Below are 384703 nucleotides of genomic sequence, written 5' to 3'. Positions count from 1 at the left end.
CGACAACGACGTCCCCCTGCCCCACGCGGTTGCGCGTCTCCGCCGGCACGCCGTAGCTCAGGCCGTGCGCATCCCAGGCGACGCAGAACGCGCCCTCACCGGCCATGCGCCGGAACGTCTCGCCATCGACCGCGACATGATCCTCGCCGCCGGCGTCGGCGGGGCGGGTGATGACCCGCCGGCAGAAGCGGACCCGTCCGTCGCCGGCGAAGTGCCGTGCGGCGAACCCCATCACGCTGTCCTTGCCCGCTCCGCTCGGACCGACGACGACGACCAAGGTGCCTGCCGCGGCTTCGGTCGTGACCATGTCCTGCAGACCGCTCATGCCACCCGCCGGCCCTGGCGCCAGACGGAGCGGACGACCGGGACGCCGTCCGGGCGACGCACCCGCACGATGTCCGCGCGCAAGCCCGCGGCGATGCGGCCGCGGTCGGTCAGGCCGACGGTCCTTGCCGGCGTCGCCGACACCATGGCGATCGCCTGCGGCAGGCTGATCGCCTCGAGTTCGTCAGCCAGCACGAAGGGGGCGTGCATCAGGCTGAGCGGGACATAGTCGGAGGAAAGCACGTCGAGCACGCCATGGCTGGCAAGGTCTCGCGCGGCGATGTTGCCGGAGTGCGACTTGCCGCGGACAATGTTCGGCGCCCCCATCAGCACGCTCATGCCTGCCCCGTGCGAGGCCTTGGCGGCCTCGAAGCTGGTCGGGAACTCGGCGAGCCGGATGCCGTAGCCGATCGCCTCCTCGACATGGTCCAGGGTCGCGTCGTCATGGCTTGCGACCGTGATGCCGCGCGCCGCGCAGTGGCCGGCGATGGCGTCGCGGTGCGGCTTGGCATAGCGCGCCGAAAGCTCCTGCTGATGGCGGCAGAACGCGGCGAAGGCCTCGTCGGTCATGCCGCGCTTCGTCTTGTAGTAGAGGGTGTACTGCTCCATCGTCTGGAACTGGCGCTGGCCGGGCGCATGGTCCATGAGCGAGACGAGCCGCACCTGCGGATCCTCGGCAAACTCCTCGAAATGCTCCAGCACGTTGCTGGTCGACACCTCGCAGCGCAGGTGGATGAGGTGCTCGGCGCGCAGCCGATCGTCCTGCGCCGCTTCGGCCAGCGCATCGGCCATCGCCCGCATCTCGCCCTTCTCGAAGCCGTCATTGTCGTCCGAGCCCATGCGCAGGCAGTCGAACACCGTGGTGATCCCCGAGGTGACAACCTGGGCGTCATGAGCCTGGATCGCCGCCGTCTTGCCCCAGCGCACGCCGGGCCTTGGCGAATAGTGCGCTTCCAGATGGTCGGTGTGCAGTTCGACGAGGCCGGGGAGAAGATAGTCCCCTTGCATGTCCTCGCCGACGCCGGACGGCGTTGTGGAGATCTCGACAATGAGCCCGTCGCGGATCAGGACGGCGCCGTGGACGACCTCGTCCTCAAGCACGATACGGGCATTTGTGAGCGTCAGTTCGGTCGACATGTCAGGCTATCTTTCGGTTGGCCATTCCCCCGAGCGGGAACAGCGAATGAACTGTGAAATCGGCGCCGCGGGACGGCTCGCTGAACAGAGCGAGGCCGGAAATGGTCAGTGGCTTGCCATGGAAATCGGCAAACTGGCGCATCAGCACGCGCTCCATCGCCGGCGTGTGTTCAGCCGCGACCCGCCCGGTCAACGTCATGTGAAAGCGGAAAGCGTCGAAAACGTGAGGATACCCCCACTGCACGAGGTTCTGCCGCTCTTCGCTGGTCAGTTCGTCGGGCCTGCGCCGGGCGATGTCGGCGGAGGTCAGCGGCGCACGGAAGCGCTCGAAACGACGCACCACCGCGCCGGCGAAGCTCTGCAACGGCGCGCACTCCTCCCGCGGGACGAGCGCGAAGAAGGATTGAAGCCGACCGACGACGACCTCGGGTATGTCGAAGGCCTCCATCTCGACCGCGAAGCGCGCGACTTCGGCCACCAATTCGGCTTCGCTGCGGCCGGCGGCCAGTTCGAACGGCGCCTTCAGCGTCGCGTGGAAGCCGTACCGGCGCGGGTCGGCGGTCAGGTCGCGAAGCAGCTCCGGCCGGAACTCCGGAACGACCGGCTGATCGAGTACGGCACCGGCAAAGGCGTTGCGCCCGAGCCAGCGCGCAGCAGCCAGGGTCAGGTCCTCGGTGGCGGCGGGCGTGAAATAGAGAGCGTATCGCAAGGTCGTCGTTCCTGTCAGTTCGGGCTGTTGCGGACCGGATCCGCCTTTCGGTGATCCTGCCAGCCTAACGGGATTCGTGTGGCAGCATCATGCCATCGCGCCCGGCATTTGCCATTCCCTTCAGTGGCGTGTGCGCCCCATCAGCCGCGAGCGCAGGGCGTTCGAGATACCGTCGAAGACGAACACCACCAGCAGGATCAGCATCACCATGTAGGCGACGTTCTCCCAGTCGGAATTCGTGCGCATCGCCTCCCAGAGCTTCAGGCCGATGCCGCCGGCACCCACCGCACCGATGATGGTGGCCGAGCGCGTGTTGGATTCCCAGAAATAGAGCGCCTGGGAGGCAAAGACCGGCAACACCTGGGGCAGCACGCCGAAGCGCTGCACCGTCGCGGCCGGGGCGCCCACCGACTTGACCCCTTCGCGCTGCTTGTCATCGATGTTCTCGAGCGCCTCCGAGTAGAGCTTGCCGAGCGTGCCAGTGTCGGTGAAGAAAATCGCCGACATGCCGGCGAGCGGCCCGGGACCGAAGGCGCGTGTGAAAAACAGCGCCCAGATCAGCATGTCGACGGAACGCTGGAAGTCGAAGAAGCGCTTGGCCAGCTGATTGGCAAGGCGGCTGCGGGTGATGTTGCGGGCGGCGACGAAGGCGAGCGGGAAGGCCACCACCGTTGCCAGCACCGTGCCGACGAAGGCCATCACCACGGTCTGCAGCAGCTTGGTCCAGACGTCGAGATGCTGCCATTCGTGATTGTAGAGGATGTTGTTCCAGGCAAGCGACAGGTTGGAGCGCTCCGGATCGATGCGCTCGCCCGACACGATCAGCGAAGCCACCTCCGCGGCCGTCTTGCCGAAGAAGGGCGAGTGGGTATCGAAGACGAAATTCGCCCAGCCGAGAAAGCGCCGACGGATGCTGACCTCGTCCGCCTCGATCTCGGCCCAGCCGGCAAGGCCGAAGGACAGGACGATCTTCTCGCCGGGTCGCTTCTGGCTTGCCCATTCCGGAAGCCGGGCGCCGTCGACGCCGACTGTCTTGCCGTCCATGGTGAGACGGAGCGTTTCGCCGCCGTGCTCGACGGTGGCCTTGCCAGGGACAACCTCGATACGGGTGGAGCGACCCACCCGAACTTCGGCACGGGTGACGACTTCCTCGGTGCGGGTCTCGATCCGGGCTACGCCAACCGCTGAGCCGCCTTCGGCCGTACTGCCGAGCGCGGCACCGGGCGCCATGAAGCTGGTCGTCGATTTCTTCGCTGCGGCCTGGGGTGCATTGACAGCCGGCGCCTCGACCGTGCGCGTCACCATTTCCCGCGTGGCGACCACCCAGTCGGGGTTGGGATTGTCGCCCAGCGGCGAGAAGCGCGGATACTGGATCTGCATCGTCCCGTCGGACGCCATGCGGATCTCGGGCCGGACCTCGTAGGAGACCCAGTCGGACAGGTAGCTGCCCGCGAGCGACCAGTTCGCATTGCCCAGCACCGTGCCGATGGCGAAGAACCACCAGCAATAGATCGCGTACAGCAGAGCTCCGAACACGATCAAGGGCATGCGGAAGCGCGACCAGGCCGAACGCGCGAAAACGTCAGGGTGCCGTGCGGCGATGGCTTCCATCTCGGACGGGTGAAGCTTGGTCATCGTCCCTCTCCTCACTGAGCCAGTTGGAAGGCCTGGTCGCCAACGAGGCGGCGGCGCGCCCACGCGGACAACTGGTCGACCGCGACGATCGTGCAGAACAGCAACAGCACGATGGCGAGCGTCTTGGCCTGGTGGTTCTGTCCGATCGACAGGCGCAGCAGTTCGCCGATGCCGCCGCCGCCGACCGCACCGATGATGGTCGAGGCGCGCACGTTGATCTCGAGCCGAAGCAGAAAATAGCTGATGAAGTTCGGCATGACTTGCGGCACGATGCCGAACCAGACGCGCTCGATCCAGCTAGCGCCGGCGGCGCGCAGGCCCTCTTCGGGCTTCATGTCGGCATTCTCGACCACCTCGAAGAAGAGCTTGCCGAGGGCACCGATCGTGTGGATCGACACCGCGATCACCGCGGGCAAAGGTCCCAGCGACAGGATCGCCAGGAAGAAGCCGGCGAGCACCACCTCCGGAAAGGCGCGAACGACCTCCATCAGCCGGCGCACGAAGCCGCGGACGAACCAGTTCGGCATGAGGTTGCGCGCGGCGAGGAAGCAGAGGACGAAACCGAGCATCGCGCCGGCAATGGTGGAGAAGATCGCAATGTTGAGCGTCTCCAGCATCTTGTAGAAATATTCCGGGACATAGAGGCTTTCGGTCAGGTAGACCCGCCCCTCCGTATAATTGTACTTGAAGCTGCCGTCATCATAGGGCGACGGCAGATCGAACAACGCGCGGAACACCTCCAGCCCGTCGCGCGGAACGAGATCGCCGACGAAGTCGAACAGATGCGGCAGGCGATCGAAGAACTTGCCGGCATTGGTGGCATTGGCAAACCACAGCGAACCACCCATCGCAACGATGAGCAGGCCGAAGCCGAGCCAGGTATAGAGCCGGCGCTTGGCGGCGAGCTCCTGCCAGTGGCGCTCGATCAGCGCGCCGCTCTCGCTGAACCCTTTCGGAACGGTGGTGAAGGCCATGTCGCATCCCGCGGTCGATGGAGCCCGCTCGATCAGCAAGGCTTTGCTCAAATGGAGGCGCAGGCCGGACGGTTCCGGCCTGCGCCCGGGTCGGTGGGCCGGATCAGCCGCCGATCGTCGCCTTGCGCGCGTCGATGATCGGCTTGTAGAAGTCGACGTTGACCTCGGTGTAGCCGGTGAAATCGCCACCCTGGATGGCGGCGAAGCAGGCGGCGTCGGTCTGCGGCAGGTCCATCAGGAATTGCTTGAACTTCGCCTTCATGTCGCCGGCCATCGAGGTACGAACGACGATCGGGCCGTTCGGGATCAGCGGCGAACGCCACAGCTCGACCAGGTCATTCATGTCGAGGATGCCCTTGTCGACCATCTTGCGCAGATTGCCGGACGAGTAACCGTCCTTGAAATCGCCGACGCCCGAGCCCCAGGTGGTGCCGGCGTCGAACGTGCCCTTGACGACTTCGAGGACGAGGTTCTCATGGCCGCCGCCGAAGCCGGTCTCGCCGAAGTATTCCTTGACCGGACCACCGATCGATTCCGGCAGGGTGACGAGCGGGACGAGGTAGCCGGAGGTGGAGTCCGGGTCGGCGAAACCGAGCTTCTTGCCCTTGAGGTCCTCCAGCGAAGCGATGCCGCTATCCTTGCGGGCCACCATGATCGAGTAGTAGCCGGTGGAACCATCCGTCTGGACGGTCGTCAGGATCGGCTCGACCGCGCTCGGGTCGGCGAGGTGAACCTTGGCGTAGGCCGATGCGCCGAGTTCGGCATAGTCGAGCGTGCCGCCGAGGAGGCCCTGAACGACGCCGTCATAGTCGGCAGCCGGGAAGAAGGAGACCTTCTCGACGCCAAGTTCGGTCTTGAGCTTGTCGCCCAGGCACTGGAAGTTGCGGAGGCGGTCGGCCTCATTCTCTCCGCCGAGGATGCCGACCCGGAATTCCTTCATGTCTTCCGCCTGGGCGTGGCCGACCAGCGCCAGAAGGGCGACGGCGCCGAAAAGAGCTTTCTTCAGCATGGACTTCTCTCCTGTTTGACCGGCCGCGCCGGCTCTCTGTAATCGCAATGGCCCTTGACGCGGGCCGTTCGATCCCGGTCGGCGTCAGATGCCGGCCAGTGCCAGCGGCTTGACGCTGGCCGATTGCTTGCTGTTGTCCTGCACGAGCGGCGCCTTGGCACCGATGCTGGTGGAGGTCATGGTCTCGTCGATCTCGGCACCCGCGCCGTAGATCGAGCGGACGGCGTCGGCATCGAGTTCGCGCGGTGAGCCGTCGAAAACGACCCTGCCGGCCGACATGCCGATGATCCGTTCGCAATAGCTGCGGGCGGTATCGAGGGTGTGAAGGTTGGTGATGACGGTGATGCCCTCGCGCTCGTTGATGTCGCGCAGCGCGTCCATGACGACCTTGGCGTTGAGCGGGTCAAGCGAGGCGATCGGCTCGTCGGCGAGGATCATCTTCGGCTGCTGCATCAGGGCGCGGGCAATCGCGACGCGCTGCTGCTGGCCGCCGGACAGCGTGCCGGCCATCTGCAGCGCCGTCTGCTCGATCCCGAGGCGCTCAAGCGCGGCGATCGCCATGATGCGCTCCTCGCGGGTGAACATGTTGAGGATGCTGAGGGCGGTGGAGCGATGATTGAGACGCCCGAGCAGCACGTTCGTCAGAACGTCGAGACGCGGCACCAGGTTGAACTGCTGGAAGATCATGGCGCAGTCGCGCTGCCAGTTGCGCAGGGGAGCGCCGCGCAGGGCCGAGACCTCGATATCGCCAAAGTGAATCGATCCCTCGCTCGGGTCGGCGAGGCGATTGATCATGCGCAGCATCGTCGATTTTCCGGCGCCCGAGCGGCCGATGACGCCGACCATCTGGCCCTGGGGGATCTCGACGTTGACGGCATTGACCGCGGCATGGCCGCCGAACCGGCGCGTGACGTTCATCAGGCGAAGCATGGCATCCCCTTTCGAGGGCTGGTCATTGATCTTGCGGGGGCTTTACCGAGGCCGGATGAAGGCCGAATGTCAGTTTCATGTCCGTTCGGTAACAATCCACGACGCCCGGATTTCCGGGACTTTTCGGCGTTCAGGCGCCATAGCGGGCAAGGAAGCTTTCGGCATCGAGCGCGCGGAAATCGTCCAGCGCCGAACGCAGCCGGTCGTGATCCCAGTCCCACCAGGCAAGCCGCTCGAAACGCTCGGCAATATGCTTGCCGAAACGGTCGCGGATCAGCTTTGCCGGCACCCCGCCGACGATCGTGTAAGGGGCCACGTCCTTGGTGACAACGGCGCCTGAGCCGACGACGGCACCATTGCCGATGGTGACGCCGGGGAGGACGGTTGCGCCGTGACCGATCCACACGTCGTGCCCGATCGTCACGCGGTGCGATCGACGCCAGGCAAAGAAGCTCTCTTCCTGGTCGGCATCCGGCCAGTAGTCGCCGGCGCGATAGGTGAAATGATGCAGCGTCGCGCGCCACGTCGGATGGTTGGTGGCGTTGATCCGCACGGAGGCTGCGATGTTGGCGAACTTGCCAATGGTGGCGCACCAGACCGAACCGTCCTCCATGATGTAGGAATAGTCGCCGAGCTCGGTCTCGCTGATGCGGCAGCGCTCGGCGATCTCGGTGTAGCGCCCGAGGCTGCTGTCGGTGACCGACGCGGTGGCATGAATGAGCGGCGTTTCGGAAAGCTTGGTCATGCCGCAGCCTTTCGCGGGGAGAAGGCGGAGACATCAACGATGCGGTCGGCGACCTCGGTGCGCACGTCGTCGTCGTGGAAGATGCCGAGAAGTGCCACCCCGGCCTTCTTTTTCTCCTCGATCATGTCGACGACGATCGCGCGGTTCCTCGCGTCGAGCGAGGCGGTCGGCTCGTCGAGCAGGAGGATGCGGTGGTCGGTGATGAAGCCGCGGGCGATGTTGACGCGCTGCTGCTCGCCGCCGGAGAAGGTCGCCGGCGGCAGCTGCCAGAGTTCGCGCGGCAGGTTGAGGCGGGACAACATGTCCTCGGCTCTCTGCCGGGCGACGGCCGGGGCCTCGCCGCCCTCGAGCAGCGGTTCGGCGACGATGTCGACGGCCGAGACGCGCGGTACGACGCGCAGGAACTGGCTGACATAGCCGAGCGTGACTCGGCGGACGGCGAGCACGGTGCGCGGGTCGGCGCTGGCAAGGTCGATCACCTTGCCTTGGTGCCCGATCAGGATCTGCCCGCCGTCGACGCCGTAATTGCCGTAGACCATCTTCAGGAGCGAACTCTTGCCGATGCCGGAGGGGCCGCCGAGAACCACGCATTCGCCGGTCCTGACGGAGAAATTGACGTCGGAGACGACGGGCAGCCGCACCCCGTCCCGCAGGTGCATGGTGAAGCTTTTCGAAACTTCGGAAACGACAAGTGGGGTCGCCATGATGTCTGTCCTTTTGCAGCCGATTTTCGCGGCGATCGCCGTCAAACCTGGAGAATGGAGGAGACGAGAAGCTGGGTGTAAGCCTCGCGCGGATCGTCGAGCACGCGATCGGTCAGGCCCTGCTCGATCACATGACCGTCCTTCATGACCATCATCCGGTGCGACAAAAGACGCGCGACGGCGAGGTCGTGGGTGACGATGATGGCCGAGAGCCCGAGGTCGTGGACGAGGCCGCGAACAAGGTCCAGCAGGCGCGCCTGTACCGACACGTCGAGGCCGCCGGTCGGCTCGTCCATGAAGACGAGGCGGGGCGAGGTCACGAGGTTGCGGGCGATCTGCAGGCGCTGGCGCATGCCGCCGGAGAAGGCGCGCGGCTGGTCGTCGATGCGGTCGATGCCGATCTCGACGCGCCGGAGCCAGTCGCCGGCAGCGTCACGGATGTTGCCGTAGTGGCGATCGCCGACGGCCATCAGCCGCTCGCCGACATTGGCGCCGGCCGACACCGTCATGCGCAGGCCGTCGGCAGGGTTCTGGTGCACGAAGCCCCAGTCGGTGCGCATCAGGAACCGCCGCTCGGCCTCGCCCATGCGGGCAAGATCGCGCATCTGGCCGTCGCGCATGCGGTACTCGATGGTGCCGGAAGTCGGCATCAGCCGCGTTGCCAGGCAATTGAGCAGCGTCGTCTTGCCGGAGCCGGACTCGCCGACGATCGCCAGCACCTCGCCCGGCCAGAGGTCGAAGGAGACCTGGCGGCAGCCGATGCGGCTGCCGTAGAATTTCGAGATGTCACGGACCTTGAGCAGAGGGGCGTCGCTCATCGGGCAGCCTCCTTGTTGTAGGCGAGCATGGTTCCGCGGTGGCCGTGGTCGCGGCGGTCCTCGCAGTGGTCGGTGTCGGAGCAGACGAACATCCGTCCGCCCCGGTCGTCGAGCACGACCTCGTCGAGATAGACGCCCTCCGCGCCGCAGAGTGCGCAGGGCTTGTCAAAGGTCTGGACCTCGAACGGATGATCCTCGAAATCGAGGCTGACCACTTCGGTGAAGGGCGGCACGGCATAGATGCGCTTCTCGCGGCCGGCGCCGAAAAGCTGCAGCGCTTCCGACATGTGCATCTTCGGATTGTCGAACTTCGGCGTCGGCGACGGGTCCATGACGTAGCGCCCCTCCACCTTCACCGGATAGGCATAGGTCGTGGCGATGTGGCCGTTCCGGGCGATGTCCTCGTACAGCTTGACGTGCATCAGGCCGTATTCCTCGAGCGCGTGCATCTTGCGGGTCTCGGTCTCGCGCGGCTCGAGAAAGCGCAGCGGCTCGGGGATCGGCACCTGGTAGACCAGCGTCTGGCCGGCCGTCAGCCGTTCCTCGGGGATGCGGTGACGGGTCTGGATGATCGTCGCCTCGCGCGTCTTCGTTGTCACGGCGACGCTGGCGACCTTCTGGAAGAAGGCGCGGATGGAGACGGCGTTGGTCGTGTCGTCGGCGCCCTGGTCGATCACCTTGAGAACGTCCGCCGGCCCGAGGATCGCCGCCGTCACCTGCACGCCGCCGGTGCCCCAGCCATAGGGCATCGGCATCTCGCGCGAGGCGAACGGCACCTGGTAGCCCGGAATGGCGATCGCCTTCAGGATCGCGCGGCGGATCATCCGCTTCGTCTGCTCATCGAGATAGGCGAAGTTGTAGCTCGCCAGTTCGGTCGGTACGGCGGTCATTGGGCTGCCTCCAGCGTCGCTTCGCCTGGGTCTTCGCGGTTGCGTTCGTCATGTTCGCGCCGCATGCGGCGCACGAGGTCGAGTTCGGCCTGGAAGTCGACGTAGTGCGGCAGCTTCAGGTGCTCGACGAAGCCAGTGGCCTGCACGTTGTCGGAATGAGAGATGACGAATTCCTCGTCCTGTGCCGGGGCAACGACATCCTCGCCGAACTCCTCGGCGCGCAGCGCGCGGTCGACCAGCGCCATGGCCATGGCCTTGCGCTCGCTCTGGCCGAAGACGAGACCGTAGCCGCGGCTGAACTGCGGCGGCTGCTTGGCCGACCCGTTGAACTGGGTGACCATCTGGCATTCGGTGACCTGGATCCGGCCGAGCGAGACGGAAAAGCCGAGTTCCGGCAAGTCCAGCTCCACCTCGACCTCGCCGATGCGGACCTCGCCGACAAAGGGGTGGGTACGGGCATAGCCGCGCTGGGTGGAATAGCCGAGCGCCAGCAGAAAGCCTTCGTCACCGCGGGCAAGCGCCTGCAGACGCAGGTCGCGCTCCATCGGAAACTCCAGCGGTTCGCGCGTCAGGTCCGCCGGGACATGGCCGTCCGGCAGGTCGCCATCGCCTTCCACCAGCCCTTCGCCGGAGAGGATGTCGGCCACGCGCAGCGGTGGCTCGTGATCGGCATCGCGCTGGGGCGCCGCGTCGACCGGTTCGTCGCCCAGAAGCGACGGATCGAGCAGACGATGGGTATAGTCGAAGGTCGGCCCCAGCAACTGTCCGCCGGGCAGGTCCTTGTAGGTGGCGGAAACGCGACGCTCGATCTGCATCCGCTCGGTCTCCAGCGGTACCGAATAGCCGAAGCGCGGCAGCGTCGTGCGGTAGGCACGCAGGATGAAGATCGCCTCGATCAGGTCGCCGCGCGCCTGGCGGATGGCGAGCGCAGCCAAGGCGCGATCGAAGAGCGACGCCTCGGCCATGACCCGATCGACCGCCAGCCCGAGCTGGGCGACGATCTGCTCGATGGTGATGGAGGGCAGGCTACGGTCGCCACGGCGACGGTCGGCGAGCAGGCGATGGGCGTTGGCGATGGCGGCCTCGCCTCCCTTGACGGCGACATACATGACTCAGGCCTCCCCACTTCTGATGACGGTCGTGCGCGGCAGGCAGGCGATGCGGTCGCCCGCCACGAGGATCAGATCGATGCCGCGCGGAAACTGCGCCCGGTTGACCTCGGCCAGCGAGACGAAGGTTTCCGGCAAGCCGCGCGGCGCCAGCCGGGCCTCGGCCCGGATGCCCGGGCCGCTCAACACAAGCGGCCGCCCGCCCTCGAGGCTGTCGACCTCGACCACCAGCGTCGTCGAGCGATCCGGATAGTCCTGCGTGCCCTGGGCGAAGAGCCCGAGCCCCGGCATCGCTCCGCCCTTCTCGACGAAGGCGAAGCGGGCGTCCTGCTTCTCGGTTACCACACCGGCCCCGGTGTGGAACGAGAGCCAGCCGGGCAGCTTCGACCTGGCAAGCGCTGGTGTCAGCCAGACCGGCGTGTCGTGGTCGCAGAGCGTCAGCGCCACCGCGCCCGCCGCGGCGCTCATCGGCTGGGGCGGCCTTGCGGCCGCAAGGATCTCGCCGACCGTGCCCGGTCGGGCCATGCAGTCCATTACCGCGCGAAAGACCGCCTGGGCCGCGAACACCGGCTCGGCGAAGCCGCCGGAAAAGATCTGGGTCTCGGCCATCAGTCGTCTCCGCGAACCATGGTGAAGAAGTCAACGCGGGTGGCAGCGGTCTCGCGTGCCCTCTTCGCGTCGTCGGCCTCGATGCGGGCCGCAATCCCGTCCAGCAGGCGCTCGACGGTCGGCACATGATCCGGCACCTGCAGCAGCGCGTCGAATACCGCCGCCAGCCGCGCCTTTTCGCCATCGGTTCCCAGCGCCTGGCCGTGGCCGATGACGCCGTCGCCAAGCCGCACACTGGCCCGCATCGCCGTGACCTCGCCGAGGTTGAACGGCGCGCCACCGCCACCGATGCGGCCGCGCACCATGACCAGTCCCGCCTCCGGCCCCCGCACCGGCACGACATCCGGCTTCGGCTGCAGCGTGTTCCAGGCCGTTTCCAGTTCCGCGCGTGTGGCCTTGGCAAGCAGGCCCATCGCCTGCTTCCGCTCTGCCGGCTCGAGGCCGGTTTCGGTCTGCCTTTGAAGTGGTGCCATTGCCTGTCTCCAGAACTTGTCGTCATATGTTGTCTATTGATCTAGACAATCGTACATTCTATGGTCCCCCAATAGCGGGGCAACGTGACAGGCCCATGACAGGAGGAAAAAATGATCGAACGTCAGTCCGGCGTGGCACTCTGGCGGCAAATCGCCGACAGGATGCGGCTGGCAATCAACAATGGGGACTATGATGCGACCGGCATGATGCCGCCGGAAACAGCGCTTGCGGAACGGTTCGGCGTCAACCGTCACACCGTCCGCAGCGCCCTCGCCTCGCTCGCGCAGGAGGGCATGGTGCGCGCGGTGCAGGGGGTCGGGACCCTGATCGAGCGGCGCGACCGGCTGACCTTTCCGATCTCCCGACGCACTCGCTTCTCCCAGGGGCTGGGTGACCAGGCAAGGGAACTCGAGGGGCGGTTGCTCGCGCAGACCTTGGAACCAATGCCCCCGGCGGTGGCCAAGGCGCTCGGGCTTGCCACGGGCACCGAATGCGTGCGGCTGGAGACGGTCGGAACCGCGGACCGCAAGCCGATCTCGGCGGCCACCAACTATTTTCCCGCGGGCCGCTTCTCCGGCATAGGCGATCTCTACCGGCGTACCGGATCCATCACCAAGGCACTCGCTGAACTCGGCGTCGACGACTATGTGCGCCAATCCACGGAGATCTCCGCCGTTCATGCCGAAGGGGAGGATCTGCGTCAGCTCAAGCTCTCGCCCGGCGCCATCCTTCTGGTCACGACTGCGGTCAATGCGGATATCGGCGGGCAGCCGATCCAGTATTCGCGCTCGCGCTTTGCCGCAGACCGGGTCAAGTTCTTCGTCGAGACATGAAAAAGGCGGCGCATGCGCGCCGCCCGCTTTTGCCACGGATGGTGAATCAGACCCGCCTCGACCAGCCAAACACCAGCGACACGACCAGCAGCACTAGGAAGACGAAGAACAGGATCTGGGCGATTCCTGCCGATGCACCGGCGATTCCACCGAAACCAAGGACGCCGGCGATCAGCGCAATGACGAGAAAAATAAGCGCATAGTAGAGCATGACGGTCTCCTCTTTTGTCATCGCAAGCAACAACGAAATCGCCTGACTAAAGTTCCCATCGCCGGCAGTCTGCCTGCGACCCAGACAGCAAAGCGCCGCCGCGGAACCGCGGCGGCGTCAGTATGCAACTTGAGGTGTTAGTGGCGGCTTTGCCACTCATCGATCTGGCGCTCCGCCTCGTCCTTGGCGACGCCGTAGCGCTGCTGGATCTTGCCGGCCAGTTCGTTGCGGCGGCCGTCGATGACGTCGAGATCGTCGTCAGTCAGCTTGCCCCACTGGGCCTGCGCCTTGCCCTTGTACTCTCTCCACTTGCCTTCAATGATATCCCAGTTCATTCGGGTCTCCTTTCCGGTGGGTTGCCCGGACAAAACGCGAAAGCTCTGGGATCGTTCCGACAACTACGGCCGACCGACCTTCGGGCGCGCACGGCGGCCGCTCAGCCGTCCCTGTCCGCGGTGAATTGCACTCGGCGCGGGAACAATTCGCCGGCTCGTGCATTTACCGGCCAACGCAATCTGATTGCCTGACATCACCGGAGGCGCTTGATGCTTGGTACCGTTCTGCTCATTGTTCTCATCCTGCTTCTTATCGGAGCCCTGCCGAGTTGGGGCTACAGCCGCAGCTGGGGCTACGGACCGTCGGGAGGGCTTGGACTCGTCATCGTCATTCTGCTTATTCTGGTGTTGATGGGACGCATCTGAAGTCGAACCCCTTCGGGAGAGGATAACGCAATGAAACAACTCATGCTCGCAGCATCTCTGGCGCTCACGGTCCTTACCGTCAGCGCCTGCACCCAGACGGAAAAGGGGGCCGCGATCGGCGCCACCTCCGGCGCCATCATCGGTGGCGTTGCGACCAACAAGGTCGGCGGGGCCGCGGTCGGTGCGCTCGCCGGCGGCGCGATCGGCGCGCTGATCGGCAATGCCAGTGAACCGGGCCGCTGCATCTATCGCGACCGCTACGGGCGCCGCTATGAAGCCCCCTGCCGCTGATCATATTGCCTTGGAAGAGAGAAACGGGCCGACGGCCCGTTTCTTTGCGTGTCCGGGAGAACGGCCGGGTCAGTCAGCGCCCGGATTTGGCCTTGCGTTCCGCCTCGTCCAGCTGTTCGAGCAGATCGAGCAGTTGGTCCGGCACCGGCTCGGTCTCGATGGCTTCGTAGAACGACCGCAGCTTGCGACCGAGTACGCTGTTTGGATCGAGAGCGTTGGCCGCACCTTTCGGAATGCGGCCGCCGACAGCAGGCTTGCTCATGACCATCTGCTCCTTGCAACATGCATTCTGTCGTCGCCCCCAGGCCGCCGCGCGTCATATGGGGTATAATTTCACAGCAAAATTGCTTCCTAGCGGTGAATTTACAGCAAACTAGCCGATTTCGGAACAAATTCAGGGAGAAGTATATGCCGCTATCCACCCGAATCGCACCTCACCTGCCATTGCTGCGGCGCTTTTCGCGTGCGGTGACCGGGTCGCAGACCTCCGGCGATGCGTACGTGGCAGCCATCCTCGAGGCGCTGGTCAACGATGTCTCGCTATATCCCGAGCGTGCGGACGACCGCATCAGCCTCTTCAGGCTCTACTGCTCGCTGTTCGACAAGGTCCAGGTCAACCCGGCCGCAGCCAGCCAGTCACCCTTCAGTTGGGAGCGGCACGCCGCGGCCAATCTCGCCCATGTGACGCCACTTGCCCGCAAGGCTTTCCTGCTCGTTGCCGTCGAGGGCTTCGAGCTGGCTGATTGCGCCGACATTCTCGACGTGACCGAGGGCGAGGTCAAAGCTCTCCTGGACCAGGCCTCGCGCGAGATCTCGCAGCAGGTCGCCACGGATATCATGATCATCGAGGACGAGCCGCTGATCGCGATGGATATCGAGGACATGGTGACCGGACTAGGGCATCGTGTCACCGGCATCGCGCGCACCCATGCCGAGGCGCTCGAACTGTTCAACCGCGCGCGACCGGGCATGGTGCTGGCCGACATCCAGCTCGCCGACGGTAGTTCCGGAATCGATGCCGTCAACGACATCCTGAAGAGCAGCAGCATACCGGTGATTTTCATCACCGCCTTCCCGGAGCGCCTGCTGACCGGGGAACGGCCCGAACCGGCCTTCCTCGTGACCAAGCCGTTCAACCCGGAAATGGTCAAGGCGCTGATCAGCCAGGCCTTGTTCTTCGACGAACACGCCCGGCTGGCCAAGAGCGCCTGACCCAGACCAACACAAGAGCGGGCCGCCGGAACCGGCGGCCCGCCTGTCGGCAAGCCGTTGCGATCAGGCCTGCGCGGCCGTGATGATGATCTCGACCAGATACTCGGGACCGGCGAGCTTGGATTCGCCGGTCGCGCGTGCCGGCGTGTGGCCCGGGGCAACCCAGGCGTCCCAGACCGCATTCATCTTCTGGAAGTCGGCCATGTCGGCGAGCCAGATCTGTGCGGACAGGATGCGCGTCTTGTCGGAACCGGCGAGTGCCAGCAGCCGGTCAACCTCCGCCAGCACCTGCTGCGTCTGGGTGGCAACGTCGGCGCCGGGCTCGCCGACCTGGCCGGCCAGATAGACGGTGCCGTTGTGGACGACGGCCTGGCTCATGCGTGCGCCGGTTTCAAAGCGAGTAATGGTCATGGGACTGTTCCTGTCTTAACTGATCAAGCCCTGCGGCCGGCGTCCGCAAGGAACGCTGCAGCCATCCGCCAGCGGGCACCTGGTGCGGCGTTCGCTCTATACGATCGCCGCTGCCGCATTGCCAGAGCGATTGTGACACGTGTCGGCTACGGCATCCGGGACAACGCGGCCAGCGCATCGAGACCGGCCGCGACGATAGCCTCCAACGGCGCGTCGATGCCGACCGTCACGACGCCGTGCTCGGCCTGCGGATCTTCCAGCGTCGCCAGTTGGCTGTCCAGGAGGCTGGCCGGCATGAAGTGGCCCTGCCGTGCCTGCATCCGGGCAAGGAGAAGCGCGCGGTCGCCCTTGAGATAGACAAAGACAACACCGCCGCCGGCGGCGGCCCGCAGCCGGTCGCGGTAGGCACGCTTCAGGGCGGAGCAGGACACGACGATGCCCTGCCCCGTTTCGGCGGCCGTGCGCAGCCGTTCGCCGATCAGGTCGAGCCAAGGCCAGCGATCGGCATCGGCCAGCGGTATCCCCCGAGACATCTTCTCGACATTGCCGGGCGGATGCAGCTGATCGCCTTCGAGGAAGGGCAGCGACAGGCCATGCGCCAGCCCTTGAGCAACCGAGGTCTTGCCGCAGCCGCTGACGCCCATGACGACGATGCGAGGCGGCGGGGGAGCCGCCGCTTCGTATCGTTGCGCGGGCAATTCGTCCGTCATCAGAGCGGATGGTAGCAGGCGTAGTTCTGGGTGGCGTCGCCTTCGAGCGGCGGCATCTCCTGCCGACACGCGTCCGTGGCGCGCCAGCAGCGCGGGTTGAACGGGCAACCCGCCGGCGGGTTCAGCGGCGAGGGCAGTTCGCCCTGCAACTGGATGCGCTCACGCTTCCGCTCGGGATCGGCCATCGGCGTCGCCGACAGAAGAGCGGCCGTGTAGGGGTGCTTCGGGTGGGCGAAGACGCTCTCGGCGGTGCCCGTCTCGACCGGCCGTCCCAGGTACATCACCATCACGTCATCGGCGATATGCCGCACCACCGAAAGGCCATGCGAGATGAAGAGATAGGCGAGCCCCATCTCCTTCTGCAAATCCATCAGCAGGTTCAGCACCTGCGCCTGGATCGAGAGATCGAGCGCCGAGACCGGCTCGTCGAGGACCAGCACTTTCGGCCGCAACATCAGCGCCCTTGCAATGGCAATGCGCTGGCGCTGGCCACCGGAGAACATGTGCGGATAGCGGTCGTAGTGCTCCGGCCGCAACCCCACCTTGGTCATCATCTCTTCGACCTTGCGGCGCCGCGTCGCCGCGTTGTCCTTGGTGTTGATGACAAGCGGCTCCTCCAGGATCGCCCCGACCTTCTGGCGCGGATTGAGCGACCCGTAGGGATTCTGGAAGACGATCTGCACCACGCTGCGCAGCGCACCGTCGCCGACCTGCGCCGGCTTGCCGTCGATCAGCAGCGTGCCGTCGGTAGGGTCCTCGATCATCGTGACGAGGCGGGCGAGCGTCGATTTCCCGCAGCCGGATTCGCCGACGACGGCCAGCGTCTTGCCGGAGTGCAGTTCGAAGGTGACGCCGTTGAGCGCCTTGACCGTGGCCGCCGGCTTGAACATGCCGCGGTTGACGGAATAGAAGCGGGAAAGGTCCTTCCCCTGGATGACTGGCTGGCTCATCAGGCACGCTCCTCGGCCAGTGCGGCAGACTTGCCGGGATGGTTTTGCGGGACGCCGCCCAGGAGCGGGTAGTTGCACAGCGCATTGCCGAGCGACGGCGGCTGCAGCGTCACGGACTTGCGACAGATGTCGGTGGCGAACGAGCAGCGCGGCGAAAACAGACAGCCCGTCGGCCGGTCATGCTGGCCGGGCACGACGCCCGGGATCGACGGCAGACGGCCGCCGACGGTGGCGCGCTCCGGCAGCGAGGACAGCAGCGCGGCGGTATAGGGGTGATGCGGATCGCGGAACAGCTCCTTCACCGGCTGCTCCTCCACCTTCTGGCCGGCATACTGCACCTGCACGCGATGGGCCGTCTCGGCGACCACGCCCATATCGTGCGTGATCAACACCAGCGCCATGCCGTGCTCCCGTTGCAGCCGCGCGAGCAGGTCGAGGATCTGGGCCTGGATCGTCACGTCGAGCGCCGTCGTGGGCTCGTCGGCAATCAGCAGCTTGGGATTGCAGGCCAGCGCCATCGCGATCATCACACGCTGGCTCATGCCGCCCGACATCTGGTGCGGGTAGTTGGAAAGCCGATCCTCGGGCGCAGGAATGCCAACGAGGCGCAGGAGCTCGATCGACCGTTGGCGCCGCTCGGCCCGGTTGAGCCCCATGTGGATACGCAACGTCTCGCCGAGCTGGAAGCCGACGGTGAAGCACGGGTTGAGGCTCGACATCGGCTCCTGGAAGATCATGGCAATGTCCTTGCCGATGATCTTGCGCCGCTCGCGCTGCGACATTTTCAGCAGATCCTTGCCGTCGAAGGCCATGCGGTCCGCGGTGATCTTGGCCGTCCACGGCAGGAGCCCCATGACGGCCAGCATCGAGACGGACTTGCCCGAACCGGACTCGCCGACGATCGAAAGGATCTCCCCCTTGTCGCACGAGAACGAGACCCCGTCCACGGCCCGGAACAGGCCGGACGACGTCTCGAACTCGACGGTGAGGTTCTTGATTTCCAATAGCGACATGGTCACGACCTCTTCAGCTTGGGGTCGAGGGCATCGCGCAGGCCGTCACCCATGAGGTTGATGGCAAGCACGGTGATGAGGATGGCCAGGCCGGGGAAAGTAACCACCCACCAGGCGCGCTGGATGAACTCGCGCGCCTCGGCGAGCATCGTGCCCCATTCCGGCGTCGGCGGCTGGGCGCCCATGCCGAGGAAGCCAAGCGCCGCAGCGTCGAGGATCGCCGCAGAGAAGGCGAGCGTCGCCTGTACGATCAAGGGCGCCAGACAGTTTGGCAGAATCGTCTTGAACATCAGTCGCAGCGTGCCGGCGCCGGCGACTTGCGAGCCGATAACGTACTCCTTCGTCCGCTCGGTCATCACCGAGGCACGGGTCAGGCGCACGAAATGCGGCTGGTTGACGAGCGAGATCGCGATCATGGCGTTCAGCAGGCCGGGGCCGAGCACGGCGACCAGCACCAGCGCCAGCAGCAGCGAGGGAAACGCCAGGATGATGTCCATGATGCGCATGATGAAGGTGTCGACCTTGCCGCGGAAATAGCCGGCGACGAGGCCGATCAGCACGCCCGAGAGAACCGACAGGGTGACAACGACAAGACCGATGAAGAGCGAGAAGCGCGCGCCATAGATCAGGCGTGAGAGGATGTCACGCCCGACCGCGTCCGTGCCGAGCACGAAGCTCCAGTTGCCGCCCTGCGTCCAGGCCGGGGGCAGAAGCAGGAACGCGCGGTTCTGCTGGCTCGGGTCATGCGGCGCCACCAGCGGCGCAAAGATCGCCACGAGCAGGATGACAAGAAAGACGACGAGGCCGAGTACTGCTCCCTTGTTGCGGGAGAAGTAGAACCAGAACTCGGACAGGCCCGAGGGCGGGGACGACTTGGTTTCGACCACCGTTGCATCGGTGGCCTTGGTTTCGATTGCAGTCATTGGGCCACCTCCTAGTGCCGGATCCGCGGGTTGACGAGCCCGTAGAGGAGATCGACGATGAGATTGACCAGCATGATGATGGCAGCGATCAGCATGAGGCCGCCTTGCACCACGGCATAGTCGCGCTTGAAGACCGAATCGACCATCCACTTGCCGATGCCGGGCCAGGAGAAGATGGTCTCGGTGAGAATCGCGCCGGCAAGCAGCACGCCGACCTGCAGGCCGATCGTGGTGATGACCGGGATCATCGCATTGCGCAGCGCGTGGACGCCGACGATGCGCAGCGGCGCCAGCCCCTTGGAGCGGGCGGTACGGACATAGTCCTCGCCGAGCACTTCCAGCATGGCCGAGCGCGTCTGGCGCGCGATGACGGCGAGCGGGATCGTCGCCAGCACGACCGTCGGCAGGATCAGGTAGGTGACGGCGGACTTGAAGGCCCCTGCCTGTCCGGACAGCAGGCTGTCGATCAGCATGAAACCGGTCACCGGGGGAAAGTAGTAGATCAGCGAGATCCGGCCCGAGACCGGGGTCCAGCCGAGATAGCCGGAAAAGAAGATGATGAGCAGCAGGCCCCACCAGAAGATCGGCATAGAATAGCCGACAAGGGCAGCGCCCATGACGGTCTGGTCCAGCCAGGACCCGCGCTTTACGGCCGCCACAACACCGGCCGGGATGCCGAGACAGACGGCAAGGATGATGGCGCAGAGCGACAATTCCAGGGTCGCCGGGAAGAGCTGCATGAAGTCTTCCAGAACGGGGCGCTTGGTGACGATCGAACTTCCGAAATCGCCGGTGAGCAGGCCGCCGAGGTAGTCCAGGTACTGGACGTAGAACGGACGATCGAGGCCGAGCTGGTTCATCAGTTCGGCGTGGCGCTCGGGCGACATCACGCGCTCGCCCGACATGAGCATGACGGGGTCGCCGGGAAGAAGCCGAATGAAGGAGAAGGCGATGATCGATACCCCGACAAAGGTGGGTATCAGGACGGCCAGTCGTCCCAGGATGAATCGTAGCATGGGAGCCAAATCCCTTATTGGAAAACCGGCGGCCCGATTGCTTCGGACCGCCGGCCACGCGCGCTTTGACTGCGCGCTGTTCTGATTGTTATTTTACTCGGCGATGTCCACACCGTCAAAGCGGTGGATGCCGAGCGGGTCCATCACGAAGCCCGAAACCTTGTTGCTCATCGGAACCGTGACGAGCGAATGGTCGAGGGTGTTCCAGGGCGCTTCCTTCTTGAAGATCACCTGGGCTTCTTCGTAGTACTTCGTACGCTCTGCGACGTCGGAGGTGGTCTTCGCCTTCGTCATCAGGTCGTCGAATTCCTGGTTGCACCACTGCGCGCGGTTGTTGCCGCCGACCGCGTCGCAGCCGAGCAGCGTGTCGAGGAAGTTGTCCGGGTCGCCGTTGTCACCGGTCCAGCCGAGGATGACCGCGCCGTCGCGGTCCTTGTCGGAGGAGCGCTTCAGGTACTCGGCCCATTCGTAGGACACGATCTCGACCTCGACACCGATCTTGGCCAGGTCGGCCTGCATCAGCTCGGCGGCGCGGCGCGCGTTGAGCATGTACGGACGGGCGACCGGCATGGCCCAGATCTTCATCTTCAGGCCGGAGACACCAGCGTCCTCGAGCATCTTCTTGGCGGCTTCCGGGTCGTACTTGTCGTCTTCGACGGCGTCATTGTAGGACCACATCGTCGGCGGGATCGGGTTCTTGGCGACCGTGGCCGCGCCCTGGAACACCGCGTCGACGATGGCCTGCTTGTTGACGGCCATGTTGAGCGCCTTGCGCACTTCCGGCTTGTCGAACGGCGCGACCAGGGTGTTGTAGGCCAGGTAGGAGACGTTCAGGCCTTCCTGCTCCAGAACCGTCAGGTTCGGGTCCGCCTTGAGGTCAGCCACGTCGGCCGCGTTCGGGTAGGGCATGATGTGGCATTCGCCAGCCTTCAGCTTCTGCGCACGCACGGCCGCGTCGGTCGTGATCGCGAACACCAGGTCGTCGATCTTCTGCTGGCCGTTCCAATACTCCGGGTGTGCCTTGTAGCGGATCGCCGCGTCGGGCTGATAGGCGACGAAGGCGAACGGACCGGTTCCGAGCGGCTGCTGGTTCATCAGCTCCATCTTGCCGTCGGCTTCCAGCTTGTCGGCATACTCCTTCGACAGGATCGAGGCGAAGTCCATGCCGAGGTTGGCGAGGAAAGGCGCTTCCGGACGGTTCAGCGTGAACTTGACCGTCAGGTCGTCAACCTTTTCGATCGACTTGATGAGTTCCGGGAAGCCCATGCCGGCGAAGTATTCCCAGGACGCGCCTGCGACATACTTGTTCCAGGGATTGTCGTCCTTGTACTGGCGCTCGAACGAGAAGATGACGTCGTCGGCGTTCAGGTCACGGCTCGGCGTGAAGAACTCCGTCGTCTGGAACTTGACGCCCGGCCGCAGCTTGAAGGTGTAGACCGTGCCGTCATCCGAAACCGTCCAGCTTTCGGCCAGGCCCGGCTCGATTTCCGTACCGCCGTGCTTGAACTCGACAAGGCGGTTGTAGGCTGTGCGCGCGGCGGCATCAAAGGTCGTGCCGGCGGTGTACATGCCGGGGTCGAAGCCTTCCGGCGAACCTTCCGAGCAATAGACCAGCGTCTTCGACCAGGCGGCCGTACCCATCATGGAGGCGAGCGCGGTCGCCGCGAGGAGAGTAGTCAGCTTTTTCATAGCGAGCTTCCCAGATTTGCTTTTGTTCTCTTGTTTTCGGACACGGGTGCATGCGGACGGCCCCGGCCTTGCGCGGATGGAACGATATTTGCCGCAGGAATGCAATAACTCCGCGAATAAATTTATCCAAATGTAAAACAGTAGAGAAAAATCGTCCTGCGACGGTCTTTTTTTGAGGAATCCCCGCCTCGCCGACCTGTCCACCGATTCGCCGGTTCGCGGCTCCGGGGGCGTCAAGGAGGCCCGGATCGATGGCTGCACGGACCTCCTCGCCGTCAGGCGCACTCAGGGAGAAATCGCAGCCTGCCGGCCCTGCGACCACCGCTCGCCCGTCCCGGCACAGGCAACGGCCACCCCAACGAAAAATGCAACCATGTCGGGCAATTTCGCCGGGAAAAGCCGATGGCCGCCGCAAAAGTGGCGCGCTGGCCCTTTGCTGCCGGCGAACGGAACGCTAGACTCCGCACCAGGGCTCGAGGGTTTCGGGGGGCCGCGTGGCCGCACTTTCGCAACAACACCGCCGCTATGATTTCGAGGGCGAACTGGAAAAGGCGCTCAATCGCGTCGATTTCTTCCGCCTGTTCCATGGCACGGCCTTGCGGTACGGCTTGGAGCATTTCGGCGTCCTCCAGCTCGCCGCCGAACAGGACGGCAGCACACTCTCCGGCAAGCTGGTCCTGCACGACCTGCCCGCGGGACTCGCCGAGGCCTACGACAAGCGCCATCGCTTCGGCGAATCAGACGTGTTCAAGAGCCTGCACCGCTCCGCCATCTCGACGGTGTGGCGAGCGGACGGGGGCGACCGGCAACAACGCAATGGAAATGACCTGCTCGGCCAGCTCGGCTTCGAGCTGGCGGTCAGCGTACCGGTCCAGGCGACGACCGGCGCACGCTACGCCGTTCTCTTTCTTGGCGACACCGACGATATCGGCCGGCAGCCGCACATGGAGCTGTGTTACGAAACCGCCTGCGTGTTCGACTACTTCTATAGGGTCGTGCTGTCGGCCAAGACCGGAATGGGGCTGACGCCGCGCGAGACCGAGATCCTGCGCTGGATCTCGTACGGCAAGACGGCGAGCGAGATCGCCCTCATCGTTTCGGTCTCCGAGCACACCGTGAACTCGCACACGGCGACGATCCTGAAGAAGCTCGACGTGGTCAACCGCACCCAGATGGTGGCGAAGGCGATCCGCGAGCAAATCATCACCTGACCGAGCGGCGAATTCCTTGGTTAACGTTGCAATAACGCAGGAACTCGGTCGCCGGGGGGTTGTGAAGTCCGGCGCCCTGAAACACAGTGCCAGGACTACAGCAGCCTGCCCGGCTGCGGCCGGCACGTGCCGGCGCGACGGCCGCTCCAGTCCGAGCAAACGCGACCGGTTGTCATGATCTGTCTGGGAACGCAATGACCGCCACTGTGAACATCCTGCTCGTCGACGATGACCCCGCGGAGAACGTGATCATGCGGGCGCTGATGCGCAAGGTGACCGATTTCGAGATCAAGCTGCACTATGTCGAGACCGTGGAGGCCGCGCTGGAGTTCATCCGTGCCGGCGAGCCGCCCCTCGACATGATCCTGATGGACAATCGCCTCCAACCCCAGGCCGACTTCCGCGAAACCGTGCCGGAACTGCGCCACAACGGCTACATCGGCCCGGTCGGCGTGATCTCGTCATCGATCTCGGACGCCTATTTCCAGAAGATCGACGATTACGGCGTCGATTTCCGCATCGACAAGTCCGAGCTGGACCCGACCGCGATCGCCTTCATTATCCGGGAGTACACCGAACGGGACCCCGCGGCCAGGTAACACGGCCAAGCAAAACCCGCCCGACAGGGGTCAAGGCGGGTCAATCGGCTCGGCCGATACCGGCCGCCTAGGCAGCCGGCTGTCGCCTTGACGGCGCGTCCTCGAGCCCGAGCAGGAAGCCGATCTGCGGCCGCGCCTTGACGAGATCGTCGATCGTGTACTGCTGAAGAACCTCGAAGAAGGCATTCAGCGCCTTGCGCAGGGCGGCGTTCAGACCGCAGCTGTCGACCAGGGGACATTCGACAACTTCGCCGGTTTCGAAGCACTCCGCCATCGCGAACGAATCCTCGGTGACGCGAACCACGTCGAAGAGGGTGATCTCGCTGGCGGCCCGCGGCAGGCGAACCCCGCCATTGCGCCCGCGCACGGTCTCGATCAGGCCGGCGCGCGTCAGCGGCTGGAGGATCTTGAAGAGAAACAGTTCCGACACCCCGTAGGCCTTGGCGATTTCGGGGACCCGGCTCAGCTTTTCCCCGTTGGCCGCGCAGTACATCAACAGCCGCACGGCGTAGTTTGTCTGTTTCGTCAGGCGCATCGGTGGCTCCGCTGTCGGTACGTGTCACTTACATATAGGCCGGATCACAGTTTGGAACAATTCCAAAAAGCGGAAAATCACATTCATGTTAAAGCGCCGGACCCTATTGACTGCGACGGGAGCGAGATTAAAAGGTGAGCATAACGGTAAAGTATAAGGAGGCCCTCATGTCGCATTTCAGGAAACTCGCGCTTGCCCTATCGGTTTCGACGATGATCGCCGGACCGGCGCTCGCCGACGGCGAAGTGAACATCTACTCCTACCGCCAGCCGGACCTGATCAAGCCGCTGCTGGACCGATTCACCGAGGAAACCGGCGTCAAGACCAACGTGCTCTTCCTCGACAAGGGCCTCGTCGAACGTATCCAGGCCGAGGGCGAGAACTCGCCGGCCGACGTGATCCTGACGGTCGACATCGCCCGCCTGACCGAGGCCAAGGATGCCGGCGTCACCCAGCCGATCACCAGTGCCGTCGTCGACAGCGACATCCCGCCGCAGTACCGCGATCCGGAAGGCGCATGGGTCGGCCTCACCACCCGCGGCCGGGTGGTCTACGCGTCGAAGGAGCGCGTCCCGCAGGAGACCATCACCTACGAGGAGCTTGCCGATCCGAAGTGGAAGGGCAAGATCTGCACCCGTGACGGGCAGCACTCCTACAACATCGGCCTGTTCGCCTCGATGATCGCCCACCATGGCGAAGCCGAGGCCGAGACCTGGCTGACCGGGCTGAAGAACAACCTGGCCCGCAAGCCCGACGGCGGAGACCGCGACCAGGCCAAGGCAATCTTCGCCGGCGAGTGCGACGTGGCGCTCGGCAACTCCTACTATGTCGGCCTGATGATGACCAACGAGAAGGACCCGGAGCAGAAGGACTGGGCCAACGCGATCAAGGTCATGTTCCCGAACGGCGGCGACCGCGGCACCCACGTCAACATCTCCGGCGTGGCGCTCGCCAAGAACGCCCCGAACAAGGAAAATGCGCAGAAGCTGATCGACTTCCTCGCGTCCGGCGACGCCCAGGAAATCTATGCCGAGCAGGTATTCGAATATCCGGTGATGCCGGGCAAGGCGCCGTCCGACATCGTCAAGTCCTTTGGCGAGATCAAGCCGGACACGCTGCCGCTGGCCGACATTGCGGCCAATCGCAAGAAGGCTTCCGAACTGGTCGACAAGGTCGGCTACAACGACGGGCCGGCGATGTAAGTCGCCGCCAAGCCCGGCAAACGACAACGGCGGCCCCTGGGCCGCCGTCTTTTTTTGGCGGCAGGGGATGCCACCGGCCCCCTGCCCTGCCGCACCGCAGTGCTACTTCATCGTCGGGATGACGAACTCGGCGCCGTCCTTGATGCCCGACGGCCAGCGGCTGGTGACCGTCTTGGTGCGGGTCCAGAACTTGATCGAGTCGGTGCCGTGCTGGTTGAGATCGCCGAAGGACGAGGACTTCCAGCCGCCGAAGGAGTGGTAGGCGAGCGGAACCGGGATCGGCACGTTGACACCGACCATGCCGATGTTGATGCGCGAGGTGAAGTCGCGGGCGGCATCGCCGTCACGCGTGTAGATCGCGACGCCGTTGCCGTACTCGTGCTTCATCGGCAGCGACAGCGCTTCCTCATAGTTGCTGGCGCGGACCACCGACAGCACCGGCCCGAAGATCTCGGTCTTGTAGATATCCATGTCCGGCGTGACGTGGTCGAACAGGCAGCCACCGACGAAGTAGCCGTTCTCGTAGCCCTGCAGCTTGAAACCGCGGCCGTCGACGACGAGCTTGGCCCCCTGCTCGACGCCGCTGTCGATCAGGCCCCTGATGCGGGCCTGGGCCTCCTTGGTGACCACCGGGCCGAGATCGGCCTTGTCGTCGGAATACGGACCGATGCGCAGGCTCTCGACCATCGGCGTGAGCTTGTCGATCAGGCGGTTGGCGGTTTCCTCGCCGACCGGGACGGCGACCGAGATCGCCATGCAGCGCTCGCCGGCGGATCCATAACCGGCGCCGATCAGGGCATTGGCGGCCTGGTCGAGGTCGGCGTCGGGCATGATGATCATGTGGTTCTTGGCGCCGCCGAAGCACTGGGCGCGCTTGCCGTTCATCGCCGCGGTGCCATAGACGTAGCGGGCGATCGGCGTGGAGCCGACGAAGGAGACGGCGCCGATGTCCGGATGGGTGAGGATGGCGTCGACCGCGCCCTTGTCGCCGTTGACGACGTTGAGGATGCCCGCCGGCAGGCCGGCCTCGATCATCAGTTCGGCCAGGCGGATCGGCAGCGACGGATCGCGTTCGGAGGGCTTGAGGATGAAGGCGTTGCCGCAGGCGATCGCCGGGGCGAACATCCACATCGGGATCATGCCCGGGAAGTTGAAGGGGGTGATGCCGGCGCCGACGCCGACCGGCTGGCGGATCGAGTACATGTCGATGTTCGGCCCGGCGCCCTCGGTGAACTCGCTCTTGGACAGATGCGGGATGCCGATCACGAACTCGCACACCTCGAGGCCGCGGATGATGTCGCCCTTGGAATCCTCGATCGTCTTGCCGTGCTCCTTCGAGAGCATCTCGGCAAGCTCGTTCATGTTGTCGTTGAGAAGCTGCACGAACTTCATGAACACGCGGGCGCGGCGCTGCGGGTTGGTGGCGGCCCAGGCCGGCTGCGCGGCCTTGGCGACCTCGACGGCGGCGGCGAGCTCGGCATCGCTTGCCAGCGCCACCTTGGCCTGCACCTCGCCGGTCGCCGGATTGTAGACGTCGGCCGTGCGACCGCTCTTGCCGGGCACGTGCTTGCCACCGATGAAATGTCCGATCTCGCGCATGGGATATCCTCCTTGTTGGTGACAGGGATGATCGCACTACAATTTGCTCAATTCAATCGCCTGCTGTAAGCATCCGTTGTGCAAAATTTGAAGCCCGTGAGATAACGGAAGGCGACTGCATGAACTGGGACGACGTGCGCATGTTCCTGGCGGTGGCGCGGACCGGACAGCTCCTGGCCGCCTCGCGCCGGCTCGGGGTCAACCACGCCACGCTCAGCCGCCGCGTCAGCGCACTCGAGCAGGCGATGAAGACGCGACTGCTGGTACGCCGGACGAACGGCTGCGACCTCACGGCGGAAGGGGAAGTGTTCCTCCACGCGGCCGAGCGAATGGAAACCGAGATGCTCGCCGCGCAGGCGACGATCGGCCGAATTGACGCGGCGGTCGCCGGCACCGTGCGCATCGGCGCGCCGGACGGCTTCGGCGTCTCGTTTCTTGCGCCGCGGCTCGGGCGACTGACCGCGCGTCATCCCGAGCTGAAGATCCAACTCGTGCCGATCCCGCGCTCGTTCTCCCTCTCCCAGCGCGAGGCCGACATCGCGATCACGCTGGGGCGACCGGAGCAGGGACGTCTCGTCTCCTCGAAGCTGACCGACTATACGCTCGGCCTCTACGCCAGCCGGGCCTACCTCGCCGCGCACGGCGAGCCGGCGAGCGTCGAAGCACTGAGGGATCACCGGCGCATCGGCTATGTGGAGGACCTGATCTTCACCGCCTCGCTCGACTTTACCGCCGAGGTGATGCGCAGCTGGAACGCCTCCTTCGAGATCTCGAGCGCCACCGGCCAGACCGAGGCGGTGCGCTCGGGCGCCGGCATCGGCATCCTGCACAACTACATCGCCCGCCAGGATGTGGAACTCGTGCGCATCCTGCCCGACACGACGATCCGTCGGGCCTACTGGACCACCTATCACGAAAGCGCCCGCGACCTCGCCCGCGTCCGCACCGTCACGGCCTTCGTGCAGGAACTGGTCGATCGCGAACAGGAGATCTTCGTCTAGCCGCCTCGACCCCGACCGTACGGACTGCCAGTCGGGCCGACCGCGATGATCGCTTGAAGGCACGGGGACCCGCACCAATATCTAGGCCGCTTCGCTCTGTCCGGTTTGCAAGGAAAGGAGGAAAAACCATGCACACTCCGGATTTATCGTGGTCAATGCCCCTCTCGGTGCGCCTGCCCGACGACAGCCACCATCTGTTCACCGGCCCCCATGACGCCCTCGACTTCCTCGCGAACAAATGGCCGCGGCGCCGCGGCGATCACTACAACCGGGCGACACGCCTCTGTCGCGGCGCGCTGAATAGGTGCACTCCGCTCGCCGTCGCGCGCGAGGGCTTCATTGCCGCCTGTCTCGAGGCCGGCATGCCCGTGGAGTGCCAGCGGATTCGCACGGCAGCGACGTCCCTTGCCCCCCGCAAAGGGGCGCAGAGAACGGGAGATGCCCCGGCGACCTGATCGGCCGAGCCAGCGCAGAGTGAACGCGACACAAGCAAATTGGCCGCTACCGAAGCGGGCGGCCAATCGCGCCGATTGAGCGGCTGCGCCGTGAGGTCGCGAAGTTGAAGGCGGAGCGCGAAATCTTTCGAGCAACAGCGGCCAACGATGCAAAGGGCGCGGTATGAAGTTCGCCTTGATTGCAGAGCGCCGTACGATCTGGCCGGGGCATCGCTTTGCGACTGCACGGTGGGATGAGGCGATGTGGCTCCAGAGGAGCCCAGCTGTCTCGAAACCTTGCAAGTGGCTGGTTTTCCTAGAGGGAAATGGTACGGTTGGGTGGAGTTGAACCACCGACCTCAGGTGCCACAAACCTGCGCTCTAACCAACTGAGCTACAACCGCACTTGAAGCGCTTAGCGCTTGGGGGCTCACATACGGGCAGCGTGCCGATAATGCAAGCCCCTTGTATGGGCGTTGATATTAAAAAGGGCTGGACAACACGTCCAGCCCCTTTTGGTCCGCCAACCCGCGCCGCTCTCGTCCTGAGAGGCGCGGGCCAAATGCTTGGCTCTTTGCCGGTCAGGCGGCCTTGAAGGTCTTCATTGCGCGCTCCGCGGCCGACTTGCCGGGCTCGACGACCTTTTCGGCGACCTTGCGGGTGGCTTCCTGCATGGTCTTGGCCTGCTCGACGACAACCTCGGCCTGCTTGCGCAGGTAGGCGGTCTGCAGTTCGAACAGCTCGGAAACCGACTTTACGCCAAGCAGGGCTTCCATGTGCGACAGCGAGCTCTCGGCATTGGTGCGCAGCGCCTCGATGGCGGTGAGGCCGATCTCGACGGTGCCGGCCTGGGCGTTCTCGAGCGTGGCCTCGACCGTCTTGGTCGCGTCTTCGGCGGCAGCCTTCAGTTTGGCATAGGCTTCCTTGGTCTGGGTTGCGCCCTTCTCGGCGAACTCACGGAAGCTCTCGGTGACCTTGGCCGGGTCGAAAGCGGGAATGGAAAATACGTCGTCGGTCTTCTTGGCAGCCATTTCAATCATCCTTGATGTGGCCCTCTCTCGAGGCACCGATTTGTGTGATGAAATGCTTATATCCGAGAATTTTGTGCATTGCAACATAAATTGTGCGACGCACAATGTTAACCCTTCCGGCCGAAAGAGCTGGGGGCACCGGGGGCGAAGCTGGACCGGCCGGAATCGCACCGCTATTAATAAAGCGTTAAGCGTGCGGCGGTGGCCGCCGCGAACCCATGACAGGCTGCCGATGTCCGTTCATCAGTACCCCTTTATCGATGTCGCCGTCCATGAACGGGTACGCCAACCGTTTGCGCGCGGAGAGGCGGTGGTATTGTTCTCGATCGACCTGCGCCAGGTGCTTTGGGCCAACGGGCGCGGGGCCGCGCTCTTCGGCTATGCCACCATCTACGACTTTCTCGACGCGATGCCGCCGGCCGGCGACGTCGTCTTCCGCCAGCTGGCGGCGGCGGCACGCCAGTTGCCCCACAGCGGCCTTGGCAAGAACCTGCTGCTACGCATCGGCTCCGGCTTTCGCGGCCTGCCGGTCAATGCCCATGTCGAGCGCATCTCGCTTGCCCCCCACCAGGACGCGATCCTGTTCAGCTCGCCGGTGGCGCCCCGCGAGGAACCGCTGGCCGATCGCGCAGCCTCGTTGCTTGTGGGCTTCGACGATCCCGACACGCACATGGCCGTGCTCGATGCGGACGCCGATATCGTCGCCGCCTCCCCCGGCTTTGCGGAGCTCGGCATCAGCGAGGACGCGCGCCGGCGAATGGTCGAGGCGGCACAGCGCGACAGCGACGGGCTGGTGAAGCGCCCGATTCCGACCGAAAGGGGGCTGCTTCCGGCTGCCCTCGGCCGCATTTCGACCGATCCAGCGCTGCACCTTCTCTTTGCCGTCGAGACCATCCTTGGACACCTCGACCACCCCGAGCAGACAGGTGCCGCAGCGAGCCCGGCACCGACCGAAATCCGGCCGGCCGCCACGGCCGATGATGGTCCGGTGGCTGCGGCCGAGGGCGACGCCCCGGCATCCCGGCAAGCGACCGCCGCCGGCAAGACTGTGCAAGCCGGGGAGCCTTCCCCCTCCGGCCCGCAACCGGCCGAAGGCGAGACGGGCGGGCGATCCGCAGCCGAGGCCGCCGACACACCAGACGCCCCCCTGCCCACAGACGCCTCGACGAATGGGCCCGGGGGACCGTCGACGGCGGACGCGCCCTTCGTCTTCAATCCTGGCGCCCGACCGGTACGGTTCGTCTGGAAAATCGACGCCGGAGGCGTGTTCAGCGAGATTTCCGAGGAGTTCGCCCAGACGGTCGGCCCGAACGCGGCCGCTGTGATCGGGCAGCCCTTCGTCGAGGTCGCCCGGCGCTTCGCCTTCGACACCGACCATGCCATCGCCGAACTGCTGCGCCGGCGCGACACCTGGTCGGGCAAGACGATTCTCTGGCCGATCGAAGGCACCGAACTTGCCGTTCCTGTGGACCTCGCGGCACTGCCGACCTATTCGCGCAACCGCGAGTTCGACGGCTTCCGCGGATTCGGCATCGTCCGCACCGCGGATGCGGAGGCGGATCCGGCCGGCCGCGGCCTGGAACTCTCCGGCGCGACCGGGGCGCCGGACGCGGCGGCAAATTCGGCCGAAGCAGAAGACGAAACGCCGACGAGCGACGCGGCCAGCCGGCCGATGCCCGTGCCAGACCAGGATGACAACGAATCTGCTGCCCCGCCGTCCCTGCTGGACGCGCTGGTCGCCGAGGACGAGCGCGGAACCGCGGCTTCCGACGCGGCCGGCGCCGGCCCCGAAGGCGAAGCCATCGAACATGGCGACGCGTTTCGTGGCGAGCGCCCGGCCCTGCGCCTGATCCCGCCGTCCCCGACGCGCGCCGGGTCGGACAAGGTGGTCCAGCTGGAGGAACGGCGCGGCCGCAACGGCAACCTTACGACCGGCGAGCAGGCGGCATTCCGGGAGATCGCCCGACAGCTCGGTGCGTCCTTCGGCAAGCGCAAGCCGGAGGACAGACCGGCGGCAACCGGCAAGGACGACACCGCAAAGCCGGACGCAGGCGAAGGCGAGAGGGCCGATCTTGCTGCCACCGACGCCGCCCCCATCGACCCCCAGCAGCAATTTCCCGGCTTAGAGGTGGGCGAGCACGCCGACGACGTACCGGCAAGAACCGCCTCGATCACCACGCCCCGCACGGCGATGGACTACGGCCTGACCGGCGCGGTCGTCGATGCGCTTCCGGTCGCCTTGCTGATCCATGCCGGTGAACGCCTGATCCACGCCAATCCGGAGTTCCTGAGCCTCACCGGCTTCGCATCGCTTTCCGAACTGGAACAGGCCGGTGGTCTGGACGTCCTGCTCGACCGGCCGGAACTGGAAGGCCCGGCCCCTTCCGGGACGATGCTGCTCCGGCAGGCGGACGGACGGCGCAGCCTGCCGGTCAGCGCACGGCTGCAATCGATCCGCTGGGAGGACGGCACGGCCCTGATGCTGGCGCTGTCGCCGACCGCAGTTCCCGAAGCGGAGGTCCCCGCCGGCGAGGTACCCGTCGGGGCACTGACCGATGCGGTCGACGAGGAGGAACTGGAGACACTGCGCAGCGAAGCCACCGAGTTGCGCTCGATTCTGGAGACCGCGACCGACGGCGTCGTCATCGTCGGCCATGACGGCGAGATCCGCTCGATCAACCGCTCGGCCAGCGCGCTGTTCAACTACGACGAGGACGAGATCCGTGGAAAGCCCTTCGCCACGCTCTTTGCTCATGAGAGCCAGCGGGCGGTGATCGATTATCTTGGCGGCCTTTCCGGGCATGGGGTCGCGAGTGTTCTGAACGATGGGCGCGAGGTCATCGGCCGCGAGGCGTCCGGCGGCTTCATCCCGCTGTTCATGACGATGGGGCGGCTGTCCTCCTCGAGCGGCTACTGCGCCGTAATCCGCGACATCACGCAATGGAAACGGTCGGAGGACGAACTGCGCAACGCCAAGCGGGCAGCGGAGACCGCCAATGCGCACAAAAGCGAGTTCCTCGCCCGCGTCAGCCACGAGATCCGTACGCCGCTGAACGCGATCATCGGCTTCTCCGACATGATGGCGAGCGAACGGTTCGGCCCCATCGGCCATCCGCGCTACGTGGAATACGCCAACGATATCGGACGATCGGGCCGGTTCGTGCTCGACATCGTCAACGACCTCCTCGACATCTCCAAGATCGAGGCCGGCGAGATGGAGCTCGACTTCACCGCCGTCGGCCTGAACGAGGCTGTTTCCGAAGCCGTGTCGCTGGTGCAGCCGCAGGCGAACAGCCAGCGCGTCATCATCCGCACATCGCTGTCGACGGTGGTACCGCCGGTCGTCGCCGACCAGCGTTCAATCAAGCAGATTGCGATCAACATCCTGTCGAACGCGATCCGCTTTACCCCGGCCGGCGGGCAGATCGTCGTGTCGACCTCCTACGAGGCGAACGGCAGCGTTGTGCTGCGCATCCGCGATACCGGCGTCGGCATGACGCGCAACGAGCTGGAGCAGGCGATGAAGCCGTTCCGGCAGGTGACCACCGGTGTGCGCAAGCGCGGCGACGGGACCGGGCTCGGCCTGCCGCTGACCAAAGCCATGGTCGACGCCAACCGCGGGCATTTCGCCATCACCTCGAGCCCGAACGAGGGCACGCTGGTCGAAGTCACCTTTCCCTCGCCGCGCGTGTTGGCAGTCTGAGGCAAATGCGCTACTGCAGGGCGTAACCCGGCCGGCCGGTCCGCACTTCGCATGATGGCGGCCCCGTGCGCCCCACCCTGACCGTGGCCTTGCGCAGGACCGCACACGAGGACATCAGCGTTGCAGGTACTTTCCCGTCTCGCCCTGATGAAGCAACGCGGCAGGCCGGGCGCGGGTGCCCATCGCACGCTGGTCGCCGCCGCGCTCTTCACCTGCCTCATCGTGCTGATGCCGATCATCGCCATCGTCGTGATCGCGTCCGGCGGCTCCGGCGACAACTGGCCGCATCTCGTCGACACGGTGCTGCCACGGGCGACCGTGCGCACACTGATTCTGCTCGCCGGCGTGGCCGTGGCGACCGCAGTCGCCGGCGTGGTCACGGCCTGGCTGACGGCCAGCTGCGAGTTCCCGCTGCGACGCTTGCTCTCGGTGCTGTTGGTATTGCCGCTGGCCATCCCCTCCTATCTCTCCGCCTACGCGTTCGGAGAATTCCTCGACTACACCGGTCCGGTGCAGACCGCCCTGCGCGCGCTGCTCGGGGCGACGACACGGCGCGACTACTGGTTTCCCGAGATCCGCACGACCGGGGGCGCGGTGCTTGTACTGGGGAGCGTGCTATATCCCTATGTCTATCTCGCCGCCCGGGCGATGTTTCTGATGCAGGGGCGCGCGGCCGCAGACGTTGCCCGGACACTCGGCGCGGGGCCGCTGGCGGTTCTCGCGAAGGTCCAGATCCCGATGGCGCGACCGGCCATCATGGTCGGCCTGACCCTGGTCGCAATGGAAACGCTGAACGACATCGGCGCCGTCGAATACCTCGGCGTGCAGACGCTTACCTTCTCGATCTTCGACACCTGGCTCAACCGCGGCAGCCTGGCCGGGGCCGCCCAAATCGCCTGCGTGATGCTGATATTTGTCGTCGCCCTGCTTGCCATCGAACGCGCGGCGCGACGCCAGCAGCGCTTTTCAAGCAGCAAGACGACCTCGGCCGTGCCGGATGCGGTCCGGCTCACCCTGACTGGCTGGAGGCGCTGGGCCGCCACCACCGCCTGCCTGATCCCGCCACTGCTCGGCTTCGCCATCCCGGTGATCATGCTCGGCACCTACGCCTTGCGCCGGCTCGACCAGTTTGCGTCGCTGCGCCTCCTGTCGGCGCTCTGGCACAGCTTCCTCGTTTCCTTCTCCGCCGCCTGCGTCGCGGTGCTGCTCGCCTTCCTGCTGTCCTACGCCGCGCGCGCGGCACGGTCGCCGCTGACCGTGTTTGCCGGCCGCCTCGCCTCCTTCGGCTACGGGGTTCCGGGAACCGTGCTCGCCATGGGCGTGCTGATTCCGCTTGCGCGCTTCGACAACACCGTCGACGCGGCCGTGCGCGACTGGTTCGGGCTGTCGACGGGGCTGCTCCTGACCGGTAGCGGCATTGCCATCGTCTACGCGTGCACCGTGCGCTTCCTCACCATGGCCGAAGGAACGATCGACGCCGGCTTCCACAAGCTCTCCCCGCATCTCGATATGGCGGCGCGTACGCTCGGACGCACAAGCGCCCAGACCTTGTGGACGGTTTTGGTGCCGATGATGCGACCGGCGACGCTGACGGCGGCGCTGTTCGTATTCATCGAGTCGATGAAGGAGCTTTCGGCAACCATCATGCTGCGCCCGTTCAACTTCAACACGCTGGCGACCCTCGTTTATGAGGATGCGTCACGCGCGAAGGTAGAGGACGCTTCGGTGGCGGCGATCATCATCGTCGCGGCGGGGCTGGTTCCGGTGTTCCTTGTGCTGCGCTCCCTGGGTGCGGACGAGCGCCGCTAGGCCAAAAAAGGGGCGGCCTCTCGGCCGCCCGCAACAAGTCTTTGCTGTCCAACTAAAGCGCCTGGGTACGACGTCATGCCATGAGGGCGGCCGGGCCGCCGAACCGTCCCCACATCGGACGTGCTCGAGTCCGGTCGACCATGGCGGTCCCCAGCTTAACAAATCCTTACCCGGCAATTCCCGAACCGCCTGCCGCGTTCACTTCTTGTTGAAGTTGGTTAACCCGGACGACTTGAAATCGTTAACGCCATCAGGGACTTGCGCATCCCTGCCGGTCACTCCCGAAGCTCTGGCCGGTTGGCGAACAGTTCCAGCGCCTCAGGGTTGGCCAGCGCCTCCTTGTTCTTGACCGGACGTCCATGAACGACCTCACGCACGGCCAGTTCGACGATCTTTCCGGATTTTGTGCGCGGAATGTCGCTGACCGCCACGATCTTCGCCGGCACGTGGCGCGGCGAGGCGCCGGTGCGGATGCGCGTCTTGATCGCCTTCTCCAGGCTCTCGTCCAGAACACAGCCGGGCGCCAGCCGCACGAACAGCACGACGCGGACATCGTCATCCCAGTCCTGGCCGATGCACAGCGCCTCCTGCACCTCGTCCATTTGCTCGACCTGGTTGTAGATCTCGGCGGTGCCGATGCGGACACCGCCCGGGTTCAGCGTCGCGTCCGAGCGGCCATGGATGACGATCCCGCCATGACCGGTCCACTCGGCGAAGTCGCCGTGGCACCAGACGTTGTCGAACCGCTCGAAGTAGGCCGCCCGGTACTTGGCGCCGTCCGGGTCGTTCCAGAACATCACCGGCATGGACGGAAACGCCTTGCTGCAGACGAGTTCGCCCTTTTCCAGGCGAACCGGCTGACCTTCCTCGTTCCAGACGTCCATCGCCAGCCCGAGGCCCGCCCCCTGGATCTCGCCGCGCCAGACCGGCTTCAGCGGCACGCCGAGGACGAAGCACGAGACGATGTCCGTCCCGCCCGAGATCGAGGCCAGCTGCACGTCCGGCTTGATGCCCTCATAGACGAAACCGAAGCCCTCCGGCGACAGCGGCGAGCCGGTCGAAGTCAACAGCCGGAGCTTTGAAAGGTCATGGCTGGTATGCGGCGTCAGGCCGCCCTTCCGTACGGCGTCGATGTATTTCGCCGACGTGCCGAACACGGCAAATCCCTCGTCCGCCGCGTAGTCGAACAGGACATTGCCGTCCGGATAAAAGGGCGAGCCGTCATACAGGCAGAGCGTGGCGCCAACGGCGAGCCCGGAGACCAGCCAGTTCCACATCATCCAGCCACAGGTGGTGAAATAGAAAAGCCGTTCGCCCTCGACCAGTCCGCAATGGTAGCGGTGCTCCTTCAGGTGCTGCAGCAAGGTGCCACCGGCAGAGTGAACGATGCACTTCGGCACACCGGTCGTCCCGGAGGAGAAGAGGATGTAGAGCGGGTGGCGGAACGGCAGCCGCTCGAACGCAACCGGGGCCGCGGCAAAGGGAGCGATGAAGTCGGCCAGCGTCTTGCCGTTCTTCACCGCGGCGGCGACGGCGACCGCGTCCCCGGCATAGGGGATGACCAGCACCGGGGCTTCGAGCTTTTCGGCCACCGCCTTGACCTTCGCGCCGACATCCTGGAGCTTGCCGTTGTACCAGTAGCCATCGCAGGCAATGAACAGCTTCGGTGCGATCTGGCCGAATCGGTCGAGCACGCCCTGTTCACCGAAGTCGGGAGAGCAGGACGACCAGATGGCGCCGATCGAGGCGGCCGCCAACATGCAGGCGAGGGTCTCGGGCATGTTCGGCATCATTGCCGCGATGCGGTCGCCGGTGCCGATGCCCATCGCCCTGAAAGCCTGCTGCAGGCGCGAGACCTGCTCGTGCAGGTCGTCCCAGCTCCAGCGGTAGGATACCTTGTCTTCGCCGCGAAAGACGACGGCGTCGTCAGGCCCGGTGCGACGGAGCAGGTTTTCGGCGAAGTTCAGGGTCGCGTCGGGAAAGAAGCGCGAATCCAGCATCCGCTCGTCATCGACGAGTGCGCGGGTACCGCGGTCACCGAGGACGTGGCAGTCGTCCCAGACCGCCGACCAGAACGCGGCGCGATCCTCGACCGACCAGGCATGGAAATCGTCATACCCGTCGAACCTGCGGCCGGCACGCGTTTCACAGGTCTTCATGAAGAGCGCCATCGGGCTCTTTTCCAGCACCTCGCGCGACGGCTCCCAAAGCGGCTTTTCCTGGTTCATATGTTCCTCCACTCCAATGAGGCCTCTATAGCATGGTGCGCTGCAATAGAAAGCCGGGAGAGCCGGTCGCGCAAGGTGCATAAGCGGCATTTTCGTCGCTCGCCCATTTGATTTCGCAACGCAGTGGGCCTATCCCGTTACCCGGGCGAAACGACCGCCCACGGACAATGGACAATCTGCGCATGGGGCCCCTCAACCTGTTCCACCCGAAGTCCCTGTTTCGACTTTTCCTGGCGATGGCTGTGCTCGCGCTGGCGCTGCGCCTCGCGGGCCCCTATCTCGTATCACCCGACCGGATCGAGCGCGAGGTCGAGGCGAAGGTCTCCGCCTGGGTCGACGCGAAACTGCAATACAGCGGCACGCCGCAAGTAAGCTTCTGGCCACGCCCCCAGGTCGGCTTCGCGCAGGCGCGGCTGGTTGCGCCGGCGCTCGAGGGGCGACCATCAGCCGTGCTGCTGTCTACCGAGCACATCGCGGTCAGCTTCAGCCTGATCGGTGCGCTGTTCGGCGCACCGGACCCTGCCGAGATCGAGTTGATGCGCCCGATCATCCGGCTGCATCGCGACGAGAGCGGCGCGCTCAACTGGCACAAGGGCGCCCGGATCGAACAGGCACTGACCGCCAAGGGCGACGGCTGGAGACCGGCCGAAGCGCCACCCAGTTTCGGCGCCGTCGTCATTCGCGACGGCACCGTCTCCGTCGATGACGAGAAGCGGTCGGAGCACTATCGCGTCACGGCCGTGGAGGGACGGTTCGTCTGGCCGGCCCCCTCGTCCGACCTCGACATTGCGCTGCAGGGGGTCATCGGCGGCGAGTTGGTGACCTGGAACCTGTCGGTCGACGAACCCATGGCCTTCCTGGACGGCAAAATTGCCGGGGTGCGGACCTCCCTGTCCGCCGACCTTCTCGCGGTCGACTTCGAAGGAACGGCCAACCTCTCCAGCAACGCCTTTGCCGCCGGCAGCATCAGGCTTGACACCCCGTCGTTCGGCCGGCTGCTCGCTTGGCGCGGAACGGACTTCAGGCCGGCCGACGACGTGGGGCGCATGACCGTCGAGGCGACGATCGTCACCAGCGGCCATACCGCCAGGCTCGACAACCTCAGCCTCGGCATCGAGGATACGACCGCCACCGGCGTTCTCGACGTCAGCCTGCCGGCGCGCGGAACACAGAAGATCGGTGGTACGCTCGCCTTCGACAGGCTCGACCTGCGCGCCATGGTCGAAGCCTATGCGCTTGCGCCCGGCAGGAGCGGTGAAGTGTCCGGCGTCGCGCCCGCAGCGGGCGACTGGATCGACCTGGACCTGCGCCTTTCGTCACGGGAGGCCTCTGCCGCGCCGCTCGTGCTGAACGAGGTCGCGGTTGGCATCCGCTCGTTCAAGGGCGAGACCTCGCTCGACATCGGTGACGCGGCCCTGCTCGGCGGCACCCTCAGCGGCCGGATCGCGGTCAAGGAGCGCCAACCCGACCCCAGTCGCGAGTTGCAGCTTTCGCTTCGCGACGTCGATCTCGGCGCCCTGTTCAGGCTGTCGGGCGTTGAGGGGCCGCTACCGGGCGGCAAAGGCTCGGCCGACGTCCATCTTGTCGCCGGAGGCCGCGGGATGGCGAGGGCGGACATATCCGGAGGGTTCAGGATCGATCTCGACAAGGGAGCGATCCGGAGCCTCGAGCGCAGCGCCTTCGAACGTCTGGCGCAGGGGACGTCGGCGTTCAGCCTGGCCGAGGCGGGCAACGGCTCGTTCGAATTCGCGACCGCCATGATCGAAGGGCGCATCGACCATGGCCTCGTCGAACTGACGCGGGCGACGTTCGAGGGGATGGAGAAGACGATCTCCCTTTCCGGCATGATCCCGGCCAACGGCAGCGTCGCGCTCGCCGGTTCGCTGTTCACGCGCACCTCACCGGAGGCGTCGATGTCGGCTCCTGCCATCAATTTCCTCGTCGGCGGCGCCTGGCCGGCACCGGTCATAACCCCGATGGCGTACCTGACACAGCAACCCGCAAACTGACAGGCACGCGGACCGGCGGGCCGCAGGCGCCGTACCGGTACCGGGGCGAGCCGCCTCAGCGGCCGGCAAAAGCGGCCTGCTCGTCGCGCTGCCGCTGCACTTCGCGGCGCTTGGTTACGATCGAGGTGATGACGACGCCGACCGCCACGAAGCCGATCAGGATCGTGCAGGCGGCATTGATCTCCGGCGTGACGCCGAGCCGCACCTGGCTATAGATCTTCATCGGCAGCGTGGTTGCGCCTGGACCCGTGGTGAAGCTGGCGATCACCAGGTCGTCGAGCGACAGCGTAAAGGCCAGCATCCAGCCCGACAGGACCGCCGGTGCGATGATCGGCAGCGTCACCTCGAAGAAGGTGCGCACCGGCGTGGCCCCGAGATCGAGAGCGGCCTCCTCGACCGACCGGTCGAAGGACAGCAGGCGCGACTGGACGACGACGGCGACGAAACACATCGAGAAGGTAATGTGCGCCAGCGTTACCGTCCAGAAGCCGCGGTCCAGACCGATCGCAACGAACAGCAGCAGCAGCGACAGGCCGGTGATGACCTCCGGCATGACGAGTGGCGCATAGACCATGCCCGAGAACAGCAGCCGCCCGCGAAAGCGGCTGTAGCGCACCAGCGCCAGCGCCGCCATCGTGCCGAGCACGGTGGCAATGGTGGCGGTGAGCAGGGCCACGCGGATCGTCACCCAGGCAGCGTCGATCAGACCCTGGTTGTTGAAGAGCTCCACGTACCATTTCGTCGAGAACCCGGCCCAAACGGTGACCAGCCTCGACTCGTTGAACGAGAAGATGATGAGCAACAGGATCGGCAGGTACAGGAAGGCAAAACCCAGCACGACCGAGATCATGTTGAAGCGGGACCATCTCGGCATGGCTATCTCCCCTGCTCGTCGGCCTTGGCCTGCATGTTCTGGAAGAACACGATCGGCACCACGAGGATCAGCAACAGAATGGTGGCAACCGCCGCGGAGACCGGCCAGTCGCGGTTGGCATTGAACTCGTTCCAGAGCGTCTTGCCGATCATCAGCGTCTGGGATCCGCCGAGCAGGTCGGGGATGACGAATTCGCCCACCGCCGGGATGAAGACCAGCATGCAGCCGGCGACGACGCCTGCCAGCGACAATGGAAAGGTCACCTTCCAGAAGGCCGTGATCGGCGGGCAGCCGAGATCCTGTGCCGCCTCGATCAGCGAATGGTCCATCTTTTCGAGGGCGGAATAGATCGGCAGCACCATGAACGGCAGGTAGGAGTAGACGATGCCGATGTAGATCGCCCAGTTGGTGTTGAGGATGATCAAGGGCTCGCTGATCAGCCCGATCGTCGACAGGAACTGGTTGAGCAAACCCTCCGGCTTGAGAATCGCGATCCAGGCGTAGACGCGGATCAGGAAGCTGGTCCAGAACGGCAGGATCACCAGCATCAGCAGCGTCGGCCGCCAGCTTCGCGGCGCCTGCGCCATGCCGTAGGCGATCGGATAGCCGATCAAGAGCGTCAGGAACGTCGAGATGGCCGCGATCTTCAGGCTGGAGAGATAGGCGTTCAGGTAGAGCGCGTCCTCGGTCAGCCAGAGGAAGTTGTCGAAATTCAGCTGCTGCAGGCTGCCCCAGATCCCGGCGAGCCCTTCATCCAACGAGAACACCGGCACGTAGGGCGGCTGCGCGATGGCCGTGGCCGACAGCGAGATGCGAAAGACGATGATGAACGGGACGAGGAAGAAGAACAGCAGCCAGGCATAGGGGACAATGATGACCAGCCGGCGGAAGATGGCGGAGCCGAGATTGGTCATCGCCTCAGTCCCTCAAGACGACGCCGGAGGTCTCGGCAAAGGAAACCCAGACCTTCTCGTCATAGCCGATCGGATTTTCCACTTCGCGCTCGGCGTTGAGCATCGAGGTCTTCAATACTTGGCCGCTTGGCAGCTTGACGTGGAACACGGTCATGTCGCCGAGATAGCCAATGTCCCAGATCTCGCCCTCCGAGGTGTTCACCGTCGGGTCGGTCGGTGCGTTTCGGCTGACCTTCAGCTTTTCGGGGCGAATGGCGAAGGCAGCGGTGGCGCCGGCGGCCGGCGTGGCCTCGCTGAGCGTGCGCACCGAGAAATCGGCGCCGGCGATCTCCACCTTGCCGTTTCCGGTCGCCCTGACCTGGCCTTCCAGAATATTCACGTCACCGATGAAATCGGCGACAAAACGCGAGTTCGGCGCCTCGTAGATCTCCGCCGGGGTGGCCACCTGGACGACCTTTCCATGGCTCATCACCGCGATCCGATCGGCCATGGTCATGGCCTCCTCCTGGTCGTGGGTGACGACGACGAAGGTCAGTCCGAGTTCCTGCTGCAGGTCCATCAGTTCGAACTGCGTTTCCTCGCGCAGCTTCTTGTCGAGCGCGCCGAGCGGTTCGTCGAGCAGCAGCACCTTCGGCTGCTTGGCGAGCGAGCGCGCCAGTGCGACGCGCTGGCGCTGGCCGCCGGACAGCTGCTGCGGCTTGCGCTTGGCGAACTGCTCCAGCTTGACGAGCTTGAGCATCTGCGCCACGCGCTGGGCAATCTCCGGCTTCGGCATACCGTCCTGCCTCAGCCCGAAGGCAATGTTGCCTTCCACCGTCATGTGCGGAAACAGCGCATAGGACTGGAACATCATGTTGACCGGCCGCTTGTAGGGCGGGATGCCCGCAATGTTCTGGCCGTCCAGGATGATCTCGCCCGACGTCGGGCGCTCAAACCCGGCCAGCATGCGCAACAGCGTGGACTTGCCGCAGCCGGATGCACCGAGCAGGGCAAAGAACTCGCGATGGTAGATGTCGAGCGTCAGGTTGTCGACGGCGACAAACTCGCCGAACTTCTTCGTAACATTGCGGAAGGATATGAACGGCTTGGCCTGTGGATCCGACCACGGCGCAAAGGAGCGGCGGATATTGCCGAGTGACTTCATGCTCTGCCCCCGATTGGTGCTCGACGCGCAAACAGCAAATTGCCCGGAAGCATCTTCCGGGCAATCGGCCTGTCGGACTATTGGCCGGTGACGACCTTGGTCCAGATGCGGGTAACCACCCGCTGCGTCTTCGGATCGTAGGGCAGCTTCGTGTAAAGCTTGGCCATGGTCTCCTCCGACGGATAGATGGCCGGGTCCTCGAGGACTTCCTTGTCGATGTGTTCCTGCGAGGCCTTGTTGCCGTTGGCGTAGAAGACGTAGTTCGAGGCCTTGGCCGCGACCTCCGGCTTCATGATATAGTTGATGAAGGCATGCGCCTCCTCAACGTGAGGCGCATCGGTCGGGATCGCCATCGTGTCGAACCACATCAGCGCACCACCGGCCGGGATCGTGTAGTTGACCTCGACGCCGGCGCCAGCCTCGGCCGCACGATCGCGCGCCTGCAGGACGTCACCCGACCAGCCGAGCGCCAGGCAGATGTCGCCATTGGCGAGCGCGTTGATGTACTCGGACGAATGGAACTTGCGAATGAAGGGACGCACCGAGGCCAACAGCTCGCCGGCTTTCTCCAGGTCGCCCGCGTCGGTCGAGTTCGGATCGAGGCCGAGATAGCTGAGCGCGGCGGGGACGACCTCGTCGGCGGTGTCGAGCACGTAGATGCCGCAATCCTTGAACTTCGCCGCGATCTCCGGGTTGAAGAGCACGTCCCAGCCCGGGGCCTCGTCCGTGCCCAGAATTTCCTTGGCCTTGGCAACGTTGTAGCCGATGCCGGTCGTGCCCCACATGTAGTCGATGGCGTATTCGTTGCCGGGATCGTAGACGGCCACGCGCTCGGAAATCTCGTCCCACATGTTGGAAAGGTTCGGCAGCTTGGACTTGTCCAGCTTCTGGAACACGCCCGCCTGGATCTGGCGCTGCAGGAAGTTGCCCGTGGGCACCACCACGTCGTAGCCCGTTCCGCCTGCCAGCAGCTTCGTCTCCAGCGTCTCGTTGGAATCGAAGACATCGTAGACAACCTTGATGCCGGTCTCGTTGGTGAAGTCGGCCAGGATCGACTCGTCGATATAGTCCGACCAGTTGTAGACATGCACCACCTTGTCCTGGGCCATGGCCGGCAGTCCGGCAATGCCCGACAGGGCAACGATGGCGGCAGTCGCCAAAAGGTTACGTCTTTTCATGTATATGGCTCCCAGTTTTTCCAGTCAGCTCGTTCCCGCGGGCGGTCGTGTGCAATTATGAGTTTTTTCGGTTGCGCGACAAGCGTCATTGTTCCTGCGCGAAACTTTGATATCACATTTCGACCTTTCCTATCATATTTCAATGCGCTTCTGCTGCGGAATGCAAGCAAAATCTTATTGAAAGTCGAAAAGACTGAGGCCGGCGACCATCTCGTCAAGGCCCAGCGGACGCGTCACGGGCGGCTCCGCCCGCGCGAGGCACCCCTGCCGCTCGCACAGCCTGCAAGCGGTGCCGCCCGGCACCGGCGCCAGCCGCCCGGCCGCCTCGCCATAGACCGTGTCCGCGGCGAGCGCGGCATCGCAGCCGATCAGCAGCGCCGTGCGGCGCAGCCGTTCGTCAAATGCCGCCTGCGGCCCCTCGATCGTGCGGGACACGATCAGAAAGGCCGCGCCGTCGGGCATCTCGACCCGGTCGACCAGAACCTGGCCCGGCTGGGCGAAGGCGGCGTGGATATTGAGCTTCGGGCATCCACCGCCGAAGCGCGCCTGCGGAAAGCCCTGGGCGCCGGCCCGGCGAACGCGATGACCGGCACTGTCGATCTCGAGCAGGAAGAAGGGCAGCACGGACCGCCCGGGGCGCTGCATCGTCGTCAGCCGGCTCGCCGCCTGCTCGTAGGACACGGCAAAACGGGTGCGCAGCACGTCGATATCGAAGCGCGCGCGTTGCGCAGCGGCGCAGAACGCCTCGTAGGGCATCATCAGCGCGTGGGCGGCATAGCGCGCAAGCTCGAAGCGGGCGATGCGGCGCGCCTCGTTGCCGGAAAGCCCAAGCTCATCGAGCGCGATCCTGATTTCATCCTGCAGCAGCATCTGCACCGCCTCCATCGCGATCTCGCGCAACTGGTCCTGCGGCGACAGACGGTCGGACAGGAACAGCCGCATCGAATGCCGGTCGAAGCGGCGGCGCAGCGTCGGCATCGCATGGATGGGAAGCGTACGGACCACCACGCCGTGCTCCCGCTTCAGCCACGTCTTCAATGCCCCGGCGAGGTCATCGCCGGCAACGAGCTGTTCGTGAAAGCGCTCGGCCGCCTGATCGATCCCGTCGAAATGGTTGGGGCGCTGCTCCAGCGTTTCGCGAACCTCGTCCATCGGCAGGCGGGCGCGCGCAAGCGAAGTTGCCCGCCCCTCCTTGGCCAGCAGTTCCGCCAGGTCCGACAGCCGCGAGGCCTGCTCGCGATAGGCTCGATATAGCTTCAGGATGCCGCCCGCGACGTTGGGCGCAGCATCGGCAACCTCGACCAACTCCTGATCACCGGGCAACTCGCCCGCGAGCAACGGGTCGGCGAACACTTCCCGCAACTGCCGGGCACTGCCGGTCGCCTCCCCTTGAAGGTCATCAAGGTCGACCTTGAACACCGATGCCAGACGCAGCAAGAGCTGCACCGTCAGCGGCCGCTGGTTGCGCTCGATCAGGTTGAGGTAGGACGGCGAGATCGAGAGCGCCTCGGCCATGGCGGTCTGGGTCAGGCCGAGGGTGTTGCGTATGCGCCGAACCTTCGGCCCAGCGAAAATCTTGTTTTCCGCCATTTTTGTCAAACCTTTGACATGCTCGACCAATGGCGAGCCGTTTACATTTTTTACAAAATTACAAGATGTCATTGTCAAAGACAAGACAGGATAACCCGTTTCAGCGCTCTGATTTATCAATATTTCTGGCGAAATTGTGCGCTGCGATGTAAATATCCTTACATCAACAACACGGCACACGCATCCAGAGAAGGATGCACCGCCTTACGACCGGCTTGATGGAGGATCGATTTTATGACGGAGTTTTACAATCTTGTTCAAAGCGCGCCGCAGGGTCGTTATGACGGCATCACCCGCCCTTACAGCGCGGCGGACGTGCAGCGCTTGCGCGGCTCCGTCCAGATCAGGCACACACTGGCGGAAATGGGCGCCAACCGCCTGTGGCAGCTGATCCATCAGGATGATTTCGTCAATGCCCTCGGCGCACTGTCCGGCAATCAGGCGATGCAGATGGTTCGCGCCGGTCTGAAGGCGATCTACCTGTCCGGCTGGCAGGTCGCGGCCGACGCCAACACGGCATCGGCGATGTATCCGGACCAGTCGCTCTACCCGGCGAACGCCGCGCCCGAGCTCGCCAAGCGCATCAACCGCACGCTCCAGCGCGCCGACCAGATCGAGACCCAGGAGGGCAAGGGCCTATCCGTCGAGACCTGGTTCGCGCCGATCGTCGCGGACGCGGAAGCCGGATTCGGCGGACCGCTCAACGCTTTCGAGATCATGAAGGCCTTCATCGAGGCGGGCGCCGCCGGCGTCCATTTCGAGGACCAGCTCGCATCGGAGAAGAAGTGCGGCCACCTCGGCGGCAAGGTGCTGATCCCGACCGCAGCCCACATCCGCAACCTGAACGCCGCGCGGCTTGCTGCCGACGTCATGGGCACGCCGACGCTGATCATCGCCCGTACCGACGCGGAAGCCGCCAAGCTCCTGACCTCCGATATCGACGAGCGTGACCGCCCGTTCGTCGACTACGACGCCGGCCGCACCGCCGAGGGCTTCTACCAGGTCAGGAACGGCATCGAGCCCTGCATTGCGCGTGCGATCGCCTACGCGCCCCATTGCGACCTGATCTGGATGGAAACGTCCAAGCCGGACCTCGAACAGGCGCGCCGGTTCGCCGAGGCGGTGCACAAGGCCCATCCGGGCAAGAAGCTTGCCTACAACTGCTCACCGTCGTTCAACTGGAAAAAGAACCTGGACGATGCGACGATCGCCAAGTTCCAGCGCGAGCTCGGCGCCATGGGCTACAAGTTCCAGTTCATTACCCTGGCCGGCTTCCACCAGCTGAACTACGGCATGTACGAGCTGGCCCGCGGCTACAAGGACCGGCAGATGGCCGCCTATTCCGAGCTGCAGGAGGCCGAATTTGCCGCCGAAGCGAACGGCTACACCGCGACCAAGCACCAGCGCGAGGTCGGCACCGGCTACTTCGACGCGGTGTCGATGGCGATCACCGGCGGCCAGTCGTCGACCACAGCGATGAAGGAATCGACCGAGCACGACCAGTTCCGCCCGGCCGCCGAATAGCGTCGATGCGAACGAGACGGGCGGTGGACTTCCCCCGCCCGCCCGCCGCCCCCGGACCCGGGGGATCATTCAAGAACCCCGTGAGAGGAGAAATGCCATGACTGTCCAGACCCGCGTCAAGGAACGTGCAGAAGAGCAATCGACGGCGATGACCGGCGACCAGCAGGCGGCGATCCGCATGCTCGCCAACGACCTGCACCGCCTCAATCATTCCGTCATGAAGGCCGTTGAGGCGGGTGTCTCGGTCGAGCTCGTTCGCTCCGCCCGCCATCACGGCGGCGAAGGCAACTGGGGCGACCTGCTGATACCCGTGGTTGTAACCCAGGGCCGAGGCTGATCGACGGCCTGCGCCACCGCCTGAAGTTTAAAAAAGGTAAAAACAGCGAACGGGCCGGGTTCAGACCGGCCCGCTCCCATTGCGCGCGCCATCGCCTGCGACTTATAAGTGCACATCGCGCAAGGTGTGGGGGGACGCTGATGCCGCGGATGGAGGCGGCGAGTCTGGCCGAATTGACAGATCTCATTTACGGCAGCGTATTCGGCGAGTGTCGCTGGCAGGACTTTCTTGACCGCCTCGCCACGATCCTGCCGGACGGCAAGACCGCCTTTCACCTCCACGACTTCACCTCGCCCGTCACTCGGGTTCCCCACATGTCCGGCTTCAGCCACGAGGCGATCGATCAGTTCTCCGCCCGTTTCGGCGCCGTTGATCCCTGGATCCCGAGAACGGGGTTCGTCCGGGTCGGCCAGGGCGTGACCGGAGAGGATCTCCTTCCGCGCGCCGACCTCGTCAGGACGGAGTTCTACAACGGCTGGCTCAAGCCGCAGACCGGCTGTGAAACCAGTGTCGGCGTCACGCTATTCCGGGAACCGCCGTACGTCTTCGTGCTTTCCGCCTGCACGCCATCCACCAACTCCGGCCTGAACAGGCGCGCCGCCGGTCTCTACACGGAACTGGCGCCGCACCTGCGCCGCGCCGTCGACCTGGTGCGCAAGGGTCACCTCGCCGCCAGGGAGCGACGGGACGGGGAGGCGCTGCTCGACGCGATGGGCGCGGGCCTGATCTACGTTGCGGAGAACCGCTCGGTCCGCTCCCTCAACGACAATGCAAGGCGAATGCTCGACGGTGACGGCCCGCTTCGCGTGGCGGTCAACGGCCGCCTCGCCTTCCGGTCACCGCACACAGCGGAGATGCTCGACCACCTCACCTCCCGGCAGGGGGCGGAAAGCGGGCCGCATGTCTCCACGATCAGGAGCAGCGACGGCGGCTTCTGCCGGCTGACCCTGGTTCGCCTGAAGTCCGACGCCTTCACCGAAACACTGGGCGGGTCGACGGTCGCCATCATCGCCGAGACCGGCACGATGGCGCTCGACCCGGAGCGGGCGCGGCTTGCGGAAACCTTCAAGCTGACGCCGAAGGAAATACGGGTGGCGTCCGGCATTCTGGCCGGGGTGTCGCTAAAGGAGATGGCTGCGGCCGATGGCGTCAGCTACGAGACCGTGCGCACGCACCTGAAGAACGTCTACTCCAAAACCCAGGTCAACTCGCGGGCGTCACTGGTCGCCCTGCTGATGCGTTGAGGGAGGCACGGCCGCCGCCGCAAGGCAGCGGCAACCACCCTAGAAGAGGTTGGCAACCGACACGGCGAGCGCGGCCAGAAGCAGCGAGGCGGCAACGCAGGTGACGGCAACGCCGACGGCGTTGCGACGCCTTTCCTCGGCAACGGCAATGGCGATCGCACGGACGGCGGGACGGCGGTTGTTTGCAGGCATGGCGATACTCCGTCAGCGAAATACGGGCACCCGGATGATCCGGCCAGCCGGCCTACATCATGTTGTTGCCGCCATGGTCGCGAACGCTCGTTCGAGGGTGGCGGAAACGCCGACTATAGAGGCAAGCATCGGCCCGCAGCTCTTAATGAAGGGTAAAGCGCCGACACCGGCTTTGCCACCCATACTTTCGCAGGGGCGATCCGCTCGGCGGCGGGCCTGCCCTCACCGGCCGGCGCGGCAACGTCGTGCGGAGCGACGAACCCGGCCCGCCCTCTAGGCCGCGTCGGCACGCGCGAATGTCCGCGCCTCGGCGGCCGCGCCCACCCGGAACTGTCCGATCAAGGCCACGAGCTCGTCGGCCTCCTCGGCCAGCCGGCGGCTGGCCTGGCTGGCCTGGACGACCATCGCCGCGTTCTCCTCGGTCAGGAGACCGAGACTGTCGACGGTGCCGTTGACCGCGCCGAGCGAGGCGGACTGTTCGCCGGCCGCCCTGGCGAGATCGTCGACATTGTCCGTGATGGCCGAAATGCGCTCGCCGATCAGCGACAGCGCCTCGCCCGTCTCCCGCACCAGCTGGGCGCCGTCGGTGACCTCGCGGGCGGACCTGCCGATCAGCTCCTTGATTTCGCTGGCGGCCCGTGCGGAACGCTGGGCCAGTTCGCGGACCTCCTGCGCCACGACAGCAAAGCCCCGGCCGCTCTCGCCGGCGCGCGCGGCCTCGACACCGGCGTTCAGCGCCAGGAGGTTGGTCTGGAAGGCGATCGAATCGATCACGTCGATGATCTGCTCAATCTTCTTCGAGGCATCCTCGATCCGACCCATCGCGCTGGTCGCATTGCGGACGACGACGGCCGAACCATCGGCGTCGCGACGGGTCTCGGCCACCATCGCATTGGTCTCGCGTGTGCGGTCAGCCGAAAGCCGGACGGTGCGGGTGATCTCGTCGACGGTTGCGGCCGCCTGCTGCAATGACGCCGACTGCGTCTTGGTCCGCTCGGAGAGGTGGCCGGCCGACTGCGCCATCTGGCGCACATTGCCCTGGATGGCGGCGACGTTTTGCTGGATCCTGGCGACCGTCTGCTGCACCCGTACCATCGACCGGTTGAAATCGAGCCGCAACTGCTCGAGCGAACCGATGAATGGCGTTTCGATCAGCGTCGAGACGTCCCCCTCGGCCAGCCGGCGCAGTCCGTCGGCCAGAGCCGATACGGCCTGCTCTATCTCCCGGTCCAGTCGGCGCTTCTCCGCATCGTTGCGGTCGCGCTCGCTTTCGACGGCGATGCGTTGCCGCTCGCTTTCGGCCTCGATCTCGATCTTGGCGGCAGCGTTTTCCTTGAAGACCGCAAGCGCACGCGCCATTTCGCCGATCTCGTCACCGCGCTTCTCGCCGGCGATCGCCACCTGCAGGTTGCCGTCGGCGAGGTGGCGCATGGCGCTGGTGATGCGCCCGATCGGCCGGCGCAGGGTGTAGACCAGGGCAACGCCGGACACGACGGCAATGAGCACGCCGAGCGCCGTCACGCCGAGATAGATGGCGTTCGCCTTGCTGCCCTGCCGTTCGGCGGCCGCCCGCTGCACGTCGGCGAAGCCGGATAGGTGGCCGCCCATCGCATCGATCTCCGCAGCGGCCGCGGCAAAGCGCTCCCGCCGCTCGACCGTGATCTCCAGCAGCGCCAGACTGTCGGCTTCAATGCTGTCCAGCGCCGGCAGGATCTTTGCCGCCGGGCCGTTGATCGCATCGAGATCACCCGCCGTCGACTTCAACCCGGACAGGGCGTTGCGCGCCGCAACCACCTGCTCGACCAGGGCGGCCCTGTGCTTGTCGGAGCGATCGAGCGAGAAATTCAAGAAGGCAAGCCGGACGGAATGGACGGCGTCGATCAGGAGCCGCGAGTCGAGGGCGACGAGGTCCGCCCTCGACAGCATCGCCTCGATGTCCGAATAGGCGGCGGAGGCCTCCTTCATCCGAACCGATGCGGCGCGGTCGAGCGCCGCCGACAGGTTCGCAAGCGACTGGACCAGGGCCGGGCGCCTCATTGCCGCGTCCTCGGAATCCGAGGCCGCTGCCCGCAGATCCTTCACCAGACCGGCCATCGTCTTGCCGAGCGCCTTTTCGGACTTGGGGAGCGCGGGCCCAAGGTGTCTCGCACGCGCTGCAAGTTCATCCATCCGGGACGTCAGGATCTTCTGGCCGTCGGCGTCGCCGGAGCGTCGGTCGAAGGCCTGCTTGAGCTCGACGACCGTCGCCGAGGCCGCCGCGATCTTGTCGCCCGCACGCAGTTTGTCGCGTGCCGACTCTTCGCTGCGGCGTGCCGCCTCATCCAGGCTGGCAACGGCAACCTGCAGGGCTGCCTGCACGGCCTTGACCTCGGCGATGGCCATATCCAGCTCGCCCACCAGCGTGTTTTCACGCCGGTTCAGCGACCATAGGTCATCCATGCGCGACGATATCGAGGCGAGCGAGCCATAGGCGGCATCAAGGTCGGCACCGCCCTCGCCGCCCGTCAGCCGCGCCTTCGACGCCTCGAGCGCCCGTCGCTGTTCGTCGATCCGCTCCATAACCCGGGCCCGGTTCTCCGCATCGGCCCGTTCGAGGAAGTTGCCCATCGCCGCATAGACGTCCTTGAAGCCGCGCAGCGACGTCGAGACCGAGTTGGCGAGCGCCATGCGGTCCTGCAACATGCCGGAGGCGACCAGGCCCGTGATGCCGACGGCCGAGATGCTGGCGACAAAGGGCAAGATGAGAAGCAGCACCTTCGTCCGGATGCTGAAGCGAGACAAAAGGCGATCGAACCATTCCATGATTTCGTTTCCCGGCGATGGCGGACTGTCGCGGCCTCCCCTCCGCAACGCTTGCCGATCCTTAGCACCGCGCGTTCCTAACAATTGGCAAATGCGGCAGGAAATGCCGGCGATTTCACAAAACTTTCACAATCAGGAAACCTTTTGTGACAACGCGTTAGCTCAGTCACCCATGTCTGCCGGCAGCTTCAAACGACCGCCCTGGTCGTTGCCCCAAACGAGACGCAGCCCACACCCGCGGGCCGCCACGTCGAGAGCCCTACAGCGCCACGCCGGCGGCGTGGCCCGACGACCAGGCCCACTGAAAGTTATAGCCGCCGAGCCAGCCGGTCACGTCGACGCATTCGCCGATGAAGTAGAGCCCGGGCACGGCCTTCGCCTGCATCGTCTTCTGGTCGAGCGCTGCCGTGTCGACCCCGCCGAGCGTCACTTCCGCCGTGCGGTATCCTTCCGATCCCGCCGGACGGATGACCCAGTTCTGAATGGCGGCCACGACCCGCGCCAGAACCTTGTCGGACATGTCCGCCAGATGGCCGGCGAAGCCATGCGTTTCAACCATGTATTGCGCCAGCCGCTTCGGCAGACTGTCGCCGAGCACCGTCTGGATCGCCTGCCGCCCGTTGCCCTGACGGGCAGACTTCAGCGCGGCGAGAATGTCGACTTCGGGCTCGATCACAAGCGTGATGTCGTCGCCCTCGCGCCAATAGGAGGAGATCTGCAGCAGCGCGGGTCCGCTCAGCCCCCGGTGGGTGAAAAGCAAGGCTTCCCGGAAGGTGGTCTTGCCGTGGCGGATTTCGGCCGGGACGGCAATGCCCGACAAAGACGAAAGGCCCGACAACAGCCCCGGATCGAGCGTCAGCGGTACCAACCCTGGGCGCGGCTCGACGAGCGGCAGGCCGAACTGTTCGGCGACCTGATAGGCGAAGCCGGTCGCGCCCATCTTGGGTATGGACTTGCCGCCGGTGGCGATCACCAGCGAGGCGGCATGGATCGTGCCGGTCTCGGTGCGCACGGCGAAGCCGCCGCCCGTCCTCTCGATCGCTGCAATCGGTGATCCCAGCCGCAGGTGCGCGCCGGCCGCCTGCATCTCGTCGAGCAGCATGCGGATGATCTGCGTCGCGCTACCATCGCAAAAGAGCTGCCCCAGCGTCTTCTCATGCCAGCCGATCTTGTGCTTTTCGACCATGGCGATGAAATCCTGCACGGTGAAGCGGGCCAGCGCCGACTTGCAGAAATGCGGGTTCTTTGACAGGAAGTTCTTTGGCCCGGCATGAAGGTTGGTGAAGTTGCAACGGCCGCCGCCAGAGATGCGGATCTTCTCGCCCGGCGCCTTGGCATGGTCAAGCACGAGGACGCGCCGCCCGCGCCTTCCCGCCTCGATTGCACACATCATGCCGGCCGCGCCGGCGCCGATGATGACCACGTCCTTGTATTCTGTCACGCCGCGCACCCGTTCCTGCTTGTCGGCCTTCCTTTCCGCCCCGCACGGCGAAAGTCAATCGCCCCACTCCATTCTGCGGCAATCCGCGCTGGCGATGCCCATATCGGCTCGATTTTCAGCCTTTCTCCCCCCTAGCCAAGGCTCGAACTCCGGCTATGATGGCGCATCCGAAACCAACCCCGGTGTCTCATGCCGTCCAAAAAGACCGTTGCCTCCACCATTCAGAAAGCCAGCCGTTCCACCAAAATCCCGCCCTCCCTGACCGCCCTGCGCGGCGTCGGTTCCTGGAAAGAGGCGGCGGACTGGCTCAAGTTCCGAGGCATCGAGGACATTGAGTGCATCACCCCGGACCTTGCCGGGGTGCCGCGCGGCAAGATGATGCCGTCGTCGAAGTTCACGTCCAACACCTCGCTGGCGCTGCCGTCGGCCGTCTACCGCCACACCATTTCCGGCGAGTATCCTGAGGAGACCGGGCAGTTCCGCTACGAGCCGCGCGACAGCGACCTGAAGCTGGTGCCGGACCTGTCGACGCTCAGCGTCGTGCCGTGGGAAAGCGACGCGACAGCCCAGGTGATCTGCGACGTCGTTGGCTCCACCGGCGAAAGCGTGGGCTACGCACCGCGCAACGTGCTGAAGAACGTCGTCGACCTGTACAAGCAGCGCGGATGGCGGCCTGTCGTGGCCCCGGAGATCGAATTCTATCTCGTCGCCATGAACGAGGATCCGGATTATCCGCTGCGTCCGCCGAAGGGGCGCTCCGGTCGTACCGGGCTCGGTGGGCAAGGCTATTCGATCGCCGGCATCAACGAGTTCGACGAACTGATCGACGATATCTACCATTTTTCGGAAAAGCAGGGCCTGGAGATCGACACGCTGATCCACGAGGAGGGCCCGGCCCAGCTCGAGATCAACCTGCGCCACGGCGATCCGATCGAACTCGCCGACCAGGTGTTCATGTTCAAGCGCACGATCCGCGAAGCGGCGCTGAAGCACGGCATCTACGCCACCTTCATGGCCAAGCCGATGCAGGGCCAGGCCGGGTCGGCCATGCACATCCACCAGTCGGTGGTGGACATCAAGACCGGCAAGAACGTGTTCTCCAACGCGGACGGCTCTGCCTCCAAGGAGTTCTTCCATTTCATTGGCGGCATGCAGGCCTATGTGCCGAAGACGCTGGTGATGATGGCGCCCTACGTGAACTCCTACCGCCGACTGACACCGGAGATGTCGGCGCCGGTCAACAATGCGTGGGGTTACGACAACCGCACCACCGCCTTCCGCATTCCGGTGTCCGATGCCAACGCACGGCGTGTCGAAAACCGCCTGCCGAGTTCGGATGCGAACCCCTACCTGGCGCTCGCGGCGTCGCTCAGTTGCGGCCTGCTCGGCATCATGAACGCTGTCGAGCCGACGGCGCCGAGCGAGGCCACTGCGAACGACGGCAGCATCACCCTTCCGCGCGGACTGCTGGAGGCCGTGTCACTGCTGGAATCCGATCCGGATCTGGCAAAGGTGCTGAACCCCGAGTTCATCGGCATCTATGCCGGCGTCAAGCGCGGCGAGTTCGAGACCTTCATGCAGGTAATCAGCCCGTGGGAGCGGGAATTCCTGCTGCTCAACGTCTGACGCTGCGGCCGGCGGCCACGCCGGAACACCCCGAACCGCTTGGCTGCATGGGTGTTCCGGTCGCTCCGTCTTTCCCTCCTTGCGATCGAAAGCATTCCCATGTCCTGGCAAAGCCCCATCTCCCCCGGTATCTCCTGGTATGAAGCGACGGTCGGCGAGCGCCCCGAGTATGCGCCGATGTCCGGCTCCTGCGAGACCGACGTCGCGATCATCGGCGGCGGCTTCACCGGCCTGCAGGCCGCCTACAACCTTGCGCGCAAGGGTACGCGCGTCGTCCTGATCGACGCCAACCGGTTCGGCGACGGTGCCTCCGGCCGCAACGGCGGCCAGCTCGGCACCGGCCAGCGCGCATGGCCGGAGGAGATCGAGGAGGAACTGGGCTACGAGCGCTCAAGAGCGCTGTTCGACCTGGCCGAGCGCGCGAAGCAGCACATTTTCGACTTTTCCGCCGAACAGAAGCTCGACATCGAGTTCGTGCCGGGGCACCTCAACGTGTCGCACAAGAAGAACTACGAAAAGGACTACCGCGCCAGCCCGGAGATCGCCGCCAGGCGCTACGGCTATACCCAGTCCGTCTTCATGGACAAGGCCGAGACGCAGGAGCGGCTGGGGTCAAGCTTCTATCTATTCGGCGTGCGCGACACCGGCACCGGCCACATCCATCCGATGAAGCTGCTCGTCGGCAGCGCACGAGCTGCGGCGGCGGCCGGCGCCGTGCTGCACGAAAAGACGGCGGCGATACGGATAGAACGCACCGGCGGCAAGGCCGTGATCACCACGGCAAGGGGCACCATCACCGCCGACAGGGCGCTGGTGGCCTGCAACGCCTATATCGGCGGTCTTGAACCGAACACGGCCGCCCATGTCATGCCGATCCGATCCTTCATCGGCGCGACGCCGGTGCTCGACGCTTACCCGAGGGTGATACCGGGCGGTGAGTCGGTATCCGATTCCCGTTTCGTCGTGCGCTACTTCCGCCGCAGCCGCGACGGCAGGCTGCTGTTTGGCGGTCGCGAAGCCTATACCGCCGACAATCCGCGCGACATGACCGTCCACATCCGCCGCCAGATCGCCGAGGTCTATCCGGACCTCGCGGACATCGACATCACGCACGCCTGGGGCGGCTCGGTCGGAATCACCATGTCGCGCAAGCCCTACGTGCGCGAGGTCATGCCAGGCATCACCACGATCGGCGGTTATTCCGGCCACGGCGTCATGCTGTCGAACTACTGCGGAAGGCTCTACGCCGAGGCGGTTTCCGGCGGCAGCGCCGATCTCGACGTCCTCAAGAGCCTGAAAATTCCGGCCTTTCCCGGCGGGGCACGGTTCCGCTCGCCGCTGCTGTTTCTGGCGATGACCTGGTACGCGCTACGCGACAAGCTGTGAGTCGATTCCCTCGATTTTGTTGCGCCGCACTCTGGCCATTTTAAATCGATTAGATTATAAGGGCGTCAACGCGAACCAGATCGAGATTTGCAATGAGCAGCCAATTGATACCCGTCGAACCGTTCGACTACGTGGTCTTCGGGGGTACCGGCGACCTGGCGGAACGCAAGCTCCTGCCGGCGCTCTATCATCGCCAGCTCGCCGGCCAGTTCACCGACCCGACCCGCATCATCGGTGCCTCGCGCGCACCGATGACGCATGCAGCCTACCGCGAATACGCCGCAAACGCGCTGCGCGAGCACCTGAAGCCGGGCGAGTTCGAGGACGATCAGGTCCGGGCTTTCACCGACCGGCTCTACTACGTCTCGGTCGATGCGAAGTCGGATCAGGGATGGGACAAGCTCAAGCAGATCCTTGACGAGGGCAAGGATCGCGTGCGGGCGTTCTACCTGGCGGTGGCGCCGGCGATCTTCGGCGAGATCGCCGAAAAGATCCGCGACCACAAGATGATCACCAGGCAGACCCGGATCGTCGTCGAAAAGCCGATCGGTCGCGACCTCGCCTCGGCGACGGTACTGAACGACACGATCGGCAAGGTGTTCCGTGAGGACCAGATCTTCCGAATTGACCACTATCTCGGCAAGGAGACGGTGCAGAACCTGATGGCGCTGCGCTTTGCCAACGCGCTCTACGAGCCACTTTGGAACTCCGCCCATATCGACCACGTGCAGATCACGGTCGCCGAGTCGGTCGGGCTCGAGAGCCGCGCAGGCTACTACGACAAGGCCGGTGCGCTGCGCGACATGGTGCAGAACCACATCCTGCAACTGCTCTGCCTCGTGGCGATGGAGGTTCCCTCCTCGATGGACGCCGAGGCCGTCCGCGACGAGAAGCTGAAGGTGCTGCGGGCACTGAAGCCGATCGACGAGTACAATGTCGAACGCCTGACCGTTCGCGGCCAGTATCGGGCCGGCGCCTCGGCCGGCGGACCGGTGAAGGGCTACCTCGAGGAACTGGAAGGCGGTGTTTCCAACACCGAGACCTTCGTCGCCATCAAGGCCGAGATCGGCAACTGGCGCTGGGCGGGCGTGCCCTTCTACATCCGTACCGGCAAGCGCATGGCCAGCCGCGTCTCCGAGATCGCCATCACCTTCAAGCCGATCCCGCACTCGATCTTCGAGCCGGCGGCGGGCCGCATCGAACAGAACCAGCTCATCATCCGCCTGCAGCCCGACGAGGGCGTAAAGCAATGGCTGATGATCAAGGACCCGGGCCCGGGCGGCATGCGCCTTCGCAACGTGTCCCTCGACATGAGCTTCGCCCAGGCCTTCGACGCCCGCAATCCGGACGCCTACGAGCGGCTGCTGCTCGACGTGATCCGTTCCAACCAGACGCTGTTCATGCGCCGCGACGAGGTCGAGGCCGCCTGGCGCTGGGTCGACCCGATCCTGAAGGCGTGGGCGACCACCAGCCAGCAGGTGCAGGGCTATACCGCCGGCACCTGGGGCCCGAGCCAGGCAATCGCGCTGATCGAGCGCGACGGCCGCACCTGGCACGAGACCTGAGGCGCGCGATGGTGACGAGGTTCCACGAATACGCCGACGGCGCCGCCCTGGCCGAGGCCCTGGCCGATGCGGTCGCCGCCACGCTCAAGCACGCCATCGCCGAACGCGGCCGGGCGACGATCGCCGTTTCCGGCGGCTCGACGCCGAAGCGGTTCTTCACCGCCCTGTCGACGCGCGACCTCGACTGGCCGAAGGTGACGGTAACGCTGGTCGACGAACGGTTCGTGCCGGCCGACAATCCGCGCTCGAACCACCTGCTGGTGGCCGAGTGCCTGTTGCAGGGTCCGGCATCCCGGGCGAATTTCGTGCCGCTGTTTCGCGAGGCGGCAAGCGCCGGGGACGCGGCACGGCTGGCCGGCGCGGACATCGCCGCGCTTCCGGCCCCGCTCGACGTTGCCGTCCTTGGGATGGGCAATGACGGGCACACGGCGTCGTTCTTTCCCGGCGGTGACCGGCTGGCGGAAGCGCTCGCGCCGGAAACGCCGCGCGGCGTGATGACCATGGAGGCGGAAGGGGCCGGCGAAACCCGGCTGACACTGACCTTCTCCGGTCTTGAGGATGCGCGCCTGATCGTGCTGCACATCGAAGGCCAGGCCAAGAAGGACACGCTCGACGAGGCCCTTTCCACCGGCGACGAAAGCGAAATGCCGGTCCGCGCGATGCTCCGGCGTGCCGCCACGCCGGTCGACATCTACTGGGCGCCGTAGTCCGAACGGACAAAAAAACGGTTGGCGCCAACCGGCACGCGATCCCGCCGCCACGGACAAGGCCGTTCGGCCACCGCATGCGCCGGCATGAAAACTGCAGAGAGAAAACAGGATAGCACCCATGTCCGCTGACTCCCGCATCGAAGCCATCACCGCCCGCATCGTCGAGCGCTCGAAACCCTATCGCGAGCCCTATCTCGACCGTCTGCGCGCCGCCGTTTCCAGCGGGGTTCACCGCGCGGTGCTGGGCTGCGGCAACCTCGCGCACGGCTTTGCCATCTGTTCACCCGCCGAAAAGGCAGCATTGGCGGGTGACCGCGTTGCCAACCTCGGCATCATCACCTCCTACAACGACATGCTCTCGGCCCACCAGCCGTTCGAGACCTATCCGGAGCTTATCCGCCAGGCCGCGCGCGAGGCCGGCGGCGTTGCGCAGGTCGCCGGCGGCGTGCCGGCCATGTGCGATGGCGTCACCCAGGGCCAGCCCGGCATGGAGCTGTCGCTGTTCTCGCGGGACCTGATCGCAATGGCGGCGGGCGTCGGACTGTCGCACAACATGTTCGACGCGGTCGTCTATCTCGGCGTCTGCGACAAGATCGTGCCGGGCCTGACGATCGCCGCGCTCACCTTCGGACACCTGCCGGCGGTCTTCATTCCCGCAGGCCCGATGACCTCCGGCCTGCCGAACGACGAGAAGTCGCGGGTGCGCCAGCTGTTTGCCGAGGGCAAGGTCGGCCGCGACACGCTGCTCGAGGCGGAGTCGAAGTCCTACCACGGCCCGGGCACCTGCACCTTCTACGGCACGGCGAACTCGAACCAGATGCTGATGGAGATCATGGGCTTCCACCTGCCCGGCGCCTCCTTCGTCAACCCGGGCACGCCGCTGCGCGATGCGCTGACCAGGGAAGCGGCGAAGCGCGCGCTGGCGATTACCGCCCAGGGCAACGAGTTCACGCCGGCCGGCGAGATGATCGACGAACGATCGATCGTCAACGGCGTCGTCGGCCTGCACGCCACCGGCGGCTCGACCAACCACACGATGCACCTGATCGCCATGGCCCGCGCCGCCGGCATCGTCCTGACCTGGGAAGACATTTCCGACCTCTCCGACGTCGTGCCGCTACTGGCGCGCGTCTATCCGAACGGCCTGTCCGACGTGAACCATTTCCATGCGGCCGGCGGCATGGGCTTCCTGATCAAGGAACTGCTGAAGGCGGGTTACCTGCACGACGACGTGCGCACCGTCTACGGCCAGGGCCTGCATGCCTACACCATCGAGCCCCGGCTGTCGGACAGCGGCACGGTGCGGCGAGAGCCGGCGCCGGCAACCAGCCATGACCCGAAGGTACTCGCCAACGTCGAACATCCGTTCCAGCACACCGGCGGGCTGAAGATGCTCACCGGCAACCTCGGCAGCGCGGTGATCAAGATCTCGGCGGTCAAGCCGGAACGGCACGTGATCGAGGCGCCGGCGAGAATCTTCCACGACCAGGCCGAGCTCAATGCCGCCTTCAAGGCGGGCAGCCTCGAAGGCGACTTCGTCGCCGTCGTACGCTTCCAGGGACCAAAGGCGAACGGCATGCCGGAACTGCACAAGCTGACCACCGTGCTCGGCATTTTGCAGGATCGCGGGCAGAAGGTGGCGCTCCTGACCGACGGGCGCATGTCGGGCGCGTCCGGCAAGGTGCCGGCAGCGATCCATGTCACCCCCGAGGCCGCCGACGGCGGGCCGATCGCCCGCATTCGCGAGGGCGACGTGGTCCGGGTCGATGCCGTGCGGGGCACGGTGGAGGTGCAGGTCGATGCCGCCGAGTTCGAAGCCCGCCCGGTCGCCGCGGCGGACCTTTCGGGCAACGAGTTCGGCATGGGACGCGAGCTGTTCGCCGCATTCCGCGCCATCGCCGGACCGGCGGACCGGGGCGCGAGCGTGCTCTTTGCCTGAGCTGCGCGGCCCGGCGGCCTTCAGCCCGTTCGCACGCTCCACTGGGTGCGTTGTCAGGTTCGATGAAAGATTATCGCGACGGCAGAAGGTCGTCGGCCGGACCTAAGAATAGATGTCGAGCGTCCGGTTCCGATGGTTCGGATGGGTGCTGTAGACGAAGATCCGGTTCATGTCCTTCTCGGCGAGAAGGCGCAGGAAGCGCGCCTCGACGAGGTCGTTGGCGTGAACGCGCAGGGTCAGACAGCCGATCATCGGGATCCGCGCGCTGACGACGTCGAGGTAGAAGTTCTTCGGCAGATTGAACTTGGTCAGGATCTTCAGCACGGCGCCACTGCGCGACAGCCTGATGATCTGGCAGCGCCTTGACACGAGGTTGACAATGCCGCCGCTCTCGGTGAACTCGATCCGGGCCTCGTTGCAGGTGTCCTCCATGGGAAAGGTCTTTTCCCGGTCGTACATGAAGGACTCTTCCTTGTTCAGGTAGTTCGGACGCTGAGAAGGAAGGTGCAAGCTCATCCCAATATTCCTGCTGCTTCTTGTTGGCAGGATGCTAGGCGGCAAACCCTTAAGAACGGGTTGAACGCCCATGCCTAATGGTCGCAGTCGTGTCGAAACGCTACGCCTCGCGATAGCTCTTTCCCTCCCCGTCGAAGAGGTGGAGCTTGCCGCGCTCGGCGGTGAAGCGCACCCTGTCACCGCGGTGCACCGGCCGGATGCCCGGGATCTTGGCGATGATCGGCTCGCCCTCGACCAGCCCCTCGATATAGAGCAGCGTCACCTCGCCCAGCGCCTCGACGATCGAGACCGTGCCCTCGAAAAGATAGTCCGCGCCGGTCGTGACCTGCAGGTCCTCCGGGCGCACGCCGAAGCTGGCCGCCTTGCCAAGCTCGCTCTCTGCCGTGGCAATATCGAGGGTGGCCTTCATCCCGCCCTTCAGCTCGACCGTGGTCGCCTGCCCGGCCGCGATGACCGTCGCCGGAATGACGTTCATCGCCGGCGAGCCGATAAAACGGGCGACGAACAGGTTGGCCGGGCGCTCGTAGAGTTCCAGCGGTGCACCGACCTGCTCGATGTGGCCGGCGGACAGCACGACGATGCGGTCGGCGAGCGTCATCGCCTCGACCTGATCGTGGGTGACGTAGATCATGGTGGTGTCGGCCATGCGCTCGGCCAGCTTGGCGATCTCGATACGGGTCGCGACCCGGAGCGCCGCGTCGAGGTTCGACAGCGGCTCGTCGAACAGAAAGACCTTCGGGTTGCGGCAGATGGCGCGGCCGATCGCCACGCGCTGGCGCTGGCCGCCGGACAGCGCCTTCGGCAGGCGGTCGAGATACGTGGTCAGTTGCAGGATATCGGCAGCGGCGCGCACCCGCCGGTCGATCTCCTCCTTGCTCTCCTTGGCGATGCGCATGCCGAATGCCATGTTGTCGTAGACGGTCATGTGCGGATAAAGCGCATAGGACTGGAACACCATGGCGATGCCGCGCTTGGAGGGCGGCGTGTCGTTGACCCGCTCGCCGTCGATCATCATGTCGCCGCCGGTGATCTCCTCCAGACCGGCAATCATCCGCAGCAGCGTCGACTTTCCGCAACCGGACGGGCCGACGAACACGATGAACTCGCCCTGCCTGATGTCCAGGTCGATGCCGTGGATCACGTCCACCGCGCCATAGGACTTGCGGATATCCTTCAAAACCAGTCCGGTCATTTTTGTCCCCTTCTGTCCGTCACGCGAAACGGGCGAAGAACCCGCTCCATGCCGGAAGCGCGATGGTCTTTTCGTTCAACCTGCTCGCAAACCCGTGCCCCTCCAGCGGTTCGATCGCCGCCGCCGGACGGGTCACCTCACGCGGTGCCGCTCCCAGGTTGAAGAGGCACAGTATGCGCTCGTTGCCGTGGCTGCGAACGAAGGTCAGGATGCCTGCGTCCGCCTGTCCGAACTCGATCTCGCCCTTCGCCAGCGCGGCGTGCTGGCGGCGGAAGGCGAGGAAGCGGCGATAGTGGTTAAGGACGGAGGCGGGATCGTCGTCCTGGACGGAAACGGCAGCGTTCAGATGCCCCGCCGGAACCGGCAGCCAAGGCTTGCCGCTGGTGAAGCCAGCGCCTGCCGCGCCGGCGTCCCAGGGCATCGGCGTGCGGCAACCGTCGCGCCCCTTGAAATCCGGCCAGAACTGGATGCCATAGGGATCCTGCAGGTCCTCGTAGGCAAGTTCCGCCTCCGGCAGCGCCAGCTCCTCGCCCTGGTAGATGCAGACGGAGCCGCGCAGCGACATCAGCAGCGAGGCCAGCAGCTTCGCATGCGCGGCGTGGTCGGCCACGCCCGCGCCCCAGCGGCTGACGTGGCGCACCACGTCGTGATTGGAGAAGGCCCAGCAGACCCAACCGTCCGGGGCCGCGCGTTCGAGCGCGTCCTGCACCGTCGCGATCGTCGCCGGGCTGGGGACATCGGCCGACAGAAACTCGAAGGCGTAGCACATGTGCATCTTGTCGCTGCCGGAGGTGTATTGGCCGGCGATCTCCAGCCCGCGCTGGCTGTCCCCGACTTCGCCGACCGCGGCAATCGCCGGAAACTCCTCCATCACCGCGCGGAATCGCTGGAGAAAGGCCAGGTTCTCAGGCCGGTTCTTGTCGTAGAGATGTTCCTGGTAGTTGTAGGGGTTCACGGCCGGCGCGGTCTGCGTGTTGCGTCGCTCGGGCGGCAGTGACGGGTTGTCGCGCAGTTCCTGGTCGTGGAAGTAGAAATTGATCGTATCGAGACGGAAGCCGTCGACGCCGCGCGTGAGCCAGAAGCGCGCGACGGCGAGCAACGCGTCCTGAACCTCGAGATTGTGCAGGTTCAGGTCCGGCTGCGCGGTCAGAAAATTGTGCAGGTAGTATTGCAGCCGGCTCGGATCCCACTGCCAGGCCGAACCGCCGAAGATCGACAGCCAGTTGTTCGGGGGGGTCCCATCGGGCTTCGGGTCGGCCCAGACATACCAGTCCGCCTTGGCGTTTGTCCGGCTCGACCGGCTTTCGGCAAACCAGGGGTGCCGGTCTGAGGTGTGCGACAGCACCAGGTCGATCATCACCCGGATGCCGAGCCGGTGCGCCTCGGCGACCATCGCATCGAAGTCGGCCAGCGTGCCGAAGATCGGATCGACGTCCTCGTAGTTGGAGACGTCGTAACCGAAGTCCTTCATCGGCGAGGTGAAGAAGGGCGAGATCCAGATGGCGTCCACACCGAGAGACGCCACATGCGGCAGTCGCCGGGTGATCCCGGCCAGATCGCCGATGCCGTCGCCGTTCGTATCCTGGTAGGAGCGCGGATAGATCTGGTAGATCACCGCGCCGCGCCACCAGTCCTTGTCGACTGCCGGCAGTGCTGCACTCGTCGTCGCCATTCCGAAACCCTGTCTTGCTGTTAGCCGCCCTTGACCGAGCCCGCCAGCAGGCCGCGCACGAGGTAGCGCTGCAGGGCGAAGAACACGATCAGGGGAACGATGATGGTGATGAAGGCCGATGCGGTCAAAATCTCCCAGTTGCCGCCGCGCGAGCCCAGCAGGTTGACCAGCCTCCCGGTCAGCACCAGGTGCTCGCTGCCGGTCCCGAGGAACACGATCGCCACCAGCAGGTCGTTCCAGGTCCAGAGGAACTGGAAGATGGCGAAGGAGGCGAGAGCCGGGAAGGACAGCGGCAGGATGATCTTGACGAAGATGTCGAAGTCGCTGGCGCCGTCGACGCGGGCCGACTCCATGATCTCCTTCGGCAACCCGGCCATGTAGTTGCGCAACAGGTAGATCGCGAGCGGTAGGCCGAAGCCCATGTGTGCGAGCCAGATGCCGACATAGGTCTTGGCGGGTACGCCGAAAAAGGCGCCGACGCCGTTGTACAGCTTCAGCAGCGGGATCAGCGACATCTGCAGCGGCACGACCAGCAGCCCGACGACGACCGCGATCAGGATCGCGCGACCGGGAAACTTCATCCAGGCGAGCGCATAGGCACAGAAGGCGGCGACCAGGATCGGAATGACCGTTGCCGGCACGGCGACGGTCAGCGAATTGATGAAGGAGGCGGCAATGCCCTCGGCGCTCAGAACCTCGCGGTAGTTGTCGAGGGTGAAGCGCGGCGGAACGGACGCGGTGTAGAAGATCCGCTGGCCGCGGCTGCCTTCCATCTTCGTGTTCGAGACGATCGCAAAATTGCCGTCAGCCTGCACCGTCAGCTTCTCGCCGTCATTGAGCTCGGCCGCCTCTCCGGGCTGGAACGCGGTCGGCTCGCGGCTGCTGAAGCCAAAGGCGGAGACTTCGCCCGGTTGCCCCTCGAGGAGATTGCCGGCGATGACGAAGGTGCCGTCCTGTTCCACCTGTGTTTCCGGCGACGGCGCCCGAAACACCAGATTCTGGGTGGATGTGGAGAGCGCGGTCCACCAGCCGGACACGGCAAGCTGGTCCTTGTCGCGCAGCGAGGAGATCAGCAGGCCGGCCGTCGGCAGGGTCCACAGGGCCACGAGCAACAGCACCGACAGGTGGACGGCGAACGTGAGCGGGGAGCGCTTGGCGCCGGACATCTCAGTGGCCTCCTGTTTCGCGCGTCGCGTTGCGGATGTTCCAGATCATGATCGGAATGACCAGCACCATGATGACGACCGCGATCGCGGCCCCGCGCCCGAAGTCGCCACCACCGCGGAACATCCAGTCGAACATCAGGTTGGCCAGCACCTGCGTCTGCCACTGCCCGTTGGTCATCGCCAGGACGATGTCGAAGACCTTGAGCACCAGGATGGTGATCGTCGTCCAGACGACCGCGATCGTGCCCCAGATCTGGGGGATCATGATCTTGAAGAAGATCTGCAGGCCGCTGGCGCCGTCGATGACGGCCGCCTCCAGCGTCTCCTCCGGGATGCCGCGCAGGGCGGCAGAAAGGATCACCATGGCGAAGCCGGTCTGGATCCAGATCAGGATGACCATCAGGAAGAAGTTGTTCCAGAACGGCAGCGTGATCCAGGCCTGCGGCGCGCCGCCGAAATAGGTGACGAGCGCATTGAGGATGCCGATCTGCTCGCTGCCCTCGGCACGATAGTCGTAAACGAACTTCCAGATCACCGCGGCACCGACGAATGAAATCGCCATCGGCATGAAAATCAGCGTCTTGGCGATGTTGCCCCACCAGATCCGGTCGGTCAGCGCCGCAATGACCAGACCGAAGAAGGTCGACAGCGCCGGCACCACCAGCAGCCACAGGAAATTGTTGAAGATCGACTGGCGGAACTCGCCGTCGCCCATCATCCAGACGAAGTTGCTGAAGCCGACGAAATCCCGACCGGAGCGGCCATGAAGGCTGAGCCGGACGGACTCGAACACCGGATAGACAAGATAGACCGCCAGCGCCAGCAGCGCCGGCAGCATGAACAGCCAGGGCCGGATCGCATTGGTGATGCGCAGGTTCTGCGAGGCAGTCTTGCCCTTCAGCCCCTTGGAGGGGAACATCCGGTCAAGCAGCCAGTTGGTCGCCAAAAAATAGAAGGCGCAGGCCAGCACCCCCGCGATCATCGTGACTATGGCAAACAGGAGCTGCTGCATTCTGCCTCCTCCCCAGGAAGTATGTCGTGCCGCAAGGCATCAACCCTTGTCCGGGCAGGTCAAGGGGCCTGCCCGGAAACCCTCGCAAGCCGGCGTTGGCCGGCCCGGTCCGTTACTTGATGGCGTCCCAGGCCTTCTGGACGCCTGCGGCGACGTCGGCGGAGGATTTACCGCCGACGAAGCTCACCATGCCGGTCCAAAGCGCCCCGGCGCCGATCTTGCCCGGCATCAGGTCGGAGCCGTCGAAGCGGAAGGTGGTGGAATTCAAAAGGATCTCGCCCTGCTTCTTCATCGGCGCGTTGGCGTAAGTCTCCGGGTTGGCGCTCTTCAACGGCGTCAGGAAGCTTGTCTGAGCCATCCAGACCTCATGGGCGATCGGCGTCTTGAGGAAATCAATGAAGGCGCGCGCGGCCGGCGTATCCCGGGTGATCATCGCCAGCGTGCCCGCGCCGAGGACCGGATTGCCCAGTTCCGGCTTGGCGGCATAGGGCGGCATGTAGAAGAAGTCCACGTCCTCGCCGACCACCGTTCCCTCGGGGAAGAAGGACGGAATGAAGGACGCCTGGTGGTGCAGGTAGCACTTCGGCGGCGAGTCGAAGAGACCCTTCGGGCTGTCGCGGAAATCGGTCGAGGCGACGGCCGCGGTGCCTCCCGAGACGAACTTGTCGTTCTTGGCAAACCAGCCGAACTCGTCCAGCGCGCCCGTCACGGCCGGATCGGTGAAGGGCATCTCGTTGGTCACCCACTTGTCGTAGGTCTCGGGTGTCTGTGTGCGCAGCATCAGGTCCTCGACCCAGTCGGTCGCCGGCCATCCGGTCGCGCCGCCCGACCCCAGGCCGATGCACCATGGCGCGTCGCCGTCGGCGGCGATCTGCTCGGTCAGCGCCTTGAGTTCTTCCATGGTCTTCGGGACATCGTAGCCGGCATCCTCGAAGTTCTCCGGCACGTACCAGACCAGCGACTTCACGTCGATCTTGTAGGGGAAGGCGAACAGCTGCTCGTTCCCGTCCTTGTCCTTGTAGGTGGACAGGTCCACCCAGGACTGGCCGGCAGCGTAGTTTTCGAGCAGCCACGCCTTGGTCTCGTCACCGAGCGGTGTCAGGTAACCCTTGGAGGCCAGGTCGGCGATCAGCCCGGGCTGCGGCAGAACCGCAATGTCCGGCGGACTGCCGGCCTGGGTGTCGATGACGATCTGCTGCTCGTAGTTCTCCGACGAAGAGTACTTCACCTCGACGCCCGTTGCCTCGGTGAAGTAGGCAAGGACGCTCCGGATCAGCGCCTCATCCTCGCCGCGCCACGGCCCGAAAATGGTCAGGGTCTGGCCCTTCATGTCATGCCCCTGCTTGAACTCCTCGAAGCTGGACCAGTTGAACCTGGCATCCTCGCCAGGCTTGAACTTCAACTCCGCCGCAGCGGCAGTTCCGGCCATCAGCGACACCGCGGCCGCCACCGTTAGCAAACTCTTCCTCACGTCATCGCCTCCCATCGCATGCCCGCGCTTGCGGCGGGCTCCTCCATCCGACCTCAAGAGCATTCAAAGCGCTTTGAACGGCTAACCATTCCTCAGGAATGTCCTCACGTCAAGCGGCGACAGTCGAACGGAAGCGAAAATTGCACTGAGCCAGGCGCTGCAACAAGGATCTGGGCGCGTTACCTGCAAGAATCCCGTTCACACCGGATTTGGCAAATGCTACATGAATTCATGCAGCTTTGATAAAATGCCCCACAGGACAGGGCCATTTCAAAGCGCTTCGATAGCGCGAAGGCAAGAACGTGAATCTGAAACAGCTCTCGGAACTCCTCGGTCTGTCGCAAACGACCGTCAGCAGGGCCCTCAACGGATATCCCGAGGTCAATGCCGACACGCGCCGGCGCGTGCTCGATGCGGTGCGCAAGACCGGCTACCGCCCAAACCGGGCGGCGCAGCGCCTGGCAACAGGGCGCGCCGGATCCATCGGGCTGGTCATGCCGACCGCCGACGGCACCGATTCCGATGTGCACTTCGGTGAGTTCCTCGCTGGGCTGGGCGACGAGGCCGTCAGGCACGACTTCCACTTCGTCATCAACCCCAGCCACCCGGCCGACGAGGTCGCGACCTGCCAGCGGCTGGTGGCGAGCGGAAACGTCGATGCGCTCTTCATCGCCTATACGCGCGAGCGCGATCCGCGCATCGCCATGCTCAAGTCAATGTCGATCCCGTTTGTGGTCCACGGGCGGTCCATCGGAATCCCGACGGACTACCCGTTCCTGGACATCGACAACACCGGAGCCTTCTACGATGCCGCGCGACTGCTGGTGCAGCTCGGCCACAGGCGCATCGCCCTTCTGAACGGCCCGGCCTACATGACCTACGCGATGCGACGCCGGAAGGGGACCGAACGGGCGCTCGGCGAGCGCGGCTATGTGCTCGACGAGGCCTGCGTGCAGCACTCGCCAATGACCGACGAGCACGGCTATCGCGGCATGCAGCGCTTTCTCCAGCTCGCCGAGCCGCCCACGGCTGTCCTCTGCTCGAGCACCGTGCTTGCGCTCGGCGCCGTACGGGCACTGCACCAGGCCGGCCTCAAGATCGGTTCCGACATCTCGATGATCGCGCATGACGACGTGCTGCCCATGCTCAGGCCGGAGAACTTCACCGTCCCCCTCACCACCACGCGCTCGTCGCTGCGGACGGCGGGATCGCGCATAGCCAAGCGCCTGATCTCGCGCATTCTCAAGCTGGAGGATCTCCCCGATCAGGAACTCTGGAAGGCGGAACTGATCGTCCGGGCGTCGACCGGCCCGGCGCCCTGACTGCAGTGCAACGGGCGCGGCCGCGGCATAGCGATCCGCCCCCCGATCAGAACTTCGGTGCCTTCAGTCCGGCCGTGCGATGGGCGGCAATGACGGTGTTGGCCATCAGCATGGCGATGGTCATGGGGCCGACGCCGCCGGGAACCGGCGTGATCGCCGCGGCCACCTTGACGCACTCGTCGAACGCGACGTCGCCGACGAGGCGCGACTTACCCTCGCCCCTGTCGGGCGCCGGCACACGGTTGATGCCGACGTCGATGACGGTCGCGCCCGGCTTCACCCATTCCGCCTGGACCATCTGCGGCCGGCCGACGGCCGCAACGAGGATGTCCGCCTTGCGGCAGATCCCGGCAAGATCCTTCGTGCGCGAGTGGGCCATCGTCACGGTGGCGTTGGCGTTGAGCAGCAGCGCTCCCATCGGCTTGCCGAACAGGTTGGACCGACCGATGACGACGGCGTTCAGTCCCGACAGGTCCTCGCCGTGGATGCCGCGCACCAGCACCATTGCGCCGGCCGGCGTGCAGGAAATCAACCCGCCATCCAGGTCGCCGGTTGCGAGCTTGCCGGCGTTGACGACATGCAATCCGTCCACGTCCTTCTCCGGCAGGATCGACTGGATGATCGGCTCCGATTGCAGGTGCTTGGGAAGCGGCAACTGCACCAGAATGCCGTTGATCGTGTCGTCGTCGTTCAACCTCTGAACGAGCGCTGCCAGTTCCTCCTGCGTCGTCTCCTGCGGCAGGGTGTGCTGGATCGAGGTGAAGCCGCACTCCTTCGCCATACGGCTTTTCGCCGAGACATAGGCATGGCTTGCCGGATCGTCTCCGACGATCACCACGGCCAGACCGGTCTTCACCCCGGCTTCCTGTTCGAGGTTTCGGGCGGCGGACTTGACGGCGTCAATCACGGAAGCGGCAACCTGCTTCCCATCGATAATGGTGGTCACGTTCTTCTCCCTCGCGGACTGCGCGAAAATCTAGTGTCTTCGAAACACCGGCAATGGCCTCTAAGCGCCCTATGCTGTCCAGAATCAAATTTTGCAAGCGCGCCGGCCCGCGGCCTGACGGCGCAGATCGGCGTGCACGGCGGCAAAACACCATCGAATCCAACCCACTGCGCGGGACCGGACGGCAAGGTTAACGAAGGATAAAGACAGAGCATCGAATTCGAGCAGGCAACTTAAAGGCGCCTTCAGGCAGAGCTGCTACACGCAGACGATCACCGGAAGGACCGCTGCGCATGCTCGACCTCTACGCCCACGACCGGACAGTGCCTGCGGAGCCAGTCCCCTTCGCGCTTCGGCACCGCAAGGCCGGACACCGGCTGACCGAACAGGGAGGCCGGGCATGAACCTTCATTCAACCGGCGCCATGACGGCGTCACGGCGCGACATCCTGGGTCTGCCGGTCTGCGACCTCGACTGGGCCAGCGCCTTCGACTTTGTCGCCCATCTAGCCGACCTGCCGGTCGGGCAGACGACGATCGCCTTTCTGAACGCCAACAATGCGAACCTGATGATGAGCGACCGCGCCTATCGTCACGCGCTGCGGCGCCAGATCGTGCTCCCCGACGGCCATGGCGTCGACATCGCCTCCAAGCTGTTCCATGGCCGGCCCTTTCCGGCCAACCTCAATGGCACCGACTTCGTGCCGGCGCTGCTGACCTACATTGAAAAGCCGAAGCGCGTCGCCCTTATCGGCGCCGAGCGCGACATCCTGCTGAAGGCGGTGGAACAATTCCGCATGCATACGCCCTGGCACGAGTTCCATGCCATCGCGGACGGCTATTTCGATCGCAGCAAGTCCGACGCCGTGATGGAGCGCGTGCGGGAGCTTTCCCCCGACATCCTGCTGGTCGCCATGGGCAGCCCGGTGCAGGAGAAATGGATCGCTCAGCACGTGACGCCCGGCCATGCCCGGCTGGTGATCAGTGTCGGCGCACTCTTCGACTTCGTTGCCGGACGGGTGCCGCGGGCGCCGGCGCACTTGCGCCGCCTGCGCCTCGAATGGCTGTTCCGGCTGGTCCAGGAGCCGAGCCGGCTCTGGTACCGCTACGTCGTCGGCAACCCGCTGTTTCTCTATCACGTCGTCCGCTACAAGCTGCGCGGCCTGCGGCGCCGTCACACGACCCGAAGCGCCTGACGCACGGCGCGAGCGTTCGTGATCGCGACGATCGCCGTCTAGTGTGCGCTCGTCCGGGCGGCCTGGCCGACAACCGCGCCGTCACGGAAGATGGCCGTGCCCTTGCGGGGCGGCTTGACGTTCACCTCCAGCTTGGCGATGTAGTCGATCTGCTCGATCAGCACGTCGTCGATGATCGCCTCGCCGAAACGCTTGTTCAGCCCGTCCTTGATCAGCGTGCGGAAGCCGTCGACGTCGAAACGATCGAGCCTCTCGACGTCGATCAGCCGGTGGCCCACCAGCAAGGTGTAGAGCTCGTCGACGATCGCCTCGCGCAACGGCACCGTCTGCCGTGCCGAGCGCTCCTTGTCGGCGGTGTAGGACAGGCGCGCCAGGAAGTAACCCTTGACCTCGCCGTCGGATATGACGGGGACGGTGGCCTGGGTTCCCGTGACATGCTCGAGCGCGGCCGCGCGAGCGGCGGCGTCCTCATCGAGTTTGGGTGCGGCCGCCATCTGCATGGAAAAATAGACCGAGGCGAGCGTGATGACGCAGATCCAGACGCCGGTGAGGACCAGTTTGATCACGGCTGGTATCCCAGCCGGAACTGCTCCTGCGAGTAGGTGCCGTCGGCCTCCTGCTCACGGACGGCATCCTTGAGCAGTTGCACGACCGCCCGCGCGGCCTCGAGATGGGACGAGATGCGCTGGGCGTTGACGGCGAGCTTGTCGCGGAGGTTCTTCAACTGCGGCGCAAAGGCCCTCGGCATCGCTTCCGGCTGAACATCGCGCGACAGCATGGCCAGTTCGTACAGGCAGCGGCTCTTGTGCGCGTTCGAGGTCTTCAGGTCGAATTCCGGATCGACGCCGATGCCCGCGTTCTCCGCGTCGACGATGGTCTCGAGCCGGTTCAGGACGGTGCGGATACGGAGATCGTTCGTTGCCATGTCCATTTTTGTTCCTCCGATCAGATGGTCTTTGTCGTGTTATTGGTTTCGCCCGGCGTCAGCTCTGAAAAGGTGGTTCGCTGCAGTTCCTGGACCATGGCGGTGGACACGCGGTGGGCATTCGGGTCGGTCACCGCGATGTCGGCAGCACCGCCGTCGCTGCGGCTGTCCTTGGCAAGGCTCGCGGCGATGCCGATGCCGCCGCCCTTGGCGATGACCTCGCCGATCTGTTCGGCCATCATGCCGCGCCAGATCTCTCCCGCAGTGCCCTTGCCGTAGACATCTTCGCTGTCGGCCGGCAACATGGACTTCACGAAGTTCTGCAACACCATGGCCTCGAACTTGCGATAGGTTTCCGGAACGGCCTTGCCCGACGCGGCGCCATCGGCGGCTGCGGGCAACACGCTGTCCCGGTTCAGAATGCTGACGGCGGCGCCGAAGCCGTTGCCGGCGTCGGCGAGGCTGTTCGCCTCGAAACTCGAACGGTTCGTCTTGAGCTTGGCCTGCGCCTCCTGCACCGATGCAGGATCGGCCGCCCGGACGACGTCGAGCACCAGATCGCTGGGGGGTGAAATTGCCACGTCTCTTGCCTTTCGGGTGTGCCGGAGCCGCCCTCGCCGTCATGGCGACCTGCTCCTGCTGGTCTGCGAAGGCTCCGCGTCGCCCGCCGCCACCGAACGAACCGTCTCGGCATCGGCAGCGTCTCGTGGAACTGCATCCTTCGTGCTGGAATCGACTATCGCCGCTCAACCTTACGGGAGGCTGGTCAAGCCGTCGCGACCCTCGGGCCGCACCCGCGGCTAACGACTGCCATCATCGCCATAGGCGACGTGCTGATCGACGAGATCGTAGATCGCGTCGTCCTGGGCTTCCCGCTCTTCCTGCGCGCGGGCTTCGTGCATCCTGTCCTCCAGCCGGTCGCCCTTCGTGCGCTCGCGGACGACCCGCATCTCGTGCATCTGCTGCACACCGGCCAGCATGACGTCCTTGTGGCGCAGCTTGCCGATCTGGGCGGCATAGACGCCAGCAAAGTTGCGGTGGACGGGGTTGAGCGAACTGATCGCCGATGCGACCGCGTCCATGGTCTCGGCCACGTCCTGGCGCTGCTGGGTGGTCACGGCCAGGTCCATCTCCGCCATCTGCTCGAGGTGGCGCTGGACCGTGACGAGACGCTTGAGCTTGTCGGAGCGAGGCTTCACGCGTGCACCCTATCGTCCCTCGAATACCGGAATGAAGCCGCTGGCGAAGATCTCCAGCAGCGAGGATATGCCGAAATAGAGCAGGAACAGGCCGCCCATGATGATGAAGGGCAGCGAGATGAAGTAGATCGGCATCTGCGGCGCGAGCTTGTTGATCAGGCCGACGGCGACGTTGAACAGCAGGCCGTAGATGATGAAGGGGCTGGCCAGCCGCAGCATGATGCTGAAGGTCTGCGCCAGCGTGTCGGTCAGCGTGATCAGCGCGCTTTGCGGGTTGAACCCGCCCATCGGGATGGCGGTGTAGGAGTCCACCAGCGCACGGAAGACGACGTGATGGAAGTTCAGCATGAACAGCACCATCAGCCCGGCGAACCCGATCAGGTTGGTCAACTGGTTCTCCGCCGCGTCCTCGAGCACGTCCTGCGACGGCGGCGCGTTGAAGCCCATCATCATCGTCAGCGCCGTGCCGGCGAACTGCAGGCCGAGCACGTAGAAGCGGGTGATCAGGCCGATGACCGCCCCGGTCATCGTCTCGAACAGGATCAGCGCAATGTAGGACACCGCCGTGTCCTGCGTCTTTGGATAGATCGTGTCCCACAGGAGCGGCAGGACCGCCATGGACACCGCGACCGCCACGAACAGCCGGACCTGCATCGCGACGCGGGCCGATGAGAACCCCGGCAGCAGCATGAAGCAGCCGCCGACACGGCAGAAGGCGGCGAACAGCGCCAGCACCATGCCCTGCGGGTCGGCGATCATGAGATCGAGCCGAGGATCTTGATCTCGATGCCCTTGGCGAGCTCGACGTGGGATAGCACCGGCAGTGTGGCAAAGAGGCGTTCGATGATCATGCGCACATATGAACGGGATTCGGGCGAGGTGACCAGCACGAACGGGGTGCCCCGATCGAGAAATTCGCGGATAACCTTGGTCGCCTGCTCGCTGAACTCCTCCAGCAGGCGCGGATCGATATCGAACTCGACCACCTCGCCCTTGGCATCGCGCTTGAGCGCCTGATGGAACACCATGTCCCAGCGGTTGCCGAGCCTGAGCACCGGCAGCACGCCATTCTCGGCCAGGTCGCCGCAGATCTGCTGGGCCATGCGGATGCGGACATGTTCGACGATCTGTTCGGTCTTGCGAACATGCGGCGCCAGCTCGGCCACAGCCTCGAGGATCAGGTGCAGGTTGCGGATCGACACCCGCTCGGCCAGCAGCAGCTTCAGCACCGCCTGCAGGCCGGAATAGGACATGTGCGAGGAGCAGATCTCGTCGGCCAGCTTGCGGTACTCCGGATCGAGCCGCTCGATCAGGATCTTGACGTCCTTGTAGGACAACAGCTGCGGGAGGTTGTTGCGGATGACCTCGGACAGGTGCGTCAGCACCACCGACACGTTGTCGATCGGATGGAAGCCCTCGCGCCGCAGGTCCTCGGCGAAGGTCTCGAGGATCGACACGGCCGGCATGCCGAACGCCGGCTCGCGAATGTCGTCCCCCGGGACACTCGGCTTGCGCCCGCCGCCGGTGACGACGAGCACTTCGCCGACGCGCACGATGCTCGAGGCAACCGTCGTGCCGTGAATGCGGATGTGATAGGACTTGTCGGCGATCGCGATATCGTCGGAAACCTTGATCTCCGGGACGACGAAGCCGTACTGGGTGGCAAACTTCTTGCGCATCTTGCCGACGCGGAACGCCAGTTCCTGATGGGCGCCCAGCAGGCGGGTGGAAACCTGCTTGCCGAGCAGCAATTCGATCTCGGCGGTCTTCAGCGCCGATCTCACCGAATCCTTGTCGGCCTCCTTCGTCTGCTGGGCGGTCTTCGCCTCCTGCTCGCGCCGCAGCCGGTTCTCCTCCTCCAGCCGGCGCGGGATGATCCAGCCGCCGAACGCCATGACGCCGCCGAGCACCATGAAGGGAATGAACGGCAGGCCCGGCATGACAGCGAGGAGAACCATCAGCCCGGCAGCGACGAGAAGTGCACGCGGATAACCACTGAGCTGACTGACAACCGCCTGGTCGGTCGAGCCCGGCGCACTGCCGCGCGAGACGAGCAGGCCGGCCGCCAAAGACACGATCAGGGCGGGAATCTGCGAGACGACACCGTCGCCGACCGAGAGCTTGACGAAGACGTCGGCGGCCTCGCCGATTTCCATGCCGTGACGGAAATAGCCGATGATGATGCCACCGAAGATGTTGATGGCGGTGATGATGAGGCCGGCGATGGCATCGCCACGAACGAATTTGGAGGCACCATCCATGGAGCCGAAGAAGGAGCTCTCGTCTTCCAGTTCGCGCCGGCGGCGTTGGGCCTCCTTCTCGTCGATCAGGCCGGCCGAAAGGTCGGCGTCGATCGACATCTGCTTGCCGGGTATGGCATCGAGGGTAAACCGGGCGCCGACTTCGGCGATGCGGGTGGCGCCCTTGGTGATAACGATGAAATTCACCGTGATCAGGATCATGAAGACGATCAGGCCGATGACGAAGTCGCCGGACATCACGAGGCTCGCAAAACCTGCAATCACGCTGCCGGCGGCGTCATGGCCCTCGTGGCCATGCGACAGGATCACGCGCGTGGTGGCGATGTTCAGCGCCAGCCGGATCATCGTCGCGATCAGCAGGATCGTCGGGAAGGAGGAGAAATCGAGCGGTCGCTGGATCCACAGCGATACCATCAGGATCAGCACTGAGAACGCGATCGAGAACGCCAGCCCCATGTCGATCAAGAATGACGGGATCGGTAGGAACAGGATCGACAGAATGGCGACGATGCCCATCGCAAAGGCGATGTCGCGGCCGCTCGGGTTGACCTTGGGGATGGAGAGTGATGGTACCTGAGCCATATTCGTCCCGTCTCATCATGAGAGGAGCGCCCCGTCAGAGGCGCGATGCTGCCGCCATCGGTAACGCGCGAAGCTTGCGCGAAGGTGGCAGCGGGGACGAACCGTCCGCCCGGTCAGAAGCCGGATTCGATCCGGGAGAAGATGATGTCGCTGAAGATGGAAATCTGCGCCCCGATGAAGGGCGCGGAGATGGCGACGGTGACAAACACCGCAAGGATCTTGGGGACGAAGGTCAGGGTCACTTCCTGCACCTGCGTCAGGGCCTGGATGAAGGCAATGGTGACGCCGATGACCATCGCAGCGAGAACGGCCGGGCCGGATGCAGCGATCACGGTCCAGATGGCAGCCTGTGCAATGTCGAGGGCGTCAGCCTCGTTCACGTCGAACTCACTTTCACGCCAGGGCCGATGACGAGCTTCTCGCCCGAATCAAGCGTGGCGACAATGCCATCGGTATACAATGTCACGTCCGTGACCACACCCGAAATCTTGCCGTCCTCGCTGGTGACGGTGCGGCCGATCACGGCATTGGCTTCCTGCAGCGAGGTGCGCTGCAGCAGGCTCTCCAGGTTCTTGTTCGTCTTGATGGTCTGCTCGACCTGCGAGAACGTGGCGAGCTGGGCCATCTGCTGGGCCGAGTCCATCGGCTCGGTCGGATCCTGGTTCTTCAACTGCGCGACGAGCAGCTTCAGGAAGCTTTCGTAGTTCAGCGCCGCATTCGAAGCATCCGTTCCCGAATCCGTCGCCGAGGCGGTCGGCGTGTATCCATTTCCCGTCGCCGCGACTGCCGTTACCATATCGCGATCTCCTTGCGGATGTGCTCGATCGTTGCCGGCGTCATTTCCTGATTGTTGAGGATGCGATCCTCGACCGGATAAAGCGCGCGGATCGCCTTCAACGCCTCGAAGGCCCGTCCCTGCGTCACAAGGCCGTCGATCCGCTTCAGCTCTGCCAGAACCTCCTCGTTCTTGAAGCAGTTCAGCAGCATGATGATCGACTTGCGGAAGATCGCCGTCGACTGTTCCGCGCCCTCGGGATTGATGAGGATCATCTGCGCGATGAAGTAGAGCTGGCGCAGCGGCGTCGTCGCCTGCTCGGGCTGGAGGACGTGGTTCTCCAGCAGGAACGTCACGTCGTTCAGGAACTCGAGCGCGACCTTGCGGTCGACCCGCAAGACTGCGCCGTTGACGAAGATGCGCTCGCCCGATTTCAGTGAGATCCGCAGTGTACTTTTCATTTTATGCCATCCCTGATGATGGTGGTTATATCGATGATGCCCTGGAAATTCGTCGATTCGCGTTTGCGGATGCGTTCGACTTCCCCCAAGATCCAAAGGGCGATTGAGATGAGATTGGCGCGCAGCTCCTTGTCGAGCTGGTTCTCCGGATTGCCGAGGTCCTCGACGAAGCGGATCCAGACGCGCCGGGTGAAATAGACGGCTTCGATGGTGTCCTTGCCGTAGCTTTTGCTCTCGGCGGCCTTGCGCAGCAGCTCGATCGACCGGTCGAGAACCTGGCGTTCTCGGCTCCTGGAGGTCTCGACCCCATCCTCCATGATCTCGACATATGAGAACTGGTACATTCAGACATCCTTCATGTTTGTCGCGCGTCTCTGATCATCAGAGATAGTTCACCAGGCTCATGTTCTGCAGGCGACCTGTCAGCGTATAGGCCAGCGAGAGCTGGTTCTCGAGCGTCGTGATACGGGTCGCGGTTTCGTTGGTGTCGACCTTCTCGAGATTGTTGATGCTGGTCGTGAGGATCTTCGACTGCGCCTCGAGCGAGACGTTCGCCTGCTTCACCCGGGCCTCGGAGACGCCGAGCGTGGCGCGCTCGCCATCGACCCCGGCAATGGCTGAGCCGATATAGGCGAGCGAGCGATCGCTGACTTCCTTGCGCGCGCCCGCGTCGAGGTTCAGGTTGATCAATTCATAGCCGATCACCGCGCCGAGCGCGAACTTCCGCATGCCCTCGGAATTGGCGTTGGTCGAACTCTGGATGACCTCGGAGTTGCTGATCCGGCTGGTCATGTTCTGGTCCGACGCGTTCGACCAGTCGGTCGCCCAGGTGCCCGTCGGCGTCGTGTCCATGAACATCGTCTCAAGATCCGAGATGAAGCCCGACATCTGCGCCGGCGTAATGTTCGCCACCTGCGGGTCCGTCTGTGTGAAGCCGAAGTAACCGAGAAAGGCTGCGTCGAAGGTGGCCTTGGCCGTGGATCCGACCGCGAGGTAGTCCTTCATCGGCATCACATCGGTGTCGATACCGGCAAAGAGATATTCGCCGCTGAAGGAGGTGTTGGCGGCGCTGGTGAAAAGCGAAATCGCGCCGCCGAAGCTCTCCTTGGTTCGGTCCAGCTGGCTCTGGGAGTCGGTTCCGGTCAGCGCGACCAGGGTTTCCTGAACCTTGTTCGCCGCCTCCGAGATCTGCCCCAGCGCCAGCTGCGATGCGCCAAGCCGCTGCGTCGTCAGAGCATTCGTGCTGTGCAGCGATTCCAGCCGCTGCAGGTCCCGGTGCAGGTTCAGGGTGCGCGCGGTCTTTGCGCCGAGCACCGCGCCGAGGTCGGCATGGCGGCCAGTGGTCGTTTCTTTCTGCTTCTGCATCAACTCCGTCTGCGCTTCGGCAATGGTCCGGAGCAAGGTGTTCTGCATGGTCAGGTTGGATACGAAAGACGTCTTCATGGGCTTAGCCTGCTGCCTGGAGAAGGGCGACCATCATTTCGTCGATCGCCGCCACGAGTTTCGCTGAGGCCTTGTAGGAGTGCTCGAGGTCGAGCAGCAGAGCCAGTTCCTCGTCGAGGCTGACCGCCGTTACGCTCTTCAAGGCATCCTGCGTCCGCGAAAGCAACGCGGACTTGTCGTTGTTCGCCGTCACGGCGGCGCTGCGCAACTGCTCCACCCAACCGATGGAAGCGGTGGAGAAGTTGAGAATGTTGGTCGCGGTGTCGATGCCGGTGGCGACATCGAACGTCATCGGCGTCTCGAAGGCGGCGGCATAGGCATCCAGCAACGTCGAGAAGCTCGCGTCGTTGTTGGTATTCTGGTTGAGATTCACGCCGTCGCGGAGCCGCATCGGATTGCCGCCCTGCGCCGTGATCAGCACAGGGTTGACGATGATGGCGCCAGCGAGCCCGTCGGTCAGGGCGCCGGGGACGACCGTCGACTGGGTCGCGCCGTCCATCCAGGTGAAAAGCCCCGGCTGTCCGTTGTCCTGGAACATCGTGATGAGCCCGCGGGCCATCTCGTCGAGCTGGGACTGGAAGGTGGGAGCGACGTCGTCGCGCAACTGCAACAGCGAGGCGAGCATGCCCCGGCCGCTGGTATTGCCGCCCGATCCGGCCGGGATGGCGACGCCATCGATATAGACCTGGTTGCCGGTGACCGTCGCCCCGTAGGTCGCGGTCGGCACGAACGTGACCGGACGCGGCGAGGTCTCGAACAGAACGGTGCCGTCGCTGGTATAGAGGGCAATGTCGTTGTTGGTGCGAACCAGGGTTGTGACGCCGATGATCTCCGAGATCTGCGTCAGCAGCTTGTCCCTCTGGTCAAGCGCGTCGTTGACGTCCTGACCGGCGGCCGTACCGGCCTTGACCTGGTCGTTGTAGGTCTTGAACTCGGAGAGAAGCCGGTTCAGCTCGGTCACGGTCGTGGCGATGTCCTCGTCCGCCTCCGCGCGCATCTTCTGGATCGCTTCGGTGGTGGACTTGAGGGAATTGGCGACGTCCACCGCATTGGCGATCACCGTTTCCGCCAGCGACTTCTCGCTCGGCTTGTCGGCGAAGGCCTGGAGGTTGTCGCGCAGCACCGCAATGTAGTTGGCGGGCGACAGCTCGTAATCCTCGCCGCCCAGCATCGTCTTCATCCGCTCGAGACCCGCCAGGGTGGTGTTCTGGGCATAGGCCTTTGAGATGCTGAGAAGGTTCTGCTTCTGAAGCGCCTCGTTCTGCGCGCGAAAGGTCTGGACGACCGCCGCCCCGGTATTGGCGGTGGCAAGGATCGCGGCACGGCGGTTGTATGCGGTGTTGCTCGCGTTGGAAATGTTTTTCGAGGCCACGGCGGTCTGCAATGCCGTGTTCGAGAAGCTAGATTGGGCAATTTTCATTGCCGTTGAGAGCGACATCGTACCAACCTACCGTTTCAATGCATCACCTGCCCGCGTCAACGCTTGAGGTTGACGAGGACTTCCATCAGTTCGGACCCGGTCTGGAAGACCTTCGAGTTGGCCGTGTAGTTGCGCTGCGACTCGATCATGCTGGTCAGTTCCTCGCCGATATCGACGTTGGAATCTTCCAGCGCGCCGGAGAGGATCGCGCCGTAGCCGCTGTTGCCGGCATAGCCCATGACGATGACGCCCGATTCGTTGCTCTGGACATAGACATTGCCGGCGAGCGGCTTCAGCTTGTCCGGGCTCTGGACATTGGCGAGCGCGATGCGGAACTTCGGCTCGAGGTCGCCGTTCTCGTATTTCAGCGAGACGACGCCGTCGTCGCTGATCTGGTAACCGATGATCTCGCTCGGGCCATTGCCGTCGACCTTGCTGCCCTTCGAGACCTCGAAATCCGCGGCAATCTGGGTGGTGCCGCCGATGGTGATCGCCAAAGGCGCAAGGTTCGCACCGTTGATCGTCATGGCGGCGGTGGTCAGCGATGCCGGGACCGGCGCGGTGAGCTTGCCGTCCGCATCGAAGGTCAAGGCGGTCGGTCCATTCAGGACCGTCGTGGCCGATGTCGTCGGATCGGTGTAGCTGACCGTGACCGTCCAGGCGTTGTCGGCGGTCTTCTCGTACTCAAAGTTCAGCAGGCGCTCGTTGCCCTGGCTGTCGAAGGCGACGAGCGAGGTCGATTTGGTGTAGCCGACAGGCTCGTTGGACGGAAGGTTGACGTCCAGATTGCCTTTGGTCGATCCGGTCGCCTTGAGCGAGGCCGACTGCAGGTTGATCGGCTCAAGACCGGCGAAACCGTTGATGACAATCGTCGGATCCTGGGTCGAGGAATAGGGATAGCCCATCAGCGTGAAGCCGGCCGTGTTGCGCAGCGTGCCGTCGTCCATCGGCGTGAAGGCCCCGGCGCGCGTCAGGTACTCGACGCCATCGGCCCCCTGGACGATGAAGAAGCCACCGCCGTTGATCGCCAGATCCGTCGCCGAGGTCGTGTAGGTGAAAGTGCCCTGCGCCGAGATCGAGTAGCGCACATCGGTGGTGACGCCGCCGGAATTGTAGGCGCCGCCGGTCGAGGGCAGGATCAGCGAGGAAAACTGCGTCGAAGCCTTCTTGTAGCCCGTCGTGTTGGCGTTGGCGATGTTGTCCGCGACCGTGCTCAGGCGATTGGCCTGGGCGTTCATGCCGGACACACCGGTTCTCATCGTTCCGTAGAGGCTCATTCTGATTCCTCGCTATTTCAATCTGTCGCAGAGAGTAGGCGGTGGGCCTTGCGTGAGGCTGGCTGTGCCTGCCCCCTTGCGCCGCACAGCGCGTGCCGGCCCAGCCGGGACGTCAGTTCCAGTCGATGCAATAGCCAAGGAACCGCTTCGAATCGATCGGATCGAACCCGAGCTTCTTGCGCAACTTCTTGCGCAGCTTGCTGATGTGGCTCTCCACCACGTTCTCCTCGACGTCCTCGTCGAAGATGCCGTAGATGGCATTGAAGATCTGCGTCTTCGACAGCCGTCGGCCGCGGTTTGCGACCAAATATTCGAGGATTCGGCGCTCTCGCCGGGGCAAGGGAAACACGCTTCCCTCAATCTCCGGATCGCGGCCGTCCGAAAAGACCCGGATCGGTCCAATGTCGGTATAGTTGCTGATGGCCTTCAGCCGTCGCCGGATGGCCGCGGCGCGCGCCAGGATTTCGCGTGGGTGCACCGGCTTGCGCACCACGTCGTCGACACCGCAGTCGAAGAATGCCAGCGTCGTCTCCAACGACGGAGTGTCGCTGACGGCAATGACAGGGGCCTGGGATCGGTCGCGGATCGCCCGCGGCAGCTCCAGCATCTGCTGCCCCTGTCCGATCAGGAACGCCTCGACGGCCTCCAGGTCGGTGTCGGCCGCCGAATTGACCCACTCGCCGAATTCCTTCGGATCGAAGCCCGTCGAGGGCACGCCCTCACGCCCAAATAGGGAAGTATAGCCATCCTTAACGAGCTCGCGCTCATCAACCACTACGATCATTCGTCCGCCTCCGAATCAGTGTGGTGCCTCGTTGCGAAAGTGGTACGAATCGAGCGATTCAGCGGCAATTAGATAAAATCATCCCGATCTTTTAACAGTTGATTAACCATACGGCGGCGATTTGATCTACATCTAGTAGGTCAGCCTCGGATTTCGACTATTTTCTCGTGGAAAAAGTTAACGGCCGCGATATCGCCGCTTGCGAGCCACAATGCCTGCAAATTGCCGCCACATTTGGGTGGCCGGACATTTTTCTATTCTGGATTGCATTATCGGCAGAAGCTGCGGGCGTTGTCCGTCCAGCTTCCATAGCCGGTGGCGACGAGGTTGGCGATCACCCGGCAGACATAGCGCTTCTGCGCCGGATCATTGTGTGGTCCCGCGTGGTAGCGCGCCACCGCCATGGTCCATGTCTCGTGTCGCGCGTGCAGCTCGGACAGGAAGCGCGCCGCATATTCGACATTGCGTCGCGGGTCCAGCATGTCCGCCGGCGAGGAAAACTCGGAACCGTGGAAATGGTGGTTGATCTGCATGCATCCGAGGTCGATCAGCTTGGCGCCGCTGGCGCGCGCCTGCTGGAAGCGCGCAATCGCCTCGCGCCGGCTGCCAGCGAACACGGCCTTGCCCTCGATGTTCAGCGCGTAGGGCTGCAGCGACCCCTTGCGGCCGGTCTCGGCCAGACCAACGGAATAGAGTATGCCTGCGGGAACCTGGTACTTGGCGGCGGCGGCGAGGATCTCCCGCTCGCAGCTGCCCATCGACGCCTGGGCGCTACAGATAGACACCCCCAGCACCGCCGCGCTGGCGAGAATCAGTGATGCCATCCGCCTGCCCGTGGTCATGTGCCGGTCCTTCGCTCGTGGTTCCCGATTGGCGGGTCTCTCCGCCCTGGCGGCCGCCATCCCCCTCACGCGCCTGTTGCTGGCCGGCGAACTGGGGCGACGCCTCGCCCTGGCCGGCCGGATTGCCGCGATCGGAGGACGAGAGCTGCACGCTGATCTGATCGACGCTGAAGCCATGGCCGCGCAGCGCCTTGACGATGATGTCCTGATCCTCGCTAAGCTGACGGAGGGCCTTGCCCGTCTCCACCTTCAGGTCGACGACCAGCGCATCGCCCTGGAGCCGCAGCGTCGCCGTGACGGTACCGAGATCGATCGGCCGCAACTGGAGCTTGAGGGTGTTGACCACCTTGCCGGTCGCATCCGCCTTGTCCGCCGCTTCCGTCAGGGCCGCCGCCCAGGACGGGTCCTGGGCGATCGCCGCCGTCACCGCAGCAGAATTTCCGGTTTGCGCCAGACCAAGGTAGCGCCGGGACTCCAGCACCGTCACAGTCTCGATCTTCACCGAGCCGCTGCCCTGCTCCTTGGCCGGGGATGCCTCGCCACTGCCTGAAATGGCCATGTCGACCGGCTTGGCCTTGCCGTCGGCGCGCGCCAGGCGGAAGACCTTGTCGGCCTCGGCCACATCCCCTGCAAGGGCGTCCGCGACATCGTCCGCCGCCGCGCCCTGATCGGGTCCGGTCGCCGTGGCAGGCCGCTTTGCAGCGTCATCCGTGCGCCGGGCGGTCGCACCTGCTCGTTCCGCCGGATCGTCGACGGCCTGCGGCAGCATGGCCGCCGCCGCGCCCGACGAACCTTCCATCGCGTCCGCCACAGCCGGGCCGGCCGGTGCACCATCGGCCCTCGCCAGCATCGCCAGCAGGTCGTCATAGCCGGCCGCCTGCGCGCCTTCCGACGCATGTTCCGCATGGACGTCGCCGTCGTCGCTCGAGTTGCGTCCCCTTGCCGGTCCTTCCGCGGTGTTCCCGTCGCCGGTGTCATCCGACCCTGACGCGCGGGCGCCCGGGCCGCTCCCACGGCCGCTGCCGATGGTCAGGTCCCGCCGAGCGATGGTCAGAGCCGCCTGCTCTCCCTCGTCCGCGTTCGCACCCCTGGTTCCGTCCGCCTCGCCAGGCTGCCGCCCCCGTTCACCGTCCGCAATGCGCCGATGCCCCACTGCGGGCCCGGCGCCCTTACTGGAAACGGTCGCATAAGCGTCGGCGAAGCCGCCGTTCCCCTTGCCGTCGCCGCCGTCGGCGGGGGACTTGTCCCGGCCGGAAGCATGCTTGGCAGGGATCTGGCTCAATCCGCTCGTGTCGATGCTGCTCAAATCCCTTCTCCCTCCAGGAGCCTGTCGATTTCCTCGAGCTTAGACCGCCCCGTCGCGACGAAGCTGTCGAATACAGGATCGTCCGCACCGGCCGGTCCGCCGGGCGCTCCCTCAAGCTGCGTGGCTGCCGCGCTCGGCTGTTTAGCTGCGCCGTCCGTGGCCTTGCCGGCCACGGCCGTCGGGTTCATGCGCTCTTCTTCGCTGACCAGCCCCCCGGGCTGGACCTCGTCGGAACGGTCGGGGTCGGCCGGGTCCGGCGCTACTTGCATTCCTGTCGTCGCGACCGGGACCGGGGGCCGCAGCACTTCTTCCGCGACCACGCGCGCCGCCTCCTTAAGTGCCAGGTCCTTGGCCGACAGGTCCGCATCGGGAATGGCAGCCAGCCGGTCGACGGCCTGGGTCACGTCCGTCGACGAGATCGAAGCCAGTCCGGAATAGAGATCGGCCAGCGTCTTGGGCACTTCCTCGCCATCACCCGACAGGGCCTGGGCGCGATCGGCAGCCATGGCGGCCAGCCGCTCCTTGCCGGAAATAGCCGACAGACGCGCCATGCGCAGGTAGACCTCGCGCCGCCGCGGCGTGTCCATGAATGACAAGATTTCCTGGATCCGTTCGTCGCCCACCGCCTCGTAGTTCTGAACGGCGAGCCTGACGAACAGGTCGGCGAACTGGCTGGCATAGGGCGAGCGCAGGAAGCGCCGGGCATATCTGATGGAATAGGCCACCCCCCTGTCGACCATGTCGTTCTGCTCGGCCACATAAATGGACCGCCGAAGCGCCGCCTCCTCCACGATCGTTCCGGGCGCGACCAGGCGCGCCCAGTCGAAGTAGCCGAGCGCCAGCTTGGCGTCCTTGCGCAGCACGGAGTTCGCGGACACCAGCGCCAGGTACGGCCCGATCTCCAGGTTCCGGTATTCCGGAAAAAGCTCGGCCAGCGACTGTGCATTGCTCGAGCCGCGACCGTCGAGATAGTTGCGGACGGCATCGGTGATGCGGGGGTCGAAATGGCCGGCGACATCCCTCTTGACGAGAAACTCGAGCGTTTCCGGATTGCCGCCGCTCATGGCGTAGACGAGCGCGGCATCGACATTGCGCGGGTCGGCGAAAATCGCAGCATCGGCCGTCCGCAACCGCTCGTCGATGGTCGACAGCAGGAAGCGCTGCATTTCCATCGCCGAGTGGTCGCCAAGCACCACCGTATCCTGCACATACTGCAGCGAGCGGATCATCTTGAACGGCGCAAGGTTGTCCTGGCTTTGCCCATGCGCCGGCGCTGCGAGCCCAAGTCCCGCAGCGAGCGCCAAGCCAAGTGTTCCAAGCCGCAGCCTTGCCCGCATGATGCTAGCCCTGGGTCGCCTGAATGAGGATCTCGATGCGACGGTTGACGTCGGCCAGCGGATCGTCCGGCTGCTTCAGCCGCCGATCGGCGAAGCCGCTGACCTGGCTGACGCGCTTCTCGTCCAGCCCGCCGCGCACCAGCATGTAATAGGCACTCTGCGCACGGGCCGTGGAAAGCTGCCAGTTGTCGCCGCCGCCCTTGAACGGGCGCGCGTCCGTATGGCCGCGGATGGTGATCGTTCCCTGCCGATCTGCGAGGATCTTGCCGATCTTCTCCATGGCGATGACCAGTTCCTTTTTCGGCAAAGCCGAGCCGACATTGAACATCGCCGAGTTCAGCTGGTCGGTCAGGCTCACGAGCAAACCCTCCTCGGTCGGCGTCACGGTCAATCCCTCGGCCAGTTTTCCGACAGACCCGATGTTCTGGACGATCTCCTTCCGCAGCGTCTCGGCGTCCGCGAGCTTCCGCGCGTCCTCTGCGGCCGTCGCTGCGGCCTCCGCATCGTCCTTCCTCGCGCTGTCCTCCGGTTCGCCGGCGGTTTCTGCCGGCTTGTCGGGGGCGGGTTTGGCAACATTCTCGCTGCCGGCGCTCGTCGCCTCGCTGATCTCGACCTGCTGAGTCCAGAAATCCGGATCGAAGGGGTCACGATAGGCTTCACCGCCGGCGGCGCCCGTCGCCGGACCGGACTCGGCGGCGCCGCCGTCGCCCTTGGCGCTAACGTTGGCCTGCTGTCCCACTTCCTGGGCAATCTCCGACAGCACCGAGTAGGGGTTCTCGAAGAAGTCGGCCTGGGAGTACTGCACCTCCTCGCCGGCCGTGGTGCTCTGGTCCTTGCCCTTTTCCGCTCCGTCCGACTGCGACTGCTTCTGGCCCTCGCTGCGCGACTTGTCTTCGGTGGCCTCGCCCTCTGCCTGCTTGCCCGGCTTTTTCAGCGACTTGTCGGCCGGCTTGTCGTCGGTCAGCTTGATCGGGTTGAAGTACGAGGCGACCGAGGCCTTCGTCTCCTCGTTGGCCGCGTTGACGAGCCACATCACGAGGAAGAACGCCATCATCGCCGTCATGAAGTCGGCATAGGCGATTTTCCAGGCCGACGCATGGTGCTCGCCGTCGTGGTCGCCGTGGCGCTTGACGATGATGATCTCGTTCTTGCCGTGAAAGTTGTTGTCGCCTTCGCTCATGCCAGCACCTTGCGGACCGTATCAGCCCAAGCCGCCATCCGCGTCACCAGGACCGTCTCGCCGAACTCGGCCGCGATGTCGAGATCGTCGGCCTCCACATGCCGGAATGCCGGCGTCTCGCCCTTAAAATGCGACCGCAATTGTTCAAACAGATGCGACGGCCCCTTGACCGTCACAACGAAGCCTTCGCCCGCCGGAAGGCCGGCGCGGATCATGGCTGCCAGGTCGGCGACCGCCTTGCGCGCAAGCGCCTCGTCCAGGACAGGCGCGAGGACATTGGCCGCCTGGCCGGCGACAAGGTCGGCTGTGTCGTCGGCCATCTGCGCGAAGCGCTCGGCGATCAGTGCGGCCGCCTGCAGCTCGCAGCGCGTCCGCAGCGCCGCCATTTCTTCCGCGTGCTGCTCGCAAAGCGCCCCGATCTCGCTGCGGTGGCGCCGCTCGAGCTCGGCCTCGGCCTCGGCCCGACCTGCGGCATAGGCCTCCGCGCGCTCGGCATCGACATCGACCTGCGGCTCGGGTTCCGACTGGGCGAACACTGATTCCGTCATCGGGGTGGCCGTCGTGGCAAACGCGCTCTCGCGCAGGAGCGCCGGCTGGCGCGACGGGCTGAAGTCCTTCAGGTATCTGGCAAGCTGCAGGCTCATGACGCGGTTCCGTCCGCTGCATCCATCCCGGACGCCGAACGATCGCGCCCTGCTTTGCGCACCGACATTGCCTTACCTCTCAACACGCTGCCCCGTCTCCCTAGAGCCCCGGCCCCGCCAGCCATCGCTGTCGAACGACCAATCTTCCTGACTGCGACTGCCGAAACTAGAGGGCCAAACTTGTGCGAGGATGAAGGTTTGGCCGGTCCCCGGGCAGGTCGCGCGGCCCATGCCTGCCGGCGGACCGCAGACCGCGCCGCGCCGGTGCTGTTGCGCCTGCGCAACCGCCGGGACAAGGGCCGGGCCCGGCATGCGGCCTTCGGCTTACTGCCGGAACAGCTGCAGGATGTTCTCGGAGTTGGTGTTGGCGATCGACAGCGACTGGATACCGAGCTGCTGCTGCGTCTGCAGCGCCTTGAGCCTCGTCGATTCCTCGTTCATGTCGGCATCGACCAGGCGACCGACACCCTTGTCGATCGTATCGATCAGCTTGGCGACGAAGTCTTCCTGCATGTCGATGCGGCTCTGGATCGAGCCGAGGCTCGAGGCCGCGCTCGTCATCGCTTCCAGCTGCGTGTCGACGAACTGGGTCATCGCGTCGAGCGCGTCGACCTCGTCGTGCGGGGCGTTACCGGGATCGGCGGTGTCCAGCTGGGTGATGACGGCGGCCAGGTTGTTGATGTTCAGCGTCGAGACGGAGAAGCCGAGCGAGGTGCCGGGAGCCGCACCCGCCGTCGCCTCCTTGTCGAGGATGCCAAGATTGCCGCCGCTGAGATCAAAGAGAATGGTCGTTCCGTTCAGAGGATAGTCTACCGTCGTGACGGATACGGTGCCGGAGGAATTGCGAATGAACGAGGCGACCACCTGCTTGGTAACGGTTACCGGCGTCACAGGGGGACCGGCAGTGCTGATGTTCTCCTGCAGCCAGTTCTCGCCGGAGAAGGAGGCCGATTCGGAAATGCTCCTGAGCTGCTGCTGCAACTGGCCGATTTCTTCCTGGATCTTCTGGCGATCGACGCCGACGCCGTAGGAGGCGACCAGCTTCGCCTTGATCTGCTTGACCACCTCGATGGCGCTCTCCATCGCCGCATAGGCGGTGTCCACCTTTGCGGCACCCAGACCGAGCGCATCCTGGACGGTCGATAGCGCTCGGTTGTCGGAGCGCATGGTGGTCGCGATCGACCAATAGGCCGCGTTGTCGGCGGCGGTCTCGACGCGCAGGCCGGAGGAAACCCGCGCCTGCGTCGTTTCGAGGTTCCTGTCGATCGAGCGAAGGGTCTGCAGGGCCGCCATGGCGGCCGCGTTGGTCAGGATGCTGGCCATCGGAAATGCCTTTTTCGAAAAACATGGTGCAGGCCGGATTGGCACCGGCAACGGCGGAACCGCGTCATGCGCCACTGTCGCCAGTTGCTTGCCCTGGGCGACAGTCCGACCCTCTTAACAAAGGCTTAACGAGCGAATGGTTAACAAATGGTTAATGCCGTTAGGGACTTGTTAGGATTTGTCCGCAGAAGCCCCGCAATCGACAATCCTGCAAGGCTGGCGCAAGCGTCGGGCGACCCCGAAACAAAAAAGTCCGCGGCCCCTCTCGGAGCCGCGGATTCCCGTCGAAGCGGGACGAAGTCGCCCCTAGCCCGGAGCGCCGCTTACTGACGGAAGAGCTGGAGGATGTTCTCCGAATTGCTGTTTGCAATCGACAGCGACTGGATGCCGAGTTGCTGCTGGGTCTGCAGCGCCTTCAGGCGCGTCGATTCCTCGTTCATGTCGGCATCGACGAGACGGCCGATGCCGGAGTCGATCGAGTCGCTGAGCTTGGAGACGAAATCCTCCTGCAGATCGATGCGCATCGAGATCGAGCCAAGCGCGGAGGCGGCGCTGGTCATCGCCTGCAGGCCGTATTCCACCAGAGCCAGCGCCTCGGCCATGCCGACGGCATTGTCGGTGAAGCCGGTGATCGTCAGCGACTGGATCGACATGCCGGTGATTTCGGTCGGCGCCTGGTTCAAAGTGCCGTCGTTGTCCCAGTCGACGACCGCGTTGAAGGTCTCGGCGACCGTGCCGAGGATGCCCCTGGTCAGGTCGATCGCTCCGGTGGCGGCCGCGCCGCCGAACAGGAGCGTCATCGATCCGACCGTGCTGGCGTCAAGGGTGTAGTTGGTGGTCTTGACCGACACATTGCCGTTCGAATCGCGGACAAAGCCGGAAACGACCGTCGCCGCCAGCGGCGTGGTCGCGGTGTCGATACCGCCGGAGATCCAGTTCTCGCCACTGAAGGAGGCGGATTCGGCGATCGACACCAGCTGAAGCTGCAGTTGTGTGATCTCTTCCTGGATCTTGGTCTTGTCGACGCCCTCTTCGGTGGCGGCGACGACCTTCGCCTTGATCTCCTTCACGACCTCGATCGCGCTTTCCATGGCGGCGTATGCGGTGTCGACCTTGGCCGCGCCGAGGCCGATCGCGTCCTTGACCGCGGAAATCGCCATGTTGTCGGAACGCATCGTCGTCGCAATCGACCAGTAGGCGGCGTTGTCGGCCGCTTGCCCGACACGCAGGCCAGAGGATACGCGCGCCTGCGTGTCTTCCATGCTGTCGTTGAGCGAGCGGAGCGTCTGGAGCGCCGCCATGGCCGCGTTGTTCGTCAAAATGCTGGTCATTGCAGGGGCCCCTTCGATGGCTATGTCTGAAAAGGGACATCCCGGTTTCTCCGGGAACGATGAACGGCCTGATGCCCGTTAACCGCTTCTTCGTCTTGGTTAACCCATCGTTTCGATGGCAACAGATAATGCGGTCATGGTTAACAATCCTTAAACGGCACGGATAAAGTGTACCCAAGCAAAAACCGCGCCCCTTGCGGGACGCGGTTGCCTTGATGATGACAGATCGCTTGACCAGGATCAGCGGAAGAGCGACAGGATGTTTTCCGAAGAGCTGTTGGCAATCGACAGCGACTGGATACCAAGCTGCTGCTGCGTCTGCAGCGCCTTGAGGCGGGTCGATTCCTCGTTCATTTCCGCATCGACCAGTCGGCCGATGCCCGAGTCGATCGAGTCGGAAAGCTTGGCGACGAAGTCTTCCTGCAGGCCAATGCGCATCGAGATCGAGCCAAGCTCGGCAGCGGCGCTGGTCATGGCCGTGAGGGCGACTTCCACGTCGTCGATGTAGAGACCAATCTCGGTGGCGTCCATCGTCGCGGTCAGGGTCAGGTCATAGACCGATTCGCCTGCGGTGTTCGTGCCGGCCGTTCCCAGAATGCCCGTGGTCATGTCGAGCACGCCCGTGGTGGCGTCTGCGCCGAACAGCGTGTTCCCGGTCGCCGAGGCATCGAAGGTGTAGGTCGTGGTCTTGACCGTCACCGAGCCGTCCGTCGCGCGAACAAAGCCGGAGACAACGAGCTTGGTGTCGGCGGTGTCCCCGACGATCCAGTTCTGGCCGCTGAAGGAGGCCGATTCGGCGATCGAAAGAAGCTGGTCCTGCAGCTGCTGGATTTCTTCCTGGATCTTCGTCTTGTCAACGCCATCTTCGCTAGCGGCGACCAGCTTGGCCTTGATCTCCTTCACCACTTCGATGGCCGATTCCATACCGGCGTAAGCGGTGTCCATCTTCGCTGCGCCAAGGCCGAGAGCGTCCTGGACGGACGAAAGCGCCATGTTGTCGGAACGCATGGTGGTGGCGATCGACCAGTAGGCGGCGTTGTCAGCGGCTTCGCCGACGCGCAGGCCCGAGGAAACGCGGCCCTGGGTGTCCTGCATGCTGGAGTTGATCGTGCGCAGAGTCTGCAGAGCGGACATGGCTGCGATGTTGGTGAGAATGCTCGTCATGATTTGGTGCCCCTAAAAGCAAAACAGTTCTGGAAGGGACATTCCGGATTGCCACCGGGAACGACGGTCAGCGTCATGCCTGCTAACTGGTTAATTTCGTTGGTTAACCCGCCGTTTCGATGGGCCTAGAAAACACGAGGAAGGTTAACCAAGATTGAACGCTGGAAAGAAAAATGAAAAAGGGCCGCGTCCCTTGCGGAACGCGGCCCCTGCTCAACGCTTCAACCTGCGGGAACCTCCCGCCAGCACTCCGATTAACGGAAGAGCGACAGGATGTTCTGCGAGTTGGAGTTGGAGATCGACAGCGCCTGGATGCCGAGCTGCTGCTGCGTCTGCAGAGCCTTGAGGCGGGTGGATTCTTCGTTCATGTCGGCGTCGACGAGGCGGCCGATACCACGCTCGATCGAGTCGGAGAGCTTGGCGACGAAATCTTCCTGCAGGCCGATGCGGGTCGAGATCGAGCCCAGCTTGGAGGCCGCGCTGGTCATCGCCGACAGGCCGTCCTCGACGTCCTGAAGGGCGTTGGCGAGTGCGGTGGCGTCCATCGCGGAGATGTCAAGGGTGGCAATGGCGTTGCCGTTGGTCTGGTTCGTACCGAGAATGCCGCCTGCGCTGGTCGACGCGTCGGTGAACAGCAGCGTTCCGTCGGCGGCATCCGTCAGGTCGTAGGCGGTCGTCTTGACCGAAACAGCATTCGACGCGTCACGGACAAAGCCGGACACGACGGTCTTGGTGGCGGCGGCGCCATCGAGCCAGTTCTCACCATTGAACGAAGCCGACGAAGCGATGCTGACCAGCTGTTCCTGAAGCTGGGTGATTTCTTCCTGGATCTTGGTCTTGTCGACGCCTTCTTCGGTGGCGGCAACAATCTTGGCCTTGATCTCCTTGACCACGTTGATCGCCGCTTCCATACCCGTGTAGGCGGTGTCGACCTTGGCAGCGCCCATGCCGAGTGCGTCCTGCACGGCGGAGTAGGCCTGGTTGTCCGAACGCATGGTGGTGGCGATCGACCAGTAGGCGGCGTTGTCGGAAGCGGCGCCGACGCGGTAGCCCGACGAAATGCGGTCCTGCGTGGTAGCCATGTCGTTGTTGATCGAGCGCAGGGTCTGCAGGGCAGACATTGCCGAGACGTTGGTCATGATGCTAGACATTGGAGTTGTCCCTTTTACGAAATACAATTGATGGGACATACCGGACTTTATTTATACTACCGGCGACTACAGATCGGCGTCATGCCACTTGGTCTCTATATTCCGAACAGAAAACCAAACCTGTCGTGTGAAGGCAGGATTAGGCGCCGATTATTGCCAGCATCTTAATTTTCGGGCGGGCATTCGAGGCGTCGGGACTCGTGGTTAACAGCTGCGCAAGCTTAGGCAAATATAAACCAAGTAGATTAACCGCGCTCGTTAACCATCCCCACGTGTGGAACGGCCTGAAGCGCGCGTCGCATCAGTCGTTGGAATACCGACCTTCCTACGATTGCCGAACGATGGACGAGGACTGGCGGCTCCCGTGGGAAGCCCACGGCATCGGGCATGCCGGTTTCGGTCTTTTTGACCTGCGCCCTAACCTGCTCCCGGCCCGGGCTAGGCGAACGATCGCACCAGGCTGCCGACGAGCAGGTTCCAGCCGTCGATCAGGACGAAGAACAGGATCTTGAACGGCAGCGAGATCGAGGTCGGCGGCAGCATCATCATGCCCATCGCCATGGTGATGGTGGCGACGACCAGGTCGATCACGAGGAAGGGCAGGACGACCAGGAAGCCGATTTCGAAGCCGCGCCGGATCTCTGAAATCATGAAGGCTGGGATCACCGTGCGCAGATCGACCTTGCCATCCTCGACCACCGTCTGCCCGCGTTCCTCGGCCAGCGAGATGAACAGTTCCATGTCCTTGTCTCGGGTATTGGCCGCCATGAACTCTCGGAACGGCTCGGCGACCCGCCTCGCCGCCTCGGTCTCGTCGATCTGGTTGGCGAGCAGCGGCTCGACGCCGGCCTGCCAGGCACGGTCGAAGGTCGGCGCCATGACGTAGAAGGTCATGAACAGGGCAAGGCTCACCAGGATCATGTTCGACGGCGTCGTCGCCAGCCCCATGCCCGAGCGCAGGATCGCGAATGCGATCACGAATCGGGGAAAGCTCGTCACCATGATCAGGATGCCCGGCGCAACCGACAGCACGGTCAGGAGCCCGAACGTCCGGATGATCCAGGACGCGACCGAGCCGTCGATGGGGGTATTGAGCAATTGTACCGGCGTCTGCTGGGCAAACGCCATCGTGGTCATCGCCATCATGGCAACGAGGAACGTCGTCAAAAATCGAATCATTCGATCACAAAAGTCCGGAACATGATGTTCGTTACGCGCCCTTCAGAGCGAACGTCAACCCGCTCCTTCAGGTCGTCCCGGAGATATTGAAAGCCGCGCGGCCCCTGGATCTGCTGCAGCGACACCGTGCGCATGTAGGCCATGATGTCCTGGTGGATCGCCTCGGCCAGCACCGGATCCGGCGGCCCGTTGAAGGCGAGCGCAACCTCCATGCGTACGAGATTGTCGGCAGGATAGGCCAGGTTGCTGGTGAACGGCTGCAATGCCACCACCCCGTCAGCCTCGGTGGCAACGCGCGGCAGCCCCTCCTCGTCGTCCTTTTCGGCGCCGTGCTCGCCCGCGGTCTCGGCCACCTCGACCTCCGGGGGCGCCGGCGCCAGCAAATGGCCGACGAACCAGCCGCCGCCGCCGGCCAGCAGGCTCAGCCCGGCGACGATCGCTATGGTCACGACAGGCGACGGCTTCTTCTTGCCTTCGCCGCTCTGCTCCTGGTCCGCCATGTCCGTATCCGTTTTTCCGCTTCTTTGCGCCGATCAGAACGGCGCGAACAGGTCGACGGCCTGCTGTCCCCAGGGCGGCTGCTGCACCTCGGTCAGGCGACCGCGGCCGCCGTAGGAGATGCGCGCCTCGGCGATCTTTTCGTAGGAGATGCGGTTGTCCGAATCGACGTCCTGCGGCCGCACGATACCGGCGACGTTGAGGATTCGCAGCTCCTGGTTGACGCGCACTTCCTGCGAGCCGCTGATCAGCAGGTTTCCGTTTTCCAGCACGCCGGTGACGACGGCCGCGACGAGCAGGCTGAGTTTTTCCGAACGCTCGGTCTTGCCGTCGCCCTTGGTGCTGGTGTTCGAGCCGTAGGTGAGGTCGCCGTCCGAATCCACGTCGAAGTTTTCACCCGAGGCGGTCAGGCCGAAATTCATGCCGCTCTTGTTGACGCGGCTGCGATCGGTCTTGTTGTCGAAGGTCGCCTCATCGTTCAGGCGGATCTTGACCGTGAGCAGATCGCCGACATTGATCGCGCGCAGATCCTTGAAGAGGTTGGACTGGCTGTCCTTCCAGGTCGAATATCCGGCGACCGCCGAATGCGCCTGCTTCGGGTACATGTTCATCTGCGGCGTCTGGGCATACTGGAGACCGCTGCCGATCGGGCTCATCGACGGCGCCCGGCCGATCTCCCGGACCGCCTGGCTGGCGCAGCCCGACAACAGCGAGGTCGCCACCACGGCGAGTGCGAACTTCTTCATGACGGGTCCTTCGAGGTGTTCGGGTCGGCGGCGCTGGCGATGATGCTGGCGAGCAGCGCGGCCTTCTCGGCCTGCATCTCGCTCAGGATCAGGCTGGACATGCGCGGATTGAGCTTCATGACGATCGCCGAGGCAATTTCCGGGTGGATCTGCTCCAGCTGGGCGGCCGCGGCGTCCGGCTTCATCTTCTTGTAGATCTCGATCAGGCCGGCCTCGGCCACCTTCAGGAAGTCGTTGCGGCGCTGCAGCCAGTCCTCGTACTCCGCACGCCGCTTCTGCAGGGTGGCGATGCGGTCGTCGACGTCCTTCTGCAGCTTCTCCAGTTCCTGCTTCTGCAGCAGGTAGCGCTGGTCACGCGCCTTGTCGGAGATGTTGGTGCAGAACTCGCGGATCTCGTCAGCGGTCGCCTTGCTGGTGACGATGACCGGGCGCTCTTCTGCGAGCGCGCCGGGGATGGCCAGCATGAGCACGCCCGCGGCCGGCAAAAGCAGGGCGCGCAGGCCGTGGACCAGAGAGCGATCGATGTTTCTCGTCATTGCAGCACCAATTCAGCCTGGAGGGCGCCGGCGGACTTGATGCCCTGAAGGATCGAGATGATCCCATCCGGTTTCACGCCGATGCTGTTGAGCCCCGAGACCAGCGTGCGCAGGTTGGGGCCGTTGAGGATGGCGACGGTGCCGCCGTCCTGCTGGGCGATGATGTCGGTGTTCGGCTCGACCGCCGTCACCCCGTCCGAGAACGGTGCCGGCTGGACCACCTGCGGCATCTCGGTGACCTGGACGGTGAGCGTGCCGTAGCTTACCGCCACCTCGGAAATGCGCACGTCCTGGCCGATCACGATCGTGCCGGTGCGCTCGTTGATGACGACCCGGGCCGGCGCATCGGTTTCGATGACGAGGTTTTCCACTTCCGCCATCAGCCGCGCAAGATCGGCCTGCTTCGGCTTGGCGACATAGACGGACTGGGAATCCCGAGCCTCGGCGATCCGGCCGCCGTATTGGGCCGCGGCGTAGCGATTGATCGCGTCGGCCATGCCGACGGCTGTGGAGAAGTCGGGATTGCGCAGTTGTAGCACGAGATCGGAGCCGTCCTTGAAGCGTGCGGGCAGTTCCCGCTCGATGATCGCGCCATTCGGCACGCGTCCAGCCGTGGTGATGCCCTGCTGGATCGAAGCGGCATCGCCCTGCGCGTTGAAACCCGTCACCACCACCGAGCCCTGGGCCACGGCGTAGATCTGCCCGTCGGCGCCGGTCAGCGACGTCATCACCAGCGAGCCCCCACGCAGGGAGGTGGCATCGCCGAGCGAGCCGACGGTCACGTCCATTCGGCTTCCCGGACTCGCAAACGGCGGCAGCGTCGCCGTCACGAGCACGGCCGCCACGTTCTTTGCGCGCGAGCGCTCGCCTTCGGTGTTGATGCCGAGGTTCTGCAGCATCGACTGCAACGCCTGTTCGGTGAAGGGCGAGGAGCGCAGGCTGTCGCCGGTGCCCTGCAGTCCGACGACAAGGCCGTAGCCGATCAGCTGGTTGTCGCGCCCCGCCTGCAGCGACGCCACGTCCTTGATGCGCGCGGCGGCGTGCGCCGGCGCGACCGAAAGCGCGAGCCCGACGACGGCGGCAAGGAAACGGGACAGGAGCGGTCTGATCATCTTGCCACCACGTGCACAGAGTGGTCTTCCATCACGGTTCCGGAGACGATGACCCCCGAATCCTTGTTGCGGACCTTGATGAGATCGCCGACAGCGGCATCGTCCAGCGGCGTGCCGGACGCCGTGATGGTCAGAGGCCCGCTCTCGAAGACGAGCCGCACGGTCTTGCCGCGCGAGACGGCGAAGGGCTCGCGCAGCGCCGAGACGAGGATGATCCGGCCGGCCAGCAGCGTCTTCTTCGTGATCAGGCCGCGGACCGCGGAGATCGCCTCGGCATAGCCGGGTGCGATGTTGGGGTTGGTGACCTCGACCTCTTCGAGCAGGTTCGTCTCGAGCTGCTCGCCGGGATAGATGGTACGCTTCGGCACCACCGCGTAGCGCCCGTCGGCCTGGGCCATGTCCAGCGCCGGCAGGACGCCGGCCACCGCAAGCGCGAGGGCGGCGGCAAGGCGCCGGACCCTTGTTGCGGGTCCTGCTTCCGGCTTGATTTTCAGGCGAAACATCATGTTTCCCTCGTCTGTTGCGGCTAGCGAAGGTTCTTGCTGACCACGGCCGCCATTTCGTCCGCCGCCTGGATGATCTTGGAGTTCATCTCGTAGGCGCGCTGGGCCGAAATCAGGTCGGTGATTTCCTTGACCGGATCGACGTTCGACGCCTCGAGGTAGTTCTGCTGCATGTAGGCGTAGCCGTTCTCGTCGGGCGCGCCGACCGTCGCCGGGCCGGAAGCCTCGGTTTCCCGGAAGAGGTTCTCGCCGAGCGGTTCGAGACCGGCCTCGTTGACGAAGCTGGCCAGCGTGATCTGGCCGAGTTCCTGGTCCTCGCCGTTGACGCTGGCGAAGACCTGGCCGGACCGGTTGATCGTGATGTCGGTGGCATCCTGCGGCACGGTGATACCCGGGGAAACGGTGTAGCCGTCGATCGTCACAAGCTGGCCGTCGGGGCTGGTGTTGAATGCGCCGGAGCGCGAATAGAGGATCGTCCCGTCCGGGGCTTCGATCTGGAACCAGCCGCGACCGACGAGCGCGATGTCGAACGAGTTGCCGGTATGGGTCAGCTGCCCCTGCAGGTGCAGGTTGCGAACGGCTGCGGTCTTGACGCCGAGGCCGATGATGGCGCCTTCCGGCACGATCGCCTGGTTGGCGCGGTTGGGCACGCCCTGGGCGCGCTCGGTCTGGTAGAGCAGATCGGAAAACTCGGCGCGCGCGCGCTTGTAACCGGTCGTGTTGATGTTGGCGATGTTGTTCGCGATGACCTCGAGATTGGTCTGCTGCGCGTTCATGCCGGTTGCGGCGATGGCAAGAGCTTTCATGGCACGGTCCTTCAGATCTGCATGCGTGCGACTTCAAGATAGGCGGTGACGACCTTGTCGCGGATCGAGATCGCCGTCTGCAGTGCCTGTTCGGCGTTCATCACGGCATCCACTACCTCTCGGGTGCTCGCCTTGCCCTGAACCGCCTCGAAGGACTTGACCTCGCTGAGCTTGAGCGAGTTGACCGCATCGGTCGCCATGTCGCCGAGGACCTGGGCAAAGCTCATCGGCTGCTGCACGCCCGGGGAGGCGCCGGCCTGCGGGCCGGCGGTGACCGTTGTTTCCGTTGCCGCGCGCGTCAGGCCCGAAGAGGAGACGAGCGAGCTGACGCTGTTGAGCGAATCAATCATTGCGATGCCCTCAGGAGGTCGATGGTCGCGCTGATAAGGTCGCGCGACTGCTTGATGCTTTGCAGGTTCGCTTCGTAGGAGCGGTTGGCCTCGCGCATGTCGGCCATTTCGACCAGCATGTTGACGTTCGGGAGCTTGACCATGCCCTTCTCGTCGGCGGCCGGATTGCCGGGATCGAATTCGGCCGCAAAGTCGCTTTCGTCCTCGCTCAGGCGATCGATCTCGACCAGGGCGGCGCCGCTGGCCCTGTCGAGTTCCGAGACGAAGGTGACGGTCTTGCGGCGGTAGGGGTCCGCACCGGGCGTGTCTCCGGTGGAGCGCGCGTTCGCCAGGTTTTCCGAGACGATGCGGATGCGGGTGGACTGGGCCTCGAGACCGGAGGCCGCGACTTTCATCGAGGCGAGAAGGGGATCCATCGTTATTTCCTGACAGTCATCAGCATCATGCGATGAAAAGACTTGACGAGGCCGGCATTGAGCTCGAACTCACGCTTGACCTGGCCCTGCTTCATCAGTTCTTCGGCGAGACCGACCGAGTTTCCGGAAATCTGCTCGCCGACATTCTCGTTCGGCTCGACCTCGGTAATCTCGCTGCTGAGGCTCGCCTCGGTGAGGTGTGCGGGATTGGTGGCCGCCATGCGGATGCCCGTGTTTTCGAGCACCGACTGGAACGGGGTCACATCCTTGGCCTTGTAGCCGGGGGTATTGGCATTCGCGATGTTGCCCGCAACGACGGACTGGCGCACCGAGAGCCATTCGGCCTGCCGCGACGCCAGCTCGAAGAATTGTATCGGTTGCATGAGGGCAAACTCCATCCTTGTTGCCCCGGAACCTAGGTCGTTAAACTTGCGTGGGACTTGCCTTGGAGACGCTTTGCCGCCATTGCCCGAAAGCCGTGGACATCGGGCCCGAAAACACAAAACCGCCGGGCGCGCGCTCCGGCGGTTTCGATGGCTGCCTGTCGGGCCGGACGAATCAGTTGCGCTTGTAGACGTCACCGTTGGAGGTGACGATCACCCATTCGCCGTCCCGCTGCTCGAGCGTCGCCAGCCGGCTGTTGTCCGGCAGGATAGAGCCGACTCGAACGATATAAAGGCCCGAGGTGTCCTCGATCAGGGCCCGTCCGTTGGCAACGTGCATCAGTCGGAAGCCGGCCGATGCGGGCAGCGGCTGCTCGACCGGCTCCGGCGTGGCCCCGGTCGCCCGCTCCGCACCAAGGTTCGGCGCGGTCGTCGCGGTACTGATCGGATCGAGGTCGGTCTCTGGCTGGTCGTCGTCGTCATCGACCATCGCGGTCGGCGATACGCTCATCACCTCGCGGGCTGGCGTTTCAGGCAGGTCGCGCCTGTCGTCCTGCCACAGCGGCGGAACCGAAAAGTCCTGCGGATTGAGAAAGACGTACCAGGGAAAGAACGCCGCGAGCGCGGCAAGGGACACGCCGGTCGCGATCAGCATGCGGTCGGCGATGCTGCCGCGCTTCTCCATTGATCGCCGCAACGGCGGGACGGTCTTGTCCGCGTCATAGTCCGTCATGTTCACCCTCTCGCTCTTGCATTGCCGGCCATCTGGTTCGCCGGCGCGTTGCGCAGCGCCAGCGCCAGATCGGCGAAGGCATCGGCGGCCGGCTTCTCGCCGGGGGCCTGGCGCAGGACCTCATAGATCACCGGCACCTGCTTGATCGCCATGTCGAGGTCGGCGTCGCTGCCGGGGCGGTAGCCGCCGATCAGCCGCAGGTCGCGCGTTTCCTCGTAGCGATGGATCAGCGCCTTGAGCCGTGCCACGAGCACCTCCTGATCGGACGTCCAGGCCTTGCGCGCCAGGCGTGAGATCGAGGAGAGCGGATTGATCGGCGGATAGCGCCCCTCGTCCGCCAGGCTGCGCTCGAGCACGATGTGGCCGTCAAGGATGCCGCGCGTGGAGTCCGCGATGGGATCGTTGTGGTTGTCGCCGTCGACGAGGATCGAAAGGATGGCGGTGATCGTCCCCGTTCCCTCCGCTCCCGGCCCGGCCCGTTCGAGGAGCCGCGGCAGCTCGGTGAACACGGACGCCGGGTAGCCCCGGGCGATCGGCGGTTCGCCGGACGCGGTCGCCACCTCGCGGATCGCATGGGCAAAGCGCGTGACGCTGTCGACGATGAGGAGCACGTTGTCGCCCTGGTCGCGGAAGTGCTCGGCAATGGTGACGGCCGTCAACGGCGCCATCTTGCGCAGCATCGGGCTTTCGTCGCTGGTGGCCACCACCGCCACCGACTTCGACAGATTGTCGCCCAGCGTGTCCTCGATGAACTCGCGCACCTCGCGGCCGCGCTCGCCGACCAGCGCAATCACCACCTTGTCGAAGGCATCCGCCCGGGCCAGCATCGACAGCAGCGTCGACTTGCCGACGCCGGAGCCGGCGAAGATGCCGAGCCGCTGGCCGAGGCAGAGCGGGGCAAAAATGTCGATGGCGCGGACGCCGGTGGCAAAGCCGGTATCGACGCGCCGGCGGGTCATCGACGGCGGCGCCGTGTTGGCGATCGAGCGGCGGTGGTCACCCTGACCCAGCGGCCCCCGACCGTCGATCGGTTCGCCGAGCGCGTTGATCGTGCGGCCGCACCAGGCAGCCGCCGGCGCGATGCGGAAGGCGCCCTTGCGGATGACCGTGTCGTGGATGCCGATCGGCTCACCCGGCTCGATCGGGCAGACAACGACCGTCTCCGGCTCGACCCGCACCACCTCGCCGAGGTGGATGCCGGTCTTGCTGCGATGGGCGACGAACTCGCCGAGACGCACATGGCGCGACAGGCCGGAGACCGTATAGTTTCCCGCGGCAATCGTCTGTACATGGCCGCCATGGGCCACCGAAAACTCGGGATCGGAATAGCGGCGCACAAGCCCGGCCAGCGCGTTGAGTTTGCGCCCGCCATCGCTTGCGGCGCGCTTTGGTGTGAGGTCCGTCGCCGTCGTCATCGATCGTTACCGACTGCCGCCGAGCGTCTTGACGGCATTGTCGATCGAGGACTCGCTCTGCTGCAGCAGCGAGTTGATCGCTTCGAAGGCACGCGTGACGGTTATCAACTGGGTCATCTCGGAGATGGGATTGACGTTCGATTCCTCGATGAACCCCTGGGCGACGCCGACATCGACACGGTCGAGGACCGGTTCGGGTGCCAGCGTCGGGATGATGCCGCTGTTGCCGGCCCGCACGAAGCCCGCCGACAGGTCCACCTCGAACAGGCCCAGGGCCGCGACCGGCTGGCCATTCTGGTTCAGCTGCCCGTCGGCACTCAGCTTCACGGGCCCTGCGTCTCCATTGATCTGGATCGGCGCGCCGCCGGCGTCGAGCACGGGGTAGCCATTGAGCGTGACGAGGTCACCGTTTTCGGTCAGCGTGAAGCGGCCGTCCCGGGTCAGCGTCTGTCCAGCGGGCGTCTGCACCGCAAACCAGGCCTCGCCCCTGACAGCGAAATCGAGCATGCCGTTCGTCTCGGTCATCCCGCCATTGCGCGTGGACAGGAACTCCCTGCCCTGGTCGACGAAGGCGATCTCGGCCTCGCCGTTGTCGGCGACGACATCGTTGAACTTGATCTCGGTCGCACGGAAGCCGACCGTGTTGGCATTGGCGACATTGTCGGCCAACGTCGTCAGGCGCCGATCGAGCGCGATCTGGGACGAAAGCGATACGTAAAGCCCAGTCTCCATTACCGGCCTCCAAGTTTCAGGTTGTTTATGGAAATGAGAAGGTCGGTCGAGATTCCGGTCAGGCTTGAGGACTGGAACGCCGTGAGCGGATCATAGGAACCGGACGGGTTGTCGATTTCCCACAGCGACGTGAAGCGCTCGAGGAATTCGCCGACCTTCACCGGGTCCTGAAATTCTGCCAGGTCGAGCACATCCTCGAAATAGGCGGCCTGCCGGTCGACGTCGGTGGCCGCGAATTCGACGGGCAGCTGAAGCGCCGTGCGCACGACCTGCGAGATCGCGTCATCGGCGATGATCGAGTAGCCGCTCGTGATCGAGGAAGCCATGCGCTCGAAGTAGAGGGCGAGCCGCACACCTGTGTTGTCGGAGCCGGCATTCACCTCCAGCGTCTGGCGGTTGTACTTCTCGACGACACCTTGCTGTGCGCGGGTGAAGCTGGTTGCAGCCTCGCCATAGCGGGCGAAATTGAGCGACTCGGCCAGCTCCTTGTAACGGCTGTCGGACAGCTTGTTGGCGAAGGCATCCTCGTTGTCGACGCCCTCGGTCAGCACCTTGCGCATGAAGGCCTTGGCGTAGGCCATGTCGTCCAGGCCGTGCGCCTTCATGGCGTAATTGTAAAGCCGGCTGTCGGCGAAGAACTCGTCAATGGACTTAATCGAGCCGATCCTGGCCAGGTAGTACTCGGTCTCGCGCTTGACGTCCGGCTGTTCGGCAACCCGCTTGAGCGAGGTCGCCAGATCAGCCGTGATCAGCTTGTAGCTCGTGTAGGTTGTCGTCACGTAACCGTTCCCTTCGCTTGGCGAGGGCGCGCGGCCCCCCATGCGGCGCCAACCTGACGGTCTTTGCTTGCGCGAACCTGTAACCGGGCGGGCCGGGCTCGGCGACGGCGATACAGCCTCACACAAGGCTCGAACCCTAATCAGGTGCCGTCAGAATTGTGTCGAGGCTTGTGGGCATACAATGAACATCATCATCGGTCTGATCGTTACCTTCGGTTGCGTCCTTGGCGGCTACATGGCCATGGGCGGGCATCTGGAAGTGCTCAACCAGCCCTTCGAGCTCGTGATCATCGGCGGCGCCGGCCTCGGTGGCTTCATCATCGCCAATACGATGAAAGTGGTGAAGGACACCGGCAAGGCGCTCGGCGAGGCGTTCAAGCACAAGGTCCCCAAGGAGCGGCACTACCTCGATACGCTCGGGGTGCTCTACAGCCTGATGCGGGACCTGCGCACGAAATCGCGCAACGAGATCGAAAGCCACATCGACAACCCCGACGAATCCCCGATCTTCCAGGCGGCGCCGACCGTGCTGCAGAACAAGGAACTGACCACCTTTATCTGCGACTACGTGCGCCTGATCATCATCGGCAATGCCCGTTCGCACGAGATCGAGGCGCTGATGGACGAGGAGATCCAGACCATCACCCATGACAAGATGAAGCCCTACGCAGCGCTCACCACCATGTCCGACGCATTCCCGGCCATCGGGATCGTCGCGGCCGTGCTCGGCGTCATCAAGGCGATGGGCGCCATCAACGAATCGCCGGAAGTCCTCGGCGGCAAGATCGCAGCCGCGCTCGTCGGCACGCTGCTTGGCGTGTTCCTCTCCTATTCGATCGTCTCGCCGATCGCCACCAACGTGAAGGCCGTCCGCACCAAGCAGAACCGGCTCTACATCATCGTCAAGCAGACGCTGCTCGCCTACATGAACGGTTCGGTGCCGCAAGTCGCGCTCGAATACGGACGCAAGACCATTTCCTCCTACGAGCGCCCGTCGATCGACGCGGTCGAGCAGGAGATGATGAACCCCGGCGGCGGCGAGTCCCGCGCGGCCTAAAGGAGCAGCAACCACATGTCAGCGACAAAGCCGAAACACGATCCGATCGTCCTGGCGCGCCTGATCGGCCGACTCGGCGACCGGGAAACCATCTCGAAGCGCTGCTCCGCCCTCGGCGAGGTGCTGGCCGGGTCTCTCCCCGACGTCTTTGCCAGCGAGCTCGGGTTCGAGATCGCCGTCGCCTATGCCGGTTGCGAGATCGGCCGATACAGCCAGCTCATCGGCGATCTCGGCGGCGGCATGGCCATTGCCGATTGCGAGCTGCGGGGCTGGAGCGACCAGTATGCGGTCGTCTGCGACAGTCCGCTCATCATCACGCTGGTCGAGAGCATGCTGGGTGCGGAGAGCGAGACGCTCGAGGAGCCGGAACCGCGCCAACTGTCGCGGATCGAGCTGGACGTCGCCACCATGGTGTTCGCCAAGGTCTCGAGCGTGCTGAAGACGGCGGTCGGCGGCGATGCCGGCCAAGAGCCGGCGATCGGCCCGCCCTACAATGTCGAAGGCCGCAGCGCGCCCGAAAACGGCTCCGAGGACGTCTACGCTGCGCTCGTGAAGATGTCGGTCGGCTTGGGTCCGGTACTGTCCCACTTCTACCTGGTCGTGCCGCAGTACGTCCTGCTGAAGTCGACGATATCCGCGCCGAAGCCCCCCAACGCCGTCAGGTCGCGCCAGGACTGGAGCGAGCAACTGAGCGAGCAGGTCCGGCGTTCAAAGGTGACCCTGCAGGCGCGCATCCGCCTGGAAAGCCAGACGCTCGGGACAATCAGCCGGCTGCAGGCGGGCGACGTCATCCCCTTCCACGACGCGGGCGACGTCCGGGTCGACGTGAGCGCCAACGGCAACAAGCTCTATGTTTGCGAGTTCGGCCGCTCCGGCGCACGCTACACGGTTCGCGTGAAGGATACCTACGGGTCGGAGGACGAACTGCTGCAACACATCGTCGGGTAGACCCGGTGGGCTGTCCGGCCTCGGGCAAGTTTCAAATGGAATAGTGATCACATGGCACCGAAAAAAGCACCCCTTGCAGACGACCTTGCGTCGACCATCAACGCCAACGACGGCGAGCTCGAGCAGGCCATCGACGATCTGCGCGGCGTCCTGAAGCAGGATGCGGCCGGCTCGGCCGCCACCGATTTCGGCATGGACTTTCCGGACGCGGACGCGACCGATCCGCTTGCGGCCTTTGGCGACGATTTCGGCTCGACCGGTACAGACGCCGGATTCGGCGGCGACTTCGGCGCGACCGAAGCCGGCTTTGGCGCCTCCGACTTTTCCGGCAGCGACTTCGGCGGCGCCGAGACCGGGGATACCGAACCGGCCCGGCCGGGAAGCGCGCTCGAGGCCAATCTCGGCCTGATCATGGAAATCCCGATCGACCTGCAGATCGTGCTCGGCTCGTCGCAGATGCAGGTCTCCGGCCTGATGAACCTGTCCGAGGGCGCCACCATCGCGCTTGACCGCCGGATCGGCGAGCCGGTCGAGGTCATGGTCAACGGCCGCGTCATCGGTCGCGGCGAAATCACCATTCTCGAAAACGACGACACCCGCTTCGGCGTCAAGCTGATCGAGGTCATGAAAACGTCCAGGAACTGATCCCGGTCCAGGGTCTCAGGAGGCATCCATGATGGATTTCGACAATTTCGGCAGCACCGCTGTCGGCGCGCCGCTCAGCCCGGTCGACAAGGCGGCGGCGGTTCTCCTGGCGATGGGCAAGCCGGTGGCCGGCAAGCTCTTGAAGTTCTTCACCCAGGCCGAGCTGCAAGGCATCATCGCCGCGGCCCAGAACCTGCGTCCGATCCCGCCCCAGGAACTGCTCGAACTCGTCAACGAATTCGAGGACCTCTTCACCGAGGGCGCCGGCCTGATGGACAACGCCAAGATGATGGAGGGCATCCTCGAGGAAGGCTTGACGCCGGACGAGGTCGACGGCCTTCTTGGCCGCCGCACCGCCTTCCAGGCCTACGAGACGACCATCTGGGACCGCCTGCAGGATGCCGATGCGGTGTTCATCAGCCGCTTCCTGCTCAAGGAACACCCGCAGACCATCGCCTACATCCTGTCGATGATGCCGTCCGCCTTCGGCGCCAAGGTGCTGCTGGAGGTGCCGGAGGAAAACCGCGCCGACATCATCAACCGCACCGTCAACCTGAAGGACGTCAGCCCGAAGGCTGCCGCGATCATCGAGAACCGCGTCATCGAAATGATGAATGCGTTCGAGGCCGAGCGCAACTCGCCCGGCTCGCACAAGGTTGCCGACATGATGAACGAGATGGAGAAGACCCAGGTCGACGAACTGCTCGCCTCGCTGGAGACGATCAGCACCGCCGCCGTCAAGAAGGTGCGGCCGAAGATCTTCCTGTTCGAGGACCTGCTCGCGATGCCGCAGCGCAGCCGCGTCTCGCTGTTCAACGACGTCGCCGGCGACATCATCACGGCGGCCCTGCGCGGCACGTCGATGGAATTGCGCGAGGCGGTGCTGTCCTCGATCGGCGCGCGCCAGCGGCGGATGATCGAATCGGATCTCGCCGTCGAAAATCAGGGCAACCCGCGCGAGGTCGCCATCGCCCGCCGCTCCATCACGCAAGAAGCGATCCGCCTGGCGGCGTCCGGTCAGATTCAGTTGAAAGAAGCGGGAGACGCACAGGCCGCGGCCTGATCCCGCTTGACACCCCCTCCATCAGGATCGACCGTCCAGAGGGCCCGAATCTCCTGAAGAATCGGGTCCTTTTTCTTGCGCCGGGTTCGGCGCGGGAAAGCAGGCCCGGCGGGTCGCGCAAGTCGAGGGGGATTGCCGGTGGCCGACGGCGAGGACAAGGACAGCAAGACAGAAGCCCCGTCGGAGAAAAAACTCCGTGACGCGGCAGAAAAGGGTAACACGCCTTTCGCGCGCGAAGTGCCCGTCTTCGCGTCCACGGTCGCGATCTATCTCTTCCTGGTCTTCTTTCTGCCCGGCGGCATCGCCAGGATGGCGGAAACGCTGCGCGATCTCTTCGAGCAGCCGGAGGCTTGGGATCTCGAGACCAGCGGAGACGTCGTGGCACTGTTCCGCCACCTCATCTGGGAAGCCGGGGCGATGCTGCTGCCGGCGCTCGCCATGATGATGCTCTTCGGGCTCGCCGCCTCGATCCTGCAGAACATGCCGAGCCCGGTGCTGGAACGGGTGCGGCCGCAAATCTCGCGCCTGTCACCGATCAAGGGTCTCGGACGCATGTTCGGCAAGCCTGGCCTGGTCGAGTTCGCCAAGTCGCTGATCAAGGTCGGGGCGGTATCGACCTTCGTCGTTCTCGTCCTGTGGGACGACTACTTCGCGACGCTCAATGCCATGTTCGCTGATCCGCTGGCGATCCTTCACGTGCTGGCACAAAACGCCAACACGATCATGGTGATCATCCTCTTCGCCACCGCCGTCATCGCCGTCATCGATTTCGCATGGACGCGCTATCACTGGCTCTCCGAACTGCGCATGACCAAGCAGGAGGTCAAGGAGGAGCACAAGCAGGCCCAGGGCGACCCGATCGTCAAGGGCAGGCTGCGGTCCATTCAGCGCGATCGCGCCCGCAAACGGATGATCTCCGCAGTCCCGCGCGCGACCCTGGTCATCGCCAACCCGACCCATTTCGCCGTGGCGCTGCGCTACGTCCGAGAGGAGAACGACGCTCCGATCGTCGTCGCCAAGGGCCAGGACCTGGTGGCGCTGAAGATTCGCGAGCTGGCGGAACAAAACGGCATACCCGTCTTCGAGGATCCACCGCTAGCCCGCTCCATGTTTGCGCAAGTCTCGGTCGATAGTGTCATTCCACCGGTGTTCTACAAGGCCGTGGCGGAGCTGATTCACCGGGTTTATCAGCGCCCCAGATGAGACGGGTAAACGAGATCCGATGAGAAAATGCTCCTATTCTGCCCAGCGCGAGAGGATTGTCGCCGAAGCTATTGGTCCCGTCGCGACGGAGCTCAGGCTGCTCGACGCCGCCGACCTCGTATCGCTGCTGCGCTTCGAGTGCTACGGAAACCTGGCCGATCTGGTGGCGTCGGCCGCTGAACTCTATTTCCTTCCAGGCACCGTCGTGTTCGGCGCCGGCGGCGACTACAAGCTTGACTGGGGCGGCGAGCCCGAGGTCACGCTCGACCTCGAACTGCGTCCGCAGGGCGTCACCGTCTACGCGCGTCTGCAACTCGGCAACGAGCAGGCCGGCGTCGAGATCACCCATGTGGCCTTCGACGATCCGGCCGTCGATCCGGAGGACAACACGGCCCTCCTGGCGGAAAGCCTGAAGGGGGCGCAGTTCAAGCGCATGAGCGCGCCGGTCGCGCACAGTCACTAGCCAAAGGTCGCGGGCCTGGCGCCCGCCGGATCGCTAGCGAATATGGCCAAGGCGGATCGCCTTCGCGATCGCCTGGATCCGGTTGACGGCATCGAGCTTGGTGGTCGCGCTGCCGAGATAGGCATTCACCGTGTGCACGGACAGGCCCATTTTCTCGGCGATGGCCTCGCTGATGCAACCGTCGCCGGCCATCTGCAGGCATGCGATCTCGCGTTCATTCAAGGCTTCGGACGGCTGCACCTTCTTTTCGTCCGCGGCCAGCAGGTCGACCATGAGCTGGCTGGCCCGCATATGCAGGTCGAGCACGACGTCGACGCCGATGTCGAGCACGTCACCGGTGAAGACGACAAAGCCGCCGCCGCTGGAGCCCAGCCGGACGGGAAAGGCGATGCCGGCAAAGGGGACGCGCCAGGATGGCAAGCGCTCGGTGAAAGACAGCAGTTCTGCGGCGATCACCTGGCAGGCCTCGCCTCCTTCCCAGACAATCGGCAACAGCGAACCTTCCAGATGCGCCATCAGCGATTCGCCATGGGCTTCGAGCAGCAGACGCACCTGGCCCTCGGCCCGGTCCATCCCGTTGCTGAGGGCGCAGTTGAGCCGGCGCGCCGAGGGCAGCCCCTGGCCGCGGGTGCGGAGTACGGCGAAGTTTCTGGCGCCGATCAGCTTTTGCAGGTGCAGCAGCGTCGCCGCGGCATCGCTGCTGCGTGGCGGCTTCGAGAGCCTTGAAATCCGGATCTCCGGATCGGCGGCGGCCTGCGAGAGTTGGAATTCCATCGGCGCCCCTCAGACGAGATTGTTGCGGACGGCCCAGGCAATGGCCTCCGACCGGGTCTTGGTGGCGGTCTTTCGCATCACGCTGGTGATGTAGTTGTTGATGGTGTTGCGCGAAATGCCGAGGATCACCGCGATTTCGTCGCTGGTCTTGCCCTCGGCGATCCAGTAGAGGCACTCGACCTCGCGGTCGGTCAGATCGGACTCGCGATCCTGCCGAGCCTCAGTCTGGCAGCAGACGCTGGCGAAGTAGCCGGCGAGCAGGCCGACGTCCCGCAACTTGTTCTGCGACAGGATAATGTGCTCGGGAAAGAGCAGAAGCAGCGTCATGCGCACGCGGCCGACATTGAAGGTGATCGCGCAGTATTCCCGGGCGAGGCCGCCAGGCAGTGCGACGTCGTCGGCAAACTGCGAGAAGGCCGGCTGCATGAGGATGCCGCAACGGTCGATGTCGCTCATGCGCGACAGCGCTGCCCCCACCGAGCCGGCCAGACTGCGCACCATGTCAAAGGGCCAGTCCGAGGCGACCACGAAGCCGATGTCGGAACTGAACGACAGGTCATGCCTGACCAAGAGGTAGTGGGAGGCACTCACATATTGGGTCAGCGCCCGAAGACCTGCGGAAAGACCGGCTCGATCCGCGCAGCGTGCGAGTTGATGCACCAGAAGCTCGCGTGCACTCTTGCGTTCACCGGCGATCGCGGAGAATCCATGCGGTTCCCGGAGCGCTACATCCGCTCTGATCGTTTCCATTACAGCCCCCGTTGCCGACCCCGGCTGGCTCATCCCGCCTCCCCTCGCGTCGGGGCTGAACTTGCAGCCCCACCGCGATCAAGCCGCCTGGGCGAGATTCACCAAACGAATCAGTAACTAAAGTGTACATCGGCGCGATTCAAAAGCCACAGGCACCAGTTGGGGATTTACTTTCGCCAGACTTCGTGAGTCGATTCGCTCCCGCTACACGGCGGCGACGCGACGCAATTCCCGGTAGGCGGATTAAGCTTTTGTTAGCAATCCGGATTTCCGGATCGCCCCTGCGTCAACCGCCGGTGCGGCGGGCAGGATCGACAGACAAAATTCCGGGGTCCGGCGGCATCTGCACCGCCGCAGCGCCGCAACATTTTTTTCAATCGCCTCGCCTTCTTTGCCATTTGTGTGACTGACGTAACGGTAGAAGGGGCAATTGCGCAGACGGATCGTCGCTTTTGAGTCACACCCGACCCGAAATGCGCCCGTGCACGCCGGTACGGTGAAACCTGCCGCGGTGCGTTGCGGCCGAGCCCCGCGCTTGCGGGTGACTGGAAACGGCAGCGGAACCTGTACGAATGACCGAGAACGACCGCCGTGGTCCCCTGGTCCGGCTCAGGCGACAATCCCGCCCATCGGCGGGACTGTCTGTCTTGCCCAAAGACCTGAGGGTCAGGCGGCCTGGTTTTCGGCCCACTTGCGCAGGATCTTGGCGGCGCGCTCTTCGCTGATCTCCACCATGCGGGCGAGGCGCCGTTCCGGCCCCTCCTTGACGCGCCGGTTGAAGACGTTCTCGCTCTCGTCGGCGGCACTGAGCAGATCGTCGGTACTGTCGAAGCCGAAGTCTGAACCGAAGCCGTCCATCAGGGCGCCGCTGCCGGCCCCCACGCCAATCGCCGGCGAGAAGTCGGGCAGTTCCAGCCCGGCGCCGTCAGCCTCCAGGGCGGTGCTGCCGGCGCCGCCGGTGACCGAACGCACGACCGGCCGGAAGCCGAACCAGACCACCAGGACGGCGACCGCGACGAAGGCGAGCGCATTGATGATCGCCGAGAAGTTGCGGGCCAGCGTCTCCACCAGGCCGGGCCCGGGCACGGCCTCGTCCAGCAACTGGTCGTCGAGGAAGGTCATGGCCGTCAGCGTGACGACGTCGCCGCGGTCCGTGTTCAGACCTGCGGCAGACGCAACGATCTTCTGCATCTCGGCGAGGTAGGCGTCGATCTTCGCTTGGTCCGCCGGCTCGCCGACCAGCGTGGCGACGCGGCCCTGGTTGACGACGACGGCAACGGAAAGGCGATCGATCTTGTAGCTGTTGCGAACGGTGGCGATCGTCTTGCTGTTGATCTCGTAGTTGGTCTGCTCTTCCTTCTTGTCGGCCTCGTCGCTCGACTGCGGGCCGATGCCCTCGTCGGGGCCGCCCTGGGGAATGTTCTGCTCGACCGTGGCCGGCTTCTGTAGCTGGCTCTGGTTCGACTTCTGGCTTTCCCGCGTAACGCGGATCGAGCGCTCGACGCGCGATTCCGGATCGTAGACGGTTTCCTGGGTCTGCTGCGAGTCGGTGTTCAATGCCGCCATGACGCTGGCGCGGAAATTGTCCATGCCGAGAAAGGGTGCGAGCGCCTTCTCGATGTTGCGCTCCACGTCGTCCTGGACCGACTGGACGATGTTGAGCGAGCGGTTGAGCGTGTTGCTGTCGGAGTCCTCGCCGGAGGCGAGCAGCTGACCGGCCGAATCGAGGATCGTCACATGCTCCGCTTCGAGACCGGGCACCGAGGCTGCAACCAGATGGCGGATCGACGCGGCGGCCTTGCGTCCGGCCGTGCCGCTGGCCCGGATCATGACCGATGCCGTCGGCGACTGCTCGGCCCGGCGGAAGTTGCCGCGGTCCGGCATGACGATGTGGACGCGGGCGGCGGCAATGCCGTTGATCTGCTGCACGGTCCGGGCGATCTCGCCCTCAAGCGCCCGGACGCGGGTGACCTCCTGCATGAACGAGGTCAGGCCGAGCGAGCCGACGTTGTCGAAGAGTTCGTAACCGGCGTTGGAGCCGCTGGGCAGGCCGCGTTCGGCGAGATAGAGCCGGGCCTTGCCGACGTCGCCGACGGGAACCTGAAGGCTCGCGCCGTCGGTGCCGGTCTTGAAGTCGATGTTTGCTTCGGCAAGGGCGATGCCGATCTGGTTGAGGTCGGTGTTCTCCAGCCCGACGTACAAGGTCTCGTAGGCCGGCTTGTTGACGTACAACGCGGCGGCAAGCACCAGACCGACGGTCACCACCCCTGCGCCCGCCAGGACCGCCAGCTTCGCCTGTCCCAGCGCAGCCAGGTTCTTGCCCATACTCTTAAGCTGATCCAACAGATTCATTCTGTTCCCGCACGAACTATCCCGGGCTGCCAGTGGCCATGAATTGGCGCCGCCCGCTCAGTTTAACTTGCCCAACCCTGGAAAGGTGCCACAGCCATCGACGCCTTCAGCCCCAGAAATTGCACAGGCCATAGTGACCCGTGCCGCAAACTAGATGGCGAAACTTGCGCGAGCGTTTCGCGCCGCGGCAGGCGATGGGCCTGCCCGACAATACCGCAAAGCGGTTCGCTCTGGGCCGTCACTGGTGGGCAGGCCGCAACGAAAATCGCCGCACGAAGCCGGGGCTTGTGCGGCGCAAAAATGGTTCGAACGGGCCGTCAGATCAAAAGGCTTCGAAGTCGCCGGCCGCCTTCGCCAGTGTCGGCGCCAGCGCAACGGACGCGCGGCTGCCCAGCGCCTTCTGCATGTCGGCAAGCTTGACAAGGTTGAGCGCCGTCGTCACGTCGATCTCCCAGCCTTCCGGCATCCCGGCGGTCATATGGCCGATGAAGTCGGCCAGCCCGCGGGTCTTCTGCACGGCGAGATCGATGCCCTGCAGCACCATCATGCGCTCGGCCGCGTTGACCGGTCCCGCCTCGGGATGCAGGTCGCCGAGAAGGGGTTCAATCCGCTCGACCAGATGGGCAACATTGTTCAACTCGGATACGATCCGCATCAGTACAGCGGGTAGAGGCTCCCCGACGACGGATGCGTTGCCCAGATACTCGGTCTTCATGGCATCTCCACTTCCCGCACGGTGGCTTTTGCACCGCCGGTGACTTCCCTTGCATTGCCTGAGCCCACCTGGTGGCCTCAGAAGAATTCGATCGCGCTTTCGGCCGGCTTCGGCGGCGCGACCGGGCGCTGCTCCAGCGCGACCGTCCGCTGCGTCTCCACGCCGGTCAGCGCGTGCTGCCGCGCCCGCCCGGTCGACGGCCAAAACTCAAGCTTGCGCCCGTGCTCACCGCCGGTGCTTTCGCCAACGATCCTGATGCCTTCGTCCATCAGGAACTGACGGGCGAACAGGGCGTTCTGCTCGCCGACATTCGAGAAGCGCGCGATCGTCCGCGCACCGCCGAAGATCTTGGCCTCCAGCCGGTCGCGGCGCGCGCCCTGCTTCAGCAGGCCGTTGATCAAGAGTTCCATCAGATGCACGCCGTAGCGGGTCGCATCGCCACCGGAGGACAAGGCCTCCGCCGACCCCGGCAGGAGGAAATGGTTCATTCCCCCCACACCCGTCACAGGGTCGCGCATGCAGGCGGCAACGCAGGATCCCAGAATCGTCGTCAGCACGACGCTCGGATCGTTCACCACCTTGTACTCGCCCTGGATTACATGGACGCGGCGCGTCCCCGCTTCATTGATCATTTCAGGGACCCGAACACAGCTTCGATGGCAGCCTTCATCTTGTCGATGGTGAAAGGCTTGGCGAGCACGTTGTTGGCCCCGAGCGCGGCTGCCTTCTGCACGAGGGCACGGTCGCCCTGCGCGGTCAGGATGATGAAGGCCGCCTTCTTCGTCGTCGGATTGGCCCGCACATGCTGGAGAAACACCAGCCCGTCCATCTTCGGCATGTTGAAGTCGGAGATCACCAGGTGGTGCGGCTGCTGGGTCATGATCTTCATGCCCTGCTCGCCGTCGCCGGCTGCGGTGATCTGCTTGAACCCGAGCTGTTGCAGTGCGTCTCCCAGCAGAAGACGACTGGTGACCTGGTCGTCGACGATGAGTACCTTAATCTTTTCAGCGATAGACATTATTCGCTCCCTTCTCTACGGGCGGCTGTAAGCTTCAAAATTTCCTCCCCGATGGAAGCGAGTGGAATCTGGTGTTCTACAGCACCCAGTTCGTGTGCCACTCTGGGCATTCCATATACGACGCAGGTCTTTTCGTTCTGACCGATGGTGCGCGCACCGGCGTGGCGCATCTTGAGCAGGCCGGCCGCCCCGTCACGCCCCATCCCGGTGAGGATGACGCCCACGGCATTGCGGCCGGCAAGTTCGGCAACCGAGTCAAACAGCACGTCGACCGACGGGCGGTGGCCGTTGACCGGATCCCGGTCCAACAGCCGGCAGCAGGGCGCAGAGCCATTGACGACCTGCAGGTGGCGGTCGCCGCCGGGCGCCAGGTAGATCTTGCCGATCTCCAGTCGGGCGCCGTCGGTGGCTTCCTCGACCCTTGGCGCACAGAGGCGGTTGAGGCGATCGGCAAAGCTCCGCGTGAAGGTCGGCGGCATGTGCTGCGTGATCACCGTCGGCGGGCAATTCACCGGAAACTTCTGCAGGACCGTGATCAGGGCTTCGACGCCGCCGGTCGACGCGCCGATGGCGACGATCTTGCGGCCGTTGCGGTAGGCGGCAGCCGCGTTGACGTTCGCAGCCGGACTTGCCTCGACAGGCGCGCTGCGGCGGATGTGACGCCACTGCGAGCGTGCGGCGGCCTTCACCTTTTCGGCGAGATCGCCGAAGGGCCTGGCATCGCCGGGCTGGGGCTTGCCGACGCAGTCAAACGCGCCGATTTCCAGCGCCGCCAGGCTCGCGTCGGCGCCGTGATGCGTCAGCGTCGAGACCATGATCACCGGCATCGGGCGCAACCGCATGATCTTGTCGAGGAACTCCAGCCCGTTCATGTTGGGCATCTCGATGTCGAGCGTGACCACGTCCGGGTTGAGCTGCTTGATGGCGTTCCGCGCCTCCATCGCGTCGCCGGCCTGGCCGACGACGCTCACGCCCGGGTCCGCGCTCAACACGGCCGTAATCAGGCCGCGCATGGTGGGCGAGTCATCGACGACCAGCACGCGAGCGGGGGCGGTCATGGGCGTCCCCCCTTGCCGGCAAAGCGATAGGTGGTGATGCCGATATTGTCGAAGTGAGCCTTCGCCTCGCCGGAAACGCGCTCCGAGTGACCGATGTAGAGATGGCCGCCCGTGGCCAGCATGCCGGCGAAGCGCGACCAGATCTTCATCTGCGTCGGCTCATCGAAATAGATGACGACATTGCGGCAGAAGATCACGTCGAACGGACCCTTGAACGGCCACTGGGCCATCAGGTTAAGCTCGTTGTAGGTGATCAGCCGCTTGACCCGGTCGTCGACCTGCCACTTCTGGCGACCATCAATCTCGACCTCGCGGAAATACTGCTTGCGCATGGCCGGGTCGACCGTTTCCAGCGCCGTCTGGTCATAGGCGCCGACGCGGGCGTGGGCGAGGATCTTGGGGTCGATGTCGGTTGCCAGGATGCGGAAGTCATAGTCGGACGCGTTCGGCAGCAGCGACAGCACGGTCAGGGCGATCGAATAGGGCTCCTGGCCATCCGAGCAGGCCGCCGACCAGATGCGGACGCGGCCGCCCGCCCTGGCGCGTGCGATCAGCGCCGGCAGGATCTCGCCCTTCAGGTGCTCGAAGTGATGGTTCTCGCGGAAGAAGCGCGTGAAGTTGGTCGTCAGGTGCGAGAGCATCTCGCGCCGCGCTGCGGTTCCCGCCGGCGAGGACACCAGCGCACAGTACTCGCGAAAGCCCTTGAGCCCGAGATTGCGGATGTGCTTGGACAGCCGGGAATAGACGAGCGAGGCCTTCGTCTCATTGAGGTAAATGCCGGCGTCCGCATAGATCATCGCGGCGATCTCGGAAAGATCGCGGCGCGTCAGCGGATATTCGCCGCTGGCGAGGCACTCGTCCGGAGAAAGTCTTGGCTCGTAGGCGGTCGCGATCGTCATGCCGCCTCGCTTTCGATCTGCGGAAACAGGGCCTCGAGCTCGATCATGCAGATCATGCGGCCCTCGATGGCGAGAATGCCGCGGGCGTAGTTCTTCTCCAGTTCGCTGGCGATATCCGGCGTCGGCTGCACGTTTTCGTCGGTGACGGTCAGGATGTCGGAGACCGCATCGACCAGCAGGCCGACGACCTTCATCCCGACCTGGGCGACGATGATGACGTGGCGTACGGTCGGCTCGGCGGGCTTCATGCCGAGACGGTGGGCAAGATCGATGATCGGCAGCACCGCGCCGCGCAGGTTGATGACGCCGAGAACATATTGCGGCGCATGCGGCATCGGCGTGGCGGGCGTCCAGCCACGGATCTCCCGCACGGACATGATGTTGACACAGAACTCCTGCTCCCCGATCCGGAAGGCGATCAGCTCCCGACCCTGTGTCAGTGACTTGGCTGCATTGGTCATGACGTCATCCCACTGCCGCAAGCGCCATTTCTGGCTTCAGGGACTGGCCGCGGGAGGCGGAGACGACGGCATCGACGTCGAGGATCAGCGCCACCCGTCCGTCGCCGAGAATGGTCGCGGCGGCAATGCCCGGAACATGCGTGTAGTTGGCCTCCAGGCTCTTGATCACGACCTGGCGCTGGCCCTGGATCGCGTCGACCATCAGCGCCCGCTGCCCGCCGCCCTCGGACTCGACCAACAGCGCGACGCCCTCGACCGGGTTGGCCCGGCTCGTGCGGAAATTCAGGATCCGGCCGACGTCCACCAGCGGGCAGAAGGAGTTGCGGATCGAGATCAGCCGCTGGCTGGCGCCGAAGGAATGGATTGCCGAGGCCTCGGGTTGCAGCGTCTCGACGATCGCCGTCAGCGGCACGACCAGGGTCTGGCCGGCGACCGTGACGACCATGCCGTCGAGGACGGCAAGCGTTAGCGGCAGGCTCATGGTGAAGACCGAGCCCTGGCCCGGCTTCGACGAGATCGAGATGCGGCCGCCGAGCGCCTGGATCGAACGCTTGACGACGTCCATGCCGACGCCGCGACCCGAGATGTCGGAAATCTTGTCGGCCGTGGAGAAGCCGGCATGGAAGATCAGGTTGTCGATCTCCTCGTCGGTCAGGTTGGCGTCGGCGGCGATCAGGTCGTTGTCGATCGCCTTCTGCCGCACCTTCTCGCGGTTGATGCCGCCGCCGTCGTCGGCCAGTTCGATGACGATGCGGCCGGAACGGTGCTTTGCGGTGAGCCGAACCGTGCCTTCCGGATTCTTGCCGATCGCGGCGCGTTTCTCCGGCGTCTCCAGACCGTGGTCGACGGCGTTGCGGATCATGTGCGTCAGCGGCTCGGCGAGCTTGTCGATGACGGTCTTGTCGACTTCGGTGTTCTCGCCTTCCGTGATCAGCCGGACGGACTTGCCGGTGGCGTCGGCGATTTCGCGCACGATGCGCGACATCCGCTGGAACACGGGCTTCACCGGCTGGGCACGGATCGCCATCACCGAGTCCTGGATCTCGCGCGTCAGCTGCTGCAGTTCCTCAAGCCCCATGTTGATCGAGGAAACGCCATTGTTGTCGTTCTCGATGACGCTCTGGGACAGCATCGCCTGGTTGATCACCAACTCGCCGACGAGGTTGATCAGTCGGTCGACGCGGTCGAGGTCGACGCGGATGGTCGGCGCCGCGGCGGAGGAAGCGGCGGCGGCCTGGGCAGCCGCCTGCTGGGGCGCCGCCGTCGGGCGCGGCTCGGCCTTGGCAGCCTCGCGGCCGGTAGCCGGCATCGGGAGCACGTTGCCGGCGGCTTCGGCAAGGCTGGCGACCTCGACGGCGCCCGTCGGCACGGCAGACTCCACGTCACCCATGCTCGCTCCCGCCTCAAGACCATCATCGAGGATCGACAGGTCGAAGGGGACGGGCTGCATCGGCGGCTCCTCGCCCTCCTCGCCAACAGCCTCGACCTCCTCCTCGAGCGTGCGGATCTCGAGGTCGCAATCCCATTCGGCGAATTCGAATACCGAACGCACCCCATCCTCGCCCGTGTCTGTGGCGATGGAGATCTTCCAGGAGAAATAGGACTCCTCCGGGTCAAGGTCCTGGAGGAGCGGCAGGCGACCCATGTCGCAATGAATGCTCATCTCGCCGATGCGGGAGAGATCCCGCAGGAGCAGTGCCGCCTCGTTGCCCTTGGCATAGAGGTCGCGCCTTGGCTGGAAATGCACCTCGCAGGTCGGCACATAGGGCGCTTCGTCCGCCGGCTCGTCGGCGAAATCGTCGAAGGAGAACGGGATCGGCTGGAAGCCCTCGTCGTTGACCGCAGGCTTGGCTGCCGGGGCGGGTGCCTCGGCCATCGGCGCTGGAGCCGGCCTTGCCGGCGGCGCCTCGGCCGGAGCCGGCATTTCTCCCTTGGCGAGAGCCTCCAGCTCGCGGATCAGTTGCTTGCTGCGGGTCTCGTCGACGCTGCCGCCGTCGCGGGCGGCATTGGTCAGGTCGGCGAGGACGTCGGCCGACTTCAACATGACCTTCAGCACATCCTGGTTCGGCTCGAGCTTGTTGGATCGAACGCAATCAAGCGTGGTCTCGAAGACATGGGCGAAGGAGACCAGATCGTCCAAGCCGAAAGCACCCGCCCCGCCCTTGATCGAGTGCACCGCGCGGAACACGGCGTTGACCGTCTCCGGATCGCGGTCACCATCGTTCAGCTTCAAGAGACCCGATTCCAGTTCCGCGAGTTGTTCCTCGCATTCCTGGAAGAAAATCTCCTTGATTTCGTTCATATCCATCGGGAAGAACCTCGACTTAGGCGGTTACGCGCTCGATTGCATCGATCAGCTTGGTGGGGTCGAACGGCTTGACGATCCAGCCGGTCGCGCCGGCCTGGCGGGCACGGTTCTTTTTCTCCGCGTCGCTTTCGGTGGTCAGCACCAGGATCGGGATCGCGCGGTATTTCTCGTTGCGGCGCACGCCCTCGATAAAACCGAAGCCGTCAAGGCGAGGCATGTTGATATCGGTCACGATGACGTCGGGATTGGCCTGCTCGAGCACCTCCAGCCCCTCCACGCCGTCCTCCGCCTGGATCGTCTCGAACCCAGCATTGTTGAGCGTCACCAGAAGCATGTTCCGGATCGTCCGTGAATCATCCACGGTAAGCACCTTCTTCTTCATTGCTGAATCTCCTTGGCCAGCAGGTGTTCAATGTCCACGCCGATGAGTTGCATCGTCTTCAGGAACGGCTCGGACGCCTTCGCAAACGTGTAGCTTCGCTGGTCGGCCTCCCAGGTCTTCGCGCCGGCCATCAGGACCTGTGCGCACAGGGCACCGACGCGTTCGACGGCGGACGCATCGATCGAGAGGTCGCTGCCCTTCATCGCCAGCAACCGTTCGCGAAGCGCCACCGCCTCGTTGATGTCCAGCACGGGTGCAAGGTTCAGGCTTTTTCTTGCCGCCTTTTTGCTCGCCATCACTGCGCTCCTTGTCTGCGTTTGTGGGTGTTGAATGTCGGAGTGGATACGCGCGGAAGCGGCCCAACGTGGCGCTGGTGCCATTCCGTCTGAAAATGGTGGCGAGGTCCATGCCGGCTCATGTTCAGCCTCCGTAGCCAAGAGTGCGCACGGCCGTCGGGGCCGTCGGGGCACGCATAGCCGGTGGCGCCTCGGCCGGGTCGCCGGGCGCGTTCTTGCGCTGCCGGACGTGGAACCGCCGGATCGTCTCGCCGATTTCGAGGATGACGGCGTTGAGCTCGTCGCCGGCCCGGCCAGCGCTACCGGCAAGCTCGGCGTCGGCCCGCGCCTCGGTTCCGATCCGGCCAAGGCCGCCAGCCACGCCATCAAGCCCGTCGACGTCCTCGCCGCCCTGCAGCGCGATGGCGGAGACGGCCTCGTTGATCGCCATGACCTGTTGAACAATCCCACCGATAGCGTCCTGGGTGCGGTTGACGCGGTCGACGCCGGCTTCCACCTGCGCCTTGGTCCCGGTCACGAGCTGCTTGATTTCACGGGCGGCATCGGCCGAGCGCTGCGCCAGTGCGCGCACCTCCTGCGCCACCACGGCAAAGCCGCGGCCGCTGTCGCCGGCGCGGGCCGCCTCGATCCCGGCATTGAGCGCCAGCAGGTTGGTCTGGAAGGCGATTTCGTCGATGACGCCGATAATCTGGCCGATCTTTTCGGCCGACGCCTCGATGTCGGCCATAGCCGACATTGCTTCGCCGACGATGCGGCCGCTCTTCTCGGCCGATAGCCGGGTCGCCTGGACCGCCGCCTCGGCCTTGCGGGTCTGGTCGAGATTGCCCCGCATCCGGCTGGCGAGCCCGTTCAGTGCCGCGGCGGTGTCCGCCAGCTCCGCCGACCGGGACGCGGCACGCTCGGCGAGCTGGCCGGTGCGCCCGGACAGGGCCTCGGCCATATCGCCGGCCGTCCCGCTACGGGCGTGCGCATGGGCGAGGTGACGCTCGGCGTCCGCGAGCGCCGTGTCCAGGGTCTCGGCCAGTTCCTGCCAGGCGTCCGGCATCTGCTCGCCGGTCCTGTGGGTGAAGTCGAGATTGGCAAGGCTGCGGATGACATCCCCGAAGACGCCCTCGAGCGCGCCGTGATCGGCCTGGCGCTGCTCGCCCATCGCGCGGTGGTGGCTGTGGCGGAGCTCGTTGAAGCGCAACGAAACACCGATCTCGGCATCGACCATGGCCGTGCGGACGAAAGCTCCCAGCAGTGCCGAAAGCTCCTTCCGGCGCCCGTCCCGCGTGCCCGACAGGAGAGGCTTCGGCCAATACTCGCCGATCAGGCCGTCGATGACATGCTCCAGCACGATGGCGCAACCGGACATGCGCCAGCGCGGATCAAGCCCCATCTGGCTTTCCACGTCGGCCAACACCTTCACCCGTTCGGCATAGAGCCCGTCGAAACGGGCGTCGGTCAGGACGCTCCAGTGCGATGCATGCAGGTCATGCAGCCGATCGACCGCGCGCTCGCTATGGAAATGGCGCGCCGCATCGGGAAAGGTCTGGAAGCGTTGGAAAAGGTCGCGAAGCGCCGTTTCGACATGGCGCTCGAGCATCTGGCGATGGCTGCGCAGGATCTCGCCCTGGGACGGTTCCAGGCCAGCAAATCGCAGGCGATCGCGAAGGCTTGCCGCCTGCGCCGTCTGAGCCTGATCTACTGGCGTCTCCTGCACTCTTCGTCCCCATACGCACGGCAGTCTCGCCGGCCGGTTGCCCGGTCCTGGCCGGTGAATGTGTCCATGGGGAAGCTGCAACGGTCACGCGGTGTCGATCTTCCGCGCTGCGCCGATAAATCGGGCACTGCCGTCCGCCGGCCCACAGGTCATTTCGATGAAGCAGATACCGGGTCGAAACCGGTCCGGGCGGGTGGCATCATGCCTGTGTGGGAATTGGTCCGACTCCCATTCCGACGCGTGGCCCATGTTTATGGTTAATTCCTTGCCTGAAAGTTAATAAACCATTCCCAGCTTGGGTGGTCCAACGTCACCGGAACAAGGCTACCGCGGCCTTCCGGCTCTCTTTCAAGGCCCAACGGCATCCGGCGCGGCACGGACATCCCTAGAATTCGCCAGGTCGCGGGCGCGCAACGGAAAATTAGCAAGGCATAACCAAGACTCTGCTGCTATAAGACGATTCGAGACGATGATGTCCTCTGGGAACGAGCAATGATTGTTCTGTGGCTGAGTGCTATGATTCTGACTGCCGCGACCCTTGCCGCCTTTGCCGCGCTGATCGGCATCGACGGTCGGCACCCCGCCCGGACAGCCCCGATATTCTGACCTTTCGACGGTTCTGCGACACGCGACGTCTGGCAGCTCAGGCGCCGGCGAGACGTTGCCAGTCGCGAATGTAGCCGGACACGCATTCCGGCAGAACCGCCTCCACCTGCCGCAGCCGCGGCTGCGGCACCTGTTCCACCGCGAGACAGGCCGCGCCGGTACTGGTCCCGGTTGCGCTCTCGCCGACGAGTACATCCCGGCCCGTGGACGCTGCCAGCATCGCAAGATAAGGCCGGTTCGCTGCGAATGGCCCTTCGACGATGACGGGCCCATCGGCACCGATCAGCGCCAGGCAGGCGCACGTCATCAGGGCCAGATGAAAGGCGATCACCACCTGCGCCTCGGCTTCGCTCAGGTCAGCCCGCTCGACGGTCCAACTCGCCTCTCGGCCGGGATAGGGGCCGGAGTCACTCGGAACGGAGGGCAACAGCATTGCCTGCCGCCCGAGGACTGAGGCGATCGCCGCATCGCCGGCCGGCGCATCGGTGCCTTTGAGCAACGCGAAGGCCCGGCCGCCCATGAACCGGGCCGAGGGCACGGGGTCGCCGAGCGCGTTGACATTGACCAGCGTATCGCGGCGCTCGTCGAGCGCCTTCGGCCGCGCGCCCATGGCCATGGCGACCACCCAGGTGCCGGTCGAGACGACGGCACAGGGCGGGGGCATGGTCAGCACGTAGGGAAGCAGCGAAGCATTGGAATCGTGAATGCCGCAATGGACCGGGGTGCCGTCCCGCAGGCCCGTGGCGGCCGCGACCTCGGCGCGGATCGGGCCGAGCACGTCGAACGCCTTGCGCAGGGGCGGCATCAGCGCCTCCCAGCCCTGCCCCTTGACCAGTCTAGAGTAGCGACGCCCGCCCGGCTCCCACAGGTCGGCATGGCAGCCGAGCGAGGTCACCTCGCCCGAGAGCACCCCCGTCAGCCGGAACGACCAGTATTGCGGATACATCAGGATGGCGGTGACCCGGGCGAAGGCCGCGGGGAAACGGCGCGCCTGCCAGAAGACCTGCAGGCCGGCGTTCAATCCGGCCGGCAGGCTTGGTGTTCCGGTCTCGGCAAAGGCGGGGCGGATCGCCTCGTATTCGGCGTGCAGTTCCTGCGGGCCTGCGAACTCGTAGTCGAGCACAGGCAGCGCCAGCCGGCCATCGGCGCCCATGAGCGCGGCGGTCGCTCCGTGCGTCGTCACCGATATGCGGTCGATCGGCCGTTCCGCATGCAGGGCCTTGAGGCTGTCGAGAATGAACGACCAGAGCCGCTCGGTGTCGACATGTGGATAGGGGGCGCCACCGACCACGCCGTTCGGCATCGTCCGGGCGGCAACCTCGCTGAAGCTTTCGCCATCGACGAGCACGACCTTGGCGTTCGTCTTGCCGATGTCGATGACGGCGATCGTCCGGGTCATGGCGTCCGTTTCACTCCATGTGGAAGACGGTGCGCAACGGGACGGCGACCGGTTCGTTGTCCGGCTTCGTCTCCATGATGTCGGCCATGTGCGCCCACCAGCGCCGCATCACCGGATGGTCCGGCAACCGGTCCATGCCGTGGTCGTCAAGCCGCCAGAGCACGCCGAACAGAAGGTTCGTCTCCTCGTCCAGGTGGATCGAGTAATCCGAGACGCCCGCTTGCTTCAGCAGGGCGGACAGTTCCGGCCAGATCGCGTCGTGGCGCGCCTTGTACTCGTCGGCCATGCCGGGATTGAGGCGCATGCGGAAGGCATATTTTTCCATTCTGTCCCTCAGCGCAGCATGCGGCGCCTGGCCCGCGAATAGAGGATCGGCAGCGCAATCACCGAAATCAGCAGAAGGCCGATGAAGATCGACATGACGATGCCGGGCACGTTCAGCAATCCGAAACCAAAGGTCACCATGCCCATGATCAATGCCGCCAGCACCACCCCGCCGATCGTGCCGGAGCCGCCGAGGATGCTGACGCCGCCGAGCACCACCATCGTCACCACCTCCAGTTCCCAGCCGAGCGCGATCGAGGGGCGGGTCGAACCGAGCCGAGACGTCAGGCAGATCGAGGCGATCGCCGCCATCAGCCCGGTCAGCAGGAACAGGATGAACTTCACCCGCGCCACCCGCACACCGGAAAACAGCGCCGCCGTCTGGTTGTTGCCGATGGCATAGACGGCGCGGCCGAAGTTGGTCTTGTGCAGCAACACCGCATAGACGATTGCAAAGCCGACAAACAGGCAGAACTCGAAGGAAAAGACCCACCACACATAGCCCTGCCCGAAGAAGGAGAAGCTTGCCGGGTAGGCGGTGAAGGCCTGGTCACCGAGGACGACGAAGGCGATGCCGCGGAACAGGCTCATCGTGCCGATCGTCACGACGATCGATGGCAGCCCGAGGCGGGTGACGAGCAGGCCGTTGACGGCGCCGCAGGCAAGTCCGGTCGCGAGCCCGACGGCGACAAGCGCCGGCGTGCCGAAGCCGAGGGCCGCCGCATAGCCCATGGCCGTCGAGGCCAGCGCGACGATCGCGGCGACCGAGAGGTCGATCTCGCCGCTGATGATGACGAGCGCCATGGCGAAGGCGATCATCGCCTTCTCGGTGAAGTTGAAGGTTGCGTCCGACAGGTTCCACGGATCGAGGAAATAGGGGGAGGCCAGCGAGTTGGCGACAAAGATAAGGATCGCGACGGCGATCAGCAGGCTCTCCCAGCTTTTCAATAGGCGGGTTCCGCGGCCCTGCAGCCGGTCGGGGATGTGGCGACCTTGGGTGCTCGTCTCTGCCATCAATGCGCCTCCGCCTGCTTGAGGATCACCCGGCCCTTGCGCCGCTCGGCACGGGCGTTGACGGCGACGGCGACAATGATGACCACGCCCGAGATCGCCATCTGGGCGAACGGCGAGATGTTGATGACCGGCAGCGCATTCTTGATGATGCCGAGAAACAGCGCGCCGAGGACGGCACCGGGCACCGAGCCGATGCCGCCGGCGATCGAGATGCCGCCGATGACGCAGGCGGCGATGATGTCGAGCTCGAACCCGAGCGCGATGTCGACATAGGCGACCGCATAGCGCGACACCCAGAGATAGCCGGCCAGGCCCGCGAGCATGCCCGACAGGCAGTAGGCGAAGAAGCGCGTCCGGCCGACGTCGATACCGGTATAGACCGCCGCATGCGGATTGCCGCCGACCGCATAGAAGGCGCGGCCGAGGGCCGTGCGCGTCATGACCACGGCCATGACGGCGATGATGACAAGGGAGAACCAGGAGAGCGCCGGCACGGCGAGAACGTCGGTGCGCGGCAGGCCCTTGAAGCTTCCGCTCATCTGATGGGCGTTGATCCACTGGCCGCCGGTCAGCAGGAAGATCGTGCCGCGGAAGATCGTCAGCGTGCCGAGCGTGACGACGATCGGCGGGATGGAGAGTTTCCAGACAAGCAGGCCGTTGATCGAGCCAAGGGCGGCGCCGAGCGCCATGGCGGCAAGGATCACCAGCGGAATCGGCAGACCCGGGTGGGCGAGGTTGATCAGGCCCGCGACCATGCCGCAGAGCGCCAGGTTTGCCGCCATCGACAGGTCGATGCATCGGGTCAGGATCACCGCCATCTGGCCGAGCGCCAGGATAATCAGGATCGAGGTATCGTTGTAGACGCGGCCGAGATTGGCCGGCGCGAGGAAGCCGGGAAAGCGCAGCGTGACCAGCCCGACCAGCGTCAGGATCGCCACCACCAGCAGGACCTCTCGGTGCTTCAGAAGGGTCTTCATAGCCCGCTCTCCGATATGCCGGCCGCGGCGCGGACGAGCTTTTCCGCCGTCAGTTCCGCGCGGTCGAACCGACCGGCGATGCGGCCCTCGCGCATGACGATGACGCGATCCGACATGCCCATGATCTCGGGAATCTCGGACGAGACCATGATGACGCTGAGGCCCTCTGCCGCCAGTTCGCTCATGAAGGCGTGAACGGCGGCCTTGGAGCCGATGTCGATGCCCTTGGTCGGTTCGTCGAGGATGATCACCTTCGGCTTCGTCGCCAGCCACTTGGCGATCACGACCTTCTGCTGGTTGCCGCCCGACAGCGTGCCGACGTCCTGGTCAAGCGCGGCGGCGCGCAGGTCGAGCCGTCCGGTGTATTCACGCGCCAGCCTGAACTCCTCCGCCAGCCGCAGGAAGCCGGAGCGGGAGGTGCGGGCGAGCGACGGCAGCGTGACGTTCTGGAAGATCGGCAGGCCGATGATCGCGCCTTGCCGGCCGCGTTCCTCCGGCACGTAGACGATGCCGGCCGCGATCGCCTCCGCCGGCGAGCGGATCACCAGCACCTCGCCATCCAGACGGATCGCGCCGGCCGACGGCCGGGTGATGCCGATCAGCGACTGCATGAACTCGGAGCGGCCAGCCCCCACCAGGCCGTAGAAGCCGAGGATCTCGCCGCGGCGCAGTTCGAAATTAATGTCCTCAAACTCGGTCGGGTGGCGGTAGCCGGAAACCGTCAGCACCGGCCCGCCGATCTCCACCGCCTGCTTGGGAAAGACCTGGCCGACGTCGCGGCCGACCATCAGGCGCACAAGATCGTCCTGGCTCGTCTCGGCGATCAGCCCCTCGCCGACCATGCCGCCGTCGCGAAACACGGTGTAGCGGTCGGCGATGCGAAAGATCTCGTCGAACTTGTGGCTGATGAAGAGGATCGCCTTGCCGTCGGCCTTCAGCCGGTCGATCAGCGCGTAGAGCTCGTGGATCTCCTTGTGGGAGAGGGCCGCGGTCGGCTCGTCCATGATCACGACGCGGGCGTCGATCGACAGCGCGCGGGCGATGGCAACGAGATGCTTGCTGGCGATGCCGAGATCGCGCAGGCGGAGCGTCGGATCGAGATCGGCGCCGACGCGCTCGAGCAGTTTCCGGGCGTTGGCGTTCAGCTTCGCCCAGTCGATGAGACCGAGCCGCGTGCGCGGCGGATGGCCGAGAAAGATGTTCTCGGCGACGGAGAGCTCGTCGAACAGGACGGTCTCCTGGTGGATCGCCGTGACACCGGCCCTGGCGGCGGCACTGGCGGTGGGGAAATGCGCCACTTCGCCGTCGACATGGATCGTGCCGGCATCCGGCTGGTAGATGCCGGTGAGGATCTTGACGAGGGTTGACTTGCCCGCGCCGTTCTCGCCGACCAGCGCCGTCACCGACCCGGGATAGAGCGACAGCGAAACGCCCGACAGCGCGCGCACGCCGGGGAACGACTTCGAGATCCCCTCCAGCGCGATCGCCGGCCTCATCCGCGATGTGGTGGTGTCCTGCAACAAGTGTTCGTCCGCCGGGTTGGATGACGTGCCAGGCAATCCGGAACACCGTAACGTCCCGAGGAGCCTGCGGGGCTGCCCTTGCCCGCCTCGGCCTCCCTCCGCCGCCACAGGCGAGAAGACCGGCCGCGAGCGAGGTGTTCCGTTCGGGTCGGTGGGCCCGGCGACGCGCCGGGCCCGTCCCGGATCAGAAGATCTTGGCAAATTCCTCGACATTCGAGGCGTCGTAGACGAACGGATCGGCCATCGCCCCCTCGTTGTTGTCGTCGAGCTTGACCTTGCCCATGCGGCCCATGTTCAGTTCGGCACCCGGCTTGGCCTCGGCGCCGCCGATCAGGTCATAGGCGATCATCGTCGCCGAATAACCAAGGTCGATCGGGTTCCAGATCGCGAAGGACTTGGAGGCGCCGGACTTCACGTGGCCCGCCATCTCCGAGGGAAGACCGAGGCCGGTCACATTGATCTGCCCCGCCTTGCCCGCGTCGGTGACGGCCTGCGCGGCGGCGACGATGCCGACCGAGGTCGGCGCGATGATCGCCTTCAGGTCGGGGTAGGACTGGATCAGGCCCTGGGTCTCGCGGTAGGACTTGTCGGCCAGGTCGTCGCCGTAGACGGTGGTGACGATGTTGACGCCGGCATAGTCCGGCAGCACCTTCTTCATCTCCTCGATCCAGGTGTTCTGGTTCGTGGCGGTGGCCGTGGCCGACAGGATCGCCACGTCGCCCTTGCCGTCGGGCAGGCTGTCTGCGGCCATCTTCACGCACATATTGCCGATCAGCGCATTGGACGACGGGTTCAGGTGCATCAGGCGCCCTTCCGGCGCCACGCCGGAATCCCAGGAGATCACCTTGATGCCGCGGTCCATCGCCTTCTTCAGCGCCGGCACCAGGGCGTCGGTGTCGTTGGCCGAGACGGCGATGGCGTCGACCTTCTGGGCGATCAGCGAGTTGATCACCTCGATCTGCGCCTCGGCTGTCGTCGTCGTCGGTCCGGTGTAGATCACCTCGACGTCGCCCAGTTCCTTTGCCGCTTCTTGGGCGCCCTTGTTGGCCGCCTCGAAGAAGCCGATGCCGAGCGCCTTGACGACAAGGGCGATTTTCTTGTCCGCCGCATTGGCGGCGTTTACGACGAGCGCCGTCGATACGGCCGCCGCCACGAGCAATGCCTTCCACATCTTCATGTCCAAGTCCTCCCTGACTGGTGCGTTCCCCTCCCCGTCGGCGCTATGCCGGCGAAGGAGCATTCTCCGCCGGAGCCGCAGCCCGAACGTCCGCGACGATCAGGTTGACGCCGGCATTCTCCAGCATCGCGGCCTCCCGGTCCTCGATGCCCGGGTCCGTGATCACCGTTGCGATGCGCTTCAGACCGCACAGGATGAGGCTGGAGCGCTTCCTGAACTTCGAGGAATCGGCCAGCACGACCAGGTCATCGGCCTGGTCGATCAGCTTCTGCTCGGCCTGGATCAGCAGCGGATCGGCCTCCATCAGGCCCAGCGGGCCGAGGCCCTGGGCGCCCATGAACATCCGCCGCGCATAGAAATTGCGGGTCACGTCGTTGTCGAACGGACTGAGGATGATGTTCTGCTCGCGATAGATCGTGCCGCCCGACAGCATCACCGTATTCTTGGAGTGCTTCAGCAGATGCTCGGCGATCGGAAACGAATTGGTGAATACCTGCATGCGGCGGTTGGCCAGGAAGTGCACCATCTGAAAGGTGGTCGTGCCGCCGTTGATGATGATCGGCTCGCCGTCCTGGCAGAGCGCGACAGCCTCCTTGGCGATCGCCTGCTTCTGCCTGGTATTCAACGTCTCGTTGACACGGAAGGGACGGCCGGCAAGGCCCACGAACTGCGGCGGATTGATCGCCTCGGCGCCGCCGCGCACCCGGCGCAGCCGCTTCTGCACGTGCAGCGCCGCAATGTCCCGCCGGATCGTCGCTTCGGAGCTGTCCGTCAGATCCACCAGCTCCAGCACCGTGACGACGGGCTTCTCCTGGATGGCCGACAGGATGATCCGGTGTCTTTCCTTTTCGTGCATGGCCCCTCCAACGTCTTCGCATGCTTCCATCATGATCGCGCAATGTCAATCATAATTGATCAACTTTTTCCATTGTGCGGTGCAATATGACCGATTATGATCGTTTCTGATTGACATCGGCGGCGCATCCGTGAGATTTGACTCCCTGAACTCGACAGGCGGCCGCACAGGCCGCCCGTGAACGCCCGGGAGGACATGCCGATGCTGGACCAGCAACAAGGGTCGCGCCTTGCCAATCTCTGGGACGAGACAAAGGCGGCCTCGATGAGCGAACCCGAGCGACTGCTCTACCGCTCGAACCTGCTCGGCTCCGACAAGCGGATCACCAATTTCGGCGGCGGCAACACCTCGGCCAAAGTGACGGAGACCGACCCGCTCGGCGGCAGCGCGGTGGACGTGTTGTGGGTCAAGGGCTCGGGCGGCGATGTCGGCACGATCAAGATGGACGGCTTCGCCACGCTCTACATGGACAAGCTCGAGGCGCTGAAGGGCCTCTATCGCGGCGTCGAGCACGAGGACGAGATGGTGGGCTACCTTCCCCACTGCACCTTCAACCTCAACCCGCGGGCCGCGTCGATCGACACGCCGCTGCACGCCTACGTCCCGAAAAAGCATGTCGACCACATGCACCCAGACGCGATCATTGCGATCGCGGCCTCCAGCAACAGCCGAGAACTGACGAAAACGATCTTCGGCGGGGATATTGGCTGGCTGCCATGGAAGCGCCCGGGCTACGAACTCGGCCTGTGGCTGGAAAAGTTCTGCAAGGAAAACCCGACGGCGCGCGGCGTCGTGCTCGAAAGCCACGGCCTGTTCACCTGGGCCGACACGGCCAAGGAGTGCTACCAGACCACCATCGAGATCATCAACAAGGCGATCGCCTGGTTCGAGGAAAACAACGCCGCCCCCGCCTTCGGCGGCGCGGTCAGTCCCATGCTGTCGGGCGACGAACGGCGCACGGTCGCACAGAAGCTGATGCCGATGATCCGCGGGCTGATCAGCGGCGAGGAGAGCAAGGTCGGCCACTTCGACGACAGCCAGGCCGTGCTCGATTTCGTGACCTCGAAGGATCTTGAACCTTTGGCCGCCCTTGGCACCAGTTGCCCGGACCACTTCCTGCGCACAAAGATCCGACCACTGGTGATCGACTTCGATCCCGCAAGCCCGGACTTGGACAAGACGCTCGCCGGCCTTGCCGCGGCGATTGACGCCTACCGCGCGGACTATGCCGGCTACTACGACCGCTGCAAGCGCGCCGACAGCCCGGCCATGCGCGATCCGAACGCCGTCGTCTACCTGGTCCCCGGCGTCGGCATGATCACCTTTGCCAGGGACAAGCCGACGGCGCGCATATCGGCTGAGTTCTACGTCAACGCCATCAACGTCATGCGCGGCGCGTCCGGCGTCTCGACCTATGTCGGCCTGCCGGAAAAGGAGGCGTTCGACATCGAATACTGGCTTCTGGAGGAGGCCAAGCTGCAACGCATGCCGAAACCGAAGAGCCTCGCCGGCCGCATCGCGCTGGTCACGGGTGGTGCCGGCGGCATCGGCAAGGCGACCGCCGACCGGCTGATGACCGAGGGCGCCTGCGTGGTGCTCGCCGACATCGACGAGGCGGCACTGACCTCGGCCCAGACCGAACTCGCCGGCCGCCACGGCAGGGACGTCGTGCGCGCCGTGACCATGAACGTTACCGACGAGGCGCTGGTGGAACGGAGCTTCGCCGACACGCTGGTCGAATTCGGCGGGCTGGACATTCTCGTCTCCAATGCCGGGCTCGCCTCCTCCGCTCCGATCGAGGAAACGACGCTCTCGCTCTGGACCAAGAACATCGACATCCTGGCGACCGGCTATTTCCTTGTCTCGCGCGAGGCTTTCAGGATCTTCCGGCGACAGAAGTGCGGCGGCAACGTCGTCTTCGTCGCCTCCAAGAACGGGCTTGCCGCCTCGCCGGGCGCTGCCGCCTACTGCACCGCCAAGGCGGCCGAAATCCACCTCGCCCGCTGCCTGGCGCTCGAGGGCGCGTCCGAGCAGATCCGCGTCAACGTCGTCAATCCGGACGCGGTCCTGCGCGGCTCGAAGATCTGGACCGGCGAATGGAAGGAACAACGGGCGGCCACCTACAAGACCGACGACCTGGAGGCCCACTACCGAGAGCGCTCGATGCTGAAGCGCAGCGTCTTTCCCGAAGACATCGCCGAGGCGGTCTACTTCCTCGCCTCCGACATGTCGGCCAAGTCAACCGGCAACATCATCAACGTCGACGCCGGTAACGCCCAGTCCTTCACCCGATAGGCCGGATGGGAAGCACAGGGTTTCGGGAGGGCCCCGCACATGAGCATGATCTCGAAGGATGTCGTTGCGGCCGAGAACGCCAGGCGCACAGCCGATCTGAACAACGACTATGCCCATCTCGGCGCGCAACTTGCCCGTCGCGGTGTGGACATCGACGCCGTCAAGAAAAAGGTCGCCGCCTACGCCGTCGCGGTTCCCTCCTGGGGGGTCGGCACGGGCGGCACGCGCTTTGCCCGCTTCCCGGGACCCGGCGAGCCGCGCCACATCTTCGACAAGCTGGAGGACTGCGCCGTCATCCACGAGTTGACGCGCGCCACGCCCACCGTTTCGCTGCACATTCCCTGGGACAGGGTCGCCGACATCGGGGCGCTGAAGGAAAGGGGCGATGCGCTAGGCCTGGGCTTCGATGCGATGAACTCCAATACCTTCTCCGACGCACCCGGCCAGCGGCACTCCTACAAGTTCGGTTCGCTCTCCCATGCCAATGCCGCCACGCGTCAGCAAGCGGTCGAGCACAACATCGAGTGCATCGAGATCGGCCAGAAGCTCGGCTCCAAGGCGCTGACGGTGTGGATCGGCGACGGCACCAATTTTCCAGGCCAGGCTGACTTCACGAAGAGCTTCGAGCGCTATCTCGAGGCGATGACGGCGATCTACAGGCACCTGCCGGACGACTGGCGCATCTTCACCGAGCACAAGATGTACGAGCCGGCCTTCTATTCGACCGTCGTTCAGGACTGGGGCACCAACTGCCTGATCGCCAAGGAACTGGGCGACAAGGCCTACTGCCTCGTCGACCTCGGACACCATGCGCCAAACGTCAACATCGAAATGATCGTCGCCCGGCTGATCCAGTTCGGCAAGCTCGGCGGCTTCCACTTCAACGACTCAAAGTACGGCGACGACGACCTCGACACCGGTTCGATCGATCCCTATCGCCTTTTCCTCGTGTTCAACGAACTGGTGAACGCCGAGGAGCGCAAGGCCGAGGGGTTCGCGCCGGCGCACATGCTCGACCAGAGCCACAACGTGACCGACCCGATCGAGAGCCTGATGCGCAGCGCCACGGAAGTTTGCCGCGCCTATGCACAGGGGCTGATCGTCGACCGGTCGGCACTTGCCGGCTACCAGCAGGACAACGACGCGCTGATGGCGTCGGAAACGCTGAAGGCCGCCTTCCGCACCGACGTCGAGCCGATCCTGGCGATGGCGCGGCTCGAGCACGGCGGGGCAATCGACCCGGTGGCAACCTACCGGGCCGCCGGCTACAGGGCGAAGGTCGCGGCGGACCGCCCGGCCGTCGCCAGCGGCGGCGGCGGGATCGTGTAGGGGATCTGTCCTACACCCGCACCGCCTGTTCGACGAAATCCTCGGTCCCGAAGAACTTCAGATAGCGCTGCACCGTGGCCGGATCGCCGGTTGCCTTTTGCGGGTTGTCGGAGAGCTTGACCGCAGGACGGCCGTTGGCGTCGCTGACCTTGCACACGACCGAGATCGGATCCAGCCCGCGAAAGGGCTGCGGCGCGCAGCCGACGAAATCGTTGGTCAGGTTGGTGCCCCAGCCAAAGCTCATGCGCACACGACCCTTGAAGTGCTCATAGGTCCTGATGATGGTGTCGACGTCGAGGCCGTCGGAGAAGATCAGCAACTTCTCCTCGGGGTCCCGCCCCAGTTGCTTCCACCAGTCGATGATCTTTTCGCCGCCCTCGATCGGCGGCGCGCTGTCGGGGCGAAAACCGGTCCAGTCGGCCACCCAGTCCGGCGCGTCCCGCAGAAACGCGGCGGTGCCGAAGGCGTCCGGCAGGACGATCAGCAGGTTGCCGCCATAGAGGCGGTTCCAGTCCTGCAACACCTTGTAGGGGGCGGCCGCCAGTTCCGCGTCGGTGTCGGCCAGGGCGGCGGCCACCATCGGCAGTTCGTGGGCATTGGTCCCGACCGCCTCGAGGTCCGTATCCATCGCCAAGAGCACGTTGCTCGTGCCGGTGAAGGAGGCGCCGATCCCCTCCTTCAGAGCCTCGACGCACCAGCGTTGCCACAGGTGGGAGTGGCGCCGACGCGTGCCGAAGTCGGAAATGCGCAGGTTCGGGTGCTGCCGCAGCTGCTCGACCTTGGCCCACATCTTCGCTTTCGCCCGCGCATAGAGCACGTCGAGCGCAAACTGCCCCATGCCGCGCATGGCCGAGCGCGAACGCAGCTCGTTGACGATCGCCAGCGCCGGGATCTCCCACATGGTCGTGTGGGTCCAGCGCCCGGCAAAGGTCAGTTCGTACTGCCCCTCGCGACGCTCCAGGCGGTATTCGGGAAGCTGGAACTCGGCGAGCCAGGCCAGGAAGTCGGGCGAAAAGATCTGCTTCTTGCCGTAGAAGCTGTTGCCGGCCAGCCAGATCATCTCCTTCTTGGTGAAGCGCAGGGTGCGGGCGTAGTCGAGTTGGTCGCGCAGCTCCTGCTCGTCGATCTCCTCGGCAAGCCGCACCGTCCTGGTCCGGTTGATCAGCGAGAAGGTGGCATCGACGTCCGGATAGAGCCTCCAGATCATCTGCAGCATCAAAAGCTTGTAGAAATCGGTGTCGAGCAGGCTGCGCACGATCGGATCGAGCTTCCAGGCATTGTCGTACACGCGCCGCGCAATATCCGTCTTGGTCATAGGATCACACCGTACTGCATTGAAGCGCCTCCGCCCGCATTCCGGAAAAAAGGCCGCCGGCGATCGCGCTTGGCCCCTTCAGCAACACTCATGGCACGCCTTCCGGGACGATCGCAAGCGCAAGGACCGCGCGCGAAACAGGGAGGCGCCGGCGGGGCCGCGAAACACAAGGCCTTGTAATCTCTCCGCCTTCAATCAATGCTAGCAATTGTTGATCAACCCCGCACACGGGAGGCGTGTCCATGGGCATCGAGAGCATCATCGTCTTTCTCATCGTCGGCGCAATCGCCGGCTGGCTGGCCGGCCTCATCGTTTCAGGCTACGGCTTCGGCCTCATCGGCAACATCGTCGTCGGGATCGTCGGAGCATTCATCGCCGGATTTCTGCTGCCGGCAATCGGCATCGGGATCGGCGGGGGCGTCATCTGGGCGATCATCCATGCAACGATCGGTGCCGTTGTGCTGCTGATGCTGATCAAGGTGATAAAGCGGGCCTAGCGGTTCGCGGTCTGCGCCTCAGGCATAGGCGCCGCGGCGCAGCCCCTCCACCCAGTTCCGGCACAGCTGCACCCCCTGCTCGGGCTTGAAGGCCGCAGGGTTCAAGCACCACGCCAGCCAGAGTCCGTCGAGAAGCGCGGTGAAGGCGATCGCCGTCAGCCTCAGATCGCCGATGGCAAAACCCTCGTCGGTGGCCAGTTCGTCGATCAGCTGCTCGACGGTACAGACATAGTCGGAATACTCGCCCTGCTGCGAGGCGCTCATGCGCGGCGAATGCAAGATCAGTCCCCAGAACACGACCCAGACGCCCAACACGCCGCGATCGAACAGGACAGGTGAAAACGACGCCTCGATGAAGGCGTCGAGACGACTTTGCGGCGTCGGCTCGGCCGCGTCGACCGCCTTCACCGTCGCCTTCAGCAAGTCAGCCGACATGATGTCGAAGGCATAGGCGACGAGCTCATTGATCTCGCCGAAATGGTGGGTGATCAGGCCCTGGGTGACACCGGCCTCGGCCGCAATCTGCCGTACGGATACGCCAGCATTGCCGTGCTTGACGATGCAGCGCAATGCCGCTTCGCCGAGTTGCCGGCGGCGGTCTTCGGGAGTCTCGCGGCGGAAACGCGCCCTGCCCTTCGTGTTCTGCACCTTGGTCAACTCAGCAGCCTCATCTTGCCATTCGGTTCGCGCAGTCCCTTCGCCATCTGCAGCGCCAAGGATCGAAGAATCCTGCCAGCGCCTCCGTCCTTCAACCCCTACCATCACCTTAAATACATGAATTAAAATAGATTTCAAGACTTGTTATACGATCTTATAATTTCTGTTGCGCGAACGGGAGTTCCGTGCCTATGCTGATGACCAATGACCCGCCGTACAAAAGGCGGGCGGGGAACGAGGATACGAGCATGATGCGGGATTCCCGTTATGATGTGCTGTTCGAACCTGTGCGGATCGGCCCGGTCACGGCACCCAACCGCTTCTACCAGGTGCCGCACGCAAGCGGCATGACCAATGCCCTGCCGCGGGTGCGCGCGGCCTTCCGTGAAACCAAGGCCGAGGGCGGCTGGGGGGTGATCTGCACCGGCGCCTGCTCCACCGACCAGACCTCCGACGACGCCCCGCTTCCCTTCGCCACGATGTGGGACAGGAACGACATCCGCGCCCATGCCATGATGACCGAGGCCGTTCACCGCCACGGCGCGCTGGCCGGCGTGGAACTCTGGCACGGCGGTGCCTCGGTGATGAACCGCGCGAGCCGGCTGCCGCCGCTGTCGCCCTCGGGCATACCGTGGATGGCCACGCATGTCGGCTTCATGGGCAATCTCCGCCCCAAGAGCATGGACAGGTCCGACATCAAGGACGTCCTGCGCTGGCAGGCCGAAGGGGCGCGCAAGGCGCGCACCGCCGGCTTCGATATCGTCTATGTCTATGCTGGCATGGGCTATCTCGGCTACGAGTTCCTGCTGCCGGAATACAACCACCGCGCCGACGAATACGGCGGACCGATTGAGAACCGCGTCCGCTTCGTCCGGGAATTGCTGGAGGTCACGCGCGACGCCGTCGGCAAGGACTGTGGCGTGGCGCTGCGCGTCAGCCTGGAAGAACTGCGCGGCCGCCCCGGAGCGCACCACGAGTCCGAAGCGCACGCGCTGATCGCACTGCTTTCCGACCATGCCGACCTCTTCGACGTGAAGATGGACTCGAGCCCGACCGACTGTTCCGCCTCGCGCTTCACCGGCGAGGGCAGCCACGAGCCGGTGATCGACTTCGTCAAGACGATGACCGACAAGCCGGTCGTCGGCGTCGGCCGCTTCACCTCGCCCGACACCATGGTCGCGCAGATCCGCCGCGGCGTGCTCGACTTCATCGGCGGCGCGCGCCCGTCGATCGCCGACCCCTTCCTGCCGAACAAGATCAAGGAGGGCCGGTCTGAGGAAATCCGCGAGTGCATCGGCTGCAACATCTGCATCTCGAGCTGGCACGACGGCGTACCGGTGCGCTGCACGCAGAACCCGACGGCGGGCGAGGAATGGCGGCGCGGCTGGCATCCCGAGCGCGTCGAGCCGGCGCGCAGGCGCGAGAAGGTACTGATCATCGGCGGCGGCCCCGCCGGCCTGGAATGCGCGCTGACCACCGCCCGCCAGGGCCACGAGGTGACGGTCGCCGATGCCGGAACGAGCTGGGGCGGACGCCTCGCCTTCGAGAAGACGCTGCCCGGCCTTGCCGCCTGGAACCGCGTCGTCGACTATCGCCTCGGCCGTCTCAACGAGATGAGCAACGTATCGATGTATCTTGAAAGCCCGCTCGGGGTCGACGAGATCATCGACCTTGCGCCCGACCACGTGATCCTTGCGACCGGCGCCCGCTGGACGCGAATGCTCTACTCCTCGATGGAGATCCCCGTCGGCCAGCTCGATCACCCGGAGGTTCTCACGCCCGACCACATCGCGGCCGGCCGACTGCCAAAGGGGCCCACGCTCGTCTTCGACTTCGACAACTACTATCATGGCGGGGCGCTGACCGAGCACCTCGCCGCGAACGGGATCGACGTCGCCTATGTCACCCCGGCCGGCCAGGCTTCGGCCTGGACGATCATGACCAACGAGCTGCCGCTGGTGCACCGGGCACTGGCGCGCCGCAAGGTGCCGGTGACGACGTTGCAGACGCTGAAGGCCTTCGACGGCGAAAGCGCGACCCTCGCCCATCTGTTCACCGGCGAGGAGACGACGCTGCCCTGCCGCTCGGTGCTGATCGTCGGCCTGCGCCTGCCCCGCACCGAACTTGCCGAGGCGATTGCGGCGCGGCACGGCGATCTCGAGGCCGCCGGCATCCGCAGCATCGCCACGATCGGCGACGCGCTGGCGCCCGGCGCGATCGCGCATGCCATCCACAGCGGACACAAGGCCGCACGCGACCTCGGCCAGGGCGGTGGCCGCAGGCTCTACCTGCGCGACATGCCGATCACCGACTGCGAGCCGGGGTTCGACCAGGCCGAGGCGGCCGAGTAGGAGCCTTCCATGAACCAGCTCCCGGCCGGCATGTCGCGCTTCTCGATCGCCTCGCCGCTGGCGGGCGGCGCGCTGCATGCCGTCGGTTCGGGCCTGTTCCACACGCTGCTGCCGCTGCGGCTGATCGCCGAGGGGCACGGCCCCGACGCCGTGGGGCTCGTCGTCGGCGCGGAAGGTGCCGGCTTTCTGGTCGGCTGCATCGGCTCGGTGAAACTGATGCGCTCCGTCGGCGAGGTTCGGGCCTATGCCGCGCTTGCGGCCACCTCGGCGGTGCTGATCCTGTCGCTCGGCACACAGCCGCACCTCGTCGTCTTCATGGCGATCCAGGCGGTCGTCGGCTTTTCCAATGCCGGCCAGGCGGTAGTGATCGAGAGCTGGATGAACGCGATGGTCTCGAACCAGAACCGCGGTCGCATCCTAACGCTTTACGTCCTGCTCCTCGGCCTGTTCTACGGCCTCGGCCAGCTGCTCGCGACCAACATCGACCCGGCCGGACAGCCGATGCTGATGATCACGGCAGCGTTCTACGTGCTGGCGCTGGTACCGTTGACCGCGATCTGGGTCGGCGAGCCGCAGCTGCATGTACCCGTCGGCATCCGCCTGTTCCGCACTTTCCGCATCTCGCCGGTCGGTGCGCTCGCCTGCCTCATGACCGGGCTGATTTCCTCGACCTTTGCCTCCATCGGCCCGCTGTACGGGCTGGAAATGCAGTTCTCGCAGCAGACCATCGTGCTGCTGATGGCGGCGACCCAGCTCGGCGCCCTGTTCCTGCAGTTCCCGCTCGGCTATCTCTCCGACCGCACCGACCGGCGCATGATGATGCTGTGGCTGTCGGTATTGCTGGCCGCGGTCTGCGCCGTGTTCCTGCTCGCCGGCCCGGCGACGCCGTTCTGGGCCTTCCTGATCCTGTTTTCCATCTTCGGCGGCATTTCCGAAATCTTCTATCCGCTCGGCGTCGCCCATGCCAACGACCGCGCCGACCCGAACGAGTTCGTGACGCTGTCGTCCAACCTGCTGCTGCTCTGGGCCTTTGGCGGCACGATCGGCCCGGCGATCGTCACCGCCGGCGTTGCCCCCTTCGGTGCGACCATCTTCTTCTGGTACGCGATCGCGCTGTCCGTTCTGTTCCTGCTCTACGCCCTGTGGCGCCGTTTCCGGAAGCCGGCGGCCAAGTCGCGCGAGCAGTTCGTGGCCTACCCGCAGACCTCTCCCATGGTCTACGAGTGGACACCGCACGACGAGGCGGAGACCGAGGCGGTCACCGCACGCGAGCCCCGGAGCGAAACGCCATGACCCGGGTCGTCGACACCTTCCCGCGGCGGATCCGCACGCTCGATCCGGTGTTCATCACCATGGCTGACGGGACGCGCCTTGCCGCCACGATCTGGCTGCCGCGCGATGCGGAGGAACGGCCGGTGCCGGCCATCCTGGAACTCATCCCCTATCGCCGACGCGACGGCACCGTGTTCCGCGACATGAAGATGCATCCCTACGTCGCCGGCCACGGATTTGCCTGTTGCCGGGTCGACATCCGCGGCTCCGGCGACTCCGAGGGGGTCCTCAGCGACGAATACACCGAGCAGGAGCAGGACGACGCCTGCGCGATCATCGCCTGGCTCGCAAGCCAGCCTTGGTGCACCGGCGCGGTCGGCATGACCGGCATCTCGTGGGGCGGATTCAACGCGCTGCAGGTCGCCGCCCGCCGTCCGCCAGAACTGAAGGCGATCATCGCGCTCTGCTGCTCCGATGACCGCTATGCCGACGACGTGCACTATTACGGCGGCAACCTGTTGACCGAGGACGGCATGTGGTCGTCCTTCATCCTCGGCCTCGGCGCCCTGCCGCCCGACCCGCAGATCGTCGGCGAACGCTGGCGGGCGATGTGGCAGGAGCGGCTGGAGGCAACCGCGTGCTGGTCGTCGGTCTGGATGCGCCACCAGCGCCGCGACGCCTACTGGCAGCGCGGCTCGGTGTGCGAGGATTTCTCCCGCATCGCCATCCCCGTCTACGCGATCAGCGGCTGGGACGACACCTATTTCAACGCCGTGCCGCGGCTGATGGAAGGACTCGCCGGGCCGCGCAAGGCGCTGATCGGGCCCTGGACGCACGCCTATCCGTTCCTTGGCGAGCCCGGCCCGGCGATCCACTATCTCGGCGAGGCGATCCGCTGGTGGCGACACTGGCTCGAGGGCATCGACACCGGCATCATGGACGAGCCGGCCTACACGACCTACCAGAAGGATCCGCACCGGCCGGCCCACCACTACCCGGAACATCCGGGCCGCTGGGTCGACGATCCGTGCTGGCCGTCCCCGAATGTCGGCGAGCGGGTGCTGTTCCTCAATGCCGGCATGCTGGCCGCAACCCCCGCCGCAGGCGAGGCGCTGCGCCTGCGCTCGCCGGTGACCGCCGGCCGCGACTGCGGCCGTTACGGCGGCTATGGCGGCGATGTGCCCGACATGGCCGGCGACCAGCGCCGCGAGGACGGGCTGGCGCTCTGCTTCGACACCGTGCCGCTGGCCGAGGACATGGACCTGCTCGGTGCGCCGGCACTGGAATTCACGCTGATCGCCGACCTGCCCTTCGGCACGCTGACCGCACGGCTGTGCGAGGTCCTGCCGGACGGCACCTCGACGCTCGTTACCTGGGGGGCCTTGAACCTCGCCCACCGGGAAAGCCGCGAGCACCCGGCGCCGATCGAGGCCGGCGCGCCTGTGACGGCGCGGTTCGAACTCAATCATTGCGGCCGCCGCCTCGGCCGCGGCAACCGCCTGCGCCTGGCGTTGTCGAACCAGCATTGGCCGGTATTGTGGCCGCAGCCCGGAATGCCGACGTTCGCGTTTCGGTCCGGCACTTGCCGCCTGATCCTGCCGGTGCGCACGCCGCAGCCCGGGGATGGCGCCGACCGCTTTGCGGATGCCGAGATCTCGCCGCCGGTGGCGATGGATGTGCTGGAGGACGAGGTGCATTCCCGTCTGCTCACCGTCGATGCCGGCGCCCGGCGCGAGACCGTGACGCTGTCCAGCAACCACGGCCGACAATTGCTGACCGACCGCGCCAACGAAACCTGGGCGCGCGTCGTCGACCAGATGGAGATCACCGAGGACGACCCGCTCTCGGCCCGGCTCGATACCGGCTGGGTGTTGGGCTATCGCAGCGGCGAGGCGGATGCGGAAGCAACGTCGCGGGTGGTGGTCACGTCGACGGAAAAGCAGTTCCGTCTGGAATGGCGGCTCGAAGTGCGCGAGCGCGGCGAGCTGGTCTTCGCGCGGGAGGGGGACGAATGGATCGACCGCGATCACCTGTAGCTCCGGCCGGCCCGGCGCGGCGAAGCATCGCCCACCGGCTGCACGCCGGTCGCGGGGAGGCTTGCCGATGATCGCCTTCCTGCTGCGCCGCACGGCCCTTGCCCTGGTCATCCTGCTGGTCGTCGCGGTCCTGCTGTTCTCGATGATGCACATGATCCCCGGCGACCCGACGGTGGTGGCGCTGGGACCGCGCTCGACGCCGGAGATGCGCGAGGCGTTCCGCGAGATGATGGGTCTCGACCGACCGATCCTGGAGCAGCTTGGCCTGTTCCTGGCGCGACTGTCGCAGGGCGACCTCGGCCAGGATGTCTGGAGCCGGCGCCCCGTGCTGACGATGATCCTGGAAGTCCTGCCCTTCACGGTGACGCTGGCGCTGGCGAGCTTCGTCTGGGCGGTGGCGCTCGGCGTCCTGCTCGGCTGCGTCGCCGTCGTCCATCACGGCAGATGGGGCGACTGGCTGATCGGCCTCGTCTCGATCGCCTTCGTCGCCGTGCCATCCTTCGTCGTCGCGCTCTATTCGCTGCTCGTCTTCGCGGTATGGCTGAACTGGCTGCCGGCGATCGGCGCCGGAGAACCCGGCGACATCGGCGCGCAGGTCCGCGCGCTGATCCTGCCCTCCTTCGCCGTCGGCCTCGGCTGGGTCGGCTACGTGTCCCGCCTCGTCCGCGCCGCGATGATCGAGGCGATGGGCGAAGACTACGTCCGCACGCTGCGCTCCTACGGCGTCGCCGAAACCCGCATCATCTACCGCTACGCGCTGAAGCAGGCGCTGCTCGCCGTGCTCTCGGTCATCGCCATCGGCTTCGGCGGCCTGCTGACAGGCTCGGTCTTCGCCGAGATCGTGTTCACCCGCCCCGGGCTCGGCAAGATGACCTATGACGCCGTGATGTCGCGCAACTACCCGCTGGTCATGGGAACGGTGCTGGTGACTTCGGGGCTCTACGTTACCTGCATGATCGTCGCCGACGCCGTCACGGCCTGGCTCGACCCCCGCGTCAGGAGCGCTCTCTGACATGGCGACGGTGACAATCCCGACTTCAGGCGAAACCGCACTCCCCGAGCCCGGCGTGCCGCGCCGCATCGCGCTGACGGTGGGCCACATCATGTCGACCCCGCTCGGCGCCATCGGCACCGTGCTCGTCGTCCTGATCGTGCTGACCGCCCTGTTCGCCCCCTATATCGCCCCTTACAGCCCGACCGCCATCAATGTGAAGGAGCGGCTGGCCGAGCCGTCTCTTGCCCACCTGCTCGGCACCGACCAGCTCGGTCGTGACCTGCTCTCGCGCGTGATCGTCGGCACGCGCACGGCGATGACGGTGGCGCTGACGGCGCTGACGGCGGCGCTGGCGATCGCCCTGCCGCTCGGGATGATCGCCGGCTACGGGCCACGCTGGCTCGACGGCATCCTCATCCTGTTCTTCGACAGCGTCAGTTCGCTGCCGATGATCATGCTGGGGCTGGCCGTCGTCGTGCTGCTGGGCCCCGGCGTCTCCACCGTAATCCTCGTCATCGTGCTCTATTCGGTGCCGTCCTATGCACGTCTCGTGCGGACCCAGACGCTCGGCCTGAAGACACGCGACTTCATCAAGGCCGAGCAGGCGATGAACGCCGGGACGCCGCGCATCCTGCTGCGGCACCTGCTGCCGAACGTCATCGGGCCGCTGCTGATCCTCGCCTGCCTCGACATCGCCACCGTCATCACGCTCGAAGCCGGGCTCTCCTTCCTCGGGCTCGGGGTGAAGCCGCAGATTCCGAGCTGGGGCAACATTCTTAGCGACGGATTTGCCGTCATCCGCAACAGCGCGGTTCCCGTGATCGCCGGCGGCGTGCCGCTGATCCTCGCAACGATCGGCTTCACCTTTTTCGGAGAGGCCCTGCGCGACGCGCTCGATCCGAAACTCAATCCGGAGCGCAAGCCATGAGCGCCCCGGTTCTCGAGACGACCAACCTGTCGGTGACCTATGGCCAACTCGTGCCGGCGGTGGTCGGGGTGGATCTGTCGATCAGGCCGGGCGAGATCGTCGGCATCATCGGCGAGAGCGGCTCGGGCAAGTCGACGCTGGCCCACGCCATACTCGGCTTGCTGCCAAGAGCCGCACGCGTCGCCGGCGATCGCTTTCGGCTCGCCGGCAACGACATCCTGACGGCGGACCGCGAAACCCTGGCAACGCTTCGCGGCCCCGCCGCGGCGATGATCTTCCAGAATCCGATGACCGCCTTCAGCCCGATCCACACGCTCGGGCGGCAACTGATCGACCTGCTCTGGCGCGACCGCGACCAGCCGACGGCAGCCAAGCGCGAGCGCATCGTCGCGGCGCTGCGCAGCGTCGGCATTCCCGACCCAATCGGCAAGCTCGACGCCTATCCGTTCCAGCTGTCGGGCGGCATGCTGCAGCGGGTGGCAATCGCCGCCGCGCTGCTGATGAAGCCGTCGCTGCTGATCGCCGACGAACCGACCACCGCCCTCGACGTGACCATGGAGGCGCAGATCCTGCACCTGATGCGCACCCTGCGCGACAGTGCCGGCGTCTCGATCCTGGTGATCTCGCACCATCTCGGCGTCATCGCCGAGATCTGCGACCGCGTCGCGGTCATGTATGCCGGCCGGATCGTCGAGGAAGGCCCGGTCGAGACCATCTTCCGCGATCCGCGCCACCCATATACCCAGGCGCTGTTCGCCTGCGAACCGGCATTGATCCCGCCGGGCATGGGCAGGCTGCCGGTCATTGCCGGCTCGGTGCCGCGCCCCGGCGGGACGGGGTGCGACTTCGCCGGGCGCTGCCGCTTCGCCGAGGACCGCTGCGTCCGGGTGTCGCCGCCCTGGGCGACGCCGGTCGAGCCCTCGCATCACGCCCGTTGCCACAGGAGCACGCCATGAGCGCGACGCCGGCCCTGATCGAGGCGAACAGGCTTTCGGTGCACGTGCCGGCGACGCGGCTGCCCTTCGCGCGGGTCAATCCGCTGTCGATCCTCGTTGATGTGTCCCTGTCGATCCGGCCGGGCGAAATCGTCTGCATGGTCGGCGAAAGCGGCTCAGGCAAGACCACGTTCGGCCGCGCCCTGCTTGGCCTGGTCAGGCCGTCGTCGGGGACGATCACGTTCGACGGCGCCACGCTGCCGGACTTTTCCGGCCGCAGCTTCCGGGCCGTGCGGCGGCAGGCCGCGCTGCTGTTTCAGGATCCGATCAGTTCGTTCAACCCTCGCCAGCGGATCGGGGCGATGATCGCCGAGCCGCGCCGGATCGCCCGTTCAGGCTCGACCCGCATGGCCGACATCGCAGCCCTGGCGCAACAGGCCGGCCTTTCCGAGCGCTTCCTGTCCCGCTTCCCGCACGCGCTGAGCGGCGGTCAGGCCCGGCGCGCGGCGGTCGCCCGGGCGCTGTCGGTGGTGCCGAAGCTGATCGTCGCCGACGAGCCGACCGCCGGGCTTGACGTTTCGGTGCAGGGCGGCGTGCTGAACCTGTTTCTCGACATTCGCGAGCAGCAGCGAACCGCCTTCCTGCTGATCACGCACAATCTCTCGGTGGTCCGCCACGTCGCCGACCGGATCGTCATCCTCTATCTCGGCCGCGTGGTCGAGAGCGGTCCGGCCGCCGCGATCCTGCGCGCGCCGAAACATCCCTACACGCGCGCGCTGCTCGATTCAGAACCGGTTCCAGACCCATCGAAGCGTCGTGCCGAGCCGCCGGTGATCGGCGAGGTGCCGAGCATTGCCGCCCGGCCGGGGGGATGCGAGTTCCACACCCGCTGCCGGTTCGCGCAGGACCGCTGCCGCCACTTGGCGCCCGTGCTCGCCGAGGCCGCCGCGGACCGACAGGTCGCCTGTCATTTTCCACTGCCGGGGCCGATGTCGGCTCCGCCGCCCGGTCTCCGGCTCGTATCGAAATAGCAAGACCAGAGTTCGACGAAACAACAAACCAGAGGGGAGACGAGCATGACCACGATCTCGATCAACAGACGGCAGTTCCTGACGGGCGCCGCAGCGGGCGCGGCCGCACTGGCGCTGCGGCCCGGGCTATCCTATGCGGTGGAGGGGGACACGCTGATCGTGCGCGGCGCCTCCGATATCGAGATCCTCGATCCCGCGTTCCAGAACGGCCTGCTTGAGGAAGAGGTGGGGCGCTGCCTGTTCCTGTCGCTCAACCGGCTGGACGATGTGCGCGACGGCGTCGGCTGGAAGCCCTATGCGGCCAGCGAACTGACGCAGAAATCGCCAACCGAGATCGAGTTCAAGCTGCATGACTGGCTGGAGTGGACGGGCGATTTCGGGCCGGTGACGGCCGAGGACGTCAAGTACTCCTTCGAGCGGGTGGCGAACCCGGACACCGGCTCCGCCTGGGCCTATGCCTTCGACGCGCTGAAGGAGGTCGAGGTCACGGGCGAGCGGAGCGGCATCATCCATCTCAAGTCGCCATCGGCGCCGTTCTGGGTCACCACCCTGCCCTACTACATGGGCCACATCGTCTGCAAAAAGGCGGTCGAGGCCGCCGGCGGCAAGTTCACCACCGAGGTTCCCGCCAGCGCCGGCCCCTACGTGATCGACAAATGGGTACCGAAGCAGAGCCTGACGCTCAAGCTCAATCCGGCCTGGAAGGGGGAAGCCCCGGCCTTTCCGCGGGTGCAGTTCCAGATTATCGCCGACGACGAGGCCGCCGCGCTCGCCTATGAATCCAAGGCGATCGACTACGGCAAGATCAGCCTAAACACGCTCGCGACCTACAAGGAAAAGCTGCCCGAGAACACGAGCCTGATCCAGATGGACGGCAACCGCTTCGCCTGGCTCACCATCAACCTCAACAACCCGAAATTCGCCGACGAGCGCGTGCGCCGCGCCATCCAGTATGCGGTCGACGTCAGCCAGATTCTCGAGGGTTCCTATTCCGGTCTCGCGGCGGCGGCCACGGGCGTCGTGCCGCCCGCGCTCGTCGGCCATCGCGATGCCATCCTCTACCCGGCCGACGCCGGAAAGGCGCAGGCGCTGCTCGACGAGGCCGGCGTCTCAGGGCTGACGGTGGAGCTCGCGGCCCAGAACGACAAGACCAGCCAGCTCACCTGCCAGATCATCCAGGCGCTGCTCGGCGCCGTCGGCATCACCGTCGACATCAAGCCCTATGACGACGGCGTCTACTGGACGCTCGGCGACAAGACCGCCGGCGACTCCTGGATGAAGCTGGAACTCGTGCTGATGAGCTTTGCCGGCGGCGTCGACCCGTCCGAGAACCTTACCTGGTTCCGGCCCTCGCAGGTCGGCGTCTACAACTGGTCGCAGTTTGACAGCCCCGAGTTCGAGGCGCTGTACCAGGAGGGCATGGCCGACACCGACCAGGACAAGCGGGCCGCGATCTACCGCAAGATGCAGGACCTGATGGAGGAATCCGGCGGCTTCGTCTTCATCACCCACGAGACCTTCGCCGCCGTCGCCCGCAACGGCCTGAAGCCCGTCATCCTCGCTGACGGCTATCTCGACATGACACGGTTCTCGAAGGCGTGAACCGCTTTTTCCCTTCGGGGGGGAGCGCCGGAGCGTCTTGAGGCGATGCGGGGGCGGAACGAGGCGCCGCCCCCGCATCGGGCCCTCCGGACGATGCGGCGATCAAGTGAGCGAAGCCCGGCCGAGTCTGGCGGATGGCAGGACCGGGCGGCTTTGCGCAAGGCACGGGATCCCACACGGGATGCCCGGCGACAATGAGCACAGGGAGTTCCACCATGGCACGCAGTTCGGTCAACAGGCGCGAGCGCCGCATCGCCGCAGGCGCCGGCGTGCGCCAGATGCCCTTCACCAATGTCGAAAACCGCTACCGCCCGATCGAGGTGATGAGCGCCGACGAGATCGAGGCGATCCACCGGGCCTCGCTGGCCTTGCTGCGCGACACCGGCATGGAGATCATGCACGAGGAGAGCCGCCGGCTGCTGAAGGCGGCGGGCGCCGATGTCGACGAGGCGACCCAGCGCGCCCGCTTCGACCCCGCCATGATCGAGGAGACGATCCGCACCGCGCCCTCCGGCTTCACCCTGCAGGCGCGCAACCCGAAAAGGAACCTGAAGGTCGGCGACGGCAGCGTGATCTTCGCCGCCACCGGCGGACCGGCCTTCGTCAGCGATCTCGACCGCGGCCGCCGCGCCGGCAACTACGCCGACATGTGCGACTATATCCGGCTGGTCCAGAGCCTCAACGTCATCCACCAGGAGGGGGGCTGCCCCTGCGAGCCCACCGACCTGCCGCCGGAAAGCCGCCACCTCGACTTCTATCTCGCCGCGATCCGCCTGACCGACAAGAACTGGCAATGCTGGGCGCTCGGCGGCTACCGCGTCGAGGATGCGATCGACATGCTGGCGATCACACTCGGCCAGTCGCGCGAGGAGCTGAAGGCAAAGCCGGCGGCGCTGACGATCATCAATTCCAACTCGCCGCTCAGGCTCGACATCCCGATGGGCGAGGGCCTGGTCGCCATGGCGCGCGCCGGCCAGCCGATTGCGCTGACGCCGTTCACGCTGTCCGGGGCGATGAGCCCGGTGACGATCGCCGGCGCGCTGACGCAGCAGAACGCCGAGGCACTGGCCCTGATCGCGCTCGCCCAGATCGTCAATCCGGGTGCGCCCGTGCTCTATGGCGGCTTCACCTCGAACGTCGACATGCGCACCGGCTCGCCGGCCTTCGGCACGCCGGAATACGCCAAGGCGCAGATCGCCTCGGGCCAGCTTGCAAGGCGTTATGGCGTGCCGTTCCGCTCCTCCAACGTCACCGCCTCCAACGCCGTCGACGTGCAGGCCGCCTATGAGAGCGGCATGTCGTTGTGGAGCACGATCATGGGCGGGGTGCACCTGATCGAACACGCCGCCGGCTGGCTCGAGGGCGGGCTGACGGCCTCGTTCGAGAAGCTCGTCCTCGATGCGGAGATGCTGCAGATGATGCGCAGCTTCCTCGACCCTATCACCGTCGACGACGGCAGCCTTGCGGTCGACACCATCAGCGAGGTCGGCCCGGGCGGCCATTTCTTCGGCACCAGCCACACGCTGGCGCGCTTCGAGAACGCCTTCTACGAGCCGATGCTGTCGGACTGGCGCAATTTCGAGAACTGGTCGGAGAGCGGCGCCCGCACCGGCACCGACCGCGCCAACGCCATCTGGAAGGACCTGCTGCGCACCTACGAGCAGCCGCCGCTCGATCCAGCCGTCGACGAGGCGCTCGAAGCCTTCGTCGCGAAGCGGAAGGAGGAGATCACGGGGTAGGTCGTGCCGGCAACCCGGACGGCCGGCAAACGCCTGCCGCCAACCAGGTTTGGTACGCGCTGCCCGCGGCGAGAGCAACAAGGCCGTCCTCCACTCGCACGGGGGTGATGAAAAGCCGCGTTCGAAAATGGTCGCCGGCCAGGCTGTTGAGGAACACCGACGCAGGACAGACGCCGTGATCGAGTGCCTCCTGGCAGGCGGACCGGACAGCGGCGGTGACCGGCGCGAGGGCTGTGGACGCCAGTGCCGCGGCAACAAGGCGGTGCCGCGTCTCTCGCTCCACGTCGCTTCGCCGGAAGCGGTCATTCCAAGCATCGCCCTTCCAACATTTCGCTCAGCCTGCCGGCGGACGAGTCAAACGTCTGGACCTGGGGCCATGCTGATCCTCGACGAGGCCCGCCACGAGCGACGTCCCGGCTTGCTTGACGGAACCGCGAATTTGGATTTGACTTCACGAACGAGGGGGTTCCTTGAACGGTAGGGGGAGGCAGTATGCGTATCGACGTCATCTCCAGACGGGACGATCTTGATAGCCTGAAGCAGAACTGGGACAAGCTCTACGAGGCTGACCCGGACGCGCAATATTTCCTGTCGTGGCAGTTCATTTCAGCCTTCTTCCGGCACTTCGAAGGTCAATGGTTCGTTCTGGCTGCAAGCCAGGGCACGCGTTCTTCACCTTACGTGGCGCTGATGCCGCTGCGGCTGAAGGCCCGGATGAACGGCAAGACCGGAATTTTCTACCACGACGTCCACATGGGCGGCTCCTACTTCGCCGACTACAACGGGGCGGTCTGCGCACCCGAATTTGCTCGGGCGGCCATGGCGGCCTTTGCCAAGCATCTGAAAAAGATGCACTGGGCAAATCTGCATCTCGACAACCTGTCCATGTCCAGTGGCCGCTTGCGCAGCTTCCTCGAGAATCTCGAGGACAAGCAGCTCACGATGCGCAACCTGAGCATGGTCAACGCAAAAGACAACGTTGACAACGCCAAATGTCCGTCCGTCCACCTGCCCGAGACATGGGACGGGTATCTCGAGCAGAAACTCGGCACCAACATGCGCCAGAAACTGAGGCGGTTTCTCCGCAAGGTGGACGGTTCGGAAGAATTCCGCATCACGCTGGCGGATTCGGCAACGATCGAGCGCGACGTCGGCATCCTCCTCGATTTCTGGAAGAAGCGATGGGGGCCCCGCAAGGGCAATCGCCTGCCCGGGATCCTGAACACCAACCGGACCGTTTTCAGCGATGCCTTCGCCAATGGCAGCCTGTTCCTGCCCGTCCTGTGGCAGCGGGATCGGCCGCTCGGCGCCCTTGCGACCTTCATCGATCCGGTGAAGAAGACGTACTTCTTCAGCATGGCCGGGCGCGACGAGAGCGCCGAGATCGTGCCGCCGGGACTTGTGCTGCACGCCTACAGCATCCGCCACGCCATTGCGAACGGCTACCGGACCTATGACTTCCTGCGCGGCGACGAGGCGTACAAATACACCTTCGGCGCCAACGACAAACTTCTCACCTGCAAGGTCGTGCAGACCCGCACCCGCCGCAACCTGGGCGACCGGTTCGAGCCAACGACGCTCTCGGGCATCTTCCGCGAGGCGAACAAGATCCACCTGAAAGGGCAGACGACGCAGGCTGAGAACGCCTACCGCCAGATCCTGGAGACCGATCCCGCCCACGCGCTGACCCTCTACGCGCTCGGCCAACTGCTGGCAGGCAAGGGCGACCATCAGGCGGCCGCGGACGCGTTCGGGAAGCTGATGGTCGTTGTGCCGCATCTGGCGAAGGGCTGGGTCAGGCTGGGAAATGCGCTACAGGCGCTGGACAACCACGCCGACGCCGCGGATGCCTATCGCAAGGCGCTCGACATCAAGCCGGATATCCAGGCCGCACGCGACGGGCTTGGCATCAGCATGGTCAAGCTCAGCCAGACCGCTATCGCGGCGACAGCGCCGAAACCCGGAGGCGTTGTCCGGGCGAAGGCACCGCCGCTCCCGGGCAAGGCCAAGCCAGCGACCCTGCCGCTCGTCGTCGTCGGGCGCCAGCCAGCAGACGTTGCCCCGTCCTCGCTCAAGCAGTCTGTGGCAATCGTCGACCCGGCACACTACACCTCCGGAGCGCTCCCGATGCATCCCCTAAATCGCCGCGCGGGGCCGACTTTCCTGCAGCCGCCTGACCGGTCTTTGCCTCGCCGTTGACGGGCGGCCCCTCTCGGACTCGGGATACATGCGGGATCGGCATCAGCATCGCGGGAGGGGCGGAAAGACCCTGACGCTATCGGTGCTGACGACTTCGGCAGTCGCTCGCCGACCCTGATTCTCTGGCGCACGCTGTGGGCGAAATGACGGACCTCGTCGGCCAACTCTCGGAGACGGCGCCGACCGGCGCGGACCTGTTCTTCGGCCTCGATCACGCCGGGACAGCCGTGTCGCATTGGACTGCCGGCTATGATGCTGCCTGTCCGCGTTCAGCGCTCGGCTACCAGATACCGGCGGCCTACGCCGCCCACCTCCCCGTGAAAACGCGCGCATCTACCGACCGAACTCCGGTCGCAAACAAGTCTGTGTCGGGGGTCGCAGCACATTCTGGACGGCTTGGGTGCGATTTTGCCCTCAGAGAGCGCCAGACACATACCAAGGGTCTGAAGAGACAAACCATGGAGTTTGCGGCACCTGTGCCAGAACCCTGAAATGTGACGGGAAAAACTGGTGCTGCTAGAGAGATTTGAACTCTCGGCCTCTCCCTTACCAAGGGAGTGCTCTACCCCTGAGCTATAGCAGCATCCGGCGAAGCAGTGTGGCTGCGTTCGCATCAAGCGAGGCGCCTATTGCCACAGTCTCACCCCCTATGCAAGCCGCAAACGCATCATGGGGACAACAAAATCCGCAAAAGATCGCCGCGCTTTTGCGGCCGGCGGATTCGCGCTATCGGTGGTGCATGGACAACGACGACACTTCCAGCACCGGCAAGGCGAGCGGCGGGGGCAAGAGCAAGGCCAAGGGTTCGCCCGGCGCGGCGGCGCAGGCGCGCGAGGCGGAGCGCGCCGCGCGGCTGGCGCGGACGCTGCGCGACAATCTCGCCCGCCGCAAGCAGCAGGCGCGCGCCCGCCGCGCCGGCGCTGCCGACGACACGGACGGCCTGCCTGCCGCAAAATCGCGCGAATCGGAGGACTAGGATCGAAACGGCGCCGACCCCGGCGTCGGGGGAAGGTACAGCATCGCCTTCGGGCCAGACGGCGCGCTCACGGCGACCGGTTCGGAGGCTCCGGCCACCCCGGGAGGGGGCTGTGTCCACAGTTTGGCGTCGCGCGAATGCGGCGGGCTTCATTTTTCTGCCGCGATGCTCTAGAGAGGCACCTCCTCCAGGAGCCGGTTGTTTGAGAAAGGCGGGCGCAGGCCCGTAACTGCACATGGATCGTATCAGGATTGTAGGCGGCAACGAGCTCAAGGGCGTGATCCCGATCTCCGGCGCCAAGAACGCGGCCCTGCCGCTGATGATCGCCTCGCTCCTGACGGACGACACGCTGACGCTGGAGAACGTCCCGCACCTTGCCGACGTCGAGCAGTTGATCCGCATCCTCGGCAACCACGGCGCCGACATTTCGGTCAACGGCCGCCGCGAGCGCCAGAGCGAGGGCTATTCGCGCACCATCCACTTCACCTCGCGCCAGATCGTCGACACGACCGCGCCCTATGAGCTGGTGTCGCGCATGCGGGCGAGCTTCTGGGTGATCGGCCCGCTGCTGGCGCGCGAGGGCAAGGCGCGCGTGTCGCTGCCGGGCGGCTGCGCCATCGGCACGCGTCCGGTCGACCTGTTCATCGAGGCGCTGCAGGCGCTTGGCGCGAAAATCGAGATCGATGGCGGCTATGTCGACGCGACCGCGCCCGACGGCGGCCTGATCGGCGCGCGCTACACCTTCCCCAAGGTCTCGGTCGGGGCCACGCACGTGATGATGATGGCGGCGACGCTCGCCCGCGGCACCACCATCATCGGTAACGCCGCCCGCGAGCCCGAGGTGCAGGACCTCGCCCGGTGCCTCAACGCCATGGGCGCGAAGATCACCGGCGCCGGCACCGGTACGATCACCATCGAGGGCGTCACCGCGCTTTCCGGCGCGCGCCACCGCGTCCTGCCCGACCGGATCGAGACCGGGACCTATGCCATGGCGGTCGCCATGACCGGCGGCGACGTTGTGCTCGAAGGCACAGAGATCCAGCTGCTCGACACCGCGCTCGAGGCCATTCGCCGCGCCGGCGCCGAGATCTCCGCGACCGAGAGCGGCATCCGCGTGGTGCGCAACGGCGGCGGCATCAAGCCGGTCGACATCGTCACCGATCCCTACCCCGGCTTCCCGACCGACCTGCAGGCGCAGTTCATGGGCCTGATGACGAGGTCCTCGGGCGTCTCGCACATCACCGAGACGATCTTCGAGAACCGCTTCATGCACGTGCAGGAGCTGGCGCGCCTCGGCGCCAAGATCTCGCTCTCCGGCCAGACCGCCAAGATCGAGGGCGTGCCCCGCCTGCGCGGCGCGCCGGTGATGGCGACCGACCTGCGCGCCTCGGTGTCGCTCGTGATCGCCGGCCTGGCCGCCGAAGGCGAGACGATGGTGTCGCGCGTCTATCACCTCGACCGCGGGTTCGAGCGGCTGGAGGAAAAGCTGCGGCGCTGCGGCGCATCGGTCGAACGCGTCAGCGATTGAGCGGCGCTGCGGCGAATGCGCATTGAACGGTTGCGCGCGCCCGCCTGTCGTCTTATCTCCTGATCAGGAACGCACAGCCGGCAACATCCCCGGCCGCCGCACACGTGCCCCGGACGACCGGAAGGCGCGGTCCGGGCGGAGGAAACATTGCCGGCAGAAGGTTGGGATGCGGCCGGCCCGGGCCGCGGACAGGAGCGCCATGGATAGTCTGAAGCTGCTGGCACTGGATGCGGACGATCTCTCGATCGTTTCCGCCCACCTGCAGGACGCCGTGTTCAGGGTCGGCGACATCGGCTGGGATGCCCGTCACGGCATCTTCAGCGTCGCCCTCAACCGCTTCGCCTGGGAAAAGGCCGGAAAACGCCGCAAGGGTTTCGAGCGCCATCGGGCGCTGGTCGTGTTCAAGCGCGTGCACGCGGTGCGGTCGACCGGGGTGCGGCGCGACGACCACGACGCGGTACTGTCGCTGCTGGCGGTCCGCTTCACCCGGCACGGCGACGGTCCGGAGGGAACGATCGACCTGCTGATGTCCGGCGACGCCTCCATCGCGCTTGAGGTGGAATGCATCGAAAGTCAGCTTGCAGATACCGGCGGCGCGTGGGAAACCGGCTTGAAACCGCGCCATCCGGCGGGTTAGAGCAGGACCAGGCAAGGAGAGGCGCCTGCCTGCCAAATGCGGCAGGAACGGCGCAGGCCGGACGTCATCACCGGCAATCAATGGGAAGCTTACAAATTGGCGATCAGGCTTGATTATCGAAACGGCGACTTCGAAACGCGGTTTGCCGCCTTTCTGACGACCAAGCGCGAGGTTTCCGAGGACGTGAACGCGACTGTTCGCGCCATCATCGACGAGGTGCGGGCGAGCGGCGACACGGCGCTGGCCGCCTACTCGCAGCGCTTCGACGGCCTCGATTTCGCCGTGACGCCGATGCGCGTGGCGGCGGACGAGATCGAACGCGCCTATCGCGAGACGCCGGCCGATCTGGTCGGTGCCCTCGAGCTTGCGGCGCATCGGATCGGAAAGCACCATGCCCGACAGTTGCCGAAGGACGACCTCTACGAGGACGACATCGGCGTCGGCCTCGGCTCGCGCTGGACGGCGATCGACGCCGTCGGCCTCTACGTGCCGGGCGGCACGGCGAGCTATCCGAGTTCGGTGCTGATGAACGCCATCCCGGCGAAGGTCGCCGGCGTGCCGCGCATCGTCATGGTGGTGCCGGCGAAGGACGGCGCGATCAACCCCGTCGTGCTGGCGGCTGCACGCATTGCCGGCGTGGACGAGATCTATCGCATCGGCGGCGCTCAAGCGGTGGCGGCGCTGGCCTACGGCACCGAGACGATCGCGCCGGTCGCCAAGATCACCGGCCCCGGCAACGCCTTCGTCGCCGCCGCCAAGCGCCAGGTGTTCGGCACGGTCGGCATCGACATGATCGCCGGCCCGTCCGAGGTGCTGGTGATCGCCGACGGCGAGAACGACCCGGACTGGCTTGCGGCCGACCTGCTGGCCCAGGCCGAGCACGACCGCGGCGCGCAGTCGATCCTGATCACCGACAGCGCCGCGCTCGCCGATGCGGTCGAGGCGGCGGTCGCACGTCAGCTGAAGACGCTCGAACGAGCGGAGACGGCCGCGGCGAGCTGGCGCGACTTCGGTGCCATCATCCTCGTTCCCGACCTGCAGGAGGCCGTTCCGCTGGCCAACCGGATCGCGGCCGAGCATCTCGAAATCGCCACCGCCGAGCCCGAGAGCCTCTTGCCGCAGATCCGCAACGCCGGCGCGATCTTCGTCGGCCGCCATACGCCGGAGGTCATCGGCGACTATGTCGGCGGCTCGAATCATGTGCTGCCGACCGCGCGATCGGCACGCTTCTCCTCCGGGCTTTCGGTGCTCGACTACATGAAGCGCACCTCGATCCTGCGGCTCGGCGCCGACCAGCTGCGCGCGCTGGGGCCGGCGGCGATCACCCTGGCGGAGGCCGAGGGGCTGGGCGCCCATGCCCGCTCCGTCGCCATCCGCCTCAATCCGGGAGGATGACGACGGGATGACGAAGATGCCCGCCTTCCGCCTCTGCGATGTGGTGCTGGACGACACGATCGGCCGCGCCACCCCGGACGTCGAGCACGAGCGGGCGGTCGCCATCTTCGACCTGCTGGAGGAAAACGTCTTCGAACCCGCCGGCCACAGCGGCGGGCCGTACCGGCTGCAACTGTCGCTGATGGATTCGAAGCTGATCTTCGCCATCACCGCCGAGGACGGCGCCAAGGTCGCGACCCACATCCTGTCGCTGACCCCGTTCCGGCGGATCGTGAAGGACTATTTCCTGATCTGCGAAAGCTACTACCAGGCGATCAAATCGGCCACGCCGAGCCAGATCGAGGCGATCGACATGGGTCGGCGCGGCATCCACAACGACGGCTCGCAAACCCTGATGGATCGCCTGTCCGGCAAGATCAGGCTGGACTTCGACACGGCGCGGCGGCTGTTCACGCTGGTGTGCGTGCTGTACTGGCGCGGGTGAGCGGGATGGCGGCGGATCGGCCCGCTCCGGGGCAAACCGTCAGACGCGCGCCCGGGTCGATCCTGTTCATGTGCCGGCTGAACGCGGTGCGCTCGCCCATGGCCGAGGCGATCGCCCGCAGGCTTCTGCCGCAGGGCACCTATGTCGCCTCCGCCGGCATCCGCCCCGGCGAGCGCGATCCCTTCGTCGATGCCGTGCTGGACGAGATCGGGCTCTCGATCGAGCGGCACACGCCGCGGGCGCTGGAGGAGCTGGAGGACGACTACTTCGACCTGATCGTCACGCTGGCTCCCGAGGCCCACCACGCCGCGCTGGAACTGACGCGCTCGAACGCGGTGGAGGTAATCTACTGGCCCACGCCCGACCCGACGGTGGCCACCGGCACGCGAGAGCAGATCCTGTCGGCCTATCGCGACGTCCGCAACCACCTGACTTCCCTGATAGAACGCCGCTTCGGCGCGGGTGTGCCAGCCACGTCCTGAGCGGCGACGACCGGCCATCGGGCAAAAGCGGAAAGCCGGAATCATTAGTGTTCACAAAACACCCTCGATTGTGTAGTTTCCGGCAAATTTCAGGAGCGGCATCCTGCCGCCCGCCAATATAGGATCGTCATCGCAATATGGCCAAAGAAGAAGTCCTCGAGTTTCCGGGTGTCGTTACGGAACTGCTGCCGAACGCCACTTTCCGCGTCAAGCTTGAAAACGATCACGAGATCATCGCCCATACGGCCGGCCGCATGCGCAAGAACCGCATCCGCGTGCTCGCCGGTGACAAGGTGCTGGTCGAGATGACCCCCTACGACCTGACCAAAGGCCGCATCACCTACCGCTTCAAGTAAGCCCGCCCCTTCCGCCCGGCTCATTCGAGGTTCCATGCCTTTCGACAACAAGCTCATCCTGGCATCCGGCTCGCCGCGGCGCGTCGAGCTTCTGGCGCAGGTGGGCATCGAGCCCGATCGGCTGATGCCGATGGACATCGACGAGACCCCCGGCAGGGCGGAGCATCCGCGCTCGCTGGCGCGGCGGCTCTGCACCGGCAAGGCCGAATCGGCCTTCGCCGCGACCAAGGGCGATCCCGCGGTCGAGGGCAGCTACATCCTCGCCGCCGACACCGTCGTCGCCGTGGGCCGGCGCATCCTGCCGAAAACCGAGATGGTCGACGAGGCGTCGAGTGCGCTGCATCTGCTTTCGGGCCGCAGCCACCGCGTCTTTACCGGCATCTGCCTGATCACGCCCGACCGCAAGGTTCGCCAGCGCATCGTTGACACGAAGGTACGATTCAAGCGGCTCTCCGGGCTCGACATCGAGAGCTACCTGGCCTCCGGCCAGTGGCGCGGCAAGGCCGGCGGCTACGCGATCCAGGGGATTGCCGGGAGCTTCGTCGTCAAGCTGGTCGGCTCCTACACCAACGTCGTCGGGCTGCCGCTGCAGGAGACGCTTGCGCTGCTGTCCGGCGAGGGCTACGACATCCACAGGCGCTGGGCCGAGGCCTGAGAAATGCCGCAGGACAGTTCAAAACCGACCGCCAAGGTCGAGCCCTTGCGCAAGGCCCACCCCTGCCCCGAATGCGGCCGACCGTCGAGCCGTGATCACTACCCCTTCTGCTCCGATCGTTGCCGCAGCCTCGACCTGAACCGCTGGCTCTCCGGCTCCTATGCCATTCCGGTCGCCGACGACGAGCGCAAGCCGGGCGAAGACGACTAGCCCGGCCGGCCGGCTTCCAGCGGAAACCTCAATTATTTCCGTGATTTGCCGGGGAGAGAATTTTCCGACGAAAATCGGCGCCGGGGGCTGGACACCGTCGAGCAAGATGCTATAACCCCGCTCGCTTCCGGGGCGAAACCAAACGCCCCCGCGGCCTTCTTTGGAGGCCGGCCAGGATGCCCGGATAGCTCAGTTGGTAGAGCAGCGGATTGAAAATCCGCGTGTCGGTGGTTCGAATCCGCCTCCGGGCACCATTCTCTCGACGAGAGACATTGCTGCGAAGGCTGCCAGGCGCAAGCAATGCGGCATGCCTCGATACTTCGGTCGGGCCCCGGATCGGCAGCGCCCCTGCCGGTACTCAATCTTTAGATCTATGCGAGAACAAAGTGCCGACCCAGACCGTTATCGTCGTGGGTGCTTGTCACTGCACCTGCTCGGATTGGAGACCGAGCACATTCCGGCGGGCTCGCCCGCCGGCTTTTTTCCTCGCTGCCAAGACTGGTCTGGCACCTGCCTCGACCAATGCGGCCCGGGCGACGGTGTGTACCTCGACTTGCGCCCTGTCCGGCCGTCGTCAGTTTCGTATGCGCCGTTCAGGGCTTGTGCGCGGGGGACTGCCGGTCCTCCAGAAGCTCGATCTGGATCTGCTGCAGTTCGGCCAGCCGCTCCCACTGGTGGGCCATCTGGTGATCGATCATGTCGTGCAACTGCCGGATTTCTAGTTCGGCGCGCAGGTTGACCATGTAGTCGTTCTCCGCCCGCAGCCGGTCCTTCTCGTCCTGTCGCTTCTGGCTCATCATGATGATGGGCGCCTGCAGGGCGGCAACGCATGACAGGACGAGGTTCAGCAGGATGAAGGGATAGGGGTCGAAGCGGCCAACCAGGCCGATGGCGTTGACCGCCATCCACAACATCAGCACGAGGCAGAAGGCGATGATGAAGCCCCACGACCCGCCGAAGGCTGCGACCCTGTCGGCCGCCCACTGGCCGAAGCTCGTCGCCTCCTGATCCTTCCTGTCGGTGCTTTCGGCGCTGGCATGAACGGAGGACACGCCCTTTTCGAAGCCTTCCAGCACCTGTCGATCGAGATCGGTGAGTTCGCCCCGCTCCTGCGCGAGCAGGTTCGCGACGTAGCGGCGTCGATACCGCGTCAGATCCGGCGCACAGATGCGACTGTCGCCGCTCCAGCCGGAAATGTCCTTCGCGATCAGACCGGAGATGCCGGGACGGAGGCTGGACGCGTGGTACAGCCTTCCCGGCGCAAACTGCTGGCCGCAGACCGCACAGATCTCCCTCCTACCGCGCGCACCGCCTGCACTCCCAGCCATCGGCATCCATCTCCATTCGCATGGCAACACGCCCCTTTCCATCGGGCGGCAGTGTCGCACGGGATGACGGCAACCGCGAGCCTTGGAGCGCGCAGGCGTCTAGACCGTCGCCCCCCTCGTCTTCGTCTGGTGGATCTCGATCAGGCTCGGACCGTTGCGCCGGGCGGCCGACAAGAGCGCAGGCCCGAGTTCGGCAACGTCGGCAAGCCGGGCGCCGGGCACGCCATAGGCCCGGGCAATGTCGAGAAAGTCCGGCGCCGAGGGGCGGACGCCCTCCGGTTCAATCCCGGACTCGACCATGAAGTTCTCGATCTCCTGATAGCCGTCATTGTTCCAGACGAGGTAGATCACCTTGGCGCCGGCATCCGCCGCCGAGCCGATCTCGGCCAGCGAGAACTGGAAACCGCCGTCGCCGGTGAGGCAGACGACTGGCCGGCCCGGGGCTCCAAGGGCCGCCCCCACCGCCGCCGGCGGGCCGTAGCCGAGCGCACCGAAGCCGGTTGCCGCGTTGAACCAGCTCTGCGGCTGCGCCACGTCGAGATAGAGATTGCCGGCATAGACGGCCTGGGTGGAGTCGCCGACGACGATCGCGTCCGGCAAGGCGCGGTAGATCGAGTCGATGATGCCGATCTCGGTCTGGCTCTTCGGCGACAGTTCCTCCCAGGCGGCCGCCCGCGCCTCGCGGGCGCGCCGCGCGCCGTCGCCGCCGCGAACCTCGACCAGCGGCAGCACGGCCTCGACCGCCGCTGCAACGGTGGACAGCACCGGCAGCGTCGCCCGCGGCGCGCGGGCGAGCTGCTGGGCATCGATGTCGACGCGGACGAAGTTGGGCAGCGCCGGAAAGGCGTCGTCCGCATACATGTCGTAGTCGGTCTGCCCCATTTCGGTTCCAAGGCCGACGACGAGATCGGCGTCGGCAATCAGGGCGCGGGTCGCCTTGAGGCTCGGGCTTGCCGGCACCCGCAGCGGATGACCGGCGAGCAGGCCGCGGGCATTGGTGGTCAGAACCACCGGCGCGTCCAGCTTCTCGGCCAGCGTGGTCACGGCCTTTCCGGCCGAAACGGCACCGCCGCCGCACAGCAGCACAGTGCGGCTGGCCCGGTTGCAGATGGACGCAAGCTCTTCGAGCGTCTGGGCATCCGCGCTCGGCCGGGTGGCGCGGGTCGGCCGCAGCGCGACCTCGCCCGCCGGCAGGGGCATTACGTCGGTCGGAATCTCGATGTGGACCGGTCCCGGCCGCGCCGAGCCCATGATCGAAAAGGCATGGGCGATGACGGCGGGAAGGTCGGCCGGGTCGACCAGCGTGTGCGAATAGAGCGCCAGGGTCTTCATCATCGCCGCCTGGTCCGGCAGCTCGTGCAGCAGGCCCCGGCCGTGGCCGAGCGAGTTGCGGCGGTTGACACCGGAGATGACCAGCATCGGGATCGAATCCTCGCGCGCCTGCGCCATCGCCGTGATGGTGTTGGTCAGGCCGGGGCCGGTGATCACCAATGCCACGCCCGGCTTGCCGGTGACCCGCGCATAGCCATCGGCCATGAACCCGGCACCTTGCTCGTGGCGCGGGGTGATGTGGCGGATCCTCGAGGCGGCAAGGCCCCGGTAGAGCTCGACGGTATGGACGCCGGGAATGCCGAACACCACCTCCACGCCATTGACCTCGAGGAGATCGACCATCGCCTCGCCGACTGTCTTCGTCTTCATGCGCGCTTCTCCTGCCGGAACGAGCAGCGGCCGGCCAGCGCGGCAATGCGCCCGCAGGCCTCGTCGATCTTTTCTTCCGGGACCGTCAGGCTGATGCGGATAAAGTCCGCCGCCCCCTCGCCGAAGGAGGAACCGGGCATGACGGCGACCTGCTCCTCGTTCAGCAAGGCCCAGGCGAACGCTTCGCCGCTCATGCCGGTGCCGGACACGTCGATGACGATGAACATGCCTGCTTCCGGTGCCAGCGGCCGCAGTCCCGGCGCATCTGCCAGAGCCGTGCCGATGCGGTCCGCGCGGCTCTTGTAGGAGGCGCGCATCCGTGCGGAGGTGTCGATCGCGTGATCGAGCGCATAGGCGGTCATGTCGGCGATGAACGGCTGCACGCCGAACAGCATCGTCTCGGACACGGCAAGGAGCCGGCCGGTGAACTCCGCCGGGCCGATCGCCCAGCCGCTGCGAAAGCCGGGCGCGGCGTGCGACTTCGAAATCGAGGAGCAGACAATCGTGCGCTCGGCAAGGTCCGGACTGTCGAAAGGTGAGGTAAAGCTGCCTGAAAAGACCAGTTCCTCATAGACCTCGTCGCAGACGATCCAAAGGTCATGCCTGCGGCAGACCTCACCGATCGCGGCGACCTCCGCGGCCGTCAACACGGCACCCGTCGGGTTGTGCGGGGTGTTCAGCAGAAGCACGCGGCATTGCGGCGTGATCGCGCGCTCAAGGTCCTCGGCCTGCATATGGAAGCCCTTTTCGGGGTACAACGGCACGGGGACCTGGTCGGCGCCGGTGGCGCGGATCACCCCCTCGTAGGTCGCATAGAGCGGGTCGCCGACGAGCACGGCATCGCCCTTCTCCACGAGCCCGAGCATCACGGCGAAGAGGGCGGTCTGGGTGCCAGGAAAGCAGAGTACGTTGTCCGCGGTCACGTCGGCACGGCGCTTGGCGTATTTGCGCGCCAGTGCATCGACGACGGCCGGCTCGCCGCGGCCGCTGGAATACCGGTAGCGTCCGGCATGCATCGCCCGGGTGGCCTCCGCCAGCAGGCTTTCATGCGGCGGCATGTCGGGCTCGCCAATCGTCAGTTCGATGATCGCCTCGCCCATATGCTTGCGCCGGCGCGCCTCGGCATGGACCGCCCACTTCTCCGAGCCGAGGCTTGCAAGCCTCTCTGTGATCGACGCATAGCGCATCGCATTCCTCCTGTTCACACCCCGTTCGTCGCCGATGCGCGGATCGGCAGACCGATCAAATTTTCGATCGAGGACAGCGCGATCGATACCAGTTCGCTCTCCTCGAACAGTTCACCTGCAAGGCACCCTTCCAGCCACAGGCCGTCGAGCAGGCCGTTGATGGCGATGGCAAGGGAACGGCAGCGAGCCGGACTGGCGTCCTCGCCCTTCGCCGCGAGAAAATCCGCCAGCAGCGCCTCCAGTGCATTGCGGAAGCCGAGGTAACCCTCGCGATGGATCGCGGCGAGTTCCGGATCGACGCTGACGCGGCTGATGAACGAGGCCCAGAGCGACAGGCTGCCGCTGTTTGCCACCGGCTCGGTCAGGTTGATGACGATGAAGGCGCGCAGCCGCTGCTCCGGGTCTCCCGTCACCCGCTCGGCCTTCTCGGTCAGCCGCGAGATCAGCACGCGATAGGCCTCCTGCAGGATGTGTTCCTTGGAGGCGAAGTAGTGGCGGATCAGCCCGGCCGTCACGCCGGCCCTGATGGCGATCTGCCGCACCGTCGCGCCCTGCAAGCCGCTCTCGGCAATGCAATCGAGCGTCGCCTCGATCAGGTCGTGGCGACGTTCGCTCTCCGGAGCGCGATGGAACGGCCGTCGGCTCATGCCGCCCGCCGCAGCACCGGTCGCGTCAGGCAGGTCGGCCCGCCCTCGCAGGCGATGCACAGCGCATCCGCCTCGAAGGTCTCGACCGCGCAGCCGGCCGCCTCCATGGCCGCCTTCGTCTTCGGGAAGCCGGCAACCATGATCACCTCGTTCGGCCGCGTCGGCAGCACGTTTAGCGACAGCCCGTTGCTGGCATGGAACTCATCGGCCGGAGCCTCGATGAGACGGATCCCGCGCTGCTTCAACAGCTGGTAGAACGCAGCCGGCAGCAAGGGCGCGAAGACCAGCGCCAGGTCGCCGGCGAGCGGGCTGATCACGCTCATCAGGTGCAGGCAGGCCGCCTCCCCCTGCCAGAGCGGCAGGTCGTAGGCCAGCACCGATATGCCGTGGGGTGCGAGCATCCGCGTCAGTTGCTCGATGCCATCCTGGTTGGTGCGGACGCCGCGACCGACGACCAGCGTCCCGGCGTCCAGCCAGATGCAGTCGCCGCCTTCGACGGTACCGGGCGCCTCGATTCGGCCGAGGATCGGAATCTGGCGCTCGGCATAGGCCCTCTCGTGCAGTTCGCTTTCGTTCACCCGCAGCGGCTTGCCCATGCGCAGGATGATGGCGCCATGGTCGGACATCAGCGACGGATCGTGCGTGAACATGGCGTCGGCGAGCCCGTCGCCACGATCCTCCAACCAGATGATCTCGGCTCCCGCCTTCTCCACCAGCCGCGCGAACTCGGCATACTGGCGCACCGCCTTCTGCCCGTCGAAAGTCGGGCCGTAATGCCACTCCGCCGGATCGGCCGCAACGAGGCTGGGTCCGGGCCGGCGCATCAGCACGCGCAGCAAGGGGGCCGACATTTCCTGTGAACCGAACGCGGGCATCAACTACTCCTTTGAAGGAAAACGCTCTTTTGGCGGGGACGGCCGAAAAATCGGCAGCGGCGTTATTATACGCTTGAACAATTACGCCACAAGTGCAACGATGCTGTCAATGGAAAGACGTGACGGGCCGAAGATGCCCGCGCGACAAAGGCAGGCACCCGAAGGGCGTCTGCGATAAAGACAAAGGGGAACTTCAGGGCATGAGAATTGCTGTGTTCTGCCGCACGTCGCAGAAGGCTGTCCGATGACGGATCGCGCCGAGGCAATCGCAGTTGACAACCTGCACAAGCGCTTCGGGCCACTCGAGGTCCTCAAGGGAGTTTCCCTCACCGCACACGAAGGCGACGTGATCGCCATCATCGGTGGCTCCGGCTCGGGCAAGTCGACATTCCTGCGCTGCATCAACATGCTCGAGCTGCCGAGCGCGGGCAGCGTGACGATCCATGGCGAGACGATCGCCATGAAGAAGGACGGCCACGGCGGCCTGACGCCAGCCGACCGGCGTCAGGTGCAGCGCATCCGCTCCCGCCTCGGCATGGTTTTCCAGAACTTCAATCTCTGGCAGCACATGACCATCCTCGAAAACGTCATCGAGGCCCCGGTGCACGTGCTCGGCGTCGCCAGGGCCGAGGCAGTCGAGCGCGCCGAAGCGCTGCTGCGCCGCGTCGGACTTCACGAAAAGAGGGATGCCTTTCCTGCCTTTCTGTCTGGCGGCCAGCAACAGCGGGCGGCGATTGCCCGCGCGCTCGCTGTCCAGCCGCACGTGATGCTGTTCGACGAACCGACCTCGGCACTCGATCCGGAGCTCGTCGGCGAGGTGCTGGGCGTGATCGGCGACCTGGCGCAGGAAAAGCGGACCATGATCCTGGTGACGCACGAGATGAAGTTCGCCCGCAACGTCGCCAACCACATCGTGTTCCTCGCCAACGGCGTCATCGAGGAGCAAGGCCCGCCGGAAGAGATCTTCGGCGCCCCGAAATCGGAGCGGTTGAAGAAATTCATCAGCTCGATCCACTGAAAGTAAAAAAACCAACAGAGGGAAGAACATGAAGACTGCACTGAAGACGATCGCCCTTGCCGCCGCCATCGGCCTTTCCGCCGTCAGCGGCGCCCTGGCAGACCAGGTCAAGGTCGGGTTCGCCGCCGAACCCTACCCACCCTTCACCTCTCCGGATGCCTCGGGCAACTGGGAAGGCTGGGAAGTGGATTTCATGAAGGCGATCTGCGACGAGGCCAAGCTCGACTGCGTGATCACCCCTGTAGCGTGGGACGGCATCATCCCGGCGCTCACCAGCAACAAGATCGACATGATCGTCGGCTCGATGTCGATTACCGGCGAGCGGCTGAAAACGATCGACTTCTCGGACAAGTACTACAACACCCCGACCGGCGTGATCGGCCCGAAGGGCGCTGACTTCGACGCCAGCCCCGAGAGCCTCAAGGGCAAGACGATCGGCGTGCAGGTCGCGACGGTCCATCAGGTCTACGCCAACAAGTATTTCGGCGAAGCCGGCGCGACGATCAAGGAATACCAGACCCAGGACGAGGCCAACAACGACCTCGCCGCCGGCCGCGTCGACGCCGTCCAGGCCGATTCCATCGCGCTCGATGCGTTCCTCAAGACCGACCAGGGCAAGGACTGCTGCGAACTCAAGGGCATCGTGAAGGACGACCCGGAGATCCTCGGCGCCGGCGTCGGCGTCGGCCTGCGCAAGGGCGATACCGAATTGAAGGACAAGGTCAACGCCGCGATCAAGGCCATCCGCGAGAACGGCAGCTACGACACCTTCTCCAAGAAGTACTTCGACTTCGACATCTACGGCGGCTGAGCGACCGCATGACCGGCCGGCGGGAATCCCGCCGGCTGCCTTTCCAACCGACTCGGACACTTCATGGCTGCTGACCCCGGAACCTTGATCGACTGGAGCCTGCTGGCGCTCGAACCGCCCGGCTGGGGCGGCGTGCTGCTCGCCGGCCTTCTCAACTCGATCAAGATCGCGGTCGGCGGCTATGCGCTCGGCCTCGTGCTCGGAACCGGGGGCGCCTTCGGCAAGCTCTATGGCGGACCCGTGCTGAAGGACCTCCTGGAAATCTACACGACGCTCGTCCGGGCGATCCCCGAACTCGTCCTGATCCTGCTCCTCTACTATGCGGGAACAGACCTCTTGAACCAGTTGATGGCGGCGATCGGGCTCGATCCCGTCGACATCAGCGGGCTCGCGGCCGGCATCTTCGTCATCGGGGTCGTGCAAGGGGCCTATTCAACCGAGGTGCTGCGCGGGGCGATCAAGGCCGTGCCGGCCGGGCAGATCGAGGCTGCCCGCGCCTTCGGCATGTCTCCCCTCAAGATCATGCGACGGGTCACGCTTCCCGCCATGCTGCCGCATGCGATCCCGGGGCTCTCCAATCTCTGGCTGATCGCGACGAAGGATACCGCGCTGCTGGCGGTGGTCGGCTTCAGCGAACTGACGCTGGTGACGCGGCAGGCGGCGGGGAGCACCAAGGCCTACCTGTTGTTCTTCTGCGCGGCCGGCGCCCTCTACCTGGCGCTGACGCTGATCTCGAACGTGATCATCCGCATCATCGAAAGCCGGGCGCGGCGCGGCATGGCGGCGGCATGACGAGCGAGGGCAACACGATCGAGGCGATGGCGCTCACCGAGTTGCCGACGCGCAAGAGCATCCTCCAGCCGCATCGCCTCGTGCTGATCGCAATCGCGGCAGCGCTGGTGTTCAGCGCCGTCTGGTTCATGCGCTGGGACTGGGTGCCGGAATACGCCGGCCGGCTCACCCACGGCGTTGGCGTGACGCTGCTGATGCTGTTCAGCACCTGCGCGCTGGGCTTCCTCCTCGCCGTGCCGATCGGTCTGGCGCAGGTGACCGGCCCATGGCCGCTGAAGATGCTGGCCCAGGGCTTCTGCACCGTCATCCGCGGCACACCGCTGCTGCTGCAGCTCTGGCTGCTCTACTACGGGCTCGGTTCGCTGTTTCCACAGTTCCCGGCCATTCGCGAATCCTTCCTCTGGCCCTATCTGCGCGAGGCCTGGCCGTACGGCGTCGCCGCGCTGACGATCTCCTTCGCCGCCTATGAGGGCGAGGTGATGCGCGGGGCGTTCGCGGGCGTGCCGCGGGGGGAACTCGAGGCGGCCCGGGCCTACGGCATGAGCCCGTGGAAGGTGTTTCGCCGCGTCTGGCTGCCACGCGCCATCCACCGCGCCCTGCCGACGCTCAATGGCGAGACGGTGCTGCAGCTGAAGTCCACACCGCTGGTCGCCACCATCACCGTCATCGACGTCTATGCCGTGATTTCCAAGATCCGTCAGATGACCTACCTGACCTACGAGCCGCTGCTGCTGCTCGCGCTGATCTATCTGTGCCTGACCGCAATCCTGGTCGTGGCCTTCCGCTATCTCGAAAACAAAATCCCTACCCGTGGTGCCTGACATGACCATTCGCGCCTCCCTCGCCAACTCCATGCCGGAGTTGGTCGCCATCCGCCACGACCTGCACGCCCATCCGGAACTCGGGCTGGAGGAGCTGCGCACCTCCGATGTGATTGCGCGGCATCTCGAGGGCTACGGCTACAAGGTGACCCGCGGGCTTGCCAGGACCGGCCTCGTCGCCACGCTTTCGAACGGCACAAGCCACAAGTCGGTCGGCATCCGCGCCGACATCGACGCACTACCGATCCATGAGGAGACGGGCCTGGCCTATGCCAGCAAGACGCCCGGGCTGATGCATGCCTGCGGCCACGACGGCCACACGGCCATGCTGCTCGGAGCGGCGCGCGCCATCGCCGAAAGGCGGAACTTCGACGGCACCGTCCACCTGATCTTCCAGCCGGCCGAGGAGAACTTCGGCGGAGCACGGATCATGGTCGAGGAGGGGTTGTTCGACCGCTTCCCCTGTGACGCGGTATTCGCCCTGCACAACGACCCCGGTATCCCATTCGGGCAGTTCGCCCTGCGCGAGGGGCCGATCATGGCGGCGGTGGACGAGGCGCGCATCACCGTCAACGGCCGCGGCGGTCACGGCGCCGAGCCGCAAGAGACTGCCGATCCGATCGTCGCCGGTGCCTCGATCGTGATGGCGCTGCAGACGGTCGTGTCGCGCAACATCCACCCGCTCGACCCGACGGTGGTCACGGTCGGCTCGTTCCATGGCGGCTCGGCCAGCAACATCATTCCCGAACGCGCCGAGATCGTCCTCGGCATCCGCTCCTTCGACCCGGCCGTGCGCGACGAACTGGAGCGCCGCATCCGCCTGATCGCCGAGCGACAGGCCGAGAGCTACGACATGACCGCGACGGTCGACTACCTGCGCAGCTACGATGCCACCATCAACCACAGCGCAGAGACCGACTTCTTGCGCGATCTCGCCACCCGCTTCGCCGGGAAGGACAAGGTGGTCGATCTCGCCCGTCCGATGATGGGTAGCGAAGACTTCGCCTACATGCTGAAGGAGCGGCCCGGCAGCTATTTCTTTCTCGGAGCGCGGGTCTCCGACAAGGACCGGCCGCTGCACCACCCCGGCTTCAACTTCAACGATGACCTGCTTCCCATCGGCGCCGCCTTCTGGACCGAACTCGCCGAGACCTATCTCAGGCCCGCCTGAACCGGGTTAGAGGCACATCATTTCTGGGGGCGGCGCAAAGGGATGCGTTGCCTTTGCTTTTGAGGTGCACGAACCGCCAGCGCCACGGCGGATGCTCCCAATTGGTGCCGCGCACACGGCCAGAACAGCCGATTGGCGTAGGCCGGGCAGGCGCTCGCGGGCGGGGCGGGCCGGCGCGGCCCCGCCATGCGCCGGCAATCAACAAATCGTGACGATTTATCGTTTGACACACCACTTTGCATGGGCGGGCTCTGCCCCATATGATTCGTTGCTGCACGAGGATGTCCGATGTTCCCCGCAATCAAAGGACTTCACCATGAAGACATTCATTGTATCGATCACTGTCCTGGTCTTTTCAGCCACTGGTGCATTTGCAGTTAGCGGAAATTTCGATCGCGCCAGGTTCGGCGATCCCATCATTGCGTCCAATGAAAGCATGATCGACCAGACCGTCACCGGTTCGGTCGAGCCTCAGGATTGCAAGTTTGGCGTCAAGACGGTTCGGCGCTGCGTCGATCCTTCGGCCAAGCCGCTTGAAGAAGGCACCCGCCAGAACTGACCGCTTGAAGAAGCATGTGTTCCCGGTGTGGCCGCCAGCGGCGGCGGTCATAACGGCGACGCCTGACCGCAAGCAATCGCGATCCGAGCCCCATGGAGCATTCAGCCCCGCCGGCTCGGTTTCCGCACGCATGGCTATCGCCGTCCCCTTCGCCCGGATGCGGCTTGCGCCGCCGTGACGAAAGCCGGATTATTCATTAGCAATCCTTAACATAACGTCGTTAACGCTTTATTATGCCCGTCGGACGCGAGGACACACAGCGGCACACTAACGCACCGAGGGCCTGCAGATGAAGATACTCGTTATCGCATGCACCACGCTGGTACTGTCGGCTACCGCCGCCGCCGCCTTCCCGGACAGCTTCGGCCTGCCCCACTTCGTTCAGGTCGACGAATGGCCGGGAGACGACGTGGACCGCATCGAGACCGGTTCTGTACGCAAGGCGCCCTGCGACGTCCCCAGGGCCGACGCGCGCTGCGCCGACCGCCATGACCGCGGCACACGGCAGATGCCGCTGAAGTAGGTACGACCGCACCACAAACGACCAGCGGCCCACCTCGACCGGTGAGACCGTCTGTCGCGCGCGCGAAAGCGTCGCAGTGTGACAACCTGACGTTCCCAAGCGAATTGACGTTTGCCGACCTTTCCCGCCATTCTTCGGCGTGCCGCAAAGGACGCGGCACCGCTTTTTCGCCGACCGGACCACGCCGGCCGAGGAAGGACGCTTGATGTTCGACGCCGCTCTGCTTGCCCGTTTCCAGTTCGCCTTCACGGTGTCCTTCCATATCATCTTCCCGGCCTTCTCGATTGGCCTCGCCAGCTACCTGGCGGTGCTGAACGGCCTGTGGCTGTGGAAGAAGGACGAGGTCTATCTCGAACTCTTCAACTTCTGGAAGACGATTTTCGCCCTCGCCTTTGCCATGGGCGTCGTCTCCGGTATCGTCATGTCCTACCAATTCGGCACGAACTGGGCCGTCTTTTCCGACAAGACCGGCCCGGTCATCGGGCCGCTGATGGGCTATGAGGTGCTCACTGCCTTCTTCCTCGAGGCGGGGTTCCTGGGAATCATGCTGTTCGGCCTGAACCGGGTCGGTCCGGGTCTACATTTCACCGCCACCTGCATGGTCGCACTGGGAACGCTGATTTCGGCGACCTGGATCCTTTCGGCAAACTCCTGGATGCAGACCCCGGCCGGCTTCACTATCAACGCCGATGGGCAGTTCGTGCCGACGGACTGGTGGGCGGTGATCTTCAATCCGTCCTTCCCCTACAGGCTCGCGCACATGGTGCTGGCCGCCTATCTCACCACCGCCTTCGTCGTCGGCGCGGTCGGCGCCCTGCACCTGATCCGGAACACCGCGCCGAGGCGGGCGGGCACCATGTTCTCGATGGCCATGTGGATGGCAGCGATCGTGGCGCCGGTCCAGATCTTCGTCGGCGACGCCCATGGCCTGAACACGCTGGAGCACCAGCCGGCCAAGGTGATGGCCATGGAGGGCCATTTCGACAGCCATCCGGACGGAGCGCCGCTGATCCTGTTCGGAATTCCCAACCAGGCCGAGAAGCGCGTCGACTACGCCATCGAGATCCCCAAGCTCTCGAGCCTGATCCTCAAGCACAGCCTGGACGCCCCGCTGGCCGGGCTCGACACCGTTCCCGACGAACTCGAACCGCCGGTCGCCATCGTCTTCTGGTCGTTCCGCATCATGGTGGCGATCGGCTTTGCCATGCTCGGCCTCGGTGCCTGGTCGCTCTGGTGTCGCTGGCGCGGCCGGCTCGCTTCGGACCGCTGGCTGCACCGCGCCGCCGTCCTGATGGGGCCCGCCGGCTTCGTCGCCGTCCTCTGCGGCTGGATCACCACGGAGGTCGGCCGGCAACCCTACACCGTCTACGGCCACCTCATGACGGCGCAGTCGATCTCGCCGGTGGATGGGCCGGCCGTCGCGACCTCGCTGATCGCCTTCATCGTCGTCTACTTCCTCGTGTTCGGCGCCGGCACCTTCTACATCCTGCGGCTGATGGGGCGCCTGCCGCGCGATCCGCCGGAACTGGAGGCAGGTCCGATCCGCTCGGCCGGGATCACGCCGGCGCCCGCCATTCCCGAATAGCCCCTCGGAGCCGCCTCATGACCATCGACCTGCCGTTCCTATGGGCCGCCATCATCGCCTTCGCCGTGCTGGCCTATGTCATCCTCGACGGTTTCGACCTCGGCGTCGGCATCCTTTTCCCATTCTTTCCGGAAAAGCACGACCGGGACATCATGATGAACTCGGTTGCCCCCGTCTGGGACGGGAACGAGACCTGGCTGGTGCTGGGCGGCGGCGGGCTGATGGCAGTGTTCCCGCTCGCCTACGCCACTATCCTGCCGGCGCTCTATATCCCGCTCATCGCCATGCTGCTGGGACTGATCTTCCGCGGCGTCGCCTTCGAATATCGCTGGCGCACGCGGCGCGCCGAGTTCCTCTGGAACGGCGCCTTCGCCGGCGGATCGCTGACGGCGGCGTTCTCGCAAGGGATCGCGCTCGGGGCGCTCGTGCAAGGAATTCCGGTCGAGAACCGCGCCTATGTCGGCGGCTGGTGGGATTGGCTCACACCGTTTTCCGTGGCGACCGGCATTGCCCTCGTGATCGGCTACGCGCTGCTCGGTTCGACCTGGCTGGTCATGAAGACCAGTGGCGACCTCGCCGAGCGCGCCCGCCTGTTCGCGCGGCGTGCCGCCATCGGTACGCTGGTCGCCATGGGCGTCTTCAGCCTGTGGACGCCGTTTCTCGAGCCGGCCTATCTCGATCGCTGGTTCGGATGGCCGACGGTCGGCTTCAGCATCGTCGTCCCCCTGCTCGTGCTCGGCTGCTTCGTGCTGATCCTGCACGGGCTGAACAGCAGGCACGATCGTCAGCCATTCCTTGCCTCGCTGGTCCTTTTCCTGCTGGGCTTCATCGGCATCGGCATCAGCTTCTATCCCTATATCGTGCCGACCTCCGTCACGATCTGGGAGGCGGCCGCCCCGAATGAAAGCCTCGCCTTCCTGATCGTCGGCGCGGTCGTGCTCGTGCCGATCATCCTGGCCTATACGGGCTATGCCTACTGGGTGTTCCGCGGCAAGGTCGACCCCGGAGAGGGTTACCACTGATGGCAGGTGAAGCAATGCGCAGGCTGCTGTGGTTCCTGGGGCTGTGGTCCGCGGGCGTGGCCGCGGTTGCGCTGGTCGGCCTGGTGATCAAGCTTGCACTCGGTGCCTGATCGCCCATGCCCCAAATCGCGGCGACAGCGGCCACCAGCAGAACCGGCGCGCTCACCTCGCCTCACCCTAGGTAAGCCCTGATTGCCTGGATGCAACCTATCAGCGCTTGGTAATTTAAGCCTCACTCAAGCTTCGTGTTCTAGGTTCTCCTTGGCCAGCATACGGGACCGCCGAAAACAGGAACAGGACCGCACCCTCCCTGTCTTCCGTGCGGTCCCTATGTGGCACAGCGCCGCCAGAGGGCGGCTTTCACCTTTCTTCTCCGCACAGGCTTTGTTAGAGCCATCCGCAACCGCCGCGCCGATGCGCCGGCGCACCTGACAGAAGCGGAGAGGGAAATGCCCGACACTGCAGCCGAATGCCGGACCATGGCAGACATCCGCGCGAACATCGATCGCATAGACCGCGCCTTGATGCAGTTGTTCGCCGAGCGCTGGGCCTTCATCGGTCGCGCCGCCGAAATCAAGGCCGAACTCGGCCTCAAGGCCGACATCCCCGAACGGGTCGAGGAGGTGCGTGCCCACGCCCGCGACAACGCGCGACGCCACGGGCTGGACGAATCCTTCTACGACGAGCTTTGGAGCCGGCTGATCCGGCATGCGATCGACTACGAGGCGGACCGGCTCGGGGAATAGCCGAGCCGGCGGCGATTCAGACCTGGTTACGGCGGCTGAGGTGGTCCTCCCAATCGAGCGCCGTGCGCACGATGAAGGCGAGATCGTCGTGTTGCGGTTGCCAGTTCAGCTCCTTCATTGCGATCGCCGGATTGGCGACGATCGACACCGCATCACCCGGTCGCCGCCCGGCGACCCGCACCGGAAAGTCGATCCCCGAAACTTCCTTCACCCGGCTCAGCACCTCGAGCACGGAGAAGCCGCGGCCGTAGCCGCAGTTGGCGACGATCGACCCGCCACCGGCGCGCATGCGCTCCAATGCCTTCAGATGCGCGTTGGCGAGGTCGCTGACGTGGATGTAGTCGCGCACGCAGGTGCCGTCCGGCGTCGGGTAGTCGGTACCGAACACGTCCATCCCGTCGCGCTTGCCGAGCGCGGCTTCCGAGGCGACCTTGATCAGATGCGTCGCCCCCCGCGTCGACTGCCCCGTGCGCCCGCGCGGATCGGCACCGGCGACGTTGAAGTAGCGCAGCGCCGTGTAGGTGAAGTCGTGCGCGAGTGCGGTGTCGCGCAGCATGATCTCCGTCATCAGCTTCGACGACCCGTAGGGCGATTCGGGCCGCAGGGGCGCGGTCTCATCGACGGGATCGGCCGTCTCGGGCGTGCCGTAGACCGCCGCCGTCGACGAGAAGACGAAGTGCGGGACCTTCGCCGCCACCGCCGCGGCGATCAGCGCGCGTGACTTGACGGTGTTGTTCTCATAGTAGGCGAGCGGGTCGGCCACCGATTCCGGCACGATGATCGAGCCGGCGAAATGGATGACGGCATCGACGGCGTTCTCGGCGAAGATTCGATCCAGCAGGGCCCGATCGGCGATGTCGCCCTCGTAGAAGCGCGCTTCGGGTGCGATCGCCCAGCGGAAGCCGGTGGAGAGCCGATCGACCACGACCACCTCCTCGCCGGCGTCGCACAGCGCCCAGACCATATGGGAGCCGATGTAACCCGCTCCGCCCGTTACCAATACCGCCATGCGGTGATCTCCGAATCTGTTTCAACGCCGGGCATATGAACGCGACGAGGGTGAAGAAACAATGACGCAGATCGTTAGAGTCCGGCGATATAGCGCGACAGACGCTCCGCCGCCTCGCTCACCTGCGCCGGGTCGCGCAGGAAGCAGGCGCGCATGAACAATGCGCCGCCCTCGCCGAACGCCGTGCCCGGCGCGAGGCCGACCCCGGTCTTGTCGACGATGTCGAGGGCCGTCCTGCGCACATCCTCCACGCCGTCTATCTTCAGAAAGGCGTAGATGGCGCCGTCCGGCTTCAGCGTCTCGACGCGGTTGGTGGCGATCAGCGCCTCGCAAAGCAGCGCGCGCGACCGCGTCGCCTTGTCGATGTTGGCGCGGACGAAGGCGTCGCCGGCATCGAGCGCCGCGATCGCCCCCTTTTGCATGAACTGCGCCACCCCGGACGTCGAGTACTGGACGAGATTTTCGATCAGTTGCCCCATCGCGGGCGGGGCGACGATCCAGCCGACGCGCCAGCCTGTCATCGACCAGTTCTTCGAGAACGAATTGACGAAGACGATCCGGTCGTCCTCATCCATGACGTCGAGAAACGACGGCGCCCGGCCGCCGGCATAGTGGTAGAGCGCATAGATCTCGTCGGCCATGACCCAGAGGCCGCGACGGCGGGCGATCTCGAGGATGGCGCGCAGATCGTCATGGGTCGCTGTCCAGCCGGTCGGATTGGACGGCGTGTTGATGAACAGCGCCTTCGTGCGCGGCGTGATCGCAGCCTCCACCCGCTCCAGATCGAGCTGCCATCCTCCACCGACGAACCGAAGCGGAACGGCGAGCGGAGCCACGCCCGCAATCTCCGCGGCGGCGGCGAAATTCGGCCAGGCCGGACTCAGATAGACCACCTCGTCGCCAGGCGAGGCCAGCGCCTGCAGCGCAAGCTGGATCGCCTGCATGCCCGAGCCGACGACATAGAAATGCTCGGGCGGGAGCGCATGTCCGAACTGCCGCCCGTAGTAGCGCGACAATGCCTGCCGCAACTCGGGGATGCCGCGCTGCCAGGTATAGAAGGTCTCGCCGGCCCGCAGCGCCTCCATAGCGGCATCGGAGATGAAGGAGGGGGTGGGCAGGTCCCCCTCGCCGACCCAGAGCGGAATCAGGCCCTCGCGCCCGCGCGCGTAGTTCACCACTTCGACAATGCCGCTTTCCGGCGCCTGCCGGGCGCGCGGGCTGAGACTGCTGAGAATGTCCATCGTGTCTCCGTTGACGGGCGGCCCTGCCTGCGCGCCACCCGTTCCGGAGCCCGTTCTATCTGCTTTCCCCGGCGCGATCACGCCAGTTTATCTGACGGTCCGATTGATTTTCTTGATGCGAGCAATCGCGCAAATATCCTGTCGGACGTCAGGCCGACGGTCGCGTCTTCAACAGGTCCCGGATTTCCGTCAACAGCTTGACGTCTTCCGGCGGCGGCGCGGCCTGCGCTTCCTGTTCCTTCTCGACGCTGGCGCGCACCCGGTTCACGAGCTTGATCATGAGGAAAATGATCCAGGCCAGGATCAGGAAGTTGATCAGGACCGTGATGAAGCTGCCGTAGGCGAAAACGGCGCCCTGCTCGCGCGCGGCATTGAGCGAGCTCGCCGTGACATTCGAGGAAAGCGGCAGGAAATAGTTGGAGAAATCGAAGCCGCCGCCGGTCAGTGCGCCGACGACCGGCATGACGAGGTCGTTGACGACGGAATCGACGATCTTGCTGAAGGCAGCGCCAATGATCACGCCCACGGCGAGATCCATCACATTGCCGCGGGCAATGAACGCCTTGAATTCATTGAGCATGCGAATCTCCTGTTGCTGCGTGGCACAACCAGACTAATGCAGTTTGCGCGACGGGGGAACCACTCTTGCGCGTACGCGGCGATCGTTTCGCCTTGGGACTTAAGGCTAAGGTAGCGCCGATTTTCTTCGTTGTTTGAATGGCCTATGGTTGGCGTCGGGCGGACTGCCACCCCGCCGCCCACGGAGGGCTCATGCTACCGGGCTGGACCATCTTCGCCGCGGCCTTCGCCTATCTGCTGCTGCTCTTCGCGGTGGCATCCTACGGCGACCGCAAGGCGCGCGACACGGACGCGGCCATGCGCGGCCGGCCGTTGGTCTATGCCCTCAGCCTTGCGATATATTGTACTTCCTGGACCTATTTCGGCGGCGTCGGCCTCGCCAGCGCCCAGGGGCTGGAGTTCTTCGGGATCTACATCGGCCCGATCCTGATGTTCACGCTCGGCCTGCCGCTGATCCGGCGCATCGTCAACCTTGCGAAGTCCGAGCGCCTGACTTCGGTCGCCGACTTCGTCGGCGCCCGTTACGGCAAGAGCCCCGGGGTTGCGGCAATCGTGGCGCTGATCGCGCTGATCGGCGCCATCCCCTACATCGCGCTCCAGCTCAAGGCGGTGTCGAGCTCGGTCAAGGTCGTGGTCGACTTCTACGAGTACGGTTTCGCCGATTCCCATTCCTTCATCGACCTGCCGCTCATCGTGTCGCTGTTCCTCGCCTGTTTCGCCGCCATCTTCGGCACACGCCACACCGATGCGACCGAACACCAGGACGGCCTGATCCTGGCGATCTCGATGGAGTCGGTCGTCAAGCTGCTGGCATTCGCGACCGTCGGCATCTACGTCGTCTTCTTCATGTTCGACGGACTCGGCGATCTCTGGCTGCGCGCGGCCGAGAGCGAGCGGGTGATGACGGCGCTGTCGAACGAGACGCCGCTCGCGCGCTGGCTGCTGCTGATCCTGCTCTCGGCCTTCGCCATCATCATGCTGCCGCGCCAGTTCCACGTGACCGTCGTCGAGAACCGCACCGCCGGAGAGCTGCGCACGGCCGGCATCCTGTTCCCGCTCTACCTGCTGGCGATCAACCTGTTCGTCCTGCCGGTCGCGATCGGCGGAGTGATCACCTTCCAGGGGCTTGGCGACGCCGACCTCTATGTGCTGGCGCTGCCGCTGGCGCAGGGGCAGCCGACATTGACGCTGATCTCGTTCATCGGCGGCTTCTCGGCGGCGACCGCGATGGTGATCGTCGAATGCGTGGCGCTGTCGATCATGATCTCGAACGACATCGTCATTCCCGTCGTGCTGCGGCGCAACCTGATCGGACGAGGGGAGCCGCACGAGGACCTGACGAAGACGCTGCTGTGGATCCGCCGGCTTTCGATCTTCTTCGTGCTCCTGTTCGGCTATGCCTATTATCGTTTCTCCACCTCGGGGGCGGGGCTCGCCTCGATCGGGCTGCTGGCCTTCGCGGCGATGGCGCAGATCGCTCCCGCCCTGATCGGCGGCCTGGTGTGGCGCCAGGCGAACGCCCGCGGCGCCATCGCCGGCATGATCTCCGGCCTCGTGGTCTGGGCCTACCTGCTGTTCCTGCCGAGCCTCGGCGTCAGCGACAATGCCGGCATCGCCTCCGCGATCCTCGGCTTCCTGCTGCCCGGGGTGGACGTCCTGTCCGGCGAGCACGCCGATCCGCTGGTCGCGGCTTCCGTCCTGTCGCTGATGGTCAATGTCGGCGCCTTCGTCATCGGCTCGTTGTCGCGCAGCGCGACCAACATCGAGCGACTGCAGGCCAACATCTTCATCCGCTCCCGTCCCCAGCTCGAGCGCGCCTTCCGCGGCAGCAAGACGAAGGTGACGGTGCGCGACCTGAAGAGCACGGTCGCCACTTATCTCGGCGAGGAGCGAACGGAACGCTCCTTCCACACCTACGAGCGCCAGGCCGGACGGTGGCTGGAGGACACCGCGCCGGCCGACATCGCGCTGGTGCATTTTTCCGAGCAGGTCCTCGGCAGCGCCATCGGTTCCTCGTCCGCACGCCTCGTGCTGTCGCTGACGTTGCAGCGGATCGATGAGACGACCGCCGACACCAGCTGGCTGCTCGACCAGGCGAGCGAGGCGCTCCAGTACAACCAGGGCATGCTCCAGACCGCGCTCGGCCAGATGGACCAGGGGATCGCCGTGTTCGACAGCGCCAACAACCTGATGGTCTGGAACAGGCGGTTCCGCGAGCTGCTGGACCTGCCCGAGCAGGTCGGCCAGGTCGGCTTTGCGCTCGCCGACATGGTCGACATTCTCGTCACCGAGGGGCATATCGCCGCCAGCGAACGACGCGCGATCCTGGACGGCGTGATGACCTTCGACCAGCCCTTCCAACTGGTGCTGACCGGCGGCCGACGCATCGTCGAGGTCGTGTCCAATGCCATGCCGGACAAGGGCTTCGTCGCCACCGTCACCGACATTACCGAGCGCGTCGAGGCCGATCGCGCGCTGAAGCTCGCCAACGAGACGCTGGAACAGCGCGTCGCCCAGCGCACCGCCGAACTCACGCGCGTCAACACCGCGCTGGCCGAGGCGCGCGCCGCTGCGGAGGAGGCAAACCTCGGCAAGACGCGCTTCTTCGCCGCCGCCGGGCACGACATCCTGCAGCCGCTCAATGCGGCGCGGCTCTATTCCTCTTCGCTGGTGGAGCGACTCGGCGATTCCGACAACCGGGCCCTGGTGCACAACATCGACTCCTCGCTGGAGTCGGTGGAAACCATTCTCGGCGCGGTGCTCGACATCTCACGGCTGGACACCGGCGCGATGAAGCCGCGCCTGCAGGTCGTGCAGCTCGGCGAGCTGCTGAAGCGGATCGAGACCGACTTCGCGCCGATGGCACGGGCGAAGAACCTGTCGCTGCGGATCGTGCCGAGTTCGCTGGCCGTCCGCAGCGACCCGAACCTGCTGCGCCGCCTGATCCAGAACCTCGTATCGAATGCGATCAAGTATACGCATACCGGCAAGGTGCTGGTGGGCGTGCGCCGACGCGGGCCGCACGCCTCGATCCAGGTCCTCGATTCCGGCATCGGCATCCCGTCGTCGAAGTTCCGCACCGTGTTCAAGGAGTTCGCCCGCCTGGACGAAGGCGCCCGCACGGCGCCGGGCCTCGGGCTCGGCCTGTCGATCGTCGACCGCATCTCGCGCGTCCTCGGTCATCCGGTCGACCTACAGTCGACGCCGGGAAGAGGCACGAGTTTCAAGGTGCGGGTTCCGGTCGACGCGAACGCGATCGCCCGGAAGACGTCGGAGAAGGATCTCGTCCCGGCGGGCGAGCCGCTGCGCGGCCTGCGTGTGCTCTGCATCGACAACGAGCCGAAAATCCTCGAGGGCATGCGCCTGCTCTTGTCCGGCTGGGGCTGCGACGTCCTCGCCGCCGACTCGCTCGCCGCCATCGACGCGCTACTTTCCAGCCTGTCCAACGCGCCCGACGCCGTCATCGCCGACTACCATCTCGGCGACGGCACCGGCATCGAGGCCATTGCCCGCGTGCGCCAGGCCTGCGGCGGGGACCTGCCCGGCCTGCTCGTCACGGCCGACCGCTCGGCCGAGGTGCGCGCCCTCGCCGAGGCGAACAACGTTGTCGTGCAGAACAAGCCGGTGCGGCCGGCATCGATGCGGGCGTGGCTGACGCGGCTCGCCAATCTCGGCAAGGCGGCGGCGGAATAGCGACGCTAGACGACGACGGCCGTCGCGCCGATCTTGCCGAGCTGGATCACCGCCTGGGTACGGCTGTCGACGTTCAGTTTCAGGAGGATGGCCGAGACGTGCGCCTTGATCGTCGCCTCGGAGACACCGAGTTCGTAGGCGATCTGCTTGTTGAGCAGTCCCTCGGCAAGCATCGACAGCACGCGCGACTGCTGCGGCGTCAGCGTACGCAGGCGATTGATGAGATCGCTGATCTCGGCGTCCGGCTCGATGCCGCGCTCATAGCCGCCCGGCGTGTAGATGTTGCCCTCGAGGACGGAGGCGATGCCGTCGCGGATTTCGTCGATCGACGCTGACTTGGAGATGAAGCCCGAGGCGCCGAGATCAAGCGCGCGGCGGACGGTAGCGGCGTCGTCGCTGGCCGAAACGATGACGACCGGCAGACTCGGGAACTCGGCGCGCAGCGTAATCAGTCCGGAAAGCCCGCTGACGCCCGGCATCGCCAGGTCGAGAAGCATCAGGTCGGCGTTGAGATTTTGCCCGGCCGCTGCGCGCGCCGCCTGGAAGTCGCCGGCCTCCACCACGACCGGCTCGCCCTCCGGTCCGAGCAGCGCCTGCTTCAACGCGCCCCTGAACAGCGGATGGTCGTCGGCTATGATGATTGTCATTCCTGTCGTCATGCTGGCTCCCTCCCAAGAGCACGGTCATGATCGGATCGCCGGCCGGCGTCGCGGCAACGCCCGCTCAAGTCTTCTCCGGCATCTGCTCGGCGGGCGGCTCGGCCGTCTCCTCCCCGCCCTCCAGCGACCTCACGATGTCCATGAAGCGCCGCATCATTCTTTCCATGATGCCCATGGTGCGGTCAATCTCCTCGTCCGTCGGCAGGCGCGGTTTGTCGACGGAGCGACCGGCTTGCTGCGCCTTTTCCAGTGCCTCGACCCGCCTTTCAAGCAGGTCCAGTTCCTGCTCGAAGGCGGCGCGCTCGTCCGCCGCCATACGGCAGGCGAGTTGCCCCGACGTCTCCTTGCAGATTGAAATTTCGCCGGTAACGGTATCGAGCCGGACGAAGCCCTCGGTCGTCCGTTCCATCTGGTAACGCCCCGCGCCCTCGGCAGCCAATGCCATGCCCGCCCCCAGCAATGGCAGCGAGACCGCCAGGCTCGCGATGATCTTGCGCATCCGACTTCCTCCCGAAAAGCACTCCCGGCGGCGATTTGTCCGTGGACATTGCCGCCACGATGCGGCAAGCGCTTGCCGTAGCAACCGATCGGCCGACCGCAGCGGAGAGAACCGATGCCCGATATTATATACAAGATTGTTCCGGAGAGTCTGTGGCGGTCCGCGCGGATCGCCGGGCGCTTCGACGGTGCGCCGGTGGACCTGGCCGACGGCTTCATCCATTTCTCCACCGCGAGCCAAGCGGTAGAGACTGCCGCCAAGCATTTTGCCGGCCAGACCGACCTGCTGCTGGTCGCAGTCGATGGCGCCGTGCTGGGATCGACGCTCGTCTACGAGCCGTCGCGCGGTGGCCAGCTGTTCCCGCACCTCTATGGCGCGCTCCCGCTCGATGCGGTCCTGTGGGAAAAGGCGCTGCCGCTCGGAGCGGACGGCCGGCATGTCTTTCCGGAGATGAGCTGACATGGCACTGACCGAGCTTGCCCGCAAGGGCCTGTTCCTGTTCGACCCCGAAACGGCGCACGGCCTGTCGATCGCAGCGCTGAAGAGCGGCCTCGTCCCGGCCTGCCGACCCGAGGGCGATCCGCGCCTGCAGCAGACGGTCGCCGGCCTGGCATTTTCCAATCCGCTCGGCATGGCCGCCGGCTACGACAAGAACGCCGAAGTGCCCGAGGCGCTGCTGCGCCTCGGCTTCGGCTTCGCCGAGATCGGCACCGTCACGCCGAAGCCGCAGGCCGGAAATCCCAAGCCGCGCATCTTCCGTCTGGTGGCCGACGAGGCCGTGATCAACCGGCTCGGCTTCAACAATGAAGGCCATGAGGCCGCGCTTGATCGGTTGAAGCGTTGCTCGCGCGCAGCGCTGATCGGCGTCAACATCGGCGCCAACAAGGACAGCGAGGACCGCATCGCCGACTATGTCGCCGGAATCGACCGCTTCTACGCCGTGGCGCGTTATTTCACCGCCAACATCTCCTCGCCCAACACTCCGGGCCTGCGCGACCTGCAGGCGCGCGAGAGCCTTGCGGCGCTGCTCTCTGCCGTGCTGTCCGCGCGCGCGGAGCAGGCGAACCGAAGCGGCCGACGCGTGCCGGTCTTCCTCAAGATCGCCCCCGACCTGACCGAGGAAGGGCTGGACGACATTGCCGAGGTGGCGCTGGCGCACGAACTCGACGGCCTGATCGTCTCCAACACGACGCTGTCGCGCGACGGCTTGAGCGACCGTGCCCAGGCGGGCGAGGCCGGTGGCCTCTCCGGCAAGCCGCTGTTCGAACGGTCGACGGCGGTGCTTGCCAAGATGCGCCGGCGCGTCGGCGGCGACCTGCCGATCATCGGCGTCGGCGGCGTGAACTCGGCGGAGACGGCGGCGGAGAAGATCCGGGCCGGTGCCGACCTCGTCCAGCTCTATTCCTGCATGGTCTATGCCGGTCCGGGCCTGCCCGCCGCGATCGTCAAGGGGCTGTCGTCGCTCTGCGATCGGGAGCGGCTCGGCTCGATCCGCGACATCCGCGGCACGCGCACGGCCTACTGGGCGGACCGGAAGATCTGACCGGCGAGCCGCGGCAGGCGGGCCGCGAGGAACAGTCCGCGCAAGGCGAGGAACAGGTTCAGCGACAGCCAGAGCCCGTGATTGCCGAGGATCGGCACCAGGAGCGCAAGCGCCGCGAGGTAGCCGATGAAGGCCGCGAGCATCATGTCGCGCATTTCGCGAGACCACGTCGCGCCGATATAGACGCCGTCCATCTGGAACGCGAGCGCACCGGTGACCGCCGTCAATGCCGCCCAGGGCAGGTAAGTCGCCGCTTCCGCCCGCACGCTCTCGGTGGTCGTCAGCAGGGCGATGACGTCGGTGCCGAAGATCAGGAAGAACAGCGCCGTCACGGCGCCGAAGCCGAACGACCAGAGCATTGTCAGCCGGACCGCGCGGTCGAAGGCCGGGCGATGGTGGGCGCCGATCGCACGGCCGACGATCTGCTCGGCCGCATTCGCCAGGCCGTCGAGATAATAGCTGGCGACGAGGAAGACGTTCATCAGCACCGCATTGGCGGCCAGCGACAGCGGCCCGAGCGACGAGCCGATCCGGGTCATCAGCGTGAAGGCGCCAAGCAGGACGAAGGTGCGGATGACGATGTCGCGGTTGAGGACGAACAGCGCCTTCATCCGCGCCCGGGCGAAGATCGCTCCCGCCGGTGGCCGGGCCCCGCGATCGAAGCGGCGCAGCACGAGGACCAGTCCGACCAGCATGCCGGTGGTCTCGCCGATCAGCGCGCCGGCGGCGATGCCGGCAACGCCCCAGCCGTAGCCGAGCCCGAGCATGACCGCCAGCACGATGTTGGTGCCGTTGATGATCGCCTGCAACACCAGCCCCGTGACGCCCTGCCCCCGGCCGAGGACGAAGCCGAGGATGGCGTAGTTGGCAAGCGCCATGGGTCCGGCAAGTATGCGGATGGCAAAGTAGGTGCCGGTTGCCTCGGCAACCCCCGGCGGCGGCGCCATCAGCAGCAGCCCGGCCTGCAGCAGCACCGGCGAAGCGATTGCGATCAGCAGCCCGCAGGCGAATGCGATGGCAAGCGAGCGCCAGAACACCGCCTGCTGTTCGCTGCGGTCGCCGCGGCCGAAGGCCTGCGCCACCAGTCCTGTGGTCGAGGCGCGCAGGAAATTGAAGCTACCAAGGATCAGGTCGAACAGCACCGCGCCGATTGCCAGCCCGGCCAGCGCGCTCGCCGAGCCGAGGCGTCCGGCGACCGCGGTGTTGGTCAGTCCGAGCAGCGGCGTGGTGAGGAAGCCGAGCGTCATCGGAACAGCGATCAAAAGCACCAGGCGATGAGTCACCTGGAACGGGCCACCCCCTTCGCTTGCATCGGCCGGTGTATCCATGCGTTGTCCTGCCAATTGCCGGGTCGCCACCCAGGTTCAGCTCGACAGCACCATCGCCCAGTAGGGACGGTTGCCGGACGCGGTGTTCCGGGCCTCGGCCACGCCGAGGCCGCGATAGCCGGGGCCGAGCATGTTGGCGAGGTGCCGCGGCGAGTCGACCCAGGCCCGGAAGGCACGCCCGGCGTCGTCCTGACCGACGGCGATGTTCTCCGCGGCCGGCAGCGGCACCTCCATGCCCTTCATCCGCTTGGCGAAGTTCGCGCCGATGCCGATGTTGTGCTCCATCTTGCCGGCGACAGCCATGCGCCGCGCCTGGTCGCGCGCGGCCCTGGCGGCAGCGGGATGACGCGACAGCGGCTCGAGCCCGCGGTCGCGCCGCAGCGTGTTGATCAATGCGAGGGTGGCGTCGGTCTGGTCGCTGGAATTGGAGTCGCTGCCGGCCGTGTCGAAGGTGTTGCAGCCGGCAATCGAGGCGGCGGCGAAACCGAGCGATGCCGCCAGCAGGGCCCTGCGGCCGATGGGTCTGGTCGTCTTCGTCATGTCAGCGCTTGTAGCTCAGGATGCGGATAAGCAGGAAGACCGGCACGACGATGACCGCGCCGAGCACGAGATAGTCACCGACGCGACCGAGCGCGGCGAAACCCGTTTCCCACAGGTTGATGATGAAATCGCGCACCGCGCGCAGGATGTCGTCCGGATAGAAGCCGAACACCGACATCAGGAAACCGAGCGCCACCGACAGGATGAGCAGCTTCACCGCCACCCTGAGCGGCGTATCGCCGAGGAACCTGTTTACGCCATCCGACATGCTGCCTGCTCCTGTTTTGCTGCCTGCCTCATACGGTGCCCCGGCCGGAACCGCAAGGCGAACCGCCCTCCGCCGCCGGTTTGGTGACGAATCCGCTTGCCTTTTGGCGGCGCTTGGCAAATAGCGTTGCCACCTCACAGACAAAGACGCAACCATGACCGCCGCCTCGCAGCACTCTTCCGGCGACCTGCTCGCCGATCGCCGCGCCGATTACGCCCGCATGCTCGCCGAAAACGGCGAATTTTCGGGTGCCGCCGAACTGATGGAACAGGCCCTCGAGCTTTCCCCGAACTGGGCGGCCGGCTGGTTCCGATTCGCAGAATACGCCGAGAAATCCGAGCGCCGGGCCGCTGCGGCCCTGGCCTTTGGCAAGGTGCTGGAACTGGAACCGTCCGATCCGTTCGGCGCCGAGCTGAAGCTTGCTGTTCTCGGGGCGGCGGAGGTGCCCGCGACGCCGCCGAGCCGCTACGTCGAGCAACTGTTCGACGATTATGCCGATCGCTTCGAGACCGCGCTCGTCGAGAAGCTCGACTACAGCGTGCCGCAAAAGCTCGAAGCGCTCATCGCCGAGTGCGTTGCCACCGGCCACTTCGCTCATGTCGCCGATCTTGGCTGCGGGACCGGTCTGTTCGGCGAGCGCATGCGCCATCGCGCCGGCTTCCTCGAAGGCTTCGACCTGTCAGCGAACATGCTGGCCAAGGCGCAGGACAAGGAAATCTACGACCGCCTCGCGCAGGCGGACCTTTCCTTGCCGGCCGCCGAGAGCGGCGTCTTCGGGGAAGGGTTACCGCTGGGGCGCGCCGACCTTGCCGGCGCGGCCGACGTGCTGATGTATATCGGCGAACTCGCGCCCCTCTTCGCCATCGCCGCCACGCTCGTTTCGCCCGGCGGCCATTTCGCGTTCTCGGTCGAGGATGCCGCACCGGACGCCGGCTACGTGCTGCGACCGTCGCTACGTTATGCCCACGGCGATGCCTACGTGCGCTCCCGGGCGGCCGAAGCCGGATTCGACGTGCTCCAGTCCCGGCAGACGGTGATCCGCATGGATGCCGGCGCACCGGTGACCGGGCGGCTGTTCCTCGCCCGGCGCCTCGGTCACCGCCCTTGCAATTGCTGCACCGCAATATAAGAAGCGATTGACCCATTGCTTCGGAGATACGGCATGAGCGGCGACAAGCGGCGCTTCGGCTTCTGGAATTCTGCGCCGGCGCGCCATTCGCCACTGGAGGATGCGCAAGGCATCTTCACCGGCAGCATGGTCGCGGCGCTCGGCCTGTCGCTGCTCGGCAGCGCCGGGCTGGTGGCGAGCGGCGTTGCCGGCGTCGCCTTCATCCTGCATTACCTCACCGGCTACAGCTTCGGCCTCTACTACACCGTGGTGAACATGCCGTTCTATGCGCTATCGTTATCTCGCCTCGGCAAGGCGTTCACCATCAAGACCTTCCTTGCCGTCGGCCTGACCTCGCTGATCACCGAGATCCAGCCCGGCTTTCTCTCGATCGAGGCGCTCGATCCGCTGTGGGCGGCGCTGCTGGCCGGAATCCTGCTCGGCTACGGGCTTCTGGCGCTTTATCGGCACCGGGCGAGCCTTGGCGGCATGGGCATCCTCGCCGTGTTCCTGCAGGACCGCTTCGGCTGGCGCGCGGGGCTGGTGCAACTGGCTTTCGACATGGTGGTGCTGGCCGCGGCCTTTGCCGTGGCCGCGCCGGCCATCGTACTCTGCTCGGTGTTCGGCGCCGTGGTGCTCAACCTGTTCCTGACGATCAACCACCGCTCGGACCGCTACATCGCCATGTAACATGGCCCCTGGCCTGCATGACGAGCGACAGCCTTCTTGCCGGGGGAGCCTTCCCTTTCGCCCGCGTTCGTCTAGCCTCGCACTGGTGAGCACGACCGATTCCGCCGACCGAGACCACGCCCTCCTCCCCGAGCCCTTCGCCGACTGGTTCTCGGCGCGGGGCTGGTCGCCGCGCGCCCACCAGTTGGAGCTTCTGGCCCGGACTCGGGCCGGCGAAAGCCTGCTGCTGATCGCGCCGACCGGAGCGGGCAAGACGCTGGCCGGCTTCCTGCCGTCGCTGACCGGCCTGCACGCGCGCGGGCGGGTTGCGCCCGGGTCGGGCTTCACCGGCATCCACACGCTCTACATCTCGCCGCTCAAGGCCCTTGCCGTCGACATCGAGCGCAACCTGACCCGGCCGGTCGAGGAAATGGGCCTGCCGGTGACGATCGAGACCCGCACCGGCGACACGCCGCAGTCCAAGCGCCAGCGCCAGCGCCTGAACCCGCCCGACATCCTGCTGACGACGCCGGAGCAACTGGCGCTGCTGATCGCCAACGGCGAGGCGCCGCGCTTCTTCAAGGACCTGAAGTTCGTCGTGTTTGACGAATTGCATTCGCTGGTGACCTCCAAGCGCGGCCACCTGCTCGCGCTCGGGCTTGCCCGTCTGCGCCGGCTCGCGCCCGGCCTGCGCACCATCGGGCTGTCGGCGACCGTGGCCGAGCCGATGGACCTCCGCCGCTGGCTGGTCGGTCAAGAACCGGGCGGGGCGCAACATGCCGGCCTGGTGACCGGACCGAGCGGCGCCAAACCGGTCATCACCATCCTGAAGAGCGAGCAACACATTCCCTGGTCCGGGCATTCGGCGCGCTATGCCATGCCCGAAGTGTACGAGGCGATCCGCGACCATCGCACGTCGCTGCTCTTCGTCAACACCCGCAGCCAGGCGGAACTGTTGTTCCAGGAACTCTGGCGCATCAATGAGGATACCCTGCCGATCGCCCTGCACCACGGCTCGCTCGATGTCGCCCAGCGCCGCAAGGTCGAGGCGGCGATGGCGGAGAACCGGCTGCGGGCGGTGGTCGCCACCTCGACGCTCGACCTCGGCATCGACTGGGGCGACGTCGACCTCGTCATCCATGTCGGCGCGCCGAAGGGCGCCTCGCGGCTTGCCCAGCGCATCGGCCGCGCCAACCACCGCATGGACGAGCCGAGCCGGGCGATCCTGGTGCCCGCCAACCGCTTCGAGATGATGGAGTGCCAGGCGGCGCTGGACGCCAACTACATCGGCGCGCAGGACACGCCGCCAATGAGCGCCGGCGCGCTCGACGTGCTCGCCCAGCACGTGCTCGGCATGGCCTGCGCCGCCCCGTTTGACGAGGACGCGCTCTATGCGGAGATCGCTTCCGCCGCCCCCTATGCCGCGCTCGCACGGCAGACCTTCGCCCGGGTCATCGACTTCGTCGCCACCGGCGGCTATGCGCTCAGGACCTACGAGCGCTATGCCCGGATCCGGAAGACGAAGGACGGGCTCTGGCGCGTCGCCAATCCCCAGGTCGCCCAGCAATACCGGCTGAACCTCGGCACCATCGTCGAGATGCCGATGCTCAACCTCCGGCTCGTCAGGCGCCACGCCCGCGGCTCGCTCGGCCGCGGCGGCGCCACGCTCGGCAAGGTGGAGGAGTACTTCCTCGAGACCATGACGCCGGGCGATACCTTCCTGTTCGCCGGCAAGGTGTTGCGCTTCGAGGGGATCCGCGAGAACGAGTGCCTCGTCAGCCAGTCCTTCTCCCAGGACCCGAAGGTACCGGTCTATGCCGGCGGCAAGTTTCCGCTGTCGACCTACCTCGCCGAACAGGTGCGCATCATGATTGCCGACCCGGAACGCTGGCGCCTGCTTCCCGGCCAGGTCCGGGAATGGCTGTCGATCCAGCGCGACATGTCGATGCTGCCCCGGCGCGACGAACTCCTGATCGAGACCTTTCCGCGCGGCAGCCGCCACTACATGGTGATCTACGCCTTCGAGGGGCGGCTCGCGCACCAGACGCTCGGCATGCTGCTGACAAGGCGGCTGGAACGGGCGGGGCTCAAGCCGCTCGGCTTCGTCGCGACCGACTACTCGCTCGGCGTCTGGGCGCTGGACGACCTCGGCGCCGCCTTCCGGGCCCGCCGGCCGGCGCTGTCAGACCTGTTCGACGAGGATATGCTCGGCGACGACCTGGAAGCCTGGCTCGACGAAAGCTGGATGCTGAAGCGCACCTTCCGCAATTGCGCCGTGATTGCCGGCCTTATCGAACAGCGCCATCCGGGCCGGGAAAAGTCCGGACGGCAGGTGACGGTGTCGGCCGACCTGATCTATGACGTGCTGCGCAGCCACGAGCCGGACCACATCCTGCTCGAGGCGACCCGGCAGGACGCGGCGTCGGGCCTTCTGGACATCGAGCGCCTCGGCACGATGCTGGCCCGGATCAAGGGCCACATCACCCACCGCGCGCTCGACCGCATCTCGCCGCTCGCGATCCCGGTCATGCTGGAGATCGGCAAGGAGCCGGTGAGCGGGGAGGCGCACGATTCGGTGTTGGCCGAGGCGGCCGCGGACCTGATCGCCGAGGCCATGGGCGATGCGGTACTGGACGTGGCGACGGCAGGCGGGCGACCGGGAAAGGCGCGGTGAAGACAGGGTGAAGGCGAGATGGCAATGATCAACAGGTTGGCGCTGGCAAGCGCTGAGATCCGAGACTTCGGCAGCCTGTCGGCGCGCACCGTCGTCGCCGGCGTGGAGGCGGTGTGCGATCCCTTCGGCTCGCTCTACCTGCCCGAGACGCGCCTGCTGGTCATTTCCGACCTGCACCTGGAGAAGGGCGCCGCCTTCGCCCGCCGCGGCATGCTTCTTCCCCCCTATGACACGCTGGCGACGCTGAAGATCCTCGAGGCGGTCATCGCCCGGCACGACCCGGCCATCGTCGTCAGCCTTGGCGACAATTTTCACGACCGCGCCGGCTCGGTGCACCTGCCCGACGTCTTCCGTTCGCGGATCCATCAGATGGCGCGCGGTCGCGACTGGATCTGGATCAACGGCAACCACGACCCGGACGGCACGACCGGCCTGCCGGGCCAGTCGGCGGATGAACTGCACTTTTCCGGGCTCGCCTTCCGCCACGAGCCCTCGGCCGGCACAGCCACCGGTGAGATCGCCGGCCACCTGCATCCGTCGGCAACGGTTCGCCGGCGCGACAAGTCCGTGCGCCGGCCGTGCTTTGCCACCGACGGCAACCGCTTGCTGATGCCCGCCTTCGGCGTCACCACCGGGGGACTTGATCTGCGCCATCGCGCGATGACCGGGCTGTTCGAGCGCGAGAACCTCGTCGCCCACCTCCTTGGCCGCGACCGCGTCTATTCCGTCCGCTTCGCCAACCTTCTGGCCTGAGTATCCTGTCAGGCTGCCTTCGGCGCGTAGCGCAGGATGACCGTGCCGGTCTTCAGCGGCCGTGCCTCGATCAGATCGAACCGGCTGGCGGCGTCCCTGTCCTTGAAGAATCGGGTCCCCTTGCCGAGCACGGTCGGCACGAGGCCGAGCATCAGTTCGTCTATCAGCCCCGCGGCCAGCAGTGTGGCGGTGAGATCGGCGCTGCCGAAGACAAAGATGTCCTTGCCCGGCTCGGCCCGCAACCGGGTTACCGCGTCGACGATGCGGTCGGTCACCTGCGTGTTGTTCCAGTCGGACTGGCGGAGGCTGCGGGAGGCGACAAGTTTCGGCAGGGCGTTCATGAAGGCCTTCGTCTCGGTCTCCTCCTCGGTCGTCGTCCAGTAGGCCTTCATTCCTTCATAGGTGACGCGTCCGAAAACCAGGAGCCGGGCTCGCCTGCCGAACTCGGCGCTCATCGCGTCGAGCTCCTCGCCCCAGGCGTCGTTGTGGAAGGCAAGATCCCACTTCTGCGCGCCCTCGAAGCGGCCGTCCAGGGTAATCAGGTCCCACGCGATGACCTTGCTCATCTCGTTCACCTCGACAAGAGTACTGATTGCATTTTGAAATCGGTTGAAGGCTAGAAAATCCGATGGCAAAGTGCAAGCAGATTTTCCGGAGTACGCGATGAAGGAAGACCATCGGTCGGGTTGCCCGATCAATCTGACCCTTGAGGTGCTCGGCGACCGCTGGAGCCTGATCGTGATCCGCGACATGATGTTCGGCAATCGCCGGCATTTCCGAGAGATCCTGACCCTGTCCGAGGAGGGTATCGCCTCCAACATTCTCGCCGACCGGCTCAAGCGGCTGGTGGAGAAGGGCCTGATCACCCGGGCGGACGATCCGAGCCACAGGCAGAAGGCACTCTACAGCCTGGCCGACATGGCGATCGGGCTCGTGCCGCTGCTGGCGCACATGGGGGCCTGGGGGCGCCGCCATCTTCCGGCCAGCGAGGAGCTCAGCATCCGCGCCGAACTCCTGGAACTGGGCGGGCCGGCGATGTGGGACGCCTTCATGGACGAGTTGCGCGCCATCCATCTCGGCGCGGCCGCGCCGAAGCGATCGGTGATGGCGGAACTGCAGAAGGCCTACGAGACGGTGGTCGCGAAGGCAGCGAGGACCGCCTCCGGATGAGCCGCGCCAGCTAGTCCCTGCGGAAGACCACACTCGCAATCCAGCCTGTCATCACCGCAAGCGTGACGGCAAGGAAGCCGTAGGAGAGCGGGTGATTGTAGGCGGCATTGGAGATCATCTGCTCGACGCCGGTCTTGACCACGCGCAGCGGCAGCGCCTTCTCGCTGATGAAGACGCCGTCGCGGAACAGATGGGCCCGTACGACATGGGTGCCGTTGGGCACGTTCGCGGGAAGGCGGACGGTCGCCTTGAACAGGCTGGCGCTGATGAACTGCACGCCGCCCGGATCGCGCTGGTAGAAGCCCCGCGCCTCCTTGAGCCGGCGGAACGACTCGCGGAATTCCGCCACCTGGCTGCCGTCACCGATGAAGCCGATCGGATCGAGCCGGATGTGGTGCAGACCGACGCCGATGCTGTTGAGCACCGGCGTGGGGGCGATGTTCTCGACGTCGCGCGTGCTCGACAACGAATAGGACTCCGGCGCCAGCTCGAACGTCATCGAGTGGCGGTTGATCCAGATGCCGAGCACCCGCTCCTTGCGGCGCACCGTCTGATTGTCCTTCGGCCCCTCCAGCGCCACGACGATATCGTACTTGCGCTGCGCCAGCAGGCTGGCGTGATAACCCTCGATCGCGCCGAAAATGGTGAGATCGGCGCCGCGAAAGTCGGACGTGATGGCGATCTCGTCGGTCGAGATGCCGATCTCCAGTTTCTCGGCAAACTCCGGCCGCTGCGCGGCGGCAGGGACGCCCCAAAGGGCGATGGCGACGGAAAGGACGCGTGCGAGCACGTTCATGGCCGTACCCCCTCGCTGACGACGGAGTAGATGTCTTCCGGCGTCACCACCAGATCGACCGCAAGACGCAGGCCGACCGCCAGAACCAGAAGCGCCAGCAACGCGCGCAGTTGCTCGCCGCGGAGACGCTGGCCGACGCGTACGCCATACTGGGCGCCGATCACACCGGCCACCATCAGGATGAAGGCAAGCACGATGTCGACCGAATTGTTGGTGGTCGCCTGCATGATCGTGGTGTAGGCGGTGACGAAGACGATCTGGAACAGCGACGTGCCGACGACCACGTTTGTCGGAATGCGCAGGAGATAGATCATGGCCGGCACCATGATGAAGCCGCCGCCGACACCCATGATCGAGGTCAGGATGCCGACCGAGAAACCGAGCACAACCACCGGGATGACACTCAGGTAGATCTTGGATTTCTTGAACTTCATCTTCAGCGGCAAGCCATGCACCCAGTTGTGGTGCCCCGGCTTGCGCAGCGTGACGGGTTGGTTCTTGGAGGCACGACGCAACGCCCTGACGCTCTCGGCCAGCATCAGCGCGCCGACGACGCCGAGCAGCAGCACGTAAAGCAGCGAGATGACAAGGTCGAGCTGGCCGACGCGCCGCAACAAGGCAAACAGCCAGACACCGGCCGTCGCACCGCAAAGCCCCCCGATCAGCAGCACGGTGCCAAGCTTGATATCGAGCGAACCGCGGCGAAAATGGGCGAGCGCGCCGGAAATCGACGAGGCAACGACCTGGTTGGCCCCCGTCGCAACCGCCACCAGTGGCGGGATGTTGTAGAAAATCAGCAGCGGCGTGATCAGGAAGCCGCCGCCGACACCGAACATGCCGGAAAGAAAACCGACCGCCGCCCCCATGCCGAGAATGATGTAGATGTTCACCGAAAGCTCGGCGATGGGCAGATAAACCGTCACAGCATTACCCCGATGGGCCGCAGGCCCGACCTTCCGGCGTCCTCTGACACCGCCCTGAACTGCTATCGACCGAACCCGGCTCGGCGGGTTTTCGGGCTTGCGGGGTCGGCCATACATACGCACCGGGCGCGCCATAGGCACGCCCGGTCGCCAATTCGTCCGCTCAATCTGGCAGCACTGCAGCCCGGAACGAACCCGCAGCACCGACCCTACAGCCTCTGCCCATGCCGGGCGATACTGCAACCGACGGCCCCCGCCGCATGCGCTTCATTTCGCGCGGCGTATGGCTTTCCAGATCCGTCATGCCCCTTGGAGCTTGCGGCGTCAACGGCCTGACCGTCGGCGAAAGGGATTTATGCGCCGCCGCCGGTGATCCGGCGGCCTATCCCTGCGGCTTGTTGCGCTTGAGCAACTCGCCGATCAGCTTGTCGTCGATTTGGCCGCTCTCGGGCTGGCCGACCGACTTCTGGAAAGCCTTGATCGCCTGCACCGTCTTCGGCCCCAGTTCGCCGTCCGCCGTGCCGGCATTGAAGCCGTTGTTGTTGAGGATCGCCTGGATGTTGCGAATCGCCTTCTTCATGTCGACCGATGCGGTCTTGGTGCCCTTGCCGACCCACTCGTCCGGCAGATCCACCGAGTTGGCCTTGTCGTCGAGCGGCCGTTCCTTCCACAGTTCCAGCTTTGCCTTCGCGCTGGAAAGCTGCTCGGGCTTCATGGCGTTGGCGACCTCGTCGCGCTTCTCGGACGCATCGCGGTCACCGTCGCGGGCAGCGATCGCAAACCACTTGTAGGACTCCTCAAGATCCTGCGTCACGCCGTTGCCGCGCGCATAGAGGATCGCGAGGTTGAACTGGCTGTCGCGCACGCCGAAGTCAGCAGCCTTCTTGAACCACTCGGCTGCCGCGGCGAAATCGGGAACGCCGCCGCCGCCGGTCGCCAGCAGCACGGCGAGATTGTGCATGGCGCTGGCGTTGCCCTGCTGCGCGGCCTGTTCGTAGAGGCTGCGCGCCTTGTCGAGGTCGCGTTCGACGCCCTGCCCCTTCTCGTAGAGGCTGCCAAGCCGGTACCGGGCCGGGGCAAAGCCGCGCTCGGCGGACATCGCATACCATTTCGCCGCCTCGGTCAGATCGATCGATACGCCGCGGCCATCGGTGTAGCGTGCACCGACTTCAAACAGCGCCAGCCTGTCGCCCTCGCCGGCGGACCTGGCCAGCGACGCCGGCTCGATTGCCTGCGGCACGGTGATCGCTCCGGCACCGGGGCTCGCCGGTTCGACGGCGTTCGTCACGTCGGCGGACACGGCGGGAGGCGGCTCCACCACGACATCCTTGGCGTCATCCGCCGGCGCCGACGTCACCACCGGCTCGAAGCCGTCCATCTGGTCGGCGGCCCCGCTGTCGGCCGGTCTCGTCATCTGCTCCGCGCCGGTGACTGTCAGCGCCGGCTCGGCCGTATCGAGCCCGGTATCCTCGACGACCGGCTTGGCGATGGCGTCTGTGGGCACGGTGACATCATCCACCATCGGGCCGGCCCCGTCGCCATCCTCGATCGTGACCTGCTCGTCCGTGTCGGCAGCCGCGGCAGCTTCTTGCGTCTTGGTCTCAGCCACAACCGGCATTGCCGGCGCGATCACGCTGGCCTGTTCGACGCCCAAGGTCGTCGGGGCCTTGTCGCCCCGCACCAGCGTATTGACGAGCGGGTAGGACATGATCGCCAGGAGAACGGCGCCGACGGCCATCAACACCGGCCGGCGGTGACGGCCAAGACCGGAGGCGGCGGCACCAGGGGCCGCGCCCGCACGCTCGGGGGCGATCCGGGTCAGCGGCTCGCTTTCCTCCACCGCCATGCGCGCTGCACGGCGGGCGGCGGCAATGATGTCGGCCTTGCCGGCATCGGCCGTGTCGGCACGCCCGTCCGTGGCCTGGTTGGCGCGGACGCGCTCGAGGATCTTGCGTACATCCGGCGCGCCGGAGCCCGGCTCCAGCAATTGGTTCGCCACTTCCGGCGCAATTTCGTCACCGGGGTCGATCGAAGGCGCCGGATCGATCTGCTGCCGCTCGGGCTGCGGGGAAACGTCCCTGCGACCGGGGGCCATGCGACGGACGAGGCCGGCGATCACGCCGGTCTTGCCGCCGCCGGCTGCGGCCGGTGCCACTTCAAGCGTGGCCGTTGCCGTCTCGGCCGTGTCGGCGGCCATCTCCGTCTCGCGTACCGGTGTCGCCGCCGCGACCGCTTCCTGGCGCCGCACAGCGTCCACGCTGGCGAACCTGAACTCGTCGGTGCCCAGCGAATAGGCCTCTTCGCGATGCGCCGGCGTCGGTTCGGGCGCAGGGGCCGGCGCAGCGTCGGGAAGTTCCTCAAGCGGTTCGAAATCCTCTGCCGCCTCGACGTCTCCTTCGTACTGCCCGGCGTAGGACGGATCGAGTTGCTCGAGCCGTCCAGCGATCTGGACGAGGGTATCGTGCAGCGCATCGAAGGTGCGCGCCGTGCGCTCCTCGCTGGAACGCATCATGTCCTCCAGCGTGCGCAAGTCCTCGGCCAGGGCCGAGATGGCCGCCATGTCGGAGGGAGCCGCCCCGCCTGCATCGGCGCTGCGCTGATAGGCCTGCATCACCGCCTCGGCCGCCTGTCGGGCGGCCTCGACAACGTATTCGTCGCTGGTGGCCATGTAGTCTTCGATCGTCGCCATGCGGCTGTCGAAATCGGACGGGAGCGCGGCGGCGACCGCCGGCGGCGCGCTGATCAGCGTCGACAGATGGGCGATCTGGGCCTCCAGGCCACGCAGCGCGCCGCCGTCGTCGGTCGGGGTGTCCACCGTGCGGTCCAGCCGCTCGGCAATGTCCTGAAGCCGCCCCTCGATCGAAGAGAAGCGATCGTCGGCGACAGCCGGCTCGGCGGCAACGTCCAGCGCTTCGATGCGACGGGCGAGCTCTTCGAGCCGCTCGGCCAGCACGTCGCTGACCGCGCCATGGTCGAGCGCGTCGATCTTGCGGGATATGTCGCTGAGGTGGCTGGTCAGCTCGACACTTGCGGCCGGCGCATGCTGGGCCTGCTCCACCATCGCCGAAAGCTGCTCGAGCCGCTCGTCCAGGCGGACGGCGGTTCGTTCCTGGTTCAATTCCTCGATGCGCTGGGCGAGGGCTTCCAGCCGCTGGCCCAGCCCATGGTCCGGCGATGGGCGCTGGGCGATCAAGTCCAGCTGGCGTGCGAGGTCGGCGATCCGGCCCTCGATGCGCTGGAACAGGACGGCGTCGCTTGCCGAGCGCTGGGTCCGGGCCCCCGCGGCGATCGCCCTGCTGATCTCGTCAAGTCGCTGGTCGAGCCCCTCGAACCGGGCCGTGAAGTGCCGTTCGTCCGGCTGCATGTTGCGGCCGATCGCCTCGACCGCCTGCGCCATGGCGTGCAGCTTGTGTTCGAGGTCGCGCAGGGCCGGCGTCGGGCTGGCCGTCTGGATTTGCGCCTTCAATTCGTCAAGCCGGTAGGCAAGCGCCACCAGTTCGTCGTCGCGGCCCTGGTCGAAGGCGGCGAGCTTCTCTTCCATGCCGTTCCAGCGGCTCTCCATGCGGACGACCGTGTCCTCGCGGGCGAGGCCGTCAAGCACGGAGCGCAGTTCGTCGAACTCGACGCGCAGGCCATCGGCCTCGGTGCGGTCCGACTGCCCGCCAAGCTGCGCGATGCTCTGCGCCAGGCGCTGCAGGTCCTCCCGCAGGTCGTCGCCGGAGTCGCGCGCCTCGGCCACCTGCCGGATCGCCCGCATCTCCCCCCGCAACATGTCCATCTCGCGGCCGAGCCCCTCGGAAATGTCCTTCTTGAGATCCTGCCGCAACCCGACCAGGGCCTGGGCGATCTCCTGCATGGCGCGGCTCGCCGGCTGGACGGCCTGTGGCCTTGCGGCGCCGTCGGCACCGGGAACCGGGCGCTCCGCCCGGCCCGCCAGCCGCTCGCGGCTCTGCTCCAGCGCGCGCTGGCGCTGCATGATTTCCCCGACCGGATCGCTCCTGAGCGAGTTGCCCGCCAGCGGCGGCTGCCGCGTCGGCTCGCCCCGGCCGGCCTCGTCCCGGCCGCGCTCGCGGGCACCCATTAGCCCCTCGATGCGCGCTTCCAGGCCCTCGATTGTCCGGTTCAGCGCGTCGAACGTCGACCTGTCGCCATGGCGGGGAGGATTTGATCGCGATCCGTTCATGTTCTTCGCCTCGCTTGGGAGCTCGTCGGCTCGCCGGGAGAACCTGCGTCACGCCTACCGACCCTGCCGCGTGACACTCAGTTGTTGCCATTTCCCGGCGAGACTGTTGCCGGCATTTCGACTTTTACGGCAGATCGGACTTAGCACCTTACGGGGTGCAACTTTCCCGGACCTGACGTTACGGCTGGCAGGCAAAACCTCGAATGACAAAGGTATTTCGTGCGCCGCCTTTGGACGCCACAATTCCCGAAACGTGGTAAACAAGCGGTTAACTCTGCTGAAATTTTTTAACGTTTTGCTCATAGTCGGAACAGCGCGCCAGCGCGGGCGCATGCCACGGCGTCGACCGGGCAGGGAATTTTTCCGCAACGCGCACTTTGACGTTTACGCAAACGTCAAAGTTTTCTAGTATCCCCGACGAATGATCGGACGCAGGTCCGTCGAGCTGGTGAGGAACTCGAGAACATGCCCATATACCAAGCCCCGGTGAACGAAACTCTGTTCGTGCTGAACGACGTGCTCGGTCTCGAGCGTTACAACAACCTCCCCGGCTTCGCCGAGGCGACGCCCGACATGGTCGAGGCGATCGCGGGCGAGGCCGCGAAACTGTCCGAGGAAGTGCTGCATCCGATCAACCTTGCGGGTGACCAGCAGGGCTGCAAGCGCGCTGAGGACGGCTCCGTCAGCGTACCGAAGGGTTTTAAGGAGGCGTTCGAGCGCTACCGCGAGGGCGGCTGGCTCGGACTCGCCGTGCCGGAGCAGTTCGGCGGCCAGGGCCTGCCCTACGTGCTGCACACCGCCGTCGGCGAATACCTGTCCTCGGCCAACATGTCGCTGATGATGTATCCCGGCCTGACCCAGGGAGCGATCGCGGCGATCCTGGTGCATGGCTCGGACGAGCAGAAACAGGCCTACCTGCCGAAGATGGTCGACGGCACGTGGTCCGGAACCATGAACCTGACCGAGCCGCACTGCGGCACCGATCTCGGCATGCTGCGCACCAAGGCGGTGCCGAACGGCGACGGCAGCTACCGGATCTCCGGACAGAAGATCTTCATCTCTGCCGGTGAGCACGACATGTCGGAGAACATCATCCATCTGGTGCTCGCCCGCATCGAGGGCGCGCCGGACGGCACCAAGGGCATCTCGCTCTTCATCGTGCCGAAGGTGCTGACCGGGGAGGACGGCCGGCCGGGCAAGCGCAACGGTGTCAGCTGCGGCGCGATCGAGCACAAGATGGGCATTCACGGCAATGCCACCTGCGTGATGAACTACGACGAGGCGACCGGCTATCTCATCGGCACCGAGAACAAGGGCCTCAACGCCATGTTCGTGATGATGAACGAGGCGCGGCTCGGCGTCGGCCTGCAGGGCCTGTCGGTCGCCGAGGCGGCCTATCAGAATGCCGCCAACTACGCCCGCGAGCGCGTCCAGGGGCGCTCCCTCTCCGGCCCGAAGGCGCCCGACCAGCGCGCCGATCCCATCATCGTCCACCCGGACATCCGCCGTGCGCTGCTGACGATCAAGGCCTGGAACGAGGGCGGCCGCGCCTTCCTGCTATGGACGGCGCTGCAGTCCGACATTGCCCATCGCGCCACCGACGAAAAGGACCGGCAGGCGGCCGACGACCTGCTCGGGCTGATGACGCCGATCCTGAAGGGCGTGCTCACCGACAAGGGCTTCGACCACGCGGTGATGGCGCAGCAGATCTTCGGCGGCCACGGCTACATCGAAGAGCACGGCATGAGCCAGTACGTGCGCGACGCGCGCATCGCCATGATCTACGAGGGCGCCAACGGCATCCAGGCGCTCGACCTCGTCGGCCGCAAGCTCGGCATGAACGGCGGGCGCGCGGTGATGGCGCTGTTCAAGGAGATCGGCGACTTCTGCGAGGAGAACCGCGGCGACGAAAGCCTGACCTTCTTCACCAAGCACCTGAAGAAGGGGCTGAACGACCTGCAGGCCTCGACCATGTGGTTCATGCAGCACGCCATGGCCAAGCCGGACAATGCCGGCGCCGGCTCCACCGACTACATACACCTCTTCGGCCTCGTAGTGATCGGCTACATGTGGGCGAAGATGGCCAAGGCCGCGCAGGCCGGGCTCGCCGCCGGCGCCGGCGACCGCGAGGCCTTCCTGCGCAACAAGCTGATCACCGGGCGTTTCTTCATGGAGCGGCTGATGCCGGAGACGGCGCTGCGCAAGGCGCGCATCGAGGCCGGCGCCGAGACGATGATGGCGCTGCCGGCCGACGCGTTTTGATGTTGCCACTTCCTCCCATCGGGGAGAAGCTGGCCCGAATCCGATCAGGGGCGCCACGCCCCCTGATCGCCCGCCCGCCGCGAGACCGCCGCGGAGCGCCGGGCAACGAGATTTCCGGCGTTCCGCCGGCCAGGGAGAAAGAGATCGATGACCGACGTTTTCATCTATGACCACGTCCGCACCCCACGCGGGCGCGGAAAGAAGGACGGCGCGCTGCACGAGGTTCCCTCCGTGCGCCTCGCCGCCAAGGCACTCGAGGCGATCCGCGACCGCAGCGGGCTGGACACGGCCCGGGTCGACGACATCATCATGGGTTGCGTCGATCCTGTGATGGACGCCGGCGCCGTCATTCCCAAGGCCGCCGCCTTCGAGGCCGGCTACTCCACGAAGGCGCCCGGCATGCAGATCTCGCGCTTCTGCGCCTCCGGCCTCGACGCCGTCAACTTCGGTGCCGGCAAGATCGCGCAAGGCGCCGACGACATCGTCATTGCCGGTGGGGTCGAAAGCATGTCGCGCGTTGGCATGGGCATGTCCGGCGGTGCCTGGTACATGGATCCGTCGGTCAATTTTCCGGCCTACTTCATGCCGCAGGGCGTGTCCGCCGACCTGATCGCCACCAAGTACGGCTTTTCGCGCGACGACGTCGACGCCTATGCGGTGGAAAGCCAGAAGCGCGCGGCCAAAGCTTGGGACAAGGGCTACTTCGCCAACTCCGTCATCGCGGTGAAGGACATCAACGGCCTGACCATCCTCGACCGCGACGAACACATGCGCCCGGGCACCGACATGCAGGCCCTGGCGCAGCTCAACCCCTCCTTCCAGATGCCCGGCGAGATGGGCGGCTTCGAGGCCGTCGGCATCCAGGCCCATCCGGAGATCGAGGCGATCAACTACGTCCACCACGCCGGCAACTCGTCGGGCATCGTCGACGGCTCCGCCGCCGTCCTGCTCGGCTCGAAGGAGGGGGGCGCCATCCTCGGCAGAAAACCGCGCGCGCGCATCAAGGCCTTCGCCAACATCGGTTCCGACCCGGCGCTGATGCTCACCGGCCCGGTAGACGTGACGGAAAAGCTGCTCAAGCGCGCCGGCATACAAATTTCCGACATCGACCTGTTCGAGCTGAACGAGGCCTTCGCCGCCGTGGTGCTGCGCTACATGCAGGCCTTCGAGATCCCGCACGACCGGATCAACGTCAACGGCGGGGCGATCGCCATGGGCCACCCGCTCGGGGCCACCGGCGCGATGATCCTCGGCACGGTGCTGGACGAACTGGAACGGCGCGACCTCAACACGGCGCTGGTCACGCTGTGCATCGGCGCCGGCATGGGCACCGCCACGATCATCGAGCGGGTCTGACAGGTTTCGGGAGAGAGAACATGACGTACAAGAATTTCACGATCGAAACCGATGCCGACGGCATCGCGCTCGTCACCTGGGACATGCCGGACAAGTCGATGAACGTGATCACCGTCGCGGTGATGGACGAGCTCGACGCGATCATCGATCAGACGGTCGCCGACGGCGCGGTGAAGGGCGTCGTCATCACTTCCGGCAAGTCCTCCTTTTCCGGCGGCGCCGACCTGTCGATGATCAAGGCGATGTTCGCCCTGCAGCAGGAGGAGAAGACGAAGGACCCGGCACGCGCCGTCGAGACGCTGTTTGCCCAGACCGGGCGCATGAGCGCGCTCTACCGCAAGCTCGAGACCTGCGGCAAGCCCTGGGTCTCCGCCATCAACGGCACCTGCATGGGCGGCGCGTTCGAACTGTCGCTCGCCTGCCACGGCCGCGTCGCCTCGAACGCCAAGTCGGTGAAGATCGCGCTGCCCGAGGTCAAGGTCGGCATCTTCCCCGGAGCCGGCGGCACCCAGCGCGTGCCGCGCCTGGCCAATGCCCAGGACGCGCTGCAGATGATGACCACCGGCTCGTCGCTGACGGGAGCGCGCGCCAAGGCGATGAACCTCGTCCACCAGGTCGTCGCCCCGGAGGAGCTCATCAACGCCGCCAAGCAGATGATCAAGGACGGGCTGAAGCCGGTCGCCCCCTGGGACGAGAAGGGCTTCAAGGTGCCGGGCGGCGGCATCTGGACGCCGGCCGCGGCCCAGCTCTGGCCGGCCGCGCCCGCGATCCTGCGCCGTGAGAGCGCCGGCAACTATCCGGCCGCGCTGGCGATTCTCAAATGCGTCTACGAGGGCCTGCAGGTGCCGTTCGACACCGCGCTGAAGATCGAGCAGCGCTATTTCACCCACATCCTGCAGACCACCGAGGCCTTCTCGATGATCCGCTCGCTGTTCGTCTCGATGCAGGAGCTGGGTAAGGGCGCCCGCCGCCCCGCCGGCGTGCCGAAGACCGAGTTCAGGAAGGTCGGTATCGTCGGCGCCGGTTTCATGGGCGCCTCGATCGGCTATGTCACCGCCGCGGCCGGCATCCCCGTCGTGCTGATCGACCGCGACCAGGAGGCGGCCGACAAGGGCAGGTCTGTCTGCGAAGGCCTCGTCTCCGGCAGCGTCGCCAAGGGCCGGATGAGCAAGGAGGAGGGCGAAAAGCTGCTGTCGCTGGTCACGCCCACGGCCGACTATGCGGCGCTCTCCGACGCCGACCTTGTGATCGAGGCGGTGTTCGAGGACCGCGAGGTGAAGAAGGCCGTCACCGAGAAGATCGAGGCGGTGCTGCCGGAGGGCGCGATCCTCGCTTCCAACACGTCCACGCTGCCGATCACCGGCCTGGCGAAGAACTCGAGTCGCCCAGCGCAATTCGTCGGCATCCATTTCTTCTCGCCGGTCGAGAAGATGATGCTGACGGAGGTGATCCTCGGCAAGCAGACGGGCGACAAGGCGCTGGCCGTCGCGCTCGACTATGTCGCGGCGATCAAAAAGACGCCGATCGTCGTCAACGACACCCGCGGCTTCTACGTCAACCGCTGCGTCTTCCGCTACATCGGCGAGGCCTACGACATGCTGATCGAGGGCGTGCCGGCGGCGATGATCGAGAACGCGGCAAAAATGGCCGGCATGCCGGTCGGTCCGCTTTCGCTCAACGACGAGGTCGCCGTCGACCTGTCCTACAAGATCTTCAAGGCCGCGATCGCCGACCTCGGTCCTGAGGCCGTGGACCCGCGCCACATGGAACTCGTGACGAAGCTGGTCGAGGACGGACGGCTGGGCCGCAAGAGCACCAAGGGCTTTTATGACTACCCCCCGAAGCCGGCAAAGAAACGTCTTTGGCCCGGCCTGAAGGAACTCTATCCGCAGTTGCCGCCGGAGGACGTCGACGTCGCCGAACTGAAGCAGCGCCTCCTTGTCACCATCGCGCTGGAGGCCGCCCGCACGGTCGAGGAGGGCATCGTCACCGATCCGCGCGAGGCGGATGTGGGCTCCATCCTCGGCTTCGGCTTTGCGCCCTATACCGGCGGCACGTTGTCCTACATCGACGGCATGGGCATGAAGACTTTCGTCGCCCTGTGCGAGAGGCTGGCCAGCAAGTATGGCGACCACTTCAAGCCGACGCCGCTGCTGGTCGACATGGCCGCCAAGGGCGAGACCTTCTACGGACGCTTCGACCCCTACGCGGGCAGCAGGGCGGCCTGACCGCCGCTTGCGCGCGTGGCGCAAATAGAAAGGGCAATGACCGAGCCGGCTCGGTCATTGCCCTTTTTTCGTTGGCGTCGCCGTGCGGCGACGCCTGCCGGTCAGTTGATCGGAATCCGGATGCCACCGCCGGGTTCCGGCGGCTGCGCGTAGCTGGTGTTCCGCGACGCACTGGCGGCGCATCCCGAAACCGTCAGCAGCACGATCACGGTGGCGACAAGGGACTTGAACGGCATTGTTTTCTCCAGAAATGGGGCCTGCGGACCAAAGGACGCCTGCTCATCGGAAGCCGCCGTTTGGAGGGACAGATGAAGACAGATTGGCTGCAAAGGCAAGCCCCGCACTGACCATCGCGCCAGCCTTGCGACGGCCGCCCCTCGCCCCGCCCGGGTTAAAGGGCGAGCTTGTAGCCGACGTGGCTGGCAACGAAGCCGAGATCCTCGTAGAAGCGATGCGCGTCGGGGCGCTGCCGGTCCGTGGTCAGTTGCACCAGCCGGCAGTCGCGGGCGCGGCACTCCGCGATGGCCCAGTCGAACATCCTGTGGCCGAGACCCTGCCCGCGCCGGCCGTCGGCCACGCGCACGGCCTCGATCTGGCCGCGCCAGGCGCCGCCGCGCGACAGGCCGGGTATGAACGAGAGCTGCAGCGTTCCGACGATCGCCTCGCCCTGCTCCACGACGACGAGCAACTGGTTCGGATCCGTCTCGATCGCCGCAAAAGCCGCCGCGTAGGCAGCGTTTGCACCCGCTCCCGGGACTTCCCGCTGCCGTCCCAGGGGGTCGTCGGCCAGCAGCGCAACGATAGCCGAAAGGTCGCGGGCTTCGGCCCTGCGGAATCGAATGTTGTCCATGCCGCAGCCTTAGCGCATCGCGGCCTGAATGGGGAGACGGTTTCGAAATGTGCCCGATTCAGCTCGGCTTCAAGGAAGCAGAAGGCCGGCGCAGAGCGCCGGCCTGGGATGACAAGGTCGGACGTGGCGAAGGCTTCAAGCCGCCTCTGCGGCCTGGATCGCGGAAACCTGCCATTCGGCCCCGGGCTTGCGCTGGAAGGTCCAGACCTCGACCGTCTCGCTCGGATGATCCGCATCGCCGCTGACGACCTGGCCGGTGGCGCGGTCGCGCATCGCATCGATGCTCTCGTAGCGCATGGCGACGGTGGCGTATTCCGTGCCGTCGTCCTCGCGCCAGGCCTCGGCGACGTCACCCTGGACAAGATGAACGTCGCGCACCTCGTTCCGCAAGCCGCTGGTGGCATTGTCGCTCAATTCTTCGGCCAGCCAGGACATGGCTTCCGGCGTCGTCAGCGACCTCAATGTGGCATAGTCCTCCGCACCATAAGCGGCCTGGACCTCTTTCAGCATCCGCTCGAACTGGTCGAGGTCCTGCTGCTGCACGCCGATCTCGTCGGGATCCTGCGGCGTCGCCGCGCGCGTGCCGCCGCCGATGCGGGGGATGGAGAAGGACGACGGGGCCTGTCCCCCGGCCGCCGAGCGCGACAGGCCGCCCGACAGACCGGACAGGCCGCCAGCCGTTCCCGCCGCTGCGCCGCCGCCGCCGAACGCCGTCTGCCGGCCGCGGAAGTAGCGCATTGCGAAGGAGATGACGAAGAACAGAGCCGCCGCCTGCAGCAGAAGGCCGAGAAAGCCTGCGGCACCGCCGAGACCGTTGCCCATCAGCATGCCGACCAGACCGCCAAGCATCAGGCCGCCCAGCAACCCGCCGGCGAGACCGCCGAACAGGCCGCCGGGGCGCTGGCCGGTCGGGCGGTTGGCGTTCGGCGCCGGCTGGTTGACGCCGGTGTTCGTCTGGTTGGCCGGCTTTTGCGTCATCGTCCGGTCGATCGGTGCGGTTTGTGTCGGCGCGGTCCGGGTGGCCGGCGGCGCTGTAAAGGTGCGCGTGCCGCGGCTGCCGAAACCGCCGCCGGCGCGGCGCGCCTCCGCCACATCGACAGCGGTGACCATCACCATGATGGCGACGCCGACCATCGCAAAAACTCGTCCGAAACGCTGCATGCCCACCCTTCCCGTGTTGTTCTTTGATGCACCGACATGGCGCCCAGTCGCCCATATAGCGATCATGGCTTTCCACTTTAAGGGCGAAGGTTGGGAATTTGTTGCATCTGGACAGCGCGTTCGAGCGAACCGGCGCCCTCACGGAACCCGGCGCTGCTCGGCGGCGAACTTGCTGAGGCCCAGCCACTGCTGCATGGCGCTGGCAATCTCGGGATCGCCGTCGAACTCGACATTGCCGGCCTCCACCTCGCGGCGAACGAGCGACAGGCCCATCCAGATCGCCGTCATGCTGCGCAGCGAGCTGGTGACCAGGAGATCGAGCTCGAAGCCGGGATCGAAGCCGCACAGGTCGACCCTGCCTTCGTCCACCACAAGCCACCAGCTCTGCCGTGCCGCCGGCAGTTCGGGGTACAGAAACTGAATCGTGCAGCGGCGCTGCGGCAGCGGCCGCGGGTTGAGGTTGCGGCGCATGTCCCACATCAGGAGGGAGGGATCGAGGTTCTTCAGGGTCAGCTGCGATTCCACCCAGCGCTGGCCCCAGACCCCCATGCCCATGATGACCGGCTTCAGCTCCTCGCCCGCCGGCGACAGCCGATACTCCATGATCCCCTTCTCTCCAGGCACTGTGACGATCACGCCCGACCGCTCCAGCTCCTTCAGCCGCTTCGACAGGAGGGCGGGCGACATGCGCGGCACGCCGCGGCGCAGGTCGTTGAAGCGCGTCGTGCCACACAGGAACTCGCGCAGGATCAGCACGGTCCAGCGGGTACACAGGATCTCGGCAGCCATCGAAACGGGGCAGAACTGACCGTAGCTTCCTTGCGATTCCATGTTCTTCACCGGCAGCAGCGTCCGGCGCGGATCATAGATCAAACGCGGGGTGCGGCCAATGGGTGGTACAGTTCCTGAACTGGACCATGGGCGTGGTTCGGAGGAGCCTGCCAAGGTCAACTGGAGGACCCCCATGAACACGATGGCAGACAGTTCTGCGAAAGCAGCCGACAGGCAGCGGCAGCCACCTGCGGACCCGGTGGCGACCGCGCGGGCGCTGGCCCCTGCGCTCGCCGAGCGTGCCGCACGTTTCGACGAGGGCGACATTTTCGTCGCGGAGAACTACGAACTCCTGAAGCACTCCGGGCTGGTCGAGGCCGGCGTACCGCTCGAACTCGGCGGCGGCGGCGCCGGCGTGCGGCAACTGGCGGACATGCTGCGGGTGATGGCGCAAGCCTGCTCGTCGACGGCGCTGGCGTTTTCGATGCACACCCACCAGGTGGCCATCCCCGCCTGGCGCTGGCGGCACCAGAACGTGGCGGCCGTCGAACCACTTCTCAAGCGGATCGCGGCCGAGCGCCTGATTCTGCTGTCGAGCGGCGGCTCGGACTGGATCGGCGGCTCCGGCAAGGCGACGAAGGTCGAGGGCGGCTATCGGATCTCGGCCCGCAAGGTCTTCACCTCCGGCGCCGATGCCGGCGACCTGCTGTTGACCGGCGCGGTTGTTCAGACTGCCGAGGGTCCGGATGCCGTCATCCACTTCGCCGTGCCGATGTCGGCGCCGGAGGTCAGCGTGGCCGAGACCTGGCGGGCGCTCGGCATGCGCGGCACGGGCTCGAACGACGTGGTCATCGACGGCCTGTTCGTGCCCGATGCCGCAGTTTCGCTGACCCGCCCCGCCGGCGAGTGGCATCCGCTGTTCCAGGTCATTGCCACGACCGCCTTTCCGCTGGTCTATGCGGTGTATCTCGGCGTTGCCGAAAGCGCCCGCGACCTTGCGGTCGAGCTGGCGCGGAAGAAGCGCCCGACACCGGCCCTTCTGGACGTTGCCGGGCGGATGGAGACATCCCTGCGGGCCGCGCAGCTGGCGCATCGGTGGATGCTCGAGACGGTCGAGCGCAACAACCCCTCCGCCGAAAGCGTCAACGAGGTGATGATCGGCCGCTCCCTTGTTGCCCAGAACGCAATCGCCACCGTGGAGCTTGCAATGGAACTGGCCGGTGGCGCCGGCTTCTACCGTGCCGCCGGGCTCGAACGGCGGTTCCGGGACGTGCAGGGCGCCCGCTTCCACCCGCTGCAGCCCGGCCCGCAGGCCCAGTATGCCGGCGCCATTGCGCTCGGCCACTCCGTCGCAAGGGTCTTCTAGACCGCAGCGGCCTCCGGCGACGCCCCACGCGGGCGCCGCCACCCGAACTATTTGCGCGAATGACAATTGACAAGCGGTCGGGCGCACATCACGATGAAACCGGTTTCAGTCGCAAGTCCGGAGCGCGTGTGCGATTCGATCTGTCGATACTCCTGCCGCATCTCGGCTTCCTTGCCGAAGGCGCGATGCTGACGGCGCAGGCCTGCGCGCTCTCGCTGGTCGGCAGCGTGGTCGTCGGCGCTCTCGTCGCGATCGCCCGCACCTCCGCTTCGAAACTGTTGCAGAGGATCGCCTTTGCCTATGTGGATGCGTTCCGCAACGTCCCCTTCATCGTCCAGCTGTTCTTCTTCTACTATGGCCTGCCCGAGATCGGCATCTACATCGACGCCTTCAGCACCGGCGTGATCGCGCTCTCCATCGCCGGCGGCGCCTATGCCTCCGATGCCATTCGCGCCGGCATCCTGGCGATCGATCCCGGCATCATCGAGGCCGCCGAGGTCAGCGGGCTTTCAAAGCGCGTGATCTTCACCCGCATCGTCCTGCCGATCGCATTGCGAACCGCCGTACGCCCGCTGGGATCGGTGCTGATCAACATGATCCTCACGTCCTCCATCCTTTCGACCATCACGCTGAACGAACTGACCGGCTCGGCGCAGATCGTCGTGTCGGAAACCTACCGGCCATTCGAGGTCTATGCCGTGCTGCTCGTCGTCTATGCGGCGTTGACCTACCTGCTGTCGCTTGGCATCGCCTACCTGCATCGCCGCCTCAACCGCGACATGATGGAGGCGGTCGACTGATGCGTTTCACCGACTTCACACCCTACGACCTTGTCCTGCTCGTCCAGGGGCTCGGCGTCAGCATCGCACTGTTTCTGACAACCTCGGCGATCGGGATCACGATCGGCACGATCTGGGCGGTGGTCCGCTTCTACCGCGTGCCGGTGCTGTCGCAGGTCGTCGCCTTCCTCGCCGAGCTCTTGAAGAACTCGCCGGTGCTGGTGCAGCTGTTCCTCGTCTTCTTCGGGCTGCCGGCACTGCTGCACATCCGGGTGACCCCGGTGGCGGCCGCGACGATCACGCTGTCGGCCAACACCGCAGCGTTCGTCTATGTCATCGCCGTTTCGGCAATCGAGTCGATCGGCCGCGACCAGATCGAGGCGGCGCGGGTGTTCGGCCTGAGCCGCTGGCAGGTGCTGCGCCATGTCGTGGCGCCGCAGGCGACCGCCTTCGCCATCGGACCGCTGGTAGCCCTCCTCGTCAACCAGTTGCAGGTGACGTCGCTGATCTCGGTCATCGGCGTCGTCGACCTCACCAAGATCGGCGACATCCTCAACCTCCGGACACTCAAGCCGTTCGTGGTCTGGACCGCCGTCGGCCTGCTCTACTACCTCGCCGCCAAGCTCGTCGCATTGCTCGGCACCCGCTTCGAAACCCGCCTGCGGGCGCACAGCGACTGGAGAGGGCTCTGACATGCTGAAAGTCGAGAACCTGCGGAAGTCCTTCGGCAACCTGACCGTGCTCGACGGCATCGACCTGACGATCGCCCCGGGCGAGGTCGTGTCGGTCCTCGGCTCGTCCGGCTCCGGAAAGTCGACGCTGATCCGCTGCATCAACGGCCTGGAGCGGCTGAACGGCGGCCGGATCACGGTCGACGACTTCGACGTCAGCAGGCCGAGGGACCTGGCCGAGGCGCGCAAGCGCTCCGGCACGGTGTTCCAGCTGTTCAACCTCTATCCGCACATGACCGTGCTCGGCAACATCACGCTGGCCCCGGTCGAGGTGCTGCAACAGCCGCGCGCCGAGGCGGAAGCCAGGGCGCGGGCGCTGCTGGCTTCGGTCGGCCTCGGCGACCGCGCAGCCGCCTACCCGGCCCAGCTTTCCGGCGGCCAGCGCCAGCGCGTCGGCATCTGCCGCGCGCTGGCGATGCAGCCGCGCTATCTGCTGCTCGACGAGGTCACCAGCGCGCTCGACCCCGAAATGACGGCCGAGGTGCTGGCGATCCTGGCCAAGCTCGCCGCGGAGGGCACGACGATGCTCTTCGTCACCCACGAGATCGAGTTCGCCCGGCAGATCTCCGATCGCATCGTCTTCCTCGACAAGGGGCGGCTGCTGGTCGACCTGCCCACCGAACGGTTCTTCGCCGCCGATGGCGGCAAGGCGCAACCGCGCGTTGCCCAGTTCCTCTCCAAAATGCGAAAAGACTAGAGGATAGACATATGCTGCTCTTGGCCAACAGCGAAGCCTGGCCCGGTTTTCCCACCTCGGTCCGGATGCTGCGCGACGGCGCCACCAGCCTCGACGCCATGGTCGCCGGAATCGGGATGGTTGAATCGGAGGTGAAGGTCCGGAGCGTCGGCTACGGCGGCTGGCCCAACATGCTCGGCCGCATGGAACTGGACGCCGCGGTCATGGACGGCAACACGCGCGAGGTTGGCGCGGTCGGCGCGGTCCCCGACACGCTGCCCGTCGCAGCGCTGGCACATGAGGTGATGAAGCGTCTGCCGCATGTGATGCTGACCGGCGACGGGGCGCGGCGGTTCGCCAGCGAAATCGGCTTTGCCAAGGACGACCTGCTCTACGAGGATAGCAGGCGCGTCTGGTGGGAACGGCTGGAGCAGGAGCTTTCGCCGGAGGACCTGGCTCGGTTCCCCGACATCCCGCTGGCGCCGCTGAGCCGCGCCATCACCGACCCGGAACGCGTGCGTGACACGACCGTCTTCCTGTCGACCGATCCCGCCCGCGGGATCCACGCGGCGACCTCGACGTCGGGCTGGGCCTGGAAATACCCTGGACGGCTTGGCGATTCCCCTATTCCCGGCGCCGGCTTCTATGCCGACAGCCGCTACGGTGCGGCGGCCTGCACGCACACCGGCGAAATGACAATGCGCTGCGCGACGGCACGCACCATCGTCCTGGCGCTCAAGCTCGGCCATGCGCTTTCCGACGCCGTCGGGCTCGCCGTCGAGGAGTTGAAGGAACTGTCCACCGGCTTCCTCGCCGGCGTGGTCATCCATGCCGTCGACGCCAAGGGAAACCATGAGGTGGTGAACTTCAGATGCCCCGGCGAAATTCGCTACTGGCTCTGGGAGGACTCGATGCCCGAACCGGAACTTCGGGCGGCGAAAACGGCATAAACACGAAGAGGGAACTGAACATGAAGAAAATCCTGACTGCCCTTGCCACGCTGGCCGTCGTTGCCGGCACTGCGCTTCCATCCTTCGCCGGCATGATCGACGACATCCGATCGCGCGGAACGATCCGCATCGGCGTGTCACTTGGCGGCGAGCCGATCGGCTTTCGCGATACGCAGAACAACCCGGTCGGTTATGATGTCGACGTCGCGACGATGCTGGCCGAGAAGATCGGGGTCCCGGTCGAATTCGTCGACGTGTCGGGCGACGCGCGCATCTCGATGCTGGTCTCCGGGCAGATCGACGTCGCCGTCGCCAATACCTCCGCGACGCTCGAGCGCGCCAAGACGGTCGACTTCACCATCCCCTACAATCGCGCCGGCCTGCGCATCCTCGTGCAGAAGGACGCCGGCATCACCGACCTGAAGGGCCTGGCCGGCAAGAAGGTTGTGGTCGGCCGCGGCACGACCGGGGAAACCTTCCTGAAGAAGGCCGTGCCGGAAGCGGAACTCGTTTATGTCGACCAGTTCGCCCCGGACGGGGTGCTGCAACTGCAGCAGAAGCGCGTCGACGCGGCGATCGAGGACTCTTCCCTGCTCGACTACCTCGCCACCAAGAATCCGGAACTGGTGACACTTCCCGGCCTGCACTCCAACGATCCGATCGGCATCGCCGTCGCCAAGGGCGACCCGGAATTCGTCCGCTGGCTCGACATGTTCGTCTCCGACTACATCCAGTCGGGCGCCTACGAGGCCAACTACAAGAAGTGGTGGGGCACGGATGCCAACCCCCCGACGCTGACCCCGCTGTGGTGAGCGTTTCCTTACCCCACTCCAAGGGCCGCCTTCGGGCGGCCTGTTTCGTTCAGGCGGTCAGGCGGTCAGGCGCGGCACGAAGCGTGTCGGCACCGTCACCGGCGACTGCCCCGGATCAAATGCGTCCGGACCGGCAATGATGTCGACGATGTGTTCGACATAGACCGACTTGTCGAAACCGATTGAGGAGATCGGATAGGCATCAAAGTCGGTCAGCGACAGATTGTCGAAACCATAGAGGCGGAAGCGGGTCGGGCGGTTTTTGGGAAAATCGGCGCGGCAGACGTCGAGAATGCCCATCGCCATGGCGTCGGAGGTGCAGAAGACCGCGTCAGGGCAGTCCTGGCCCGCCAGCGCGGCGGCGGCGGCATGGCCGCTCTCGTAGGAATAGTCGCCCTGGATGGTCCGGGCCAACTCGATGCCGTTCGCCGCGAGCGCCTTGCGATAGTGGTCGATCCGAGCCTGCTCTACCGGCGAGGACGATCGGCCGGTCACAAGCGCGGCGGTCCGCGCGCCCTTCGCCGCCGCGTCGGTCACCGCTTCGGCAATTCCGGCCGCCTCGTCCGCGATCACCACCGGCGACAGCGCATCGTGCAGGCCGTTCAGCATGACGACGAGGTCGGAGCGGAACATGCGCCGCACCGTCGGCGCATCGGCGAAGTCGGAGAACACCAGCGCTGCGTCGACGTGATAGGCGACGCCGTTGCGCAGGAACTCCTCGATCCGGTCGACAGAGCCGATCCGCACGAGGATCACCTGCTTGCCGGTCGTCTGGACACGTTCGATCAGCCGGTCGAACAGGTCGAGGTCGGAGAGATCATGGATGTGGTTGACGACGACCGCGACGAGATTGACCGTCTTCGTCGTCAGGCTCCGGGCGAGCAGATTGGGCTTGTAGCCGAGCCGGGTGGCGGCCTCGATGACGCGCTCGCGCTTGTCCGCCGAGACAGGGCGCGGCGCATTCGACAGCGCCCGGCTGGCGACGGCGCGCGACACCCCGGCAAGCCGGGCGACGTCGGCAATGGTTGGAGCGGCGCTGCCGTCCTCGTTTCGATTCATGGCTCGGGATCGTCCACCTTCAAGGCTGTGATAGCGCATGCCGCCGCAACCCGCCACGCAAATCTGCGCCGATTCCAACGGGATGGCGCGCGCGGACGGTGTGGCGCGGCCCGCACCGGCCGCACCGTCGCGGCGCCGGCGCAAGATCCCCGGTTCACCGGGAGTTGCCATCACCAATGGGCGATTGTAGGATAGCGGCGTCCACCCCCTAGGCGGCGTGGATCGAGCCAGGAGAGCGGGTGCCCGTTGCGCGCGCTCATGTATTGCATGTGTTCTCACGGCCAGCTTTCGCCGCAAGCACTAAGTTTCACTCACCAGCCGTTGCATAGGGGATCCCTGCCTACAGACTTTCGACCAGCTATTGCGCGGCATGGCCTCAGCTCCACGTGAGAATCGTAAAAGTACACTTGGAGGGTAAAGATGAGAAAGCGTACGGTAACCATCGTCCTTAGTTCCGCCTTGGCCCTGTCGGCCTGCCAGTCGCAGCCCGTCTCCCAAAGCGTCATTGACCGTAATGCCGAGTTCGGTTGCGTAGCCGGCACGGTCGGCGGCGCCATTGTCGGCGGACTGGTCGGCAGCACGATCGGAGCCGGAACCGGGCAGCTTGCGGCCATCGGCGGCGGCATCGGCATCGGCGGCGTCCTGGGCAATCGCCTCACCTGCCGGTAACCTGAAAGGGACAACCTCATGAAGTATGCTGTACTCATGGCCGCCGTCATGACGTGCCATTGCACGCTAGCGTTCGCCCAGGCGCAATCGGGCGCAATGCACGAGGGCCACAAGAACCAGCTCGACACCAACAAGGACGGGCAGGTGCAGCGCTCCGAGTATCAGGCCTTCATGAGGGCAGCTTTCGCGGGCCTGGACAAGAACAAGAACGGCGTCCTGGAAAGGTCGGAAGCGCAGATGGTTCTGAGTGCGGACCAGTTTGCGGCGACGGACACCAACTCCAACGGCAGCGTCAGCCAGACCGAGTTCATGAACCGGGTAATGGCCGACTTCGCCGCTGCCGACCGCAGCGGCGACGGCAAGCTGCAATAGCCATATCGGGAACGCTCGCCCTTTCCGGCCGGCGTTCCCGACGCCGCACGAGCCCTACGAGGGACGGCCAGTCGCCGCGTGCTTTCGCGCGCATCGGGCGACGGCGATCCTCGCTGCGGGAAGCTCACACCTCGTTCCCGGCTCTGGGACCCCGGCAAGACAACCGCCGGACCGCCCCAGCCTGACCGGCGCAACAGCGCGCGGCCGTTCGATGGAACCGACCACCCCTCGCATGTTCCTCTGGAAACAGCGGCGGGCTGCGGCGACTGCAAAAATCACCCCGTAAAATTAGAAACGACGAATAAAGCGATCGGTCGCCACGTTCACAAGAGGTGCGAAATTGTTTCGATCTGCAATTCGCTGCACGGAAAACGAAAGCAAAAGAAACATCTTCCCCCAATACGGGCATTCACCCCGACTGCAAGGAATTCATGATCAGACAACGACGATGATCCGCCGATGAGCGTTCCTCCCGAAAGGTACGGCACTGGCGGCAGGGAGAACAAACATGAAGAACGATTCCAGAAGGGACGCAAGAGCAGCACTTGTCAGCGGAGCCCTGCTTGCCGCGATCGTGACGCTGAGCGGAGGCTTTACCATTCTTTCGGCGCATCCCGGTCCCGTCGGCGACACGGCTGCTCCTGGCAAGAAGAGCCTGCAGGACATCCGGCACGAGGCCTATTGCGTTGACGCCATCAAGCGGCTGGCGCCATCGGCAAATGACATCCAGCCAGCCGAGAGTCCTGACGCCGCCACGCGCATCATCCGTTTCGGCACGGACGGCCGCAATATCGCCCGCTGCGAATTCCTGCCTCATGAACAGGCCGACGGCCTGCGCATGGAGCGCATGAGCGTCAACGACAAGCGCCTGCACCGTCAGGTCATCGACGCGATCAACATGCGCATCGACGTGCTCGAATTCCGTCGCGGCTGACGTGGCCGGCCGATCCCCTTGAATTGACGTGCAAAGCGCCTCCGCCCGGTATATGGCGGGGGAATGGATTCGAAACGCCGAGGCTTCATCTTCGCCCTGCTCGCGATAACGATCTTCGCGATTCAGGACGCCATCTCCAAGCACCTCGGCGGGCTCTACCCGCCAGCCTTCATCGGCATGATCCGGTTCTGGGCCTTCGCCGCCTTCGCGATCCTTCTCGCCGCGCGGTCGAAGGGCGGATTGAGGGCCGCAGTGAAAACCCGCCGGCCGGTGTTGCAGATCCTGCGTGGAACGATGCTGTCGGCGCAGATCATCGTCGTCATCACGGCGCTGGCCCTGGTCGGCCTGGCGCAGTCGCAGGCGATCTTCTCGGCGACCCCGTTGTTCGTCGCACTCCTTTCCGTGCCGCTGCTCGGCGAAAAGGTCGGATGGCGGCGCTGGACCGCGATCCTGGCGGGCCTCGTCGGCGTGCTCATCATCCTCCGACCCAGCCCCGAAGGCATCACGCCGACACTGCTGCTGCCGCTGCTGGCCGCCGGCATCTTTTCCTTCTACGTCATCGCAACGCGCCTGGTGAGCCGCGAGGACTCGGCGACGACCAGCCTCTTCTACATCGGCACCGTTGGCGCTATCACGCTCTCCCTCATCGGTCCGTTCTACTGGACGCCACTGGCGCCGGTCGACTGGGGATGGATGGCAATGCTGTGCGTCGCCGGCGTGGTCAGCCACTATTTCCTGATCCGCGCGTACGACCTGCTCGACGCTGCCGCCGTCCAGCCGCTGACCTACCTGCAACTCGTGCTCGCCGGCGTAATGGGTGTCACCCTCTTCGACGAGCAGTTGACGCCGAGTCTGTTGATCGGATCGATGATCGTCGTCGGCGCCGGTATCTTCACGATCTGGCGGGAGCGCGTCGTCGCACGGCGCAAGGCAGCGCAGGACAAGCAGTAAAGGATTATTTTCCTTTTTTCTTTACTCGCCCCGGTGGCTTCGTTATGCTTTTCCCGCGATCGGCCGGCGCACCCGGCCGAGGATCAGGACGAGCGGCATGTTTTCCCACGAGACGATCTGGGCGGCGATCGATGCCCTGGCAGAGCGCCACCGACTGTCTCCGTCCGGCCTCGCCCGCCGGGCGGGCCTCGATCCGACTTCGTTCAACAAGTCCAAGCGGCTCGGCGTCGACGGCCGGCTGCGCTGGCCCTCGACAGAATCGATCGCCAAGGTTCTGGACGCGACGGGTACCACGATCGACGAGTTCATCGGCCTTGAGACCGCGGCCAGCCGAGGCGCCGGCCCGCCGCCCGCCGGCCGTCGCGGCGACGGCGCAATCCCGCTGCTCGGCTTCGCCCAGGCCGGAGCCGGCGGCTTCTTCGACGACGGCGGCTTTCCGGCCGGACAGGGCTGGGATGTCGTCGAATTCCCGCCATCGCCTGAGCACAAGCAGGGCGTCTACGCACTGGAAGTGCAGGGCGAGAGCATGATGCCGGTCTATCGCGACGGCGATGTTCTGATCGTGGAGCCGGGTGCACAGGTGCGCCGCGGCGACCGGGTCGTGCTCAGGACGCGCGAAGGCGAGGTGATGGCCAAGGTCCTGCAGCGGCAGACGCCGCGCTCGATCGAACTGCTGTCGCTCAATCCCGAGCACCCCAACCGGTCCTTCGACATCCGCGAGGTCGACTGGGTTGCCAGGATCATCTGGGCAAGCCAATGAAACGAGGGCATGCGTCGTGACGTCACTGGCCAGGACCTCGTCCAGCAGCACCTTCATCGGCGGCGCCGCCTGCGTCGGGCTGGCGGCGCTGATCGTCGCGGTCGGCGCAGCCCAGATCCGGGGCCGGGAGGCCTCGGGCGGAGCGGAATTCACGCTCGAAGTGCCGGATGTCGAAACCATTGCACCCGGGGCGGCGGAGGACGATTTTTCCATGCCGCCTGCCGACGACGGCGATGCCGCGATCCACACGGCCGCGCCCGCGCAGGCGGATGGCCGGACGGCGCAACCGGCCGAGCCGCCGACCGATACGTCATCGCCCGCACCCGAACCGGTGCCGCATTTCAACGCCGCCGTGGACCCGCCGGTGGCGCCGGCCGACCCCGTCGCGCTGGCCCGGCCGATCGTGCTCGCCGCTGGGCGGTTCAGCGTTGGCGGCAAGATGCTGGAACTGAGCGGCATCGTTCCGGTCGCGGTGAACCGGCAGTGCACGGACATCTCGGGCGAAGGATGGCCATGCGGGCGAATGGCGCGCACGGCCTTCGCCAATCTCGTTCGCGGGCGAACCATCGACTGCGACGTGCCCTCGATCGAGTGGACCGGCACGGCGCAGGCCAGCTGCACGCTGGCCGGCAAGGACCTGTCGCAATGGCTGGCGGAGAACGGCTGGGCCGAGGCGGAACCCGGTTCGCCGCTGGCAGCGGCCGCCGACGCCGCGCGGCAGGCGGGGCTTGGCCTGCACAGCCCCGATCCGCGCCGCACCCGGTCCAGGTCCGGTAGCACGGGCGCCAACTGATCCCAGCAACGTACAAGATGGATGCCATGACCGACCGCCATGAACTGCAGGACGCCCTCATCCAGGTGATGGTGATGATGTCCGCCGTCGACAATGCCATGAGCGATGCCGAGCTTGCCCGCATCGGCCGACTCGCGCGCTTTCTACCGGCCTTTGAAGGCTTCGACGACGAGCGACTGGTGCACAGCGCCCGCGAATGCGCCGCCCTGCTGTCGGCCCCCGAAGGGCTCGATATCGCCCTCGAGGTGATCCGCGAACGCGTCCCGCCACGGCTGGCCGACACCGCCTACGCCCTGGCGGTCGAGATCGCGGCGGCAGACCAGCGGATCCGCAACGAGGAAATCCGCCTGTTGCAGATGCTGCGCGACCGGCTCGGCCTGGACAAGCTGACCTGCGCCGCGATCGAGCGGGCGGCGATCGCCCGCTTTCGCCGCCTGTAAGCCGGCCGGGCGCGCCGCGCGGCAACCGGCCGCCGGTCAGTAGATGCCGATCGGGAAATAGCGCAGGTAGATCTCGGCGAGACGTCCGCTGCGGGCCAGGGACAGGAGCGCATGGTCGATGGCGCCGCCGATCGACGGCGTGTCCTTGCGTGTCATGATGGTCAGCCCCTCGCCGAGAAAGTTCTCCGAGAAATAGGGGCCGTCGAACAGTCGGCAGCACTTGTCCGCCTGCGGGCCGGCAAGCCAGAACGCCAGTTGCAGGCCGTCGCCGAAGACTGCATCGACCTTGCCCTGCTTCAGGCCCGAGAGCATCTCTGCCTGGGACTTGAACGGCACCGGCCTCAGCGACGGGAAATAGGCCTTCAGCATGGCCTCGTGCACGCTGCCGGCCACGACACCGGGCGGGCGTTCTTGCAACAGCGCTGCCGTTGTCTCCGCGACCCCTGCCGAGCGGATCGCAAACCGGGCCGGAAGACGCATGTAGGGGCGCGAGAAGAAAAAGTCGCGCCTAAGCGCGGCGGTCACCGCCACGCCGGCGATCACCGCCTCACCCGCATCCTTTTCCAGGTTTTCCCGGAGCTCGGCAAAGGGCATCGCCTGGATCTGGCATTTCGCGATGATGTCCAGATCCCGGCAGATCTCGCGCGCGAGATCGACGTGGAACCCGGCGAGCTTGCCGGTCTGATCGATGAAGTTGAAGGGCGGGAAATCGACCGCCGTCAGGAACCGCAGTCGCTGGATCCCGGTCAGGTCGGGCCTGGCAACCCGCTCCCGACTGTCAAAGCTCCTCGGAAACGCCACTGGCGCGGTCGGTTCCGCCTCGGCAATCCTGCCCATGGCGGCCACGCCGATCAGGCAGAATGCGAGCGCTGCGAAATGTCTTGAAATCCGGCCGTTCCGCATTATCATCAACTTGGGGTTTAGAGGGGGAGAGCGATGCATCATGAAGATGCAGCGCTGACCGCATGCGGCTTGCAGACTATCCCGATCGAAAGGCCATTTCCACCGCAAAGGCGACCGCAGCGGAGCGCCCCCCTGCGCGCGACGAAGCCGCTGCCATTCGCAGGGAGGTGTTGGCCGAGGCGGCAATCATTCGCCGGCTCGGCTTCGGCAAGCCACTGATTCAGGACCTGGTTCGGCAAGCCCTCGAGAACGCGACGTCGGTCGAAGCAGAACTGCTGGCAAGCGGATCGGCGCGGTCGGACACGTATTACGAGGCCCTTGCCGATTGCCTGGGGCTGCCGTTCCGGCCCGACACCGGGCCGGTCGTCGACATGGAAGGGCTCGACACCCAACTCCGGGACCCGCGCTTGGTGCGCATCACCCGCAACGACCGGCCACCGCTGACGGCGGTCGTGCCAGCCGCCTCGCGACTACCCCAGCTGCAGGCGCTGCTTGACCGCACCCCGCAGTTGCGCGCACAGTTGGTCGTGACCACGCCGCAGGCGATCCGCCATGCCGTCTGGCGTGCCGGCGCGGCGCGGCGCGCGCGCGAAACCGTCACCGGCCTGTTCGACACGGCACCACAGCACAGCGCCCGCCTGACCGTTTGCGGGCGGCAGGCCTTCTACGCCGGATCGAGTCTGTCCACGCTGCTGTTTGCGGCCGCCCTCGCCCCGTTCGATACCCTCGCGGTCGCGCATGTCGCCCTGACCGGCCTCTTCTTCTGCACCTTCGCAATCCGCCTGGCCGCACTGCTCTGCAACCCGCCGGACCGCTTCGAGGCGCCATTACCGGCGGGACCGCATCCCGTCTATTCGGTGTTCGTCGCGCTCTATCACGAGGCGGCTGTCGCCCGGCAATTGGTCGACAACCTCACCCGGCTGGACTGGCCGCGCTCGCGCCTCGACATCAAGCTCGTCTGCGAGGCCGACGACTGCGCGACCATCGATGCCTTGCGAGGGCTCTCGCTCGGGCCGCAATTCGAGATCGTAGAGGTGCCGCCGAGCTTGCCGCGTACGAAACCGAAAGCCCTGTCCTACGCGCTTCCGGCCGCGCGCGGCGAGTTCCTCGTCATTTACGATGCCGAGGACCGACCGCATCCGGCGCAACTGAACGAGGCGTGGGCGCGGTTTCGCGCAGCACCGCCCGCACTTGCCTGCCTGCAGGCGCCGCTGGTCATCTCCAATGGCGACCGTTCCTGGATCAGCGCGCTGTTCGCGCTGGAGTATGCCGGCCTGTTCCGCCGCCTGCTGCCGCTGCTGGCGGCGTGGCGGCTGCCGATGCCGCTCGGCGGCACATCGAACCATTTCCGCACCGAGGCGCTGGCGCGCTGCGGAGGCTGGGATCCCCACAATGTCACCGAGGATGCCGACCTGGGCCTGCGCCTCTACCGCATGGGCTACAGCTGCGGCACTGTCAGCCTGCCCACGCTGGAGGAGGCACCGGAGGACGTCCGGAGCTGGCTCGGCCAGCGCACCCGCTGGTTCAAGGGCTGGCTGCAAACCTGGCTGGTGCTCATGCGCCAGCCAGCCCATCTTGCAAGGGAGATCGGGCCGTGGCCCTTTGCCGTGATGCTGGTGCTGATCGGCGGCCTGCTCGCATCCGCGCTCGCCCACCCGCTGCTGGTTGGCTATGTCGGCCTCGTCATCGCCCGGATGGCCAGCGACGGTCCGTTCACCTCGGACGGACTGCACCGCTGGCTGTTCTGCATCGACATGATCAACCTGTTCGGCAGCTATGCCGTGTTCGTCGCGCTCGGGCGGGCGGCGATGGAACGAGACGAAAGCAAGGCCGTCGGCTGGCGCCCAGTCCTGGTGGTTGGCTACTGGGCCCTGATGTCGGTCGCCGCCTGGCGGGCCGTGGCAGAACTGCGCCGCCAGCCGTTCTTCTGGAACAAGACCCAGCACCGTCCGATCAACGCCCAGCCGGAAGAGGACGAGCAGCCCTGACGGCTGGCACCGTGGAGCGGCAACGGGCATCGAACCCTTGCATTGAAGCATTTTTGAACAAGCCCAAAGCCTCACGGCCGCCTTTACCGAATTCCAGAGCCGTCCCTTCGCCCCAACCCAACGCATGAATTTCGCCACCCCGCACCAGACCCTGGACCGTTGACCGCTTCTCGTCGTGATTCAAAGCGACAAGTTGGATGCCGGCCTCGGCGAACGCGACCTGCCCTTCCACGACCTGCGTGGCACGGCCGCCACCACGTTCTACACGCCGACCTGTCGGAGCGACCAGATCAGGAACAGAAGCTGACAAATTTGCTGTAAGACCGGCCATTTTCAGGCTACGGCCAAACCGGCGCAAAGCACTGGGAAACCAGATGGAGCGGGTAGCGGGAATCGAACCCGCGCGTTCAGCTTGGGAAGCTGACAGGCTACCATTACATCATACCCGCGAAATGGTCAGGCAAGTCATCGGCGAGTTTGGGGGACGTGTCAAGGGCCGCCGGCCCGGCGTGCTTCTCCAATATCTCGCCACGCACAGTTACCCGTCGTGGCGAACACCGAGCCCCCGAAACCCTTCACCTCCAATCGCCCCGGCGCGGGGATCGGTCGATGCAATCCCCACCGCTGCCTGAAGCCCGAGGGCCGCCGCCGCGATGGCGCTCAGATCTCCCACTCGTCGCCCGCCAGCCCAGGAACATGCCGGTCCAGCATCTGTTCGATGCGCATTGCGAGTTCGTTGGGATCCTGATCGACAGTGCTCAGATGCAGGTCCGGATGTTCCGGTGGCTCGTAGGGGGAATCGATGCCGGTGAAGTTCTTGATGTCGCCCTTGATTGCCTTCTGGTAGAGGCCCTTGGGATCGCGCCGCGCACATTCCTCGAGCGGCGTGTCGATGAACACCTCGAAGAACTCGCCCTTCTCCATTAGTTCTCGCGCGAGGCGACGCTCGGAGCGGAACGGCGAGATGAAGGAGACCAGCACGATCAGCCCCGAATCCGCCATCAGCTTGGCCACCTCCGCGACGCGCCGGATGTTCTCGACGCGATCCTCGTCCGTGAAGCCGAGGTCACGGTTGAGGCCGTGGCGCACATTGTCGCCGTCCAGCATGTAGGTATGGCGGCCCTTGGCGTGCAGCAGCCGTTCCAGCCTGTTGGCGATGGTCGACTTGCCTGAGCCGGACAGACCGGTGAACCAGACCACGGCGGGACGCTGGTTCATCAGCGCGGCCCGCGCGCTGCGGTTCACCTCGAGCGCCTGCCAGTGAACGTTTTCCGCCCGGCGCAACGGATGGTCGATCATCCCGGCGCCGACCGTCTGGTTCGTCAGGCGGTCGATCAGGATGAAATTGCCCGTGACGCGGTTGTCGGCATAGCCGTCGAAGGCGATGGGGGCCTGGGTGGCCAGGTTGCAGACGCCCACCTCGTTCATGTGCAGGGCCTTGGCCGCGATGTGGGCGAAGGTGTTGACGTCGACGTTGTACTTTAGCGTCGTCACGGTGGCGCTGACGCTGTCGGTCTCGGTGCGCAGGATGTAGCTGCGCCCGGGCAGCAGAGGATTGGCATCGAACCAGATCACGCGCGCCTGGAACTGGTCGGCGACATGCGGCCGGTTGTCCGAGGCCACCAGCATGTTGCCGCGCGAGACTTCCAGCTGGTCTTCCAGGACAATCGTCACCGCATGGCCTTCGACCGCCCGGTCGAGCGAGCCGTCGCGCGTGACGATTTCCTTGACCTTGGACGACTGACCGGACTTGGCCACCGTCACGCTATCGCCGACGGCGACCGTGCCGGACGCCACCTGACCGGCAAAGCCGCGAAAATTAAGGTCCGGGCGAACGACGAACTGGACCGGAAAGCGGAAGGGCTTGGCCAGGTAGGTGTTTTCGACCGGAACGGTCTCGAGATATTCCAACAGCCCCGGGCCATCGTACCACGGGGTCTTGGCCGAGCGCTGGGTGACGTTGTCGCCGTACCGCGCCGAAAGCGGAATCGCCTGGACGGTCTCGAAGCCCAGCTCGCCGGCGAAGGCCTGGTAGTCCGCGACGATCCTGTTGAACACCGTCTCGTCATAGTCGACGAGGTCGATCTTGTTGACCGCGACGACGACGTGGCGAATCCCGAGCAGCGAGGCGATGTAGGAGTGACGGCGGGTCTGGCGCAGGATGCCCTGGCGACTGTCGACCAGCACGACCGCAAGGTCGGCGGTGGAGGCGCCGGTCGCCATGTTCCGCGTGTATTCCTCGTGGCCCGGCGTGTCGGCGACGATGAATTTTCGGCGATCGGTGGCGAAGAAGCGATAGGCCACGTCAATGGTGATGCCCTGCTCGCGCTCGGCCTCGAGGCCATCGACCAGAAGGGCAAAGTCGATATCGTCCCCCACCGTGCCGTGCTTGCGACTGTCGCGCTCGAGCGCGGCGAGCTGGTCCTCGAAGATCAGCTTGGTGTCGTAGAGCAGCCGGCCGATCAGCGTCGACTTGCCGTCGTCGACCGAACCGCAGGTAAGGAATCGCAGAAGGGACTTGTTCTCCTGCTCGCGCAGGAACTCCACGACGCCGTTGGGGAAATCGCCTTGGACCGCGTCCATCAGAAGTATCCTTCGCGCTTCTTCTTTTCCATGGACCCGGCCTCGTCCTTGTCGATCAACCGGCCTTGGCGCTCGGATGTCCGGGCCGTCAGCATTTCCCGCACGATATCCTCCAGCGTGGCCGCTTCCGAGTCGATTGCGCCCGTCAGCGGATAGCAGCCGAGCGTGCGAAAGCGCACCATCCGCTGCTGGACCTGCTCCTCGGCGCCGATCTGCATGCGTTCGTCATCGACCATGATGAGCATGCCGTCGCGCTCCACGACCGGGCGCCTGGCAGCAAAATAGAGCGGCACGATCGGGATATCCTCCCTGAGGATATACTGCCAGATGTCGAGTTCGGTCCAATTCGACAGCGGAAAGACGCGGATCGACTCGCCGGGCGCGACGCGCGTGTTGTAGGTCTTCCACATTTCCGGGCGCTGGCTCTTGGGGTCCCAGGCGTGGGCGGCATTGCGAAACGAGAAGATGCGCTCCTTGGCGCGCGACTTTTCCTCGTCGCGCCGGGCGCCGCCGAACGCCGCATCGAACTTGTACGTGTCGAGTGCCTGGCGCAGCGCGACCGTCTTCATCACGTGCGTGTGGACACTGGAGCCATGAACGAAGGGCGAGATGGCCTGCTCGACCCCTTCCGGATTGATGTGGACCAGGAGGTCAAGCCCCAGCTCCGCCGCCATCCGATCACGAAAGGTGATCATTTCCCTGAACTTCCAGGTGGTGTCCACATGCAGGAGCGGGAACGGCGGCCTGGCGGGATGGAACGCCTTCATCGCCAGGTGCAGCAGAACCGAGGAGTCCTTGCCGACCGAGTACAGCATGACCGGCCTTGCGAACGTTGCCGCGACCTCGCGGAATACGTGGATCGCCTCTGCTTCGAGGCGATCAAGATGGGTAAGGGACATCGTCGGCATCTCTCATTGAACCCGCGCGGCTGTCTTTCCAGTCGGCGGTCGCTCTCTTGCCATCTCTGTCCGGCGAGGTAAAGGCGTGAACGGCATCGAATTGGCGTTGCGGACCCCTGTCGGTCGGCGGAACTCCCGGCTTGGTTGGCCGCTGGAGACGGCAAGCGGCGCCACGTCGATGCCGCGACCGCTGTCGCGCGGGCCGTCGCCAAGGCCCCGTCGAGAGTCCGATCCGGATTGACTGGCGCTAGGGAGCCGCTCGGTCGGCAGTCCGGTCGACGTAGGTCGCATCGCAGCCCCCCCGATCCGCCGCGAACATCGCCATTTGCAAGCCCTTGATGTCCTGCACCGTGAACTCGACGGCCCGGCCGCCGCAACGAAGCTCGGCCAGCCGGCCCGAGCGAACGCGATAGGGCAGCAGGATGGACGCCTGCTCCGCGCCCGCCGCCGAACGCACGGCAAAGCGCAACCGGCCGTCGCGCCAGTCGATGTCGGCAAGCCGCGACCGGTTGCGCGCGTCCAGCCAGGCCAGCATCTGCACAGCGGACACCAGGGCAACTCCCTTGTACCGCGCCTCCTCGAGCAGCAGGTCGGCATAGCGGTCGGTATAGTCGTAGTGGGTGACAAAGACGCTGAAGAACTGCTCGGGGCCGAGCGCCCGCCCGAGCATGGCCCGGATTCCGTCGCGTTGCGAAACCTTGTCTTCGTTCACGAGCTGTGTGGCGGCCTGGTAGATGTCGAGAACGTCGCCGTCCTCGGTGACGAACGGCATCGGGATACCCGATCCGGCCATGTAGCCGGGCCGCCCCTGAAGCCAGGCCGGCGGCCAGTTGTAGTAGTTCATGTCGAAGCGAATGCCGACCTTGCGCTCGATCTGTGCCGTCTGCGTCCAGCCGTTCCAGACGATACAATGGAGCCGCTGCGTCTGCTGGGGGGCGAGGAAGGGGTACTTGCGCCGGAACTCGCCAAGCTGCGCGCGAAGGGTTTCCTCGAGACGAGCGTCGTCCACGTTCTTGCAGCCGGTGTCCACATGGACCCCGACCTCAAAACCGTGGGCCTGATAGGCCCTGACGACCTCCGGGGCGACATCGGTCTTCAAGGTCAGCAGCGCCGTCGCCCGGAAGCACTCCCACCTTTCCAGCCGGCAATCGGGCGGGCTCTGCTGCAGGAGCTTGGCGAACGCCAGTTCCGTTCCGTCCCGCGTGCCGTGGTCGTCGGCGACCATGACGATGGCCGCGCGCCGGTCCCCGGGCAGGTACCAGTAGCGTGGCAGCGGAACGGAAGAGGTCGAAAGCAGGAGGTTGGCGAACAGGCGTTGCTGTTCGTCCGCCTGCGGCACGCCGATCAGTTCGCGGTTCAGATGGTCGGGATAGAACAGGTCGTTCGGCCGGCGCGGCGACGAGCCGTCCCGATCCTGGTTGACCCAGTCGGGGTTCCCCTGACGGGCATAGACAACCGAGCGGGCGAGATCGTAGGCGTAGGCAATCATGGTCCCTCGCCCCAATCGCCGGCTCGCGATCGCCGGGTTGGGCAAGGCCTTGGCGGGCGTCTCGAACAGGCCCGCAACCGCCTCTGCGGCAGCGCCGGCTCCGGCAGGCTCGCACCCGGGAAGCGGCTCCAGGAGGTCGACCGCCCCATGGATTTGCAACGGACGGGCCGACAGCGCCCTGACGGCATCAACGTCCGACCCTGCCCGCAGATACGCCTTTTCCAGCGGCGCGCTGCTGTTCCGCGTCAGGCACATCAGAGCCAGAACGGCGTTGCCTGGGCGCATCACCACCAGGCTGCCGCCCGCGGTCACCCAATCCTTCAATGCCGGGACATGCTCGGCCGGCAGTGCGGACGTCGCAAGAATGACGACGGAATAGCGCGGCAGATCCGCAGCGTCGAAGCGGGCACCCGGTCTGGCGTCGAAAAGGTTCAGCCCCTCGGCCTTCAGGATTTCCCGGTAGTAGGTGGCATAGGGGCTGTCGTTGCCCTCAACCAACAGTATGGCAGCACCCTCGGAGCGTTCGTCGTCCGTACTGGCGCTACGCGTGGTGAAGGTAGAACAGTTCACGCTTGGCGAGCCTTCGCCGAACAGGTTGCGGAAAGGTGACCTCGCCGATGCCTGGGCAAGACAGAGCGTATAGGTGGTGCCTTCGTCGAGCAACGGGCGCGGCGTGACCGTGACTAGCTTTTCCGCCGCATCGATCTTGATCGTGACCGGCACCGCCTCACCCTTGCCGTTGCGCAATGTGGCGGTCAGGTTGCCGCGCAACATGGCCGTGTTGGCGACGCGTACCTTGAGCGAACGGGCGACATGTACCTCAAGGCTGCCTTCGGCCGGCGACAAGGGTTCGATCCCCGCCTGGAACTGGGCGGAAACGAGGAAGACGAGCCCGGCTGCGCAGCCGAGGAGGATGAGAAGCGAGCCCAGAGGGACACCGATCGGCCATGAAAGCCGCTTGCCGCGCATTGGCATCGACCTCCTTCGCTCCAGCAACTGACAACCCCTGGCCCAGCACGCGCCGCCGCTCCGAACGGCAACTCCGGTTACCGGCCGGAAGGCCTTCGGTGCCGTAAGCGCTTAGGCCGTTCACCCTGCACCTCGACGACCACCCGGTCGCCGGTTCTGTGCTGAATCTCGGTTTGGAATTGGAGGCTAACGGTACCTGCACCGGGCAGGTTTTCAACCCACCATCGATTGTATCGGGTTGCAGGCGTTCCGTGGTCTGGTTGCACTCATTCCTGGAACGGCGGCGCGGCACCGGCTCAGAAGTGGCGGCAACACACATCATCCGCGCCCGAACCATGCGAATAGTCAAATCGGAGGAGGGGGTTTTCGGACGAGGTACTACCGATTGATGTGGTTCGCCGGCGCCGGAATGTTGGCAGAATACCGGAACGCAGGCGTGGCCCACTCGCTCACGTTACGTCCGGAGACGCTTGCGCAGGGATTCGAACGCGGAGGCGGAATATGCTCAGGCTTCACGTCAGAAACAATGACCTGTCGAACCTGGTCGGCGGCAGCCGGACCTACAGCCCGACGGTCAACTGGCGCGACGTCTTCACCGAGGCGGCAGAGGCTCCGATCGGGACGCCGACCGGCGAGAAGGGCACGGGCCGGAGCGAGCCTGATTCTCCCGGCGCCAGTGACGGCATGCCCGCCTGCCAGGTTCCGAGCCACCTGCACTTCAATATCAGGGACCAGTTCGACCGGTGGCATGTTGCCTGGGCACGCACGCCGCTCGTGAAGGCGCTGGCCGAACGGGTTCGGGGCGGGGCCGATCCCTCGTTTCCCGCAGCCGATCGGTCGCCATGGGCAGACCGGTCTCGGCTGGGCACCGCCATTTCGTCGGGCCTGGTTGCCGCTTTCGCGCTTGGTGACCGCGCTGCCGAAGCCTGCGTGATGCGTCCCGGGCCGCCGGTCGACGGTACGGATTCGCCCCTTGACCGGTCAACCGACCGGGCGGCTGGCCGCACCCGGGAGGCCGCCTCGCCACCGTCGACGGACGGGCTGCAGGCGACGTCCGCCTCGTTCGGCGCCTCTGTCGACACGGCGGCGGATACCGCCGGCGACTTCCCGCCGCCTCCCGGCGTCGCAACCGCCCCCGCGGCCAAGACGCCGGTCGACGCAACGTCCGCAAGCGCCACCGACGGCAACGACCCGGGCGAGGTCACGTCCTCGGTCGTCGGCCCCGGCACCGCCGGTGCGGAAATGCCGGCCGGCCCCTCGCTCATGGAAGTCTCGCCGGCCCCGGCAACCAGCACGCTGCAGCGTTCTGCGCAGGAGCCCGCAGCGGAGTTGGAAGCTGAGCCGCTGGCAGTCACGGCCCTGGCCGCAACCGCGGCGTTGCCGAACAAGATCGCGCTCGAAAACATGAAGCAGGGCAATCCGATCAGCGAATGGGGGATCGAGGGCGACGGCGACGGCAATATCCAAGGCTTCGCCACCGAGATCAGCACCAACGTCGGCAGCACCGTCGATTTCAAGATCGCAACCGATTCAACCCATTATCGGATCGACATCTATCGGCTCGGCTATTACGGCGGCGACGGTGCGCGCAAGGTCGGCTCGATCGAACAGTCGCTGACGAGTGCCCAGGTCCAGCCGCACCCGATCGTGGACATGTCGATCGGCCTGATCGATGCCGGAAACTGGGAGGTCTCAGCAAGTTGGGACATTCCCGCGGACGCCGTTTCGGGCGTCTACATCGCCAAGCTCGTCCGGCTGGACGGCACCGAGGGCGTAAGCCACATCCCCTTCGTCGTTCGCGACGACGCCTCGACCAGCGACATCGTCTTCCAGACCTCCGACACGACCTGGCAGGCCTACAACGCCTGGGGCGGCGCCAGCCTCTACTACGGCGAGGTGCCGGTCGATCCGGCCGACATGATCGGCTACATGCCGCCGAACTGCAGTTGCGGCCTGACGGCGATCGGACGGGCGTCCGCGGTCAGCTACAATCGTCCGATCATCACGAACACCAGTCCGATCGGCGGCACGCACGACTTCATCTTCGGCGTCGAGCACTCCGCCATCCGCTGGCTGGAGCAGAACGGCTACGACGTGTCCTACGTCTCGGGCGTCGACGTCACCCGGAACGGAGCCACACTTCTCAACCACCAGGCCTATCTCTCGGTGGGGCACGACGAGTACTGGTCCGCTGAACAGCGCGAAAGCGTCGAGGCCGCCCGCGATGCCGGCGTCAATCTGGCGTTCTGGGGCGGCAACGACATGTACTGGAAGGTCCGCTGGGAAACCAGTATCGACGGCAACGGCACGCCGTACCGGACGATGGTCTGCTACAAGGAGACCTGGGGCACCAGCTCCGACCCGAGCGATATCGGCACCGGAACCTGGCGCGACCCGCGCTACGCCGACCCCGGTCAGGAACCCGAAAACGCGCTGATCGGTACGATGTTCTCGGTAGACGGCTACCGACAGGACACGATGACCATATCCTATGACTTCTCGAACCTTCGCTTCTGGCGCGACACGGACATTGCCAATCTGCAACCCGGCGAAACCTACCAGATGCCGACGAACCTGCTCGGCTACGAATGGAACTCCGACGTCGAAAACGGGTTCCGCCCGGCAGGGCTGGTCAACCTTTCGCTCTCCACCGTCTCGGTCAACAACTACCTGAGGGACTACGGCACGACCATCGGCGACGCCGAGGCAACGCACAGCCTGACCATGTACCGGGCGGAAAGCGGAGCGCTGGTGTTCAGCGCCGGGACCGTGTTCTGGTCCTGGGGCCTTGATTCCGCGCACGAGGGTCCCGCCACGCCGACGGACAGAAACGTCCAGCAGGCGATGGTCAACATGTTCGCCGACATGGGTATCCAGCCGACGACGCTCGATGCCAGCCTGATCCTCGCCACGCAGTCGACCGACACGAGCAGGCCGACTTCGACCATCACCTCCCCGATCGTCGGCGCGAGCTTCGTCGAGGGACAGCATGTCACCATCACCGGGACCGCCCAGGATTTCGGCGGCGGCATCGTCGCCGGGGTCGAGGTCTCCACCGACGGTGGACAAAGTTGGTTCAAGGCCACCGGCCGGGAGAGCTGGAGCTACAACTGGGTGGTTCAGGCCAGCGGCACCTATACCGTCATGTCGCGCGCCGTCGACGACAGCGTCAACCTGGAGACGCCTGCAGCCGGCAAACAGGTCACCGTCGAACTGCCATCGACCTCGAGCCTCTGGACACTGGCGTCCACGCCCGCCGTGGAGACGGTCCTCGAGCGCGACGGGATCGAACTCGGCGTGCGGTTCGAGACCTCCACCAACGGCTCCATCGAGGGGATCCGGTTCTACAAGGGTTTCTATAACATCGGCGGCCACACGGTCAGCCTCTGGACGGCCGACGGCACTCTGCTGGCCACAGGCATATCGACGAACGAGCCGATTTCCGGCTGGCAGACCGTGCAGTTCTCCAGCCCCGTGCAGGTTACCGCGGGCACGACCTACATCGCCTCCTACCATTCCAAGGGCTACTATTCCGCAACCGAGTCCTACTTCGACGCCCCCTACAGCAACGGCTTCCTGAAGGTCGACGCGAACGCCGGCGTCTTCAGCTACACCAACACGCCGGGCACCTTCCCGGGCAGTACCTACAACAGCAACTACTGGGTCGACGTCGTCTTCGAGGCCGCGCCCAACGTGGCCCCTGTAGCGACGAACGATGGCGGCTTCACCATCGGCCAGGGCGGCGTTCTGACGGTGTCGATCGCGACGCTGGTGGCCAATGACACCGACGCCAATGGCGACCCGCTGACGATCTCGGCCGTCGGCAACGCGGTCAACGGCACGGTGTCGCTAGACACGCAGACCGGCAACGTCGTGTTCACGCCGAATACCGGCTATTTCGGCCCCGCAAGCTTCACCTACACCGCGTCGGACGGGCGCGGCGGCTTTGGCCAGGGGACCGTGGACCTGACGGTCGACGAGGGACCGAGCGGCACGTCGATCTTCCAGCCGAGCGACCAGGTGACCGGGTCGGTCAACAACGACAGCACGGGCGTCGAGCTCGGCGTGAAGTTCGTGGCCTCGACCGGCGGCGCGGTGACCGGCGTTCGCTTCTACAAGGCCTCGGGCGACACCGGGACGCACACGGGTTCGATCTGGGCATCGGACGGGACCTTGCTGGGAACGGTGACCTTCACCAACGAGTCGCTCAGCGGCTGGCAGACGGCGACCTTCTCCAGCCCGATCCAGATCACGGCGGGACAGACCTATGTCGCCTCCTACCACACGACCAGCGGCATCTACTATGCCAACGCGAACTACTTCGCGACAGCGCAGACGAACGGGCCGCTGACCGCACCGGCATCGGATGCAAGCGGCGGGAACGGGGTCTATCGCTACGGTGGCGGCGGCGTCATGCCGACATCGAGCTTCGGCGCCTCGAACTACTGGGTGGACGTCGTCTTCAACCAGTCCACCACCAACAGTCTGCCGGTTGCCGCCAACGACAACGGCTTCACGGTGTATCACGACACGCCGCTGACGATCGCCGCATCCGCGGTGCTCGCCAACGACGTCGATCCGGACGGCGACGTGCTGACCGTCACCGGCGCCAGCGGCGCAACGAACGGGACGGTCGCGTTCGACAGCCAGAGCAATTCCCTCGTGTTCACGCCGACGGTCGGCTATTCCGGCCCGGCAAGCTTCTCCTACACGATCTCGGACGGCCGGGGCGGCACCGCGACCGCGACCGTCAGCCTGACGGTGTCGTCGCCGTCGACGGCGACGAGCCTGTTCTCGCCGTCCGACACGCCCAGCATCGCCTCGAACGACGACACGAGCCCGGTCGAGCTGGGGATGAAGTTCGTCGCGTCGGCGAGCGGCCAGATCACCGGGGTGCGCTACTACAAGAGCGCGCAGGACACCGGCACCCATGTCGGCTCCCTGTGGACGAGCGACGGCACGCTGCTGGCTTCGGCCACCTTCACCAGCGAATCCGCCAGCGGGTGGCAGACCGTGCTGTTTTCGCAGCCGGTTACCATCTCCGCGGGCACGACCTACATCGCGAGCTACCAGTCGAACGGCCGCTACGCGGCGACGCCGAACTACTTCACCACCACCTATACGAACGGCCCTCTCAGCGCGCCCTCCAGCGCCTCGAGCGGCGGCAACGGCGTCTATGCCTACGGCTCGGGCAACGAGTTCCCCAACTCCAGCTGGAACTCGACAAACTACTGGGTGGATGTGCTGTTCCAGCAGTCGACGACCAACTCCGTTCCGGTCGCCGCCAACGACAGCGGCTATTCCGCCACCCCCGACACGGCCACCACCTTCCAGGCCGCAACTCTGCTTGCCAACGACAACGATCCGGATGGCGACCCGCTGACCATTACCGGCGTCGACAACGCGCTCAACGGCACCGTTAGCTTCAACGGCCAGACCAATGTCGTCACCTTCACCCCCAACAGCGGCTACACCGGCCCGGCCAGCTTCCGCTACACGATTTCCGACGGCCGGGGCGGTACGGCCTCGGCCGAGGTGTCGCTGACCGTGGCCCCGCAGTCGCCCGCGCAGAGCGTCTTTGCCGCCGACAGCACGCCTTCAATCCCTTCCGTGGCCGACAACAGCGCCGTCAATCTCGGCATGAAGTTCCAGGCCGACGTCGCCGGCTCGATCACCGGGATCAAGTTCTACAAGGGGGCCGACAATACCGGACCGCACACCGGTTATCTGTGGACCTCGACCGGCACGCTGCTTGCCAGCGCGACCTTCACCAACGAAAGCGCGAGCGGCTGGCAGACCGTGGACCTTTCGAACGGCGTCGCGATCGAGGCGGACACCACCTATGTCGTCTCCTACAGCACCAACGGCAACTACTCGGCAACGGGCGGCTTCTTCGGCGCCGGGGTCGACAGCGGCAATCTCCATGCACTGTCGTCGGCGCTCAGCGGCGGCAACGGTGTCTATGCATACGGTTCGGCGGGGCTGTTCCCGACGAGCAGCTACAACGACACGAATTACTACGTGGATGTAGTCTTCAGGCCGCAACTGGCGGCCTGATGGGCACAAGGGGCAGGAATGACGGGTGACAATCGACTCCCCGTAACCGTGCTGGCAGGGTTTCTGGGAGCCGGCAAGACGACGATCCTCAACCACGTCCTGCGTAACCGCGAGGGCATGCGGGTTGCCGTGATCGTCAACGACATGAGCGAGATCAACATCGATGCGGACCTCGTTCGCAACGGCGGGGCGGGCCTGTCCCGCACCGACGAGACGCTGGTGGAACTGACAAACGGCTGCATCTGCTGCACACTCCGCGACGACCTGCTCGGCGAGGTGCGCAGGCTCGCTGCCGAACGGCGCTTCGACTACCTGCTGATCGAGGGCACCGGCATCGCCGAGCCGTTGCCGATCGCGGCGACCTTCTCCTTCCGCGACGAGACCGGGGCGGCGCTCTGCGACGTCGCCAGGCTCGACACGATGGTGTCGGTCGTGGACGCGGTCAACCTGCTCTCGGACTACGCCAGCACCGACTTCCTCAAGGACCGGGGGCCGGCTCGCGACGAGAACGACGAGCGGACGCTGGTCGATCTCCTCGTCGAGCAGATCGAGTTCGCCGACGTGGTTGTAGTCAACAAGGTATCCGGGGTGCCGGCCGAAACGCGCACGGCAATCCGACAGATCATCGCCGCGCTCAATCCGGATGCGCGCGTCATCGAGACCGACTTCGGCATGCTGCCGCTGCGCACCATCCTCGACACCGGACTGTTTTCCGAAGCAAAGTCCGCGCGGCATCCGCTATGGCACAAGGAGCTGTTCGGTTGGGGCGAGCATGTGCCGGAAACGCTCGAATACGGGATTTCGAGCTTTGTCTACCGGGCGCGGCGACCGTTCGATCCGGTCCGGTTCCATGCCTTCCTCGAAACGGACTGGCCCGGCCTCATCCGCGCCAAGGGCCATTTCTGGCTTGCCACCCGCCCCAACTGGATCGGCCAGATGTCGATCGCCGGCGTGCTGCGGCGAACCGAAGCGCGGGGCTTCTGGTGGGCCTCGGTGCCACGTGCGCAGTGGCCCCGCCATCCGCAGTTCCGCGAGTTGATCGACCGACACTGGAGTTCAATCTGGGGCGATCGCCGGCAGGAACTGGTCTTCATCGGCACGGACCTGCCGGAAGAGGAGATCCGCGCGGCGCTCGGCGACTGCCTGAACGGCCCGGAGACCGGGTTCGACCCACGAGCTGCATCCGACCTGAACGACCCCTTTCCGCCCTGGCAGCAGACCCACCCCGTTCACTGAACGCCAACCCAAGCACGGAGAAGCACAATGACCCAAGAACTCTATTCGGACGGCATCGGCGAGATCACCGTCACAGGAACCATCGTCCGGATCGACTTCATGTCGCTTTCGGCCAGCGAGCGCGACGCGAGCAACAACCCCAAGCCGGTGTTCCGCCAGCGCGTCATCATGCCGGTGGATGCGTTCGCCAACGCGGTCGACCTTATGCAGAAGGCCCTGAACGGGCTGGTCGAGGCCGGCGCCGTCCGCCGCATCAGCGACATGCCGCCGGCGGACGCGACGCAGCGAACCCAGGGATCCGCAAACGAGTCGCCGAACTTCAACTGAGTGCGCGTCGACGATGAGCGAATCCCGGCACACCAACCTTCAGTGTCTGGCGCTGGTGGCGCGCCACCATGGTATTGATCTCGCGCCTGAGCGGCTGATGCACGACTATGCCGTCGGCGAGGAACCGGTCGCGATGCGGCAGTTTCTGCGGATGGCAAAGGACGCGGGCCTGAAGGCCCGGCACGTCCACCTGACCTGGGACGCGCTCTTCACCCTGGGCGAAGCCTATCCGGTGCTCGCCGAACTCAAGAACGGCAACTGGGTCGTTCTCGCCGGTGCCGGCGGCACCGGCGAGAACCGGATGGTCCGCATCCTCGATCCGCTCGCCAAGCGCCCAGAGTTCATCCTGCTCGACGAGGAGAAGTTCGCCCGGAACTGGCAGGGATCGGCCGTGCTGTTGAAGCGCAACTATCGGCTCTTCGACGACGAGCAGCCTTTCGGCCTGCGCTGGTTCATCCCGGAGATCATCCGCCAGCGAAGCCTGTTCCGCGACGTCGCGATCGCCGCCTTCGTGCTCTACGGGCTCGGGCTCACCACGCCGATCTTCTTCCAACTCGTGATCGACAAGGTGCTGGTGCACCAGAGCTACGCGACGCTGACGGTGCTGACCATCGGCATTGCCACGGCGCTGATGTTCGACGCCGCCTTCACCTTTCTGCGGCGCTATCTGCTGCTCTACGCGACGAACAAGATCGACATCCGAATGGCCACGCGCACCTTCGGTCATCTGCTCGACCTGCCGATCGCCCTGTTTGAACAGTCCTCCGCCGGCGTCATCGTCAAGCACATGCAGCAGGCGGCGCGCATTCGGGAATTCCTGACCGGGCGGCTGTTCCTTACCCTGCTCGACGGGATGTCGCTGCTGGTGTTCGTGCCGATCCTCCTTCTCTACAGCGTCAAGCTCACCTTTGTCGTGCTGGGCTTCGCCCTGCTCGTCGGGCTCGTCGTCATGGTGCTTGTCGGGCCGTTCCAGCGCCGCCTGCAGGAGCTCTACCGGGTCGAGGGCGAGCGGCAGGCGCTGCTGGTCGAGACCGTGCACGGCATGCGGACGGTCAAGTCGCTGGCGCTGGAGCCGCGACAGAGGCGGGTCTGGGACAACCAGTCGGCCGAGAGCATCTCCGTACGTTTCCGTGTCGACAAGATCTCGTCCGTCGCGCAGGCCCTGACGGGGCTGCTGGAGAAGCTGATGAGCGTCGCCATCATCGGCCTCGGCGCGCTGGACGTGTTCAGCGGCGCCATGACGATCGGCGCGCTGGTTGCCTTCAACATGCTGGCCGCCCGGGTTTCGGGGCCGCTCGTGCAGATCGTCACGATGGTGCACGAGTACCAGGAGGTCGCGCTGTCGGTGCGCATGCTCGGCGAGATCATGAACCAGCGGCGCGAGCAGTTCGGACGCGGACGCGGACTGCGCCCGGACCTTACCGGTCGGATCGAGTTCGACCGCGTCACCTTTCGCTATGCGCCGGACAACGCGCCCGCGCTTGACGACGTTTCGTTCTCGGTTCCGGCCGGCTCGGTCTTCGGCATCGTCGGCAAGAGCGGCTCCGGCAAGACGACCGTGACCCGGTTGATCCAGGGGCTTTACCAGAATCAGCACGGCCTGGTCCGGATCGACGGCCATGACAGCCGGGAACTCGACCTCGTCCACCTCCGGTCGAGCATCGGCGTGGTGCTGCAGGACAATTTCCTGTTCCGCGGCACGGTGCGCGAGAATATCGCGGCGGCGAAGCCCGACGCCAGCATCGAGCATATCGCCGAGGTCGCCCGCATCGCCGGCGCGGAGGAGTTCATCGAGCGGCTTCCGCGCGGCTTCGAGACGATTCTGGAGGAGAACGCGGCCAACCTGTCCGGCGGCCAGCGGCAGCGCCTCGCTATCGCCCGGGCCCTGATCACCGACCCGAAGCTGCTCATTCTCGACGAGGCCACGAGCGCGCTCGACCCCGACAGCGAGGCGATCATCCGCGAAAACCTGAGCAAGATCGCCAAGGGCCGCACGGTCATCATCGTCTCGCATCGGCTGTCCACGCTGGTCGATGCGGATGCAATCCTGGTCATCGACCGCGGCAAGATCGCCGACATCGGCCGCCATGACCAGCTGGTGTCGCGCTGCATGACCTATCGCCATCTGTGGACCCAGCAAACGAGGCACGTCGCATGAGCACCGACAGCGACAAGTCGCCCGAGAACCTGCCCGTGCCGGTCATGCCGTCGGGCTCCGAGCTGGTGGTGCGGCTGCCGCGCCCCGCGGTCATCGCCGAATTCCAGTCCGACGCGGTGGAGCTGGAGGAGAAAGTCCCGCCGAAGGTGGCGCGGCTGACGCTCTATGGCGTTACCGCGTTGATCCTGGCCGGCATCCTCTGGGCGACGCTGTCGAAGATCGACGAGGTGGTGATCGCGCCGGGCAAGCTGATCACGACGCAGCCGACGATCGTCGTGCAACCGTTGGAGACCTCGATCATCCGCTCGATCGACGTCGCCAACGGCGATATCGTCCGGGCCGGCCAGACGCTCGCCATGCTGGATGCGACCTTCAGCCAGTCGGACGTCGACCAGCAGGGCGCCAAGTTCTCGGCCCTCGACGCCCAGGTCAAACGCATCGAGGCCGAGTTGGACGGCTCCGACTACACGGCCCTTGCCGGCGCCACCCCGGACGAGGTGCTGCAGGCGCAGCTCTTCGTGCAGCGGCGCGCCTTCTACACGGCGCAGGTCGAGAATTACGACCAGCAGATCGCCGGCCAGGTCGCGGCCATTGCTTCCAGCAAGGACCAGCAGGAAGTGCTGACGAACCGGCGGGAAAACCTCAGCCGCATTGAGGGTGCCCGCGAGACGCTCTACCGCAAGGACAGCGGCTCGCTGATCAACTTCCTCGGCGCGCGCGACGCGCGGCTCGATGTCGAGGCGGACCTGACCGCGCTGCGCGGACGGGCGGCCGAGGCCGACCACATGCTGGCCAAGCTGCAGGCCGACCGGCAGGCCTTTGTCGAGGACTTCCGCCGCGCGGCCATGGAACAACTGGTCGAACTGCGCAACCAGCGCGACGCCGCCAGCGAGGAACTGAAGAAGATGGAATTGCGCCGCGAGATGGTGGCGCTGACCGCCCCGGCGGACGCGGTGGTGCTCGATCTCGCGCAACGATCGGTCGGATCGGTCGTCAAGGAGGCCGAGCCGATCGTGACGCTCGTTCCCCTCAACGTGCCGATGGAGGCGGAGGTCTCGATCAACACGCGCGACATCGGGCGGGTGGCGGTGGACAAGGAGGCGCGGATCAAGATCGACGCCTATCCGTTCCAGAAGTTCGGGACGGCCTCCGGCACGGTGCGCACGATCAGTCGCGATGCCTTCAGCCCGACCCAGCAGGACGCAATCGCCGGGCAGCCGCCCGTCCCCTACTTCAAGGCCCGCGTGTTGCTCGCCGACACCACGCTGCGCTCCGAGGGCGAGCCGGTGCTGCTGCTGCCGGGCATGACGGTCTCGGCCGAAATCAAGGTCGGCCAGCGCACCGTCATGTCCTACTTCCTCTATCCGCTGATCCGCGGCCTCGACAGCGCCATCCGCGAGCCGTAGGGCTCCGACCGGAACCGGTCCGTCACGCCGTACGATGCGGGCAGCCCTTGACTTGAAGCGCTGACTGCAGTTCTTCCACGCCCATCGAGACGCCGAGGAACGGAGTAGCAGATGGTGGTCGCCTGGACCGTGAGCGAGCCGAAGATCGGGACCCTGTCGCAGTGCGTCGCCGTTGCCCGCCATTTCGATGAAAGCCCTGTCGAAAAGATCGTTGTTCCCGGACGTGGCTTGCGCCGGATTTTCGATGCGCCGATTTTTCGGCGCGCGGAGCCCGCGCCGGACCTGATCGTCTCCTGCGGCTTTCGCTCCGAAAAGCGGGTGCTGAAGATGAAGCAGGCCTATCGCAACAGGCCCCTGGCGGTTCATCTCCAAAACCCCAAGGTCGAAGGTTACGACATGATTTTCGTGTCGCGCCACGACTGGCGGCCGGAGTTCGACGGGCGGCCCGACTATCATCAGATGCTCGGTGTTCCCCATCGCTTTTCCACCGCGTTCTGGGAGAGCCGTCGGCATTCGGCGCGGCAGGTCTACGCGCCTTCGGGCGAGAAGGTCGTCGCCATCTTCGTCGGCGGGGCAAACGGAGCCTACGACTATGACACTGCCGCGCACGCGACCATCGCCGCCGCCGCGGAAGGGCTGGCTCGGAAGGGCTGGAGGGTCTTGATATCGGTGTCGCGCCGCTCCAGCGAGGAGACGCTGAGCGTGCTCGGCAGGCTCCGTTCACCCGACATCCATGTGTGGGACAGAAAGGGCGAAAACCCCTATGTGGACTACGTCGCGGCCGCCGACGCGTTCCTGATCGCCAAGGACTCGATCACAATGCCGTGCGAGGCCCTGTCGACAGGACGCCCGGTCTATGCGCTCGACCTCACACCCATCTCCGGCGAAAGGCTGGAGAAGTTCGAGTGGTATCATCGGGACCTGCAGGAGACGTTGCGGCTGACGCGGCCGTTCGCCGGCGAGCTTGCCCCCTACCAGTACGCACCACCGCGCGAGACCGAACGGATCGCAGCCCTGATCAGGCAACGTCTGGCCGACGATCGCGGCTGAACGTTCTGGCGCCCCACCAGGTGCGTGCACCCGGTCGCGGCATCAGCGGGAAGTGACCCTGCGGCCCCGTGACGATCGCATTTCGGTCGGCTCAGCCCTCGCGGAAGTGCTTGGACAGCTTCAGGCCCTGGGCCTGGTAATTCGAGCCGAGACCGGACCCGTAGAGGCTTTCCGGCAGCTCGAGCATGTGCTCATAGACAAGGCGGCCGACGATCTGGCCGTGCTCCAGAATGAAGGGCACCTCGTGGCTGCGGACCTCGAGCACGGCGCGGCTGCCGCTGCCGCCGGCGGCGGCATGGCCGAAGCCGGGGTCGAAGAAACCGGCGTAGTGGACGCGAAACTCGCCGACCAGCGGATCGAACGGCGTCATCTCCGCGGCGTAGAGCGGTGGCACGTGAACGGCCTCGCGCGAGACGAGAATGTAGAATTCGTCCGGATCGAGGATCAGGTCGTTGCGACCGCGGCTGAACAGCGGCTCCCAGAAGTCGAACACGTCGTGCTGGTTCTTCTCGTCGACGTCGACGACGGCGGTGTGATGCTTGCCGCGGTAGCCGACGAGCCCGTCCGGGCCGCTCCCCTTGAGGTCGATCGAGAGCGCAATGCCGCCGCCCGACACATTCGGCGCCTCGCTGGCCACCAGAGTGTCGGACGAATGCAGCTTGAGCAGTTCGGCATCCGACAGGATCGCGTTGCCGTTGCGGAAACGGATCTGCGACAGGCGCGAGCCACGCCGCACGACGACCGGGAAGGTGCGCGGCGAAATCTCCAGGTAGAGCGGCCCCTTGTAGCCGGCCGGCACCTTGTCGAACTCCTGCGCGCGGTCGGTGATGACGCGGGTGAAGATGTCGAGACGACCGGTGGAGCTCTTGGGGTTGGTCGAGGCCGACAGGCCGGCGGGCAGATCGAGCCGTTCCATCAGCGGCACGATGTAGACGCAGCCCGTCTCCAGCACCGCGCCCTCGGACAGGTCGATCACGTGCAGCTTCAGCCGGTCGAGCTTGTCGGCGACGAGATGTGCGGGCCCGGGAAGAAAGCTCGCCCGGACGCGAAAGGCCTTCGAGCCGAGGCGCAGATCGAGGCTGGCCGGCTGGACCTGGTCCGGATCCAGAGCCGCCTCGCTTGCGAGCCTGCCGCCGTCGAACAGTGCCCTGATGGCGCGGTCCGCCAGAATTCCCGTGTCACGTGCCATGAGCCAATCCTTAGAAACTTGCCGACAAAACCAAATGCGGGCAATTGACGCAAGCGCCGCCAGGCAGTATGGACCGGATTATCCCGTGGTGATTTGGCCGGTCGGCTTGCAGCCACGTTAAACAAGTAGCTAAAAAGGCCGGGTGTCGAACCGGCCTGCTTTTTGCGGCCGGTTTTTTTGTTTTGGAAGGCGATGATCTCATGAGCAAGTCCTGGCGCCCGGCAACCCAGCTCGTCCACGGCGGCACCTCCCGTTCCCAGCACGCCGAAACGTCCGAGGCGATCTTTCTGACGCAGGGCTTCGTCTACGAGAGCTCCGCGGCGGCCGAGGCACGCTTCAAGGGCGAGACCGAAGGCTTCATCTACGCCCGCTACGGCAGCCCCACCAACGACATGTTCGAGCGGCGCATGTGCCTGCTCGAGGGCGCGGAAGACGGCCGCGCCATGGCCTCGGGCATGGCGGCGGTCGCCGCCGCCATCCTCTGCCAGGTGAAGGCCGGGGATCACATCGTCGCCGCCCGCGCGCTGTTCGGCTCCTGCCGCTGGGTCGTCGAGACGCTCGCGCCGAAATACGGCGTCGAATGCACCCTGGTCGACGGGCGCGACCTGGCCAACTGGGAAAGGGCGATCCGCAAGAACACCAAGGTGTTCTTCCTGGAAAGCCCGACCAACCCGACACTCGAGGTCGTCGACATCGCCGGGGTGTCGGCGCTGGCCAACCAGATCGGCGCCAAGGTCGTGGTCGACAACGTCTTTGCCACGCCGCTGTACCAGAAGCCGCTGGAACTTGGTGCGCACATCGTCGTCTATTCGGCCACCAAGCACATCGACGGCCAGGGACGCTGCCTCGGCGGGATCGTGCTGTCCGACAAGCAGTGGATCGAGGAGAGCCTGCAGGACTACTTCCGCCACACCGGCCCCGCCATGTCGCCGTTCAACGCCTGGACCCTGCTGAAGGGCGTCGAGACGCTGCCGCTGCGCGTACGCCAGCAGACCGAGAACGCCTCGCGCGTCGCCGACTTCCTCGCCGGGCATCCGAAGGTTGCGCGGGTGATCTATCCCGGCCGCAAGGATCACCCCCAGGCGGACCTGATCGCGCGGCAGATGAGCGGCGGCTCGACCCTGGTATGCATCGAACTCAAGGGCGGCAAGGACGCCGCCTTCGCCTTGCAGGATGCCCTCGAGATCGTGGAAATCTCCAACAATCTCGGCGACGCCAAGAGCCTGATCACGCATCCCGGCACGACCACACACAAGAACCTGAGCGAGGAGGCCCGGACGGAACTCGGCATTTCACCCGGCACCATCCGACTTTCGGCCGGGATCGAGGACAGTGAGGATCTGGTCGGAGACTTCGCCCAGGCGCTGGAGAAGGTTAAGGCCTGATGCTTCCGGAACGGCCGCGCACCGCTTTTGGCTGCTCGGCCGTTCCACGCCCCTTCGCTCATCTGTTCGATCCGGCCCGAACAGCAATCCCACAAACGGCGGACATTGACCGTCGAAGACATTGCCCGACTTGTAAATGTTTCGGGTGTATGATCCCGGCTCATGCGAACAAGTGACATCAAGGCGTCGGAATGTACAGAGCGCTAACCCGCGATATCGAGGTGACGGTCGAGCCCTACTTTCTGGAGGAGCAATCCGACCCGGACGACAGCCGATATGTCTGGGGCTATCGCATCGTCATCGCCAACCATTCGGATATCACGGTCAAGCTGATGACACGCTACTGGCACATCACCGATCAGAACGGACTGGTCGACGAAGTGAGCGGCCCGGGCGTGGTGGGCGAGCAGCCGGTGCTCGGCCCCGGCGATACTTACGAGTACTCGTCCGGCTGCCCGCTCGACACGCCGTCGGGGGTGATGTTCGGGCACTACCGGATGGAGACCCCGGCCGGCGACGCCTTCGAGGTCGCAATCCCCGCCTTCTCGCTCGACGCGCCCGGACAGGCCCGCACCCTAAACTGACACCATGGAGTGACCGCTACCGCGACAGACGAACCTGGCGCGTCCGTCGGACCGCCGCCGCGTGGCGGCGTCAGGACGAGGCGACTTCGGAGGTCTCGAAGCGGTAGGTCGTCGAGCAGAACTCGCAGGTTGCCGCGATGTGACCATCGGTTGCGGAGTACTCGATGTCCTCCGCCGACAGTCCGGACAGCACGGCTTTCAGCCGGTCGCGCGAACAGGAGCAACGGTCCACCACCTTCTGGGTCGGATAGACGCGAACGCCGCGCTCGTGAAACAGCCGGTACAGCAGCCGCTCGGTACCGACATTGGGATCGGTCAGTTCGTCGGCGTCGATCGTCTCGACAAGGCTGCGCGCCTCGGCCCACTTGTCGTCCTCTTCGATCTTGTGTCCGACCTCCTCGCCGTCGCCGCCCGGAAGATCAGGCTGGCGCATGCGTTCCGGAGCGTCCGGCAGAAACTGCGCCACCACGCCGCCCGCGCGCCAGCGGTGCCGCGACTTGCCGCCGGCATCGCGATCAAAGAGTTCGGCAACCCCCAGCCGCACGCGCGTCGGAATCTGTTCCGATTGGCGAAAATAGGTTCCGGCAATCTCTTCAAGCGTGTGCCCGTCAAGCGCGACGATGCCCTGATAGCGCTGGGTATGCGCTCCCTGATCGATGGTGAAGGCGAGGATGCCCTCACCGAGAAGCTCGTGCGGCGCCGATCGGCCGGCCGCCACTGCCGCCGCCAGCGCGTCGGCGTCGAAACGGGCATAGGCGCGTACGCTTTCCGGGCTGGAGAAGTCCGCAACGAGCAGGTCGACCGGACCGTCGCTCTTTGTCTGCAGGATCAGCTTGCCTTCGAATTTCAGCGAGGTGCCGAGCAGCACGGTCAGAACGATCGCTTCGGCCAGCAGCCGCGCAACCGGCAGCGGATAGTCGTGACGCTCGAGAATGGCGTCGAGCATCGGCCCTAGCTGGACCGCGCGGCCGCGCACATCCAGGCCCTCTACCTGAAACGGCACGACCTGGTCGTCGCCGGCATAGTCGAGTTCGCCAAGTTTCGGGGCTGGCTGGGCCATCATTCGCTCCTTCAACGCCATACGCCGCATCGGCCCGATGCTGGTCACATCTGCCCGCGGCGGGTGGGATCTTTCGTGATTCGATGCCGTGACCGGCCGGATGATTTCACAACAGGCGGCTCGATGCCAACAGGCATCGCGGCGGGTTGCGCCTTACATCGGGGCGGCATCCCCGGTTTTCAAGAGCGCTGCCGCCCGACCTAGATGACGTTCATGCACCAGGCAAGGATCGACTTCTGCGCATGCAGGCGGTTCTCCGCCTCGTCGAAGACCACCGAGTGCGGCCCGTCGATGACCTCGTCGGTGACCTCCTCGCCGCGGTGCGCCGGCAGGCAATGCATGAACAGCGCGTCCTTGTGCGCCTTCTGCATCAGTTCCTCGTTGACCTGGAAGGGCTGAAAGATGTTGTGGCCGCGGGCGCGGTGCTCCTGGTTCATCGACACCCAGCAGTCGGTGACGACACAGTCGGCGCCGGCGACCGCCTTGTCGGCATCGTGGCACAGCATGATGTCGCCGCCATTGTTGCGCGCCCAGTTCAGGATCTTGTCCTCCGGCTCGGAACCGAGCGGCACCGCCATGTTCATCCGGTAGCCGAAGCGCGCAGCGCCCTCGATGAAGGAATGCAGAACATTGTTGCCGTCGCCCGTCCAGGCGATCGTGTGGCCCCTTATCGGGCCGCGATACTCCTCGAAGGTCATGATGTCCGCCATGATCTGGCAGGGGTGCGTCAGGTCGGTCAGCGCATTGATCACCGGCACGGTCGCATGCTCGGCCATCTCCAGCATGCGGGAGTGGTCGGTGGTGCGGATCATGATCGCGTCGACGTAGCGCGACAGCACCTTCGCCGTGTCGCCGATCGTCTCGGCGCGGCCGAGCTGCATTTCCGTGCCGGAGAGGAACAACGTCTCCCCGCCGAGCTGGCGCATGCCGACGTCGAAGGACACGCGCGTGCGGGTCGACGGCTTTTCGAAGATCATCGCCAGCATCTTGCCTGACAGCGGCTTGTCCTCGGCGCCGGCCTTGTTGGCCGCCTTGCGCGTGCGGGCATCGTCGATGATCGTGCGGAGGTCCTCGGCCGTCATGGCGGAGAGGTCGATGAAGTGTCTTGTACCTGCCATGCTGTCAGTCCTGTGTTTCGCCGTCGGCCTTCGCCTCAGGCCGTCTTCTGCGAGGCGCTGAGCTTCTCCGCCGCCCGTTCGATCCGCGCCAGCCCCTCGCGCGCTTCGTCGACCGAGACGACAAGCGGCGGCAGCAGGCGCAAGACATTCTCCCCGGCCGGGACGAGCAGGAGGTTCTCCGCCCGCACCGCCTTCAGCAGGTCGGCCGACGGCACCTTCGCCTTGATGCCGAGCATCAGGCCCTCGCCGCGGACGTCCTCGATGATGTCCGGGTACCGGTCCTTCAGCGAGGCCAGGCCCTGGCGCATCACCAGGGCAACGTCGCGCACGTGGTCGAGAAATCCGTCCGCCAGCACCACGTCCAGCACGGCGTTGCCGACCGCCATGGCCAGCGGATTGCCGCCATAGGTCGATCCGTGGGTGCCCGAAACCATGCCCGAGGCCGCCTCCGCCGTCGCCAGGCAGGCGCCGAGCGGAAAGCCGCCGCCGATGCCCTTGGCGACCGCCATGATGTCGGGCGTGACCCCCGCCCACTCGTGGGCGAACAGTTTGCCCGTGCGGCCGACGCCGGTCTGGACCTCGTCGAGGATCAGCAACAGTCCGTATTCGTCGCAGAGCGCGCGCAACTCGCGCAGGAACTCATTGGACACCACCCGGATGCCGCCCTCGCCCTGCACCGGCTCGATCAGGATCGCGGCGGTCTCCTCGGTGATCGCATTCCTGACGGCGGCCAGATCGCCGAACGGAACCTGGTAGAACCCCGGGGCCTTCGGCCCGAAGCCCTCGAGATACTTTTCCTGGCCGCCGGCGGCGATCGTGGCCAGCGTGCGGCCGTGGAACGCCCCCTCGAAGGTTATCACGTGGAACTTGCCGGGGTAGCCCTTGGCGAACTGGTAGCGCCGTGCCGTCTTGATCGCGCACTCCAGCGCCTCGGCGCCGGAGTTGGTGAAGAACACCTTGTCGGCAAAGGTCGCAGACGTCAGGCGCTTGCCAAGGACTTCCTGCCCGGGCACCTCGTAGAGGTTGGACAGATGCCACACCTTGTCCGCCTGGGCCTTCAGGCACTCGACCAGGTGCGGATGCGCATGGCCGAGCGAATTGACCGCGACGCCGGCGGCAAAGTCGAGATACCGCGTACCGTCTTCGGCGACCAGCCAGACGCCCTCACCGCGCTCAAAACGCAGCGGCGCGCGCAGATAGGTCTCGTAAAGCGGCGTGGCATCGGCCATGGCGCGTATCTCCTTCGCAGCGGATGCGGAAATCTGTTCTGTTTCTGCCGTTTCCACGCGAGAAAAAGCGAAAACGCCGCCTTTGCGGCGGCGGGCGCACTATCAGCATTTCAACGGGCGATGTCAACAAATGCACGCCATGTCAATCCGCCTTAATCTACCGCAACGTCAGGATTCGAAATGCTCGGCCGAAGTGTCGCAAGCGAGTCACACCGCACGAGCAAGTTGGGGAAAACTGGAAAATCGATTCGGCCGGATTCCGGCGACTCTTGTCACGGAGTCACCCTGTCAGTAGGTTAAAGATCAATTGCTAGACTGCATGCGGCGGACCTAGTCACCAACAGTATCAGGGCGTTCTGCGCCCCGGAACCATCCGGGGCCACGGGGAAGGATTCTCCCTGCAGGAGCCGGAACGGAGGCGATCACATGAACTGGACAGACGAGAGGGTCGAAAAGCTCAAGAAGCTTTGGTCCGAGGGACTGAGCGCCAGCCAGATCGCAGCACAGCTCGGCGGCGTCAGCCGCAACGCGGTCATCGGCAAGGTCCATCGCCTCGCCCTCCCCGGCCGGGCGAAGGCCGGCGGCACGCCGACCGCAACCCGTGCCAAGCGCCCCGCCTCCACGTCGCGCCCGGCGAGCTTCGCGCCGCGGGTCGCGACCCGCACGGTCGCACGTCCGGCCGGCGCAACCGTGGTCAAGGAAGAGATCGCCTTCGACTACGACGAACAGCCGATCACGCGGTTCAACACCAACGTCGTCGTGCCGATGTCGCGCCGCCTGGAACTGACCCAGTTGACGGAGCGGACCTGCAAGTGGCCGAACGGCGACCCGCTGAAGGACGACTTCCACTTCTGCGGAAACGAATCCCCGGACAATTCACCCTATTGCGTCTACCACCAGCGCATGGCCTATCAGCCGTCGGCCGAACGGCGCCGGGCTCGCTGAAGGACCCGGGACGCTGAGGGACTCGCCAGTCTCCTGGACGCGACAGACGACAATTCGAGAACGGGCCGCACGGCCCGTTTTTCGTTTCCAGCCGAAGCGACGGTCAGGCTTCCAGCGAGTAGCCCGCACCGCGCACCGTGCGGATGACGTCGTGCATGTTGGAGAAATTCAGCGCCTTGCGCAGGCGTCCGACATGGACGTCGACGGTACGCTCGTCGACATAGATGTCGTGGCCCCAGACCCCGTCGAGCAGTTGCGAGCGTGAGAACACCCGGCCTGGCGAGGACATGAGGAATTCGAGCAGGCGGAACTCGGTCGGGCCAAGCCGCACCTCGCGGCTGCGGCGATGGACGCGATGCGTCTCGCGGTCAAGTTCAATGTCGCCGCACTTCAGAAGGGTCGCCACGACTTCCGGTCGGGCGCGGCGCAGCATTGCCTTGACCCGCGCCATCAGTTCCGGCGTCGAGAACGGCTTGACCACGTAGTCGTCGGCGCCGGTCGCAAGACCCCGCACCCGCTCGCTCTCCTCGCCGCGCGCCGTCAGCATGATGATCGGCAGGCGTTCGGTTTCGGTGCGCTGGCGCAGGCGGCGACACAGTTCGATGCCGGATACGCCGGGCAGCATCCAGTCGAGGATGAGCAGGTCCGGCTGGCGCTCCTGCAGGCGGATCTCCGCCTCGTCACCGCGCAGGATCGTGTCCACCTCGAAGCCCTCGGCCTCGAGGTTGTAGCGCAGGAGGACACTGAGCGCCTCCTCGTCTTCGACCACGGTAATCTTGGGAACCATGAGAACTCCTGAAGTCCTAAGCGCACACTACTCCTTGACCGCACCGACCGACGTGGTGTGGTCATCCTTCGGGCGTTCGCCCTCCGGCGGCGCGCCCGTCGCCATGTAAAAGATCGTCTCGGCGATGTTGGTGGCGTGGTCGCCGATACGCTCGATGTTCTTGGCGCAGAACAGCAGATGCGTGCACGGCGTGATGTTGCGCGGATCTTCCATCATGTAGGTCAGCAACTCGCGGAACAGCGAGGTGTAGATCGCGTCGATCTCGTCGTCGCGCTCGCGGATTTCCTTGGCCTTCTCGACGTTGCGCGAGGCGTAGACGTCCAGAACCTCCTTCAGCTGGGTCAGCGCCAGCTCGGCCAGATGCTCCAGGCCGCGGGCGAACGTGCGCGGCACGCCGGAACTCTGGACGGCGATCACACGCTTGGCGGTGTTCTTGCCGAGATCGCCGACCCGTTCCAGTTCGGCGGCGATGCGGATCGCGCCCATGATTTCACGCAGGTCCGCCGCAACCGGCTGGCGCTTCGCGATCGTCACGATCGCCTTTTCGTTGATCTGCCGTTCGGCGGTGTCGAGCACGACATCCTCGGAAATGACCTTCTGGGCCAGCCCGACATCCGAATTGACCAGCGCGCGCACGGAATCGCCCAACATTTGCTCGGCCGTGCCACCCATCTCCGAAATGCGGCGGGTCAGGTATTTCAGTTCTTCATCATAGATCGAAACGATGTGGGTCGATGACATGGTCTTTTCCTCAAGCGCGCAGCGCAGATCTCAGCCGGATATCAGGACCGCATCAGCCGAAGCGGCCCATGATGTAGTCCTGCGTGCGCTGGTCGTCCGGATTGGTGAACATCTTGTCGGTGTCGTTCTCCTCGACGAGATTGCCGAGGTGGAACATGGCCGTGCGTTGCGAGACGCGGGCGGCCTGCTGCATCGAGTGCGTGACGATGACAATGGTGAAATTTGTCCGCAGTTCATGGATCAGTTCCTCGACCTTGGCGGTCGCGATCGGGTCGAGCGCCGAGCACGGCTCGTCCATGAGGATGACTTCCGGGCTGACCGCCACGGCGCGCGCAATACACAGCCGCTGCTGCTGACCGCCCGAAAGGCCGGTGCCCGGCTCGTGCAGACGATCCTTGACCTCGCTCCACAGGCCGGCCTTCTGCAGGCTCCGCTCGACGATCTGGTCGAGATCGGCCTTCGACCTCGCCAGGCCATGGATGCGGGGGCCGTAGGCGACATTCTCGTAGATCGACTTCGGGAACGGGTTGGGCTTCTGGAACACCATGCCGACGCGGGCACGCAACTCGACCACGTCGATCGTCGGGTCGTAGATGTCGTCGCCATCAAGCGTGATGTTGCCGGTGACGCTGCAGCCGTCGATGGTGTCGTTCATCCGGTTCAGCGTGCGCAGGAAGGTGGACTTGCCGCAGCCGGAGGGGCCGATCAGCGCCGTGACGGTATTCTCGCGGATGTTCAGGTTCACGTCGAAAAGCGCACGCTTCTCGCCGTAGTAGACCGAGACGTCCTTGCCGACCATCTTGTACTGCGACTCGTTGCTCATGGATTTGCCAATCTTCTCTTCGACTTCAATGTCGGTAAGCATATTCATTGAAGTGTCTCCTTTACCAGCGGCGCTCGAAGCGCTGACGCAAATAGATGGCAATGCCGTTCATGACGATCAGGAAGCCCAGCAGCACCAGGATCGCTGCGGAGGTCCGTGCGACAAAGCCACGCTCGGGGCTGTCGGCCCAGATGTAGATCTGCGTCGGCAGGGCGGTGGCCGCATCCATGACGCCGCCGGGCTCCGAGGTGATGAAGGCGTTCATGCCGATCAGCAGCAGCGGGGCCGTCTCTCCGAGGGCACGCGCCAGCGAGATGATCGTTCCAGTCATGACGGCCGGCATGGCAAGCGGCAGAATATGGTGGAAGATTGCCTCGTGCTTGGAGGCACCGATGCCGAGCGCCGCCTCGCGGATGGACGACGGCACCGACTTCAGCGAATTGCGCGTCGTGATGATCAGCGTCGGCAGCGTCATCAGCGACAGCACCAGACCGCCGACCAACGGGGCCGAGCGCGGCATGCCGAACCAGCCGAGGAACACCGCCAGGCCGAGAAGGCCGAAGATGATCGACGGCACCGCCGCCAGATTGTTGATGTTGACCTCGATCAGGTCGGTTATGCGGTTCTTTGGCGCAAACTCCTCGAGATAGATCGCCGCCGCAATGCCGATCGGCAGCGAGATCACAAGCGTGACGAGGAGCGTCCAGAACGAACCCGAGATCGCGCCGGCGAGGCCGGCAAGTTCCGGGAAGCGGCTGTCCGGGTTGAAGAACAGACCCCAGTTGAAGGGGCGGGAGATCAGCCCCTCGGCCGACAGCTTGTCGAACAGTTCGATCTGCTTGTCGTTCATCCGGCGCTGGCTCTCCGGCGTGTCGCGGCTGATCTGCCCCTTGGCGAGCTGGTCCGCCGGGTCCGACATCGGCACCAGATAGCTGTGCCGCCCGGTCAGTCGGTCAGGGTCGGCGATGACGGCGTCGCGCACGATGTAGGGCGACTGATCGGTGAACAGGCCGAAATAGTCCCGCTCCTCGCGGCGAGAGAGGTCGCCGGCCTCCGCGCGCATCGCCTGGCGGAAGATGCCGCGCCAGTCGGCGCCCATCAGGTCGGTCCTGTCCACCTCCGCCGAGCTCAGGTCGATCTCTACCTTCACCATGGTCTGGGTGAAGGCGGAGTAGCCGGTATAGGTTATCGAACCGATCAGGAACACCAGGAAGCCGAGTGCGAACACGATCGCCGCAACCCCGTAGAACTTGAGCCGGGCCTCCGAAGCGTAGCGCGCCTTGCGCCGCGCCACCATTTCCTTGGAATGCCAGTCGATCTGCTTGATGGGCGTTTCGCTGGTAGCATCCATCAGTATTTCTCCCGATATTTGCGCACCGTGCGAAGCGCGATGATGTTCAGAATGAGCGTCATGATGAAGAGCACCAAACCGAGCGCGAAGGCGGCGAGCGTCTTGGGGTTGTCGAATTCGGCGTCACCCGTCAGCAGCGTCACGATCTGAACGGTGACCGTGGTCACGGCATCGAAGGGGTTGATCGTCATCTTCGCGATCAGGCCCGCGGCCATGACGACGATCATCGTCTCGCCGATGGCGCGGCTCAGGGCCAGCAGCACGCCGCCGACGATGCCCGGCAGCGCCGCCGGGATCAGCACCTTGCGGATGGTCTCGCTCCGGGTCGATCCCAGCGCAAACGATCCGTCGCGCATTGCGCGGGGAACGGCGGCAAGGGCATCGTCCGAAAGGGAGGAGATGAGCGGGATGATCATGATCCCCATCACCAGACCCGCGGCGAGCGAGCTGTTGGGGGAGGCTTCAAGCCCGATGCCGGCGCCGAAGCTGCGGATCGCCGGGGCGACCGTCAGCACGGCGAAGAAGCCATAGACGACCGTCGGGACGCCGGCGAGAATCTCCAGCAGCGGCTTGACGACGGCACGAAAGCGCGGATGCGAGAACTCGGTGAGATAGACGGCCGAGAGGATGCCGATGGGCACGGCGACGATCATCGCGATAGCCGAAATCATGACGGTACCGAAGATGACCGGAATGACACCGAACGCGCCCTGCCCGGCGACCTGGTCGGCGCGCATGGCGATCTGCGGTTCCCAGCGCAGACCGAACAGAAACTCCTGCACCGGCACGCGCAGGAAGAACTGCCCGGCCTCGAAAATCAGCGAGGCCACGATGCCACCGGTCGTGATGATGGCGACGAGCGAGGAGAAGAGCATGAAGATCGTGATCGCGCGCTCGACCGAATGGCGGGCCCGGAAGCGCGGCCGAACGACCCGCAGGCCAAGCACCGCCCCGGCAATGGCGGCGGCTGCGGCCACGGCGACCATCGCCATGTTTGCCGTGGCCTTTAGCGCGTTGTAGGCGGCGGCTGCGGTCTTGATCTCTTCGGTCGGCTCCCTGAACGAGCGACCGGCGGCGTTCTGGCGAACCTCGCTCATCATCAGAGCCTGCTCGGACGCGGTCGCCGTTTCTGCGGACGGCATCGTGCTCAGCACCATGCGATCGATGACGGTTCCCTGGCAGAACAGCCAGACCAGCACGATCAGAAGCGCCGGCACGCCTGCCCAGATCGCCGTATTCAAACCATGATAGATGGGGCGGGAATGGACTTTTCCGGCGGATGCGCCGGCAAAACCTGCCTTGCGGGTGGCAAAGAGCGCCGTCACGATCGACAACGCGACAATCAACAAAACCAATGTGCCGGTCATGACATCCGTTCCTCGGAAATGAGGGAGCCGCCCGCGCGAGGCGGGCGGCGGTAGCTGACGATCAGTTGGTCAGCTTCGTAGCATTGGTCACGTCATCGGTGACCTTCGTGCGCAGGTCGTCGGCGAGCGGGGTGAGGCCGCGCTCGGCGAGGTAGCCGTCCGGGCCGAGGGCCGCATCAGAGACGTACTCGGCCAGGAAGTCCTTCATGTCCGGAACGACGTCGCGGTGAGCGTTCTTGACATAGATGAACAGCGGGCGGGCGACCGGGTAGGAACCGTCGGCGATCGTGTCGGTATTCGCTTCGATGCCGTTGATCTTGACGTCCTTCAGCTTGTCTTCGTTCTCGTAAAGGAAGGAGTAGCCGAAGATGCCGACAGCGTTCGGATCGGCGTCGAGACGCTGAACGATCAGGTTGTCGTTCTCGCCGGCTTCGACGAACGGGCCGTCCTGGCGCATGCGCGAGCAGACCTCGTTCCACTTGTCCTCGTCGGACTTCTTCAGCTCGGCCATGCCTTCGAGCTTGGAGCAACCGTCATGCATGACGAGCTCGACGAAGGCGTCGCGGGTGCCGGAGGTCGGCGGCGGGCCGAAGGCAACGATGTTCGCATCCGGCAGCGAAGCATCGATGTCCGACCACTTCTTGTTCGGGTTGGCGACGAAGCCACCCTTGCCGTCCGGAAGCTCGGCGGCGAGCGCCTTGAAGATCTGCTCCTCGGTCAGATCCCACTCGGCTTCGTTGGCGCGGGAAATGGCGATCGAAAGACCGTCATAGCCGATCATCGCCTCGGTGATGCTGTCAACGCCGTTCTTGGCGCAGAGTTCGATTTCCGACGCCTTGACGGCGCGCGAGGCACCGGTGATGTCGGGGAATTCTTCACCGACGCCGGCGCAGAAAGCCTTGAAGCCACCGCCCGTACCGGTCGACTCGACGACCGGAGCCGGCTTGCCCGTCTTGGTGGCGAATTCCTCGGCAACGGCCTGCGTGTAGGGAAACACGGTGGAGGAACCAACGATCTTGATCTGGTCGCGGGCGACGGCAACGCCGGTCAGGGCGGCGGTGGCAACCAGTGCGGCTACGGTGAGTTTAAGAGATTTCATCTGAAGTTCTCCCGGTATGGGCTTGTGTGGGTACGCCGGCGTCGGCCTTTGCCTGCCGTCGATCAGCGGCCCCTGTCTAACGCCGCTTCGCCAATGCTTTTATGTCAAATCGATGAAACATTTGTGACACTTTATGTCGCGGAATTCGTTGAGCTTTTATCCCCGAACTCACAGCCGGCGCCGGCTTTGTGTCAGAACTTGACGACGAAGACCGTCCCCGTGCCGACTTCCGACCTCACGACCAGCCGAGCCCGGTGCCGGGTGAGGATGTGCTTGACAATCGCAAGGCCGAGACCGGTTCCCTTCTTCGAGCGGCTGGCCTCGACATTGACACGGTAGAAGCGCTCGGTGATGCGGGGGACATGTTCGGGCGGAATGCCGGGGCCGTAGTCGGTGACGGACACCTCCGGATGCCCGCCGTCGCCCACCGCCAGGCGCACGTCGACGCGCTTGCCCTCCTGGCCATACTTGCAGGCGTTCTCGATCAGGTTCTCGAATACCTCGATCAGTTCGTCGCGGTCGCCGGCGACCTCGACGGCCTGCGGCGGCAGATCGAGCGTGATTTCCACGCCAAGCTCCTGGGCAAACGGCTGAAGGCTGTCGCGCACGTAGCCCACCAATGGCCCCAGCTCCACCATTTGGTCGGGAGGAATATGCGACTTCAACTCCAGCCTCGACAGCGACAGCAGGTCGTCGACGAGACGGCTCATCCGGGTCGCCTGCTCGTGCATGATGGCGAGGAAGCGTTCCTGCGCCTTGCCGTCGGCCCGGGCCGGCCCCTGGAGGGTTTCGATGAACCCGCGCAGCGAGGCAAGTGGCGTACGCAGCTCGTGGCTGGCATTGGCGACGAAGTCGGAGCGCATGCGCTCGATCCGACGAGCCTGCGACACGTCGCGAAACGAGATCAGGAAGTATCGCCCACCGCCGAGGCGGGCACCGAGCGACGGCATCGGAGCGGCGCGCACGATATACACGGTCTCGGACGGCAACCGCTCCGAGTGTTCGATTTCCTTGGCCTGCCCGGTCGCCATCACCTCGCGCGCCATGTCGAGGACGCCCGGTGCGCGGATGCGGCCGGCCAGGTCCGCGTTGCGCGGGATCGGACCGAAGAGCGTGGTGGCGGCACGGTTCTGCAGCCTGACGGTCTCGTCATCGGTGACGATTACCACAGGCATGTCGAGCGCATCGACCAGCGCCGCGATGGAGGAAAGGTCTTCGGCGGCATCGCCGTCGGCGTGCGGGACCACCGCCGCAGGGGCGGCCGACGAGCGCTGCTCGAAGCGGTCGGCGCGCGCAAGACCGGCGAGGAGCAGAAGCATCGCCGCAAAGACAATCCAGCCGACGGGAAGGCCGCCCAACCACATCAAGAAGGCGGTGAAGACGACCGCGGCGAGGAGGACGCGCTCGTCCCACAGCTGCCGCAAGAGCCACCGGACTGTCGACCCGCGCTCCTCCACAACAAGCCCCTTCCTCGCCTTCATCCATGCCCTCCTCGATCACTGCCTGAACGGGAAGCCATAGCGCCATTTCATGACATGTTTTTCACGGTGCGCTTGAAATCGCAATGCGGTTGTGGCCTGCTTCCCCCATCAGGGCGCAGAGGCGGGAGCTGGAATCATGTCGAAATTTCCTGACATCAAGCCAGTGGAGATCGAGAGCGGCGGCAAGACGCGGCTGTTCGACATCGACGATGCGAAGCTGCCCGGCTGGGTGGACGACAACGCCCTGTCCTCGGGCGGATACCCCTATGACAAGAAGCTGGACAAGGACGAGTACGAGGAGGATCTGAAGCGGCTGCAGATCGAACTCGTCAAGGTCCAATACTGGCTGCAGGCCACCGGAAAGCGGGTGATTTCCGTCTACGAGGGACGCGACGCAGCCGGCAAGGGCGGCATGATCTTCGTCACACGCGCGTACCTCAATCCACGCTACGCGCGGGTGGTCGCCCTCGCCAAGCCGACCGAAACCGAGCAGGGCCAATGGTACTATCAGCGCTACATCGCCCAGTTTCCGACCGCTGGCGAAATGGTGCTGTTCGACCGCTCCTGGTACAACCGCGCCGGGGTGGAGCCGGTCATGGGTTTCTGCACGCCGGAGCAGTACGAGAAGTTCCTGGCCGAGACGCCGGAGTTCGAGAAGATGGTGATCGCCGACCGCATCATCTTCTTCAAGTTCTACCTGGAGATCGGGCGCGAGATGCAGATCAAGCAGTTTCACGAGCGCCGCCACGACCCCCTGAAGACGTGGAAGCTGTCCCCGATGGACATTGCAGCCCTGCAGAAGTGGGACGACTACACCGACAAGCGCAACCGGATGCTGCAGCTCACCCACGTGCCCTGGGCGCCATGGACGATCGTGCGCTCGAACGACAAGCGGCGGGCCCGCCTCAACGCGATCCGTCACATGCTGCGCCGCCTCGACTACGAGGACAAGGACAGCAAGGCGATCGGCGAGATTGACGAAAAAATCCTCGGCACGGGCCCGGACTTCCTGAAATAGGCCGTGCGGGGCTATTCGCCCGGCAGTATGCGCACGGCAAAGAGATTGATGCCGGCGCCGCCGCCATTGACGTCGCTGTGGATGAACAGCCGGCCAGGCTCGTTCGGCGACAGCGTCCGGTCGAATGCCACCTGAAACAGAAGATCCGCCCTGTCGGTCACCGCGAACCGATGACGGTCGCAGTCGCCGAGCGCCGAGAATTCGCATTCGACCGCCACCTGCACGGGTTTGCCGTTTTCCGGCTCGACCGTGATCGCAATCGTCGAGGTCTTGCCGGCCATGGCCCGCAGCACATCCGGCTCGACCGCGATCGCCACGGCCCCCTCGCGATCCGCGGCAGAGGAGACCAGCCGCACCGCCGGCCCCTCGTCGGTGCTGACGGATTCGAACCGGCTCTTCGGCCCGGCCGAGAGCCCGTCGGTCCTGCCCGGGCCGAACACCTCCCGCCAGTCGGCGGAGAAGGAGTTCTGCGCATCGAGCGCCTCCTTGACCGGATCGGGCCCGCCGAAGTCCTCGCCGCGCACCGTTTGCGACGGATTGGCGACGCGGCCGTCGCGTTCACCCGGGGGCAGCAGCAGCCCGCTGCTCTGCACCCACCAGAAGGCGGTCCCGATCGCCGCCGCCAGCGTCGTCATGACAAGCAGGAAGGAAAACAGGCGCCCGCGGCGCTTCGGCGCCTTGGCCATACGCGGCGAAGCCGCGACAAGGCCGTCGTCCTGCACCGCGCGGCCTGCCCGCTTCGACGCCGGTGCGGCCGGGCCGAAACCGTCGCCGCGCTCGGGGCGGATCTCCTCCAACGCCGCACCCGGCGCGTTCTCGTCGACCGCAGCCCGGACCGGGCGGGGCTCCGGGCGATCCTCGCCGGATGCGACAGGGGCCGCGGCGCCCGCCGCCGGCGCGCCGGTTCCCGGTCGCTCTGCCCTGGTGGCCTGGCGCTGCTCGGTCTCGATCTGCCGTATCGTCATCTCCAGGCGATGGCGTTGTGCGGCGATTGCTTCGGGGTCATTGATCTCCTGCTTGCGCAGGCCCGTTTCGAGCGCGTTGCGTGCCGACTGGTAGATTCGCGCGCGAATTTCGGGATTGCTGCTTTCGGCGCGCGAAAGCGCGTTCCTGATGGCCTGTTCCAGTCCGCTCACATTGCCTCCTTGGGCGATTTCGCGCAGCATATGTGCCGCGCGGGGCGGGTCCAACGCGATCAAGGCGTGTTGGCTTGCGTCGTTAGGTTTTCGGTAAACTTTCGTGCTGCGTTCCGCAAGTCTCGTTTCACCCCTGGCGCTCCGGAGCCGCGTCGCACTGCCCGGCCGCGCCGGCGCAGGCCGGTCTTGAGGAGGCAGGGGCGAGGACAACACCCGGCCACATGGGCCCTTTTCAAAGCTCGGAAGCACTGATAGCCTTCTTACGTTTCCGTAAACGTCAAAATTGGACTCGCCATGACCCTGCCCGCCGTCCTGCGTGACAATGTGCGCCTTCCCGTCGTCGCCTCGCCGCTCTTCATCATCTCGAATCCCGCGCTGACGCTCGCCCAGTGCAAGGCCGGCGTGGTCGGCGCGTTCCCGGCGCTCAACGCGCGCCCGGAAGCGCAACTGGACGAGTGGCTGGCGGAGATCACCGAAGGCCTGCGCGACCACGACGCCAAGAACACGGATCGCCCGGCTGCCCCGTTCGCGGTCAACCAGATCGTGCACAAGTCCAACCGGCGTCTCGAACATGACCTGATGCTGTGCGTGAAATATCGTGTGCCGGTCGTGATCTCCTCGCTCGGCGCCGTGCCGGAGGTGAACGATGCGATCCACTCCTACGGCGGCATCGTGCTGCACGACGTGATCAACAACCGCCATGCCAACTCCGCCATCCGCAAGGGCGCCGACGGCCTGATCGCGGTCGCGGCCGGCGCCGGCGGCCATGCCGGCACGCTGTCACCGTTCGCGCTCGTGCAGGAAATCCGCCAGTGGTTCGACGGCCCGCTGCTGCTGTCGGGCGCGATCGCCACCGGCGGCGCGATCCTGGCCGCCCAGGCGATGGGCGCGGACATGGCCTATATCGGCTCGCCCTTCATCGCCACCACCGAGGCGCGCGCCAGCGCGGCCTACAAGCAGGCGGTCGTCGACGGCACGGCGGCCGACATCGTCTATTCGAACTATTTCACCGGCGTGCACGGCAACTACCTCAGGCCGTCGATCCGCGCCGCCGGACTGGACCCCGACAACCTGCCCGAGGCCGACCCCACCAAGATGGACTTCGAGACGGCAACGACCGGGGCAAAGGCATGGAAGGACATCTGGGGCTGCGGCCAGGGCATCGGCGCGGTGAAGCAGGTCACCAGCACGGCGGCACTCGTTGCCCGACTGGAGGACGAATACGCCCGCGCCCGCACCCGCCTGGCCGCGCTCTGACGCACGCCCGGTCGCCACCGCTCAGGAAAATCCGTCACCGGGCGAACTGATGACTTGAAATCTCCGCGCAATGCGGTTATCAGCGCCACACATTCCGGCCCGCGACGCTTCGAGGGCCGATGCGGGCCGCTTTAGCTCAGTCGGTAGAGCACATCATTCGTAATGATGGGGTCACGTGTTCGAGTCACGTAAGCGGCACCATTCTCCTCCATGAACAATGACCTTGCGAGGTCAAGAGACGGCTCCCTCTTGCGTTCAGCTTCGGGGACGGCCACACGATGCCTTGTGGCGCGCGGACTGGTCGGCGCGGGCGCATTTCCAAGCCGGGCCGACTGGCGACCTGCCCTGCGCAGCAGGGGCGACACCTCCCGCGAGGTTCCAGCGCTTCGACGTGCCCCCTGAGCCGACGAGAGCGCCGGCTGCAAGGCGTTTCCGCAGCCGGGCGCGCATCGCCAAATGGCAGTGGAAAGGTTGCGCCAACGCGCAGTTCAGTCGACAAATGATGCGCCAGCGCTGGTTTTTAAGGGCGAGACACGGTACCAACCGGCAGCACATTTGCAGTGAGTGGCTGCGCACCAGTATGAAGCTTGGCGTTTTCTTATGTGAGGGGCCGTGATTTCCGCCACCAGGGCCATTTCGGAAGCCGTAGAAACACCGATCCGCGTCATCTCTTCGCAGATGCGCCGCATGACAGGGAAGCTTGCCGGCAAACCCCCTCTGTTCCTGTTTGGGTTCACCAAATGGAAAACCTTCATGCACGACTGGTTTGCCGACAGGGATGTGATTTTCGCACCCATGAAAGCATCGCCCATGGAGTTCGAACTCTATTGGAAGTGGCGCATTCTTGCAGACCCACGCGCGAGCGTAATGTCGTGGCAATACAAAGGATTGCCCAACCTGAAGGAGTTCTGCGCCAAGCGCGGCATCGAATTTCACTACGTCGAGGACGGGTTTATTCGTTCCGTAGCACTGGGGGCTCTCCACACGCCGCCCTTGTCCCTGACCTTCGACCGGCAGGACATGTTCTTCAATGCCGGCGCCCCGACCGACCTTGAGAACCTGCTGGCCACCTTTGACTTCGACGGGCACCCGGACCTGATCGCGCGCGCCCGATCGGTGATGGACACGCTGCTAAGCTCCAGGCTCAGCAAATACAATCCCAGCGCCGCGGCGAATGTCGAACGAATTTACGGGGCCAAGACCCGCAAGCGCATTCTCGTGATCGGCCAGGTCGAACGCGATGCGTCGATCCGATATGGCTGCAGTCATTCGATGACCAACAATGACCTTGTATGGCTCGCTCGGCGGGAAAATCCAGACGCACAAGTCATCTACAAGCCACACCCCGAAGTCCTGCAAGGCATCGCCGAGCCGCTCTCCAATCCTGATCTCGTCAGGGAGGCGGCCCTTGTCCTCGAGGAAGACATCAGCGTTGCCGACGCGTTCGACACGGTCGATCACGTCTATACGATCACATCCCTGTCGGGGTTCGAGGCCCTGATGCGCCGAATGCGGGTCACCACCGTCGGCTGTCCTTTCTACTCCGGCTGGGGCCTAACCGACGACCGGCAACCGAACCCCCGCCGCGGCCGAAGCCTGACGGTGGAGCAGGTGTTTGCCGCCGCCTACATCCTCTATCCCCAATACCTTGATCCGGCCACGAAACGACGCGTCGAGATCGAAGAGGCAATCTCAATCCTGAAGGATCTGAAGGGCAACAGCGCCAGCGCGCCTGTAGCAAGACAAACGGGCTGAAGACCTCGGCCGACACTTCCGTACGGCGCGACTTCGGTCCACCCCTTTACAGATCCTCAGCACCATGGCTCGCGCGGCCCCGGCCTTGCCCGGGCCAGACCTTCGGAAACGAGCTGGGCGCCGATCGAGCGGCCGTCGCGGCTGACGAGGCGCAGCTTGCGCCGATGCTGGTCCTCGTCCTGCCCGTCCCCGGACGCAAGCTCGAACGGACCGGCATTGAGCAGTTCGGCCAGCCGCCGGGTTGCCCGGGCGCCCAGCGCCGCCTCGGCGGCGCATTTGGGCTCCGACACGTCTGGCGCGTCGATGTCGGCGACCCGGATTCTCATGCCGTCCAGCCAGAAGCTGTCGCCGCCGGCGATGCAGGTGATGCGCGCCGCGCCGCTGCACACCTTGAAGGTGCGGCGCACCGACAGGCTCACGGCGGTGCGCACCGGGGCCGGCTTGGGCTGCTCCGCCTTGTCGGGCCCCACCAGGTCCTCGATGTTGGAGACCAGCCGCTGCCATTGCGGATGCTCGGCGAGCGTAGGGCCGAGGAACGCCACGGCAAACACCGCACCGAAGGCGAGCACGGCCGCGACCGCGACGAAGGCGATGAAGCCGCCGCTCGAAAGCTCGGTTCTGTTCCCGCTCTTGAGGCTGATGACATCCCTCACAGATCATCGCTCCGCTGCCTCGCGAAGCCTACTGCCAATTACCTTTCAAGTTTCTGAATGGTTGCACAGCCCGTGTGCGGTACGACCGGCGCGGCGACTGTCTCCGGGGAGGCGCCGGCAATCGGCCTGTCGGTGCTGGCACCCGCACCGCATCGTCCGGCAGAAACGATCGCAATGATCGGGACGGAGCACGCCGATGCATGTCGTTCCAGCGGTTGCGGCAGCGGCGAGAGATGCCAGTCGCCGCTTTGCCCGGCACCCGCCGGGCCGCGTGCGGGAGGGCGGCCGGCAGGCGTGTCACGGCTGCGGCCTGTGCCGTCGGCTCCGGATGGGCTCAGAACTTGACGCCGAGCGCCAGCCCGGCGTGGGTCAGGCCCTCGTTCGGCCCGTCGCACAGATTGGCGCTCGAGGAGTGGTCCACGGTCGCCATCAGCCGCAGGTTCCGCGGCAGTTCGACGCCGGCGGCAGCGTGCTCGCGGAACAGCAGCCGGCAGCCCAGATGCGGGCCGTCGCCATCGTCCAGGCTGCCGTTGTGAACCGTTCCGCCGATGCCGAGCTCGACGAAGAACACCTCGCCGATCGGCACATGCCAGTTGAGCCCGGCATAGGCCTGGTCCGGCCCTTCGCCGGCCAGCGTCCCGAGCTGGATCCTCGGCGACAGCAACACGTCCGTCACGCCGGCGACCGGCCGCTCGAACGGGGCGAAGTAGATCTCGGCCGAGCCGCTGGTGCCGCTCTCGGTGCTGGAGCCGCCGAACGAACGGCTGGCGCCGAGGCGCACCTCGTCGACGAGACTGCCGGCCCATGCCGCGGTTGAGGAAAGCAACAGGATGCCTGCCAGGAAATGCCGTGCCCCGATCATCAAGAATCCCCCGCGAATCGATGGCAATAGCCTTACGGCAAAGCCGCGGGCTGTCCATCAGCGCTGTTGGAATATTTGGTATAGGGCCCAGGGATTTGCGGCGGGCGGCAATCCGCAGGTTGAGGACCGATCGCCGGATGCGCGCAGGCGTTCAGCAGGCACGACGGGCGGCTATTCGGCCGCCCGTTTTTCGATGGCCGGGCGCTCGTCCGTCAGTTCCACCTCGCGCACCCATTCCCGCCAGATGGCGACCAGCAGCGCCATCAACACCGGGCCGATGAACAGCCCGAGGAAACCCATCGTCTTGACGCCACCGATCAGGCCGAAGAAGGTCGGCAGGAAGGGCAGCTTTATCGGCCCGCCCACCAGCCTCGGGCGTAGCGTCTTGTCGACGATGAAGAGCTCGACCGAGCCCCAGACGAACAGGGCGATCCCGGCGAAGGGCGATCCGCTGGAGATGAGGTAGATCGACACAAGCGTGAAGGACAGCGGCGCGCCGCCGGGGAAAAGCGCCATCAGCCCGGTCAGCACGCCGAGCGTCACCGCCGAAGGCACGCCGGCGATCCAGTAGGCGACGCCGAGCACGATGCCCTCGCCGATGGCGATCAGCGTCATGCCGGTGACGGTGGAACTGATCGTCGCCGGCACGATGCGGGAGATGCGGCCCCAGCGCATCGGCAGGATGCGCTCGCCGATGCTGTCGACCTGGGCCATGAAAGTCTCGCCGTCACGGTAGATGAAGAACAGCGCGATCAGCATGAACAGCATCGTCAGCAGCAGATGGAAGGCCGCCCCGCTGGCGGCAAGGGCGACCCGATAGATGTTGCCGATGTTGGCGCCGCTGACGATCTGGCTCAACTCGCCGATGGCGCCGGGATGATCGAGAAGGTCGGTCCACCGCTTGGACAGCCAGTCGCCGACGACCGGAAGGGCGCCGATCCATTCCGGCGCCGGCGCGCCGGTCTTGTTGGTCGCCACCGCCCAGCCGATCCAGTCGCGCACCTCGTGGAAGGCGTAGGTGATCGCGAACATCAGCGGCACGACGAGGAAGGCGAGGATCAGCACGATGGCAATGGCCGCGGCCAGCGTGCGGCTGCCGCCGATCGCGTGCCGCAGGCGACAGAACAACGGCCAACTGGCCGTGGCGATCACGAGGGCTGCGAGCACCGGAACGACGAAACCGTGGAAGAAGTAGATGCCCGCGACGATGACGAGCAACAGTAGCCAGCGCGCGGCCGAAAGCGGGGAGATCAGCGCGACGCCGCTCTGGCGCGCGGCTCCGAGCAGCCGTGGCTCCGGCCGCATGTTGCGCAGTTCGGGCTGGTGCACCACAATCCTCCATGCCGATGCTGCCCGTGTCGGCTTCGGCTCATAGTATTCAGGATACCGTGATAACAGCGTCTCATGTCACAGCAAACAAAACCTTGCGTGTGGCGCGACTTTTTCTCGCCGACCGTCCGGCCGCGCCCTTTCCCGGCGGCCGGACATGGCCGGCGACCATCCCTGGGGAGGTAATGATGGGAGACAGGGAAGACGGTAGCGGGGAGGAACCCTTCTCACCCGCCCGGATGGCCGCCGGCCCTGCTGTCGCGGCTGGAACGGAAACGCCCCTTTCCGGAAGCGAGGTCGCCGGCTGGCGGCGGCGACAGCGACAAGCGCTGATCGCGCAACGGCTGGCCCATTCGGCGGAAGGGCGCGCCCGCGCCGCCGTCAGCATCCTTCGCCGGCTGACGGAGGTGGTCGGCGAGGCCCGCGGGCTGAAGATCAGCCTCTATTGGCCGTTTCGTGGCGAGCCGGACCTGCGCCCGTTCATCGCCGCGACGTGGCAGCAAGGCGGCGTGGCGCTTCTGCCGGTGGTGGTGGAGCGGGGCCGGCCGCTGCAGTTCCGCAGCTGGCGACCCGGCGAACGGCTTGAACGCGGTATCTGGGACATCCCTGTTCCGGCCGACGGGACTTGCGCCACTCCGGACGTCGTCATAGCCCCGGTGGTCGGTTTCGACGGCGCGCTCTATCGCCTTGGCTATGGCGGCGGCTATTTCGACCGCACGCTGGCTCAGATGCGCGAAAAGCCGCTGGTGATCGGCGTCGGCTACGGCTCGCAGGCGATCGCCACCATCCGCCCGCAACCGCACGACATTCCGATGGACACCATCATCACCGCCGATGTCCGCGAAGACTGAAAAGGTTGCCGGCAGTGTGGAGCGTCGGCGTCTTGCCGATGCCGGCGCCCAATGGCGCCCGGAACCCGGACTGCGCGCCTTGACCGAACGTCCCGCATCGCTCGGTCGCTGTCGGAATCCCGGCTGGCCGACCGTCTTCAAGTCGAGCAAGCGGAAGGGAACAACGATGACCATCACGATTACGGCCTTTCAACGATCGCCCGACGGTGGCAAGGGGCTCGCGCGCGACATGCGCGTTCGCTGGGCGCTCGAGGAAGTGGGCCGCCCTTACTTGGTTCGCCTTCTTTCGTTCGAGGCGATGAAAGCCCCCGCACATCTCGCGCTTCACCCCTTCGGGCAGATTCCGACCTATGAAGACGGTGATCTCGTCCTGTTCGAGTCGGGTGCCATCGTGCTCCATATCGCCCAGCACCATGCCGGCCTGCTCCCGGACGATGCCAAGGCCCGGGCGCGCGCGATCACCTGGATGTTCGCCGCGCTCACCACCATGGAGCCGCCGATCGTCGACCGCGAGGTCGCCAGGTACTGCGAGGGCACCCAGACATGGTTCGAGCAGCGGCTGGCCTTGGCGGACGAGCGCATCCGCACGCGCCTTGGCGAACTTTCCGATCGCCTTGGTAAGGCCGACTGGCTGGACGGCCCGTTCAGCGCCGGCGACCTGCAGATGGTGTCGGTGCTGCTTCGGCTGAAAGGAACAGGCCTGCTGGAAGAACATGCAAACCTTGCCGCCTATGTGGCCCGCGGCGAGGCGCGGCCGGCCTATCGGCGCGCCTTCGCCGCCCAGCTGGCGGCCTTCAGCGGATCGGCCGGCTGAGGCGGCTTAACCGCCGCCACCACCGGCAGCGGCCGCGGCAGGCGAGGTGGACACTATTGCGGAACGCAGGGGATGCGCGGGCCGCCGCTCCTCGGTCGGTAGGTGTTGTCGGACAGCCTGTAGGAGCGATAGCGGCTGGCGCACCATTGTTGCGGCGTCATGCCATAGACCGGTGCCCGCGGTCCGACGGTCGCGTCGCCGAGCATCTCGCCGGTGCCGAAGGCCCAGCGCGGATACCAGTTGCCGTCGGGAGCCTGATAGTAGCCCTCCCGGTAGGCCTTGTATCCGCGCAGACCACGGTAGGTCGGGCCGCCGCGCAACCGGTCCACCGGATCGCCGGCGCCGGCATAGGGATCATAGTTCGGCCGCAGGGCGTCGATCGCCCGTCCGGGGAGCGGCGCGGCGAGGACGAAAGTGCACCCCAGCAACAGCGAAACAAGAAGGACCGACGGTGTGCGCATAGGCTGCTCCTTCCCTCCCCCGGCCGCGTATTCTTTCACGGCTTGCCGCACAATTCCACAGCCCGCGTCCGCGCTGCCCGCGCCCGGGCGCGGGACGCCAGGCCTTGCGCGCCCCGACACATGCGCTTTGCAGCCGCGATGAGTCAACGCCATTGACGTTTACGTTAATGTAAGATAGCGAATAGGCTTGAAGCAACAGGTCAAAGGCATCATGCTGCCGCGCTGGAAGGTTGGAGGACCGAATCCGTCGCGCACCGAGGCGGCGGATGCGGCCGACGACGCGAGGGAGGAAGCGCATCCATGTCAGCACCCGTTCAGGACCAGCCCGCCACCCGTCCCGACAAGGTCTGGCTCGCCTCCTACCCCCCCGGCATTCCAACCGAGATCCCGCCGCTGGCCTATGAGTCGATCGGCGCGGCCCTGCTGCATTATTGCGAGAAATACGCTGACCGGCCGGCCTTTACCAGCATGGGCAGGTCGATCACCTTCCGCGACCTCGAGGCGCAGTCCGCCAGAATCGGCGCCTGGCTGCAATCGCGCGGCCTGGCAAAGGGCGATCGCGTCGCCGTCATGATGCCGAACATCCTGCAGAACCCCGTGGTGGTCTACGGCATCCTGCGTGCGGGGTTCACCGTTGTGAACGTCAACCCGCTGTATACGCCGCGCGAACTCGAGCACCAACTGACGGACGCCGGGGCGAAGGTTCTGTTCGTGCTGGAAAACTTCGCCCACACGGTCCAGCAGGTGGCCGCCCGCACCCGGCTGCAGGAGATCGTCGTCTGCACGATGGGCGACATGCTGGGCGTAAAGGGCCTGATCGTCAATTATGTCGTGCGGCGGGTGAAGAAGCTCGTGCCCGCCTGGGCGCTGCCCGGGCACCATGCCTTCAAGGCCGTGCTGTCGAAGAGCGCGGGCACACGGCCAACCGATCCCAAGGTCGTGCGCGGCGACCTCGCCTTCCTGCAGTACACTGGCGGCACCACCGGCGTCTCCAAGGGCGCCATGCTCACCCATGCCAACGTCTTGTCGAACATGGAGCAGATGGGACTCTGGCTGGAAACCGCATTCAACGGCAAGGCGCGGCCGGAGCGGATGGTATTCCTCTGCGCCCTGCCGCTCTACCATATCTTCGCGCTGACGGTGAACTCGCTGGCCGGGCTCCTGACCGGCGCCGAGAACATCCTGATCGCCAATCCGCGCGACATCCCCTCGCTCGTCAAGGACATGGCCGCCAACAAGGTCAATGTCTTTCCCGGCCTCAACACCCTGTTCAACGCGCTGATGAACAATCCTGAATTCCAGAAGATCGACTTTTCGGACCTCGCGCTGACCTTTGGCGGCGGCATGGCCGTGCAGCGCCCGGTCGCCGAGCGCTGGCAGAAGATGACCGGCTGCCCGATCGCCGAGGGCTACGGCCTGTCGGAAACCTCGCCGGTGGCGACTGCCAACCGGCTGGACAGCACCGAGTTCACCGGTACGATCGGCATGCCGATCCCCTCGACCGAGGTCGACATTCGCGACGACGCCGACCGCTCGCTGCCGCTCGGTGAGATCGGCGAAATCTGCATTCGCGGGCCGCAGGTGATGGCCGGCTACTGGCAGCGGCCGGAGGAAACGGCCAAGGTGATGACCGCCGACGGGTTCTTCCGCACGGGCGACATCGGCTTCATGAACGACAAGGGCCTGATCAAGATCGTCGACCGCAAGAAGGACATGATCCTGGTCTCGGGTTTCAACGTGTTCCCGAACGAGGTCGAGGAAGTGGCGATGACCCTGCCCGGCGTCCTCGAATGCGCGGCGATCGGCGTCCCCGACGAGCATTCGGGCGAAGCGGTCAAGCTCTTCGTCGTCAAGGGCGATCCGAACCTGACCGAGGCGGACGTGAAGGCCCACTGCGCGGAAAATCTCACCAACTACAAGCGCCCGCGCCATGTCGAGTTTCGCACCGAACTGCCCAAATCCAACGTCGGCAAGATCCTGCGCAAGGACCTGCGGAGCTAGTCGGGCGCCGCGCGGACATAAATCGATTTAAATTTTTCCTGAAAAAGCGGCCGCTTTCGCCGGGAAGCGGTGCGACAGGCCTTGATTCGCGTGGCCCAAAACGACTAGCTAGCCCCCACCGGTCATGTTGCGATGCAAGGAGCCCGCCATGAATGCGCTTGTCGAAACGCTGAGAGCCACCGCCCAGGACACCGACGCCGCGGATATTCGCGCCGCCTTCGCCGCCGATCCGAAGCGCTTTTCCCGCTTCAGTGTCACCCTCGACGATTTCCTGTTCGACTATTCCAAATGCGCGGTGAACGAGCAGGTGCTCGACGGCCTCGAGGCGCTGGCGCAGGCCGCCGATGTCGAAGGCAGGCGCGACGCCATGTTCGCCGGGGAGAAGATCAACATCACCGAGGACCGCGCCGTGCTGCACGTCGCGCTGCGCAACCGCGCCAACACCGCAGTGATTGTCGACGGCGCCGACGTCATGCCGGAGGTGAACGCCGTGCTCGCCGCCATGGGCACTTTCGCCGACGGCGTCCGCTCCGGCGCCATCACCGGCGCCAGCGGCAAGCGAATCACCGATGTCGTCAACATCGGCATCGGCGGCTCTGATCTCGGCCCGGTCATGGCGACGCTGGCGCTCTCGCCCTATCACGATGGCCCGCGCCTGCATTTCGTCTCCAACATCGACGGCGCCCATATCGCCGACACGCTGAAGGGGCTCGATGCCGAAACGACGCTCTTTATCGTCGCCTCGAAGACCTTCACCACGATCGAGACGATGACCAACGCCGACACGGCGCGGCGGTTCGTCGCCGGCCGACTCGGCGAGGCCGCCGTCGGCCATCACTTCTGCGCGGTCTCGACCGCGCTCGACAAGGTCGCGGCCTTCGGCATCGCCGACGACCGGGTGTTCGGGTTCTGGGACTGGGTTGGCGGCCGCTACTCGATCTGGTCGGCGATCGGGCTGCCGCTGATGATTGCAATCGGCAGGGCGGATTTCGCCGACTTCCTCGCCGGCGGCCATGCGATCGACAACCATTTCCGCACGGCCCCGATCCGGCAGAACATTCCGATGCTGCTCGGGCTGATCGGCTACTACCACCGCAACGTGCTGGGCTATCCGTCGCGCGCCATCCTGCCCTATGACCAGCGGCTGTCACGCTTCCCTGCCTACCTGCAGCAACTCGACATGGAATCGAACGGCAAGGCGGTGACGCTGGATAGCAAACCGGTCGCGCAACGGACGGGACCGGTGGTCTGGGGCGAACCGGGCACCAACGGCCAGCACGCCTTCTACCAGCTGATTCACCAGGGCACCGACGTCATCCCGGCCGAATTCATGATCGCCGCCAACGGACACGAACCGGAACTGCGCCACCAGCACGAGCTGCTGATGGCGAACTGCCTCGCCCAGTCCGAGGCGCTGATGAAAGGCCGCACGCTGGCCGAAGCCAAGGCACAGCTGGCCTCGAAGGGCGTCGACGCGGCCAGGGCCGACAGGATCGCGCCGCACCGGGTGTTCCCCGGAAACCGCCCGTCGATCACCATGATCTACGACCGGCTGACGCCGTTCGCCCTCGGGCGGCTGATCGCGCTCTACGAGCATCGCGTGTTCGTCGAGGGCGCCCTGTTCGACATCAACTCCTTCGACCAGTGGGGCGTCGAACTGGGCAAGGAACTGGCGACCGGACTGCTGCCGGTGGTCGAGGGCAAGGAGAGCGCAGCGGGCCACGATTCGTCGACCGCCGGGCTTGTGGCGGCGCTGCTGAAGGCGGCCAAGTAAGCAGGCGCTGGCCTCCCCGTCCCGGCAGGGAGGCCAGCGCCAGCGCGCGGCGTCTGCCGAGCAGGAATTCACCATGCGTTGTGACAAGCTGGCCCGCGCCGCTCCCGGCTTTCGCAAGCAAGGTCGCGGGGAGCGCATTGCGCGGATGGGAGCCTAGAGCCCGATTTCGTTCGCCCAGGGCGGATTGGCGCCGGCGCGGGAGACGGTGACCGCCGCGGCCCTTGCCGCCAGCGCCAGCGCCTCGCGCAGGTCGGCCTCGCCGAGGTTCGCAACCTTCGTCTTGGTCAACAGCTCGCTCCGCTTCAGCGAAGCCAGGACGCCGGCATCGAACGTGTCGCCGGCACCGATCGTGTCCACCACCGCCACCTTCTCGCCGGGCACCGAGACCTTGTGGTTCCTTGTGTAGCCGTCGGCGCCATCGGCGCCCTTGGTGATGACGACGACCTTCGGCCCGCGCGCCAGCCACTCCGCCGCCAACTCGTCATGACTGCCGTGCATGCCGAACCAGTCGAGATCCTCATCGGAGAACTTGATGATGTCCGACTGCGCGGCCATGCGGTTGATGCGCGCCATATGCGCCTGCTTGTCCTTGATGAAGCCGGGCCTGATGTTCGGGTCGAGGGAAATCACGCGCCGCTGGTGCTCACGCGCAAGCAGCGTCTCGTAGGTCGCGCCGCAGGGTTCGGGGATGAGGCTGATGGCACCGAAATGCAGCGCCTCGCAGTCATCGCCGAGCACCGGAAGGTTGTCCGGCGTGATCATCCGACCGGCCGTGTTCTCGTCGTAGAAGGCATAGGTCGCCTGGCCATTGACGAGCTTGACGAAGGCGACCGTCGTCGGCCGGGACAGGATCGCGCAGGGGCTGTAGTCGACGCTGCTGGCCGTGAGCGCCTGGCGCAGCACGTCGCCCAGCATGTCGTCGGACAGGCCGGTGAAGAAGGCGGTCGGCACGCCGAGACGGCCGAGCGCGATCGCGGTGTTGAAGATCGCCCCGCCGGCATAGGGCGCATAGGCATCCTCGCCTTGCGTCGTCTTGCGCGGCAGCATGTCGATCAGCGCTTCGCCACAACACAGGATCATGAGTGCCTCCTCCGAACTTCTTTCAATCGATTTAATCGAGTGTCGGCAAAAACGCCAGCCTCTTTTGATCAGGCCGTCGGCAGGCTGCTGACGCCGCCGTGGTCGGCAGACCAGAGCAGCGGCGCATTGAGAAAGGCCTCGACCGAGGCCAGCGTGTCGTCGTCAAACAGCTTCTCGGCGCGGGCCGCGGCAAGCACGTGCCGCCAGGTGGCGATGTGGTGCAGCTTGACCTTGCCATTGGCAAAGCGCGCCTCGGCCTCCGGGAAGATGCCGTAGTAGAACAGCGCCAGACCGTGCTCGACCACGCCGCCGGCCGCCCTGACCGCGTCGATGAAGGTGAACATGGAACCGCCCGCGGTGGTCAGGTCCTCGATCACCAGCACCCGCGCGCCCTCGGGCATGTGGCCCTCGATCTGGGCGTTGCGACCGTGTCCCTTCGGCTTCTTGCGGACGTAGATCATCGGCAGGCCGAGGCGATCGGCCAGCAGCGCCGCAAAGGGGATGCCCGCGGTCTCGCCGCCGGCGATCACGTCGAACTGCTCGAATCCGGCCCCGCGCAGCAGTGTGGCGGCGGCAAAATCCATCACCGCCGAACGGACGCGCGGATAGGAGATCAGCTTGCGGCAGTCGATGTAGACGGGGCTCGCCATGCCGGAAGCCAGCTTGTAGGGTTCCTGCGGGCGGAAATGCACCGCCTTGATCTCCCACAGCATGCGGGCGAGAAGCACCGCCATCGTGTCGCGATCCGGAAACGAATTGGAAAACATGGCCTCTCTCCTGACTGGCTGCTCAGGGAGCGCATAGCAGCATCGACGCGCCGATGCCAGCCGGTCGCAGGGCCGGGGCGAATGCAAAAGAGCCTCCCCGGCTGTCCGGGGAGGCTCGGGACGGAACTCCAGGCGACCGGCGTCAGGCGACAACCGGGCCGGCGCTGCGGCGGGCGTCCACGGAGAGCGCGCCCGGACCAAAGGCGGCCAGCACGAGGAAGCCGCCGGCGATCGTCAGGTTCTTCATCATCATCAGGCTGTTGAACAGGGTCAGCAGGCTGTTGGCGCCTTCCGGGAAGTCCGGAATGTTGATCGCGCCGCTGTGGAACACGAGCCCGGTGAAGACGCAGAAAGCGGCCAGCAGGTAGGCGGTGATCTTCGTCTGGAAGCCGATGAGGATAAGGACGCCGGCGACCAGTTCGAACAGCCCGGCCAGATAGGCCAATGCCGTCGAGCCCGGAAGGCCGGCCCCGGCGATCATGCCGGCCGTCGAGGACGGATCGAGCAGCTTGGGGTAGCCGGAAAGGATGAACATGAAGGCAAGCAGGATACGTCCGACGAGGACGACGAAATTCTGGGACATGGCTGACTCCTGGCAGGTTGCAGCGGGTTTCGATGGCGCAATTCTTACCAGAACAGCGCGTCTACAATAGCCCGCCAGACGTGGACAGATCGTTCAGCATAAGAGCACAATGCCCGCCCCGTCCCCGTTCCCGCCGTCAGCCCCCGCGCATTTTCTGTTGCAACCGCCCGTGGGGTGCGGGAAGAATTGCCCACGACCGCCGAACGGCGGCGACCGCGGGGAGCGTGAGAATGAACGAGATTAGCAGGAGCGCTGCGTTCTGGCGCTCTTTTCCCATATTCGAGGGGTTCGGCAAGGACGCAATCGCCGATGTTGTCTCGATCGCGACCTATCGGAAGTGGAAGGCGGGAACCGTGCTGTTCCAGCGCGGCGACGAGGGCAGCTACCTCATCGTCATCATCTCCGGCCGGATCAAGATCTCGCTGATCACGCCCCAGGGCAAGGAACTGTCGCTGCGCCACCTCGAGGCGGGCTCCATCTTTGGCGAGATGGCCGTTCTCGACGGTCAGCCGCGGTCGGCAGACGCAACCGCGGTGACCGCGACCGAGGGGTATGTCATCAGCAAGCGCGAATTTTTGGACATGCTGGCGCGCAATCCACCGGCCTATCAGGCCATCGTCAACTATCTCTGCGCCATGCTGCGCGAGACGACCGAGCACCTCGAGACGATCGCGCTGTACGATCTGGATTCACGGGTTGCACGCTTCTTCCTGGCAACGCTTCGCAACATCCACGGTAACGAGTTGCCGGAAAGCGCCAATCTCCAGCTCGCCCTCAGCCAGGCGGAGATCGCCAGCATCGTGGGCGCCAGCCGACCGAAGATCAACCGCTCGATCCTGGCGCTCGAGGAGGCGGGGGCGATCCGGCGGTCGGACGGCATCATCTCCTGCCACATCGGCCGGCTGCGCGCCGTGGCCGAGCCGGACGACGAGTAGCTGGCCTTGGCCCTCAATCTCCGGGCGATCCGCGCCAAGCCAGTCGTCGCCGGCATCCTGGCCAGCCTGCTCGGCGCCGTGCTGCTTGCCAGCCTCGCCGAGGCTGTACTCGAACGGCCGCGGGAGGAGTTCTTCGACGCTCTGACTCAGTCTGTCCCGACGCCGGAGACCGACCGGGTCCTGGTCGTCGACATCGACCGCGAGTCGTTCCAGGCCGCACCGGGCGAGGACTGGACGCGGGCGCAGATCGCCGAGCTGATCGCGGCGCTCGCCGCGGCGCGACCCGCAGCCATCGCGCTCGACTTCGTCTTCAGCGGCGACTGCGATCCCGCCGATCCGCAGAACGCGGCGCTGGCGGAGGCGCTCGGCAAGGTGCCGGCCGTCCTCGGCTTCCTGGTCGGCGATCGCCTGGTCCCGGCCCCGGCGCCCGCGCCTGAACTCGCCGTGCAGCGACCGGTGGCCATTCCCGACGTCTGGTTCGTCGAGGGGGTGGAGGATGCCTGTCCGATGTTTCAGAAGCGAGCCGCCGCCGCGGCCGCCGGCTTTCTCGTCGGCGACGCAGACGCGCTGGTGCGTCGGGTGCAGGCCTATGCCATCGTCGGCAACGATCCCTATCCCACGCTCGGCGTCGAGGTGGCCCGGCGTGCCGCCGGCGCCGGCACGCCGGTCCTCGGCGGAACGCCGGCCTGGCTCCGCCACGACGGGCGCATCCTGGCCCTCGACGAGGACGGCAGTCTGCGCTTCGTCGCGGCGGATGCCGGGCGTATCGCCCGCCGCACGGTCTCGGCGATCGACGTGCTCGACGGGGCGATCGCGCCGGAGCGCATCGCCGGCAAGGTGGTTCTCGTTGGCAGCAGCATGCCGGCGCTCGGCGGCCTCAGGGCCAGCGCCTCGATGCCGCTCGAGCCATCGGTGCAGATTCATGCCGACCTCGCCAACGCGATCCTGACCGGCTTCGTCCCGGTGCGCGACCGTCGCCTGGTTCCGCTTGAGGCCGGCGCCGCATTGGCGGGAGGACTCGCCCTGGCCTTTGCCGTCACGCGGCTGCGGCCGACCCACGCGGCCCTGCTCGGCGTGGCGCTGCCGGTCGCGATCCTGGCCGCGGCGCTGCTGGTGTACCGGCAGACCGGGCTTCTGATCGACGCGGTCGGCATCGTGCTGGCGTTGTCGGCGGTGCTGTTGGTGACGGGCGTGTTGCAGTTCTCCCGCGTCAAACGCGCCGAACAGGTCGCCCGCCAGCGCTTCGCGCAGTTTCTGCCGGAATCGGTCGTCGCACGCTATGTCGACAATCCCGACCTGGAGCGCGTGGCCGGCGAGGAGCGGCAGGTCACGGCGGTCTTCACCGACATCGAGAGCTTCTCGGCGCTTTCTCACCGCATCGGCCCGCAACGGCTCGTGCCGTTGCTCGACATCTACTTCCGCGAGGTCAACGCCCTGGTCGAACAGCACGGCGGCATGATCAACAAGATCGTCGGCGATGCCGTCAGCGCACTGTTCAATGCCCCGGAGGACCTTGACCGCCACGTCGACAGGGCCATAGCCTGCGCCCTCGCGGTTCGGGCGTTGACGGAAGAGATGCGCCGGCGGCCGGCCTTTGCCGAGGTCGCCTTCGGCCGTACCCGCATCGGCGTCGAGACCGGCCTGGCGGTGCTCGGCGAGATCGGCACCGGCGGCCGGCTCGACTACACCGCCCACGGCGAGGTGATGAACATCGCGGCCCGGCTGCAAGACGCGAACAAGGTGCTGGGAACCGACATCTGCATCGGCCCCGCCGCTGCGTCGGAAACGACCGTCGCGCTGCGCCCGCTTGGTCTCCACGAGGTCCGAGGGATCGGCGCGCTGGCGCTCTTTTCGCCCGAAGCGCCGTGACGTTGCCTCGCCATCGCCGGCGAACAGGCCGCGCCCCGGCGCTCAGCGGATGCCGACGCTGGCATAGGCCTCGCGGATCCGCGCCTCGCCCCATTGGCTGACCGCACTGGGCGCTGCGCCGGGAGCCGCGACGTCGACGCCGTCGCCGGCCGCAAGCTGGCGGGTGACGCCGCCGCCGGTGACCTCGACAAGGCCGTGCTCGACGAACACCCCGAAGACGCCGCGACTGGGCCCGGCGAAAAACTTCGTGCCGCGGACGCCGATCATTCCGAAGGCGGTCCGCAAGGCGACGTCCATTTTCGGCGCCCCCTCGGGACGCTCGAACACCAGCGCCCCCGTTCCGAGTTCGATCGTGCCGCCCTGGCCGGCGATGAAGCTGTCAACCAGCAGCTCGACCCGGCTGCCCAGGAACAGTCGCGTGTCCCTGCCCAGCGTGAGCGCGGCAAAGCTGTCGTTGCCGGTGACGATGAAGTCGCGGTCCATGATGTCGGCGCCGACGCGGACCGCCGCAAGATCTTCCTGGTGCTTGCGGCTCACGGTGCCGCGTACCTCGTCGGCCGTTCCGATCACGGCATCGGCCCGCACCGACCCGAGGCCCACCAATGAAAGCACCCCGCCGATGACGATAGCCCGCCGCCTCACGGCCAACCCATGCCGAAAACCTCTCTGTCGCATCTGAACCCTCGCGATTGATTTCATGCCGTCGTGTCCAACCGGTACCGTGGCGCGGCCGTCGCATCGTGTTCCCGTGGGAACTGTTCCGGCCGCTCAAGCGTCTATCGTCTGGCAGCGGACGAGGAGAAGGGACAATGTTCAACAAAACCACTGCATTCACAACGGTCGGCGTCGCCCTTTTCTTCGCGGCGGCGGCCGCGGGCGCAGCGCCGCCGGCAAGGGCCGCCGGACTGACCATCGAAGAGAAATGCGACGCCGCGGCGGGAAGCCCGCTCGACCAGGCACGCAATCCTGTCTTTCAACCGGTCGAGGACGGCGACTTGCAACTCGGCGTCGCGATCTCGGCCTGCCGTGCCGCCTACAATGCCGGCGGCGGCGAAGCCCGCATCGCCTTTCAGCTCGGCCGGGCCCTGGATCGCGGCGGGCAGACGCTGGCAGCGGAAAAACTCTACCGCAAGGCCGCTACGGGCGGCCACACCGCAGCCATGGTGCGCTACGGCCGTCTGCTGGCACACAAGGGCGACGCCAGCGGTGCCTTCGCGCTCTACCGCAAGGCGGCAGAGGCCGGCGACCGCATCGGGGCCGGGGTTCTCGCCATCGCCTACCGCCACGGTATCGGCACCGCTCCCGACCCCGGCCTGGCCGGTCGCTGGCAGAGCGTGGCCGCCACGGACGACAACGAGCTTGCGGCCCTTACCGAAGAGGTGGCGGTTCTTGCGACGCGCGGCAGCGTCCAATAGGCGAAAAGACGCGGGCCTTCGACCGCCACGTTGACAGCTCAGGCGATCTCGCCCGTCTACGATCCCCAAGCGTCGGTCACGACGAGGAATTCGCCAGCGGGGCCGCCGGATCCTGCCCTTCAGTGCGATGCTCGCTCACTCCAATTCGGGCTGGCCGGCGTGGCCGTCCTTGCGGGCCAGGGCGGCGAGTGCGGCAATGTCGGCCAGTGCCCGCCGCTCGCGGACGATCGCAGCTACCGCTTCCTGCCGATCGATTTCCACGAAGCAAAGCGCGGCCCCCACCGGCGCCTGCGCCAGCCGCCAGAGGTCGGCCTCGATGACATTGGCGATCTTCGGGTAGCCGCCGCAAGTGTTGGCTTCCGCAAGCTGGACGATCGGCAGACCCGACGGCGGCACCTGCACCGTCCCGGGCATGATGCCGTGCGAGAACAGTTCCAGCTTTTCCGTCAGCGCCAATGCCGGCCCGTTCAGTCGGTAGCCAAGGCGGTTGGCCTCGTTGCTGACGATCCACTCGGTGGCAAAGAAGGTCCGGCGCGCCGCATCGGTGAAGAGCGGATACTCCGCCGACGGCAACACGCGCAGCGCAATCGGACCGTCGCCCGGGCGCGTCCCCCCGCGCAGATCGGCAGGGTCCATGCCAAAGCCGCCCACCGGCAGAGAGGCCGGTCCGCCTTGCAGCAGCGCAAGCCGGTCGCCGCGGATCAGCCCGCGCCCGTCGAAACCGCCGAAGCCGCTCTTGAGGTCGGTCGCACGCGAGCCGAGCACCGGCGCCACGTCGATCCCGCCGCCGAACGCCAGACAGACGCGCGCACCGGACAGCGGCAGGCCGAGCGTCAGCGTCTCGCCCTCGCGCGCCGTCTCGGCCCACCAGCCGGGCAGTGTGCGCTCTCCGAGCGTCACCGTGCATTCCGCGCCGGTCACGGCGAAGGCCGTGTCGCGCAGGAAACGCAGGCGGAAGGGAAACAGCGACACCTCGATTCCGGCGGCGTTGGCGGCGTTGCCGATCATCAGATTGGCGGCGGCCAGCGCCGGCCCGTCCATGGCTCCTGACCAGCCGACCCCGACGTCGAGATAGCCGGGACGGCCGAGATCCTGCACGCTGTTGACCGCACCGGTCGACAGGACCTCGATCACGACAAGCCTCCTTCGGCGCGGAACCGAATCCGGTCCCCGGGCCGGAGCGCGGCGGGCGAATCACGCCCGGGATCGAACAGCCTCATGGCGGTGCGACCGATGATGTGCCAGCCGGAGGGTGCAGTCACCGGCATGATGCCGGCCTGGGCGCCGCCGATGATCACCGATCCGATTTCCACGGTCATGCGCGGCACCGCCCGGCGTGGCATGGCGAGGCTGGGATCGAGCCCGGAGAGATAGACGAAGCCGGGCATGGCGCCGACCGCAGCGACGGAATAGGTGACCGCCGTATGCCGCCGCACGACCTCGTCCGGCGTCAGCCCGGCATGGGCGGCCAGGGCCTGGAGATCCTCGCCCGTCGCACCGCCATAGGTGACCGGAACCTCGACCTCGCGGCCAGCGACCGCATTGGCGGCGACGTTGTGCCAAGCGGCGGCGAGCTTTCGTTCGAGCTTTTCCGGGGCGATCGCCACGGGGTCGAACACGACCATGAGGTTGTTCATGCCGGGGACGGTCTCGCGGACGCCCGGCACCACGCGCAGGGCCGCAGCCACCGCCCAGACCCGCTGCTGCGTCGCATCGGAGAAGACCGCATCGGCCGCGTCGAGCAGCACCGCACCGGCGCCCTCCGTGCTGATCGCCGGGTTTTCGCTCCTGGAGGTCACGCGCGAGTCCAATCCGAAGGCCACCTTCATCGGGATTGACGATGGCGCCTCTGATAAATCAGTCTGGACCGCAATCCAACCGCTTTCATCATGTGTGGCGGGTGGGTCGCTTCAATAACGCATTGCGCGCGACAACCCGGGCAAATGGTGTAGAACGGGCGGCGAGCGAGGAGAATCCATGACCGATCAGAGCCTTACCGTCGACCTCAACTCGGACATGGCGGAGGGGTTCGGCGCCTATCGCATGGGCGACGACGAGGCGATCCTGCGCGTCGTCACCTCAGCCAACATCGCCTGCGGCTTCCACGGCGGCGACCCGGAGATCATGGCGGCGACCTTCGCTCTGGCACGCGAGCGTGGCGTCGCCGTCGGCGCCCATCCCGGCTTTCCCGACCTTTGGGGCTTCGGCCGCCGCAACATCCCCTTCTCCGCCGGCGAGATCGAGCGGCTTGTGGCCTACCAGATCGGCGCAGCGCAGGCGCTTTCGAGCTATGCCGGCCATCCGATCACCCATGTGAAGGCGCATGGCGCGCTTGGCAACCTGACCCAGCAGGACGCCGAGGTGGCAATGGCGGTCAACCGCGCGATCAAGGCCGTCGATCCCCGGCTGGTGTGCCTGGTGATCGCGCTCGGTCACCAGCAGCGTCAGGCGAACGAGATGGGGCTAGCCACCGCTTCCGAGATCTTCGCCGACCGCGCCTATACCGACGAGGCCCATCTCGTTCATCGCAGCCTGCCGGGCGCGGTGATTCACGACCCGGACGAGGCGGCCGCACGCATCGTCCGCATGGTGCGGGCCGGCGCGATCGAGACCGTCACCGGCAAATGGATCGAGACACCGATCGATTCCGTCTGCGTGCACGGAGACACCCCCGCCGCCGTGTCGATCGCCCGCACGGTCCGCGACGCGCTTGAAGCCGACGGCATTGCCGTCCGCAATTTCCTGAAGTGATCGGAGAGGACGATGGATTTGGACGTTATCGAGCGCCTGATGCGGATGCTGTCGGCCTCCGACGTCGACGAACTCGAGGTGACCGAGGGCAACCTGCGGATCCGGCTGGCGAAGGGCGCGGCCGCCCGTCCCGGCCCCGTCGCCGCGCCGGCGCGCCAGGCCTCGCCGTCCTCGCCGCCCGCCCAGTCGGCCGCCGCTGTCGGCGACCGTGACGGTGACGGCAATAACGAGGAGCACGTCATCGTCGCCGGCCTGCCGGGAACGTTCTATCGTGCCGCCGCGCCCGGCGCCCAACCCTTCGTGTGCGAGGGTGACGCGGTTTCCGACGGCCAGCAGATCGCCATCGTCGAGGCGATGAAGATGATGAACCCGGTCGAGGCCGATTGCGACGGCACCGTGGTGGAGGTGCTGCTCGGCGACGCCGCCGCAGTGCTGGCCGGCACACCGCTGTTCCGCATTCGCAGGGCGGAGGACTGAGCATGCGCTCCCCCAGCCCCTGCCCCGGCGCCGGGATGGCGTCATGAGCCGCTTCGGCACCGTCCTCATCGCCAATCGCGGCGAGATCGCGCTGCGGGTTCTGCGCGCCTGCCGCGAACTCGGCCTCGGTACGGTTGCCGTCTATTCCGAGGCGGACCGTGGCCTTCGGCATGTCGAGCTCGCCGATCGCGCGGTCTGCATCGGCCCCGCCCCCTCCGCGGCCAGTTATCTCGATGCGCAGGCGCTGCTGCTCGCCGCCCGCCACGCCGGCGCCGACGCCATCCATCCGGGCTATGGCTTCCTGTCGGAGAACGCCACCTTCGCGAGGATGGTGGAGGATGCCGGTCTCGTCTTCGTCGGGCCGCCGTCGCAGGCAATCGCGCTGATGGGCGACAAGGTCTCGGCGAAGGCGGCCATGCGCGCGGCGGGCGTGCCCTGCGTGCCCGGCTCCGAGGGCGCGCTGCCGGACGATCCGACCGCGCTTCTCTCGATCGGCGCGGCCACCGGCTACCCACTCATCGTCAAGGCGGCCGGCGGCGGCGGCGGCCGCGGCATGCGCGTCGTGCGGCGCAGCGAAGAACTGCTGGACGCCGTCGCTGCGACCCGCAAGGAGGCGGGCCGCAGCTTCGGCAACTCCGCCGTTTACCTCGAGCGCTACCTTCAGCGGCCGCGCCATGTCGAGATCCAGGTTCTGGCCGATGCGCATGGCAACGCCGTCTACCTTGGCGAGCGCGACTGCTCGGCCCAGCGCCGGCACCAGAAGGTGATCGAGGAAGCACCGGCGCCCGGCATCGACCGCGGCCTGATCGCCGCCGTCGGCCGGCGCTGTGCCGAGGCCTGCCTCGCCATCGGCTATCGTGGCGCCGGGACCTTTGAATTCCTCTACCAGGACGGCGAGTTCTTCTTCATCGAGATGAACACCCGCGTGCAGGTCGAGCATCCGGTCACCGAGATGGTGACCGGCATCGACATCGTCCAGGCACAGTTGCAGATCGCCCAGGGCGAGCCGCTCGCGCTGCGGCAGGAGGACATCCGCCCGCGCGGTCATGCGATCGAATGCCGCATCAATGCCGAGGATCCGTTTCGCTTCACCCCGTCTCCCGGACGGGTCAGCCGTTTCGTGCCGCCGGGCGGATTCGGCGTTCGCGTCGACAGCCATCTCTACGCCGGCTACGAGGTGCCGCCGCACTATGATTCGCTGGTGGCCAAGATCATCGTCCACGGCGCCGATCGCGACCAGGCGCTCGCCCGCATGCGATGCGCCCTTGGCGAGACGGTCGTCGACGGCATTCGCACCAGTATCGACCTGCACCGGATGCTGCTGGACGATCCCGCCATCGCCGCCGGCGGCTTCGACATCCACCATCTGGAACGGCTGCTGGAACGGCGCCAGCCGCCGGCGGGAGCGAGGCGATGAGCGCGGAACTGGCCGTACGCCTGGAGGCGCTGATGGCGCGCTACGGCATCGCCGAACTGGAGATCGACGAGGGCAATCTGCAGCTTCGCCTCGGCCGTCGCCCTGCCGCCGCCGCTCCCGGCGCCACGAGTGTCACCGTCGAGGACCCGGCCGTGCTTCGCGCCACCACCTTCGGCACCTTGCGGCTTTCGCACCCGGCCAGCACGGCTGGCGCCCTGCCGCTGCCGCGCCGGGTTCGGCGCGGCGCAATCATCGCCTATGCCGCGGTCGGTCCGCTGCTGCGCCCCATCCTCGCCGAACGCGACGCGACGCTGCTGCGGCCGCTGCAGGCGGATGGCGCTGCGATCGGCTATGGCGACCCGGTCTTCGCGGTGGAGCAGGGCCAGGCACTTCAGGGAAAGCCGTGATGCCGCCGCGACACCAGACACGCTCTTGACCTGCGACGGGCGGCCATAGAGATTTCCCGCGCACCCTTTCCAGTCCGGACCCCCTTCCATGACCAAATTGATCGTCTTCACCGACCTGCACATGACCCCCGAGGGCACGACCATCATCGGGCTCGACCCGCATGAACGCCTGCGAAAGGGCATTGAACACGTGAACCGCTACCATGCCGATGCCGATCGGGTGATCTTCACCGGCGACCTCACGCACCGTGCCGATCCCACCTCCTATCTGCGCCTGAAGGGCCTGCTTTCGACGCTCGTGCCGCCGGCGGCGATCACCATCGGCAACCACGACAGCCGCGAGCGCTTCCTGGAGGTGTTCGACGATGTCGTGCCGGACGAAAACGGCTTCGTGCAGCAGGCAATCGACTTCGGCGACTGCCGCGTGCTGCTGCTCGATACGCTGTTCGCCCCGCCCTATGACTATCCGGCCAGCCATGCCGGTCTCCTGTGCGCCCGTCGTCTCGCCTGGCTCGACCGGCGGCTGACCGAGAGCGACAGGCCGGTTCTCCTGTTCATGCACCATCCGCCGCACCGCACCGGCTTTGCCGGCATGGACGAGATCCGGCTGCGCAACGAGGAGGCCTTCTACGAAACGGTGCTGCGGCACGGCAAGGTGCGCCACATCTTCGCCGGCCACGTCCATCGCACGATCGGCGGTTCGCACCACGGGATCCCCTTCTCCGTCTTCAAGAGCCCGGTCCACCAGCAGCCGATGCCGTTCGACACGCCGAACCCCTCGCTTTCGGTCGACGAGCCCGGCGCCTACGGCATCGTCGTCGTCACGCCCGAGGGCCTGCAGGTGCACACCGAGGACTACGAAATCGCCCGACGTGATTCCGTGATCGCGTAACAGTTCGTGACCGCTCCCCTCTCCGGATGCTCGGAACCCTTTCCCGCCCAGCCACGTTGGTGCGGCGAAGGGGTGAAGACAACCTTGATTTCGGAAGGAGAATACAATGCGTAAGTTTCTCATGGCGGGTGCCGCCCTGGCCCTGATCGGCACGACGGCCGCCCACGCGCAGGAGCGGAACGACGACCAGGACCTTGGCGTCGTCACCGGCGGCGCGGCCGGCGCCGTGACCGGAGCGATCGTCGGCGGCCCGGTCGGGGCCGCCATCGGCGGCATTGCCGGTGCCACCCTCGGCGCGGCGGCCACGGTTCCGACGGAAGTGCAGACCTATGTGGTGGCCAACCCGGTCGAGCCGGTGGTGCTCGAAGGGCCGGTCACCACCGAGACGAGGCTGCGCCAGGATGTCGTACTGACGCCGATCCCCGACCATCCGGAATTCGCCTATGTCTACGTAGACAGTCGCCCGGTGATCGTGCGCGCCAGCGACCGCCAGGTCGTCTTCGTGGCTCAGGCCGAGACGACCGGCAGCATCGCGCCGCCGGTGCCGGAAGCGACGATCACCTATGTTGAAAAGCACCCGGTCGGCCCGGTCGTGCTCGAGGGTCCGGTCGAGACCGGCGCGGTCATCCCCGAGCAGGTCGATATCGTCGCCGTACCCGACAGCCCGGAATACGGCTACATCTATGTCGAGGACCGACCGGTGCTGGTCGATCGCGGCAGCCGCAAGATCGTCTGGGTGCGCTAGCCTCCGGAAACCGACTGCATGGACGGCCCGCCCAAGGCGGGCCGTCTTCCTTTGCCCCGGAGGCGCTCTGCGATCCTGCGCCGCCGCGCGGCCGGGGACGCCCCGGGACACAGGAATGGCCCACATCCGCCAGAGCAGCTCGCGCGCGGCTGCCGACCGCTCCCCCCCCCCCCGCGACCCTTGATTTGGTGGCCTTCGTAGCAAATTTTATTAAGGTCTTGCCGATATCTGGTGAAGTTGGATGGACGGGCCCTTCTGGGTCTGGACCTGCCCTCGAGTGCCGGTCGGCATTTCTACTCTCCATGACGGAGCCCACCCCCCATTTCCGATTGCGTCGTGTCGCCGCATCGCCGGCGCGCGCTTCTGTGTGAGGATTTCATGTTTAGGTTCCAGCCCAAGTCGCTTGCGACAAAGCTGATCGGGGTCACAGGCGGCACGATCGCGCTCGTCCTCCTGGCATCGAATTTCGTGCTGATCTCCCAGTCCGGAGATCGCGTTCAATCGCTGATCCACAACGAGGCAAACAGCGAGGCGCGCGCCATTGCCGAGGACATCGCCGGTTCCATCGGCGAGCTGGCGGGCGCTGCCCGCGCCGCTGCCGGCATCATCGGCAACGGCCACGAGGGCGGCTATCTCGACCGCAAGAACGTCATCGACCTGCTGAAGGTCAATGTCGAGAAAAACGACTTCGCCTTCGGCAGCTGGTTCGCCTCCGAAAAGGACGCCTTCGACGGCAAGGCCGCGGACTATGTCGACAGCAAGGAGTTTGGCGGCAGCAAGGATGGCACCTTCAATCCCTACTGGACGAAGGGCAAGAGCGGCCTGACCTATTCCGTGTTCGATTCCGACTACGAGGGCGGCTGGTACGCGCTGGCCGCAAAGAGCGGAAAGGGGGCGATGAGCCCGCCCTACACGGAGGAAACGACCGGCGAGAACGTCTCCATGGCTTCGATCGCCTATCCGGTGATGTCGAGCGGCAAGATTATCGGCGTCAGCGGCGTGGACGTCAAGCTCTCCTCGCTCGCTGCGCGCGTCTCCGAGATCCGCCCCTTCGACACCGGGCGCGTCATGGTCCTCACTCAGCAGGGCAAGTGGCTCGTCGCCCCGCAGCCCGACCTTCTGATGCAGGACTACGAGGGCGCCGGCAGCGACGTCGTCAAGCAGGTCCTGTCCACGCAGAAGCCCGGCTTCATTGCGAACCTCTCCTTTGACGGTCTTGAGCCGTTCGATCGCGTCGTCTACCCGGTCGCCCTGCCGGACGTGAACACCACCTGGGCCGTGGTCGTCGACATTCCGCGCTCGGTTATCAACGCCCCCATAAAGGACCAGACCTTCATGATGGTCCTTGGTGGGCTGATCGTGCTGGGCGCGGTGCTGACCGGCCTCTGGCTTGCCGTCCGCCAGCTCGTGCAGAAGCCGCTCGCCGGACTCGTCGCCGACGTCGCCAACCTCAGCCGGGGCAATTATGGCGAACCGGTTGCGGGCCAGGACCGCACCGACGAGACCGGCGCGGTGGCCAAGGCCCTCGACGGCTTCCGCCACCAACTCGCCGACACCGAACGCCTTGCGGGCGAGGCCGAGAGCCAACGCCAGCTGACGGAGGACGAGCGCAACCGGTCCGAGGCCGAGCGCCAGGCCACGGGCGCGCTGCAGCGCGATATCGTCTCGCGCCTGGCCGAAGGCCTTGCGCGGCTATCGTCCGGCGAGCTTTCCTACCGCCTTGCCGGCGACTTCCCGGGCGAGTACGCCAAGCTCAAGACCGACTTCAACTCGGCCATGTCGAGCCTCGAAGAGACGATCCAGACGGTCAATGCCTCGGTCGCCAACATCGGCAACGGTACGAACGAGATCTCGAACGGCGCCGCCGACCTGTCGCACCGTACGGAGCAGCAGGCCGCCAGCCTCGAGGAAACGGCAGCTGCACTCGACGAGCTGACCTCGCAGGTCAACTCGAGCGCCGAGAACGCCCGCACCGCCGCTCAGTCGGTCTCGGCCGCCAGCGACGACGCCGGCAAGTCGGGCGAGGTCGTGCAGAAGGCGATCGCCGCGATGAAGGGCATCGAAAAGTCCTCCAGCGAGATCTCCAACATCATCGGCGTGATCGACGAGATCGCCTTCCAGACCAACCTGCTCGCGCTCAATGCGGGCGTGGAGGCGGCCCGCGCCGGAGAGGCCGGCAAGGGCTTCGCCGTCGTCGCCCAGGAGGTCCGGGAACTCGCCCAGCGCTCGGCCAACGCCGCCAAGGAGATCAAGAACCTGATCAATGCCTCGGAAACGCAGGTGCGCGAGGGTGTCGACCTGGTCGGCAAGGCCGGCCATGCGCTGGAAAAGATCGCCGAGCAGGTGGTTCAGATCAACGGCCTGATCCGGCAGATCTCCGGCTCGGCTTCCGAGCAGGCGGTCGGCCTGAAGGAGATCAACTCGGCCGTCAACCAGATGGACCAGGTAACGCAACAGAACGCGGCGATGGTCGAGGAGACCACAGCCGCCAGCGTTGCGCTGAACGAGGAGGCCAAGACGCTGCAAGCGCTCGTCGCCCGCTTCAGCACGGCCCAGGCCCAGCCGGCCATGGCCCACCAGCCGCATCGTCCGGCACAGGCCGCCGCACAGCCGGCCGCCCCGGTCCGCCGCGCGGTACCGTCGCGCGCCATCCCGGCGGTCGCCGGCAACACCGCACTGGCCCAGGACGACTGGGAAGAGTTCTGAGCCGCACGGCACCGGAACATGCGAACGGCGCCCCAGCGGGCGCCGTTTTTCATTGATGACTCGACTGAGGGGCGACCTGGTGCAGCCTGCCGTGGCCCGGCGGCGCAAGGGGTCTCAGAGGCGCGCGATGCGCTCGACCAAAAGGTCGAAGAAGCCCGGCGCGTCGACGTCGCGCATCACCTTCGCATTGTGCGGCCGGCCGGTCACCTGCCACCAGTCGACGACGCTCATGCCGGCGGTCAGCGGCGAGGACGTCTCGATCGCGACGTTGCAGAGCCGGCCGGCAAACAGCTCCGGTCGCAACAGATAGGCGACCACGGTCGGATCGTGCAGCGGCCCGCCGTCGGCCCCATACTTTTCGAGGTCGAAGCGTTCGAAGAATTCCAGCATCTCCACCAGCGCGATTGCGGGGCGCGAACCGATCGCCCGGATCGCCGCAACCCGGCTCTTGAAGGTCAGGACCTTGTGGGTGACGTCGAGCGGCATCATCACGATCGGGATGCCGGCGCGGAAGACAAGATCGGCGGCCTCCGGATCGACATAGATGTTGAACTCGGCGGCCGGCGTGATGTTGCCCCCCTCGAAGAAGCCCCCGCCCATCATGACGATTTCGGCGACGCGCGCGGCGATGTCCGGCGCCTTCTCCAGCGCCAGCGCGACATTCGTCAGCGGGCCGAGCGTGCACAGCGTAACCGTTCCGGCCTGCTCGGCGCGCAGCGTCTCGATGATGAAGTCGACGGCGTGGCCGTCCTGCAACGGCATTGTCGGCTCGACCAGCACCGGACCGTCGAGGCCGGTCTTGCCGTGCACGTGCTCGGCGGTGACGAGCGGACGCCGCAACGGTGCATCGGCGCCGGCGAAGACCTTTACGTCGGTGCGGCCGCACAGTTCACAGATGATGCGGGCGTTGCGGGCCGTCAGCGCCAGCGGCACGTTGCCGGCCACGGCGGTGATGCCGAGCAGCGAAAGTTCATCGGGACTGCCGAGCGCGAGCATGATTGCCGCTGCGTCGTCCTGGCCCGGATCTGTGTCGATGATGATTTTCCGCGGTTCCGCCATGGACATTCGCCTTTCCCGATTCGTGCTGTCGCGCGTGTGCCGGCGACGGCGGGACTATATTTGCCGGACGGCGCGACGCAAGCGTCTTGCACCCGTCCCGGCCCGTACCCATATTGGCTGTACCGGGATGCTGGAAATCGGGTCCCGCGCGAGTCGCTTGAAAGCAAGGACTAACGAAGATGAGCCGGATGACGCCATTTGCCAGCCCGCTGCTCCTCGGCTTTGACGCCATGGAGAAAACCCTCGAACGGATCGCCAAGGGCAACGACGGCTATCCCCCCTACAACATCGAACGGATCCGCGCCGAGGATACGGCCGACCAGCAGGAGCGGCTGCGCATCACGCTCGCCGTCGCCGGCTTCTCGGAGGACGAGCTCGACGTCACCACCGAGGAGAACCAGCTGATCGTCCGCGGCCGGCAGGGCGATACGTCGGAGCGCGACTTCCTCTACCGCGGAATCGCATCCCGGCAGTTCCAACGCATGTTCGTCCTTGCCGACGGGATGCGGGTACTGGGGGCCGAACTCCGCAACGGTCTCCTCTCGATCGACCTGGTGCGCCCCGAACCGGAGCGCTTGGTAAAGAAAATTAACATTTCCGTACCAGACTAGGCCATGTGTCACCCCCCGCGGCAGACGCCCGTGGAGGAGCATGACGGATAGTCTGACTTTGCCGGACGCACCGAGCGGTCATGTCGACATCGGGCATCCGGGTAGGCCGGTAGTCAATCCGGCAAGTTGCCAGGAGGCAAGCACATGGGACTGAAGACCCTCTCCCCCCAAGTCACCAAGGCCGACCTTGCGCATCTCGGCGCAGGCGAGGTCGGCTACATCCGCAAGATGCGTGCCGACGAAGTCTCGCGCTGCTTCCCCGAGGCGCCCGACATCGATCCGAACCTCGACCTGTGGGCGCTGTTCGGCGCCGACGGCACGCCGATCCTCCTGACCGACAACCGCTCGAGCACCTTCTACAAGGCGGCCGAGGATGAACTGCGCACGGTCAGCCTGCACTGAACCGGGCGCACCGAGGCGGGCTCAGGCCCGCCTGAAGGTGAGATAGGCCGAACTGCGGCCCTCACGCCGGGCCTTCGCCTCGTAGCGGGTGCCCGGCCAGCCGGCGAAAGGCTCAAGCCAGTCGCTGGCGTTGTTCGCAGCCCACGCGAAGGCCGGATGCGCCGCGCAATGGACAAGCGTCCAGTTGACATAGGTGTCGATGTCGGAGGCGAAGCAGAACCGCCCGCCCGGCTTCAGCACCCGGGCGAAACGATCGAGATTGACGGCGGAGACGAAGCGGCGCTTCCAGTGCTTGCGCTTCGGCCAGGGATCGGGATAGAGCAGGTCCACCTGATCGATCGACGCCGGCGGCAGCCAATCCAGCACGAGGGTCGCATCGTCGTCGTAGACGCGAATGTTCTTCAGCCCCTGCTCGTCGACGCGTGTCAGAAGCTTCGCCATCGAATTTATGAACGGTTCGATACCGATGAAGCCCGTGTTCGGGTTCTCGCGCGCGCGGTGGAGCAAATGTTCGCCGCCGCCAAAGCCGATCTCCAGCCGCAGTCGATCCACCGCGACCGGAAACAGCTCCGCAAGGCCCGCCGGCGGTGGTACGTCGAGGTTGAGCCTCAAGGCCGGCAGCAGCGTCGCCATGCCCTCTGCCTGCCGATCGCGCAGCGGCTTGCCCTTGCGGCGCCCGAAGAACGCTTCCGTGGCGCGGGTCGGATGGGGCTGGTCGGTCATGGGCTGGTCTCTCACAAATGAAAGCGGGCGTCTCCGCCGAGGAGGCACCCGCTTTACAGTTTTCTTCGGCGGTCCGTAAAGGCCGATCAGGCGGCCTTGAGCGTCTCAGCCTTGAGCGCGTCCTTCAGCGGCTTGACCAGGTCCAGCTTCTCCCACGAGAACGAGCCGTCGCGGCCGGCCTTGCGGCCGAAGTGGCCATAGGCCGAGGTCTTGGCGTAGATCGGCTTGTTCAGGTCGAGATGGCGGCGGATGCCCGACGGCGACAGGTCCATCACCTTGCGGATCGCGGCCTCGACCTGGTCCTCGGTCACCTTGCCGGTGCCGTGCAGGTCGACATAGATCGACAGCGGCTGGGCCACGCCGATGGCGTAGGACAGCTGGATCGTGCAGCGGTCTGCGAGGCTGGCCGCGACGACGTTCTTGGCAAGGTAGCGCGCCGCATAGGCGGCCGAGCGGTCAACCTTGGTCGTGTCCTTGCCGGAGAACGCGCCGCCGCCGTGCGGGGCCGCGCCGCCATAGGTGTCGACGATGATCTTGCGGCCGGTCAGACCGGCGTCGCCGTCCGGCCCGCCAATCACGAACTTGCCGGTGGGGTTGATGTACCAGCGGCAATCGCCGGCGATCCGGATGTCGGCGAGCGCCTCGCGGATATAGGGCTCGACCACCTGGCGGACCTTCTTGGAATCCCAGCTGTCGTCGAGGTGCTGCGTCGACAGCACGATCGAGGTGACCTCGGCAGGCTTGCCGTCGACATATTTCACCGTGACCTGGCTCTTGGCGTCCGGGCCGAGCTTGGCGACGTCGCCGTCGCCCTTCTTGCGCGCGTCGGCGAGCAGCTGGAGGATGCGGTGCGAATAGTAGATCGGCGCCGGCATCAGCTCCGCCGTTTCACGGCAGGCATAGCCGAACATGATGCCCTGGTCGCCGGCGCCCTCGTCGCCCTGCTGGTCGGAGGCGCTGTCGACGCCCTGGGCGATGTCGACCGACTGGGCGTGCAGCAGCACGTCGATCTTGGCGCTCTTCCAGTGAAAACCGCTCTGCTCGTAGCCGATGTCGCGGATGGCCTTGCGCGCCGCGGCCTTGAACTTGGAAGGGTTGATCACGTCGTTGCCGGCCTTGTCCTTCTTCAACAGGCTCGGCGGCAGCCTGACCTCGCCGGCAATGACGACGCGGTTGGTGGTCGCCAGCGTCTCGCAGGCGATGCGGACGGTCCAGGGGTCGAACTTGGTCTTGTTCGCCTCGCGATAGACCAGATCGACGATCTCGTCGGAGATACGGTCACAAACCTTGTCGGGATGCCCTTCGGCCACGGACTCGCTGGTGAAGAGATAGTTGCTGCGCATACGGGAATTCCCCTCAGTGAAGACGCTCCCGTCTTAGTCAGTTCAGGGGCGAAAAACAAGCGCAGAAGGACATAAATATATCTTTATATCCGATTGTTTCACTGTCGCGACGACAAAAAGAAAACGGCTCCGCGGAGCCGTTCTCTTGTGCACGAATTTTCCAGTCGGTCGCTACTCGACCTCCGCCTCGGCGGCGAGCGCCTTGACGAGGTCCACGAGCTTGCGGCGGACTTTGGGGTCGGAGATCTTGACGAAGGCGCGATTGAGCTGCAGCCCCTCCGACGAGGAAAGGAAGTCAACCACGTAGTTCGAACTGGACGCCTCGGCCATGCCGGTCTGGCCACCGGAACTCTCCCCCGGCGCGTCCTCGAAGAAGAACGATACCGGCACGTTGAGGATGCTGGAAATGTTCTGCAGACGGCTGGCGCCGACGCGATTCGTGCCCTTCTCGTATTTCTGGATCTGCTGGAAGGTGATCCCCAGGTTCTCGCCCAGCTTCTCCTGGCTCATGCCAAGCATGGTGCGGCGAAGACGGATCCGGCTGCCTACGTGAATGTCGATCGGGTTCGGCTTCTTCTTGTTTTCCATCTGTATTGTGTCCTAACGCGCGAACGGGTCATGATCTGTCGGCATCGGTCACGAGACCTAACGTAACGTTGTATCCGAAGTTGCTTTCGGACCTTCATAGTACGGGATTGATGCCGGTAAGCGCCACTATGCAATTTTAGGGGTTTTTGGTCAATTCGCCGGCCGAATAAAACCAATGCGAGAAATCGCCGCAACTCCGAAAAAGATTGCAACTAATATCCAAAACCAGAGGTTTTGTGACAGGGTGTCATGAAACGCAGTGGTTTTTCCCGCTATAGTTGCATCCAAAAATCCAACCCTATTATAAGGAAGCCCTAATGTGACTCGCCCCTTCGGGTCTACAACCGCCGAGATGCCGGTGTTGGCCGCGCGCAACAGCGGCAGGCCGGTCTCGACCGCACGCACCCGGGCCTGATGCAGGTGCTGGTACGGCCCCGGCGTGTCGCCGAACCAGGCGTCGTTGGTGACGTTGAGCAGCGCATCGGTCGCCAGCGCCGCCGGTTCGATCTCCCCGGGAAAGATCGCCTCGTAGCAGATCAGGGGATAGAAGGAGTGTTGCGAGGGCAAGGTCAGGACCTCGCGCACGCGCGCGCCTGAGAAGCCGCCGTCGAGGGCGGCGACGGCCTTGATGCCGAGCATGTCGGCAACGTCGGCGAACGGCAGGTACTCGCCGAACGGAACGAGATGAACCTTGTCGGACGCACCGAGAATCTGGCCCCGCCCATCGATCGCGTAGATCGAGTTGTAGTAGCGCGGCGGCTTGCCGGCGCCGCCATCCTCGGTCCTGACGGCGCCGGCGAGCAGCACCTGGTCGTCGGCAAGCACATCGGCAATCCTTGCCAGCGCGTCCGGGCTGTCGGTCAGGATGAAGGGAATCGAGGTCTCGGGCCAGACGACGATATCGGCACGCTTGCCGGCCGAAGGCGGCGCCGCCGTCAGGGTCAGATGCTTCTCGAACACCTCGATACGCTGGGAATCGTCGAGCTTGGTGGATTGGTCGACCACCGGCTGCACCAGCCGCACGGTCAGGCCGGTGTCGGCCGGGTCAGGGACAAGCCGCAGCACGTAGAGGCCGTAGCCCGCCTGCAGCGCCAACAGCAATGTCGCCAGCGCAAGCCCCAGCCGCCGACCGCTACCGGTCCACCACAGCGCCGGCGCGGCGAAGACGAACACCGCCAGCACGTTCATGCCGGAAATGCCGACGATGCGCGCGGACTGCATCATCAGCGGCACCGGCATCGCCGCATAGCCCACCGCGTTCCAGGGAAAGCCGGTGAACAGCACGGAGCGCAGCCATTCGGCCAGCCCGAAAGCCGCGGCCAGCGCGAAGATGCGGCCCAGCCCGTCCGACCAGAACAATCGGGCGGTCGCTGCGGCCAGCCCGTAGAAAAGCGCCAGCACGGCGGGCAGTCCGACGACCGCCAGCGGCAAGGCCCAGGCGAACAGGTCCGCCTGCACCAGGAGCGCATTGCCGAGCCACCACAGGCCACCGAGGAAATAGCCGAAGCCTAAGCACCAGCCGACGCGGAAGGCCGGCGCCAGCCGGCGCAGCGGACCGGCGTCCGCCTCGCCGCTCGCGCCGTCGAGCAGCCACACCAGCACCGGGAAGGACACGAACAACGCAGCGAAGAAGCCGATCGGCTGCAGCGCCAGGGTTCCGAACAGGCCGGCGAGGAACGCCACCAGCGCCCGCTGCCATCCGGACATCAGCATGACCTTGCCTGCTAGCCGCATCATCCCGTCCCTCTTGCCGCTGCGCGCCGAATCACCACGGCAAGTCTTCCAAAAAAAGCCGTGCTTGTCGCGCGCCGGTCAGCCTGCCAGCCGGCGTACGAACCATGGGCCGACCGACCGGAAGGACGACGCGCCGGGAATTGGCCGGAGACCGACCACGTCACGCGTCAGGCATTGCCCTCGGCCTTGTCCTGTTCTCTCAGGACATGCTCCGGGGCGGGCGTGGCGGCTTCGCCCTCCGGACGCGGATGGCGACGGCGCTGCGGCGGGCGCTTGCGCGTGATGCGGACCCGCTTGACGCGGCGCGGATCGGCGTCGAGCACGTGGAATTCAAAGCCGGTCAACGCCTGAACGACTTCGCCGCGCACGGGGATACGGCCGAGCGAGTTGAAGATCAGCCCGCCGAGCGTGTCGGCGTCCTCCAGTTGCTCGCGGATGTCAAAGTCGCGCCCGACCGTCTCGGCCAGTTCCTCCAGCTCGGCGCGCGCATCGGCGATGAAAACATCGTCGGACACGCGTGTGATCATCGCCTGATCGTCGTCATGCTCGTCCTCGATATTGCCGACGACCATTTCGACGATGTCCTCCAGCGAGGCCAGCCCGTCCGTGCCGCCATATTCGTCGATAACGAGGGCCATCTGCGTGCGGGCGGCCTGCATGCGCGCCATCAGGTCGGCGGCGAGCATGGACGGCGGCACGAACAGCACCGGCCGGATGATCCCGGCTTCCAGCACCGTCTTGCCGAGGTCGACGCGGGCAAGATCGAAACCCGCCTTCGGCGCCTTGGTCGGCTTCTCACCGGCAGCGGCGACGGCGTTCGCCGCAGCGGCACCCGCCGACCGCGCGCCGTTGCGCCGCTTGTTGCGCGCCTGCTTGGTGACGTAGCCGAGCAGGTCGCGGATGTGGACCATGCCGCGCGGATCGTCGAGGCTGTCGCAATAGACGGGCATGCGCGAATGCCCCGATTCCTCGAACAGCATCATCAGTTCGCCGATGGTTACATCCTGGTCCACCGCCTCGATGTCGGCGCGCGGCACCATCACGTCCTCGACGCGAATCTCGCGAAAGCGCAGGATGTTGTGAAGCATCGCCCGCTCCTCGGGCGAGAAGGCCGCGTCGCCGGACGGATCCGACTTCAGCGCCTCGGCCAGGTCGTGGCGCAGCGTCGATGCATCCTGGCTGCGGAAGAGACGCGCCGCGCGCGCCCAGAAGGATCTTGCCGGTCTTGCCTGGGGCTCCGGCCTGGACGTACTGCCGCCCTCGTCCTGCTCCGAGGCGCCGGCCTCTTGCTTCTCAGCCGAAAGCGGCTGTGCTTTCAAATCGCTCATTGTTCCAAACTGGTCAAACCGGGTCGTCCCCGTAGGGGTCAGATAGGCCAAGCTCACCCAAAATGCGAGTCTCCAGCCCCTCCATTTTTTCGGCTTCGTCGGTTTCCATGTGATCATAGCCGAAGAGATGCAGAAATCCATGCACCAAAAGATGCGTCAGATGCTCCTCGAAGGGCTTCCCCAATCCGGCCGCCTCGCGCTGCAACGTCTCGCAGGCGAAGATGATATCACCCAGCATCGGCCCGGGCATGCCCCCGGGTGCCAGCGGGAAGGCCGGAAAGGACAGGACGTTGGTCGGCTTGTCCTGCCCGCGCCACTCGGCATTGATCGCGCGGATCGATGCGTCGTCGGTGAACAGCAGCGACAGCTCCGGCGGCGCTTCCGGAAAAGGCTGCCCCTCCTGCTCGGCAAGGTGACGCACGGCGGCGGCGATCACGCGCTCGCTCACGGCGAGAAGCGCCGGCTCGTCGGGCCACGGCCCGTCCTCGACGCTGATCTGGATCTCGATTTCGCTCATGGAATCTGGACCGCCTCAGCGGTCCATGTGCTCGCTTTCGTCCTGGACGGCGCTCTGGGATTCATAGGCCCTGACGATCCGCGCCACCATCGGATGGCGCACGACGTCGACATCCTTGAAGCGCACCACCGACACGCCCTCGACGCCGCGCAGGATCTGCAGCGCCTCGACCAGGCCCGACTTCATGCCGCGCGGAAGGTCGATCTGGCTGGGATCGCCGGTGACGATCATGCGGCCGTTCTCGCCAAGGCGCGTGAGAAACATCTTCATCTGCATCGAAGTGGTGTTCTGGGCCTCGTCGAGGATGACGGCGGCATTGGCCAGCGTGCGTCCGCGCATGAAGGCGAGCGGCGCGATCTCGATGACGCCGGCAGTGATGGCGCGCTCGACCTTGTCGCCGGGCATCATGTCGTAGAGCGCGTCGTAGAGCGGCCGAAGATAGGGGTCGACCTTCTCCTTCATGTCGCCGGGCAAGAAGCCCAGCCGCTCACCCGCCTCCACCGCGGGGCGCGACAGCACGATCCGGTCGACCAGGCCGCGCTCCAACATCTGCGCGGCGTGGGCGACGGCGAGATAGGTCTTGCCGGTGCCGGCCGGGCCGACGCCGAAGACGAGCTCGGAACGCTCCAGCGCCCGGATGTAGGCGTCCTGGGTGGGGCTTCGCGCCGCGATCGTCTTCTTGCGGGTGGAGATCTGCGCCATGGTGAGTTTCGCCTTGCGCTCCATGGTCGGCAGCAACAACTGGTCGTCGGCGGCGACCGCCATGCGGATCGCGCCCTCGACGTCGGACAGTTCCACCGAGCCGCCGCTCTGCAGCCTGCCGTAGAGATAGTCAAGCGCGCGGCGGGCCTGATTGGTCGCGACCACGTCGCCGGAGATGGCCACCGAGTTGCCGCGGGCGCGGGCGTCAACCTGCAGCCGCTGCTCCAGCAGCTTCAGGTTCTGGTCGAACTGGCCGAAGAGTTCACTGGCTAATCGGTTGTTCTCGAAGGTGAGCACGAAGTGATTTGCGTCTGTCGGCGGAGGGTTCGACTGGCGCGGCGATGTCGTCATCAATTCGTGTCCGTTCAAGCGGCAAGGCTCCCTTGCTGTCCGCCCGTCAACCGATCGCCTCTGCGAATAGGCTGTTTGGGCCGGCACCGGTGATTCGTACCCTTATAATGTCACCGATTTCGGAACCATTTGCATCAACATTAACGGGCTGCAGCCAAGGCGACCGTCCGACCAGCTGGCCGGGCATCCGTCCCGGCTTCTCCAGCAGGAGATCGATTTCCTTGCCGACGCAGCCCGCGGCGAAGATCGTCTGCTGCTCGAAGAGCAGCGCCTGCAGTCTTTCGAGGCGCTCGGACTTTACACCCTCCGCAACCTGTCCGTCCATCTCCGCGCCCGGGGTACCCGGCCGGATCGAATACTTGAAGGAAAAGGCCTGGGCATAGCCGACCGTTCGCACCAGCCGCAGCGTGTCCTCGAAATCCTCGTCGGTCTCGCCGGGAAAGCCGACAATGAAGTCGCCGGAGATGGCGAGATCCGGCTGCACGGCGCGTATGCGCTCGATCAACGCGACGTATTCGGCCGCCGTGTGACGCCGGTTCATCGCCTTGAGGATGCGGTCGGAGCCCGACTGCACCGGCAAGTGCAGGTAGGGCATCAGCTTCGGCAGGTCGCGATGGGCGGCGATCAGCGCCTCGTCCATGTCGCGCGGGTGGCTGGTGGTGTAGCGGATGCGCGCCAGGCCGCCGATCTCCGAAAGCCGGGCAAGCAGCGCCCCAAGGCCAATCTCGACGCCGTCCGCGCCCTGGCCATGCCAGGCATTGACGTTCTGGCCGAGCAGGGTGATCTCGCGCACGCCCGCCTCCACCAGCCGCTCGGCTTCCGCGACGATCTGCACCAGCGGCCGGGACACCTCGGCGCCACGGGTATAGGGCACGACGCAGAAGGTGCAGAACTTGTCGCAGCCCTCCTGCACCGTCAGGAACGCGGTGACGCCGCGTGCGCGCGTCTGCGCCCGCTGCGGCGCCGGCAGATGTTCGAACTTGTCCTCGATCGCATAGTCGGTTTCGACAACACGCTCGCCGCGCTTGGCCCGCGCCAGCGCGTCGGGCAGGCGATGGTAGGTCTGGGGGCCGATCACCAGATCGACCGCCGGCGCCCGGCGCAGGATCTCGCGGCCCTCCGCCTGCGCGACGCAGCCCGTGACCCCGATCATGAATTCGCGGCCGTTGCTGGCCCGCGCCTTTTTCATCTCGCGCAGCCGGCCCAGCTCGGAATAGACCTTTTCCGCCGCCTTTTCGCGGATGTGACAGGTATTGAGCAACACGAGGTCGGCATCCTCGAGCGTGGTCGTCGGCGCGTAGCCGTCCCGGGCCAGCGCGTCGGTCATGCGCTCGCTGTCGTAGACGTTCATCTGGCAGCCATAGGTCTTGACGAACACCTTGCGGGTGTTGCCGGCGGCAGCTGCGGGCTGCTCTGCCACAAAGGGCGCGGAAATCTGGTCGGTCATGCGCGCGTCTTTAGTCGAAAACGCCCGGGAAATGAAGCCCCGTCAGCGGCCGCGCAGGCGATCGCCGAGCATTTTCCGGATTCGCGCTCCGACCTCGCGGCTGGCGACCTTGCGGTTGGTGGTCGGCCCGTAGGCGATCATCTCGCCGAAATCGACGTCGACATCGAGCGCGCCCTCCTTCAGGATGCCGAGCAGGTGCGGCACCATCTCGATGTCGCCCGGCCAGGCCGCGATCGGGCGGTGGTAACGCCCCATCGCCATGCCGTGCACGCGGGTATAGGCAATCGATACCGGCTGGATATAGACCGTGCCGTCCGGCACATGGGGCGCCGCGGCCGCCGCTGCGCCGAAGAGCGAGGTCTTGACCTCGAGGAGACGGTTTCCGTCCGACGTCGTCCCCTCGGGAAACAGCACGACGACCTCGCCATCGGCGAGCCGCCGCCCGATCTCACTCACCTGCTCGCCGGTCTTCCGCTTCTCCTCGCGCACGACGAAGATCGAGGCCTGAAGGCGCGCAAGGACGCCGAAGATCGGCCAGCTCCGCACCTCCGACTTGGCGATGTAGACGACGTCGGCGATCGAGCCGAGGACCAGGATGTCCTTCCACGAGGCATGGTTAGCCGCCAGCATCAGCGGCCGGCGCGGTGCAAGCGCGCCATGGACGCGCACGTTGAGACCGATCAGCCGGCAGGCCGCCCGGTGCCACAGCCGCGGGATGCGGCGACGCAGGTCGAGGTCGAAGTGGAGCGCGACAAGCTGCAGCGGCAGCAGCGCTGCGGTTACGAGCGCCAGACAGGACAGGGCGAAAGCGATGCGGAGCCAGGTGATCAAGCAGGTCCTCGAGCGGGCGGCGCTTCGGCTGACCGCCCTACTCGTCCTCCTTCTTCAGCGGCACGCCGTAGAGCTCGAGCCGGTGGTCGACGAGCCGGAAGCCGTGCTCTCGGGCAATCCGTTCCTGCAGCGCCTCGATTTCCGGCGAGTGGAACTCGATCACCCGGCCGCTCTTGAGGTCGATCAGGTGGTCGTGATGCTCCTCGGGAACCGTCTCGTAGCGCGAGCGGCCGTCGCGGAAATCATGGCGCTCGATGATGCCGGCGTCTTCGAACAGCTTGACGGTGCGGTAGACGGTGGAGATCGAGATCCGCGGATCTACCTCGGCCGAGCGGCGGTAGAGTTCCTCAACGTCCGGATGGTCGGCGGAACTCTCCAGCACGCGGGCGATGACGCGGCGCTGCTCGGTCATGCGCATGCCGCGTTCGACGCAAAGCTCCTCCAGCGTTTTTTCCAGTTCCGCCATCTCGCTCCAGGTCCCGTCGCATGCCAGTCTATCCGCGGTCCGGCCGGCCCGCTGCAATGTCAAAGAGCGGACTAGCGAAGATCACGCCTCATGACAAGCGCCGTGGAGCGCCCGCCGCTCGCCTGATAATAGGCCTTGCGCTCACCGACCTTGGCAAAGCCGAGCTTGTCGTAAAGCCGGAGCGCAGCGACATTGCCCTCGTCCACTTCCAGGAAGATCTCGTCGGCGCCGCGCATGCGCGCCTCCCGCAGCGCGGCCTGCATCAGTCGCCAGCCTAGCCCGCCGCGCGCAAAGCGCGCGTCAACGCCGATCGTCAGGATCTCCGCCTCGCCGGCGGCGGCGCGCGCCAGCACGAAGCCGCCGGCCGGATGGCTGGCGGCGTTCACCTGCCGGGCGATGAAGCCGAACACCGTCTCCTGCGACAGCAGCGCGTGGAACTCGCCGTCGCTCCAGGCGCGAGCGAAACGGGCCTTGTGCAGGGCCGCCAGCACGCCGCGGTCATCTGCCGCAATCGGAAAAATCTCGAAATCACGCTTGCGGATGAAGTAGTCGGTCAGCGACACGGCAATCAGGCCCTCGCGATGGCAAATCCGGCCTGGGGCTTGGCGTCCGGGCCGCGGAGATAGAGGGGCTTGGGCCGCGCGGCCGCGGGATCGGCGAGAGCGCCGAGCCGGGCCACGACGTGGATGGCGATGCGGTCGGGCTGGCCGGCCGCCGTGCCGCCGGCCAGCAACGGCGCGGCCGAGCCGATGACGGCGCCACCAGCCGCTTCGGCGGCGGTTGCGGCCGCCGCGAGCGAAAGCACGGCCGGTGCGCCCGCCGGCGCGCCGTCGCCGGCAAAGGGCTGGCAATAGGCCTCACCCCGCTTGGCGTCGAGGGCGACAAACACCGGTGTTCCGGGATGGCTGAAGGCGTGATCGGCGGCAATCGCCGCCAGCGTCGAGACCCCGACGGCGGGGATGCCGAGCGCCAGCGACAGGCCGCGCGCGGCGGCGACACCGACCCGGACGCCGGTGAAGGATCCGGGCCCGATCGTCACGGCGATCCGCTCGATCTGCTGCAGTTCGGCGCCGGCATTGACCAGCGCGCGATCGACGAACTCCATCAACCGTTCGGCGTGGCCGCGGCCGATCTCCTCGCCGGCAACGCCCAGCGTCCGGCCGGCTTCACTGTCATGGATCGCCGCGTAGCAGCCGCTGCCGGAAGTATCGATCGCCAGCAGCATCATCGGGAGCACCCGGACCCCGGGCGCCGCGGTTCACATGACAGCTTCAACTTCCTGCACTTCCGGTACGAAATGGCGCAGCAGGTTCTGCACGCCGTGCTTCAGGGTGGCGGTGGAGGACGGGCAGCCCGAGCACGCCCCCTTCATGTTGAGATAGACGCGGCCATCGCGGTAGCCCTTGAAGGTGATGTCGCCGCCGTCCTGGGCAACCGCCGGGCGCACGCGGGTGTCGAGCAATTCCTTGATCGTGGCAACGATCGCCTCGTCGCCCTCGTCGTAGAACTCGCCCTCGTCGCTCTCGCCAGCGCCCAGCGCGCCGCCGGCAAGCACCGGCTGGCCGGACATGAAATGCTCCATGATCGTGCCGAGGATCGCCGGCTTCAGGTGCTGCCAGTCGGCATTTTCCTTGGTCACGGTGATAAAGTCGTAGCCGAAGAAGACGCCGGTGACACCCGGCACGCCGAACAGGCGCGCGGCCAGCGGCGAGGCGGCCGCGGCTTCGGTGGCATCGCGGAACTCGGCGGTCCCCTCCTCCAGCACGACCTTTCCGGGCAGGAACTTCAGGGTCGCCGGGTTCGGCGTGGATTCGGTCTGGATGAACATCGTTTCGACTCCGTGCTGCCAGGCATAGGCCCGCGGCAGACTGTTTAGAACAATTCAAAAAGAAAATAGGCCTTTCCGTCGGCCGCATCAAGGGACCGGAGATGGTTTCGGCACACCATTGCCGCCGCCGTTCAGCTGAGCGCGTCGATCTCCTCGTCCGACAGGCTGTCCGGAATGACCGTCACCGGAATCGGAAAGGCTGCGGTGCGACCGGCAAGCGACGAGACCAGCGGCCCCGGCCCTTCCTTCGCCGAGCCAGCCGCCAGCACGAGAATGGCGATGTCCTGGTCCTCCTCGATCTGCGCGTTGATCTGCTCGGCCGGGCTGCCTTCGCGGATCACCGTCTCCGGCTCGATGCCAAGCGTCTCGCGCAGCGACTGCGCGGCCTTGGCCAGCACGGCCTCCGCCTCCTCGCGCGCCTCCGCCCGCATGATCTCCTCGACGCCGAGCCACTCGCGGAAGTCGCCGGAGGGGATCACAAACAGCAGCACGACAGCGCCGTTGGAATTCTTCGCCCGCGCCGCGGCGTAGTGCGTGGCGCGCTGGCACTCGGGCGTTTCGTCGACGATCGCCAGGAACTTCCGGCGATGGCCGTCCAGGCGTGAAAGACGTCGAGATACCATCCTGCTCTCACTTTCGCTCGAATCCGTCGCAGCTTATACCAATTCCGCGCGATGGGAATTGGCAAGTGCCGATAGAGGCCGCTGGCGGCGGCGACAGTCCTGACGGTCATGCGCCGAGGGCCGCCGGGCGCCTCGCCCCCGGACCGGCGTCAGCGTAGAAAGCCGATGATGTCGGAAACCTCCGCCATCGTTTTCTCGGCCCGCGCCCGGGCGCGTTCGCCGCCGTTGCGCAGGATGGCGTCGATGTGGCTGGTGTCGGTCATCAGCCGGCGCATTTCGTCGGTGATCGGCGCCAGCACGCGAACGGCGAGATCGACAAGGGCCGGTTTGAACAGCGAGAACTGCTGCCCGCCGAACTCGGCGAGCACCTTCTCCTTCGAGGTGTCGGCGAGCGCGGCGTAGATGCCGACCAGATTGTCCGCTTCAGGCCGGCCAGCCAGGCCGGCGATCTCGCTCGGCAGCGCATCCGGGTCGGTCTTGGCCTTGCGGATCTTTTTCGCGATCGTATCGGCATCATCCATCAGGTTGATGCGCGACAGGTCGGAGGGGTCCGACTTCGACATCTTCTTGGTGCCGTCACGCAGCGACATGACCCGCGGCGCCGGCCCCTCGATCAGCGGCTCCACCATCGGGAAATAGGCATGCACCGGCTCGTCGCCGACGAGGATGTCGATCCCCGTGTCGGTGCGGCGGATCCTGTCGCGGAAGTCGAGATTGAACTTCATGGCGATGTCGCGGGCCAGTTCCAGGTGCTGCTTCTGGTCGTCACCGACCGGCACGTGGGTGGCGCGATAGACGAGAATGTCGGCCGCCATCAGGCTCGGATAGGCGAGCAGCCCGAGCGAGGCGTTCTCGCGGTCCTTGCCGGCCTTGTCCTTGAACTGGGTCATCCGGTTCATCCAGCCGATGCGGGCGACGCAGTTGAATATCCACGCCAGTTCGGCGTGCTGCGGCACGGCTGACTGGTTGAAAACGATGTGCTTTTCCGGATCGATGCCGGAAGCGATGAAGGCCGCGGCGATGGCGCGGATCTGGCCGGGAAGGTCGTCATGCACGAGCTGCGCGGTGATCGCATGCAGGTCGACGACGCAGTAGATGCAGTCGTTGTTCTCCTGCAGCGCCACGAACTTGCGGATCGCGCCGAGGTAGTTGCCGAGATGGAGATTGCCCGTCGGCTGGACGCCGGAAAACACGAGCGGCTTGAAAGCGGTCATGATGTCCTCGTGAGGCTTGTGGAGGGCCCAAGCAGCGGTGGCTGCGACGGGTTCGTGCCGGCGCTTATGCACGGCCGCCGGGGCGCAATCAAGTGGCGGCGGTCGCTACGGCGGACCGGCCCGCACGCGCTACGCGACGATGGCGACGACCTTCTCTACCCCTACTCCTTAAGTAGTATCTAATATTAGCATTTTTATCCTCAGAAATGCCTTTTTTCGGATTTTAGTTCTCTCCGGGGTAGCAGGGGACCCCGCCAGGCACGTCTGGCGGGCACACAAGGAGAGGTATCATGCGGAGCACCTGTTCCATGATGCTGGCCGGCCTTTTTGCGCTTTCATCTCTGATCTCGACTGACGCGCAGGCCGGCAGCGAACGCGAGCTGAAGTTCAAGAACGACAAGGGCCGGACGATCGTGGCCTATGCGACGCAGACGCCGCGCGTGCGGCATCGCTGCTTTCCGGGACAGCTGCAGGCCGTGCTGGCGCACATCGCCGCGCAGACCGGCCGCCGGCCGCTGGTGACGTCGGGCTTCCGCTCGAACGGCCGGCGCGGCTCCTATCACCGCAAGTGCATGGCCGCGGACATCCGCGTGCCCGGCGTGCCGGCCAGCCGCATCGTGGCCGCGGCGAAGTCGGCGCCGGGGATCGGCGGCATCGGCACCTATTGCAACGGCCTCGTGCATGTCGACGTCGGCCCAAAGCGCCGCTGGAACCACTGCGGACGCGGACTGGCACGGCTGAAGAAGTCCAGCACCGCGGCGGTGGCGATGCGCTGACCGAGCGCGGCGCAGCACCGCCGCCCGTTCAGGCCGGCTGCAACAGGTCCCACTTGTTGCCGAAGACATCCTCGAATACGGCGACGGTGCCATAGGCCTCGGTCCGCGGTGCCTCGAGGAACCGCACGCCTGCGGCGACGAAGGCGCAGAAATCGCGTTCGAAGTCATCGGTGTGGAGGAAGAAGCCGACGCGGCCGCCCGCCTGGTTGCCGATCGCCGCCTCTTGCGCGGCGCCTGCGGCCTCGGCGAGCACGAGGCCGGCGCCGTCACCGCCCGGGCGCACGACGACCCAGCGCTTGCCGTCGGGCAACTGCGTGTCCGCGACGAGATCGAAACGCAACGCACCGCAATAGAAGGCGATTGCCTGGTCATAGTCCGGAACGACGAGCGTGACGAGCGCAATCCGGCCCTTCATTCGCCCCCCTCCGGCCCGGCCGCCTTGCGGCGCATGTTGCGCCGGATCATGTCGAGGCTGGCGCCGCCGATCAGGAAGGCGATGCCGAAGTAGACGACCATGGCCAGCACGACGAGCGCCCCGAGGGCCGCCACCTGATCCAGCAGCGGCGCTGCCGGCGCGAGCCTGCCGGACAGCGCGTCCGCGGCAAAGTGGAGAACCACGCCCATGACCACGGTCGCGACCAGCAGCCGCACCACGCGCCAGCCCAGCGCCCGCTCCAGCGTCCAGTGGCCGCGGCGGACGAGCGTGACGAACAGCAGGACCGCCGTGAGCCAGCCCGAGGTCGCCTCGGCCGTGGCGATGCCGCGCTCGTGGAAGAAGGGAAACAGCGAGACGGCAAGCGCGCAGTTGACAAGGACCGAGAGCAGGGTGATGCGCATCGGCGTGCGGGTGTCCTCGCGCGCGAAGAAGCCCGGGTTGAGCGCCTTGATCATCACGAAGCCCGGCAGGCCGAGGCCATAGATCGCGAGCGTGCCCGCGACCACCGCGGTGGTCTCCTGCGAGAACGCGCCACGTTCGTAGAGCACCCGCACGATCTCGTCGGAGATGACCCAGAGCGCACCGGCGGCCGGCAGCGTCAAAAACAGCACGAACTCCATCGAGCGGTTCTGCAGCCCGGCCGCCGTAGTCTCGTGCCCCGCCTTGAGCGCGCGCGCCAGCTCCGGCAACAGAACCACGCCGACGGCGATGCCGACCACGCCGAGCGGCAGCTGGTAGACGCGATCGGCATATTGCAGCACGGAGATCGCGCCGTCCTTGGTCGAGGCGATCATCTGGCCGATGATCTGGTTGATCTGGGTGATGCCGCCGGTCACGGCCGCCGGCAGCGCCAGCCAGAGCAGGCGCCTGACGTTCGGGGTGATGCGGGGAAAGCGGAAGCCGATGCGCATGCCGGCATGGCGGACCCCGGCATAGAGCACCGCCATCTGCAGGAGGCCGGCAATCAGCACGCCCCACGAGAGATACCAGGCGGTGTCGAGCGGGGCGGCGCCGGTATAGAGAGCAAGGCCGAGCGCGGCGATCAGGACGAGGTTGAGGAACACCGGTGCGATCGCGGCGGCGAAGTAGTGGTGCAGCGAGTTCAGCATGCCCGACAGCATCGCGGTCAACGACATGCACATCAGGTAGGGGAACATGACGACGGCGAGCTGCACCGTCACGTCGAATTTCTCGGCATCGCCGACGAAGCCCGGGGCGATCACCCAGGCCACCAGCCACGGCATCGCCAGTTCCATGGCGAGGGTGATGATCATCAACACCGTGAACAGCACGCCGAAGACCTCTTCGGAGAAGCGCTTGGCCCCCTCGATGCCGCCCGCCTCGATCTCCTTGGCAAACAGCGGCACGAAGGCGGCGTTGAAGGCGCCTTCGGCAAACAGCCGGCGGAACAGGTTGGGAAACCGGAAGGCGGCGTAGAAGGCGTCGGCCATCGGGCCTGTCCCGAGCGCGGCCGCCATCAGCGTCTCGCGGGCAAAGCCGAACACGCGGCTGCCGAGCGTCGCGCCGCCGACGGTCGCGAATTTCCTGACCAGGCTCATTGCTTGACCCGCGCCATCGTGGAGGCGGCCACCGGCGCCAGCACGCCCGAGGGCATGCGGTCGCGCGCCTCGTCAGGCTCTTCGGCCATCACCGCCTTCAGGCGGGCGACGATGTTGCCCTGCCGGTTCTCGTTGGTGATCTTGTGGCCGAGCAGATCGGTCACGTAGAAGGTGTCGATCACCTTCTCGCCGAAGGTGGTAATGTGCGCCGAGGCAATGTCGAGCGACAGGTCCGACAGCACCGCCGTCACCTCGGACAGCAGGCCCGGCCGGTCGAGACACTCGATCTCGATGACGGTGAACTTGTTTGACAGCGCATTGGAGATCGTCACCGTCGGCGAGACGACGAAGGTCTTGGTCCGCTTGCGCCCGCGCGTGCGGGTGGCAATCACCTCCGGCAACCGCTTGCGGCCGGCCAGCACGTCCTCGATCATCCGGCCGATGCTGGCGGCGCGGCGCATCTCGTCGGCGTCGTTCGGGAACTCGCGGTTGACCAGGATCGTGTCGAGCGCCCGGCCGTCGGCGGTCGTGAAGATCTGCGCATCAACAATGTTGGCGCCGGCGGCGGCACAGGCCCCGGCAATCACCGTCAGAAGACGGGGATGGTCCGGCGACAGCACAGTGATCTCGGTAATGGCATGAAAGCTGTCGGTGCGCACCATCGTCGCCAACGCCTGACCTGCCTTGTCGGCGCCGCGGATGAACGCCGCGTGCCGCACCTGGTCTTCCAGCGCCACCGTCAGCATGTACGGGTCGTAGGGCAGCCTGGTATAGGTCTTGCGATCCTTCTGACTCCAGTCGGACAGCGCTTCGAAGAGCTTCTCGCGGGCGTACTTCGCCCGCTCCTTGCGCGACACCTCGGAGAAGCCGCCGGACAGGACCAGTTCGGTCTCGTAGTAGAGCGTGCGCAACAACTGCCCCTTCCAGCCGTTCCAGACGCCGGGTCCGACCGCGCGAATGTCGCAGACGGTCAGCACCAGCAGCATCTTCAATCGCTCCATCGAGCGCACCTTGTCGGCAAAATCGAGGATGGTCTTGCGATCGTTGAGGTCGCGCGTCTGCGCCACCATCGACATGGCGAGGTGCTCCTCGACCAGCCACACCACCGTGTCCGTCTGCTTCGGCGTCAGGCCGAAGCGCTGGCAGAGCTTGCGTGCCACACGCGCCCCGGCCACCGAGTGGTCTTCAGGCCGGCCCTTGGCGATGTCGTGCAGGAGCACGGCCAGGTAGAGCGGCACCCGATCCTCGATGCCGGGCATGATCTGGCCGGCAAGCGGGTGCGCCTCCGCCTCGCGCCCCTGGTCGATCGCGGCGAGCACGCCCACGGCTCGGATCAGATGTTCGTCCACCGTGTAGTGGTGGTACATGTTGAACTGCATCATCGCGACGATCTTGCCGAAATCGGGGATGAAGCGACCGAGCACGCCGGCCTCGTTCATCCGTCGCAGGATCAGCGCCGGGTCGCGCGGCGAGGTGAGGATCGACAGAAACAGCCGGTTGGCCTCGTCGTTCTCGCGCAGCGCGCTGTTGACCAGCCGCAGCGAGCGCGTCACCAGCTTCAGCGCGTCGGGGTGGAACTCCAGCTCGTGGATGTCGGCAATGTGAAACAGCCGGATCAGGTTGACGGGATCGCGCTTGAACACGTCCGGCGAGGCGATGGTGATGCGGCCCTTGTCCTCGACGAAGTCGAGCGTGCCGGGGATCTTGCGGATGCGGCGGGTGAAGCGACCGATCACCGCCGTCAGTCCGGGCGCCTCCTTCGCCTGCTGGTCCTCCAGCGCGGCGCAGAAGATGCGGGTCAGGTCGCCGACGTCCTTGGCAACGAGAAAATAGTGCTTCATGAAACGCTCGACCGCCGACAGGCCCGGATGCGGCTGGTAGCCGAGGCAGGCGGCGATTTCCGACTGGACATCGAAGGAGAGCCGCTCCTCGGCCTTGCCGGTCAGAAAATGCAGATGGCAGCGCACCGCCCAGAGGAAGTCGTCGGCCTTCTGGAACAGCTTGAACTCATGACGCGACAGCACGCCGAGCTTCACCAGCTCCTCGGGATCGCGGATGTGGTAGTGATACTTGGCGATCCAGAACAGCGTGTGCAGATCGCGCAGGCCGCCCTTGCCTTCCTTGACGTTCGGCTCCACGAGGTAGCGCGTGTCGCCGGCCTTGCGGTGGCGCTCGTCGCGCTCGGCGAGCTTGGCGGCGATGAACTCCGGGCCGGTGCCGCGCATGATCTCGCGCTCGAAGCGCGCGCGCAGCTCGTCGAACAGCGGGCGCGCGCCGCACAGGTAGCGCGCCTCGAGGATCGCCGTGCGGATGGTCATGTCGTTCCTGGAGAGGCGGACGCATTCCTCGAGGGTGCGGGTGGCGTGGCCGACCTTGAAGCCCATGTCCCACAGGATGTAGAGCATGAACTCGATCGCCGGCTCGCTCCACGGCTGCGGCCGCGGCGGCAGCAGGAACAGAAGGTCGATGTCCGAGCCGGGCGCCAGCGTCCCTCGGCCGTAGCCGCCGACGGCGGTGACGGTGATGCGGGCATCCTCCGGCGCCATCGCCGCGTTGAACACGTGGTTCAGGGCGAAATCGTGCAGAACGCCGATGATCTGGTCCTGCAGCCAGGACAACCTGGCTGCGCAGGCAAGGCCGCTGCCGTCGGCGAACAGCAGCTCGCGGGCCTGTTCCCGTCCCTCGGCATGCGCCTTCTTCAACCGCGCGAGCAGGGCGTTGCGCATCTGGTCGCGATAGTCCGCGTGCGCGCTGGCGATAAAGTCGCACTGCGCCCTGAGTGCTGCGACATCGAGCAGGCCCGAGTGGGCGGGAACCGTTAGCTTGCTGTCCATCGAATGCCGGCCGCCTGCTTCCTTTTGCTTCGTCACCCTGCGGTGCAGATGGGCTATAGCCCTTTTTGTCGCGCCGCGACAGTCGCCGCAAGGCTAGCGGCCGCCGGCTTCCTTCTTCAGCGCATAGAGCACCTCGAGCGCCTCGCGCGGCGACATGTCGTCCGGGTTCAACCCCTTCAGCATCTCCTCGAGCTTCGACGTTTCCGCGCTCTTTGCCGCCTCGTCGCGCCGCACCGCCACCTGAAACAGCGGCAGGTCGTCGATCAGCTGGCTCGCCGGGTTCTTGCGGTCGGCATCCTCGAGCTTGGCGAGCACGTCCTTGGCGCGCGTCACCACGGACGGCGGCAGCCCGGCGAGCCGCGCCACCTGGATGCCGTAGGAGCGGTCGGCCGCGCCGGGACCGACCTCGTGCAGGAAGATCACCTCGCCGTCCCACTCCTTGACCCGCATGGTGGCATTGGACAGGCGGCCGAGCTTTTCCGAGAGCACCGTCAGCTCGTGGAAGTGGGTGGCGAACAGGCCGCGGCAGCGGTTGGCCTCGTGCAGGTGCTCCACCGATGCCCAGGCGATCGAAAGCCCGTCGAAGGTCGCGGTGCCGCGGCCGATTTCGTCGAGGATCACCAGCGAGTGCTCGGTCGCCTGGTTGAGGATCGCTGCCGTCTCCACCATCTCGACCATGAAGGTGGAGCGTCCGCGCGCCAGGTCGTCCGAGGCGCCGACGCGCGAGAACAGCCGATCGACGATGCCGATATGGGCGCTGTCTGCCGGCACGTAGGCGCCGATCTGCGCCAGGATCGCGATCAGCGCGTTCTGGCGCAGAAAGGTCGACTTGCCGCCCATGTTGGGCCCGGTCAGGAGCCAGATCGCGCCGTCCCCCTTCCCGCCGACCGGCGACAGGTCGCAGGCGTTGGCGACGAAGGGATTGCCGGCCTGCCGGCGCAGCGCCTGCTCGACCACCGGATGGCGGCCGCCGGCGATGGCGAACATCTTCGACCGGTCCACCACCGGCCGGCAGTAGGCCTGTTCCTCGGCCAGCATCGCCAGTCCCTGCGAGACGTCGACGACCGAAAGCGCACGCGCGGCCGCCTTGATCGCGTCAGCCTGCGCCACGACCGTCCCGGTCAGGGCGTCGAAGGCGGCCAGCTCGATCGCGAGCGCCCGGTCGGCGGCGTTGGCGATCTTCGTCTCCAGCTCGGACAGCGCGGTGGTGGTGAAGCGCATCGCCCCGGCCATCGTCTGGCGGTGGATGAAGCGCGCCTTCGCCGCGTCGGTCTCGGTCAGCGCCGCGGCGTTGCCCGCCGACACCTCGATGAAGTAGCCGAGCACGTTGTTGTGCTTGATCTTCAGCGACTTGACCCCGGTCTCCTCGGCATATTGCAGCTGCAGCCCGGCGATCACCCGGCGCGACTGGTCGCGCAGTGCCCGCATCTCGTCGAGCTCTGCGTCCGCGCCCTCGCGGATAAAGCCGCCGTCGCGCTTCAACAGCGGCAGTTCGTCGGCCAGCATCGCCTCGAGCCGCTGCGCCAGCGCCGGCGGCAGCGCGGCGATGTCGGCCAGGGCCGCCGCCAGTTCGCCGTCCAGCCGCTGCGCCGCCATCATCGCCGCGACGGCGCCCGCGGCCCGCAACCCCTGCAGCAGCGCCCCGAGATCGCGCGGGCCACCACGGCCGAGCGCCAGCCGCGACAGCGCCCGCGGCATGTCGGGCACGTGCTTGAGCCCGTCGCGCAGGTCGGAGGCAAAGGAGGGGCGGTCGGCCAGCGCCGCGATCGAATCCAGCCGCGCGTTGATCGGCTCCGGATCGGTCAACGGCGACATCAGCCGCTCGGCGAGCAGGCGCGCCCCGCCACTCGTCACCGTCCGGTCGATCGCCTTCAGCAAGGTGCCGCTCTTTTCGCCCGACAGCGTCCGCACCAGCTCCAGGTTCGCCCGCGTCGCCGGGTCGATGAACAGGGTCGAGGCCGCGTTCTCGCGCTCCGGCGGCCCAAGCGGCGGCCGCTCGGCGATCTGCGTCTTCTCGACATAGGCGATCGCGGCGGAAGCGGCCGCAAGCTCGGCGCGCGAAAAGGCGCCGAAGCCGTCGAGCGTGCCGACGTCGAAGTAGCGCGCGATCCGCCCCTCCGCCGTGGCGCTGTCGAACAGGACCGACGGCTGCGGAACGACGACGCGGCCGAGGGTATCGACGACGAAGCGGAACTCCGGATCGTGGAACAGCGTGTCGGGCACGATCAGCTCGCGCGGCTCGATGCGCAGGACGTCGGCCAGCAGCCGCTGCTGCGTCGTCTCGGCGAGGCGAAAGACGCCGGTGGAGATGTCGATCCAGGCGAGCGCCAGCGAAGGTTCGGCGCCGCCGCGGATGCGCGCCAGCGTCATCAGATAGTTGGCATCGGACGGCGACAGCAGCTTGTCTTCCGTGAGCGTGCCCGGGGTGACGAGCCGCACCACGTCGCGGCGCACCACCGACTTCGAGCCGCGCTTCTTCGCCTCGGCGGGATCCTCGACCTGTTCGCAGACGGCGACCCGGAAGCCGAGGGCGATCAGCTTCTGCAGGTAGTCGTCGGCGGCGTGGACGGGGACGCCGCACATGGGGATATCCTGCCCCAGGTGCTGGCCCCGCTTCGTCAGCGTGATGCCGAGCGCGCGCGAGGCATCGACGGCGTCCTGGAAGAACAGCTCGTAGAAGTCGCCCATGCGGTAGAACAGCAGGCTTTCCGGATTGTTGGCCTTGATCTCGATGTACTGCTCCATCATCGGCGTCGCCGAGGCGCGGCTCGCACCGCTGGCAAGCTCGGCCGTCGTGAGAATGTCGCTGGGGCGCAAGATCTGGTCGTTCACGGAAAGACTGTTCATCCAAAAAAAGAAGTGGCACCCTAGCCGCGGGCCGCTATAGAAGACAACACCTGAGGGTGCCGCGAAGGTGCGCTTCCCACAGGAGCTTGACCTGATGCGTGGGGGGACCGATGGCGGAGACCGGCAAGACGAAACGGGTGGTTGTAAGCGTCACCGACCAGGAGGCGCTCGACTTTCACGCCCATGGCCGGCCTGGCAAGCTGGAGATCACCCCGACTAAGCCGATGGCGACGCAGCGCGACCTGTCGCTCGCCTATTCACCGGGGGTGGCCGTTCCGGTCAAGGCGATCGCCGACGACCCGTCGCGGGCCTATGACTACACGACCCGCGGCAACATGGTCGCGGTCATCTCCAACGGCACCGCCATCCTCGGACTCGGCAATCTCGGCGCGCTCGCCTCCAAGCCGGTGATGGAAGGCAAGTCCGTCCTGTTCAAGCGCTTCGCCGACGTCGATTCGATCGACCTCGAGGTCGACACCGAGAACGTCGACGAATTCATCAACTGCGTGCGCTACCTCGGCCCCTCCTTCGGCGGCATCAATCTCGAGGACATCAAGGCGCCGGACTGCTTCATCATCGAGCAGCGGCTGCGCGAGCTGATGGACATCCCGGTGTTCCATGATGACCAGCACGGCACGGCGATCATCGCCGCCGCCGGCCTGATCAACGCGCTGGCGCTGACCGGACGCGACTTCAAGACGACGCGGCTCGTCTGCAACGGCGCGGGCGCCGCCGCCATCGCCTGCATCGAGCTGATCAAGGCGATGGGCTTCAATCCCGACAACGTCACCCTCTGCGACACCAAGGGCGTGATCTACCAGGGCCGCGAAGAGGGCATGAACCAGTGGAAGTCGGCCCATGCCGTCAAGACCGACCGGCGCACGCTCGAAGAGGCGGTCGAGGGCGCCGACGTGTTCTTCGGCCTGTCGGCGAAGGGCGCGCTGTCGCCGGAGATGGTGCGCGCGATGGCGGCGCAGCCGATCATCTTCGCGATGGCCAATCCCGACCCGGAGATCACCCCGGAGGAGGTCGCCCGCATCCGTGACGATGCGATCGTCGCCACCGGCCGCTCCGACTACCCCAACCAGGTCAACAACGTCCTCGGCTTCCCCTACATCTTCCGCGGCGCACTCGACGTACGGGCGACCACGATCAACGACGCGATGAAGATCGCCGCCGCCCAGGCGCTGGCCAACCTCGCCAAGGAGGACGTGCCCGACGACGTCGCCGCCGCCTACCAGGGCAACCGGCCGCGCTTCGGCCCGCAATACATCATCCCAGTGCCGTTCGACCCGCGCCTGATCTCGGCGATCCCGGTCGCGGTGGCGAAGGCGGCGATGGACACCGGCGTCGCGCGCCGGCCGCTGCTCGACCTCGAGGCCTATGCGCGGGAACTGAAGGCGCGCCGCGACCCGATCGCCTCGACGCTGCAGAACATCTACGCCCGCGTGCGCCGCCACCCCAAGCGGGTGGTCTTCGCCGAGGGCGAGGAAGAGCAGATGATGCGCGCCGCCCTGTCCTACGCCAACCAGCAGCTCGGCACCGCCATCCTGCTCGGCCGCGAGGACCGCATGCGCAGCGTCGCTGCGACGGCCGGCATCGACCTCGACCGGCCGGGGATCGAGCTGGCGAACGCCCGGATCTCCAAGCGCAACGACGCCTATATCGACTTTCTCTATGCCCGGCTGCAGCGGAAGGGCTACCTCTATCGCGACGTCCAGCGCATCATCAACAACGACCGCAACAACTTCGCCGCCTGCATGGTCGCCCTGGGCGACGCCGACGCCATGGTGACGGGGCTGACGCGCAACTACTCCACCGCGCTGGCGGACGTGCGCCGCTGCATCGACGCCAAGCCCGGCCACCGGGTGATCGGCGTATCGCTGGCGCTCTGCCGCGGCCGCACCGTGCTGGTGGCCGACACGGCGGTCCACGACATGCCTTCGGCGGAGGAACTGGCCGACATCGCCGAAGAGGCCGCCGGCCTGGCGCGGCGCCTCGGCTACGAGCCGCGCGTGGCGATGCTCGCCTATTCCACCTTCGGCCACCCGACCGGCGAACGCTCGGAACGGGTGCGCGAGGCGGTGAAGATCCTCGACAAGCGCCGCGTCGACTTCGAGTATGACGGCGAAATGGCCGCCGACGTGGCGTTGAACCCGAGGATGATGGAGCAGTATCCGTTCTGCCGGCTGTCCGGGCCCGGCAACGTGCTGGTCATGCCCGCCTTCCACTCCGCCTCGATCTCGACGAAGATGCTGCAGGAACTCGGCGGCTCGACCGTGATCGGTCCGCTGCTCGTCGGCCTCGACAAGTCCGTGCAGATCGTGACGATGGGCGCCAAGGACAGCGACATCGTCAACCTGGCCGCCCTGGCGGCCTACAACGCAGGGGTTTGAGCGCCCCGGCCTGCCGGCCAGCGACGTTGCGCCTTCGACCGGGCCGGTGTGCATGCGCCGGCTCGGGGCGGGGTCGTCCGCTACCGACCTTGCATGACCGGCCGCGACCGTCAGGTTGCCATGTTGCCGACGTGACGGCCCTGGTCCCGTGTCTCAGCTCGCGAACCGACCCGCGTCGGCGCCGTAGTAGCTGATGTAGCGGCCGGAGATCTTGCCGATCGGCAGGACGATCAGCACGTCGGTGGTGCGGAAGGCGTGGTCGACGACGGCGCCGTCGCCGATCATCGCGCCGAGGCGCAGGTAGCCCTTGATCAGCGGCGGCATGGCGGCGAGCGCCTTGCGGGCATTGACCGCCTCGCTCGGCATCAGGTCCATGTTGCGGTACTGGTCGTCGTGGGCGCGCACGGCCCATTCGCCGCCCGCAACCACGTTCTGGTACAGGAACGACAGGGCGAGCGCATGCTCCTCGGGGACGACGCCGCCGAACGAGCCGCAACCGAACATCGCGTCGACGCGATGCTTGAGCGCGTAGGCCCAGGCCCCCTGCCAGAGCAGCTCCACCGTGCGCTTGGTGCGGTACTGCGGCAGTACGCAGGAGCGGCCAAGTTCCATGAAATGCTTGTCAGGATGGCGGGCGAGCAGCGCCTCGACGTCGAACTCCGCTTGCGAGTAAAAACCGCCCGAGCCCTTGGCCACATCCTGGCGCAGCAGCCGATAGGTGCCGACGATCTGCTCCTCGGCATCGCCCTCGATCGTCGTGTCGAGCACCAGCAGGTGGTCACAGACCATGTCCCAGGCATCGATGTCGCGGCGGCGTCGCATGGCATCGGGGGCGATCTGCGCGCTCATCTCCTCGACAAAGACGCGGTAGCGCACCGACTGCGCGGCGTCGATCTCCGAGTTCGTCCGCGCCAGCCGCGTTTCCAGCGCGCCGATTCGGCCTAGCACGTCGCCGGCGGGACGGGCGGGAACCTGGCACGTCGAGGCGACGGCCTCGGCCGTCAGGTCCTGATCTGCAAGTTCGACAGTCATCGGCGGCTTCCCGTTCAAAATTCCTGCGCGTCTTTAAACACGAGTCTGCAACAGGACGGTGACATTCGGCGGAGGATAGCCCTGCGGCTGCCAACCGGCAAGGACGGGCGCTGCTTGCGTCAGGCCCGCCGGGCGGCACCGATCAGACGGCGGACCTCCGCCAGCAGCGCCTGCGGCGCCGCCGGCTTGACGAGGACGGCGGCCGCGCCCGCGGCCAGCAGTTCGCCGTGCAGCGCCCCGCCCCCCTCGGCCGTCAGCACCAGCACCGGCAGCGCCTTTTCCTCACCGAGCCGCTTCACCACCTCGCGCCCGTCGCCACCCGGCATGCCAAGATCGGTGATGACAAGGCCCGGCCGGCCGCCAGCCTCGCCGAGCGCGGCCTCGAGCGCCGGAAAGTCGGCGACGACCCTGACCTCGTAGCCGGCCTTTGCCAGCATCGAGCGGACCAGCATGGCGTTGACCGGATCGTCCTCGGCCAGCAGGATTCGTCCGGCGCGGGCCGACGTTGCGGCTGCGTCTTCCGCCGGCGGCTCGCTGAGCACCGGCCGGTTGTCGTTGATCGCGTCGCGCACCTCGATCCCCTTCATGCGGCCGCGCAGCACCTCCACCAGCGAACGCTCGCGCAAGGGACGGATGAGCCAGGCGTCGTAGCCCTCGCCGTTGCCGATGGCGCGGCCGGTGCGCTCCTCGGGGTTGACGAGATAGACACGGCGGACACGGCGGTCGGCGAAGGCGGGCAGGCCGGCGAGCTCGCGCCGGAACTCCGCGGACAGCCGGTTGTCGACGATGATGTCGGTCAGCAGCGGCAGCGAAGCCGCCTGCGCGAACTCGAGCGCGTCCGCCACCGTGCCGGCGTGGCGGCAGACACCGCCGAGCGTCTCGATCGTGCGCCGGAGCGACGTCGCAGCCGGGCCGTCGGGCGCGTAGAGAAACACCGAGGAGCCGCGCAGCGGACCGGTGCGGCCGGCCGGGGCGGCGACCACCGGCGTTGCCGGCATCCGGATGATGAAGGTCGAGCCGCGCCCGGGCTCGCTCTCCAGGGTCAGCCCGCCGCCGGCCTCGCGCAGGATGCGGGCCGAGATCGCCAGGCCGAGGCCGGTGCCTTCCCGACGCTGCGACATCGCCCCCGCCTGTTCGAAGGCGGCGAACACGCGCCCCTGCTCCTCCGGCGTCATCCCCGGGCCGGAATCGCTGACCTTGACGACGAGGTGGCCCGGTCCGGCGGTGACCTCGAGGTGGACCCCGCCGACCTGGGTGAATTTCACCGCGTTGCCGATCACGTTGTAGAGCGCCTGGCGCAGTCGCGGCGCGTCGAACAGCATCACCGGCGGCACCTCGGCGGCAACATAGGAGCCGATCTCGATGCCCTTCTCGTGTGCCCGTGGCGAGAGCATCTCGACCACGCCCTCGAACAGCGGCCGCACCGCCTCCTCGGTCGGGCGCAGCTGGAACCGCCCGGCCTCGACGGTGGAGATATCGAGCAGGTCGTCGACCAGTTGCACGAGCGCATGCCCGGACTGGCGGATGCCGGCGAGATAGTTGCGCTGCTCGGCGGTCAGCCGAGTCTGGCCGATCAGGTGCGACATGCCGAGGATGCCCGACAGCGGCGTGCGGATCTCGTGGCTGACGGTCGCAAGCAGCCGCGATTTCGCCTCGCTGGCAAGCTCGGCCCGGCGCCGGGCCTCCTCGCGCTCCTCGGCCGCCTTGCGCTCCTCGGTGACGTCGCGGGCGATGCTGTGGATCACCAGTTCGCCGCTCACCGGATCCCGGGTGGTGATGTCGTGCCAGGCGTAGATGCGCGGTCCGCCCGGGGCGGCGATCTCCACATCGTAGTGGTGCGGCAGGGCCTGGGCGTGAAAGTCGAGGCCGACCTCCTTGCTGCTGAGCCCGGTCGGATCGGCAATGCCGGTGAGGTCGCTGAGGACTCCATTGGCGCGGATGATACGCCCATCGAGCGAGCGCACCAGCACGATGTCGCGCAGGATGTCGTGGATTGCCGCTGCCACCGCCGCCGTCTCGTCCTGCTCCCAGGCACGGTCGTTGTCGCGCTCGGCCTTGTGCCGCTGCTCGGCCGCCTGGCCGTTGCGCAGCAGCAGCAGCGCGCTGGCGAGCCCGGCCGCCCCCAGGGTGATTGCGGCAATATAGAACTCCATGAGCACGCCGGTGACCAGCACAAGCCCGGCCGACAGCAGCGCAAGCCCGGCGATGGCACCCGTGAGCAGCGCCTGCTCGGAGCGGGCCGAGTAACCGGCAAGCGCGCCCGCCTTCGGCTGAGCGCGCGCGCCATCCCCGGCCCCGTCGTCGCGACGGCGAGGTCCCGGGCCGGCCTCGCCCGGCCCATCCGCGAATTCCGTCCGGAGCCGCTTTTGTAGCATCGCTGGTTCGCTCATGCGTGCGCAGATAGCACGACAAGCGTTCAGATCCGCTTCAACAGACCGGTCGGATTTTAACGATCAGGCCTTGTGGTGGCGCGCCCGTAGCTGCAGCAGCTCGTCGAGCAGGATGAGACCGGCGCCGATGCTGATGAAGCTGTCGGCAAGGTTGAACACGGCGAACGACCAGCTGTCGGTATAGAACAGCACGTAGTCGATGACGTAGCCGAACAGCATCCGGTCGACGAGATTGCCGATGGCGCCGGCAATGATCAGCGCATAGCCCGCATGCGCCAGCCCCCGGTCCTTCGGCGTCTGCCGCCAGAGCCAGCTGACGAAAGCGACGACAACCAGCCGCAGCGCGACGATGAACCATCCCTCCATGCCCGACAGCATCGAGAAGGCGACGCCGAAATTGTGGGTGCGGTACAGTGCCAGCATCGGGGCCACGGACACCGGCTGCTGGAACGGCAGGTAAGCCTCCACCGCCCATTTGATCAGCTGGTCGAAAATCACCGCAAGCACGATGAACACGACCACCGACAGCGGCCGGGAAAAAAACGGTATGCGCTTGCTCATGCCGGGGTGTCCAGCGACAACAGGTGACGGCGTGACTCGAACAGCATGATCCCGGTCGCGATCGCGAGATTGAGGGAGTCGGCCCGGCCGACCTGGGGGATGCGCGCCAGCGCGTCGGCTGCCTGCGCCAGTTCCTCGGGAAGCCCGGCCTGCTCGTTGCCCATCAACAGCACCACCGGTCGCTTGCGATAGTCGATCGTGCGGTAGTCGACCGCACCGGCGAGGTGGGTGGCCACGACAGCGACGCCCGCCTCTCTCTTCCAGCGCAGGAAATCGGCGACGGAGGCCCTGGCGACGGGCATGGCGAAGACCGAGCCCATGGTGGCGCGCACGGTCTCGAGCGAAAACGGGTCGGTGGTCTCGCCGACGAGGATCACCCCGGAGGCGCCGGCAGCGTCGGCGGTGCGGATGATCGTGCCGAGATTGCCGGGATCGCGCACCCGATCGAGCGCGACATAGGTTTCGCCCGGCCCGGGACGGATATCCTTCAGCGCCGCATAGCGCTGCTCGAACACGCCAACCACCATCTGCGGATTGTCGCGCCGGGTGATCGCCGCCATCACCTTTTCGCTGACCTCCAGCACCAGCCCGCCCTTGGCCACGGTCCGCGCCGCCACCTGCTCCACCTGCGGCTTGCCCCGGCCCGCCTTGGCATAGACGAGCGTGCGGATGGTCCAGCCGAGCTCGAGCGCGTCGATCACGAGTTTCAGCCCCTCGGCGATGAACGACTTCGTCTCGTCGCGCGCCTTCTTCTGCGCCAGCGCCTTGATGTCCTTGACGATCGGGTTGGCGAGGCTGGTCACCTCCTTCACCTGGCCGACGCGGTGGGGGCCGTGATCGCGGTGGTGGTGCTCGCTCATGCGGACGTCCATCTGCTGAAAAGGGAGGTGGAGAGGGCCCGGCCCGGCGCCGTGCCGTCGGTACCGCCCTCGCGGATGACGAGTTCCCCCGACTCCACCAGCCCGCCGCGGCCGCGCATCGTCTCGCGCACCAGCTCGTGGATCGAGTAGAAGCTCGCCCGGATCGAATAGGCCGTCAGCACCAGCGCGGCCTCGTCCGGCGACAGGATCTCGCGGCACACGTCCAGCATCAGCGGCAGGCTGTCGAACAACTGCCAGACCTCGCCGTTCGGGCCGCGGCCGAACTTCGGCGGATCGGCGAGGATGAGGTCGTAGCGGCTGCCGCGCCGCTCCTCGCGCAGGATGAACTTCATCGCATCCTCGCAGATCCAGCGGATCGGCAGCTTCTCGCCGCGGCCGAGCGCCTGGTTCTCACGCGCCCAGCCGATCGCCTTCTTCGAGGCATCGACGTGGGTCACTTCGGCGCCGGCGCGGGCGGCAACCAGCGAGGCGACGCCGGTGTAGCCGAACAGGTTCAGCACCCTCAGCGGCCGGTTCGCCGCCTCGATGCGCGCCTTCATCCAGCTCCAGTGCGCCAATTGCTCGGGAAAGACGCCGACGTGACGGAAGGCGGTGAAGCGGCCGTGGAAGTCGGTATCGAGCAGCCGCATCGGCCAGGTCTCGCCGAGAGCGGTGCCGGGAAAGCGCCAGCGCCCCATGCCGTCCTCGTCGGTGTCGCCGGTGAACACGGCGTCGGCTCCCTCCCAGACATGCGCCGACAGGCTGCGGGGCCAGAGCGCCTGGGCCTCCGGGCGGACGATGCGGTAGGACCCGTATTGCTCCAGCTTTTCACCGGCGCCGCTGTCGATCAGGCGGTAGTCGTCCGTGCCGGCGGTTTCGAGGATCACCGGCACCCGCTCTTTCGGCTTCTCGCCGCTACGCGTGATCAGCTTGCGCTGCGGCTCGGCCGGCCGGTCGCCTGCACGCGTCGCCCTTGCCGGGGTCGCTTCGCCGAATTCCGCCGCCTTCGCCGGACCGCCCGCGCGCTTTGCCACGGCCTTGGGCTCCGATCGCCCTCCGGCCACCTTGCGCGGCGCCGACGCGGACCGCTCGCCCGGGCGGGATGCGCCCATCGCGGGGTTGCGTTTCTGGCGGCGGTTCTTGTCCTTCACGGCACGGTCCGTCTTCGGTTCCAGGAAAGAGCGGACGCAGGTCCGCGGGAAAGCGTGACCAAATAGCACCCCTGTCCCACTTGGCAAAGCGCTTTCCGATCTGCGATAAATCGACCAGAGGTCGAGGAGGAGAGACACCATGGACATGTCCGGCGAAGAGCGCATTGCCGCCCCGCGTGAAGCCGTCTGGGCGGCGCTCAACGACCCCGAGACGCTGAAAGCGTGCATTCCCGGCTGCCAGTCGCTGACCATGAAGTCACCGACCGAACTCGAGGCCACCGTGAAGATCAAGATCGGCCCGGTCTCGGCCACCTTCAACGGCGAGGTGACGCTGTCCGATCTGAACCCGCCGGCAAGCTACACCATCTCGGGCGAGGGCAAGGGCGGGATCGCCGGCTTCGCCAAGGGCGGGGCGGACGTCAACCTTGCCGAGGATGGCAACGAAACGATCCTGCGCTACACGGTCAAGGCGCAGATCGGCGGCAAGCTTGCCCAGCTCGGCTCGCGACTGATCGATTCGACGGCGAAGAAACTCGCCGCCCAGTTCTTCAACGACCTCGGCCAGCGGTTGAACGCGGGCGCGGCGGCCTGAGCTTTCGACGCGTATCGGGCGCTATCCCCGCATGCTATTTCGGGGCCGACAGCAGCGACTGCGCGGCCAGCGTTTCCGCCCGCTCCTTCTGCCGGTCGGCTTCGGTGTGCCACCTGGCCGCCTCGCTCGCCTCGGTGCGGGCCCGCTTGCGATACTTGTGCTGGCCGAACCAGGTCGCCAGCGCGCCGATCGCCATGCCGAGGATCAGCGCCAGGAACAGGTAGACGAAAAAGGGCGCCGTCGTCGACAGCACGGAATCCTCCGGCCGGAACGGATTGAGCGCGAGTCGCACCGGCTGTCGATTGGCGACGGAAAGCACGATCAGGACAATGCCGACCGGTGCGAGCACGACGATGTTGAAGATCTTCCTGAGCATGGTGCCGCCTCCCGCAAACGGGCCGGTTGATGGACCGCGGCGCGCCGACCTCAGTCGGCGTCGTTGTCCGCATGGTTGGGGTTCAGCCGCTCGCGCAGTTCCTTGCCGGTCTTGAAGAACGGCACCCACTTCTCCTCGACGAACACGGCATCGCCGGTCCGCGGGTTGCGGCCCGAGCGCGAGGGGCGGTTCTTGACCGAGAAGGCGCCGAAGCCGCGAAGCTCGACCCGGTTACCGGCGGCGAGCGCGTCGGAAATCTCGTCCAGGACGGCGTTCACAATGTTCTCGACATCGCGGTGATAAAGGTGCGGATTGCGAGCGGCGACGATCTGTACCAATTCCGACTTGATCACTGTTGCCCCCTCAAAAGACTTGTCTTTTCAATCGTGTCAGCCTGCCAAACGGAGACCAGACCGTCAAGGAACAACTTTTCGCCGCCGAGTTTTTCAAGCGCGTCGCCAGGGCCGAACCCCGCCCCGGTCAGCGCCTCCAGCCAGGCGGCGGCGTCGAAACCGAGACCGAACAGGCTGGACCGGCGCTGCCGTTCGTAGTCGATCATCGGCAGGTCGCGGTCCAAGTTGCGGCTCGCGAGGTAGTCGCGAATCTCGGCTTCGCCGCCGAGCCTGTCGACCAGCTTCGCCTTCAGCGCCTGCCGGCCGGTGTAGATGCTGCCGTCGGCGAGTCGAAGCACGTCCTCGCGCGGCAGCTTGCGGCGCTCGGCCACGAGGTCGACGAACCAGGCGAAGCTGTCGTCCACCATCCGGCGGATCATCGCCTTGGCCTCCTCGCTGGCCGGGTGGAATGGCGAGGGCTCGGCCTTCAGCGGCGCCGACTTGATCTCCTCGAGCGAGACCCCGACCTTGTTCATCAGGTCCTGCAATTGCGGGTACTGGAAGATCACGCCGATCGAGCCGGTGATCGAGCTCTCGCCGGCGACGATCGTGTCGCCGGCGGCGGCGATCATGTAGCCGGCGGAGGCGGCGAGCGTGCGCACATCGGCCACCACCGGCTTCTTCTCCGCCACCCGGCGCAGCGCGTTGAAGACCACCTCGCCGCCATAGGTCGTGCCGCCGGGGGAGGTGATCGACACCACCAGCGCCTTCGCGCGGTCGCTCTTGGCGATACGGTCGAGCCGCTCCAGCAGTTCCTGGTCGTCCTTGACGATTCCGGTGATCGAGACGCGGGCGACATGGTCCTCGATCGACGCCGTCTGCCAGCGCGAGGCCAGGGCGGCAACGAGGGCGATTGCTGCGACAAGCACGGCAGCGACACGCCAGAAGGTCAGCTTGCGGCGCAATTGCCGCCGGTCGGCGATGGCGGATTGATCCATTTCGGCGGTCCCCGTAGGCTTGGTTTTACGGCAAATGACGATCTGCCATTTGCCAAGTGCCTCATCGATATGGCATTAGCCGGACAAATAGCAAATCATCCGCGTTGATTTTTGGCTACCCATTGCGCATCCGGGAATAATCTCCATATGGGGCCCGTTACTGTGCGGGGACCGGTTTTCTGGCCTGGGCGGCGGCGGCTGATTTGCTGGCCCGCGCGACGGAACCGCTAACATCGAACTAGGTACATGCTGACAACGACTGCTGATATGCAATCCGCCGCATACCGGACGGCCAAGTCGACGGAAGCATATCGTCGCGCGGCCCGGCATTCCGCGCGCGTGCGGTTCCTCAAGATTGCGCTGCCGATCGCCGGCCTGGTGATTGCGCTGGTCTTTGCGGCCGTCTCGATCGTCAGCACCTACCTGCCAGAGGAACTCGAGGTCGAGAGCGCGACGATCGAGGACGGCAAGGTGGTGATGAAGAACCCCGCCATTTCCGGTCGCAACCGCGACGGCATCAGCTATTCGATGAAGGCCGACCGGGCACTTCAGGACATGAAAAATCCCGACATCATCCAGCTCGAGAACATCCGCGCCAAGATGCCTGTCAGCGACAAGCTGATCGCGCAGGTTGATGCGATCACCGGCATCTACGACCGCGGCCGCAACATCCTCGACATGACGGCGCCGTTCACGATCCGCCTGAACACCGGGCTCGAGGCCGCATTCCGCGACGCGCATCTCGACATCGATGGCGGCCGGATGTCGACCCAGCAACCCGTCACCATACAATCTAAGGAAGCTTCGATTGTTGCGCAGTCGCTGCGAATGACGGATAAAGGGCGGACCGTCGTCTTCGAGGGAGACGTCGTTGTCAATGTCGATCCCGCCGCTATCCGCAAAAGAGAGAAGTAGGGCCACGATGTCCGCATTTTCTGAACCCGCGCAAAGACATGCCATCCTCCCGCTTCTCGTCGCCGGCTTCGCGCTGGTTGCGACGGCCGCGGGGGCGCAGGAAACGCAGAGCCAGCTGAAGGGGCTTCAGCTGTCGAACGACAAGCCGATCCAGATCCAGAGCGACAAGCTGGAGATCCAGCAGCAGTCGAACACCGCCCGATTCAGCGGCAACGTCAAGGTCGTCCAGGGGACGACGACGCTGCAGGCCGGCAACATGGTCGTGCACTACACCGCCGAAGGCAGCGGCTCGATTTCCGGCGGCGACGCCGACATCGAGCGGATCGAGGTCGCCGAGAAGGTCCTGCTGCAGTCGGGCCAACAGCAGGCCACGGCCGACACCGGCACGTTCAACCTCGTCGACGAGGTGTTCGTGCTGAAGGGCGACAAGGTGGTGCTGTCGGAAGGCAAGAACGTGTTCGTCGGCTGCCAGCTGACCGTGCTGATGCGGACCGGCGAGGCCAAGCTCGACGCCTGCGGCGGCCGGGTCATGATCCAGCTCGACCCGAAGTCCCGCCGAACCACGAACTGACGTACGACCGTGTCGCTGATCTCCCTTTCCCGCATGACCCGTGCGAAGACGCCCGCGCCGGAGGTGCCGCGCAGCGTCGATGCCGCACGCTACGAAGGCACGCTGATCGCCCGCAACCTGACCAAGACCTATGGCGGCCGGCGGGTGGTCAACGGCGTATCGCTGGTCGTGCGCCGCGGCGAGGCCGTGGGCCTGCTCGGGCCGAACGGCGCCGGCAAGACCACCTGCTTCTACATGATTACCGGGCTGGTGCCGGTCGACGAGGGGACGATCGAGCTGAACGGCAACAACGTCACGACGATGCCGATGTATCGCCGCGCCCGGCTCGGGGTCGGCTACCTGCCGCAGGAGGCGTCGATCTTCCGCGGCCTGACGGTCGAACAGAACATCCGCGCCGTGCTCGAGGTGCACGACAGCGACCGCGCGCGGCGCGAGCGCAAGCTCGACAGCCTGCTTGCCGAATTTTCGATCTCGCACCTGCGCAAGTCGGCGGCAATTGCGCTCTCCGGCGGCGAGCGCCGGCGGCTCGAGATTGCCCGGGCGCTGGCGACCGACCCCACCTTCATGCTGCTGGACGAGCCTTTCGCCGGCGTCGATCCGATCTCCGTCTCCGACATCCAGGCGCTGGTCCGGCACCTGACCTCGCGCGGCATCGGCGTGCTGATCACCGACCACAATGTCCGCGAGACGCTGGGCCTGATCGATCGCGCCTACATCATCCACGCCGGCGAGGTGCTGACCCACGGCCGCGCCAACGACATCGTCGCCAATCCCGACGTGCGCCGCCTCTATCTCGGCGACAATTTCAGCCTCTAAGCCGCATCCGGCCGTCCTGCAGCGCGGCCACCGCCGGGCCGGCGACGAAAATCGCCACGGCGGGGCGCGCCCGCTTGACCAAACCCGACAAAAAAGCAATTTTTGGGCCAGTCTGAAAACGGAGCGGCAATGCGCAGCTTCCGCCCCGCCCTCATGCTGGCGCCGCACTGCGATCCCGGATGGGCCGCGCGCGGCACCAGGCACCGTAGCAACGATTGCGGCGTCGATGACGCGTCTCCCAGACGTGCGACGGCGCAAGGGAGTTCGAGCGCCCGTGGCACTAGCAGCCAGCCTTCATCTGCGGCAGAGCCAGTCTCTGGTGATGACGCCGCAACTGATGCAGTCGATCCAGTTGCTGCAGATGACGCACCTGGAACTGATCCAGTTCATCGGCAACGAGGTGGAGAAGAACCCGCTGCTGGAGGTCGTCGCGAGCGACGAGCCTGCCCGCGCCGACGACGGCCATCCGGCCGAGGCAGACTACTACTCTGTCAACGAGGATCGCCCGACGAACGACCAGGACACGGCAGAGGCGGCTTCCGGCGACCTCTACGATTCGGCGACCGCCGGCGCCGGCGAGATGGCCGAGCCGTTCGATTCCAGCCTCGAGAACGTCTTTCCCGACGATGCCGGTCCACGCGTCGCCGACGCCCCCGAATTGCTCGGCCAATGGAAGTCGATGCCCGGCGCCGGCGACGGCGAGGGCTACGACCTCGACGACTTCGTCGCCGGCCAGACGACGCTGCGCGACCACCTGACCGCCCAGGTGCCGTTCTCGCTCGCCGCGCCGGGCGACCGGCTCATCGCCGGTCATTTGATCGACCTGCTCGACGAGGCCGGATACCTGTCGACCCCTCTCGCCGAGACGGCGCTCAAGCTCGGCACGCCGCTTGCCGAGGTGCAGCGCGTGCTCGACACGCTGCAGCAGTTCGACCCGCCCGGCGTCTTCGCCCGCTCGCTGGCCGAGTGCCTGGCGATCCAGCTGCGCGCGTTCGACCGCTTCGATCCGGCCATGGCCGAGCTGGTCGGCAACCTCGAGCTCCTGGCCCGCCGCGACTTCGCCACGCTGAAGAAGCTGTGTGGCGTCGACGAGGAGGACCTGATCGACATGCTGGCGGAAATCCGCAAGCTGGACCCCAAGCCCGGCACACGGTTCCAGCCCGCCATCTCGGAGTCCGTCGTGCCCGACATCATCGTCAAAGCGGCCCCGGACGGAAGCTGGCTGATCGAACTCAATGCCGACACCCTGCCGCGGGTGCTGGTCAACAACGACTACTACGCTGCCGTGTCGCGCCGCACCGACCGGGCGAGCGAGGACCAGGCCTTCCTGAACGAGTGCCTGCAGAACGCCAACTGGCTGACCCGCAGTCTCGACCAGCGGGCTAGGACCATCACGAAGGTGGCGACCGAGATCGTCCGCCAGCAGGACGCCTTCCTGCTGCACGGCGTCGACCATCTGCGCCCGCTCAACCTGAAGACCGTCGCCGACGCCATCAAGATGCACGAATCAACCGTCAGCCGCGTCACCTCGAACAAGTATATGCTGACACCGCGGGGCCTGTTCGAGCTGAAGTACTTCTTCACCGTCTCGATCGGTGCGGCCGGGGGCGGCGACAGCCACTCGGCCGAGTCGGTGCGCCACCGCATCCGCACGCTGATCGCCCAGGAGACGCCCGAGGCGGTGCTGTCCGACGACGACATCGTCGACGTCCTGAAGAAGGGGGGCGTCGACATCGCACGGCGGACGATCGCGAAGTATCGCGAGGCGATGAACATTCCCTCCTCCGTCCAGCGCCGCCGCGAAAAGCGGGCGCTGGCCAAGGCCGCCGCGACTTGACCTCGAAAGAACGCTTTATTTCCTTACGCTTAACGAGCTGGTCCTGCATGTTTTCGGACCGACCGCATCCGCGCCGAGCACGCCGATCACCCTGCATGCCGGCGCTCCGATCCGGCTAGACGCGCGGCCCGCACGGGCCTGTCTCAGCCGCTTGACCTTGGACCAATTGCTGCCGCTCCGGCATCACTTCGACACATGGGCCTGTTGACTCCACCCTCGGGAAGGGCTAGATGCCCGCCGCAATTCCTTGGGGAAGGCTTGCCGACTTCTCTTGATATCCCCGTTTTCCCCGGCACAGTTCGCAAAGGGGCGCCGCTCGCGCGAAGTGCTTGGATGACGGGATCGGTTGGAATAGACTGTCACGCGCAAATCACAACGAGAGAGGCAACTCCATGAGTGTGCGTGTATCCGGCAAACATATGGAAATCGGCGATGCGTTTCGTCTGAAAATTGAAGATCAGATCGAAGGCGTGGTCGCCAAGTATTTCGATGGAGGGTATTCGAGCCAGGTCACCGTGGAAAAGTCCGGACCAAGGTTCAGCGCAGACTGCAAGGTCCACCTCGACACGGGCGCCGTCCTGCAAGCCAACGGAGAAGCCAACGACCCGATCATTGCCTTTGACGCGGCCTTTGAGCGGATCGAGAAGCGCCTCCGGCGCTACAAGCGCAAGCTGAAGGACTATCGCGGCGGGAATGGCCAGGCCTATGCGGAAGTCGCGTACACGGTCATGGACTCGGTTCCCGACGACGCGGATGAACTCCCGGCAGACTTTGCTCCGACCATTGTCGCGGAAAGCACGAAGAAGCTCCGGACCATGTCCGTCGCCAGCGCCGTGATGGCGCTCGACATGACGGACGAGCCGGTCTTCCTTTTTCGCAGCCCGGGGCTGGAGCAGATCAACATCGTCTATCGACGTAACGACGGAAATATTGGCTGGATAGATGCAGCCAGTATCAAAGGCTAAGGTGGCGGGGGGATGCGCCCAGGGGCTCGGCGCATCCCGCTTCAATCCTTTCACTGCGGCTCACGAGGACAGAAGCATGGCATTGGCAGGTTTGCTGCAGCAGAGTGCGATTATTCCGGCTATGAAGGCCAATTCAAAGAAGCAACTGCTTCAGGAACTGGCGATTAAAGCGGCAAAGGTCACCGGACTTCCGGAACGCGAGATTTTCGATGTGATCCTCCAGCGCGAGCGGCTTGGCTCGACGGGGGTCGGTAACGGGATCGCCATTCCGCATGGAAAACTGAAGGATCTGACCGAGATCACCGGCCTCTTCGCCCGACTTGAATCGCCGGTGGACTTCGAGGCCCTGGACGACCAGCCGGTCGATCTGGTCTTCCTGCTCCTCGCGCCCGAGGGCGCAGGCGCCGACCACCTCAAGGCGCTTTCGCGCATCGCCCGGGTGCTGCGCGATCCCGCCATGGTAGCGAAACTGCGCGCCTCGGACTCGGCCACGGCAATCTACGCCTGCCTGAGCGAGGAGCACGCGTCCAACGCCGCCTGAGGCGGCGGCAGCCAGCCGTCCGGCGAACGATCGCCGCGACCGCAGGTCTCGGCCTTTCGTGCCGCGGTTGGCGCCTGCCCCGCCGAATTGCCCTCGGTTCCGAAAGGGAACCCGGGCGCGCCGTCTGGCCCGGCGCGTTTCCCCCGTTTTCCGGATCTCCTCCGATTTCATTCGAAACGACGAGCCGACAGCCCGATAGGTTGCGCGACCTCGTTTGCGGGCGAGGCCCGCGCCGGGGGCTGCAGCGGATAAAAGCCGTCACCGGAAAACAGCCCATCTCCGCTATGCCGGACGCCGACCTCGCCCGCCGGCATCTGAAATCGACCACAGGCGCCAGCGCCCCTTCAGGCGGGAGCAAAAAACCCGGCGGCCGTTCGGCGCACCGGGTCAGGGCTTGACGGTTGGTTTCGCTCGGGTTCAGGCCTGCGGCTCGGCCTTGTCGCCGTTGGTCGAAGCCTTGGGGCCGCCCTTCGAGACGCCGACCATGGCCGGGCGCAGTACGCGGTCGCCGATCTTGTAGCCGTCCTGCACGACCTGGACGACGGTGCCGTTCGGGATTTCGGGATTGGGCACCTCGAACATCGCCTGGTGGAAGTTCGGATCGAACTTCTCGCCAACCGGCTCCAGCTTGCGAACGCCATGGCGCTCGAGCGCCGACAGCATGGCGCGTTCGGTCATCTCGACGCCTTCGATCAGCGCCAGCAGGCCGGCTTCGCCAGCCGACCTGGCTTCAGCCGGGATGGCATCGAGGCCGCGGCGCAGGTTGTCCGACACGGCCAGCATGTCGCGGGCGAAGCTGGCGACGGAATAGGTCTTTGCATCCTTGACGTCGCGTTCGGTGCGGCGGCGCAGGTTGTCCATCTCCGCCGCCAGGCGCAGGTACTTGTCGCGCAGGTCGGCGTTCTCGGCCTGCAGCAGCGCCAGCGGGTCGGCCTCGGCCTGCGGCTGGGCCTCGGTTTCGCTGCTGTCGGTCGACACAGCGGCGATCTCGGCCTCGTCGTTTGCGGCTTCGGGTCCGTGTTTGCTGGTATCGTCGGTCATGGGCTTCTCCGGATTGAGAGTCGCGCACATGCCGCAGGCTCTGCCGCCGGGCATGCACAGGTTGAACGGCCAGAGCGACCCGGCCCGTCCCGGCGGGCGGTGGGCGCTCTTGGTCGCTTCCCAGCCGTCCGCACGGCCTTGACGGTCAGCGGACGGGAGCGGGAGTTGAGGCGGATATCGAGCTTCGGGCCGAAAAAATCAAGGCTTGTTCGGCAAACGCGCTGAAATCAGGCCCGTCCGGGTCAGCGCGACAGCTGCGACATCAGTTGCGCGGTGTAGTCCACCATCGGCACGATCCGCGAATAGTTCAGCCGCGTCGGCCCGATCACCCCGACCGCGCCGACGATCCGATCGTCGCTGTCGCGGTAGGGGGCCACGATCAGTGACGAGCCGGACAGGGAAAACAGCTTGTTTTCCGAGCCGATGAAGATGCGTACGCCGGGGCCGGCCTCGGCAAGGCTCAAGAGCTCGATCAGGCTGTCCTTCTTCTCCAGGTCGTCGAACAGCATCCGCAACCGGTCGACGTCCTCCGCGCCGGCAAGCCCCTCCAGCAGGTTGGCACGGCCGCGCACGATCAGCCGGGTCGGCTTGGCCTCCTCGGTGCCGCCGGACCAGACCGCCAGCCCGCGCTCGACCAGATCCTGCGACAGCTGGTCGAGTTCGCGCCGCACCTCGCCGCGCAACCGCTCGATCTGCATCCGGGCCTCGTGGATGGTGCTGCCGCCGAGATGGGCGTTGAGGAAGTTCGCCGCTTCGGCCAGCTGCGAGCTGGTCGTCCCCGCCGGCAGGTCGATGATCCGGTTCTCGACCTGGTCGTGCTCGCCGACCAGCACCACCAATGCCTTGGTCGGCTCCAGCCGGATGAACTCGACATGCTTGAGCACAGCATCGCTCTTGCTGGTGATGACGAGGCCGGCGCCGCGCGACATGCCCGACAGCATCCGGCTGGCCTCATTCATCATCGCCTCGACGGTCTGGCCGTGCGTCGGCCGATGCACGTGGCGATCGATCGAGGCGCGGTCCTCCGCGGACAGATCGCCGACCTGCATGAAGGCGTCGACGAAGAAGCGCAGTCCGAGCTGGGTCGGCAGCCGGCCGGCGCTGACATGCGGCGAGTAGATCAGGCCCAGCGCCTCCAGGTCGCTCATGACGTTGCGCACCGAGGCGGGCGACAGCGACATCGGCAGGATACGCGACAGGTTGCGCGAGCCGAGCGGTTCGCCGTGATCGAGGTAGCCCTGGACGATCCGGCGGAAGATCTCGCCGGAGCGCTCGTCCAGCGCCTTGTGGATGTCTGTCTCTTGGGGGCTTCTCAACACCATGCCTGTCGGATGCTTTGCTGTCGTCGCAGGGCTTTCGTCGTCCTTTCCTGAATATAGTGAGGGCGCCGTGCGCCGCACAAGTGCAAATGCGGCGTGCCCAGGCGCCGGTCAGGCCGATCATTTCCCCGGCAATCGCGCCATTCGGCGATTTCCTCGCCCTTCGATCTCGTCTAGAACCGTCGCTGGCAATGGCAAGACACAGGAGTACGCGATGCGGCCGTCAGGCAGAAAGACCGACCAGATGCGCAAGGTTTCCTTCGCGCGCAATTTCTCCAAGCACGCGGAAGGCTCCTGCCTCGTCAAGTTCGGCGACACCCACGTGCTGTGCACGGCCAGCCTCGAGGAAAAGACGCCGCCATGGCTGCGTAACAGCGGCAAGGGCTGGGTGACGGCGGAGTACGGCATGCTGCCGCGCGCCACCGGCGAGCGCATGAAGCGCGAGGCCGCCGCCGGCAAGCAGGGCGGGCGCACCCAGGAGATCCAGCGGCTGATCGGCCGGTCGCTGCGCGCTGTCGTCGACCTGCCGGCGCTCGGCGAACGCCAAATTTCCATCGACTGCGACGTCATCCAGGCCGACGGCGGCACCCGCACGGCCGCGATCACCGGCGCCTGGATCGCGCTGCACGACTGCCTGAGGTGGATGGAGACGCGCGGCATGATCAAGGTCGAGAAGGTGCTGAAGGACCACGTCGCCGCGGTCTCCTGCGGCATCTTCGCCGGCCAGTCGGTGATCGACCTCGACTATCTCGAGGACTCGGCGGCAGAGACCGATGCCAACTTCGTCATCACCGGCGGCGGCGGCATCGTCGAGATCCAGGGCACGGCGGAGGGCAAGCCGTTCACCGAAGAGGAGTTCGCCAGCCTGATGGCGCTCGCCAAGGCCGGCATTGCCGAGTTGGTGGAACTGCAGAAGCAGGCGATCGCCTGACGCCGGGCGGCTTGCCCCCCGTTCACCCTTCGGGCACCCTTGCCGCAAGCGGAACGACGACGGGGGCAAGCGCATGGCCGAAACAAAAAAGGCGCCAGAGGGGGTGCTTGAGACCGCCCTCTATGCCGAGGATCTCGACGCGGCGGAGGCCTTCTACGGCGGCCTGCTCGGGCTGGAGCAGATCAGCCGCCACGCCGACCGGCACGTGTTCTACCGCTGCGGGCCCGGCGTGCTGCTGATCTTCAACCCCAAGGAGACCGTCGTGCCGCCGCCGCCGCAAGCGTTGCCGGTGCCGGTGCACGGCACCACCGGTGCGGGTCACGTCTGCTTCCGCGTTGCCGCCAGCGATCTTGATTTCTGGGCGGAAAAGCTGAAAGAAGCAGGCATCGCCATCGAGGCCGATTTTCGCTGGCCGACCGGAGCCCGCTCCATCTATTTCCGCGACCCCGCCGGAAACAGCCTCGAATGCGCCGAACCCGGCCTCTGGGGCCTGACCTGACAGGACACGACATGCGCAAGCTCGACACAAGGACGATCGTCGTCGCCAGCCACAACGCCGGCAAGATTCGCGAAATCCGCGACCTCGTCGGCCCGTTCGGCTTCGAGGCAAAGTCCGCCGCCGACCTCAACTTCGTCGAGCCGGACGAGACCGGCGCCAGCTTCGAGGAAAACGCGGCGATCAAGGCGCTCGCCTCGGCGAAAGCCGCCGGCCTGCCGGCGCTCTCCGACGATTCCGGGCTGGTGATCGACGCGCTCGGCGGCGCGCCCGGCGTCTACACCGCCAACTGGGCCGAACGCGACGACGGCAGCCGCGACTTCGCCATGGCGATGGAGAAGGTCGAGCGGGCGCTCGCCGAGAAGGGCGCGACCCTGCCGGCGGAGCGCTCCGCCCGCTTCGTCTCGGTCTTGTGCCTGGCCTGGCCCGACGGCCATACCGAGCTGTTCCGCGGCGAGGTCGAGGGTACGGTCGTCTGGCCGCCGCGCGGCAGCCAGGGCTTCGGCTACGACCCGGTGTTCCAGCCCGAAGGCTATGCCACGACCTTCGGCGAGATGAGTGCGGAGCAGAAGCACGGCTGGCGCCCCGGCGAAGCGGCGGCACTGTCGCACCGCGCCCGCGCCTTCAAGCGCTTCGTCGAAACGTGCCTGGAGGCCTGAGCCAGCGATGACGGCGGTGACCCCGTTCGCAGCGAAGCCGCCCATTGCCGGCGATCCCCTCGATCCCGGCTTCGGCGTCTATGTGCACTGGCCGTTTTGTGCCGCCAAATGCCCCTACTGCGACTTCAACAGCCATGTACGCCACCAGCCGGTCGACCAGGACCGGTTCGTGGCCGCTTTTCTGGCGGAGATGGCGACGATGCGGCGGCTGTCCGGCCCGCGCAGCGTCACCAGCATCTTTCTCGGCGGCGGCACGCCGTCGCTGATGCAGCCGTCAACCGTCGATGCCATCCTGTCCGGCATCGCCCGCCACTGGCACGTGCCCGACGGCATCGAGATCACCATGGAGGCGAACCCCTCCAGCGTCGAGGCGGAACGCTTCCGCGGCTACCGCGCGGCCGGCGTCAACCGTGTCTCGCTCGGGGTTCAGGCCCTGAACGACCGCGACCTGAGGTTTCTAGGGCGGCTGCACGACGTCGCCGATGCGCTGACGGCGATCCGGCTCGCGCGCGAGATCTTCCCGCGCATGTCCTTCGACCTGATCTATGCGCGGCCGAACCAGACGGTCGCCGAATGGGACGCCGAACTGCGCCAGGCGGTCTCCTACGCCGTCGACCATCTGTCGCTCTACCAGCTGACGATCGAGGAAGGCACGCCCTTCTTCGGCCTGCACAAGGCGGGCAAGCTGGTCGTGCCCGACGGCGAGCAGTCGGCGATCCTCTACGAGGCAACGCAGGAGATCACGGCGCGCGAGGGCCTGCCGGCCTACGAGGTCTCCAACCACGCCCGCCCTGGCGCCGAGAGCCGGCACAATCTCACCTACTGGCGCTACGGCGACTATGCCGGCATCGGCCCCGGCGCGCATGGCCGGCTGGCGACACAGGGCGCCCGGGTCGCGACCGCGACCGAGCGCCACCCCGAGACCTGGCTGAAGCTTGTGCAGGAAAACGGCCACGGCATGGTCGACCAGGAGGCGCTGGAACTGTCGGAGCAGGCTGACGAACTCCTGCTGATGGGCCTGCGCCTGACCGAGGGCGTCGACCTCGCCCGCTGGCAGGCGCTCGCCGGCCACGGTCCCGATCCCGCGCGCGAGCAGTTCCTCATCGACCACGGCTTCATCGAGAAGCTCGGCAATTCCCGCCTGCGCTGCACTCCCGCCGGAATGCTGATCCTCGACGCCGTGGTCGCCGATCTCGCCAGTTGATGGGTCAGTCTGTCTTGACCGCCGTCACATGCAACCACGTGGTCGCTCGCCCGTCATAGCCACCGCCCTGCGCCGCCTCGATCGTGACACGCCCCCATTTCTCCGTCGCATAGGTCTTTCGCAGCCAGGCGGACGTGGGGTAATTGTAGTGGCGACCGAGGCTATCCCGTCCCTCGCCCCTTCCGGCCTTGTAGCTCGCATAGAAGACCCCGCCCGGCCTAAGCGCGCGGAAAATTCGCGCCAGCACACCGCCGAGCGCGCCCGCGGCACATGGAGGAGGCTCGCATTGGCCCAGACGCCGTCAAAGGCAGATATCGCGGCCAGTTCCTGGAACCGAAGGACCGCGACCGCGCGCCCCAGCCGGCGCTCGGCCTCGCGCGCCATTTCCGGCACCCGTCGCTCGGCAGGAGATCGAAACCGCGGCCGAGCATGACCTCGCTGTCCCGGCCGCCGCCGCATCCAAGCTCGAGGATGCGGGCCCGTTCCGGCAAGCGCGCCAGAAAGGCATCCAGCCGCGCCGTGCCGGCCGGCTGCCCGCGCGCCGCATAGTCCGCCGCATTGTCGCGATAAAAGGCGAGCGTGGCTTCGTCGATGTCATCCATTGGCGGCCCCGGGAACGGCCGCGAACCTAACAGGGGTCGGCGCGCGGGAATAGGGCGCCGCGCCCGGCGGGCGAATCCGGCAGACAGCCGGAGTCGCAATCTCTCTTGGCGCGCCTAGCCGGCTACGCAACCGTGGAATAAAAAAGAGCCCGGGGCCTCGACCTCCCGGGCTCAAGGGCCGCACCCCCAGGCGTGCTCCTGCTATTCGTTGATGAGGCGCTTCAACAACTCGATCTCATGGCTGAGCTTGGTGTCGCCGGCGATCAGGTCCTCGATCTTGCGGACCGCGTGCAGCACGGTCGTGTGATCGCGCCCACCGAAGCGCCGGCCGATCTCCGGGAAGGAGCGCGGCGTCAGCGTCTTGGACAGATACATCGCGATCTGCCGCGGCATGACGACGACGCGCGTGCGGCGGCTGGAAACCAGCTCCTGGCGCGAGACGTTGTAATGTTTGGCGACAACCCGCTGGATGTCCTCGATGCGGACCCGGCGCGGCTCGCCGGCGCCGACCAGATGCGCGAGCAGCTCGTCGACGCGCTCTACGGTGAGCTGCGGCTCGAAGGTGCGACGGAAGAGCAACTGATTGAAGGCGCCCTCCAGCTCGCGGCCGCTCGCGGTGATGTTGCGGGCGACATGGCTGAGGATATCCGCCGGAATGTCGAGCGAGGCATCCTCCTGGCGGGCGACCTCGAGCCTACGCTTGAGAATCTCTAGGCGCATCTCGTAGTCCGGCCCTTCCATCTCGATCGCAACGCCGCCCTGCAGGCGCGAACGCACGCGCGGGTCGAGCGATTCCAGTTCCCACGGCGCCCGGTCGGCGGCAACGACGACCTGCTTGGCGGAGTCGAGCAGCATGTTCAGGAGGTGGCAGAACTCGTTCTGGATCGAGTTCCCCTGCAGGAACTGCATGTCGTCGATGATCAGCAGGTCGATGTTGCGCAGCGTTTCCTTCAACGACAGCGCGTCGTTGTCGCGGATCGCGGTGGCGAAGCGCCACATGAAGTACTCGGCCGTCAGGTAGACGACGCGCGGGCTGCGGGCGCTGGCAAGCGCCGCATTGGCGATCGCCTGCAGCAAGTGCGTCTTGCCGAGGCCGACGCTGGAGTGGATGAACAGCGGGTTGAAGCGCACCGCCCCCGCGCCGGCTTCTGCGATGGTCTTGGCGGCGGCGAGCGCGACGCGGTTGGAGGACCCCTCGACGAAGGTGTCGAAGGTGTAGCGCTGATCGAGCGGAGAACCGAACAATGGACCATGCGCCGGCTGGCGCTGCTGCGCCTGCGGTGCAACACTGGCGGCAACCTGGGCGATCGCCTGCGCGCCGGCCGCTCGGCGCGACTGGGCAGCCGGCGCGGCCTCGGCGGCGGTCGCCGTCTCTTCAGCACCCGGACGCACGCCGCGGGTCGCGGTGCGCACCAGGATCTCCACCTTCAGGATCTCCGCGTCCTCCTGCTGGAAGAGCGAGGTGATCAGGTCGAGATAGCGGTTGTTGATCCAGGATTTCAGGAAGGTCGTCGGCACCGACAGCCGCACGACGCTCTTGGAGTGGGAATGAAGCTTCAGCCGGGCGAACCAGCTCGCATAGACATCCTGGCCGACCTGCGCCTTCAGGCGTGCGCTCACCCGGTCGAAAAGGGCGTCATGCTTGGTCCCGTTTGTGTCCCCTGGCTTGTCGTTTCCTTCTGCGAGTCCTTTCAGTGCATTGTCCCCATTTCCAAATGCACCAACAGACGTGGCCGTATTTGCTTGCATTTTGCCGCCTTTCAAGTTCAGTCGACGCGCCGGCACGTCATGCCGGCACCGTGTCCACACCTCGACCGCACCCCGGAGCCATCGGCGTTGCGGACTCGGTTTTGCCGGTCGCCTCGCCCTCACTCCGAACGCGACCCGCACACTTCGGACTGACGTCCCGGCCACCGGCCGCGTCGCCTGCCCTCCCGACCACGCCGCCCCCTCGTATGGGTCATTCGCGTCGGGCATTCCCTCACCTGGCCCCTCGTCGGCGACCGTCCTCGCGGCCACACTGAACCTGGCTGATCGACGGCATACAGCCACCGTTCCGGCCCCCTGGATTGTGGCGGCCGGTCAGCTGCTTTCAGTGTCAGATAAGGCGGAGCTATGCACTCCGCTCCAGGGTCAAGACGTCTCACACCGGCCGATACGGCAGTGCTTGGCGTCTCTTTACGCTTGTGTGTGCGCCCCCTGTGGAAGGCATTTAGGCAGGATCAAACACCAAGATCAATGCCCAATTTTACGCAAAATTAAGTCGCAGCCGTTGACTCTTCTGGCGCAATTTGACTCGGCAAACACCCCCCCGAGAAGAATCCATTATGAATCAATGGCTTTCTTTTGCTAGCCGGCTTACAGAGGCCGGAAAGCAAAAAAAATAATTATTTTCTTGACTCGCACACTGTCGCAATTGCCCCCCCACGCGACGGCATCGCGTCGAACATTCTCGCACAAGTTTATGTTTTTTAACGATTTTTTCTGTCACCGCCCTGACATGTGACAGCATTGCGCGTTAACCATAACGGCAACAAAAAGGCAAAGAAAAAGCCCGGCGAAACCGCCGGGCTCAGTCAAATTTGCATAGCTTGCTGGCGTGGAATCAGGCCGACAGAGCCTTCACACGCTGCGCCAGGCGCGAGACCTTGCGCGATGCGGTGTTGGAATGCAGCACGCCCTTGGTGGCTGCGCGCATCAGTTCCGGCTGGGCTGCCTTCAGCGCGGCTGCGGCTGCGGCTGCATCGCCGGAGGCGAGCGCCTCCTCGACCTTGCGCACGAAGGTGCGAACGCGCGACCGGCGCGCCTTGTTGATGTCAGTGCGGCGAGCGATCTTGCGGGTCGCCTTCTTCGCCGAAGTCGTATTGGCCATGGATGCCTCTCTTCAGAAACCGGACACGAACTCCGCCTTCGCCGTGCCGGGTCACTGCGACCTGTCATCAAAGCAATTCGGGAGCAATCTCGGAAAACCTTGGAATGGGCTTTCCAAACTGTGGGGCGGCGTATAGCGGGAATTGGCAGGCGCGTCAACGCGCAAATTGAAGAAATAGCGCGCCGAAACCGGCCGCCAGCGATTCGAAATGCGGCGCCCGGCGCGATCGCGACGGACGCCGCCGGCTACCGCTGGCAGGCGGCACAGAAGAAGGTCGAGCGCCCGCCCTGGGCAAACCGGGCCACGGTGCCGACGCAGCCCGGCGTGCGACAGGCCTCCCCCTCCCGGTCGTAGACCGAAAACGAATGCTGGAAGTAGCCGAGCGAGCCGTCGGCGCGGATGTGATCGCGCAAGGTCGATCCGCCGGCCGCGATCGCCTCGGCGATCACCGCACGGATCGCCTCGGTCAGCGCCAGCAGCTCCTTGCGCGGCCGGCCGGTCGCCGTCACCAGCGCGCCCGCCGGTCGCTGCGGCGACAGCTGCGCCCGCCACAACGCCTCGCACACATAGATGTTGCCGAGTCCGGCGATGATCTTCTGGTCGAGCAGCGCCGCCTTCAGCGGCTGGGACCGGCCGCGCAGCCTTGCGGCCAGGTAGGCGGCGTCGAGCGCGTTTCCGGTCGGCTCCTCGCCGAGCGCGCGCAGGGAGGGGTGCGCGGCGAGGTCGTCGCGCCGGGCCAGGTCCATGAAGCCGAAGCGGCGCGGGTCGTTGTAGATGACGCGCCGCGGCCCGGCGGCGGTGTCGAGGTGCAGCACCACGTGGTCGTGGCGCTCGTCCTTGCCGCGCGGCAGATGAAAGGCGCCGGGGACCGCGCCCGCGCCGCCGTCGGCGACACGGAACGAGCCGGACATGCCGAGATGGGCAATGACGACATCGCCACCCTCGAGGTCGATCAGCAGGTACTTCGCCCGCCGTCCGAGCGCCAGCACCCGGCGCCCGGTCACCGTCTCGGCAAAGCGCTCGGGGAAGGGAAAGCGCAGGTCGGGTCGGCGCAATTCGGCGCGGGCGATCACCGCCCCTTCCATCACCGGCGCCAACCCGCGCCTGACCGTCTCCACCTCCGGCAGTTCCGGCATCATCCCCTCCATCTTCCGGATTTAACCGTGCGGCGCATTTGCCGCGCCCGTGCAATTCCCTATCGCCCATCTTTATCCTATATACCAGCGCGACGATGCCGCGGGCGAGGCGCAAGCCCGGCTGCGCGGCAACCGCAGCGCGAGCGGACCTGCCGGACCGCGGCGCAACAGCTGGAGACAGGCATGAGCGATCGGGAACGCACGTCGGCAGACGGCGGCATGGAGACCTCCTACGGCTTCCGCAGGGTGGCGGAGGGCGAGAAGCAGGCGCTCGTCAACGACGTCTTCCACAAGGTGGCCAAGCGCTACGACATCATGAACGACATCATGTCCGCCGGCCTGCACCGGGCCTGGAAAGACGCGATGGTCGCCGCGCTCAACCCGCGCCGGGACGCCGGGTACCGCGTGCTGGACGTCGCTGGCGGCACCGGCGACATCGCCTTCCGCATCGTCGAGGCCTCCGACCGGCTGGCGCACGCCACCGTGCTCGACATCAACGGCTCGATGCTGGCCGTCGGCGCCGACCGCGCCGCCAAGCGCGGGCTGTCGGACAAGCTCGACTTCGTCGAGGCCAATGCTGAAGAGCTGCCGTTCGCGGCGAGCAGCTTCGACGCCTACACGATCGCCTTCGGCATCCGCAACGTGCCGCGCATCGACGTCGCGCTGGCGGAGGCCCACCGGGTGCTCAGGCGCGGCGGCCGGCTCCTGGTGCTGGAGTTTTCCGAGGTCGAGATGCCGCTGCTCGACCGCTTCTACGACGCCTGGTCGTTCAAGGCGATCCCGCAGTTCGGCAAGATGGTCACCGGCGAGGCCGAACCGTACCAGTACCTGGTCGAGTCGATCCGCAAGTTCCCGAACCAGCAGGACTTCGCCGCGATGATCCGCGCCGCCGGCTTTGCCCGCGCCTCCTTCACCAACTACACCGGCGGCATCGCCGCGCTGCATTCCGGCTGGAAGCTGTGATGCGGTCGATCTCCCGGACGGCGCCCGCGCCGCAGCCCCGCCCGCACCGCGGCACCCATGGTGGCCGGGCATGACGACACCGTCGGCCTATCTCCGCCTCGCCCGCGTCGGCTGGGTGCTGGTGCGCGAAGGCGTCGTCTCGGCGCTGCCGGTGCAGGACATGCCGCCCTCGGCCCGCCTGCTCAGCAGGCTCGCCGGACTGCTGGCGCGCCGCCGCTCGGCCAAGGAAGGCCGCAGCGCCCGGCTGGCGCACGCGGTCGAGCGGCTCGGCCCGTCCTATGTCAAGATGGGCCAGTTCCTCGCCACCCGACCGGACGTCGTCGGCGTCGCCATCGCCGAGGACCTGTCGGCGCTGCAGGACCGGATGGCGACCTTCCCGATGGCGGCAGCCACCGCCAGCATCGCGGCCTCGCTCGGCCGCCCGGTGTCGGAGCTCTATGCCAGCCTCGGCGAGCCGATCGCGGCCGCCTCGATCGCCCAGGTGCACCCGGCCACCGTCCGCGATGCCGGCGGCGAGCGCCGCGTCGCCGTCAAGGTCATCCGCCCCGGGGTACGCCAGCGCTTCGCCCACGACATCCAGGCGATGTACGCCGCCTCCTACCTGCAGGAGCGCCTGCTGCCGCACACCCGCCGGCTCAAGCCGGTTGAGGTGACGCGCACGCTGGAGCAGACCACCAGGGTGGAGATGGACCTGCGGCTGGAGGCCGCCGCGCTGTCCGAACTCGGCGAGAACACGGCCGCCGATCCCGGCTTCCGCGTGCCGAAGGTGGACTGGGAGCGCACCGGTCGCGACGTGCTGACGATGGAATGGATCGACGGCGTGAAGATGTCGAGCATCGACGGCCTGCGCGCCGCCGGCCACGATCTCGACAGGCTCGCCGACACGCTGATCCAGTCGTTCCTGCGACACACGCTGCGCGACGGCTTCTTCCATGCAGACATGCATCAGGGCAACCTGTTCGTCGACCCGCAAGGGCACATCGTCGCCGTCGACATGGGCATCGTCGGCCGGCTCGGGCGCAAGGAGCGCCGCTTCCTCGCCGAGATCCTCTACGGCTTCATCACCCGCGACTACGAGCGCGTGGCGAGCGTGCACTTCGAGGCCGGCTACGTGCCCGCCCACCACGACGTCGCCAGCTTCGCGCAGGCGATCCGCGCCATCGGCGAGCCGATCCACGGCCAGCCCGCGGAGACGATCTCGATGGCGAAGCTGCTGACACTGCTGTTCGAGGTCACCGAACTGTTCGACATGGAAACGCGCACCGAGCTCGTCATGCTGCAGAAGACGATGGTGGTGGTCGAGGGCGTGGCGCGCACGCTCAACCCGCGCTTCAACATGTGGAAGGCGGCCGAGCCGGTCGTCGGCGGGTGGATCCGCGACAACCTCGGCCCGAAGCGCATTCTCGCCGACCTGCGCGAGGGCGCGCACGCCGCGCTGCGCCTGGCCGAGGCCGCGCCGGAAATCGCTGCCAAGACCGAACAGTTCTCGCGCGATCTCACCGCCATGGCCGAGCACGGCCTGCGCTTCGACGCGGCCACGGCCGAGGCGATCGGCCGGTCCGAGGCGCGGCACGGGCGCTCCGGCCGGATCGCGCTGTGGGTGATCGCCGCGACGCTTGTCTATATCGCCTGGGCGGTGACGTAGGCGGCGACCGCAGGCAGAGCACCCCGTCGCCGCCGGGCTTGCGGACCAGGAAGGCCGGCCACCCCGGCCCATTCCGGCGCGCTCGCTAAAATTTGCGCGGGCGGATTATCGATTTGGTCTTGGATTTTCGGCAGGCTGGCGGATCTGGACGTGGCCATCACCGCCGCGCCACAAATTCGGCCAATTGCGGCCGCCCCTTTCCGGCATGGGGCCGGAAACGGATGATTCGGAGGACCAGTCCATGCGCAAGATCGGCAATCTCACCCTTGCGACTTGCCTCGCCGCCACGCTTGCCGCCATGCCGGTCGGCATCGACCTCCAGGATCCCCTGCATCTAACCACGGCAGCCGCGCTCGCCAAGAATGGCAACGGCGGTGGGAACGGTGGCGGCAATGGCGGCGGCAATGGTGGCGGCAACGGCAACGGCGGCAAAGGGCGCAGCGAAGGCCACGCCTCGGCCGGGCATGGCAAGTCCGCCGCGGGGAAGACCGCGGCCGGCAAGGCGGGCGCCGGCACGACGTCCGATCCGATCGCCGCCGCCTTCGACAGGCTGTTCGGCAAGGACAGGGCGGCGGAGAAACGCGCTGCCAAGCCGACCGCGACGAAGGCCGCCAAGACCGCGAAGGCGGAGAAGCCTCTGAAGGTGGCCAAGCCGACGCCGAAGCCTGCCCGGACGGCGCTGGAGGTCGAGGAGCCGACGGCGGTGGTGGATGTGCCGGTGCTGGCGGAGAAGCCGACCCTTGCGGCAAAGCTCGGCGGGCTGAATTCGCTGAAACGCAACTACCATGCCTATCTCAACGCCCAGGACCCGCGCATGGTCGCGGTGCGCGCCTATGTGATGGCCTATGCGCAATACGAACTCGACAACGGCATAGATGCCGTGCCGACCGATCCGGCGCTCGGCGACGAGGCGCTGCGCGCCGCCCTTCTCGCCGCCGCCAACAAGAACCGCACCACCGCGCTTGGCGAGGAGGCCGTCGACCAGGAGGTGCTGGACTGGGCGAAGAACGTCCTTGGCGTCGGACCCGCCGTCGGCAAGATCGACCAGGTGCGCGACGTGCTGGCGAGCCGGCAGCCGGCCGGTGAGGAGGCCGACCCGGTACCCGGCGAGGAGACCGACCAGGTCTCCGGAGAGCAGCCGGACCCGGTGACGGACGACGAACAGGCAACCGGCGGGGAGAACGAGCCGTCGCCGGAGACGGAACTGCCGGCGGGGCAGGACAGCGAGCAGCTCGCCGCCGCCGAATAGAGGGGGCGTCGCTTGCCGGCGCTGCCGCGGTCAATCGCGCCGCTCGGCAGCCGGGCGGTGCAAGCGCCGGCTCCCCGGCGACTCATGCCACCTGCGGGCGCTCGGATTCCGGAACCCGCGCGATCACCTTGATCTCGAAATCGAACCCCGCGAGCCAGTTGACGCCGATCGCGGTCCAGTTGGGATAGGGCGCCGCGCTGAAGATCCGGTTCTTGACGGCCATGATGGTGCCGAACTGCGTTTCCGGATCGGTGTGGAACGTGGTGACGTCGACAATGTCGTCGAAGCCACACCCCGCCGCCGCCAGCGTCGCCGCCAGGTTGTCGAACGCGCGCTCGACCTGACGCTCGAACTGCGGCTCGGGTGTTCCGTCCGCGCGGCTGCCAACCTGACCGGAGACGAACAGAAGGTCGCCGGAGCGGATCGCCGCCGAATATCCGTGTGCCTCGTAGAGCGCGTGCCGGCTCGCCGGAAAGATGGCTTCAGGTTTCGTCATGGTCTAAGTCCTTGTTTCGGCCGTTTGCTGCTTCACAGTTCCGACCCGGATTGATATACATTACGTATGTCAACCTACAGAGATACGCTCCGTATATCAATTGACATACGCTTCGTATGCGATATCCGAGGAACCGATGCCGAGACCGCGCCGAGAGACGATGGAGGAAAACCGGGGCAAGCTGATCGCGGCCGCGCGCAAGGCCTTTGCCACGAAAGGCTTTGCCGGGGCGTCGATGGATGATCTGACGGCCGATGCCGGCCTGACGCGTGGCGCGCTCTACCACAATTTCGGCGACAAGCGCGGCCTGCTGGCCGCGGTCGTCGAGCAGATCGACGGCGAGATGGCCGCCCGCGCCAGAGCGGTCGGCGCGCGGGCCGACAGCGAGTGGGCGGGGCTGCTCGCCGAGGGCACGGCCTATATCGAAATGGCGCTCGATCCCGAGGTTCAGCGGATCGTCCTGCTCGACGGGCCGGCGGTGCTCGGCGACCCATCGACATGGCCGAGCCAGAACAGTTGTCTGGTTGCGACGAAACAGGCCGTGGAACGGTTGTTGGAGCGGAGCGTTCTGAAACCGGTCGATCCGGAGGCGGCTGCGCGGCTTCTCAACGGCGCCGCCCTCAACGCCGCGCTGTGGGTCGCCGCCAGCGACGACCGGGAAACCGTCCTGCCGAAGGCGATCGACGCCTTCAGGTCGATGGCCGACGGCCTGCTTGCCGTCTGAGGGGCACCGTCGTCGCTCCGGTGAAGGCGGACCGCCTTGCATGCGGCGCCCCTGATGCGGCCGTTACCCGGGCCGGACGCAGGCAGAAAGGGTCTCTCCCGCCCGGATACCGTCGCGAAACGAAAACGTGCGCCTTTGCTTACCGATCATCGACCCTGCCGGAAAGCATCCATGAGCCGCCGCAAGCAAAGACACGCTTACCGACCGTCAGATCGCCAGCCGCGGCGCGCGCACGACACCGCGCCGATCAAGCGGTGGGCTGGACCGCCGAGCGGTTGCGGCGCGCCGCGGCCTGGCATTGCGGCTCTGGTCCCGCCGTCAGCCACCGCGCGCGCTTCCGCGCCAGGCTACGGCGGAAACCGACACTCGGCGACAGCCCCTCGGCAGGTGGCTCCGTCTGCGTCATGCCGGGCAATGATGTGGCGATCCATATGTGCATGCGTGCCTGGGGTCGCGACGTCGATGCGTGACGGCTCTCACCGAGGCGACGGTCCGGCAGACCCTCTGCCAGGCGCGCCGGAGCCGCTTGACCCAAAAACGGCGCGGCATACATTGGCGCCATGGTTGAACGACAGGACACAGACGGGGTCGGACCGGTGATGGAGGCACTGCGCCGCCGTCTGCGCCGGCTCTATTTTGGCAGCGACCCGCACGCCTTCGCCTTTCAGTTCACCCTGATGATGGTCGACCTCGCCATCATCGCCTTCTTCCTGGTCGGGCCCTACCTGCGGGCGGGCCAGACCTACGAACTGGTCGACTACGTCATCGCCGTCATCATCGCGGCCGAACTCGGCGCACGGATGCTGGTGGCGCCTTCCCTGCGCTACTGGTTCGGCCGGCCGATGACCTGGGTCGACCTGTTCATCCTCGCGACGCTGCTGTTTCCCAACCAGCTGTCGAATTTCGCCTTTCTGCGGGCGCTGCGGATCTGGGCGATCAGCCAGAGCCGGCTGTTCACGCGGGTGCTGAAGCGGTTCGGATACACCGCTTACGAGGAGACGATCCAGGCCTGCGTCAACTTCCTGATCTTCCTCTTTCTTGTCACCGGCTTCGTCTACTCCAACTTCTTCTACGCCGAGGACGTCAGCGGCTTTGTCGATGCGCTGTACTTCACCGTCGCCACCGTCACCACCACCGGTTTTGGTGACATCACCCTCCCTGGCACGCTCGGCAAGCTGACCTCGATCGCCACCATGATCGTCGGCATCTCGCTGTTCGTGCGCCTGGCGCAGACGATCGTGCGGCCGCACAAGGTCAGCTTCCCCTGCCCGCAATGCGGCCTGCAACGACACGACGCCGACGCCATCCATTGCAAGGCCTGTGGCCACATCCTCAACATCCCCGACGAGGGGTCGTGATGCGGCGCTTGGAAAGTGGCGGTGGACAGGCTAGGAACCGAAAGCCCCGACGCGCTCGCGCGGGGGCGAACGCGAGCAGCGGGGACGGCTCATGGGCTTGAAGGACAAGCGCATTCTTCTGATCATCTCGGGCGGAATCGCCGCCTACAAGAGCCTGGACCTGATCCGGCGCCTGCGCGAGCGCGGCGCGGTGGTGGTGCCGGTGATGACGGCGGGTGCACAGCAGTTCGTCACGCCGCTTGCCGTCGGCGCGCTGGCCACGGGTCACGTCTACACCGACCTGTTCTCGCGCCAGGACGAACAGGACGTCGGCCACATCCGGCTGGCGCGCGACTGCGACCTCGTCGTCGTGGCGCCGGCGACCGCGGACCTGATGGCGAAGATGGCGCACGGCCTGGCCGACGACCTCGCCTCCACCGTGCTGCTGGCGACCGACTGCCCGGTGCTGGTCGCCCCGGCGATGAACCCCAAGATGTGGGCGCACCGGGCCACCCGTCGCAACGCCGCAACGCTGGAGAGCGACGGCATCCGCTTCGTCGGGCCGGGCGCCGGCGAGATGGCCGAAGGCGGCGAGGCCGGCACCGGGCGCATGGCGGAGCCGCTCGAAATCGTCGACGCGATCGAAGCGCTGCTCGACGGCGGGACGAAGCCGCTCGCCGGCCGGCGCGCGGTCGTGACCTCCGGCCCGACCCACGAACCGATCGACCCGGTGCGCTACATCGCCAATCGTTCCTCGGGCCGGCAGGGCCACGCGATCGCCGCGGCCCTGGCGCGGCTCGGCGCCGAGGTCACGCTCGTCTCCGGCCCGGTCGGGATCGCCGATCCTCCCGGCGTGCGGACCGTGCATGTCGAGCGCGCCGAGGAAATGCTCGAGGCGGTGATCGCCGCTCTGCCCGCCGACATCGCGGTGATGGTCGCCGCCGTCGCCGACTGGCGCATCGCGGCCGCCGCCGGCGAAAAAATCAAGAAGAAGCCGGGCGCTGCGCCGCCGCCGCTCGCGCTGGCCGAAAACCCCGACATATTGAAGACCATCGGCCACCACGCCCGGCGCCCGGCGCTCGTCGTCGGCTTCGCCGCCGAGACGCAAAACGTGGAGACAAATGCGCGTGAAAAGCTGGCGCGCAAAGGCGCCGACCTGATCGTCGCCAATGACGTCTCGCCCGCCACCGGCATCATGGGCGGCAGCCGCAACAGTGTAACCATCGTCGCCAAGGACAGCGTCGAGGCGTGGCCGGACCTGTCGAAGGAGGAGGTGGCGGCGCGGCTGGCGGCACTGGTGGCGGCGCGGCTGCCTAGCTGACGGCGCGTTCCGGACGGCGCAAGGCGCCACCGTTCGGGGCGAACAGGCGTACGTCGACCCCGTCCTCGCCGAGTACGACGGCGCTGCCGTCGGGGATCTCGACCCAGGCGTCGGTGTCGTCGTTGAGCGGCTCGGAGACGAGGCAGTAGCCCCCCTCGCCGCCCATTGGCGCGGCGTAGAGCGTCGGGGCGCGGTTATCGGTGGCATAGCGGACCGCGTAGAGCGTGCGGCCATCGGAGAACGCCGCAGTGAAGCGCACCAGCACCTGGCGATCCATGTGCCGCGCCAGCCGCTCGACGAAGGAAATCGTCTCGGCGATCGCGGCGAGCGGATCGTGCGCGAGACCGAACTGCATGGCAAGCAGGAACAGCAGCTCCGAATCCGTCGCTCCGGCGCGGGCGGCGTAGAACTCGTCCTCGAGCATCGTCTCCAGCGGCCGGCGCAGGTGTTCGAAATCGGCGATCTGACCGTTGTGCATAAAGGACCAGGTGCCGTGGACGAAGGGATGGCAGTTGTCGCGCCGGGTGCCGCCGCCGGTGGCGGCGCGGACATGGGCGAGGAACAGCGGCGAGCGGATCTGCCGGGCGATGCTCTTCAGGTTGCAGTCCGACCAGGCCGGCAGGATGTCGCGGTAACGCCCGGGCTCCGGTCGCTCGCCGTACCAGGCGATGCCGAAGCCGTCGCCGTTCGTCGCCGTCTTGGCGCGGGTCGCGCAGTGCGACTGCTCGATCAGCGAGTGCGCGGGCGAGGAGACGAGTTCATCGAGAAAGATCGGTTCACCGCGGTAGGCTGCCCAACGGCACATCGGCTAGACTCGCTTGGCTGTCGGCTGCAGGGCCGAAGGGGACGAATGCATGTGCTCGCCTCAGAATCATCGAAAAGGGGTAAAATTGCGTTAACGATGGTAAATGGCCGGAACTGCGGCCAGCGCACGGCCCTTGCGGTCGCGTCGGTTTCGTGAACAGTGCGTTTCGATCGTCCACAATTTCCCCACCCGGCTGAACAACCTATATTCGGCGGCAACAGAACCGTTGAAAGGACCTGCGCATGTCCATCCGCCCCGTCAAACACGAGAGCATCGCCCGACCCGCCATGGAAGGCGCCGGCGTCAAACTGCACCGCGTCTTCGGCTTCGGCGACCCGTCGATGACCGACCCCTTCCTGATGATGGACGATTTCCGCAACGACAACCCGGCCGACTATGTGCGAGGCTTCCCCTGGCACCCCCATCGCGGCATCGAGACGATCACCTATGTGCTCGCCGGCACCGTCGAGCACGGCGACAGCCTCGGTAACCGCGGCGTCATGGGCGCCGGCGACGTCCAGTGGATGACGGCCGGCAGCGGCATCCTGCACCAGGAAATGCCGCAGGGCGACTTCGCCGGGCGCATGCACGGCTTTCAGCTCTGGGCCAACCTGCCGTCGTCGCTGAAGATGACGGCGCCGCGCTACCAGGACATCAAGTCCGCCGACATCCCCGTCGTGGTCGACGACGACGGCACGGCCGTCCGCGTCATCAGCGGCGAATTCTGGGGCAAGGCGGGCCCGGTCGACGGGATTGCCGCCGAGCCGGTCTATCTCGACGTGTCGGTGCCGCCCGGCAAGAAGAAGACCATCCCGGTCGACACCTATCGGTCGGCCTTCGCTTACATATTCGCCGGATCCGGCACGTTCCGCGACGCCTCCAAACCCTTCGGCGTGAAGGTGGAGAAGGTATTCCAGGGCGAGGAACTGAATATCCGCGACCTCTCCGGCAACCGCACGCTGGTCGTGTTCGACACCGGCGACCACGTCACCGTGCAGGCCGGCGAGAACGGCATCCGCTTCCTGCTCGTCACCGGCAAGCCGATCCAGGAACCGGTCGCCTGGCACGGGCCGATCGTGATGAACACCCGCGAGGAACTGCAGCAGGCGATGCGCGAACTGCAGAACGGCACCTTCATCAGGCCGTCACACTGACGACCGGCGACAGGCGCCTGCCGGGTCGCGTCTGGACAATGGCGGGGGGACGGGTGTTTAATTAGAGAATTCTAATTTCCCCGACCCCGCAGGAGGACGTCATGGCGAACGTCAAATGGAAGATCGAGGGGCGCGAATTCATCCATTGCAACTGCGCCTATGGCTGCCCCTGCCAGTTCAACGCCCTCCCCACCCACGGCGATTGCCGCGCCATCGGCGCGGTCGACATTGAAAGCGGCTTCCACGGCGATACCAGGCTTGACGGACTGCGGATCGCGTTGATCGTCTCCTGGCCGGGCGCCATCCACGAGGGCCACGGCCAATGCGTGCCGATCGTCGACGAACGTGCGACGGAGGCGCAGCGCAACGCGCTGCTGCGCATCATGAGCGGCGAGGACACGGAGCCGGGCGCGACCTTCTTTGCCGTGTTCGCCACGACCTTCGACACGGTGCACGACCCGGTGTTCGCAAAGATCGACATCGACATCGACATCGACAAGCGCACGGCCCGGCTCGGCGTTCCCGGCTGGATCGACGCCCGCGGCGAACCGATCCGCAATCCGGTAACCGGCGACGAGCATAGCGCCCGCATCAATCTCCCCCACGGCTTCGAATATGATCAATGCGAGGTCGGCCGTGGCTGGGCGGAGACCAAAGGGCCGCTGGCGCTGTCGCTTGCCGACAGCCACGCCCATTTCTCCCGGATGCACATGACCGAGACCGGCGTCGTCCACTGACCGGCCGGGTTGCGCGACATGGCCGACCCGATGCTCGACATGATCCTCCGGCGCGACCGTGCCATCGTCGCGACCAGTCTGGCCGCGATCGTCGCGCTTGCCTGGCTCTACCTCCTCTACCTAGCCCGGCACATGGGATCGGGCGGGACGGCGACGGACGCCATGGAGGACATGCCCGGCATGGAGGGGATGGACATGTCCGGCCCGGCCGGCGCGCTGGCGCACGCGCCGGAATGGACGGGCGCAATGACGCTGCTCGTGCTCGCCATGTGGTTCGTGATGATGGTCGGCATGATGCTGCCGTCGGCCGCGCCGATGCTCCTGCTCTATGCGCGGGTCGGGCGACACGCGGCCGCCCATGGAACGCCGTTCGCCGCGACCGGCTTTTTCGGCGCCGGCTATCTCGCGGCCTGGCTCGCCTTTTCCCTCGCCGCGACACTCGGCCAATGGCTGCTAGAACGGGCGCTGCTGCTGACGCCGATGATGGCAAGCGCCAGCACGGCCATGAGCGGCCTTCTGCTTATCGCGGCCGGGCTCTATCAATGGACGCCGCTGAAACATGCCTGCCTGGCCAGATGCCGGTCGCCGGTCGCCTTCCTGCAGGCACAAGGCGGCTTTCGCCGCGATGCCGCCGGCGCCTTCGCGATGGGAATGCGCCATGGCGGCTACTGCGTCGGCTGCTGCTGGCCGCTGATGCTGCTGCTGTTCGTCGGCGGGGTGATGAACATCCTCTGGATCGCGATCCTCACCGCCTTCGTGCTGATCGAGAAGGTCCTGCCCGGCGGCGACCGCCTGGGTCGGATCGCCGGCGCGCTGCTGGTGGCCGCCGGCGCCTGGTTGATGTACCGGACCCTTGCCTGAGCGCCGTCCGAATATCACGCCGCCTTGGCGACGTGATACTCCTTGATGGCGACCATCTTGATCGCCGGATAGCGCTCGGCCTCGTAGCGCAGCGAGAACGCGTCCTGGGCCAGAAAGACTGGGTCGCCATCGAGGTCGCGGGCGATGTCGCCGCGCCTTGCACTGATGAACTTCTCCAGTTCGGCCGGCTGGTCGGCGGAAATCCAGCGGCAGACGGAGAAGCGTGCCATCTCGAACGAGACCGGTAGGCCGTACTCCGCCGACAGGCGCTCCTTCAGCACGTCGAGCTGCAGCGCCCCGACCACGCCGACGATCGCCGGCGAGCCGTCCTCCGGCGAGAACAGCTGGACGACGCCTTCCTCAGCCATCTGGTGCAGCGCTTCCTTCAGCTTCTTCGCCTTCATCGCGTCCTCAAGGCGGACGCGGCGCAGGATCTCCGGCGAGAAGTTCGGCACGCCTTCGAAGACGAGCGCCTCGCCCTCCGTCAGCGTGTCGCCGATGCGCAGCGTGCCGTGGTTCGGAATGCCGACCACGTCGCCGGCATAGGCCGTATCGGCCAGCTGGCGCTGGGAGGCAAAGAAGAATTGCGGCGCAGTCAGCCCGAGCTGCTTGCCGGTGCGCGACAGCCTGGCCTTCATGCCGCGCTCCAGCTTGCCGGAGCACACGCGGGCAAAGGCGATGCGGTCGCGGTGGTTCGGGTCCATGTTCGCCTGGATCTTGAAGACGAAGGCCGTCATCCGGTCTTCGGCCGCATGGACGGTGCGAATGTCGGCGACCTGGTCGCGCGGCGGCGGCGCGAAGGCGCCGAGCGCGTTGATGAGGTCGCGCACGCCGAAATTGCGCAGCGCCGAGCCGAAGAAAACCGGCGTCAGGTGCCCTTCAAGAAAGGCCTTCCTGTCGAACGGCTTGCAGGCCTCGATTGCCAGCGTCAATTCGTCGATGAAGGCGTCGCGCTCGTTCTCGGGCAGGCGATGCGAGGCCATTTCCGGGTCGTTGACCTTGGTCAGCCGTTCCTGTGTGTCAGCACCGCGGACCTCGTTGGTGGCCAAGTGGTAGGAGCCGCAGAAGGTTTTCGACCGGCCGATCGGCCAGGTGACGGGGGCGCAGTCGAGCGCCAGCTTCTCCTCGACCTCGTCGAGGATCTCGAACGGGTCGCGGCTCTCGCGGTCCATCTTGTTGACGAAGGTGATGATCGGGATGTCGCGCATGCGGCAGACCTCGAAAAGCTTCAAGGTGCGCGGCTCGATGCCCTTGGCGGCGTCGATCACCATCACCGCCGCGTCCACCGCCGTCAGCGTGCGATAGGTGTCGTCGGCGAAGTCCTCGTGGCCGGGCGTATCGAGGATGTTGAAGACATTGCCCTCGTACTCGAACGTCATCACCGAGGTGACGACCGAGATGCCGCGCTCGCGCTCGATCTTCATCCAGTCCGACCGGGTCTGGATGCGATCCTTCTTGGCCTTGACTTCCCCGGCGAGCTGGATCGCGCCGCCGAACAGCAGCAGCTTTTCGGTGAGGGTGGTCTTGCCCGCATCCGGATGGGCGATAATAGCGAATGTGCGGCGGCGGGAGACCGCCTCGGCGAGACTTTCGGCCATGTCGTGAATCCTGTGGAATTGGCGCGTATCTAGCGCCTTGTGGCCGGCTTTGCAATTGACCTGCCGGCCGCAGCCGAAAAGTATTGGCCGATGACCCTCCCCGAAAATCCCCCCGTACTGAAACTCGTTCGCCTGCCGCACGGCGCACAACTCGATCTTCCCGCCTACGAGACGGCAGGCGCAGCCGGCATGGATCTGCGCGCGGCGCTCGGCCCCGGCGAGACCCTGGTGCTTTCGCCGGGCAAGCGTGCCCTGGTGCCGACCGGCTTCGTCTTCGAGATCGCCTCCGGCTACGAGGGGCAGGTGCGACCGCGTTCCGGCCTTGCCTTCAAGCACGGCATCACCTGCCTGAATACGCCCGGCACGATCGACAGCGACTATCGCGGGGAGGTCAAGGTGCTGCTCGTCAATCTCGGCGAGGACGACTTCGTGATCGAGCGTGGCATGCGGATCGCCCAGATGGTGATCGCCCCGGTCGTTCAGGCGGCGATCCGCGAGGTCGCCGCGGCCGGCGGCACCGACCGTGGCGGCGGCGGCTTCGGCTCGACCGGCGTGAAATAAGCGGCAACGCAGGATCGCAACCAACGCCGGATCGCAACTGCGGCTCCGACCCGTCGGCCGCCGCGTGGGCGCTACAGGGCCGGCAGCCGCCGCCTGACCGGCGTCGCCTTCACCAGCGACGTGTTCGTCTGCGCCCGCTCGGCAATGCCATCGAGCAGCGTGTCGAGCTCGTCCATCGAGCGCAGGTACAACCGGGCGATAAAGCAATCATCGCCGGTGACCTTGTCGCATTCGACGCATTGCGGCATCTCCTGGATCAGCCGTTCGACGATGTGCAACTGACCGGGCAGCGGCCGCACCCGCACGATCGCCTGGAGCGTGTAGCCGAGCAGGCGCGGGTCGACGTCGACGGTGAAGCCGTCGATCACACCGCGCTCCTCGAGCTTGCGCAGCCGCTCGGCCACGCTCGGCGACGACAGCTCGGTCGCCGCCGCCAGTTCCTTCAATGACAGCCGGGCATTCTCTGCCAGCAGCGTCAACAGCCGCCTATCGATCTCGTCCAGCGCCATGATGACTTACCAAATTCAACGAAACTCCTAACATTATAAGGCATAGCACCAAAATGTCCTAACTGAATTTATGGATGTGGGCGAAAGCGCCTTCTATCCTTGGGCCATTCATCCCAGAGGAGAAGGTCCATGGACAGAACCGTCCGTATTGGCGCAATTGAAATGACCGCGGCCATGCTGATTTCCGGCACGATCGGCTGGTTCGTGCTGGTGTCCGGCCAGCCCGTATTCAACGTGGTGTTCTGGCGATGCGCGATCGGCGCCGTCAGCCTCGCGATCGTCTGCGGCTATCTCGGCTACCTGCGGCGCGATGCCCTGACCGGTCGCCGGCTGATCGTTGCCGTTCTCGGCGGCGTCGCCATCGTCACCAACTGGGTGCTGCTGTTCGCCGCCTATCCGCTGGCGACGATCTCGATCGCGACCACGGTCTACAACACGCAGCCCTTCATGCTGCTTGGCCTGGGAGCGCTGTTCCTCGGCGAGAAGATCACCGCCACCAAGCTGTTCTGGCTGACGCTGTCCTTCGCCGGCATGGTGGCGATCGTGCAGGCCAAGCCCGGCGGCGACGGCGGCGGCTATGCGCTCGGCATCGCCCTTTCGCTCGGCGCGGCCTTCTTCTATGCGCTTGCCGCCATCGCCGCCAAGGGGCTCAAGGGCACGCCGCCGCACCTTATCGCGCTGATCCAGGTGACGACCGGCGCCGTCATGCTCGCACCCTTCGCCGACTTCTCCGTGATGCCGGCAAGCGGCTCGGCCTGGTCCAGCGTCGCGGCCCTCGGCATCATCCACACCGGCCTGATGTATGTGCTGCTTTACGGCGCGATCCAGAAGCTGCCGACGCATCTGACCGGCGCGCTGTCGTTCCTCTACCCCGTTGCCGCCATCGGCGTCGACCGGATCGCCTTCGGCCACGCGCTGACGCCGGTCCAGATCGCCGGATCCGCCGTCATCCTTCTGGCCGCCATGGGGATGAACCTAGGCTGGTCGCCGGCGCGACTGCTCAAGCCCGCGGCCGCACAACGGTAACGGCCACAGCGTGCGGCCGGCGCAACCCGACCGCACGTTCGCGCTCCCGGCTACTTGGCCTGGCGCGTCGTCTCGAACAGGAACCAGGTCCGGCGCTCGGCCTCGTCGATCCAGTTCTCCAGCAAGCTGGCCGTGTTGACGTCGTTGTGCTCGCCGCAAAGGACATGCGTCTCGCGCAGCAGCGCGATCAGGTGCTTGTTGTCTTCCATCAGCTCGGCCAGCATGTCGCCCGGCGTGACGTAGTCGGCGTCATTGTCGGGGATGCGCTGCAGCCGGGCGGCATGGCCGATCGAGCGCAACGTCGTCCCGCCGACCTTGCGGGCGCGTTCGGCAATGTCATCGGTCGCGGCAAAGATCTGAGCGGCCTGCTCGTCGAGCAAGAGATGATAGTCGCGAAAATGCGGGCCCGACACGTGCCAGTGGAAGTTCTTGGTCTTGAGACACAGCGCAAGCATGTCGGCAAGCAGGGTGGTCAAGGCGGAGGAAATGTCGGTGATCGCGTTGCTGGGGAGGCCGGACGGGGTTTTCAGCGGCGCCATCCGGCGCTTTTCGGCTGCTGTGGTGGACATGCGTTCTCTCCTTGAGGATGCCAGGCCTAGAGGATACCAGGCCTATGTGACGCGCCGCAGGCATGCAGGGCCGGGGGCGGTGCCAGGCAGGTCGTGAAAAGCTGGAGCAGCAAGGCGTTTCGTCAACCGGGCCGGGCGGTTTGGCCGGCACACCCTCCGCTTGAAGCCGGCGCCGGACCGGCGTAAAGAAAGGCCCGGCGAAAGGCAGACTTCACCCATGACACTTGCTGCACTGATTGCCTATGGCGGGGCGCTGTTCATCGCCGCAGCGATTCCGGGGCCCGGCATCACCGCCATCGTCGCCCGCGCGCTCGGCGCGGGCTTCCGAGAGACCTTTTTTATGGGGCTGGGGCTGATCCTCGGCGACATGCTGTACCTGACGGCGGTCATCCTCGGGCTCGCCTTCGTCGCCCAGACCTTCACCACCGCCTTCCTGGCGATCAAGATCGCCGGCGCGCTATATCTCGGTCGTATCGCGTGGAAGCTCTGGACCGCCGGGCTGCTGCCACAGGAGGTCCGCGCCAGTCGCCCGTCCAGCATGACGATGTCGTTCCTTTCCGGCCTGCTGGTGACGCTCGGCAATCCGAAGACGATGCTGTTCTACGTCGCGCTGGTGCCGACGTTGCTCGATCTCGGCGCGATCGGACTGGACGACTACGGCCTTTTGCTGGCCGCCACCTTCGCCGTCCTGCTGGCCGTGCTCATCCCCTATATGGCGCTGGCGGCGCGGGCGCGCTCGCTGCTTGCGAAGCCCGTGGCGCTGCGCGCGCTCAACCGCGTTGCCGCCGGCATCCTCGCCAGCACGGCCGCCTATATCGCAACGCGCACTGCGTGAAACAAAGATCCATCTGCAACCGGGTCTGCAAGCGCAATTTTCCAATGCGACGGTGATCGATGGGCAATACGCGCTGGCTTCCGCGTGGGATAGAACCTATCCTCGCCAGAACCTCAAATACCAAGGGAGCCTGAAATGCCCGAAGCGCGCAAGCCCGGCCGCGGCCGCGTCTATGCCTCCATCACCGAAACGATCGGCGACACGCCGATCGTGCGGCTTGACAAGCTGGCAAAGGAGAAGGGCGTCAAGGCCAACCTCCTGGCCAAGCTCGAGTTCTTCAATCCGATCGCCTCGGTCAAGGACCGCATCGGCGTGGCAATGATCGAGGCGCTCGAGGCGCAGGGCAAGATCTCGCCCGGGCGGTCGACGCTGATCGAGCCGACCTCTGGCAACACCGGCATCGCGCTCGCCTTCGCTGCCGCGGCCAAGGGCTACAAGCTGATCTTGACCATGCCGGAAACGATGTCGCTCGAACGGCGCAAGATGCTGGCCCTGCTCGGTGCCGAGTTGGTGCTGACCGAGGGGCCGAAGGGCATGAAGGGCGCGATCGCCAAGGCCGAGGAACTGGCGGAGACGATCCCCGATTCTATCATCCCGCAGCAGTTCGAAAACCCGGCCAATCCCGAGATCCATCGCAAGACGACTGCCGAGGAGATCTGGAACGATACCGAGGGCGCGGTCGACATCCTGGTGTCCGGCATCGGCACCGGCGGCACGATCACCGGCGCCGGCCAGGTGCTGAAGGCACGCAAGCCGGACCTCAAGGTGGTCGCGGTCGAGCCGGCCGACAGCCCGGTGCTGTCGGGCGGCAGTCCCGGCCCGCACAAGATCCAGGGTATCGGCGCCGGCTTCGCCCCGGCGATCCTCGACACGGCGATCTATGACGAGGTCGTCACCATCGGCAACGAAGAGGCTTTCGAGACCGCGCGACTGGTGGCGCGGCTGGAGGGCGTTCCGGTCGGCATCTCGTCGGGGGCGGCGCTGGCGGCGGCGGTCAAGGTCGGCGCCCGCCCGGACAATGCCGGCAAGACCATCGTCGTGATCATCCCCTCGTTTGCCGAGCGCTATCTCTCGACCGCACTGTTCGAGGGCCTCGTCGGCTAGGACCGGAGTTCGTGCCGGCGGTCACGTCGCCAGCAGTTCCGGAAACAGGAGCGGGCCGGGCGGCACCGGCCGGGCGGCCCGCCAGTACAACAAGGCGCCGTCGTCCATCGCCAGGTGCAGGCCGTCGCCGAACCAGCCGGCCGGAGGCAGGAAGCCGAACGCGATGTGCGCCACCGGCTCGCGCAGCAGCGTGCGCAGGACCGGGACCGGATCGGCGGGGAGCGGGCCTAGCCACTCCTGCACCCGCAGGCCAGTCCCGAAGTCGGCCTCAGTCTCCGTGACAAAGACGATGGCGACGCCGCCGTCCACGATCAGTGCCCGGGTCAGCCCGTTGCACAGGTACCAGAGCAGGATCGACGGGTCTGGCGCGGCCGACAACGACCCCGCATGCGCGGTCGACCTGGCGCAGAGTTCGGCCAGCAGCCCGCGGTCCGCCGCGCGGGCCGGATCGAACGCCCGGGTCGAGCCGGCGCCGGGGCTGAAGTCGCCCGTCACCCAGGCCCGCTGCGGTCGAAGACGCTCGAAGCCGAAGCGCGGATAAAATTCCGTCACCGACGGGTTGGCAAACAGCAGCACCGGCAACCCGGCCAGATCGGCCGATGCCAGCACGCGCCGCAACAGCGTCGCGGCATGGCCCCTGCCGCGGCGGTCGGCACGCGTCGCGACCGCACCGAGCTGCAACGCCGGCTGTGGCGCCGGGTCCGCCGTCTCGCCGCCGCGCCGCAGCGCCAGACGCATGCGGCTGACGGCGACCGTGGAAAGGATCTGCCCGTCCTCCGCCAGAGCGGTGACGCGATAGCGCTCGCTCCATCCGCCGAGTTCGCTCCAGCGGCGGAAGTCGATGCCGTCGAACACGCCGGCAACGTGGTCGAAGAAGGCCTCGTGCAGCGGGGTATCGTCACAGCCGATTTCGATGATCCGGATCGTCATCTTCCCTGGTGTTCTTCTTGTCGCATTCCTCTCGTTCCTTCCCACCGTCGCGCCGGCTTCGTTGCCGCGGCGCGTGCCCGGGCCTCGGCCGCGCCGGGCACGGCCCTGTCCCCCGCCCTATCGCCCGCGTTCAGGCCGCCGCGGCCAGACGGTCTCCGGCGATACGGTAGGAGATCGCTTCGGCCAGATGGATGCGGCCGACAGAGTTTTTGCCATCGAGGTCGGCGAGCGTACGGGCGACCTTTAGCACCCGGTGATAGCCGCGGGCGGAGAAACGCAACTTCTCGGCCGCGTCGCGCAACAACTGCAGTCCGCCCGGGTCGGGTGCGACGATGCGCTCTATCAGAGCCGTCGAGGCGCGGGCATTGGTCAGCACCTCAGCGCAGCCGAGGGCGGAAAAGCGGTCGCGCTGGGCGGCCCGGGCCCGCGCCACGCGGGCCGCGACCACCGCGCTCGACTCGGCCGCCACCGGGCGAATCAGATCCACCGCCGATACCGCCGGCACGTCGATGCGGATGTCGATCCGGTCCATCAGCGGACCTGAGATGCGTGCCTGGTAGTCGGCCATGCAGCGCGGCCCGCGGGCGCAGACCTGCCCCGGCTCGCCGGCCATGCCGCAGCGGCACGGGTTCATCGCCGCGACCAGCTGAATCGCGGCGGGGTAGCTGACGCGGTGGTTGGCGCGGGCGATGACGCAGGCGCCGGTCTCGAGCGGCTGGCGCAGCGCGTCGAGCGCCTGCGGCGCGAACTCGGGAAACTCGTCGAGGAAGAGGATGCCGTGATGGGCCAGCGACGCCTCGCCCGGGCGGGCGCGCAGGCCGCCGCCGACCAGCGCGGCCATCGTCGCCGAATGGTGCGGCGCGCGGAAGGGGCGGCGGTCCGACAGCCGGCCGCCGGCGAGCTGGCCGGCGATCGAATGGATCATCGACACCTCGAGCAGCTCGGCGGGCTCAAGCGGCGGCAAGATCGACGGCAGCCGGGCGGCCAGCATCGACTTGCCCGAGCCCGGCGGGCCGACGAACAGAAGGTTGTGTCCGCCGGCGGCAGCCACCTCCAGCGCCCGCCTCGCGCTCTCCTGCCCCTTGATGTCGGCAAGGTCGGGCAGGCTTGCAGGCGCGGCCCGGACGGCGGGCTCGGGACGGGTCAGCACCTGCGTGCCACGAAAGTGGTTGGCGAGCGCAATCAGGCTGCGCGGCGCCAGGATGTCGAGACCGGCGCCGGCCCAGGCGGCCTCGGCACCGCTCTCGGCGGGACAGATCAGGCCCTTGCCGAGCGCATTGGCGCCGATGGCCGCGGGCAAGGCGCCGGCGATCGCCGCGATCGTGCCGTCGAGATTGAGTTCGCCGATGACGACATAGCCCTCCAGCGCGTCGGCCGGGATGGCGCCGAGCGCCGCCATCAGCCCGAGCGCGATCGGCAGGTCGAAATGACTGCCCTCCTTGGGCAGATCGGCGGGGGCGAGGTTGACCGTCACGCGCTTGGCCGGCAGCGACAGGCCGGAGGCGTGCAGCGCCGCCTGGACCCGCTCGCGGCTTTCGGCAACGGCCTTGTCGGGCAGGCCGACGATCTGGATGCCGATTTTTCCGGGGGCCACCATCACCTGGACATCGACCGGAACCCCATCGATGCCCTGAAACGCCACCGTGCTCACCCGTGCCACCATGACCGTCCTCCCGTTCAGCCATTCGTTGAAGTTCCCGCCGTTGCAATCTGTCATAGAAATTCGACGCGAACAAGAACATTCGATGAACAGGCTGCGCGCCTGCCGTGCAGCCGAGGGGCATCAGGTTGCCGGCGGTTGCGGAGAAGGGAACAAAACGGGATACCCCCCCGCAGTCATCAACGGCGCGAGAGGAAACTGGGCCTGCCCACGACCCGGGATCGTCGCCGTCGGCATGACGCGGCGACGCCGAGCGGCCGCGGCCGGTCGCCGCCGAACGATTCCGGCACCCTTCGACGCACCGCCCGGGGTGGCCCTTGCCGTCAGCCCCGCTTGGCCTCGATCGCGTCCCAGAGCAGGCTGGCAATGTCGGCACCGCCGAATTTCCGGACCTCGCGGATCCCGGTCGGCGAGGTGACGTTGATCTCGGTCATGTAGTCGCCGATGACGTCGATGCCGACGAGCAAGAAGCCGCGCGCCTTCAGCGCCGGCCCGATGCGGGCGCAGATCTCCAGCTCGCGCCGGGTCAGCTCCGACGGCTCGGCGCGGCCGCCGACATGCATGTTGGAGCGACTGTCGTGCTCGGCCGGGACGCGGTTGATCGCGCCGACCGGTTCGCCGTCGACGAGGATGATGCGCTTGTCGCCCTTGCGCACCTCCGGCAGGTAGGCCTGGGCGATGAACGCCTCGCGGAACATCTGGCCGAACATTTCCAGGAGCGAGGAGAGGTTGCGGTCGTCCCGCGTCGAATGGAACACCCCGGCGCCGCCATTGCCGTAGAGCGGCTTGAGGATGATGTCGCCCATCTCCTCGCGGAAGCGGCGGATCTCGGCCGGGTCGCGGGTGATCAGGGTGGCCGGCATCAGGTCCGCGAACTCGGTGACAAAGATCTTCTCCGGCGAGTTGCGCACCCAGGCCGGGTCGTTGACGACCAGCGTATCCGGGTGGATCCGCTCCAGCAGGTGGGTGGAGGTGATATAGGACATGTCGAAGGGGGGATCCTGGCGCAGCAGAACCACGTCCATCGTCGACAGGTCGACGCGCTCGGGCGCGCCGAGCTCGAAGTGGTCGCCCTTGACGTCGCGCAACCGCATCGGCTCGACGGCGGCATAGACCCTGCCGTCGCGGAAGCTGAGCTTGTCGGGGGTGTAATGGAACAGCTGGTAGCCGCGGCTTTGCGCCTCGAGACTCATGGCGAAGGTGGAATCGCCGCCGATGTTGATGGTGGACACGTGGTCCATCTGGACCGCGACGTTCTTGATCTTTGGCATGGATATCTCCTCACGGGATGCCCGACACATTTAGGCGCGCACCCCGGCAATGGCAACGGGCGGCGCGCACCCCGCGCCGCCGCCTCAAGTGACAACCCCGGCGGCTGTCAGGCGGCCAGCCCCCCGCGGGAGCTACCGCGCCGCATCCAGTCACGCAGCCGCAGCGCGGCGGCGACCGGCGCAGGGAACGGCTTGCGGCAGAAGGCGATCTTGCGCACGTAGGTTTCGATGTGCCAGGTCGCCCAGGTCTTGCCGGAGAAATAGGCGATGTCGCCAGCGCGCAGCGTGCGTTCGCTGCCGTCCTCGGCGGTGACGTGGACCTCGCCCGCCAGGATCATCACCGTCTCGTCCCAGCCGAAATACCAGCGAAAGGTACCAGCGGTGCAGTCCCAGACCGCCGTCGTCGACTGCTCGTCATGGCCGCGCGAGTGCAGCGCCAGCCGCGCCTGCGGCGCGCCGGCAAGCACCCAGCCGGGCTCGATCGGCGCATCCTCCATCGGCAAATCGTCCATCCCGGCGGCGATCAGCGGACGCGGCAGCGCCGCCTGCGGCGCCGTCCGTGCCGCCAGGCCGATGGCGCCCGCAAGCATCAGTTTCAGAACCATATTCGTCCCCCCCGAAGGTTTGCGCGCCAGCATAGGCCCGGACGGTGTGGAGCCGGTGGACGGGAACGCTAAAATTTGAGCGATCGTGCGTTTTGCAGGTCGGCGGAGGGCGCTAGCCGAAGCCCTCGACCTGACAGACGATCATGTCGTGGTCCGACACCGGCCGTCCGGTCGGGTCGAGCGAGGGCACGATCGCCGTGGTGCCGATGCGGACGCCGCGGGCCAGGAACCAGTCAAGCTTCATCGCCCGGTCCGGCCAGCGCGTGATCAGGCTCGGTCGCGTCGTCATCTGCTGGAGCGGGCCGCCGTGACGGGCGAAACCGCGATCGGCTGCGTGGCGGAACAGGCCTTCGGCCTCGAAATCGCCGCCGGCGTGGTTGCCGGTGTTCAGGTCGCCGCCGATCAGGACCGGCATGCCGGCAAACACCTCGTCCAACACATCGATCAGGCCGGCGATCTGACGCTCGCGATAGTCGGCGGTGGTCGCGCTTTCGAGGTGGACCGACACGGCGACAAGCGGTCCGGCCGCGGTGTCGACCAGCGCGCCGATCGCCATGCGCTCGCCGAGCCGCGGCTGGTCGCCACCGTCGACGAACCACAGACGCTCGCCGGCCAGCCGGAGCAGGAAGGGCTGTCGCAACGGTACCCGCGCCAACAGGGCGTTGCCGTGGAAGCCCTTGAGATTGAAATCGTCGCGGCAGAACGCCCGCTCGGTCTGCGAACCAAGGCCGAGTTCGATGAACTCGACGCCGAAGGCGTAGGCCATGCCGAGCCGTTCGGCGAGCACGGCGGTCGTGTGCCGCTGACCGGTCCTGGCCATGCCGTCGTCCATTTCGGACAAAAGGACCAGCGGGGCGGCGGCGCTACGCAGCATCTCCGCGGTTTCTTCCGGGAACAGGCAGCGCTCGAGGTTCCAGGCGGCGACCGGAAAGGGGAAGGCAAGCGGTGCGGGAAGGCCCGGGACGCCGCCGATCTCGAGCGCCCCCATGCAGCCCAGCGATGCCAGCCTGGCGTCATGGGCGGCGATCGTCCGCGGGAGGGCACCGATCTCCGCCCGCTGCTGCGGCGAGGGGACCGGCAGCGCCGACACGGCGCTGCGGATCATCACAGCGCCTCCGCCGGGGCCGCCGACGCGGGCGCGCGGCCGGTCAGATGCGCCGGCAGCCGCCGGCCGGTCCCCGTGTCGAAGAAGTGCAGCCGGCCCTTCGGCACCGACAGCGGCATCGTCTCGGAGAGCGCCAGGTCGGACGGGAGCGCCACCGTCAGCGCCTGGTCACCGACATGGCCATGGACAAGGCGCTGGGATCCCAGTTCCTCGACATAATCGACCCGCAGCGGCAGGGCGTCCTCGCCGGCGGCGGCGATGCGGAGATCCTCGGCGCGGACGCCAACGGTCACCGCCCCCTGGGTCGGCACGGTGCCCCCGAGGTCGATCAGGGCCGGACCGATGGCAAGCCTGCCGCCATGCAATTCGCCCTGCACCAGGTTCATCGCCGGCGAGCCGATGAAGCCGGCGACGAAGGTCGAGGCCGGCGCGTGATAGACGTCCAACGGGCTGCCGATCTGCTCGACGCGCCCGCCGTTGAGCACGACCAGCCGGTCGGCCAGCGTCATCGCCTCGAGCTGGTCATGGGTGACGTAGAGCGAGGTGGTACCGAGCCGCCGCTGTAGCCGCTTGATCTCGCCGCGCATCGTCACGCGCAGCTTGGCGTCGAGGTTGGAGAGCGGCTCGTCGAACAGGAAGGCGGATGGGTGGCGCACGATCGCCCGGCCCATGGCCACGCGCTGGCGCTGGCCGCCGGAGAGCGCCCGCGGCTTGCGGTCCAGATAAGGCCCGAGTTCGAGCATCCGCGCCGCCTCGGCCACGCGTGCCTCGATCACGGCCCGCGGCGTGCGCCGGTTGCGCAGGCCGTAGGCGAGGTTGTCGCGCACCGTCATGTGCGGATAGAGGGCGTAGTTCTGGAACACCATGGCGATGTCGCGATCGGCCGGCTCGACGTCGTTGACGACCCGCCCGCCGATCCGCACGGTGCCGCTGGAGACCGTCTCGAGACCGGCCACCATCCGCAGCAGGGTCGACTTGCCGCAACCCGAGGGGCCGACGAGCACGATGAACTCGCCATCGTCGACGGCAATGTCGACCTCGCGCACCGCCGCCACGTTGCCGTGATAGGTCTTGCTGACCTCGTCGATCTCGATCGTCGCCATGGTTCGTTCCTTACTTGTCGCTCTCGGTGAGGCCCTTGATGAACCAGCTCTGGAAGATCACGACGACCAGGACGGGTGGCAGCATCGCCAGCACTGCCAGCGCGAAGGCCTCGTTGTAGTCGGGGATCTGCGAGCCGATCCAGACCTGCAGGATCTGCTTGATGCCGCGCATCAGGGTGAAGAATCGCTCGTCGGTGGTCATCAGCATCGGCCAGAGATACTGGTTCCAGCCGTAGACGAACATGATGATGAAGATCGCCGCGACCATCGTCTTCGACAGCGGCACCAGCACGTCGATGAAGAACCTGAGCGGCCCGGCACCGTCGATGCGCGCCGCCTCCAGCAGCTCTTCCGGCACCGACTTGAAGAACTGACGGAAATAGAAGGTGCCCGTTGCCGAGGCGAGCAGCGGCACGATCAGGCCGGCGTAGCTGTTGAGCAGGCCGAGACCGCTCATCACCTCGTAGGACGGCATGATGCGCACCTCCAGCGGCAGGAGCAGCGTCGTGAAGATTGCCCAGAAGGCAAGCGTGGCGAAGCGGAAGCGGAAATAGACGATCGCATAGGCGGCCAGCATCGAGAGCACGATCTTGCCGAGCGCGAAGCCGATCCCGAGAATCAGCGAGTTCATCATCATGCGCGCGCCGGTCACCTGGCCGGTAAAGCCGCCCTGGCGGCTCAGCACCCGCTCGTAGGTCTCGGCGAAATGGCCGCCGGGCGAGAGCATCAGCCCCTTGGCGTGGATCGTTGCGGCCTCGTGCGAGGAGGTCATGAAGGCGACCACCACCGGCAGCGTCAGGAATAGCGCGCCGAGGACGAGGACCAGATGATCGAGAATGCGGGTGCGATGCATGGGCGCCTCAGGTGTAGTGGATCCGCCGCTCGATGAAGCGGAACTGCAGCACGGTCAGCACGAAGACGATGACCATCAGGATCACCGACTGGGCCGACGAACCGCCGATGTCGTTGCCGCGGAAGCCGTCCATATAGACCTTGTAGACCAGCGTTATCGGGTTGTTGGCGGCCTTGTCCTTCACCATCACGTCGATCACGCCGAAGGTGTCGAACAGGGCGTAGGTGACGTTGATGATAAGCAGGAAGAAGGCCGTCGGCGCGAGCAGTGGCATGATGACGGTCCAGAACCGCCAGATGCCGGACCGGCAGTCGATTGCGGCGGCCTCGCGCACCGAGGCCGGCAGGCCCTGCAGCCCGGAGAGGAAAAAGATGAAGTTGTAGGGGATCTGCTTCCACACCGCGACGACGACCATCGCAAAGGCGGTGTCGAAATAGCTGAGCCCGACCTTCATCTCCCAGCCGAAGAAGGCGGCGATGGTGACGAAGGGGCCGATGTGCTGGTCGAAGAACATCATGCCGATCAGGCCGGCGACCGGCGGGGCGATGGCATAGACGGAGATCAGCAATGTCTTGTAGGCGGCGTTTCCGCGGATCACCGCGTCCGCCTTGACGGCGAGCAGCATCCCGAGCGCCAGCGAAAAGAAGGTCACCAGCGCCGTGAAGACCGCGGTGAAGCGGGCGATCGCAAGATATTCGGCGCTGCGCAGGGCGCCGAGGTAATTGTCGAGGCCGACGAAGGTCGATCCGAAGCCGAACGGGTCCTCGAGATAGAAGGAGGACTGGATCGCCCGCACCGACGGCCAGTAGAAGAAGATGACGATCACCGCCAGCTGCGGCGCCAGAAACACGTATGGCAGCAGCGGCGAGGAGAACTGGACGCGCTTCACGACTTGCCCCTCAAAAGGAAAGCGCCGGGGGCCGGGCCCCCGGAGCCATTCAGGCGGCGGACCGGCTCAGCCGGCGGTCTTGGCGAAACGCGCCAGCAGCTCGTTGCCTTCCTTCTCGATGGTCTCGAGGGCGTCCTTCACCGAGGTCTCGCCGGCAAAGATGCGGCCGTATTCGCGCTCCATGATCTCGCGGATCTGCGGATAGAAGCCGAGCCGGTAGCCCTTCGACCACTCGCCGCCCGGCAGCATCAGCTGCTGGATGCCGACCTCGGCGACCGGAGTCTTGTCGTAGTAGCCTTCCGCCTTCGCCAGGTCGTAGGCCGCTTTCGTGATGGCGACGTAGCCGGTGGCCTGGTGGTAGAACTTCTGCACCTCCGGCGAGGTCAGGAACTGGTAGAAATCGGCCACGCACTTGTTCTCCTCGGCCGGCTTGCCGGACATGGCGAACAGGGCCGCGCCGCCGATGAAGGAGTTGGTGCCGGCGCCCTCGATCGAGCCCCAGTAGGGCAGGAAGGTTGCGGAGAACGGCATCTGCGCCGTCTTCTGCAGGCCGCCGAAGGAGCCCGAAGAGCCGATCCAGAAGGCCACCTTGTTTTCCTCGAACGGCTTCTGGTTGTCGGACCAGCCGGCGCCGTAATAGGCGAAATAGCCTTCGTCGGCCCAGGCCTTCAGCTTCTCGAACATCATGACGAGGTTCGGGTCGGTGACCTTCAGCTGGGTATCGACGACGCTGTCGTAGCCGTTGTTGTTGGTGGCGAACTGGATGTTGTTGCGCGAGAAGAAGTTCTCGGTGAACTGCCAGGTGAGCTGAGCCTGCACGAGCGGGATGTAGCCGGCTTCCTTCAGCTTCGGCGCGACCTGCTCGAACTCTTCCCAGGTCTTCGGCGCCGCGACGCCGGCCTTCTTCAGCGCCTCGTCGTTGATGTACATGATCGGCGCGGAGGAATTGAAAGGCATGCCGACGAACTTGCCGTCGCTGTCGGCGTAGAAGTGGCGCACGCCCTCGACGAAGGCATCGCGGTCGAACGGATAACCGGCCTCGGTGATCAGGTCCTCGGCCGGGATGACCGCGCCCTTGGCATTGATGATGGTCGCGGCACCGGCGTCGAACACCTGCAGGATGTTCGGCTGCTCGCCAGAGCGGAATGCGGCGATGCCGGCGGCAAGCGCCTCCTCGTAGGTGCCCTTGGAGACCGGCGTCAGGACGCAGGCGGACTGGGCGGCGTTGAACTTCTGCGCGACCTCGTTGATGACCTCGCCGTTGCGGCCGGCCATGCCGTGCCACCAGGAGATGCTGGTCGCGGCCAGCGACGAGGTCGCGGTCAGCGTGAGCGAAAAGGCTGCGATGGAAAATTGCTTGATCATGGAAGGGATCCTCTCCAACCGTTAACTCGGTCTGCGAGTGCCTATTGCCCCTTCGTGTCAGCGGCGTAACACTTTCATGGCAGTTCGGTTACATTTCATATAGCTTTCGATCTTCTTTCTTTTCGATCAGAAGGCGCCCGGGAAATGCCGCGGCAGGCGCCAGGGCAGCACCGCGACGATGTCGTAGCGGAGGGACAGACGCCCGGCGTCGGGTTGGCGGGCGAGCCAGAGGTCGCTTGCGGCACGGATGCGGCGCTGCGTGGTGCCGCCGACGGCGAAGACGGCGCTCTCTTCGCTGTTTCGCGCCTTCACCTCGACACAGAGAACGAGGTCGCGCTTGCGGGCGATAATGTCGATCTCACCCAGCCTGGTGCGGTGACGCATGGCGAGGATGCGGTAGCCCTTGGCGACAAGAATGGCCGCGGCGAGATATTCCGCGACGTAGCCGCGCCGGAGTGCCTTGCGGCGCGCGCCCCTGCCCGGCTCAGTCGCCATCGGCCGCCTTGATCGCGAGCAGCCGCTGATACAGGTCTCGGCGCGGCAGGCCGGTCTGGCGCGCCGCTTCCGTCGCGGCCTTGCCGGCCGACAGCTCGCGCGCCAGCGCAACGAGCAGCGCGTCGACGTCGGCGGCCGCGGGCGGCGCCTGCGCCGCGGGCGGCCCGACCACGAGCACGATCTCGCCCTTGACGTGCGGATTCGCCTGGTAGTGGGCGGCAAGCTCGGCGAGCGCGCCGCGGCGGAACTCCTCGAAGGCCTTGGTCAGTTCCCGGCAGACGACGGCGGGCCGTTCGCCGCCCAGCACATCGGCCGCGGCCGCGAGCGTCGCGGCGATCCGGTGCGGAGAATCGAAGAAGACCAGCGTGGCCGGCACCCGCGCGAGTTCGCCGAGGCGGTCGCGACGGGCCTTGTCCTTGACCGGCAGGAAGCCTGCAAACAGGAACGCGTCGCTGGGCAGGCCGGAACCGACGAGCGCCGCCAGCGGCGCCGAGGCGCCGGGGACCGGTACGACGCGGTGACCGGCGGCAAGCGCCAGCTGGCCGAGACGGTAGCCGGGATCGGAGACCAGCGGCGTGCCGGCATCGGAGACGAGCGCGACCGACCTGCCGGCGTCGAGGGCGGCGACCAGCCGCGGTCCGACTTCGTCGGCATTGTGTTCATGATAGGCATAGGGGCGGGTAGCGATGCCGTATCGGTCAAGCAGCACGCGGGTGACGCGGGTGTCCTCGCAGGCAAGTACGTCGGCGCCGGCAAGCGTTTCCAGCGCGCGCAGGGTGACGTCGCCGAGATTGCCGATCGGGGTCGACACCAGATAGAGGGCGGGCTCGAGCGGGCGCGCCGGCACGAGCGTGCCGTGAACGCGGTAGCTGGGGGCGGCGGACGCGCCCTTGTGCGGCTCTTCCTGCATGCGGGCCATTCGTTTCTGCTGTCGCGCGGCGCGCATGGCGCTCGCCCTCTCCTTATGGTCGAGGCGGAGGCGGGCGGCAAGCCGCCGCCGCTGTCCTTGTCGCCCCTATCCCCTGCGGCGATGGTCATGCCTCTTGCATTCCTGCGGCGAAATCTGCCAATTTGCCCGTCCACATCCTTCCGGCGCCAGCCGGCAAACAAGAATAACGCCGCGCCGGCTCGTCCGGCGGGCAGGGGTCGAAAGCGGTACATCCATGCGCATTACCATCGAGCGGTCCAACCTCCTGAAGTCGCTGAACCACGTCCATCGCGTCGTCGAGCGGCGCAACACGATCCCGATCCTGTCCAACGTGCTGCTGCGCGCCGACGGGGCGGGCCTGGAGATGAAGGCGACGGACCTCGACCTTGAAGTCACCGAGGTGACCCCGGCCCAGATCGAACAGGCCGGCGCCACCACCGTTCCCGCCCATCTGCTCTACGACATCGTCCGCAAGCTGCCGGACGGCTCGGAAGTGCTGCTGGCCAACACGCCGGACGGCGGCGCGATGACCGTGGCCTCCGGCCGCTCGAAGTTCTCGCTGCAGTGCCTGCCGCAGTCGGACTTTCCGGACCTCACCGCGGGCAGCTTCAGCCACACGTTCAGGCTGAAGGCGACCGACCTGAAGATGCTGATCGACCGCACGCAGTTCGCGATCTCGACGGAAGAGACGCGCTACTACCTGAACGGCATCTTCATCCACACGATCGAGAGTGCCGGCAAGCTGAAGCTGCGCGCGGTCGCGACCGACGGCCATCGCCTGGCGCGCGCCGACGTGGAGGCCCCGTCGGGCTCGGAGGGCATGCCGGGCATCATCATTCCGCGCAAGACGGTGGGCGAACTGCAGAAGCTGGTCGACAATCCGGACCTGGTGGTGACGGTCGAGGTCTCCGATGCGAAGATTCGCTTCACCATCGGCTCGGTGGTGCTGACCTCGAAGCTGATCGACGGCACCTTCCCCGACTACCAGCGCGTCATCCCGACCAGCAACGACAAGGAACTCAAGATCGACTGCCAGTCGTTCGCGCAGGCGGTCGACCGCGTCTCGACGATCTCGTCCGAGCGCGGCCGCGCCGTCAAGCTGTCGCTGACCGACGGGCAGATGACGCTGACGGTCAACAACCCGGATTCGGGCAGCGCCACCGAAGAGCTTCCGGTCGGATACGGCAGCGACCCGCTGGAGATCGGCTTCAACGCCAAGTACCTGCTCGACATCACCGCCCAACTGTCCGGGGAGGAGGCGGTGTTCCTGCTGGCCGACCCCGGTTCGCCGACACTGGTGCGCGACCTTGCCGGCGACGACGCGCTCTACGTGCTGATGCCGATGCGCGTCTGACGACACTGCCGCCGGACCGAGCCGACCACCAACTCCTTCAGGGCGCACATCAATCTGGCGTGAACAGACTTGTTTTTGACGCAAACCGCGACGCATAGTGCAGGCGCGAATCGGTTTCGACGCGCGGGGCGGCCGCCTTGCCGATATTTGTGCAACCGGGGTACCGACATGAATCTGCGTGGGAAGGTCAAGGAGCACCTTGGCAAGAAGTTCGACGAGGAAATCCGCTTCTTCAAGGGCTGGATCAGCAACACCCGCGCCGTCGGCTCGATCATTCCCACCTCGTCGGTCACAGCGCGCCGGATGGCGAGCGTGATCAATCCGCGCTCCGGCCTGCCGGTGCTGGAACTGGGGCCGGGCACCGGCGCGATCACCAAGGCGATCCTGGAAACCGGCATCGCCGCGGACAAGCTCGTCTCGATCGAGTATTCCGCCGACTTCATCAACCATCTGGTCGAGCGGTTCGAAGGCGTCAACTTCATCAACGGCGACGCCTTCAAGCTCGATGAAACACTGGGCGCGTTCAAGAACCAGCGGTTCGACTGCGTGATATCCGCCGTGCCGCTTCTGAACTTCCCGATGCATCGGCGCGTGTCGCTGATCGAGGACCTGCTGCGCCGCATTCCGGTCGGTCGTCCTGTGGTGCAGATCTCCTACGGACCGATCTCACCGGTGACCGCCATGCCCGACCGCTACCAGATCAGCCACCTCGACTTTGTCGTGCGCAACATTCCGCCGGCACAGCTCTGGACCTACCGCAGGACGCACTGAACGCCCTCCGCGCCCACTCCGGGCGAGCGCATGATCGGACCGGCGCCGCGTTCGTCTTCCGGCTTGCGGATCGCCGCGTCTCGTGCGACTGGACGGCGATGGAATCATGGAGAGGGCTGTAGTGATGGATGCACGCGAGCGCCTGATCGTCGGGCTGGACGTCCCGACCGTCGCGGAAGCGGAAGAAAAGGTCCTGCGTCTCGGCGACAGCGTGCTGTTCTACAAGATCGGCTACCAGCTCGTCTTCGCCGGCGGGCTCGAGTTCGCGCGTGACTTGGCAAAGGACGGCAAGAAGGTCTTCCTCGACATGAAGCTGCTCGACATCGACAACACGGTGGCAAAGGGCGTCGAGAACATCGCCAGGATGGGCATGTCGATGCTGACCCTGCACGCCTATCCGAAGGCGATGCGCGCCGCCGTCGACGCCGCCGCCGGCTCCGGCCTCTGCCTGCTCGGCGTTACCGTGCTGACCTCGATGGACGCCCAGGATCTTGCCGAGGCCGGCTACCCCGGCGACCCCGGCGCGCTGGTGCTGCGGCGGGCGGAACAGGCGCGCGCAGCCGGCATGGGCGGCATCGTCTGCTCGGCCGAGGAAGCCGCCGCCGTGCGCCGCATCATCGGCCCCGACATGGCGGTGGTGACGCCGGGCATCCGTCCGGCCGGCGCCGACAAGGGCGACCAGAAACGCGTGATGACGCCGGCCGCGGCGCTCGAAGCGGGGTCCAGCCATCTCGTCGTCGCCCGGCCGATCGTCATGGCCGAGGACCCGCGCAAGGCCGCCGAGGCGATCCTCGCCGAAATGGCCGGTGCGGCCGGCGCCTGAATTGCATACGCCAAGGGAGGAAACCATGACCAAGGGATACTGGATCGCACGCGTCGATGTCCGCGACCCGGAACGCTACAAGGACTACATCGCCGCGGCGAAGCCCGCCTTCGACAAATACGGCGCCAACTTCCTCGCCCGCGGCGGCGCGTTCCAGCCGCTCGAGGGGCAGGCGCGCGCCCGCAACGTGCTGATCGAGTTTCCCTCGCTCCAGGCCGCGGTCGACTGCTACAACTCACCCGAATACCAGATCGCGGCCGCCATCCGCCAGGAGGCCGCGGACGCCGAGATGGTGGTGATCGAGGGGATCTGACAAGGGGCGAGCGGCGTTCGAACGTGGCGGTCCGGCGTGGCAACACAAGCCTTCACCTGCCGGTTTCTTTGGGCTATGTAGGCCACACCTCACAAGCCGATTTCCAGGAGCTTCCCGCATGACCCTCTCCAACCTACCGCCGCAGGTCACCGTGTTCGGCGGGTCCGGATTTGTCGGTCGTCATGTGGTGCGGGCCCTGGCAAAGCGCGGCTACCGCATTCGCGTCGCCGTGCGCCGGCCCGATCTCGCCGGGTTCCTCCAGCCGATCGGCGGCCTCGGCCAGATTTCCTTCGTCCAGGCGAACCTGCGCTATCGCGACTCGATCGACCGGGCGGTGCAGGGCGCCGACCACGTCGTCAACTGCGTCGGCATCCTGTTCGAGGCGGGACGCAACCGCTTCGACGCGGTGCAGGACTTCGGTGCGCGCGCGGTGGCCGAGGCGGCGCGGGCCCGCGGCGCCTCATTGACCCACGTCTCGGCGATCGGCGCCGACGCCAGCTCCGCCTCCGACTACGCCCGCTCCAAGGGCCGCGGCGAACTCGGCATTCGCCAGAGCCTGCCGGAGGCGGTGATCCTGCGCCCCTCCATCATCTTCGGGCCGGAGGACGGCTTCTTCAACAAGTTCGCCGACATGTCGCGCTTCGCGCCGGCACTGCCGCTGATCGGCGGCGGCCACACCAAGTTCCAGCCGATCTATGTCGCCGATGTGGCCGAGGCGGTGGCGCTGTCGGTCGACGGCAAGGCGACGAAGGGGGCGACCTACGAGCTCGGCGGCCCGGAGGTGCTCAGCTTCCGACAATGCCTGGAACTGATGCTCGACGTGATCGATCGCAGGCGGCCGCTGGTATCCATTCCCTTCCCCATCGCCTCGATGATGGGCTCGCTGGCCTCGATGATCCCGTTCGTCGACCCGCCGCTGACCGCCGACCAGGTCAAGCTGCTGCGGGTGGACAACATCGTCTCCGACGAGGCCAAGAAGGAAGGCCGCACGATTCGCGCACTCGGCATCACGCCCGCGCTCGCCGAGGTCATCCTGCCGTCATACCTGGTGCGCTACCGCCCGCAGGGCCAGTTTACCCGCGGCACGCTCTGACATCCGCCTGTCCGGCCCCTTGGGTCGGCGCGTCGCCTCCGCATCGGGCCTTTCCACACCTGACCTTCCGGGCACGACTTTGCCGCGGCTGGACGGGCCCGTATGGGCCGCCGGCCGGCAACGCGCGGGCCCAGACGGGGCGGAACGCCGAGCGTTGCAGTTCTGCCGCAGTGACCGGCTCCGTTTGATCTTTACGGGCTGTTCAGCATGTTGCCGTATTGATGTTTGGCAGGGCGGGACATACACAGCGCCTCGCGCTCCGGGCCAGTCCGGCAGAACCGGCGCCATTCCGCAGGGACTTCTTCGACATGGGCAAGGCAATTGCACTCTTCTTCGGCAGCGCGGCGCTGGTGATCCTGGCGGGCTCGTTCGCAGCCCCGACTACGGTCGTGGCCGGCAAGCACGGCTGCTCGCCCGCCTATGGCGTCGATCCCTGCACCACCGCCTCGACCGGTCGGTAAACGGCCGGCCGGGCGCACGCCCGGCGCTGGCCCCGCCTCATCCCCATAGCGCCAGGCCGATCAGGCCCGCCACGCCGACGACGATCCGCCAGATCGCGAAGGGCGCGAAACCGCGCCGCGAGACGAAGTTGAGCAGCGAGCGCACGACCAGCAGCGCGGCGAAGAAGGCGGCGACGAAGCCGACCACGATCATCAGGCCGTCGTCGAAGCTGAGCGCGTCGCGGTTCTTGTAGAGGTCCAGCGTAAAGGCGCCGAGCATGGTGGGCATCGCCAGGAAGAACGAGAACTCCGCCGCCGAGCGCTTGTCCGTGCCCATCAAGAGGGCGCCGGCGATCGTGGCGCCCGAACGCGAGGTGCCCGGGATCATCGCGAGGCACTGGAACAGGCCGATCCTGAAGGCGAGCGACGGCGGATAGTCCATGACGTCCTTGTAGCGCGGCTTCAGCGGCAGCCGGTCGATCGCATAGAGGGCGATACCGCCGACGATCAGCACGACGCAGATCAGTTGCGGCGTCTCGAACAGGACGGTCTTGATGAAGTCGTGCGCGAACACGCCGATCAGCGCGGCGGGCAGGAAAGCGAGCAGCACGCAGAGCACGAAGCGCCGGGCAGAGGCGCTTGTGGGAAGGGCCATGGCGATGTGGAGGAGCTTGGCGGCGTAGACCGCGAGGATGGCGAGGATGGCGCCGAGCTGGATCAGGACGGCGAAGGTGTTGCCCGGCGAGCGGAAGCCGAGGAAATGTCCAGCGAGCAGGACATGAGCGGTGGAGGAAACCGGGATGAACTCGGTCAGCCCCTCGATGACGCCGAGAACGAGGGCACTGACAATCGACTGGTCGGCCATGAAAAATCCTTGAAGAGATGATGCCGCAAACGAACACGCCAACGCCGATTCGCTTGTCTTTGCGTTGTCATCTTCCTATAGCTTTGTGTCAGGAGTCGTGACCAGCCCAATCCCTGTTCACGATCGATGGCCGGTCCCGATCCCTCCGACACCCACCAACAGAAAAAGCCCGTAATGCCGACCCTCTACCATCACCCGATGTCCTCCGCCTCGCGTTTCGTTCGCCTGATCCTGGCCGAATACGGCTACCAGACCGATTTCGCCGAGGAGCAGCCGTGGGAGAACCGGCGCGACTTCCTGGCCCTCAACCCGGCGGGGACATTGCCGGTTTACGTCGACGACAGCATGCGGGCCCTGTGCGGCGCGGGCGTCATCTGCGAGTATCTCGACGAGACGCACGGGGTGCTGAAGCGCGACCGGCGACTGCTGGCGGAGGACCCGTTCCAGCGGGCGGAAATCCGGCGGCTGGTCGAATGGTTCCTGCACAAGCTGGAGCAGGACGTGACGCGGCCGCTGGTGCGCGAGCGCATCTTCAAGCTGCAGATGCGGGCGGACCAGGGCGGCGGGCCGCCGGACAGCAAGATCCTGCGCAACTCCCGCGCCAACATCCGCCAGCACATGAAGTATCTGTCCTGGCTCGCCGGCTCTCGCACCTACCTCGCCGGCGACCGGCTCAGCTATGCCGACCTTGCCGCCGCCGCGGCGGTCTCGGTGCTGGACTATCTCGGCGAGATCAACTGGCAGGAGGCGCCGCAGGCCAAGGACTGGTACCAGCGGATCAAGTCGCGCCCCTCCTTCCGGCCGCTCCTGGCCGAGCGCGTGCGCGGCGTAACCCCGGTCTCGCACTATGCGGACCTCGACTTCTGAGGACGAGGCTATGACCGCCGTCGGGCGAAAGGGCCGATCCGACACGCGACAAGAGACGCTCAAGGCCTTCCTGCTGGCGGAGGCGGCCGACAAGGGCTTCGACGTTTGTCGCGTGACGCGGCCCGACGCCATTCCCGACGCGCCGGCGCAACTGCAGGCGTTTCTCCGGGCCGGCCATCACGGCACGATGGACTGGATGACCGAGACGGGCGACCGCCGCGCCGATCCGCGTGTGCTCTGGCCCGAGGTACGCTCGATCGTGCTGTTCGGCATGAACTACGGCCCCGACGACGACCCGCGCCTGGTGCTCGGCAGACCCGACCGGGGGGCGATCTCCGTCTATGCGCGCAATCGCGACTACCACGACGTCATCAAGGGGCGGCTGAAGGAAATCGCCACGCGCTTTGCCGCCCGCTCCGGCGAAGACGTGAAGGTGTTCGTCGACACGGCGCCGGTGATGGAAAAGCCGCTCGCCATGCAGGCCGGGCTTGGCTGGCAGGGAAAGCATACCAACCTCGTCAGCCGCGACTTCGGCTCCTGGCTGTTCCTCGGCAGCATGTTCACCACCGCCGTCCTCGCCCCTGACACAGCGGAGCGGGACCACTGCGGCTCCTGTCGCGCCTGTCTCGATGCCTGCCCGACGCGGGCCTTTCCCGCGCCCTACAGGATCGACGCGCGCCGTTGCATCTCCTATCTCACCATCGAGCACAAGGGCCCGATTGACCGCGAGTTGCGTCCGCTGATCGGCAACCGCATCTACGGCTGCGACGACTGCCTGGCCGCCTGCCCCTGGAACAAGTTTGCGGCCGAGGCGGCGGAAATCAGGTTTCATGCCCGCGACGACCTGCGGGCGCCGCGGATCGCTGAACTGCTCGCGCTGGACGACGCCGGCTTTCGCAGCCTGTTCTCCGGCTCGCCGGTCAAGCGGATCGGGCGCGACCGCTTCGTACGCAACGTGCTGATCGCCGCCGGGAACGGGGGCGACCGCGCGCTGGTCCCGGCCTGCCAGCGGCTGGCACACGACCCCTCCCCGACCGTGCGCGGCATGGCGGTATGGGCGCTCCGCCGGCTGATGGCGGCGCAGGATTTTCACCGCTATGCCGCACGATGGGCGGCCGGAGAGAGCGACCCGGGGGTCCGGGCGGAATATGCAGCAGCAATGGAGAGCACATGAAGCGTCTTTTGGTACTGGGGGCGGGCTTTTCCGGCCGCGCGATCGCGGAGGCCTTCCTGGCGGCGGGATTTGCGGTCGCGGGCACGACGCGATCATCCGACAAGGCAGAGACCCTTTCGGCGCTCGGCATCGACGCCGTCCTCTATGACGGCGAGACGATCTCCGACGCGCTGCTGTCGGCGATGCGTCAGACGACACATCTCGTCCAGTCGATCGCGCCGGGCAAGGCGGGCGACCCACTGTTTCGCGCCGGTGCCCGGGCGATCGCCGAACTGATGCCGACGCTGGAATGGGCCGGCTATCTGTCGACGGTCGGCGTCTATGGCGACCACAAGGGCGCCTGGGTCGACGAGGATACGGCGATCCACCCCGTGTCGGCGCGCTCGGTCGAGCGGATGGAGGCGGAGGGACGCTGGCTCGGCTTCTCCAGGGACAGCGGCGTTCCGGTCGCCGTGCTGCGCCTTGCCGGCATCTATGGGCCGGGACGCAACGCGTTGCGCAACGTCGCCGAGGGGACGGCGCGGCGGCTGGTGAAGAAGGACCAGGTGTTCAACCGCATCCGCGTCGAGGACATCGGCGCGGCCACCCTGTTCCTGGCCGAGGGCGGGCACGCGGGGGTGTTCAACATCACCGACGACGAGCCCGGCCCACCGCAGGACGTCGTCGCCGAGGCGGCTCGGCTGATGGCGGCGGAGATGCCGCCGGAGGTACCGTTCGAGACGGCCGAACTATCGCCGATGGCGCGCTCCTTCTACGGCGAAAACAAGCGTGTCTCGAATGCCAAGGTCCGCGCGCTCGGCTTTGCCTTCCGCTATCCCGACTACCGCATGTCGCTGGCGCAGATGTGGTCGGAGGACCGCTGGCGCGGCTGACGTTGCGTGACTGTCACCTGCGGTGGTCGGGCGGCCGCCCGAACTCGCCCAAGTTTCGTCAATTTTCCACAACCACTGCGCGAACAAAGCCCACGACATGATTCAGTTTAGCGTACCAAATTCGGCTGAGTTGAAACTTTTTTCCGCCGACTCCCGCGGAACTGGCACCAGATTCCACAGCCGACGATACGTCAAGCTTTTCACTGATTCTAAAGGCGTTTTTCTGTAACTGCCCGTCAAACGCCAAGTCAGACCGCATTCTATACAAAATATTAACGCCGCCTTCACTGGCCTTGCCTGCCTGCAAGGGGCCAGTTTTCGCCATTTTTCACCCCAATAGACTGGACCGTCTGAAGCAACTGGACACCAGCACTGAGGGGTCGCCATGTCTATCAAGTCCTCTACTGCGGCGCTCGCCGCACTCATCATCGCTGCGCCCGTTACCTTCGCATCCGTCGCCGAGGCTGCCGATTGCGGCCGCGCCTCCTGGTATGCGCTCACCTCGCGCACGGCCTCCGGCGAACGCATGAACCCGGCCAAGCTGACCGCGGCGCACAAGACCCTGAGCTTCGGCACCAAGGTCAAGGTGACCAACGCCAGGAACGGCAAGAGCGTTGTCGTTCGCATCAACGATCGCGGCCCGTTCATCCGCGGCCGGGTGCTGGACCTTTCCAAGGCCGCCGCCTCAGAGATCGGCATGGTCAGCGCCGGACACGCCAAGGTCTGCTACCAGATCGTCGGCTAGCCGACTTCGTCACCGTTTCGCTTGCTCTTGCTGCCCTTCGCCGCTACCACGGCGACAAAACGGAGTTGAGCAATGCGATTGGGTGGACGGCTCACGGGAGCCATCGAAGTTCTGGCGGACATCGAGACGCGCAAGCGTCCCGTTGCCGACGCGCTGAAGGACTGGGGCCTCGCCCATCGCTTCGCCGGCTCCGGCGACCGCGCGGCGATCGGCAACATCGTCTATGACGCGCTGCGGATGAAGCTTTCGCATGCCTACCTGATGGACGACGACGGCGCGCTCGCGCTCGGCCTCGGCGTAATGCTGCGCCAGTGGGGCCTGACGCCCGAGACCCTGGCGCGCGAGCTGGAGGGCGACAGGTTCGCCCCCGACATCCCGGCCGACCGGCTCGCCGCCTTCGCCGCCCGGCGGCTCGAGGACGCCCCCCTCCACGTTCAGGGCGACATCCCGGCATGGGTCCAGGCCTCCTTCGAGGAGAACTTTTCCGACGACTGGCTCGCCGAGGCGAAGGCGTTGACCGGCCGCCCGACGCTCGACCTGCGCGCCAACACGCTGAAGGCGTCGCGCGAGAAGGTGATAAAGGCGCTCGAGCGCAGCGGCGCGGGGCCGGCGAGGATCGCCCCCAATGGCATCCGGATCCCCGCCGGCGAGGGCCCCTCGCGGCTGCCGAACGTCACCGCCGAACTGTCATTCCAGAAGGGCTGGTTCGAGGTGCAGGACGAAGGCTCGCAGATCGTCGCCGACCTCGTGTTCGCCCAGGAGGGTGAACAGGTGCTGGATTTCTGCGCCGGCGGCGGCGGCAAGACACTCGCCATGTCGGCGGCAATGAACAACAAGGGACAGGTGCACGCCTACGACGCCGATCGCAAGCGGCTGGCGCCGATCATAGAACGGCTGAAGCGCGCCGGCACCCGCAACGTCCAGGTTCACGAGAACCTATCGAGCCTGTCGCCCCTGGCCGGCCGGTTCGACCGCGTTCTGGTCGACGCCCCGTGCACCGGGACCGGCACCTGGCGGCGCCGGCCGGACACCAAGTGGCGACTGACGGAGAAGAACCTGGAGGAACGGCTGGCGCAACAGGAAGAGGCGCTGGCGAGCGCGGCCGAGTTCGTCCGCCCGGGCGGATACCTGCTCTACGTCACCTGTTCGGTGCTGGCGGAGGAAAACGAAAGCCAGGTTTACGGCTTCTGCGAGGACAATCCGGCCTTCGAGATCCTGTCGGCGGCCGAGGCCTGGGAAGAGCTTTTCGGAACGGACAAGCCGAAGCCTTGGTCGGCGGACATGAAGACGGTGACGCTGACACCGGCCTCGACCGACACCGACGGCTTCTTCTTCTGCGCCATGGCCCGTTCCGGCTGAGCCCGCAGGGCGCCTGCCCGTGCGACGTTGCCGGAAGCTGGTCGGCCGCCGCGCAGAGTTGAACGGTTCTAAACTATACTCTTTGACACCAGTTTAATTTTGCGCGAAGTACGGACCCGAACGCCCGGGGGCCGGGCGTCGTCCCGGCGCGCCGTTCGCCGAACCGCCGTTCCGCGCCGGACGAGAGGCATCAAGGGGAACTCCAGGAGACGATCATGAAGACATCCTTCCTTCGCGCCGCCACGCTGGCGCTTCTGGCCGCCGCGTCGGCGCTCGCCGTCCAGCCCGCCGCCGCAGCGCCTGACGCTGCCGCCGTGGTCAGGCACTACAGCGACGTCGCCCACGCCAAGTTTTCCGACTCGCTTTCGACCGCCAGGGATCTGGCCGTCGCCGTCGAGACGCTGATCGCCACACCGACCGAGGAAGCGCTGAAAGCCGCGCGCGAGGCCTGGCTCAAGGCGCGCGTGCCCTACCAGCAGACCGAGGTCTACCGGTTCGGCAATGCGCTCGTCGACGAGTGGGAGGGCAAGGTCAACGCCTGGCCGCTCGACGAGGGGCTGATCGACTATGTCGACGCGGGCTACGGCACCGAGAGCGACGAGAACGCGCTGTTCGTCGCCAACGTGATCGCCAATCCCACGATCAAGATCGACGGCAAGGAGGTTGACGCGTCCGCCATCACCGCGGACTTCCTCGCCGACACCCTGCAGGAGGCCGGCGGGGTCGAGGCGAACGTCGCGACCGGCTACCACGCGATCGAGTTCCTGCTGTGGGGCCAGGACCTGAACGGCACCGGCCCCGGCGCCGGCAGCCGCCCGGCGACGGACTTCGACAGCCAGAACTGCACCAACGGCCACTGCGACCGCCGCGCCGCCTACCTTAAGGCCGCGACCGACCTGCTGGTCAGCGACTTGGAAGAGATGGTCGCCGCCTGGGCGCCGGACGGCGAGGCCGCCAAGACCGTCAACGCCGATCCGAAGGCAGGGCTGTCGGCGATCCTGACCGGGATGGGGTCGCTTTCCTACGGCGAACTCGCCGGCGAGCGGATGAAGCTCGGCCTGCTGCTGCACGACCCGGAGGAAGAGCACGACTGCTTCTCCGACAATACCCACAACTCCCACTACTACGACGCGCTCGGCATCCAGAGCGCCTATACCGGCCAGTACACCCGCGCCGACGGCACGACGCTGACCGGCGCCTCGCTCTCCGAACTGGTGGCGGAAAAGGATCCGGCGGTCGACGAGGAGATGAAGGCGAACCTGGCAAAGACCATCGACGCGATGCAGGCGATGGTGACGCGCGGCGAGAGCGTCGAGGCCTACGACCAGATGATCGGCGAAGGCAATACCGAGGGCAACGCCGTGGTTCAGGCGGCAATCGACGGGCTGATCGGCCAGACGAAGACGATCGAACGCGTCATCTCCGTGCTCGACCTCGGCAACATCGCGCTTGAAGGTTCCGACAGCCTGGACAATCCTAACGCCGTGTTCCAGTAAGAACGGAAAAGGCGGGCCGCGTTCGAGGGAATGCGGCCCGATCCCGACATGACGCCTGCCACCGCCAACCGCCTGCTGCCCATCCTCGGCACGCTGCTCCTGTCACTCCCTGCAGGGTCGGCCGGATCAAGCGGGCTGACGGCAAGCGAGGGCCGGACCGACCTGACGGCGAAAGACCGGGCCCGGGTGGCGGCGGTGACGCGAATGACGACCGACTTCACCAGGGCCGAGCCCTATGAGGCGATGTCGGGGGGCGCGGCGACCTCGACGGCCACGGTCAACGCCGACAGCTTCTCGCACTTCTCCGAAAACCTCACCTTCCAGCAGGAGGAGGGGTTCAAGCTCGGCAATGCGCTGTTTCGCAAGGTCTGGGTCTCGTCGCCCTCTTCCACCCAGGCTTCCGACGGGCTGGGGCCGCTCTTCAATTCGCGCGCCTGCCAGAATTGCCACCTGAAGGACGGACGCGGCCACCCGCCTGAGCCCGGCGACGACACCAGCACCACCCTCCTGCGCCTGGCGCGCGCGCCGGCGACGGATGCCGAACAGGCGCAGCTCGATGCGCTGGAGATGCTCAACTTCCCCGATCCCGTCTATGGCGGCCAGTTTCAGGATTTCGCCGTGCCCGGCCTGGCCGCCGAAGGGCGGATGCGGGTCGAGTACACGGAAGAGGCCGTGACGCTGAAGGGCGGCGAGACCGCCCTCCTGCGCCGGCCGCGCTATTCCGTCAGCGACCTCGCCTACGGCGCCCTGGACCCGACCACGACGCTGTCGCCGCGAACGACGCCGCCGATGATCGGTCTCGGCCTGGTCGAGGCGATCCACCAGGCCGACATCGTCGCCCTTGCCGATCCCGACGATGCCGATGGCGACGGCGTCAGCGGCAAGGCGGCACTGGTGCGTGATGGCGCCGGCAACCTGACGCTCGGCCGCTTCGGCTGGAAGGCGCAGAACCCGACCGTGCGCCGACAGACGGCCGAGGCCTTTGCCGGCGACATCGGCATCTCCAGCCCGTTGGTGCCGGCGCACCATGGCGACTGCACGGCGGCGCAGGCGGCCTGCCTTGCCATGCCGGACGGCGCGCAGCCGCGGCTGGGCGACACCGAGGCCCCCGATCCGGTGCTCGACCTCGTCACCTTCTACGCCGAGAACCTCGCCGTGCCTGCCCGCCGGAAGGCCAGTTTCGCTGCGACGCTGGCCGGCAAGAAGGCGTTCTATGCGATCGGCTGCACCGATTGCCATCATCCGAAGTTCGTCACCCGCCGCGATGCGCGCGACATCGCGCAGTCGTTCCAACTGATCTGGCCCTATTCCGACTTTCTGCTGCACGACATGGGCGCGGGTCTGGCGGACGGCCAGCCGGTCGGGGTCGCCGATGGCCGGGAATGGCGCACGCCGCCGCTCTGGGGCATCGGCCTGACCGAGACCGTGAGTGGCCATACCTACTTCCTGCACGACGGCCGCGCGCGCAACCTGACCGAGGCCATCCTCTGGCACGGCGGCGAGGCACAAGCGGCCCGCGACCGTTTCGCTGACCTCGACAAGGCCGACCGCGACGCCCTGCTGACCTTCCTGGAGTCGCTTTGATGACCCGTTCTCCTGCGCACACCCGCTTGCGCGCGGCCCTGCTCGGCCTCGCTCTCGCGGCTTTCGTCCCGCCGGTGCAGGCGCAGGATGCCAGTCCAGCGCCGCCGCCCGTGCTGAGCGAGGAAGCGGTATCCGCGGTGATGACGCGGGCGGTCGACGGGGTGATCCGGCCCGGCTACCGCAACCTGCATGCCTCGGCCCTGGCGCTGGCCGAGGCCGTCTCGGCCTATTGCGACGCCCCGTCCACCGATTCCAGGACCGCCGCCCGCGCGGCCTTCGACGACACCGTGGCGCGGTGGTCGTTCATCGAGATCGTGCGTGAAGGGCCGGCGCTGGCGCAACACCGCTTCGAGCGCATCCTGTTCTACCCGGACCGCAAGAGCACCGGGCTGAAGCAGGTGCAGGCGTTGCTGGCGGAGATGGACGAGAAGGACACGGATCCCGCCAACCTGCCCGGCAAGAGCGTCGCCCTGCAGGGTCTGGGCGCACTCGAATACGTGCTCTACGGCACCGGCGCCGAGGCGATGGACGTGGCCGGAGGCACCTTCCGCTGCCGTTTTGGCGCAGCGGTGGCGCAGAACATCGCCGCGACGGCGGCTTCGATCAGCGCCGACTGGGAGGCCGCGGATGGCGTGCAGGCCGACTGGACGCATCCTGGCCCCGATAATCCGGTCTTTCGCGACGGCAAGGAGGCGATCACCGCCCTGCTCGGCATCCTCGTGCACGGTGCCGAAGCGGTGCGCGACCAGCGGATCGAGCAGTTCTACAAGGGTGGCGACAGCCGGGATCGGCCGAAGTCGGCGATCTACTGGCGCTCGGGCAACACCTGGAACGCGATCGAAGGCAATCTCGACGGGCTGCGCACGCTGTTCGAGCAATCCGGCATGGAGGAACTGCTCGACCCGTCGCAGCGCTCCATTGCCGGCTCGGTCGCATTCGTCTTTTCTTCGCTCGGGCGGGTGGTGCCGCAGATCGATCCAGACATCGAAATGGCGGTCGTCGACCCGAGCGAGCGCGAGAAGATCGACTTCCTGCTCGTCAACGCCCGCGACCTGGTGCAGCGATTGAGCAACGAATATGGCGGCGCCATCGGTCTTGGCGCCGGTTTCTCCTTTGCCGACGGCGACTGATCGCGCAGTCTCCGGCCCAAAACCCACGAGGAAGGGTTGCTCGATGCGCACTGCGCTTTTCGATCGCCGCAGCTTCATGAGGATGGCGGGGGCCGCCTGGGCCGCGACGCTCGCGCCCGCGCCGCTTCATGCGCTGCAACGGACCGACGCCGTGTTCGCCGCCGGCTTCATGGCGCGCGACGGCAGCTTCGGCGTCGCGACCCTGGCCGAGGACGGGACGATCATCGACCGCGTGGCGCTGCCGGCCCGCAGCCATGGCATGGCGCACAGTCCGGCAAGCGGTCATGCCGTTGCCTTTGCCCGGCGTCCCGGGACCTTCGCCCTGGTCTTCGACACGCGGCGCCGGACAGTCGCGGTCGTGATCCGGGCCGGCGAGGACCGGCACTTCTTCGGCCACGGCGCGTTCTCGCCGGACGGGCGACTGCTGTATGCGAGCGAAAACGACTTCGATGCCGGACGCGGGGTGATCGGCCTCTACGACGCGACCGACCGATACCGCCGCATCGGCGAATTCGACACCTTCGGCATCGGCACGCACGACCTGACGGTGTCCGACGACGGGCGCACACTGGTGGCCGCCAATGGCGGGATCAAGACGCACCCGGACTTCGGCCGCACCAAGCTCAACCTCGACCACATGGAGCCCTCGCTGGCGCTGATCGACTCGGCCACCGGGACGCTGATCGAACGGCACGGCTTGCCGCCGGCGCTGCGCCAACTCTCCACCCGACATCTCGCCATAGACGGGCTCGGCCGCGTCTGGTTCGCCTGCCAGTACGAGGGGCCGCGCAACGCGCTGCCGCCGCTCGCCGGCCATTTCGCCAAAGGAGACGACCTCCGATTCCTGGAGCTGCCGCCCGAGACGACGCGCCGGCTCTCCAACTATGTCGGCGCGATCGCCGTCAACCGCGCCGAGGGCCTGATCGGGCTGACGTCGCCAGCGGGTGGGACGGCGGTGACGATCGCGGCGACCACGGGGCGCGTCGTGCGCGAGGAGGCGATCACGGATGCCGCGGGCATCGCGCCCGCGCGCGACGGCTTCGCCGTTTCCAGCTATGGCGGGACATTCGCCGGCAGACCGGCCGATCTCGCCTGGGACCAGCACATCGTCCGCACCGGGACGCTTCGGTGACGCGACGCTTCAGGCCGCCCCGGCGCCGCGAGCGATCAGCAGGTGCAGGTCCCGCCAGGCATAGGCGACCTGGTCGTAGTGACGGCTGCCAAGCGTGATCGTGCCGGTCTGGACCGGCGCGGCGCCGAGACGTTCGTAGAAGGCGCGGTTGGGGTTGGTGGACAGCACCCAGGCAAACAGCGTCACCGTGCCGCCCTCGACCATCCGGCGCGCGACCGCGCGCACCAGCTCACCGCCGATGCCTCGTCCCTGATAGGCCGGCAGGACATAGAGCGCGTAGATCTCGCCCACCGGCGTCGGCGCCGCAAAGCGGGCTGGGCCATAGTTGACGAAGCCGACCAGCGTTCCGCTTTTGCTGTCGATCGCGACGAAATGACCGACGCCTTCGGCATTGCGGCGGCCCATGTGCCGGACCGCCTGCTCGGCCGGCGACAGGCGGTCGAGATAGGCGTCGTCGAGCAGTCCCCGGAAGGTCGCCCTCCAGGTCTCCACCAGCACCCGACCGATGGCGAACACGTCGGCGGTCCGGCCCGTTCTGATCTCGATCGCATCGTCCATGGAAGGGATTTAGCGCGCCATGCCGCGAGGGCAATCGCGCGTCCGGCGGCGGCGCGCGCAATTGCCGCCTTGCGGCGCGAAAGCGCGCATGCGAGGGTCTGCCGGCAGTCGCCCGGGCCATGCCGGCAGAACGAAAGAGACAGATGACCGACCTTCCGCCCGCGGATTTTCGCGAACGCATCAGTTCGAGCTTCGAGCGCCAGGCCGCAATGCGCCTGATCGGCGCGCAACTGACCCGCATCGAGCACGGCACGGTGGAGATCGAGCTGCCCTTCGACCAGCGACTGACGCAGCAACATGGCTTCCTGCACGCCGGCATCATCTCCGCCGCGCTGGATGCGGCCTGCGGCTACGCCGCTTACTCGGTGATCGACCCGTCCGCCTCGATCCTGACGATCGAGTTCAAGGTGAACCTGATGTCGCCCGGCCGCGGCGACTGGTTCCTGTTTCGCGGCGAGGTGACGAAACCGGGCTCCAACATCATCGTCGCCGACGGGCGGGCCTATTCCGTCGCCGACGGGCCGGCGAAGCTGATCGCGTCGATGACGGGGACGATGATGGTGGTGCGCGGGCGCGAGGATGTCGCCGGATGACCTATGAACTCAAGCACGTCGGCAAAAAGAGCCTGCTCTACGTGATGGCGGTCGATGCGGAATACGGCACGCACCTGCGAGAGATCATTTCGCCGCTTCTGACCGGGGTCGGCCCGGTGGAGGCGGCGGTGCAGGTGACCAGAGCGCTTGCCCATCTCGAGGCACGGGGCAGCCTGCCCGACCTCGTCGTCTCGCTCGGCTCGGCCGGATCGGCGACCCTGGAACAGGCGGAGGTCTACCAGGCGACCAGCGTCTCCTATCGCGACATGGATGCCTCCCCGCTCGGCTTCGAGAGGGGCGCGACGCCGTTTCTCGACCTGCCCGCAACCGTGCCGCTGCCGCTGCGCGTGCCCGGCATCGCCGAGGCGCGGCTGTCGACCGGAGCGAACATCGTCTCCGGCGCGGTCTACGACACGATCGACGCCGACATGGTGGAGATGGAAACCTTTGCGGTGCTGCGCGCCTGCCAGGCCTTCGGCCTGCCCCTGATCGGCCTGCGCGGCATCTCCGACGGCAAGGCGGAGCTGCGGCATGTGGGAGACTGGACGGAGTACCTGCACGTGATCGACGAGAAGCTGGCGAGCGCGGTCGGGCAACTGGAGCGCGCGGTCAGGGACGGAGCGATCGCGCTCTGACCGGCCCGGAAATTGCGGCCCGCCCCGTTGCGCAGGGCGGCAAATTTCATTAAAGGCTCGCCATGACCCAGACAGCCCATCCCGACAGCGTCCTCATCATCGATTTCGGCAGCCAGGTGACCCAACTCATCGGCCGGCGCGTGCGCGAAGCAGGCGTCTATTGCGAGATCATCCCGTTCCAGTCCGCCGAAGAGGCCTTCCACCGGATGAAGCCGAAGGCGATCATCTTCTCCGGCGGGCCGGCATCGGTGCTGGACCAGGGCAGCCCGCGCGCGCCGGAGATCGCGTTCGAATCGGGACTGCCGATCCTGGCCATCTGCTATGGCCAGCAGACGCTCGCGACCCAGCTCGGCGGCAAGGTCGAAGGCGGGCATGCCCGCGAGTTCGGCCGCGCCGACGTGGAAATCCTGAAGGACAGCCCGCTGTTCGACGGTTTCTGGGAGGTCGGCAAGAAATACCCGGTCTGGATGAGCCACGGCGACCGCGTCACCGTCGCGCCCGAGGGCTTCGAGGTCATTGCCGTCTCCGAGAACGCGCCGTTCGCGATCTGCGTCAACGAGACCAGGAAATATTACACCACCATGTTCCACCCGGAGGTGGTGCACACGCCGGACGGGGCGAAGCTGTTGTCCAACTTCGTGCACAAGATCGCCGGCATTAAGGGCGACTGGTCGATGTCGGCCTATCGCGCCCGCGCCGTGGAGGCGATCCGCGAGGAGATCGGCGACAAGCGGGTCATCTGCGCGCTGTCGGGCGGCGTGGACAGCTCGGTGGCGGCCCTCCTCATCCACGAAGCGGTCGGCGAGCAACTGACCTGCATCCTCGTCGACCACGGGCTGATGCGGAAGAACGAGGCGGCCGACGTCGTCGCGATGTTCCGCGAGCACTACAACCTGCACCTGATCCATGTCGACGCCTCCGACCGCTTCATCGGCGAACTGGAGGGCGTCAGCGACCCGGAGACCAAGCGCAAGATCATCGGCCGGCTGTTCATCGAGGTGTTCGAGGACGAGGCGAAGAAGCTCGGCGGCGCCGAATTCCTCGCCCAGGGCACGCTCTATCCGGACGTGATCGAGAGCGTTTCCTTCACCGGCGGCCCTTCGGTCACGATCAAGTCGCACCACAATGTCGGCGGCCTGCCGGAGCGCATGAACATGCGGCTGGTCGAGCCGCTGCGCGAACTGTTCAAGGACGAGGTGCGCGTGCTCGGCCGCGAACTCGGCCTGCCGGACAGCTTCATCGGACGCCACCCGTTCCCGGGGCCGGGGCTTGCCATCCGCCTGCCCGGCGGCATCTCCCGCGAGAAGCTGGAGATCCTCCGCGAAGCGGACGCGATCTACCTCGACGAAATCCGCAAGGCCGGCCTCTACGACAGGATCTGGCAGGCCTTCGCCGTGCTGCTGCCGGTACAGACGGTCGGCGTCATGGGCGACGGGCGCACCTACGAGTTCGTCTGCGCGCTGCGCGCGGTCACCTCGGTCGACGGCATGACGGCCGACTTCTACCCCTACGACATGAACTTCCTCGGCCGCGCCGCGACCCGCATCATCAACGAGGTGCGCGGCATCAACCGCGTGGTCTACGACGTGACGAGCAAGCCGCCCGGCACGATCGAGTGGGAGTGAGCCGGGCCACGCCCGCGCTCCCGCCAGACGACAGGCGTCCATTTTCCCGACCCCGCAGCCCCGCTGCGGGGTCTTGCATACCGGCCACCCCCTTCGCTCATCCCGCGCCCCTACAGTCCGGCATGGCGGATGCGAGATGCCACCTTGGCGGCCCGCCCCGGATCGGATAACGATGGCGCGACAACGAGATGGCAAGGGGGCGATCCGGTCGGACCGGCCGCCCGGGGCGCGAGTGACATGGACGTATCCGAAATCATCCTAGCCGGCGATACGCCCGGCCTCGAGTGGCGCGTTCCGGTGCTGCGCTTCCGCGGCAGTTCGGACAAGGCGCCGCGCGTCTACATCCAGGCCGCGCTACATGCCAACGAGCTGCCGGGCACGGCCGTGGCGCACTTCCTGTGCGAGCGGCTGCGCGCCGCCGAGGCCGCCGGTGCGATCCTCGGGGACATCACCGTGGTGCCGCAAGCGAACCCGATCGGCGCCGCGCAATCGCATTTCGGCGAGATGCAGGGTCGGTTCGACCTCGGATCGCGGACGAACTTCAACCGCGACTTCCCGCTCGTGTCGCTGGCCGAGCGCGACAGCCTGCTCAAGGACCTCGACGGACAGAGCGCGGTGAACCGGCTGAAGCGGTACCTGCTGCATCTCGCGCTTGGCGCCGAGCTCGTGCTCGACCTGCATTGCGACGACGAGTCGGTGCAATACGCCTATCTCGACGAGGTGTTCTGGCCGGAGGCGGCCGACCTTGCCGCGGCGCTGAAGATGGAGGCGGTGTTCCTCTCGGACGGCGAAAGCACGGCGTTCGAGGAGGCCGTCGGCCACGCCTTCAAGCGGCAGGGGGGCGCGCCGCTGGCGCAGGTGCCGGGCCGGCTGTCCGTGACCGTCGAACTGCGCGGCCGGCGCGACGTCTACGCAAACGTGGCCAAGGCGGATGCCGACGGGCTCTGGCGCTTCCTTGCCGCACGCGGCGTCGTTCGCGACGCGGCCCCCTCGCTTGCGCCGTTTGCCGGGCCCGCGGTGCCGCTCGACAACATCGAGATGATCCGTGCGGTCGAGCCCGGCACGGTCCTGTTCCACCGCGACATCGGCGCGGCGGTAGAGCCGGGCGACCTGCTCGCCACGCTGGTCACCCGGCCGGGGATGGCCGACGGCTCGTTCGAGATCCGCGCCCCGCGTGCGGGCCTGATTGCGACCCGCACTTCCGACCGGTTCGTGCGCCGCGGCGGGGATCTGATGAAGCTCGCCTGCGGCGAGGCCACCCGCGCGAACCGCAGGCCCGGTACGCTGGAGGACTGAGTGGCGCCGGCAGCGCGCGCGGCTGGCGCCACGGCGAGCGGCGCACACTGCCGCCGCGAGACCGCGGCCCGCCGCAAACCGCCTTTAATTGCCCGATCCGCCGTTCTAAGGTGACTTCGTCAACGCGTTCAACCGGCAAGGAACGCCGAACGGGACCGATATGCTGCAGACATTCTCCGACTACTGGCCGCATATCCTCGTTGTCCTCTCCGTTCTGTTCGGCGCACCCGCGATGATCCACGCGGCCATGACGAAGGAGGATGTTCGTGCGGCGATCGGCTGGGTGGGTGTCATCCTGCTGTCGCCCATTCTCGGCGCGGCCCTCTATCTCGGATTCGGCGTCAACCGCATCTACCGCAAGACCTTGACGCTGCAGCGCGCCGGAACTCTGGCCAAGAAGGGGCGCCACCACCTCGCCAGCTACAATGTCTCCCAGGGAACGGTCCACAGCCGCTTCGGCGCCTCGCTCGCCGCGATGAAGCGGCTGGGCGACACGGTGTCGCGGTTCGCATTGACCTCGGGCAACACAGTGGCGATGCTGGCCTCCGGCGACGAAGCCTATGCCGCCATGCTGGAGGCCATCCGCAACGCCAGGCGCAGCATCCTGCTCGAAACCTACATCTTCGACCGCGACGGTATCGGCCTGCGCTTCGCCGAGGCGCTGACCGACGCGGTTGCGCGCGGCGTCGACGTGCACGTGTTGATCGACGCGGTCGGCGCCCGCTACTCGACGCCAAGCATGGTGCATTCGCTGCAGGAGGCCGGCCTCTCGGTCCGGGTGTTCAACGGCAACATCGCCATGGGCTTGCGGCTTCCCTACGCCAACCTGCGCACGCACCGGAAGATCCTGGTGGTCGACGGGGAAGTGGCGTTCACCGGTGGCCTTAACATCCGCGCGGCCTTCTGCCAGGAGTTTGCCGCCGGCGAGGCCGCCGCCGACACGCATTTCCGCGTGAGCGGACCGATCGTCGCCGACATCTTCCACACCGCCTACGAGGACTGGCACTTCTCCGGGGGCATCGCCCTCGACACGCCGGCCTGGCGGATCGAGCCGCCGGAGGCCAAGCCGAACGCGCCGGTTCTGGCGCGCGCCGTGCCGTCGGGGCCGGACAAGAACCTCGAGGCGAACCAGCGCATGCTGATCGGGGCGATTTCGATCGCCAAGGGTCACATCCGCATCATGTCGCCCTACTTCCTGCCGGACCGCGAACTCATCAGCGCACTTGCGACCGCCGCCCGGCGCGGCGTTCGCATCGATATCGTCGTGCCGGGCACGAACAACCTCAAGCTCGTCGACCTCGCCATGACGGCCCAGTTCGACCAGCTGCTGAAGGCCGGCTGCAACATCTGGCGGGCGCGGGGGGTGTTCAACCATTCCAAGCTGACGTCCGTCGACGGGGTGTGGTCCTATGTCGGCTCGTCGAACCTGGACCCGCGCTCGCTGCGGCTGAACTTCGAGATCGACATCGAGGTGTTCGGCACCGCCTTCGCCGAGGAGATCGAGGCGCGCATCGACAGCGCGCTGGAGAATGCCGACGCCGTCGAGTGGCAGGCGCTGCGCGCGCGCCCTTTCCTGCGCCGGCTGACCGAGCGGATCGTCTGGCTCGGCTCACCCTATCTGTGACCGGCCCTAGGCGCGCGCCAGGGCGCGATGGCCGTAGGAGCGCTGCCAGATCGCCTGCAGGTCGATATGGGCCTTGATCGGGAGATGGTCGGAGGCCACGCGGGCGAGCGGGCTGTCGTGCACCTCCACCGCCGCGACGAGGTCATGGGGATGGCCGAGCACGCGGTCGAGCGCCAGCACCGGGAAACGCGAGGGAAAGCTCGGCACCGCCCCGGCGCAGGGATCGAACACCGGCACCAGCGGCGACAGCGAGGAACGCCGGCCGACGCGCCATTCGTTGAGATCGCCGATCAGCACGGTCGGCATCTCCTCCTCCTGCGCGACCGAGGCCAGGATTGCCTTCGCCTGCAACTCGCGCGACCGCTTCAGAAGACCGAAATGGGCGGCAACCACGCGCAGCCTGCCGGTCGGGAAGTCGATATTGACGACCAGCGCCCCGCGCGGCTCCACTCCCGGCAGCTTCAGCTGATGGACCTTCAGCACGGTGCCCTTGCGGAACATCAGCATGTTGCCATGCCAGCCGTGACCGGCGCTGGACAAGGTGGTGATCGGCACCGGCACCAGCCCGCATTCCCGCTCCAGGGCGGCGAGGTCGAGCAAACCGGACCGGCAGCCGAAACGCTTGTCCGCCTCCTGGATCGCGATCACATCCGCATCGATCTCGGAAATGACCTCGGCCACGCGGTCGGGATCGAACTTGCGGTCGACACCGACGCACTTGTGGACATTGTAGGAGGCGATGATGGTGTCGCCGCCGTCACGGTTGGCGGAGAGCGGACGGTGCCCGCGGCGGTTGCGGATAACGGACAGGGCCGCGGAACTCACCTTTTCGTTCAGCTTCTTCAACGGTCCTTCCTTCGCGCCACCGGGCAGGCCAAAAATAGGCAAGTCATCGGCCTGCGGCAACCCAATCGAACAGTCCGGGGCAGAAAGTGACCGCGGCGACGGGACCGTCGGCGCAAGTTCGGGCTCGAAATCGGCGGCGATTTCCCGTAAACGATCCCCACGCTTTCACACCGCAGGGGTACCGCCATGTTCGACACGCTCACCCGCCAGCCCGACGACCCGCTTCTGGCCCTGATCGGCCTGTACAAGGCCGACCCGCGATCGGAGAAGGTCGACCTCGGCGTCGGCGTCTATCGTGACGAGCAGGGGGCGACACCGGTGTTCGGCGCGGTCAAGGAGGCCGAACGCCGGCTGCTGGAGAACCAGAGCACCAAGACCTATGTCGGACCGGAGGGCGACCCGGTCTATCTCGAGCGGCTCTGGGAGCTGACGGTCGGCCCCGACGGCCGCAACCGGGCCACCGCCGCCGTGCAGACGCCGGGCGGCTCCGGCGCGGTGCGGCTGGCCGCCGACCTGATGGTGCGGCTGGGCACGAAGAAGCTGTGGCTCGGCGTGCCCAGCTGGCCCAACCATGTCGCGATCTTCAAGGCCGCGGGCCTCGAGGTCGTCACCTATCCCTTCTTCGACGTGCCGTCACAGGCCGTCCTGTTCGACGCGATGATGGCAGCGCTGAAGGGCGCACAGGCGGGCGATGCGGTGCTGCTGCACGCGAGCTGCCACAATCCGACCGGCGGCGTGCTCTCGCCCGAACAGTGGTCCGCGGTGTCCGCCCTGATCGCCGAACGCGGTCTTCTGCCGCTGGTCGACAGCGCCTACCAGGGCTTCGGCAAGGGACTGGACCAGGACTCGGCCGGGCTGCGCACGCTTCTGGCGGCCGTGCCGGAGGCGCTCGTCGCCGTATCGTGCTCGAAGAATTTCGGTCTCTATCGCGAGCGCACCGGCGCCATCTACGCCGTCGCCTCCTCGCCGGAAGCCGCGCTGTCCGTGCGCACCAACCTCGCCGGCCTGGCCCGCACCAGCTATTCGATGCCACCGGACCATGGCGCGGCCGTGGTCAGCACGATCCTGGGCGACACGGCGCTGACGGCCGACTGGATGGCGGAGCTGGAGACGATGCGCAACCGCGTGGCGGCGATCCGCCGGCAGCTCGCCGCCGGCCTTTCGCGCCGCTGGCAGGTGCTGACGGCCATCGCCGAGCAGGAAGGCATGTTCTCGCTGCTGCCGCTGGAGGAAGCCGACGTAATGCGCCTGCGCGCCGAGCACGCGATCTACATGCCCGGCTCCGGCCGCATCAACATCGCCGGCCTGAAGAGCGCCGAGGTCGAGGCGGTGGTCGGGAAATTCCTGAGCCTCTGACCGGCCGCATTGCCCACGCCGGCGGCTGCGGCGCGCCGGCGTCGCCACACGGAACCTTCACGGGAGCCTGCAATGGCCGTCACACTCTACGGCATCAAGAACTGCGACACGATGAAGAAGGCACGGACCTGGCTGGACAGCCGCGCGATCGCGTACCGCTTTCACGACTACAAGGTGGATGGCATCGACGCGACCGCGCTTGCGCGCTGGATCGACGCGCTCGGCTGGGAGAGCGTTCTCAACCGCGCCGGCACGACCTTCCGCGCCCTGCCCGAGGCCGACAAGGCCGACCTCGATGCGGCGAAGG

General features: G+C 66.1%; 364 protein-coding genes, 5 tRNA genes, 1 pseudogene and 1 riboswitch (2 of these 371 running past the window's edge). Of the genes and pseudogenes, 163 read left to right on the top strand and 207 right to left on the bottom strand.

The annotated features are described in order from the left end of the window. The 14 genes from phnN to phnG all read right to left on the bottom strand — a co-directional run. Positions 1–325 carry the 5' portion of a phosphonate metabolism protein/1,5-bisphosphokinase (PRPP-forming) PhnN gene (gene phnN / locus ACXAGF_RS03190; protein ID WP_475014453.1) on the bottom strand. It extends 272 nt beyond the left edge of the window, so the window shows 325 of its 597 coding nt (coding positions 1–325); it begins with the start codon at positions 323–325; its stop codon lies beyond the left edge, outside the window. Further along, entirely contained in the window at positions 322–1461 is a 1140-nt protein-coding gene (locus tag ACXAGF_RS03185) for an alpha-D-ribose 1-methylphosphonate 5-triphosphate diphosphatase (RefSeq protein ID WP_475014451.1), read from the bottom strand. Before ACXAGF_RS03185 ends, phnN begins: the two co-directional genes overlap by 4 nt. A 1-nt stretch (position 1462) precedes the next feature. Further along, complete coding sequence (locus ACXAGF_RS03180) at positions 1463–2170, bottom strand: DUF1045 domain-containing protein (protein WP_475014449.1); 708 nt, start codon at positions 2168–2170, stop codon at positions 1463–1465. Between the two features lie 120 nt (positions 2171–2290). Next, complete coding sequence (gene phnE / locus ACXAGF_RS03175) at positions 2291–3805, bottom strand: phosphonate ABC transporter, permease protein PhnE (protein WP_475014448.1); 1515 nt, start codon at positions 3803–3805, stop codon at positions 2291–2293. 11 nt (positions 3806–3816) lie between these two features. Then, on the bottom strand, positions 3817–4779 hold the full coding sequence (phnE, locus tag ACXAGF_RS03170; RefSeq protein ID WP_475014447.1) for a phosphonate ABC transporter, permease protein PhnE: 963 nt from the start codon (positions 4777–4779) through the stop codon (positions 3817–3819). Between the two features lie 103 nt (positions 4780–4882). After that, positions 4883–5788 (bottom strand): phosphonate ABC transporter substrate-binding protein, encoded by a 906-nt coding sequence (gene phnD, locus ACXAGF_RS03165; protein WP_475014445.1) that lies wholly within the window; start codon positions 5786–5788, stop codon positions 4883–4885. Between the two features lie 84 nt (positions 5789–5872). Then, positions 5873–6718, bottom strand: a complete 846-nt coding sequence (gene phnC / locus ACXAGF_RS03160) for a phosphonate ABC transporter ATP-binding protein (RefSeq protein WP_475014444.1) — start codon at positions 6716–6718, stop codon at positions 5873–5875. Positions 6719–6848: 130 nt separating this feature from the next. After that, entirely contained in the window at positions 6849–7463 is a 615-nt protein-coding gene (locus tag ACXAGF_RS03155; RefSeq protein ID WP_475014443.1) for a DapH/DapD/GlmU-related protein, read from the bottom strand. After that, positions 7460–8167, bottom strand: a complete 708-nt coding sequence (gene phnL / locus ACXAGF_RS03150; RefSeq protein ID WP_475014442.1) for a phosphonate C-P lyase system protein PhnL — start codon at positions 8165–8167, stop codon at positions 7460–7462. The genes ACXAGF_RS03155 and phnL overlap by 4 nt, the downstream gene beginning before the upstream one ends. A gap of 41 nt (positions 8168–8208) precedes the next feature. Next, the gene (phnK, locus tag ACXAGF_RS03145; protein ID WP_475014441.1) at positions 8209–8985 is read right to left on the bottom strand and encodes a phosphonate C-P lyase system protein PhnK; all 777 of its coding nucleotides are present in this window, start codon (positions 8983–8985) and stop codon (positions 8209–8211) included. Continuing rightward, the gene (locus tag ACXAGF_RS03140; RefSeq protein ID WP_475014440.1) at positions 8982–9875 is read right to left on the bottom strand and encodes an alpha-D-ribose 1-methylphosphonate 5-phosphate C-P-lyase PhnJ; all 894 of its coding nucleotides are present in this window, start codon (positions 9873–9875) and stop codon (positions 8982–8984) included. Before ACXAGF_RS03140 ends, phnK begins: the two co-directional genes overlap by 4 nt. After that, positions 9872–10984 (bottom strand): carbon-phosphorus lyase complex subunit, encoded by a 1113-nt coding sequence (locus tag ACXAGF_RS03135; RefSeq protein WP_475014439.1) that lies wholly within the window; start codon positions 10982–10984, stop codon positions 9872–9874. Before ACXAGF_RS03135 ends, ACXAGF_RS03140 begins: the two co-directional genes overlap by 4 nt. Before the next feature lie 3 nt (positions 10985–10987). Further along, entirely contained in the window at positions 10988–11596 is a 609-nt protein-coding gene (gene phnH, locus ACXAGF_RS03130; protein WP_475019199.1) for a phosphonate C-P lyase system protein PhnH, read from the bottom strand. Further along, positions 11593–12066: a phosphonate C-P lyase system protein PhnG gene (phnG, locus tag ACXAGF_RS03125; RefSeq protein WP_475014438.1), complete on the bottom strand. Its 474-nt coding sequence runs from the start codon at positions 12064–12066 to the stop codon at positions 11593–11595. Before phnG ends, phnH begins: the two co-directional genes overlap by 4 nt. A gap of 111 nt (positions 12067–12177) precedes the next feature. On the opposite strand from phnG, the gene phnF reads away from it, so the two are divergent. Further along, positions 12178–12900, top strand: a complete 723-nt coding sequence (gene phnF / locus ACXAGF_RS03120; protein WP_475014437.1) for a phosphonate metabolism transcriptional regulator PhnF — start codon at positions 12178–12180, stop codon at positions 12898–12900. 46 nt (positions 12901–12946) lie between these two features. On the opposite strand, the gene ACXAGF_RS03115 is transcribed toward phnF, so the two are convergent. Together ACXAGF_RS03115 and ACXAGF_RS03110 are read right to left on the bottom strand one after the other, a co-directional pair. Further along, positions 12947–13111 (bottom strand): DUF1328 domain-containing protein, encoded by a 165-nt coding sequence (locus ACXAGF_RS03115; RefSeq protein WP_475014436.1) that lies wholly within the window; start codon positions 13109–13111, stop codon positions 12947–12949. 137 nt (positions 13112–13248) lie between these two features. Continuing rightward, positions 13249–13446 (bottom strand): CsbD family protein, encoded by a 198-nt coding sequence (locus ACXAGF_RS03110; RefSeq protein WP_475014435.1) that lies wholly within the window; start codon positions 13444–13446, stop codon positions 13249–13251. Positions 13447–13656: 210 nt separating this feature from the next. Here ACXAGF_RS03110 and ACXAGF_RS03105 point away from each other — a divergent pair, with 210 nt between their 5' ends. Continuing rightward, on the top strand, positions 13657–13812 hold the full coding sequence (locus ACXAGF_RS03105; RefSeq protein ID WP_475014434.1) for a DUF3309 family protein: 156 nt from the start codon (positions 13657–13659) through the stop codon (positions 13810–13812). A gap of 30 nt (positions 13813–13842) precedes the next feature. Next, positions 13843–14103, top strand: coding sequence for a YMGG-like glycine zipper-containing protein (locus tag ACXAGF_RS03100; RefSeq protein ID WP_475014433.1), 261 nt, complete (start codon positions 13843–13845; stop codon positions 14101–14103). Between the two features lie 73 nt (positions 14104–14176). On the opposite strand, the gene ACXAGF_RS03095 is transcribed toward ACXAGF_RS03100, so the two are convergent. Next, positions 14177–14365 (bottom strand): NepR family anti-sigma factor, encoded by a 189-nt coding sequence (locus tag ACXAGF_RS03095; RefSeq protein WP_475014432.1) that lies wholly within the window; start codon positions 14363–14365, stop codon positions 14177–14179. A gap of 146 nt (positions 14366–14511) precedes the next feature. Here ACXAGF_RS03095 and ACXAGF_RS03090 point away from each other — a divergent pair, with 146 nt between their 5' ends. Beyond that, positions 14512–15315: a response regulator gene (locus tag ACXAGF_RS03090; RefSeq protein ID WP_475014431.1), complete on the top strand. Its 804-nt coding sequence runs from the start codon at positions 14512–14514 to the stop codon at positions 15313–15315. A 63-nt stretch (positions 15316–15378) separates the two neighbouring features. Here ACXAGF_RS03090 and ACXAGF_RS03085 read toward each other — a convergent pair whose 3' ends face one another. From ACXAGF_RS03085 to ACXAGF_RS03055, 7 genes are all read right to left on the bottom strand, one after another. Next, a complete protein-coding gene (locus tag ACXAGF_RS03085; protein WP_475014430.1) occupies positions 15379–15726 on the bottom strand; it encodes a RidA family protein in 348 nt (115 codons plus the stop codon). A 146-nt stretch (positions 15727–15872) separates the two neighbouring features. Beyond that, positions 15873–16436: a gluconokinase gene (locus ACXAGF_RS03080; RefSeq protein WP_475014429.1), complete on the bottom strand. Its 564-nt coding sequence runs from the start codon at positions 16434–16436 to the stop codon at positions 15873–15875. Continuing rightward, the gene (locus ACXAGF_RS03075; RefSeq protein WP_475014428.1) at positions 16436–17386 is read right to left on the bottom strand and encodes a peptide ABC transporter ATP-binding protein; all 951 of its coding nucleotides are present in this window, start codon (positions 17384–17386) and stop codon (positions 16436–16438) included. Before ACXAGF_RS03075 ends, ACXAGF_RS03080 begins: the two co-directional genes overlap by 1 nt. Beyond that, complete coding sequence (locus ACXAGF_RS03070) at positions 17386–18399, bottom strand: ABC transporter ATP-binding protein (protein ID WP_475014427.1); 1014 nt, start codon at positions 18397–18399, stop codon at positions 17386–17388. The genes ACXAGF_RS03075 and ACXAGF_RS03070 overlap by 1 nt, the downstream gene beginning before the upstream one ends. 2 nt (positions 18400–18401) lie before the next feature. Next, positions 18402–19322: an ABC transporter permease subunit gene (locus ACXAGF_RS03065; RefSeq protein WP_475014426.1), complete on the bottom strand. Its 921-nt coding sequence runs from the start codon at positions 19320–19322 to the stop codon at positions 18402–18404. An 11-nt stretch (positions 19323–19333) separates the two neighbouring features. After that, positions 19334–20338, bottom strand: a complete 1005-nt coding sequence (locus tag ACXAGF_RS03060; protein ID WP_475014425.1) for an ABC transporter permease subunit — start codon at positions 20336–20338, stop codon at positions 19334–19336. Positions 20339–20431: 93 nt separating this feature from the next. Next, the gene (locus tag ACXAGF_RS03055; protein WP_475014424.1) at positions 20432–22027 is read right to left on the bottom strand and encodes an ABC transporter substrate-binding protein; all 1596 of its coding nucleotides are present in this window, start codon (positions 22025–22027) and stop codon (positions 20432–20434) included. A gap of 494 nt (positions 22028–22521) precedes the next feature. Between ACXAGF_RS03055 and ACXAGF_RS03050 the strand changes: the two genes are divergently transcribed. Then, the gene (locus ACXAGF_RS03050) at positions 22522–23238 is read left to right on the top strand and encodes a helix-turn-helix transcriptional regulator (protein ID WP_475014422.1); all 717 of its coding nucleotides are present in this window, start codon (positions 22522–22524) and stop codon (positions 23236–23238) included. 194 nt (positions 23239–23432) lie between these two features. Then, complete coding sequence (locus ACXAGF_RS03045) at positions 23433–23837, top strand: response regulator (protein WP_475014421.1); 405 nt, start codon at positions 23433–23435, stop codon at positions 23835–23837. Positions 23838–23904: 67 nt separating this feature from the next. On the opposite strand, the gene rirA is transcribed toward ACXAGF_RS03045, so the two are convergent. Beyond that, positions 23905–24372 carry an iron-responsive transcriptional regulator RirA gene (gene rirA, locus ACXAGF_RS03040; RefSeq protein ID WP_475014419.1) on the bottom strand — a complete coding sequence of 156 codons (468 nt, stop codon included), beginning with the start codon at positions 24370–24372 and terminating at the stop codon, positions 23905–23907. Positions 24373–24539: 167 nt separating this feature from the next. Between rirA and ACXAGF_RS03035 the strand changes: the two genes are divergently transcribed. Further along, complete coding sequence (locus ACXAGF_RS03035) at positions 24540–25574, top strand: Fe(3+) ABC transporter substrate-binding protein (RefSeq protein ID WP_475014418.1); 1035 nt, start codon at positions 24540–24542, stop codon at positions 25572–25574. Positions 25575–25676: 102 nt separating this feature from the next. Here ACXAGF_RS03035 and ACXAGF_RS03030 read toward each other — a convergent pair whose 3' ends face one another. Next, positions 25677–27173, bottom strand: a complete 1497-nt coding sequence (locus ACXAGF_RS03030) for a CoA-acylating methylmalonate-semialdehyde dehydrogenase (RefSeq protein WP_475014417.1) — start codon at positions 27171–27173, stop codon at positions 25677–25679. A gap of 119 nt (positions 27174–27292) precedes the next feature. Between ACXAGF_RS03030 and ACXAGF_RS03025 the strand changes: the two genes are divergently transcribed. Then, positions 27293–28174 (top strand): LysR family transcriptional regulator, encoded by an 882-nt coding sequence (locus tag ACXAGF_RS03025; protein WP_475014416.1) that lies wholly within the window; start codon positions 27293–27295, stop codon positions 28172–28174. A gap of 128 nt (positions 28175–28302) precedes the next feature. After that, on the top strand, positions 28303–28629 hold the full coding sequence (locus ACXAGF_RS03020) for a DUF982 domain-containing protein (RefSeq protein WP_475014415.1): 327 nt from the start codon (positions 28303–28305) through the stop codon (positions 28627–28629). A gap of 306 nt (positions 28630–28935) precedes the next feature. Here ACXAGF_RS03020 and ACXAGF_RS03015 read toward each other — a convergent pair. After that, positions 28936–29012 (bottom strand) — tRNA-His (locus ACXAGF_RS03015). A 177-nt stretch (positions 29013–29189) separates the two neighbouring features. Continuing rightward, positions 29190–29639 carry a phasin gene (locus ACXAGF_RS03010; protein ID WP_475014414.1) on the bottom strand — a complete coding sequence of 150 codons (450 nt, stop codon included), beginning with the start codon at positions 29637–29639 and terminating at the stop codon, positions 29190–29192. A gap of 232 nt (positions 29640–29871) precedes the next feature. Here ACXAGF_RS03010 and ACXAGF_RS03005 point away from each other — a divergent pair, with 232 nt between their 5' ends. Both ACXAGF_RS03005 and ACXAGF_RS03000 read left to right on the top strand, forming a co-directional pair. Continuing rightward, positions 29872–33342, top strand: coding sequence for an ATP-binding protein (locus ACXAGF_RS03005; protein ID WP_475014413.1), 3471 nt, complete (start codon positions 29872–29874; stop codon positions 33340–33342). Between the two features lie 228 nt (positions 33343–33570). Further along, positions 33571–35151, top strand: coding sequence for an ABC transporter permease (locus ACXAGF_RS03000; RefSeq protein ID WP_475019198.1), 1581 nt, complete (start codon positions 33571–33573; stop codon positions 35149–35151). Between the two features lie 275 nt (positions 35152–35426). Here ACXAGF_RS03000 and ACXAGF_RS02995 read toward each other — a convergent pair whose 3' ends face one another. After that, a complete protein-coding gene (locus ACXAGF_RS02995) occupies positions 35427–37379 on the bottom strand; it encodes an acetoacetate--CoA ligase (protein ID WP_475014412.1) in 1953 nt (650 codons plus the stop codon). Between the two features lie 182 nt (positions 37380–37561). Here ACXAGF_RS02995 and ACXAGF_RS02990 point away from each other — a divergent pair, with 182 nt between their 5' ends. Then, complete coding sequence (locus tag ACXAGF_RS02990) at positions 37562–39388, top strand: AsmA family protein (protein WP_475014411.1); 1827 nt, start codon at positions 37562–37564, stop codon at positions 39386–39388. Between the two features lie 55 nt (positions 39389–39443). Here the strand turns inward: ACXAGF_RS02990 and ACXAGF_RS02985 are convergent, their stop codons facing one another. From ACXAGF_RS02985 to ACXAGF_RS02965, 5 genes are all read right to left on the bottom strand, one after another. Continuing rightward, complete coding sequence (locus tag ACXAGF_RS02985) at positions 39444–40262, bottom strand: ABC transporter permease (RefSeq protein ID WP_475014410.1); 819 nt, start codon at positions 40260–40262, stop codon at positions 39444–39446. A gap of 2 nt (positions 40263–40264) precedes the next feature. Next, a complete protein-coding gene (locus tag ACXAGF_RS02980) occupies positions 40265–41176 on the bottom strand; it encodes an ABC transporter permease subunit (RefSeq protein ID WP_475014409.1) in 912 nt (303 codons plus the stop codon). Positions 41177–41180: 4 nt separating this feature from the next. Next, the gene (locus tag ACXAGF_RS02975) at positions 41181–42320 is read right to left on the bottom strand and encodes an ABC transporter ATP-binding protein (protein ID WP_475014408.1); all 1140 of its coding nucleotides are present in this window, start codon (positions 42318–42320) and stop codon (positions 41181–41183) included. Positions 42321–42397: 77 nt separating this feature from the next. Beyond that, positions 42398–43429: a polyamine ABC transporter substrate-binding protein gene (locus ACXAGF_RS02970; RefSeq protein ID WP_475019197.1), complete on the bottom strand. Its 1032-nt coding sequence runs from the start codon at positions 43427–43429 to the stop codon at positions 42398–42400. A gap of 243 nt (positions 43430–43672) precedes the next feature. Next, positions 43673–45088 carry a helix-turn-helix domain-containing protein gene (locus tag ACXAGF_RS02965; RefSeq protein WP_475014407.1) on the bottom strand — a complete coding sequence of 472 codons (1416 nt, stop codon included), beginning with the start codon at positions 45086–45088 and terminating at the stop codon, positions 43673–43675. Between the two features lie 234 nt (positions 45089–45322). Here ACXAGF_RS02965 and aceA point away from each other — a divergent pair, with 234 nt between their 5' ends. The 3 genes from aceA to ACXAGF_RS02950 all read left to right on the top strand — a co-directional run bounded on the left by aceA (position 45323) and on the right by ACXAGF_RS02950 (position 48193). Beyond that, positions 45323–46612 (top strand): isocitrate lyase, encoded by a 1290-nt coding sequence (aceA, locus tag ACXAGF_RS02960; protein ID WP_475014406.1) that lies wholly within the window; start codon positions 45323–45325, stop codon positions 46610–46612. A 97-nt stretch (positions 46613–46709) separates the two neighbouring features. Continuing rightward, a complete protein-coding gene (locus tag ACXAGF_RS02955) occupies positions 46710–46949 on the top strand; it encodes an SMc00767 family acetate metabolism repressor (protein WP_475014405.1) in 240 nt (79 codons plus the stop codon). Between the two features lie 173 nt (positions 46950–47122). Next, the gene (locus ACXAGF_RS02950) at positions 47123–48193 is read left to right on the top strand and encodes a helix-turn-helix transcriptional regulator (RefSeq protein WP_475014404.1); all 1071 of its coding nucleotides are present in this window, start codon (positions 47123–47125) and stop codon (positions 48191–48193) included. 39 nt (positions 48194–48232) lie between these two features. Here ACXAGF_RS02950 and ACXAGF_RS02945 read toward each other — a convergent pair whose 3' ends face one another. The 3 genes from ACXAGF_RS02945 to ACXAGF_RS02935 form a co-directional block, all read right to left on the bottom strand. Next, entirely contained in the window at positions 48233–48385 is a 153-nt protein-coding gene (locus ACXAGF_RS02945; RefSeq protein WP_475014403.1) for a hypothetical protein, read from the bottom strand. Positions 48386–48658: 273 nt separating this feature from the next. Beyond that, a complete protein-coding gene (locus tag ACXAGF_RS02940; protein ID WP_475014402.1) occupies positions 48659–51187 on the bottom strand; it encodes a methyl-accepting chemotaxis protein in 2529 nt (842 codons plus the stop codon). Positions 51188–51446: 259 nt separating this feature from the next. Then, the gene (locus ACXAGF_RS02935) at positions 51447–52628 is read right to left on the bottom strand and encodes a BaiN/RdsA family NAD(P)/FAD-dependent oxidoreductase (RefSeq protein WP_475014401.1); all 1182 of its coding nucleotides are present in this window, start codon (positions 52626–52628) and stop codon (positions 51447–51449) included. Between the two features lie 189 nt (positions 52629–52817). Between ACXAGF_RS02935 and ACXAGF_RS02930 the strand changes: the two genes are divergently transcribed. The 5 genes from ACXAGF_RS02930 to edd all read left to right on the top strand — a co-directional run bounded on the left by ACXAGF_RS02930 (position 52818) and on the right by edd (position 59854). Continuing rightward, positions 52818–54254 (top strand): glutamine synthetase family protein, encoded by a 1437-nt coding sequence (locus ACXAGF_RS02930; protein ID WP_475014400.1) that lies wholly within the window; start codon positions 52818–52820, stop codon positions 54252–54254. 99 nt (positions 54255–54353) lie between these two features. Continuing rightward, on the top strand, positions 54354–55640 hold the full coding sequence (locus ACXAGF_RS02925; RefSeq protein ID WP_475014399.1) for an NAD(P)/FAD-dependent oxidoreductase: 1287 nt from the start codon (positions 54354–54356) through the stop codon (positions 55638–55640). 92 nt (positions 55641–55732) lie between these two features. After that, the gene (gene zwf, locus ACXAGF_RS02920) at positions 55733–57205 is read left to right on the top strand and encodes a glucose-6-phosphate dehydrogenase (protein WP_475014398.1); all 1473 of its coding nucleotides are present in this window, start codon (positions 55733–55735) and stop codon (positions 57203–57205) included. An 8-nt stretch (positions 57206–57213) separates the two neighbouring features. Further along, positions 57214–57912 (top strand): 6-phosphogluconolactonase, encoded by a 699-nt coding sequence (pgl, locus tag ACXAGF_RS02915; RefSeq protein ID WP_475014397.1) that lies wholly within the window; start codon positions 57214–57216, stop codon positions 57910–57912. Positions 57913–58033: 121 nt separating this feature from the next. Next, positions 58034–59854 (top strand): phosphogluconate dehydratase, encoded by a 1821-nt coding sequence (gene edd / locus ACXAGF_RS02910; RefSeq protein WP_475014396.1) that lies wholly within the window; start codon positions 58034–58036, stop codon positions 59852–59854. Positions 59855–59956: 102 nt separating this feature from the next. Here the strand turns inward: edd and ACXAGF_RS02905 are convergent, their stop codons facing one another. The 6 genes from ACXAGF_RS02905 to ACXAGF_RS02880 all read right to left on the bottom strand — a co-directional run bounded on the left by ACXAGF_RS02905 (position 59957) and on the right by ACXAGF_RS02880 (position 66883). Then, positions 59957–60370, bottom strand: a complete 414-nt coding sequence (locus ACXAGF_RS02905; RefSeq protein ID WP_475014395.1) for a hypothetical protein — start codon at positions 60368–60370, stop codon at positions 59957–59959. Positions 60371–60470: 100 nt separating this feature from the next. Next, positions 60471–61562 carry an ABC transporter ATP-binding protein gene (locus ACXAGF_RS02900; RefSeq protein WP_475014394.1) on the bottom strand — a complete coding sequence of 364 codons (1092 nt, stop codon included), beginning with the start codon at positions 61560–61562 and terminating at the stop codon, positions 60471–60473. A 19-nt stretch (positions 61563–61581) separates the two neighbouring features. Then, positions 61582–63234 (bottom strand): beta-galactosidase BglA, encoded by a 1653-nt coding sequence (gene bglA, locus ACXAGF_RS02895; RefSeq protein ID WP_475014393.1) that lies wholly within the window; start codon positions 63232–63234, stop codon positions 61582–61584. A gap of 20 nt (positions 63235–63254) precedes the next feature. Continuing rightward, on the bottom strand, positions 63255–64400 hold the full coding sequence (locus ACXAGF_RS02890; protein ID WP_475014392.1) for a carbohydrate ABC transporter permease: 1146 nt from the start codon (positions 64398–64400) through the stop codon (positions 63255–63257). 1 nt (position 64401) lies between these two features. Continuing rightward, the gene (locus ACXAGF_RS02885) at positions 64402–65412 is read right to left on the bottom strand and encodes a carbohydrate ABC transporter permease (RefSeq protein WP_475014390.1); all 1011 of its coding nucleotides are present in this window, start codon (positions 65410–65412) and stop codon (positions 64402–64404) included. Positions 65413–65524: 112 nt separating this feature from the next. Next, the gene (locus ACXAGF_RS02880) at positions 65525–66883 is read right to left on the bottom strand and encodes an ABC transporter substrate-binding protein (protein WP_475014389.1); all 1359 of its coding nucleotides are present in this window, start codon (positions 66881–66883) and stop codon (positions 65525–65527) included. A gap of 302 nt (positions 66884–67185) precedes the next feature. Between ACXAGF_RS02880 and ACXAGF_RS02875 the strand changes: the two genes are divergently transcribed. Beyond that, complete coding sequence (locus ACXAGF_RS02875; RefSeq protein ID WP_475014388.1) at positions 67186–68205, top strand: LacI family DNA-binding transcriptional regulator; 1020 nt, start codon at positions 67186–67188, stop codon at positions 68203–68205. 46 nt (positions 68206–68251) lie between these two features. Here the strand turns inward: ACXAGF_RS02875 and folD are convergent, their stop codons facing one another. Further along, positions 68252–69151 carry a bifunctional methylenetetrahydrofolate dehydrogenase/methenyltetrahydrofolate cyclohydrolase FolD gene (gene folD / locus ACXAGF_RS02870; RefSeq protein WP_475014387.1) on the bottom strand — a complete coding sequence of 300 codons (900 nt, stop codon included), beginning with the start codon at positions 69149–69151 and terminating at the stop codon, positions 68252–68254. A gap of 400 nt (positions 69152–69551) precedes the next feature. On the opposite strand from folD, the gene ACXAGF_RS02865 reads away from it, so the two are divergent. Then, positions 69552–70346 (top strand): WecB/TagA/CpsF family glycosyltransferase, encoded by a 795-nt coding sequence (locus ACXAGF_RS02865; RefSeq protein WP_475014386.1) that lies wholly within the window; start codon positions 69552–69554, stop codon positions 70344–70346. Positions 70347–70384: 38 nt separating this feature from the next. Here the strand turns inward: ACXAGF_RS02865 and ACXAGF_RS02860 are convergent, their stop codons facing one another. The 37 genes from ACXAGF_RS02860 to ACXAGF_RS02680 all read right to left on the bottom strand — a co-directional run bounded on the left by ACXAGF_RS02860 (position 70385) and on the right by ACXAGF_RS02680 (position 101939). Further along, positions 70385–70912: a hypothetical protein gene (locus ACXAGF_RS02860; RefSeq protein WP_475014385.1), complete on the bottom strand. Its 528-nt coding sequence runs from the start codon at positions 70910–70912 to the stop codon at positions 70385–70387. Further along, complete coding sequence (locus ACXAGF_RS02855; protein WP_475014384.1) at positions 70909–71277, bottom strand: hypothetical protein; 369 nt, start codon at positions 71275–71277, stop codon at positions 70909–70911. The genes ACXAGF_RS02860 and ACXAGF_RS02855 overlap by 4 nt, the downstream gene beginning before the upstream one ends. A gap of 14 nt (positions 71278–71291) precedes the next feature. After that, positions 71292–71852, bottom strand: coding sequence for a rod-binding protein (locus ACXAGF_RS02850; protein WP_475014383.1), 561 nt, complete (start codon positions 71850–71852; stop codon positions 71292–71294). A gap of 219 nt (positions 71853–72071) precedes the next feature. After that, entirely contained in the window at positions 72072–72470 is a 399-nt protein-coding gene (locus ACXAGF_RS02845; protein ID WP_475014382.1) for a hypothetical protein, read from the bottom strand. Positions 72471–72479: 9 nt separating this feature from the next. Then, on the bottom strand, positions 72480–73229 hold the full coding sequence (gene fliR, locus ACXAGF_RS02840; protein WP_475014381.1) for a flagellar biosynthetic protein FliR: 750 nt from the start codon (positions 73227–73229) through the stop codon (positions 72480–72482). Further along, complete coding sequence (gene flhA, locus ACXAGF_RS02835) at positions 73226–75313, bottom strand: flagellar biosynthesis protein FlhA (protein WP_475014379.1); 2088 nt, start codon at positions 75311–75313, stop codon at positions 73226–73228. Before flhA ends, fliR begins: the two co-directional genes overlap by 4 nt. Before the next feature lie 113 nt (positions 75314–75426). Further along, a complete protein-coding gene (locus ACXAGF_RS02830) occupies positions 75427–75693 on the bottom strand; it encodes a flagellar biosynthetic protein FliQ (RefSeq protein WP_475014378.1) in 267 nt (88 codons plus the stop codon). Next, entirely contained in the window at positions 75690–76109 is a 420-nt protein-coding gene (flgD, locus tag ACXAGF_RS02825; protein ID WP_475014377.1) for a flagellar hook assembly protein FlgD, read from the bottom strand. Before flgD ends, ACXAGF_RS02830 begins: the two co-directional genes overlap by 4 nt. Continuing rightward, a complete protein-coding gene (gene flbT / locus ACXAGF_RS02820) occupies positions 76103–76549 on the bottom strand; it encodes a flagellar biosynthesis repressor FlbT (RefSeq protein ID WP_475014376.1) in 447 nt (148 codons plus the stop codon). Before flbT ends, flgD begins: the two co-directional genes overlap by 7 nt. Then, positions 76546–76893: a flagellar biosynthesis regulator FlaF gene (gene flaF, locus ACXAGF_RS02815; protein ID WP_475014374.1), complete on the bottom strand. Its 348-nt coding sequence runs from the start codon at positions 76891–76893 to the stop codon at positions 76546–76548. The genes flbT and flaF overlap by 4 nt, the downstream gene beginning before the upstream one ends. Positions 76894–76930: 37 nt before the next feature. Further along, positions 76931–77992: a flagellar hook-associated family protein gene (locus ACXAGF_RS02810; RefSeq protein ID WP_475014372.1), complete on the bottom strand. Its 1062-nt coding sequence runs from the start codon at positions 77990–77992 to the stop codon at positions 76931–76933. A gap of 4 nt (positions 77993–77996) precedes the next feature. Then, positions 77997–79430 carry a flagellar hook-associated protein FlgK gene (gene flgK / locus ACXAGF_RS02805; RefSeq protein ID WP_475014371.1) on the bottom strand — a complete coding sequence of 478 codons (1434 nt, stop codon included), beginning with the start codon at positions 79428–79430 and terminating at the stop codon, positions 77997–77999. Positions 79431–79468: 38 nt separating this feature from the next. Then, on the bottom strand, positions 79469–80689 hold the full coding sequence (locus tag ACXAGF_RS02800) for a flagellar hook protein FlgE (RefSeq protein ID WP_475014370.1): 1221 nt from the start codon (positions 80687–80689) through the stop codon (positions 79469–79471). A gap of 112 nt (positions 80690–80801) precedes the next feature. Continuing rightward, positions 80802–81473, bottom strand: a complete 672-nt coding sequence (rem, locus tag ACXAGF_RS02795; RefSeq protein ID WP_475014368.1) for a transcriptional activator Rem — start codon at positions 81471–81473, stop codon at positions 80802–80804. 269 nt (positions 81474–81742) lie between these two features. Further along, on the bottom strand, positions 81743–82297 hold the full coding sequence (locus tag ACXAGF_RS02790; protein ID WP_475014366.1) for a transglycosylase SLT domain-containing protein: 555 nt from the start codon (positions 82295–82297) through the stop codon (positions 81743–81745). Continuing rightward, on the bottom strand, positions 82245–83621 hold the full coding sequence (fliK, locus tag ACXAGF_RS02785; RefSeq protein WP_475014365.1) for a flagellar hook-length control protein FliK: 1377 nt from the start codon (positions 83619–83621) through the stop codon (positions 82245–82247). Before fliK ends, ACXAGF_RS02790 begins: the two co-directional genes overlap by 53 nt. Then, the gene (motC, locus tag ACXAGF_RS02780; RefSeq protein WP_475014364.1) at positions 83618–84958 is read right to left on the bottom strand and encodes a chemotaxis protein MotC; all 1341 of its coding nucleotides are present in this window, start codon (positions 84956–84958) and stop codon (positions 83618–83620) included. The genes fliK and motC overlap by 4 nt, the downstream gene beginning before the upstream one ends. A gap of 4 nt (positions 84959–84962) precedes the next feature. Beyond that, positions 84963–86138, bottom strand: coding sequence for a MotB family protein (locus ACXAGF_RS02775; RefSeq protein WP_475014363.1), 1176 nt, complete (start codon positions 86136–86138; stop codon positions 84963–84965). After that, a complete protein-coding gene (locus ACXAGF_RS02770; protein ID WP_475014361.1) occupies positions 86135–86782 on the bottom strand; it encodes a hypothetical protein in 648 nt (215 codons plus the stop codon). The genes ACXAGF_RS02775 and ACXAGF_RS02770 overlap by 4 nt, the downstream gene beginning before the upstream one ends. A gap of 324 nt (positions 86783–87106) precedes the next feature. Next, positions 87107–88105 (bottom strand): flagellin N-terminal helical domain-containing protein, encoded by a 999-nt coding sequence (locus tag ACXAGF_RS02765; protein ID WP_475014360.1) that lies wholly within the window; start codon positions 88103–88105, stop codon positions 87107–87109. A gap of 323 nt (positions 88106–88428) precedes the next feature. Beyond that, positions 88429–89436, bottom strand: coding sequence for a flagellin N-terminal helical domain-containing protein (locus ACXAGF_RS02760; RefSeq protein ID WP_475014359.1), 1008 nt, complete (start codon positions 89434–89436; stop codon positions 88429–88431). A gap of 240 nt (positions 89437–89676) precedes the next feature. Continuing rightward, complete coding sequence (locus tag ACXAGF_RS02755; protein WP_475014358.1) at positions 89677–90600, bottom strand: flagellin N-terminal helical domain-containing protein; 924 nt, start codon at positions 90598–90600, stop codon at positions 89677–89679. A 254-nt stretch (positions 90601–90854) separates the two neighbouring features. Then, positions 90855–91751, bottom strand: a complete 897-nt coding sequence (locus tag ACXAGF_RS02750; RefSeq protein WP_475014357.1) for a flagellin N-terminal helical domain-containing protein — start codon at positions 91749–91751, stop codon at positions 90855–90857. A 438-nt stretch (positions 91752–92189) separates the two neighbouring features. Beyond that, a complete protein-coding gene (gene fliP / locus ACXAGF_RS02745; RefSeq protein ID WP_475014355.1) occupies positions 92190–92930 on the bottom strand; it encodes a flagellar type III secretion system pore protein FliP in 741 nt (246 codons plus the stop codon). Further along, complete coding sequence (locus tag ACXAGF_RS02740; RefSeq protein WP_475014354.1) at positions 92927–93430, bottom strand: flagellar basal body-associated FliL family protein; 504 nt, start codon at positions 93428–93430, stop codon at positions 92927–92929. Before ACXAGF_RS02740 ends, fliP begins: the two co-directional genes overlap by 4 nt. A 33-nt stretch (positions 93431–93463) precedes the next feature. Continuing rightward, on the bottom strand, positions 93464–94174 hold the full coding sequence (flgH, locus tag ACXAGF_RS02735; RefSeq protein WP_475014352.1) for a flagellar basal body L-ring protein FlgH: 711 nt from the start codon (positions 94172–94174) through the stop codon (positions 93464–93466). Next, a complete protein-coding gene (locus ACXAGF_RS02730) occupies positions 94171–94710 on the bottom strand; it encodes a MotE family protein (RefSeq protein WP_475014350.1) in 540 nt (179 codons plus the stop codon). The genes flgH and ACXAGF_RS02730 overlap by 4 nt, the downstream gene beginning before the upstream one ends. Then, a complete protein-coding gene (locus tag ACXAGF_RS02725) occupies positions 94707–95822 on the bottom strand; it encodes a flagellar basal body P-ring protein FlgI (RefSeq protein WP_475014349.1) in 1116 nt (371 codons plus the stop codon). The genes ACXAGF_RS02730 and ACXAGF_RS02725 overlap by 4 nt, the downstream gene beginning before the upstream one ends. Next, positions 95819–96328 carry a flagellar basal body P-ring formation chaperone FlgA gene (gene flgA / locus ACXAGF_RS02720; RefSeq protein WP_475014348.1) on the bottom strand — a complete coding sequence of 170 codons (510 nt, stop codon included), beginning with the start codon at positions 96326–96328 and terminating at the stop codon, positions 95819–95821. The genes ACXAGF_RS02725 and flgA overlap by 4 nt, the downstream gene beginning before the upstream one ends. 20 nt (positions 96329–96348) lie before the next feature. Continuing rightward, positions 96349–97131: a flagellar basal-body rod protein FlgG gene (flgG, locus tag ACXAGF_RS02715; protein ID WP_475014347.1), complete on the bottom strand. Its 783-nt coding sequence runs from the start codon at positions 97129–97131 to the stop codon at positions 96349–96351. A gap of 11 nt (positions 97132–97142) precedes the next feature. After that, on the bottom strand, positions 97143–97481 hold the full coding sequence (gene fliE, locus ACXAGF_RS02710) for a flagellar hook-basal body complex protein FliE (RefSeq protein ID WP_475014345.1): 339 nt from the start codon (positions 97479–97481) through the stop codon (positions 97143–97145). After that, positions 97478–97897: a flagellar basal body rod protein FlgC gene (gene flgC, locus ACXAGF_RS02705; RefSeq protein ID WP_475014343.1), complete on the bottom strand. Its 420-nt coding sequence runs from the start codon at positions 97895–97897 to the stop codon at positions 97478–97480. Before flgC ends, fliE begins: the two co-directional genes overlap by 4 nt. A 2-nt stretch (positions 97898–97899) precedes the next feature. After that, positions 97900–98280: a flagellar basal body rod protein FlgB gene (gene flgB, locus ACXAGF_RS02700; RefSeq protein ID WP_475014342.1), complete on the bottom strand. Its 381-nt coding sequence runs from the start codon at positions 98278–98280 to the stop codon at positions 97900–97902. Positions 98281–98455: 175 nt separating this feature from the next. Continuing rightward, positions 98456–99013 (bottom strand): flagellar protein, encoded by a 558-nt coding sequence (locus tag ACXAGF_RS02695; RefSeq protein ID WP_475014341.1) that lies wholly within the window; start codon positions 99011–99013, stop codon positions 98456–98458. A 2-nt stretch (positions 99014–99015) separates the two neighbouring features. Further along, complete coding sequence (gene fliI / locus ACXAGF_RS02690) at positions 99016–100428, bottom strand: flagellar protein export ATPase FliI (RefSeq protein WP_475014339.1); 1413 nt, start codon at positions 100426–100428, stop codon at positions 99016–99018. 6 nt (positions 100429–100434) lie between these two features. Beyond that, entirely contained in the window at positions 100435–101160 is a 726-nt protein-coding gene (gene flgF / locus ACXAGF_RS02685; RefSeq protein WP_475014337.1) for a flagellar basal-body rod protein FlgF, read from the bottom strand. Further along, positions 101160–101939: a DUF1217 domain-containing protein gene (locus ACXAGF_RS02680; protein WP_475014336.1), complete on the bottom strand. Its 780-nt coding sequence runs from the start codon at positions 101937–101939 to the stop codon at positions 101160–101162. Before ACXAGF_RS02680 ends, flgF begins: the two co-directional genes overlap by 1 nt. A gap of 181 nt (positions 101940–102120) precedes the next feature. Between ACXAGF_RS02680 and motA the strand changes: the two genes are divergently transcribed. The 6 genes from motA to ACXAGF_RS02650 all read left to right on the top strand — a co-directional run bounded on the left by motA (position 102121) and on the right by ACXAGF_RS02650 (position 107318). Continuing rightward, the gene (gene motA / locus ACXAGF_RS02675; protein WP_475014334.1) at positions 102121–102996 is read left to right on the top strand and encodes a flagellar motor stator protein MotA; all 876 of its coding nucleotides are present in this window, start codon (positions 102121–102123) and stop codon (positions 102994–102996) included. A gap of 15 nt (positions 102997–103011) precedes the next feature. After that, complete coding sequence (locus ACXAGF_RS02670; RefSeq protein WP_475014333.1) at positions 103012–103944, top strand: FliM/FliN family flagellar motor switch protein; 933 nt, start codon at positions 103012–103014, stop codon at positions 103942–103944. Between the two features lie 51 nt (positions 103945–103995). Further along, complete coding sequence (gene fliN, locus ACXAGF_RS02665; RefSeq protein WP_475014331.1) at positions 103996–104589, top strand: flagellar motor switch protein FliN; 594 nt, start codon at positions 103996–103998, stop codon at positions 104587–104589. Between the two features lie 28 nt (positions 104590–104617). Then, positions 104618–105652: a flagellar motor switch protein FliG gene (fliG, locus tag ACXAGF_RS02660; RefSeq protein WP_475014329.1), complete on the top strand. Its 1035-nt coding sequence runs from the start codon at positions 104618–104620 to the stop codon at positions 105650–105652. A 138-nt stretch (positions 105653–105790) separates the two neighbouring features. Next, complete coding sequence (flhB, locus tag ACXAGF_RS02655) at positions 105791–106855, top strand: flagellar biosynthesis protein FlhB (RefSeq protein WP_475014328.1); 1065 nt, start codon at positions 105791–105793, stop codon at positions 106853–106855. 19 nt (positions 106856–106874) lie between these two features. Beyond that, a complete protein-coding gene (locus ACXAGF_RS02650) occupies positions 106875–107318 on the top strand; it encodes a hypothetical protein (protein ID WP_475014326.1) in 444 nt (147 codons plus the stop codon). Between the two features lie 33 nt (positions 107319–107351). Here the strand turns inward: ACXAGF_RS02650 and visR are convergent, their stop codons facing one another. From visR to ACXAGF_RS02550, 20 genes are all read right to left on the bottom strand, one after another. After that, on the bottom strand, positions 107352–108092 hold the full coding sequence (visR, locus tag ACXAGF_RS02645) for a transcriptional regulator VisR (protein ID WP_475014325.1): 741 nt from the start codon (positions 108090–108092) through the stop codon (positions 107352–107354). 9 nt (positions 108093–108101) lie between these two features. Then, on the bottom strand, positions 108102–108842 hold the full coding sequence (gene visN / locus ACXAGF_RS02640) for a transcriptional regulator VisN (RefSeq protein ID WP_475014324.1): 741 nt from the start codon (positions 108840–108842) through the stop codon (positions 108102–108104). Positions 108843–109508: 666 nt separating this feature from the next. Continuing rightward, positions 109509–111194 carry a flagellar basal-body MS-ring/collar protein FliF gene (gene fliF / locus ACXAGF_RS02635; RefSeq protein ID WP_475014322.1) on the bottom strand — a complete coding sequence of 562 codons (1686 nt, stop codon included), beginning with the start codon at positions 111192–111194 and terminating at the stop codon, positions 109509–109511. A 322-nt stretch (positions 111195–111516) separates the two neighbouring features. Further along, positions 111517–111909 carry a hypothetical protein gene (locus ACXAGF_RS02630; RefSeq protein ID WP_475014321.1) on the bottom strand — a complete coding sequence of 131 codons (393 nt, stop codon included), beginning with the start codon at positions 111907–111909 and terminating at the stop codon, positions 111517–111519. 77 nt (positions 111910–111986) lie between these two features. Beyond that, entirely contained in the window at positions 111987–112541 is a 555-nt protein-coding gene (cheD, locus tag ACXAGF_RS02625; RefSeq protein WP_475014319.1) for a chemoreceptor glutamine deamidase CheD, read from the bottom strand. Next, complete coding sequence (locus tag ACXAGF_RS02620; RefSeq protein WP_475014318.1) at positions 112538–112927, bottom strand: response regulator; 390 nt, start codon at positions 112925–112927, stop codon at positions 112538–112540. Before ACXAGF_RS02620 ends, cheD begins: the two co-directional genes overlap by 4 nt. Next, the gene (gene cheB / locus ACXAGF_RS02615) at positions 112927–113985 is read right to left on the bottom strand and encodes a protein-glutamate O-methylesterase CheB (RefSeq protein WP_475014316.1); all 1059 of its coding nucleotides are present in this window, start codon (positions 113983–113985) and stop codon (positions 112927–112929) included. Before cheB ends, ACXAGF_RS02620 begins: the two co-directional genes overlap by 1 nt. Beyond that, positions 113982–114884 (bottom strand): protein-glutamate O-methyltransferase CheR, encoded by a 903-nt coding sequence (gene cheR / locus ACXAGF_RS02610; RefSeq protein WP_475014315.1) that lies wholly within the window; start codon positions 114882–114884, stop codon positions 113982–113984. The genes cheB and cheR overlap by 4 nt, the downstream gene beginning before the upstream one ends. Further along, positions 114881–115345 (bottom strand): chemotaxis protein CheW, encoded by a 465-nt coding sequence (locus tag ACXAGF_RS02605; RefSeq protein ID WP_475014313.1) that lies wholly within the window; start codon positions 115343–115345, stop codon positions 114881–114883. The genes cheR and ACXAGF_RS02605 overlap by 4 nt, the downstream gene beginning before the upstream one ends. A gap of 4 nt (positions 115346–115349) precedes the next feature. Then, complete coding sequence (locus ACXAGF_RS02600) at positions 115350–117653, bottom strand: chemotaxis protein CheA (RefSeq protein WP_475014311.1); 2304 nt, start codon at positions 117651–117653, stop codon at positions 115350–115352. A gap of 16 nt (positions 117654–117669) precedes the next feature. After that, positions 117670–118035 (bottom strand): chemotaxis response regulator CheY1, encoded by a 366-nt coding sequence (gene cheY1 / locus ACXAGF_RS02595; RefSeq protein ID WP_475014309.1) that lies wholly within the window; start codon positions 118033–118035, stop codon positions 117670–117672. Further along, complete coding sequence (locus ACXAGF_RS02590) at positions 118032–118331, bottom strand: STAS domain-containing protein (RefSeq protein ID WP_475014308.1); 300 nt, start codon at positions 118329–118331, stop codon at positions 118032–118034. The genes cheY1 and ACXAGF_RS02590 overlap by 4 nt, the downstream gene beginning before the upstream one ends. A 124-nt stretch (positions 118332–118455) precedes the next feature. Next, complete coding sequence (locus ACXAGF_RS02585) at positions 118456–120036, bottom strand: globin-coupled sensor protein (RefSeq protein WP_475014306.1); 1581 nt, start codon at positions 120034–120036, stop codon at positions 118456–118458. A 643-nt stretch (positions 120037–120679) separates the two neighbouring features. After that, the gene (locus ACXAGF_RS02580; protein ID WP_475014304.1) at positions 120680–122041 is read right to left on the bottom strand and encodes an FGGY-family carbohydrate kinase; all 1362 of its coding nucleotides are present in this window, start codon (positions 122039–122041) and stop codon (positions 120680–120682) included. A 10-nt stretch (positions 122042–122051) separates the two neighbouring features. Continuing rightward, complete coding sequence (gene rhaM, locus ACXAGF_RS02575) at positions 122052–122366, bottom strand: L-rhamnose mutarotase (protein ID WP_475014303.1); 315 nt, start codon at positions 122364–122366, stop codon at positions 122052–122054. Between the two features lie 8 nt (positions 122367–122374). Continuing rightward, positions 122375–123379 carry an ABC transporter permease gene (locus ACXAGF_RS02570; RefSeq protein ID WP_475014302.1) on the bottom strand — a complete coding sequence of 335 codons (1005 nt, stop codon included), beginning with the start codon at positions 123377–123379 and terminating at the stop codon, positions 122375–122377. Next, positions 123379–124356, bottom strand: coding sequence for an ABC transporter permease (locus ACXAGF_RS02565; RefSeq protein ID WP_475014300.1), 978 nt, complete (start codon positions 124354–124356; stop codon positions 123379–123381). The genes ACXAGF_RS02570 and ACXAGF_RS02565 overlap by 1 nt, the downstream gene beginning before the upstream one ends. Then, complete coding sequence (locus tag ACXAGF_RS02560) at positions 124353–125852, bottom strand: sugar ABC transporter ATP-binding protein (protein ID WP_475019196.1); 1500 nt, start codon at positions 125850–125852, stop codon at positions 124353–124355. Before ACXAGF_RS02560 ends, ACXAGF_RS02565 begins: the two co-directional genes overlap by 4 nt. Positions 125853–126063: 211 nt before the next feature. Then, entirely contained in the window at positions 126064–127056 is a 993-nt protein-coding gene (gene rhaS / locus ACXAGF_RS02555; protein ID WP_475014298.1) for a rhamnose ABC transporter substrate-binding protein, read from the bottom strand. Between the two features lie 43 nt (positions 127057–127099). After that, positions 127100–127912 (bottom strand): DeoR/GlpR family DNA-binding transcription regulator, encoded by an 813-nt coding sequence (locus ACXAGF_RS02550; protein WP_475014296.1) that lies wholly within the window; start codon positions 127910–127912, stop codon positions 127100–127102. A gap of 201 nt (positions 127913–128113) precedes the next feature. On the opposite strand from ACXAGF_RS02550, the gene ACXAGF_RS02545 reads away from it, so the two are divergent. Beyond that, complete coding sequence (locus tag ACXAGF_RS02545) at positions 128114–130207, top strand: bifunctional rhamnulose-1-phosphate aldolase/short-chain dehydrogenase (protein ID WP_475014295.1); 2094 nt, start codon at positions 128114–128116, stop codon at positions 130205–130207. Positions 130208–130246: 39 nt separating this feature from the next. After that, a complete protein-coding gene (gene rhaI / locus ACXAGF_RS02540) occupies positions 130247–131536 on the top strand; it encodes an L-rhamnose catabolism isomerase (protein ID WP_475014294.1) in 1290 nt (429 codons plus the stop codon). A gap of 10 nt (positions 131537–131546) precedes the next feature. Here the strand turns inward: rhaI and pncB are convergent, their stop codons facing one another. Continuing rightward, positions 131547–132851, bottom strand: coding sequence for a nicotinate phosphoribosyltransferase (pncB, locus tag ACXAGF_RS02535; RefSeq protein ID WP_475014292.1), 1305 nt, complete (start codon positions 132849–132851; stop codon positions 131547–131549). Between the two features lie 242 nt (positions 132852–133093). Here pncB and ACXAGF_RS02530 point away from each other — a divergent pair, with 242 nt between their 5' ends. Continuing rightward, on the top strand, positions 133094–133348 hold the full coding sequence (locus tag ACXAGF_RS02530; RefSeq protein WP_475014291.1) for a GlsB/YeaQ/YmgE family stress response membrane protein: 255 nt from the start codon (positions 133094–133096) through the stop codon (positions 133346–133348). Positions 133349–133366: 18 nt separating this feature from the next. Here ACXAGF_RS02530 and ACXAGF_RS02525 read toward each other — a convergent pair whose 3' ends face one another. Further along, entirely contained in the window at positions 133367–133996 is a 630-nt protein-coding gene (locus ACXAGF_RS02525) for a TetR family transcriptional regulator C-terminal domain-containing protein (protein WP_475019195.1), read from the bottom strand. 257 nt (positions 133997–134253) lie between these two features. On the opposite strand from ACXAGF_RS02525, the gene ACXAGF_RS02520 reads away from it, so the two are divergent. The 10 genes from ACXAGF_RS02520 to ACXAGF_RS02475 all read left to right on the top strand — a co-directional run bounded on the left by ACXAGF_RS02520 (position 134254) and on the right by ACXAGF_RS02475 (position 149092). Continuing rightward, positions 134254–136356: an oxidoreductase gene (locus ACXAGF_RS02520; protein WP_475014290.1), complete on the top strand. Its 2103-nt coding sequence runs from the start codon at positions 134254–134256 to the stop codon at positions 136354–136356. 9 nt (positions 136357–136365) lie between these two features. Further along, positions 136366–137649 carry an MFS transporter gene (locus ACXAGF_RS02515; protein ID WP_475014289.1) on the top strand — a complete coding sequence of 428 codons (1284 nt, stop codon included), beginning with the start codon at positions 136366–136368 and terminating at the stop codon, positions 137647–137649. Further along, positions 137646–139664 carry a CocE/NonD family hydrolase gene (locus ACXAGF_RS02510; RefSeq protein WP_475014287.1) on the top strand — a complete coding sequence of 673 codons (2019 nt, stop codon included), beginning with the start codon at positions 137646–137648 and terminating at the stop codon, positions 139662–139664. Before ACXAGF_RS02515 ends, ACXAGF_RS02510 begins: the two co-directional genes overlap by 4 nt. Before the next feature lie 67 nt (positions 139665–139731). Next, on the top strand, positions 139732–140676 hold the full coding sequence (locus ACXAGF_RS02505) for an ABC transporter permease (protein WP_475014286.1): 945 nt from the start codon (positions 139732–139734) through the stop codon (positions 140674–140676). 1 nt (position 140677) lies between these two features. Then, entirely contained in the window at positions 140678–141586 is a 909-nt protein-coding gene (locus ACXAGF_RS02500) for an ABC transporter permease (protein ID WP_475014284.1), read from the top strand. After that, on the top strand, positions 141583–142542 hold the full coding sequence (locus ACXAGF_RS02495; RefSeq protein ID WP_475014283.1) for an ABC transporter ATP-binding protein: 960 nt from the start codon (positions 141583–141585) through the stop codon (positions 142540–142542). The genes ACXAGF_RS02500 and ACXAGF_RS02495 overlap by 4 nt, the downstream gene beginning before the upstream one ends. Continuing rightward, positions 142539–143552: an oligopeptide/dipeptide ABC transporter ATP-binding protein gene (locus ACXAGF_RS02490; RefSeq protein ID WP_475014281.1), complete on the top strand. Its 1014-nt coding sequence runs from the start codon at positions 142539–142541 to the stop codon at positions 143550–143552. The genes ACXAGF_RS02495 and ACXAGF_RS02490 overlap by 4 nt, the downstream gene beginning before the upstream one ends. 45 nt (positions 143553–143597) lie before the next feature. Then, positions 143598–145154 carry an ABC transporter substrate-binding protein gene (locus ACXAGF_RS02485; protein WP_475014279.1) on the top strand — a complete coding sequence of 519 codons (1557 nt, stop codon included), beginning with the start codon at positions 143598–143600 and terminating at the stop codon, positions 145152–145154. Between the two features lie 215 nt (positions 145155–145369). Continuing rightward, entirely contained in the window at positions 145370–146893 is a 1524-nt protein-coding gene (locus tag ACXAGF_RS02480) for a trimethylamine methyltransferase family protein (RefSeq protein ID WP_475014278.1), read from the top strand. 492 nt (positions 146894–147385) lie between these two features. Continuing rightward, positions 147386–149092, top strand: coding sequence for a GNAT family N-acetyltransferase (locus tag ACXAGF_RS02475; protein WP_475014276.1), 1707 nt, complete (start codon positions 147386–147388; stop codon positions 149090–149092). A 508-nt stretch (positions 149093–149600) separates the two neighbouring features. Here the strand turns inward: ACXAGF_RS02475 and ACXAGF_RS02470 are convergent. After that, a tRNA-Thr gene (locus ACXAGF_RS02470) sits at positions 149601–149675 on the bottom strand. Positions 149676–149831: 156 nt separating this feature from the next. Here ACXAGF_RS02470 and ACXAGF_RS02465 point away from each other — a divergent pair. The 10 genes from ACXAGF_RS02465 to ACXAGF_RS02420 all read left to right on the top strand — a co-directional run bounded on the left by ACXAGF_RS02465 (position 149832) and on the right by ACXAGF_RS02420 (position 156069). Next, complete coding sequence (locus ACXAGF_RS02465) at positions 149832–150068, top strand: hypothetical protein (RefSeq protein WP_475014275.1); 237 nt, start codon at positions 149832–149834, stop codon at positions 150066–150068. A 235-nt stretch (positions 150069–150303) separates the two neighbouring features. Then, entirely contained in the window at positions 150304–151596 is a 1293-nt protein-coding gene (gene murA, locus ACXAGF_RS02460; protein WP_475014274.1) for a UDP-N-acetylglucosamine 1-carboxyvinyltransferase, read from the top strand. A gap of 199 nt (positions 151597–151795) precedes the next feature. Continuing rightward, positions 151796–152233: a DUF2948 family protein gene (locus ACXAGF_RS02455; protein WP_475014272.1), complete on the top strand. Its 438-nt coding sequence runs from the start codon at positions 151796–151798 to the stop codon at positions 152231–152233. A gap of 96 nt (positions 152234–152329) precedes the next feature. Beyond that, positions 152330–153628: a histidinol dehydrogenase gene (gene hisD / locus ACXAGF_RS02450; RefSeq protein ID WP_475014270.1), complete on the top strand. Its 1299-nt coding sequence runs from the start codon at positions 152330–152332 to the stop codon at positions 153626–153628. A gap of 16 nt (positions 153629–153644) precedes the next feature. Next, complete coding sequence (locus ACXAGF_RS02445; RefSeq protein ID WP_475019194.1) at positions 153645–154112, top strand: UPF0262 family protein; 468 nt, start codon at positions 153645–153647, stop codon at positions 154110–154112. A 5-nt stretch (positions 154113–154117) separates the two neighbouring features. Beyond that, positions 154118–154594 (top strand): arsenate-mycothiol transferase ArsC, encoded by a 477-nt coding sequence (locus ACXAGF_RS02440; protein ID WP_475014268.1) that lies wholly within the window; start codon positions 154118–154120, stop codon positions 154592–154594. 137 nt (positions 154595–154731) lie between these two features. Next, on the top strand, positions 154732–154950 hold the full coding sequence (gene infA / locus ACXAGF_RS02435; protein ID WP_014327290.1) for a translation initiation factor IF-1: 219 nt from the start codon (positions 154732–154734) through the stop codon (positions 154948–154950). Positions 154951–154984: 34 nt separating this feature from the next. Then, the gene (locus tag ACXAGF_RS02430; RefSeq protein ID WP_475014266.1) at positions 154985–155605 is read left to right on the top strand and encodes a Maf-like protein; all 621 of its coding nucleotides are present in this window, start codon (positions 154985–154987) and stop codon (positions 155603–155605) included. 3 nt (positions 155606–155608) lie between these two features. Then, a complete protein-coding gene (gene yacG / locus ACXAGF_RS02425) occupies positions 155609–155815 on the top strand; it encodes a DNA gyrase inhibitor YacG (protein WP_475014264.1) in 207 nt (68 codons plus the stop codon). Positions 155816–155993: 178 nt separating this feature from the next. After that, positions 155994–156069: transfer RNA gene (locus ACXAGF_RS02420), tRNA-Phe, on the top strand. Positions 156070–156408: 339 nt separating this feature from the next. Here the strand turns inward: ACXAGF_RS02420 and ACXAGF_RS02415 are convergent. The 5 genes from ACXAGF_RS02415 to ACXAGF_RS02395 all read right to left on the bottom strand — a co-directional run bounded on the left by ACXAGF_RS02415 (position 156409) and on the right by ACXAGF_RS02395 (position 161553). Continuing rightward, positions 156409–157143: a DUF1003 domain-containing protein gene (locus tag ACXAGF_RS02415; RefSeq protein WP_475014262.1), complete on the bottom strand. Its 735-nt coding sequence runs from the start codon at positions 157141–157143 to the stop codon at positions 156409–156411. A gap of 99 nt (positions 157144–157242) precedes the next feature. Then, positions 157243–158844, bottom strand: a complete 1602-nt coding sequence (locus ACXAGF_RS02410) for a 5-guanidino-2-oxopentanoate decarboxylase (RefSeq protein WP_475014260.1) — start codon at positions 158842–158844, stop codon at positions 157243–157245. Beyond that, the gene (locus ACXAGF_RS02405) at positions 158841–160031 is read right to left on the bottom strand and encodes a pyridoxal phosphate-dependent aminotransferase (protein ID WP_475014258.1); all 1191 of its coding nucleotides are present in this window, start codon (positions 160029–160031) and stop codon (positions 158841–158843) included. The genes ACXAGF_RS02410 and ACXAGF_RS02405 overlap by 4 nt, the downstream gene beginning before the upstream one ends. A gap of 14 nt (positions 160032–160045) precedes the next feature. Then, a complete protein-coding gene (locus ACXAGF_RS02400) occupies positions 160046–160678 on the bottom strand; it encodes a TetR family transcriptional regulator C-terminal domain-containing protein (RefSeq protein WP_475014256.1) in 633 nt (210 codons plus the stop codon). Then, entirely contained in the window at positions 160675–161553 is an 879-nt protein-coding gene (locus ACXAGF_RS02395; protein WP_475014254.1) for a dimethylarginine dimethylaminohydrolase family protein, read from the bottom strand. Before ACXAGF_RS02395 ends, ACXAGF_RS02400 begins: the two co-directional genes overlap by 4 nt. A gap of 244 nt (positions 161554–161797) precedes the next feature. Here ACXAGF_RS02395 and ACXAGF_RS02390 point away from each other — a divergent pair, with 244 nt between their 5' ends. From ACXAGF_RS02390 to ACXAGF_RS02345, 10 genes are all read left to right on the top strand, one after another. Next, complete coding sequence (locus tag ACXAGF_RS02390) at positions 161798–162571, top strand: ABC transporter ATP-binding protein (RefSeq protein ID WP_475014252.1); 774 nt, start codon at positions 161798–161800, stop codon at positions 162569–162571. A 28-nt stretch (positions 162572–162599) separates the two neighbouring features. Continuing rightward, positions 162600–163382 carry a transporter substrate-binding domain-containing protein gene (locus tag ACXAGF_RS02385; protein WP_475014250.1) on the top strand — a complete coding sequence of 261 codons (783 nt, stop codon included), beginning with the start codon at positions 162600–162602 and terminating at the stop codon, positions 163380–163382. Between the two features lie 63 nt (positions 163383–163445). Next, positions 163446–164174, top strand: coding sequence for an ABC transporter permease (locus ACXAGF_RS02380; RefSeq protein ID WP_475014248.1), 729 nt, complete (start codon positions 163446–163448; stop codon positions 164172–164174). After that, positions 164171–164995, top strand: coding sequence for an ABC transporter permease (locus tag ACXAGF_RS02375; RefSeq protein WP_475014246.1), 825 nt, complete (start codon positions 164171–164173; stop codon positions 164993–164995). Before ACXAGF_RS02380 ends, ACXAGF_RS02375 begins: the two co-directional genes overlap by 4 nt. A 1-nt stretch (position 164996) precedes the next feature. Further along, positions 164997–166166 carry a M20 aminoacylase family protein gene (locus ACXAGF_RS02370; RefSeq protein WP_475014244.1) on the top strand — a complete coding sequence of 390 codons (1170 nt, stop codon included), beginning with the start codon at positions 164997–164999 and terminating at the stop codon, positions 166164–166166. 316 nt (positions 166167–166482) lie between these two features. After that, a complete protein-coding gene (locus tag ACXAGF_RS02365) occupies positions 166483–166725 on the top strand; it encodes a hypothetical protein (RefSeq protein ID WP_475014243.1) in 243 nt (80 codons plus the stop codon). A 289-nt stretch (positions 166726–167014) separates the two neighbouring features. Then, positions 167015–167248: a hypothetical protein gene (locus ACXAGF_RS02360; RefSeq protein ID WP_475014241.1), complete on the top strand. Its 234-nt coding sequence runs from the start codon at positions 167015–167017 to the stop codon at positions 167246–167248. Between the two features lie 205 nt (positions 167249–167453). Next, positions 167454–168833: a cytochrome ubiquinol oxidase subunit I gene (locus tag ACXAGF_RS02355; RefSeq protein WP_475014240.1), complete on the top strand. Its 1380-nt coding sequence runs from the start codon at positions 167454–167456 to the stop codon at positions 168831–168833. Positions 168834–168850: 17 nt separating this feature from the next. Then, a complete protein-coding gene (gene cydB / locus ACXAGF_RS02350) occupies positions 168851–169855 on the top strand; it encodes a cytochrome d ubiquinol oxidase subunit II (protein WP_475014238.1) in 1005 nt (334 codons plus the stop codon). 449 nt (positions 169856–170304) lie between these two features. Further along, positions 170305–170601 (top strand): chorismate mutase family protein, encoded by a 297-nt coding sequence (locus tag ACXAGF_RS02345; protein WP_475014236.1) that lies wholly within the window; start codon positions 170305–170307, stop codon positions 170599–170601. Positions 170602–170617: 16 nt separating this feature from the next. On the opposite strand, the gene galE is transcribed toward ACXAGF_RS02345, so the two are convergent. The 3 genes from galE to mscL form a co-directional block, all read right to left on the bottom strand. Continuing rightward, positions 170618–171610, bottom strand: coding sequence for a UDP-glucose 4-epimerase GalE (gene galE, locus ACXAGF_RS02340; RefSeq protein ID WP_475014234.1), 993 nt, complete (start codon positions 171608–171610; stop codon positions 170618–170620). Between the two features lie 74 nt (positions 171611–171684). Continuing rightward, positions 171685–172851: a pyridoxal phosphate-dependent aminotransferase gene (locus ACXAGF_RS02335; protein ID WP_475014232.1), complete on the bottom strand. Its 1167-nt coding sequence runs from the start codon at positions 172849–172851 to the stop codon at positions 171685–171687. Positions 172852–172999: 148 nt separating this feature from the next. After that, complete coding sequence (gene mscL / locus ACXAGF_RS02330) at positions 173000–173431, bottom strand: large conductance mechanosensitive channel protein MscL (RefSeq protein ID WP_475014230.1); 432 nt, start codon at positions 173429–173431, stop codon at positions 173000–173002. A 191-nt stretch (positions 173432–173622) separates the two neighbouring features. Here mscL and ACXAGF_RS02325 point away from each other — a divergent pair, with 191 nt between their 5' ends. Further along, a complete protein-coding gene (locus ACXAGF_RS02325) occupies positions 173623–177123 on the top strand; it encodes a NahK/ErcS family hybrid sensor histidine kinase/response regulator (RefSeq protein ID WP_475014228.1) in 3501 nt (1166 codons plus the stop codon). Positions 177124–177128: 5 nt separating this feature from the next. Here the strand turns inward: ACXAGF_RS02325 and ACXAGF_RS02320 are convergent, their stop codons facing one another. Together ACXAGF_RS02320 and ACXAGF_RS02315 are read right to left on the bottom strand one after the other, a co-directional pair. Then, entirely contained in the window at positions 177129–177770 is a 642-nt protein-coding gene (locus ACXAGF_RS02320) for a response regulator transcription factor (RefSeq protein WP_475014227.1), read from the bottom strand. A 76-nt stretch (positions 177771–177846) separates the two neighbouring features. Further along, positions 177847–178281: a hypothetical protein gene (locus ACXAGF_RS02315; protein ID WP_475014225.1), complete on the bottom strand. Its 435-nt coding sequence runs from the start codon at positions 178279–178281 to the stop codon at positions 177847–177849. A 114-nt stretch (positions 178282–178395) separates the two neighbouring features. Between ACXAGF_RS02315 and ACXAGF_RS02310 the strand changes: the two genes are divergently transcribed. Both ACXAGF_RS02310 and ACXAGF_RS02305 read left to right on the top strand, forming a co-directional pair. Further along, positions 178396–178740, top strand: a complete 345-nt coding sequence (locus tag ACXAGF_RS02310; protein ID WP_475014223.1) for a DUF952 domain-containing protein — start codon at positions 178396–178398, stop codon at positions 178738–178740. A gap of 1 nt (position 178741) precedes the next feature. Further along, positions 178742–179824, top strand: coding sequence for a quinone-dependent dihydroorotate dehydrogenase (locus ACXAGF_RS02305; RefSeq protein ID WP_475014221.1), 1083 nt, complete (start codon positions 178742–178744; stop codon positions 179822–179824). On the opposite strand, the gene ACXAGF_RS02300 is transcribed toward ACXAGF_RS02305, so the two are convergent. From ACXAGF_RS02300 to ACXAGF_RS02290, 3 genes are read right to left on the bottom strand one after another with little or no spacing between them, the layout of a single operon-like run. After that, entirely contained in the window at positions 179800–181152 is a 1353-nt protein-coding gene (locus tag ACXAGF_RS02300; protein WP_475014219.1) for an MATE family efflux transporter, read from the bottom strand. The genes ACXAGF_RS02305 and ACXAGF_RS02300 overlap by 25 nt on opposite strands. A 36-nt stretch (positions 181153–181188) precedes the next feature. Beyond that, entirely contained in the window at positions 181189–181692 is a 504-nt protein-coding gene (locus tag ACXAGF_RS02295; protein WP_475014217.1) for a CAP domain-containing protein, read from the bottom strand. Position 181693: 1 nt separating this feature from the next. Beyond that, positions 181694–181960: a DUF6460 domain-containing protein gene (locus ACXAGF_RS02290; protein WP_475014215.1), complete on the bottom strand. Its 267-nt coding sequence runs from the start codon at positions 181958–181960 to the stop codon at positions 181694–181696. A 154-nt stretch (positions 181961–182114) separates the two neighbouring features. On the opposite strand from ACXAGF_RS02290, the gene ACXAGF_RS02285 reads away from it, so the two are divergent. Genes ACXAGF_RS02285 through pdeM form a run of 4 tightly spaced genes read left to right on the top strand, consistent with a single transcriptional unit; the run spans position 182115 to position 187164 of the window. Then, entirely contained in the window at positions 182115–183089 is a 975-nt protein-coding gene (locus tag ACXAGF_RS02285; RefSeq protein WP_475014213.1) for a class I SAM-dependent methyltransferase, read from the top strand. Between the two features lie 33 nt (positions 183090–183122). Further along, a complete protein-coding gene (locus ACXAGF_RS02280) occupies positions 183123–183758 on the top strand; it encodes a YitT family protein (RefSeq protein ID WP_475014211.1) in 636 nt (211 codons plus the stop codon). A 1-nt stretch (position 183759) separates the two neighbouring features. After that, a complete protein-coding gene (locus ACXAGF_RS02275) occupies positions 183760–186411 on the top strand; it encodes a ligase-associated DNA damage response DEXH box helicase (RefSeq protein ID WP_475014209.1) in 2652 nt (883 codons plus the stop codon). Positions 186412–186438: 27 nt separating this feature from the next. Beyond that, complete coding sequence (pdeM, locus tag ACXAGF_RS02270) at positions 186439–187164, top strand: ligase-associated DNA damage response endonuclease PdeM (RefSeq protein ID WP_475019193.1); 726 nt, start codon at positions 186439–186441, stop codon at positions 187162–187164. A gap of 8 nt (positions 187165–187172) precedes the next feature. Here pdeM and ACXAGF_RS02265 read toward each other — a convergent pair whose 3' ends face one another. Further along, positions 187173–187730, bottom strand: a complete 558-nt coding sequence (locus ACXAGF_RS02265; protein WP_475014208.1) for a dihydrofolate reductase family protein — start codon at positions 187728–187730, stop codon at positions 187173–187175. Between the two features lie 97 nt (positions 187731–187827). Here ACXAGF_RS02265 and ACXAGF_RS02260 point away from each other — a divergent pair, with 97 nt between their 5' ends. After that, positions 187828–188334, top strand: a complete 507-nt coding sequence (locus ACXAGF_RS02260) for a winged helix-turn-helix transcriptional regulator (protein ID WP_475014206.1) — start codon at positions 187828–187830, stop codon at positions 188332–188334. Positions 188335–188344: 10 nt separating this feature from the next. Here ACXAGF_RS02260 and ACXAGF_RS02255 read toward each other — a convergent pair whose 3' ends face one another. From ACXAGF_RS02255 to ACXAGF_RS02245, 3 genes are all read right to left on the bottom strand, one after another. Further along, positions 188345–189130, bottom strand: coding sequence for a TIGR02186 family protein (locus ACXAGF_RS02255; protein ID WP_475014204.1), 786 nt, complete (start codon positions 189128–189130; stop codon positions 188345–188347). After that, positions 189127–190053, bottom strand: a complete 927-nt coding sequence (locus ACXAGF_RS02250) for a sulfite exporter TauE/SafE family protein (protein ID WP_475014202.1) — start codon at positions 190051–190053, stop codon at positions 189127–189129. Before ACXAGF_RS02250 ends, ACXAGF_RS02255 begins: the two co-directional genes overlap by 4 nt. Positions 190054–190435: 382 nt before the next feature. After that, positions 190436–194236 carry a peptidoglycan-binding protein gene (locus ACXAGF_RS02245; protein ID WP_475014200.1) on the bottom strand — a complete coding sequence of 1267 codons (3801 nt, stop codon included), beginning with the start codon at positions 194234–194236 and terminating at the stop codon, positions 190436–190438. A 465-nt stretch (positions 194237–194701) separates the two neighbouring features. Here ACXAGF_RS02245 and ACXAGF_RS02240 point away from each other — a divergent pair, with 465 nt between their 5' ends. The 3 genes from ACXAGF_RS02240 (at position 194702) to ACXAGF_RS02230 (ending at position 200082) form a co-directional block, all read left to right on the top strand. After that, a complete protein-coding gene (locus ACXAGF_RS02240; RefSeq protein ID WP_475014198.1) occupies positions 194702–196498 on the top strand; it encodes an acyl-CoA dehydrogenase C-terminal domain-containing protein in 1797 nt (598 codons plus the stop codon). 147 nt (positions 196499–196645) lie between these two features. Next, a complete protein-coding gene (locus tag ACXAGF_RS02235; protein ID WP_475014196.1) occupies positions 196646–197854 on the top strand; it encodes an acetyl-CoA C-acetyltransferase in 1209 nt (402 codons plus the stop codon). 20 nt (positions 197855–197874) lie between these two features. Beyond that, positions 197875–200082 carry a 3-hydroxyacyl-CoA dehydrogenase NAD-binding domain-containing protein gene (locus ACXAGF_RS02230; RefSeq protein WP_475014194.1) on the top strand — a complete coding sequence of 736 codons (2208 nt, stop codon included), beginning with the start codon at positions 197875–197877 and terminating at the stop codon, positions 200080–200082. A 101-nt stretch (positions 200083–200183) separates the two neighbouring features. On the opposite strand, the gene ACXAGF_RS02225 is transcribed toward ACXAGF_RS02230, so the two are convergent. The 4 genes from ACXAGF_RS02225 to ACXAGF_RS02210 form a co-directional block, all read right to left on the bottom strand. After that, positions 200184–200318: a hypothetical protein gene (locus ACXAGF_RS02225; protein ID WP_475014192.1), complete on the bottom strand. Its 135-nt coding sequence runs from the start codon at positions 200316–200318 to the stop codon at positions 200184–200186. Between the two features lie 155 nt (positions 200319–200473). Beyond that, positions 200474–200932 carry an N-acetyltransferase family protein gene (locus ACXAGF_RS02220; RefSeq protein WP_475014190.1) on the bottom strand — a complete coding sequence of 153 codons (459 nt, stop codon included), beginning with the start codon at positions 200930–200932 and terminating at the stop codon, positions 200474–200476. A 135-nt stretch (positions 200933–201067) separates the two neighbouring features. Further along, the gene (locus tag ACXAGF_RS02215; protein ID WP_475014188.1) at positions 201068–202093 is read right to left on the bottom strand and encodes a Tim44 domain-containing protein; all 1026 of its coding nucleotides are present in this window, start codon (positions 202091–202093) and stop codon (positions 201068–201070) included. Positions 202094–202231: 138 nt separating this feature from the next. Beyond that, the gene (locus ACXAGF_RS02210; protein ID WP_475014186.1) at positions 202232–202924 is read right to left on the bottom strand and encodes a winged helix-turn-helix transcriptional regulator; all 693 of its coding nucleotides are present in this window, start codon (positions 202922–202924) and stop codon (positions 202232–202234) included. 142 nt (positions 202925–203066) lie between these two features. On the opposite strand from ACXAGF_RS02210, the gene ACXAGF_RS02205 reads away from it, so the two are divergent. The 6 genes from ACXAGF_RS02205 (at position 203067) to ACXAGF_RS02180 (ending at position 208178) form a co-directional block, all read left to right on the top strand. Continuing rightward, complete coding sequence (locus ACXAGF_RS02205) at positions 203067–204230, top strand: acyl-CoA dehydrogenase family protein (RefSeq protein ID WP_475019192.1); 1164 nt, start codon at positions 203067–203069, stop codon at positions 204228–204230. A gap of 128 nt (positions 204231–204358) precedes the next feature. Further along, positions 204359–205030, top strand: a complete 672-nt coding sequence (locus ACXAGF_RS02200) for an amino acid ABC transporter permease (RefSeq protein ID WP_475014184.1) — start codon at positions 204359–204361, stop codon at positions 205028–205030. Continuing rightward, the gene (locus ACXAGF_RS02195; protein ID WP_475014182.1) at positions 205030–205701 is read left to right on the top strand and encodes an amino acid ABC transporter permease; all 672 of its coding nucleotides are present in this window, start codon (positions 205030–205032) and stop codon (positions 205699–205701) included. The genes ACXAGF_RS02200 and ACXAGF_RS02195 overlap by 1 nt, the downstream gene beginning before the upstream one ends. Before the next feature lies 1 nt (position 205702). Then, positions 205703–206437: an amino acid ABC transporter ATP-binding protein gene (locus ACXAGF_RS02190; protein ID WP_475014179.1), complete on the top strand. Its 735-nt coding sequence runs from the start codon at positions 205703–205705 to the stop codon at positions 206435–206437. 11 nt (positions 206438–206448) lie between these two features. After that, positions 206449–207366, top strand: coding sequence for an isoaspartyl peptidase/L-asparaginase (locus tag ACXAGF_RS02185; protein ID WP_475014177.1), 918 nt, complete (start codon positions 206449–206451; stop codon positions 207364–207366). A 20-nt stretch (positions 207367–207386) separates the two neighbouring features. After that, a complete protein-coding gene (locus tag ACXAGF_RS02180) occupies positions 207387–208178 on the top strand; it encodes a transporter substrate-binding domain-containing protein (RefSeq protein WP_475014175.1) in 792 nt (263 codons plus the stop codon). A 57-nt stretch (positions 208179–208235) separates the two neighbouring features. Here ACXAGF_RS02180 and ACXAGF_RS02175 read toward each other — a convergent pair whose 3' ends face one another. Beyond that, positions 208236–209237 (bottom strand): LacI family DNA-binding transcriptional regulator, encoded by a 1002-nt coding sequence (locus tag ACXAGF_RS02175; protein WP_475014173.1) that lies wholly within the window; start codon positions 209235–209237, stop codon positions 208236–208238. A 420-nt stretch (positions 209238–209657) separates the two neighbouring features. Between ACXAGF_RS02175 and ACXAGF_RS02170 the strand changes: the two genes are divergently transcribed. The 7 genes from ACXAGF_RS02170 (at position 209658) to ACXAGF_RS02140 (ending at position 214156) form a co-directional block, all read left to right on the top strand. Then, complete coding sequence (locus ACXAGF_RS02170) at positions 209658–209906, top strand: hypothetical protein (protein WP_475014171.1); 249 nt, start codon at positions 209658–209660, stop codon at positions 209904–209906. An 18-nt stretch (positions 209907–209924) separates the two neighbouring features. Beyond that, positions 209925–210278 (top strand): EF-hand domain-containing protein, encoded by a 354-nt coding sequence (locus tag ACXAGF_RS02165; RefSeq protein ID WP_475014168.1) that lies wholly within the window; start codon positions 209925–209927, stop codon positions 210276–210278. Positions 210279–210786: 508 nt separating this feature from the next. Further along, positions 210787–211212 (top strand): hypothetical protein, encoded by a 426-nt coding sequence (locus ACXAGF_RS02160; RefSeq protein ID WP_475014167.1) that lies wholly within the window; start codon positions 210787–210789, stop codon positions 211210–211212. Between the two features lie 63 nt (positions 211213–211275). Beyond that, on the top strand, positions 211276–212163 hold the full coding sequence (locus tag ACXAGF_RS02155; RefSeq protein ID WP_475014166.1) for a DMT family transporter: 888 nt from the start codon (positions 211276–211278) through the stop codon (positions 212161–212163). Between the two features lie 97 nt (positions 212164–212260). Next, positions 212261–212923: a LexA family transcriptional regulator gene (locus ACXAGF_RS02150; RefSeq protein ID WP_475014164.1), complete on the top strand. Its 663-nt coding sequence runs from the start codon at positions 212261–212263 to the stop codon at positions 212921–212923. Between the two features lie 16 nt (positions 212924–212939). Beyond that, positions 212940–213716: a thermonuclease family protein gene (locus tag ACXAGF_RS02145; protein WP_475014161.1), complete on the top strand. Its 777-nt coding sequence runs from the start codon at positions 212940–212942 to the stop codon at positions 213714–213716. 17 nt (positions 213717–213733) lie between these two features. Beyond that, on the top strand, positions 213734–214156 hold the full coding sequence (locus ACXAGF_RS02140; RefSeq protein ID WP_475014158.1) for a tellurite resistance TerB family protein: 423 nt from the start codon (positions 213734–213736) through the stop codon (positions 214154–214156). Positions 214157–214192: 36 nt separating this feature from the next. Here ACXAGF_RS02140 and ACXAGF_RS02135 read toward each other — a convergent pair whose 3' ends face one another. Continuing rightward, the gene (locus ACXAGF_RS02135; protein ID WP_475014156.1) at positions 214193–215059 is read right to left on the bottom strand and encodes a transporter substrate-binding domain-containing protein; all 867 of its coding nucleotides are present in this window, start codon (positions 215057–215059) and stop codon (positions 214193–214195) included. A 62-nt stretch (positions 215060–215121) separates the two neighbouring features. On the opposite strand from ACXAGF_RS02135, the gene ACXAGF_RS02130 reads away from it, so the two are divergent. Further along, a complete protein-coding gene (locus ACXAGF_RS02130) occupies positions 215122–217047 on the top strand; it encodes a glycosyltransferase family 2 protein (RefSeq protein ID WP_475014155.1) in 1926 nt (641 codons plus the stop codon). A gap of 375 nt (positions 217048–217422) precedes the next feature. On the opposite strand, the gene ACXAGF_RS02125 is transcribed toward ACXAGF_RS02130, so the two are convergent. From ACXAGF_RS02125 to ACXAGF_RS02110, 4 genes are all read right to left on the bottom strand, one after another. Beyond that, positions 217423–217496: transfer RNA gene (locus ACXAGF_RS02125), tRNA-Gly, on the bottom strand. 211 nt (positions 217497–217707) lie between these two features. Continuing rightward, complete coding sequence (nodQ, locus tag ACXAGF_RS02120; RefSeq protein WP_475014153.1) at positions 217708–219630, bottom strand: bifunctional sulfate adenylyltransferase/adenylyl-sulfate kinase NodQ; 1923 nt, start codon at positions 219628–219630, stop codon at positions 217708–217710. Further along, positions 219630–220538, bottom strand: coding sequence for a sulfate adenylyltransferase subunit CysD (cysD, locus tag ACXAGF_RS02115; RefSeq protein WP_475014151.1), 909 nt, complete (start codon positions 220536–220538; stop codon positions 219630–219632). Before cysD ends, nodQ begins: the two co-directional genes overlap by 1 nt. Before the next feature lie 238 nt (positions 220539–220776). Next, positions 220777–222987 (bottom strand): Ig-like domain-containing domain, encoded by a 2211-nt coding sequence (locus ACXAGF_RS02110; RefSeq protein WP_475014150.1) that lies wholly within the window; start codon positions 222985–222987, stop codon positions 220777–220779. A gap of 933 nt (positions 222988–223920) precedes the next feature. Here ACXAGF_RS02110 and ACXAGF_RS02105 point away from each other — a divergent pair. From ACXAGF_RS02105 to ACXAGF_RS02080, 6 genes are all read left to right on the top strand, one after another. After that, positions 223921–229044: a DUF4082 domain-containing protein gene (locus ACXAGF_RS02105; RefSeq protein WP_475019191.1), complete on the top strand. Its 5124-nt coding sequence runs from the start codon at positions 223921–223923 to the stop codon at positions 229042–229044. 18 nt (positions 229045–229062) lie between these two features. After that, positions 229063–230280, top strand: a complete 1218-nt coding sequence (locus ACXAGF_RS02100; RefSeq protein WP_475014148.1) for a GTP-binding protein — start codon at positions 229063–229065, stop codon at positions 230278–230280. 27 nt (positions 230281–230307) lie between these two features. Then, positions 230308–230607: a hypothetical protein gene (locus ACXAGF_RS02095; protein ID WP_475014147.1), complete on the top strand. Its 300-nt coding sequence runs from the start codon at positions 230308–230310 to the stop codon at positions 230605–230607. Positions 230608–230620: 13 nt separating this feature from the next. After that, positions 230621–232765, top strand: a complete 2145-nt coding sequence (locus ACXAGF_RS02090) for a peptidase domain-containing ABC transporter (RefSeq protein WP_475014146.1) — start codon at positions 230621–230623, stop codon at positions 232763–232765. Then, positions 232762–234171: an HlyD family type I secretion periplasmic adaptor subunit gene (locus ACXAGF_RS02085; protein WP_475014144.1), complete on the top strand. Its 1410-nt coding sequence runs from the start codon at positions 232762–232764 to the stop codon at positions 234169–234171. The genes ACXAGF_RS02090 and ACXAGF_RS02085 overlap by 4 nt, the downstream gene beginning before the upstream one ends. A 111-nt stretch (positions 234172–234282) precedes the next feature. Next, a complete protein-coding gene (locus ACXAGF_RS02080) occupies positions 234283–235221 on the top strand; it encodes a mitochondrial fission ELM1 family protein (protein WP_475014142.1) in 939 nt (312 codons plus the stop codon). 91 nt (positions 235222–235312) lie between these two features. On the opposite strand, the gene ACXAGF_RS02075 is transcribed toward ACXAGF_RS02080, so the two are convergent. Further along, the gene (locus ACXAGF_RS02075; protein ID WP_475014140.1) at positions 235313–236410 is read right to left on the bottom strand and encodes a 2'-deoxycytidine 5'-triphosphate deaminase; all 1098 of its coding nucleotides are present in this window, start codon (positions 236408–236410) and stop codon (positions 235313–235315) included. 75 nt (positions 236411–236485) lie between these two features. Beyond that, a riboswitch (SAM riboswitch) is annotated at positions 236486–236564 on the top strand. A gap of 46 nt (positions 236565–236610) precedes the next feature. On the opposite strand from ACXAGF_RS02075, the gene ACXAGF_RS02070 reads away from it, so the two are divergent. After that, positions 236611–237795 (top strand): O-succinylhomoserine sulfhydrylase, encoded by a 1185-nt coding sequence (locus ACXAGF_RS02070; RefSeq protein ID WP_475014138.1) that lies wholly within the window; start codon positions 236611–236613, stop codon positions 237793–237795. A gap of 191 nt (positions 237796–237986) precedes the next feature. Further along, complete coding sequence (apaG, locus tag ACXAGF_RS02065; RefSeq protein WP_475014136.1) at positions 237987–238379, top strand: Co2+/Mg2+ efflux protein ApaG; 393 nt, start codon at positions 237987–237989, stop codon at positions 238377–238379. A gap of 70 nt (positions 238380–238449) precedes the next feature. Here apaG and ACXAGF_RS02060 read toward each other — a convergent pair whose 3' ends face one another. From ACXAGF_RS02060 to ACXAGF_RS02050, 3 genes are all read right to left on the bottom strand, one after another. Continuing rightward, positions 238450–239439 (bottom strand): Hsp33 family molecular chaperone, encoded by a 990-nt coding sequence (locus ACXAGF_RS02060; RefSeq protein ID WP_475014134.1) that lies wholly within the window; start codon positions 239437–239439, stop codon positions 238450–238452. 200 nt (positions 239440–239639) lie between these two features. After that, positions 239640–240557 carry an ornithine carbamoyltransferase gene (argF, locus tag ACXAGF_RS02055; protein WP_475014132.1) on the bottom strand — a complete coding sequence of 306 codons (918 nt, stop codon included), beginning with the start codon at positions 240555–240557 and terminating at the stop codon, positions 239640–239642. Positions 240558–240592: 35 nt separating this feature from the next. Beyond that, positions 240593–241786 carry an acetylornithine transaminase gene (locus tag ACXAGF_RS02050; RefSeq protein WP_475014130.1) on the bottom strand — a complete coding sequence of 398 codons (1194 nt, stop codon included), beginning with the start codon at positions 241784–241786 and terminating at the stop codon, positions 240593–240595. Between the two features lie 426 nt (positions 241787–242212). Between ACXAGF_RS02050 and ACXAGF_RS02045 the strand changes: the two genes are divergently transcribed. Further along, the gene (locus tag ACXAGF_RS02045; RefSeq protein WP_475014128.1) at positions 242213–242731 is read left to right on the top strand and encodes a GcrA family cell cycle regulator; all 519 of its coding nucleotides are present in this window, start codon (positions 242213–242215) and stop codon (positions 242729–242731) included. A gap of 103 nt (positions 242732–242834) precedes the next feature. Here the strand turns inward: ACXAGF_RS02045 and phoB are convergent, their stop codons facing one another. The 7 genes from phoB to phoR all read right to left on the bottom strand — a co-directional run bounded on the left by phoB (position 242835) and on the right by phoR (position 250380). Further along, positions 242835–243518, bottom strand: a complete 684-nt coding sequence (gene phoB, locus ACXAGF_RS02040; protein ID WP_475014126.1) for a phosphate regulon transcriptional regulator PhoB — start codon at positions 243516–243518, stop codon at positions 242835–242837. Positions 243519–243545: 27 nt separating this feature from the next. Then, positions 243546–244259: a phosphate signaling complex protein PhoU gene (phoU, locus tag ACXAGF_RS02035; protein ID WP_475014124.1), complete on the bottom strand. Its 714-nt coding sequence runs from the start codon at positions 244257–244259 to the stop codon at positions 243546–243548. A 52-nt stretch (positions 244260–244311) separates the two neighbouring features. Next, a complete protein-coding gene (gene pstB / locus ACXAGF_RS02030) occupies positions 244312–245130 on the bottom strand; it encodes a phosphate ABC transporter ATP-binding protein PstB (RefSeq protein WP_475014122.1) in 819 nt (272 codons plus the stop codon). 13 nt (positions 245131–245143) lie between these two features. Next, positions 245144–246433 (bottom strand): phosphate ABC transporter permease PstA, encoded by a 1290-nt coding sequence (pstA, locus tag ACXAGF_RS02025; RefSeq protein ID WP_475014120.1) that lies wholly within the window; start codon positions 246431–246433, stop codon positions 245144–245146. Next, positions 246433–247800, bottom strand: a complete 1368-nt coding sequence (pstC, locus tag ACXAGF_RS02020; protein WP_475014118.1) for a phosphate ABC transporter permease subunit PstC — start codon at positions 247798–247800, stop codon at positions 246433–246435. Before pstC ends, pstA begins: the two co-directional genes overlap by 1 nt. A gap of 61 nt (positions 247801–247861) precedes the next feature. Beyond that, positions 247862–248899 carry a PstS family phosphate ABC transporter substrate-binding protein gene (locus ACXAGF_RS02015; RefSeq protein ID WP_475014116.1) on the bottom strand — a complete coding sequence of 346 codons (1038 nt, stop codon included), beginning with the start codon at positions 248897–248899 and terminating at the stop codon, positions 247862–247864. A 191-nt stretch (positions 248900–249090) separates the two neighbouring features. After that, positions 249091–250380, bottom strand: coding sequence for a phosphate regulon sensor histidine kinase PhoR (phoR, locus tag ACXAGF_RS02010; protein WP_475014114.1), 1290 nt, complete (start codon positions 250378–250380; stop codon positions 249091–249093). A 136-nt stretch (positions 250381–250516) separates the two neighbouring features. Between phoR and ppk2 the strand changes: the two genes are divergently transcribed. Beyond that, the gene (gene ppk2, locus ACXAGF_RS02005; protein ID WP_475014113.1) at positions 250517–251398 is read left to right on the top strand and encodes a polyphosphate kinase 2; all 882 of its coding nucleotides are present in this window, start codon (positions 250517–250519) and stop codon (positions 251396–251398) included. 11 nt (positions 251399–251409) lie between these two features. Here the strand turns inward: ppk2 and ACXAGF_RS02000 are convergent, their stop codons facing one another. Then, positions 251410–252534, bottom strand: a complete 1125-nt coding sequence (locus ACXAGF_RS02000) for a biotin transporter BioY (RefSeq protein ID WP_475014111.1) — start codon at positions 252532–252534, stop codon at positions 251410–251412. A gap of 294 nt (positions 252535–252828) precedes the next feature. Here ACXAGF_RS02000 and ACXAGF_RS01995 point away from each other — a divergent pair, with 294 nt between their 5' ends. The 3 genes from ACXAGF_RS01995 (at position 252829) to ACXAGF_RS01985 (ending at position 255546) form a co-directional block, all read left to right on the top strand. Further along, on the top strand, positions 252829–253791 hold the full coding sequence (locus tag ACXAGF_RS01995) for an NAD(P)H-dependent flavin oxidoreductase (RefSeq protein WP_475014109.1): 963 nt from the start codon (positions 252829–252831) through the stop codon (positions 253789–253791). 125 nt (positions 253792–253916) lie between these two features. After that, a tRNA-Thr gene (locus ACXAGF_RS01990) sits at positions 253917–253992 on the top strand. A 411-nt stretch (positions 253993–254403) separates the two neighbouring features. After that, positions 254404–255546, top strand: coding sequence for a capsular polysaccharide export protein, LipB/KpsS family (locus tag ACXAGF_RS01985; protein WP_475014107.1), 1143 nt, complete (start codon positions 254404–254406; stop codon positions 255544–255546). A gap of 56 nt (positions 255547–255602) precedes the next feature. On the opposite strand, the gene ACXAGF_RS01980 is transcribed toward ACXAGF_RS01985, so the two are convergent. From ACXAGF_RS01980 to ACXAGF_RS01970, 3 genes are all read right to left on the bottom strand, one after another. Further along, entirely contained in the window at positions 255603–256199 is a 597-nt protein-coding gene (locus ACXAGF_RS01980) for a thermonuclease family protein (RefSeq protein ID WP_475014105.1), read from the bottom strand. Between the two features lie 334 nt (positions 256200–256533). Continuing rightward, complete coding sequence (locus ACXAGF_RS01975; RefSeq protein ID WP_475014103.1) at positions 256534–257061, bottom strand: acyloxyacyl hydrolase; 528 nt, start codon at positions 257059–257061, stop codon at positions 256534–256536. A 171-nt stretch (positions 257062–257232) separates the two neighbouring features. After that, positions 257233–258366 carry an AI-2E family transporter gene (locus ACXAGF_RS01970; RefSeq protein ID WP_475019190.1) on the bottom strand — a complete coding sequence of 378 codons (1134 nt, stop codon included), beginning with the start codon at positions 258364–258366 and terminating at the stop codon, positions 257233–257235. Positions 258367–258578: 212 nt separating this feature from the next. Between ACXAGF_RS01970 and ACXAGF_RS01965 the strand changes: the two genes are divergently transcribed. Then, entirely contained in the window at positions 258579–259241 is a 663-nt protein-coding gene (locus ACXAGF_RS01965; protein ID WP_475014101.1) for a 5-formyltetrahydrofolate cyclo-ligase, read from the top strand. A 166-nt stretch (positions 259242–259407) separates the two neighbouring features. Beyond that, positions 259408–260055 (top strand): glutathione S-transferase family protein, encoded by a 648-nt coding sequence (locus ACXAGF_RS01960; protein ID WP_475014100.1) that lies wholly within the window; start codon positions 259408–259410, stop codon positions 260053–260055. Positions 260056–260108: 53 nt separating this feature from the next. Here ACXAGF_RS01960 and ACXAGF_RS01955 read toward each other — a convergent pair whose 3' ends face one another. Beyond that, positions 260109–260516: a BA14K family protein gene (locus ACXAGF_RS01955; protein ID WP_475014098.1), complete on the bottom strand. Its 408-nt coding sequence runs from the start codon at positions 260514–260516 to the stop codon at positions 260109–260111. Positions 260517–260816: 300 nt separating this feature from the next. On the opposite strand from ACXAGF_RS01955, the gene ACXAGF_RS01950 reads away from it, so the two are divergent. Both ACXAGF_RS01950 and pgi read left to right on the top strand, forming a co-directional pair. Next, a complete protein-coding gene (locus ACXAGF_RS01950) occupies positions 260817–262517 on the top strand; it encodes a long-chain-fatty-acid--CoA ligase (protein ID WP_475014096.1) in 1701 nt (566 codons plus the stop codon). A gap of 148 nt (positions 262518–262665) precedes the next feature. Further along, entirely contained in the window at positions 262666–264291 is a 1626-nt protein-coding gene (pgi, locus tag ACXAGF_RS01945; RefSeq protein ID WP_475014094.1) for a glucose-6-phosphate isomerase, read from the top strand. A gap of 153 nt (positions 264292–264444) precedes the next feature. Here the strand turns inward: pgi and ACXAGF_RS01940 are convergent, their stop codons facing one another. From ACXAGF_RS01940 to ACXAGF_RS01930, 3 genes are all read right to left on the bottom strand, one after another. Further along, positions 264445–265371, bottom strand: a complete 927-nt coding sequence (locus ACXAGF_RS01940) for a carbohydrate kinase family protein (protein ID WP_475014092.1) — start codon at positions 265369–265371, stop codon at positions 264445–264447. Between the two features lie 68 nt (positions 265372–265439). Further along, positions 265440–266138, bottom strand: a complete 699-nt coding sequence (locus ACXAGF_RS01935; RefSeq protein ID WP_475014090.1) for an orotate phosphoribosyltransferase — start codon at positions 266136–266138, stop codon at positions 265440–265442. A 142-nt stretch (positions 266139–266280) separates the two neighbouring features. Continuing rightward, positions 266281–266721, bottom strand: coding sequence for a DoxX family protein (locus tag ACXAGF_RS01930; RefSeq protein WP_475014089.1), 441 nt, complete (start codon positions 266719–266721; stop codon positions 266281–266283). Between the two features lie 230 nt (positions 266722–266951). On the opposite strand from ACXAGF_RS01930, the gene ACXAGF_RS01925 reads away from it, so the two are divergent. Together ACXAGF_RS01925 and ACXAGF_RS01920 are read left to right on the top strand one after the other, a co-directional pair. Then, positions 266952–267656, top strand: a complete 705-nt coding sequence (locus ACXAGF_RS01925) for a Crp/Fnr family transcriptional regulator (protein ID WP_475014088.1) — start codon at positions 266952–266954, stop codon at positions 267654–267656. Between the two features lie 6 nt (positions 267657–267662). Further along, positions 267663–269525 carry a CHASE2 domain-containing protein gene (locus ACXAGF_RS01920; RefSeq protein WP_475014086.1) on the top strand — a complete coding sequence of 621 codons (1863 nt, stop codon included), beginning with the start codon at positions 267663–267665 and terminating at the stop codon, positions 269523–269525. 42 nt (positions 269526–269567) lie between these two features. Here ACXAGF_RS01920 and ACXAGF_RS01915 read toward each other — a convergent pair whose 3' ends face one another. Continuing rightward, positions 269568–270200 (bottom strand): FecR domain-containing protein, encoded by a 633-nt coding sequence (locus tag ACXAGF_RS01915; RefSeq protein WP_475014084.1) that lies wholly within the window; start codon positions 270198–270200, stop codon positions 269568–269570. Positions 270201–270334: 134 nt separating this feature from the next. On the opposite strand from ACXAGF_RS01915, the gene ACXAGF_RS01910 reads away from it, so the two are divergent. After that, positions 270335–270940, top strand: a complete 606-nt coding sequence (locus tag ACXAGF_RS01910) for a tetratricopeptide repeat protein (RefSeq protein WP_475014082.1) — start codon at positions 270335–270337, stop codon at positions 270938–270940. 135 nt (positions 270941–271075) lie between these two features. Here ACXAGF_RS01910 and ACXAGF_RS01905 read toward each other — a convergent pair whose 3' ends face one another. Both ACXAGF_RS01905 and pxpB read right to left on the bottom strand, forming a co-directional pair. After that, a complete protein-coding gene (locus tag ACXAGF_RS01905; protein ID WP_475014081.1) occupies positions 271076–272074 on the bottom strand; it encodes a 5-oxoprolinase subunit C family protein in 999 nt (332 codons plus the stop codon). Further along, positions 272071–272739, bottom strand: a complete 669-nt coding sequence (gene pxpB / locus ACXAGF_RS01900) for a 5-oxoprolinase subunit PxpB (RefSeq protein WP_475014079.1) — start codon at positions 272737–272739, stop codon at positions 272071–272073. Before pxpB ends, ACXAGF_RS01905 begins: the two co-directional genes overlap by 4 nt. A 178-nt stretch (positions 272740–272917) precedes the next feature. On the opposite strand from pxpB, the gene ACXAGF_RS01895 reads away from it, so the two are divergent. The 7 genes from ACXAGF_RS01895 (at position 272918) to ACXAGF_RS01865 (ending at position 280335) form a co-directional block, all read left to right on the top strand. Continuing rightward, positions 272918–273691, top strand: coding sequence for a LamB/YcsF family protein (locus ACXAGF_RS01895; RefSeq protein WP_475014078.1), 774 nt, complete (start codon positions 272918–272920; stop codon positions 273689–273691). A 12-nt stretch (positions 273692–273703) separates the two neighbouring features. Continuing rightward, positions 273704–274168: an acetyl-CoA carboxylase biotin carboxyl carrier protein gene (accB, locus tag ACXAGF_RS01890; protein ID WP_475014076.1), complete on the top strand. Its 465-nt coding sequence runs from the start codon at positions 273704–273706 to the stop codon at positions 274166–274168. A 43-nt stretch (positions 274169–274211) separates the two neighbouring features. After that, complete coding sequence (gene accC / locus ACXAGF_RS01885; protein ID WP_475014075.1) at positions 274212–275585, top strand: acetyl-CoA carboxylase biotin carboxylase subunit; 1374 nt, start codon at positions 274212–274214, stop codon at positions 275583–275585. Then, the gene (locus tag ACXAGF_RS01880; RefSeq protein ID WP_475014073.1) at positions 275582–275992 is read left to right on the top strand and encodes a hypothetical protein; all 411 of its coding nucleotides are present in this window, start codon (positions 275582–275584) and stop codon (positions 275990–275992) included. Before accC ends, ACXAGF_RS01880 begins: the two co-directional genes overlap by 4 nt. Before the next feature lie 88 nt (positions 275993–276080). Next, positions 276081–276884 carry a 2', 3'cyclic nucleotide phosphodiesterase SpdA gene (gene spdA, locus ACXAGF_RS01875; protein ID WP_475014071.1) on the top strand — a complete coding sequence of 268 codons (804 nt, stop codon included), beginning with the start codon at positions 276081–276083 and terminating at the stop codon, positions 276882–276884. Between the two features lie 106 nt (positions 276885–276990). Continuing rightward, a complete protein-coding gene (locus ACXAGF_RS01870) occupies positions 276991–277629 on the top strand; it encodes a DUF1236 domain-containing protein (protein ID WP_475014070.1) in 639 nt (212 codons plus the stop codon). A 378-nt stretch (positions 277630–278007) separates the two neighbouring features. Then, positions 278008–280335 carry a methyl-accepting chemotaxis protein gene (locus tag ACXAGF_RS01865; protein ID WP_475014068.1) on the top strand — a complete coding sequence of 776 codons (2328 nt, stop codon included), beginning with the start codon at positions 278008–278010 and terminating at the stop codon, positions 280333–280335. A gap of 114 nt (positions 280336–280449) precedes the next feature. Here ACXAGF_RS01865 and ACXAGF_RS01860 read toward each other — a convergent pair whose 3' ends face one another. Beyond that, complete coding sequence (locus tag ACXAGF_RS01860; protein WP_475019189.1) at positions 280450–281394, bottom strand: nucleoside hydrolase; 945 nt, start codon at positions 281392–281394, stop codon at positions 280450–280452. Positions 281395–281573: 179 nt separating this feature from the next. Between ACXAGF_RS01860 and ACXAGF_RS01855 the strand changes: the two genes are divergently transcribed. Further along, complete coding sequence (locus ACXAGF_RS01855) at positions 281574–282005, top strand: Hsp20 family protein (RefSeq protein ID WP_475014067.1); 432 nt, start codon at positions 281574–281576, stop codon at positions 282003–282005. A gap of 144 nt (positions 282006–282149) precedes the next feature. Further along, positions 282150–282407: a BQ00720 family protein gene (locus tag ACXAGF_RS01850; protein ID WP_475014065.1), complete on the top strand. Its 258-nt coding sequence runs from the start codon at positions 282150–282152 to the stop codon at positions 282405–282407. Positions 282408–282428: 21 nt separating this feature from the next. Here ACXAGF_RS01850 and trmB read toward each other — a convergent pair whose 3' ends face one another. From trmB to trpS, 15 genes are all read right to left on the bottom strand, one after another. Beyond that, positions 282429–283130 carry a tRNA (guanosine(46)-N7)-methyltransferase TrmB gene (gene trmB / locus ACXAGF_RS01845; protein ID WP_475014063.1) on the bottom strand — a complete coding sequence of 234 codons (702 nt, stop codon included), beginning with the start codon at positions 283128–283130 and terminating at the stop codon, positions 282429–282431. Positions 283131–283216: 86 nt separating this feature from the next. Further along, a complete protein-coding gene (gene metK / locus ACXAGF_RS01840) occupies positions 283217–284473 on the bottom strand; it encodes a methionine adenosyltransferase (RefSeq protein WP_475014061.1) in 1257 nt (418 codons plus the stop codon). A gap of 171 nt (positions 284474–284644) precedes the next feature. Further along, complete coding sequence (locus ACXAGF_RS01835; protein WP_475014059.1) at positions 284645–285061, bottom strand: helix-turn-helix domain-containing protein; 417 nt, start codon at positions 285059–285061, stop codon at positions 284645–284647. Between the two features lie 150 nt (positions 285062–285211). Beyond that, positions 285212–286798 (bottom strand): apolipoprotein N-acyltransferase, encoded by a 1587-nt coding sequence (gene lnt, locus ACXAGF_RS01830; RefSeq protein WP_475014057.1) that lies wholly within the window; start codon positions 286796–286798, stop codon positions 285212–285214. A gap of 164 nt (positions 286799–286962) precedes the next feature. Continuing rightward, on the bottom strand, positions 286963–288123 hold the full coding sequence (locus tag ACXAGF_RS01825; RefSeq protein WP_475014055.1) for a hemolysin family protein: 1161 nt from the start codon (positions 288121–288123) through the stop codon (positions 286963–286965). 13 nt (positions 288124–288136) lie between these two features. Next, on the bottom strand, positions 288137–288640 hold the full coding sequence (gene ybeY / locus ACXAGF_RS01820) for an rRNA maturation RNase YbeY (protein WP_475014053.1): 504 nt from the start codon (positions 288638–288640) through the stop codon (positions 288137–288139). 15 nt (positions 288641–288655) lie between these two features. Beyond that, positions 288656–289711, bottom strand: a complete 1056-nt coding sequence (locus ACXAGF_RS01815) for a PhoH family protein (RefSeq protein ID WP_475014051.1) — start codon at positions 289709–289711, stop codon at positions 288656–288658. A gap of 28 nt (positions 289712–289739) precedes the next feature. Further along, positions 289740–291140, bottom strand: coding sequence for a tRNA (N6-isopentenyl adenosine(37)-C2)-methylthiotransferase MiaB (gene miaB / locus ACXAGF_RS01810; protein ID WP_475014050.1), 1401 nt, complete (start codon positions 291138–291140; stop codon positions 289740–289742). A gap of 42 nt (positions 291141–291182) precedes the next feature. Then, the gene (olsA, locus tag ACXAGF_RS01805; RefSeq protein WP_475014048.1) at positions 291183–291971 is read right to left on the bottom strand and encodes a lyso-ornithine lipid O-acyltransferase; all 789 of its coding nucleotides are present in this window, start codon (positions 291969–291971) and stop codon (positions 291183–291185) included. 37 nt (positions 291972–292008) lie between these two features. Next, positions 292009–292437, bottom strand: coding sequence for a Fur family transcriptional regulator (locus tag ACXAGF_RS01800; protein ID WP_475014046.1), 429 nt, complete (start codon positions 292435–292437; stop codon positions 292009–292011). A gap of 71 nt (positions 292438–292508) precedes the next feature. Continuing rightward, positions 292509–293000, bottom strand: coding sequence for a GNAT family N-acetyltransferase (locus ACXAGF_RS01795; RefSeq protein WP_475014042.1), 492 nt, complete (start codon positions 292998–293000; stop codon positions 292509–292511). A 5-nt stretch (positions 293001–293005) separates the two neighbouring features. Further along, positions 293006–293665 carry a tRNA (adenosine(37)-N6)-threonylcarbamoyltransferase complex dimerization subunit type 1 TsaB gene (gene tsaB, locus ACXAGF_RS01790; protein ID WP_475014039.1) on the bottom strand — a complete coding sequence of 220 codons (660 nt, stop codon included), beginning with the start codon at positions 293663–293665 and terminating at the stop codon, positions 293006–293008. A 30-nt stretch (positions 293666–293695) separates the two neighbouring features. Next, positions 293696–294265, bottom strand: a complete 570-nt coding sequence (locus ACXAGF_RS01785) for a NifU family protein (protein ID WP_475014037.1) — start codon at positions 294263–294265, stop codon at positions 293696–293698. Between the two features lie 131 nt (positions 294266–294396). Continuing rightward, entirely contained in the window at positions 294397–294888 is a 492-nt protein-coding gene (locus ACXAGF_RS01780) for a universal stress protein (RefSeq protein ID WP_475014035.1), read from the bottom strand. A 149-nt stretch (positions 294889–295037) separates the two neighbouring features. Further along, positions 295038–296102: a tryptophan--tRNA ligase gene (gene trpS / locus ACXAGF_RS01775; RefSeq protein WP_475014033.1), complete on the bottom strand. Its 1065-nt coding sequence runs from the start codon at positions 296100–296102 to the stop codon at positions 295038–295040. A 290-nt stretch (positions 296103–296392) separates the two neighbouring features. Between trpS and ACXAGF_RS01770 the strand changes: the two genes are divergently transcribed. After that, entirely contained in the window at positions 296393–296878 is a 486-nt protein-coding gene (locus tag ACXAGF_RS01770; RefSeq protein WP_475014031.1) for a YcbK family protein, read from the top strand. A 28-nt stretch (positions 296879–296906) separates the two neighbouring features. Here ACXAGF_RS01770 and ACXAGF_RS01765 read toward each other — a convergent pair whose 3' ends face one another. The 4 genes from ACXAGF_RS01765 to mutS form a co-directional block, all read right to left on the bottom strand. Continuing rightward, positions 296907–297293, bottom strand: a complete 387-nt coding sequence (locus ACXAGF_RS01765; RefSeq protein WP_475014029.1) for a VOC family protein — start codon at positions 297291–297293, stop codon at positions 296907–296909. Beyond that, on the bottom strand, positions 297290–298873 hold the full coding sequence (gene murJ, locus ACXAGF_RS01760) for a murein biosynthesis integral membrane protein MurJ (protein ID WP_475014027.1): 1584 nt from the start codon (positions 298871–298873) through the stop codon (positions 297290–297292). The genes ACXAGF_RS01765 and murJ overlap by 4 nt, the downstream gene beginning before the upstream one ends. Beyond that, complete coding sequence (locus tag ACXAGF_RS01755) at positions 298870–301707, bottom strand: [protein-PII] uridylyltransferase (protein ID WP_475014025.1); 2838 nt, start codon at positions 301705–301707, stop codon at positions 298870–298872. Before ACXAGF_RS01755 ends, murJ begins: the two co-directional genes overlap by 4 nt. Before the next feature lie 93 nt (positions 301708–301800). Continuing rightward, complete coding sequence (gene mutS / locus ACXAGF_RS01750; RefSeq protein ID WP_475014023.1) at positions 301801–304539, bottom strand: DNA mismatch repair protein MutS; 2739 nt, start codon at positions 304537–304539, stop codon at positions 301801–301803. A 125-nt stretch (positions 304540–304664) separates the two neighbouring features. Between mutS and ACXAGF_RS01745 the strand changes: the two genes are divergently transcribed. Next, the gene (locus tag ACXAGF_RS01745) at positions 304665–306950 is read left to right on the top strand and encodes an NADP-dependent malic enzyme (protein WP_475014022.1); all 2286 of its coding nucleotides are present in this window, start codon (positions 304665–304667) and stop codon (positions 306948–306950) included. A 153-nt stretch (positions 306951–307103) separates the two neighbouring features. On the opposite strand, the gene olsB is transcribed toward ACXAGF_RS01745, so the two are convergent. From olsB to ACXAGF_RS01720, 5 genes are all read right to left on the bottom strand, one after another. Then, positions 307104–307982 (bottom strand): l-ornithine N(alpha)-acyltransferase, encoded by an 879-nt coding sequence (gene olsB, locus ACXAGF_RS01740; RefSeq protein ID WP_475014020.1) that lies wholly within the window; start codon positions 307980–307982, stop codon positions 307104–307106. Between the two features lie 119 nt (positions 307983–308101). Beyond that, positions 308102–310372 (bottom strand): hybrid sensor histidine kinase/response regulator, encoded by a 2271-nt coding sequence (locus ACXAGF_RS01735; RefSeq protein ID WP_475014018.1) that lies wholly within the window; start codon positions 310370–310372, stop codon positions 308102–308104. A 63-nt stretch (positions 310373–310435) separates the two neighbouring features. Beyond that, positions 310436–310933, bottom strand: coding sequence for a signal peptidase II (lspA, locus tag ACXAGF_RS01730; protein WP_475014016.1), 498 nt, complete (start codon positions 310931–310933; stop codon positions 310436–310438). After that, positions 310930–311793 (bottom strand): TrmH family RNA methyltransferase, encoded by an 864-nt coding sequence (locus tag ACXAGF_RS01725; protein WP_475014014.1) that lies wholly within the window; start codon positions 311791–311793, stop codon positions 310930–310932. The genes lspA and ACXAGF_RS01725 overlap by 4 nt, the downstream gene beginning before the upstream one ends. Continuing rightward, the gene (locus ACXAGF_RS01720; RefSeq protein WP_475014013.1) at positions 311790–312944 is read right to left on the bottom strand and encodes an RsmD family RNA methyltransferase; all 1155 of its coding nucleotides are present in this window, start codon (positions 312942–312944) and stop codon (positions 311790–311792) included. Before ACXAGF_RS01720 ends, ACXAGF_RS01725 begins: the two co-directional genes overlap by 4 nt. A 139-nt stretch (positions 312945–313083) precedes the next feature. On the opposite strand from ACXAGF_RS01720, the gene ACXAGF_RS01715 reads away from it, so the two are divergent. Continuing rightward, positions 313084–313536, top strand: coding sequence for an SRPBCC family protein (locus ACXAGF_RS01715; RefSeq protein WP_475014011.1), 453 nt, complete (start codon positions 313084–313086; stop codon positions 313534–313536). A 34-nt stretch (positions 313537–313570) separates the two neighbouring features. Here the strand turns inward: ACXAGF_RS01715 and ACXAGF_RS01710 are convergent, their stop codons facing one another. The 3 genes from ACXAGF_RS01710 to sppA are packed head-to-tail and all read right to left on the bottom strand — an operon-like array spanning position 313571 to position 315242. Further along, entirely contained in the window at positions 313571–313912 is a 342-nt protein-coding gene (locus ACXAGF_RS01710) for a DUF1049 domain-containing protein (RefSeq protein ID WP_475014009.1), read from the bottom strand. Between the two features lie 50 nt (positions 313913–313962). Continuing rightward, positions 313963–314265: an integration host factor subunit beta gene (locus ACXAGF_RS01705; protein ID WP_475014008.1), complete on the bottom strand. Its 303-nt coding sequence runs from the start codon at positions 314263–314265 to the stop codon at positions 313963–313965. After that, a complete protein-coding gene (gene sppA / locus ACXAGF_RS01700; RefSeq protein ID WP_475014006.1) occupies positions 314262–315242 on the bottom strand; it encodes a signal peptide peptidase SppA in 981 nt (326 codons plus the stop codon). The genes ACXAGF_RS01705 and sppA overlap by 4 nt, the downstream gene beginning before the upstream one ends. Positions 315243–315488: 246 nt before the next feature. Between sppA and lptC the strand changes: the two genes are divergently transcribed. From lptC to ptsN, 6 genes are all read left to right on the top strand, one after another. Next, on the top strand, positions 315489–316157 hold the full coding sequence (gene lptC, locus ACXAGF_RS01695; protein ID WP_475014005.1) for an LPS export ABC transporter periplasmic protein LptC: 669 nt from the start codon (positions 315489–315491) through the stop codon (positions 316155–316157). A gap of 7 nt (positions 316158–316164) precedes the next feature. Next, entirely contained in the window at positions 316165–316728 is a 564-nt protein-coding gene (locus ACXAGF_RS01690) for an LptA/OstA family protein (RefSeq protein ID WP_475014004.1), read from the top strand. A gap of 33 nt (positions 316729–316761) precedes the next feature. After that, positions 316762–317544, top strand: coding sequence for an LPS export ABC transporter ATP-binding protein (gene lptB, locus ACXAGF_RS01685; RefSeq protein ID WP_475019188.1), 783 nt, complete (start codon positions 316762–316764; stop codon positions 317542–317544). Positions 317545–317818: 274 nt separating this feature from the next. Then, complete coding sequence (gene rpoN / locus ACXAGF_RS01680) at positions 317819–319381, top strand: RNA polymerase factor sigma-54 (RefSeq protein ID WP_475014002.1); 1563 nt, start codon at positions 317819–317821, stop codon at positions 319379–319381. Between the two features lie 392 nt (positions 319382–319773). After that, positions 319774–320346: a ribosome hibernation-promoting factor, HPF/YfiA family gene (gene hpf / locus ACXAGF_RS01675; protein WP_475014000.1), complete on the top strand. Its 573-nt coding sequence runs from the start codon at positions 319774–319776 to the stop codon at positions 320344–320346. Positions 320347–320422: 76 nt separating this feature from the next. After that, a complete protein-coding gene (ptsN, locus tag ACXAGF_RS01670; protein ID WP_475013998.1) occupies positions 320423–320887 on the top strand; it encodes a PTS IIA-like nitrogen regulatory protein PtsN in 465 nt (154 codons plus the stop codon). A gap of 417 nt (positions 320888–321304) precedes the next feature. Here the strand turns inward: ptsN and grpE are convergent, their stop codons facing one another. Both grpE and hrcA read right to left on the bottom strand, forming a co-directional pair. Then, positions 321305–321928: a nucleotide exchange factor GrpE gene (gene grpE / locus ACXAGF_RS01665; protein ID WP_475013997.1), complete on the bottom strand. Its 624-nt coding sequence runs from the start codon at positions 321926–321928 to the stop codon at positions 321305–321307. A gap of 242 nt (positions 321929–322170) precedes the next feature. Continuing rightward, the gene (gene hrcA, locus ACXAGF_RS01660; RefSeq protein WP_475013996.1) at positions 322171–323250 is read right to left on the bottom strand and encodes a heat-inducible transcriptional repressor HrcA; all 1080 of its coding nucleotides are present in this window, start codon (positions 323248–323250) and stop codon (positions 322171–322173) included. Between the two features lie 211 nt (positions 323251–323461). On the opposite strand from hrcA, the gene rph reads away from it, so the two are divergent. The 4 genes from rph to hemW all read left to right on the top strand — a co-directional run bounded on the left by rph (position 323462) and on the right by hemW (position 326537). Beyond that, positions 323462–324178 carry a ribonuclease PH gene (rph, locus tag ACXAGF_RS01655; RefSeq protein WP_475013994.1) on the top strand — a complete coding sequence of 239 codons (717 nt, stop codon included), beginning with the start codon at positions 323462–323464 and terminating at the stop codon, positions 324176–324178. Between the two features lie 73 nt (positions 324179–324251). Continuing rightward, positions 324252–324677 carry a VOC family protein gene (locus ACXAGF_RS01650; protein WP_475013992.1) on the top strand — a complete coding sequence of 142 codons (426 nt, stop codon included), beginning with the start codon at positions 324252–324254 and terminating at the stop codon, positions 324675–324677. Between the two features lie 11 nt (positions 324678–324688). Next, positions 324689–325333 carry an RdgB/HAM1 family non-canonical purine NTP pyrophosphatase gene (gene rdgB / locus ACXAGF_RS01645; RefSeq protein WP_475013990.1) on the top strand — a complete coding sequence of 215 codons (645 nt, stop codon included), beginning with the start codon at positions 324689–324691 and terminating at the stop codon, positions 325331–325333. 7 nt (positions 325334–325340) lie between these two features. Then, positions 325341–326537 (top strand): radical SAM family heme chaperone HemW, encoded by a 1197-nt coding sequence (gene hemW / locus ACXAGF_RS01640; RefSeq protein ID WP_475013988.1) that lies wholly within the window; start codon positions 325341–325343, stop codon positions 326535–326537. A 4-nt stretch (positions 326538–326541) separates the two neighbouring features. On the opposite strand, the pseudogene ACXAGF_RS01635 reads toward hemW, so the two are convergent. The 4 genes and pseudogenes from ACXAGF_RS01635 to mutM form a co-directional block, all read right to left on the bottom strand. Beyond that, positions 326542–327139: pseudogene (locus ACXAGF_RS01635) on the bottom strand (class I SAM-dependent methyltransferase). Between the two features lie 201 nt (positions 327140–327340). Continuing rightward, positions 327341–328888, bottom strand: coding sequence for a chromosomal replication initiator protein DnaA (dnaA, locus tag ACXAGF_RS01630; RefSeq protein WP_475013987.1), 1548 nt, complete (start codon positions 328886–328888; stop codon positions 327341–327343). A gap of 856 nt (positions 328889–329744) precedes the next feature. Beyond that, entirely contained in the window at positions 329745–330011 is a 267-nt protein-coding gene (rpsT, locus tag ACXAGF_RS01625; RefSeq protein WP_475013985.1) for a 30S ribosomal protein S20, read from the bottom strand. A 245-nt stretch (positions 330012–330256) separates the two neighbouring features. After that, on the bottom strand, positions 330257–331147 hold the full coding sequence (gene mutM / locus ACXAGF_RS01620; protein WP_475013983.1) for a bifunctional DNA-formamidopyrimidine glycosylase/DNA-(apurinic or apyrimidinic site) lyase: 891 nt from the start codon (positions 331145–331147) through the stop codon (positions 330257–330259). A 183-nt stretch (positions 331148–331330) separates the two neighbouring features. On the opposite strand from mutM, the gene ubiE reads away from it, so the two are divergent. From ubiE to ACXAGF_RS01605, 3 genes are all read left to right on the top strand, one after another. Then, positions 331331–332110 (top strand): bifunctional demethylmenaquinone methyltransferase/2-methoxy-6-polyprenyl-1,4-benzoquinol methylase UbiE, encoded by a 780-nt coding sequence (ubiE, locus tag ACXAGF_RS01615; protein ID WP_475013981.1) that lies wholly within the window; start codon positions 331331–331333, stop codon positions 332108–332110. Between the two features lie 70 nt (positions 332111–332180). Then, a complete protein-coding gene (gene ubiB / locus ACXAGF_RS01610; RefSeq protein ID WP_475013980.1) occupies positions 332181–333755 on the top strand; it encodes a 2-polyprenylphenol 6-hydroxylase in 1575 nt (524 codons plus the stop codon). Positions 333756–333996: 241 nt separating this feature from the next. Next, on the top strand, positions 333997–335004 hold the full coding sequence (locus tag ACXAGF_RS01605; RefSeq protein ID WP_475013979.1) for a hypothetical protein: 1008 nt from the start codon (positions 333997–333999) through the stop codon (positions 335002–335004). An 82-nt stretch (positions 335005–335086) separates the two neighbouring features. Here ACXAGF_RS01605 and ACXAGF_RS01600 read toward each other — a convergent pair whose 3' ends face one another. Beyond that, a complete protein-coding gene (locus ACXAGF_RS01600; protein ID WP_475013977.1) occupies positions 335087–335500 on the bottom strand; it encodes a RidA family protein in 414 nt (137 codons plus the stop codon). 136 nt (positions 335501–335636) lie between these two features. On the opposite strand from ACXAGF_RS01600, the gene ACXAGF_RS01595 reads away from it, so the two are divergent. The 3 genes from ACXAGF_RS01595 (at position 335637) to coaBC (ending at position 338882) form a co-directional block, all read left to right on the top strand. Further along, positions 335637–336224, top strand: coding sequence for a TetR/AcrR family transcriptional regulator (locus ACXAGF_RS01595; protein ID WP_475013976.1), 588 nt, complete (start codon positions 335637–335639; stop codon positions 336222–336224). A 560-nt stretch (positions 336225–336784) separates the two neighbouring features. Continuing rightward, positions 336785–337582, top strand: a complete 798-nt coding sequence (locus ACXAGF_RS01590) for a potassium channel family protein (RefSeq protein ID WP_475013974.1) — start codon at positions 336785–336787, stop codon at positions 337580–337582. Between the two features lie 91 nt (positions 337583–337673). Next, a complete protein-coding gene (coaBC, locus tag ACXAGF_RS01585; protein ID WP_475013973.1) occupies positions 337674–338882 on the top strand; it encodes a bifunctional phosphopantothenoylcysteine decarboxylase/phosphopantothenate--cysteine ligase CoaBC in 1209 nt (402 codons plus the stop codon). Here coaBC and ACXAGF_RS01580 read toward each other — a convergent pair. Beyond that, entirely contained in the window at positions 338875–339687 is an 813-nt protein-coding gene (locus ACXAGF_RS01580) for a class II glutamine amidotransferase (RefSeq protein ID WP_475013971.1), read from the bottom strand. The genes coaBC and ACXAGF_RS01580 overlap by 8 nt on opposite strands. A 242-nt stretch (positions 339688–339929) precedes the next feature. Here ACXAGF_RS01580 and ACXAGF_RS01575 point away from each other — a divergent pair, with 242 nt between their 5' ends. The 3 genes from ACXAGF_RS01575 (at position 339930) to ACXAGF_RS01565 (ending at position 342439) form a co-directional block, all read left to right on the top strand. After that, positions 339930–340841, top strand: coding sequence for a pirin family protein (locus ACXAGF_RS01575; protein ID WP_475013970.1), 912 nt, complete (start codon positions 339930–339932; stop codon positions 340839–340841). Positions 340842–340942: 101 nt separating this feature from the next. Further along, positions 340943–341578, top strand: coding sequence for a DUF1326 domain-containing protein (locus tag ACXAGF_RS01570; RefSeq protein WP_475013968.1), 636 nt, complete (start codon positions 340943–340945; stop codon positions 341576–341578). Between the two features lie 18 nt (positions 341579–341596). Next, positions 341597–342439, top strand: a complete 843-nt coding sequence (locus tag ACXAGF_RS01565) for a DUF2182 domain-containing protein (RefSeq protein ID WP_475013966.1) — start codon at positions 341597–341599, stop codon at positions 342437–342439. A gap of 14 nt (positions 342440–342453) precedes the next feature. On the opposite strand, the gene ACXAGF_RS01560 is transcribed toward ACXAGF_RS01565, so the two are convergent. Then, entirely contained in the window at positions 342454–344037 is a 1584-nt protein-coding gene (locus tag ACXAGF_RS01560) for a peptide chain release factor 3 (protein ID WP_475013964.1), read from the bottom strand. A gap of 90 nt (positions 344038–344127) precedes the next feature. Between ACXAGF_RS01560 and dut the strand changes: the two genes are divergently transcribed. Then, positions 344128–344598 (top strand): dUTP diphosphatase, encoded by a 471-nt coding sequence (gene dut, locus ACXAGF_RS01555; protein WP_475013961.1) that lies wholly within the window; start codon positions 344128–344130, stop codon positions 344596–344598. 71 nt (positions 344599–344669) lie between these two features. Here the strand turns inward: dut and ACXAGF_RS01550 are convergent, their stop codons facing one another. Beyond that, the gene (locus ACXAGF_RS01550) at positions 344670–345107 is read right to left on the bottom strand and encodes an Lrp/AsnC family transcriptional regulator (protein ID WP_475013960.1); all 438 of its coding nucleotides are present in this window, start codon (positions 345105–345107) and stop codon (positions 344670–344672) included. A gap of 129 nt (positions 345108–345236) precedes the next feature. On the opposite strand from ACXAGF_RS01550, the gene ACXAGF_RS01545 reads away from it, so the two are divergent. Next, on the top strand, positions 345237–346133 hold the full coding sequence (locus tag ACXAGF_RS01545) for a DMT family transporter (protein WP_475013959.1): 897 nt from the start codon (positions 345237–345239) through the stop codon (positions 346131–346133). A gap of 50 nt (positions 346134–346183) precedes the next feature. On the opposite strand, the gene ACXAGF_RS01540 is transcribed toward ACXAGF_RS01545, so the two are convergent. Continuing rightward, a complete protein-coding gene (locus ACXAGF_RS01540) occupies positions 346184–346702 on the bottom strand; it encodes a Dps family protein (RefSeq protein WP_475013958.1) in 519 nt (172 codons plus the stop codon). 217 nt (positions 346703–346919) lie between these two features. On the opposite strand from ACXAGF_RS01540, the gene ACXAGF_RS01535 reads away from it, so the two are divergent. Both ACXAGF_RS01535 and cysK read left to right on the top strand, forming a co-directional pair. Further along, positions 346920–347537, top strand: a complete 618-nt coding sequence (locus ACXAGF_RS01535; protein WP_475013956.1) for a LysE family translocator — start codon at positions 346920–346922, stop codon at positions 347535–347537. A 135-nt stretch (positions 347538–347672) separates the two neighbouring features. Further along, positions 347673–348641, top strand: coding sequence for a cysteine synthase A (gene cysK / locus ACXAGF_RS01530; RefSeq protein ID WP_475013954.1), 969 nt, complete (start codon positions 347673–347675; stop codon positions 348639–348641). Positions 348642–348662: 21 nt separating this feature from the next. Here the strand turns inward: cysK and ACXAGF_RS01525 are convergent, their stop codons facing one another. The 11 genes from ACXAGF_RS01525 to rsmI form a co-directional block, all read right to left on the bottom strand. Further along, on the bottom strand, positions 348663–349571 hold the full coding sequence (locus ACXAGF_RS01525) for a GNAT family N-acetyltransferase (protein WP_475013953.1): 909 nt from the start codon (positions 349569–349571) through the stop codon (positions 348663–348665). A gap of 130 nt (positions 349572–349701) precedes the next feature. Further along, a complete protein-coding gene (locus ACXAGF_RS01520) occupies positions 349702–351234 on the bottom strand; it encodes a YifB family Mg chelatase-like AAA ATPase (protein ID WP_475013952.1) in 1533 nt (510 codons plus the stop codon). 320 nt (positions 351235–351554) lie between these two features. Beyond that, entirely contained in the window at positions 351555–352502 is a 948-nt protein-coding gene (gene gshB / locus ACXAGF_RS01515; protein ID WP_475013950.1) for a glutathione synthase, read from the bottom strand. A 107-nt stretch (positions 352503–352609) separates the two neighbouring features. After that, the gene (locus ACXAGF_RS01510) at positions 352610–353107 is read right to left on the bottom strand and encodes a cupin domain-containing protein (RefSeq protein WP_475013948.1); all 498 of its coding nucleotides are present in this window, start codon (positions 353105–353107) and stop codon (positions 352610–352612) included. A 112-nt stretch (positions 353108–353219) separates the two neighbouring features. Beyond that, positions 353220–354212 carry an endonuclease/exonuclease/phosphatase family protein gene (locus ACXAGF_RS01505; protein ID WP_475013946.1) on the bottom strand — a complete coding sequence of 331 codons (993 nt, stop codon included), beginning with the start codon at positions 354210–354212 and terminating at the stop codon, positions 353220–353222. Continuing rightward, complete coding sequence (locus ACXAGF_RS01500; RefSeq protein WP_475013945.1) at positions 354212–355315, bottom strand: sn-glycerol-3-phosphate import ATP-binding protein UgpC; 1104 nt, start codon at positions 355313–355315, stop codon at positions 354212–354214. The genes ACXAGF_RS01505 and ACXAGF_RS01500 overlap by 1 nt, the downstream gene beginning before the upstream one ends. A 10-nt stretch (positions 355316–355325) precedes the next feature. Then, positions 355326–356168, bottom strand: a complete 843-nt coding sequence (gene ugpE / locus ACXAGF_RS01495) for a sn-glycerol-3-phosphate ABC transporter permease UgpE (RefSeq protein WP_475013944.1) — start codon at positions 356166–356168, stop codon at positions 355326–355328. 7 nt (positions 356169–356175) lie between these two features. After that, positions 356176–357057, bottom strand: a complete 882-nt coding sequence (locus ACXAGF_RS01490) for an ABC transporter permease subunit (RefSeq protein ID WP_475013942.1) — start codon at positions 357055–357057, stop codon at positions 356176–356178. A 66-nt stretch (positions 357058–357123) separates the two neighbouring features. Then, positions 357124–358422 carry an extracellular solute-binding protein gene (locus ACXAGF_RS01485; RefSeq protein WP_475013941.1) on the bottom strand — a complete coding sequence of 433 codons (1299 nt, stop codon included), beginning with the start codon at positions 358420–358422 and terminating at the stop codon, positions 357124–357126. 126 nt (positions 358423–358548) lie between these two features. After that, entirely contained in the window at positions 358549–358917 is a 369-nt protein-coding gene (locus ACXAGF_RS01480; RefSeq protein ID WP_475013939.1) for a YraN family protein, read from the bottom strand. Next, entirely contained in the window at positions 358907–359827 is a 921-nt protein-coding gene (rsmI, locus tag ACXAGF_RS01475; protein WP_475019187.1) for a 16S rRNA (cytidine(1402)-2'-O)-methyltransferase, read from the bottom strand. Before rsmI ends, ACXAGF_RS01480 begins: the two co-directional genes overlap by 11 nt. Positions 359828–360080: 253 nt before the next feature. On the opposite strand from rsmI, the gene dnaN reads away from it, so the two are divergent. The 6 genes from dnaN to ACXAGF_RS01445 all read left to right on the top strand — a co-directional run bounded on the left by dnaN (position 360081) and on the right by ACXAGF_RS01445 (position 364660). Next, entirely contained in the window at positions 360081–361199 is a 1119-nt protein-coding gene (dnaN, locus tag ACXAGF_RS01470; RefSeq protein ID WP_475013938.1) for a DNA polymerase III subunit beta, read from the top strand. 168 nt (positions 361200–361367) lie between these two features. Continuing rightward, complete coding sequence (pmtA, locus tag ACXAGF_RS01465) at positions 361368–361970, top strand: phospholipid N-methyltransferase PmtA (RefSeq protein WP_475013937.1); 603 nt, start codon at positions 361368–361370, stop codon at positions 361968–361970. Positions 361971–362094: 124 nt separating this feature from the next. Next, complete coding sequence (pyrF, locus tag ACXAGF_RS01460; protein WP_475019186.1) at positions 362095–362793, top strand: orotidine-5'-phosphate decarboxylase; 699 nt, start codon at positions 362095–362097, stop codon at positions 362791–362793. A 25-nt stretch (positions 362794–362818) separates the two neighbouring features. After that, the gene (locus ACXAGF_RS01455) at positions 362819–363106 is read left to right on the top strand and encodes a DUF1330 domain-containing protein (protein WP_475013935.1); all 288 of its coding nucleotides are present in this window, start codon (positions 362819–362821) and stop codon (positions 363104–363106) included. Between the two features lie 118 nt (positions 363107–363224). Then, positions 363225–364199: a complex I NDUFA9 subunit family protein gene (locus ACXAGF_RS01450; RefSeq protein WP_475013933.1), complete on the top strand. Its 975-nt coding sequence runs from the start codon at positions 363225–363227 to the stop codon at positions 364197–364199. 308 nt (positions 364200–364507) lie between these two features. Continuing rightward, entirely contained in the window at positions 364508–364660 is a 153-nt protein-coding gene (locus ACXAGF_RS01445; protein ID WP_475013932.1) for a hypothetical protein, read from the top strand. A 37-nt stretch (positions 364661–364697) separates the two neighbouring features. On the opposite strand, the gene ACXAGF_RS01440 is transcribed toward ACXAGF_RS01445, so the two are convergent. Continuing rightward, entirely contained in the window at positions 364698–365504 is an 807-nt protein-coding gene (locus ACXAGF_RS01440) for an undecaprenyl-diphosphate phosphatase (RefSeq protein WP_475013931.1), read from the bottom strand. Between the two features lie 174 nt (positions 365505–365678). Here ACXAGF_RS01440 and ACXAGF_RS01435 point away from each other — a divergent pair, with 174 nt between their 5' ends. Genes ACXAGF_RS01435 through ACXAGF_RS01425 form a run of 3 tightly spaced genes read left to right on the top strand, consistent with a single transcriptional unit; the run spans position 365679 to position 368417 of the window. Continuing rightward, positions 365679–366371 carry a glutathione S-transferase family protein gene (locus tag ACXAGF_RS01435; protein ID WP_475013930.1) on the top strand — a complete coding sequence of 231 codons (693 nt, stop codon included), beginning with the start codon at positions 365679–365681 and terminating at the stop codon, positions 366369–366371. Beyond that, on the top strand, positions 366352–367545 hold the full coding sequence (gene queG / locus ACXAGF_RS01430; protein WP_475013929.1) for a tRNA epoxyqueuosine(34) reductase QueG: 1194 nt from the start codon (positions 366352–366354) through the stop codon (positions 367543–367545). The genes ACXAGF_RS01435 and queG overlap by 20 nt, the downstream gene beginning before the upstream one ends. Then, positions 367542–368417, top strand: a complete 876-nt coding sequence (locus ACXAGF_RS01425; protein WP_475013928.1) for an SDR family oxidoreductase — start codon at positions 367542–367544, stop codon at positions 368415–368417. Before queG ends, ACXAGF_RS01425 begins: the two co-directional genes overlap by 4 nt. Positions 368418–368475: 58 nt before the next feature. On the opposite strand, the gene ACXAGF_RS01420 is transcribed toward ACXAGF_RS01425, so the two are convergent. Further along, the gene (locus tag ACXAGF_RS01420) at positions 368476–368742 is read right to left on the bottom strand and encodes a hypothetical protein (RefSeq protein ID WP_475013927.1); all 267 of its coding nucleotides are present in this window, start codon (positions 368740–368742) and stop codon (positions 368476–368478) included. Between the two features lie 60 nt (positions 368743–368802). On the opposite strand from ACXAGF_RS01420, the gene ACXAGF_RS01415 reads away from it, so the two are divergent. From ACXAGF_RS01415 to ACXAGF_RS01390, 6 genes are all read left to right on the top strand, one after another. Further along, on the top strand, positions 368803–369162 hold the full coding sequence (locus tag ACXAGF_RS01415) for a septal ring lytic transglycosylase RlpA family protein (protein ID WP_475013926.1): 360 nt from the start codon (positions 368803–368805) through the stop codon (positions 369160–369162). A gap of 72 nt (positions 369163–369234) precedes the next feature. Then, positions 369235–370521: an RsmB/NOP family class I SAM-dependent RNA methyltransferase gene (locus ACXAGF_RS01410; RefSeq protein WP_475013925.1), complete on the top strand. Its 1287-nt coding sequence runs from the start codon at positions 369235–369237 to the stop codon at positions 370519–370521. Positions 370522–370736: 215 nt separating this feature from the next. After that, complete coding sequence (locus tag ACXAGF_RS01405; RefSeq protein ID WP_475013924.1) at positions 370737–372017, top strand: imelysin family protein; 1281 nt, start codon at positions 370737–370739, stop codon at positions 372015–372017. 48 nt (positions 372018–372065) lie between these two features. Then, a complete protein-coding gene (locus ACXAGF_RS01400; protein WP_475013922.1) occupies positions 372066–373601 on the top strand; it encodes a di-heme oxidoreductase family protein in 1536 nt (511 codons plus the stop codon). Beyond that, positions 373601–374731 (top strand): imelysin family protein, encoded by a 1131-nt coding sequence (locus ACXAGF_RS01395; RefSeq protein WP_475013921.1) that lies wholly within the window; start codon positions 373601–373603, stop codon positions 374729–374731. Before ACXAGF_RS01400 ends, ACXAGF_RS01395 begins: the two co-directional genes overlap by 1 nt. Positions 374732–374774: 43 nt before the next feature. Next, positions 374775–375863, top strand: coding sequence for a DUF1513 domain-containing protein (locus tag ACXAGF_RS01390; protein ID WP_475013919.1), 1089 nt, complete (start codon positions 374775–374777; stop codon positions 375861–375863). A 9-nt stretch (positions 375864–375872) separates the two neighbouring features. On the opposite strand, the gene ACXAGF_RS01385 is transcribed toward ACXAGF_RS01390, so the two are convergent. Beyond that, the gene (locus tag ACXAGF_RS01385) at positions 375873–376421 is read right to left on the bottom strand and encodes an N-acetyltransferase family protein (protein ID WP_475013917.1); all 549 of its coding nucleotides are present in this window, start codon (positions 376419–376421) and stop codon (positions 375873–375875) included. A 143-nt stretch (positions 376422–376564) separates the two neighbouring features. On the opposite strand from ACXAGF_RS01385, the gene ACXAGF_RS01380 reads away from it, so the two are divergent. From ACXAGF_RS01380 to ACXAGF_RS01360, 5 genes are all read left to right on the top strand, one after another. Further along, positions 376565–377014 carry a PaaI family thioesterase gene (locus tag ACXAGF_RS01380; RefSeq protein ID WP_475013916.1) on the top strand — a complete coding sequence of 150 codons (450 nt, stop codon included), beginning with the start codon at positions 376565–376567 and terminating at the stop codon, positions 377012–377014. Continuing rightward, positions 377011–377649, top strand: a complete 639-nt coding sequence (locus ACXAGF_RS01375) for a 5'-methylthioadenosine/S-adenosylhomocysteine nucleosidase (RefSeq protein WP_475013914.1) — start codon at positions 377011–377013, stop codon at positions 377647–377649. Before ACXAGF_RS01380 ends, ACXAGF_RS01375 begins: the two co-directional genes overlap by 4 nt. Before the next feature lie 62 nt (positions 377650–377711). Further along, positions 377712–379274, top strand: coding sequence for a glutamine-hydrolyzing GMP synthase (gene guaA, locus ACXAGF_RS01370; protein WP_475013912.1), 1563 nt, complete (start codon positions 377712–377714; stop codon positions 379272–379274). Positions 379275–379511: 237 nt separating this feature from the next. After that, positions 379512–380570 (top strand): M14 family metallopeptidase, encoded by a 1059-nt coding sequence (locus tag ACXAGF_RS01365; protein WP_475013910.1) that lies wholly within the window; start codon positions 379512–379514, stop codon positions 380568–380570. Between the two features lie 160 nt (positions 380571–380730). Then, entirely contained in the window at positions 380731–382194 is a 1464-nt protein-coding gene (locus ACXAGF_RS01360; RefSeq protein ID WP_475013908.1) for a phospholipase D-like domain-containing protein, read from the top strand. Between the two features lie 6 nt (positions 382195–382200). Here ACXAGF_RS01360 and ACXAGF_RS01355 read toward each other — a convergent pair whose 3' ends face one another. Further along, positions 382201–383040, bottom strand: a complete 840-nt coding sequence (locus ACXAGF_RS01355) for an endonuclease/exonuclease/phosphatase family protein (RefSeq protein WP_475013907.1) — start codon at positions 383038–383040, stop codon at positions 382201–382203. 186 nt (positions 383041–383226) lie between these two features. Here ACXAGF_RS01355 and ACXAGF_RS01350 point away from each other — a divergent pair, with 186 nt between their 5' ends. Continuing rightward, positions 383227–384396 (top strand): amino acid aminotransferase, encoded by a 1170-nt coding sequence (locus ACXAGF_RS01350; RefSeq protein ID WP_475013905.1) that lies wholly within the window; start codon positions 383227–383229, stop codon positions 384394–384396. 72 nt (positions 384397–384468) lie between these two features. Then, on the top strand, positions 384469–384703 hold the 5' portion of the coding sequence (locus ACXAGF_RS01345; protein WP_475013903.1) for an ArsC family reductase. It continues 116 nt past the right edge of the window; only the first 235 of its 351 coding nucleotides appear in the window; it begins with the start codon at positions 384469–384471; its stop codon lies beyond the right edge, outside the window.

It is taken from the genome of Mycoplana sp. ABR4_002 (assembly GCF_056159645.1).
Note: the sequence above shows the minus strand (reverse complement) of the source record. Positions and strands in the feature narration are given on the sequence as shown.

What these genes read in the sequence shown, in the direction of transcription:
- ACXAGF_RS03185 (WP_475014451.1), bottom strand. Translation starts at nt 1,461, where the DNA reads ATGTCGACCGAACTGACGCTCACAAATGCCCGTATCGTGCTTGAGGAC.
- phnE (WP_475014448.1), bottom strand. Translation starts at nt 3,805, where the DNA reads ATGACCAAGCTTCACCCGTCCGAGATGGAAGCCATCGCCGCACGGCAC.
- phnE (WP_475014447.1), bottom strand. Translation starts at nt 4,779, where the DNA reads ATGGCCTTCACCACCGTTCCGAAAGGGTTCAGCGAGAGCGGCGCGCTG.
- phnD (WP_475014445.1), bottom strand. Translation starts at nt 5,788, where the DNA reads ATGCTGAAGAAAGCTCTTTTCGGCGCCGTCGCCCTTCTGGCGCTGGTC.
- phnC (WP_475014444.1), bottom strand. Translation starts at nt 6,718, where the DNA reads ATGCTTCGCCTGATGAACGTCACGCGCCGGTTCGGCGGCCATGCCGCG.
- ACXAGF_RS03155 (WP_475014443.1), bottom strand. Translation starts at nt 7,463, where the DNA reads ATGACCAAGCTTTCCGAAACGCCGCTCATTCATGCCACCGCGTCGGTC.
- phnL (WP_475014442.1), bottom strand. Translation starts at nt 8,167, where the DNA reads ATGGCGACCCCACTTGTCGTTTCCGAAGTTTCGAAAAGCTTCACCATG.
- phnK (WP_475014441.1), bottom strand. Translation starts at nt 8,985, where the DNA reads ATGAGCGACGCCCCTCTGCTCAAGGTCCGTGACATCTCGAAATTCTAC.
- ACXAGF_RS03140 (WP_475014440.1), bottom strand. Translation starts at nt 9,875, where the DNA reads ATGACCGCCGTACCGACCGAACTGGCGAGCTACAACTTCGCCTATCTC.
- ACXAGF_RS03135 (WP_475014439.1), bottom strand. Translation starts at nt 10,984, where the DNA reads ATGTATGTCGCCGTCAAGGGAGGCGAGGCCGCCATCGCCAACGCCCAT.
- phnG (WP_475014438.1), bottom strand. Translation starts at nt 12,066, where the DNA reads ATGGCACCACTTCAAAGGCAGACCGAAACCGGCCTCGAGCCGGCAGAG.
- phnF (WP_475014437.1), top strand. Translation starts at nt 12,178, where the DNA reads ATGATCGAACGTCAGTCCGGCGTGGCACTCTGGCGGCAAATCGCCGAC.
- ACXAGF_RS03115 (WP_475014436.1), bottom strand. Translation starts at nt 13,111, where the DNA reads ATGCTCTACTATGCGCTTATTTTTCTCGTCATTGCGCTGATCGCCGGC.
- ACXAGF_RS03110 (WP_475014435.1), bottom strand. Translation starts at nt 13,446, where the DNA reads ATGAACTGGGATATCATTGAAGGCAAGTGGAGAGAGTACAAGGGCAAG.
- ACXAGF_RS03105 (WP_475014434.1), top strand. Translation starts at nt 13,657, where the DNA reads ATGCTTGGTACCGTTCTGCTCATTGTTCTCATCCTGCTTCTTATCGGA.
- ACXAGF_RS03100 (WP_475014433.1), top strand. Translation starts at nt 13,843, where the DNA reads ATGAAACAACTCATGCTCGCAGCATCTCTGGCGCTCACGGTCCTTACC.
- ACXAGF_RS03095 (WP_475014432.1), bottom strand. Translation starts at nt 14,365, where the DNA reads ATGAGCAAGCCTGCTGTCGGCGGCCGCATTCCGAAAGGTGCGGCCAAC.
- ACXAGF_RS03090 (WP_475014431.1), top strand. Translation starts at nt 14,512, where the DNA reads ATGCCGCTATCCACCCGAATCGCACCTCACCTGCCATTGCTGCGGCGC.
- ACXAGF_RS03085 (WP_475014430.1), bottom strand. Translation starts at nt 15,726, where the DNA reads ATGACCATTACTCGCTTTGAAACCGGCGCACGCATGAGCCAGGCCGTC.
- ACXAGF_RS03080 (WP_475014429.1), bottom strand. Translation starts at nt 16,436, where the DNA reads ATGACGGACGAATTGCCCGCGCAACGATACGAAGCGGCGGCTCCCCCG.
- ACXAGF_RS03075 (WP_475014428.1), bottom strand. Translation starts at nt 17,386, where the DNA reads ATGAGCCAGCCAGTCATCCAGGGGAAGGACCTTTCCCGCTTCTATTCC.
- ACXAGF_RS03070 (WP_475014427.1), bottom strand. Translation starts at nt 18,399, where the DNA reads ATGTCGCTATTGGAAATCAAGAACCTCACCGTCGAGTTCGAGACGTCG.
- ACXAGF_RS03065 (WP_475014426.1), bottom strand. Translation starts at nt 19,322, where the DNA reads ATGACTGCAATCGAAACCAAGGCCACCGATGCAACGGTGGTCGAAACC.
- ACXAGF_RS03060 (WP_475014425.1), bottom strand. Translation starts at nt 20,338, where the DNA reads ATGCTACGATTCATCCTGGGACGACTGGCCGTCCTGATACCCACCTTT.
- ACXAGF_RS03055 (WP_475014424.1), bottom strand. Translation starts at nt 22,027, where the DNA reads ATGAAAAAGCTGACTACTCTCCTCGCGGCGACCGCGCTCGCCTCCATG.
- ACXAGF_RS03045 (WP_475014421.1), top strand. Translation starts at nt 23,433, where the DNA reads ATGACCGCCACTGTGAACATCCTGCTCGTCGACGATGACCCCGCGGAG.
- rirA (WP_475014419.1), bottom strand. Translation starts at nt 24,372, where the DNA reads ATGCGCCTGACGAAACAGACAAACTACGCCGTGCGGCTGTTGATGTAC.
- ACXAGF_RS03035 (WP_475014418.1), top strand. Translation starts at nt 24,540, where the DNA reads ATGTCGCATTTCAGGAAACTCGCGCTTGCCCTATCGGTTTCGACGATG.
- ACXAGF_RS03030 (WP_475014417.1), bottom strand. Translation starts at nt 27,173, where the DNA reads ATGCGCGAGATCGGACATTTCATCGGTGGCAAGCACGTGCCCGGCAAG.
- ACXAGF_RS03025 (WP_475014416.1), top strand. Translation starts at nt 27,293, where the DNA reads ATGAACTGGGACGACGTGCGCATGTTCCTGGCGGTGGCGCGGACCGGA.
- ACXAGF_RS03020 (WP_475014415.1), top strand. Translation starts at nt 28,303, where the DNA reads ATGCACACTCCGGATTTATCGTGGTCAATGCCCCTCTCGGTGCGCCTG.
- ACXAGF_RS03010 (WP_475014414.1), bottom strand. Translation starts at nt 29,639, where the DNA reads ATGGCTGCCAAGAAGACCGACGACGTATTTTCCATTCCCGCTTTCGAC.
- ACXAGF_RS03005 (WP_475014413.1), top strand. Translation starts at nt 29,872, where the DNA reads ATGTCCGTTCATCAGTACCCCTTTATCGATGTCGCCGTCCATGAACGG.
- ACXAGF_RS03000 (WP_475019198.1), top strand. Translation starts at nt 33,571, where the DNA reads ATGCCGATCATCGCCATCGTCGTGATCGCGTCCGGCGGCTCCGGCGAC.
- ACXAGF_RS02995 (WP_475014412.1), bottom strand. Translation starts at nt 37,379, where the DNA reads ATGAACCAGGAAAAGCCGCTTTGGGAGCCGTCGCGCGAGGTGCTGGAA.
- ACXAGF_RS02990 (WP_475014411.1), top strand. Translation starts at nt 37,562, where the DNA reads ATGGGGCCCCTCAACCTGTTCCACCCGAAGTCCCTGTTTCGACTTTTC.
- ACXAGF_RS02985 (WP_475014410.1), bottom strand. Translation starts at nt 40,262, where the DNA reads ATGCCGAGATGGTCCCGCTTCAACATGATCTCGGTCGTGCTGGGTTTT.
- ACXAGF_RS02980 (WP_475014409.1), bottom strand. Translation starts at nt 41,176, where the DNA reads ATGACCAATCTCGGCTCCGCCATCTTCCGCCGGCTGGTCATCATTGTC.
- ACXAGF_RS02975 (WP_475014408.1), bottom strand. Translation starts at nt 42,320, where the DNA reads ATGAAGTCACTCGGCAATATCCGCCGCTCCTTTGCGCCGTGGTCGGAT.
- ACXAGF_RS02970 (WP_475019197.1), bottom strand. Translation starts at nt 43,429, where the DNA reads ATGGCCCAGGACAAGGTGGTGCATGTCTACAACTGGTCGGACTATATC.
- ACXAGF_RS02965 (WP_475014407.1), bottom strand. Translation starts at nt 45,088, where the DNA reads ATGGCGGAAAACAAGATTTTCGCTGGGCCGAAGGTTCGGCGCATACGC.
- aceA (WP_475014406.1), top strand. Translation starts at nt 45,323, where the DNA reads ATGACGGAGTTTTACAATCTTGTTCAAAGCGCGCCGCAGGGTCGTTAT.
- ACXAGF_RS02955 (WP_475014405.1), top strand. Translation starts at nt 46,710, where the DNA reads ATGACTGTCCAGACCCGCGTCAAGGAACGTGCAGAAGAGCAATCGACG.
- ACXAGF_RS02945 (WP_475014403.1), bottom strand. Translation starts at nt 48,385, where the DNA reads ATGCCTGCAAACAACCGCCGTCCCGCCGTCCGTGCGATCGCCATTGCC.
- ACXAGF_RS02940 (WP_475014402.1), bottom strand. Translation starts at nt 51,187, where the DNA reads ATGGAATGGTTCGATCGCCTTTTGTCTCGCTTCAGCATCCGGACGAAG.
- ACXAGF_RS02930 (WP_475014400.1), top strand. Translation starts at nt 52,818, where the DNA reads ATGCCGTCCAAAAAGACCGTTGCCTCCACCATTCAGAAAGCCAGCCGT.
- ACXAGF_RS02925 (WP_475014399.1), top strand. Translation starts at nt 54,354, where the DNA reads ATGTCCTGGCAAAGCCCCATCTCCCCCGGTATCTCCTGGTATGAAGCG.
- zwf (WP_475014398.1), top strand. Translation starts at nt 55,733, where the DNA reads ATGAGCAGCCAATTGATACCCGTCGAACCGTTCGACTACGTGGTCTTC.
- pgl (WP_475014397.1), top strand. Translation starts at nt 57,214, where the DNA reads ATGGTGACGAGGTTCCACGAATACGCCGACGGCGCCGCCCTGGCCGAG.
- edd (WP_475014396.1), top strand. Translation starts at nt 58,034, where the DNA reads ATGTCCGCTGACTCCCGCATCGAAGCCATCACCGCCCGCATCGTCGAG.
- ACXAGF_RS02905 (WP_475014395.1), bottom strand. Translation starts at nt 60,370, where the DNA reads ATGAGCTTGCACCTTCCTTCTCAGCGTCCGAACTACCTGAACAAGGAA.
- ACXAGF_RS02900 (WP_475014394.1), bottom strand. Translation starts at nt 61,562, where the DNA reads ATGACCGGACTGGTTTTGAAGGATATCCGCAAGTCCTATGGCGCGGTG.
- bglA (WP_475014393.1), bottom strand. Translation starts at nt 63,234, where the DNA reads ATGGCGACGACGAGTGCAGCACTGCCGGCAGTCGACAAGGACTGGTGG.
- ACXAGF_RS02890 (WP_475014392.1), bottom strand. Translation starts at nt 64,400, where the DNA reads ATGTCCGGCGCCAAGCGCTCCCCGCTCACGTTCGCCGTCCACCTGTCG.
- ACXAGF_RS02885 (WP_475014390.1), bottom strand. Translation starts at nt 65,412, where the DNA reads ATGCAGCAGCTCCTGTTTGCCATAGTCACGATGATCGCGGGGGTGCTG.
- ACXAGF_RS02865 (WP_475014386.1), top strand. Translation starts at nt 69,552, where the DNA reads ATGAACCTTCATTCAACCGGCGCCATGACGGCGTCACGGCGCGACATC.
- ACXAGF_RS02855 (WP_475014384.1), bottom strand. Translation starts at nt 71,277, where the DNA reads ATGGACATGGCAACGAACGATCTCCGTATCCGCACCGTCCTGAACCGG.
- fliR (WP_475014381.1), bottom strand. Translation starts at nt 73,229, where the DNA reads ATGATCGCCGACCCGCAGGGCATGGTGCTGGCGCTGTTCGCCGCCTTC.
- flhA (WP_475014379.1), bottom strand. Translation starts at nt 75,313, where the DNA reads ATGGCTCAGGTACCATCACTCTCCATCCCCAAGGTCAACCCGAGCGGC.
- flgD (WP_475014377.1), bottom strand. Translation starts at nt 76,109, where the DNA reads ATGGTAACGGCAGTCGCGGCGACGGGAAATGGATACACGCCGACCGCC.
- flbT (WP_475014376.1), bottom strand. Translation starts at nt 76,549, where the DNA reads ATGAAAAGTACACTGCGGATCTCACTGAAATCGGGCGAGCGCATCTTC.
- flaF (WP_475014374.1), bottom strand. Translation starts at nt 76,893, where the DNA reads ATGTACCAGTTCTCATATGTCGAGATCATGGAGGATGGGGTCGAGACC.
- ACXAGF_RS02810 (WP_475014372.1), bottom strand. Translation starts at nt 77,992, where the DNA reads ATGAAGACGTCTTTCGTATCCAACCTGACCATGCAGAACACCTTGCTC.
- flgK (WP_475014371.1), bottom strand. Translation starts at nt 79,430, where the DNA reads ATGTCGCTCTCAACGGCAATGAAAATTGCCCAATCTAGCTTCTCGAAC.
- ACXAGF_RS02800 (WP_475014370.1), bottom strand. Translation starts at nt 80,689, where the DNA reads ATGAGCCTCTACGGAACGATGAGAACCGGTGTGTCCGGCATGAACGCC.
- rem (WP_475014368.1), bottom strand. Translation starts at nt 81,473, where the DNA reads ATGATCGTAGTGGTTGATGAGCGCGAGCTCGTTAAGGATGGCTATACT.
- ACXAGF_RS02790 (WP_475014366.1), bottom strand. Translation starts at nt 82,297, where the DNA reads ATGGCATCACTGATTCTCGCCAGCGCGGCGGTGCTGGGGGTGTCTATC.
- motC (WP_475014364.1), bottom strand. Translation starts at nt 84,958, where the DNA reads ATGCGGGCAAGGCTGCGGCTTGGAACACTTGGCTTGGCGCTCGCTGCG.
- ACXAGF_RS02775 (WP_475014363.1), bottom strand. Translation starts at nt 86,138, where the DNA reads ATGAGCGAAGGCGACAACAACTTTCACGGCAAGAACGAGATCATCATC.
- ACXAGF_RS02770 (WP_475014361.1), bottom strand. Translation starts at nt 86,782, where the DNA reads ATGAGCCTGCAGCTTGCCAGATACCTGAAGGACTTCAGCCCGTCGCGC.
- ACXAGF_RS02765 (WP_475014360.1), bottom strand. Translation starts at nt 88,105, where the DNA reads ATGGCCAGCATCCTGACCAACGCGGCCGCCATGGCGGCCCTGCAGACC.
- ACXAGF_RS02760 (WP_475014359.1), bottom strand. Translation starts at nt 89,436, where the DNA reads ATGACCAGCATTTTGACGAACAACGCGGCCATGGCGGCGCTCCAGACG.
- ACXAGF_RS02755 (WP_475014358.1), bottom strand. Translation starts at nt 90,600, where the DNA reads ATGACGAGCATTCTCACCAACATCGCAGCCATGTCCGCTCTGCAGACT.
- ACXAGF_RS02750 (WP_475014357.1), bottom strand. Translation starts at nt 91,751, where the DNA reads ATGTCTAGCATCATGACCAACGTCTCGGCAATGTCTGCCCTGCAGACC.
- fliP (WP_475014355.1), bottom strand. Translation starts at nt 92,930, where the DNA reads ATGATTCGATTTTTGACGACGTTCCTCGTTGCCATGATGGCGATGACC.
- ACXAGF_RS02740 (WP_475014354.1), bottom strand. Translation starts at nt 93,430, where the DNA reads ATGGCGGACCAGGAGCAGAGCGGCGAAGGCAAGAAGAAGCCGTCGCCT.
- flgH (WP_475014352.1), bottom strand. Translation starts at nt 94,174, where the DNA reads ATGAAGAAGTTCGCACTCGCCGTGGTGGCGACCTCGCTGTTGTCGGGC.
- ACXAGF_RS02730 (WP_475014350.1), bottom strand. Translation starts at nt 94,710, where the DNA reads ATGACGAGAAACATCGATCGCTCTCTGGTCCACGGCCTGCGCGCCCTG.
- ACXAGF_RS02725 (WP_475014349.1), bottom strand. Translation starts at nt 95,822, where the DNA reads ATGATCAGACCGCTCCTGTCCCGTTTCCTTGCCGCCGTCGTCGGGCTC.
- flgA (WP_475014348.1), bottom strand. Translation starts at nt 96,328, where the DNA reads ATGATGTTTCGCCTGAAAATCAAGCCGGAAGCAGGACCCGCAACAAGG.
- flgG (WP_475014347.1), bottom strand. Translation starts at nt 97,131, where the DNA reads ATGAAAGCTCTTGCCATCGCCGCAACCGGCATGAACGCGCAGCAGACC.
- fliE (WP_475014345.1), bottom strand. Translation starts at nt 97,481, where the DNA reads ATGATTGATTCGCTCAACAGCGTCAGCTCGCTCGTCTCCTCTTCGGGC.
- flgC (WP_475014343.1), bottom strand. Translation starts at nt 97,897, where the DNA reads ATGGATCCCCTTCTCGCCTCGATGAAAGTCGCGGCCTCCGGTCTCGAG.
- flgB (WP_475014342.1), bottom strand. Translation starts at nt 98,280, where the DNA reads ATGCAACCGATACAATTCTTCGAGCTGGCGTCGCGGCAGGCCGAATGG.
- ACXAGF_RS02695 (WP_475014341.1), bottom strand. Translation starts at nt 99,013, where the DNA reads ATGACGGACTATGACGCGGACAAGACCGTCCCGCCGTTGCGGCGATCA.
- fliI (WP_475014339.1), bottom strand. Translation starts at nt 100,428, where the DNA reads ATGACGACGGCGACGGACCTCACACCAAAGCGCGCCGCAAGCGATGGC.
- flgF (WP_475014337.1), bottom strand. Translation starts at nt 101,160, where the DNA reads ATGGAGACTGGGCTTTACGTATCGCTTTCGTCCCAGATCGCGCTCGAT.
- motA (WP_475014334.1), top strand. Translation starts at nt 102,121, where the DNA reads ATGAACATCATCATCGGTCTGATCGTTACCTTCGGTTGCGTCCTTGGC.
- ACXAGF_RS02670 (WP_475014333.1), top strand. Translation starts at nt 103,012, where the DNA reads ATGTCAGCGACAAAGCCGAAACACGATCCGATCGTCCTGGCGCGCCTG.
- fliN (WP_475014331.1), top strand. Translation starts at nt 103,996, where the DNA reads ATGGCACCGAAAAAAGCACCCCTTGCAGACGACCTTGCGTCGACCATC.
- fliG (WP_475014329.1), top strand. Translation starts at nt 104,618, where the DNA reads ATGATGGATTTCGACAATTTCGGCAGCACCGCTGTCGGCGCGCCGCTC.
- ACXAGF_RS02650 (WP_475014326.1), top strand. Translation starts at nt 106,875, where the DNA reads ATGAGAAAATGCTCCTATTCTGCCCAGCGCGAGAGGATTGTCGCCGAA.
- visR (WP_475014325.1), bottom strand. Translation starts at nt 108,092, where the DNA reads ATGGAATTCCAACTCTCGCAGGCCGCCGCCGATCCGGAGATCCGGATT.
- visN (WP_475014324.1), bottom strand. Translation starts at nt 108,842, where the DNA reads ATGGAAACGATCAGAGCGGATGTAGCGCTCCGGGAACCGCATGGATTC.
- fliF (WP_475014322.1), bottom strand. Translation starts at nt 111,194, where the DNA reads ATGAATCTGTTGGATCAGCTTAAGAGTATGGGCAAGAACCTGGCTGCG.
- ACXAGF_RS02630 (WP_475014321.1), bottom strand. Translation starts at nt 111,909, where the DNA reads ATGAAGACCGAGTATCTGGGCAACGCATCCGTCGTCGGGGAGCCTCTA.
- cheD (WP_475014319.1), bottom strand. Translation starts at nt 112,541, where the DNA reads ATGATCAATGAAGCGGGGACGCGCCGCGTCCATGTAATCCAGGGCGAG.
- ACXAGF_RS02620 (WP_475014318.1), bottom strand. Translation starts at nt 112,927, where the DNA reads ATGTCTATCGCTGAAAAGATTAAGGTACTCATCGTCGACGACCAGGTC.
- cheB (WP_475014316.1), bottom strand. Translation starts at nt 113,985, where the DNA reads ATGACCGCCCCCGCTCGCGTGCTGGTCGTCGATGACTCGCCCACCATG.
- cheR (WP_475014315.1), bottom strand. Translation starts at nt 114,884, where the DNA reads ATGACGATCGCGACCGCCTACGAGCCAAGACTTTCTCCGGACGAGTGC.
- ACXAGF_RS02605 (WP_475014313.1), bottom strand. Translation starts at nt 115,345, where the DNA reads ATGACCAATGCAGCCAAGTCACTGACACAGGGTCGGGAGCTGATCGCC.
- ACXAGF_RS02600 (WP_475014311.1), bottom strand. Translation starts at nt 117,653, where the DNA reads ATGGATATGAACGAAATCAAGGAGATTTTCTTCCAGGAATGCGAGGAA.
- cheY1 (WP_475014309.1), bottom strand. Translation starts at nt 118,035, where the DNA reads ATGAAGAAGAAGGTGCTTACCGTGGATGATTCACGGACGATCCGGAAC.
- ACXAGF_RS02590 (WP_475014308.1), bottom strand. Translation starts at nt 118,331, where the DNA reads ATGGCGAGCAAAAAGGCGGCAAGAAAAAGCCTGAACCTTGCACCCGTG.
- ACXAGF_RS02580 (WP_475014304.1), bottom strand. Translation starts at nt 122,041, where the DNA reads ATGACCCGGACGATCGCCGTCATCGACATCGGCAAGACGAACGCCAAG.
- rhaM (WP_475014303.1), bottom strand. Translation starts at nt 122,366, where the DNA reads ATGGAAAAATATGCCTTCCGCATGCGCCTCAATCCCGGCATGGCCGAC.
- ACXAGF_RS02570 (WP_475014302.1), bottom strand. Translation starts at nt 123,379, where the DNA reads ATGGCAGAGACGAGCACCCAAGGTCGCCACATCCCCGACCGGCTGCAG.
- ACXAGF_RS02565 (WP_475014300.1), bottom strand. Translation starts at nt 124,356, where the DNA reads ATGAAGACCCTTCTGAAGCACCGAGAGGTCCTGCTGGTGGTGGCGATC.
- ACXAGF_RS02560 (WP_475019196.1), bottom strand. Translation starts at nt 125,852, where the DNA reads ATGAGGCCGGCGATCGCGCTGGAGGGGATCTCGAAGTCGTTCCCCGGC.
- rhaS (WP_475014298.1), bottom strand. Translation starts at nt 127,056, where the DNA reads ATGAAGATGTGGAAGGCATTGCTCGTGGCGGCGGCCGTATCGACGGCG.
- ACXAGF_RS02550 (WP_475014296.1), bottom strand. Translation starts at nt 127,912, where the DNA reads ATGCACGAAAAGGAAAGACACCGGATCATCCTGTCGGCCATCCAGGAG.
- ACXAGF_RS02545 (WP_475014295.1), top strand. Translation starts at nt 128,114, where the DNA reads ATGCTGGACCAGCAACAAGGGTCGCGCCTTGCCAATCTCTGGGACGAG.
- rhaI (WP_475014294.1), top strand. Translation starts at nt 130,247, where the DNA reads ATGAGCATGATCTCGAAGGATGTCGTTGCGGCCGAGAACGCCAGGCGC.
- pncB (WP_475014292.1), bottom strand. Translation starts at nt 132,851, where the DNA reads ATGACCAAGACGGATATTGCGCGGCGCGTGTACGACAATGCCTGGAAG.
- ACXAGF_RS02530 (WP_475014291.1), top strand. Translation starts at nt 133,094, where the DNA reads ATGGGCATCGAGAGCATCATCGTCTTTCTCATCGTCGGCGCAATCGCC.
- ACXAGF_RS02520 (WP_475014290.1), top strand. Translation starts at nt 134,254, where the DNA reads ATGATGCGGGATTCCCGTTATGATGTGCTGTTCGAACCTGTGCGGATC.
- ACXAGF_RS02515 (WP_475014289.1), top strand. Translation starts at nt 136,366, where the DNA reads ATGAACCAGCTCCCGGCCGGCATGTCGCGCTTCTCGATCGCCTCGCCG.
- ACXAGF_RS02510 (WP_475014287.1), top strand. Translation starts at nt 137,646, where the DNA reads ATGACCCGGGTCGTCGACACCTTCCCGCGGCGGATCCGCACGCTCGAT.
- ACXAGF_RS02505 (WP_475014286.1), top strand. Translation starts at nt 139,732, where the DNA reads ATGATCGCCTTCCTGCTGCGCCGCACGGCCCTTGCCCTGGTCATCCTG.
- ACXAGF_RS02500 (WP_475014284.1), top strand. Translation starts at nt 140,678, where the DNA reads ATGGCGACGGTGACAATCCCGACTTCAGGCGAAACCGCACTCCCCGAG.
- ACXAGF_RS02495 (WP_475014283.1), top strand. Translation starts at nt 141,583, where the DNA reads ATGAGCGCCCCGGTTCTCGAGACGACCAACCTGTCGGTGACCTATGGC.
- ACXAGF_RS02490 (WP_475014281.1), top strand. Translation starts at nt 142,539, where the DNA reads ATGAGCGCGACGCCGGCCCTGATCGAGGCGAACAGGCTTTCGGTGCAC.
- ACXAGF_RS02485 (WP_475014279.1), top strand. Translation starts at nt 143,598, where the DNA reads ATGACCACGATCTCGATCAACAGACGGCAGTTCCTGACGGGCGCCGCA.
- ACXAGF_RS02480 (WP_475014278.1), top strand. Translation starts at nt 145,370, where the DNA reads ATGGCACGCAGTTCGGTCAACAGGCGCGAGCGCCGCATCGCCGCAGGC.
- ACXAGF_RS02475 (WP_475014276.1), top strand. Translation starts at nt 147,386, where the DNA reads ATGCGTATCGACGTCATCTCCAGACGGGACGATCTTGATAGCCTGAAG.
- ACXAGF_RS02465 (WP_475014275.1), top strand. Translation starts at nt 149,832, where the DNA reads ATGGACAACGACGACACTTCCAGCACCGGCAAGGCGAGCGGCGGGGGC.
- murA (WP_475014274.1), top strand. Translation starts at nt 150,304, where the DNA reads ATGGATCGTATCAGGATTGTAGGCGGCAACGAGCTCAAGGGCGTGATC.
- ACXAGF_RS02455 (WP_475014272.1), top strand. Translation starts at nt 151,796, where the DNA reads ATGGATAGTCTGAAGCTGCTGGCACTGGATGCGGACGATCTCTCGATC.
- ACXAGF_RS02445 (WP_475019194.1), top strand. Translation starts at nt 153,645, where the DNA reads ATGCCCGCCTTCCGCCTCTGCGATGTGGTGCTGGACGACACGATCGGC.
- ACXAGF_RS02440 (WP_475014268.1), top strand. Translation starts at nt 154,118, where the DNA reads ATGGCGGCGGATCGGCCCGCTCCGGGGCAAACCGTCAGACGCGCGCCC.
- infA (WP_014327290.1), top strand. Translation starts at nt 154,732, where the DNA reads ATGGCCAAAGAAGAAGTCCTCGAGTTTCCGGGTGTCGTTACGGAACTG.
- ACXAGF_RS02430 (WP_475014266.1), top strand. Translation starts at nt 154,985, where the DNA reads ATGCCTTTCGACAACAAGCTCATCCTGGCATCCGGCTCGCCGCGGCGC.
- yacG (WP_475014264.1), top strand. Translation starts at nt 155,609, where the DNA reads ATGCCGCAGGACAGTTCAAAACCGACCGCCAAGGTCGAGCCCTTGCGC.
- ACXAGF_RS02415 (WP_475014262.1), bottom strand. Translation starts at nt 157,143, where the DNA reads ATGGCTGGGAGTGCAGGCGGTGCGCGCGGTAGGAGGGAGATCTGTGCG.
- ACXAGF_RS02410 (WP_475014260.1), bottom strand. Translation starts at nt 158,844, where the DNA reads ATGAAGACGAAGACAGTCGGCGAGGCGATGGTCGATCTCCTCGAGGTC.
- ACXAGF_RS02405 (WP_475014258.1), bottom strand. Translation starts at nt 160,031, where the DNA reads ATGCGCTATGCGTCGATCACAGAGAGGCTTGCAAGCCTCGGCTCGGAG.
- ACXAGF_RS02400 (WP_475014256.1), bottom strand. Translation starts at nt 160,678, where the DNA reads ATGAGCCGACGGCCGTTCCATCGCGCTCCGGAGAGCGAACGTCGCCAC.
- ACXAGF_RS02395 (WP_475014254.1), bottom strand. Translation starts at nt 161,553, where the DNA reads ATGCCCGCGTTCGGTTCACAGGAAATGTCGGCCCCCTTGCTGCGCGTG.
- ACXAGF_RS02390 (WP_475014252.1), top strand. Translation starts at nt 161,798, where the DNA reads ATGACGGATCGCGCCGAGGCAATCGCAGTTGACAACCTGCACAAGCGC.
- ACXAGF_RS02385 (WP_475014250.1), top strand. Translation starts at nt 162,600, where the DNA reads ATGAAGACTGCACTGAAGACGATCGCCCTTGCCGCCGCCATCGGCCTT.
- ACXAGF_RS02380 (WP_475014248.1), top strand. Translation starts at nt 163,446, where the DNA reads ATGGCTGCTGACCCCGGAACCTTGATCGACTGGAGCCTGCTGGCGCTC.
- ACXAGF_RS02375 (WP_475014246.1), top strand. Translation starts at nt 164,171, where the DNA reads ATGACGAGCGAGGGCAACACGATCGAGGCGATGGCGCTCACCGAGTTG.
- ACXAGF_RS02370 (WP_475014244.1), top strand. Translation starts at nt 164,997, where the DNA reads ATGACCATTCGCGCCTCCCTCGCCAACTCCATGCCGGAGTTGGTCGCC.
- ACXAGF_RS02365 (WP_475014243.1), top strand. Translation starts at nt 166,483, where the DNA reads ATGAAGACATTCATTGTATCGATCACTGTCCTGGTCTTTTCAGCCACT.
- ACXAGF_RS02360 (WP_475014241.1), top strand. Translation starts at nt 167,015, where the DNA reads ATGAAGATACTCGTTATCGCATGCACCACGCTGGTACTGTCGGCTACC.
- ACXAGF_RS02355 (WP_475014240.1), top strand. Translation starts at nt 167,454, where the DNA reads ATGTTCGACGCCGCTCTGCTTGCCCGTTTCCAGTTCGCCTTCACGGTG.
- cydB (WP_475014238.1), top strand. Translation starts at nt 168,851, where the DNA reads ATGACCATCGACCTGCCGTTCCTATGGGCCGCCATCATCGCCTTCGCC.
- ACXAGF_RS02345 (WP_475014236.1), top strand. Translation starts at nt 170,305, where the DNA reads ATGCCCGACACTGCAGCCGAATGCCGGACCATGGCAGACATCCGCGCG.
- galE (WP_475014234.1), bottom strand. Translation starts at nt 171,610, where the DNA reads ATGGCGGTATTGGTAACGGGCGGAGCGGGTTACATCGGCTCCCATATG.
- ACXAGF_RS02335 (WP_475014232.1), bottom strand. Translation starts at nt 172,851, where the DNA reads ATGGACATTCTCAGCAGTCTCAGCCCGCGCGCCCGGCAGGCGCCGGAA.
- mscL (WP_475014230.1), bottom strand. Translation starts at nt 173,431, where the DNA reads ATGCTCAATGAATTCAAGGCGTTCATTGCCCGCGGCAATGTGATGGAT.
- ACXAGF_RS02325 (WP_475014228.1), top strand. Translation starts at nt 173,623, where the DNA reads ATGCTACCGGGCTGGACCATCTTCGCCGCGGCCTTCGCCTATCTGCTG.
- ACXAGF_RS02320 (WP_475014227.1), bottom strand. Translation starts at nt 177,770, where the DNA reads ATGACAATCATCATAGCCGACGACCATCCGCTGTTCAGGGGCGCGTTG.
- ACXAGF_RS02315 (WP_475014225.1), bottom strand. Translation starts at nt 178,281, where the DNA reads ATGCGCAAGATCATCGCGAGCCTGGCGGTCTCGCTGCCATTGCTGGGG.
- ACXAGF_RS02310 (WP_475014223.1), top strand. Translation starts at nt 178,396, where the DNA reads ATGCCCGATATTATATACAAGATTGTTCCGGAGAGTCTGTGGCGGTCC.
- ACXAGF_RS02305 (WP_475014221.1), top strand. Translation starts at nt 178,742, where the DNA reads ATGGCACTGACCGAGCTTGCCCGCAAGGGCCTGTTCCTGTTCGACCCC.
- ACXAGF_RS02300 (WP_475014219.1), bottom strand. Translation starts at nt 181,152, where the DNA reads ATGGATACACCGGCCGATGCAAGCGAAGGGGGTGGCCCGTTCCAGGTG.
- ACXAGF_RS02295 (WP_475014217.1), bottom strand. Translation starts at nt 181,692, where the DNA reads ATGACGAAGACGACCAGACCCATCGGCCGCAGGGCCCTGCTGGCGGCA.
- ACXAGF_RS02290 (WP_475014215.1), bottom strand. Translation starts at nt 181,960, where the DNA reads ATGTCGGATGGCGTAAACAGGTTCCTCGGCGATACGCCGCTCAGGGTG.
- ACXAGF_RS02285 (WP_475014213.1), top strand. Translation starts at nt 182,115, where the DNA reads ATGACCGCCGCCTCGCAGCACTCTTCCGGCGACCTGCTCGCCGATCGC.
- ACXAGF_RS02280 (WP_475014211.1), top strand. Translation starts at nt 183,123, where the DNA reads ATGAGCGGCGACAAGCGGCGCTTCGGCTTCTGGAATTCTGCGCCGGCG.
- ACXAGF_RS02275 (WP_475014209.1), top strand. Translation starts at nt 183,760, where the DNA reads ATGGCCCCTGGCCTGCATGACGAGCGACAGCCTTCTTGCCGGGGGAGC.
- ACXAGF_RS02265 (WP_475014208.1), bottom strand. Translation starts at nt 187,730, where the DNA reads ATGAGCAAGGTCATCGCGTGGGACCTGATTACCCTGGACGGCCGCTTC.
- ACXAGF_RS02260 (WP_475014206.1), top strand. Translation starts at nt 187,828, where the DNA reads ATGAAGGAAGACCATCGGTCGGGTTGCCCGATCAATCTGACCCTTGAG.
- ACXAGF_RS02255 (WP_475014204.1), bottom strand. Translation starts at nt 189,130, where the DNA reads ATGAACGTGCTCGCACGCGTCCTTTCCGTCGCCATCGCCCTTTGGGGC.
- ACXAGF_RS02245 (WP_475014200.1), bottom strand. Translation starts at nt 194,236, where the DNA reads ATGAACGGATCGCGATCAAATCCTCCCCGCCATGGCGACAGGTCGACG.
- ACXAGF_RS02240 (WP_475014198.1), top strand. Translation starts at nt 194,702, where the DNA reads ATGCCCATATACCAAGCCCCGGTGAACGAAACTCTGTTCGTGCTGAAC.
- ACXAGF_RS02235 (WP_475014196.1), top strand. Translation starts at nt 196,646, where the DNA reads ATGACCGACGTTTTCATCTATGACCACGTCCGCACCCCACGCGGGCGC.
- ACXAGF_RS02230 (WP_475014194.1), top strand. Translation starts at nt 197,875, where the DNA reads ATGACGTACAAGAATTTCACGATCGAAACCGATGCCGACGGCATCGCG.
- ACXAGF_RS02225 (WP_475014192.1), bottom strand. Translation starts at nt 200,318, where the DNA reads ATGCCGTTCAAGTCCCTTGTCGCCACCGTGATCGTGCTGCTGACGGTT.
- ACXAGF_RS02220 (WP_475014190.1), bottom strand. Translation starts at nt 200,932, where the DNA reads ATGGACAACATTCGATTCCGCAGGGCCGAAGCCCGCGACCTTTCGGCT.
- ACXAGF_RS02215 (WP_475014188.1), bottom strand. Translation starts at nt 202,093, where the DNA reads ATGCAGCGTTTCGGACGAGTTTTTGCGATGGTCGGCGTCGCCATCATG.
- ACXAGF_RS02210 (WP_475014186.1), bottom strand. Translation starts at nt 202,924, where the DNA reads ATGGAATCGCAAGGAAGCTACGGTCAGTTCTGCCCCGTTTCGATGGCT.
- ACXAGF_RS02205 (WP_475019192.1), top strand. Translation starts at nt 203,067, where the DNA reads ATGGCAGACAGTTCTGCGAAAGCAGCCGACAGGCAGCGGCAGCCACCT.
- ACXAGF_RS02195 (WP_475014182.1), top strand. Translation starts at nt 205,030, where the DNA reads ATGCGTTTCACCGACTTCACACCCTACGACCTTGTCCTGCTCGTCCAG.
- ACXAGF_RS02190 (WP_475014179.1), top strand. Translation starts at nt 205,703, where the DNA reads ATGCTGAAAGTCGAGAACCTGCGGAAGTCCTTCGGCAACCTGACCGTG.
- ACXAGF_RS02185 (WP_475014177.1), top strand. Translation starts at nt 206,449, where the DNA reads ATGCTGCTCTTGGCCAACAGCGAAGCCTGGCCCGGTTTTCCCACCTCG.
- ACXAGF_RS02180 (WP_475014175.1), top strand. Translation starts at nt 207,387, where the DNA reads ATGAAGAAAATCCTGACTGCCCTTGCCACGCTGGCCGTCGTTGCCGGC.
- ACXAGF_RS02175 (WP_475014173.1), bottom strand. Translation starts at nt 209,237, where the DNA reads ATGAATCGAAACGAGGACGGCAGCGCCGCTCCAACCATTGCCGACGTC.
- ACXAGF_RS02170 (WP_475014171.1), top strand. Translation starts at nt 209,658, where the DNA reads ATGAGAAAGCGTACGGTAACCATCGTCCTTAGTTCCGCCTTGGCCCTG.
- ACXAGF_RS02165 (WP_475014168.1), top strand. Translation starts at nt 209,925, where the DNA reads ATGAAGTATGCTGTACTCATGGCCGCCGTCATGACGTGCCATTGCACG.
- ACXAGF_RS02160 (WP_475014167.1), top strand. Translation starts at nt 210,787, where the DNA reads ATGAAGAACGATTCCAGAAGGGACGCAAGAGCAGCACTTGTCAGCGGA.
- ACXAGF_RS02155 (WP_475014166.1), top strand. Translation starts at nt 211,276, where the DNA reads ATGGATTCGAAACGCCGAGGCTTCATCTTCGCCCTGCTCGCGATAACG.
- ACXAGF_RS02150 (WP_475014164.1), top strand. Translation starts at nt 212,261, where the DNA reads ATGTTTTCCCACGAGACGATCTGGGCGGCGATCGATGCCCTGGCAGAG.
- ACXAGF_RS02140 (WP_475014158.1), top strand. Translation starts at nt 213,734, where the DNA reads ATGGATGCCATGACCGACCGCCATGAACTGCAGGACGCCCTCATCCAG.
- ACXAGF_RS02135 (WP_475014156.1), bottom strand. Translation starts at nt 215,059, where the DNA reads ATGCGGAACGGCCGGATTTCAAGACATTTCGCAGCGCTCGCATTCTGC.
- ACXAGF_RS02130 (WP_475014155.1), top strand. Translation starts at nt 215,122, where the DNA reads ATGCGGCTTGCAGACTATCCCGATCGAAAGGCCATTTCCACCGCAAAG.
- nodQ (WP_475014153.1), bottom strand. Translation starts at nt 219,630, where the DNA reads ATGGACGCGGTCCAAGGCGATTTCCCCAACGGCGTCGTGGAGTTCCTG.
- cysD (WP_475014151.1), bottom strand. Translation starts at nt 220,538, where the DNA reads ATGCCGACGATGTCCCTTACCCATCTTGATCGCCTCGAAGCAGAGGCG.
- ACXAGF_RS02110 (WP_475014150.1), bottom strand. Translation starts at nt 222,987, where the DNA reads ATGCGCGGCAAGCGGCTTTCATGGCCGATCGGTGTCCCTCTGGGCTCG.
- ACXAGF_RS02105 (WP_475019191.1), top strand. Translation starts at nt 223,921, where the DNA reads ATGCGTCCCGGGCCGCCGGTCGACGGTACGGATTCGCCCCTTGACCGG.
- ACXAGF_RS02100 (WP_475014148.1), top strand. Translation starts at nt 229,063, where the DNA reads ATGACGGGTGACAATCGACTCCCCGTAACCGTGCTGGCAGGGTTTCTG.
- ACXAGF_RS02095 (WP_475014147.1), top strand. Translation starts at nt 230,308, where the DNA reads ATGACCCAAGAACTCTATTCGGACGGCATCGGCGAGATCACCGTCACA.
- ACXAGF_RS02090 (WP_475014146.1), top strand. Translation starts at nt 230,621, where the DNA reads ATGAGCGAATCCCGGCACACCAACCTTCAGTGTCTGGCGCTGGTGGCG.
- ACXAGF_RS02085 (WP_475014144.1), top strand. Translation starts at nt 232,762, where the DNA reads ATGAGCACCGACAGCGACAAGTCGCCCGAGAACCTGCCCGTGCCGGTC.
- ACXAGF_RS02080 (WP_475014142.1), top strand. Translation starts at nt 234,283, where the DNA reads ATGGTGGTCGCCTGGACCGTGAGCGAGCCGAAGATCGGGACCCTGTCG.
- ACXAGF_RS02075 (WP_475014140.1), bottom strand. Translation starts at nt 236,410, where the DNA reads ATGGCACGTGACACGGGAATTCTGGCGGACCGCGCCATCAGGGCACTG.
- ACXAGF_RS02070 (WP_475014138.1), top strand. Translation starts at nt 236,611, where the DNA reads ATGAGCAAGTCCTGGCGCCCGGCAACCCAGCTCGTCCACGGCGGCACC.
- apaG (WP_475014136.1), top strand. Translation starts at nt 237,987, where the DNA reads ATGTACAGAGCGCTAACCCGCGATATCGAGGTGACGGTCGAGCCCTAC.
- ACXAGF_RS02060 (WP_475014134.1), bottom strand. Translation starts at nt 239,439, where the DNA reads ATGGCCCAGCCAGCCCCGAAACTTGGCGAACTCGACTATGCCGGCGAC.
- argF (WP_475014132.1), bottom strand. Translation starts at nt 240,557, where the DNA reads ATGGCAGGTACAAGACACTTCATCGACCTCTCCGCCATGACGGCCGAG.
- ACXAGF_RS02050 (WP_475014130.1), bottom strand. Translation starts at nt 241,786, where the DNA reads ATGGCCGATGCCACGCCGCTTTACGAGACCTATCTGCGCGCGCCGCTG.
- ACXAGF_RS02045 (WP_475014128.1), top strand. Translation starts at nt 242,213, where the DNA reads ATGAACTGGACAGACGAGAGGGTCGAAAAGCTCAAGAAGCTTTGGTCC.
- phoB (WP_475014126.1), bottom strand. Translation starts at nt 243,518, where the DNA reads ATGGTTCCCAAGATTACCGTGGTCGAAGACGAGGAGGCGCTCAGTGTC.
- phoU (WP_475014124.1), bottom strand. Translation starts at nt 244,259, where the DNA reads ATGTCATCGACCCACATCGTTTCGATCTATGATGAAGAACTGAAATAC.
- pstB (WP_475014122.1), bottom strand. Translation starts at nt 245,130, where the DNA reads ATGAATATGCTTACCGACATTGAAGTCGAAGAGAAGATTGGCAAATCC.
- pstA (WP_475014120.1), bottom strand. Translation starts at nt 246,433, where the DNA reads ATGGATGCTACCAGCGAAACGCCCATCAAGCAGATCGACTGGCATTCC.
- pstC (WP_475014118.1), bottom strand. Translation starts at nt 247,800, where the DNA reads ATGACCGGCACATTGGTTTTGTTGATTGTCGCGTTGTCGATCGTGACG.
- ACXAGF_RS02015 (WP_475014116.1), bottom strand. Translation starts at nt 248,899, where the DNA reads ATGAAATCTCTTAAACTCACCGTAGCCGCACTGGTTGCCACCGCCGCC.
- phoR (WP_475014114.1), bottom strand. Translation starts at nt 250,380, where the DNA reads ATGAAGGCGAGGAAGGGGCTTGTTGTGGAGGAGCGCGGGTCGACAGTC.
- ppk2 (WP_475014113.1), top strand. Translation starts at nt 250,517, where the DNA reads ATGTCGAAATTTCCTGACATCAAGCCAGTGGAGATCGAGAGCGGCGGC.
- ACXAGF_RS01995 (WP_475014109.1), top strand. Translation starts at nt 252,829, where the DNA reads ATGACCCTGCCCGCCGTCCTGCGTGACAATGTGCGCCTTCCCGTCGTC.
- ACXAGF_RS01975 (WP_475014103.1), bottom strand. Translation starts at nt 257,061, where the DNA reads ATGATCGGGGCACGGCATTTCCTGGCAGGCATCCTGTTGCTTTCCTCA.
- ACXAGF_RS01970 (WP_475019190.1), bottom strand. Translation starts at nt 258,366, where the DNA reads ATGCGGCCGGAGCCACGGCTGCTCGGAGCCGCGCGCCAGAGCGGCGTC.
- ACXAGF_RS01965 (WP_475014101.1), top strand. Translation starts at nt 258,579, where the DNA reads ATGGGAGACAGGGAAGACGGTAGCGGGGAGGAACCCTTCTCACCCGCC.
- ACXAGF_RS01960 (WP_475014100.1), top strand. Translation starts at nt 259,408, where the DNA reads ATGACCATCACGATTACGGCCTTTCAACGATCGCCCGACGGTGGCAAG.
- ACXAGF_RS01955 (WP_475014098.1), bottom strand. Translation starts at nt 260,516, where the DNA reads ATGCGCACACCGTCGGTCCTTCTTGTTTCGCTGTTGCTGGGGTGCACT.
- ACXAGF_RS01950 (WP_475014096.1), top strand. Translation starts at nt 260,817, where the DNA reads ATGTCAGCACCCGTTCAGGACCAGCCCGCCACCCGTCCCGACAAGGTC.
- pgi (WP_475014094.1), top strand. Translation starts at nt 262,666, where the DNA reads ATGAATGCGCTTGTCGAAACGCTGAGAGCCACCGCCCAGGACACCGAC.
- ACXAGF_RS01940 (WP_475014092.1), bottom strand. Translation starts at nt 265,371, where the DNA reads ATGATCCTGTGTTGTGGCGAAGCGCTGATCGACATGCTGCCGCGCAAG.
- ACXAGF_RS01935 (WP_475014090.1), bottom strand. Translation starts at nt 266,138, where the DNA reads ATGTTTTCCAATTCGTTTCCGGATCGCGACACGATGGCGGTGCTTCTC.
- ACXAGF_RS01930 (WP_475014089.1), bottom strand. Translation starts at nt 266,721, where the DNA reads ATGTCCCAGAATTTCGTCGTCCTCGTCGGACGTATCCTGCTTGCCTTC.
- ACXAGF_RS01925 (WP_475014088.1), top strand. Translation starts at nt 266,952, where the DNA reads ATGAACGAGATTAGCAGGAGCGCTGCGTTCTGGCGCTCTTTTCCCATA.
- ACXAGF_RS01915 (WP_475014084.1), bottom strand. Translation starts at nt 270,200, where the DNA reads ATGCGACAGAGAGGTTTTCGGCATGGGTTGGCCGTGAGGCGGCGGGCT.
- ACXAGF_RS01910 (WP_475014082.1), top strand. Translation starts at nt 270,335, where the DNA reads ATGTTCAACAAAACCACTGCATTCACAACGGTCGGCGTCGCCCTTTTC.
- ACXAGF_RS01895 (WP_475014078.1), top strand. Translation starts at nt 272,918, where the DNA reads ATGACCGATCAGAGCCTTACCGTCGACCTCAACTCGGACATGGCGGAG.
- accB (WP_475014076.1), top strand. Translation starts at nt 273,704, where the DNA reads ATGGATTTGGACGTTATCGAGCGCCTGATGCGGATGCTGTCGGCCTCC.
- accC (WP_475014075.1), top strand. Translation starts at nt 274,212, where the DNA reads ATGAGCCGCTTCGGCACCGTCCTCATCGCCAATCGCGGCGAGATCGCG.
- ACXAGF_RS01880 (WP_475014073.1), top strand. Translation starts at nt 275,582, where the DNA reads ATGAGCGCGGAACTGGCCGTACGCCTGGAGGCGCTGATGGCGCGCTAC.
- spdA (WP_475014071.1), top strand. Translation starts at nt 276,081, where the DNA reads ATGACCAAATTGATCGTCTTCACCGACCTGCACATGACCCCCGAGGGC.
- ACXAGF_RS01870 (WP_475014070.1), top strand. Translation starts at nt 276,991, where the DNA reads ATGCGTAAGTTTCTCATGGCGGGTGCCGCCCTGGCCCTGATCGGCACG.
- ACXAGF_RS01865 (WP_475014068.1), top strand. Translation starts at nt 278,008, where the DNA reads ATGTTTAGGTTCCAGCCCAAGTCGCTTGCGACAAAGCTGATCGGGGTC.
- ACXAGF_RS01860 (WP_475019189.1), bottom strand. Translation starts at nt 281,394, where the DNA reads ATGGCGGAACCGCGGAAAATCATCATCGACACAGATCCGGGCCAGGAC.
- ACXAGF_RS01855 (WP_475014067.1), top strand. Translation starts at nt 281,574, where the DNA reads ATGAGCCGGATGACGCCATTTGCCAGCCCGCTGCTCCTCGGCTTTGAC.
- ACXAGF_RS01850 (WP_475014065.1), top strand. Translation starts at nt 282,150, where the DNA reads ATGGGACTGAAGACCCTCTCCCCCCAAGTCACCAAGGCCGACCTTGCG.
- trmB (WP_475014063.1), bottom strand. Translation starts at nt 283,130, where the DNA reads ATGACCGACCAGCCCCATCCGACCCGCGCCACGGAAGCGTTCTTCGGG.
- metK (WP_475014061.1), bottom strand. Translation starts at nt 284,473, where the DNA reads ATGCGCAGCAACTATCTCTTCACCAGCGAGTCCGTGGCCGAAGGGCAT.
- ACXAGF_RS01835 (WP_475014059.1), bottom strand. Translation starts at nt 285,061, where the DNA reads ATGGAAAACAAGAAGAAGCCGAACCCGATCGACATTCACGTAGGCAGC.
- lnt (WP_475014057.1), bottom strand. Translation starts at nt 286,798, where the DNA reads ATGATGCGGCTAGCAGGCAAGGTCATGCTGATGTCCGGATGGCAGCGG.
- ACXAGF_RS01825 (WP_475014055.1), bottom strand. Translation starts at nt 288,123, where the DNA reads ATGAGCGATTTGAAAGCACAGCCGCTTTCGGCTGAGAAGCAAGAGGCC.
- ybeY (WP_475014053.1), bottom strand. Translation starts at nt 288,640, where the DNA reads ATGAGCGAAATCGAGATCCAGATCAGCGTCGAGGACGGGCCGTGGCCC.
- miaB (WP_475014050.1), bottom strand. Translation starts at nt 291,140, where the DNA reads ATGACCGACCAGATTTCCGCGCCCTTTGTGGCAGAGCAGCCCGCAGCT.
- ACXAGF_RS01800 (WP_475014046.1), bottom strand. Translation starts at nt 292,437, where the DNA reads ATGGCGGAACTGGAAAAAACGCTGGAGGAGCTTTGCGTCGAACGCGGC.
- tsaB (WP_475014039.1), bottom strand. Translation starts at nt 293,665, where the DNA reads ATGATGCTGCTGGCGATCGATACTTCCGGCAGCGGCTGCTACGCGGCG.
- ACXAGF_RS01785 (WP_475014037.1), bottom strand. Translation starts at nt 294,265, where the DNA reads ATGTTCATCCAGACCGAATCCACGCCGAACCCGGCGACCCTGAAGTTC.
- ACXAGF_RS01780 (WP_475014035.1), bottom strand. Translation starts at nt 294,888, where the DNA reads ATGGTATCTCGACGTCTTTCACGCCTGGACGGCCATCGCCGGAAGTTC.
- trpS (WP_475014033.1), bottom strand. Translation starts at nt 296,102, where the DNA reads ATGACCGCTTTCAAGCCGCTCGTGTTTTCCGGCGTCCAGCCGACGGGC.
- ACXAGF_RS01770 (WP_475014031.1), top strand. Translation starts at nt 296,393, where the DNA reads ATGCGGAGCACCTGTTCCATGATGCTGGCCGGCCTTTTTGCGCTTTCA.
- ACXAGF_RS01765 (WP_475014029.1), bottom strand. Translation starts at nt 297,293, where the DNA reads ATGAAGGGCCGGATTGCGCTCGTCACGCTCGTCGTTCCGGACTATGAC.
- murJ (WP_475014027.1), bottom strand. Translation starts at nt 298,873, where the DNA reads ATGAGCCTGGTCAGGAAATTCGCGACCGTCGGCGGCGCGACGCTCGGC.
- ACXAGF_RS01755 (WP_475014025.1), bottom strand. Translation starts at nt 301,707, where the DNA reads ATGGACAGCAAGCTAACGGTTCCCGCCCACTCGGGCCTGCTCGATGTC.
- ACXAGF_RS01745 (WP_475014022.1), top strand. Translation starts at nt 304,665, where the DNA reads ATGGCGGAGACCGGCAAGACGAAACGGGTGGTTGTAAGCGTCACCGAC.
- olsB (WP_475014020.1), bottom strand. Translation starts at nt 307,982, where the DNA reads ATGACTGTCGAACTTGCAGATCAGGACCTGACGGCCGAGGCCGTCGCC.
- ACXAGF_RS01735 (WP_475014018.1), bottom strand. Translation starts at nt 310,372, where the DNA reads ATGAGCGAACCAGCGATGCTACAAAAGCGGCTCCGGACGGAATTCGCG.
- lspA (WP_475014016.1), bottom strand. Translation starts at nt 310,933, where the DNA reads ATGAGCAAGCGCATACCGTTTTTTTCCCGGCCGCTGTCGGTGGTCGTG.
- ACXAGF_RS01725 (WP_475014014.1), bottom strand. Translation starts at nt 311,793, where the DNA reads ATGAGCGAGCACCACCACCGCGATCACGGCCCCCACCGCGTCGGCCAG.
- ACXAGF_RS01715 (WP_475014011.1), top strand. Translation starts at nt 313,084, where the DNA reads ATGGACATGTCCGGCGAAGAGCGCATTGCCGCCCCGCGTGAAGCCGTC.
- ACXAGF_RS01710 (WP_475014009.1), bottom strand. Translation starts at nt 313,912, where the DNA reads ATGCTCAGGAAGATCTTCAACATCGTCGTGCTCGCACCGGTCGGCATT.
- sppA (WP_475014006.1), bottom strand. Translation starts at nt 315,242, where the DNA reads ATGGATCAATCCGCCATCGCCGACCGGCGGCAATTGCGCCGCAAGCTG.
- lptC (WP_475014005.1), top strand. Translation starts at nt 315,489, where the DNA reads ATGCTGACAACGACTGCTGATATGCAATCCGCCGCATACCGGACGGCC.
- ACXAGF_RS01690 (WP_475014004.1), top strand. Translation starts at nt 316,165, where the DNA reads ATGTCCGCATTTTCTGAACCCGCGCAAAGACATGCCATCCTCCCGCTT.
- lptB (WP_475019188.1), top strand. Translation starts at nt 316,762, where the DNA reads ATGACCCGTGCGAAGACGCCCGCGCCGGAGGTGCCGCGCAGCGTCGAT.
- hpf (WP_475014000.1), top strand. Translation starts at nt 319,774, where the DNA reads ATGAGTGTGCGTGTATCCGGCAAACATATGGAAATCGGCGATGCGTTT.
- ptsN (WP_475013998.1), top strand. Translation starts at nt 320,423, where the DNA reads ATGGCATTGGCAGGTTTGCTGCAGCAGAGTGCGATTATTCCGGCTATG.
- grpE (WP_475013997.1), bottom strand. Translation starts at nt 321,928, where the DNA reads ATGACCGACGATACCAGCAAACACGGACCCGAAGCCGCAAACGACGAG.
- hrcA (WP_475013996.1), bottom strand. Translation starts at nt 323,250, where the DNA reads ATGGTGTTGAGAAGCCCCCAAGAGACAGACATCCACAAGGCGCTGGAC.
- rph (WP_475013994.1), top strand. Translation starts at nt 323,462, where the DNA reads ATGCGGCCGTCAGGCAGAAAGACCGACCAGATGCGCAAGGTTTCCTTC.
- ACXAGF_RS01650 (WP_475013992.1), top strand. Translation starts at nt 324,252, where the DNA reads ATGGCCGAAACAAAAAAGGCGCCAGAGGGGGTGCTTGAGACCGCCCTC.
- rdgB (WP_475013990.1), top strand. Translation starts at nt 324,689, where the DNA reads ATGCGCAAGCTCGACACAAGGACGATCGTCGTCGCCAGCCACAACGCC.
- hemW (WP_475013988.1), top strand. Translation starts at nt 325,341, where the DNA reads ATGACGGCGGTGACCCCGTTCGCAGCGAAGCCGCCCATTGCCGGCGAT.
- dnaA (WP_475013987.1), bottom strand. Translation starts at nt 328,888, where the DNA reads ATGCAAGCAAATACGGCCACGTCTGTTGGTGCATTTGGAAATGGGGAC.
- rpsT (WP_475013985.1), bottom strand. Translation starts at nt 330,011, where the DNA reads ATGGCCAATACGACTTCGGCGAAGAAGGCGACCCGCAAGATCGCTCGC.
- mutM (WP_475013983.1), bottom strand. Translation starts at nt 331,147, where the DNA reads ATGCCGGAACTGCCGGAGGTGGAGACGGTCAGGCGCGGGTTGGCGCCG.
- ubiE (WP_475013981.1), top strand. Translation starts at nt 331,331, where the DNA reads ATGAGCGATCGGGAACGCACGTCGGCAGACGGCGGCATGGAGACCTCC.
- ubiB (WP_475013980.1), top strand. Translation starts at nt 332,181, where the DNA reads ATGACGACACCGTCGGCCTATCTCCGCCTCGCCCGCGTCGGCTGGGTG.
- ACXAGF_RS01605 (WP_475013979.1), top strand. Translation starts at nt 333,997, where the DNA reads ATGCGCAAGATCGGCAATCTCACCCTTGCGACTTGCCTCGCCGCCACG.
- ACXAGF_RS01600 (WP_475013977.1), bottom strand. Translation starts at nt 335,500, where the DNA reads ATGACGAAACCTGAAGCCATCTTTCCGGCGAGCCGGCACGCGCTCTAC.
- ACXAGF_RS01595 (WP_475013976.1), top strand. Translation starts at nt 335,637, where the DNA reads ATGCCGAGACCGCGCCGAGAGACGATGGAGGAAAACCGGGGCAAGCTG.
- ACXAGF_RS01590 (WP_475013974.1), top strand. Translation starts at nt 336,785, where the DNA reads ATGGTTGAACGACAGGACACAGACGGGGTCGGACCGGTGATGGAGGCA.
- coaBC (WP_475013973.1), top strand. Translation starts at nt 337,674, where the DNA reads ATGGGCTTGAAGGACAAGCGCATTCTTCTGATCATCTCGGGCGGAATC.
- ACXAGF_RS01580 (WP_475013971.1), bottom strand. Translation starts at nt 339,687, where the DNA reads ATGTGCCGTTGGGCAGCCTACCGCGGTGAACCGATCTTTCTCGATGAA.
- ACXAGF_RS01575 (WP_475013970.1), top strand. Translation starts at nt 339,930, where the DNA reads ATGTCCATCCGCCCCGTCAAACACGAGAGCATCGCCCGACCCGCCATG.
- ACXAGF_RS01570 (WP_475013968.1), top strand. Translation starts at nt 340,943, where the DNA reads ATGGCGAACGTCAAATGGAAGATCGAGGGGCGCGAATTCATCCATTGC.
- ACXAGF_RS01565 (WP_475013966.1), top strand. Translation starts at nt 341,597, where the DNA reads ATGGCCGACCCGATGCTCGACATGATCCTCCGGCGCGACCGTGCCATC.
- ACXAGF_RS01560 (WP_475013964.1), bottom strand. Translation starts at nt 344,037, where the DNA reads ATGGCCGAAAGTCTCGCCGAGGCGGTCTCCCGCCGCCGCACATTCGCT.
- dut (WP_475013961.1), top strand. Translation starts at nt 344,128, where the DNA reads ATGACCCTCCCCGAAAATCCCCCCGTACTGAAACTCGTTCGCCTGCCG.
- ACXAGF_RS01550 (WP_475013960.1), bottom strand. Translation starts at nt 345,107, where the DNA reads ATGGCGCTGGACGAGATCGATAGGCGGCTGTTGACGCTGCTGGCAGAG.
- ACXAGF_RS01545 (WP_475013959.1), top strand. Translation starts at nt 345,237, where the DNA reads ATGGACAGAACCGTCCGTATTGGCGCAATTGAAATGACCGCGGCCATG.
- ACXAGF_RS01540 (WP_475013958.1), bottom strand. Translation starts at nt 346,702, where the DNA reads ATGTCCACCACAGCAGCCGAAAAGCGCCGGATGGCGCCGCTGAAAACC.
- ACXAGF_RS01535 (WP_475013956.1), top strand. Translation starts at nt 346,920, where the DNA reads ATGACACTTGCTGCACTGATTGCCTATGGCGGGGCGCTGTTCATCGCC.
- cysK (WP_475013954.1), top strand. Translation starts at nt 347,673, where the DNA reads ATGCCCGAAGCGCGCAAGCCCGGCCGCGGCCGCGTCTATGCCTCCATC.
- ACXAGF_RS01525 (WP_475013953.1), bottom strand. Translation starts at nt 349,571, where the DNA reads ATGACGATCCGGATCATCGAAATCGGCTGTGACGATACCCCGCTGCAC.
- ACXAGF_RS01520 (WP_475013952.1), bottom strand. Translation starts at nt 351,234, where the DNA reads ATGGTGGCACGGGTGAGCACGGTGGCGTTTCAGGGCATCGATGGGGTT.
- gshB (WP_475013950.1), bottom strand. Translation starts at nt 352,502, where the DNA reads ATGCCAAAGATCAAGAACGTCGCGGTCCAGATGGACCACGTGTCCACC.
- ACXAGF_RS01510 (WP_475013948.1), bottom strand. Translation starts at nt 353,107, where the DNA reads ATGGTTCTGAAACTGATGCTTGCGGGCGCCATCGGCCTGGCGGCACGG.
- ACXAGF_RS01505 (WP_475013946.1), bottom strand. Translation starts at nt 354,212, where the DNA reads ATGATCCGCAGCGCCGTGTCGGCGCTGCCGGTCCCCTCGCCGCAGCAG.
- ACXAGF_RS01500 (WP_475013945.1), bottom strand. Translation starts at nt 355,315, where the DNA reads ATGGCGACGATCGAGATCGACGAGGTCAGCAAGACCTATCACGGCAAC.
- ugpE (WP_475013944.1), bottom strand. Translation starts at nt 356,168, where the DNA reads ATGCATCGCACCCGCATTCTCGATCATCTGGTCCTCGTCCTCGGCGCG.
- ACXAGF_RS01485 (WP_475013941.1), bottom strand. Translation starts at nt 358,422, where the DNA reads ATGATCAAGCAATTTTCCATCGCAGCCTTTTCGCTCACGCTGACCGCG.
- ACXAGF_RS01480 (WP_475013939.1), bottom strand. Translation starts at nt 358,917, where the DNA reads ATGGCGACTGAGCCGGGCAGGGGCGCGCGCCGCAAGGCACTCCGGCGC.
- rsmI (WP_475019187.1), bottom strand. Translation starts at nt 359,827, where the DNA reads ATGCAGGAAGAGCCGCACAAGGGCGCGTCCGCCGCCCCCAGCTACCGC.
- dnaN (WP_475013938.1), top strand. Translation starts at nt 360,081, where the DNA reads ATGCGCATTACCATCGAGCGGTCCAACCTCCTGAAGTCGCTGAACCAC.
- pmtA (WP_475013937.1), top strand. Translation starts at nt 361,368, where the DNA reads ATGAATCTGCGTGGGAAGGTCAAGGAGCACCTTGGCAAGAAGTTCGAC.
- pyrF (WP_475019186.1), top strand. Translation starts at nt 362,095, where the DNA reads ATGGATGCACGCGAGCGCCTGATCGTCGGGCTGGACGTCCCGACCGTC.
- ACXAGF_RS01455 (WP_475013935.1), top strand. Translation starts at nt 362,819, where the DNA reads ATGACCAAGGGATACTGGATCGCACGCGTCGATGTCCGCGACCCGGAA.
- ACXAGF_RS01450 (WP_475013933.1), top strand. Translation starts at nt 363,225, where the DNA reads ATGACCCTCTCCAACCTACCGCCGCAGGTCACCGTGTTCGGCGGGTCC.
- ACXAGF_RS01445 (WP_475013932.1), top strand. Translation starts at nt 364,508, where the DNA reads ATGGGCAAGGCAATTGCACTCTTCTTCGGCAGCGCGGCGCTGGTGATC.
- ACXAGF_RS01440 (WP_475013931.1), bottom strand. Translation starts at nt 365,504, where the DNA reads ATGGCCGACCAGTCGATTGTCAGTGCCCTCGTTCTCGGCGTCATCGAG.
- ACXAGF_RS01435 (WP_475013930.1), top strand. Translation starts at nt 365,679, where the DNA reads ATGCCGACCCTCTACCATCACCCGATGTCCTCCGCCTCGCGTTTCGTT.
- queG (WP_475013929.1), top strand. Translation starts at nt 366,352, where the DNA reads ATGCGGACCTCGACTTCTGAGGACGAGGCTATGACCGCCGTCGGGCGA.
- ACXAGF_RS01425 (WP_475013928.1), top strand. Translation starts at nt 367,542, where the DNA reads ATGAAGCGTCTTTTGGTACTGGGGGCGGGCTTTTCCGGCCGCGCGATC.
- ACXAGF_RS01420 (WP_475013927.1), bottom strand. Translation starts at nt 368,742, where the DNA reads ATGGCGAAAACTGGCCCCTTGCAGGCAGGCAAGGCCAGTGAAGGCGGC.
- ACXAGF_RS01415 (WP_475013926.1), top strand. Translation starts at nt 368,803, where the DNA reads ATGTCTATCAAGTCCTCTACTGCGGCGCTCGCCGCACTCATCATCGCT.
- ACXAGF_RS01410 (WP_475013925.1), top strand. Translation starts at nt 369,235, where the DNA reads ATGCGATTGGGTGGACGGCTCACGGGAGCCATCGAAGTTCTGGCGGAC.
- ACXAGF_RS01405 (WP_475013924.1), top strand. Translation starts at nt 370,737, where the DNA reads ATGAAGACATCCTTCCTTCGCGCCGCCACGCTGGCGCTTCTGGCCGCC.
- ACXAGF_RS01400 (WP_475013922.1), top strand. Translation starts at nt 372,066, where the DNA reads ATGACGCCTGCCACCGCCAACCGCCTGCTGCCCATCCTCGGCACGCTG.
- ACXAGF_RS01395 (WP_475013921.1), top strand. Translation starts at nt 373,601, where the DNA reads ATGACCCGTTCTCCTGCGCACACCCGCTTGCGCGCGGCCCTGCTCGGC.
- ACXAGF_RS01390 (WP_475013919.1), top strand. Translation starts at nt 374,775, where the DNA reads ATGCGCACTGCGCTTTTCGATCGCCGCAGCTTCATGAGGATGGCGGGG.
- ACXAGF_RS01385 (WP_475013917.1), bottom strand. Translation starts at nt 376,421, where the DNA reads ATGGACGATGCGATCGAGATCAGAACGGGCCGGACCGCCGACGTGTTC.
- ACXAGF_RS01380 (WP_475013916.1), top strand. Translation starts at nt 376,565, where the DNA reads ATGACCGACCTTCCGCCCGCGGATTTTCGCGAACGCATCAGTTCGAGC.
- ACXAGF_RS01375 (WP_475013914.1), top strand. Translation starts at nt 377,011, where the DNA reads ATGACCTATGAACTCAAGCACGTCGGCAAAAAGAGCCTGCTCTACGTG.
- guaA (WP_475013912.1), top strand. Translation starts at nt 377,712, where the DNA reads ATGACCCAGACAGCCCATCCCGACAGCGTCCTCATCATCGATTTCGGC.
- ACXAGF_RS01365 (WP_475013910.1), top strand. Translation starts at nt 379,512, where the DNA reads ATGGACGTATCCGAAATCATCCTAGCCGGCGATACGCCCGGCCTCGAG.
- ACXAGF_RS01360 (WP_475013908.1), top strand. Translation starts at nt 380,731, where the DNA reads ATGCTGCAGACATTCTCCGACTACTGGCCGCATATCCTCGTTGTCCTC.
- ACXAGF_RS01350 (WP_475013905.1), top strand. Translation starts at nt 383,227, where the DNA reads ATGTTCGACACGCTCACCCGCCAGCCCGACGACCCGCTTCTGGCCCTG.